General features: G+C 44.5%; 412 protein-coding genes, 5 tRNA genes, 5 pseudogenes, 3 riboswitches and 2 other annotated features (2 of these 427 running past the window's edge). Of the genes and pseudogenes, 134 read left to right on the top strand and 288 right to left on the bottom strand.

Translation table 11 applies throughout. From position 1 onward, the window contains the following. The 5 genes from NYE35_RS06735 to ilvB all read right to left on the bottom strand — a co-directional run. Positions 1–2,591, bottom strand: the 5' portion of a protein-coding gene (locus NYE35_RS06735; RefSeq protein WP_341120458.1) for a collagen binding domain-containing protein. Its footprint begins 1,390 nt before the window's first position; 2,591 of the gene's 3,981 nt are visible here — the first part of the coding sequence; its start codon is at positions 2,589–2,591; its stop codon lies off the left edge, out of view. 287 nt (positions 2,592–2,878) lie between these two features. Then, positions 2,879–4,420: a 2-isopropylmalate synthase gene (locus tag NYE35_RS06730; RefSeq protein WP_036679482.1), complete on the bottom strand. Its 1,542-nt coding sequence runs from the start codon at positions 4,418–4,420 to the stop codon at positions 2,879–2,881. A gap of 102 nt (positions 4,421–4,522) precedes the next feature. Further along, positions 4,523–5,515: a ketol-acid reductoisomerase gene (gene ilvC, locus NYE35_RS06725; RefSeq protein WP_036679485.1), complete on the bottom strand. Its 993-nt coding sequence runs from the start codon at positions 5,513–5,515 to the stop codon at positions 4,523–4,525. 177 nt (positions 5,516–5,692) lie between these two features. Further along, the gene (gene ilvN / locus NYE35_RS06720; RefSeq protein ID WP_170914191.1) at positions 5,693–6,181 is read right to left on the bottom strand and encodes an acetolactate synthase small subunit; all 489 of its coding nucleotides are present in this window, start codon (positions 6,179–6,181) and stop codon (positions 5,693–5,695) included. Further along, complete coding sequence (ilvB, locus tag NYE35_RS06715; protein ID WP_036679490.1) at positions 6,178–7,920, bottom strand: biosynthetic-type acetolactate synthase large subunit; 1,743 nt, start codon at positions 7,918–7,920, stop codon at positions 6,178–6,180. The genes ilvN and ilvB overlap by 4 nt, the downstream gene beginning before the upstream one ends. 591 nt (positions 7,921–8,511) lie before the next feature. On the opposite strand from ilvB, the gene NYE35_RS06710 reads away from it, so the two are divergent. Beyond that, entirely contained in the window at positions 8,512–8,958 is a 447-nt protein-coding gene (locus NYE35_RS06710) for a GNAT family N-acetyltransferase (RefSeq protein ID WP_036679492.1), read from the top strand. Between the two features lie 22 nt (positions 8,959–8,980). Here the strand turns inward: NYE35_RS06710 and NYE35_RS06705 are convergent, their stop codons facing one another. From NYE35_RS06705 to NYE35_RS06685, 5 genes are all read right to left on the bottom strand, one after another. Continuing rightward, positions 8,981–9,310 carry a hypothetical protein gene (locus tag NYE35_RS06705; RefSeq protein WP_036679494.1) on the bottom strand — a complete coding sequence of 110 codons (330 nt, stop codon included), beginning with the start codon at positions 9,308–9,310 and terminating at the stop codon, positions 8,981–8,983. 184 nt (positions 9,311–9,494) lie between these two features. Beyond that, positions 9,495–10,451 carry an ABC transporter permease gene (locus NYE35_RS06700; RefSeq protein ID WP_036679496.1) on the bottom strand — a complete coding sequence of 319 codons (957 nt, stop codon included), beginning with the start codon at positions 10,449–10,451 and terminating at the stop codon, positions 9,495–9,497. Beyond that, positions 10,452–11,525: an ABC transporter permease gene (locus tag NYE35_RS06695; RefSeq protein ID WP_076107269.1), complete on the bottom strand. Its 1,074-nt coding sequence runs from the start codon at positions 11,523–11,525 to the stop codon at positions 10,452–10,454. Beyond that, on the bottom strand, positions 11,518–13,056 hold the full coding sequence (locus NYE35_RS06690; RefSeq protein WP_036679500.1) for an ABC transporter ATP-binding protein: 1,539 nt from the start codon (positions 13,054–13,056) through the stop codon (positions 11,518–11,520). The genes NYE35_RS06695 and NYE35_RS06690 overlap by 8 nt, the downstream gene beginning before the upstream one ends. Before the next feature lie 179 nt (positions 13,057–13,235). Then, positions 13,236–14,285 (bottom strand): BMP family lipoprotein, encoded by a 1,050-nt coding sequence (locus NYE35_RS06685; protein ID WP_036679503.1) that lies wholly within the window; start codon positions 14,283–14,285, stop codon positions 13,236–13,238. Positions 14,286–14,594: 309 nt separating this feature from the next. Between NYE35_RS06685 and NYE35_RS06680 the strand changes: the two genes are divergently transcribed. Then, positions 14,595–15,137 carry an acyl-CoA thioesterase gene (locus NYE35_RS06680; RefSeq protein WP_051491073.1) on the top strand — a complete coding sequence of 181 codons (543 nt, stop codon included), beginning with the start codon at positions 14,595–14,597 and terminating at the stop codon, positions 15,135–15,137. 129 nt (positions 15,138–15,266) lie between these two features. Here the strand turns inward: NYE35_RS06680 and rplT are convergent, their stop codons facing one another. The 4 genes from rplT to NYE35_RS06660 form a co-directional block, all read right to left on the bottom strand. Continuing rightward, complete coding sequence (gene rplT / locus NYE35_RS06675; protein ID WP_036679505.1) at positions 15,267–15,626, bottom strand: 50S ribosomal protein L20; 360 nt, start codon at positions 15,624–15,626, stop codon at positions 15,267–15,269. Between the two features lie 31 nt (positions 15,627–15,657). Beyond that, complete coding sequence (gene rpmI / locus NYE35_RS06670) at positions 15,658–15,858, bottom strand: 50S ribosomal protein L35 (RefSeq protein ID WP_036679507.1); 201 nt, start codon at positions 15,856–15,858, stop codon at positions 15,658–15,660. Positions 15,859–15,918: 60 nt separating this feature from the next. Continuing rightward, positions 15,919–16,416 (bottom strand): translation initiation factor IF-3, encoded by a 498-nt coding sequence (gene infC, locus NYE35_RS06665; protein WP_036679510.1) that lies wholly within the window; start codon positions 16,414–16,416, stop codon positions 15,919–15,921. 280 nt (positions 16,417–16,696) lie between these two features. Next, complete coding sequence (locus NYE35_RS06660; RefSeq protein WP_036679513.1) at positions 16,697–17,935, bottom strand: glycosyltransferase family 2 protein; 1,239 nt, start codon at positions 17,933–17,935, stop codon at positions 16,697–16,699. A gap of 404 nt (positions 17,936–18,339) precedes the next feature. On the opposite strand from NYE35_RS06660, the gene NYE35_RS06655 reads away from it, so the two are divergent. Both NYE35_RS06655 and NYE35_RS06650 read left to right on the top strand, forming a co-directional pair. Further along, positions 18,340–18,867: a phosphatase PAP2 family protein gene (locus NYE35_RS06655; RefSeq protein WP_036679516.1), complete on the top strand. Its 528-nt coding sequence runs from the start codon at positions 18,340–18,342 to the stop codon at positions 18,865–18,867. A 51-nt stretch (positions 18,868–18,918) separates the two neighbouring features. Further along, the gene (locus NYE35_RS06650; protein WP_036679519.1) at positions 18,919–20,034 is read left to right on the top strand and encodes a UDP-N-acetylglucosamine--LPS N-acetylglucosamine transferase; all 1,116 of its coding nucleotides are present in this window, start codon (positions 18,919–18,921) and stop codon (positions 20,032–20,034) included. Positions 20,035–20,120: 86 nt separating this feature from the next. Here NYE35_RS06650 and trmB read toward each other — a convergent pair whose 3' ends face one another. Further along, positions 20,121–20,837, bottom strand: coding sequence for a tRNA (guanosine(46)-N7)-methyltransferase TrmB (gene trmB, locus NYE35_RS06645; RefSeq protein ID WP_036679523.1), 717 nt, complete (start codon positions 20,835–20,837; stop codon positions 20,121–20,123). A gap of 196 nt (positions 20,838–21,033) precedes the next feature. Next, positions 21,034–21,213, bottom strand: a complete 180-nt coding sequence (locus tag NYE35_RS06640; RefSeq protein WP_036679526.1) for a hypothetical protein — start codon at positions 21,211–21,213, stop codon at positions 21,034–21,036. Positions 21,214–21,537: 324 nt separating this feature from the next. Between NYE35_RS06640 and NYE35_RS06635 the strand changes: the two genes are divergently transcribed. From NYE35_RS06635 to NYE35_RS06620, 4 genes are read left to right on the top strand one after another with little or no spacing between them, the layout of a single operon-like run. Next, positions 21,538–22,494 carry a TIGR01212 family radical SAM protein gene (locus tag NYE35_RS06635; protein ID WP_076107276.1) on the top strand — a complete coding sequence of 319 codons (957 nt, stop codon included), beginning with the start codon at positions 21,538–21,540 and terminating at the stop codon, positions 22,492–22,494. Further along, positions 22,494–23,096, top strand: a complete 603-nt coding sequence (locus NYE35_RS06630) for a class I SAM-dependent methyltransferase (RefSeq protein ID WP_036679532.1) — start codon at positions 22,494–22,496, stop codon at positions 23,094–23,096. The genes NYE35_RS06635 and NYE35_RS06630 overlap by 1 nt, the downstream gene beginning before the upstream one ends. 48 nt (positions 23,097–23,144) lie before the next feature. After that, positions 23,145–24,113 (top strand): type I phosphomannose isomerase catalytic subunit, encoded by a 969-nt coding sequence (locus tag NYE35_RS06625; protein WP_076107278.1) that lies wholly within the window; start codon positions 23,145–23,147, stop codon positions 24,111–24,113. A 27-nt stretch (positions 24,114–24,140) separates the two neighbouring features. Then, positions 24,141–25,091, top strand: coding sequence for an alpha/beta hydrolase (locus NYE35_RS06620; protein ID WP_341120455.1), 951 nt, complete (start codon positions 24,141–24,143; stop codon positions 25,089–25,091). A 1,794-nt stretch (positions 25,092–26,885) separates the two neighbouring features. On the opposite strand, the gene NYE35_RS06615 is transcribed toward NYE35_RS06620, so the two are convergent. Together NYE35_RS06615 and recQ are read right to left on the bottom strand one after the other, a co-directional pair. Further along, entirely contained in the window at positions 26,886–28,793 is a 1,908-nt protein-coding gene (locus NYE35_RS06615; protein WP_339823670.1) for a B12-binding domain-containing radical SAM protein, read from the bottom strand. Positions 28,794–28,808: 15 nt separating this feature from the next. After that, positions 28,809–30,644: a DNA helicase RecQ gene (recQ, locus tag NYE35_RS06610; RefSeq protein WP_036681455.1), complete on the bottom strand. Its 1,836-nt coding sequence runs from the start codon at positions 30,642–30,644 to the stop codon at positions 28,809–28,811. Positions 30,645–30,813: 169 nt separating this feature from the next. On the opposite strand from recQ, the gene NYE35_RS06605 reads away from it, so the two are divergent. The 9 genes from NYE35_RS06605 (at position 30,814) to NYE35_RS06565 (ending at position 39,467) form a co-directional block, all read left to right on the top strand. Then, on the top strand, positions 30,814–32,472 hold the full coding sequence (locus NYE35_RS06605; RefSeq protein ID WP_076179827.1) for a spore germination protein: 1,659 nt from the start codon (positions 30,814–30,816) through the stop codon (positions 32,470–32,472). Next, entirely contained in the window at positions 32,420–33,523 is a 1,104-nt protein-coding gene (locus NYE35_RS06600; protein WP_036681452.1) for a GerAB/ArcD/ProY family transporter, read from the top strand. The genes NYE35_RS06605 and NYE35_RS06600 overlap by 53 nt, the downstream gene beginning before the upstream one ends. After that, positions 33,516–34,739, top strand: a complete 1,224-nt coding sequence (locus NYE35_RS06595; protein ID WP_038569201.1) for a Ger(x)C family spore germination protein — start codon at positions 33,516–33,518, stop codon at positions 34,737–34,739. The genes NYE35_RS06600 and NYE35_RS06595 overlap by 8 nt, the downstream gene beginning before the upstream one ends. An 18-nt stretch (positions 34,740–34,757) precedes the next feature. Then, positions 34,758–34,946: a CLC_0170 family protein gene (locus NYE35_RS06590; RefSeq protein ID WP_038569199.1), complete on the top strand. Its 189-nt coding sequence runs from the start codon at positions 34,758–34,760 to the stop codon at positions 34,944–34,946. A 95-nt stretch (positions 34,947–35,041) separates the two neighbouring features. Next, positions 35,042–36,022, top strand: a complete 981-nt coding sequence (locus NYE35_RS06585) for an RluA family pseudouridine synthase (protein ID WP_076099010.1) — start codon at positions 35,042–35,044, stop codon at positions 36,020–36,022. A gap of 153 nt (positions 36,023–36,175) precedes the next feature. Continuing rightward, complete coding sequence (locus tag NYE35_RS06580; RefSeq protein WP_036681441.1) at positions 36,176–36,697, top strand: hypothetical protein; 522 nt, start codon at positions 36,176–36,178, stop codon at positions 36,695–36,697. A 47-nt stretch (positions 36,698–36,744) separates the two neighbouring features. Next, positions 36,745–37,140, top strand: coding sequence for a hypothetical protein (locus NYE35_RS06575; RefSeq protein ID WP_076099011.1), 396 nt, complete (start codon positions 36,745–36,747; stop codon positions 37,138–37,140). A 19-nt stretch (positions 37,141–37,159) separates the two neighbouring features. Next, positions 37,160–37,729 carry a TetR/AcrR family transcriptional regulator gene (locus tag NYE35_RS06570; RefSeq protein ID WP_036681438.1) on the top strand — a complete coding sequence of 190 codons (570 nt, stop codon included), beginning with the start codon at positions 37,160–37,162 and terminating at the stop codon, positions 37,727–37,729. A 157-nt stretch (positions 37,730–37,886) separates the two neighbouring features. After that, positions 37,887–39,467 (top strand): oleate hydratase, encoded by a 1,581-nt coding sequence (locus tag NYE35_RS06565; protein ID WP_076099012.1) that lies wholly within the window; start codon positions 37,887–37,889, stop codon positions 39,465–39,467. A gap of 140 nt (positions 39,468–39,607) precedes the next feature. On the opposite strand, the gene NYE35_RS06560 is transcribed toward NYE35_RS06565, so the two are convergent. Further along, the gene (locus NYE35_RS06560) at positions 39,608–40,330 is read right to left on the bottom strand and encodes a DsbA family oxidoreductase (RefSeq protein WP_076099013.1); all 723 of its coding nucleotides are present in this window, start codon (positions 40,328–40,330) and stop codon (positions 39,608–39,610) included. A 236-nt stretch (positions 40,331–40,566) separates the two neighbouring features. Here NYE35_RS06560 and NYE35_RS06555 point away from each other — a divergent pair, with 236 nt between their 5' ends. Together NYE35_RS06555 and NYE35_RS06550 are read left to right on the top strand one after the other, a co-directional pair. Then, on the top strand, positions 40,567–41,499 hold the full coding sequence (locus NYE35_RS06555; protein WP_076225293.1) for a glycosyltransferase family 2 protein: 933 nt from the start codon (positions 40,567–40,569) through the stop codon (positions 41,497–41,499). Positions 41,500–41,672: 173 nt separating this feature from the next. Continuing rightward, the gene (locus tag NYE35_RS06550; protein ID WP_036681858.1) at positions 41,673–42,779 is read left to right on the top strand and encodes an FAD:protein FMN transferase; all 1,107 of its coding nucleotides are present in this window, start codon (positions 41,673–41,675) and stop codon (positions 42,777–42,779) included. Between the two features lie 321 nt (positions 42,780–43,100). On the opposite strand, the gene NYE35_RS06545 is transcribed toward NYE35_RS06550, so the two are convergent. From NYE35_RS06545 to NYE35_RS06500, 10 genes are all read right to left on the bottom strand, one after another. Next, positions 43,101–43,823 (bottom strand): HAD family hydrolase, encoded by a 723-nt coding sequence (locus NYE35_RS06545; protein WP_339211550.1) that lies wholly within the window; start codon positions 43,821–43,823, stop codon positions 43,101–43,103. Positions 43,824–43,856: 33 nt separating this feature from the next. Beyond that, on the bottom strand, positions 43,857–44,318 hold the full coding sequence (locus tag NYE35_RS06540) for a GNAT family N-acetyltransferase (protein WP_339211548.1): 462 nt from the start codon (positions 44,316–44,318) through the stop codon (positions 43,857–43,859). A 102-nt stretch (positions 44,319–44,420) separates the two neighbouring features. Further along, positions 44,421–44,927, bottom strand: a complete 507-nt coding sequence (locus NYE35_RS06535) for a metallophosphoesterase family protein (RefSeq protein WP_036681852.1) — start codon at positions 44,925–44,927, stop codon at positions 44,421–44,423. 202 nt (positions 44,928–45,129) lie between these two features. Continuing rightward, positions 45,130–46,323, bottom strand: coding sequence for an anti-sigma factor (locus NYE35_RS06530; RefSeq protein WP_341120451.1), 1,194 nt, complete (start codon positions 46,321–46,323; stop codon positions 45,130–45,132). Continuing rightward, positions 46,316–46,819: a sigma-70 family RNA polymerase sigma factor gene (locus NYE35_RS06525; RefSeq protein WP_038569189.1), complete on the bottom strand. Its 504-nt coding sequence runs from the start codon at positions 46,817–46,819 to the stop codon at positions 46,316–46,318. Before NYE35_RS06525 ends, NYE35_RS06530 begins: the two co-directional genes overlap by 8 nt. A gap of 166 nt (positions 46,820–46,985) precedes the next feature. Next, positions 46,986–47,990: a siderophore ABC transporter substrate-binding protein gene (locus tag NYE35_RS06520; protein ID WP_303396593.1), complete on the bottom strand. Its 1,005-nt coding sequence runs from the start codon at positions 47,988–47,990 to the stop codon at positions 46,986–46,988. A 121-nt stretch (positions 47,991–48,111) separates the two neighbouring features. Continuing rightward, positions 48,112–48,867 (bottom strand): iron ABC transporter ATP-binding protein, encoded by a 756-nt coding sequence (locus NYE35_RS06515; protein ID WP_036681845.1) that lies wholly within the window; start codon positions 48,865–48,867, stop codon positions 48,112–48,114. Beyond that, the gene (locus tag NYE35_RS06510) at positions 48,861–49,805 is read right to left on the bottom strand and encodes an iron chelate uptake ABC transporter family permease subunit (protein ID WP_036681842.1); all 945 of its coding nucleotides are present in this window, start codon (positions 49,803–49,805) and stop codon (positions 48,861–48,863) included. The genes NYE35_RS06515 and NYE35_RS06510 overlap by 7 nt, the downstream gene beginning before the upstream one ends. A gap of 2 nt (positions 49,806–49,807) precedes the next feature. Then, positions 49,808–50,755 (bottom strand): ABC transporter permease, encoded by a 948-nt coding sequence (locus NYE35_RS06505; RefSeq protein ID WP_036681839.1) that lies wholly within the window; start codon positions 50,753–50,755, stop codon positions 49,808–49,810. Between the two features lie 228 nt (positions 50,756–50,983). Further along, on the bottom strand, positions 50,984–51,244 hold the full coding sequence (locus NYE35_RS06500) for a YqkE family protein (RefSeq protein WP_076099017.1): 261 nt from the start codon (positions 51,242–51,244) through the stop codon (positions 50,984–50,986). Between the two features lie 91 nt (positions 51,245–51,335). Between NYE35_RS06500 and NYE35_RS06495 the strand changes: the two genes are divergently transcribed. Beyond that, positions 51,336–51,680, top strand: a complete 345-nt coding sequence (locus tag NYE35_RS06495; protein WP_076099018.1) for a winged helix-turn-helix transcriptional regulator — start codon at positions 51,336–51,338, stop codon at positions 51,678–51,680. Between the two features lie 17 nt (positions 51,681–51,697). Here the strand turns inward: NYE35_RS06495 and NYE35_RS06490 are convergent, their stop codons facing one another. Continuing rightward, a complete protein-coding gene (locus NYE35_RS06490) occupies positions 51,698–52,201 on the bottom strand; it encodes a GNAT family N-acetyltransferase (RefSeq protein ID WP_036681829.1) in 504 nt (167 codons plus the stop codon). A 25-nt stretch (positions 52,202–52,226) separates the two neighbouring features. Then, positions 52,227–53,069 carry an SDR family oxidoreductase gene (locus NYE35_RS06485; protein ID WP_076099019.1) on the bottom strand — a complete coding sequence of 281 codons (843 nt, stop codon included), beginning with the start codon at positions 53,067–53,069 and terminating at the stop codon, positions 52,227–52,229. Between the two features lie 225 nt (positions 53,070–53,294). On the opposite strand from NYE35_RS06485, the gene NYE35_RS06480 reads away from it, so the two are divergent. Then, positions 53,295–54,389, top strand: coding sequence for a M24 family metallopeptidase (locus NYE35_RS06480; protein ID WP_036681827.1), 1,095 nt, complete (start codon positions 53,295–53,297; stop codon positions 54,387–54,389). A gap of 84 nt (positions 54,390–54,473) precedes the next feature. On the opposite strand, the gene NYE35_RS06475 is transcribed toward NYE35_RS06480, so the two are convergent. From NYE35_RS06475 to NYE35_RS06430, 10 genes are all read right to left on the bottom strand, one after another. Then, positions 54,474–55,439, bottom strand: a complete 966-nt coding sequence (locus tag NYE35_RS06475; RefSeq protein ID WP_341120449.1) for an NAD(P)H-dependent flavin oxidoreductase — start codon at positions 55,437–55,439, stop codon at positions 54,474–54,476. A 6-nt stretch (positions 55,440–55,445) separates the two neighbouring features. After that, a complete protein-coding gene (locus tag NYE35_RS06470; RefSeq protein ID WP_076099020.1) occupies positions 55,446–56,249 on the bottom strand; it encodes an energy-coupling factor transporter transmembrane component T family protein in 804 nt (267 codons plus the stop codon). Next, the gene (locus NYE35_RS06465) at positions 56,242–57,099 is read right to left on the bottom strand and encodes an ATP-binding cassette domain-containing protein (protein WP_076099021.1); all 858 of its coding nucleotides are present in this window, start codon (positions 57,097–57,099) and stop codon (positions 56,242–56,244) included. The genes NYE35_RS06470 and NYE35_RS06465 overlap by 8 nt, the downstream gene beginning before the upstream one ends. After that, complete coding sequence (locus NYE35_RS06460; protein ID WP_036681818.1) at positions 57,084–57,884, bottom strand: energy-coupling factor transporter ATPase; 801 nt, start codon at positions 57,882–57,884, stop codon at positions 57,084–57,086. Before NYE35_RS06460 ends, NYE35_RS06465 begins: the two co-directional genes overlap by 16 nt. Continuing rightward, the gene (locus NYE35_RS06455) at positions 57,885–58,706 is read right to left on the bottom strand and encodes an SDR family NAD(P)-dependent oxidoreductase (RefSeq protein ID WP_341120446.1); all 822 of its coding nucleotides are present in this window, start codon (positions 58,704–58,706) and stop codon (positions 57,885–57,887) included. It lies immediately after the preceding gene. Between the two features lie 2 nt (positions 58,707–58,708). Continuing rightward, entirely contained in the window at positions 58,709–59,050 is a 342-nt protein-coding gene (locus NYE35_RS06450) for a MaoC family dehydratase (RefSeq protein ID WP_341120442.1), read from the bottom strand. Further along, positions 59,025–59,426: an FAS1-like dehydratase domain-containing protein gene (locus NYE35_RS06445; protein WP_341120441.1), complete on the bottom strand. Its 402-nt coding sequence runs from the start codon at positions 59,424–59,426 to the stop codon at positions 59,025–59,027. The genes NYE35_RS06450 and NYE35_RS06445 overlap by 26 nt, the downstream gene beginning before the upstream one ends. Further along, entirely contained in the window at positions 59,423–60,574 is a 1,152-nt protein-coding gene (locus tag NYE35_RS06440) for a thiolase family protein (protein WP_341120439.1), read from the bottom strand. Before NYE35_RS06440 ends, NYE35_RS06445 begins: the two co-directional genes overlap by 4 nt. After that, positions 60,571–62,052 carry an AMP-binding protein gene (locus NYE35_RS06435; RefSeq protein ID WP_341120436.1) on the bottom strand — a complete coding sequence of 494 codons (1,482 nt, stop codon included), beginning with the start codon at positions 62,050–62,052 and terminating at the stop codon, positions 60,571–60,573. Before NYE35_RS06435 ends, NYE35_RS06440 begins: the two co-directional genes overlap by 4 nt. Before the next feature lie 278 nt (positions 62,053–62,330). Then, positions 62,331–63,044, bottom strand: a complete 714-nt coding sequence (locus tag NYE35_RS06430) for a queuosine precursor transporter (protein ID WP_339823704.1) — start codon at positions 63,042–63,044, stop codon at positions 62,331–62,333. 10 nt (positions 63,045–63,054) lie between these two features. After that, a riboswitch (PreQ1 riboswitch) is annotated at positions 63,055–63,100 on the bottom strand. Positions 63,101–63,467: 367 nt separating this feature from the next. Between NYE35_RS06430 and NYE35_RS06425 the strand changes: the two genes are divergently transcribed. The 3 genes from NYE35_RS06425 to NYE35_RS06415 all read left to right on the top strand — a co-directional run bounded on the left by NYE35_RS06425 (position 63,468) and on the right by NYE35_RS06415 (position 66,632). Beyond that, positions 63,468–65,156 carry a methyl-accepting chemotaxis protein gene (locus NYE35_RS06425; RefSeq protein ID WP_076224712.1) on the top strand — a complete coding sequence of 563 codons (1,689 nt, stop codon included), beginning with the start codon at positions 63,468–63,470 and terminating at the stop codon, positions 65,154–65,156. Positions 65,157–65,439: 283 nt separating this feature from the next. Then, positions 65,440–65,757 carry a transposase gene (locus NYE35_RS06420; RefSeq protein ID WP_036683594.1) on the top strand — a complete coding sequence of 106 codons (318 nt, stop codon included), beginning with the start codon at positions 65,440–65,442 and terminating at the stop codon, positions 65,755–65,757. Then, positions 65,706–66,632: an IS3 family transposase gene (locus tag NYE35_RS06415; protein WP_341122426.1), complete on the top strand. Its 927-nt coding sequence runs from the start codon at positions 65,706–65,708 to the stop codon at positions 66,630–66,632. Before NYE35_RS06420 ends, NYE35_RS06415 begins: the two co-directional genes overlap by 52 nt. 661 nt (positions 66,633–67,293) lie before the next feature. Here the strand turns inward: NYE35_RS06415 and NYE35_RS06410 are convergent. The 8 genes from NYE35_RS06410 to NYE35_RS06375 form a co-directional block, all read right to left on the bottom strand. Further along, complete coding sequence (locus tag NYE35_RS06410; protein WP_036681801.1) at positions 67,294–67,620, bottom strand: YnfA family protein; 327 nt, start codon at positions 67,618–67,620, stop codon at positions 67,294–67,296. Positions 67,621–67,774: 154 nt separating this feature from the next. Continuing rightward, positions 67,775–68,590 carry an adenosylcobinamide-GDP ribazoletransferase gene (gene cobS, locus NYE35_RS06405; RefSeq protein ID WP_076137511.1) on the bottom strand — a complete coding sequence of 272 codons (816 nt, stop codon included), beginning with the start codon at positions 68,588–68,590 and terminating at the stop codon, positions 67,775–67,777. Beyond that, the gene (gene cobU, locus NYE35_RS06400; RefSeq protein ID WP_076224707.1) at positions 68,587–69,135 is read right to left on the bottom strand and encodes a bifunctional adenosylcobinamide kinase/adenosylcobinamide-phosphate guanylyltransferase; all 549 of its coding nucleotides are present in this window, start codon (positions 69,133–69,135) and stop codon (positions 68,587–68,589) included. The genes cobS and cobU overlap by 4 nt, the downstream gene beginning before the upstream one ends. Then, complete coding sequence (cobT, locus tag NYE35_RS06395; protein ID WP_076104822.1) at positions 69,132–70,193, bottom strand: nicotinate-nucleotide--dimethylbenzimidazole phosphoribosyltransferase; 1,062 nt, start codon at positions 70,191–70,193, stop codon at positions 69,132–69,134. The genes cobU and cobT overlap by 4 nt, the downstream gene beginning before the upstream one ends. 95 nt (positions 70,194–70,288) lie before the next feature. After that, positions 70,289–71,452: an aminotransferase class I/II-fold pyridoxal phosphate-dependent enzyme gene (locus NYE35_RS06390; RefSeq protein WP_036681793.1), complete on the bottom strand. Its 1,164-nt coding sequence runs from the start codon at positions 71,450–71,452 to the stop codon at positions 70,289–70,291. After that, positions 71,445–72,377 carry a D-alanine--D-alanine ligase gene (locus NYE35_RS06385; RefSeq protein ID WP_076224705.1) on the bottom strand — a complete coding sequence of 311 codons (933 nt, stop codon included), beginning with the start codon at positions 72,375–72,377 and terminating at the stop codon, positions 71,445–71,447. Before NYE35_RS06385 ends, NYE35_RS06390 begins: the two co-directional genes overlap by 8 nt. Positions 72,378–72,390: 13 nt before the next feature. Next, positions 72,391–73,842, bottom strand: coding sequence for a MocR-like pyridoxine biosynthesis transcription factor PdxR (gene pdxR, locus NYE35_RS06380; protein WP_339211524.1), 1,452 nt, complete (start codon positions 73,840–73,842; stop codon positions 72,391–72,393). Between the two features lie 124 nt (positions 73,843–73,966). Beyond that, the gene (locus NYE35_RS06375; RefSeq protein WP_036681786.1) at positions 73,967–74,503 is read right to left on the bottom strand and encodes an AAA family ATPase; all 537 of its coding nucleotides are present in this window, start codon (positions 74,501–74,503) and stop codon (positions 73,967–73,969) included. 143 nt (positions 74,504–74,646) lie between these two features. Between NYE35_RS06375 and catA the strand changes: the two genes are divergently transcribed. Continuing rightward, on the top strand, positions 74,647–75,306 hold the full coding sequence (gene catA / locus NYE35_RS06370; protein ID WP_076272036.1) for a type A chloramphenicol O-acetyltransferase: 660 nt from the start codon (positions 74,647–74,649) through the stop codon (positions 75,304–75,306). 99 nt (positions 75,307–75,405) lie between these two features. On the opposite strand, the gene NYE35_RS06365 is transcribed toward catA, so the two are convergent. The 4 genes from NYE35_RS06365 to NYE35_RS06350 all read right to left on the bottom strand — a co-directional run bounded on the left by NYE35_RS06365 (position 75,406) and on the right by NYE35_RS06350 (position 79,054). After that, positions 75,406–76,086, bottom strand: a complete 681-nt coding sequence (locus NYE35_RS06365) for a histidine phosphatase family protein (RefSeq protein ID WP_341120434.1) — start codon at positions 76,084–76,086, stop codon at positions 75,406–75,408. A gap of 8 nt (positions 76,087–76,094) precedes the next feature. Then, the gene (gene cbiB, locus NYE35_RS06360; RefSeq protein ID WP_036681783.1) at positions 76,095–77,054 is read right to left on the bottom strand and encodes an adenosylcobinamide-phosphate synthase CbiB; all 960 of its coding nucleotides are present in this window, start codon (positions 77,052–77,054) and stop codon (positions 76,095–76,097) included. Between the two features lie 49 nt (positions 77,055–77,103). Beyond that, positions 77,104–77,841: an adenosylcobinamide amidohydrolase gene (locus NYE35_RS06355; protein WP_341120432.1), complete on the bottom strand. Its 738-nt coding sequence runs from the start codon at positions 77,839–77,841 to the stop codon at positions 77,104–77,106. 124 nt (positions 77,842–77,965) lie between these two features. Further along, positions 77,966–79,054 carry a pyridoxal phosphate-dependent aminotransferase gene (locus NYE35_RS06350; RefSeq protein ID WP_340888993.1) on the bottom strand — a complete coding sequence of 363 codons (1,089 nt, stop codon included), beginning with the start codon at positions 79,052–79,054 and terminating at the stop codon, positions 77,966–77,968. A gap of 227 nt (positions 79,055–79,281) precedes the next feature. Between NYE35_RS06350 and NYE35_RS06345 the strand changes: the two genes are divergently transcribed. Continuing rightward, a complete protein-coding gene (locus tag NYE35_RS06345; protein WP_036681778.1) occupies positions 79,282–80,283 on the top strand; it encodes a lipoate--protein ligase in 1,002 nt (333 codons plus the stop codon). A 90-nt stretch (positions 80,284–80,373) separates the two neighbouring features. Here NYE35_RS06345 and NYE35_RS06340 read toward each other — a convergent pair whose 3' ends face one another. The 6 genes from NYE35_RS06340 to NYE35_RS06315 all read right to left on the bottom strand — a co-directional run bounded on the left by NYE35_RS06340 (position 80,374) and on the right by NYE35_RS06315 (position 87,512). Further along, entirely contained in the window at positions 80,374–81,201 is an 828-nt protein-coding gene (locus NYE35_RS06340; protein ID WP_036681776.1) for a carbohydrate ABC transporter permease, read from the bottom strand. A 30-nt stretch (positions 81,202–81,231) separates the two neighbouring features. Continuing rightward, positions 81,232–82,107 (bottom strand): carbohydrate ABC transporter permease, encoded by an 876-nt coding sequence (locus NYE35_RS06335; protein ID WP_038569153.1) that lies wholly within the window; start codon positions 82,105–82,107, stop codon positions 81,232–81,234. A 107-nt stretch (positions 82,108–82,214) separates the two neighbouring features. Continuing rightward, complete coding sequence (locus NYE35_RS06330) at positions 82,215–83,546, bottom strand: ABC transporter substrate-binding protein (protein WP_076142159.1); 1,332 nt, start codon at positions 83,544–83,546, stop codon at positions 82,215–82,217. Positions 83,547–83,735: 189 nt separating this feature from the next. Further along, positions 83,736–84,935 (bottom strand): response regulator transcription factor, encoded by a 1,200-nt coding sequence (locus NYE35_RS06325; RefSeq protein ID WP_051491207.1) that lies wholly within the window; start codon positions 84,933–84,935, stop codon positions 83,736–83,738. Further along, on the bottom strand, positions 84,928–86,739 hold the full coding sequence (locus NYE35_RS06320) for a cache domain-containing sensor histidine kinase (RefSeq protein ID WP_076104832.1): 1,812 nt from the start codon (positions 86,737–86,739) through the stop codon (positions 84,928–84,930). Before NYE35_RS06320 ends, NYE35_RS06325 begins: the two co-directional genes overlap by 8 nt. Positions 86,740–86,798: 59 nt before the next feature. Next, positions 86,799–87,512, bottom strand: coding sequence for a metal-dependent hydrolase (locus tag NYE35_RS06315; protein WP_038569151.1), 714 nt, complete (start codon positions 87,510–87,512; stop codon positions 86,799–86,801). A gap of 228 nt (positions 87,513–87,740) precedes the next feature. On the opposite strand from NYE35_RS06315, the gene NYE35_RS06310 reads away from it, so the two are divergent. Beyond that, a complete protein-coding gene (locus NYE35_RS06310) occupies positions 87,741–88,688 on the top strand; it encodes a DMT family transporter (protein ID WP_076104833.1) in 948 nt (315 codons plus the stop codon). 12 nt (positions 88,689–88,700) lie between these two features. After that, positions 88,701–89,504, top strand: coding sequence for a Cof-type HAD-IIB family hydrolase (locus tag NYE35_RS06305; protein ID WP_341120429.1), 804 nt, complete (start codon positions 88,701–88,703; stop codon positions 89,502–89,504). A 71-nt stretch (positions 89,505–89,575) separates the two neighbouring features. On the opposite strand, the gene NYE35_RS06300 is transcribed toward NYE35_RS06305, so the two are convergent. The 7 genes from NYE35_RS06300 to cysT all read right to left on the bottom strand — a co-directional run bounded on the left by NYE35_RS06300 (position 89,576) and on the right by cysT (position 97,254). After that, a complete protein-coding gene (locus NYE35_RS06300; RefSeq protein WP_341001490.1) occupies positions 89,576–91,360 on the bottom strand; it encodes an ABC transporter ATP-binding protein in 1,785 nt (594 codons plus the stop codon). A gap of 17 nt (positions 91,361–91,377) precedes the next feature. After that, positions 91,378–91,959, bottom strand: a complete 582-nt coding sequence (locus NYE35_RS06295) for a GNAT family N-acetyltransferase (protein WP_341120427.1) — start codon at positions 91,957–91,959, stop codon at positions 91,378–91,380. Between the two features lie 309 nt (positions 91,960–92,268). Then, positions 92,269–93,054 (bottom strand): MBL fold metallo-hydrolase, encoded by a 786-nt coding sequence (locus NYE35_RS06290; RefSeq protein WP_076272044.1) that lies wholly within the window; start codon positions 93,052–93,054, stop codon positions 92,269–92,271. Between the two features lie 139 nt (positions 93,055–93,193). After that, positions 93,194–94,261, bottom strand: a complete 1,068-nt coding sequence (locus NYE35_RS06285; RefSeq protein ID WP_341120425.1) for a sulfate ABC transporter substrate-binding protein — start codon at positions 94,259–94,261, stop codon at positions 93,194–93,196. Between the two features lie 317 nt (positions 94,262–94,578). Further along, complete coding sequence (locus tag NYE35_RS06280) at positions 94,579–95,643, bottom strand: sulfate/molybdate ABC transporter ATP-binding protein (RefSeq protein ID WP_076104838.1); 1,065 nt, start codon at positions 95,641–95,643, stop codon at positions 94,579–94,581. 1 nt (position 95,644) lies between these two features. Beyond that, positions 95,645–96,442 carry a sulfate ABC transporter permease subunit gene (locus NYE35_RS06275; RefSeq protein WP_341120422.1) on the bottom strand — a complete coding sequence of 266 codons (798 nt, stop codon included), beginning with the start codon at positions 96,440–96,442 and terminating at the stop codon, positions 95,645–95,647. Continuing rightward, entirely contained in the window at positions 96,439–97,254 is an 816-nt protein-coding gene (gene cysT, locus NYE35_RS06270; RefSeq protein WP_076224698.1) for a sulfate ABC transporter permease subunit CysT, read from the bottom strand. Before cysT ends, NYE35_RS06275 begins: the two co-directional genes overlap by 4 nt. A 208-nt stretch (positions 97,255–97,462) precedes the next feature. Here cysT and NYE35_RS06265 point away from each other — a divergent pair, with 208 nt between their 5' ends. Beyond that, positions 97,463–97,864: a secondary thiamine-phosphate synthase enzyme YjbQ gene (locus tag NYE35_RS06265; protein ID WP_036681742.1), complete on the top strand. Its 402-nt coding sequence runs from the start codon at positions 97,463–97,465 to the stop codon at positions 97,862–97,864. Between the two features lie 146 nt (positions 97,865–98,010). On the opposite strand, the gene NYE35_RS06260 is transcribed toward NYE35_RS06265, so the two are convergent. From NYE35_RS06260 to NYE35_RS06250, 3 genes are all read right to left on the bottom strand, one after another. After that, positions 98,011–98,592 carry a TetR/AcrR family transcriptional regulator gene (locus NYE35_RS06260; RefSeq protein ID WP_036681739.1) on the bottom strand — a complete coding sequence of 194 codons (582 nt, stop codon included), beginning with the start codon at positions 98,590–98,592 and terminating at the stop codon, positions 98,011–98,013. A 3-nt stretch (positions 98,593–98,595) separates the two neighbouring features. Next, positions 98,596–99,228 carry a YigZ family protein gene (locus NYE35_RS06255; protein WP_341120420.1) on the bottom strand — a complete coding sequence of 211 codons (633 nt, stop codon included), beginning with the start codon at positions 99,226–99,228 and terminating at the stop codon, positions 98,596–98,598. 146 nt (positions 99,229–99,374) lie between these two features. Then, on the bottom strand, positions 99,375–100,730 hold the full coding sequence (locus NYE35_RS06250; RefSeq protein WP_036681734.1) for a glucose-6-phosphate isomerase: 1,356 nt from the start codon (positions 100,728–100,730) through the stop codon (positions 99,375–99,377). Between the two features lie 234 nt (positions 100,731–100,964). Here NYE35_RS06250 and NYE35_RS06245 point away from each other — a divergent pair, with 234 nt between their 5' ends. Beyond that, entirely contained in the window at positions 100,965–101,867 is a 903-nt protein-coding gene (locus NYE35_RS06245) for an NAD(P)-dependent oxidoreductase (RefSeq protein WP_076099037.1), read from the top strand. A 704-nt stretch (positions 101,868–102,571) separates the two neighbouring features. Here the strand turns inward: NYE35_RS06245 and ppnP are convergent. Together ppnP and tkt are read right to left on the bottom strand one after the other, a co-directional pair. Further along, complete coding sequence (gene ppnP / locus NYE35_RS06240; RefSeq protein WP_036681729.1) at positions 102,572–102,889, bottom strand: pyrimidine/purine nucleoside phosphorylase; 318 nt, start codon at positions 102,887–102,889, stop codon at positions 102,572–102,574. A 33-nt stretch (positions 102,890–102,922) separates the two neighbouring features. Further along, the gene (gene tkt, locus NYE35_RS06235) at positions 102,923–104,965 is read right to left on the bottom strand and encodes a transketolase (RefSeq protein WP_036681727.1); all 2,043 of its coding nucleotides are present in this window, start codon (positions 104,963–104,965) and stop codon (positions 102,923–102,925) included. A 303-nt stretch (positions 104,966–105,268) separates the two neighbouring features. Between tkt and NYE35_RS06230 the strand changes: the two genes are divergently transcribed. Continuing rightward, positions 105,269–105,901, top strand: a complete 633-nt coding sequence (locus tag NYE35_RS06230; RefSeq protein WP_036681725.1) for a hypothetical protein — start codon at positions 105,269–105,271, stop codon at positions 105,899–105,901. Positions 105,902–105,989: 88 nt separating this feature from the next. Here the strand turns inward: NYE35_RS06230 and NYE35_RS06225 are convergent, their stop codons facing one another. The 14 genes from NYE35_RS06225 to NYE35_RS06160 all read right to left on the bottom strand — a co-directional run bounded on the left by NYE35_RS06225 (position 105,990) and on the right by NYE35_RS06160 (position 121,539). Next, the gene (locus tag NYE35_RS06225; protein ID WP_341120416.1) at positions 105,990–109,784 is read right to left on the bottom strand and encodes a glycoside hydrolase family 78 protein; all 3,795 of its coding nucleotides are present in this window, start codon (positions 109,782–109,784) and stop codon (positions 105,990–105,992) included. A 12-nt stretch (positions 109,785–109,796) separates the two neighbouring features. Further along, entirely contained in the window at positions 109,797–112,055 is a 2,259-nt protein-coding gene (locus NYE35_RS06220) for a PKD domain-containing protein (RefSeq protein WP_094902997.1), read from the bottom strand. A gap of 6 nt (positions 112,056–112,061) precedes the next feature. After that, complete coding sequence (locus tag NYE35_RS06215) at positions 112,062–112,712, bottom strand: hypothetical protein (protein WP_094902995.1); 651 nt, start codon at positions 112,710–112,712, stop codon at positions 112,062–112,064. Positions 112,713–112,748: 36 nt separating this feature from the next. Next, positions 112,749–113,246, bottom strand: coding sequence for a hypothetical protein (locus NYE35_RS06210; protein ID WP_341120413.1), 498 nt, complete (start codon positions 113,244–113,246; stop codon positions 112,749–112,751). A 20-nt stretch (positions 113,247–113,266) separates the two neighbouring features. Beyond that, positions 113,267–113,647, bottom strand: a complete 381-nt coding sequence (locus NYE35_RS06205) for a hypothetical protein (protein ID WP_036681716.1) — start codon at positions 113,645–113,647, stop codon at positions 113,267–113,269. A gap of 15 nt (positions 113,648–113,662) precedes the next feature. Beyond that, entirely contained in the window at positions 113,663–113,806 is a 144-nt protein-coding gene (locus tag NYE35_RS06200; RefSeq protein WP_155288092.1) for a hypothetical protein, read from the bottom strand. 5 nt (positions 113,807–113,811) lie between these two features. Next, positions 113,812–114,021, bottom strand: coding sequence for a hypothetical protein (locus NYE35_RS06195; RefSeq protein WP_036681712.1), 210 nt, complete (start codon positions 114,019–114,021; stop codon positions 113,812–113,814). Between the two features lie 57 nt (positions 114,022–114,078). Beyond that, positions 114,079–114,948: a hypothetical protein gene (locus tag NYE35_RS06190; protein ID WP_341120410.1), complete on the bottom strand. Its 870-nt coding sequence runs from the start codon at positions 114,946–114,948 to the stop codon at positions 114,079–114,081. Positions 114,949–114,959: 11 nt separating this feature from the next. Next, positions 114,960–116,009 (bottom strand): hypothetical protein, encoded by a 1,050-nt coding sequence (locus NYE35_RS06185; RefSeq protein WP_076316893.1) that lies wholly within the window; start codon positions 116,007–116,009, stop codon positions 114,960–114,962. A 12-nt stretch (positions 116,010–116,021) separates the two neighbouring features. Then, positions 116,022–117,467, bottom strand: coding sequence for an ATPase, T2SS/T4P/T4SS family (locus tag NYE35_RS06180; protein ID WP_341120407.1), 1,446 nt, complete (start codon positions 117,465–117,467; stop codon positions 116,022–116,024). Beyond that, positions 117,464–118,528: a hypothetical protein gene (locus tag NYE35_RS06175; RefSeq protein WP_341120405.1), complete on the bottom strand. Its 1,065-nt coding sequence runs from the start codon at positions 118,526–118,528 to the stop codon at positions 117,464–117,466. The genes NYE35_RS06180 and NYE35_RS06175 overlap by 4 nt, the downstream gene beginning before the upstream one ends. An 11-nt stretch (positions 118,529–118,539) precedes the next feature. After that, positions 118,540–119,289, bottom strand: coding sequence for an SAF domain-containing protein (locus NYE35_RS06170; RefSeq protein WP_341120403.1), 750 nt, complete (start codon positions 119,287–119,289; stop codon positions 118,540–118,542). 175 nt (positions 119,290–119,464) lie between these two features. Next, positions 119,465–120,364 (bottom strand): formyltetrahydrofolate deformylase, encoded by a 900-nt coding sequence (purU, locus tag NYE35_RS06165; protein ID WP_036681703.1) that lies wholly within the window; start codon positions 120,362–120,364, stop codon positions 119,465–119,467. Positions 120,365–120,429: 65 nt separating this feature from the next. Then, a complete protein-coding gene (locus NYE35_RS06160; protein ID WP_341120401.1) occupies positions 120,430–121,539 on the bottom strand; it encodes a deoxyribonuclease IV in 1,110 nt (369 codons plus the stop codon). A 172-nt stretch (positions 121,540–121,711) separates the two neighbouring features. Here NYE35_RS06160 and NYE35_RS06155 point away from each other — a divergent pair, with 172 nt between their 5' ends. Next, positions 121,712–122,173, top strand: coding sequence for a DUF2621 domain-containing protein (locus NYE35_RS06155; protein ID WP_036681700.1), 462 nt, complete (start codon positions 121,712–121,714; stop codon positions 122,171–122,173). Positions 122,174–122,212: 39 nt separating this feature from the next. After that, a complete protein-coding gene (locus NYE35_RS06150) occupies positions 122,213–123,124 on the top strand; it encodes a TIGR01777 family oxidoreductase (protein ID WP_445321945.1) in 912 nt (303 codons plus the stop codon). 27 nt (positions 123,125–123,151) lie between these two features. Here NYE35_RS06150 and NYE35_RS06145 read toward each other — a convergent pair whose 3' ends face one another. The 15 genes from NYE35_RS06145 to NYE35_RS06075 form a co-directional block, all read right to left on the bottom strand. After that, positions 123,152–124,684: a DUF6382 domain-containing protein gene (locus NYE35_RS06145; protein ID WP_341120399.1), complete on the bottom strand. Its 1,533-nt coding sequence runs from the start codon at positions 124,682–124,684 to the stop codon at positions 123,152–123,154. A gap of 63 nt (positions 124,685–124,747) precedes the next feature. Continuing rightward, complete coding sequence (locus NYE35_RS06140) at positions 124,748–125,257, bottom strand: A24 family peptidase (protein ID WP_076099045.1); 510 nt, start codon at positions 125,255–125,257, stop codon at positions 124,748–124,750. 25 nt (positions 125,258–125,282) lie between these two features. Next, positions 125,283–126,263 carry a TadE/TadG family type IV pilus assembly protein gene (locus NYE35_RS06135; RefSeq protein ID WP_076147974.1) on the bottom strand — a complete coding sequence of 327 codons (981 nt, stop codon included), beginning with the start codon at positions 126,261–126,263 and terminating at the stop codon, positions 125,283–125,285. A gap of 18 nt (positions 126,264–126,281) precedes the next feature. Further along, entirely contained in the window at positions 126,282–128,510 is a 2,229-nt protein-coding gene (locus tag NYE35_RS06130) for a hypothetical protein (RefSeq protein WP_341120397.1), read from the bottom strand. A 27-nt stretch (positions 128,511–128,537) separates the two neighbouring features. Beyond that, entirely contained in the window at positions 128,538–129,209 is a 672-nt protein-coding gene (locus tag NYE35_RS06125; RefSeq protein ID WP_094902977.1) for a TadE family protein, read from the bottom strand. Continuing rightward, entirely contained in the window at positions 129,206–129,394 is a 189-nt protein-coding gene (locus NYE35_RS06120) for a Flp1 family type IVb pilin (RefSeq protein WP_036681690.1), read from the bottom strand. Before NYE35_RS06120 ends, NYE35_RS06125 begins: the two co-directional genes overlap by 4 nt. A 13-nt stretch (positions 129,395–129,407) precedes the next feature. After that, positions 129,408–130,280: a type II secretion system F family protein gene (locus NYE35_RS06115; protein WP_036681688.1), complete on the bottom strand. Its 873-nt coding sequence runs from the start codon at positions 130,278–130,280 to the stop codon at positions 129,408–129,410. A 13-nt stretch (positions 130,281–130,293) separates the two neighbouring features. After that, positions 130,294–131,097: a type II secretion system F family protein gene (locus NYE35_RS06110; RefSeq protein ID WP_326048255.1), complete on the bottom strand. Its 804-nt coding sequence runs from the start codon at positions 131,095–131,097 to the stop codon at positions 130,294–130,296. Positions 131,098–131,126: 29 nt separating this feature from the next. Continuing rightward, positions 131,127–132,359: a CpaF family protein gene (locus tag NYE35_RS06105; protein ID WP_076104851.1), complete on the bottom strand. Its 1,233-nt coding sequence runs from the start codon at positions 132,357–132,359 to the stop codon at positions 131,127–131,129. Beyond that, entirely contained in the window at positions 132,352–133,515 is a 1,164-nt protein-coding gene (locus NYE35_RS06100; protein WP_051491201.1) for a hypothetical protein, read from the bottom strand. The genes NYE35_RS06105 and NYE35_RS06100 overlap by 8 nt, the downstream gene beginning before the upstream one ends. A gap of 185 nt (positions 133,516–133,700) precedes the next feature. Further along, the gene (locus tag NYE35_RS06095) at positions 133,701–134,135 is read right to left on the bottom strand and encodes a DUF6526 family protein (protein ID WP_036681683.1); all 435 of its coding nucleotides are present in this window, start codon (positions 134,133–134,135) and stop codon (positions 133,701–133,703) included. 31 nt (positions 134,136–134,166) lie between these two features. Continuing rightward, entirely contained in the window at positions 134,167–135,078 is a 912-nt protein-coding gene (locus tag NYE35_RS06090) for a copper amine oxidase N-terminal domain-containing protein (RefSeq protein WP_036681681.1), read from the bottom strand. Between the two features lie 79 nt (positions 135,079–135,157). Then, positions 135,158–135,577 carry a thiol-disulfide oxidoreductase DCC family protein gene (locus NYE35_RS06085; protein WP_341120393.1) on the bottom strand — a complete coding sequence of 140 codons (420 nt, stop codon included), beginning with the start codon at positions 135,575–135,577 and terminating at the stop codon, positions 135,158–135,160. A 94-nt stretch (positions 135,578–135,671) separates the two neighbouring features. Then, positions 135,672–135,950 (bottom strand): hypothetical protein, encoded by a 279-nt coding sequence (locus NYE35_RS06080; protein ID WP_036681678.1) that lies wholly within the window; start codon positions 135,948–135,950, stop codon positions 135,672–135,674. 190 nt (positions 135,951–136,140) lie between these two features. Beyond that, positions 136,141–136,563 (bottom strand): organic hydroperoxide resistance protein, encoded by a 423-nt coding sequence (locus NYE35_RS06075; protein ID WP_036681676.1) that lies wholly within the window; start codon positions 136,561–136,563, stop codon positions 136,141–136,143. Between the two features lie 180 nt (positions 136,564–136,743). On the opposite strand from NYE35_RS06075, the gene NYE35_RS06070 reads away from it, so the two are divergent. Beyond that, a complete protein-coding gene (locus tag NYE35_RS06070) occupies positions 136,744–137,223 on the top strand; it encodes a glutathione peroxidase (protein ID WP_036681674.1) in 480 nt (159 codons plus the stop codon). A 172-nt stretch (positions 137,224–137,395) separates the two neighbouring features. Then, on the top strand, positions 137,396–137,905 hold the full coding sequence (locus tag NYE35_RS06065; protein WP_341120390.1) for a GyrI-like domain-containing protein: 510 nt from the start codon (positions 137,396–137,398) through the stop codon (positions 137,903–137,905). 67 nt (positions 137,906–137,972) lie between these two features. Here the strand turns inward: NYE35_RS06065 and NYE35_RS06060 are convergent. Then, positions 137,973–138,055, bottom strand: a tRNA-Leu gene (locus NYE35_RS06060). Between the two features lie 88 nt (positions 138,056–138,143). After that, positions 138,144–138,509, bottom strand: coding sequence for a helix-turn-helix domain-containing protein (locus NYE35_RS06055; RefSeq protein ID WP_036681672.1), 366 nt, complete (start codon positions 138,507–138,509; stop codon positions 138,144–138,146). Between the two features lie 227 nt (positions 138,510–138,736). On the opposite strand from NYE35_RS06055, the gene NYE35_RS06050 reads away from it, so the two are divergent. Next, positions 138,737–139,360 (top strand): hypothetical protein, encoded by a 624-nt coding sequence (locus tag NYE35_RS06050; protein ID WP_051491199.1) that lies wholly within the window; start codon positions 138,737–138,739, stop codon positions 139,358–139,360. Positions 139,361–139,447: 87 nt separating this feature from the next. Here the strand turns inward: NYE35_RS06050 and NYE35_RS06045 are convergent. The 13 genes from NYE35_RS06045 to NYE35_RS05985 all read right to left on the bottom strand — a co-directional run bounded on the left by NYE35_RS06045 (position 139,448) and on the right by NYE35_RS05985 (position 148,082). Further along, a tRNA-Leu gene (locus NYE35_RS06045) sits at positions 139,448–139,530 on the bottom strand. Between the two features lie 6 nt (positions 139,531–139,536). Continuing rightward, positions 139,537–139,608: transfer RNA gene (locus tag NYE35_RS06040), tRNA-Glu, on the bottom strand. A gap of 138 nt (positions 139,609–139,746) precedes the next feature. Next, complete coding sequence (locus NYE35_RS06035) at positions 139,747–140,937, bottom strand: ABC transporter substrate-binding protein (protein ID WP_036681667.1); 1,191 nt, start codon at positions 140,935–140,937, stop codon at positions 139,747–139,749. A 71-nt stretch (positions 140,938–141,008) separates the two neighbouring features. Beyond that, complete coding sequence (locus tag NYE35_RS06030) at positions 141,009–141,710, bottom strand: ABC transporter ATP-binding protein (RefSeq protein WP_341120388.1); 702 nt, start codon at positions 141,708–141,710, stop codon at positions 141,009–141,011. Positions 141,711–141,716: 6 nt separating this feature from the next. Next, positions 141,717–142,499: an ABC transporter ATP-binding protein gene (locus NYE35_RS06025; protein WP_341120386.1), complete on the bottom strand. Its 783-nt coding sequence runs from the start codon at positions 142,497–142,499 to the stop codon at positions 141,717–141,719. Beyond that, a complete protein-coding gene (locus NYE35_RS06020) occupies positions 142,468–143,436 on the bottom strand; it encodes a branched-chain amino acid ABC transporter permease (RefSeq protein ID WP_036681661.1) in 969 nt (322 codons plus the stop codon). The genes NYE35_RS06025 and NYE35_RS06020 overlap by 32 nt, the downstream gene beginning before the upstream one ends. Before the next feature lie 11 nt (positions 143,437–143,447). After that, positions 143,448–144,275: a branched-chain amino acid ABC transporter permease gene (locus tag NYE35_RS06015; protein WP_438269135.1), complete on the bottom strand. Its 828-nt coding sequence runs from the start codon at positions 144,273–144,275 to the stop codon at positions 143,448–143,450. A gap of 549 nt (positions 144,276–144,824) precedes the next feature. After that, a complete protein-coding gene (locus NYE35_RS06010; protein WP_036681655.1) occupies positions 144,825–145,286 on the bottom strand; it encodes a DinB family protein in 462 nt (153 codons plus the stop codon). Positions 145,287–145,687: 401 nt separating this feature from the next. Further along, positions 145,688–146,293 carry a class I SAM-dependent methyltransferase gene (locus NYE35_RS06005; RefSeq protein ID WP_036681653.1) on the bottom strand — a complete coding sequence of 202 codons (606 nt, stop codon included), beginning with the start codon at positions 146,291–146,293 and terminating at the stop codon, positions 145,688–145,690. A 102-nt stretch (positions 146,294–146,395) separates the two neighbouring features. Beyond that, positions 146,396–146,842: an oxidoreductase gene (locus NYE35_RS06000; RefSeq protein ID WP_076106957.1), complete on the bottom strand. Its 447-nt coding sequence runs from the start codon at positions 146,840–146,842 to the stop codon at positions 146,396–146,398. Positions 146,843–147,016: 174 nt separating this feature from the next. Further along, positions 147,017–147,105, bottom strand: a tRNA-Ser gene (locus NYE35_RS05995). Positions 147,106–147,112: 7 nt separating this feature from the next. Further along, positions 147,113–147,188 (bottom strand) — tRNA-Asn (locus NYE35_RS05990). A 141-nt stretch (positions 147,189–147,329) separates the two neighbouring features. Then, on the bottom strand, positions 147,330–148,082 hold the full coding sequence (locus NYE35_RS05985; protein ID WP_341120383.1) for an MBL fold metallo-hydrolase: 753 nt from the start codon (positions 148,080–148,082) through the stop codon (positions 147,330–147,332). Positions 148,083–148,211: 129 nt separating this feature from the next. Here NYE35_RS05985 and NYE35_RS05980 point away from each other — a divergent pair, with 129 nt between their 5' ends. After that, complete coding sequence (locus tag NYE35_RS05980) at positions 148,212–148,640, top strand: Lrp/AsnC family transcriptional regulator (RefSeq protein ID WP_339811753.1); 429 nt, start codon at positions 148,212–148,214, stop codon at positions 148,638–148,640. Positions 148,641–149,062: 422 nt separating this feature from the next. On the opposite strand, the gene NYE35_RS05975 is transcribed toward NYE35_RS05980, so the two are convergent. Continuing rightward, positions 149,063–155,926, bottom strand: coding sequence for an S-layer homology domain-containing protein (locus NYE35_RS05975; RefSeq protein ID WP_341120382.1), 6,864 nt, complete (start codon positions 155,924–155,926; stop codon positions 149,063–149,065). 204 nt (positions 155,927–156,130) lie between these two features. On the opposite strand from NYE35_RS05975, the gene NYE35_RS05970 reads away from it, so the two are divergent. After that, positions 156,131–156,769, top strand: coding sequence for a pentapeptide repeat-containing protein (locus tag NYE35_RS05970; RefSeq protein ID WP_036686811.1), 639 nt, complete (start codon positions 156,131–156,133; stop codon positions 156,767–156,769). Here NYE35_RS05970 and NYE35_RS05965 read toward each other — a convergent pair. Continuing rightward, complete coding sequence (locus tag NYE35_RS05965; protein ID WP_080742673.1) at positions 156,759–157,220, bottom strand: SprT family protein; 462 nt, start codon at positions 157,218–157,220, stop codon at positions 156,759–156,761. The genes NYE35_RS05970 and NYE35_RS05965 overlap by 11 nt on opposite strands. A gap of 120 nt (positions 157,221–157,340) precedes the next feature. On the opposite strand from NYE35_RS05965, the gene NYE35_RS05960 reads away from it, so the two are divergent. The 3 genes from NYE35_RS05960 to NYE35_RS05950 all read left to right on the top strand — a co-directional run bounded on the left by NYE35_RS05960 (position 157,341) and on the right by NYE35_RS05950 (position 158,481). Then, complete coding sequence (locus NYE35_RS05960; protein WP_036686808.1) at positions 157,341–157,703, top strand: hypothetical protein; 363 nt, start codon at positions 157,341–157,343, stop codon at positions 157,701–157,703. 64 nt (positions 157,704–157,767) lie between these two features. After that, the gene (gene cmpA, locus NYE35_RS05955) at positions 157,768–157,899 is read left to right on the top strand and encodes a cortex morphogenetic protein CmpA (protein WP_094903512.1); all 132 of its coding nucleotides are present in this window, start codon (positions 157,768–157,770) and stop codon (positions 157,897–157,899) included. Positions 157,900–157,995: 96 nt separating this feature from the next. Continuing rightward, positions 157,996–158,481 carry a hypothetical protein gene (locus NYE35_RS05950; protein WP_341120380.1) on the top strand — a complete coding sequence of 162 codons (486 nt, stop codon included), beginning with the start codon at positions 157,996–157,998 and terminating at the stop codon, positions 158,479–158,481. 26 nt (positions 158,482–158,507) lie between these two features. On the opposite strand, the gene NYE35_RS05945 is transcribed toward NYE35_RS05950, so the two are convergent. The 7 genes from NYE35_RS05945 to NYE35_RS05915 form a co-directional block, all read right to left on the bottom strand. Continuing rightward, complete coding sequence (locus tag NYE35_RS05945) at positions 158,508–158,702, bottom strand: hypothetical protein (protein WP_036686806.1); 195 nt, start codon at positions 158,700–158,702, stop codon at positions 158,508–158,510. 122 nt (positions 158,703–158,824) lie between these two features. Next, positions 158,825–159,715, bottom strand: coding sequence for a carbohydrate ABC transporter permease (locus NYE35_RS05940; protein WP_036686804.1), 891 nt, complete (start codon positions 159,713–159,715; stop codon positions 158,825–158,827). Positions 159,716–159,728: 13 nt separating this feature from the next. Beyond that, complete coding sequence (locus tag NYE35_RS05935) at positions 159,729–160,610, bottom strand: carbohydrate ABC transporter permease (protein ID WP_036686803.1); 882 nt, start codon at positions 160,608–160,610, stop codon at positions 159,729–159,731. Positions 160,611–160,711: 101 nt separating this feature from the next. Further along, positions 160,712–162,034, bottom strand: coding sequence for an extracellular solute-binding protein (locus NYE35_RS05930; RefSeq protein WP_076100035.1), 1,323 nt, complete (start codon positions 162,032–162,034; stop codon positions 160,712–160,714). Positions 162,035–162,145: 111 nt separating this feature from the next. After that, entirely contained in the window at positions 162,146–162,934 is a 789-nt protein-coding gene (locus tag NYE35_RS05925; RefSeq protein WP_339811766.1) for a response regulator transcription factor, read from the bottom strand. Then, positions 162,931–164,691 carry a cache domain-containing sensor histidine kinase gene (locus tag NYE35_RS05920; RefSeq protein WP_038569068.1) on the bottom strand — a complete coding sequence of 587 codons (1,761 nt, stop codon included), beginning with the start codon at positions 164,689–164,691 and terminating at the stop codon, positions 162,931–162,933. The genes NYE35_RS05925 and NYE35_RS05920 overlap by 4 nt, the downstream gene beginning before the upstream one ends. A gap of 299 nt (positions 164,692–164,990) precedes the next feature. Next, positions 164,991–165,485 (bottom strand): DinB family protein, encoded by a 495-nt coding sequence (locus NYE35_RS05915; protein ID WP_036686798.1) that lies wholly within the window; start codon positions 165,483–165,485, stop codon positions 164,991–164,993. Positions 165,486–165,705: 220 nt separating this feature from the next. Between NYE35_RS05915 and NYE35_RS05910 the strand changes: the two genes are divergently transcribed. Continuing rightward, positions 165,706–166,269 carry a CGNR zinc finger domain-containing protein gene (locus NYE35_RS05910; RefSeq protein ID WP_341120377.1) on the top strand — a complete coding sequence of 188 codons (564 nt, stop codon included), beginning with the start codon at positions 165,706–165,708 and terminating at the stop codon, positions 166,267–166,269. A gap of 141 nt (positions 166,270–166,410) precedes the next feature. On the opposite strand, the gene NYE35_RS05905 is transcribed toward NYE35_RS05910, so the two are convergent. The 3 genes from NYE35_RS05905 to NYE35_RS05895 form a co-directional block, all read right to left on the bottom strand. Continuing rightward, the gene (locus NYE35_RS05905; RefSeq protein WP_076100041.1) at positions 166,411–166,890 is read right to left on the bottom strand and encodes a CDI toxin immunity protein; all 480 of its coding nucleotides are present in this window, start codon (positions 166,888–166,890) and stop codon (positions 166,411–166,413) included. A gap of 308 nt (positions 166,891–167,198) precedes the next feature. Then, a complete protein-coding gene (locus NYE35_RS05900) occupies positions 167,199–167,726 on the bottom strand; it encodes a GNAT family N-acetyltransferase (RefSeq protein ID WP_076104670.1) in 528 nt (175 codons plus the stop codon). A gap of 314 nt (positions 167,727–168,040) precedes the next feature. Then, positions 168,041–170,020: a translation factor GTPase family protein gene (locus NYE35_RS05895; RefSeq protein WP_341120375.1), complete on the bottom strand. Its 1,980-nt coding sequence runs from the start codon at positions 170,018–170,020 to the stop codon at positions 168,041–168,043. Between the two features lie 175 nt (positions 170,021–170,195). On the opposite strand from NYE35_RS05895, the gene NYE35_RS05890 reads away from it, so the two are divergent. The 4 genes and pseudogenes from NYE35_RS05890 to NYE35_RS05875 all read left to right on the top strand — a co-directional run bounded on the left by NYE35_RS05890 (position 170,196) and on the right by NYE35_RS05875 (position 174,454). Continuing rightward, positions 170,196–170,987, top strand: coding sequence for an SDR family oxidoreductase (locus NYE35_RS05890; protein ID WP_036686790.1), 792 nt, complete (start codon positions 170,196–170,198; stop codon positions 170,985–170,987). Positions 170,988–171,072: 85 nt separating this feature from the next. Continuing rightward, positions 171,073–172,047 carry an S-layer homology domain-containing protein gene (locus NYE35_RS05885; RefSeq protein ID WP_341120372.1) on the top strand — a complete coding sequence of 325 codons (975 nt, stop codon included), beginning with the start codon at positions 171,073–171,075 and terminating at the stop codon, positions 172,045–172,047. A gap of 675 nt (positions 172,048–172,722) precedes the next feature. Then, a pseudogene (gene trxA / locus NYE35_RS05880) lies at positions 172,723–173,037 on the top strand (thioredoxin). Further along, positions 173,006–174,454, top strand: coding sequence for a DHA2 family efflux MFS transporter permease subunit (locus tag NYE35_RS05875; RefSeq protein WP_081386716.1), 1,449 nt, complete (start codon positions 173,006–173,008; stop codon positions 174,452–174,454). The pseudogene trxA and the gene NYE35_RS05875 overlap by 32 nt, the downstream one beginning before the upstream one ends. A gap of 1,371 nt (positions 174,455–175,825) precedes the next feature. On the opposite strand, the gene NYE35_RS05870 is transcribed toward NYE35_RS05875, so the two are convergent. Beyond that, positions 175,826–176,602 (bottom strand): hypothetical protein, encoded by a 777-nt coding sequence (locus NYE35_RS05870; RefSeq protein ID WP_036686786.1) that lies wholly within the window; start codon positions 176,600–176,602, stop codon positions 175,826–175,828. A gap of 169 nt (positions 176,603–176,771) precedes the next feature. Here NYE35_RS05870 and NYE35_RS05860 point away from each other — a divergent pair, with 169 nt between their 5' ends. Then, entirely contained in the window at positions 176,772–177,827 is a 1,056-nt protein-coding gene (locus NYE35_RS05860; protein WP_445321944.1) for a GIY-YIG nuclease family protein, read from the top strand. A gap of 48 nt (positions 177,828–177,875) precedes the next feature. On the opposite strand, the gene NYE35_RS05855 is transcribed toward NYE35_RS05860, so the two are convergent. The 14 genes from NYE35_RS05855 to NYE35_RS05790 form a co-directional block, all read right to left on the bottom strand. Next, complete coding sequence (locus NYE35_RS05855; RefSeq protein ID WP_076141956.1) at positions 177,876–178,208, bottom strand: DUF6468 domain-containing protein; 333 nt, start codon at positions 178,206–178,208, stop codon at positions 177,876–177,878. 184 nt (positions 178,209–178,392) lie between these two features. Continuing rightward, entirely contained in the window at positions 178,393–180,621 is a 2,229-nt protein-coding gene (locus tag NYE35_RS05850; protein WP_038569048.1) for a Tex family protein, read from the bottom strand. A gap of 173 nt (positions 180,622–180,794) precedes the next feature. After that, the gene (locus NYE35_RS05845) at positions 180,795–181,994 is read right to left on the bottom strand and encodes an MFS transporter (RefSeq protein WP_038569046.1); all 1,200 of its coding nucleotides are present in this window, start codon (positions 181,992–181,994) and stop codon (positions 180,795–180,797) included. A 171-nt stretch (positions 181,995–182,165) separates the two neighbouring features. Further along, positions 182,166–182,774 (bottom strand): TetR/AcrR family transcriptional regulator, encoded by a 609-nt coding sequence (locus tag NYE35_RS05840; RefSeq protein ID WP_052096817.1) that lies wholly within the window; start codon positions 182,772–182,774, stop codon positions 182,166–182,168. A gap of 156 nt (positions 182,775–182,930) precedes the next feature. Continuing rightward, positions 182,931–183,281 carry a type II toxin-antitoxin system PemK/MazF family toxin gene (locus NYE35_RS05835; protein ID WP_036686777.1) on the bottom strand — a complete coding sequence of 117 codons (351 nt, stop codon included), beginning with the start codon at positions 183,279–183,281 and terminating at the stop codon, positions 182,931–182,933. A gap of 3 nt (positions 183,282–183,284) precedes the next feature. Then, a complete protein-coding gene (locus NYE35_RS05830) occupies positions 183,285–183,566 on the bottom strand; it encodes a CopG family ribbon-helix-helix protein (protein WP_025698676.1) in 282 nt (93 codons plus the stop codon). Positions 183,567–183,781: 215 nt separating this feature from the next. After that, positions 183,782–184,963, bottom strand: a complete 1,182-nt coding sequence (gene alr / locus NYE35_RS05825) for an alanine racemase (protein ID WP_036686775.1) — start codon at positions 184,961–184,963, stop codon at positions 183,782–183,784. A gap of 188 nt (positions 184,964–185,151) precedes the next feature. After that, positions 185,152–186,237, bottom strand: a complete 1,086-nt coding sequence (locus NYE35_RS05820; RefSeq protein WP_036686774.1) for a LolA family protein — start codon at positions 186,235–186,237, stop codon at positions 185,152–185,154. Between the two features lie 205 nt (positions 186,238–186,442). Next, positions 186,443–186,616 carry an aspartyl-phosphate phosphatase Spo0E family protein gene (locus NYE35_RS05815; RefSeq protein ID WP_094903681.1) on the bottom strand — a complete coding sequence of 58 codons (174 nt, stop codon included), beginning with the start codon at positions 186,614–186,616 and terminating at the stop codon, positions 186,443–186,445. 145 nt (positions 186,617–186,761) lie between these two features. Next, positions 186,762–188,147 (bottom strand): helix-turn-helix domain-containing protein, encoded by a 1,386-nt coding sequence (locus NYE35_RS05810; RefSeq protein WP_038569043.1) that lies wholly within the window; start codon positions 188,145–188,147, stop codon positions 186,762–186,764. A gap of 256 nt (positions 188,148–188,403) precedes the next feature. Further along, a complete protein-coding gene (locus NYE35_RS05805; RefSeq protein ID WP_036686768.1) occupies positions 188,404–189,162 on the bottom strand; it encodes a DUF3600 domain-containing protein in 759 nt (252 codons plus the stop codon). Next, positions 189,149–189,736, bottom strand: a complete 588-nt coding sequence (locus NYE35_RS05800; RefSeq protein WP_036686766.1) for a sigma-70 family RNA polymerase sigma factor — start codon at positions 189,734–189,736, stop codon at positions 189,149–189,151. The genes NYE35_RS05805 and NYE35_RS05800 overlap by 14 nt, the downstream gene beginning before the upstream one ends. A 637-nt stretch (positions 189,737–190,373) precedes the next feature. Continuing rightward, positions 190,374–191,336, bottom strand: coding sequence for a DUF4367 domain-containing protein (locus NYE35_RS05795; protein ID WP_341120369.1), 963 nt, complete (start codon positions 191,334–191,336; stop codon positions 190,374–190,376). Beyond that, the gene (locus tag NYE35_RS05790) at positions 191,333–191,899 is read right to left on the bottom strand and encodes a sigma-70 family RNA polymerase sigma factor (protein ID WP_038569035.1); all 567 of its coding nucleotides are present in this window, start codon (positions 191,897–191,899) and stop codon (positions 191,333–191,335) included. Before NYE35_RS05790 ends, NYE35_RS05795 begins: the two co-directional genes overlap by 4 nt. A gap of 218 nt (positions 191,900–192,117) precedes the next feature. Between NYE35_RS05790 and NYE35_RS05785 the strand changes: the two genes are divergently transcribed. From NYE35_RS05785 to NYE35_RS05765, 5 genes are all read left to right on the top strand, one after another. Beyond that, positions 192,118–192,537 carry a MarR family winged helix-turn-helix transcriptional regulator gene (locus NYE35_RS05785; protein ID WP_051491478.1) on the top strand — a complete coding sequence of 140 codons (420 nt, stop codon included), beginning with the start codon at positions 192,118–192,120 and terminating at the stop codon, positions 192,535–192,537. 170 nt (positions 192,538–192,707) lie between these two features. Continuing rightward, positions 192,708–193,355 (top strand): hypothetical protein, encoded by a 648-nt coding sequence (locus tag NYE35_RS05780; RefSeq protein ID WP_036686760.1) that lies wholly within the window; start codon positions 192,708–192,710, stop codon positions 193,353–193,355. Between the two features lie 12 nt (positions 193,356–193,367). Beyond that, on the top strand, positions 193,368–193,679 hold the full coding sequence (locus NYE35_RS05775) for a hypothetical protein (protein ID WP_341120366.1): 312 nt from the start codon (positions 193,368–193,370) through the stop codon (positions 193,677–193,679). A gap of 103 nt (positions 193,680–193,782) precedes the next feature. After that, positions 193,783–194,916 (top strand): copper amine oxidase N-terminal domain-containing protein, encoded by a 1,134-nt coding sequence (locus NYE35_RS05770; protein WP_341120365.1) that lies wholly within the window; start codon positions 193,783–193,785, stop codon positions 194,914–194,916. Next, positions 194,913–195,695, top strand: a complete 783-nt coding sequence (locus NYE35_RS05765; RefSeq protein ID WP_076273331.1) for a TatD family hydrolase — start codon at positions 194,913–194,915, stop codon at positions 195,693–195,695. The genes NYE35_RS05770 and NYE35_RS05765 overlap by 4 nt, the downstream gene beginning before the upstream one ends. 837 nt (positions 195,696–196,532) lie before the next feature. On the opposite strand, the gene NYE35_RS05760 is transcribed toward NYE35_RS05765, so the two are convergent. The 4 genes from NYE35_RS05760 to NYE35_RS05745 form a co-directional block, all read right to left on the bottom strand. Beyond that, a complete protein-coding gene (locus tag NYE35_RS05760; protein WP_076141950.1) occupies positions 196,533–197,099 on the bottom strand; it encodes a histidine phosphatase family protein in 567 nt (188 codons plus the stop codon). 795 nt (positions 197,100–197,894) lie between these two features. After that, complete coding sequence (locus NYE35_RS05755; RefSeq protein ID WP_036680431.1) at positions 197,895–199,196, bottom strand: MFS transporter; 1,302 nt, start codon at positions 199,194–199,196, stop codon at positions 197,895–197,897. 74 nt (positions 199,197–199,270) lie between these two features. Next, complete coding sequence (locus NYE35_RS05750; protein WP_341120362.1) at positions 199,271–200,422, bottom strand: winged helix-turn-helix domain-containing protein; 1,152 nt, start codon at positions 200,420–200,422, stop codon at positions 199,271–199,273. A gap of 148 nt (positions 200,423–200,570) precedes the next feature. Next, the gene (locus NYE35_RS05745; protein ID WP_341120360.1) at positions 200,571–201,251 is read right to left on the bottom strand and encodes a YjgB family protein; all 681 of its coding nucleotides are present in this window, start codon (positions 201,249–201,251) and stop codon (positions 200,571–200,573) included. Positions 201,252–201,618: 367 nt separating this feature from the next. Here NYE35_RS05745 and NYE35_RS05740 point away from each other — a divergent pair, with 367 nt between their 5' ends. From NYE35_RS05740 to NYE35_RS05730, 3 genes are read left to right on the top strand one after another with little or no spacing between them, the layout of a single operon-like run. Next, a complete protein-coding gene (locus NYE35_RS05740; RefSeq protein WP_305953530.1) occupies positions 201,619–202,323 on the top strand; it encodes an RNA polymerase sigma factor in 705 nt (234 codons plus the stop codon). Next, the gene (locus tag NYE35_RS05735; protein ID WP_038569021.1) at positions 202,320–202,658 is read left to right on the top strand and encodes a hypothetical protein; all 339 of its coding nucleotides are present in this window, start codon (positions 202,320–202,322) and stop codon (positions 202,656–202,658) included. Before NYE35_RS05740 ends, NYE35_RS05735 begins: the two co-directional genes overlap by 4 nt. After that, positions 202,648–204,945: a carboxypeptidase-like regulatory domain-containing protein gene (locus tag NYE35_RS05730; RefSeq protein ID WP_341120358.1), complete on the top strand. Its 2,298-nt coding sequence runs from the start codon at positions 202,648–202,650 to the stop codon at positions 204,943–204,945. The genes NYE35_RS05735 and NYE35_RS05730 overlap by 11 nt, the downstream gene beginning before the upstream one ends. Positions 204,946–205,022: 77 nt before the next feature. Here NYE35_RS05730 and NYE35_RS05725 read toward each other — a convergent pair whose 3' ends face one another. From NYE35_RS05725 to NYE35_RS05675, 11 genes are all read right to left on the bottom strand, one after another. Then, entirely contained in the window at positions 205,023–205,832 is an 810-nt protein-coding gene (locus NYE35_RS05725) for an SDR family NAD(P)-dependent oxidoreductase (protein WP_076104684.1), read from the bottom strand. A 46-nt stretch (positions 205,833–205,878) separates the two neighbouring features. Further along, positions 205,879–206,313 carry a MarR family winged helix-turn-helix transcriptional regulator gene (locus tag NYE35_RS05720; protein ID WP_036680418.1) on the bottom strand — a complete coding sequence of 145 codons (435 nt, stop codon included), beginning with the start codon at positions 206,311–206,313 and terminating at the stop codon, positions 205,879–205,881. A 117-nt stretch (positions 206,314–206,430) separates the two neighbouring features. Next, positions 206,431–206,970, bottom strand: coding sequence for an RDD family protein (locus NYE35_RS05715; RefSeq protein WP_038569014.1), 540 nt, complete (start codon positions 206,968–206,970; stop codon positions 206,431–206,433). 142 nt (positions 206,971–207,112) lie between these two features. Continuing rightward, on the bottom strand, positions 207,113–207,436 hold the full coding sequence (locus NYE35_RS05710; protein WP_076104685.1) for a hypothetical protein: 324 nt from the start codon (positions 207,434–207,436) through the stop codon (positions 207,113–207,115). Between the two features lie 4 nt (positions 207,437–207,440). Next, complete coding sequence (locus NYE35_RS05705; RefSeq protein WP_143758668.1) at positions 207,441–207,740, bottom strand: hypothetical protein; 300 nt, start codon at positions 207,738–207,740, stop codon at positions 207,441–207,443. A gap of 146 nt (positions 207,741–207,886) precedes the next feature. Further along, the gene (gene abc-f, locus NYE35_RS05700; RefSeq protein WP_341120356.1) at positions 207,887–209,737 is read right to left on the bottom strand and encodes a ribosomal protection-like ABC-F family protein; all 1,851 of its coding nucleotides are present in this window, start codon (positions 209,735–209,737) and stop codon (positions 207,887–207,889) included. 379 nt (positions 209,738–210,116) lie between these two features. Next, the gene (locus NYE35_RS05695) at positions 210,117–211,028 is read right to left on the bottom strand and encodes a L,D-transpeptidase family protein (protein WP_052096810.1); all 912 of its coding nucleotides are present in this window, start codon (positions 211,026–211,028) and stop codon (positions 210,117–210,119) included. Between the two features lie 1,240 nt (positions 211,029–212,268). Beyond that, positions 212,269–213,237: a sugar phosphate isomerase/epimerase family protein gene (locus tag NYE35_RS05690; RefSeq protein WP_036680409.1), complete on the bottom strand. Its 969-nt coding sequence runs from the start codon at positions 213,235–213,237 to the stop codon at positions 212,269–212,271. After that, complete coding sequence (locus tag NYE35_RS05685) at positions 213,238–213,969, bottom strand: ThuA domain-containing protein (RefSeq protein WP_038569006.1); 732 nt, start codon at positions 213,967–213,969, stop codon at positions 213,238–213,240. A 51-nt stretch (positions 213,970–214,020) separates the two neighbouring features. Then, positions 214,021–215,097 carry a Gfo/Idh/MocA family protein gene (locus NYE35_RS05680; protein WP_341120354.1) on the bottom strand — a complete coding sequence of 359 codons (1,077 nt, stop codon included), beginning with the start codon at positions 215,095–215,097 and terminating at the stop codon, positions 214,021–214,023. Between the two features lie 6 nt (positions 215,098–215,103). After that, positions 215,104–216,057, bottom strand: coding sequence for an AraC family transcriptional regulator (locus NYE35_RS05675; protein ID WP_341120352.1), 954 nt, complete (start codon positions 216,055–216,057; stop codon positions 215,104–215,106). 346 nt (positions 216,058–216,403) lie between these two features. On the opposite strand from NYE35_RS05675, the gene NYE35_RS05670 reads away from it, so the two are divergent. The 5 genes from NYE35_RS05670 (at position 216,404) to NYE35_RS05650 (ending at position 222,314) form a co-directional block, all read left to right on the top strand. Then, positions 216,404–217,408 carry a LacI family DNA-binding transcriptional regulator gene (locus NYE35_RS05670; RefSeq protein ID WP_036680403.1) on the top strand — a complete coding sequence of 335 codons (1,005 nt, stop codon included), beginning with the start codon at positions 216,404–216,406 and terminating at the stop codon, positions 217,406–217,408. Between the two features lie 155 nt (positions 217,409–217,563). Next, on the top strand, positions 217,564–218,829 hold the full coding sequence (locus NYE35_RS05665; RefSeq protein WP_038569000.1) for an ABC transporter substrate-binding protein: 1,266 nt from the start codon (positions 217,564–217,566) through the stop codon (positions 218,827–218,829). 77 nt (positions 218,830–218,906) lie between these two features. Beyond that, complete coding sequence (locus NYE35_RS05660) at positions 218,907–219,773, top strand: carbohydrate ABC transporter permease (RefSeq protein ID WP_038568998.1); 867 nt, start codon at positions 218,907–218,909, stop codon at positions 219,771–219,773. Beyond that, positions 219,770–220,591 (top strand): carbohydrate ABC transporter permease, encoded by an 822-nt coding sequence (locus tag NYE35_RS05655; RefSeq protein WP_445321943.1) that lies wholly within the window; start codon positions 219,770–219,772, stop codon positions 220,589–220,591. The genes NYE35_RS05660 and NYE35_RS05655 overlap by 4 nt, the downstream gene beginning before the upstream one ends. 34 nt (positions 220,592–220,625) lie before the next feature. Beyond that, positions 220,626–222,314: a glycoside hydrolase family 13 protein gene (locus NYE35_RS05650; protein ID WP_341120351.1), complete on the top strand. Its 1,689-nt coding sequence runs from the start codon at positions 220,626–220,628 to the stop codon at positions 222,312–222,314. Positions 222,315–222,361: 47 nt separating this feature from the next. Here NYE35_RS05650 and NYE35_RS05645 read toward each other — a convergent pair whose 3' ends face one another. Together NYE35_RS05645 and NYE35_RS05640 are read right to left on the bottom strand one after the other, a co-directional pair. After that, positions 222,362–222,892, bottom strand: a complete 531-nt coding sequence (locus NYE35_RS05645) for an NAD(+) diphosphatase (protein ID WP_076104689.1) — start codon at positions 222,890–222,892, stop codon at positions 222,362–222,364. A 36-nt stretch (positions 222,893–222,928) separates the two neighbouring features. Then, positions 222,929–224,404: an amidase family protein gene (locus NYE35_RS05640; RefSeq protein WP_341120349.1), complete on the bottom strand. Its 1,476-nt coding sequence runs from the start codon at positions 224,402–224,404 to the stop codon at positions 222,929–222,931. A gap of 169 nt (positions 224,405–224,573) precedes the next feature. Here NYE35_RS05640 and NYE35_RS05635 point away from each other — a divergent pair, with 169 nt between their 5' ends. From NYE35_RS05635 to NYE35_RS05605, 7 genes are all read left to right on the top strand, one after another. After that, positions 224,574–225,419, top strand: coding sequence for an STM4015 family protein (locus tag NYE35_RS05635; RefSeq protein ID WP_038568990.1), 846 nt, complete (start codon positions 224,574–224,576; stop codon positions 225,417–225,419). After that, the gene (locus NYE35_RS05630; protein ID WP_341120348.1) at positions 225,379–226,716 is read left to right on the top strand and encodes an STM4014 family protein; all 1,338 of its coding nucleotides are present in this window, start codon (positions 225,379–225,381) and stop codon (positions 226,714–226,716) included. The genes NYE35_RS05635 and NYE35_RS05630 overlap by 41 nt, the downstream gene beginning before the upstream one ends. Then, on the top strand, positions 226,716–227,498 hold the full coding sequence (locus tag NYE35_RS05625; protein ID WP_076104692.1) for an STM4013/SEN3800 family hydrolase: 783 nt from the start codon (positions 226,716–226,718) through the stop codon (positions 227,496–227,498). Before NYE35_RS05630 ends, NYE35_RS05625 begins: the two co-directional genes overlap by 1 nt. A gap of 32 nt (positions 227,499–227,530) precedes the next feature. Further along, positions 227,531–228,880, top strand: a complete 1,350-nt coding sequence (locus tag NYE35_RS05620; protein ID WP_076273323.1) for an STM4012 family radical SAM protein — start codon at positions 227,531–227,533, stop codon at positions 228,878–228,880. Continuing rightward, positions 228,877–229,743 (top strand): STM4011 family radical SAM protein, encoded by an 867-nt coding sequence (locus NYE35_RS05615; protein WP_341120346.1) that lies wholly within the window; start codon positions 228,877–228,879, stop codon positions 229,741–229,743. Before NYE35_RS05620 ends, NYE35_RS05615 begins: the two co-directional genes overlap by 4 nt. Before the next feature lie 102 nt (positions 229,744–229,845). Further along, positions 229,846–230,583, top strand: a complete 738-nt coding sequence (locus tag NYE35_RS05610) for a glycerophosphodiester phosphodiesterase (protein ID WP_076104695.1) — start codon at positions 229,846–229,848, stop codon at positions 230,581–230,583. 4 nt (positions 230,584–230,587) lie between these two features. Then, a complete protein-coding gene (locus NYE35_RS05605) occupies positions 230,588–231,820 on the top strand; it encodes an SLC45 family MFS transporter (RefSeq protein ID WP_036680370.1) in 1,233 nt (410 codons plus the stop codon). A 65-nt stretch (positions 231,821–231,885) separates the two neighbouring features. Here the strand turns inward: NYE35_RS05605 and NYE35_RS05600 are convergent, their stop codons facing one another. Next, positions 231,886–232,704, bottom strand: coding sequence for a GGDEF domain-containing protein (locus NYE35_RS05600; RefSeq protein WP_080742411.1), 819 nt, complete (start codon positions 232,702–232,704; stop codon positions 231,886–231,888). A 77-nt stretch (positions 232,705–232,781) separates the two neighbouring features. Next, positions 232,782–233,369 (bottom strand): histidine phosphatase family protein, encoded by a 588-nt coding sequence (locus NYE35_RS05595; protein ID WP_038568983.1) that lies wholly within the window; start codon positions 233,367–233,369, stop codon positions 232,782–232,784. A 246-nt stretch (positions 233,370–233,615) separates the two neighbouring features. On the opposite strand from NYE35_RS05595, the gene NYE35_RS05590 reads away from it, so the two are divergent. After that, on the top strand, positions 233,616–234,770 hold the full coding sequence (locus NYE35_RS05590) for a phosphodiester glycosidase family protein (RefSeq protein ID WP_036680436.1): 1,155 nt from the start codon (positions 233,616–233,618) through the stop codon (positions 234,768–234,770). 252 nt (positions 234,771–235,022) lie between these two features. Here the strand turns inward: NYE35_RS05590 and NYE35_RS05585 are convergent, their stop codons facing one another. Beyond that, on the bottom strand, positions 235,023–235,928 hold the full coding sequence (locus NYE35_RS05585) for a GNAT family N-acetyltransferase (protein ID WP_341120344.1): 906 nt from the start codon (positions 235,926–235,928) through the stop codon (positions 235,023–235,025). Between the two features lie 1,423 nt (positions 235,929–237,351). Between NYE35_RS05585 and NYE35_RS05580 the strand changes: the two genes are divergently transcribed. From NYE35_RS05580 to NYE35_RS05535, 10 genes are all read left to right on the top strand, one after another. Continuing rightward, on the top strand, positions 237,352–237,564 hold the full coding sequence (locus NYE35_RS05580) for a hypothetical protein (protein WP_341120342.1): 213 nt from the start codon (positions 237,352–237,354) through the stop codon (positions 237,562–237,564). Between the two features lie 182 nt (positions 237,565–237,746). Further along, positions 237,747–238,445 carry a response regulator transcription factor gene (locus NYE35_RS05575; RefSeq protein ID WP_036679829.1) on the top strand — a complete coding sequence of 233 codons (699 nt, stop codon included), beginning with the start codon at positions 237,747–237,749 and terminating at the stop codon, positions 238,443–238,445. Then, positions 238,442–239,440 (top strand): sensor histidine kinase, encoded by a 999-nt coding sequence (locus NYE35_RS05570; protein ID WP_076145518.1) that lies wholly within the window; start codon positions 238,442–238,444, stop codon positions 239,438–239,440. Before NYE35_RS05575 ends, NYE35_RS05570 begins: the two co-directional genes overlap by 4 nt. A 239-nt stretch (positions 239,441–239,679) precedes the next feature. Next, a complete protein-coding gene (locus NYE35_RS05565) occupies positions 239,680–240,450 on the top strand; it encodes an ABC transporter ATP-binding protein (RefSeq protein WP_036679832.1) in 771 nt (256 codons plus the stop codon). Further along, positions 240,425–242,371 carry an ABC transporter permease gene (locus tag NYE35_RS05560; protein ID WP_341120340.1) on the top strand — a complete coding sequence of 649 codons (1,947 nt, stop codon included), beginning with the start codon at positions 240,425–240,427 and terminating at the stop codon, positions 242,369–242,371. Before NYE35_RS05565 ends, NYE35_RS05560 begins: the two co-directional genes overlap by 26 nt. Positions 242,372–242,515: 144 nt before the next feature. Then, entirely contained in the window at positions 242,516–243,472 is a 957-nt protein-coding gene (locus tag NYE35_RS05555; protein WP_036679835.1) for a helix-turn-helix transcriptional regulator, read from the top strand. A 105-nt stretch (positions 243,473–243,577) separates the two neighbouring features. After that, positions 243,578–244,036 (top strand): SRPBCC domain-containing protein, encoded by a 459-nt coding sequence (locus NYE35_RS05550; protein WP_076104700.1) that lies wholly within the window; start codon positions 243,578–243,580, stop codon positions 244,034–244,036. A gap of 226 nt (positions 244,037–244,262) precedes the next feature. Continuing rightward, positions 244,263–244,517, top strand: coding sequence for a FeoA family protein (locus NYE35_RS05545; RefSeq protein WP_036679839.1), 255 nt, complete (start codon positions 244,263–244,265; stop codon positions 244,515–244,517). Then, the gene (locus tag NYE35_RS05540; protein ID WP_341120337.1) at positions 244,514–245,245 is read left to right on the top strand and encodes a FeoB small GTPase domain-containing protein; all 732 of its coding nucleotides are present in this window, start codon (positions 244,514–244,516) and stop codon (positions 245,243–245,245) included. The genes NYE35_RS05545 and NYE35_RS05540 overlap by 4 nt, the downstream gene beginning before the upstream one ends. Further along, complete coding sequence (locus NYE35_RS05535) at positions 245,223–246,632, top strand: nucleoside recognition domain-containing protein (RefSeq protein ID WP_076296172.1); 1,410 nt, start codon at positions 245,223–245,225, stop codon at positions 246,630–246,632. Before NYE35_RS05540 ends, NYE35_RS05535 begins: the two co-directional genes overlap by 23 nt. A gap of 674 nt (positions 246,633–247,306) precedes the next feature. Here the strand turns inward: NYE35_RS05535 and NYE35_RS05530 are convergent. From NYE35_RS05530 to NYE35_RS05520, 3 genes are all read right to left on the bottom strand, one after another. Beyond that, positions 247,307–247,468, bottom strand: a complete 162-nt coding sequence (locus NYE35_RS05530; protein WP_341120335.1) for a hypothetical protein — start codon at positions 247,466–247,468, stop codon at positions 247,307–247,309. A gap of 130 nt (positions 247,469–247,598) precedes the next feature. After that, positions 247,599–248,294, bottom strand: a complete 696-nt coding sequence (locus NYE35_RS05525) for a hypothetical protein (protein ID WP_076274197.1) — start codon at positions 248,292–248,294, stop codon at positions 247,599–247,601. 180 nt (positions 248,295–248,474) lie between these two features. Further along, positions 248,475–249,884, bottom strand: a complete 1,410-nt coding sequence (locus tag NYE35_RS05520; protein WP_341120333.1) for an aminotransferase-like domain-containing protein — start codon at positions 249,882–249,884, stop codon at positions 248,475–248,477. Between the two features lie 168 nt (positions 249,885–250,052). Here NYE35_RS05520 and NYE35_RS05515 point away from each other — a divergent pair, with 168 nt between their 5' ends. The 4 genes from NYE35_RS05515 to glpX all read left to right on the top strand — a co-directional run bounded on the left by NYE35_RS05515 (position 250,053) and on the right by glpX (position 253,643). Beyond that, positions 250,053–250,985, top strand: coding sequence for a DMT family transporter (locus NYE35_RS05515; protein ID WP_076130627.1), 933 nt, complete (start codon positions 250,053–250,055; stop codon positions 250,983–250,985). 154 nt (positions 250,986–251,139) lie between these two features. After that, positions 251,140–251,784, top strand: a complete 645-nt coding sequence (locus NYE35_RS05510) for a helix-turn-helix transcriptional regulator (RefSeq protein WP_341120331.1) — start codon at positions 251,140–251,142, stop codon at positions 251,782–251,784. Between the two features lie 12 nt (positions 251,785–251,796). Continuing rightward, a complete protein-coding gene (locus NYE35_RS05505) occupies positions 251,797–252,603 on the top strand; it encodes a pyruvate, water dikinase regulatory protein (RefSeq protein WP_036676442.1) in 807 nt (268 codons plus the stop codon). 44 nt (positions 252,604–252,647) lie between these two features. After that, complete coding sequence (glpX, locus tag NYE35_RS05500; RefSeq protein ID WP_341120328.1) at positions 252,648–253,643, top strand: class II fructose-bisphosphatase; 996 nt, start codon at positions 252,648–252,650, stop codon at positions 253,641–253,643. A gap of 89 nt (positions 253,644–253,732) precedes the next feature. Here glpX and NYE35_RS05495 read toward each other — a convergent pair whose 3' ends face one another. After that, positions 253,733–254,284, bottom strand: coding sequence for a general stress protein (locus NYE35_RS05495; protein WP_339211432.1), 552 nt, complete (start codon positions 254,282–254,284; stop codon positions 253,733–253,735). Between the two features lie 201 nt (positions 254,285–254,485). On the opposite strand from NYE35_RS05495, the gene NYE35_RS05490 reads away from it, so the two are divergent. Beyond that, positions 254,486–255,334, top strand: a complete 849-nt coding sequence (locus NYE35_RS05490) for an AraC family transcriptional regulator (RefSeq protein WP_038568967.1) — start codon at positions 254,486–254,488, stop codon at positions 255,332–255,334. Positions 255,335–255,428: 94 nt separating this feature from the next. Continuing rightward, positions 255,429–256,418: an aldo/keto reductase gene (locus NYE35_RS05485; RefSeq protein WP_438269133.1), complete on the top strand. Its 990-nt coding sequence runs from the start codon at positions 255,429–255,431 to the stop codon at positions 256,416–256,418. Between the two features lie 98 nt (positions 256,419–256,516). Here NYE35_RS05485 and NYE35_RS05480 read toward each other — a convergent pair whose 3' ends face one another. From NYE35_RS05480 to NYE35_RS05465, 4 genes are all read right to left on the bottom strand, one after another. Further along, a complete protein-coding gene (locus tag NYE35_RS05480; RefSeq protein WP_036676473.1) occupies positions 256,517–257,248 on the bottom strand; it encodes a ZIP family metal transporter in 732 nt (243 codons plus the stop codon). Between the two features lie 155 nt (positions 257,249–257,403). Further along, a complete protein-coding gene (locus tag NYE35_RS05475) occupies positions 257,404–258,240 on the bottom strand; it encodes an IS3 family transposase (protein ID WP_254924655.1) in 837 nt (278 codons plus the stop codon). Further along, positions 258,156–258,413 (bottom strand): hypothetical protein, encoded by a 258-nt coding sequence (locus NYE35_RS05470; protein WP_235219389.1) that lies wholly within the window; start codon positions 258,411–258,413, stop codon positions 258,156–258,158. The genes NYE35_RS05475 and NYE35_RS05470 overlap by 85 nt, the downstream gene beginning before the upstream one ends. After that, positions 258,389–258,553, bottom strand: coding sequence for a hypothetical protein (locus NYE35_RS05465; protein ID WP_178420344.1), 165 nt, complete (start codon positions 258,551–258,553; stop codon positions 258,389–258,391). Before NYE35_RS05465 ends, NYE35_RS05470 begins: the two co-directional genes overlap by 25 nt. A 389-nt stretch (positions 258,554–258,942) precedes the next feature. Between NYE35_RS05465 and NYE35_RS05460 the strand changes: the two genes are divergently transcribed. The 3 genes and pseudogenes from NYE35_RS05460 to NYE35_RS31385 all read left to right on the top strand — a co-directional run. Then, positions 258,943–259,200, top strand: a complete 258-nt coding sequence (locus tag NYE35_RS05460) for a hypothetical protein (RefSeq protein WP_076100476.1) — start codon at positions 258,943–258,945, stop codon at positions 259,198–259,200. Positions 259,201–259,216: 16 nt separating this feature from the next. Next, positions 259,217–259,594, top strand: coding sequence for a hypothetical protein (locus NYE35_RS05455; RefSeq protein ID WP_036676478.1), 378 nt, complete (start codon positions 259,217–259,219; stop codon positions 259,592–259,594). A gap of 372 nt (positions 259,595–259,966) precedes the next feature. Beyond that, positions 259,967–260,497 (top strand): annotated as a pseudogene (locus NYE35_RS31385) (IS30 family transposase); the annotation flags it as partial. Positions 260,498–260,738: 241 nt separating this feature from the next. Here NYE35_RS31385 and phnE (NYE35_RS05450) read toward each other — a convergent pair. From phnE (NYE35_RS05450) to NYE35_RS05435, 4 genes are all read right to left on the bottom strand, one after another. Beyond that, complete coding sequence (gene phnE / locus NYE35_RS05450) at positions 260,739–261,542, bottom strand: phosphonate ABC transporter, permease protein PhnE (protein ID WP_340950363.1); 804 nt, start codon at positions 261,540–261,542, stop codon at positions 260,739–260,741. Beyond that, positions 261,539–262,330, bottom strand: a complete 792-nt coding sequence (gene phnE, locus NYE35_RS05445) for a phosphonate ABC transporter, permease protein PhnE (RefSeq protein ID WP_036676482.1) — start codon at positions 262,328–262,330, stop codon at positions 261,539–261,541. The genes phnE (NYE35_RS05450) and phnE (NYE35_RS05445) overlap by 4 nt, the downstream gene beginning before the upstream one ends. Position 262,331: 1 nt before the next feature. Further along, positions 262,332–263,114: a phosphonate ABC transporter ATP-binding protein gene (gene phnC / locus NYE35_RS05440; protein ID WP_341120325.1), complete on the bottom strand. Its 783-nt coding sequence runs from the start codon at positions 263,112–263,114 to the stop codon at positions 262,332–262,334. A gap of 129 nt (positions 263,115–263,243) precedes the next feature. Then, positions 263,244–264,221: a phosphate/phosphite/phosphonate ABC transporter substrate-binding protein gene (locus NYE35_RS05435; protein WP_038568963.1), complete on the bottom strand. Its 978-nt coding sequence runs from the start codon at positions 264,219–264,221 to the stop codon at positions 263,244–263,246. Between the two features lie 177 nt (positions 264,222–264,398). Here NYE35_RS05435 and NYE35_RS05430 point away from each other — a divergent pair, with 177 nt between their 5' ends. Next, positions 264,399–265,976: a bifunctional metallophosphatase/5'-nucleotidase gene (locus tag NYE35_RS05430; RefSeq protein WP_076104709.1), complete on the top strand. Its 1,578-nt coding sequence runs from the start codon at positions 264,399–264,401 to the stop codon at positions 265,974–265,976. On the opposite strand, the gene NYE35_RS05425 is transcribed toward NYE35_RS05430, so the two are convergent. The 3 genes from NYE35_RS05425 to NYE35_RS05415 all read right to left on the bottom strand — a co-directional run bounded on the left by NYE35_RS05425 (position 265,973) and on the right by NYE35_RS05415 (position 269,642). Continuing rightward, entirely contained in the window at positions 265,973–267,742 is a 1,770-nt protein-coding gene (locus NYE35_RS05425; RefSeq protein ID WP_076104710.1) for a M3 family oligoendopeptidase, read from the bottom strand. The two genes, NYE35_RS05430 and NYE35_RS05425, sit on opposite strands and share 4 nt — an antisense overlap. A gap of 224 nt (positions 267,743–267,966) precedes the next feature. Then, positions 267,967–269,178, bottom strand: a complete 1,212-nt coding sequence (locus NYE35_RS05420; protein WP_038568957.1) for an MFS transporter — start codon at positions 269,176–269,178, stop codon at positions 267,967–267,969. 11 nt (positions 269,179–269,189) lie between these two features. Continuing rightward, on the bottom strand, positions 269,190–269,642 hold the full coding sequence (locus NYE35_RS05415) for a MarR family winged helix-turn-helix transcriptional regulator (protein ID WP_036676493.1): 453 nt from the start codon (positions 269,640–269,642) through the stop codon (positions 269,190–269,192). 281 nt (positions 269,643–269,923) lie between these two features. Between NYE35_RS05415 and NYE35_RS05410 the strand changes: the two genes are divergently transcribed. Both NYE35_RS05410 and NYE35_RS05405 read left to right on the top strand, forming a co-directional pair. Further along, positions 269,924–270,463, top strand: coding sequence for an NADPH-dependent FMN reductase (locus tag NYE35_RS05410; protein WP_036676495.1), 540 nt, complete (start codon positions 269,924–269,926; stop codon positions 270,461–270,463). 188 nt (positions 270,464–270,651) lie between these two features. After that, positions 270,652–271,560 (top strand): EamA family transporter, encoded by a 909-nt coding sequence (locus tag NYE35_RS05405; protein ID WP_341120323.1) that lies wholly within the window; start codon positions 270,652–270,654, stop codon positions 271,558–271,560. A gap of 67 nt (positions 271,561–271,627) precedes the next feature. Here the strand turns inward: NYE35_RS05405 and NYE35_RS05400 are convergent, their stop codons facing one another. From NYE35_RS05400 to NYE35_RS05385, 4 genes are all read right to left on the bottom strand, one after another. Then, positions 271,628–272,233, bottom strand: coding sequence for a flavin reductase family protein (locus NYE35_RS05400; protein WP_076141936.1), 606 nt, complete (start codon positions 272,231–272,233; stop codon positions 271,628–271,630). A 17-nt stretch (positions 272,234–272,250) separates the two neighbouring features. Then, positions 272,251–273,228 carry a ring-cleaving dioxygenase gene (locus tag NYE35_RS05395; protein ID WP_340950357.1) on the bottom strand — a complete coding sequence of 326 codons (978 nt, stop codon included), beginning with the start codon at positions 273,226–273,228 and terminating at the stop codon, positions 272,251–272,253. 297 nt (positions 273,229–273,525) lie between these two features. Continuing rightward, complete coding sequence (locus NYE35_RS05390) at positions 273,526–274,734, bottom strand: MFS transporter (protein ID WP_076104713.1); 1,209 nt, start codon at positions 274,732–274,734, stop codon at positions 273,526–273,528. A 142-nt stretch (positions 274,735–274,876) separates the two neighbouring features. Continuing rightward, complete coding sequence (locus NYE35_RS05385) at positions 274,877–277,105, bottom strand: S-layer homology domain-containing protein (protein WP_341120320.1); 2,229 nt, start codon at positions 277,103–277,105, stop codon at positions 274,877–274,879. A gap of 264 nt (positions 277,106–277,369) precedes the next feature. On the opposite strand from NYE35_RS05385, the gene NYE35_RS05380 reads away from it, so the two are divergent. Beyond that, on the top strand, positions 277,370–278,347 hold the full coding sequence (locus NYE35_RS05380; RefSeq protein WP_036676503.1) for a tRNA dihydrouridine synthase: 978 nt from the start codon (positions 277,370–277,372) through the stop codon (positions 278,345–278,347). A 380-nt stretch (positions 278,348–278,727) separates the two neighbouring features. Here the strand turns inward: NYE35_RS05380 and NYE35_RS05375 are convergent, their stop codons facing one another. The 3 genes from NYE35_RS05375 to NYE35_RS05365 are packed head-to-tail and all read right to left on the bottom strand — an operon-like array spanning position 278,728 to position 284,673. Beyond that, a complete protein-coding gene (locus tag NYE35_RS05375) occupies positions 278,728–279,978 on the bottom strand; it encodes a restriction endonuclease subunit S (protein ID WP_341120318.1) in 1,251 nt (416 codons plus the stop codon). Further along, positions 279,971–281,596, bottom strand: coding sequence for an HsdM family class I SAM-dependent methyltransferase (locus NYE35_RS05370; RefSeq protein ID WP_341120316.1), 1,626 nt, complete (start codon positions 281,594–281,596; stop codon positions 279,971–279,973). Before NYE35_RS05370 ends, NYE35_RS05375 begins: the two co-directional genes overlap by 8 nt. Beyond that, positions 281,593–284,673, bottom strand: a complete 3,081-nt coding sequence (locus NYE35_RS05365; RefSeq protein WP_341120313.1) for a type I restriction endonuclease subunit R — start codon at positions 284,671–284,673, stop codon at positions 281,593–281,595. The genes NYE35_RS05370 and NYE35_RS05365 overlap by 4 nt, the downstream gene beginning before the upstream one ends. A 432-nt stretch (positions 284,674–285,105) precedes the next feature. Here NYE35_RS05365 and radC point away from each other — a divergent pair, with 432 nt between their 5' ends. The 7 genes and pseudogenes from radC to NYE35_RS05330 all read left to right on the top strand — a co-directional run bounded on the left by radC (position 285,106) and on the right by NYE35_RS05330 (position 292,399). Continuing rightward, the gene (gene radC, locus NYE35_RS05360; RefSeq protein WP_341120312.1) at positions 285,106–285,714 is read left to right on the top strand and encodes a RadC family protein; all 609 of its coding nucleotides are present in this window, start codon (positions 285,106–285,108) and stop codon (positions 285,712–285,714) included. A gap of 753 nt (positions 285,715–286,467) precedes the next feature. Further along, complete coding sequence (locus NYE35_RS05355) at positions 286,468–286,647, top strand: helix-turn-helix domain-containing protein (RefSeq protein ID WP_341120311.1); 180 nt, start codon at positions 286,468–286,470, stop codon at positions 286,645–286,647. A gap of 322 nt (positions 286,648–286,969) precedes the next feature. After that, the gene (locus NYE35_RS05350; RefSeq protein WP_341120309.1) at positions 286,970–288,253 is read left to right on the top strand and encodes a hypothetical protein; all 1,284 of its coding nucleotides are present in this window, start codon (positions 286,970–286,972) and stop codon (positions 288,251–288,253) included. A gap of 202 nt (positions 288,254–288,455) precedes the next feature. Next, entirely contained in the window at positions 288,456–289,067 is a 612-nt protein-coding gene (locus NYE35_RS05345; protein WP_341120308.1) for a hypothetical protein, read from the top strand. Further along, entirely contained in the window at positions 289,033–290,673 is a 1,641-nt protein-coding gene (locus NYE35_RS05340) for a DNA primase family protein (RefSeq protein WP_341120306.1), read from the top strand. Before NYE35_RS05345 ends, NYE35_RS05340 begins: the two co-directional genes overlap by 35 nt. A 227-nt stretch (positions 290,674–290,900) precedes the next feature. Further along, entirely contained in the window at positions 290,901–291,101 is a 201-nt protein-coding gene (locus NYE35_RS05335; RefSeq protein ID WP_341120304.1) for a helix-turn-helix transcriptional regulator, read from the top strand. A 95-nt stretch (positions 291,102–291,196) separates the two neighbouring features. Next, a pseudogene (locus NYE35_RS05330) lies at positions 291,197–292,399 on the top strand (site-specific integrase). A 36-nt stretch (positions 292,400–292,435) separates the two neighbouring features. Here the strand turns inward: NYE35_RS05330 and NYE35_RS05325 are convergent. The 9 genes from NYE35_RS05325 to NYE35_RS05285 form a co-directional block, all read right to left on the bottom strand. Further along, positions 292,436–292,969: a hypothetical protein gene (locus tag NYE35_RS05325; RefSeq protein WP_341120303.1), complete on the bottom strand. Its 534-nt coding sequence runs from the start codon at positions 292,967–292,969 to the stop codon at positions 292,436–292,438. 783 nt (positions 292,970–293,752) lie between these two features. Then, on the bottom strand, positions 293,753–294,334 hold the full coding sequence (locus NYE35_RS05320; RefSeq protein ID WP_341120301.1) for a hypothetical protein: 582 nt from the start codon (positions 294,332–294,334) through the stop codon (positions 293,753–293,755). A 176-nt stretch (positions 294,335–294,510) separates the two neighbouring features. Further along, positions 294,511–296,142 carry a chaperonin GroEL gene (gene groL / locus NYE35_RS05315; protein WP_036676504.1) on the bottom strand — a complete coding sequence of 544 codons (1,632 nt, stop codon included), beginning with the start codon at positions 296,140–296,142 and terminating at the stop codon, positions 294,511–294,513. A gap of 78 nt (positions 296,143–296,220) precedes the next feature. Then, on the bottom strand, positions 296,221–296,502 hold the full coding sequence (gene groES, locus NYE35_RS05310) for a co-chaperone GroES (protein WP_036676506.1): 282 nt from the start codon (positions 296,500–296,502) through the stop codon (positions 296,221–296,223). 513 nt (positions 296,503–297,015) lie between these two features. Then, positions 297,016–297,783 carry a twin-arginine translocase subunit TatC gene (tatC, locus tag NYE35_RS05305; RefSeq protein WP_036676508.1) on the bottom strand — a complete coding sequence of 256 codons (768 nt, stop codon included), beginning with the start codon at positions 297,781–297,783 and terminating at the stop codon, positions 297,016–297,018. A gap of 143 nt (positions 297,784–297,926) precedes the next feature. Beyond that, positions 297,927–298,169 carry a twin-arginine translocase TatA/TatE family subunit gene (locus NYE35_RS05300; RefSeq protein ID WP_036676510.1) on the bottom strand — a complete coding sequence of 81 codons (243 nt, stop codon included), beginning with the start codon at positions 298,167–298,169 and terminating at the stop codon, positions 297,927–297,929. A 139-nt stretch (positions 298,170–298,308) separates the two neighbouring features. Continuing rightward, a complete protein-coding gene (locus NYE35_RS05295) occupies positions 298,309–298,794 on the bottom strand; it encodes a MogA/MoaB family molybdenum cofactor biosynthesis protein (RefSeq protein WP_036676512.1) in 486 nt (161 codons plus the stop codon). An 85-nt stretch (positions 298,795–298,879) separates the two neighbouring features. Next, entirely contained in the window at positions 298,880–299,350 is a 471-nt protein-coding gene (gene moaC, locus NYE35_RS05290) for a cyclic pyranopterin monophosphate synthase MoaC (protein ID WP_036676513.1), read from the bottom strand. Between the two features lie 3 nt (positions 299,351–299,353). Further along, positions 299,354–299,989, bottom strand: coding sequence for a 5-formyltetrahydrofolate cyclo-ligase (locus NYE35_RS05285; protein ID WP_076104243.1), 636 nt, complete (start codon positions 299,987–299,989; stop codon positions 299,354–299,356). Between the two features lie 244 nt (positions 299,990–300,233). Between NYE35_RS05285 and NYE35_RS05280 the strand changes: the two genes are divergently transcribed. After that, on the top strand, positions 300,234–302,174 hold the full coding sequence (locus tag NYE35_RS05280; protein WP_036676516.1) for an ABC-F family ATP-binding cassette domain-containing protein: 1,941 nt from the start codon (positions 300,234–300,236) through the stop codon (positions 302,172–302,174). Between the two features lie 406 nt (positions 302,175–302,580). Here the strand turns inward: NYE35_RS05280 and NYE35_RS05275 are convergent, their stop codons facing one another. The 8 genes and pseudogenes from NYE35_RS05275 to NYE35_RS05240 form a co-directional block, all read right to left on the bottom strand. Then, positions 302,581–304,116, bottom strand: coding sequence for a 2-isopropylmalate synthase (locus NYE35_RS05275; RefSeq protein ID WP_341120299.1), 1,536 nt, complete (start codon positions 304,114–304,116; stop codon positions 302,581–302,583). A 235-nt stretch (positions 304,117–304,351) separates the two neighbouring features. Then, positions 304,352–304,632, bottom strand: a binding site (T-box leader). A gap of 52 nt (positions 304,633–304,684) precedes the next feature. Further along, positions 304,685–304,979 (bottom strand) — a binding site (T-box leader). 42 nt (positions 304,980–305,021) lie between these two features. Continuing rightward, the gene (gene tsaD, locus NYE35_RS05270) at positions 305,022–306,071 is read right to left on the bottom strand and encodes a tRNA (adenosine(37)-N6)-threonylcarbamoyltransferase complex transferase subunit TsaD (protein ID WP_076104242.1); all 1,050 of its coding nucleotides are present in this window, start codon (positions 306,069–306,071) and stop codon (positions 305,022–305,024) included. Then, positions 306,068–306,592 carry a ribosomal protein S18-alanine N-acetyltransferase gene (rimI, locus tag NYE35_RS05265; protein ID WP_036676521.1) on the bottom strand — a complete coding sequence of 175 codons (525 nt, stop codon included), beginning with the start codon at positions 306,590–306,592 and terminating at the stop codon, positions 306,068–306,070. The genes tsaD and rimI overlap by 4 nt, the downstream gene beginning before the upstream one ends. Next, a complete protein-coding gene (gene tsaB / locus NYE35_RS05260) occupies positions 306,589–307,419 on the bottom strand; it encodes a tRNA (adenosine(37)-N6)-threonylcarbamoyltransferase complex dimerization subunit type 1 TsaB (protein WP_076104241.1) in 831 nt (276 codons plus the stop codon). Before tsaB ends, rimI begins: the two co-directional genes overlap by 4 nt. 5 nt (positions 307,420–307,424) lie before the next feature. Continuing rightward, on the bottom strand, positions 307,425–307,907 hold the full coding sequence (tsaE, locus tag NYE35_RS05255) for a tRNA (adenosine(37)-N6)-threonylcarbamoyltransferase complex ATPase subunit type 1 TsaE (RefSeq protein ID WP_036676523.1): 483 nt from the start codon (positions 307,905–307,907) through the stop codon (positions 307,425–307,427). A gap of 98 nt (positions 307,908–308,005) precedes the next feature. After that, positions 308,006–308,322, bottom strand: a pseudogene (locus NYE35_RS05250) (multidrug resistance efflux transporter family protein); the annotation flags it as partial. Positions 308,323–308,475: 153 nt separating this feature from the next. Further along, a complete protein-coding gene (locus NYE35_RS05245) occupies positions 308,476–308,661 on the bottom strand; it encodes an H-type small acid-soluble spore protein (RefSeq protein ID WP_036676525.1) in 186 nt (61 codons plus the stop codon). 31 nt (positions 308,662–308,692) lie between these two features. After that, positions 308,693–308,863 carry a hypothetical protein gene (locus NYE35_RS05240; RefSeq protein WP_155288087.1) on the bottom strand — a complete coding sequence of 57 codons (171 nt, stop codon included), beginning with the start codon at positions 308,861–308,863 and terminating at the stop codon, positions 308,693–308,695. A 139-nt stretch (positions 308,864–309,002) separates the two neighbouring features. Here NYE35_RS05240 and ku point away from each other — a divergent pair, with 139 nt between their 5' ends. Together ku and NYE35_RS05230 are read left to right on the top strand one after the other, a co-directional pair. Next, positions 309,003–309,974, top strand: coding sequence for a non-homologous end joining protein Ku (ku, locus tag NYE35_RS05235; RefSeq protein ID WP_341120297.1), 972 nt, complete (start codon positions 309,003–309,005; stop codon positions 309,972–309,974). A 12-nt stretch (positions 309,975–309,986) separates the two neighbouring features. Continuing rightward, on the top strand, positions 309,987–310,934 hold the full coding sequence (locus NYE35_RS05230; protein WP_341120295.1) for an ATP-dependent DNA ligase: 948 nt from the start codon (positions 309,987–309,989) through the stop codon (positions 310,932–310,934). Positions 310,935–310,979: 45 nt separating this feature from the next. Here NYE35_RS05230 and NYE35_RS05225 read toward each other — a convergent pair whose 3' ends face one another. From NYE35_RS05225 to NYE35_RS05210, 4 genes are all read right to left on the bottom strand, one after another. Next, on the bottom strand, positions 310,980–311,786 hold the full coding sequence (locus NYE35_RS05225) for a hypothetical protein (RefSeq protein ID WP_076104239.1): 807 nt from the start codon (positions 311,784–311,786) through the stop codon (positions 310,980–310,982). A gap of 26 nt (positions 311,787–311,812) precedes the next feature. Continuing rightward, entirely contained in the window at positions 311,813–312,628 is an 816-nt protein-coding gene (locus NYE35_RS05220) for a hypothetical protein (RefSeq protein WP_076104238.1), read from the bottom strand. Between the two features lie 698 nt (positions 312,629–313,326). Then, on the bottom strand, positions 313,327–314,511 hold the full coding sequence (locus NYE35_RS05215; protein ID WP_076104237.1) for a hypothetical protein: 1,185 nt from the start codon (positions 314,509–314,511) through the stop codon (positions 313,327–313,329). Next, a complete protein-coding gene (locus tag NYE35_RS05210) occupies positions 314,475–315,053 on the bottom strand; it encodes an RNA polymerase sigma factor (RefSeq protein ID WP_052096798.1) in 579 nt (192 codons plus the stop codon). Before NYE35_RS05210 ends, NYE35_RS05215 begins: the two co-directional genes overlap by 37 nt. Positions 315,054–315,199: 146 nt before the next feature. Between NYE35_RS05210 and ligD the strand changes: the two genes are divergently transcribed. Further along, on the top strand, positions 315,200–316,084 hold the full coding sequence (gene ligD, locus NYE35_RS05205) for a non-homologous end-joining DNA ligase (RefSeq protein ID WP_036676536.1): 885 nt from the start codon (positions 315,200–315,202) through the stop codon (positions 316,082–316,084). 204 nt (positions 316,085–316,288) lie between these two features. On the opposite strand, the gene NYE35_RS05200 is transcribed toward ligD, so the two are convergent. Both NYE35_RS05200 and cls read right to left on the bottom strand, forming a co-directional pair. Further along, on the bottom strand, positions 316,289–317,128 hold the full coding sequence (locus NYE35_RS05200) for a YitT family protein (RefSeq protein WP_235219386.1): 840 nt from the start codon (positions 317,126–317,128) through the stop codon (positions 316,289–316,291). A gap of 240 nt (positions 317,129–317,368) precedes the next feature. After that, complete coding sequence (cls, locus tag NYE35_RS05195; RefSeq protein ID WP_076104236.1) at positions 317,369–318,799, bottom strand: cardiolipin synthase; 1,431 nt, start codon at positions 318,797–318,799, stop codon at positions 317,369–317,371. A gap of 161 nt (positions 318,800–318,960) precedes the next feature. Between cls and NYE35_RS05190 the strand changes: the two genes are divergently transcribed. Both NYE35_RS05190 and NYE35_RS05185 read left to right on the top strand, forming a co-directional pair. Then, a complete protein-coding gene (locus tag NYE35_RS05190; protein WP_341120293.1) occupies positions 318,961–320,241 on the top strand; it encodes a peptidoglycan DD-metalloendopeptidase family protein in 1,281 nt (426 codons plus the stop codon). A 37-nt stretch (positions 320,242–320,278) separates the two neighbouring features. Beyond that, positions 320,279–320,728, top strand: a complete 450-nt coding sequence (locus NYE35_RS05185; RefSeq protein ID WP_038568928.1) for a bactofilin family protein — start codon at positions 320,279–320,281, stop codon at positions 320,726–320,728. An 8-nt stretch (positions 320,729–320,736) separates the two neighbouring features. Here NYE35_RS05185 and NYE35_RS05180 read toward each other — a convergent pair whose 3' ends face one another. From NYE35_RS05180 to NYE35_RS05160, 5 genes are all read right to left on the bottom strand, one after another. Further along, a complete protein-coding gene (locus tag NYE35_RS05180; RefSeq protein ID WP_038568926.1) occupies positions 320,737–321,525 on the bottom strand; it encodes an ABC transporter permease in 789 nt (262 codons plus the stop codon). Next, positions 321,518–322,444: an ABC transporter ATP-binding protein gene (locus tag NYE35_RS05175; protein WP_235219382.1), complete on the bottom strand. Its 927-nt coding sequence runs from the start codon at positions 322,442–322,444 to the stop codon at positions 321,518–321,520. The genes NYE35_RS05180 and NYE35_RS05175 overlap by 8 nt, the downstream gene beginning before the upstream one ends. A 170-nt stretch (positions 322,445–322,614) precedes the next feature. Beyond that, positions 322,615–327,210: a glutamate synthase large subunit gene (gltB, locus tag NYE35_RS05170; RefSeq protein ID WP_341120291.1), complete on the bottom strand. Its 4,596-nt coding sequence runs from the start codon at positions 327,208–327,210 to the stop codon at positions 322,615–322,617. A 376-nt stretch (positions 327,211–327,586) separates the two neighbouring features. Next, complete coding sequence (locus NYE35_RS05165) at positions 327,587–329,941, bottom strand: YhgE/Pip domain-containing protein (RefSeq protein ID WP_038568922.1); 2,355 nt, start codon at positions 329,939–329,941, stop codon at positions 327,587–327,589. A 213-nt stretch (positions 329,942–330,154) separates the two neighbouring features. Continuing rightward, the gene (locus NYE35_RS05160) at positions 330,155–330,730 is read right to left on the bottom strand and encodes a TetR/AcrR family transcriptional regulator (RefSeq protein WP_036676550.1); all 576 of its coding nucleotides are present in this window, start codon (positions 330,728–330,730) and stop codon (positions 330,155–330,157) included. Between the two features lie 266 nt (positions 330,731–330,996). On the opposite strand from NYE35_RS05160, the gene NYE35_RS05155 reads away from it, so the two are divergent. Continuing rightward, positions 330,997–332,184 (top strand): UDP-N-acetylglucosamine--LPS N-acetylglucosamine transferase, encoded by a 1,188-nt coding sequence (locus NYE35_RS05155; protein WP_038568920.1) that lies wholly within the window; start codon positions 330,997–330,999, stop codon positions 332,182–332,184. A gap of 67 nt (positions 332,185–332,251) precedes the next feature. On the opposite strand, the gene NYE35_RS05150 is transcribed toward NYE35_RS05155, so the two are convergent. The 3 genes from NYE35_RS05150 to thpR all read right to left on the bottom strand — a co-directional run bounded on the left by NYE35_RS05150 (position 332,252) and on the right by thpR (position 334,615). Beyond that, positions 332,252–332,935 carry a metal-dependent hydrolase gene (locus NYE35_RS05150; protein WP_036676555.1) on the bottom strand — a complete coding sequence of 228 codons (684 nt, stop codon included), beginning with the start codon at positions 332,933–332,935 and terminating at the stop codon, positions 332,252–332,254. A gap of 73 nt (positions 332,936–333,008) precedes the next feature. Next, complete coding sequence (locus NYE35_RS05145; RefSeq protein ID WP_076141781.1) at positions 333,009–333,935, bottom strand: cell wall hydrolase; 927 nt, start codon at positions 333,933–333,935, stop codon at positions 333,009–333,011. Between the two features lie 77 nt (positions 333,936–334,012). Beyond that, positions 334,013–334,615, bottom strand: a complete 603-nt coding sequence (thpR, locus tag NYE35_RS05140) for an RNA 2',3'-cyclic phosphodiesterase (protein ID WP_076141780.1) — start codon at positions 334,613–334,615, stop codon at positions 334,013–334,015. 89 nt (positions 334,616–334,704) lie between these two features. Between thpR and NYE35_RS05135 the strand changes: the two genes are divergently transcribed. Continuing rightward, a complete protein-coding gene (locus tag NYE35_RS05135; protein WP_076141779.1) occupies positions 334,705–335,661 on the top strand; it encodes a D-2-hydroxyacid dehydrogenase in 957 nt (318 codons plus the stop codon). Between the two features lie 78 nt (positions 335,662–335,739). After that, positions 335,740–336,255, top strand: coding sequence for a GrpB family protein (locus NYE35_RS05130; RefSeq protein WP_076141778.1), 516 nt, complete (start codon positions 335,740–335,742; stop codon positions 336,253–336,255). Between the two features lie 75 nt (positions 336,256–336,330). On the opposite strand, the gene NYE35_RS05125 is transcribed toward NYE35_RS05130, so the two are convergent. Next, positions 336,331–337,740 carry a deoxyguanosinetriphosphate triphosphohydrolase family protein gene (locus tag NYE35_RS05125; protein ID WP_076141777.1) on the bottom strand — a complete coding sequence of 470 codons (1,410 nt, stop codon included), beginning with the start codon at positions 337,738–337,740 and terminating at the stop codon, positions 336,331–336,333. Positions 337,741–338,135: 395 nt separating this feature from the next. Here NYE35_RS05125 and NYE35_RS05120 point away from each other — a divergent pair, with 395 nt between their 5' ends. Beyond that, positions 338,136–338,771 carry a polysaccharide deacetylase family protein gene (locus tag NYE35_RS05120; protein ID WP_305953520.1) on the top strand — a complete coding sequence of 212 codons (636 nt, stop codon included), beginning with the start codon at positions 338,136–338,138 and terminating at the stop codon, positions 338,769–338,771. A 66-nt stretch (positions 338,772–338,837) separates the two neighbouring features. Further along, positions 338,838–339,833, top strand: a complete 996-nt coding sequence (locus tag NYE35_RS05115) for a substrate-binding domain-containing protein (RefSeq protein ID WP_094902661.1) — start codon at positions 338,838–338,840, stop codon at positions 339,831–339,833. 378 nt (positions 339,834–340,211) lie between these two features. On the opposite strand, the gene modB is transcribed toward NYE35_RS05115, so the two are convergent. The 6 genes and pseudogenes from modB to NYE35_RS05090 all read right to left on the bottom strand — a co-directional run bounded on the left by modB (position 340,212) and on the right by NYE35_RS05090 (position 344,986). Further along, entirely contained in the window at positions 340,212–340,868 is a 657-nt protein-coding gene (modB, locus tag NYE35_RS05110; RefSeq protein ID WP_174890050.1) for a molybdate ABC transporter permease subunit, read from the bottom strand. A 40-nt stretch (positions 340,869–340,908) separates the two neighbouring features. Then, positions 340,909–341,703, bottom strand: coding sequence for a molybdate ABC transporter substrate-binding protein (modA, locus tag NYE35_RS05105; protein ID WP_169744738.1), 795 nt, complete (start codon positions 341,701–341,703; stop codon positions 340,909–340,911). A 208-nt stretch (positions 341,704–341,911) separates the two neighbouring features. Then, a pseudogene (locus tag NYE35_RS31380) lies at positions 341,912–341,998 on the bottom strand (oligopeptide transporter permease oppC); the annotation flags it as partial. A 258-nt stretch (positions 341,999–342,256) separates the two neighbouring features. Next, positions 342,257–343,222 carry a helix-turn-helix transcriptional regulator gene (locus tag NYE35_RS05100; RefSeq protein WP_036676573.1) on the bottom strand — a complete coding sequence of 322 codons (966 nt, stop codon included), beginning with the start codon at positions 343,220–343,222 and terminating at the stop codon, positions 342,257–342,259. 199 nt (positions 343,223–343,421) lie between these two features. Next, entirely contained in the window at positions 343,422–344,108 is a 687-nt protein-coding gene (locus NYE35_RS05095) for a hypothetical protein (protein WP_038568908.1), read from the bottom strand. Positions 344,109–344,299: 191 nt separating this feature from the next. Then, a complete protein-coding gene (locus NYE35_RS05090) occupies positions 344,300–344,986 on the bottom strand; it encodes a M50 family metallopeptidase (RefSeq protein WP_036676576.1) in 687 nt (228 codons plus the stop codon). A gap of 225 nt (positions 344,987–345,211) precedes the next feature. Here NYE35_RS05090 and NYE35_RS05085 point away from each other — a divergent pair, with 225 nt between their 5' ends. Beyond that, positions 345,212–345,679: a hypothetical protein gene (locus tag NYE35_RS05085; protein ID WP_036676577.1), complete on the top strand. Its 468-nt coding sequence runs from the start codon at positions 345,212–345,214 to the stop codon at positions 345,677–345,679. 49 nt (positions 345,680–345,728) lie between these two features. Beyond that, positions 345,729–346,433, top strand: coding sequence for an AIM24 family protein (locus NYE35_RS05080; protein ID WP_036676578.1), 705 nt, complete (start codon positions 345,729–345,731; stop codon positions 346,431–346,433). Positions 346,434–346,527: 94 nt separating this feature from the next. Here NYE35_RS05080 and NYE35_RS05075 read toward each other — a convergent pair whose 3' ends face one another. Together NYE35_RS05075 and NYE35_RS05070 are read right to left on the bottom strand one after the other, a co-directional pair. Further along, positions 346,528–346,983, bottom strand: coding sequence for a Dps family protein (locus NYE35_RS05075; protein WP_036676579.1), 456 nt, complete (start codon positions 346,981–346,983; stop codon positions 346,528–346,530). 187 nt (positions 346,984–347,170) lie between these two features. Beyond that, positions 347,171–348,649 (bottom strand): potassium/proton antiporter, encoded by a 1,479-nt coding sequence (locus NYE35_RS05070; RefSeq protein ID WP_036676580.1) that lies wholly within the window; start codon positions 348,647–348,649, stop codon positions 347,171–347,173. Positions 348,650–348,843: 194 nt separating this feature from the next. Between NYE35_RS05070 and NYE35_RS05065 the strand changes: the two genes are divergently transcribed. Beyond that, positions 348,844–349,908 carry a GNAT family N-acetyltransferase gene (locus NYE35_RS05065; protein ID WP_341120288.1) on the top strand — a complete coding sequence of 355 codons (1,065 nt, stop codon included), beginning with the start codon at positions 348,844–348,846 and terminating at the stop codon, positions 349,906–349,908. Positions 349,909–349,995: 87 nt separating this feature from the next. On the opposite strand, the gene NYE35_RS05060 is transcribed toward NYE35_RS05065, so the two are convergent. The 21 genes from NYE35_RS05060 to NYE35_RS04960 all read right to left on the bottom strand — a co-directional run bounded on the left by NYE35_RS05060 (position 349,996) and on the right by NYE35_RS04960 (position 376,711). Beyond that, positions 349,996–352,701, bottom strand: a complete 2,706-nt coding sequence (locus tag NYE35_RS05060) for a discoidin domain-containing protein (RefSeq protein WP_081383823.1) — start codon at positions 352,699–352,701, stop codon at positions 349,996–349,998. Between the two features lie 51 nt (positions 352,702–352,752). Next, on the bottom strand, positions 352,753–354,273 hold the full coding sequence (locus NYE35_RS05055; RefSeq protein ID WP_036676584.1) for a glycosyl hydrolase: 1,521 nt from the start codon (positions 354,271–354,273) through the stop codon (positions 352,753–352,755). 153 nt (positions 354,274–354,426) lie between these two features. Continuing rightward, positions 354,427–355,977: a glycosyl hydrolase gene (locus NYE35_RS05050; RefSeq protein WP_081382474.1), complete on the bottom strand. Its 1,551-nt coding sequence runs from the start codon at positions 355,975–355,977 to the stop codon at positions 354,427–354,429. Between the two features lie 12 nt (positions 355,978–355,989). Next, positions 355,990–356,069, bottom strand: a riboswitch (cyclic di-GMP riboswitch). A gap of 136 nt (positions 356,070–356,205) precedes the next feature. Continuing rightward, entirely contained in the window at positions 356,206–357,579 is a 1,374-nt protein-coding gene (locus NYE35_RS05045) for a sugar phosphate nucleotidyltransferase (RefSeq protein ID WP_036676586.1), read from the bottom strand. A 646-nt stretch (positions 357,580–358,225) separates the two neighbouring features. Continuing rightward, the gene (locus tag NYE35_RS05040) at positions 358,226–359,566 is read right to left on the bottom strand and encodes a UDP-glucose dehydrogenase family protein (RefSeq protein WP_036676589.1); all 1,341 of its coding nucleotides are present in this window, start codon (positions 359,564–359,566) and stop codon (positions 358,226–358,228) included. Positions 359,567–359,570: 4 nt separating this feature from the next. After that, a complete protein-coding gene (locus NYE35_RS05035; RefSeq protein WP_036676592.1) occupies positions 359,571–360,671 on the bottom strand; it encodes a glycosyltransferase in 1,101 nt (366 codons plus the stop codon). Between the two features lie 61 nt (positions 360,672–360,732). Beyond that, positions 360,733–361,872 (bottom strand): glycosyltransferase family 4 protein, encoded by a 1,140-nt coding sequence (locus NYE35_RS05030; protein ID WP_341120285.1) that lies wholly within the window; start codon positions 361,870–361,872, stop codon positions 360,733–360,735. Then, the gene (locus NYE35_RS05025; protein ID WP_036676596.1) at positions 361,872–363,059 is read right to left on the bottom strand and encodes a glycosyltransferase family 4 protein; all 1,188 of its coding nucleotides are present in this window, start codon (positions 363,057–363,059) and stop codon (positions 361,872–361,874) included. Before NYE35_RS05025 ends, NYE35_RS05030 begins: the two co-directional genes overlap by 1 nt. Then, a complete protein-coding gene (locus NYE35_RS05020) occupies positions 363,046–363,903 on the bottom strand; it encodes a glycosyltransferase family 2 protein (protein ID WP_038568901.1) in 858 nt (285 codons plus the stop codon). The genes NYE35_RS05025 and NYE35_RS05020 overlap by 14 nt, the downstream gene beginning before the upstream one ends. Positions 363,904–363,929: 26 nt before the next feature. Continuing rightward, a complete protein-coding gene (locus NYE35_RS05015; protein ID WP_036676601.1) occupies positions 363,930–365,315 on the bottom strand; it encodes an oligosaccharide flippase family protein in 1,386 nt (461 codons plus the stop codon). Then, positions 365,281–366,759, bottom strand: coding sequence for an O-antigen ligase family protein (locus tag NYE35_RS05010; RefSeq protein WP_076316976.1), 1,479 nt, complete (start codon positions 366,757–366,759; stop codon positions 365,281–365,283). Before NYE35_RS05010 ends, NYE35_RS05015 begins: the two co-directional genes overlap by 35 nt. Next, positions 366,756–367,529 carry a WecB/TagA/CpsF family glycosyltransferase gene (locus NYE35_RS05005; protein ID WP_036676606.1) on the bottom strand — a complete coding sequence of 258 codons (774 nt, stop codon included), beginning with the start codon at positions 367,527–367,529 and terminating at the stop codon, positions 366,756–366,758. Before NYE35_RS05005 ends, NYE35_RS05010 begins: the two co-directional genes overlap by 4 nt. Then, positions 367,526–368,872 (bottom strand): O-antigen ligase family protein, encoded by a 1,347-nt coding sequence (locus NYE35_RS05000; RefSeq protein WP_036676609.1) that lies wholly within the window; start codon positions 368,870–368,872, stop codon positions 367,526–367,528. Before NYE35_RS05000 ends, NYE35_RS05005 begins: the two co-directional genes overlap by 4 nt. Positions 368,873–368,881: 9 nt before the next feature. Continuing rightward, complete coding sequence (locus NYE35_RS04995; protein ID WP_036676610.1) at positions 368,882–369,817, bottom strand: glycosyltransferase; 936 nt, start codon at positions 369,815–369,817, stop codon at positions 368,882–368,884. 25 nt (positions 369,818–369,842) lie between these two features. Beyond that, the gene (locus tag NYE35_RS04990; protein WP_036676612.1) at positions 369,843–370,535 is read right to left on the bottom strand and encodes a sugar transferase; all 693 of its coding nucleotides are present in this window, start codon (positions 370,533–370,535) and stop codon (positions 369,843–369,845) included. A gap of 30 nt (positions 370,536–370,565) precedes the next feature. Next, positions 370,566–371,456, bottom strand: a complete 891-nt coding sequence (gene galU, locus NYE35_RS04985; protein WP_036676615.1) for a UTP--glucose-1-phosphate uridylyltransferase GalU — start codon at positions 371,454–371,456, stop codon at positions 370,566–370,568. Positions 371,457–371,605: 149 nt separating this feature from the next. Continuing rightward, complete coding sequence (locus NYE35_RS04980; RefSeq protein ID WP_036676617.1) at positions 371,606–372,247, bottom strand: CpsD/CapB family tyrosine-protein kinase; 642 nt, start codon at positions 372,245–372,247, stop codon at positions 371,606–371,608. After that, entirely contained in the window at positions 372,231–372,968 is a 738-nt protein-coding gene (locus tag NYE35_RS04975) for a YveK family protein (protein ID WP_076179881.1), read from the bottom strand. Before NYE35_RS04975 ends, NYE35_RS04980 begins: the two co-directional genes overlap by 17 nt. A gap of 265 nt (positions 372,969–373,233) precedes the next feature. Beyond that, the gene (locus NYE35_RS04970; protein WP_036676623.1) at positions 373,234–373,869 is read right to left on the bottom strand and encodes a response regulator; all 636 of its coding nucleotides are present in this window, start codon (positions 373,867–373,869) and stop codon (positions 373,234–373,236) included. A 23-nt stretch (positions 373,870–373,892) separates the two neighbouring features. Further along, a complete protein-coding gene (locus NYE35_RS04965; RefSeq protein ID WP_341120283.1) occupies positions 373,893–375,539 on the bottom strand; it encodes a sensor histidine kinase in 1,647 nt (548 codons plus the stop codon). A gap of 317 nt (positions 375,540–375,856) precedes the next feature. After that, positions 375,857–376,711 carry a helix-turn-helix transcriptional regulator gene (locus NYE35_RS04960; RefSeq protein ID WP_038568894.1) on the bottom strand — a complete coding sequence of 285 codons (855 nt, stop codon included), beginning with the start codon at positions 376,709–376,711 and terminating at the stop codon, positions 375,857–375,859. 84 nt (positions 376,712–376,795) lie between these two features. On the opposite strand from NYE35_RS04960, the gene NYE35_RS04955 reads away from it, so the two are divergent. After that, positions 376,796–378,727, top strand: coding sequence for a glycoside hydrolase family 20 zincin-like fold domain-containing protein (locus NYE35_RS04955; RefSeq protein WP_341120280.1), 1,932 nt, complete (start codon positions 376,796–376,798; stop codon positions 378,725–378,727). 53 nt (positions 378,728–378,780) lie between these two features. On the opposite strand, the gene NYE35_RS04950 is transcribed toward NYE35_RS04955, so the two are convergent. After that, positions 378,781–379,074, bottom strand: a complete 294-nt coding sequence (locus NYE35_RS04950) for a hypothetical protein (RefSeq protein WP_036676631.1) — start codon at positions 379,072–379,074, stop codon at positions 378,781–378,783. 101 nt (positions 379,075–379,175) lie between these two features. On the opposite strand from NYE35_RS04950, the gene NYE35_RS04945 reads away from it, so the two are divergent. Both NYE35_RS04945 and NYE35_RS04940 read left to right on the top strand, forming a co-directional pair. Next, positions 379,176–380,111, top strand: a complete 936-nt coding sequence (locus tag NYE35_RS04945; protein WP_036676632.1) for a hypothetical protein — start codon at positions 379,176–379,178, stop codon at positions 380,109–380,111. A 94-nt stretch (positions 380,112–380,205) separates the two neighbouring features. After that, a complete protein-coding gene (locus NYE35_RS04940; RefSeq protein ID WP_170914256.1) occupies positions 380,206–380,445 on the top strand; it encodes an NHLP leader peptide family RiPP precursor in 240 nt (79 codons plus the stop codon). Between the two features lie 10 nt (positions 380,446–380,455). Here the strand turns inward: NYE35_RS04940 and NYE35_RS04935 are convergent, their stop codons facing one another. Both NYE35_RS04935 and NYE35_RS04930 read right to left on the bottom strand, forming a co-directional pair. Beyond that, positions 380,456–382,372 carry a sensor histidine kinase gene (locus tag NYE35_RS04935; RefSeq protein ID WP_235219388.1) on the bottom strand — a complete coding sequence of 639 codons (1,917 nt, stop codon included), beginning with the start codon at positions 382,370–382,372 and terminating at the stop codon, positions 380,456–380,458. A 113-nt stretch (positions 382,373–382,485) separates the two neighbouring features. After that, positions 382,486–384,384, bottom strand: a complete 1,899-nt coding sequence (locus tag NYE35_RS04930) for a sensor histidine kinase (RefSeq protein WP_036676638.1) — start codon at positions 384,382–384,384, stop codon at positions 382,486–382,488. Positions 384,385–384,640: 256 nt separating this feature from the next. On the opposite strand from NYE35_RS04930, the gene NYE35_RS04925 reads away from it, so the two are divergent. Continuing rightward, positions 384,641–385,045: a hypothetical protein gene (locus NYE35_RS04925; RefSeq protein ID WP_076104218.1), complete on the top strand. Its 405-nt coding sequence runs from the start codon at positions 384,641–384,643 to the stop codon at positions 385,043–385,045. An 86-nt stretch (positions 385,046–385,131) separates the two neighbouring features. Here the strand turns inward: NYE35_RS04925 and NYE35_RS04920 are convergent, their stop codons facing one another. After that, positions 385,132–386,358, bottom strand: a complete 1,227-nt coding sequence (locus NYE35_RS04920; RefSeq protein ID WP_036680852.1) for an MFS transporter — start codon at positions 386,356–386,358, stop codon at positions 385,132–385,134. A gap of 210 nt (positions 386,359–386,568) precedes the next feature. On the opposite strand from NYE35_RS04920, the gene NYE35_RS04915 reads away from it, so the two are divergent. Further along, the gene (locus NYE35_RS04915) at positions 386,569–387,228 is read left to right on the top strand and encodes a peptidylprolyl isomerase (RefSeq protein WP_051491160.1); all 660 of its coding nucleotides are present in this window, start codon (positions 386,569–386,571) and stop codon (positions 387,226–387,228) included. Positions 387,229–387,362: 134 nt separating this feature from the next. On the opposite strand, the gene NYE35_RS04910 is transcribed toward NYE35_RS04915, so the two are convergent. From NYE35_RS04910 to NYE35_RS04900, 3 genes are all read right to left on the bottom strand, one after another. Continuing rightward, on the bottom strand, positions 387,363–388,469 hold the full coding sequence (locus tag NYE35_RS04910) for a Glu/Leu/Phe/Val family dehydrogenase (protein ID WP_038568887.1): 1,107 nt from the start codon (positions 388,467–388,469) through the stop codon (positions 387,363–387,365). Between the two features lie 204 nt (positions 388,470–388,673). Continuing rightward, entirely contained in the window at positions 388,674–389,606 is a 933-nt protein-coding gene (locus NYE35_RS04905) for a manganese-dependent inorganic pyrophosphatase (RefSeq protein WP_036680844.1), read from the bottom strand. Between the two features lie 99 nt (positions 389,607–389,705). After that, entirely contained in the window at positions 389,706–390,512 is an 807-nt protein-coding gene (locus NYE35_RS04900) for an AAC(3) family N-acetyltransferase (protein ID WP_052096796.1), read from the bottom strand. A gap of 168 nt (positions 390,513–390,680) precedes the next feature. Between NYE35_RS04900 and NYE35_RS04895 the strand changes: the two genes are divergently transcribed. After that, positions 390,681–391,658, top strand: a complete 978-nt coding sequence (locus NYE35_RS04895) for a ring-cleaving dioxygenase (protein ID WP_038568883.1) — start codon at positions 390,681–390,683, stop codon at positions 391,656–391,658. Positions 391,659–391,717: 59 nt separating this feature from the next. Here the strand turns inward: NYE35_RS04895 and NYE35_RS04890 are convergent, their stop codons facing one another. Next, the gene (locus tag NYE35_RS04890; protein ID WP_036680840.1) at positions 391,718–392,419 is read right to left on the bottom strand and encodes a YjjG family noncanonical pyrimidine nucleotidase; all 702 of its coding nucleotides are present in this window, start codon (positions 392,417–392,419) and stop codon (positions 391,718–391,720) included. 169 nt (positions 392,420–392,588) lie between these two features. On the opposite strand from NYE35_RS04890, the gene NYE35_RS04885 reads away from it, so the two are divergent. Then, positions 392,589–393,524, top strand: coding sequence for an MraY family glycosyltransferase (locus NYE35_RS04885; RefSeq protein WP_038568881.1), 936 nt, complete (start codon positions 392,589–392,591; stop codon positions 393,522–393,524). 521 nt (positions 393,525–394,045) lie between these two features. Here the strand turns inward: NYE35_RS04885 and NYE35_RS04880 are convergent. The 9 genes from NYE35_RS04880 to qoxA all read right to left on the bottom strand — a co-directional run bounded on the left by NYE35_RS04880 (position 394,046) and on the right by qoxA (position 403,574). Next, positions 394,046–394,567, bottom strand: a complete 522-nt coding sequence (locus tag NYE35_RS04880; protein WP_076179883.1) for a mismatch-specific DNA-glycosylase — start codon at positions 394,565–394,567, stop codon at positions 394,046–394,048. 39 nt (positions 394,568–394,606) lie between these two features. Continuing rightward, on the bottom strand, positions 394,607–395,161 hold the full coding sequence (locus tag NYE35_RS04875; RefSeq protein ID WP_076274038.1) for an RNA 2'-phosphotransferase: 555 nt from the start codon (positions 395,159–395,161) through the stop codon (positions 394,607–394,609). Positions 395,162–395,515: 354 nt separating this feature from the next. Next, positions 395,516–397,558 carry a hypothetical protein gene (locus tag NYE35_RS04870; RefSeq protein ID WP_341120277.1) on the bottom strand — a complete coding sequence of 681 codons (2,043 nt, stop codon included), beginning with the start codon at positions 397,556–397,558 and terminating at the stop codon, positions 395,516–395,518. Then, entirely contained in the window at positions 397,512–398,414 is a 903-nt protein-coding gene (locus NYE35_RS04865) for an ABC transporter ATP-binding protein (RefSeq protein ID WP_036680830.1), read from the bottom strand. Before NYE35_RS04865 ends, NYE35_RS04870 begins: the two co-directional genes overlap by 47 nt. Further along, positions 398,407–398,796, bottom strand: a complete 390-nt coding sequence (locus tag NYE35_RS04860) for a GntR family transcriptional regulator (RefSeq protein WP_341120275.1) — start codon at positions 398,794–398,796, stop codon at positions 398,407–398,409. Before NYE35_RS04860 ends, NYE35_RS04865 begins: the two co-directional genes overlap by 8 nt. An 888-nt stretch (positions 398,797–399,684) precedes the next feature. Further along, entirely contained in the window at positions 399,685–399,975 is a 291-nt protein-coding gene (gene qoxD / locus NYE35_RS04855; protein ID WP_036680878.1) for a cytochrome aa3 quinol oxidase subunit IV, read from the bottom strand. Between the two features lie 4 nt (positions 399,976–399,979). Further along, positions 399,980–400,576 (bottom strand): cytochrome aa3 quinol oxidase subunit III, encoded by a 597-nt coding sequence (gene qoxC / locus NYE35_RS04850; RefSeq protein ID WP_036680826.1) that lies wholly within the window; start codon positions 400,574–400,576, stop codon positions 399,980–399,982. Continuing rightward, positions 400,573–402,516, bottom strand: a complete 1,944-nt coding sequence (qoxB, locus tag NYE35_RS04845; RefSeq protein ID WP_036680823.1) for a cytochrome aa3 quinol oxidase subunit I — start codon at positions 402,514–402,516, stop codon at positions 400,573–400,575. The genes qoxC and qoxB overlap by 4 nt, the downstream gene beginning before the upstream one ends. Before the next feature lie 38 nt (positions 402,517–402,554). Continuing rightward, entirely contained in the window at positions 402,555–403,574 is a 1,020-nt protein-coding gene (qoxA, locus tag NYE35_RS04840; protein WP_036680822.1) for a cytochrome aa3 quinol oxidase subunit II, read from the bottom strand. 486 nt (positions 403,575–404,060) lie between these two features. Between qoxA and NYE35_RS04835 the strand changes: the two genes are divergently transcribed. Next, entirely contained in the window at positions 404,061–405,197 is a 1,137-nt protein-coding gene (locus NYE35_RS04835) for a polysaccharide deacetylase (protein ID WP_076104213.1), read from the top strand. Between the two features lie 1,306 nt (positions 405,198–406,503). Here NYE35_RS04835 and NYE35_RS04830 read toward each other — a convergent pair. The 9 genes from NYE35_RS04830 to NYE35_RS04790 form a co-directional block, all read right to left on the bottom strand. Then, a complete protein-coding gene (locus NYE35_RS04830) occupies positions 406,504–408,210 on the bottom strand; it encodes a methyl-accepting chemotaxis protein (protein WP_076104212.1) in 1,707 nt (568 codons plus the stop codon). 200 nt (positions 408,211–408,410) lie between these two features. Continuing rightward, a complete protein-coding gene (locus tag NYE35_RS04825) occupies positions 408,411–410,975 on the bottom strand; it encodes a DUF4430 domain-containing protein (protein ID WP_341120273.1) in 2,565 nt (854 codons plus the stop codon). Between the two features lie 170 nt (positions 410,976–411,145). Next, positions 411,146–411,348: riboswitch (cobalamin riboswitch) on the bottom strand. 127 nt (positions 411,349–411,475) lie between these two features. Further along, on the bottom strand, positions 411,476–414,472 hold the full coding sequence (locus tag NYE35_RS04820; RefSeq protein ID WP_341120272.1) for a GAP1-N2 domain-containing protein: 2,997 nt from the start codon (positions 414,470–414,472) through the stop codon (positions 411,476–411,478). Then, the gene (locus tag NYE35_RS04815; RefSeq protein ID WP_038568871.1) at positions 414,469–415,731 is read right to left on the bottom strand and encodes a hypothetical protein; all 1,263 of its coding nucleotides are present in this window, start codon (positions 415,729–415,731) and stop codon (positions 414,469–414,471) included. The genes NYE35_RS04820 and NYE35_RS04815 overlap by 4 nt, the downstream gene beginning before the upstream one ends. 82 nt (positions 415,732–415,813) lie before the next feature. Further along, on the bottom strand, positions 415,814–416,455 hold the full coding sequence (locus NYE35_RS04810) for a beta-mannanase (protein ID WP_341120270.1): 642 nt from the start codon (positions 416,453–416,455) through the stop codon (positions 415,814–415,816). A gap of 24 nt (positions 416,456–416,479) precedes the next feature. Beyond that, complete coding sequence (locus tag NYE35_RS04805; protein WP_339211404.1) at positions 416,480–417,754, bottom strand: vWA domain-containing protein; 1,275 nt, start codon at positions 417,752–417,754, stop codon at positions 416,480–416,482. A 287-nt stretch (positions 417,755–418,041) separates the two neighbouring features. Next, complete coding sequence (locus tag NYE35_RS04800) at positions 418,042–420,444, bottom strand: transcription initiation factor TFIID (RefSeq protein ID WP_341120269.1); 2,403 nt, start codon at positions 420,442–420,444, stop codon at positions 418,042–418,044. Positions 420,445–420,448: 4 nt separating this feature from the next. Then, positions 420,449–423,838 (bottom strand): tubulin-like doman-containing protein, encoded by a 3,390-nt coding sequence (locus NYE35_RS04795; RefSeq protein WP_076274034.1) that lies wholly within the window; start codon positions 423,836–423,838, stop codon positions 420,449–420,451. Between the two features lie 88 nt (positions 423,839–423,926). Beyond that, positions 423,927–425,744: a vWA domain-containing protein gene (locus tag NYE35_RS04790; RefSeq protein WP_036680809.1), complete on the bottom strand. Its 1,818-nt coding sequence runs from the start codon at positions 425,742–425,744 to the stop codon at positions 423,927–423,929. A gap of 205 nt (positions 425,745–425,949) precedes the next feature. Between NYE35_RS04790 and NYE35_RS04785 the strand changes: the two genes are divergently transcribed. From NYE35_RS04785 to NYE35_RS04775, 3 genes are all read left to right on the top strand, one after another. Further along, entirely contained in the window at positions 425,950–426,102 is a 153-nt protein-coding gene (locus NYE35_RS04785; protein ID WP_155986556.1) for a hypothetical protein, read from the top strand. Further along, positions 426,095–427,021 (top strand): hypothetical protein, encoded by a 927-nt coding sequence (locus tag NYE35_RS04780; RefSeq protein ID WP_036680808.1) that lies wholly within the window; start codon positions 426,095–426,097, stop codon positions 427,019–427,021. Before NYE35_RS04785 ends, NYE35_RS04780 begins: the two co-directional genes overlap by 8 nt. 150 nt (positions 427,022–427,171) lie before the next feature. Next, positions 427,172–428,944, top strand: coding sequence for a hypothetical protein (locus tag NYE35_RS04775; protein WP_341120267.1), 1,773 nt, complete (start codon positions 427,172–427,174; stop codon positions 428,942–428,944). Positions 428,945–429,460: 516 nt separating this feature from the next. On the opposite strand, the gene NYE35_RS04770 is transcribed toward NYE35_RS04775, so the two are convergent. Further along, positions 429,461–430,039, bottom strand: coding sequence for a pyridoxamine 5'-phosphate oxidase family protein (locus NYE35_RS04770; protein WP_038568865.1), 579 nt, complete (start codon positions 430,037–430,039; stop codon positions 429,461–429,463). A 1,315-nt stretch (positions 430,040–431,354) separates the two neighbouring features. Next, positions 431,355–432,020 carry a GyrI-like domain-containing protein gene (locus NYE35_RS04765; RefSeq protein WP_341120265.1) on the bottom strand — a complete coding sequence of 222 codons (666 nt, stop codon included), beginning with the start codon at positions 432,018–432,020 and terminating at the stop codon, positions 431,355–431,357. Positions 432,021–432,172: 152 nt separating this feature from the next. Here NYE35_RS04765 and wrbA point away from each other — a divergent pair, with 152 nt between their 5' ends. Continuing rightward, positions 432,173–432,808: an NAD(P)H:quinone oxidoreductase type IV gene (gene wrbA / locus NYE35_RS04760; protein WP_036680804.1), complete on the top strand. Its 636-nt coding sequence runs from the start codon at positions 432,173–432,175 to the stop codon at positions 432,806–432,808. 80 nt (positions 432,809–432,888) lie between these two features. On the opposite strand, the gene NYE35_RS04755 is transcribed toward wrbA, so the two are convergent. The 5 genes from NYE35_RS04755 to NYE35_RS04735 all read right to left on the bottom strand — a co-directional run bounded on the left by NYE35_RS04755 (position 432,889) and on the right by NYE35_RS04735 (position 435,963). Further along, positions 432,889–433,887, bottom strand: coding sequence for a Gfo/Idh/MocA family protein (locus NYE35_RS04755; protein ID WP_080742404.1), 999 nt, complete (start codon positions 433,885–433,887; stop codon positions 432,889–432,891). 44 nt (positions 433,888–433,931) lie between these two features. Then, positions 433,932–434,282: a DUF1648 domain-containing protein gene (locus NYE35_RS04750; RefSeq protein ID WP_081387265.1), complete on the bottom strand. Its 351-nt coding sequence runs from the start codon at positions 434,280–434,282 to the stop codon at positions 433,932–433,934. Between the two features lie 37 nt (positions 434,283–434,319). Further along, positions 434,320–434,646 carry a nucleoside triphosphate pyrophosphohydrolase gene (locus NYE35_RS04745; RefSeq protein ID WP_036680802.1) on the bottom strand — a complete coding sequence of 109 codons (327 nt, stop codon included), beginning with the start codon at positions 434,644–434,646 and terminating at the stop codon, positions 434,320–434,322. Positions 434,647–434,686: 40 nt separating this feature from the next. Further along, a complete protein-coding gene (locus NYE35_RS04740; protein ID WP_036680800.1) occupies positions 434,687–435,082 on the bottom strand; it encodes a (deoxy)nucleoside triphosphate pyrophosphohydrolase in 396 nt (131 codons plus the stop codon). Positions 435,083–435,249: 167 nt separating this feature from the next. Beyond that, on the bottom strand, positions 435,250–435,963 hold the full coding sequence (locus tag NYE35_RS04735) for a YceI family protein (RefSeq protein ID WP_076099545.1): 714 nt from the start codon (positions 435,961–435,963) through the stop codon (positions 435,250–435,252). 147 nt (positions 435,964–436,110) lie between these two features. Here NYE35_RS04735 and NYE35_RS04730 point away from each other — a divergent pair, with 147 nt between their 5' ends. The 3 genes from NYE35_RS04730 (at position 436,111) to NYE35_RS04720 (ending at position 438,762) form a co-directional block, all read left to right on the top strand. Then, complete coding sequence (locus NYE35_RS04730; protein ID WP_232061150.1) at positions 436,111–436,794, top strand: response regulator transcription factor; 684 nt, start codon at positions 436,111–436,113, stop codon at positions 436,792–436,794. Then, positions 436,782–438,197: a HAMP domain-containing sensor histidine kinase gene (locus NYE35_RS04725; RefSeq protein WP_076099544.1), complete on the top strand. Its 1,416-nt coding sequence runs from the start codon at positions 436,782–436,784 to the stop codon at positions 438,195–438,197. The genes NYE35_RS04730 and NYE35_RS04725 overlap by 13 nt, the downstream gene beginning before the upstream one ends. Positions 438,198–438,267: 70 nt before the next feature. After that, positions 438,268–438,762: a hypothetical protein gene (locus NYE35_RS04720; RefSeq protein WP_076099543.1), complete on the top strand. Its 495-nt coding sequence runs from the start codon at positions 438,268–438,270 to the stop codon at positions 438,760–438,762. A gap of 96 nt (positions 438,763–438,858) precedes the next feature. On the opposite strand, the gene NYE35_RS04715 is transcribed toward NYE35_RS04720, so the two are convergent. Beyond that, positions 438,859–439,986 (bottom strand): copper amine oxidase N-terminal domain-containing protein, encoded by a 1,128-nt coding sequence (locus tag NYE35_RS04715; RefSeq protein ID WP_076099542.1) that lies wholly within the window; start codon positions 439,984–439,986, stop codon positions 438,859–438,861. A 169-nt stretch (positions 439,987–440,155) separates the two neighbouring features. Here NYE35_RS04715 and NYE35_RS04710 point away from each other — a divergent pair, with 169 nt between their 5' ends. Next, complete coding sequence (locus tag NYE35_RS04710; RefSeq protein ID WP_094902695.1) at positions 440,156–441,613, top strand: amidase family protein; 1,458 nt, start codon at positions 440,156–440,158, stop codon at positions 441,611–441,613. A gap of 6 nt (positions 441,614–441,619) precedes the next feature. Here NYE35_RS04710 and NYE35_RS04705 read toward each other — a convergent pair whose 3' ends face one another. Both NYE35_RS04705 and NYE35_RS04700 read right to left on the bottom strand, forming a co-directional pair. Next, positions 441,620–441,943, bottom strand: a complete 324-nt coding sequence (locus tag NYE35_RS04705; RefSeq protein ID WP_081382497.1) for a YciI family protein — start codon at positions 441,941–441,943, stop codon at positions 441,620–441,622. Positions 441,944–442,045: 102 nt separating this feature from the next. Further along, on the bottom strand, positions 442,046–442,603 hold the full coding sequence (locus NYE35_RS04700; RefSeq protein ID WP_036680784.1) for a DUF1273 domain-containing protein: 558 nt from the start codon (positions 442,601–442,603) through the stop codon (positions 442,046–442,048). Positions 442,604–442,802: 199 nt separating this feature from the next. On the opposite strand from NYE35_RS04700, the gene NYE35_RS04695 reads away from it, so the two are divergent. After that, a complete protein-coding gene (locus NYE35_RS04695; RefSeq protein ID WP_076099540.1) occupies positions 442,803–443,486 on the top strand; it encodes a hypothetical protein in 684 nt (227 codons plus the stop codon). A gap of 100 nt (positions 443,487–443,586) precedes the next feature. On the opposite strand, the gene NYE35_RS04690 is transcribed toward NYE35_RS04695, so the two are convergent. Beyond that, a complete protein-coding gene (locus NYE35_RS04690) occupies positions 443,587–445,617 on the bottom strand; it encodes a beta-galactosidase (protein ID WP_076099539.1) in 2,031 nt (676 codons plus the stop codon). A 119-nt stretch (positions 445,618–445,736) separates the two neighbouring features. Between NYE35_RS04690 and NYE35_RS04685 the strand changes: the two genes are divergently transcribed. Beyond that, positions 445,737–446,570 carry an AraC family transcriptional regulator gene (locus tag NYE35_RS04685; RefSeq protein WP_235219448.1) on the top strand — a complete coding sequence of 278 codons (834 nt, stop codon included), beginning with the start codon at positions 445,737–445,739 and terminating at the stop codon, positions 446,568–446,570. 804 nt (positions 446,571–447,374) lie between these two features. Here the strand turns inward: NYE35_RS04685 and NYE35_RS04680 are convergent. The 4 genes from NYE35_RS04680 to NYE35_RS04665 form a co-directional block, all read right to left on the bottom strand. Further along, the gene (locus tag NYE35_RS04680) at positions 447,375–449,366 is read right to left on the bottom strand and encodes a beta-galactosidase (RefSeq protein WP_076099538.1); all 1,992 of its coding nucleotides are present in this window, start codon (positions 449,364–449,366) and stop codon (positions 447,375–447,377) included. 138 nt (positions 449,367–449,504) lie between these two features. Further along, positions 449,505–450,806, bottom strand: coding sequence for an ABC transporter substrate-binding protein (locus NYE35_RS04675; protein WP_094902687.1), 1,302 nt, complete (start codon positions 450,804–450,806; stop codon positions 449,505–449,507). Positions 450,807–450,867: 61 nt separating this feature from the next. Beyond that, positions 450,868–451,701, bottom strand: a complete 834-nt coding sequence (locus tag NYE35_RS04670) for a carbohydrate ABC transporter permease (protein WP_036680774.1) — start codon at positions 451,699–451,701, stop codon at positions 450,868–450,870. Further along, the gene (locus NYE35_RS04665; protein WP_036680772.1) at positions 451,701–452,582 is read right to left on the bottom strand and encodes a carbohydrate ABC transporter permease; all 882 of its coding nucleotides are present in this window, start codon (positions 452,580–452,582) and stop codon (positions 451,701–451,703) included. Before NYE35_RS04665 ends, NYE35_RS04670 begins: the two co-directional genes overlap by 1 nt. A 136-nt stretch (positions 452,583–452,718) precedes the next feature. On the opposite strand from NYE35_RS04665, the gene NYE35_RS04660 reads away from it, so the two are divergent. Then, a complete protein-coding gene (locus NYE35_RS04660; protein ID WP_038568837.1) occupies positions 452,719–454,539 on the top strand; it encodes a cache domain-containing sensor histidine kinase in 1,821 nt (606 codons plus the stop codon). Then, complete coding sequence (locus NYE35_RS04655; RefSeq protein WP_076099537.1) at positions 454,536–456,197, top strand: response regulator transcription factor; 1,662 nt, start codon at positions 454,536–454,538, stop codon at positions 456,195–456,197. The genes NYE35_RS04660 and NYE35_RS04655 overlap by 4 nt, the downstream gene beginning before the upstream one ends. On the opposite strand, the gene NYE35_RS04650 is transcribed toward NYE35_RS04655, so the two are convergent. After that, entirely contained in the window at positions 456,198–457,367 is a 1,170-nt protein-coding gene (locus NYE35_RS04650) for an SGNH/GDSL hydrolase family protein (protein ID WP_076099536.1), read from the bottom strand. Between the two features lie 124 nt (positions 457,368–457,491). Further along, positions 457,492–459,813 (bottom strand): alpha-xylosidase, encoded by a 2,322-nt coding sequence (yicI, locus tag NYE35_RS04645; protein WP_076099535.1) that lies wholly within the window; start codon positions 459,811–459,813, stop codon positions 457,492–457,494. Positions 459,814–459,940: 127 nt separating this feature from the next. Between yicI and NYE35_RS04640 the strand changes: the two genes are divergently transcribed. Both NYE35_RS04640 and NYE35_RS04635 read left to right on the top strand, forming a co-directional pair. Next, positions 459,941–460,831, top strand: a complete 891-nt coding sequence (locus tag NYE35_RS04640; protein ID WP_036680763.1) for an AraC family transcriptional regulator — start codon at positions 459,941–459,943, stop codon at positions 460,829–460,831. A 73-nt stretch (positions 460,832–460,904) separates the two neighbouring features. After that, positions 460,905–461,373 carry the 5' portion of a helix-turn-helix transcriptional regulator gene (locus NYE35_RS04635; RefSeq protein ID WP_036680759.1) on the top strand. The gene runs 419 nt beyond the window's last position, so 469 of the gene's 888 nt are visible here — the first part of the coding sequence; it begins with the start codon at positions 460,905–460,907; its stop codon lies beyond the right edge, outside the window.

The following is a 461,373-nucleotide window of genomic DNA, read 5'->3' as shown; positions in this document are numbered from 1 at the left end:
TTTTGTGCTGTGATCAGGGAATCATATTTTAAAATATAAGCTTCGGAAATATCCTTGAGGAAACTAAGCTTAAAGCTTTCTTTTCCGTCATTATCCGTAGTGATTTCCAGCTTATAATCTGTACCACTCACCAATTCTTGGTTGGTGGATGTTACATCCCCATTGCTCGCAACTTTCGTTTTGTAGACATGGAATGTATTGGACAGCAGGATTTGATTGTCGCTTGGAATATCCGTAATTACCGCTTCTTTTACAAAAGATTGGTTACGGTTGATGTAAATTGTCCAATGAATTTTATTGCCATCCTGCGCACCTTCTTTGTTAACATATTCCCCGCCCTGAGGGATATTAACAGAAGCTTGCAGTTTAGCGGACTCTACTTTCGTACCGTCATATAACGTAGCTGTATTTTTAATTTCATTTGAATCAATCGCTTGATCCGCGAACGTTGTTTTGAAAGTGACGTAGAACGCATAATTAATCGTTTTATTAAATGTCACCTTCAGCTCACTGCCATCCAGCTCCACTTTATAATCAGCAGAATTCACACTAGCTTGAGGAGAAGGATTTCCATCCTTTCCATACTCCCATTTATTCACTTTCACAGAATCCATATTTACAACTTGGCCAGCTGAAATGGTATCAACCAGTTGAGCTTGGCTTAACGTTTTCTGATTATAATTAGCCCCAATGTTCCAAGTGATTTCCTTAGTTACAGCATTGTAGGAACCACTCTTCTTCCCATTGTTTTTAACCTCATCTCTTGGATTAAAGGTTACGGTCGCTTCTTTGTGCTTAGACTCCTGCACCCCATTAACCGTTTCTTTCCAATCGAGTGCACCTGTATTAGTGAATTGAGTTTTGCCCGGAGCCAGCCAATCATAGTTAAAGCTTGTTGTATAAGTAATTGTGTAAGGCTCATTTATCGGCGCATTAAAAGTAATCACAAATCCATCGTTTACTGCAACCGGATCATGCGCATTGTAAACAACACTATGGACGGTAGCAGTTCCACCTTTAGTTGGTTGAACCTTTAATGTACCCGGGACAAGCTTTAATCCGGCATTGCCAAAAGTATCTGTCACCACTAAATTTTCCATAGTCTTGCTGTCATCGTTAATTTGGATAGTCCAATCGAGGGTCTTAGTCGCATAATTAACGTTGCTATAATTTTTATGGAGAATTTGCTGCTTAATATCACTGTAACCCGTTTCTGTTTTTCCATCATAAGTAATCTTGTTCATAATCTGACCATCAACAAATACTCTGCCGTTTGCCTTTGTCTGATATTCAATACGGTAGGAAGAATTTATATCATTGTTAAACTTCAGATCAAAACCGTTTAATCCCGTTGCAGTCGTTGGAGTTATTGTATATTCGCTTGAAGCGATTTCTGCGCTTTTAACCCCGTTGCCATTACTGTCGATCGTTACAGGATAAACTTTAACCGAGCTGAGAATAAGATCTTGGGTGTTATTGAATGTATCCTTCAAAATAGCATTTGCCGCTAAAATTGTTTTTTCATTGTAATTGAAATTAACAGCCCAGGAAATTAACTGATTCGCTGCATCGTATTTGGTGGACTCTTTTGAAAGTGGTTTGCCACGTCCTACTGTAACTGTAGTGCTAGCCTTTTTAGAGAATCCGTTATCTCCTGTTAAGACTGCCTCATTAAAAAAGGTTTTCGCATCTACACCAGTACCCGTAATATCCGTAGAGAAGCCAATCCGGTAGGCCTTAGTAAGCGGGTTATCCGCAAATTTCAGCTTTAACTCTCCCAAAGTGGATCCTGTCACATCATACTTGCTGCTGTCCACTATACTGCCAAGACTCACAGTCCCATCGACCTTCACATCAAGCTCATAAACAGCAATAGATACCGTATTCAGTGATAATCCCGCAGGGAGTGTGTCTGTGACAACTGCATTTTTTACGCTTTCCAGTGCCTTATTCACATCAACCGTCCAAGCGATGCTTGTTGGGTTATAATACTGCGGCTTAGGCGAACCGTCTTTTTCTATAGTAGAGCTAACCTTCGGCTTAAAATTAAGCTCAATGGTCTGAGTACCGCCTTGTATCGGGAAAATCAGGGTTTGCTTCGTGGAGCCAGTAATCTTCTTGGAGCTCAAAAGTGACCTTACGGAGAAAGTCCCTCCCACCTTATCGTGGGTTTCGATATAAGCATTAAATGTAAATACAACGCGGTTAGTATTTTTGTCGACGGTATAAGTCCCTACAGGTTCATCGTCAAAAATAAGATCACCATTCAGATCGTTATAAAGTTCAAACTGTGTTGGAAGATCAAAGGTATAGGTGGACCCCTCCTTATATCCATGCCCATCTGGAAGTGACCATGTATAGTTCAATTCCGAATAGGAATCAAGTTCATATACACTTTCTGTAACCGTATTTGTGTATTTATCATCGGTGTATACAGCAAGCGTAACACTAGTAATGAGGTCATCTCCAATTACAGTACCGTTGCCACTCGCATATGCCTGCGAATTGACTCCAAAGCCTAAGCTGTAAGCCCATTGCGTCACAAGCAAGAATACTACGAGCAATGCGCTAATTTTCTTTTTTGATAACATTATTAAAAATGCCTCCTTTGTCACTCCGTTTATCGTGCTTTTCCTAAGCTTTATCCTTTGAATCCCGTACTCTACTCCCCCGCATTAACCTCCTTGACCCTTTCTCATGATATAAATTTGCAACCTAACAACTATTGTAAATAGTCCATCTATACATAATCTGAACAGCGTCCTATTACAGTCTTAGAGATCTTTTTATTGCAAAAAAAAACAGGGATATGCGCAATAACTCGCATATCCCTGTCTTATTTGCTACTTAATGGAAAGTAAAAATAACATTGTACATTTTATAGACTAGCGTGATCACGTTTGGTGTAAGTCTTGCGTTTCTCCAGAAGCTTGTTAAGCGCATCAATATAAGCGCGGGCACTTGCTTCCAGAATATCGGTGCTAAGTCCACGACCTTGTGCAGCTACTTCTCCCTGCGACAGTACTACATGAACCTCACCTTGCGCATCTTTACCACGGGAGACCGATTTAATCGAATAATCTCCAAGGGTAACTTCCTCATTCGTGGCTTTATCAATAGCATTGTAAATGGCATCTACTGAACCATTACCTTCTGCCTCAGCTACAATCGGCTGGTCTTCCGGACCCGCAATAATAACCTTGGCGGTTGGAACAGCTTCATTACCATAAGTAACGAACATCGTTTGCAGCTTAAAGACTTCTGGCGTATCAATTAATTTCTCTTCAATCAAAGCCAAAATGTCTTCATCTGATACTTCTTTTTTCTTATCTGCCAAATCCTTAAATCTAGAAAAAGCGGTGTTCAGCTCTTCTTCGGACACATCATACCCTAGATCACTCAACTTATCGCGGAAAGCGTGACGTCCAGAGTGTTTGCCGAGTACCAGCTTGCTCTCTTTAAGTCCAATAGTCTCCGGTGTCATGATCTCGTAGGTAGTTTTCTCTTTCAGCATCCCGTCCTGGTGAATACCCGATTCATGAGCAAATGCGTTAGCTCCTACAATCGCTTTATTCCCTGGAACCACCATACCTGTCAGCTTGCTGACCAGACGGCTTGTGCGAGAGATCTCGGATAACGTAAGCGATGTTTTTGCGCCAAAAAATTCAGCCCGTGTCTCAAGCGCTAGCGCAACTTCTTCAATCGCTGTGTTCCCGGCACGTTCACCGATACCGTTGATCGTTCCTTCGATCTGATCTGCACCATTCTGAATCGCAGCCAGCGTATTTGCTGTAGCCATACCAAGATCGTTATGACAATGGGCACTAAGCTGTACGCGTTCAATATCAGGCACATTCTCTTTTAGATATTTAAAGATAGCTCCGTACTCCGAAGGATTCAAATAACCTACAGTATCCGGGATATTAACAACATTAGCGCCTTCCCGGATAGCCATGCCGACCATTTCAGCCATGAAATCATACTCCGTACGGCCCGCGTCTTCTAATGAAAACTCGAGCTTAGGGAAATATTTTTTAGCGTATCGGATAGCAGACTGTGCAGTTTCCAACACCTGAGCCTTATCCATCCGTAGCTTATGCTGGCGGTGAATAGGAGATGTAGCTAGAAAAATATGAATACAAGGGTCCTGCGCTCCCTGTAGTGCTTCTTTTACAGCATCAATATCTGTCTCTCTAGAACGAGAAAGGCCGATTACCGTGACGTTCTTCACAGCTCTTGCCACCGCATTAACAGAAGCTAGATCACCTGGAGAAGCTGCAGGAAAACCCGCTTCCATGCGATCAATTCCCAGCTTCTCTAACTGGTAAGCGATCTCCACTTTCTCACGCGTGTTGAGGTTCACACCTGGTGACTGCTCTCCATCTCGCAGTGTCGTATCGAACACATAAATTTTCCGCATGCTAAGCACCTCCCAAAAATTGTGCTGAAACTCTCAAATGCGGCTCGCAAAGTCACGGCCGCATTTGAAGGTAATACTATTTAATCATAAGTATGATTATGATTATTTCTTAATCCAGTGCATCATTTCACGCAATTGGCTACCTACAACTTCTACTGGGTGAGCAGCTTCGTTGCGGCGAGTAGCGGTAAGGAAAGCACGTCCGGATTGGTTTTCAAGGATAAAGTCACGAGCGAATTTACCTTCTTGAATATCTGTCAGAACAGCTTTCATAGCTTTTTTAGTATCTTCAGTTACAATGCGTGGTCCAGTTACATAGTCACCGTACTCAGCAGTGTTACTGATGGAATCGCGCATGCTGGACAATCCGCCTTCGTATACCATGTCAACGATCAGCTTCAATTCGTGCAGACATTCGAAGTAAGCCATTTCAGGAGCATATCCTGCTTCAGTCAATGTTTCGAAGCCAGCTTTGATCAGTGCGGATACACCACCGCAAAGTACAGCTTGTTCACCGAACAAGTCAGTTTCGGTTTCTTCACGGAAAGAAGTTTCGATAACCCCTGCACGTGTACAGCCGATACCTTTTGCATAAGCAAGACCGATTTCTTTAGCTTTTCCAGTTGCATCTTGTTCGATAGCAATCAAGCCAGGAACGCCAAAGCCTTCAACATAAGTACGACGAACCATGTGACCTGGAGATTTTGGTGCTACAAGCAGCACGTCTGCATCTTTAGGAGCAACGATTTGTCCAAAGTGTACGTTAAATCCGTGGGAGAACATCAAAGCTGCGCCTTTTTTGAGGTTTGGTTCTACTTCATTTTTATATACCGAAGCCTGTGTTTCATCTGGCATTAGGATTTGCACAACATCTGCACGGGATACTGCTTCAGCAACTGGCAATACTTCAAAACCGTCATTTTTCGCAGTTTCAAAAGATTTACCTTCACGAAGACCGATGACAACTTGAAGACCACTGTCACGCAGGTTTTGTGCTTGGGCATGTCCTTGGCTACCGTACCCGATTACCGCAATTGTCTTTCCTTTTAATACACTAAGTTCTGCATCCTGTTCATAGTACGTTGTAACTGCCATTGTCAATATCCTCCTTTAATTTGAGACCCATCATAAAGAGCGGGTGCTTCAAGAGAACTGGATTCATAGAAGATCTAGCTGCTCCTCAAGCTCCCGCTCTTTAGCGGGAAGTTCATTCATATCATATCAGATTAATGCAATCAAGCAGTAATCCGTTAAAGTCGCAAAATAAAATATTTAAGAGTTACCGCGTACCATAGCCGTAATACCCGTGCGAGACAGCTCTCTGATTCCATAAGGTTTCAAAAGCTCGATCATCGCATCAATCTTCACTGTATCTCCAACTACCTGTACTAACAATGTAGTGCTGCCAATATCAACAACTGAAGCCCGGAAGGTTTCTACAACGCCCATAATTTCCGGACGCTCACTTGGATCAGCATTCACTTTAATCAGAGCCAGCTCACGAGCAACCATTGGCTTAGATCCAAGATCAACGACTTTAATTACATCAATTAACTTGTAGAGCTGCTTCTCGATTTGTTCAAGCGTATGCTGGTCTCCAAGAGTAACGATAACCATCCGGGACAATCCAACCTCTTCAGACTGGCCAACCGTAATACTCTCAATATTAAATCCGCGGCGACCGAACAAACCCGACACCCGTTGAAGCACACCCGGCTGGTCATTTACGAGTACAGAAATCGTATGTCTTGTCACTGTTATTCATCCCCCATCAGCATATGATCGATGGTTGAACCTTGAGTTACCATCGGGTAGACATTCTCGTCTTTTGGGACAACGAATTCTACCAATACTGGACCCGGTGTTTCCAGTGCCTTCTGCCATGCATCACGTGCTTCTTCCTTATTCGTCGCCCGTAGACCTTTTACGCCATAGGCCTCAGCCAGCTTAACGAAGTCCGGACTGCCTGCGAGATCTGTAAAGCTGTAACGTTTATCATAGATAAGATTCTGCCATTGGCGAACCATGCCAAGCACCTGATTGTTAATTACTACAATTTTGACTGGTATATTGTTAATCGCACATATTGCTAGCTCTTGGGAACACATTTGCATGCCGCCATCACCATTAATCGATACTACCAACCGTTCAGGATGTGCCATCTGTGCACCGATAGCTGACGGGAATCCGAAGCCCATCGTTCCAAGACCACCTGAAGTAATCCATGAACGCGGATGATTGAACTTATAGTATTGTGCAGCCCACATTTGATGCTGACCAACATCCGTTGTGACAATCGCTTCACCTTTAGTGGTGTCATTGATCATTTCAATTACCCATTGTGGTTTAAGCTCTGTTTCTGAATCCTTATACCGAAGCGGCTGATCTAGCTTCCACTGAGCAATCTGTGTTCTCCAAGCATCAGCATTAGATGCGCGGCCAACCTCAGGATTCAGCATTTCCAATACAGTTTTCACATCGCCTACAATCGGAATATCAGGCGATACATTTTTCCCGATTTCTGCAGGGTCTATATCGATATGCACGATTTTGGCTTTTGGCGCGAAGCCGTCCAGTCTGCCAGTAACACGATCATCAAAACGTGCACCGATATTAATGAGCAAATCGCACTGTTGAATCGCATTATTCGCGGTATACGTACCATGCATACCCGGCATTCCCATCCAAAGTTCTTCTGCACTAGGGAAAGCTCCGAGACCCAGCAAGGTTGTAGTAATTGGAATCTCTGTCCGTTTCACGAATTCGAACATAGCTTCATGTGCTCCGGAGTAAATAACTCCACCACCTGCAATGATAATCGGACGTTCAGCAACCGCAATCGCACGAACCAATTTGTCAAGCTGCAGTTTGTTTGGAACTGTACAAGGATTGTAGCCCCGAAGATTCACTGTTTTCACTGGTGTGAACAACGTCTTCGCTGCTGACACGTCTTTCGGAATATCGATCAACACTGGACCTTTACGACCGGTATTCGCCACATGGAAAGCTTCATGTATAACACGCGGGAGATCCTCAACATCTCTTACAAAGTAGCTATGCTTAGTGATTGGCATCGTTATCCCGGTAATGTCTGCTTCCTGGAAAGCATCTGTACCGATCAGGCTGGAGAATACGTTACCTGTGATTACAACCAATGGAGTGGAGTCCATATATGCTGTAGCAATACCTGTTACAAGATTCGTTGCTCCGGGACCCGAGGTAGCAATACATACCCCTGGTTTGCCACTTGCTCTAGCGTAACCGTCAGCTGCATGAATAGCACCTTGCTCATGACGTGTTAACACGTGATTGAAATCCGTAAAACCGTACAATGCATCATAGATGTACAATACAGCTCCACCCGGATATCCGAATACAGTGTCTACACCTTCTAATACAAGGCTGCGGAGTAATATCTCGGAACCGGAAATGACCTCCGGCTCCATCCATTTTTCTTTTAACTGCTCAGTAGACCGTAATTCCGGTATTTGCGCGCTCATCAGTATTCCTCCTCCGATATTTAACATTCATTATGCAAATGACGGACCGTCCTTTATACATCAGCAAATGGTTCCTTATAAAACAAAAAAACCTTTCGCCTCCCACGCACAGTATTAGCGCGTGAGGGACGAAAGGTTGATCTTCCGTGGTACCACCCATGTTTGCATTACATCTCGCGATGCAACGCCTTATCAGGTATACAAAAATCCATCGATGTAGGCAAGGGCCCTAATCTCTGTAACCTGAAGTCCCTAACGCGGACTAAACGATTTCCCCTAATAATTCCACCACTCTAGCCAGTGGACCTTTCAGGAAAACAGCTCCGAGGTGAGCTCGTATATAAGGGATTTCGGTGGAGGTTGCAGCAGATCCTCACACTCTCTGAGCAAAAGAGCCCTTAAAACTTCGTCCTCATCATTGCCGATACATGTATGTTCGATAAAATGTTTAGACACATTATATGATTCCTAACATGGATAAGTCAATACCCTTATTTTTAATATTGTCACAACTCCTACTTCTACGTGCTGGGAACCCCCACCCCGCTCCCGACATATGATGTACGACAATGCGTAGAAAGGGGGCGCTCTATGATCCGTTATCGTCGACCCAAGCAGGATGACGTCATTATCCTTGATTTAATCGAGCGACAGCTTGTACCATTATCTCATTTGCCAAAGACTGAAATTGCCAAAATCAAAAAAGATATCCCCCGTCGTCTGGGACACGGTATCACCTTAGTCGCCTGTCCCGACTATGAGAGTGATCCAATGGGGTTTGTCCATTTCCTGCTGCATGGTGATTTACTTTATATCGATATGTTAGCCATAGCACCCGCAGCACGGCGCAAACACTTGGGGAATATGCTCATGGATCGAGCAGAACGATTTGCACTATCACGCGGATGTCATCGGGCTAAGGTATCCGTCGATTTAGGAAATACAGCAGCTCTTGCCTTTTATCAAAAATTGGGCTACAGCGTAGCCCGTTATCAATCCCTAAGCTTCTGTTACGAACTGGAAAAAAGGTTCATCTAATTAAATCAAAACTCAACTGAACTTAAAAGAATCCGAAAGGTGGATAGGGTGTGCCTCCGTACCCATAGCCTCCATAAGGATTGCCATAGCCAGGACCTCCACCATAAGGCACTCCACCGCCATAGCCACCACCAAAAGCATAAGGTGCTGTACCAATGGCAAGCAAATCAAACAACACTAAAGGAATGATTGCTTTGGTTTGTACTTTTTTACCACTTACGCGTTGTAATATCAGACGATTTCCGGATACACGCAGCAGTTTACCTGTCACCTGAGTACCGTCTTTTTTTACTGCAATGATCTGCTTACCTACGAGTCTCATAACTTGCTTCTTCGTAACTGGCTTAGTCATATGATCCCCTCCTAAATGTTTTGTACGCCTCTCATTCGCATCATCTACAAAACAGTCTATTCGTTGGAAAGGACCTTCGCCTGTACACTTGCCCTCCTACCTCAATGTTTATCCTTGCTGATCCTAATAAAAAAGCCGTATTTCCGGGAAAAGACCGGAAATACGGCTTTGAATAGTTACATGTCTATCGCTTACCAGGATCGTATGGCTGTCCTAATGCCTTAGGAGCAGAGGAACGGCCTACAGCCCCTACCAGTACGATGATAGTCAATACATAAGGGATCATAAAGATAAACTCTTGAGGAATATTTTGTGACCACTCATACAATTGAACATAGTTGCGAATCGCTTGGGAGAATCCGAAGAATACCGCTGCACCAAAGGCACCAAGTGGATTCCATTTCCCAAAGATCATCGCTGCAATGGCGATAAAACCTTGACCAGAGATTGTATTATGTCCAAAGGTTCCGGTTGTTGTTAAAGTGATTGTAGCCCCACCAATACCCGCCATCAATCCACTCAACATTACACCGATATATCTCATCCGATTAACTTTTACACCCAGTGTATCTGCAGCACTTGGATGCTCACCTACAGCACGCAAACGCAATCCAAATGGCGTCTTAAACAGAACCAAATAAATAACGATGACCAGTATAATGGCCAAATAAGTTGTAGGATAGGAATTAAAAATCCCTTCACCAATCACTGGGATTTTGGAGAGCCCAGGAATTGCAACCTTGCTGAATCCGTCAATGATCGGAGTTTCAGCAGATCCATCAAACAGGAGCTTTACCATGTAGAGCGTGCTGCCTGCAGCTAAAAAGTTAATAACCGTACCACTAATCGTCTGATCAGATTTAAAGGTTATAGATGCAACCGCATGAATTAGTGAGCCTAGCACACCAACAGCTATAGCACAGAGTACACCAACCCAAGGAGCCCATTCGCCCATTCCAGCGTCCTGAGCATAATAACCGCCTACTGCTGCCGCAAAGGCACCAAACATCATCAAACCTTCAAGTCCAATGTTTACGACACCGGAACGTTCAGAGAAGATGCCGCCAAGTGAGGCAAAAATGAGCGCTGTGGAAAAAACAAGCGTTGTATTAAGCAGTTGACCTAACGTCTGCAGATCCATCTATAACACCTTCTCTTTCTTGCGCTTGAAGTAAAAGGGCTTAAGCACCCAGCGCACAATCCCTTGTGCCGCAATAAAGAATATGATTGAACCAATAACAATACGAATAAGCTCCGGTGGAACATCTGCAGCAAAACTCATACCCGCAGAACCATAAGTCAGCGTACCGTAGAGAATCGCAGCCAGAATAACACCAAGTGGATGTGTTAAACCAAGAAGAGCAACGGCGATACCATCAAATCCATATCCTGGCGATGCCGCGAAAATAGCTTGATAATGGAATACACCAAGCACCTCTCCTGCTCCGGCCAGACCGGCGAATACACCACTTATGAACATTGCCTTCATAACGTTACGTCCAACATTCATCCCTGCATATTCGGCAGCATGTGGATTGTAACCAACTGCACGCATTTCGTAGCCCTGCTTGGTCTTCCATAAGTACACATAGAAGAATACCGCTGCAGCAAGAGCAATAGCTGTACCCCAGTGTAGACGTGCATTATCAAATATCGAATTCAAAAAGGTCATGGAAAGTGAGGCCGGAATATCCTCGGAACGATTTTGTCCTGGAAGCAACAAAAAGTTTCTAACGATATAATTCGACAGGTAAAGAGCGATCCAGTTTAACATGATTGTGGTAATAACTTCGTTAATCCCACGTTTTGCTTTCAAATAACCGGCAATCCCTGCCCATAAACCACCGCATACACCCGCAATAATTACAGCAAGCGGGACAAGCAGGAAGGATGGCAGACCTGCCATCTTAATACCCACCACTGTTGCCGCTGTCATACCAATCATTACTTGGCCATCTGCCCCGATATTAAACATCCCTGAACGGAATGCGAAAGCTACGGCTAGCCCTGTAAGCATTAATGGTGTCATTTCGCGCACAGCTTCACCAAAGTTATACAAATTACCAAACACCCGTTTGAACAGTGCGGAGTAAGCAGTTATCGGATCATAACCGCCCAGAAGCATAACTATTGCTCCCACAAGAAAACCAAGCACGATGGCAACCAGAGGAACGATGTAGCTGTCAGTTGTGAAGATTTTTTTGAACTTATTCAACTGCCTTACCTCCCCGCTGCAAGCTGCCTGCCATCATAAGACCCAGTTCCTGATCATTCGTATCTTGCGGGAACACTTCACCGACAATTTTCCCTTCATAGATAACAGCGATTCTGTCAGAAACGTTCATAATCTCGTCCAATTCAAAGGAAATAAGTAGAACAGCCTTTCCTTGATCACGCTGAGCTATAAGTTGCTTCTGAACAAATTCGATAGCCCCAACATCTAAACCGCGCGTAGGTTGTGCGGCAATTAACAATGTCGGATTTTTATCTATTTCCCGCGCAATAATCGCTTTCTGTTGATTTCCGCCGGATAAAGAACGTGCTTTGGTCTCTATTGAAGGTGTACGTACATCAAATTGCTCTATAAGCTTCGCTGCATACTTATCAATGACATCATTTTGCAAAAAGCCATTTTTGTTGTAAGGACTCTTATAATAGGTTTCCAAAACCATATTCTCACTCATGGTGAAATCAAGCACTAACCCATGCTTGTGGCGGTCCTCAGGAATATGAGAGACATTCATCTCTGAAACCTTCCGCGGTGATAAATTAGCAATTTCATTGCCAGACACGGTTATCGAACCCGAATCAATTTTGCGCAGACCTGTAATGGCCTGGATCAACTCACTTTGTCCATTGCCATCTACGCCAGCAATCCCGAGAATCTCCCCTGCTTTAACTTCAAAGCTAAGACCATCCAGTACGGAGACCCCATCTTTACTCTTACTGCTGACATCCTTCAGTTTGAGTACAGATTGGCCAACCTCAGGAGCTTTCTTGTCCACTTTGAAAGTTACGCCACGCCCAACCATTTTTTCAGCTAGCTCATTAGGGTTAGTCTCTGCGGTATTCACAGTATCAATTACTTTCCCACGTCTAATAATGGTGACCCGATCAGATATTTGCATGATTTCTTTAAGCTTATGCGTGATCAAAATAATGGATTTTCCCTCTGCAACAAGCCGCTTCATAATCGCCATGAGTTCCGTAATTTCTTGAGGCGTAAGTACTGCGGTCGGCTCATCAAATATGAGAATATCCGCTCCACGGTACAGGGTCTTCATAATCTCTACCCTTTGCTGCATACCTACCGAAATGTCATGAATAACGGCATTTGGATTCACTTGCAGGCCATATTGCTCCGATAGCTTCCGAACCTGTTCCGCAGCGGATTTATAGTCAATTTTAAGACCTTTTTTCGGCTCCATCCCAAGAACAATATTCTCGGTCACCGTAAAAGGCTCCACAAGCTTGAAATGCTGATGAACCATACCAATACCAAGCTCAATAGCTTTATTGGGGTTATCAATAATAACCGGTTTCCCGTCGATTTCAATACTGCCTTCATCCGGTTGATACAATCCAAATACAATATTCATTAAAGTGGACTTGCCTGCACCATTCTCACCAAGCAATGCAAGAATTTCACCCTTTTTAAGCGTCAAGCTAATGGAATCGTTAGCAACAATACCGGGAAAGCGTTTTGTGATTTGCTTCAACTCTACGACAGGAGCCGCAGCACTCATGGAATCACCCTCATCACAGAATATATAACTACCTTATAGACACGGATGTACCGCCCTTTGTAAGGCGGTATATCTATGTTCCTCATATCATAACCAGTGCTTTAACAAGGAATAAGGCCAGCACAACACCGGCCTTATTCTTTGATCCTTATTGTAATGCAATAAATGGAGACTAACTATTACTCGGAAGGAACAGTGATTGTTCCATCAATGATTTGTTTTTTGTATTCTTCAACTTTAGCCAGGATCTCTTCAGAAACGTTGTCCTTAGTATCAGAAATACCTACACCATTATCTTTCAGACCAAGAACGGTTGTAGTACCACCCTTGAACGTACCGTCAATTACTTCTTTAGAAACTTTAAGAACAGCTTCGTCTACACGTTTGATCATGGAAGTCAAAGTAACGTCAGTACCAAACTCGATGGATTGGTCTTTATCTACACCAATAACCCATACTTTAGAACCGCCTGCTTTGTTACGAGCTTTAGCTTCGTTGAATACGCCATTTCCTGTTTGTCCAGCAGCAGGGAAGATAATGTCGTTTCCGTCGTTATACAATGTAGCTGCAAGAGATTTACCAACGTCTGGTTTGTCATAACCACCAGCATAAGTAGGTGTTACTTTAGCTGAAGGGTTAACTGCTGCTACACCAGCTTTAAAGCCAGCTTCAAAACGTTTGATTACAGGGCTTTCCAGACCACCGATGAATGCAACTTTGTTAGTTTTTGTAGTCAGACCAGCAACCACCCCAACCAAGAAAGAACCTTCATTTTCGGAGAAAGTAACGGAAGCTACGTTAGGAGCTTCAACTACGCTATCAATGATAGCCAAGTTAGCATTTGGGTTCTCAGTAGCTACTTTTTTAATTGCGTCGCCAAGATCAAAACCAATACCCCAAGTCAAGTTGTATCCATCTTTAACGAAGGAGTTAAGGTTTGGCTCATAGTCAGCATTTGATTTACTTTGCAAGTACTTAACGCCACTACCTGTTTCTTTTTCAAGAGCTTGCAATGCTTCCCATGCGGATTGGTTAAACGATTTATCGTTTACGCCACCAATGTCAGTAACCATACCAAATTTGAAATCGGATTTAGGTGCGTTTGTTCCTGCATTGGTTCCTGCATTAGTTTCACCTTTAGCGGCGTTGTTATTGTTGTTTCCACAGCCTGTCAAAACGACTGTAAGAGACAGCAACATTGCAAGAGATAGCTTTAAACCTTTTTTCATTGAATGTAATCCCCCTTAAAATATTGGATGTCTTCTGTGTTCTGCTTGGACATTCCATTAGTTCAAATTATAACTGCAATAAAATCTAAAATCCAGTGCATAAATGACCTCAGGTCAATAATAATTTGCACTTTTTAGCAAGTAACCGCTTTCCATGACATAGCATGTTATAGTTATGTCTGGTTAATGTCAGAAACCCTGATTTTACTCTGTATAGTATTCCAACACATTACAAATATTATTGCACACTTAAGTGTTTTCTATTATTATGATTCCTTAGTAATTGCACTGAAAGGAAGTTATCAGATCATGACCGAAGAAATAAATCCACAAACAACACCGGCCTTCAAATATTGCCGTGAATCCCGTGTCTTCAAAACCGGACGCGTTTTCCCTAATGATGTCAATAATCACAAAACATTATTCGGCGGCAAGCTTATGAGCGGCATCGATGAAGTAGCCTCCATTTCAGCTATGCGCCATTGTCGAACTAACGTCGTCACAGCCTCTACAGACTCTGTAGACTTCTTGAGACCCATTCGGCCTACTGACTCCGTATGTTTTGAATCCTTCGTCTCCTGGACTGGACGGACAAGCATAGAGGTGTTTGTAAAGATCATTTCAGAAAATCTATATACTGGAGAGCGCGCTGTCGCTGCCACTTCATTTCTAACCTTTGTCGCAGTCGAAGAGGATGGCACACCTACTCCGGTTCCAGCTATTATCCCAGAGACAGACGAAGAGAAGCTGATCAATGAATCCGCTAATGAACGTTCCGAGCTGCGAAAAGTACGCCGCAACATCAGCAAAAAGCTCGCTGCTCAATTAAATACCATAAAGTATTGGGAATAGTTCTGCATCCGCAGAGCTTTTTCTTTTATGTAGGGAAACCCAATGCTGCTTCCTACCTATCTTACCGCACAAAAAAGCACCGCTGCATGGGCAACCCGCAGGCGGTGCTTTTCGGTTATATTACAACACTTACGCGTTGATTTTCTCTTTAGCAATACCAGCCAAGGAGTTGAATGCGTTAAGATCATTCACAGCCAGATCAGCCAGCATCTTACGGTTAACTTCTACACCAGCCAATTTCAGGCCGTATACAAGCTTGCTGTAAGAAAGACCGTTCAAACGAGCTGCTGCATTAATACGAACGATCCACAGTCTGCGGAAGTTACGTTTAGTTTGACGACGGTCGCGGTAAGCGTAAACCATCGATTTCATTACTTGTTCTTTAGCTGTTTTAAAAATACGGTGTTTAGAACCGAAATAACCTTTTGCCAATTTCAACACTTTTTTATGTTTACGACGAACTACAAATCCGCCCTTAACTCTTGCCATATTAATAAACCTCCCAAAAATGTGTAATAAACTATTTCAAGTTAGCTAATCCTTGTTTCAAACGTCTTACATCCCCAGGGGCCATTACTGGATTTCCGTTCAGAACGCGCTTAGCGCGTTTAGATTTGTGGGACAGCAAGTGGTTTTTGTGAGCTTTGTAACGTGTTACTTTACCAGTTCCGGTAATTTTGAAGCGGCCTTTCAGGCTGCTGTGTGTTTTCATCTTAGGCATGGTGTTTCCTCCTTGAATATTATGCGGCGCCAAATTGCAGATAAGCAAGTGACTCCAGATTTATTGAGCTTTAGGAGCCAAAATCATAATCATGCTGCGGCCTTCCAGCTTTGGCTGGCGCTCAACAACAGATATATCAGCCACTTCGTTCTTCACTCGTTCGAGGATTTTTTGGCCGATATTCGCGTGTGTAATCTCACGTCCGCGGAAACGTACGGAGCACTTCACTTTATCGCCCTCACCCAAGAACTTGATCACATTGCGGAACTTAGTTTGATAATCATGTTCCTCAATGTTAGCACGGAACCAGACTTCCTTGATATCAACGACCTTCTGGTTTTTACGCGCTTCCTTCTCTTTCTTCTGCGTTTCATAACGGAACTTGCCGTAATCCATGATGCGGCATACCGGCGGCTTAGCCTGTGGTGCTACATTGACTAGATCCAGATTAAGATCGATCGCCATTTGCAGCGCTTCGCGGATCGGTTTAATTCCGATTTGCTCACCTTCCGCACCAACCAACCGTACCTCTTTGGCCCGAATTTCATCATTGATCATATGTTCCTTACTGATAACTCTCCACCTCCGGATCTTTTTAACAACTATTCTCACGTAACTCCATAAAAAAGGGGTGCCGGTAACACCCGACACCCCGTGTTTGATCAACGTTCATGAACATTAACATTCATAAAGCATTGAGATCAAAACCAGCCGGCGAATATGCCAGTCAGGTGAGAAGCAGGTGCTTCTTCTTGCAATCCCTATGATTTGCGTACTTGAATACTATACACCACACTATTTGGGGTGTCAATCCTTTTAAGCAGAAATTTCGTGAACTTTATACCTGCTTACTTTGTACCTCTTCAAGTCGTACTACGCGAGTATGCTTGGTATGGCTCCATTGCTTATTGTTCTGCGTGAAGAACGCATAGAACGTAATCGGATACCACGAGATCAAGTAGATCGGGAAGAATACAAGATAAGCATATACTTTCTTGAACGTAACCTTCTCTAATGCCATCGCAATACCAAAAGTCACCAGATTGGCGCCAATAGCTAGGAAGCTGAGCCAGATCGGCAAGCTGCCATAAATGTTAGCGATATTCGGTCCGTTAAAGAACGCCATATCCACCCACATTACCGCCGTCATTAAAAAAGTGAGCAATACAATATATACATTCGCTCCATAAAGCGCGAGGTCAAACTTCGTTAAGCTGCGTTCTTTAATACTTTGCCAAAGCAATGGAAAAAAATAACGGCGAGCAACAGTGAAGTGCCCCTGCATCCAACGCAGACGCTGTCTTGAGGAGGCCTTGAAGGTTAACGGCTTCTCATCAAATACCTTTGCATCATAATTGAACTTAGGATATACACCATGTGCTGCACTACGCATCGTAAACTCCAAGTCCTCGACCAAACTTGTAGCTCCCCAGCCCATTTCTTTAAGAAGTGTGGTCTCAAAACACATTCCGGTTCCGCCAAGGAAGTTAGCCATATTTAAATTATGGCGTGAAAGTTGCCACAAACGGTTAATATACCAGTACGAAATACCATAAGCAGCTGTAATCCAGGAATCCTCTGGATTCTTGGTATCGATATAACCTTGGATTACTCGTGCACCTGAACAAAGATCATTATTCATCTCCATCAGGAACTCAGTATGCGCCAAGTTATCGGCATCGAACATGACAACAGCATCATATTGCCGCGGCATAGCCCACAGCTCTTTAAGCATCCATTCTATTGCGTAGCCTTTACCTCTCAGATTTGCATTGGTGCGGACACAAGCGTTCATGCCGTGTTCTCTAACGATGCGAGCTGTACCATCTGTACAATTGTCACAAATTACAAATACATCGTACAGTTCTGATGGATAATTAAGCTGCTTCAGATTCTCCATTAATGCGCCGACAACTTCTTCCTCGTTATGTGCGGCAACAAGTACGGCAAAAGATTTTTCCGGCTTATACTGCGTCTTTTTCTTTTTCCTGTGCAGCCCGAATAATGAAAACGTAAACTGATAGACTGCGATTGCTGCCAAGATCACTTGGAGCGTAACAAACAGTGCGTCTGTCATGACCTTTTGATGCCCCCTTTTTTCACTCTTGGTGTTCTTTTTTTCTCTCTAGCTTGCTTGACGTTCTTTCTGACCCTTTTGTTGCATCCCTTAACAATAGACCAAGAGTATTCTTATTCTCGGCAGACTTCACAATTTTTATATATGCTGTTTAAAAGAATTCTATGGATTCCTTTTTTTGAATCCTTATTTATCTCTTACCCTTTTAAACAGGTTTAGTCTGCTTGAATCATTGTAAAGCGTAATAGTGCTCTAAGTCAAAACTGGCAAATTTCGAGTAAACCTGAGCTTTTCCTTGAAATGAACTACCTTTAAAAAGTATGATTAAGACAGATCTAAGCTATAGAACGGATTACTGCATTAACATCTGTTAACGGTAGCCGGACTAGCGGAGGGAATTAGATATGAGACATTTATTCATGAAACTACATCTCTGGGAGCGGCATCTTTTTAAGTGGATCAACGGACGAATGCATAATCGTTTTTTGAACTTTTGGCTCTTTTACCTTACTCATTTGGGTGGAGCTACAAGCACGATTGTTATCAATATACTGATATGGGTATTAGCTCCTGAGCCTTGGAGAACTACAGGTTTACAAGCCTTGACAGCACTAGCTGTCAGCCATATACCCGTAGCTATCGCCAAAAAACTGTACCCGCGAATGCGTCCTTATCTGGCGTTACCGGAAACCAATACTTTTCGTAATCCATTAAAGGATCATTCTTTTCCATCTGGTCATACTACAGCTATCTTTGCTTCTACGGTCCCTTATATGCTGGCGTTTCCTGCTATGACCGTTATTCTGCTGCCGCTAGCTTGTATTGTCGGATTTTCTCGTATTTATCTTGGATTGCATTATCCATCAGATGTTATAGCTGGCGCAGTGATCGGTTCCTGCGTAGCAGCTGGTACTATAGCCTTATGGATGTGAAGCATTTATTGTTAATAACCGGGAAAACCCTTGAGAATAGGTGAATCAACATTGCGTAAAAAAAGAATCTTAATACTCTCGGAAGGTTTTGGCGCCGGACATACACAAGCAGCTTATGCGTTGTCGAGCAGTCTGCGCCAATTATCGCCTAATTTACAAACGAAGGTGCTAGAACTTGGAAATTTTCTAAACCCCAAGATGGCACCTATTATTCTGTCTGCTTACCGAAAGACGGTAACGACACAGCCAAAATTAATGGGTTATGTCTACCGTCACCAGAAATCATTTAATCGTCTTACCACGCTTGCCTTGCATCGTATATTTTATACGCATGCCAAAAATATTGTGAGACAACTGAAACCTGACGTAATTGTCTGCACTCATTTTATTCCAGGTGCTGTAGTATCCCGCCTAAAGAGACTAGATCCTACCTTAAAAGTGCCGCTCGTCACCGTTATAACAGATTATGATGCGCATGCTACCTGGATTAGCCCAGAGGTAGACCTTTATCTGGTTTCAACACCTGAGGTTAAATCCAAATTACGCAGCCGAAATATTCCTGCCACGAAAATTCAGGTAACAGGCATACCGATACACCCTAATTTTTGGAAGCATCCCGGAAAGCAGGAGATTCGAGAGCAATTCAATCTGCGGGAGATGCCAACCGTTCTAGTCATGGGCGGCGGCTGGGGAATCATGAACGACCAAGTCGTAAATGCTTGTCTGGCGGAATGGCGTGACAAGATTCAAATTGTTTTCTGTCTCGGCAAAAATGAGCAGCTGCTAAAGGAAATGAAAGAAGACCCGCATTATAATCATCCTAATATTTCCTTAATCGGCTTTACGCGTGAAATCCACAAGCTGATGGAGGTCTCCGATCTGCTGGTTACAAAACCGGGTGGAATGACTTGCAGTGAAGGGCTGGCAAAGGGTATTCCCATGCTCTTCCATCACCCTCTTCCCGGTCAGGAGGAGGAGAATTGCCGCTACTTTACTGCAGCCGGCTTCGGAGAACCCATCGAATCTTTAGAGGTTGTCGAAATGTGGATGGAGCGCCTCTTGAACAACTATGAGGATGTGCAAAACAAGCGCAAACTCCACCTTGAAGAAATCGCTCGCTATCACCCGTTACAATGTGCTCAGAGTATCATCGAATTATTGGAATAGTTAATAAAAAAAGCGGCAGCCTCCAAACCACATGGAGACTTGCCGCTTTTTTATTGAAGCATGCCTTATGGAGCAGTGCTTTGTAACTACAACCGATATTTATCCAATCGGGTAGCCTGATACTGTTTGAGTGCTTCTGCGCCTACAATTGCCTCGCAACGATGGATATTCACGCCACGTCCGACAAATTTCGTCTCATATTCTGTCATGATATGATCCTCGTTGATGATGCCATCTGCATGTAGGTCCAAAGAAATATTTTTCATCTGCAAGCCAAAGTCCGCAAAGGCATTTAATGAGAACTCAAAAAGACTGCGGGAATCTGTTTTCAGATGAATTTCACCTAGATCGCTAAGCAAACCGCGATATTTGTCAAGAAAACGCGGATGTGTCAAACGACGCCGGGCATGCTTGCTTTTAGGCCATGGATCGCTGAAATTAAGATAAATCCGTTCAAGCTCTCCCGGAGCAAATACTTCCTCAGCATAATCGATATTTGCAAGTGCCAATTTCAGGTTAGGCGGTGTTTCATGTCCTGCCGGCTCCCATACTGCTCTAGCCTTATCTCCAGCACGGCGGATCAGCTCATCATACATATCCACTCCGATAAAGTTAATATCAGGATATTTAAAGCTCATTTGGCTGATAAACTGTCCTTTGCCCATTCCGAACTCCACATGGATCGGATGATCGTTACCGAACAGCTTGGACCACTCACCTTTATAACTCCGAGGATCTAGAATGACTAAATCCGTCTGTTCTTCCAAACTTTCACGTATTCCTTTTCTTCCGCGTAAACGCATAGGTATTCCTCCGATTATCTCGTATACGATAACTGTCACTTGCAATATTGTGCCGAAATTGTCCCAAAAAGTAAAGGGATTGCGGTAAAAAAGAAAAAGGAATTCTCTGGTTCAGCTCTTAAATGAGCTGTTCAGAGGAATTCCTTCGTTGTTGTATATTGGAAATAAATTTCGTTCTTGTCTGACAGATCAGGATTTACTTTGTGTTTGTGGCAAATGTCTTTTTTTCGAATGCGCTACGAATTTTACGCTGCGCATCTGTCTTGATCTTAGGGTTGCCGTTAAATTCCACGCCCGTTAGTGCAAGGGCTTCATCTGGCGTTAAATGGACTTCAATCGAATCTTTACCCTCAGCATATACCGTTTGAGAATTCATTGCTATCACCTCACGGTTATTATTATGGATCGGACGACACGAAATTATGAACTCCTGGATGAATTTCTTTATGCCACAGTAGCTTTTCACACTCTGAATATAACATACTATGTAAGCATTTTCAAGCCGAAAGCGCCTTATTTCCTGCCTATTTTTCATGCCGTTATGGGGAGTCAATGTTACGCCGAGCTCGGTTTTTTGATACAATGTATTGGATTATAAGAAACGGCTGTGCGTTCTCTGGGATAAGGACGCCATCTGTCTCAGAAAAATATAAGGATAAGGGAACTTATCCATAATTATATTTTCAGAAAGGGGCTTCTCGTGTCTAATCTTCAATACACTTCTCCTCCGCAACTTTGGGGAGATAAACGTTTTCATACTTGGAATTACGAAATGCGTGAACACATGAACACCAAGGTATTCAAAGTTATGCTTGATGCAGGCTTTACCTGTCCCAATCGTGACGGCTCCATTGCTAAGGGAGGCTGCACATTTTGCAGTGCCAGAGGTTCTGGTGATTTTGCCGGAAGCCGCCGAGATGACCTAGTCACACAATTCAATAACGTCCGTGACAGACAGCATTTGAAATGGCCAAATGCTAAATATATCGGTTACTTCCAAGCCTATACTAATACGTACGCTCCGGTCGAAGAGCTGAGAGAATATTTCGAAGTTATTTTGCAGCAGCCTGGTGTCGTTGGATTGTCTATTGCTACCCGCCCTGACTGTCTGCCCGATGATGTAGTCGAATATTTAGCAGAGCTCAACAAGCGTACGTATCTTTGGGTAGAGATGGGTCTTCAGACTATACATGACTCCACTTCTGAGCTTATTAATCGGGCGCATGATACGCAGTGTTATGTGGAGGCTGTGGAGAAGCTGCGCCGTCACAATATTCGAATCTGTACCCATATCATTCACGGTCTCCCACAGGAGACGCACGAAATGATGCTTGAAACGGTATCTGCTGTAGCTCGCATGGATGTGCAGGGAATTAAGATTCACCTTCTGCACCTCATGCGCAAAACACCAATGGTGAAGCAGTATGAAGCAGGATTGCTCCGATTCATGGAACAGGACGAGTATGTAAAGCTGATTGCTGATTCACTTGAAATTCTGCCCCCTGAGATGATTGTTCATCGCTTGACTGGAGATGCCCCACGGGATCTCTTAGTTGGACCGATGTGGAGTCTCAAGAAATGGGAAGTGCTAAATGCCATTGACGATGAGCTTGTTGCTCGTGATACTTGGCAGGGTAAGTATTGGAGGAAGGGCTAATGGGCTTTATGTCCGTTCTAAGCTTTGCTCATAAATTAATCTCTGAGCGGCTGACTTTAGGTGACCGTGCGATTGATGCAACTGTAGGTACTGGTGCTGACACGCTTTTTCTAGCCAAAACAACCGGAGCTCGTGGCGAAGTCTACGGCTTTGACATTCAAGCTGCGGCGCTGAAGCTGGCAGAAGAACGTCTCCGGCTTGCGCGGGAGGAAACTTCTTCACTCTCTGGCGTTACCTTACTGGAACGCAGCCATGCCGAAATGGCAGAAGCCGTCCCGGCTAACTGGCCAGGCACCGTTGGTGCTGTAATGTTCAATCTTGGCTATCTGCCTTCAGGCGATGCCGACAAGAATATCATTACTGAGCCGGATAGCTCTATTGCAGCCCTGGAAGCTTCACTCCAGCTGCTGCGTCCGGGGGGAATTATTACGGCTGTACTGTATCCTGGCCATGCAGGCGGAGATCTCGAAGCCGCCGCTGTTGAAGCTTGGGCAACGACTGTTTCCCCTAAGGTAGCGCAGAGCATTGTATACCGTCAGCTGCAGCGCACGGACGCACCTTATGTAATTGCCCTCGAGAAGAAAAAAGGTTCCCCATCTTAAGCTTTTTAAACAATCAAACAATCTTGTAATTGGGAAGGAAGATTACGAATGACACAACCATATCCTTTAAAATTTCAACCGGAGTTTAAAGAACGTGTCTGGGGTGGCCGCGCGCTGGAGAAATTCGGCCTGAATCTACCAGAAGGTCATATTGGTGAAGGCTGGATGATTGCCGATCATGCGAATGGAACATCTTCGGTGGTTAATGGAGAATTAGCTGGACAAGGTCTGGATCAAATTCGTGAGCAATTTGGTCATGAGTGGTTCGGAAGCAAGGGAATATCAGAAGCTGGCGGAAGATTTCCACTCTTGATCAAATTGTTGGATTGCAACGACAACCTTTCCGTTCAAGTCCACCCTACGGATGATTATGTAGGATTGCCTAAAGGTGAACTGGGTAAAACAGAGATGTGGTACGTACTAGACGCTAAGCCAGATGCAAAAATCATCTACGGCCTTAAAGAAGGCGTAGACCGTGAAACATTACGCGAAGCACTGGAAAACGGCACGGTTATGGATAGCCTTCAAGAGGTATCTGTCTCCGCTGGCGATTCCTTCTACATCCCTGCCGGAACGGTACATGCTCTATGCGCTGGTGTCGTTGTAGCGGAAATTCAACAGAATTCCGACACTACATACCGTATTTATGACTACGACCGTCCAGGTCTAGATGGAAAACCACGCGAGCTTCATATCGAGGATTCTCTGAATGTTACAGCTTATGAAGGCGCCGGCGCTACTTCGATGAAGACCGATCATGCAGTGCCTGGAGAGTGGCTGCAGCTTGCCGCTTCACCTTATTTTATTGTCGAAAAAGGGATCGTAAATGGTTCGTGGGATCTCACCACTTCAGAAGACAGCTTCACTATTCTGGTTATCTGCGAAGGCAGCGGACATCTGGCTTGGGAAGGCGGCTCCCAGCCTTATGCCGCAGGGGAATGTTATCTGATTCCTTCCAACCTAGGCCGTTATACTATCGAGGGTCATTCTACTGTGCTTCGCTCTTATTTACCATAAGTCGAGAACCTTTAGGAGGAATGGACCATGAAGGAAAACAGCTTTACTCTAACGGATCCCATAGGTGTAACCATCCATGTCTATGAATGGTTACCTGAGTCCGATGTTCCAGTTAGAGGAATCGTGCAAATTTCACACGGGATGTGTGAAACTGCTGCCCGCTACGCTCGTTTTGCGGAAGCTTTAACCGGGGTTGGTTATGCAGTATATGCCAATGACCACCGGGGACATGGTAGAACCGCTGGTCAAGTCAATCTGCTTGGTGATGTTGGGGAGGACGGATTTTATTGGATGCGGCGCAATCTTCTGCAGGTAGGTGCCGCAGCACTCTCCAAGCATGAAGGAAAGCCCATCATTTTATTCGCTCACAGTATGGGTTCCTTTCTGGGTCAAAAACTCATGTGCGAAGAAGGCAACGAAATCTATTCAGGGTTTATCCTCAGCGGGACAAATGGTCCACGCAGTATGCTGCGTATTGGAGAATCTTTGGCTAGCGCGCAGCTTAAGCTAAAGGGTGAGCATCATCGTAGTGTACTGCTGAACAGTCTGGTATTCGGTAGCTATAACCGCGCCTTTTCCCCGGTCAGAACAACATTTGACTGGCTGAGCAGCGATACTGCAGAAGTAGATAAGTACATTTCCGATCCATTCTGCGGAGCTATTTGTACAACCCGCTTTTTCCGTGGTTTCTTCCACCTCCTAAGAGAGATTCATACTGAGGAATCACTTAGCACATTATGTACAGGTAAGCCCATTTATATATTTGGTGGGGATAAGGACCCTGTCGGGATGAACGGTCAAGGCATTCCCCGTCTTGCGGAGTTGTATAAGAAACGAGGAGTGTCAGACGTTGAGTACCGACTCTATCCAGAAGGCAGACACGAAATGCTAAATGAAGTAAACCGAGATCAAGTCACTGCCGATGTACTCAACTGGTTAGAGAACCACCTTCCTTCAGAGGTTTCTACGATAAGTTAAGAAAAAAACGCGGTTGTTAGTGAATTTATGAGACGAGAAACGAGATTACAAATGTGGCAACATAGAAGCGATGCTCCAATTATTTTGGGGGTCGCTTCTTTGCGGTTTGCGGTTTGCGGTTTGCGGTTTGCGGTTTGCGGTTTGCGGTTTGCGGTTTGCGGTTTGCGGTTTGCGGTTTGCGGTTTGCGGTTTGCGGTTTGCGGTTTGGGTAGCTTATCTCAGCAGACTTCTCAATCTAACAATCTCCAGTTCCTCCGCGCATCTGAACTTTAGTAGATAAACTTACCCCACCGCTTTCGAGCTCGCTGAGGCTAACTACACATCGTCACTCACCCACACCACTTTCGGACTCAGTTAACACTAACTACACATCGTCACTCTCCCCCGCCACTTCCGGACTCATTTGACACTAGCTACACATCTTTACTCTCCCCCGTCACTTCCGGACTCGGTTGACACTAACTACACATCATCACCATTTCCTCTCCACATTCGGACTCGGTTGACACTAATTACACATCATTACTCTCCCCGCTACTTCCGGACTCAGGTGACGCTAACTACACATCATTACTCTCCCCCGCTACTTTCGGACTCAGATGATGCTATTTGCTAATTTATAGCCTTTCGCGCTAGGTTTCGGACTCCAGTGCACCTATTCATGGGAAACAGGTTCATATTGGATGTTTTTCGTGCCAATAGCGACTATGCGGTCCGTTAGCATCCAAAAAACAGGATATTTCCACGTATAAGGTCCGCTGGGTCCGCCTGCGACGAGTCATTACACTAATTACATTCTCCGCTACTTTCAGACTCAGCTAACGCTAACTACACATCACTTTCTCCCGCCACTTCCGGACTCAGTTGACACTAACTACACATCATTACTCTCCCCGCTACTTTCGGACTCAGATGATGCTATTTGCTAATTTATAGCCTTTCGCGCTAGGTTTCGGACTCCAGTGCACCTATTCATGGGAAACAGGTTCATATTGGATGTTTTTCGTGCCAATAGCGACTATGCGGTCCGTTAGCATCCAAAAAACAGGATATTTCCACGTATAAGATCCCCTGGGTCCGCCTGCGACGGGTTACTCACCGCTTCCGGACTCAGTTGACACTAACTACACATCATTACTCTCCCCTGCTACTTCCGGACTCAGTTGACGCTATTTGCTAATTTATAGCCTTTCGAGCTAGGTTTCGGACTCCAGTGCAGCTATTCATGCGAAACAGGTCCATATTGGGTGTTTTTCATGCCAATAGCGACTATGCGGTCCGTTAGCATCAAAAAAACAGGATAATTCCACGTATAAGGTCCGCTGGGTCCGCCTGCGCCGAGTCATTACACTAATTACATTCTCCGCTACTTTCAGACTCAACTAACGCTAACTACACATCACTTTCTCCCGCTACTTTCAGACTCAGCTAACGCTAACTACACATCACTTTCTCCCGCCACTTCCGGACCCAGATGACGCTATTTGCTAATTTATAGCCTTTCGAGTTGGGTTTCGGACTCCAGTGCAGCTATTCAAGCGAAACAGGTCCATATTGGGTGTTTTTCATGCCAATAGCGACTATGCGGTCCGTTAGCATCCAAAAAACAGGATAATTCCACGTATAAGGTCCCCTGGGTCCGCTTGCGACGGGTTACTCACCGCTTTCGGACCCAGATGACGCTAACTACACATCATCACTTCCCACGCCGCTTCCGGACTCAGATGCGCTAGCGCACAAGGCAAAAGAAATAGACCGTCCCATTAAGGAACGGTCTATCCTTCCACCCGCCTATCACAAAGGCAGTGTGTAGTACTGAGCGCGTTGGCTCTCGTTCTGCTGATACATTACGATTAGTAGCGTGCGCCCTTCCCTAATGGAAGCGGGCTCCGCTACTGCTACAGCCGAGCTTGCTGCTTGGGCAGTCTCTTCTAAACTACTATCTGCTGCTTCCTGTAATGGCGAGTCTGCCGAAGGCAACGCCTCCAGATTAGCCATATCAGCTTCACCATCCTCAAGGCCCTCATCGGCACGCATGCCGCTGATGGAATCCAACACCGCTTCCAGCGAGAATGGCAACACTTCCAGCACAGTATACTTTTGCAGTTCTCTTTCGTTAAGTCCTGCTTCAGCCAATTGGGCAGAAATTTGACCCGGATTAGCCGCGATATCCTTCAAATAGCTCGACCAATCCGATTTATCCAGCACGAAATCCCACCAGATTTTGCGCGGCTTGTACTTGTGTCCAAGGAAATAATCGAGCTTCATCAAGCCAGTTATAACATCCATAGATGGCGTCCCGCGATCTATCAGGAAGGACTGCAAGCGGGTGAAGAGATCTTCCAGCTGATGGCCAATCTTTTGCCAGCCTCTCTCCTCCCAGTAGTCACCGAACTCCTGAAAGAAATCGAATGGCGAATCAAATACATGACGGATTAAGTACTTGGCCGTATGGTCCATCCGGTGGCTGTTCCAGTATTTCTCCAGCACATCCTCAAGCCGCTTCAAACGGATAATGTCTGAGAAAGGCATCATATGACTGCTAAGGATTTCATAAGGTGCATGTTCCATATATGTGTAATCATATTTAGACGCCTGCGCCCGCAGCCCCGTTCCCCGCAGCATTTTGAGGAATCCTAGCTGTAGCTCTTCCGGCTCCATAACGAATACATCATTAAACGTTTTACGGAAGGTACTGTAATCCTCCATAGGTAGTCCGGCAATCAAATCCAGATGCTGATCGATATTGCCGCTTGCCTTAATCTTCATTACGGTACGGGACAGCTTTTTGAAATTCTGGCGGCGTTTAACAAGCTCATTTGTCTCATCGTTGGTAGATTGCACCCCAATCTCAAATCTAAAAATACCCGGAGGCGCATTCTTAGATAGGAAATCCAGAACTTCAGGCCGCATGATATCTGCGGTAATTTCGAACTGAAACACGCAGCCTTGATGATTATCGATCAGGAATTGAAACATTTCCATCGCATAGTTGCGGTTGATATTGAAGGTACGGTCCAGAAATTTAATGATTTTGGCGCCATTCTGTATTAAATAAAGCAGATCAGATTTCACTCGTTCAATATCATAATAACGTACGCCTACTTCAATACTGGATAAACAGAACTGGCAGTTAAATGGGCATCCGCGGCTCGTCTCAAAATAAACAATACGTTTACTCAAATCTGGAATATCCTCAGGAAAACGATGCGGCGTAGGCAGCGTATTCAGATCGCTTTTGGGACGTGGAGGATTGACGATGATCTCTTCTCCCTTGCGATAAGCGGCTCCATACACAAAGTGAAACTTACGATCATCCCTTAGCTCCTGCAGCAAATGGTGGAACGTCTCTTCCCCATCTCCGTTAACTATAAAATCAATGCCAGCTTCTCTTTTCATCCAATGAAGCGGCTCATACGAAACTTCCGGTCCTCCGAGAACAATCGTAACTTCAGGCATCACTTGCTTAAGAATACCAATCAGCTTCAGCGTCTCTTCGATGTTCCAGATATAACAGGAGAAGCCAATCACATCTGGCCGTTTCTGAAACAAGTCGGACACGATATTCATCACGGGATCTTTGATGGTGTACTCTGCCAAATGAATATCCTTAAATTCATGCTCACTGTACGCTTTTAGCAAGCGGATTGCGAGTGAGGTATGAATATATTTGGCGTTTAACGTGGTCAGGACGATTTTCATGCTACACGACCTTTTCTACATTTCATTTTGAAAAAACTCTAAGAATGCCTTACCGTACTTCCGGTATTTCACTTCCCCAACACCCTTTACCCTCAGCATTTCCGCTTCGGTCTGCGGGCAAACCACACTCATCTCACGCAGCGTGGCATCATTAAAAATAATGTACGATGGCACATGCTCGCGTCCTGCCAATTCACGCCGGATAAGACGCAGCTGCTCAAAGACAGTCTCATTGACGGCTGATGGCGACAGGTCATGCCCCCGACTACGAACTCTCGTACCGGATGTTGTGCCTGCCCGCGAAGGCCGCGCCACACGCTGCATCACCTCACGCTGTCCGCGCAGGACCTCGGCAGCCAGAGGCTGTAGCCGTACTACAGGGTACTGGCCTTCCGACAAGGCAAGATACCCTTCTGAGATAAGCACATTGATACTCTCTGAGATTTCCTTCTCCGTCCGGCTCGACATCGCCCCATGTGTGGGCAGCTTATCGAAGCCGTACTGCATCACCTTTTGATTGCGAGAGCCTTTCAGCACAGATGCTACCAACGCTACACCATAACGCTCCCGCATGCGGTGAATGCAGGAGAAGATCTTTTGCGCATCGACGGTCATATCCACTAGCTCTCGTTCATCCGTACATGAGCTGCAGATACCACATGGCTTGTCCCCATGTTCTTCCCCGAAATAATCCAGCTGGGCACTGCGCAAGCAGCGAGTAGTATAGCAATAATCAATCATTTGCTGAAGCTTGCGATATTCGTTAGCTTTACGGTCAGTATCCTGTGGATTCTGCTCGATCAGGAACTTTTGCGTCATAATATCCTGCGCACTAAACAGCAAAATACATTCACTCGGCTCCCCGTCACGTCCAGCACGACCCGCTTCCTGAACATAAGCTTCCATATTTTTGGGCATATTGTAGTGAATTACGTATCGGACATTGGATTTATCAATCCCCATCCCAAAGGCATTCGTAGCCACCATAACCCGGATATCGTCATAGAGGAACCCTTCCTGGCTATCTGCCCGCTCCTGATCATTCATACCCGCATGATAGCGACCTGCTGCTATGCCAGAGGCCTGCAGCCTCTGATACAGATCATCCACTTCTTTGCGGGTTGCCGCATATACAATCCCCGGCTGGTGGGAATGCGTAGCCGCATAATCCATAACGAACTCCCGCTTGTTCTCTCCCCGCAGTACGGACATTGCCAGATTGTCTCTTCCTAGTCCCGTCATGAAAATACCCGGCTCACGCAAGCGCAGCAGCCGGACCATATCCTCCATAACCTCCGGCGTCGCCGTGGCGGTAAATGCTGCCAGGATCGGACGTTCAGGCAGCTCATCTACAAATGGAGATACCGACAGATAACTTGTCCGAAAATCATGTCCCCACTGGGATACACAGTGCGCTTCATCAACAGCCACGCAGGAAATAGACAGCTCAGCCATTTCCAGACGGAACCAGTCCAGCTCAAGTCTTTCGGGCGCAACATAGAGCAGCTTCAAATCACCCCGCCGGGCAGCCCGAATCCGCTCATTCACTTCTTTTCCGCTTAACGTGCTATTAATAAAGGCTGCCGGAATACCCGCAGTAGTCAACGCATCCACCTGGTCTTTCATCAGCGAGATCAGTGGTGATATCACCAGTGTCAGCCCTGGCAGGAGCAGTGCAGGAACCTGATAACAGATCGATTTCCCGCCACCCGTAGGGAGGATTCCCAATGTGTCGCGTCCTTCCAGCAAGTTCTGAACAATCTTTTTCTGGCCATCCCGAAAGTCTGGATAACCGTAATATTTTTGCAGCTCAGCCTGCGCCTGTTCAATAGTAGGTGCTTGCATCTTCATATCTATCATGACTCCTTAGGCGTTTCTATCTTTAGTTTAGCGGTCAATGGTGTAATGAGCAACACTCTAGAAGTCCTTCTTTCGTTTCTCCTTTTGGAAAAATTACATAAAAGGAGCGCTTTTGAGCCAAGCTTTAAAAATCATCATTCTTTAGGAAAGGGGAATAGCCGTGCAAAACTGGAAGCAAAACTATAGTTCTTTTAAGCAAAAAAAAACGCACGAAGATCCCACCATTCCTGATCAGCGTTCGGAAAAGCCACTAGATCCCGACCTAAAAAATAATATTAAAGCCATTAGCCAAATTTTTGGAGAAGATGCAGATCTCGTTGTGCGTAATTTTCGGGTATACGGTTTATATGATGCGGTAATTATCTTTTTTTCATCTTTGGTGGACCAAAATCAAATTCATGAGCATGTGCTTAAACCGTTAATGAGCCCTCCCGCTGATCTCTCGACAATTCCTGAAGAGCGCAAGGATCTGCCTGATTTCATCTGGAATACGACCATACAAATAGCGGCTGGGAACCGAACGAAGGACTTAAATTCTCTGCCACTCGCTCTATTAGAAGGGAGCGTTGTACTCCTTATAGATGGTATGGATCAAGCACTTCACTTCAATTTGCGTAAAATCGAACATCGCAGCATTGAACAGCCACAGACCGAGCAGGTAATTCGTGGCTCACGCGAAGGTTTTATAGAAAACTTGGAGGCAAACCTTTCCTTACTCCGTTATCGGCTGCAAACGCCAGATTTCCGGGTTATTACTGCTCCGCTTGGTGTGCGGACACGCTCACAGGTTGCTGTGTGCTATATAGAAGGGATAGTAGATCCTGAATTGGTTGAAAAAGTGATGAAGAGATTATCCATGATAAACACAGATAGCATCCTTGATGCAGGGTACATCGAGCAATTCATTGAGGATAACCCATTATCTCCTTTTCCTCAGGTTCAACCAACAGAACGTCCGGATAAATCAGCGGCAGCCTTATTGGAAGGAAGAGTCATCATTCTGGTAGATGGCTCCCCATTCTCGCTCATCGTCCCTGCATTGTTCAATCAATTTTTTCAGACCATAGACGACTATTCGGAACGTTTTATTGTAGGCAGCCTAATCCGGGGGATTCGACTAATTGCCCTGTTGTTCTCTCTTTTTTTCCCTGCTCTATATGTATCCGTCATCTCCTTCAACCCGGAGCTTATGCCTACCGAATTTGCCGTAGCGATTTCAGGGGGTAGAGCAGGCGTTCCTTTTCCAGCGGTCTTGGAAGTTCTGATTATGGAGGTCTTCATGGAGGTGCTCCGCGAAGCAACTATTCGTCTACCACAAATGATTGGGGGCGCCCTTTCTATTGTAGGTGTTCTTGTTATTGGTCAGGCTGCTGTTTCAGCAGGCCTAGCAAGTCCGACAACCGTTGTTATTGTCGCTATAACCACTATCGGTTCTTTTGCCACCCCTGCCTATAATGCCGCTATCTCATCCAGAATGCTAAGATTTCCACTGATTATTCTAGCCGGTTGTTTTGGTCTTTACGGAGTCATGTTAGGTACCATCGTTATCGTGAATCACTTATTATTCTTGGAATCCTTTGGCGTTCCTTACATGACACCATATGTGCCCACGAAATGGAGAGATCTGAAGGACAGTCTGATTCGTGTCCCCTTATGGTGGATGAGAAGACGTCCGAGCTTCTTGAACACTCAAGACCCTACTCGTCTCGCTCATGAGTTACCAACGACGTATTCAGATCAGATTTTTAAGGAGAAGGGTGAACTCGATGAACAACAACCGCCCCATAACAACGATCCAAGTCGTCGCAGTAGTCGTTAGTACGATTATTGGAATAGGTATCTTGAGTATTCCCCGTTATATGGCTGAAGCCGGAGACAGTGGGGCGCCGCTGGTTTCGGCTTCAGGCATCCCTGTTGCATTTCTAGGCTGCTGGTTTACAGCCGCTGTATGTCGGAAATTCCCCAATGAAACTCTGTTTGTATTCAGCCGCCGGTTAGTCGGGAGAAGCATCGCGGATATTTTCAATGTACTTATCTCTTTGTTTTTTGCTTTCTCTGCCGGGATTACCATGCGTCAATTCGGAGAGGTATGTGTTGCGGTCGTGTTTAAAAAAACACCTATCGAAGCGGTCATTCTATTAATGCTTATTTTGGCTGCTTTATCTATCCGCAGAAACATTGTGAAATTCACCTATGTACATATTTTTTATTTGCCTTTCATCTTGTTAACCGTTCTCAGCATTATATTAGTAGCCATGAAAAATGTAGATGCTTTAAACTTACTTCCACTCACTGGAAATTACATCACCTTTTCAAGCTTTTCCAAAGGGACTGTCACTTCAGCTGCCCTTTATCAGGGTACATTTGTCATCACACTGCTGGTTCCTTTAATGAAAAAACCTCAGCAAGTGCTTAAAGCAGGAGCTGCTGCCCTTTTTATTATTGGCTTCATCTATGTAATGATTGTTGCGGCCACTTTAGGAATGTTCGGAGCGCAAGAAACCAAATTACTCGCTTATCCAACCTTAGAAACCGCCCGCTCCATTTCTATTGGTGCAGGACTACTAGAACGATTCGATGCGCTGTTTATTACTGTTTGGGTAATATCTATATTTACTACCATTTTTACGAACTACTACTTAGCAGCATATTCACTTCAGCAAGTATTTCGGTACAAAGATCACCGCCTTGTATCAAGCTTCTCACTTCCACTTATCTTCGTCTTTTCACTTTTGCCAAGAAATATTTATCAGGTTTATACCTTTTCTTCCGTCACAGCGATTATCGGGTTAATTTTTTTGACTCTCTACCCTCTTCTTTTATGGTTAATAGCTCTGATTCGGCAAAAAGGAGGGCTATCGAATGAATAAAGTAATTAACAAGCGTATTAGTCTTCTCCTCCTTCTCTCTCTGGTATTTGTATTCCTTACGGGCTGCTGGGACCAGCTCGAAATTGAAGATCGTGCATTAGTGCTGGGATTGTCTATAGATTCAGTGCCGGCAAATAGTAAAACCGAAGATGATCAAACGACACATCTAAAAAGCGCAAATATTAATTTGCCCAAAATCCGTGTGACCGCCCAAATTGCAGTTCCAGGGAGAGTTCCGTTAGGTCCTAGCAGCGGGGGAGAAGGTAGCGGGGGGAATCAAAATCCGGTTTGGGTTGTACAAGTTTACGGTTACTCACTAGATGATGCCTTAAACAATTTGCAACAACAGATCTCTGACCCACGTTACCTCATCCATCTTCGGGTGATTATCATCAGCGAGGATTTTGCACGCAAAAACCTGTCGGATTTAAATGATTATTTACGCCGCAACCCTGAAGTCCGTCGCCGTACCTGGTTATTAGTGTCCGAAGGCGAGGCTTCTAAATTTATGAATATTAATCCACCACTTCAGCGAGTTCCAACCCTCTATATCCTATCCACCATGGAAAAAGCCGTGAGATCCGGAAAGTTCCCAGCTAACTATATAGGCGTATTCTGGTCAGCTGAATCTAAATGGGGAGAGAGCGGTTATCTGCCTTATGTGTCTTTACATCAAAAAGACAATATGTTGATAAAAGGTCTTGCTTACTTTAGCGGAGGCGTTATGGTTGGTTCGACTACTCCCATTGAGATTGGCGCATATATGTCCATGAAAGGTCTTGATCCTGGGGGATATTCCGTCATGTTCAATTCAGAGGACTTTGGCCCACTGACTCTTAAAGTTAACGACCGATTTACAAGGTCTAAAGTTAAAATCAAAGACGGCAAACCCCATATCACTATAAATATTTATTTAGAAGCAGCGCTAGATGAGCACCTAGGTAATAATATTCGTATTGATTCCAGCCAGGATTTAAAAAAACTTGAGGCCAACTTTCAAAAAGGAGTCCTCACCATCTTCGACCATCTGATTAAACAGACGCAACAGGCTCACTCGGATATCTTTGGCATGGGTGAATATGTTCGTGCATATGCTCCTTCCTACTGGAAAGCTAATGTTCGTGACAAACATGACTGGGAGCAACAGTATTCTGATCTCTCTATAGAACTTAATGTGAAGACGAATATTGAAAGAGTCGGTCTTAAAGAAGACTAGATATGGGGATGTGTTCAAATGATCTATCATCAACTAACTTATTTAACTCTCGTGCTCCTGCTCTCCGGACTATTCCTGCTTACTGTGGATACCAAGATCTATGCTGTAAGCGCCATGCCCCGGGAAAAGAAATATGCCCGCAGGTTAGGCTGGGTATATCTCGGTTTATTCCTGCTTCTTGGATTAGCACAGCTGTTCTATCTTTGAGCAGCAGCAAACCAGTACGCCTGCCTCTCCATAGCATTTCTTAACAGCCCATGGTATATTGAGGAGTACAATATTAAAGGACGGAGAATGCATCCATGAACTCAAGAAGAAATCCTAAAGAAACAGCCAAAAGAGGTACTCGTTCTCACAGCAAGCCTACTGGCAAGCTTAATCATAAAACTAAAGCACCCGCAGCACCCAAAACATTTACTGTAAACGAACCTTCTGAACTATTGCCCTTCTTACTCACCCACGTCACGGGTCGCGGACGAAATGCGATTAAATCCATCCTATCGCGTGGACAAGTGTCGGTGAATAATAAGGTAGTTACACAGCATAATTTCCAACTGCATCCGGGTCAAAACGTTACTATTGATCAAGAGAAGCCTGTACAAACAGCAGAGATGATCGGACTTAAAATCGTTCATGAGGATGAAGACCTGATTATTGTTCAAAAGGATGCTGGACTGCTATCTATCGCCACTGCGGAAGAAAATGAATTGACGGCTTACCGCCAGCTCATGGAGCATGTCCGTGTTAGCAATCCACAAAATCGGATTTTTGTCGTACATCGTTTGGACAGAGATACATCAGGCGTAATGATGTTTGCCAAAAGCGAACGGATTCAGCAAGCGCTACAAACTACTTGGAAAGATACCGTGAAGGAACGTTCTTACGTAGCGCTCGTGGAAGGCGCGGTTAAAAGACCTGAAGGCAAGATAAGCTCGTGGCTCAAAGAAACCTCAACCCTTAAAATGTATTCCAGTCCTCATGAAGGCGATGGACTACATGCAATTACACATTATAAACTCATTCAGGCTAACCGCCATTTTTCCTTGCTAGAGGTTAAGCTCGAAACCGGACGAAAAAATCAGATTCGGGTGCACATGGCAGATATCGGCCACCCTATCGCAGGTGACAAGAAATATGGTGCAGAGACCAAAACGGTAGGAAGACTTGGCCTACATGCTCGAGTGCTCTCTTTTATTCATCCAACCACTGGAGAACTGATGACCTTTGAGAGCCCGATTCCGAAGACGTTCCTGAAATATACTGCGCCTGCGCCTACAAACTAAGAAGTGAACGTATACCCACAACCGAGGAGTATTCCCTCTTATGGGAAGCCGTAACTTCTACACAAGATGCCCGGTCCATTTGGTCCTGGGCGTCTTTTTTTAACTTCCTATCACATCATGTTACAATATAAATAAACAAAGAAGGTGCTCTTATTGTTCCACCCTACAGTTTTCGATAATATTAAGATCGCCTTTGAGAACCAGATTTATGACTACGATAATTTAGACGGAATATTGGTGGTTACGGATCGCTCCGACCTTCTGAATATGGCGCTGATGTCCAGAGAGTTCAGTCTCTCCTTCCAATTAACTGCAGGCAGGAAAGTAACCGCCGAAATCCTGCTCACTTCGTCCACGAAAGATCTCAGCGATGAAATCTTGGAGGTTCCTAATACGGATCCCGGCTGTAATCTTTCACTTCGTTTTTATATGGAAGTCGAAGATATTCCTAGCGAATGTCAGGCGATAGACAGTATTCTAAAAGCGATCTGGGGACCTGATTTCCAGCCTGTGCAATCTTTAAGCTTCATATATGGCCAGGAAAGTGAAACTTACAATAACTGCATCGAGCTGCAATTCAAAAGACAACTCACAGAAGAGCAAATGGAGGACATTCCAAACCTGCTAAGCCACCTGCTGCAAAGTGCGGAAGAACTGGAATCCTTCACGGTATAATCCCTACTTTTTAACGTTCGTACTATGGGAAAAGAGGTGTGCATGAAATGAAATTCCTGCCTGCTGCCAAAAGTAAAAGTTGGTTTCTCTGGATGACCGTTTATGCCATTCTTCTATGGCTTCTCTTCCCTCTACACCGATTCGTGATGCTGGCCCAGGAAATGGATGCCACACTCTTACTGCGCTTTGCTCTTTTTTCCGTTGTAGTGGCTGGGATCGTCAACACATTAGGCTGGCTCGGAGCGCGTCTGCTCTGGGTATTTAGCACGGCGGGAATAATCATAGGTGCGGCATTTATGCTGGGCTACACCTACCAAGAGATGTCCGGTTGGGAGGATCTCGCAGGCTTCCTCGCGTTTTCCTTATTTTCATGCGCCGGATTTGCACTGGGTTTATTAGCCGAAGGTATTCGTCTGCTGTATAAGCGAGCATCGAAGTCTTGAATGGAAGAGGTGAACGCTGTTGTCCAATTCTTTTCTAACCAAAAATGCATTGTCGCATTCTTTAAAAGAGCTAATGGAGCATACACCGCTCAATAAAATTACTGTTAAACAACTAGTGGACCATTGCGGACTAAACAGACAAACGTTCTATTATCATTTCCAGGATATATTTGATTTGCTAGGTTGGATTTATAAGACTGAGGCTGTCGAAAGCCTCGCCCAGTATCGCAGCTACAGCACTTGGACGGACGGGTTTTATAGAATCTTCTGCTACATTGAGCGGAATAAATCCTTTTGCTGTAACACGCTAAATTCATTAGGCAGAAATCATCTGGATGCATATCTGTACGAGGTGACAAACGATCTCATCATGGGGGTTATAAACGAGCTGTCCTCCGGGATGGAGGTTTGCGAAGAAGACAAGCACTTTATAGCCAATTTTTATACGCTAGCCTTCACAGGCCTAATCATTCAGTGGATGAGAGAAGGCATGAAGGAACAGCCGCACCATATGATTGAGAAGCTAAGTGATCTAATTGAAGGAAATTTTCTGAAAGCTTTACACAAATATGAGAACCATCCGTTGTAACCTTTGGTTGCAGCGGTTTTTTTTGTCTAAAAACTAGACAGATCACCCATAATGACAAAAATCCAGACACTCTAAAGAGTTTGATTATACCTTCAAAATAGGAGTTGGTTTACATTAAGAGTGTGATTATTTAAACAACTACTTGGAGGCGACCATTGTGAAAAAAGAGTACGGTAATAGACAGGTTTATTTTGTCGGTGGCGGAATTGCATCCTTAGCGGGCGCTGCTTACCTGGTCAGAGACTGTGATTTTCCGGGACAAAACATTCACATTATTGAAGAGATGAAGATTCTTGGTGGTAGCAATGACGGCGCAGGTGACGCTGAACATGGTTACGTTGTCCGCGGCGGTCGTATGCTCAACGATGAAGCTTATGAGAATCTCTGGGAGCTATTAACAACGATTCCTTCTGTCGACCGTCCGGGGTTGTCTGTGCGGGATGAAATTATTGCTTTTGATACCGCAAATCCAACACACTCAAACGCCAGACTTGTAAACAAAGACGGCAAAGTAGAAGATGTATTGTCCATGGGTTTTGATATGGCTGATCGTCTCGCTATGGGCAAGCTGATTATTACACCAGAAGATAAAATGGGTAAAGCGCGTATCAACGACTGGTTCGCCCCTCACTTTTTCACAACAAACTTCTGGTATATGTGGGCTACTACTTTTGCATTCCAACCTTGGCACAGCGCTGTAGAGTTTAAAAGATATATGCTTCGTTTCTTCCATGAATTCCCAAGAATTCAAACACTGGAAGGTGTAACTCGCACTCCTTATAACCAATATGATTCCATCATTCTGCCTTTGCACAAATATCTTGAACCATTCGGTGTCGATTTCACACTGAAATGTACAGTTACTGATCTGCAGTTCAAAAAAGGTGACGGAATTACCGTAACCCAAATGAATGTAGTGCGCGAAGGTGTCAAAGATGTGATTGATGTAAAAGAAGATGATCTCGTAATTATCACAAACGGTTCTATGACCGAAGGCTCCAGCCTTGGCTCTATGACTTCTGCTCCACGCCTTAACGGCAAGGGAAGCTCGTGGAAATTATGGGAAAACATCGCTTCCAAGAAACCAAGTCTTGGCAATCCTTCTTCGTTCGATGATCATGTAGACGGTTCGAAATGGGAGTCCTTTACTGTAACTTTCCATGACTCCAAATTCTTCGATCTGATGGAAAAATTCACACGTAACCGTGCCGGCACAGGCGCTTTGGTCACATTTAAGGATTCGAGCTGGTTTATGTCCGTTGTACTGGCCTTCCAACCGCATTTCCGCAATCAGCCTGAGCATGTTAAAGTGTTCTGGGGTTACGGACTGTATCCAGACAAAGTTGGAGATTTCGTGAAAAAGAGAATGTGTGATTGTACCGGCGAAGAAATTATGCAAGAATTGATCGGTCATCTTCACTTTGAAGAACATAAGGACGAGATCATGGCTACCGCCAATTGTATTCCTTGCATGATGCCTTATATCACTTCTCAGTTCATGCCTAGACTCAATAGTGACCGACCAAAAGTTGTCCCTGAGGGTTCCACGAACCTGGCCTTTATTGGACAATTCTGTGAAATTCCAGATGACGTTGTATTCACTGAAGAATACTCCGTGAGAGCAGCGAGAATTGCGGTATATACTCTACTTGGTATCGAACGGCCTATCGAGCCAATCAACCAATATCAATACGATGTACGCACACTATTCTCAAGCTTTGTTACATCTTTCAGATAAAACCACAATTCAGCGACAAGCGCTTCCGGATATCGGAAGCGTTTGTTTTTGGGAGTGGTGAGTAACAAAAGAACAGTTTTATCAAAACAAAAAAGAGCTGAGGGCTCCCTCAGCTCTTTTGTTTTACTCGAATCCAAACTTTAAATATTGCAAGATCCATCTGCGCAGCCATCATCGGTAGATACTTCAGAATTCCCCTTACCAACCACTTGTAATGTTGGTCCTGCTTGTTCCTCCGCCCACACAGTATCCAGTACCTCTGTAAATACAGGACCTGGTTGTGCACCAGATAAAGCATATTTATTGTTGAATACAAAGAAAGGTACACCGGTAATATTAAGACGGCTTCCTTCTTCAATATCGCCATTAACCTCATTCGCAAAAGCATCCGTTTCCAGCATTGCCGCAGCTTCCACTTGATCTAAACCAACTTCAGCAGCGAGTGAAGCCAGTACACTGCGATCTCCAAGATTTAATGAATCCGTAAAGTAGGCGCGCAGCAGACGTTCGGACATTTCTGCACCTTTTCCCTTTGTGCTTGCAAAATGACTCAGTCTGTGACTGTCGAAAGTGTTGGTATGCTTTACTGTATCAAAATTAAATTCCAAGCCCACATCTTTAGCTTGCTCCGCTAGTTGTGCGTTCATTGCTTTTGCTTTTTCGACGGTCATCCCGTATTTGGCAGCCAGCAGCTCATGAATACTCTTGTCTGTACTTACCTCTGCATGTGGATCCAGTTGAAAGCTACGGAATACTACCTCTACTTGATCACGGTTCGGGAATTGGCTTAGCGCATTCTCCAAACGTCTTTTGCCAATATAACAAAAAGGACATGCATAATCGGACCAGATATCTATTCTCACGAAAAAACCTCCTAATATTATTGATAATTTGTAGCTGTCATATAAGAGTAATAACTAAATATACGTCGCTTACTATTATATAGTTAAAAACTCAAAATTACAAACTTAACTTTTAATAAAATGACATTTATAGACGTGAATGTTAAAGCAAAAAGTAAACGAAAGTGGTATATACGCTCCCCTTCTGGGCAGATAAAATGAAGTTAACACCAGAAATTCCGAAGGGAGATCCCCATATGCATGATGTATCTATAGTGATACCTACCCGTAACCGTATAAACGACCTTACAGTGTGCATAGAGTCTATAAGCAAGCAGACACAGCTAGAGAATGTCTCCATCGAGCTCTGGATTGTAGATGACGGTGAGATTCCTGTAGAAAGATTAACCTATTATCGTAACATAATGAACAAATTGCCACAGGCTGAGTTTCGATATCATCGTAAGACTAATCCGGGACTCTGGCTTTCCCGTTATGAGTCACTTGGACTAGTAAATGCTGAAATTGTGCTTCATTTAGACGATGATGCAGAATTAGATGATTCCTTATATATTCGACGATTGCTTGATACTTATGCAGCGGACGATTCAATTGTCGGTGTAGGCGGTGTGGCAAAAGGCATGCGCAGCAGCAAACCAGGTCGGCTGTTTGGCATGCTGACCGGACAAATGTCTGGATCACCGGGCAGATTATCCCCAAGCATGTTTGCAGGCTCCCTATTCCTCTGGGGAGAGAAGGAGCAGGTTTTTGAGACGGATTTTTTTCACGGCTGTAATATGTCATTCCGACGCTCAGCATTACAAGATATGAAACCCTATCCCTGGATGACAAGTTACTCCATTGCCGAGGATATTTACTTGTCTCATTTGGCTAGCCGTTATGGCAAGCTTGTCATTAACCCGGCTATGAAAATCATTCATCATGAGTCGCCAGGATCTCGGGATAAGGCGGGCGTTGTTGCAAGAGCTACTGCCATCAATCATTATTATCTGCTCAACTTACGTAAAGCACCCCCTATGAATTATGCCGCATTGATCTGGACGTTAACCTGTCTTACAGGTAAAGAAACTCTCAAACGAAATTTTAAAGCCGTTAGCGGTTATGCCAAAGGAATCCTTTTCGTAATGAATCCTCGTAAAAACAAATACCGTGAATACATGCTAGATTAGCTTAATAGCTACCTCTATATCCACAGCGTTGCTCCGAATCAGATTGCGGGGCTTTTTTTTCGTGCAGACGGAGTTGTACGTAAATACGCCATGAAATTAATTTCCATCAACTTCTGATCTAGGGTATGATAGTAATAATGTGTTTTAGAAACTAACTTTATGGATGGTGGAATATGTTCAAGAACAAAAAAACGACGTTGATCCTCGTTGTTATCGTCATCGTCGTCATAGCTGTCGGCGCTTGGCTAATTACTAAAAATAAGGATGACAAAGCGACGGAAACACCGGGTGGCGCAACAGCTTCAGGAAAAGGCGAAGCCAAGTCACTCTCACAGACCTTTTATATCTATGACACGGTCGTGAATATCAAAGTGTTCGGAGAAAATGTAGCCCAAAAAAATATGGATGATATCCAGCAAATGCTGGAGCGAATGGATATGGAGCTTAGCCGTACAAAAGAAGGCGGCGAGGTTTACGCAGTCAATCAAGCAGCAGGAAAAGAAGCGGTTGTCGTTTCGGACGAGACCTTAGATGTTGTAAAACAATCCGTGCAATATGCAAAAGAAATGGACGGGCTATTCGATCCCACGATTGGTCCGCTGATCGACCTCTGGAACATCGGTAGTGGCGGAGATAAAGTCCCTGATCCAGCAGCTATCGATGCAGCCAAGAGCCTAACCAATTACAGGGACGTTGAAATTGACGAAGCTGCTAAGACCGTGAAGCTACTGAAGGAAAATATGGTACTGGATCTTGGAGGTATCGGCAAAGGGTATGCTGCTGACCGTATCGCTGATTATTTAAAAGAGCAAGGCCTTAACAGTGCAATGATCAACCTCGGCGGCAGCAGTATTATTGCGTTAGGTACGAAACCAAACGGAACGGATTGGAATATTGGTCTGCAGGACCCTGACCAAAGCCGCGGCACACAACTAGGAACGATTAAAATCGCGGATGAGGTCATCGATGCTTCTGGTGTTTACGAACGTTATTTTATGCAAGACAATGTTCGTTATCACCATATTCTTGATCCACGCACAGGTTACCCTTCTCAGAACGGTCTCAAAAGCTTGACCATTATGAGCCCTAATGCAACAGATGCGGATGCTTTGTCCACTGGGGTGTTCTTGATGGGGATCGAAGAAGGTATGAAATATCTGGAGTCGTTACCTGAAGATGTAGAAGCTTTCTTTATTACCGATGACAACAAAATCTACGCCACACCAGGCATTAAAGAAAGAATGAATCTGACTGATCCTACGTACAGCTTCGCTGATTAAACGAAAAGAGCTTGCCCCCATAAGGCCGTTGTTGGCTTTGGGAGGCAAGCTCTTTTGTTGTGGATAAAGGTTCTTTGGCGTGGCTGAGGGATATTCATTGCCCATTCATCGCCCAGCAGCCTGATAATTAGGGAATTCCTCCCTAAAATCATTAGATTTTTTCAATGTAAACCTTCGATTAGGGAAAACCTCCCTAAAAATCACCCGAATATGGCTATAAACATGTTTATTTCGGTTTTATTAGGGAGGAATTCCCCAATAACCTCAATTTCGCGCTCTAACCGGTTAATTTCAGGGAGTTTTTCCCTAATTAATTCCCGATCAAGATTTTTGCAGCACCAAAGGCAACTCGCTAAATTCCTTATAATTCGTAAAAATATAACTAGGCCTATGATCCGTAGCCGGCTGTCTGCCTCTCGGATTATACCAGCAGACCTTCCAGCCAGCCGCAAGCGCTCCTACTACATCATTAGCCCAGGTATCGCCTATATAAAGTGAATGGTCTGGTGAAGTGCCAGACTTCTGATTTACATGCAAAAAGAGTTGCGGATCTGGTTTGGCCAGACCTACCGCGTCAGAAATAAAAATCATCTCCTCGGGGATCATCTGATCCAGACCTAATCCGCGAATCTTTTTCATTTGATGATCTTTGGGTCCATTCGTAATGATGCCTACTTTATGACCAGCAGCAATGAACCTTTCCAATTGCTCCCGGACTCCATCTATCATTTGAATGGTGTACTGACGGCCAATGTATGCCGCTTGTACCGCCGTGGCTTGGTCACGATCAAGCTGTAAACCATACTCTGCAAAAGCAAGCTCCAATCGGCGTACCCTAGTTTCCTCCAGCGGAATTTCTCCACGTAAATACATAGGCCATAATACATCACTATGATGTCTTACTTTATAAAATAATTCTGCAAAGTCCAGACTGTTCTCATCCGGTCTAAGCACTTGACGCACCGCTTCTTTAAAAGGAACCAAATGATCATATAAAGTATCATCAAGGTCAAAAAAGATTGCCAGCTTATTACTTGTATCCACTTTAACGCCCCTTACTCATCTTTCTCTCTAGCTTTAGAAAAAAAGGTTATAGGTATAAAAATCATCATCCCGAATGTAGCCATGCGCTTCATATAAACGCTGTGCCCCCACATTCGCCGTCATTGTTGTCATGGACAAGCCCTTCGTATTCGTAGCGAGCGCATGAGCTCTGGCACTTTCCAGCAGCTTGGAGCCGAGCCCATGGCCTCGCAGTTCCGCAGTTACATATAGATCATTCAATATCCAGAGACGCTCCATAGAAACCGATGAAAAAGAGGGATAGAGCTGAGTGAAGCCCCACGCTCTTTTCTCCTCGCCTTCTCCCCCCACCGCAATAAAGATTACCGATTCGTTCAGCTTCAATCGATCTGATAAAAAAGCACGTGCACCATCCAGATCAGAGACTGCCCCATAAAATACCCGATACTCATCAAACAATGGGATAAGCCGTTCCAAATCATCATAGATCACACGTTCAATACGATAGTTGTTCATCCTCAGCGCTCACTTTCCGGCTTGGGCCGTTTTAACGTTATTGTATATTTCAGCCGTACCGTGCACCATGGAGCGAACGCCAGATCATTTGGACAATTATTCTTATTCTTTGGAATCGTAGAACACATGCCGGGCACTGACTTTACCCTCTTCGATATCCAAAATTCCGAAGGAATACAGTTTCTCACGTCGTTTATCTGTTGGCGATCCTGGATTAAAGAGCAGAATCCCATTCTCTTCCCGCAATAAAGGCTGATGCGAATGACCAAAAAGAATACAATCCACCTTATCGTTCGCAAAAGCAAGCAGCGCATTCCCGTCCGTTCCTTTGCGGGAGTGTGGCGTATGCCCATGGACCATTCCGATCCGGACTCCCTCAAGCGTTAGCAGCTTACGCTCCCCGAAACGCTCAATGATCTCTATTCCATCGTTATTTCCAGCAATCCCTTCCACTGGAGCTAATTCAGCCAACAAATCGTAGATTCCCATACTCACCCAATCTCCAAGATGCAGAATCAAGTCTACATTCCGGAATTCAGCAACAAGCGCTTTGGGCAGAGACTTAGCCATTCTTGTCATATGTGTATCTGATACCACGCCTACTTTCATATAACTCAGCTCCTAATCTATCATACTCATCTCATATTCAAATAATTGTACGATTTGCTTAAACGAGAAGCAAGTTCTGTGACTTCTCCCACACAGAAAAGCCGGGTACACCCCACTAACACAGGGCATATCCGACTGCCATTAAGTAATTACGAAGAAATCATTTACGCTTACTACCTTCTACAGTATTTAGCATCCCAACTCAGTTCTCTCTATCCTGCCAATTCCATAATCTTACTTCTTCAACATGAATATTACTGACCCATTTTTCTTCCTTTAACTTGAGCAACTCTTTAACCGGACCGGTTACGACAGCTCCATACAGCCTAACTCCGTTCTTCTCCAGATAGCTAATGGAGTCATCCAGATCAATAAACGGAATTACCTTGTTGGCGATCGATTTATGCTCCTGCATTAAGTGCAGTGTCTTAAGGAAGTTCGCATTACGCAGTTCACCATCCCCATATGAGTCAACAGATGGAGAAACACTCGTGCGGCTAGTCACCCCTCCAAACCAACCCCACTTTTTCTTTGATTCTTGTGTCACCTTCATATCATCAGCATGCCAGATAGGCATACTTGGAAATCCTAAGGGATCATTTATTACTGGCTCTTGTGTCCTTGGACCTGTATCTGCTGCGAACCATAAAAGTTCAAGATTTTTATGCTGAAACTTCTTCAATAGCTCATCTGTCGTAAAAAATTGTTCAAAAGACAAATAGGCTTCTCCTACCGTACCTTCAGGGAGCTTCTCTAGTTTTTCCCACTCACTGCTGTCATCCATCCTATTTTCTGCAGACTGGTTCTCAATGGGATAGATAAAGTAATTACCTGTCCCACTGCGTTCAAATGTCCATGAATAACTATAGATTCTAGGCCAGCCTAATAGAAACTTCATCGAATAATCTCCAACATTAATCCGCGCATCACCAATTTGTTTTATTATTTCACCCTGCAGATTCATACTAAAAAACGGTCCGGAATCACTACTCAAATGGACGATCGTATTCGGCTGTGAAACAGCAATTGCGGAAGAAACGACATCACGGTAAGTCTCTCCTCTTTCTCCAGTGCTATAAAATACCGCTGTGATGATACTGCTGACAATCAAAAAAATCAAAAACGCAGAAATCACCGTTAAAGTATTCGATATACGTGCTTTCCACTTGCCACGGCGGATGATCTTTTTTTCTTTGCCGGGTCTGTTTCTTTTACCCTTTCCGAATTTTATGCTCTTCTCCTCATCTGGAGCCGGCTTTTCTTCGCCCATGAGTTCATCCAGATAAGCCTGGTAAGCTTCCATCTTCTCTAACTCACGCTCAACCTCATCCCTATCCTCATCAGCAAGAGTGCCTTCGCCATACCTTCTTAACTTCTCCTTAAACTCTTCACTCATGTTCATTTCTCCTCCGCTCTGCCTCACGCAGCTTCTGTCTGGCCCGAAAGATCAATATCTTATATTGGGACAAGCCCACATCCATAATGTCCGATGCTTCCCGATAACTCAGCCCATGAAAATCATGCAGCAGCAGTGCATTTCTCTGATTGTCCGGTAGCTCACTTACCGCTATCCTCATCTCTTCCCAACGTTCCTGATGAAGCAGTGTGCTTTCTGTGGTATCTGGATGAGCAAGCTTTTTGAAATAATCCTCACTCTGAACTGTACTGCGGCCTTCCTTTCGCTTGTAATCTACGAAGGCGTTATAAGCGACACGGAACAGCCATGGTTTAATCTTCTCTTCTTTACAATTCTCCAAATGTAGATAAGCGCGATAAAAGGTTTCTTGCATCAAATCTTCAGCCGCATAATGATCACCACAAAGGGAGCGCAAATAGCGGTAAATATCCATCACATACATCTGATATATTTCATCCAATGAATTTCGCTTCATGCACTCCCCCCTTAACCTAACCACGTATCCCAGCCTGAAAAGTTACAGATAAATTTAGCAACTAGTATGAATATACCAGTAAATCTATGGAAAAAAGCGAAAAAAGCCTGCTGGCAAGGAGTATTACTCCCGCCAACAGGCTTTTTAATTCACCAAGTTACTCTGCTTACAGAACAACTTCAACTTCTTTGAGCATTTCGCTAACGGATATTAAACCGCCACCGGACAAATACCAGTAGTTAGGATCCAAGTAGATGATCTTACCGTTTTTAAAGGCATTTGTATTCTTCACTAGATCGTTTTCAACTGCTTTTTTAGCTGAACCGGATTCACCGCCATCACTCTTCACAACCGCATCTCTGTCTACTACAAACAGATAATCCGGGTTCTTATCCGCTACATATTCGTAAGATACGCTTTGTCCGTGAGTGGATACTTCAATTTTATCATCTGCCTGTGCAAATCCGAACACATCATGGATAATCCCAAAACGGGAACCTGCACCGTAAGCACTGATTTTTCCTTCATTCGCGAGAATAACAAGTGCTTTTTTGCCATCAGCTGTTGCCTTCGTATTCAAAGCTTTGATGGAATCATTGATAGTCGCAAGCTCAGTTTCTACTTCTGCTTCTTTTCCAAAAATTTGACCCAGCATTTTCACGTTATTCGTAAAAGATTCCATATAGTTTGCATTATCTACAGCCACATACAGAGTAGGTGCAATTTTGCTGAATTCTTCATAAGAATCCTGTTGTCTGCCGGAAATGATGATCAGGTCCGGAGAAAGACTGTTTATTTTTTCGAAGTCAGGCTCTTTCAAACCACCAACATTCTCATATTTAGCATCGTTATATTTAGAGAGATAAGCCGGTACATTACTTTGAGGCACTCCAGTCACCTCTACGCCCAGTTTATCCAGCGTATCCAGTGTACCGAAGTCAAAAACAACCACTTTTTGCGGATTGCTTTTGATAGTTGTTTCGCCAAGCGCATGCTTGAAAGTAAGCTCTGTCGGTGCTGTAGTTGCTTCCGTTGTTGGTGCAGTAGTAGCCTCCGAATTGCCTGCCGCTGCTGTGTTGTTATTTGAAGTTGCTGCATTATTGGAGCCGCAAGCCGCCAAGATTACCGCAAGAAATACTGTCATAATCAGTAAAGATAAGTTCTTCTTCAATGTATTCACCCCTAATTTTTATAGTGAAGCTATTTGAATTATTCGCGTATGCGTTAAGAAGCTGGCGCCTTTCACTTCTTACGTTACGTCATAATAATATCCGCATAGTAATAGTTACCTTTTAGAAATAGACACCGATTTTTCGGCCTCCTATAGTTTCAATAGGAATGTCCATGTCATATACCTCTTTAAGAACTGCAGAATCTATAATTTCATCCGCTGTACCCGAGGAAGCTACTCTTCCATTTTTAAGCGCAACAATGTAGTCAGAGTAACAAGAAGCAAAGTTAATATCGTGGATAACGAGCACAATCGTCTTCCCCTTCTCGTCTACCAAGCGGCGAAGCACCTTCATAATTTGGACGGAATGCTTCATATCAAGGTTGTTGAGCGGTTCATCGAGCAGAATGTACTCTGTATCCTGAGCCATGACCATGGCAATATATGCCCGCTGGCGTTGCCCTCCACTGAGCTGATCAATATATTTATCCTGCATCTCTTGGAGATCCATGTAAGCAATCGCTTCGTCAACGAACGCCCGATCCTCCGGACTCAGCTTCCCCTGTGAATACGGGAATCTCCCAAAAGAAACGAGCTCCTTCACAGTGAGGCGTACGCTAATATGATTGGACTGCTTTAACACCGATATTTTACGAGCAAGCTCATTACTTTTGCAGGTACCGATTTCCTTGCCTTCGATCAGCACCTCTCCCGCGTCTTTGGAGATAAGTCTGCTGATCATGGAGAGCAGTGTACTTTTACCCGCACCATTTGGTCCGATAAACGAGGTGATTGCGCCTTTTTTAATGGACAAGGACACATCATCAACGACGGTTACTCCGCCATAACGTTTGGTTAAATTTTTAACTTCTACCACGACTTATTCTCCTTTAACAGCAGATAGACGAAGTAGACGCCGCCTGCAAAATTGATAATCACACTAACCGTAGTATTGAATCCAAAAACACGTTCGACCAGGAACTGCCCGCCGACAAGCGCAACAATGCTCAACAGAATCGTTCCAGGAATCAGATAAGCATGCTTATAGGTACGGAACAACTGGTGTCCTACATTAGCTACCAACAAACCTAAGAAAGTGATTGGCCCCACTAAAGCCGTCGAGATCGAAACGTAGATAGATACAATAACTAGCAGCCTTTTGACTACATAGTCATAATTGATCCCCAGATTAATGGCTTCGTCTTTTCCAAGCGAAATAACATCCAAATACTTAACAAATCGCAGGAAGTACAACGTAGTTAGCGTCAGAACAATGGTGGAAAGAATCAATAGGTCACTGCTGACATTGTTGAAGCTGGCGAACATTTTCCCCTGTAGAATCAGGAATTCGTTCGGATCAATAAGCACTTCCATAAAAGAAGACGCGCTCTGGAACATCGTCCCCATGATCAGCCCTACCAGCAGCAGGAAATAAATATTTTGTCCTTCCCTACGGAACATTAGCTTATACAATACGCCTGAAAACAGGACCATGAGGCACGCAGAGAACAAGAAGTTGATGTTTTTATTCATAAAGGTCATATTCGATGAACCTAAGGCATAAACACCGAACGTCTGGATTAACATGTACAGGGAATCGAGCCCGAGAATACTTGGTGTCAAAATACGATTGTTCGTGATGCTCTGAAAAACTACGGTAGAGACAGCTATCACAGCTCCGGTAATCAGAATGGCCGCCAGCTTTCTTCCCCGGCTGGGCAGAACGTAGTCCCAATTTCCCAAAGCATGATACGTCATAAACAAGACGATGAGGGCGACAGCACTTATTGATAATATAGTTAGTTTAGTCTTCATCTCTAGTTCGCCTTTCTTCTCATCAGCAAGTAGATAAACAGACCACTACCGATGACGCCTACCGTGAGACTGATTGATATTTCATATGGATAGATAATGAGCCTGCCCAGAATATCGCAGAACAGGAGGAACACCGCTCCGAGAATGGCTGTATGCGCCAGACTTTTTTTGAGGTTATCCCCTATGTACAACGTTACAATGTTAGGTACTACCAGACCCAGAAATGGAATCGTACCTACGGTTAAAATGACAACAGAAGAGATTAACGCTACAATTACCAATCCCACGTTGACCACCGCTTTGTAGTTCATGCCAAGATTAACGGAGAAATCCTCGCCCATACCGGCTACCGTAAATTTATTAGCGAAGAGGTACGCCAGAATGACAAGTGGAATGCTGATATAAATTAATTCGTATTGGCCTTTGATAATCGTCGAGAAATCCCCAAGCATCCAAGATGAAATATTCTGAATCAAATCATTTTTATACGCAAAAAATGTTGTAATCGAGCCTACAATGTTGCCGAACATGAGTCCGACCAGCGGGATAAAAATACTATCCTTGAACTTGATCCGATCCAGGATTCTCATAAAAATAAAGGTGCCCAATAGCGCAAAAACAAAAGCAACAAGCAATTTCTGCATTGGCGTTGCGCCTGTGAATAACATGAGGGATACGAGAATACCAAATTTTGCGGAATCCATCGTCCCTGCCGTAGTCGGTGAGACGAATTTATTGCGTGACAGCTGTTGCATAATTAATCCGGCAATACTCATGCTGACTCCAGCGATAATCAATGCGGCTAACCGGGGAATCCGGCTTACCAGCAAGGTCTGTGCTTGAGATTCCGTAAGATGAAAGAGATCTAATGGGGATATATCTTTAACGCCTATAAACAAAGATATAAATGAAAATACTATTAGAAGTAGGGACAAATATTTTAGTTTCATGAGTTGTTCCTTATCTGTTTAATAGTTTACAAATGCGATATTATGATAATGATTTTCATTCGCAATGTTTTAAATTATACCTAAGCCCACTTTGAGGGTCAACCCTTTCATATACTTAAATTTAAAATAATTAAGACTTAGGCTTATCTGCTTAAGTTACATAAAAAAAGACACCCTAACGGGTGCCTCTTTAATCTCTGCCATATTTTTAGCGCGAAGCCATAGGATTTATTTAAATTTCTTCCAATCCTGATTACTGTTCTCCAGCAGATGTGCAAAATCATTCTCCAACCGCTTCTGCTCAGCCTTGCGCTGATCTTCCACTGCCTTACGGGCAGCTTCTTTACGGTCATTTTCCTCCGCTTTCAACGCATCAGATTGCGCCTTCAGCTTTCCTAGAACATCACTGCTTAGCAGGTCTTTTAACGTAGCAGGGCCATCATTCATAGCGGCTCTTGGTGTGGTAGGCATTTTCTTTTTTTTAGCCACTGTCCATCATCCTTTCTAGTACTGAATTAAATTGGAATTTGTTTAAGTTATTGGTCTTTTCGTTTATAATGTTTACTAAGAGGTGAGCCCTATGAAGTCCAATGATTTATGTCCCCGGCTACAAAAAAGTATGGATATTATCGGCAGGCGTTGGACTGGTTTAATTATCTACCAGCTCCTTCAAGGACCCCAACGTTTCAATGTAATTGAAGCGGCATTGCCCATCAGTGGAAGACTGCTCTCCGAACGGCTCAAAGAGCTGGAACAGGAAGGGATCGTTCTTCGAGAAGTGTTTCCAGAGACCCCCGTGCGAATCCAATATTCTTTGACGGATAAAGGTCTTGCCCTGGAATCAGTCATCCGAGACTTACAGAGTTGGTCCAAAGAATGGGTCGATTGCGACACCGATAACCTAAATCCAACTCTCGAAATGTAAGCGTTTTATCTGGTATTTTAGACTTTAAGGCCTACAATGACTAAATCACGCTCTATACCGTCAAGTTCAGCCACACCAGGCAGCATTCCCCACTCTTTAAAACCAAATTTTTTCAGCAAACCAAGGCTTGGATCATTATGTCCAAACACAAAGCCGACTAGATTCTTAATTCCGAGACTAGGGGCTTTCTCAATGGCCTCTGTCAGAAGAATTCTGCCAGCACCACCACCACGGAACTTTTCATTCACGTATACGCTGATTTCTGCTGTTGCATTATACGCTGGACGACCATAGAAGGATTGAAAACTGAACCATGCTGCAATTTCATCTCCTTGCTTCAGTACCCATAAGGGACGGTGATGGCTGTTATGCTCAAGAAACCATTTCTCCCGGTCTGCAACAGTAATGGGTTCCAGATCTGCAGTTACCATCCTCCCAGCAATCGTTGAGTTATAAATATCTACAATAGCTGCTAAGTCTGCAGATGTCGCATCTTCAATTCTGCTGTTCTCCCAATTCATCCCTTAATTCCTCCAAATGTGTTAATTAACTCAGGCCGACCTGCTCCTGGCTCCATTGCCACAGCCGTTCGGCCTCTATTGTATTCTGCGCTCTGGGAGACAGTTGTTTAATCTTTCTTCGATAATAATATTGACCGGTTACCTCTTCAAGATCAGGATCTGTAGCCAAATAAATCGCTGTATCGGCGCCTTGTTCAGGTGTTAAGAAAAAGTATGAGAGTAACTTAAGTACCGACTTGCCGAAGCCTGTCTGCCGGTTTACACCTATATTCGTCCCCACTGCACCTGGATGCAAGCAATTCACCGTCACCCTTGTTCCGTGAAGACGCGAAGCCAGCTCCCTCGTGAACAGAATATTGGCTAGCTTGGATCGGGCATAGGCTTTTGCAGGATTAAAACGGCGAGCCAGGGTTGGATCTTCATAATGGAGCGCACCTATTTTGTAAGCACCGGAGGCAACCACAATGATACGGCCTTGCTCTGCTGCCTGCAACGACTCAAGTAACAGATTTGTAAGTAGAAAATGCCCCAAATGATTTACGCCAAGATCCATCTCAAAGCCGTCCTTCGTAAGCTGACGCTTAATCGTGACTACCCCGGCGTTATTGATAAGTATGTCTAGCATCGGATATTTCATAGTAAATTCCTCAGCAAAGCTGCGAATGCTCTCAAGTGAAGCCAGATCACACAACATGAGCTCGATATCCTCGGAGTGGCTCTTTTGTTTGGCGGCAGCAAGTGCTTCTTCTCCCCGCTGGCGATTACGGCAAACCATAATGACTTTGGCTCCCTTGCGAGCCAGTTCAACTGTTGTAGCCAGCCCCATACCGGAATTCGCTCCGGTAACAAGTGCGATTGTTCCTCTCATTCCAAGAATCACTCCTCTCTCAACAACCGTACCTGAATAAGCTTTAGCCTAACCTTAGGAGAAGTATATTTAAAGATATGTTACACCAACTAGTAGGGTTAAGAAAAGCTTCATGTCATGATTAGCCAACGATAGTTATAGTTCGTCAGGTGCGTCTGGTCTATTTTTGATCTATAATAGGAATATTGCAGTTCTAATCGTGAAGTTGAAAGGGGAACACCAACTATGAATAATGCTCTGACAAGCCTAGAGCAGCAAATGGCGGGCGAAGGCCTGGATGCCCTGCTCGTAACAGATCCCAAGCATGTCTACTACTTAACCGGCTTCGCCAGCGATCCGCATGAACGTTTTCTGGGTCTGCTGCTGATACGCGGAGAAGAGCCTATGCTCATTCTGCCTGCATTGGATGCAGAAGCGGCTCAAGCGGCTTCTTCGGTCACCAAAATCCTAACTCACAGTGACACTGATAATCCCTATAACCTGCTAAAAGATTGTTTCGGCAGCAGCAAGCTTGGAACTCTTGGCATAGAGAAGGAACATTTCTCAGTAGCCCGTTTTGAACACCTAACCGCTGCTGTTCCAGCTGAACGGTTTAGTGATATTGGTCCATTGCTGCGCAGCATGCGCTCCAAAAAGACCCCGGATGAAGTTAAGCGCATGAAACATGCCGCTGAGCTAGTTGAGGAAGCCTTGCGCCGCGTTCTTACCCACGTAAAAACAGGCGTTACAGAAAACGATCTAGTAGCGGAGCTAGAATATCTAATGAAAAAGGTTGGCGCTTCCGGTCCTTCCTTCGACACTATGGTGCTTTCTGGTCCGAAAACTGCCCTACCTCACGGTGTTCCTGGCAACCGGGTCATTCAACCAGGCGATTTCCTGATGTTTGATATCGGGGTGTATGCCGATGGTTATGCTTCTGATATTACACGTACCTTTGCAATTGAATCCGTGGACGACAAGCTAATCACTATTTATAACACTGTGCTGGCTGCCAACGAAGCTGGGATCGCTGCCTCCAATCCTGGAGCACCTTTCGGCTCAGTCGACAAAGCTGCACGTGATGTAATTGAGGAAGCTGGATTCGGGGAATATTTCTTGCACCGTGTCGGACACGGACTGGGTATGGATGTTCATGAATATCCATCACTTCACGGACAGAACGATGACATTATCGAGATCGGCAATGTGTTCACCGTTGAGCCAGGAATTTATGTGCCTGGACTAGCGGGTGTGCGTATCGAAGATGATCTGATTATTACAGCTGAAGGCGCAGAGACCTTAACAAGCTTCCCTAAGGAACTGACTATTCTTCATTTGTAGAAAAGAATTACAAGCCACGGTCAAAAACACAGAGCAGCGATTCCTCCAATAATGAGAGAATCACCGCTCTGTGTTTGTTTTTATTTAAACCTGTGTTCCCCACATCCCGCGAATCGACCCAGCCTCTTTAACCATCCTGCCGACCAGCTCCGCGACTGTAGGTATATCTTGGATCATTCCTGTTACTTGACCTGCCCAGCCGATGCCCTCTTCTTTGATACCATCATAAATCCAGCGCTTGTTGGCTGCACCACTGATATATTCTTTTAATGCTTCATAGGTCGGTGTCACGCGCTCGATTTCAAGAATTTGATCAATGTAGTCACTACGCAACACTCGTGCGGGTGCTCCAATAGAACGTTTGATTACAACCGTATCCGACTCTGAGCTTTCTACTAAAGCTTTTTTATAAGAAAATGCCGCGTGCACACATTCCACTGTAGCAACGAAACGAGTGCCCATTTCGATTCCCTCAGCCCCAAGCGCATGAGCAGCCATCCATCCACGGCCATCTCCGATCCCTCCTGAAGCAATCACAGGGATATTAACCGCATCGACCACTTGAGGAACGAGCACCATGGTTCCAACATCGTCACGCCCTAAGTGACCCCCGCCCTCTTGCCCAACAACAATAACTGCAGAAGCGCCTAATTGTTCGGCCTTTTGGGCTTGTCTGCGTGAGGAGACGAGCACGAGCGTTTTAATATCGGTGGGCAGTAACATTTCCAGTATAGGGGCTGGATTCCCTCCAGTGAGGCTCACCACGGGAACCTGCTCGTCGATGGCGACCTGCACCCGGTCTTCATAACCAATCCCATGCATGCCGATAGCAAAATTAACACCAAATGGCTTGTCTGTTAGTGTTCGTACCCGCCGTATTTCTGCACGTAAGGCCTCAGCATCCGGAAGACTCATTGCTGTGACCTGACCCAGTCCACCGCTATTTGAAACCGCAGCCGCGAGGTATGCATAACCTAAATAAGCAAGTCCTCCTTGAATAATAGGATATTCTATGTGCAATAACTCCGTAATACGGGTGTTCCATTTCATCTTCATCTACACCTTTCCTATCTTTAAGCAAAGCAGAATCACGGCAAATAAAAGGGCAACTCCCCCTGCCAGATAATCTATCTGCTGAAATTGCAGTCTTTTAAAAGAAGTCCTTCCTTTACCATTACCATAAGCACGCGCATCAATTGCATAGCTCAGCTGTTCAGCACGTTGAATCGTTGTGAAGAGCAGAGGAATAATGATCGGAATGTACGCGTATATCCGTTTAGGCAGTGACAATACTGTAAGATCATAACCTCTAGCCTTTTGTGCGAGAAGGATACGATCAAGCTCCTCCTTGAGGGTAGGGATAAAACGGATCGCAATCACTATCATTAAAGAGAACTGTTCTACGGGTACCCCCAATTTGGATAGAGGGGCAAGCAGCTTTTCCAGACCATAAGCTAAGTCCAGCGGCTTAGTAGTTAAGGTTAGAACTGAGGCTAACAAGATGAGCAATATAATACGCCATACAAAACGTAATCCTGTTCGCAGTCCCTCTTCAGTCACCTCGATAAAAAACCATGACCAGAGAACCGTCCCTTTGGTGAACACGGCATTGTAAACAAAAGTAAACAATAAAATAAATAATACCGGCCGCAGCCCTCGCCAAAAAAAATGCACAGGAACTTTCGACAGTAACAACATTCCCAGTACAAAAAAGGTTGCAACAACATAACTAATCCCCGTTCCAAGCATCATAAAGCTAAGCATGAGTATCACGATACTTACAAGCTTTGTACGAGGATCTAAACGATGAAAAATCGAATGTGTCTCCACATATTGACCGACTAATACGGAATCAGCCATGCCCTTGCCCCCTCGAATGCCAAATCGGCAAAATCGCTTCGAGGATATCCTGCTCTTTACAGCTGGCAACTTCAATCTTCTGGTCAGATAATTCCTCCATTAGCTTCAAGAGCTGTACGGGTTCAGGCAAGGATAGTCCAAGTTCCAGCAGTAATTCTTCCTTTTCCAGAAACAATGTTCTGATATCATGATGCCCTTTTAACTGACCTTCATGAAAAACAATGACCTCATCCGAGTATTCGGCAACATCATCCATCTGATGCGAAACGAAGAGGATCGTGTGATTGTCTTGTTGCTGCCATTCCTTTAGTAGCTTCAGCAAAGACACTTGGCTAGCAGGATCGAGACCCGCTGTCGGTTCATCCAAAATCAGCAGCTTCGGATTTGTCATCAGTACAGAGGCAATAGCTACACGGCGCTTTTCACCACCGCTTAACTGGAATGGATTTAAGGGGAGAATTCCCTCAGGCAAACCCACTTGTGGCAAAATCGTTTCAATCGCCTCTGTAATTTGCTGACGTGAAGCGCCCTGTTGATTCAGAGCAAAAGCAAGCTCCTTATACACCGTTGTTTCGAATAGCTGATGCTCAGGATATTGAAAAACGAAACCCAACTCAGGGACAACCTTTAAGCGCCCTTTGGCATCTCTGCTGGCAGGCTGCTGATTAATCCAATAGTCTCCTTTTACGGTGGGAATCAAGCCCTTCAGCACTTTGACAAAGGTAGACTTTCCTGCGCCTGTTGGACCGATAATAGAAATCCATTTGCCCTCAGGAATAGTGCAGTTTATATTGTGCAAAGCCACATGATCGGCATAGTTCACACTTAGATTTTTTAATTGGTAGACCATTGTGATCGAATTATCCCCTTCCAATCGGCTGTTAGCGGTGCTGCTGAATGGAGCAATGTATGTACACGCACTGCGAAGGGCAGATGTAATTGATAGTCCGCAACAGGCATGGTTTCAAAAAAAGTCAGTGGATCGCCGTCAAACTCAAGTCGTCCTTGGTGCAGGAGTAATACGCGTTCTGCTGCAAGCACTTCCTCCATATGGTGGGTGATATGAATAAGGGTCAGGCCTTGACGATGCAGCTCTTGCATGATGGAAAGAACCTGCTGTCTTCCCTGAGGATCAAGCATTGAGGTAGCCTCGTCAAAAATAATGACTTGCGGGCGCATCGCCAATATAGCTGCGATAGCGACACGTTGCTTTTGACCTCCAGATAACTGATGTGGCATAGCCTCCAGATAATCCTCCATTTGAACGGCCTGCAAGGCATGATCCAATCGGCTGCGCATTTCCTCCCTCGGCACACGGATATTCTCCAAACCAAAAAGCACCTCATCCATAACGGTTGTGGTGATAAACTGATCCTCTGGATTCTGAAAAACAAAACCGATTTGCTGATGGATCTCCGCAAGATCCGTTGGTTTTGCCGTGTCCAAGCTCTTAAATTGTACAGCCCCTTTTCGTGGCAGCAGCAGTCCGTCCATGAGCTTTGCAATAGTGGATTTGCCAGAACCATTCGCGCCAACTATCGCCACAAACTCCCCTGCTTCTATCGTAAAGCTAATATCCTCCAGGAGAGGTTGTCCTTTTTTATAATAAAAACAAACTTGATCGAAGGTAAGCATTTATTCAGTCCCCTTTTGACGGTGCCAAGCAGCAAAAAATGCCTCAATGCTATTCTCGGAAAATGCAGGTGCAGGCTTCTCCCATTTTGTCACTTTTGATCCATTCACAGCAAAGATTTCACCGGTTAAATCCGCGTCGGACTCATTCAATAATGCAGTCACGAAGGAAGCAATAGCCTCCGGGTCACCTATTCTCCAAAAGTCAGGCAAAGGTTCATTACGACTGGCATGTTTTTCCTTCAAATGGTCAATTATAGGTCTGGTCATATCCGTTAACGCCGCTGGAGAAATCGCATTGACCCTAATCTGGTCACGTTTCAGCTCTGCTGCGAGCGTCCACATTATGCCCAGTATTCCAGCCTTGGCTGCACTGTAATTCACCTGACCCACGGAACCTGCTAGTCCAGCAGCAGAGGTCATCAACAGGATATCCCCACCTGTTTCACGCATATGTGGTAATACTCGTTGAATGCAGTAATAAGTGCCATTTAAATGCACATCCAGAACAGTCTTCCACTGTTCATCCGTCATACGCTGACATTTCTGATCCTGCACAATTCCCGCGTTAGCTATCAATACCTCGATACGACCGTATCGGGCAATGACCTCACCTACCATAGCAGTGACTGCGACTGGATCGGCTACATTAGCAGCGTACCCTAGTGCCTCTCCGCCTGCCTGGCGGATCTCGCGCACAACCTCATCAATTAAGACTTGTTTCGTACCATTTACAACCACTATATAACCTGACTTGCCAAGCTGCATGGCAATACTACGTCCGATCCCTCTTGTTGCACCAGTAATTAAGGCTACTCTATTCATCACTACACCTCTTTCACTGCAAAAGCTCCCGCAGCAATAACATCGCCAGCTTTTGTTGTAAGGATCACTTTCACAAAGCAGTCGTCAGCTGCAAAATCAAAAATCACGACACTATCGACCTCTATAGGCTTATGAAATTTCATATCATATTGAGTGATCCACTGTGTAGGGTGCTCAGCAATATACAAGGATTGAGCTAATCCCATAAGATACATCCCATGTGCGATGGGTCGCTCCAAACTAGCCTTAGCTGCGGCCTCTGCATCTAGATGTATAGGCGCCAAATCTTGGGAAGCAGCTGCATATTGCCGGATAGCCTCAGCAGTTATGCACTTTTTTATCATGATCATCACCTACCCGAATTAACACCGTTTCTGCGGTGACTATAAGCTCACCCTCACACCTACAAACCAGCGTATGTGTGTAAAAAGTCAGTTTACCCTGTCTGCCTTCTTTTTGCACCTCGCCCGTTAACGCTAATTCACAATCCAAAATCATCCCCGCCGTAATCGGAGCCTGATATGAAAATTTCTGAGTGCCGTGAAGCAAGGGTTCACCGATGATTAACCAAGGAATATCGAAGTCTTGCCAGAAAATAATAGGCATCGTCGCAGGAGCGATCAGCTTTCCATTTATCGTCTGCAAGGGTGCTTCAATACTCTGTGCGTAGTCCGAAATCCATTCAGCAGTCATATGGATCTGATGTCGGACACTGTTCATTCTATAACCTCCACGAGTGTTGCCAGACCTATCCCGCCGCCGATTCCCAGAGTAGCAAGCCCTCGTTGGTAAGGGGCATTTTGCATTTCAGCACATAACCGAGTCATTAAAATAGCCCCGGAAGCTCCGTATGGATGGCCTATTGCTAATGCCCCCCCGCCAAGATTGACCTTTTCCTGTGGAATTTGAAGCTCATTCAGTGAAGCCAATACTTGTGAAGCAAAAGCCTCGTTAAACTCTACGATATCTAAATCGGCAACGGTAAGCTTTTGGCGTTTTAACACCTTTTGCACAGCTGGTACAGGCCCCATACCTAAATAGTTCGGATCTACACCCGCAGCTTGCGCATCCACGACCCGTAAAATAGGCTTCAGCTTAAGCTGCTGGCATTTCTCCCGAGACATCATTAATAGAAGCGCTGCGCCATCATTAATAGGACAGGCATTTCCAGCAGTGACGGTACCCTCTTCATCAAAAATTGGCGGCAGCTTTTGCAGCTTGTCCAGACTCGTATTAGCCCGAGGACATTCGTCGGTGTTCACCCACTGCCCCTCTACCGGAAGAGGTACTATCTCCTGCTGAAACCGGTCACTTTGCTGAGCATGAAACGCCTTTTGATGACTTTTCAAGGCATATTGATCCTGCTCTTCTCGAGAAATCCCGTATTTCCGAGCTACATTCTCTGCAGCAATTCCCATATCCGGATCACCGTAAGAGCTAGGCGTAAAATGTGCACGGGTATACAGCTGTGGAACCCCCATTAACGTCTGTGGTTTAGCCATTTTCCATGGAGCACGGCTCGTACTTTCGACACCACCCGCTAAATAAATCTCACCAGCGCCGCTTTGAATCAGTCTTGCTGCTATATTAATTGCCTCTAGCCCAGATCCGCACTGACGATCCACGGTGACGCCCGGAACCGAAACAGGCAGCCCCGCTTCAAGCGCAGCTACCCGGGCAATATTACCTCCTGGGCCCACAACATTCCCAATAATGACATCATCGATCAGTTCTTTAGGCAAGTTCGTTTCGGCTACAATATGCTGAATAAGCGGCGCCAGTAATGCTTCCGGCTCAAGTGTACTTAATAAGCCACCCATTCTGCCAATCGGTGTACGTTTTGCCATGACAATTACTGCTTCTATCATACCATCGCTCTTTTCACATAGTCTTTCATCGCTTGCCGGGCAATTTTGCCACTGCTTGTATAGATAAATTCATCCAGGGTTAACAGCTGCTTCGGCGCTTTGTAGCTTGCTAAATACTGGCGGCAATAATTCTTAATTTCGTCGACAGATAAGTGCTGTTCTCCGCTCCACTTCACGAGGGCTATCAGCTGTTCTCCCCAGTAATCGTCAGGCACGCCAAGCACCATCACTTCATCTATTTCCGGAAGAAACTCCAGCACCCTCTCTATTTCTTCCGGATAAACGTTCAGGCCTCCGGATATGATTTTATTCTTCAAACGTCCCGCCATATATAAATAACCAGCTTCGTCCTGATAAACATAGTCTTCTAAAATAAGCCATCCCTCTCTAAAAGCTGCTGCTGTCTCATTCGGCAATTGATGGTAGCCTAAAAATATCATATCACTACGCACATATAGCTGCCCAATCTCCCCAGGAGGGACTTCCCGGAACTGGTCATCACGAATGGAAATTTGCACCCCGGGATAAGGTTTGCCTACAGAGGTCGGATTATGCTCGGTCAGAACATCCAAATAACTAATATAGCTCGCTTCTGAAGAACCGTAGGATTCATAAAGACGCGCTCCACCAAACACTTCCATGCCCCTTTTCTTGGACAACTCCGACCACTTTGCACCTGAGCTAATAATCGCATCCATCTGTATCTGCCCAGGTACAGCCTGCAACATCATGGATTCGATCATTGTTGGTACGACGAACAGCACCACGCCCGGAATTTGCCGGCACAGCTCTAACACCTGCGTGGCACTAAATTTTTGTGTGATATGAAAGGTTGCTCCACAATATAGACTCTGCATTACGGCGAATAAGGATAGGGAATGCACAAATGGACCTGGTGCCAAAACATCCTTCATAGCTTCCAATTCAAAAGCTATATTCGAGACCTCAAAGCTTTTTAACCATGATAAATGGGTACGCATATAACCTTTAGGCAATCCGGTTGTGCCTGAAGTAAAGCCAATAAATAATAATTCATTCGTCTCATCCAACTCAGCCTCCGGCTTCAAGGCAGCCAGCCACTGATCATAGGAACCTGTTCGTTCATTTGAGAAGGTCAATGTTTGGATTACTTGATCCTTGAAAACCAGATTCTTTGCGGCTTCCGGCTCGGCAAAAATCATTGTCGGCTGGCACTGCTCTATAATAACCTGCAGTTCATTAGCACTCCATTTGGGATCTAAGGGAATGGGAACACAGCCCGCATAAATCGCCCCCAAGAAAACCTCAACAAATTCAATACGATTCGTAGACAAAATCGCGATTTTGTCATGCCTCAGACCCTTTTGCTGTAAGCCATTCGCGATTCTCCGCATCGTTTCTACTAATGTTGTATAGGTATGACTTGCTTGGTCATGGGTTAAGGCAATGCTGTCGGGCTGCTGTGCTGCATGACGCAGTATAGGAACTACTAGATTCATCCTTGATCACACCTGTTCGTAATTTCTGTGACTACCAATTATATACATTTTCTTCAATCGGACTGCCCCGCAAGTCCAGCCCAGACTAAAGTATATGTGTTAAGCGCCATCGCAGGCGCTCCTGTTAGACTAACCCGCTAGAATTGCTATGATAGCTTATTTTAGCTTTATATTATTTTTATGTACACATTTTCATGTAACTATTAAGTCCATCTTACAACTAAAAAAATAGCCAGCACGCATCGATTATGATCGGTACGCTCTGGCTGTATTGTTGTTTAGTCCTTCTTTTGAACGGTCGATGGTGTACCCTCTTCAGCAAAAGTAAAGGTTCGGGCGATATATAAGATAGGTGTGCTTACTGCGGTTAGTAAGAACTTCGCTAGATAAGTTGTAAGCAAAATTTCAAGCCATACATTCCAGTCATACAAGCCCGCAAACGCAATGGTGCAGAAGATAAGTGTATCCACAAAGGAGCTAATCATCGTACTGCCGTTGGAACGAATCCACAGCTGACTTGAGGTGCTGTAATATTTACGAATCCAAGAGTACAACCGAACATCTAGGAACTGACTAATGAAGTAAGCAGTAAGACTACCCACAGCTAGTCGAGGCATCAGCCCAAAAATCGTCTCCAAAGAAGACTGAGCGATATCGGTCTCCTGTGGCTTAAATACTAGTACCATCTGCATAATGACTGTAGTCATAAGCAAGGTGAAGAAACCAAACCAGACCGCTTTACGTGCTTCCGCTCTTCCGTACTTCTCATTAAGCAAATCGCTGGTCATATACAAAGTGACATACATCGTATTTCCGAGTGTCATCACAATATCAAATGGCATAGCAATCGTCTTAGCTACCTGAATGTTAGCAATTACAGTAGCAATACCTACCCAGGCATACATTCCACTTTTCCCGAACAGGCGGTAACAGAGTAGAAAAAAGGCAAAATTGACAATAACAAATAAAACTCCCCACAACAAATTAAACATATTACTGAAACTCCTCCTAGTTTTGTTTACGCGGGATGGTTACGAACCGCGGCTTACATTATTAAATTTTTGGAACAAAACATTAATACTCTATCACAATAGCGCTAAACAATCCATAAAAATAATATTTTTATATGAAATTGGTAGTTCCAGTTCTTTTTTTTCGACAATTATCTAAAATAGTCAGCAATAATTCATTTTTTTCAGAAAAAAATGCTCTATAGGACAAAACTTTCACTATTCATCCAGAGGTTAATTCTATAGAATAGTATCAAACACCTTATTCCCGATCCATTTAGTAGAAATATGACATAACTATGGAATATATCTCGGGTCGCCAATTTCCAGCAGTTGGCATGGAGTATCTAGTGAAGACCAAAAAAAGAAATGACCTCACCGTCCATAAAAAAAGGAGAGAACGATATGTTTCGTATCAAGCATTCGATCAGTCGCAAATTCACGCGTTTATTATTTGTTGTTCTGTTGCTCACGTCTCTTTTGTTAAGCACCAGCTTCTACTTTATCTCCATCAATATCTTCAACAGCTATGTTATGCCACAGATTAACAAAATCCTTACTGCCGCTGCTCAGGACGTATATAAGAATCTCAACGTAATGCACGCCCAGCAAACCCTAAATAAGAACGATCAGTCTGCCACCAATCTCGAGTTCTATTTTCAGGAAAAGAGGAAACAACATGGAGTGGAAACCATTTTTCTGGTCAATCTGAAAGGGAAAGAAGCTGAGATTCTATCCGCAGATCACGATGCAAAATTGCAACGGGCAGAAAGTGTCACCGTATCCTCTGCAATGCAACAAGCCTCTAAAGGAAAAACTGGACTAAGCGATACATATAGCGACGCACATGGTATACATAAAACAGCTTATATCGGTATTCCCGGAAGTACGATGGTTATCGGTGTAAGCAGTGACGTAAGCTTCATTCAAGAAAAAACAGACAGTATTCTATGGACAAGTGCCGGAATCACACTTCTGACGTTGATCATCGGTCTAACTGGTGCATGGTTTATGAGTGTGCGTATAACACGTCCAATCTCAAAACTGGCAGCTTATAGTGCCCGGCTCGCAGAGGGAGATTTCACCGAAGAATTATCAGTTAAAGGAAATGACGAAGTTGCACAGTTGTCCGTAAGCTTCCAAGCGATGACCCAACGCCTGAAAGAAATGATCGGACATGTACTGGTAACCTCAAATACTGTCGTTGCAGATTCCAACTCTTTAAAAGAACGTGTTGAGATTCTCAATGATATGGCGGATCACTCCAGCTCATCGGTAGTAGAAATCGGCAAAGGTAGTACGACTATCGCTAGCAGTGCATCAGATAACTCGAGAGCAATGGAAGAAATCAATTTAGGCATTCAAAGTATTGCCTCAGCAGCGAATGAAGTCACGGAGCAAATCAGTGAGGCTTCCGCTGAAGCAAGTGGCGGTAATGAAATTGCCCAAAGTGCCGTGCTGCAAATGCGCCAGGTTGAACGTGCTTCCCTACAGTCGCTGGATCAATTACAAATCATGAATGAGCGTTCAGTAATGATCGGAGAAGTCGTTCACAGCATTACTGAAATTACGAAACAGATCCAAATGCTGTCGCTGAATGCTTCAATCGAAGCTGCACGTGCAGGAGAGCATGGACGCGGCTTTGCTGTTGTTGCGGGAGAAGTACGCAAGCTGTCTGAACAATCCCGTAACGCAAACGAACAGATCCGTGACTTCCTACTTGGGCTTCAAGAAGATATGAGCCGCTCCGTTACCGAGATGAACCACGTGAATTCTGAGGTTGCCTCTGGAGTCGGCAAGGTAGCAGAAGCAGGTGATGCCTTTAATCACCTCTTGATCCTTATCCAAAGCATCAATCACAGCATCCAATCCGTATCTGCGGCTACACAGCAAATCTCGGCAAGTACAGAAGAAGTCAGTGCTTCCGTCGAAGAAACTGCACAAATTACATCAAGATCGCAAGAAAGTGCGGACACACTCGCTGCTAACTCAGAGCGGCAGCGTGTCGAACTGGAAGGCCATGCAGAAACCGTAAAACATCTGTATGAGCAAGCCAAGAAACTCCAAGAAGCTGTGCAGCAATTTAAGATTTAACGCTTGTAAACTAAAAACCCCCGTTCACACGAAAGTGTTGAAGGGGGGTTTTTAGTTTATGGCTCGCTAGCGCTTGCTGAGGTCTCGTTTAGACTCGGCTGCATGCGCTAGGCTTGCGCGGAGCTCTCGCTTAGACTCAGGGTGCATGCGCTAGGCTTGCGCGAAGCTCTCGCTTAGACTCATCACGCCATTTGCTGCTGGCTTGCGGACTCAGTGAAGCTAGAATAAAAAGTGGACAGTAGTTAACAGACTGGCGATAATGAGTCCACGGAGGTGTGTTCACATGGGAGAACATCGACAACGGTACAACGAAGAATTTAAAAAACAGACAGTGCAGTTCATTCAAGAGCAAACAAAGACAGTGGGCGACTTGGCGGAAGAGCTCAACATCCCAAAAAGTACCCTGCATCAATGGATGAGCCAGTATCGAGAACTAAAGAATGAACCGGCAGCTAGCGTGGATCGAGTACGGGAACTCGAGGCACAGTTGAAAGAAATGAGCCGTCAACTTCAAGAAAAAGATAACAAGATTGCCGATGTGGAAGAGGAATTAGCGATCGTAAAAAAAGCAGTGCACATCTTCAGCAAACCAAGGAACTGAGATTCCAGTTTATTGAAAAACATCGCTCCGAGTTTCTCTTGGAGAAGATGTGCATGACCCTACATGTGTCACGGAGCGGGTACTACAAGTGGCGGACAGAAAAAAACAGTACGCATATGCTTCGTAAGGCTGCGATAATGAAGCGAATTCAGTATCATTTTGCAGACCATCAAAAGCGGTATGGGAGTCCGAAGATCACCCGCCTGTTACATCAAGAAGGTCATACCGTTACCGAACGCACGGTGAGTGTGTACATGCGACATATGAAGCTTCGCTCCATTGTCTCCAAAACGTATCGCGTACAGACCACTGACTCCAATCATGACCATCCGATTGCCCCGAATACGCTGAACCAGCAATTTAAAATACTCAAACCCAATTCAGTATGGGTTACCGACATTACGTACATTCCTTGCCGGGGAGGGCGCTTGTACCTGGCTAGTGTAATGGACCTTTGCACGCGCGAAATCGTGGGGTGGCGCTTGGAGAACCATATGGAAACTAGCTTAATTTCGGGCGCCTTACAAGATGCTTACGAAGCTAAACAACCGGAAAAGGGTCTATTACATCACTCCGATAGAGGTTCTCAATATACTTCTCATGAATACAGGCAGCAGTTGAAAGCGTATGGCATGGAGTCCAGCATGAGCCGCAGAGGTAACTGTTATGATAACGCCTGTATCGAGTCGTGGCACAGCATTTTGAAAAAGGAGCTCATTTATTGTAATCCACGATTCAAAACTAAGGAGCAAGCCTACCAGACACTTTTTCAATATATTGAGTTTTATTATAACCGCAAGCGAATGCATGGCGCGCTGGGGTATCTTTCTCCAGTTCGTTTTGCTGAGCAATTGACTAGAATGTCTGTTGCGTGAGTGTCCACTTTCTTGACAGAGGTCCACAGATGCCGCTATTACACGAAAAACTGCCATTTGGAGGCTTTTTCGGACTCGAGAGACGTTATTGCCTCATAATCAACCCAGACTCAGCCTATTTTGTTCAAATAGCGCCTCTGGTGTCCAAAAACGCTCCAAAATAACCCTTTTTTCGCAAATAAGGTCTCCTGAGTCCGGAGCCAAGTTACTCACAGCGAATTACTTAAAGTTCATCTGTGGATGCTACCTACAGCAAATTACTCAAAGTTCCTCCGTGGATGCTACCTAATGCAAATTACTCTAAGTTCCTCCGTGGATGCTACCTACTGCAATAGAATCAGCTACATGCACTAGCTTGCGCGAAGCTCTCACTTAGACCTCAGCACGCTATTTGCTGCTGGCTTGCGGACTCAGATGCCGCTATTACTCGAAAAACTACCATTTGGAGGCTTTTTCGGACTCGAGAGACGCTATGGCCTCATAATCAACCCTGACTCAGCCTTTTTTGTTCAAATAGCGCCTCTGGTGTCCGAAAACGCTCCAAAATAACCCTTTTTTCGCAAATAAGGTCCCCTGAGTCCGAAGCCAAGTTACTCACTCAGTAAAAACTAGGTTACTCAGCTTTCATTCAGCTTTTATGGCTAAGCAAACATCACTCAACTTAGTGTCGCGGTGCCCAGAGGATGACCGATACACCGATCACACAAATACCTGCTCCGACCCAGTCATATACGTCTGGTGTCTTCTTGTCTACAAGCCATCCCCATAAGACCGCGAGCACGATAAACACCCCGCCGTAAGCCGCATACACTCTGCCGAAGGAAGGGAATTTCTGCAACGTAGGGATAATCCCATACGCTATCAGAATCAAGGACCCCACTAAGCCGTACCAAAGTGGCCTTGATTCTCTCAACCATAACCACACTAAATATCCGCCACCGATCTCAGCAAGGCCAGCAATTATAAATAGCAGAATGGCAAATAACATGTCATCCCTCTTCCCTGTCAATCTCCTAAAAACGCAAAGGTTACTCATAACAAATTGTACTCAAGGTTCATCCGTGGGGCTACCTACAGCAAATTACTCAAGGTTCACCCGTAGAGCTACCTACAGCAAATTACTCAAGGTTCATCCGTAGAGCTTACATTAAATTGTGCTGGAGCAGCAATAACACTAGCAGAAGCACAACCTCCAGCAGCTCGTTCAGCGCGCCGTACACGTCGCCGGTGAGCCCGCCGAGCCGGCTGCTGATCCGCCGCGCAGCTGCGGTGCCGCAGGCCAAGGCCGCGACCGGCAGCAGCAGAGCTGCCGCCAGATGCAGCGGCCACGCGGCTAAGCCAGCGCCGAGCGCCAGTGGCGCAGCGGCGGCGGCCAGCGAGAGCAGCGCGGCGACTGCCAGCGCGCGCCGCTCATGCGAGGAAGCTAGGCCGGCGAAGTTCGCGGCCAGCCCCTCGTCTCCACGGGCAATGGGATAACGCACCATTGCCCGCACCATATACCAGCGGCTCCAGACCGCTGGTACCAAGAGCAGCGGCAGCTCGTAGTAGGCGTAGCCTTCGATTAGAGCTGCCAGCAAAGAAGCTTTAAACAGCAGGAGCAGCACGCAGGCGAGTACGCCCATCGCACCCACACGGCTGTCCTTCATAATCTCCAGGGCCCGCTCCCGTGGCCGATAGCTGAGCAGACCATCTGCGCTGTCCATCCAGCCATCAAGATGCAACCCGCCAGTGAGGCCTACCCACAGAATCAGAGTGAGCACAGCAGCTGGCCAAGCAGGTAAAAGCAATCCCGTCAGGGCTGCTCCAGCAGCTACACACAGCCCAATTGCTGCGCCTACCATGGGATAGAAGATTACACTGCGGCGCAGCAGTTCAGGAGAGAATCCCGGATCACCTTTTACAGGAAATCGGGATAAGAACTGAAAGGCAGCTACGGCCGCATCCCTGCGCTCCCTCATAAACGATACTCCCTGCTCTTAAGCTCAATCGGAATTCCAACAGTTACTAGAAAGACCTGTTCGCATTGCCGAGCGATCAGGGCGTTCATTCGTCCCGCCAGATCACGATACAATCGGCCAAGCGCATACTCCGGAACAATCCCGTCGCCAACCTCATTAGTGACCAGAATAAGCGTCCCTTGAAAAGAACGCACACTGTCTTCAAGTCTTGCTATCTCACTCTCAACAAGCTCTTGCCTATTTTCAAAACCTTCCACGGCCAATAATGCATTGGATAACCATAAGGTTAAACAATCTACGAGCACCGCTTTTTCACCCGATAATCGCTTTAGCAGATCTGGTAAATCATACGGTTCCTCAAGCGTCTCCCAAGCGTAACCACTTTCCATTCGTTGATGCTGATGCAGAGCAATCCGTTCCTTCATTTCGTCGTCAAAAGCCTGTCCGGTTGCTACATAGAAGGCCTGATCTGCCAGTGAATGCATCAATTTTTCTGCAAAACCACTTTTACCGCTACGTGCGCCTCCCGTTACAAGAATGCTCATCGTTGACCAGCTCCAGAGATGCCTGCACTTTCAAAGGTTGCCATTTCGCTCAAAATGCGGCAGATCGCCTCGATTAAATGAAGGCATAATACTCCCCCTGTTCCCTCACCCAATCGCAGACCGAGATTAAGCAGCGGTTCAAGTCCAAGCTGCTCCAGCATTAGCTTATGACCCCGTTCTCCTGATACATGAGAGGCTATCATATAAGCGATGGATTCAGGTGCAAGGGCTTTTGCCACAAGCGCTGCCGCCCCCGAAATAAAACCATCCAAAATGATAGGTGTCCGATTAGCAGCCGCACCAAGAATCAGTCCCGCCAAGCCAGCGATTTCCAGTCCGCCAACTTTAGATAATACATCCAACGGATCTGCTGAATTCGGTTGATTTACCTTTAAGGCGCGTTCCACCACTGCAATTTTATGTAGTAAACGTTCATCATCAATTCCCGTTCCTCGTCCCACAGCTACTTCAGGGGCTATTCCTTTGAGAGCACATAGAATGGCAGCACTAGCCGTAGTATTCCCAATGCCCATTTCGCCTGTTATAAAAATCTCCGTTCCGTTCTTAACCGCTTCCTGCGCAACTCTTATCCCAACAAGAAGAGCATTCATGGCATCCTCACGACTCATCGCAGGTCCCACAGCCATGTTATCCGTTCCCCGGCGCACTTTACGATCAATCAGATCGACATGACTAAGATCGCCGTTTATGCCAACATCAACAAACTGTACCTCTGCCCCAGCTTGACGTGCCAATACATTTACAGCCGCTCCACCGCTGAGAAAGTTATGGGCCATCTGCAGCGTGACTTCCTGTGGAAATGCGCTCACCCCTTCGCAGCACACCCCATGATCAGCAGCCATCACAACAACTGTTCGTTTGGTGAAACTAGGCTGCTCCGTACCCGAAATTCCAGCGAGCTTAACAGCTAGAGGTTCCAATTGTCCCAAACTGCCCGGAGGTTTGGTCAGAATGTTCAGCCGATGCTCCGCCTTGAGGATGGACTGATCATCAGCCGGAATGATTTGTTTAATTACGTCTTGAATATCTGAAAGCATATAATTACGACCTCCTATTAAATGTATCCGTATAACCTATTCTATCTCATATTCGCAGAAAAGCCCCCATCTATGATAGAGGGGGACTTCTAGAATTACAACTTCACTTTCATAAAATCTTCGATTCTCTCCAGCGCCTCCGTCAATTTTTGTAAGGAAGCGGCATAGGAGCAGCGGATATACCCCTCTCCGCCTGCTCCAAACACATGACCCGGAACCGCAGCGACACCGACCTCCCTGAGCAGCTGCAAAGCGAAGTCTTCTGATTTCATTCCGGTATGAGCGATGGAAGGAAAGGCATAAAAAGCGCCCGCCGGTTCGTGGCAAGGTAGTCCGATGGATCGAAATCCACTAACCAGCAGCTTTCTCCGCTCATCGAAGCATTGCTTCATGTGTTCCTTATGCTGCATTCCGTTGCGCAATGATTCAATCGCAGCAATTTGACCGAGCACCGGGGCACACATCGCAGTGTATTGATGGATTTTTAGCATCGCAGCAATTAATTCTCGATCGCCACAAGCATAACCAACTCTCCAGCCAGTCATTGCAAAAGCTTTGGAGAAGCCGCTAATCACAATCGTCCTTTCCAGCATCCCGGGAAGAGAGGCGATGCTGACATGCTGACTGTCATACGTAAGCTCGGCATAAATTTCATCTGAAATGACCAGTAGGTTATTCTCTTTTACAATCTGTGCAATAGGCAGCCAGTCTTCATAAGTCATTACTGCACCTGTAGGATTAGTCGGAAAATTCACCATAAGAAGCTTGGAACGCGGGGTAATCACCTTCCGTAACGCTTCAGCAGTAAGCTTAAACCCCTGCTCGGCCGAAGATTCTACCTCCACCGTAACCCCCCCGTTCAAATGGGTAATCGGCGAATATGCGATATAGCTCGGAGAAGGGACGATAATCTCATCCCCAGGTGTAATGAAAGCTCGTAATGCCAAGTCCACAGCCTCGCTGCTTCCCACCGTAACCATAATCTCATCGTTTGGCTCATAGCGAAGCTTGAAACTTGTGTGCAGATAAGAAGCGATCTCCTCTCTAAGCTCCAGTAAACCGGAATTTGGCGTATACATCGTTTCCCCATTGTTCAAGGCACGAATACAGGCAGCTCTTACATGCTCCGGTGTAACGAAATCTGGTTCCCCTACACCCAGCGATATAATATCCTGATTCCCCGTACTTAGGTCAAAAAAAGCCCGAATCCCCGATGGCGCAATCTCCCGCACTCGTGGAGCAATCCATTCATTATGCATGGCTGTACACCTCTTCTTTTGCACTCTTTTCCGTTAGGGAAAGGGAGATGATTTCGTCCAGTAGTCCGCTGAAGGTGTAGCCTGCCGCTTGCGCGCTTTTGGGTAAAAGACTGGCCTTCGTCATGCCTGGTAACGTATTCACCTCCAGCACATAAGGAATACCCTCTTTAAGCAGCATATCAACCCGTGCATACACGCTACATTTTAGTGCTTTATAACAGCTCAAGGCAGCCTCGCGTACCCGCTCATGCACTTCAGTAGGCAATTCAATGACCCGTTCATCTGCTCCGCCTTCTTCGTACTTAGCACTGTAATCGAACCACTCGGCATTTGCTGAGGTAATTCCCAGAATAGGCAGCAGCTCTCCGTTTAGAATAGAACAGGTGATTTCTTGGCCTTGAATGTAGCTTTCAATCAAAATCGCCTGATCACAGGCAAAAGCCTTCTGCACTGCGCACAACAGCTCCTCGCTGCTGCTCACTTTTTCCATTCCGATACTCGAGCCGCCTGAACATGGCTTCACCATAACCGGATATCCGAGCCGTTCCACCGCTTCAGCCGAATAATCCTTCATGCTGTCCCAGCATAGCCAATCTGCTGTGTTGACGCCTGCGCAGCGCATAAGCTTTTTGGAGAGATCTTTATCCATGCAAATGCTGCTAGACAAAACCCCGCTGCCCGTATACGGAATCCCCATCGTCTCCAGCGTTCCCTGAACCGTACCATCCTCGCCGTAAGCTCCATGAAGTGCAAGCAGTGCGATATCGATCCCTTTTGCCTGCTCAATAAGCTCCTCACGCTTGGTGATCACAATTGGAATAATTTCATATTTATTGGGGTCTAGATTCTTCAATATTTCTCTACCGCTATTCATGGATACCTCATACTCTGAGGATACCCCGCCCATAATTACGCCTACTTTCATCTCAAGCACCTCTTTATCCCATTAGTTGTCGAGCTGTTCTGCCAATAACCTCGATCCCCTTGCGGATATCCTCATCCGTCACTCTGGAGAAACCGATCCGTATCGTATTTTGCCCTTTACCGTCTGTGAAGAATATATCTCCTGCTGTAAAAATAACCCCTTGCTCATGACAGGCCGCCAACAGCGTCCTTGTATTAAAGCCCTCCGCGAAGGTTACAAAAAGATGCAGGCCACCGTCCCCTGACAGCGCCGTATAAGGAATAAAATCCTTGCAGCATTGCAGGGTTAATTCATACTTTCGTTTGTATTCCGCTCTGGCTTTTTTCAAATATTTCTCTAAATGGCCACCCAATAAATACTGATATAAAATGGATTGATCCAGCGTCGAGGTATGAATGGTACGGGCGCGCTTGACGCTTTCGAGGGAATTAATCAACTCCTGATCCGCCAGCACCCAACCTACACGTAGTCCCGGAAATAATACCTTGGAGAAGCTGCCGAGATAAATCACGCTGTTGCCGCTGCCTGCTGCTGCGATAAGTGGAGCCACATGTGAGCCCGAATATCGTAATTCCTCGTTAAAACCATCTTCAATCACCGGGACTTGGTAGCGATTCATCAACTTCATTAGCCGCTGTCTTTTCTCTGGAGACATTACAATTCCGGTCGGATTATGATAAGAAGGGACGAAGTATGCACAGTCAAAAGCTTGCTGTTGCAATGCTTTCTCCAGCTCCGCCAAATCAATCCCATCACGCTCCATCGAAATCCCGGTGATCTCAAAACCGTTCAGCTTCAAATTTTTGATCGCTGTATGATGCGTCGGATTCTCACAAATGACCGAACCATTTTTTTTACTCAGAGCAGACAATACAATATCGAACCCCTCTGTAAAACCATTGGTGATCAATATATCCTTGCCCCTCATTTCAACGCCCTTGTGCTCCATATACTGCTTCAAATAGTCTATTAAAGGTCTATACCCTTTGGCATAGCCGTAATTTAGCAGAACGTTGCCTTCTACCGACATCCGATCCATAAAGGATCTCTTCACATTATCCAGATCAAAAAGACTCTCATCAGGCGCTATGCTGGTGAAGGAGATCGTCCCCTTCTCCGCTCGAATCCCGCGCTTCATGATATCCAGTTCCTCTGCCAGCACCGCGTGATCATTGAGACGTGACTTCCAGTCCATCGTCCAGGAAGAGATCGTTTCACTGCCGGGCGGCGTAGCTGCAACATAACTTCCTTGCCCTTGCACGGCATAAGCAAAGCCATCATCCTCAAGCCCTGCATAAGCAGAGATTACGGAGTTGCGGCTAACCTTAAGCAATGTGCTGAGCTCTCGTGTGGAGGGCAGCTTTTGATTGCCTTGCAGACCGCCTTTTATGATTAAGTGCTTCATATAGTCTTTAATTTGTATATACACCGGCCGTCCGGCTATGAGCTTAAAATCCTTAAACATCTCTCAATCGCCCCCATGACTATCATGGCACAATCACTCGCTTAAAAAAAGAACCACAGCCATGGGATTTTAATCCGGCTGTGGTTCTATGAGGGGACAAATGCCCAAAAATCAAGTTACAGATCTATGCTTCGATCACAAGCTCCCCTTCTCCAGCAGGGATCTCAAAACCATTTAAAAACCGGGTTAATATGTCCTCAGTAATCGGAAATGCGGCATTGGCGTCAAAACGTTCACTCCGGATAAGCAGTCTCTGACGTAATTCATCCGGCTGAACCTTTAAGTGAATCAGTTCCCACACGCCAGCATAATCCTCAATAAGTTGCTTGTAATCGTTCCGTCTCTGACGTTGCCAGAAGCTGAAATCGATGACAACATGATGTTTTGCCTGAAGCAGATTCACCAGCTCCCCCCGTAGTTTTATCTCCGACTCTTCTTTATAGAACTCATAATTCTGCTCTGGATAATCCACCCCGAAACGGCCGTGCGTGGCCCAAATATCTTCATCTATCGAAAGTCTGGCGAATCCCTCTTTCTCCAGCTTTTTAGCAAAAGTTGTTTTACCCGACCCCGCTACACCGCACATCATCACTACGATGGAAGCAACACTCGTACGCTTTTGCTGAAGCAATTTTTCAATAACTAACTTTTCGCTCAGCATTATAAATGCATCTCCCTTCCAATTGATGGTATACTCATCGTTACAAAATACTTTCTCAAGGGATAGTGATAAGGATATGGTGAAATCAGTCCAGCAGACCTCCTAAAAATGAAAAACGAAATAATTTTAGGAGGTCATAATAAATGATTTTTAACCCGATTGTCATTGATAACTGGAGTAGAAAACCCTATTTTGAACATTATTTAAACAATGTCAGATGCACCTATAGCATGACCGTAAATATTGATATCACCCTTCTACTGTCAGAGCTTAAGCATAAGGGGATTAAGCTGTACCCAGCACTAATCCACATGATAACTACGGTGGTGAACCGTCATAGTGAATTCCGCACATGTTTTGATTCTGAAGGTAGATTAGGTTATTGGGATAGCTTGTCACCTAGTTTTACAATTTTCCATGATGATGATAAAACTTTCTCAAGCATCTGGACTTCGTACGGTGAACAGTTTAATGATTTCTATAACCGTTATCTGGATGATATGAAAATGTACGGAAGCGTGAAACAATTTATCGCTAAAGCAAACGAACCACCGAACACCTTCCCTATTTCCAGCATTCCGTGGGTCAGCTTCACGAGCTTTAACCTGAACGTGTATAACGAAGGAACATACCTACTTCCCATCTTTACGATAGGGAAATATTTTCAGCAAGACAAAAAAATACTATTACCCATCTCGGGGCAATTCCACCATGCCGTGTGCGACGGTTACCATGCCAGCATGCTGTATAATGAATTACAATCACGTGCAGATACCTATAAGGAATGGTTACCTAACCTCTAATTAACCACGTTATTCTGCTGACTGCGAACGATAGTTCAAACATAAAGGGTTCCACCTATTAGGTTTTCCTAATGATGTGGAACCCTTATTTCCATGTAATCATCCTTTTTCCACAATATCAGCTTTATCAGCTGACCATTGTCCATGCTGCCAGAGTATTTTTAGTACCATTACATTCCCTGGAGAAGGAGCCACTGCACTGTAGAATGTGAGACCAGGAACTAACTGTGCAAGTAAATTCCTGATTACACCCCCATGCGTCACTACCAATACTCTATTCGATGTAACCTCACTTTTTTTCTCCTTGATAGCACAGCATCCAAATGCAGCCGCAGCAGCTTGACCTAGATCCAACAGGAAACTACGCAACCGTGCATCGAATTCTGTCCATGATTCTCCTTCTGGCGGTGTAACCTTTGAAGGATCATCAATCCAACTTCTATATAGAGAGTTATCTTTCAACTGCTCATAGGTGCAGCCTTCCCAAGCTCCGAAGTTCATTTCACGAAGCCGCTGATCGTAAACAGCGTCCTGCTCTAGTGAAGGTGCTACGAAAGCCAAGGTCTCCCGACATCTTAGCAAATCGCTACAGAACACACGCCAAAAACCACCTGATAACTCAGTCTGCATGCAGCTCTGCTGCTGAAGTTGGGATAGCCGCTCACTTGCGTCAGGAAGCAATGGAATATCCGTATGTCCCAGGTAACGATGCTCAACATTCCATTTCGTCTGCCCGTGTCGGATAAGCACCAGCTCAAGCTCTATAGAGGGAATTGCCATACCGACGCTCAGCCTCCAATCCATATCCATGCCGCAACCGCGCATAGACCTACAAATATTGAAGAGCAGAGCATCATCATCCGCGAGGTCTGGATAATATCATTTGGTTCCATCGTACGTACCGGATCACCCATATAAGCCCGAAAAGAAGCGACGCCATGATACACATTTTCGCCTCCGAGTCGGATGCCAAGTGCGCCAGCCACAGCTGATTCTGGATAACCGCTGTTAGGGCTTGGATGTAGATGTGCATCCCGCTTCACCATTTGCAGGCAACTACGCCAATCCAGACGAAGCATCCCTGCACATAGAGCCAAAAGTAATGCCGTAATCCGTGCCGGGATGAAATTAGCAACATCATCGAGCCGGGCAGATGCCCAGCCGAGATCACGGTATTTATCGTTCTTATAACCAACCATTGAATCGAGTGTATTGACCGCCCGATAAGCCATAGCAAGCGGCGCACCGCCAATCAGCGCGTAGAAAAGTGGAGAAATAATCGCATCGACAATATTCTCTGCTACGGTCTCCACCGTTCCACGGACAATTTCAGGGGCGTCTAGCGAAGTCGTATCACGTCCCACGATCATCCCCAAAGCCTTGCGGGCAGCAGGGAGATCACCCTTCTGCAATTCCACGTACACCGCCATTCCTGCATCTTTTAGTCCCTTGGAGGCAATCGTGGTTGAAATCAACCAAACCTCGGCTATCCAGACGAGCCAAGGTGAGATATATGACAGCAGCCATAGCAGGATGGCTGTCAGTGCCCAAGCACCGCCCGCCACACATAGCGGAAGTAACACCCCAGCTCTGCGCAGGCTTTGCGGGCGGGACCATAAACGACGGATCGCCCGCTCCAGAGCCGTAATTGCTTTGCCCATACCAATTACGGGATGAGGCAGGTTACGCGGATCACCTACGATCCGGTCAATCACATAAGCCGCAAGCAACACCAAAGCGATTGTCACAGGCAATCACCTCTGAACAATCTTCTACTTCTCCAGCTATCCATTGTCATTAGCTGTCCTTCCTTGCCTGCACCGACAGCAGGCTGCCCGTCACAGCGCTATATACAAGCCGGCCGATAGCGCCTCCGAGATCGGTTGCTGTTCCGGCGTAGACATGCTCGGCGCTGTATCTCCCGCTTTGGCTCACAGCGAGTACAATAGCATCCGTAGTTGTGCCGGTTGCGATTAGGCCATTCTCCGGATCGGTAATCCCGAGATCTGCCAGCGCAGCAGCTTTGGCTTCGACAGCTGTCTGCACAGCATTGACCATGGCCGCCGGTGTCAGGCGGCCATCAATGCAGAGCATGATGTTAATCGTACCCGGCCGATACACAGCCAATACATTGCGTTCCACGCCTGAGCGCGCAGCATTTCCTGCGGCGGCTGTAACGCAAACAAAAATCCCCGCTGAACCCGTGTCCTCTTCAGCTACCGCTGCATGCTCTAGCGGTACAGCCGTCATCAGACCGGCACAGCCGGATAAAGGATAACCCCAATCGCGCAGCTTATTCTCCATATCCTGGACAGGATCACTACATTCGTAATTGCGATCTACATATAAATTGACCGCCCGCTGCAGCCGGTTCATTCCTCCGCCGTAGAACGCGCTCGATAAACCATCCGCTGCTGCTGGCAGCTCCAGCAGCAGATGCTTATCCTTCCACTGCAGAGCAAGCCCTGGCCAGACGGCCGGACGATACTCCCTGATTCCCCCTGCAAGATTAAATGGAATCTCCACTTCCACCATAGCCGATCCCGCTCCTTTCACCGCTCATTTCTTTCATTGAATACTTACAACCATCCTCGAAAGGATGCCCCGCCAATAGCGCTGTCAGCTCCCTCCGCACATCATTAAGGAATACGTGCACCTGTCACTTAGTCGCTAGAATCTCCGCCATCTGCAGCAAAAGGCGGGCATTATCCTCATGTCCCTTAACAGCAACTCGAATATGCCCTGAACCTAACCCTGCATACATAGCGCAGCTGCGCACAAGTATACCTACGCGGCCAAGCCTAGTCTGCAGCTCAGCCGCACTCCACGGTGACGGCAAGCCACAGAGCAGAAAATTGGCTTCTCCCGGTGGGACATCGCAACCCAGCTGCACTAGACCCTGCCGCAGCGTTTCGCGTTCTGCTGCAATAAGCTCACGCGTGCGCTGTTCATAGTCACGTCCGCTTGTAAGGCAGGCTTCCCCTGCCAGCAGCGCCAAGCCGTTCACACTCCAGGTGACCTGCTTTCCGCTCATCGCCTTCGCCAGCTTCGGATGCGAAATCGCAAACCCGAGACGCAGTCCGGGAATCGCATAAAACTTCGTCATCGACCGCACCAGAACCGTATGCGGAAACTGCTCCAGCTCCGGCAGGAGTGTATTTCGCTCTGACTCCGGGATAAAGTCAATAAAAGCTTCATCCACAGCCAAATAAGTCCCGCAGCTTTCAGCCTTCTGCGCTAACAAGCGCAGTTCATCCACAGCATACTGAACTCCATTGGGATTATTCGGCTGTCCGAGAAATAACAGCTCCACCTGTTCCAGCAGCCCGGCAATCTCCTCCACTCCAGCGCGAAAATGCTGTTCCCTAGTCCCCTGGACCGACAATACTTCAGCACCAAATTGCCCGGAAAGCTGCCTATACTCAGAGAAACAAGGTTCCACGATGCCAACCTTTTGCGGAGCTATCGCCAACAGCAGCAAAGCCATAGATTCCGCTGCTCCGTTACCCACGGTTAACCAGCCACTATCTACGCCAAGATTTTCCGCCAGTAGTTGTTTAAAGCGTCGGTGTCCAGGGTCCGGATATGTAACCACCGTTGACAGTGCTGTTCTAAGCAGCTCCAAAACTTCCGGTGGAGGACCGAGTGGATTGATGTTGGCACTATAGTCGAGAAATGTGCCCCCAGCTTCTCCATAGAGCTCCGCTGCCGTCAGCAAATCACCGCCATGTCCATATTTTTCAAGCATAATTACACTCCCTCTATCTACTTTCTCTAGCACGATATGTATGTCATTGCCACCATTATTGACTCTTTGCCGGAAGAACGTCAATGCTTTCGCAGAAGGAACCAGCTAAATCCCCTGCTTCCCCCAAACCGACATGAATCTCAAAGATGTGATCTCTTTTGTTAAAAAACCGCTTTTGGTTTAAAATGAAGGTTGTAATCAATTTTGCTGCGACGGAGGAATTCACTATGCTTTTTATTGATAACACAGGGATTACTGACGCATCCATCAATTTGGCGATTGAGGAATATGCGCTGAAGCACTTGCCGATGGACGAGAGTTACCTGCTTTTTTATATCAACAGCCCATCCATCATCATCGGGAAACATCAGAATACTATCGAAGAAATTAACCAAGAGTATGTAAAAGATAATAATATTCAGGTCGTACGTCGTCTATCCGGCGGTGGAGCTGTTTATCACGATCTTGGAAATTTGAACTTCAGCTTTATTACCAAGGATGACGGCCAATCCTTTCATAACTTTTTGAAATTCACCCAACCGGTCATCGATTACCTGCAAAGCATGGGCGTTAACGCCGAGCTAAGCGGAAGGAATGATCTGCAAGTTGGTGAGCAAAAGATTTCCGGTAACGCTCAGTTCTCCACACGCGGACGTATGTTCAGCCATGGTACCTTGATGTTCAATCTTAATTTAGATGATGTACAAGCCTCTCTAAAAGTGAATCCAGAGAAGTTTAAATCAAAGAGCACCAAATCCGTACGCAGTCGTGTAGCGAATATCAAAGAGCTGCTGGGTACAGATATGACGATCGAGGAGTTCCGCGCCGGCCTGCTGCGTTCGATCTTTGGCATGGATTCTTCTGAGGTTCCTCAGTACAAGCTGCAACAAGCCGACTGGGACAAAATTAACGAGATCTCCAAGGAGCACTACCAGAACTGGGACTGGAACTACGGTCTGTCACCAAAAAGCAACGTTAAGCACACGCGCAAATTCCCTGCCGGAATTATTGATATTCGGATGGATATTGAAGATTCCCTCATTAAAGACATCAAAATCTATGGTGACTTCTTCGGAGTCGGTGACGTAGTAGATGTTGAAAATGCACTTCGTGGCAAACGTTATGACGAGGCTGAGGTTAGAGAAGCATTAGCTGATCTCGATTTGAAGCATTATTTCGGTCGTATTGAGCCGGAGGATTTTATCGGATTGGTCTTCCTAGAGGAATAGGATGAATTCACTGGTCATGATTTGAATCAAAAAGAGGACTCCTGCGCATTCGCCAGAAGTCCTCTTTTGCATGAATTAATACTCTTCGCTTTATCCTTTTACAGCAGATCCAACTGTCATTGCCCGTTCCACCTGCTCACTAAAGAACAAATAGACAATAACCATTGGCAGACTCGCCATCGTCATAACCGCCCCCATGCCACCCCAGTCTGTGCTGTATTGGCCTTGGAAGAACAATAGACCCAGCGGCAGTGTTTTCATCCCCTCATCAGAGATCAGAATATAAGCCAGCAAAAATTCATTCCAGTTGTTCAGAAATTGAAAAATGGCTACTGTTGCGACAGCTGGCGTTACAACCGGCACAATAATCTGCAGAAACATCCGGTATACATTCGCGCCGTCCATACAAGCGGATTCCTCCAGCTCCCCAGGGATACCCTTCATAAAGCCGTAGAATACCAGACAAGAGAACGGCAATCCAATGGCGACATAAGGAACAATCAGCCCACCGTAGGTATTAGTCAGATGTAAATCCCGTACGAGTATGGCAAGTGGAATCATAATTACCTGCAGCGGCATGAACATTCCGATCGTCATATACAATCTGACCCCTTCACGGAATCTCCACCGCAGCCGGGAAATTGCGAATGAGAACATCAGCGATAATATGATAATAAGTAGCGTTGAAATCGTAGAGACTACCAAGCTATTCGTAAAATATCGCGGTATATTGAACTGTGACCAAGCGGCCACATAGTTTTCAATCCGGAAATTAGTCGGAAATCCGAAAGGGTTGGTGACAAAAATCTCATCATTATTTTTCAGAGAATAAGAAATCATCCATAATAGCGGATAGATGGAAATGATAAAATAAATCCATAAGGGAAGCTGTATGAGCAATGCTCTCACTTTTTTCATAACGTTCCTTTTCCTTTCCGGCGTACTGCCTTATGCTTCATTTCGGTCAAATGTCTTGTTGATAATAATGGTGGCCAGAAGCGACAGAAGGACAAGCACAACCGATACCGCACAGGCATAGCCGTAGTTGCTTTCCAAGAATGCATAACGATAAATCATAAAGGTAAGCGTATAGTTACTCGTTCCCGGTCCGCCGTTAGTCATAATCAACATTTGTACAAAAGCACCGATTCCTGAAGTAATGGCAATGATCAGACAGAATTTGAACGTCTCCTTCATCATTGGAATTGTCACCTTACGATGCGCCATCCATTTGGAGCAACCGTCAATCGTGGCAGCTTCCATGTACTGCTCAGGGACAGATTTAACCCCCGCATATAAAAGACTGAACTGGTAACCCATGAACTGCCAGGCATTAACAAAGGCAATCGCAATTATGGATGTGGTTGGAGAAGTAAGCCAGTTTTGTTGATAAGGAATATGCAAAATTTCAAAAAGCCTATTGATCAATCCGTTATTCGGATCGTAGATGGCAATCCATAGCTGACAAACAACCGTAACCGACAGAACTACGGGAATAAAATAAGCTGTTTTCAACAACTTACGCCCTTTGATTCGCGGATCGGCACAGGCAAGCGCAAGAATGGTTCCCAATCCGATCTGAAATACAGCGAGTACCAGTGCAAAAATAAGGCCGTTACGAAGGGATGTCAAAAGCAATGGATCATCAAACATCTCTACATAGTTGGACAATCCGTTAAAAGTAGCCGTACTGAGCCCGTCCCACTCGAAAAAGCTACGATAAAAGGATTGAAGCACTGGATAGATAATCACTACGCTATAAATCAGCAGAGCGGGAAGCAGAAACAGCATTATGGCTTTCTTATTACCTAAGTATTTATGCATGCGGTAAGATTCCACTCCTTCCTTGCCAAGCTGCTCACCCGATATAAGGGCTCGATCCGGGTGAGCTGCAGGGCATGGACCAATTTTTATTTATTTTATTTCTCTAATTATTTATTTTCTTTGTTCAGCACTCGGTTCATGTTATCCGTGAACTGCTTAGCCGAGAATCCTTCGATCAACATATTTTGTGTATTGTCGTCCAGTGCATTTTTAATTTGAACACTGCTTACCGCATTGGCGTACCCCTTCACGTTTGGCAGCACTTCTTCAGCGATTCTTTTCATCATGGCAGGCACTTTACCGGTCATTTCTTTATCCACTTTAGTCGCTACGATCGGGCTACCCAGCTGTGTATATTTGTATTCGCTATATTTTTGTGCGATGAAACTAGCTACTTTCACTGCAGTCTCTACATTCTTGCTGCTTGGAGAAACGGCAAAGCCACCAGGACCTCCTGCACCGTTAATGTACATTTTGTTGTTCTCATAAGTCGCTTCGTCCTTAGCTGGCCAGTACATCCAATCCACTTTATCCCCAAGCTTCTCAGCACTGCTGTAGATTTCCCACTGACCGTTGACGAACATGCCAGCTTTTCCTTGGTAGAACAAAGATGAAGCTTGATCATAATTGGTATTCGTAGCATTGACGTCGAACAAGCCTGCTTCTTCCAGCTTCTTCATTTGTTCTGCTGCTGTTACATAAGGCGAAGGCAATGTTGTCGTTCCCTTCGTTTCGAGTGGGCCAAACCCTTTCGTCTCCTCACGAGTCACAAGTCCGCTATAAAAAGAAGTAGTGATCCATTTCTCCTTCGCGAAAATTGAGAGCGGTGTATACCCTGCTGTAGAAAGCTTCTTAGCCGCTTCAGCCAACTGATCGATCGTCTTGATCGGCATCTCGATGCCTACCTCTTTAAAGATATCCTTGTTGTAAAACAACATTTGGAATTCAATTCCCGTATATGGGAATGCGTATACATGACCGTCTGGGGCAATTAGACGGGACTCATTCCCTGTGTTTAGATTCGCTTTGAAATCTTTGGTGGCTTGGTATTCATCAAGCAGCTCGACATTTTTAGATTTGGCGAAGGTTTGCAGCGTAGGCCAGTCTGTTTCATAAATATCCGGCATGTTCCCAGTCGCGGCATATGTTTTCAGCTTCTGGTAGCCATCTTGAACAGCCTCATCCAGTACAATCTCCACCTCCGGCATTTCCTTTTTTAATTCCTCTACGGCATAATCAAATGGCTTTGAAGTATCTTCGTCAAAATGCTGTGCATAAATTTTTATTTGAATTTTCTTATCGGTATTCCCAGCGGTCGTATTGGAACCTTCAGAGGTTGAACCACCGTTTCCGGCATTGTTACCACCACAGGCTGTAAGTGAGAAAGCTAAGGATAAAACGGTTGCAACCCCCAGTGTTCTGAATAGCTTGTTGCTCATAATGAATCCCCTTTCTGATGCTCTATTTAGTGGAGCTAGTTGAATCCGCTATTTGTTAGCGTTTTCATCGTCCTGTTTCTATTATATTTGAGCCTTGAAGACCCAAAAAGAGCCATATCGGGCACAATCGGTAATAAACAGGACAAAATGAAAGCGGCCTCACCAGAGAGCCGCCACCAAATATGTTTATTAAATTTCATTATTAACGCCAATATGGCGGGAACGGGCAGCCAGCTGCTCAAATTCAGACGGCGGCATGCCATAGTGTTTTTTAAAGCATTTACTGAAATAATTCGGGTCATTATAGCCCACTTTACCGGCGATTTCAGACAGTCTCACATTTCCTCCAGCAAGCAGTTCCTTGGCCTGCTTCATACGAGTATAGGTAATGAAATCAAGTACAGAGATTCCACCTTCTTTTCGAAAAACCTTCCGTAAATAGCTGGTATCTACATAAACGCCATTCGCCACCTGGTCAACTGTCAGCTCACAATCGGAATAATGCTCCCGGATGTACTCTTTGGCGGCAATGAATAAATTGTACGACTTAGAGGGGCGGTGCTCACGACCTTGATCAATGACTTTACTGTACAAGCCTTTTATCCAGCTTTCAGTCTCATCCCAGTTATCCATCTCCCGTAGCCGCTGCTCCGGTGAACCTGCTGGTTTCCAGAGACTTTCCGGATTGATCCCTCTTTCTCCAGCATAGGCAAGGCAAAGGGATACTATACTCATTAATAGAGTAAAGGAATAGCTGCCTCCCCCTCTCTGGCGTCGTAGAATCTCAATTAATTTGCTTATGTCCTTCGCCGCTGCATCGCCATCCCCCATCTTTAACGCCATCAGCATGGCATCCTGAATTCCAAGATGAGTGATTTCTTTGGATGGAAAGGAGAACTCCTCTATCCCTTCAGAGGAATTCTGCTCGTCCATTTGGAGTGGAAAGAGCTTATTGGAAGCCGTTCCTTCTGCAATTATTTCCGGCTTCCCAGCTTTGCGTGCACCTATTTTATGTGACTGAAGGCGCTGCTTCACCTTGATCATCATCTCGTTAAACTCTTGCTGGTTAAACGGTTTCAATAAATAATCTTGTACACCTAAGCGAATCGCTTTTTGTGCATAATCAAATTCATTGTGCCCTGTTACAAAAACAATAAGCATATCAGGAGCATTGGCCTGTAACCGGGTAACCAGCTCCATACCGTCCATATAGGGCATACTAATGTCCACTAAAGCCAAATCTGGTTTCGTCCGTTCCGCTTCTTCCAGCGCTTCTCTGCCATTTGACGCTTCACCACAGACACTGAAATCATATTTACTCCAATCCAGCTTGGTCCGCATATAATAACGAAACAGCGGCTCGTCATCTACAACCATCACTTTATACATCTACGCTGCCCCCCTGCGCTTCCGTACCGGGAATCGTCATTTTCATAACAGTACCTTTTCCCAGTTTACTTTCTACCGATAGGCCATATGGTTCTCCAAAATACAGCTTAATCCGTTCATGAACGCTGTAAATGCCAATGGATGCCGGTTTTCCTTCTCGTGAGCGGTATTCTACAATCCGCGACACCTGCTCCCCGGACATGCCAACACCGTTATCCTCCACGGTAATGATAACTTCTCTTCCGTGTGTATAAGCCTCTATTGAGATTAGCCCCTGACTGCCCTTTGTTTTTAATCCATGGTAGATTGCATTCTCGATGAGCGGCTGCAGGGACAATTTGGGTACCTTGACTCCTTCGAGAAATTTCGGGATATTAATCTCGTAACGTAATACGTCGGGGTTGCGAACCTGCATAATAGCCAAATAATCAGCTGCATTTGATACTTCCTCGGACAGTGGAATAACCTCGTTCCCTTTGCTAAGAACAACCCGATAGAAATCTGCCAGTGCCTTGGTCGTATCCCGAGCTGCTTCATTAAGCTCCAAATCGTTGAGTACATAAATCGTATCCAGTGTGTTGTACAGAAAATGGGGTTTAATCTGGGCATGGATCAGAGCTAGTTCATATTCACGTTTCCGGACTTGTTCGTTTGTAATCGTCCGCATCAGCTCCTGAATACGACCAACCATGGAATTGAATACGGTGGAGATTAGCCCAGTCTCATCCTCTGTAGTCACTGGTGAGGTGACATTCAGATCGCCTTCCCTTACTTTACGCATCGCCTTCGTCACTTGAAGAAGCGGATTTACGATAATCTGTGACAGCTTTCCTGCAAGCAGCAGAGACAGTAACAGGCATCCTATTCCCACGAATATAGTTAACGTTATATTACGGTGAATATCCGCAGTTAACTTCTGCAGCGAAATCGTATTCACAAGCTTCCAATTCAGCTTATCATAATACGTCACAGTGACCAGCTCTCGCCCGCTCCCCTTGCCGATAATTTCCGAGACAGAGCTTCCCGTCTTCCTAAGACTGCCGTTCAGTCTGTCCTCAGGCTTCAGTAGAAGCTTTGATTTATCAGGGGTGGACACGGTCCTTTGCGTTCCGTCTACTATAAAATATTTCTTGTCCGAAGAGGTTTCTCTAGCGGTTTCCAGAAAAGCAGAGAGAGCATCTTCTTTTACGTTCACAAATAATGTACCTATTAGGTTGCCCGTTTTAAGATTGTACACGACTTTACTCAGTGTGAGCACCGGAACTGCCGGATCACTAACCAGATAATCTCTCTGCTCCATGGGAAGCCAACGGTTAACTCCGTAGCTGCCTTTTTCTTTAGCCTTCTCCAGCATATCGCTGGTGAATACCTTCTGCTCGTTAGGATTACCGTAGGCGTAAGAGGAATATATCTGCCCTTCCGTATCCACAAATACAGCAGAGTCGACATCCGGAAAAATAATCAGATCGATAGAAAGCTGGCTCTGCATTAAATTGCGAAACCGCGTCTGCTCCACTGTCGAGGATAACAACGGACGTTCAGCATACATCCGATGGATGTCGGTAGTTATAATGTTGGCACTGCTCTCCGTATTTTTTACAATCGTATCTATTTGCTGCATGATGAGCTTGGATTCATCTTTAAAATTGTACTTAGCCTTTTCGATCATCGAACGGCTGAACATCTGCCCTGAGAGCAAGCCTAAAGCAAGCAATGGAAAAATGATCAACGGTATAAAAATAAGGATTATTTTATTACGAATCTGCAATCTTCCAAACCACTTCACTAAGGAATCCCCCCGCATAACAGCCGCCTCCTGTGTGTTCTAGCGGTAATTCATTATGTGCTTCATATCCGTAAATCTCAAGGAGAAAGTATAAATACATATACAACTAGGGCGAGTGTGAGCAGGATAAAAACATTCTCTACAGCTCCACCTTTTTTCGTGCCTGTACTCATTAGCTTTAGACGCAGCTTAAATGGAATGGGCGGCAGGGGCGTAATTCCCCTTTGGGTGAGAGAGTCGGCCAATAGATGAAGCGCATAAGACATGCCGCCTGCTATCCATAGACTGCCACCATCCTGTATACCCGATGAAGCAAAATACAATAAAGTGCTCCAGCCTGCAACAGCATATAAGGTATGAGTCAATCCACGATGCGGGACAAGTGATGTAACTACGAGTATACAAGCTACTATGTAGTTCCAAGGATCATACGCCCCTCCGTATGCAAATACCGCAGTAGCGATTAGTACCATCACCAGATGCCGCAGCTTTCTTCCCGGCAGGAAAGTTACACTCCCCACAAGTAGGGCCAGTACAATATTCCAAGGGCTTTCAACGATTCCTGCAAAATAAAGATAAATCGCTGCTCCTATCAAAGCAACCTGTAGTATCCTGAGCAGAAAGTCAGGAATCGCCTTGCGTACCAGTAACGAATTCGGTTCATCAATGTCTGGCAGGAGCGAACTTAATGCCGCGACGGCAATAACCGGGATTGTAATCTCATGGGCCATCAAACTCATAACAGATAGGGTAACCCCGGTGCTGATAATTAAATGGGATCTGCCCATCATAGTGAAACCGCTCCTTTCTAAGATGCAAAAACAAGAACAAATGTACGGTTATCGAAGTATATCAAGACCCGGTTTTTTTGTCTACATAAAACGCTGAAATCGCTTAGTATATAAGCCTTTGCGCGATTTCTATCTTGTCCTCCCCATGAATATACGATACAATTTGGACAACTTGACCTTGTCGTCTACATAGAGACGGCAGCTGCTGAAGAAAGGATGACCTAAGTAGTGAAGCGTTCCCGTATAGCCGATTTTAGCCTGCTATTGGTGGCGATGATGTGGGGATGTACCTTTCTGATTGTACAAAATGCTGTCAAGGTGCTGCCACCACTCGCGTTTAATAGCATCCGCTTTATGGGCGCTGCCCTGTTGCTGGCTCTAATCACAGTTATTTTTTACCGCAAGGATTGGAAACAGCTAAGTTTCCGCATGGTACGCGATTCTCTGCTGCTTGGCCTTTTTTTGTTTTTGGGCTATGGCTTTCAGACTATGGGACTTCTATATACAACAACCTCTAATACCGGCTTTATTACCGGGCTATCAGTTGTCCTAGTTCCCTTTCTGTCTCTAGCCCTATTGAAGCATGCGATTTCACGATACACTTGGTTCAGTGCAGCACTCGCCGCAATCGGGCTTTATCTGTTGACGTTCACGGGCTCTGCATTATCCTTGAATAAAGGCGATGCCTTGATTCTTCTATGTGCCATAGCTTTTGCGTTACAGGTAGCCTATACTGGCGTTTATGCACCTCATTATCCGGCGTTGCCGCTAGCTACTCTGCAGCTTGCTTTCGTTGGGCTGTTCAGTATTGCTGCCTCGCTTATTTTTGAAGGGGCAACACCGCTCGCCCACAGCGGGGAGCTGATTAAGGACCCAGATGTGCTTTGGGCTCTGCTGATCTCCATTGGGCCAACCAGCGCTTTTGCCTTCTGGATTCAAACCGCCTGTCAGAAATATACTACCCCATCGCGGGTAGCCATTATTTATGCCACAGAACCGGTATTTGCCGTTCTGACGGGTTTAGCCTTTGGCGGGGAAACACTCGGGTTGTCCGCTCTGCTCGGTTGTGGTTGTATTCTGGGGGCTATGCTTATGGCAGAGCTGAGCCCGGAACCGGGTCAGAATCAACATAAGAAGAGTTATTTTTCCAAATTACATTTATTTAGAAAGAGATAAGGAGAGAGACAAATGTACAAATTGATCGCGATTGATATTGATGACACTCTGATTAATGATGACAAGGAAGTAACACCCGCTACCCAAACTGCGCTTGAAGAGGCAGTTGCCGCAGGTGTTGTTGTAACCCTTGCTACAGGCCGTGCTTACGCTTCCGCTCAAGCCATTGCCCGTCAAACTGGACTAAACGTACCTATCATTACTTACCAGGGTGCACTCGTTAAGAACTTGCTCGATGAAAAAGTACTGTATGAGCGTTACGTCCCGCAAGATGCAGTCCGCAAGCTGTTCACTTACTGCGTGGAGCATAATCTGCATCTGCAAACTTACATTGACGACAAGCTATATGCCCGTGAAGACAACAAAAAGATCAAAGACTATACGGACTTGAATAAAACGCAATATTTTATTGAGCCTGACTGGGAAAAGCTTGTCCCGCAAAAAACACCAAAAATGCTAATTATCGATGATCCTGATTTCTTGGATGAACTGGCTCCAATCCTGCATGAATTGCTTGGTGATTCCGTGCATATTACCAAATCCAAACCACACTTTCTGGAAATCATGCATCATGAAGGAACCAAGGGCATTGCACTTGAATTCCTAGCCAAACATTACGGCTGTGATCTTTCCGAGACCATCGCTGTAGGCGATTCTTGGAACGACCATGAGATGCTGGAAGCTGCCGGACTTGGCGTCGCTATGGAGAATGCTATTCCTGCTCTGAAAGAAATCGCTGATTTTGTGACCCTAAGCAATAATGACGATGGCGTGAAATATGCGATTGATAAATTCATTCTTAATAAAGTGAACTAAACTTCCTTAAGCAAAAGGGTGCAGCAACGCCATATTTCATGACGTTGCTGCACCCCTTTTTATTCCAAAACTCAAACTCCTGTAGAAGCTAATTCCACTTTCTCGGGTCCCATTCCACTCTCTTCTTCCTGCTCTAGCTGAGAATAGTACAAATCATTATATCTTCCTTCGGCAGCAAGCAGTACCTCATGCGTTCCACTCTCTACAATTTCACCATTCTCCATCACGAGAATGATATCAGCGTTCTGAATCGTAGATAAACGGTGCGCGATAACGAGTGTAGTTTTATCTCCCATTAGTTTACGAATAGCCTGCTGCACCAGTTTTTCTGATTCATTGTCAAGTGCAGCAGTAGCTTCATCCAACAGCAGAATAGGAGCGTTTCTCAGAATTGCTCTTGCAATGGATAGCCGCTGACGTTGTCCCCCGGACAGTCGTGAGCCTTCCTCACCAATATCAGTATCCAGTCCCTCAGGCAATTCCATTACAAAATCATAGGCATTCGCTTTTCGCAAAGCTTCCAGAATTTCTTGCTCATCCGCCTCTGGATTTCCATTCCGGATATTATCACGAATGCTTCCCGTATAAAGACCTGCCTCTTGCGGCACATAGGAAAAATAACTTCTAAGCTTAGCCAGACTCATCTCGTTGATCCGCTGCCCATTGATTATTACTTCGCCTTCATCGGGTTCATACAATCCCAGCAATAGTTTAAAAAGCGTAGATTTACCTCCACCACTCGGTCCCACAACCGCCATCTGTGTTCCCTTTTGAAGCTCTAAGCTAATCTTGTTTATACTTTGTCTCTCTGCTCCCGGATACGAGAAAGAGATCGACGACATAACCATACTCTCAAATTCTGGTTGCTTAGTCTCCACTTCTGGAAGGGTCTCAACCTCCACCGGGCTATCCAACACCTCAAAGATCCGTCCCGCCGCCCCAAGTGATTGCTGCATCGAATTGATCAGTCCCGGCAATGACGAGAACGGCATTACTAAATAATTCATGAGCTGGATGAAAGCAATCATCGCACCGACCTCAAGTGATCCTTTTGCCACAAAATAACCAGCCACGACCAGCGCCAGAAGAAACGTAAAGTTTCCCAAAAAAGAGGAGAATGAGCCAGTAGCTCCCTCAATTCTTCCCCGTTTTAATTCTTCAGAAGTAATATTCTCACTATGCTCCTGATATTGCTTCATTAGTCTGCGTTCAATGCTAAAGGATTTAAACACCATACTACTGCCTAGAATGTCATGTAAAAAGGAAGTAATCTTACTCATATTAGTCTGAATCTTCACACTGTTCTCACGCATCGCTGAACCGAAGATTTTTCCCGTAAGGAACATCAAAGGCCCCATTGCAAAACAGATCAATGCCAGTAACCAGTTAATATAGAGCAAATAACCAAAAGCCGCGAGGGCTAGTAAAGGGTTACGGATTAGATCAATCATTACCTCGCCTGCAGCATTACCAACAGATTGATTATCATTAGTAAAGCGGGACAATAAATCCCCAGAATGATTACGGTCAAAATAAGACTGAGGAAGAGCTAAGGCATGCCGCATCATATCCAACCGCAGCTCATTTCTGATCTTGGCAGAGATTTTATTTTTGAAATATCGATCGATGAAACCGTTAATTGCACTCACTAATAAGTAGATTAATCCGAAAATAACCAGCCCTTTAAAAGCTTTCACATCGAGTCTAACCGCAGCATCCGTAATTACTGAGAGCAGCCAAGCAATCGTTAAATCCAGAACAATCCCAAATAAAGTCGTAAATAATAAAATCGTATATAAGAGCTTGTGCCTTAACATATATGTACTTAATCTTGAAAATACGCCTTTCTGCTTCAAAGAACCAGCCCTCTCACTTAAAATTCTATACCTCTAACCTTAGCGAACACCTTACTGTCATGCCATTCCCCATCATGCCCAAGACTCGTACTGCGCAGGATCCCCTCCAGTGTAAAACCCGCACGTTCGGCTACCGCGGCACTTTTGATATTTCGTGCACTACAAAAGATTTCGAGACGATTCACCCCTAGTTCCCGTATGGCAAAATTGGTGATTCCATTTACGGCTTCTGTCATATATCCTTTGCCTGCACAGGCGCTCCGGATCCAATAACCAATCTCAAAATTGCGGAGTTCCCAGTTTAGATGATGCAGGCTAATGCAGCCGATAAAACCCTCCGTATCCCTTCTAAAAATACGCATATGTAGCTTATACCTTTTTAGAAACTCCAGTCTGCCTTCTCTAGTAACTTTCTCTGATTCTTCTAATGTGGGTATTACTTGAGCAAAAGCCATCCAAGGTCTCAATTCATCTATACTTTCACGGATAGCCTCATTCATGCTAACTCCATCTCCCCATAAAGGGGCACGAATGAGCAGCCTCTCTGTTTCAAAACTCTCGGGAAAATCAAGCAGGATTGGATCCTTGGAGTCAGCCACTTCGTACTCCTCCTCTGACGATGATAATTATTCTAAATATGTAAAAATAATACGATATGCTTTTTGATTATATAGTATATATCGGGATCTGAATACTGAATGCAATAGAAATCACAAAAGGAACATCAACAGGCTGAAGTTGCCCGAATGATGTCCCTTTTTGATTTAGTGAATATCTCAACTAAAGCGGACCACTCCATTTATTGGCTTGAAGAGTTAATTAAACAGATTCAACAAGGCGGAATATAACAGGTTTAAATAAGATCAAGAAAACTCCCTTCCAGCAAATGAAGGGAGTTTTCTTTTTACCTAAATTTCATCTGAAGATCCTAAGGGTATTCTCATCCCCGTCTCGGCCAGCGTAACATTTTCCGGTAAAATATATGATTTTCTCATATCCACATCATGCGACATATGGGTATAGATTGCCTTTTGAGGCTTCACAGTTTGCAGCAGCTCCGCAGCTTCCGTCATATCATATACAGAACGAGTGGATAACTCCGCTGCTTCGTAATAAAAGCTTGTACCTAAGACCAGCAAGTCAGCTCCATGCATCAGGCGTGTCTCTTCAGCTCCTAGAGAAATGGAATCTGGACAATACACCCATACATAGCCCTCCTTCTCCAGACGAAAAGCATACGAGTATCCATTTTTGCCATGGTTAACTTTCCAGGTATCTATTGTCCAGCCGTCTAGCTCTATGCCTTCATCACAAGGAATCATCTCGATCTGATTGCGCAGCCATGGATATTGCCGCTCAATAATCGGAATCACTTCTGCTGGGGCATAGAGCTGGCCTTTATATCCCATCCAGCGGCAGGCATCCGCCCATTCCGGCAGCCCACCAATATGGTCAAAATGAGCGTGCGTCACCAGCAGTCTGCGCATATTTCGTACTCCCTGCGCTTCCATCTGACGCCGCCAGTCAGGCCCACAATCGATCACTAAAAAGTCACTGCCATTATCTATAAGTACAGAAGAGCGCAGGCGAATATTTTCCCCCTGTTCCCTTGCCTCTGTACAGGTCTCACAGCTGCAATATACCCGAGGAACCCCCATGGCATCCCCTGTACCCAAAAACACCAACGTATCCATCTGTTATCTCTCCTTCAGGTTCTCTTCAACGAAGTAATAAATCTAAATTACCCTCTCTCTATCTTAAAGAGACCCACCAAAAAAAGCCATCCCCACCACAGAAGAACTGCTGGGATGACTCTTTTGTTATACCTCTACCTTATATTCCGGCAAGTACCTGATACCAAATTCCACGCTTGGAATAAAGTGAGCTTCGCACCTCATCCCAGCCTCCTAAATAGTTAATATCAAAGAGGCCCGCCGGATCAGGGTAATCGCTTTTGTGCTCAGCATAGACTTGTTTATCCACGGGACGAAAGCCATATTTTGCAAAGATCTCTTGTGCCTGTGGGGTTATCAAAAAATCAACCAGTGCTTCTGATGCTATGCGTGTCCCATGCTCATCCGCATATTTCTCTACAACAGCCGCCGGATTCTCAATCAGAATTGTATTTTTAGGAATAATAACTTCGTATTTGACTCCCTGGGCAATCCGCGCCAGCAGTTCGTTCTCATAGGTGACAATTACATCCCCCACTCCATACTCGAAGGCTGCCATAGAAGCGCGGCCACTTTTATCCAGAGACTCTACATTGGCATGGATACTTTCCAAAAAAGCTTTGGCTGCTGCTGGATCCTTTGCGCCCTCCTGCTCCTCTGACAGCTTAAGACCAGCCCCATAGATCGCGTTGATATCCCATTGCGCACCACCAGAGGTCTTCGGGTTGGGATATAACACTTTAATCCCCGGCTTGGCTAAGTCCGAAAAATCGCGAATGCCTTTGGGATTTCCCTCGCGGGTACCAAGAGCAACTACTGAACGTGTCACCATACCTTGTTCACCCTGCTCTTTCCATGTCGGCGTTACGAGTCCAGCCTTAACTAGCTTCTCGACATCACCTTCCATGGCTAGCAGCGTCACATCCGCTTCAAATCCACCTACAATCGCTCGTGCCTGTGTCCCTGAAGCCTCATAAGACTCCTGAAAACTAATATCCTGACCCGTATCCGCTTTCCACTTCGCAGCAAATAACGGCAAAATATCCTGCATTGCATCCTTAGCCACACTGTATGCGCCAATTACCAGCGTAACATCCCCTTGCTTCGAAGGCTCTGCCATCGTCGTAACTGCCTTCTCATCCCCGCAACCGACTGCTGTCAGCGTGAGTATGGCCAGCATTAGGGCAGCAAAACATCCGTGCAGTTGTCTGCTCCTTTTGAAATTCATTGCGGCCCACATCCTTCGAGGTAATGATTTTTAATATTTCCTTGAAAGTAGCTCTATGGCTGAAACTTAAAATTCAAGTAACCAACGTTTGGTCTTTGCCGTAATTACGTGGAATGTTTGGACTTTCGGCCGCTGTTGTTCCCAGATTTATTGATTTTATATTCTCAGCGGATTAAATCCGGAAACAAAGGCGGTCACTCCGCTCCTACAGTTCCAAACTTCCACTTCATTACTTCTTACCTTCACATCAGTTCCTCTAATCCTAGCTCATCACATTCGCTACTATCAAAAAAAATTGAAAATCATTTTATTTATTTTTAAATAAAAATCGGCATTGGATCTTCTTTCAGGTTGTTCTCCTGGATCCAGCTGCGCTCATCATTAAACAGATAAGCCCGATGTACCAGTACTGAAATTTCCTGACCCGGCTGCAAGGTTTCTTTCTCCAACGAACGGTAGGTGACCAGCTTGTGGCCATTTACTTCAACCTCAACGAGCCATTCGCTTCCGCGGAAATGCAGATGTTTCACAACACCTTTTTCCGTGGCAGAAGCCATCTTGAACTCATGCAGGTTTCCCACTTCAATATATTCAGGACGAATCAGTGCTTTGGTAGGCTTGCCGTCCCCCGCACCTGTAAAGCCTTTAACCTCAGAAGCGTTCTCAATCAGCGTAGATTCACCGATAAATGTTGCCACGAACGGTGTTTTAGGCTCCTTGTAAATATCCCACGGGGTACCCTTTTGTTCCAAGCGTCCTTGATTAATAATCATGATTTCATCCGCTACTTCAATCGCTTCATCTTGGTCATGGGTTACGAAAATAGAGGTGATACCTACACGCTCAATCAGTTCACGCAGCCAAGCGCGCAGCTCCTGGCGGATCTTCGCATCAATAGCGGCAAAAGGTTCATCTAAAAGCAGCAGCTGTGGTTCAGGCGCAAGCGCACGTGCAAAAGCCACACGCTGACGTTGTCCCCCTGATAGCTGATGCGGATAACGTTTCTCGAACCCTTTTAACCCTGTAAGCTCTACAAGTTCCATAACGCGATCGCGGATAGCTGTTTTGTTAGCCTTTTTAACCTTTAAGCCAAAAGCGATATTATCAAAAACAGTCATATGTTTGAAGAGTGCATAGTTCTGGAAGACGAAGCCGATCCCACGTTCTTGAGGAGGAAGATTGTTCACCGTCTGACCATGAAAAATAATCTCTCCGGTATCCGGTGACTCCAGTCCCGCCAGCATACGTAGAATTGAGGTTTTCCCGCCTCCACTTGGGCCGAGCAAACCAATCAGGTGACCTTTTGTAATGGTGAAATTGACGTCCTTGACCGCATGAAAATCTCCAAAATGCTTGTTTAACCCCCGCACTTCTACATGCATATTACTGCACTTCCTTTCTTCTCTTGGTCCATTCCATCAACAGCAGCAGACCTGCGGAAAATGCAGCCAGAACTAGCGCTATTCCTCCAGCAGCCGTCACATTAAAATTCTCAACATCCTGATAGACTAAAGTTGTCGCCGTCTGAGTTTTGTTCATAATGTTCCCCGAAACTACGAGCACCGCGCCGAACTCTCCAAGTGAACGTGCCACCGTAAGAATGACACCATACACAACCGCCCAACGAATCGAAGGCCAAGTTACCTTCCAAAAAATAGTCCAGCTACGAGCGCCCAATGTCGAAGCCGCTTCCTCCTGCTGTGAACCAATCTCCTGAAGCACCGGCATCACCTCGCGCACCATTAAAGGAAAGGTAACAAATAAAGTGGCAATGATCAATCCGGGAATCGCATAAACGATCTTTAGTCCAATCCCCTCAAAAATCGCCCCCAAGGTACTATCGGGACCCAGCAACAGGACAATCATCAATCCTCCGATTACAGGAGATACTGCGTAAGGCAAATCTACAATACTGTTCAATAATCCTTTTAGACGCTTGCCGATCCAGTTCGCCCGAACAAGATACAGAGCCATCATAATACCGAACAATGTATTTAATAACGTAACTACTATCACAACAAGCCCAGTCATCATTAGCGCATGCAGCGCTTCGGGCCTAGTCAGTGCATTCCAGAATCCACCAAATCCTTCACTAAAAGCACCCATAGCCATTTTTCCTAATGGAGCAGCAATCAGCAGAAAAAACACTAAATAAGTAAGAGCAATCCATAATTTCCTCATGAGCGTCTCCCCCGCATCTGCAGCATATTAATCAGCCAAAGAATGAGAAAGGATAAAGTCAAGAGAATAACAGAAACCGCAGCGGCGGAGACCGGATTATCACTTTCAACTTCACCAAAAATAAAAACAGAAGATACAAGCGTACGGCCCGGAATATTCCCCGCGACGAGTACCACTGCACCAAATTCCGCAAGCGCTCTTGAAAATGCGAGCATCCCACCACTGATCATCCCAGGCGCCATAGATGGAAGAATAACTTGCCAGAATACCCTTGCCCCCTTGGCACCCATTGTATATGCTGCTTCCTCTTCGGATGGATCCAACTCCTCCAGCAAGGGCTGAACCGCTCGAATCACGAATGGAAACGTCACGAACACCATAGCAATTACGATAGCCGGTTGATGAAAAACAATTTCAAATCCAAGCGCCTCAACTGCTTTGCCGATAAGACTACCTGGTCCAAGCAGTAGTAGAATCATCAAACCTCCGACAGCTGTTGGAAGTGCAAAAGGTAAATCGACCAGACTGTTTAGCAGCGCTTTACCAGCAAATTGATAACGAATAAGGACCCAAGCAATCATAGTTCCTAAGAAGACATTAATTAAAGTAGCGATAATCGCCAGCTTTAAGGTTAACAGCACCGACTTCCAAGCAATTGGATCGCTGACGCTTTCCACAAAATTGCCAAAACCAAGAGAAAAAGAGTTGTAATAGACCCCGAGTATGGGCAACACGATCAATACTACAAAATAGAGCAAAATTGTAGTTCGGAAACCCCAAGTCCAGCCTTTGTGTCTAAGCAGCGAATTCAATGATTTTTGCCCTCCCACCTCCGGATAACCGGTCGGTATACTAACCAAAATCCTCATTAATTATTCCTATTTATATACTTGGTTTTATATTATTACTACTTTACCAAATCCTTCTCACCGCCGTCAATTACTTTCAAGTGAATTTGGGTTAAAATATATGTATCAAAGGTATACTAAAAAATGGCACCTCACAGGAAGGGGAATGATTATGTTGCATACTCTGGAGATCACTACTACAAAGCGGGATGAATTACGTGATATTACTCGGGAAGTCATTTCTTATGTAAAAAAAAGTGGAATTCAAGACGGATTAATTGTAGTTTATTGTCCTCACACCACTGCTGGTATTGCTATTAATGAAAATGCGGATCCTGATGTGAAGCATGATGTTCTGATGCGTCTGGATGAGGTCTACCCTTGGGAGCATCCGAAGTATCGGCATGCGGAAGGCAATACTGCCTCTCATCTTAAATCTATTACTACCGGGCCTTCCCAGACCCTGATCATCCACGAAGGTGAATTAATTCTCGGTCGTTGGCAAGGTATTTATTTCTGTGAGTTCGATGGACCTAGACGCCGGCAATGTTTCTTAAAAATAGTAGAGGGATAATAAACATACAAATGGCCGCTTCCGTTATCGCTACGGAGCGGCCATTTAGACTATAACTAGAGTCTAGTAATACTTTCATCAAGCAGAGAAGCAGTGTTATACCAATGCACAGCTTTAAAGTGAAGATCTATAAAAAAAACAGCATGTTAAAGGCTGCGACATAAAACCTTTATATGAGCTAACGCTGCCTCTTTCACATCGTCAAACGATACTTTATCCTGGATATAATAAGAAATAAATCCGTGTGCAGACAAGAACATTGTTAACGGCACATTCTGCCAGTCCTCAGACACATATCCCTCTTCCTTCATATGACGGCGTACAATACTTGAGAATAAATCAAAACATCGTCCCTGTTCTGCTCTACAATAAGCTAGCAATTCCTCATCGCGAATCATGAACATAATTTCATATTGATAGGGATGATCTATTCCAAATCTAATAAATTCCATAATCAGCTGTTCTACCCTTGTCATTCCTTCTTCAGGCGGTTTATTCATTACTTGGCTGAGTAAAGCAGCCACATGATTAAAATCCTCTACAACAATAGCGTAGAACAACTCCGCCTTTTCCTTGAAATGATAATAGAGAGAGCCGTGGCTATATCCCAAATGCTGACCAATACTTCGCATTGAAATTGCCCGATACCCTTTGGTTATAAATAGATGCCTAGCGGCCTCTAGAATCCTTTCCCTCGACAACTCCTGCTCCACTGCTCTCCTTGCCATATACTAATCCCCTTCGCTGTAGTAAATCCGCCGCCCTTCTGTTATCAGGGCTTGCCCTTGGGTTAGATCTGTTATCCATGCCATAAAAGTCTCACCCTCATCATTTCGCGGCAAACATAACAACGTTACTTTGTCGGTGAACAAAGTCTCGCCAGTCTGAATCCCTCTTCCTCGAAGTTCGTTCTCAACCTTGCCCAGCCAAGTGTACTCGATCTCTACGAATACCTCTCGTCTCAGTACACGGGTGATTACTTCTCCTGCTTCAAGCGCAAGCACTGCTCCATCCGTATAAGCTCTAATCAGCCCACCGGCACCCAGCATAATGCCTCCGAAATAACGGGTAACTACGATTGCGACATTTTTAACTCCCTGATTGCGGATTACTTCCAAAATCGGTTTGCCGGCTGTACCACTCGGCTCCCCGTCGTCCGATTGCCTCTGGATTTCGTCTCTCTCCCCAATCACATAAGCAGAACAGTTATGCGTTGCGTTCCAATGTTTCTTCTTGATGTCCTCGATAAACAACAAAGCTTCTTCTTCATTCTCCACTGGCATAACATGACCAATGAAGCGAGATTTGCGGATCACAACTTCCTTTGAGCCGGAAGAGCGGACCGTTTGATAGTGTTCTAACATAATTATTCCAGTCCTTATTTACATATGATGTCTTCATATAATGTCAGGAGCAGTCCCGGTATTGGATTACCTATGGACTGCTCCTGGTGACTTACATTAGTATGAATGTTCTGTGATTAATAGCCATTGTAAAACCTACTGCAATACTATTCAGTAAGTCTTGCTTCCAGCTCTGCTTTTTCTTTTTCGTAACCTGGTTTGCCAAGCAATGCGAACATGTTTTTCTTGTATGCTTCTACGCCTGGTTGGTCAAATGGGTTAACACCGAGCAAGTATCCGCTGATACCGCAGGCTTTTTCAAAGAAGTACACCAAATATCCAAAGGTGTATGGTGTTTGATCAGGAATAGTAACGATAAGGTTAGGTACTTGACCATCTGTATGTGCAAGCATTGTACCTTGGAAAGCTTTCTTATTCACGAAATCCATAGTCTTACCTGTTAAGAAGTTCAAGCCGTCCAGATCATCCGGATCATTCTCAATCGTAACATGATGAGCTACTTGATCTACTTGGATAACCGTTTCAAAAATGTTGCGGTTACCTTCTTGGATAAATTGACCCATGGAGTGTAGATCTGTGGAGAAATCAACGGAAGAAGGATAAATTCCTTTGAAGTCCTTACCTTCACTTTCGCCAAACAATTGTTTCCACCACTCAGATACAAAGTGTAAGGAAGGCTCATAGTTGACGAGGATTTCAGTTGTTTTACCTTTACGGTATAGAGCGTTACGAACTGCAGCATATTGATAAGCTTGGTTAGTAGCTACATCTGGATTGTTGAACTCATCCGCAGCGGCAGCAGCACCTTGCATCATTTCTTCAATGTTAATGCCAGCTACAGCAATCGGCAGCAAGCCTACAGGTGTCAATACGGAGTAACGTCCGCCTACATCGTCTGGAATGATGAAGGATTCATAACCTTCTTCAGTTGCCAATTTCTTAAGGGCACCTTTTTCCTTGTCTGTAGTAGCGTAAATGCGTTTACGAGCTTCTTCCTTGCCGTATTTCTTCTCCAGCGCAGCGCGGAAAATGCGGAAAGCAATTGCTGGCTCAGTAGTAGTTCCTGATTTGGAGATTACGTTCACGGAGAAGTCTTTGCCTTCTACTAGATCAAGCAGATGCGTGATGTATGTAGAGCTAATGTTATTACCAGCGAAATAAACTTCTGGAGTTTTGCGTTTATCTTTAGAAAGGTTATTGTAGAAAGAATGCGATAGCGCCTCAATAGCTGCGCGTGCTCCCAGATAAGAACCTCCGATACCAATTACAATCAGCACCTCGGAATCGCTTTGGATCTTCTTAGCAGCTTGTTGAATGCGAGCAAATTCTTCCTTATCGTAAGCTGTCGGCAGATCGATCCATCCAAGGTAGTCAGAACCTACACCAGTCTTGTTATGCAACTGTTCGTGTGCTAGCTTAACTGGGGCGGCAAGGTTGTCGATTTCTTGTTGGTTAAAAAACGAAAGAGCTTTTGTGTAGTCAAAATTAATCTTCTTAGACATCGGTAATGGTAACCTCCTGTTTATCTCTTTAAATTTAAAACCGTTTGTTACAACTTTATAATTAGGATACTTTAATTTGCCTTGACTGGCAAGGTCTTAGGGCACATAGAGGGCATTAGAACCAAGTTTTTCAAAGTTCCTTGGAAGCGTTTCCTGTATCAAAAGACATAGGTGTGCTGTGGTGCTGGACAAAGTGCCGTGATAGAATAAAGAAAACGGAAGGTGGCTATATAAATGAAACAAATCGGTTTTATCGGACTCGGAACAATGGGTGCGCCTATGGCCTCCAATTTACTACGTGGCGGCTTTCAGGTTACGGTATACAACCGTACGGCAGCCAAATGTAAACCTCTTGAAGCAGAAGGTGCCCAGACTGCTCTCACGCCCCGCGAAGCGGCTGAGGGTAAGGATGTTATTATTACCATGATCAGCAATGATGATTCGGTTCGTGAAGTGTTTTATGGTCAAGATGGTATTCTTGATGCTGTGAAGCCCGGTGGACTAATTATTGATTCCAGCACAATTTCACCGGGACTGGTTCGCGAAATTGCCGCCGCTGTAGAAGCTCGTGGTGGACATTTCCTAGACGCTCCAGTAACTGGAAGCAAACCAGCAGCGATTGAAGGAACCTTAGTGTTCATGGTCGGCGGTAGTGCTGAGGTCATAGAACAACATCGTGATATCTTTGATACTTTGGGTAAGAAGCTGCTACATATGGGTGAGAACGGCAGCGGCGCTGTAGCCAAGCTGGCTCACAATGCTATGGTCGGCATTCATAATGTTGCCCTAGCCGAAGGGTTCGCCATTGCCGTTAAATCAGGCGTACCTGCAGACAAGTTCTTGGAACTGGTACAACTTGGTTCAGCGGGCAGCAAACAAGCTGAGCTTAAAGGACGTAAAATCATAGAAGATGATTTCAGCAATCAATTCTCCCTCGCTCTAATGCTTAAGGATTTGAAGCTTGCCTCTGCCCATAGCGATTCAACAGGCGTTCCTTCTCCTATGCTGGGCTTGGCTAAAAGCATGTTCCAAGCTGGATTCACCCAAGGTTATGGTGAAGAAGATCTTTCTGCCGTAGTGAAATGTTACGAAGAGTGGATCGGCCAAAAGATGGGTGCAAATGTATCCGATAAATAAATTCAAGAACTCAATACCTACTTCATAAGAACATTTACGACCGCCCCGCACATGATATTGCGATGCGGTCTTTTCTTTATGGACAATCCCATTGTCAAACCAAATATACGAACGTTTGTTTGTATATTTACAATACCAAATTAACTGTTTTAGTGCAAGAAAATATTGGTTGCTGTGGAGTTACTCATAACGTTGTGGCGGTGTTGGTGGGATAGTTACTAAGAAGGTCGCGAAGTACTGGTTAGTCGCAAAAAGTTACTGAATTAGTGGTGAAATGCTGGTTAGTTACTGGTTAGGCTAGTTAGTCGCTGGCTATCGGACTCCATAGTCGTTATTGGCATAAAAAATGCCAATTATGAGGCTGTTTCTATGGAATAGCTGCACTGGAGTCCGAAAGCTTGCTCCAAAGGCTATAAATTTGCTAATAGCGTCATCTGGGTCCTTAAGTGGTAGGAATGGTGCTGACCCAGTGTTAAATTAGTGTTGCTCCAGTGTTAGCGTCATCTGCGTCCTTAAGCTCCAAAAGAGAATGGTGAATACATAATTGAACATCAAGCAATCACCAGCCACAACAAAAAGCAGCGATCCTCCAATAACGGGAGAACCGCTGCTTTGCTGACTTCTACGATTTTTAAAGTGTATCCGGGTCGTCTCACTCAATGAAAAAAGCTACTTATAGGACAACCCTTAGAAAAGTCTGTTTTCTATAGAACCGGGTAAGAACAGCAATAATCAGTTACTTCAAATACTTCCAACGCAAATTTAGAGTTGCCAGGAACATTGAACGTTGACGCTCCCTTAATCTCCTGCCATACCTCAGTGCCGGGAAGCAGCACTTTAAGATCGCCGGACAGAATCTCCATAATTTCAGGACCATCTGTACCAAATTCATACACACCCGGCAACATGATGCCCAGTGTCACCTTAGATCCATCTTGCAAAATTACCGTACGGCTGGTTACTTGTCCGCCATAATATACATTGGCTGCTTTTTCGATCGTTGCGTTGTTAAACTGACTCATTACTTGTTCTCCCCCTAATGATTATTCAGTTAATTACAGAAGTGCTTTCACACGGCTAACTACGTTCTCTACAGTAAAGCCGTATTCTTTCATAACTCTATCGCCAGGGGCGGAAGCTCCGAAAGTAGTGATGCCTAGGATATCGCCTTGGTCACCAGTGTAACGTTCCCAGCCGAAGGTTTGTGCCATTTCGATAGCAAGACGAGCTTTGACTCCTGGAAGAATTACGGAATCGCGATATTCTTTGTCTTGTTTTTCGAACAGATCCCAGCTTGGCAAGCTGATTACACGAACATCGATGCCTTCTTCTGCCAAAGCAGCTTGCGCTTTAACTGCCAACTGTACTTCAGAACCAGTTGCGATAAGTTGTGCTTGTGGAGTGCCATTTTTGGAATCAGAGACAACATAACCACCACGTTTGATGTTTTCACGAACGCCATCTACGGTTCCAGCAAGAATTGGCAAGTTTTGACGGGTCAGAACCAAAGCAACCGGATTCTCTTTGTTTTCCATAGCATAAGCCCATGCTGCAGAAGTTTCGTTAGCATCAGCCGGACGAATAACAGTTAGACCTGGGATGATACGCAGGGAAGCCAATTGTTCGATTGGTTCATGCGTAGGACCATCTTCACCAACTGCAATACTGTCATGTGTCAGTACATAGGTTACTGGCAATTTCATGATCGAAGCCAAACGAATTGCTGGACGCAGGTAGTCAGTGAATACGAAGAATGTTCCTCCGAATACTTTAAGACCAGTGTGCAGAGCAATACCGTTCATTGCAGCAGCCATACCAAACTCACGTACGCCGAAATAAATGTTGCGGCCATCATAAGATTCTGGTGTGAAAGATGTCAAACCATTCAAATGCGTCATAGTGGAGCTTTCCAAGTCAGCGGAACCACCCACTAGCTGAGGAACGCCAGCAGTCAGACCGTTAAGCGCACTACCGGAAGCGACACGAGTCGATACTGCTTTATCTTCAGTAGTGTAAGTTGGAAGGTTAGCATCCCAGCCTTCTGGAAGATCGCCATTGATTACTGTTTCGAATTGTGCAGCAAGCTCTGGATATGCTTTTTTGTAAGCTGCAAATTTATCGTCCCAAGCTTTGTTAGCTGCGATTCCGTTTTTCTTCACTTCTGCAAAATGTGCACGAACTTCGTCAGGCACATAGAAATCTTCTTCGTATACCCATTTGTAGAAATCTTTGGTCAGCTTAGCTTCTTCTGCTCCAAGTGGAGAACCGTGAGTACCGCCATGGCCGCCTTTACCTTGTTTGTTAGGGCTACCATAACCAATAACTGTTTTCACTTCGATCAAAGTCGGTTTGCTAGTCTCAGCTTGCGCCTCAGCAATAGCTTTTTCAATAGCCGGAAGGTCATTTCCGTCTTCTACACGCAGAACTTGCCAACCATAAGCATCAAAACGTTGAGCTACATTTTCGGAGAAAGAAAGATTCAATTTACCATCAAGGGAAATATCATTTGAATCATACAATACAACCAATTTTCCGAGTTTCAAATGACCCGCAAGAGAAGCGGACTCAGAAGAGATCCCTTCCATAAGGTCACCATCACCACAAATAGCATAAGTATAGTGGTCAACTACGTTATGTCCTTCTTTGTTGTAGGTTGCGCCCAATTGAGCTTCGGCCATAGCCATACCAACGGCCATACCAATACCTTGTCCAAGCGGACCTGTAGTTGCATCAACACCAGCTGTGTGACCAACTTCCGGGTGACCAGGAGTCAAGCTACCCCATTGACGGAATTGTTTCAATTCTTCCATAGGAAGATCATAGCCACTAAGGTGCAGCAAGCTGTACAGAAGCATGGAACCATGTCCAGCGGACAATACAAAACGATCGCGGTTTACCCATGTTGGATGATCAGGGTTATGATTCATTGTTTTTGCAAACAGTTGGTAGCCCATTGGTGCAGAACCCATTGGCATACCTGGATGGCCGGAATTCGCTTTTTCGATAGCATCAATAGCCAACGTACGAATAGTTGTGATAGACAAGTTATCTACTGTTGAGTTTTCTTCCTTCTGGATCGCTTGTTCTTGTTCACTCATTTAATAGTTCCTCCTCTGAAATCTCAAGAATGTCATTTTGACTCTTATTGTATCACTAGTGTGGAAGCAATTCCAATTGTTTTTAAAAACTCTTTGTTTGACAGCTTATGTTTTGCAATATCTACGCATTTATATACGCAAAAGTAACTATGTCATGAGACGGGTTTTTACTTAGCCTATGGTCTAGTTTTCTATTGCGACTAAAGTTTGTTTTACAATGCTCGAATATAAAGTAAGATGGAGTTACTCAAGTAAAATTTTCATTCATTATCCAATATCTCCAAGTGGAAAGGAATTCTGAACATGACTTCGAAAAAGGATGTTTATATTGTGCTTACCGGTACAGGTACAGCCTTCAGTGGTTTCATTAAGTGGTTTACAAAAGCTGATCTGAACCATGCTTCGATCGCCTTTGATAGTGAACTACGTGAGGTGTACAGCTTCGGAAGAAAAAAAATGCACAATCCATTCGTCGCGGGTCTGATTCAAGAAAATTTCATTCACCCTTTTTATAGCAGCGCAAATTGCTCTATTTATCAGTTACGTGTTAGTGCCACGGAATACGATGCCATGTACAATCATGTCCAAGGGATGATGAAAAATCAGGAACGTTATAAATACCATCTTTTAGGCCTGATCGGCGTACTTCTAAATGTTAAAATAGATCGAGAGAACGCTTATTTCTGCTCTCATTTTGTTGCTTCCTTATTTGAAAATACCGCAGTTCAGCCTGTGAATAAGCCTTCCTGCTTTGTTACCCCGGAGGATTTCGCTCTTTCACTCTGTTCCCATAAAATATTCAGCGGCAAGTTATCCTATTATGTGCGTAGAGCTCAAAGAGCCTCTGCGCGTTCGACGAATATACCTTTACATACACCTTCCGTTGCGACAAGAATGATGAGAATGAATGAAGAACGGACTGAAGGAGTTATATAAGTTGTTGCTCGTAAAAAAAGGGCTATGCGGATCGTATTTCCGCGTAGCCCTTTTTAGATGAAAAAAGGATAAAGTCGTAGATATATCATTACTTCACACGATGGTTCCGAAAATATTCGGACCAATCGCCAGCGATCACAACAGTAACTGTATCTATTTTGGTATTGTACTCATTCTTAGCTGTGAAGGTAAATTTCACTGGACCATCGGGAAGTTTCACAAATGCTGGATCATATAATTCGCCTGTCCACAAGGTTTTGTCACTGTTCGTGGGATTTAGTTGCGTAGAATAACCTCCCGTCATCGTTACCTCAACAGTATCAGGTAGACCGGTTGCTATCCCTTGCAATATAAATCGCTCACCTGCCCAAAACACATTGTAGCCTCTTGGACTCTCCTCATTACCGCTCTTGTTCAAATTGTAGCCTTTACGGTTGTTATTCCATTCCTCTGTGTGCTGGACCCCACCTTTAATACTCAGCAGATTAACCATGAAATATTTACGCGCTGAGATATTACTCCAGTTATAACCATCAAAAGCTTCCACTTCCACGGCATATTTTTCGTTCTCAACCAATATTCCCGCGGGCACTTGCCACTGTTTGGCACTTGAATTTTGTTCGCCAGATTGAACCTTAACCATCCCTGTCGCCAAGTTGATAATTTGTACCTTATACCGCTGTTGTTCATCTCCATCCTCATCTTGATAATCCCACTTGATGATTGGTGTAAGCGTACTTGCGATCATAGGCTTACTTGAGTCAGTACTTGTTGGGTACGTTATCGTTACGGTCGGTTTACGGTTGGCTACGGTGATAATCAGAGATATCTCTCGATACAGTCCTAGAGAATCCGTAACGGTCTGTTTCAAGGTGAAGACGCCATTTGAGGTGAATTTCTTCGTAAATTCAGCTTGAGTACTAGCCAATCCGTACGTCCCGTTGGATGATTTCAAATCATACTTATAGCTGATCGTATCTCCTTTTGGAATGTCTGGATCCGTCGCTTTGCTCTTGATATTAAGAAGATCCGTCCGATAAATCGGCTCTTTGGCAGCATCTCTACCTGTATCCGTGATTAATGTGAATCCAGGCTGCGGCGGATTGTCGATGATAAACGTTTTTTCGTTAGATATTTCTGACCAGGATAACTTGGAATAAGCCCGCCCATATACAGTGAAGTATTCAAATCGATTGAATGTATGGTTAGGGAGTTGATATTGCCGCAGCTGACCTGTGGTGTCAAGGTTCTCAACTGTCTTAACTAAGAGTCCGTCTTTTGAAAAAAATTCTAAACGGTACTTCTCCTGCCGATCACTCTCTGGATCTGTATAATTCCATTTAATTAATGGATCTCCTTGTATTTCGGCATCTATTACGGATGGATTGGTTCCGGTTCCCGATGGGGTTATCAATGTCATCGAGGGCGCTAGATTCTTAGTAACATTCACCTTCAACGTAGCTATATTAGACTTATCACCGATCTGATCGATAACCCAGTGTTCCAATGTATAGATACCGGACTCAGGAAAATTAACATCAATATTAGGAGTTCGAAACCATTGCGTAATGCCATCACTATCTGTTACTTTCCAGAAGTATTGCAGACTAGCGAGATCTGAGGGATCTCCATCCTCATCAAAAGATGTATATTGTCGGGTATCATATTGGAATACTGCCGATGGACCTTTAATAGCAGCTGTTGGAACATGATTTTTAACAGTAAATACACGTGTTGCATTGGAACATAAAGCTCCAATACTTGAGGGATTAGGTACGTCTGTTGCTTTAAGGCGCATTTCCCATCCTTCTGATATAGCCTGTTGCGGTGAAATTCCGTTTCCAGCAATAAGATCTCGTATCGTCAAAGATTGGTTCCGGTTACTGCCAACATAATAATAAGGACTATTGTTGAGTTTGGCGTACCATAAATAAGCAAGCGAATCTCCATCTTCATCAGGATCTGGTGTTAGATTATCCATTGTAATTACAGTATCTCGATATACTTCAGCTGGCATGTTAAATGCTGCTGCGGGTGGGTGATTAATCACCTGGACATTTTGGTGATACCAATCTGACCATAAACCTCGGTTGTCATGCACTTGTAAACTAATTTGATAATTACCGATTCCAAAAGCTGCGATATTAGGTGGCGTTGTAGCTCCACCCCAATGCTCCCAAACTTTGTTCCAACCATCTTTGATAACCGTCCAGTAATACATATCTAATGGATCATTATCCGGATCAAACGATTTGTCTGTTATGGTAGTAGCTTTGCGATAGGAAACAATATTAGGATCAACAGTAAATAGCGCTACGGGAGGTAGATTACCTGCAGCCCCCACCGTCCTTACACACCAGTCGCTCCAGACCCCTAACCCATTTTCGCCATCGACATCACGTACTCTAAGGCGTATGTCATATTGTCCAGAACTCGGTAATTGAGCTGGCGGTTGACCATCTGTCCATATTTCAGAATCAGTTTTTTTATACTGCCATTGCCAAGCTATAAGTCCCTTATTAACAGCCATGATGTGGTCCAAATCGTAGGAACTATCTGTTAGCTGAAGAGATCCCCACGCCAGTTTGGCAGCAAACAATGCAATGGGCTTCCGATGAACATGATAGGTCATTGAGGATAAATTATCTCGACTCCATAAACGATAGTTATCGAATCGGTCATCGTTTTTAGGATTATCTCGTGCTTGAAAGGTTGCGTTATAGAGTCCGCTATATGGAAAGGAGGTATACCTTTCTGAACGCCATAACCCACTATCCGAAATGATACCCATCGAATTATCGAAGAAATACGGGTTATGATCGTATCTATAGCGTTCTTGATATTTAAAATCTCCTTCATAGTCCTTGTATGTGGTTGATATGTCTATAGGAGTGTTGATCAATATAAAGGATTTATTCCTAAGCCTATAGGATACATTAACGACCAACGATTTCTCATCCTTATAATTATAAGGATCCACAACCTTGATAATGATATTGTGCTGTCCAGGAGGAATTCCGTCTGCCAAAACATCTATTGGGATGGAAACCCATTTATTATTTAATGCCTGTTGGATATTGACTTGTTTATAGAACACATTAGGGATTTCAGCACTAACGACTAGATCATTATTGTCCACATCTCGAACATATCCCTCGATGTTCATACCACTGAATCCTGGCTCATTCAGTAGCTGCTGCTCGCTTGGTGTAGTCACTGTGAGCGTAGGTGCTGAATTTATTATTAGAGGTATGTTATCCCAATCATAATATACGTTGTTATGCCAACCATTCATCCATTCGTTAGGTTGGTGTTGCGCATCACTTGCTCTTAGTGCGACTTTAAGAGCTTTTGGAATTCCATACTTCGTTGGATAAGCATAACTTTCATAAAAAGCGGTCGTATTTCTGTCAAGGTTAAACTGAAGACTATCCGAACTTTTCACAGGTGGCATTTCTTCAATTCTCCATGAGGCATCAGTAGCATAATCAGTATTACCACTTCCATCTGTCCTGTACATATAACTGTAAATATTAAGAAATCTAGTACGCTGCGTATCATAGTACCAATTAATATCCCCTGATGTTAAAACTACAGGCGCATCAGGTACATAATCGTAGCGCAGTATTCTTGTTGTTAGATTAAAAGTAATATTGGTTAGGGTCATAGCAGGCATATTCAAATTCAAAGATCCTATATTCCCCATAGCAGGCTCCCAAGGAGTTGTTTTATTAAATCCTTCAAGACGAATATCCATAAAATTGACGATATTTGGGTCACCTGCCGCCTCTACCTTAACACTCCCCGAATAAAATTCAGGGAATGAAAGAAGTAGTAATACAAGGGCCATAAACGTTGAAATTGTTTTTTTTAATTTCCGCATCTCTAATCCTCTCTACCATGACCAATCGACATCAGGTGCTTGATTTTTAACCGTAAAGATTCGTTCGATTACATTTTGTGTAGCTTCCGAATCTATGGATTGCCGATCAGCCTGCGTCACAAACTCAGCAATAGTCGGCTGACCAAACTCTTCAAATACAGTTAGTCTTACTTCGTATTTCCCGACTTCCTTTACCTTGAGATTCAAACGATCTAAATTCTCATTGCTAAAAATAGCCCATGGCTCACCTGTAAAACTACCGTTGTTATCTGAATCATAGCGGTATTCCCAAAGCCTACTAACCACAATATCTTGATCTGGAGAGTAAGACATATCATCTATTGATATGGTCGCTTGATTACCATCTGAAGGATTACGATACGCAGTTCCAGCCATCGTAAAGTACGCAAAAGGTTTCTGGTCTGGTGCTATATCAAAAGTTGTTTCGTTTCTCGCAGTTAGTCCTAATGTATTCTCCACAAAAATGGTTGCTTTATATTTCCCTGGCTTCTTGAATAGCACATCTTTGCTATATACTCCGTTCAGGGATCCGCTATATTTAATATCAGAATTCGTTCCACCTGATACGGCTGTGATGGTGATTTTAGTCTTAGCATCTACTAACGGATAGTGAGTCGGGCTACTAACGTAACTTTGTATGATAACCTTTCGATTTTGCTTTAATGTACCATCTACCCTGATAGATGCATCTGGTTTTGGCTCGATGACATTAATCTCAGTGCTAGTACTTCCAGTCATTTTGTCATCGTCCATTACAGTCAAAGCAAGTGTTTGTTCCCCCAAATGGTCTTTATCATACCAAAGCGTTCCCCTTGGCAAAGTGCTCAATTCTCCCTTAGCATTAGGGGTATCCCAAAAGTAATCCGTAATATAACCATCGGGGTCATACGACCCTGCTGCACTGGCTACAAACTCTTGTCCTGCTTTTACAGTTTTCGGTGCATTTATAAGAGCTACTGGAGGTTTTAACTCTCTCGGTAGTTCTGGCGGTGATGTAGGACCTGGAAACCCTCCTCCCGGAGGATCTGAAGTTGTATACACTCCTGCTTTGACCGTAAAAGATTCTTTTAACGAGTCGAACTTACTTCTTTTGGTCACGACTTCATTCTTAAATCTCACTACTATACTTAGTTCGTACTCTTGACTGTAGTTACTTTTACCTGCCACTTTCTCCTTCGGAATTTCAAACTTGAAAGTTTCGTTTGCTGTTAGAGTTTTGGTATACACCTTTTTTGTCTGGAGCGAGCCTTCATTACCTTTCTCTTTGGCATAAAAAATCCACTCTGAAATGTTCGAAGTATCTTTATAGGATAGCAATTCGCCCTTCAAAGCGATTTTAACTGGCACGTTCTTATTATCAAACTTAATTGGGTTTGGATTAGGTTGTTCTATAATTGCGGAGCCTGTGAGTGTAGCTTCATCTGGGAGACCGTATTCAAAGCTGACTGTTCCCCCGTAGCTGTAGGTGGTTACTTTGGCGTCTGCGGTGTAATAATATTCTGCGAATGCTAGATATCTTCGTCCTTCTGCCTTTCCAGTTAAACCATCATTATTTTCAGGATCCCATGGGACGCCCTTAGGAATCGAATAGTTTATAATTACTCTTCCATTTTTAAATTTTGGATCTTGGGCATATGAGGGTTTACCCGTGTATTTAGGTTCTATAGTAGATTGAATAATGTCTTGAGATTCAATAATCTCAGTTTTAGATCCGTTATACCATTTTAGATATTCTTTTTCTTGATAGGGACCTGCAGTTACTGAGGTTACAGGTGGATTCTTGGAGGGATATCCATCCTCTGCATGCTTATCATATGTCGACATACTATCTTTTTTTTCACTGTACTCATTAATTTGCCATCTTCTACCGTCTGAGTATAACCAAATTGAATTGTAGATTATAGTCTTATACAGTGCTTCATACGAAGCTCTATACCCCTGCACACCTTTAATATATTTTTGATTAGAGACTCCCTTTAACGTAACTTTAATCTTCCCGTTCTCCAAAGATAGGCTTGTTTTTTCGTTAGATCCACTGTATTTTAAAGTACCTGTCTTGACTGATGAACTAGACACTCCACTAGGAAATTCTAAATAAAAATCTTTAGCTGCATTGTTTGACCCTTGCAAACCTGTGGTAATAGGAACAGCAATCGAGGTCAATTTCGTCTCAGCTGCTTGTACTGAAGTAAGTGTCATAAGCTGAAAGAGCAATAAAAAACATAGACATGAGATGATTATTTTTTTCATTTTTACTTACTCCGGTGATTTGACTACAAATTTTTCATCAAATCCACCGTCATGGTATAACCGAATAACAAAATAATTAATGTCTTTATCATATAAATAAGCTTGGTAAGTAGATAATTGCTCTCCTGGCTTAAGGTTATAATAATAATAAGCTTCTTTATTATTTAATTTTTTTACGTTTGCTTTTGGCCAAATTTCATCTATTTGCCCAAATCTCTGCAGAGTTAAAGTCCATTTTTCTTTACGATCATCCAATGTTCTTTTTACTATTTTGTTACTGTTATTTATAATTGTGATCTTAGTCCAAATGAGGTACTTAGGATTACTAACCATAGCACTGAATGAATCATAATCATATTTCTTCACTAGATTTTGTGCATCTTTTGACTTGAAATCATAAATCATAAACTTCTCAAGCGTATAGCTAAGCCCACCTGCCGTAACCGTAACCGGCAACTCCAAATCCTTTTTCAAACCATATTTACTTAAGTTATCCCTCATAATAGGTACTGGTGTAGCAGTAGGTTTTGCTGTAGCTGTTGGTGTAGCCGTGGCTACTGGTGTGACCGCTGCTGCGTTAGTAATCACGTTCTGCCCCAATACCATGCTAAATAACATTGTCGTAGTCAAAGCTGCCCTTACAATGGTCTTCTTCATCACTGAATCTCTCCCTTTTCTTTAATTGGATTTTTATTACTTATTGAACTTATACTCCTGAACTGCTGGTACCCTGATGGGCTGTTGTGTTTTGGATCTGGAGATCAGAACCGGGTGCTCCGTCTCAATGACGGCAATAACCGAAGGACCTGCGATGTATTTGGTTATGCCATATTCGCTATCCTCGTATAAAAGTGGAAAAGTCACTCCATCGGAATCGTCAATAATATCGAATTTCACAATTTTCACTTGTGTCTTAAAACGACTGCCCCCTTGGGGGGAAAGACCGCTATCAAGGCCTAGATTGTTCTGCAGGGTTTGCTGAAAAGTATCGTACGCTTCTGTAGGATCTATAATCAGATGACCACGAGTCAATTCGGTCTCATCTAATTCCTGTGCGGCATCGTGAACAGCCATATTATTTGCGTCTTTTAACATGCTGCGCAGCTGGTCCCACTCCTGATTCTGGATCTGAAAGAACCAGGAGTAGATAAAGATCAGTAGGACAAATGCCAGCTTAATAATGTAATCCATAAATTACGCTCATCCCTTAGTCAATCGAGATATTCACTCATAATTGATCCATGCCCATAATATCGAGTCGGCTGCGAAACCGTAGAAAAATTATAAGGAAACAGATTTATCCGCGGCGCGGTTACATACACATCAATTCGTTGCTTTCGCTCTTGAACGGTGTCTGTACTGCTCGTAATTTCTATCGAAGCTTCAGAAAATCCAATCGCCTTCAGATTTGAAATTACTTCATTCCGCATAGAAGCTGTAACCATCCCCTCTGTTGCTGCTTTTTGTGTGATATAGGACGTATTAGCTTTGACCTGTAAATCTAGCAGATAATCTATGTAGGTGAAGATAGGCTGCAGGATAATAAACAGGACTAGCCACATGAACAATGCCCGGAGGACGGTCTCCTTCATTAGATACGCCTCCTTCTAATACTGTTCCACTTGCTTAGTATGTGAGATGATGTCGTCCTGACTGCTGCCGATCATATGCGTAGCTACCGTGACAAACATCCCCGCAATTATAAATCCAATGGCCAAAAACATAGCGACGGAAATAGAGTCTTTTTTCATCTGATTTATACCGAAACGTGAGTCATGGACATAGTTACAGCAGTTTGGCTAGGAACCAGCGGTTGAGTTAGAGATACCCCCGGGATCGTCGGTCTATTATCATCGGCAGCATTAATCACGTCACGCACCAGAGGAATCAAAATGGCAATTACGATGGCCACACACAAAAAACCGATAGCGATAAACAAACCTGTAGAAATAGCGTCTTTTTTCATTGTTAATTTCTCCCTTTTTATTTTAGGTTTTAAAAATAAGGTTGAATATACAATTTTTCACTGGAACATGCCGACTCCATTAAAATTTCCTTTGATTAGCAAAATGTACTGCATCGCCATCGCAACGATCATCAAAAAAGTAGCAATCGATGGAATAACATTAATAATCGTCGATAGATCACCGATGAAAGACCATTTTTTTAAATACTGATCGCTGGAGATTTTGGAGATAACTTTGTCTTGTTCACGCAAATAGTTTGCAGCTTCCGTATCATCATCCATACCTTCTGTAGCCAGCAAAATGGACCGGATGTCATTAATAAAGTGATGGTTATCCGGAAATTTGGCACAAAACCATTCAATCGCCCCCTCCACACCCTCATCTACTGCCCGTTCTGACAGCTCATACAAGTCCTGACGTATATATTGAAAATGTCCCGCTGTACTCCCACAAAAAGCACCAAACTGCACATATCCGCGCTTACGTAGGCGATTATTCTCATAGAGGCGAATGAAGGAGATCAACTCGCCATCTTTTTGAATATTCGTCTTTTGGTGAAGCCACGCCAACACCCAACCAAGCGGAAGATAACGCATCGGACTGCTGATTACGAGAATAAGTAGAGCAATTAGAGGGTCATAGAATGAAAAAGGAACAGATCGGATGAAATTGCTGACGACTTGGCTAAATAAATAGATGATTGCCGCTGAATAACGAAATAGCGTAACTTTTCGAGCTGAAATTGATAAACCACATTCATTCAATAATTGCTGAAATCTATCACTCTGCACGCGTTCACCCAGCGCATTCCACCGTATGCCCAGTCGGACAAGATATCGTTCCTGCTTACTGCTGCTGCTCACAAACACGAGTAATGCGATATACACGATCCCGATCACTGTAATTAGTAGTAATAATCTATCCATAGTTCATCACCTTAGTGGTAGTCCAGTTTGGGTCTGGCAAGAATAGTACTGATCACAAAAGAGATAAAAAGGCCGGAGACGATCACCATCAAAAAGGAAAGACCTACCGTAGTTTCGAACTGCAGTTGAAAATAGACATCGGGCTTCAGCATATACATAAAGGTTCCAACCGTAGATACCAGCACCAGAAGATTCCCATATAAGCCAAGGCTGATCGCATCTCTACTTCCTGCTTTTACAGTCAAAATCGTCTCTCTCTGCTGCTCCATAGAACGATTCAACAGCATTAGCGAGCTTTTTAAATAACGGGTTCCCTCCTTCTCGGCATAGAGCAAATCTGATATAAACTCTAAAGCGAAGGTGGTACCAATCGCACTGGAGAATCTCCCTGCCTCCTCAACAAGCTCCTTCTCATTACTGTAATTAGAAAATGCGGCACCAAGCAGCTTCAGAGGGCTCTTCAGTACATTTTTATCCGTAAGAAAATCCGCTGTCCGATCAAGGATCGAATCTACCGACAAATGTGTGAATTTGGTGGAGATTTTGACTACATCGAGGAGATCGTAGCTTCCATGTACCTTCCGCTGTGCATAGATGTATCTCATACGAAAATAAGGAATCGTCGCAGATATTACAGCTATAAAAAGCGGAAATCTCCACGCCCCCTGAATCGGCTGTCCCTCATTAAAAGTAATCCCCTCCAAAAAAGGATTGTTAAAACGCAACCTTCCAGGGAGCTCACTAAGTGTCAGTAGTCCTGATAAGAAAACCGCAATAAACAAAATGGCTGTACGCATAACAAAACGCATTACGCTAATGCCCGGCTCATACTTCCGGTGTACGAAATAGAGAAGCTTGTCCAGATGGCGGTAGAGCCACAGCCTTTTTTTAACCGAACTAACTCTTTTGCCAAAAATACTCATCTTATGTTTAATTCGAAAATCGACTTTCTGGAATACCTGCCGTAAATGCCTTTCGATGAGCAGTTTGGTGAGTAACCACAGTCCCCACGCAATCCATAAATGAAGGACAAAACGAAAAATATACAATAGTAAATCCATAGTTGCACCTCCTCACTCATTAAGTACAATCTTAGATTTCAAGCTTTCTTTAAGCGGCTGATCCATTGGCTTTGTTGAAGCAAGTCGTCCCAGCTCTTTTTGGAGAATCTGCATAGCCTGCGCATTTTTCTTATTCATTTTCAGCATCAGATTTTTCGTCAGCTTGTCATTGTAAGACCAACACATTTCCTCCGGCTCCCAGCGCATAAGATCATTCGCAAACACTGAATTTCTATCCTCTTCGTAAAAGATTTCTGATATTCGCGCCAGCCGCTTCTTCCCGTTCGGGACACTCTCCAAAATAAACACCAGCTCGCATGATTTCAGCGCAGAGATCAAATGCCCCTTTAGACTCCCGCCAATTCTTGTGGATACAGCAAATGCACCTTGATAAGGAATGTCCTCCGAATCCACAGTGTGGAAGGTTCCGGTAATCCCGTCGTACCCTTTTTCCCCACTCCACAAATAAAATTCCCACTCGTTATAACGCATCTCCGTCATATACAAAATATTTGGGTCATGCCGCAGCGACTCTACTCCCACCTCCATCAGTTCCTCATTCGCAGCTTGAATTGGAATAATCCGATGGCCTTTAATTTGATACGGTAAAATGGATTCCGGATGTTTCTCTATCATCACCACTCCCATGCAGGATGAAGAGCCAAGCAGCTGCTCACCAACAATCGTATTGGCAAAGGTTGTTTTTCCTGACCCTACAGCACCTGCAATAATGGTATTACGAAACGTGGACGATAACGCCCGAATGAACTCAACCGCCTCCGCAGGAATACATTCCGTACCCGCTTGATCCTCCAAATCCAGAAATTCTACAACTTGTCGCCGCAGTGATATCGTAGTAAAACCCTCCCAGACCCTAGGTGATACCCAAATCGCAAGCCGAATAAATCGACCTGGCCAGAGCGGATCATCCATTTTGAACTCCACCGAAGGATTATCCTTGTTCAGCTTTTTATTGGGATCACTTTTTAGTAAGGAACGCTTCAGCTGCTCCACCCGATCCAGTGAAGGCATCTCATACGGATAAGCTATAAATTCACCTTTATAGTTATAAAAAATTTGCTTCCCAATCATTTGTAATCCGGTTGACTCGCTGTATGCACGATCAGTAAACCAACGATACGCTGGCCCAAAGCCCTTCCACTCGTGATACAGCGCCTCTGCCGCCGTTCGGTACGCTTCTGGAACCTTTCCAGTAAAAGGTGTTTTTCGTAAGTACTTCTCAATCTCATTCATAAAAAAACTAACTGCCTGCGGATCGCCAATCAAAGCCTTTGCATTTAGCTCGAAGTAAGCGTCATCCTCACGTTCTAATCCTTCGTTCATCTCGGTCTTCATTTTTTGTAAAAAAGCATAAAAATCTTCCTTGCCCGGTTTGCTAGTGCGTAACACGCTTTGTTTTAGAGAAAAGAGTGGACGACTCGCGAGAGTTTCAATCATAGAAATATCCCTTTCTTTTTGGCCTCTGGCGCTAATCCCATCGACACCAATAGAGAATGTACCTTATCATCCACATGCTGCAGCTCTTTTTTGCCTAGAGGCAAGCTTTCCTGCAAGGGCTGGTAATACGGTAGCTCCAGCAAGATTTCAGTGCCAAATCTAAGGGCCATATTTTTGGACGAAGATATTTCCTCCACATTACTGCGGTTAATGATCAGCTGGAAATCCTGCGGACGCAGATCTATATGCCCCGCAAGCTCGAGTAGAGGTTCAAGTCTGTATTCATGTTTAGGATGAGTGACAATCATGCGTAACGACGACTTTTGCATACCGACATACCACGCAGCACTCTCGGGAATTGAACCGAAATCAGCAATAACCACATCCGCATTTGCTCCAGCTCTAGCCAAGAAATATTCGATCTCCTCCTCCAGATAATCCTGAACACTTAAGTAGTCGTAATTTCCCGGTAGATACAAATAGCCATCCTGTCTAATCAATTGCTGAAAATCTTCATCATGAATCATCTTCCCTGTAAGCTTGGGACGCAATTTGTCTAGACTGATCGTCGCTTTGCGGTCATACCCGGGATCATATAAATCCAAACCAAGTACAAGAACACGTAGACCTGCCGCAGCAATTCGTCTTGCGAACAGCTTCGCCACACTTGTGCAACCAATGCCTGGACCTGAGCCAAAAAAACCAACCAAATTGCTCCGTTCCTCCCCATCCTCTTCCAGGATAAAACGAATCTTCTCTATCACTGCTGACGAGGTAGAACGAGGAGGAATAAAATATAGACCTAAGCTTTCACATAACATATGCACAGCTTGATAGCCGCGAATTCCCTTTTGCAGATATAAATACAGGATCATAGAGCTTGGATATTTGTATCGCAGCTCGCTAAGCGCTTGAACAGGTACCTGGTCACTAGTAACCATTAACATATGACCTTCGGTATGCGCCGGATCGGGATACACGTTTTGTGTAACTACATTAAATCCCGCGTTTTTGATATCATTAATCGTTAACTGATCTATGCCCAGACTAAATATTTTCAAGGCAATCCCCCCTACTCTACCCGTACGATCCAAAGCTTTTTGCCCTGCTCCAAAAATTGTCCTAGCCTTTGACCCTCACTTTTCTTCAGCTTCAATTCTGGTGTCGCCACTTTGCCAGTAGAAGTGAATCGGTTATTGTTGTTGCCTTTCTCAGAATCCTGCACATCATTATTGTCTTCTGTTCGTACATAGTTCACAGTGACTCCAGATAAAAAGATCTCTTTAGCAGGATCGCTAAGCCAGCTTTGTTCTTTCACCTGCTCCTCGTTTTCTTTTTTACCTGTATTTGAACCAAGCGCCTCTCGCTGCTTCTCTCGCTCACCTTCTACAAGATAAATGTCTACCTTATCCCGGCTTCGCAACGAACCATTGATGGCATAAATAGCCTCCTTCGGAATAGGAAAAATACCTTCATCCTGCAAAGGCTCTAAATCACTAACATCCACCAGTGATGCTGTCAAAATACTACCGTTAGTCAGATTCACATTCGTAATTTTGTGCTCCACTTGTGCGATTTCCGTAATTACACCAGAGGGTATATCCTTGGTCTGAACAGAATCCAGATACAAATCACTTGCTTTCAGCTCATAATTTTTAGGTAGAGATTCCCCAGCTCCCACCTTAACTTTGACCACGGTTTGGGAAAGCACGTAGGGCTTGAAATAGAGATCATAACCTAGCAATCCCCCGAATCCAGTAATCAAAATGAGACTTGCGAAGAAATAATTACGTTTTAACAAACGTCCCCGCTGTAACGACAAACCTTCCACCTCCTTAACTACATGATTTTTGAGAACGACAAAAAGCACCTTGGCATAAATAGCCAAGCTGCTGGTAAAATGCTTTTTTACCTCATAGAGATTTAGAGAACTATTAAATTAAAGGGTTCCGGTGAAAGCCCTCGGGCATAATCGTTGCTTTCACCGGAGAATACCTTTATTTAAATACTACAGTTTTATTCTGATGGACGAGAATTCGGTCCTCGATATGCCATTTCACCGCACGAGCCAGAACAACACGTTCAATGGTACGTCCAATCCGTTTCAGCTCAATAACATCATCACTGTGGCTTACCCGCTGTACATCCTGTTCAATAATCGGTCCACCGTCTAGTTCTTCAGTAACATAGTGAGCAGTTGCCCCGATAATTTTCACCCCACGTTGATACGCTTGGGCGTATGGATTGCCGCCAATAAAGGCAGGCAGGAAAGAGTGATGAATATTAATAATCTGATGGCGATAATGCTCAATAAAGGACGGCGAAATAATCTGCATATACCGTGCCAATATAATAACATCGATATCGTCTCCGATGACCTCTAACTGGCGTTTTTCTGCTTCAGCCTTAGTATCCGCTGTGACTGGAATATGATGAAATGGAATGCCAAACGACTCGACATAAGATTTCATATCCAAATGGTTACTAACGACGAGGGCAATATCGGCATCGAGATCGCCCGCTTGCCACTGCCAGAGCAGTTCAACAAGACAATGGTCTTCTTTAGAGACGAATATGGCAAGTTTCTTCTTATGACGAACATTAAAGATCTTCCAGTCCATCTTAAAACGCTCCGCCACTCCGCCAAATTGAGAGCGAATCTCTTCCAGACGATCGCCTAATTCAGGTAGGTCAAACTCGACTCTCATAAAGAACATTCCACCATCTGGATCCATCGTATACTGATCTGACTGCACAATATTTGCGCCATGCTGATACAGAAAGTGTGATACAGCCGCCACAATTCCCGGTCCGTCAGGACAGGAAATGAGCATACGTGCCCGGTTGGAATAATGCTCGACACCTGACGAATTGTTTCTTTTTACGTGTAATTCCATGACCCTCTTCCCATCCTCTCATCTACATACGCAATCTGAAGTATAGCTTAAGCGTTCACGAGCACTTATTTGCCTGCTAACCAAGCAATTAAGCGATGATTAATAGCTTCCTCGCTTAGCTGCGGGAACAGCTGGGCAGCGACAACTTCATCGTATAGACGCTCCAGTGGTTCACGTGGATCAGCTTTTTTAGCTTTGGCATCGTTCTTCAGCAGCTCCCAGACATTAAGTACATATTGACGGGAATCGATCTCCTGCTTGGCAAAAAATTCACGTAATGTTTCAACATCCTGCACGAATTCCGCTCCAAATCGTTCAGCTACATTACCACGCAGCAAAGCGATCTCCACCTCATACATCGGACGTTGTGTCTTAGCATCTTTACCAATCCATGGGGTCTCCAGAATGAAAGGCAGACCTTCCAGCTTTTCATGGTGTACGATTTTGTTAATCGTATCAAAGCCAATCCAACCCGAGCCAATTGGAGTGTGACGGTCTTTGCGAGCGCCACATGGATTTTTACTGTCATTAATGTGGATTACACCAAGACGGTTCAATCCGATAGTCTCATCAAATTTGTTGAGAACACCGTCCAAATCATTAACGATATCATAGCCAGCATCATGAATGTGGCAAGTATCAAGACAGACCGACAGACGTTCGTTATGTTCGACCTTAGCAATAATAGAAGCTATCTCTTCGAAGCTGCGGCCGATCTCTGTTCCTTTGCCAGCCATAGTTTCTAGAGCGATATGCACTTCCGTTTCGTTCGTGCCTCCAAGCACCTCATTCAAGCCATCTGCAATCCGCTGAATACCATATTCAGCATCTTTATCAGTGAACGCACCTGGATGTAATACAATATGCTTGACCTCAAGTGCATGGGTACGGCGAATTTCCTCTTGCAGGAAATCAACAGCCAGTTGATACGTATTCTCTTTATAGGAAGCGAGATTAATAATGTAAGGTGCATGGACAACAATCTCCTCTACACCATTTTCTTTCATAACCTGCTTCCCTTCGCTGGGATACATGGCATCAATCGGCTTGCGGCGCGTATTCTGCGGCGCTCCTGTATATATCATAAACGAGCTGGAACCATACTCATTTGCTTCATTTGCTGCGGTCAAAAGACCCTTGTCCGAGCAAGACACGTGTGAACCTATTTTCAGCATACTTCTTCCCTCTTTCCTTCACGAATTAACCCCTATTCTACCGTGATCGGAAAAATAAATCTAGACGAGGCCAATATGCCGGGTTCTGCTTCGCAAAACTTTGGAAATAAGCTATACTTTAATATGAGAATAATTCGTGTGAGAATCCTCATTGCCAAAAGGTGGTGTATGCATGTTTATCCAATCAGGACTTGGTTTATTATCCACACCGAGCAATTGGTTTATGAACTCTATCGCTTTCTGGACATTTATGCTGCTTGGTTCCATGTGTATCGGCGGTTTTTTTATGTTCCGCAAATTCCTAAAGGTCCTGCCCAAAGCTGATGGAAAGTCAAAGCTAGACTGGCAAAATTACTGGGTGGAACGTAGCCGCCCGCTCTGGAGTGACGAAACAAAGGCCTTTTTGGACCAGCTTGTTCAACCTGTACCTGGGCCATTTCGTGATATAGCGAAGCATTCTATTGCTGCCGAGATCGGAAAAATCGCAGTCGAGAGCAATGCAAAAGAAGTTACTCGCGATCACTGTATTAAAGGTTACATAGTTGCCACACCGCGGCGCGATAACCGTTTTCTTGTCAATTTTCTCGAAAAGAATAAAATCGATTACTCTGCTTACCAGCATTTGTTTAAGTAATTTTTAATGAATTGTACGATTTAGAACGGAGGCCCTCCTTTGAAATATGTGATATGTGGCGGCACCGGTTTTATAGGTAGCGAACTAGCAAATTACTGGCTGCAAGCAGGTAATGAAGTTGCTATTGTAGGTCGGAATTTACCAAAAGACGCAACAACAATTCATCCTAAGCTGAGTTACCACACCTGGGACAGTCTAAGTTCTAATCCCGCTCCAGTGGAAAATGCAGCTGCCCTAATTAATCTCGCCGGAGCTTCCCTTAGCCAGCGCTGGAGTCCAAGTCGCAAAAAAGCGATTATGCAGTCCCGACTTGCAACCGTTTCCGCAGCAGCTAAGTTAGTAGATCAAATGAAGCAAAAGCCTTCCGTAATCATTCAGGCTTCCGCCGTGGCGATTTACGGTACCTCTTTAGAGGATACTTTTAATGAGTCCTCACCAGCCCAGGTCATGGATTTCCCTTCAGAAGTAGTTAAGACATGGGAAGAAGCTTCAGATGAAACCTACCATGATATCCGCGTGATCAAGCTGCGTACCGGAGTTGTGCTCGGCAATGAGAGCGGAGCATTCCCCAAAATGAAGCTGCCTTATTTATTAGGTTTTGGCGGAAACATTGGCTCTGGAAAGCAGTGGCTCTCTTGGATCCATCTGACGGATATCGTCCGTCTAATTGATTTCTGTACGCAAAATCCAACGATTAACGGACCTGTTAATGCGACTGCTCCACATCCGGTAACGAACGAAGAGTTCGGCAGAACGATCGGCACAGTCTACCAACGGCCACATTGGTTCCCTTTACCAGCCTTCCTGTTAAAAACAGCAGTCGGAGAATTATCCGAAATCTTACTTAAAGGTCAGCGCGTCCTGCCCGCAGCGGCATTAAATCATGGCTTTGACTTTACCTTCCCTACACTTCAAGTCGCTTTAGAAGATTTGAAAAAACAAAAATTGTAGAGCCACATTCATCGTTAGAACTCACCTTCATACTGTATGAAATGTGTAGCTTCCTTTTATAATTTTAAATGTGGTCCCCTCTGTTAGTGGATACTCTTTATACGGGACCATGGCTTCACCTTGAAAAAGCGTTCCATTTCTGGAGTCAAGATCCTTCAGAATATATCCGCTGGTGCTTCTAGATATCTCAGCGTGTACTCTAGAGGCGCCTTCTGATCTTTCCACATATTGAGCCACCTCTGCCGATCGGCCGATAATGAAGCTAGTTCGATTTAACTCGATCATCTCTGCCTCTTCGCCCTCCTCACCGCTTCTTTGGAGATAAGGAATACTCCGATCCAGCTTTTCGATTTGTCGTCCTTGCTCAGGCGGTTTCTCCTGTGATAATAAGGTTGTTGGAGCTATTGCTTCTGGTGCTTTAACAGAACTTTGTTCCTCTGCTAGTGATTCATAACGTGTCGCCGGAACGCTAGCTGCTGAATCCGAGGATTGCGGAGTTATCTTTGGAATTGTTGCTGGAGAACGCGTAGAAGTCACAGGGTTCCTGCCAAAATTCCACTCCAATTCTTTTCGACTCGGATTACAGTTAGTATCTTCAGAATCCTCACCCAGGCCATCAACATCTTCTTTACCAACCTTTAGCCTTCCGCTCCAAACCATCCAGCTTAAAACAGCCAATACAATCGTCACAACTCCACAGACGGCAAGCCATAACGGCTTGGGACTATCCAAATATAGAAACTTCCACAGTAGTGCATCGCCTAATAGAAACCCTAGCACTATATAGGTTCTTGAGCTTGAGGCTTGTGGATTCGTTACCTGCTCATCCTCCAAGCTTAGAGACAGGCTCTCCTCCTCTTTTATCTTAAGATTAGGAGAGCTGCTGATCCAAGGAGTAGCAGTCGGCTGCAGCTCCAATTCCTTATCTTCGCGATGCTCATATATTTTTCTTAATGGTGGAGCTGCTGCCTCTTTCACTAGATATTCTTTTACGCCTTCATGAAGCTGTCTTTCAGGTGTAACGGGCTCTCTTTCTGTCAGCAACTCTGATAAAAAAATCTTTAAGCCAGCTGGAGTAAATCCCTCTTCACTGCAATATTGCAATAGTCTTTGCACACCACTGCCAGTAAGCTCTGTGATAGATGCCATTAACACCATAATCAGTGTCTTGAGTGACTCTCCAAGCTTTGAACCAGACTTATTTTCCTGAATGGGTATGTAGGTTAGGTATACTTTACCGCTCTGTAACGACCCTTCAATAAAAATGTAATCTGCATGCAAAGCATACTGTTCCGCCCGCAGCATATATAACCTGCCATCTTCCATGCCTTGGGCAATTTGCAGCAATAACCCGTAAAACGAGTTCATACTTAGCTTCTCTCCTTTGAGTAGATGACTAAGCATTTTTTTGCGTAAAACAGCGTATTCCATAGTAACCTTCATATCTATTTCTCTAAGTAACAGCCTCAAATGATGAGGAATGTCGGTGTTCATCAGCATGCGTGCCTGAATCAAATTAAGCTTCTCCGCAGGTATTCCTTCGGGTTCACCAAGGATCATATATATACCATCCTGTTGTATAAAATCATGGGTTAATCCGAACAACAAACATCAGCTCCCGAACTAAAAGTATAGATAAGCGCATATGGAACCAGGGATAACAGCCAGCATGAAAGGGAATTTCAACAGTTCACTATCGTTATTTTTTAATAGTAACGGGCTCTTCCATAAAATGAATCCAGAAATTCTGCTGATGATCTTACGCGAACGACTGATCGCCTCCCGTCTCTTTAAAACAATTAGCCAGCCTATTAAAGCTCCAAATAGTACGGAGTACATCACGACTTGCAGCGTAAAAAACATCCCTGTCCACGCGCCGATTCCAGCAAAAAGCTTAACATCCCCCGCGCCAACCGCCCCTATTAAATGCATGATCAGAAGGACTGTAAATCCTACAGCAGCTCCCCCGAAAGCCCTCAGCAGTCCATGCCAGCTATTTATCACCCCTTGTGCAAGCAGACCAGTGAAAAAGCCTGACAAGGTGATCCAGTTTGGTATTCTCATCGACTTTAAATCTGTAATAAGTGCCGCTGCTAAAAACGGTAGACATCCCCAAAATGCCCACTCTGCCATTTATTACACTCCTTTTTCCACCCTTTCACTTCACTACTGTGAACATAACCTCAACAGATCTACCGTCATCCAGTTGTATAACAAACGGCCACGAGCCCGGTGTGGTATTTACGCCAATTTTCCATTCCCACTCGATATATCCATCTGCATCCGCTTGTTTCCAGCCTAAATATTTGGCAGTACTGCCTCCGCTCTTATAAAAGACTGACAAGCTGGCAGAAGCATCCGGCGGTATTCTGGCACGAACCTTGCCTTGCTTATTCGCTACAGCCGGGTTCGGCTTTTCTAAGATTTCAATGAATTCTTCTGGTTGGCCAGTACCGTTCCCCTCCTTGGTTGTGCCTTCTCCTGTATCCCCGATCCAGAGACGTTCAACAGCACTTGCTTCTAATACAATACTTTGGTTTAGAAAAGGGACTTTCATCGGCAGCTTATAACTAACCACTAGCCCAAGGTATGGACAAGTACCCTCATTTAGCTCCGGCACTATAACATTGGATACATGAATTCGCTCATAATCCAGTAAATCTGATGTCAGGTATGGTTTCAATAAAGGTTTGATCGCAAGATCAAGTACACTTTCACTGGTCTCTGCCTGAAGCTTCTGCAACGGTCCCTCACCACTTTCTAAAGCGGACATAACCCACTCATTTAACGGATTGGGTAAAGACTCAGCATAACTATTGCCCCAATCAGTAAGTGACAAGCGAGGAATAGTCCAATTCAGGCCAGCAGAATGATCACTGTCATCCCACCCTGAATCATCACTTACTTCGCTGGATGTTCCCCATTTCTGCACCGCCAAAGCCGCAGGATACATATGAGTTGAAATAGACTTTACAGTGTCTGATGCTGTACTTTGCAAAGCTGTCGAATACAAGGTCATCTGTACGATAGATATCAGGAACAGGACGAATAGCAGGAAGAACGGAAGAATCATCGCCGCTTCTACTACCATGCTACCTTCTTCCTTGTCCTCCCCTCTGATTCCATACCCATCCCCCATCTCCTTACCAACCTCCCGCTAATAAGAATAATCAGCTTTTACTGCCCTCAGATACTTATTCCCTTGTACATCTCCCGGAAAACCAGCAGTATAATTCAACATTTTAACTACACCTGGCAGAAACCATAACTGCATTTGGAGCTTAATGTCCGATGATACATAGGTGTTTCTTTCCTCTGGATTTATTCCTGTGTTCAGTTGAATCAGAGCCAGCATCCGCGATAGCTGCACTTCCCCGCCTCCATGCATTATCATGAACAGTCGCAGATGATCACGGTAAGTCAGCTGCGCCGGCATATATTTAGATAAAGGAATCGCATCCTTCTCACAAAGCTGCAACATATCCTGAATGGCATGCTGGATTCCATACAACAGTGCCGCCGCTAGAACAGCCAGTGGATTTCCCAAGGTTGCCTTCTCTATAAAACCTTCCATCGTGCGAATGGACAACCTCATCGCGAATATTTCGGCATAGGCTGCGGCCACATTCCCCGCGGGATTATGAAATCCGTATAAAATGTATTCCAGCTCCTGAGCGCGAGGATCAAGCTGATCTGTGAGCTCACTAGTGTCTTCCAGAGAATTCAGTGCCAGACTAGCTAACTTTGAAACATCAAAATGCTGAAAATAAAGCGCGGAATACTCCGTTTGAAAAAGCCTGTCTCTAGCGCCCCCCATAATGCCACTCATTGCTGCATAAATCCCGTCAATATCCTTCATCGCCGAACTTCCAGCAGCATAGGGATCTGAGGATACTTCAGATTTATCAGAGGATTGAGACTCCAATCCATTGTTAAATGAAACATTGTCCTCATAAAATTGATGAAGGATTTGATAACGTTCCATCGAAGCTGCCGCTCCGCTACCTAGCATTCTAATCTTGTTCAGTAGTGCTCTAACCTCGCCCAGCTTGGATTTGGCTTCCCACTCTACTTGCTTACGTGCTTTATCCGAGCTGCGATGCTGTTCAAGAAAAGCCAAATCACTAGCGATAACACTTCCCTTCTTACCGTATTTTTTATAATAGTTGTCCACTACATGCGAAGCCCCTAGAACAGAGGAAATCATTTGGTAGGAATCGCCGTTGACTCCCAAAGCTTCATGCAGCTCTGCTGACAATCCTGTTACCGTCGGTTCAATGGATTCGTACACACTTTGTTGCATAAATAAACTATTCTCCATACTACTAATGTCAGCCGAAGAGAGGATCAAGGCATCTTCCTGTTCATGCAGCTTTTTAAGTGGCTCAGCACTTATTTCCCCTGAACTTCCCAGAATATCCCAGTCTTTAGCAGGATCGTCCGCCAGATTTACGCCACTTATTCGGGAAGCTGCCAAAACATCTCTCATCTCGTCATTCAATTGCTGCGCCTTGTTTAACGCATCCTTCGCTTCCTCCATTGATTGTCCATGTTCTTCACGAAAGGTTGTTAATAAGGCTGGGAGCCGCGATAACATCTCTGAAGTTCGGCTCTGATAAAGTGCCAACTGATAAGTGTACTTTGCAGGCTTTTCACTATCACGATACAGATCGTCGTAATATTTCCCGAGATAGTCACTATACTGTGCTGGTATATCCGCGGCTGCTTGCATGCTTCCGAGCGAATGGGCCGAGATAGAATCCCCGGGCGGATTCATAATCCATAGCAGTATTCTTCTTCCACTCTCCGCCGCTTGGCTTCTCCTCTCTAACATTAGATCCAAATTCTCTTCACGTTCATCATATAAAGGTTGCAGCTTACTAAGTAATTCGGTAGCTCTTGAGGCCTCTGCCATTACGCCTGACAGCGGTTTGAATTTACCTGCCAGCTCCAAGGCGAAATCTACCGGAGCCTTATACTTCATCTCTTCCAGTATTTGATGACGAAAAACATCATAACTTCCCAGCGGCCGGCTCCATTCCAAGGAGGAGGATTCCAGTGCAAAGGGTAAGAGATTGAACGTATCCCCCCGCCCACTTTTATGCAAATTTTCGTTGAGCACTTTGGACAGCAGCATATCTCCATTGCTATCACCAAATGCAAACAAACCGTACTTCTCTCGTAATTCAACATGATATGAAGACATAACAGAGCGGACACTGGCTCTCGCTAATCGTTCCTCCTGAACGTTGAACGCAGCAATTCGCGCATAATCAATCAGCACAGCAGTAAAAAGAAAGACGAAAGCCAGCACCATGATTAGAAAAATTGTAACTGAGCCTTCTGTTTTGCCCTTAGCAGGACAACCGGTAAATTTACTTTTCATTAAAACCCCCTCCCTTGAGCAGAGATTTTACTTATCCTGAAGCTTGGTCAGCATAGCAGAAGCATCCTTCTTATCCATGTAAACTGCTGATCCACTGCCCTCAGGGCCCCCTTTAAATTTAGCTCCGAAATAACGCATCAGGTCGACCGTACGAATAAACTCAACAGGCTCAACAATGATAGACTGGGCTTCAACAGTTGGTTTAGCCTCATCCGATAGAACCTTATCAAGCACAGGTAAGCTCAGCAGACGGTTTAACTCGGTCTTTACTCTCCGTCCTGTAAGGCTGTGAGCATAACGCATAGTTCCTGGCATATTGTCCGGAATCATGGTAGACGAATGGCCCAGTTTAAGCACTGGCAAATCACTCTTCTCTGATACTTCACCGGGCAACTCTATTGTCACGCCAGCACTGCCAGCTTCTCCACCGAATAATGAGGCTAGCAAGGCATCATCCCCAATTCTCCAATAAAGGGAGTCATACTCACCAGCCATGTAAGAACCAGAGACCTCCTTGTGACTGTTGTCCCAGTTGTAAGCCGCCCGCTCAGTAGCTCCTGAGGCCACTTGCAACAGCATGGACTTCTGATAGCTATACAAGCAAAAAAACAAAAGAAGCATCGTAATAAACATGACGATCGGCAACAGAAGTGAAGCTTCAATGGTAAAGCTGCCTTGATCACCCTTAAGCTTGTTCAATCGAATACTTCCTGGCTCTTTTCACCCGCCGTTTTAATTAAGGCTTCTACTACCTCTTGAATTTTGTCCTTAAACAAAAGAACAACCGCAATCAAGACAGCAATAATCAAAATCATCTCCAAAGTTCCTAAACCTTCCTCGTCTTCCCAAAAGTTCTTCATACTGTCCAACATTGTTGATACCATCAGCTTCAGCCTCCTACATTTTTAACATCAAAAATGCTGGCGTTCCCACCAGTACAATTACTATTAAAAAGATAACTACCATCGGGAAAACTAATTTGGAGGATGCCTGCTCTCCGCGCGTCCGGCTAAGTGCCTTTCGTTTATCCCACAGCATCCGCGACAGATCACGTAGCGATAGCACAAAATCCGCTCCACCTCTGCGATAATTCAGCAAAACTGTCGTTGTGAATACCGATACCTCCTGCACAGCGCATCTCTTGCTGAAATTTTCAAACGCCTGCTGGAAGGAATATCCGCCCTCCCATTCACTAGTCATAGTCATTAGCTCCTTATACAGAGGATGATTCGTATCCCCTCGGTGGCTTTCCACACAGCGAATAATAGCTCGTTGCACGGTCTCTCCTGCGCCAACCAACAACACAATACTGTTCAGCAGCTCTGGCAATTCGAGCATAATATTCTGCTCCCTTACCCTCACCTTTTTGTGCAGATCACTGACCATAGCGGTTGGTAGAGCAATTGCCAAAAATAGACCCAATATCATACCTGCCTGTTCGCCACTAAATGCTGTAATCAAGCTTCCACCTACAAGCAACAGCCAGCTGTAACTTATCATCTCACCCATGAACAGCAGGGTCCGCTCTGCGCTATAACGCATCCCATAACTGCGCTGTAGAGAACGCTGAATTCTGAACAGCAGTGAGGGAAACCGACTGGCGATACCACTCTTCTCAATAAGCAGTAATAACGGTTCGCCTAACTTCCGAAGCCGTAATCCTTCCATAGGAAGACTGCGTAACGCGACATATCTGTTGCCGCATTGAATTCGCAGTAGAACCCAGACTATCAGCAAAATAACAGTAACCACCGCACATAGCCAGCGCATGTTTTCACCCCCTTCACAGTGGAATGTCCATTATTTTAGTAGTCCAGAGATAACATAGGAATAAAGCAACAAGAGCTAATGTCGATATGGCTATACCCGCTCCTGTATACATTGGCTCCATATAATCTCCAGCCGTCAAACTCATAAACATCACCATGATCAGCGGAGATATCAGCAGTGCCTTAGCCTCAAATTTCTTCTGAGCAATACTTACAGCAATATCCTGCTGAATATCCAGCTTCTCACCGATAATCGTTGATGTACGGCGCACCACTTCTACAAGATCACCACCAGTACGTTTACAGACCGAGAACACATCCGCGAATCGCTCGATGTCCTCCATTCCCGCTCTTTCACTAAAGTTCCGCAGCGCTTCTTCCACAGGCTGTCCATATTCCATGCGTGCACAGATAATGTTTAACTCGGAGATCATATCACTGCTTCCCTCCGGGTCGAGCATACGTAAATCCTGAACCGCCTCTCGGAATGCATTCTCCACCGAACGCCCAGCTGAAAGGGAGGAAGACAGCGAAAATAACGTCTGCTTAAATTGTAAATTCAGTGCATTTCGACGTCTTTTCAGTAGATAGTTACGCAGTATATGCGGGGCATAAGCTCCGCCCGGCATAAGCAGCAACGACAGCAGCCAATGATGATAAAAAAGATATCCAATTCCATACATCAGCAGTCCACCTGCAATAAAGGTCAGAATCCTCTGCAGCAAGGTCAATTCGTATACCTTATAATCTGGTAATAACGAAGGACCGTCAGGATCCGCTTCTACAGGCTTTGCAGCAACAAATTTAAACTTAAGCATGACCTCCCCCCTTCTGGAATTTTGAATCTCTATTGAGCCAATGGATAGGAGGTTACACCAGCCATCCTAAGCTTCGTTGTATGCAACAATGGGTTACCACAGGGAAGCAGCCCCCCTTGCACCCTTCCCTCTCGTTCACCAGCTTCTTGAAATTCATATAAGGGATTCAAGATCACTTCCCCGTCTTTCAACCCCGCAACCTCACTGATCTCCATCACCCGCCTGGAACGATCACGGAGACGGGATAAGTGTACAAAGATATCAATTGCCGATGAAATTTGCTGGCGAACAACAGCTACCGGAAGCTCCGCAGCACTCAGCACCATCGTCTCCAGTCGACTGACCATATCGTGTGCGCTGTTACTATGGCCCGAAGACAAGCTTCCATCGTGTCCGGTGTTCATCGCCTGCAGCATATCGAGACATTCCGCTCCCCGTACCTCCCCCACAACAATCCGGTTGGGGCGCATTCGCAGGGAAGTACGAATCAAATCTCGGATGGAAATCTCCCCTCTACCTTCCGTGTTGGCATTCCTGGTCTCCAGTGAAACAAGGTTCGGCACGGTTACAATCTGCAGTTCAGCGGAATCCTCTATCGTAATGACCCTCTCCTGTGGGGGGATATACTGAGATAACGCATTAAGAAAAGTAGTCTTCCCAGAGCCGGTCCCGCCACTAATAAAAATATTGTATTTAGCAGCCACTAAAATTTGCAGCAGCTCTGCGGCTTCCAAGCTTAAGGCTTCACGACGGACTAAATCCTGCATCGTCATCGGTGTTTCTGGGAATTTACGAATAGTCATCGCTGGGCCTTTCAGAGCTACTGGCGGAAGCACGATATTTACACGCGATCCGTCTTTTAGCCGAGCGTCAACGATAGGAGAAGAGTCATTTACAACCCGGTTCACACCGGATACAACCGTCTGGATAATATCCTCCAACCTGCTGCTGGACTCAAATTCCAAATGAAGACGACGAATCTGCCCCTCCTCTTCTACAAAAATCTCAGTATGGCTGTTAATCATAATCTCAGTGATCGCCGGATTATCCACTAAGGGCTGAAGCACATCCAACCCTCGAAAAGAATCGAACAATCTCTTCACGAGCTCATGTTTCTCCTGTGCTGTTAAATAACGCAGATTTTCGCTGTCCAAAATTGTCCTTTCAATATATTGGGTGAGTTCACGATTTCCAACTGCAGAAGTAACATCTAATCCTGCCCGGATGTCACTACGAAGTGCCTTAAACATTTCCTCATTCATGTAAACCCTTACCAGTGAATACTTGCGGAAGCGACGGTTCTATAATCTGCTTGCACAGCTGTAAGATCTCCCTTTGGAATTGTGGTGAGTTCAGAAAAAGCTCCTCACGATGCTGCAGTGTCCAAGATGGGATATATGGAAGTACACCTTCAACGGTTATCCCTTCGGGAGGTGCCCACACCTCCAAACCATCTGCAGCAAAATTCACTGCAAATCTACTTTTATCCATCACTTGGGAGGGCATACCAGAATTAGGAGCATTACAATGGGATAGCCATCTCATGGTCTTATGAATGCTTACCTCATCATTTCTAACTACCCACAATAGAATTCCGCATTTATGTAACACAGCTTTGGCACGTTCTTCTTCAATACTGCCGGTATCTACAATCACTACGTCAAAATTCCTTTCGGCAACCAACAGCCCCAATAAATCTAGCGTATCCTGCGTAGTCATCTGCAGCATTTCTTTTACATTAATAATTGGCCTAAATGCAGCGCTTCGAAGGTGATCATACCTGATGACGTATTGTCCCAAATCAATCGTATCGGCTCCGCCCTTATCTCGACTAGCTTTGATTTCATAAAGGAGCCGCTCTAGTCCAGGCGTATCCCCTGCAGGGGGGCGCAAAAATAATCCACTGCTGTCCACACTTTCAAGATTCAAATAAAAGACTGAAAGCCCCATTTCACCTAGCTGCTTAGCCATATTCATAGCTACTGTGGTTTTGCCCGTGTTCCCGCTTGAGGAGACGATACCGAGCAGCAGCGTTTCATCTAATACAGAGGAACCTCTAGCTCGTTTCACTTCACATAGCTGAAGAAATGCTCCTAGCAGAGAAGGCAGCGCCTGATACTTCGCAATCATAATGCCTCCAGCCAAGCTCTTAGAACTCCTGCTAAGATAAGCACCCTCCTCACTCAAAACTGCCCAAGGCACCTTATTTCTTCCCTCCACAAGCCAAGCCTCGATAAAAGTAACGTCACCTACAACAGCATCCGGCATATCCTCTCCCCTCATAAATTCGATAAAAGCATCCAGCCGGCTAAAAGCCGTAATTCGCAGCATTTCTCCATACTCACTATGATGAAGATAGTGTAGCAATGGTTCGATATATTGGCTTTCACGCACTGCGAGTACAATCCTTGCCGCCATAAAACCTCTCTCCTTTCGTAAGAAATTTATAAATATTATCAAAAAAAAGACAGCAAAAAAGCACCGACAATAACCGTGGATACGGTACATTGAACGGTGCTTCCGTTACTATCCCTTTAATTTACAGCTATAGTAGCATATATATAAGAAGGCAGCAATAAGTTTTTTCGCACATCAAGTGGTTTTTAGACTCTCATCGTATCTTCACGCCAATTCTTGATGGCAGACCGGATATCGGCAGGACTAAGCTTTTCCTTCACCGCCCGCTGACATAGTGCCGGAAACTCTTCATCTCCTGCATACCGAAGCGCAATAATCTGAGCTAATTCAAGCTCTGGATTTAATGCTTCACCTGTCAATCGGAAATACCGGAACTGCTCCTCCACCCTCACTACTCGATCCTGATTTTTTGTCGCATAAATTCGAATTCGAGTAATCGCAAATAACAGGCATAGAGATAAACCAAATAATAGCAAGGGCACTGTTAAAGCACCATCATCACGTAACACCTGAACGACATAAATTCCCGACCATACAAATATAATCAGCGCAAGCGGCATAGTTACAAAATGATAAGGCCAATCAAAACGCATAAAACCTTTAGGTTTCCCCTTATTCATAATTCATCTCCATATTTATTTGACTTATATATTACTGAAGCTTGGTCTCTCCAGGTATAGCCACGACAAATGGTTTTCTAGTATCGTCCCAAGTCAGAGACTGTCCTGAAACTTTAGTAGTTCCATCCGCATGAACCATTCCATAAATAATCTGACTTCCCCAAACACTCGTATAAAAAGAGGCATAAGATGGAGCTAGAACAGGTGCTTTACCATATTCCTTCGCAACTGGGTAACCGAATATCGCGGTAAAATCTTTATTTGTAGCCTCTTTGGACATATCCAGATCAGCTTCCCAAACTACTTTTACAATATTATCCTTGATCTCATAATACTTTACGAAATGTCCATACATTATAAAATAACCATCAGATCTGCCTTCAGGAAAATAATACGTCATGGACAATGCTTCATTATCACCCGTCAATTTGGAGGGTTCTCTTTCTTCAACCGGGAATTGCAAAGCAGCTATGCGGGAAACAACTAAGTCATTACTATTATAATTCTGCACAAGTTTAGCATTGGCCCGTTCCTGAACCCAGACTGTATTCGTAGCAGCATCTACTGTTACTCTCGCTCCAAGAGCCTCCGCAATAAATCGCAGGGGTACCGCTACTCTTCCATCCACTATTTTGGCCGATACATCCAATTGTACAGCTTCCGAGTTCTTCCAAGCCGTCCGTGAACCAACCGTAAGCTTAATCTTCATAGAATCTCTAGCAATCGTAGCTTGCTTGGTATTGGCATCCCATTGAATAGAAGTATTCTTGAATCTTTCAAAAGCTTTCAGCGGAACCAGCGTCTGCCCCGACACGATTTGCACACCAACATCCACACTTGAATTGTTCACCATAATACGAAGCTTGGGGGCAGCTGAGGCCGTACCGATCATACTTAAAGATAACAACATGACTATAAAAAGCAGAAGCCCTTTCCGTTTCACTATTCGTTCACCCCTAGTCATAATATGAAAAAACTATACCAATTTATAGTTTCATTATAACATTCTCCCAGATTATGGTTTACAAAAATCTCCGTTTGATCTCTGGGGTAGGGAGCATACACTGCTCATCACGTCCGAACCAACGATAGCGGTTCTTAGCTATATACCGATAAAGGGCATTGCGTAATGGGCGTGGTACTAAGATGAACGCGTATGCGGCAGGCCAAGGAAATCTCAATTTACGGGCAATTCTTAGCACAGCGGCCGACTCTGTATAATACACTCCGTTCTCCAGTAAAATCACCGTGTTTAATTGTCCAGGCTGAAGTCCGGACTCTTTCATTAGATTTGCCGCAATTTCATTCTGTAAAGGTGCGAATAGAAATTTAGCCTCGGGGTCACGCGGGATAATGAAACGAACTACCCCCTGGCAAAGATGACACACTCCGTCTATCAATACAATGGACTTATCTTTCATAAGGTTCAGTTCTTCGTTCATGGCTCCCCCTCCGTCTTAAAGGCGTAAATTTCTGCTTTTTTGGGTAAACAAAAACGCGGGATATCCTCCCGCGCCATCAAGTGCCGTTCTTTAATTATTCTGCGATTGCTTTCTCAATCCATTGATCCCCGATCATTTGCCCTTCGAAATCAGCAGTGAATGCCTCCATGCATTTGCAGATGAAATCTTTGCGGCAAATTGGACATGGAGTTTTAAGCAGGCGGCTGATGTTCGTCATTTTCCATTCCGGAAACCGATGATAAAACGCGCGGCACTCCGTTCCATCAGCAAGCTTGATAATGAACTCGTACAATCCTTCCTTATCGTTGCTGCTGGCTTTGGTCACATTCGTAATATTCGGTCTGTAAGACATCTTCATCACCCATTATTTAAATTTTTGGTTGTAAATTGCACACGCAGGCACATTCTCAGATACTTAGACATATTAAAGAATTTTAAGGGTGATGTCAACCAAAGACGCCTAACACGGCAGCTATTTATTACTCTTTTATGATTTACGTCTCTATTTAGCCATTATTTCCATAAAATATATACAGATACATTTAATCAACAATCTTTAATTCAACCTCGATATTACCTCTGGTTGCTTTGGAGTAAGGACAGAATTCGTGAGCCTTCTTCGCCAGTTCCTCTGCTTTGTCATGCTCAATCCCTGGCAGCTTCACATCCATTCTCACAGCTAGTCTAAAGCCTCCATCACTGTCATCCTTCCCAATGGACACATTACAAGTTACCTCCACGTCATGGAGTTTCACGCCCTCTTTACGAGCGATATTCGCTAGTGCACTCTCGTAACACGCTCCATAACCAGCCGAGAATAATTGCTCTGGATTGGTACCAGAACCTCCCGGTCCTCCAAGCTCTTTAGGCATGCTTAGATTATGCTTTAACACGCCATCCGAGGATTCAATGGAGCCTTCACGACCGCCATGGACTGTTGTAGTTGCTGTGTATAATGCTTTCATGAGTCATCTTCTCCTTCATCAAGCTGTATTGGTCATGCTCATACTTTATACTTTAAACAACAGGTATGATTTGAAACGAAGATGAGGAATGATTCATAATACTTTCTTATTTGGCTCCAGACCATAAATAGTGTACAATTAAATTGTTAAAAACTTAAATTAGCTATGGAGGTGTCATCCATGAGTATTTATGATTTTGAGGTCAACACTCTTAAGGGTGAAGAGGAATCATTGTCAAAGTACAAAGGTAAAGTACTCCTGGTTGTGAATACTGCCAGCAAATGTGGATTTACTCCCCAGTATAAAGGTCTTCAGGAAGTGTACGAGAAGTTTAAGGACCGCGGGTTCGAAGTATTAGGATTTCCAAGCAATCAATTTGCTGGACAAGAGCCTGGCGAAAGTGATGAAATTGCGGAATACTGTGAGATTAATTATGGGGTAACCTTTCCTATGTTCGAGAAGATTGATGTAAAAGGTGATGAAGCACATCCATTATTCAAATACTTATCTAAGGAAGCCCCTGGTGTCTTAGGCTCAAAAAACGTGAAATGGAACTTTACGAAGTTTCTAGTTGACCAAGATGGCCGTGTTCTAAAACGGTTTGCTCCTAAAACCACTCCACAGCAGATCGAATCCGATATTTCCAAGCTTTTAAAATAATTCTTTAGTAAAAGGATACTCACCACATCACACAGCCCCCCCCTGTTGTTATGCGGTAAAGTATCCTTTTCAACTTGAAAGAACGTCATAATATCGCTATATATCAGCACCCTTTAATCTCTTGGAATATTTTATAATATTGTTGGAATATTTTTTCTGGGAGGGATAATCGGTGACTGTTCAACTGCTTGATATACCCGAACTAAATGTTATTGGCTGGGCAAATGTAAACTCATCCGGGGAGCCATACGCGAATCTTTGGGAATATGTTTTTGGCGAGCTGGATATTGATGCAAAATTTGATGCTATACCCACAAAAGTTCAAAGCAGCGGTTGTTATCTCGGTCTATTTCAGAACCGTACATCCGTGCCTAAACTGTGGGAGCATACCGCATGGGATACTGATTTTTTCCTTGGTGTTGAAGTCGAGCAGTTAGATTGTATCCCTGAAGGCCTTGTTCATAAGAAAATTCCTGCGTCTACCTATGCTATATTTACTGCAAAAGGTTTCCCTCAGTTGGCTTTTCAACACACCTGGAATTATATACATAATGAATGGCTGCCGGATTCCGGTTATAAGTTCAACCCTGATGGAGTCTTTTACATCCAATACACGGAGAAGTCCGGTCCGGATGATGAAGGATTCGAAGCCAATCTATGCGTGCCGCTTGTAAAGAAGTAGGTTATGTGATTGAGGAATGTACAAAAAAAGAAGCCTTGCATCGCAAGGCCTCTTTCTTCATTCTGTATGCGGTAGAGAGGACTCGAACCTCCACGGGTATACACCCACTACCCCCTCAAGATAGCGTGTCTGCCATTCCACCACTACCGCGCGGTGTGTTAAACATAGAACATAAATTTGTTTGAGGTCAACATTCATTATTATAAATGTACTTTTCTCAAAAGTAAAGATACAGATTTTAAGATTCTTCGTCGACCATTTTCTGTTTACGATATTCAGCAAAAGCTATATATTCCTTGATAAAATTCTTTTCTGCTGGAAGCAATTCATCTACTCGGCTTTCCGATAGCTGAACATCACTCAAATCATAGTCTACGCCGCTCTCTCGTACAGTATCCGGTGTATCTTTGCCGAGAATAAGCCAGTCCAGACTAACATGAAAAAAATCACCGATCTCAATCAGCTTATGTGTTCCTGGAGTAGTCTTCCCCCGCTTCCAATCTCCCATATTACCTGTGCTGATATTTAACTGCTCACAGAATGATTTTTTGGTCAAACCTTTCTGCTTAATCAGGTATTCTATACGTTCGTATATGGTCTGCATCGGTGAATCGCCCTCCATCTAAAAATAAATTACTTATTTACGTAATTTCCTATTGCAAAATAACGTAAAAAAGTATATAATTAGTATTGTTATGTATTATCCGATTATATCATATGGCTGGAGTGACGATAAGAGGCGACTCAGGTGACAAGTATCTGTTAGAATACCGTCTGGCCCCCTTTGTTAACTTATCATCCTGAATGATCTCTAGGAGGGAGCGGTGACTTTTGTCAAAATGCTTATCATCTTCCATTATCCATTCACTTGAAGCTTTACCGCACAATGCGGTGGTGATCAACAGTCATGGGATTATCCAGTTCACCAACAGTAGGTGGAAGGCCTTTAGTCATGAATATGGTCTTTCTACTAATAAGAAATGGATTGGTGCGTATTACTCAGAGCTCATGCAAGATGTGATTATCGATCCCGATCAATGGGCCAAGCTTTATGAATCAGTGAAATATATACTCCGCAGAGAGCATCAGGTTTATACTTCCGAATTCTCCATACAAACCGCTAATAAAGGGAAACGAATCTTCCGTTTGGAGATCTATCCATTTCTCTCAGATCCGCACCCAGAAGCCACTTTTATAATTTCACTATATGATGTGGGCCCCTATAAAGAAGAACCTCTTCATCCGGAGATCATAAACCTCCGTTCAACCTTACCATCATCTTTTGAGCTAATCCCAATCTGTGCTTCCTGTAAATGTATTCGTAATCCCAAGGATGAATGGATCACCATTGAACATTTCTTAAAGCATCAGCTTTCTTTGCAATTCACCCATGATATCTGCCCAGACTGCATAAGACAGCTCTATCCCCAGTATGCTGGGGCTTTTAAGAGATGACCTGAGGCCACTGAATTTCACTTCTGATCTTATAAAAAAAAGTAAGAAATCCTCTGCGAACAAAGGGTTTCTTACTTTTTATTTGTATGCGGTAGAGAGGACTCGAACCTCCACGGGTATACACCCACTACCCCCTCAAGATAGCGTGTCTGCCATTCCACCACTACCGCATAATATGACCCGTATGGGATTCGAACCCATGTTACCTCCGTGAAAGGGAGGTGTCTTAACCCCTTGACCAACGGGCCATGCTTTACAAGTTATTTTCTTGTCACAACAAAAATGAGTATATCAAACCATAAGAATTTTGACAAGCCTTTTTTTGAAAAAAGTTTAAACTAAAAGAAACGCGCACCAATAAAGGTACGCGCCTCTAATCACAACGCTTATGGATTTACTTTTGCCTCAAAGGTTTGTACCCCATCTACAAACTTTAGCACCACAGCTGCTTTTACCGGGTCATGCGTTTCATTCATTGTGATTTTACCCGTGGCCAGTTGTAAATCCTTCGTCCCCGCCAGTGCATCCTTCAGCTTCTCAGGTTCTGTGGAATCCGCACGTGTAATGGCGTCTGCCACTAGTTTCACAGCATCATATCCAAGCGCAGCCATCCCATCTGGAACAAGATCACCGTTAGCAGCCTTGAAGGCATCTACGAACGATTTTACTTCTGGCGAGCTATCTTCAGGTGAATAGTGATTGGACATAAACGTATTGTTTAGGGCATCCGCTCCGGCAATCTCAGCCAGTTGAGGTGAATCCCAGCCATCCCCGCCCATAAACGGAACGGTGATCCCCATTTCGCGAGCTTGCTTTACGATTTTGCCGACCTCCTCATAATAGCCTGGAAGATAAATAACATCGGGATTAGCTTCTTTAATACGTGTTAATACAGCTTTAAAATCAGAATCTTTTTGTTGATAGGATTCTTCGCTTAAGATAGAGCCACCGTTCTTAGTAAACGTTGCTTTAAAGAAGGTCTGCAGCCCTTTGGAATAATCGCTTGAAGCATCCGTATAAATAACAGCCGTCTTCGCTTTAAGTGTATCCTTAGCAAAGTTAGCCATTACTTCACCTTGGAAAGGATCAATAAAAGAGGCCCGGAATACCCATTCGTTCAAATCTCCAGTACGTTCATCAACTGTCACTTTGGGATTGGTGGCTGAGGAGCTAACCAGCGGGATGCCTTTTTCTTGAGCAACGGGAACAATCCCGAGTGTATTCGTAGATGTAGTTGCACCGATAATAGCTACAACTTTATGGGTAGTAATCAGCTTTTGCGCTGCGCGTGTCGCCTCTTCCGACTTGGAGGCATTATCCGCTTCAATCAGTTCAAGTTTTTTGCCTAGTATTCCACCTGCGTCATTAATTTCTTTTACCGCCAGCTTTGCCCCTTTGAGTGCAGAATCACCGAAGGAAGCCTGGCCGCCTGTAAGCTCAAGGTCTGCTCCAATCTTGATGGTCCCTCCACCAGCATTCCCACCTTCAGCAGTAGTGTTGTCTGTCTTGTTCCCACAGCCTGCCAGCAATCCACCAGCCAGTAACGCAGTCAGCAATATGGCCCCGATTTTCTTCATCCTCTTCCAGCCTCCCAAAATAAATAATTTATAGGTTCTTTCTGTGATGCTGTTATGAACTAGCCGATGAATTAATGACCCAGATAAGCCATTCTGATCTCTTCCGAATCTGCAAATTCCTTGGCATCTCCCTCAAGCACCATTCTGCCCGTCTCAAGAACGTAAGCCCGATGAGCAATTTTAAGCGCCTGATGGGCATTTTGTTCTACAAGAAGCACTGTTGTTCCAGAGGCATTTACTTCCTGGATGATCCGAAAAATATCCTGAACGAGTAATGGAGCAAGCCCCATCGAGGGTTCATCTAATAATAAAAGCTTGGGATGCCCCATCATCGCACGCCCCATAGCAAGCATCTGCTGCTCCCCGCCGGATAATGTGCCGGCAAGCTGTTTTTTTCTTTCTAAAAGACGCGGGAAGGTGGAGTAGACCTTGGCAAAATCAGCAGCTAAGCTGCCAAAATCTTGTAAAAAAGCTCCTAGCTCCAGATTTTCTTCCACAGACATATTAGCAAATACACGCCTGCCTTCCGGACAATGAATAAGCCCCTGTTTTACGATGGCTTGAACACTCTGATTCGTAATAGATTTATCCATGAAATCTATACTGCCTGTTTTGGGTTTCAGCAGTCCCGAAAGCGTCTTAAGCAATGTGGACTTGCCTGCTCCATTTGCGCCGATTAGAGTTACAATCTCGCCTTCTTTTACATCCATACTTAAATCCTTCAAGGCATGAATAGCCCCATAATATACATTGATCCCCTGTACGCTAAGCATGGTCCACTACGCCTCCTGTCCCAAATAGGCTTCTATGACTTTGGGATGATTCCGTATTTCAACGGGCGTACCTTCAGCAATCAACATTCCGCGATCCAGCACATAAATCCGGTCACACACCCCCATAACCAGGGACATATCGTGCTCGATAAGCAGGATCGTCAGCTCAAACTCTTCACGGATCCAGGCAATAAGATTCATTAGATCCCGAGTTTCATTCGGGTTCATCCCTGCGGCTGGTTCATCCAATAGCAAAAGCTTAGGTCCTGCTGCAAGCGCGCGCGCAATTTCCAAACGCCTTTGATTTCCGTAGCTAAGATTCCCGGCACATTCATCACATTGATCGGCAAGATTAAATATTTCGAGAATATCCATAGCCTTTTGCGTAATTTCGTTTTCTTCTGCAAAATGCTTAGGCAGGCGGAGCATGGAAGTGAACATCGAATGTCTGGCATGCTGGTGAAATGCGATCTTAACGTTATCCAGCACCGTCATAGAGGTAAACAGACGGATATTCTGAAATGTCCGTGCTGCCCCTTTTCGGTTAATCCGATAAGGCTTCATCCCGCCTACTGCCTGATTGCTGAGGATAATATCGCCACTGGAAGGCGGGTATACACCTGTCAGCAAGTTAAAAAGGGTTGTTTTTCCCGCGCCATTAGGTCCGATGAGCCCAATCAACTCGCCTTTATTAATATGGAGAGATACCTCGTTAAGCGCCTTAAGCCCGCCAAATGCACGACTTGCTTGTTGAACATCAAGAAGCACTTCCACTGTTGATGCTGTCACTTGGTTTGACCTCCTTTTTAGACCATTTCAAGAAAGAAAAACCCGTGCTGCCAAGCAGCCCCTTAGGCCGAAAAATCATCATCAGAATTAGAATCGCCGAGTAAATAATCATCCGCAGCTCCGGATATTCCTGAAGCACCGTGAAGAGCACCGTCAGTACAATCGCACCCACGATGGCCCCGCTTGTACTTCCTAGTCCACCTAACACAACCATGACTAGAATTTCGAATGATTTTAGAAAATTAAAGCTTCCAGGATTGATGACGTAGAACTTATGAGCAGAGAGACCACCAGCTATCCCCGCAAATAATGCTCCAAGTGAAAAAGCAATGACTTTGTACAAAGTTGTATTAATCCCCATCGCTTCAGCAGCAATTTCATTCTCACGAATCGCTATACAAGCCCGGCCGTGAGTGGAACGTATAAAGTTATTGATCACAACAATCGTGACCAATGTGAACAGAAACATAATCGTCCAAGTCGTTTGATTAGGGATGCCGCTTAGGCCTGAAGCTCCGCCCACATATTCTGTATTGAGCAGGACAATCCGGATAATCTCACCAAATCCCAGCGTAGCAATCGCCAGATAGTCTCCATTCAGCCGCAAGGTCGGAATCCCGATAAGCACACCGAAAAATGCAGCAACCAGTCCAGAGATCACTAGCGCCAGCACGAATGGCATATCAAAGTTCAAAGTTAAAATGGAAGAAACATAAGCACCAATGGACATAAATCCAGCATGCCCGATTGAGAATTGCCCCGTTATCCCATTAATCAGATTCAAAGACACCGCCAGCATGACATTTATACAAATTAGAATTAGCGTAGACTCCATGACATCATCAAATATTCCCGTTGTTAGAAGAACTTGAATGACGATATATAGCATGATAGAAAAGACAATGCCTATCCAAAATGACTTGTTTATCTTCTTCATACGGCATCTCCCTACACTTTCTCGCGGACATTTTTACCAAATAGCCCGGATGGTTTAAAGATAAGGATTAGGATGAGTACAGCAAATGCCACACCATCACGCCATGAAGAGTATCCCAGAGAAGAAACCTCTGTCTCGACTGTGCCCAGCAGAAGTCCCCCTACCAGAGCACCAGGAATACTGCCAATGCCACCTAGAACCGCAGCCACAAAAGCTTTAAGCCCCGGAAGTACCCCCATCATCGGATCCACTGAATTGTAAGTCATTCCGAAAATAACGCCTGCTGCTGCCGCAAGTGCAGATCCTATCGCGAAGGTGGCTGAAATGGTCCGATCTACATTAATCCCCATCAACCGTGCTGCTTCCATATCAAAAGAAACGGCCCGCATCGCTTTACCAATCTTTGTTCGGTGCACAATATACTGAAGGATGATCATCAAAATAACCGTCGTCCCCAAGATCATGATTTGATTGGAGTCCACCTGAATCGAGGAACCAAACAAGTTGTATTGCTGCTTATTAAGAATCTCCGGAAATCCTTTAGCCTGAGGACCAAGCACAAACACACCGCTGTATTCCAGCAAAAAAGAAACGCCAATTGCAGTAATCAACACAGCGATTCGCGAAGCTTTTCGTAGAGGTTTGTATGCTAGCCGTTCGATTGACATCCCCAGCAACGCACTGATTGTCATAGAGACCACCAATGAGATAAGTAAGACCAGGATCGGAGGAAGCCCTGCTGAAGCCAAGTACCTGGCACTGAACAATCCAATAAACGACCCAACCATAAACACATCCCCATGGGCGAAATTGATCAATTTAATAATCCCGTAAACCATGGTGTACCCAAGTGCGATCAGAGCATAGATACTCCCTACAGAAATCCCGTTAATTAACTGTTGAATGAAATACTCCATCGCCGTCCCCCAATCCCCATATTTATTTTTAAAAACACCTTTCTTTAGCTTACATTCATTTTCATCGTTTTATGTCACTTATATTAACACAGTAATATACATGCGTCAGTAAAATTTGTGGTTTTTACTATAATATTCAATATTTTATGTTATATTACATAACATTTTGAGTTAATCCTTTGAGATGTATAAAGATAGAAAGTGGGTAAAGAGAAGAAAACAGGAGAATTATGGAGATTTTTAAAGTTTGATTTTCAGAGGGGGAGTCTTTGATTTTATCTACAGATTGCATTTAATGATAAATAATATAACATTTGTCTCTTTGGATATGTGTTTTTCGAGTTTATTATGAGTTACCGGTCAAGTTGTTTCTCTATTTTCGCGCAAAAAAAAGCTCTGTCCCACACAATAATCGAGTGAGAGAAAGCTAATTATGGTGGTCAGCTCCATTCTTTGAACTTCCGTCACGAGTCAATTACTCATCATTTTCTTTTTTAATTCTTTAATCTGCGTCATATGATGTAGGTCATGCGATATAAAATCCTTTAAATAGGACTCAAAGGAAAACCTTCCGTCCACATATTTGTCTGAGTATTTCCCCTCTTCAAGACTACTTATACAATCTAATATTAAGTTACGATACTTCACAGTCAATTCTATTAATTCGTCTTTGGTTTTTGTTTGACCATATGTAACAGCATCATTATTGAATTGATCGAAATCAATAAGCTGAAGTGTTATCGCTTTATCGCATGCTATCGGTTCTATCGTCGATTCATAGAAGTATTTATCCCATAATAAAATATGACTAACAACATCATGAATGGTCCATTTTCCTTCAGCGATGGGTGTTTTCCAATCTAAATCAATAATTTCTAGAACAAATCCATTCCATTCCTTAAACTGATTTAGCAAATCTGATCTGTTATTCATTGGCACATCTCCTTTTTTTGATAAACACCAAAATTCTAACAAAATCTCTTTAATTCATTCCTATATAGTTCATAGTTCGCTTCATCGAAACATATAAAAACAATCTTATTTATTTCCGACTTATTATGAATCATTGAGTTATTTATAATTACATCCATCTGAAATCCCCCCCCGAAGTATATTGGTTGCGAACAAGTATCAAGTGCTGATTGACATTCAAGCGGCTTAAATCACCCTAGGAAACAGTCGTTAGCATTAGACTCGTGGGGTTGTCCACCTGGCTAACTCTTCTTCAAACCTTTACCTTCTATCGAACCAACACCTCATGGTCCACAGCGTGAACGTATTGTTCGCAGATATCTAGCTTTTTCGGAGCTACTAATATGTTCTTCAGCATCCAGCTATTTTTTATATATGTAATCGATAAATCCTTGTCGTATCCATTCGCCTTCAAACTTTCTTTCCAGCACTCGATCTTCTTTGTATATTAACTGCAAATCATCAAACATAGAATCTGCTTCATGATAATCATAATAAGAGTGTATTACGAATTCATCATCTTCCATCTGTTCAAACTGATTATCCCCCAAATCAACTCCATCGCCGACTCGAAAATCCTTTAGGGTTAAAAAATTTACAAATAATAATCCATTAGGTTTTAGAACTCGTTTCATTTCATTTATCGCTTTTTTTACATCTTGTTTTCTCATATGAAATATAGAGTTATACGAATACACAAAACTCATTGACTCATCACTTAGCGCCAACTGTCTCATGTCGCCTTGTTGTATATTTAGAATCTGTCCCCTTTCAGTTGCGAACTGATTAGCTCTTTTAATTTGTTCGTCATTCATCTCAATTCCGTTTGTACTGTATCCATAGTTCGCAAACAAACTTAGTGGAGGTGAATCCCCTCCCGCCCCGCAGTCTAATATGTTTTTTTCCATACCACTTTCATTGCATAATGCCAAAAATCTGTACAAGGGGATTTGCTTAAACAGTTCCATGTTGATTCCACTCCTTTGACCATGTAGTTATTGGATTTACTCATAGATCTTTCCCATATAAATTATTTGAGCACATCTCTTCCGTGGGTTTTCAGGTTTACTTTATTGAATCCCCGCAGTTCCAAATGTCTCTCTAATAACTTTTTCGTATTCATCCCATTTAAAGCAAAAAGGGCCTATATCAATAGCCTTATTACCGGATTCTAATTTGAAATCTCTCCATATAATAAGATCCCCTTCTCTCTCAATAAACACTGATATAAAGCCACATTCTTCATCGCCACACCAGGGACAGACTAATATTGGGTACCTGCAGTACAAATATTCATGCATTTCGTTTAACAAAAAATAGTTAATCATTTTCCTTTGATGCTCTTCACTACCCCACCCGAGGGAAGGAACCCTATCATATTTTTTTAACATTTGGTAAAGAGATCTACCATCAATTATTACGTCGGCAAAAATAGTATTTTTATTTCCCTCTTGATCCGGATCAAAACTATCATATCGGCTTGACGGTTTTGTTTGTATTTGATTTATAGTTTTCATGCTCCTCCTTTAAACTCTTCACACTTATCAAATAAACATTCGATCCCTCCACTCCATTCCCCTTCCAAAATATTGAATTCACCGTTTCTCAGAATCGCATATAGCAACCGAAAAATAAATTCAGACAACAAAAAAGAGCTCCCAGAATGGAAGCTCTTCTTATGTAATTCAGAACGGAGAGAGTGGGATTCGAACCCACGCACCGCTTACGCAGTCTAACCCCTTAGCAGAGGGTCCCCTTATAGCCACTTGGGTATCTCTCCATGAAAATGGCTCCCCGAACAGGACTCGAACCTGTGACAACTCGATTAACAGTCGAGTGCTCTACCAACTGAGCTATCAGGGAACATTACAAGTGAACATGAATTAATTTATCATGATTTCAAGGTCTAGTCAAGCGGGCAAAATAATTTTTGTGATCGTTTTCAAATTTATGCTATGATTCGGCCGCTTGCTAGATTTTTTAAAGAGATTTCCATCCCTCCCCCTATAGATTACACCATTCTCCATCCTGCGGAAGCTGTACCCGATCCCCCAACGATTCCTTCTCTAAATGAGCTTTTAGCTTATCTCGGGTAACCAAACAATGGTTAATGGCGTCCATGTGCACAGCAATCACTTTAGTAGAAGGTGCATATTCACATAAGTCTACGACATCCTGCTCATTCATTGTAATATGACATCCGCTTAAAAACTGCGCACCACCAGCATTCACAACTGTCACCTCAGGTTTAAAAACGTCCAATGCCATTTTCACCTTATCACACCAAATCGTATCTCCAGCCACATATAGAACAGGTTCGCCTTCCGCCTGAAACACAAACCCGGATACCTTACCCATAATTTTACCAGTCACTCCAGTGCCATGCCGTCCATCCGTACGTGTTATAGTTATTCCATTAAACGTCAGTGAATCGCTAATTTCCGTGGTATGCTCAAACCCCTGCTTCGCTAATTTATCTCCATCTCCTTCCTGACATAATAGTGGTAGATCATGCGGCAACAAAGAAATGGCAGCGGCATCCCAATGATCCTGATGAAGATGTGTGACAAGAATTGCATTAGGACTCAGCCATTGTTCTACGGCTCCCGGCAAAGAAACGAGCGGATTGCGGCGATCATTTTCAGTATTAAAAATAGGTGGATTAGCACCCTGTTCACTCAACATAGGATCAATTAAAAATGTACTGCCACCATACTCTAGCCATAGGGTCGCGTTGCGGATATGCTGTATTTTCATCGGAAGCCCTTCTTTCTTTCAGATATCTTCTGCTACAATTAATTATAGTTGGACCTTGAAACAGAATACATTGAGATTGAAAAGAGATTGGTCCGTTCTACTTTCACGCAGAAAGGATTTTAGATAATAATGAGCTCCTATTTTATAGATGATGTGGATTTTCGCATCCTGCAGCTTCTAATTGAAAATTCCACGATCAGTCACAGAGATATTGGGCAGCAAGTGCATATGACCGGTCAGGCTGTGGGCGCACGTATTCGCAAAATGCAGGACACCGGAGTGATTGAAGGCTACACGGTCCGCTGGAATCCGGATAAGGTTGGGGAGACTATTCATGCCTTTATTACTGTTTTTTTGGGTTCGAATACCGTCCACCCAGCCTTTCAGACATTCGCAAAGCAGCATGATAGTGTAAAAGAAATACATAGGGTCAGCGGAGAAGGCTGCTACTGGATACGTGTTCGTACCGGAAACCAAGAGGAGTTGAATAGCTTTCTCGACGAACTGCTGAAGTTCGGAAATTACAGAGTCAATCTATCGATGGGAAAACTGAAGTAAGGCTGCATCGGAATCGGATATGAAGCTACTATCGGACCCAGTTGACCTTATACTCAGCATAATCGCATATTTGGCATACTATCGGACCCCATTGCCTCTATTGGCACGAAAAACACCAAATATGAGCCTCTTTCGAACTAATAGCGTCACTTGAGTCCGAAACCCTGCCCAAAAGGCTAAAAACTTGCCAATAGCGTCATTGGGGTCCGTAAGCCTCAGCCAATGATAGCTCGGCGATGTTGGTGTTGGTGTTGGTGCAAGTGAATGGGTTACTCAAAGTCAATGAGCTTTTGCTTGCCCATAAGCTTTTATAGCAGGCCAGCCAACGTTAAAACGCAGAGCAGCGATTCTCCAATAACCGGAGGAGATCGCTGCTCTGCTGTCTTTTTACTTATGCCATATTGAAGCTTCTACCACGGTAGCTAATTCAATAATTTAGCTGCTCTAAGCAGCCGGACAAGAATTACAGCGGCTTCTGCACGGCTAGTATCACTGCTAGGTGCAAAGCTGCCTGATGATTGACCTTTCATAATGCCTTTTGCAGCCAGGTCAGACACTGCTTCTTTAGCCCATGAGGAAATAGTTGAAGCGTCTGTGAAAACATCTGCAGCAACGTTTGCTCCATATCCTTCAGCTTCTATGTTCAGCAGCTTCATTGCTCTGGCTGCCATAACAGCCATTTGCTCCCGTGTAATAGGGGCGTTCGGACGGAAGGTTCCATCCTCATAGCCTTGAACCAGTCCTAAGGCTGCAGCAGCTCTAGCATCCGCTGCATACCAAGATAAATCGGACACATCACTGAAGGTCTTCGTCGTGTTCGCAGCTACAAGACCCAATGATCGAATCAACATAGCTGCGAACTCGGCACGACTGACAGATTTCTGAGGTGCAAAGGTATCTGTGGATTGTCCGGTCAAGATCAGTCGGCTAGCAAGTCCCTCAATCTCATTTTTCGCCCAATGTGTAGCAATATCCCCAAAAGTCACAGGGTGCAGCGCAGCGACAAATACACCGCTCGCAATACTGCTCTTAACAGTAACCTTGGTCATCCCATTAACGGGCTCAAACAATGCAGGTACATAACGGAAGGAACCCGTCTGTTCATCGTAAATAAGGACTACACCTGTCTTCGCATCCCATGCCTCCTTAAGCATAAATGTACGATCTACATAAGTGGTGCCGAACCCACTTGCTGCTACAGAGGTTTTGCCATCCGTTACCTTTAGAGTGACAATAGCCGGTGTTCCTTGCACAGTAAAGCCTTGCTGCTTAGCCTTGGCAAGCAGTTGTTCTAATCCTTTTCCGCTTAGCGAATTTAAATTAAACTCCAGTGTGCCTGCCGGCATTTGTGCGGATTTGAGCACACTCTCCACAAGCTCTAACGGGAAGCGGTAGCTCATACCTCCACTTTCAATAACAAGCACAGCTTTGGGGCTAAGTGCCGCCGCCTTACGTAAAGCATCTGCACTAAACCGGGCTGTGCCGTCTCCATTAGCTGAAATCTCGATAACAGCCTGCCCTGCAGTCGCCTTAGCTTTTAGCTGCGCATCATGATTAGCTGCTGGTGTAGGTGCTGGTGTAGCGGTCGGTGTGCCGGTTTGAACAGGGTTCACTGACCCTGTAGGGTCTGTTGGACCAGGAGTACTTGTTGGTTCTGGAGTATTCGCTGGACTAGGAGTACTCGTCGGGCTAGGAGTACTTGTTGGATCCACAGGATCGATCGGGTCTACAGGATCTGTCCCGCCAGGTGATAGCACCTCAATTGTATAGACCCTCTTCTCGTTGCCCACAGTTACCGTGAAGTCTGTGATTCCCGCTTTAATTCCATTAAGACTGTCGTTGGTAAATGTAGCAACCTCACTGCTCATAATATTTAGAGTAGCTTGTGCGGTAATATCTCTGCCTTCTTTATCTAGCACCTTAAGAGTAGCTGACTTACCCTGCTCTAATACCACAGGACCGCTCTGTCCATCTGCTAGTTTGATAGAGAACGGTTTAATGGCTGTGGCTATTCCTTGATTTTGTTCTTTAATGCTTAGGTCAGGAGAGGCATTGGTCAGAAGATTCATCCGTTCGCCACGAATAATCATGTTGTCGACCAGCAGACTCCCTTTCAGATTTTTCGTAACTTCTATACCGCTTGTACCTGCGCCATCTAATACATTATTCGTCAGCACTACTCCATCAATGGAAGTGAGAGTATCTCCTTCTAGATCACCTTGAGCAATCAACCCCGAATAAGTGCTGTCCAGTGCCGTATTGTTGCGAATGAGTACTCTTCCTTTCAGATCACTCTCACCAGCATAAAGCCATAACGCACCCAGATTCACGCCGTAACCGGAATCATAACTGCCAGTTCTAAGCAAGGTATTTCGCTCCACAATCGTTGTTCCTTGGAAGGGCTCGGCGGTGAAACGGGTAGACACTGCAATCCCGGCTCCATTAGTCACAGTGTCTTTTACCACGTTGTCCTGGACTTTGTTATCTTTCCCCCCAAAGACTACAATGTTATCCGCTAACCAAGGCAAGGATACCGTATTAAAACGTGCCGTGTTATTATAGCTCGGTGTACGTTCCGTACCATTCACATCCGTCAACTTGCCGTCTGTAAACGACCACATTGCAATTCCATCATCCCCTGGATAGCGGATGTCACTTTGTTCCATCATGCTGTTGCCAGTCCCTACGGCAAAGTTAATCCCGTCTGCCATAAGATTGCGGATCCGCAGACCTGCCATGTACAGACCATTCGTACGCGCCTTTTCACCCATCGGCTGAGTTAACCACAAGCCTGCTTTGGTATGTTCTATCCAAACGTTCTGTATAATCGAACCTTGGCCAAAAGCACCATGGAAAGCGTTGGTGATCGCTTCATCATCCCGTTCGTTAATGCCGCCTTCAATCATCAGATCGTAAACACCAACCTTACCGCCGTGACCATAAAACTTAGCTCCATTCAGAACCGTATACCACATGCCGGCACCACGTATTTCAGCGGTATCCAGATCCAGCAGACCCTCACCGACATTAAAGGTACCCGCCGGGAACCACACACCTTTACCTGTCGCATTCGCTTCGGCAAGGGCTGCCTTGAAGGCTGCGGTATCATCTCCCTCATCATTCGCTGCCGCTCCAAAATCCGTTACGGAAATAAATCCGTCCGGGCGAGCCAACTCAGGGGCAACCTGCTCCATATCCACCAGGTCAATGACGTAAGAAGCTGCGTTATCTCCTGTTCCCTTCTCTAAGCGAATAGTTGCTCCGGCAGGAGTATCGCCGATCAGAGCATGGATTTCGTCAAAGAAGCGGTGTCCACTGCCTTGGCGAGGATCATTTGACCATGGGTAGCTGCCATATTCCCAAGCATATTTGGATGTCAGCTTAAGCTGCTTCTTAACTCCATCTACATATAAAGTCAGGGTTTCTTCAGCACCAGCCCCATCTGGACTATCAGGAATGGAATATCGAAGAACAATGGAGTTAGCCGACTTCGCAAGCTTGAACTCTAGATAATCTCCCGTATTCTTCAAGGCCACCGCTTGTCGTCCAGAAGCCTCGGAAGCCATGCTGAGATATTTCCGCGACGAGCCAATCAGCGTTCCGTTTGTTGCCGCATCCTCAGCTTCATAGCTGATATATGGAGCCGTTGCTCCACGGTATGTTTTGTTAACGCTGTTTTTTACGGTCAGGCTATCAAGGGTTACTTTACTCCAATCCACGTTGTCACTACTTAGAGAAACCGTGTTGATGCCTGCACGAAGCTGCAGTATTACCTGTGCATTCTTCCAAGAGGCAGACTTACCAAGACTAACCTTGCCCCCTTCGTTTAAACCATTCACCTCTAGCGCCAGATCCGTTGCAGCAGCAGCGGTATTTTTGTATCGAATAACAGCGTCATATTCCCCGGCCTGCTGGGCGTTGACTGCAAACCGTATAACACGATCCCCTTTGAATGCTTCTCCTCCTGCATAAATTGCATCAGTAGGGATAGGTAAGAAGCACCAGAGCTCACTATCAGTTCCATTTGCAGCAGAACCAAGCTGAACAGCCGATGCGCTGTGAGTAAGAAGACCTGTTCCATTCGCATTTAGCAGAAGAGTATAACCTAACTTCTCTTCCAGCTTCCATTGGGATCTTTCTGTATCTCCAGCAGCTAATAAGACCACTTGGCCTGATTCATTGAGCGAAAGATAATGTTGTGTCTGAACATTCATAATCCGTTTGCGTCCGTTTATCTCCTGAACCAGCCACTGGGATTGAGCCGCCATAACGGAAGCATCTGCATATAGGACAGCCCCCTCTTTTTCGGCCAATACTTTACCAGCCATGCCTTTCGGTACAATGGTTATGATGTTGGTATCATTTTGAACTGGAGTTGTTGTATTGTTATTGCGCAGTTCTCCAGATGGAGTAGTAAACTCCTGTGGAGCCGCGTCAAGTGTCCATAGTGCCGTACCCTCACTCTCTAGCAAAAGCGCACGTTCAGCATATCCTGTCTTATTGGCAATGTTTATTAATTCATCGTCGTATTCTCCAAAGAGACTACGAATGGTGTAATGTGTATAATCGGAAGCCAAGCTTACTTCCCAGGCAGAGGCTCCGTCTACAGCAGGTTCTGTACTACTGCTCTCCAAATATGAATAATCACCATTCAGCGTTAAAAAATGACCTGTTGCCCGGTTGGTGATCATCTGTTTACCCTCCTGCACAGTTACATTCCAGTGCGAAAATCCATTGTCTGCTGACGGCTGTCCGTACAGAACAACCCCATGCTCATTTTCGTATAAATACTCCCCACTGCTTGCATTCTTGAATCTTACAGGGTAATCAGGCAGTGGCGGAGCAATCGCTTCAACCGCTTCAGCAGTAAAATGCGCACTGCTTTTTTCCGCTGTATCTGCAGCTTTACTGATTCGGAGAGTTGGGTTGCCGTTATCATCCGACGCACCATAGATATAGTGACCAGCCCATGAGCTCATAATGGTAGTCACACCGGACGCCTGCATATCAACCTTCCACTTAATGCTGGCCCATACATCGTACACTGTTTGCAAAGTTTGAACGCTAACATTAGGATCAATCTCATCTACAGCCCCACCTATATGCTCAAGGGAGAGATAACGTCCAGTGCCTTTATTTTTTATCTTCACCGATCCATTGCTGCCGGCTATTTCTTGCAACTGCCAGACAAAGGAATCGTCATTCAAATCAAGTGGACCATAAGTAGCCTGGCCTACTGTTACATCCTCGTTGGCAGCTGCTAGAGGTGCAAGATTTTGGTTAGAGTGAGCAGAGTCCTGGTCAGCATAGACAGCTTCAGTAACCGTCTTGGATTCTGGCAATTCCTCTAGTGCAGCTGGAGAAGTCAGCAAAGGACCGTCCTTAAGATATTGATCCTCTCCATTTACAGCATCTAGCTGAAAACGGAACAAATCTTGTTTTTTCTCGGTAACCGGTACAAATCTCCACTGCGGACTGCCCCAACCTGGATTGATCACTCCGTACTCAGCATATTTAGTGAGGTTTTGAAGTGAAATATACTTCTCTGGGATTTTATTAGGTTCCTTGTCTAGAACGCTACTGATTACGTAGGTGTTGTTCCCAACATTTTTGCCTGTCCAGATGTATTCTCGTTCCACATGATTTCTGTCTGGAAGCTCTGTGACCTGAAGGTGGCCATTTGGCATGTTCATCGTGTTCATGTAATGGCCCGTTTTCTTGTTTTTGAACAGCTTGCGGCCGTTATATTTCTCCACGAGCCATTGATCGGAGCCGTCCTTTTGCATATTTCCATATTTTAAAAGACCATCAACACTCTCATACCAATAAAATGACTTCCAGCCATTCTGAATCCGGTAATATGGCATTGTGCCGTCAGTCGGTGTGTTAGGATCTAAAAGCTGCCACTGAGCGCTCAAAGAAGTCGCATCCCCAATCGCACCAGCCTGTTCTCCACCCAATGTAGACAAATAAATGCCTGTGCTTTCGAGATTCTGAAGCGTCTGGTAATCATCATAATCATCGGAATCATTAAAAATCCATTGATCCGACGGCTGACTTCCGCTAATCTGCAAGGCCTTGGCGGTACCTTCACTATAAGAAACATAATGATCGGTTGCCGCATTACGGATACGCTTATTGCCGTCATAATCCTCTATATACCATAGATAGTCAGAGGTGTTGGCGGCATCTGGCGCAATAATTCCATGCTTAAGCTCGCCGTTTACGGATTCATATAAAAAATCTGTAGCCACTTGTGCATCCGTATAAGTTGCCAGTCGTACAGGCTGTAATTCGGAAATAGGCACGATTCTCCACTGCGCGCTTGGATTAGAGGCTGAACCCGGCCAGCTGTTAGATCGCACATTATTGTCATCGCTGAATTGCGGATTTAGCCATAATGGACTCCCCTCTTCAGTTAAACCACTGTTACGAAGGGTAATGAAGCCCGTTCCATCAGGGCCTGGTGCATGCTCTTGGGTCCACTCACTTAGCTTCACGTGATCCATATCGACTTCCTGCGAAAAAACCCCAGCCCAGGTCACTTCATTTTGCTTAATATAATGACCTGTCGCACGGTTGCGAATCATTACTGTTCCGTCATCCGTCCCTGATTCAAGATACCACTGTGCTGCTTCATTGCTGACAGGCTGTTTACCGTAAAGAACGTTCCCTTCACTTTCATACATTACCTGACCGGGGCGGAGACGGCTCTCTAGCCGTACAGGTGCTGCATTTGGATCTATAAAAGCCCACTGCGGACTCTCAAACGTAACATTGATATCCGAGCTTACTTGCGCATAACCAAGCTGATTCTCCTCGTGGATAACCAACTTCCCCTCTGGCACAGTCGCACTTCGGATGATCATGTATCCATTGCGATTGGAAGTATCGATCAGCCACTGATCCGCAACACTTCCTGAACCTTGGCGTTCTGCCGCCTTAAGTGAATCCTCTTTGCCGTTGTTACCATCCATTGTAATGTAATGGCCTGTCTTCACATTCTTGATTCGTGACAGCCCATTCACCGTCTCAACCGTCCAATGCGCTGAAGTATCGGCTGGATTGGTCATGCCATAACGCACGATTCCTGCGGATGTCTCATATAAAAAGTTGTTTTTCCACTTATTCTTGATGAGTACCGTACCTGATGGAATTTGCTCAGCGCCTGTTCCTCCAACCCCTTCTGCTCCTACGGAACCTTTACCGGTTCCCATTACAGGCAAGCTTGAAAAAATCAGCAGCAGCGCGAGCAGACCCGCCATTGCGGACCTGATTCGTTTCATACATGTGCCCCCTCTAAATAATATGGACTTCCTTTTCATATTAGTTTGGTAACGCTTACAAAACGATGTGCGATTTTATCCATAAAAAGGTGTATTTGTACGGATATCCAATGCCCCGCAACATTCATGATGATTGACAAATCGGTTTAACGCGATGATAGTTAGTTTTAGCTACCCGCAAAGAGTAAACAAACGGAGGTACATATGAATTTCAAAATTGATTCGCCAAAAATAGCAGATCCAGACTCTCTTCTTCCTGAGCAAATATATTCGCTGCAAACCAAGGACGAATTCAGCTGTTGCAGCATCAGCGATACGGTTATTGATAATCAAGAGGCTAATAAGGTCAGCTTTGATCGCGTGATTTTTAAAAATGTAACGATTACGGAGTGCTCCCTAACTGGGATCGAGCTTATGGACGTGATTTTTGATCGCTGTGATCTATCTAATGTGGATTTTACGAATGGCATTATTCATCGAACTGAATTTAGAAACTGCAAGCTTATTGGCACAGACTTTACAAGAGGCAGATTCCAAAACGTTCGTGTAGTAGATTGTATCGGGGATTTTGCTACGTTTCGATTCGCTAATCTGAAGCAGGTTGCTTTTGAGAGCAGTTCATTAATGAGTTCCGACTACTATCAGTCAAATTTCCAAAAAATCAGCTTCAGCGAGTGTAATATGGATCAAGCCACATTGTCAGGATCAAAGCTTAATGGGATCGATCTTAGTGACTGCGAGTTCAGTGGCTTGATCGTGGATATCAAAGATTTAGAAGGATGCATCATTTCGCCTCAGCAAGCTGTTTCTTTTGTCGGATTATTAGGTTTGGTTATAAAATAAATAACTTCAACTTGCCCGAACATTTACCGCAGCGATAACGCTTAGGGTCTACTTTTCGCTTACGCGGATACTCCATGGCACAGGCACTGCATACAAGCTTATATCGATAGGGCAGCGACTTCCGAGCTTTTGCACCCGGCAGTGTCTGACAGTAGCGGCTTCCGCCGACTTGCGCCAGCAGGCTTTTGAAATCAGCGTCACGATGCATATACCCTCGCTTAGCCAAATGCAAATGATAATGGCAGAGCTCATGCTTGATAATCCGCTCCGTCTCTTCTCTGCCAAACATGGCAAGCTGATGGGGATTAATCTCTATATTATGGCTTTTGGTAAAATATCGGCCGCCCGTTGAGGACAACCGGCTGTTAAAGCTCGCCTTGTGTCTAAACGGCACGCCAAAGCTGTCCCGTGATACCTGCTCAATCCACAGCTGCAGCTCTTCGTTGCTCATAGTTTCCATAGCGTTCTATCACAGGTCCTTTCCACGGGAAATAAGATCTCTACTTGAATTGTAACTTGTGCATAGGCTAAACTGTCAAGAAGGAAGACAAGTACGGAGGGAGAATGAACAATGCCGAAAATGCGGTATGTAATTTTGCAGCAAAATCAAGAATTACAATTCGTGGAAATGCCTGAGGAATATGCGTACCAACTAAGTGCGCTCAATTTACGCCTGAACAAAGAAATCGATAAGCTGACAGCCGATAATGTTCCGGATCTGCCCTTAGCCATCGCCGAATGTGACTCGCTGGATCTGTTACGTGAGGATTACTCCCTGGAGTCCGGTCTGGATTATATCAATAGATTGGAGCAGGCCTTCGCCTCTGTTCAAGAGCAGAAGAACTACCCACTGATCTCCCTGCTTACTGAGATCCGAGCGCTACAGGCTCAATTGGAGCAGTGGTACGAAGAGGAAGCAGAAAGCCTACTGTAATCCGCACCTTTAGGCTTATTTCTCCATATTCTAACTTACGTAAGTTGTTAGAGGAGGGATTCGCTTGCCACAGTGGCTCTGCCATCAGCTAATGAAAGCTTATTACAAAAAAGACCGCCGTCAGATCAAGCTGCTGAATGAGTGCTGGTTCTTTTATCGTAATTCTGCGGAATCGAGTAATGAGATGAAGTTATAGCCTCGGATGATTAAGATCTAGGACATCTTTAAAGCAGCGGATATCGTCTTTTAAAAAGACGGTATCCGTTTTTGTTAAGAAAGGGGACTTATAATCATGATCAGTAGAACAAGACATATACAGCTGTCTCCGGAAAGTGGGACTGAGGAAGAGGACAATTATAATCTCTATGTCATAGTCACATTCCCTGACCGCTCCCGCTGGGCATCGGATTTCTACACCTTCAAGAACATCGAAGCGATCCGACAAGACTACCTCCAAAGTGGTGCTTGTCTAAATGGGGCCTACTGGAGTGCACCTAATTATCTAACTGTCGTGGATCATATTGATCGCAAGCGAATTGAAGAAGTCGTCGATTTATATATTTCAGAAGGTACATTCGAATACGCCTTTGAATACATAGGACAGGTCACGGAGCGGGATCTGAAGATTATCGATTATCCGAAAGGCTTTTTCAACCCTTTAGAGAAGCTTGAGGACAGGTACGTTATGCGGCAGTTCGCTGCAATTGAGTTTATGCTGGAGAATGCTGCACCAGAAACTATAGCAGTAATAAAAAAGATCATCGCAGAGAAACAATAAAACTCCGCCTTAAGAATCAATTCTTATTAAAACTTAGGAAATACATATTTAACCAAAAAGAACAGAAAACCAAAAAATATAATAATGTAAGCAGCATATTTAATAAAGGTAGATGCGACAACGCTGGAATCCGATTTCCGTTGTACCTCCCTATGCTCCACTTCAACACTTCTATCCTTATAGCCCGGTTCCATCAGCAATCTCTCCTTTCGAATGTTCATCTTTGATAGCCTCCATTAACCCGAGGCTTTCAGGATTGAATCAAAATTCTAGATTGGATTAAAAAAAAAGACCGGAATTCTCTTCAGCTTTTCGAGCTGAGAAATTCAGGTCTTCTTTCTACTTACCCTTTAACCGAACCCGCCGCAATTCCCTCAACGATACGGTTACTGAGGAACAGGAATGTAATCAGGATAGGCAAAATACTGATCATAAGCGTTGCCCCGATCGCACCCCAATCCGTTGTATATTGACCAATGAAGTTTTGCACCCCCACGGTCAGCGTCTTGTAAGAATCAGAACTAATAAATGTGTTTACAAAAATAAATTCGTTCCAGTTATAGATCATATTAATAATGGCTGTAGTCGCGATCACCGAGCTTGTCATAGGAAGTATAATTCTAAAAAACATTCTGTTCACGGAACAACCATCAATAACCGCGGCCTCTTCCACTTCGCGTGGCAGTGCGTAATAGAAACCCAGCAAAATCATAATCGTTATCGGCATGTTAAAAGCGACATAAGACAAAATAAGTGACAAAGGGTGATCCGTTAAGCCAATCTTATTGAATATACTAAATAACGGAATAAGCGTGGAGTGAACAGGAATCATCATCGCTACCATAAACAAACCCAGTACGAACGAGCTTCCCTTCCATTTCATCCTGGTAACTGCATACGTAACCAAGCTCCCGAAGATAACCGTTAACACCGTAGCCACGATGGTAATCCATACGCTGTTGAAGAAATACACGTTGATGTTCCCTACATTCCAGACCTTCGCGTAATTCTCCCAGTGAGGATTCATCGGCAACGATAGAGCAGGAAGGTTGAACACTTCCTGATTATTTTTTAATGAGAAAAACAGCAGCCATACAAGCGGAAACAATTGCAGAGCAGCAACGGCAATCAACACGATATATAGCAATGAGTAGCCGAATTTACGTGTGATCTCCGCACCTGCGCCGCCTGTCTTTGGCCCGATTTCTAGCCTTCCTGCAGTTCCAGACATCATGAAGCGCCCCTCCTTATGAGTATTGGATCGAATCTTTCGTAGCAGTTAATTTGCGAATGACCCAAGTAATGACGAGACAGATGACGAGCAGGAAGAATCCAATTGCACTCCCGTAGCCAAAATCATAAGCCCGAAAAGCCTGATGATACATATAAGACGCCATCACTTCACTAGAGCCATTAGGACCTCCATCCGTCATAACAAAGATTAAGTCAAAATACTTCAGAGAACCTACAACGGCTAGAACAATCGTAACTTTGATGACTTCCATTGCGAGTGGAAGCTTAATTTTCCAAGCGATTTGTAAGGCAGAGGCTCCGTCAATCTTTGCTGCCTCTTCCAGAGAGGTCGGGATATTCTTGAGTGCTGCGTAATAGATCAGAATATAGAAACCAGCATATTGCCACAGAATGGGAATAAATAAAGCAAACAAAACTAATGTAGGCTCTGCAAGCCATGCAGGAGGATTAGCAAAACCAATGGAAACTAATAAGCTGTTCACAATTCCGTTCGTCGGATGATAAATTCTTAGCCAAAGCTGCGCAATCGCAACGGACGATAACAGCATCGGAATCAGATATATTTTGCGAAACAAGTTAGCTCCCTTGATCCGGGCGGCTAATACCATAGCAATTGCCAAATAAATAATGAGACTTAGGGTAGAAAACAACGCTAACTGCAGAGAGTGCCAAGCACTATTCCAGAAGGTTTGGTCTGTTAGCAAAGCTTTATAGTTATCAAATCCGATAAAAGTCAGAGCGCCTATACCATTCCATTTATTCAGTCCGTAATAACCCGTTAGAACAATCGGAATATATACAATAGCCAGAATGAGAAGCAAGGCGGGAAATACGTATAACGCGATTATTTTTTTGTTAGACATCACTTTATCCAAAGTGTCCGACTCCTTTCCTTCATAAACCGTTTGAGGAAAGGCTTATCCGGCATCACGCTGCCGGATAAGCTAATTGTCCCCTTCACCTAGTTGTCGAAGCTTTAGTTGCCTTTGGAGATGGCTGCGTCATGCTCCTCGGAATACTTCTCCGGCGTCACCGCTTTGCCAAAAAGAGCCTGGATCATATTCAGATGCGTTTCTGCTGCATTGGCACGCATTTGAACATCTGCGAATAAAGTGATGCTGCTAGCCTTGTTCATTTCGTTAAACAAATCGATGTATAGCTGTGGTAGATCCAGTGTGGCGGTGTCCACCTTCGTAGCTGGAATAACGCCTGCTCCAGTTACGGATTGCTCTCCCCATTTGGATACGAAATACTCGACGAATAATTTTGCTTCTTCTTTTACCTCAGAGTTCTCAGCAACAAATAATCCTACGCCTGGTCCACCTACCCAGCTGTTAATGTCTCCCTTCCCGCCTTCCACTGTCGGGAATTTGAAGAAACCAACACTATTACGGAATTCCAGTGGAATTTCTTCATTAGTTGTGAAATTTGGCAGATCCCATGATCCCATCATGTACATTGCTGCCTTGCCATTTACGAACTCTGATTTTGCCTCTTCATTTGATAAACCGTTGAAACCCTTAACAAATGCATTGCTGTCAACAAGTGATTGAACCTCAGAAGCCGCCTTTACTAATCCTTCATCCATAAATGATCCTGAACCACTGATCGCACCTGCAAGTGCCTGTTGGCCTGCGATCCGATCAGCCAGATACATATACCAAAGCGATCCTGTCCAGCGATCCTTATTACCGAGAGCAATCGGTGCAATGCCCCCTTCAGATAGTGTTTTTACAACTTGCTTAAACTGATCGTAGGTTTGTGGAACCTCAAGATTATATTTTTCAAAAATAGCTTTATTGTAGTAGATAGGTGCGATGTTAAACTCAAGTGGAAGCGCATACGTTTTATCGTTAATAGCATAAGCTTCTGTAGTTCCTGCGACGAACTTGTCTTTTAATTCACCATTCAACAAGTCATCTACAGGAGCGAAGAGATTTCCTTCAACGTAAGGCTGCAAAAAGCCAGCGGCCCAAGTTACCCCAACGTCTGGCAATTCGTTAGAAGCAGACAATACCTTCAGCTTATTTTTGTATTGCTCGTTGTCCAGAACCTCTTGCTTGATCACAACATTGGGATGCTCTGTTTGATATTCTTTAATGATTTGATTAACAATTTTATTTTGCCCGGCAGAAACACCTTCTGGCCATAAATGCATGAAGTTAACGGTGACTTTGTCGCTTCCCCCATTTGCACTACCTTTAGATTCACCTGCATTGTTATCTTTTTGACCACAACCAGCTGTGACAAGAACGAGGCACATCGTTAAGAACAATATTGTCCATTTTTTATTGCGCACGCTTACAACCCCTTTTCTATTGTTGTCTAGCGGCCTTGTAACCGCTTAACTAAATTGTAGCTTGGATCCCATGATGTCGTAAGGTCATAAGGATTGGGACTAATACCACTATTATTGGATTCTTTCCTCCGTGGTCATGACGTTCTGGCGGTATTGCCCTGGACTAACATTTTCGAGTGCACGAAATACCTTCACAAAATATTTGGCCGTCTGATAGCCTACTTGTTCCGCGATTTCAGCAATGGACAGCCGTGTGCTCACCAGTAGTTCTTTGGCTCGTTGTACTCTCCTTCTCGTTACATATTCACTGTAAGTCAGTCCCGTCTGCTCTTTGAAAAGGACGCTGAAATAGCTGGCATTCATGTGTAATTGATCCGCTATATCACGCATGGATATCGATTCGTGAAGATGTTCGTCTAAGTATTGGAGTGCCTCACGCACTTGAGTGCTATACACTTTCTCCTGCTGTACCGTTTCCATAAGCTTGGGATCGATCAGCTTCTCCATTCGTTCGATTCGATAAATATCCTCCTTGCGTTTCAATGCCAGTTCCACTGCTCGGACCAGCTTCGTTTTGTCGAGTGGCTTCAGTAAATATTCAACCACACCAAACTGCAAGGCTTTCTGTGCATAGTCAAATTCAGGATGGCCGGAGATCACAATAACCACTGGAGGATGAGGCATTTCGTTCAGCTTTTCAACTAATTCTAGCCCTCCAATCTCAGGCATGCGCACATCGGTAATAAGCAGATTAACTTCGTTATTTTGCAGCCATGCCAGTGCTTCAACACCGCTTGCTGCGGTTTCGATGCGATATTGACCGGATGACCAGGCTTCTAATGTTTTACGAACCCCTTCTCTTGTTCTAGGTTCATCATCTACGATAAGTATAGTTTTCACGTGTTTTTCCCCTCTCCAGGTTCATTCGGTATTTCAAAAGAAATGCTAGTTCCATAACCTTCTTCACTTCGTATTTCAAGCCCGTCCGTATTGTCTACGTAACTGAGTTTCAGTCTCCGCTCTATATTAGCAATACCAATCCCAGTCCCTTTGGAAGACCTCATGCTCCCCTTTTCCATAGTGTGATAGATAGACGATATCTTTGCTGCATCCATCCCTGGACCATCGTCAGTTACCGTAACCAATGTATATCCCGGACGACTTGAGGGCCTGACAATTAGCATGACTGTCCCCGGTCCAACCCTTTGCTCTACGCCATGAAGAATCGCATTTTCGACAAGAGGCTGGATTAACAGCTTCGGTAGCGGAACACTTCGGCAAGCTTCATCTGACTCAATCCGCCAGGATAACCTGTCGAGCATACGCATCTCCATAATCTTCAAATATCTTTCGGCATGGTCGAGCTCATCGCCGATAGTCACCCATTCATCATCATCAGTTCGATTGATGACATAACGAAAAAGCCCCGACATATCAACCACAATTTGAGCTAATTCCTCCTCACCTTTTTCATCGAGGGCCCAGTAGAATGCTTCTAATGTGTTAAATAGAAAGTGCGGATTGATTTGAGCCTGAAGTGCCTTTAATTCTGTGCGACTCTGGACGATCTCCTTCTGATAGACGACTTCAATTAGTTCATTCAGAGAGTGAACCATCTGGTTGTAAGTATTATTGAGCTCATTGATCTCCATAGTTGTAGAAGTGACTGAAATCGGTTTCAAGGTTCCAAATCGTGAACCGCGCATCACTTTTATCAAATTCAGTATAGGACGTGTAATCATCGTGGATAAAATAAAAGTAAAAATGAGAAACAATAAACTGCCAACAACACCGGATACGATGATCGCTGTACGAAGGACAGATATCCCCTCTGTCGTATAGTCAACTGGAGTGAGGATTACTAGCCTCCAACCTGTTGCCTTGGACTGCTTCTGAATCACAATGTAGTCTTCACCGCCAACCTCAACCTTTTCTCCTCCATGATCCAGTATCTTATTCGCATTGACATTTACGGAAAAATCGGAAGAAATTTGCCGTCCCGCTTCATCAAATAATCTCATTAATTCACGCGTTTCCGCCTGTGAGCTGTCCACCTCATCCGTAAGCTGGAAGTAACTTTTCTCAATTTGAACCATAATATAGCCAGCTTTCGTGAATGAATGATCAATCAGTCTAATATTACGAATCGCGATGACGATATCCGAATTCCGCGGGTCAAGTCCAAACCATACGAGACGTCCTTTGCCCTCGTCCACCCGGCTGATCCATTCTTCTGATACTCGATTGTTCAGGCTGGCGTCATCAACAGAAAGTAATTTCTGATAATCACCTGCATACAGCTCAATGGAACGAATCCCTGTCGCATACGCCTCATATTTACGTACTTCCTGCTGGATGGTTTGACGTTCGGCGAAGCTGATCGGCTTTCCTTCGGCCTCTTGAGCGAGTAATCGCTGAATGGAGGCGTTGGTTGCCACTTGCGCCGTCAACGTGTTAATCTGCCGGATCAGTACATCCAATTTGCCCGTTGCCTGAACTGCAGTCTGTTCAATATGCTTCTCCGCACTATTGCGTAATAGAACCGAAACTTGACCGTACATAAAAAAACCAACCGTGGCGAGTACGATCACCATGACAAACATAAAACCCAGGAAAATTTGATTACGCAATGTGTTTAACTGTCCAAACCTCGTCAATCTTTACACTCCCCTCCGCCAGATAGACTTGATTCCTCATCAAAAAAGATGACCCTTGAATCTTCAGGAATCATCTACAGCTCTAGTTATTTGTTAATTCAGCCTTTGGATTATATGATATCAGTGATTAGTTTCTGAGCCCATATCCATATCGCGTTTTAATTTATCCAAATCAACCAAAAAAAGCAATATAGAATATATACTCATGCCTACCAGAGTTGCACAAAAAAACCGTACCTCCGCTGACCCGGGTATACCGGAATAGCAGTGTACGGCTTGTATTTTTAAATATGGAGGTTCTAATTAAAACTACGGTTGGACACCCAAGAACCCTGCAATTTACGCAGCATAATAATTTGTCCAGTATGGTAAGAATCGTGTAGGATAAGGCTCATTACCTCTTCCCCTGGCGCATGACCCGAACCGCCCCAATCATACGCGCCTTCTTCCAGCGCTTCAATGATTTCTCTAAGAGCAGCATGCACGTCTTTCAGGTCTGCAACGGCTTTCGCCCATGCTTCTTCTCCTTCAGCTGTTACAGTAAAGGTATCATCGTTGCTTTCAGCATCGGGTTGTTTGGGCAACCCTTTTAGCTTTCGCAGCAAACGCACCTTATAATAAGTTAGATGGTTAACCGTTTCCCAGATAGAATTGGCCGCCCCACCCTCTGGCTTCCAGAGAGCCTGTTTGCTATCCACACCTTCCAGCGCATCGCTAAGCGGCGGAGCCCAATCCTCGATATCCATGCAATAATCCCAATTTTGGAGCAAGACCTCACTGATTTTATTTTGCATGTTCAACCTCCTAAAAATTTGTGTAAACATAAACTTCATGGTGTAGCTTCAAAAAGAACTACTTCAAAGCGAACTAATATGTAACGACTTAAACCATAATATAGTGGTTACAAAAGAAATGTAGCATATTTCCAGATTGTATTCAAGTAACTAGCTAAACTTATTTTTAACTGTTACAATGATTTGTAATGAGCGTTGAATCGGAAAGGATGAACAGACCGTGTTGTGGGAGGATTTCATTAACAGTTACTGGCGGGATTGGCGAACAGGAGATAAGAATAAAGACCGGGACAGACTCGATGAAGAAGAGTGGGTTTTTAAATGGCTGAAGGAGTATGCTCTATTAGAAACACAGATGCCGAACACGATAGAAATGGCGCAGCTTAAAAAGCTTCGCTCACTACTATGGAACTGGGTACAGGCCATTGTGCAAGGAAACTCGGTGTATGGAGAAATACTGGAACAGCTCAATGTCTATATGGACAAGAGTCCTGTTATACGGCGAATTGTGTGGAAAAGCGACGAGCAAGCGGAAATAAAGCTATTGCCACTCCATAGTGGCTGGGAGCAGGTAATGGCGGAGATTGCAGCGTCTTTTGCCGAGGCATTACTTGAAAAAGAACCCACAAGATTCCGTATCTGCGAGAATCCCGATTGCCTCTGGGTCTATTACGATGATACACGCAACCGCTCCAAGCGGTACTGCGATGACAAAGCCTGTGGCAACCTTATGAAGGTGCGGCGTTTCCGGGCGCGGAAGAAGGCTGAGTCTGAGGGGGAATAAAGTCTATAGGCTAATAGATCATATTAAAACTCTTATACTTAATATAAGCTTGTTATGTGTATGAAGGATAAACTTGAGGTTATTAGCGCAGTGTGAATTACGTACATTTTTTACTCTCTGTGCATCCATTAGAGCCTATGGTTAAGCTGGTAATGGAGGAGGCGAGATCCAACCCACTGTTAAATCCCCCTCGTGATGACTTTCAATAATAATTCCTTTATCCAAATTCACAATCCATGTATCAAATCCAACAGCAATAACATCATTGAAATTGTTTATAATATTTTTTAAATTAGTCTCCACTACCGGAAGATTGAACTCATTCCACACAATAAAATAGTTATCACGCAATAAAATAGACTCTATGTCTTTCAGTTCTTCCGGTGTCTTAAAGGATTTCTTTTGATCAATAGATTCCCAGTCAATCCGCGCCCACTGTGTGAAATTAACTATACTCTCCATCATAGCTACAATCTCGGACGACTTTTCTAAACTATATATTCTTGTGTTGGGACCTAAAGCTTCGATACACTCACTGTACAGAGAACCTGATAAGTTCTCTATTTTCACTCTTTTTTTCAGTTGCTCCATACGAAATAGCCGTGATTGTTTATCACTCACTTTCTCACAACCTTTAACTCATCCTATTTTTTAGTGAAAAAAACCTGGCCTTCTCTAGATAGTTTTGTGCACGGAGCTTTATGAACTCATGAAATAGCTGCATTTCATACACTTATTCCGCATCCAAATGGGATCTTCAAGACTTTAATTGTATTCTGTACACTTAAAAACTAGAAAATGTGCCCAATGAGTAATAAATCACGAAAATAGGTGTACGAAATACAGTTATATTTTTTGACGGGTTATTCGCAGGATTATAGTTGTACAAAATACAGTTAAAAGCTTCTGTACATCGCTCCCCTTGGCTCTTAACCCCCAACAACTCCAATATCCCTCCATCCAATCATGATCTCTTCGACGACCTCATTCCCAATCTTCACTTCTTTTGTCGCAACAGATTGCCCACCCACTTTGTGATAGAAATGAATCGCGGGATTTCCTGTTACCACCCAAGTCATGAACGAGCTATAATTTTCCTCCAATAAATTCTGTGCTACGCTTCTTATGAGTTGCCTTCCAAGACCCTTTCCTTGCTGTTCCTTAAGCAAATAGAGTGCATATAGCTCCGCATCATAGAGATCTGAGAGATCTGGCCCTCTTCGCGCTCCTCCATTTGCAAAACCAATAATCGTCCCAGCCTCATCTTCAGCCACATACATAACCTCGTCTTTATTGGGGTTTTCAAAATTCCGAATCCAGAGCTCCCTTCTTGCTTCCACTGTAATTTTATCGAGAAACTCATCTGATATTAGCCCTCTGTATGTGGTTTTCCAACTCGTAGCGTGGACAAAAGCGATCCCGTCTATATCACTAGCTGTTGCTTCTCTAATCTTCAATTTAATTCCCCCTTAGATTTCCGATAAAAGCTTCAGCTAGTCCAACATTGACTAGTGTTCAACCACTTATTCCTCTCAAACAAACTATTGAAATCACTTTGGGCTACTGAATTGATATGTTTTTCTGAGCTGTATAATATTCACATGCCAACTAAAAAACGAGGAGATGTCTTCTACTTCTACTTCTACTTCTACTTCTACTGGAGCTACTTTCATATCTTCTAATAGTTTTCTGAGTATATCTTAGTACCAACATCCTCGCACACTCTCTAGTTTTTTATTCCCCGTCAGCCCATTTAGTACTCTAGCTCAATTTAACCTTGCAGTGCTTTTCGCACGCTTAATATATATTTTGCCTGATCAAGTGGGTTCACGCCCCGGCGGGTGCGCTCAGCAGATACGTCTGGTGGGCATTCTTCATAGCCGGCAAAAAAAGAAGTAAACGTGCTGCGCCCCTTCGTGTAGGAGCTTAAGCTGATGGGATAATCGAGCGACGTTGCCAACGGCAGACGTCCTTCGATGATCATCCGTTCGCCTTGCAGCACGGGAGGCTCGAACGTACCACGCATCTGCACAAGGTCGTTCATCACCCGTCCGCCATTCTCCTCAGGAACCACGATGCGAACCTGCAGAATCGGCTCTAGGAGTTTAGTGCCTACCCGAGCGAGTCCGTCCATAATTCCCATCGGAGTCGCCACCGCAAAATCCAGCGGATGGGTATGCCATACATGATGTTGTCCCTCGATCAAGGTCACTTTAAGATCGGTAACCTCCCAGCCATACAAACCCTGTTGTAAGGATTCTGGTACTCGGCGTGCGGTTTCGCTCTGATATTGCGGCAGCAGGTCGGAACTCCGCACTACCGAATCGTAGACTAAACCACTGCCCGGAGATCCCGGCTCAATCTGAAAGCGTAGAATCGCCCAGCACGGTTTCGGCATCGTGTAAGCAATAAAACCTTCCCCGGCACGGGCTGGCGTTTCTTTATATATGACAGAAGGCTGACCGAAAGTAACCTTCAGCGCATATCGCTCCTCCAGAACACTGTTCAGAATCTCCAGCTGAATCGGTCCCATTACTTTGATATGCAGCTCCCGCTCATCCTGCAGCCACTGCGCATCCAAAAGCGGATCTTCATCCGCCAGTTCCTGCAGCGCTCCGATAACCTTATGGTCATCCACATCTGGTTCCCAGAATACACGCACCGTTAGCAGCGGCACAGCCAGCTTCGCCTCCTCCGGAATGGCCCCCGGATGGCCGAGCACATCTCCGATGCGCACCCCTGAAAGGCCATAGATAACAGCAATATCTCCGGCTTCAAGCGCTCCGACATCCTCGGTCCGACCACCTTCGACCTTGCGGATCTGGGTCACTTTCCCCTGAATATCCTGCGTATAATTCATCAGCGTATCGCGGTTACGGATCGTCCCTTCATAAAGGCGGACAAACGCCATCCGTCCCATACTTTTATCACGCTGAATATTGTATACGATGCCTGACACCGCCCCCTCCACATTCCCACCAGCGCGCGGAAAATACTCAACCATCGCATCCAGTAAGGCAGTAACCCCAAGCCCCTTGGCGGCGACGCCATAAACCATCGGAAAAAAGCGGCCTGATGAGGAGGCTGTTTTCATATATTTTTTCCATTCAGCCAAATCAATAGTGCTACCTGACATATACTTCTCCAACAGCTCTTCGTCCCGTTCCGCTAACGCCTCTAATAATTCTGTTCGCGCGCTAGCATCAGCTTCGTTCTCCCATAAATCTCTTGCTCCTATGTACCCCTTCTCTTTGCCGATGGGTTGCTGAACTGGAATGATATCACTAGACAAATAATTTCGCGCTTCTGCCAGCACAGCTTCAGGGTTAGCGCCTACGCGATCCATTTTGTTCACAAAAATAAGCGTGGGGATTCCCAGCTTCCGCAGCGCGTTCCAGATCATCTCACTTTGGGCCTGCACACCCTCCACGGCTGAAAGAATAAGCACCGCACAATCCATCACCCGCAAAGACCGCTCAACTTCGGACAGAAAATCGACGTGCCCCGGGGTATCGACCAGATTAATATGCACACCTTTCCAAGCAAAAGAAGCCAATGCCGCCCGTACGGATATCCCCCGCTGCCGCTCCACATCCATTGAATCCGTCAATGCCGTCCCAGTGTCTACGCTACCAAGCGCGCGAATGCGACCGCTTTCATACAAAATATGCTCCGTTGTTGTCGTCTTCCCGGCGTCCACATGGGCAAATATCCCCACATTAATCCGTTCTGCTCCCTGCTGCTGAATCATCTATAGTTCCCCTATCATGAGCTAGATTTATCTGAATTTATATTATTTACATCCTTATATTCCATAGTAATATATCCACCCACGTTGTTCCACCCTCCAGTTCAATTGGTTAGATTCAGCTATGCCGGGTATGTAATTACTAATAAGAAATCTAACGCCGAGGAGGAAATTCATCATGACAGATAAACGTTTGCAGGATAAAGTTGCAGTGGTTACAGGTGCTGGTTCCGGTATTGGAAAAGCTACAGCCATAAGGTTTGCCCAACACGGAGCTAAGGTATATATGCTTGACCGCACTCCCGAGGATTCCTATGAAACTAAACGTGAGATTGAATCTATTGGCGGTACAGCAACAGTAATTGAATGCGATGTCTCCAATCCAGGTCTGGTCGAAGAAAGTATTCGTAAGGTTGGGGAGGCGGCCGAGAAGATTGATATTGTTTTTGCCAATGCTGGCATTAATGGTACATGGTCTCCAATCGAAACACTAGAAATCGAAGATTGGGACCAGACACTGGATACCAACCTACGCAGCACCTTTGCCACAGTAAAATATGCCATCCCCCATATGAAAGAAAATGGCGGCAGCATCATTATCACCAGCTCCATTAACGGCAACCGAGTATTCTCGAACATTGGCGCTTCCGCTTACTCATCTTCCAAGGCAGGACAAGTTGCTTTTATGAAAATGGCTGCACTAGAGCTGGCGCAATACGGCATCCGAGTAAATGCCATCTGTCCTGGATCAATCGATACACAAATTGGAGATAATACGTATAAAAGCGATGATCTTCAAAAAGTGAAGATTCCTGTGGAATTTCCGGAAGGTAATCATCCGCTGGAAAATGCACCGGGTAAGCCTGAGCAGGTTGCCAATCTGGTATTATTTCTCGCATCGGATGAATCTTTTCATGTTACGGGAACTGAGATTTATGTAGATGGTGCCGAGTCACTCCTGCGCGGATAAGTTTTTACTCGAATCGTTATAATATTTTAAAATCTATGCAACATTTTGGTCTAATCTACCATCTAAGAGTATGGAGGTGACGCAAATGAAAAAACCATTATTCATAAATAACGCTAAACAAATGACTATAGCCTGCGGCATTTTGGCAGCGAGTGTGTCTTTTGGGGCATCCGCTTTTGCTTTTTCAGATTTGAAAGGTGATCCTGCGGAAGCAAAAATCAACTCTTTGCATAAAGAGGGGATTATAAACGGAGTAGACAAAGATAAGTTTGCCCCTAAATCTAAGGTAAGCTTTGCGCAAGGGATACAATTCATCGTTGGGGGTCTGAATCTGACTCCGCAACCAGCGGTAGGTAGTAATTCTTCCAAAGCCAGTGATTATTTCGATAAAGTAAACGACAAAGCCTGGTATGCTTCGGCTTTCCTGACTGCCAAGCAAAATGGTCTTTCACTCGACCGGACAGTGGATCCTAACGGAACCATCACCCGTGCTCAGTTCGCTCACTTATTGACGCAAGCGCTGCAAAGTAAAGGTAACTTCCCTGTTACGCTGATGTATGTAGACATTAAGGATGGCGATAAACTCTCTACGGAGGTTATAAATAGTCTCCAGATCCTGCTGAATACACATATTGCCACACTCGATAAGAACGGTAATTTCCGGCCAAATGATGCTATTACCCGCTCTGAAGCAGCCGCTCTCATCTATGATGCAGCAACTTTTGCTAAACGTGTAATTGTATCTAATGGCAGTCCCACTACTCCCACCTACGAAACAGAGGTTACGTTGACCAAAGCGGGTGAAGGCGTAAATAAAGCCACACTTACCGTTAATAATCTGCCTAACCCCGGGTATGGGCTGGTGATTGAGCGAATCGAATTTGGTAAAGACAATACGGCTGTGATTTACTTTAACGTGACTGCTCCTGAACCAGGGAAAATGTACGCGCAGGTGATCACAAAGGCATCTGTTGCCACTTATCTGCCAGATGGATACAAAGCTGTCGCTCAACCTGTAACTGGCTCTGCTTCTTATTCGTCTTCTAGCGCGGCACAATAATATAAATTCAACTTGAAGGTTTTAGAGTTAAGAGTCCGACGCAGCTGCGGTGTATATTTGGACTTCCAGCTGCCGTTTATGACGGCTGAGATACGGAGAAGGGATGCCTCAAAAGCCATCATATGGCTGCTGAAGCATCCCTTGTTTGCTGTTTGTTGTTCCTTCCCCCTTTATCCCAACTCCGAACTCTGATTGATTAAGTAACGCCGCTATCGGACTCAGATGACCTTAACACAGCTGTTTCTTGTCTAGTTCTCTCTGAGTTCTCTCTGAGTTCTTTCAAACTTACAAAATTGACTGCGTTTTGGGTGAACCCGGCATCCCCTTGTTGTGCTTGAGAAAAACAGAAAAACCGCAAAAACCCTTGATTATACAAGGATTTTACAACCCGCTAGTGACCGAATTGCATGCCCGATTCAGGTTCGTGTGGCAGCAATATCGTGGAGGTTCGAGTCCTCTCGACCGCATCATTTACAATCATAGATCTATCAACTGCTTCAAGCGCACTTAACGGATCTTTTTGTTTTATATGTACAAGCACAGGAGTAAGTGAAAATCGGTTTGACAAAATACTGATTTAGATATATTGTGGATACACTAAGTCTATTATTTATCCTAATTATAGATATAATGGATCTATAATATATTTTATCAATCTTGAAAGGATGATTCATAATGGCAGTTCTCCATGCGGAAGATGCTACTTTTGCACAACTCATTCAACCGAAAGGAATAACTGTAGTCAACTTCTGGGCGCCCTGGTGCGGACCGTGCCGGATGTTTGCACCTGTGCTGGAAGAGTTTGAGCGGGAGTAGGATGCTACAATAACTGTAGTGAAGGTCAATGTGGATGACAACCCAGAGACGACTGGAAAATACCACGTGATGAGTATACCGGCCACACTCATATTCAAGGATGGACAACCACGGCAACAAGAGGTGGGGATATTATCCATACATGCCTTGCAGCAGCTCACTGCATCCGAATAATACCTCTGAAAGCGGTGAAGACAGCTTGACTAATAAACCCAGCATTATTGTAGCCTCTCTGGTGGTTGCCAATTTTCTAGCCCAATTAATGCAAACGATGTTAAATACGGCGTTGCCGCGTGTCATGCAGGATCTTGCCATTCATGAGAATCAAGCGCAGTGGCTGATTACGGTGTACTACCTGATGATAGGTATAACTGTTCCTGTTGCTGGATTTTTGATCGGAAAGTTTACTACGAGGGCCTTGTTCATGGCCTCTGTCGGAGCGTTCACAGCAGGAACACTGATTGCCGGGATCGCCTGGAGTTTCCCCCTAGTCCTGACGGGGCGTTTGGTTCAAGGCATCGGTGCGGGTCTGCTGTTCCCTCTGTTTCAGACGACGATACTCAGAGTCTTCCCGAAGGAGAAAATCGGTGCAGCGATGGGAGTAGTCGGTTTGGTTCTGGGGTTGGCTCCTGCACTTGGGCCTACTCTGTCTGGGTTCGTGGTTCAGAATCATTCATGGAGACTGTTGTTTTATGCTGTGGCTCCGCTCGCAGCCGCCAATTTATTCTTAGCGCATTTCACGCTGCGGAACGTGGGAGAGACTCATCAGACCAAGCTCGACACCAGGTCCATTATCTACTCTTCACTCGGATTCGCTGGTATATTATATGGTTTTAGCATTGTCGGGGAAGAAAAGGGAAATCCTGTTGTCGCAGGGATCATCCTTCTGGCCGGATTCCTGATCGTGGCGCTGTTTATTAAAAGACAGCTCAAGCTCACGGCACCTTTGCTCGATTTCAAGCTGTTTCGGCACCGCTCCTTTACCCGTTCTTCTATTGTGGGGGTGATCTTATTTGCGGTGATGGTGGGAGTTGAACTCCTTCTTCCTCTGTATGCACAGACGATAAGAGGCTTAACACCAAGGGAGTCCGGGCTTATGTTGTTGCCAGGTGCACTGCTGATTGGTGTCTCCGGTCTGATCTCAGGCAGACTATATGACCGGTTTGGGGTTAGCCGCGTAACCCAGGGAGGATTTCTGCTCATTCTGATCATGGCAGTGGCTCTTGCCCTCACGTTATCAACAGAGACGTCCTTTAATCTACTGGTTATAATGTATGCCCTGCTTATGTTTGGAGTAGGGGCAGTTATGGCTCCAATTACGGCCTATGCCATGGCAAGTATCCCCAACACCATGGTTGCACATGCTTCTCCAATGACAATCACGCTGCGCTCGCTCAGCGGTTCAATAGGAGGCGCCTTGCTTGTAACGATAATGACTTCTACTGCGAGTGCCAGTTCCTTATCCTTTCCATTGGATATGCTCAAAGGGGTCCACATTGCATTCTGGACGTTGACGGCTCTTGCCGGATTAGGATTATACTTGTCTTTTCATCTGCAAGAAGCGAGAAAGCTTAAACCTGCTAATATTTAATTTCTTAATCTATCCTGTATTACCCGGCAGAATCCTCTGCCGGTTTTTTTGGTGTGGCTTCCGGTGCAGGGGGAAATTCCTGAAGCGCACTTGAGACTCCATGCTTAAAGCATATTTCCCGAAAAAAAGCTGTACTGATTATAATTTTTGCCCCCACTTTTACAGAGGAGGCCCCACCAGGGTCTGACACATATTTAAGCAGAGGTGGGACGTCTTTGGTAATTCCCCATAGATCGTCTCATAATCCAACTTGTTGTTAGCTATCGGACTCCATCGTCGCTATTGTCTCAAAAAGCATTCAATATGAACCTATTTCTAACGAATAGCTGCACTGGGGTCCGAACTGTGCTCCAATCGCTAAAAACATATGAATAGCGTCATCTGGGTCCTCAGCTAACTCAGGCTCAGAAATGCTGATTACTTGGCAGTGAGGATTATCAAACTACGAGCGATTAGATCATATTTGTGTGCATGTAGCTATTAGACGGTAATGAACATCAAACTTCGAGCGATTAGATCATATTTGAGTGCATGAGGCTATTTGATGGTGATGAACATCAAACTTCGAGCGATTAGATCATATTTACACGGACGCAGCAGCTATCGGACTCAGATGACCTTATACGCAAAAATATGCCACTTTTACGATGCTATCGGACTCCATCGTCGCTATTGGCTCAAAAAGCACCATAAATATGCCTTTTTCTAATGAATAGCTGCACTGGAGTCCGAAACTGTGCTCCAATCGCTAGAAACACGCGAATAGCGTCATCTGGGTCCGTAAGGATCAGCGTGTATCAACGGATATGAAAATCCGCTGAAGCAGGTAGCCAAAAACAATATACAAATCAGCGATGCTCCAATGTTTGCGTTATGCGAACGCAGCAGATGGGTGTGCAGAAGATAGGTGTGTAGTAGATAGGTGCACAGCAGTTAGGTGCACAGCAGTTAGGTGCACAGCAGTTAGGTGTCCAGCAGTTAGGTGTGCACCAGTTAGGTATGCAGCAGTTAGGTGTGCAGCAGTTAGGTGTGCAACAGATGGGTCTACAGCGGATAGGAATGCAGCTACTATCGGACCCAGTTGACCTTATTCGTTGCATAATCGCACATTTGGACTACTAAAGGACTCCATCGTCGCTATTGGCTCAAAAAGCACCATAGATATGCCTTTTTCTGATGAATAGCTGCACTGGAGTCCGAAACTGTGCTCTAATCGCTAAAAAAACGCGAATAGCGTCATCTAGGTCCGTAAGGATCAGCGTATGCCAACGGATGTGAATAATCAGTTGAAGCAGGCAAACAGCGTCCATAATAGCGCCATCTGAGTCCGTAAGCTAAGGCGTCCATATTAGCGTCATCTGAGTCCGTAAGCTAAGGCGTCCATTGATCATGAATAATGCCGACTAATGCATGGTCTTCTCCGATCTTCTCAAAAACTAGACGCAGGCTGCGCCAATCCATTCCCTCGACAGAAGGATCGATACCAGCAATATGATATTCAACGAAATCATATTGCTCCTTTGGATACACTTCGTTTAAGTTGTTGATCGTCGTCCCTTGTCCAAGCCCCTTGTTCACAGCAATCTCGGCCTTCTGAATGAAGTCCGCATCGTAGACAAACCGCTTGTAGTAATCTGCGAATGTAAGCTCGATTAAATCACCGGAGCCAGCAAAGGTTCGCCAGACTCTTTTGGTAGAGTCATTCATTAATCCTTCTACTTCCTCCTGGGTGAATACAAGATCATTTTTTGTATCCACGTATGCATATGGAGAGAAGCGTAGCCCTTTATCCCGATGTACCCACGCCGCTAATTGCTTCATATCCTTATTCTTAATGGAGTTCATTACCGTAGACGCCGCTTCCTCAACTAATGGCGGCAATCCCTCTAGATCCTGCGGCTGCCCCGTACTTGATGTCTTCGTCTCCTGTGGTAGTTCCGTCTCCTGTGGTGGTTGTGTAGTAGCCGCTGGCTGTGCAGTTTGTGTGTGCTCTGGTGTCTGCTTTGGCGTCTGCACTGGTGCCTGCTCTTGTGACTGCTCAGGCGTCTGCTTCGGCTCCGTTCCCGCTTCTGGCGTTCCACTGCAGGCTGTAAGCCATAACATAGCTGCTATAAGCGCCAGCCCACCGATTTTTTTTGCGAAGTACATAAGATCCCTCCTTAGCTTTGATTCTTCACTCTTTAGACTGATTTGAACAAATGAAGGTTGCAAGCTTATACTAAAACTATCAATCATACAACTCTTATGAGAGGGCGGGGTTACTATTCATTTAACAGAAAAACTTAAAAGCCTTCCCCTAACTCCCGGCGTTTATCTCATGAAGGATAATCTCGGTCATATTATATATGTTGGCAAGGCAAAACAGTTAAAACGGAGAGTCCAATCCTATTTTCAAAACTCAAAATCTCATTCCCCAAAGGTTAAACAGCTTGTAAGAAATATTAAAGATCTGGAAATCATCCTTACGGATACCGAATTTGAAGCCTTTATGCTGGAATGCAAATTAATTAAAGAGATCAAACCCATGTACAATAAAAAAATGAAAAATCCGCAGGCTTATACCTATATCGTAATAGGAGCGGATGAAAAAATACGTTCGTTAGAGATTACCTATGATCCTGCGGTCAAAGAAGGCACTCAGGTTTTTGGTCCCTATACAAGCAGAAGCACCGTGGAACGGGCCGTGCAAGGCATTAAAGAAAGTTCAAGAATCCTTTGCAGTAACCCTAGCTTTAAAAATTCCCTATGCCTAAACCATTCGCTTGGCCTATGCATAGGGATGTGTGCAGGCGGAGATGCCGCTGTTCAATATAATAAAATTATTGATCGAGTCATTGGCTTACTAAACGGCTCAGATTCCAGTATCCTTGAGGAAATGGAGCAACGGATGGCAGTGGCCGCGGAGCACTATGACTTCGAAACCGCCGCCAAATACAGGGACTATATTGGAGCTGTCAGCTTCCTGATTCACAAAGAGAAGGTCATCGAATTCGCACAGGAGAATCAGAATATCGCAGTTCTTGAGGCCATGAATGAACAGACGCTTAAACTTATTCTGCTCAAGGGCAACCGTATCCTGTCCCATACCAAGCTACAATATGATCAACCGGATATCACCCACCTGCAAGTGGCAATAAAGTCAGCGATTATGAACACCTTTCAGAGTGAAACCAATCAGACCTCGGCAGCGATCGGGCGCCATGAGATTGACGAAGCACAAATAATATACAGCTATTTAAAAAGCAGCTCCTGCAGCTACATCATCATTCAAGAGGATTGGCTTGCAGCTGAGCAACGTTCCAATATGGAGGCTTCGGTAAATGAGCTGTTGCAGATTTTTTTAAATGCGGTTCCTTCTCATTCTTATAATTAAAAAGATTTCGTAACTGCGGTAAATGTTTGGACTTCCGGCTGATTATAGTTAACGGCGGCCTGCCTTTGCAGGCTGCATTTTTCGGTTTCGCTTCAACAATTTTTTATAGCGTTTCTGAGTGTATAGCACCTCGCCCGCCTCCATTACCGTTTCCTTCGCCTCATTAACAACCAGCTTAGTTTCCTCCACACATTCCTTCATACGACTGATCTCCGATTTAAATTCCTCAGATCTGTCCTTCGCTTGCTCCAACGTGACCTGAATATTTCCCTTCATCTCATCTATAGGTTCTTTCAATCCCTCTACCGATTGCTTAACTCCATCAAGGGATTGCTTTAGGCCATTCACACTATTCTTTAATTCTTTCAATGGATTTCCCACATCTATCTCCTCCTAGTAATAAACGCTTAGTTCAACTGTTACTCTAAACTTACCCAAGAGTGCACGTCCTTCACTACTTTAATGACAAAAAAGGTTGCAGCTGAAAATAATCAACAAGAAGCCAGTCCCCAATAATAGGAGACTGGCTTCTTGTTGTCGTTCTTTGAGGATCAGTGCGATCTGTCTACTTCACGCTTCCCGCCTCAACACGCGGCGGACGCATGGTCAGGCTGACCCGGCCCTTCTTCAGGTCAACACCCATCACCCAGACGGTGACATTGTCTCCTACGGAGACGACGTCCATCGGGTGCTTCACAAAGCTGCCGCTGAGCTGGGAAATATGCACCAGCCCATCATTTTTGATGCCGATATCGACGAATGCGCCGAAATCGATAACGTTGCGGACGGTTCCCTGCATTTCCATGCCAGGAACCAGATCCTCGATCTTAAGCACATCGGTGCGGAAGATCGGCAGCGGCAGCTCCTCGCGCGGATCGCGGCCCGGACGCTGCAAGCTCTCCAGGATGTCGCGCAGCGTAGGCACGCCGACATCCAGCTTCACAGCCAGCTCCTCGGCATTTTGTACCTCAAGCTGTGAGGCTACTTCTTTGCTGCCAAGCTTATTCACATCGAGGCTTAGCTCACGGAACAAACGATCCACCACCGGATAGGACTCGGGGTGAATAGGCGTGCGGTCCAAGGTGTTGTCTCCACCCGGAATCCGCAAGAAGCCGATACATTGCTCATAGGACTTGGCACCTAGACGAGGAACCTTTTGCAGCTGCTTCCGGGTCGTGAACTTGCCGTTCTCTTCCCGGAATTTAACGATATTCTTAGCAATCGTTCCATTAACCCCTGCTACATAAGAGAGCAAGGCAGGAGATGCCGTATTGACATCTACGCCAACATGGTTAACCGCCGATTCCACGACGGCTTTAAGACTCTCCTCCAGATGCTTTTGGGAGACGTCATGCTGGTACTGTCCCACACCTATAGCTTTCGGATCGATCTTCACCAGCTCCGCCAGCGGGTCTTGCACACGGCGGGCGATAGAAGCCGCGCTGCGCTCCGCTACATCCAGATCCGGGAATTCCTCCTGCGCCAGCTTGGAAGCAGAATAGACACTCGCTCCCGCTTCATTAACGATCAGGTACGCCAGCTCTGGATTGCCAATCTCGGCAATCACTTCTGCCGTAAACTGCTCCGTTTCACGCGAGCCTGTGCCATTGCCGATTACGATGAGCTGAATGCCGTACTTAGCAATCAACTCTTTGAACTTAGCAGCAGCTTCGCGCTTCTTGTTATTCGGCGGCGTCGGATAGGTCACGGCTACCTCTAGCAGCTTACCAGTATCGTCTACAACGGCTAGCTTACATCCAGTACGGTATGCAGGGTCAACCCCCAGAACACAACGCCCCTTGACTGGCGGTTGCAGCAGCAGGCTACGTAGATTGCCAGAGAAGATCGAAATCGCCTGGTTCTCCCCACGTTCGGTCATCTCTCCACGAACTTCGCGCTCTACTGAAGGAGCAATCAAACGTTTGTAGGCATCCTCAGTCACTGCTTCCAGCAGTTCCTTCACCGGGGATGGCCCTTTAATAATTTTCCGTGCAATATAGGCATGAATTTTATCAGTGACGACCTCAATGCCTACCTTTAATATATTTTCACGCTCACCACGGTTAATTGCTAGGATGCGGTGAGGTGGCATTTTGTGTACAGGTTCACGGTAACTATAATAATTTTCGTATACGGATTCTTGTTCTGCATCCTTTGCTTCAGACACAAGAATACCTTGACTTGCTGTATACTGGCGAACCCAAGAGCGGATCGCAGGATCATCTGCTATGTTCTCGGCAATGATGTCCAGTGCGCCTTGCAGCGCTTGGTCTGCGCTCTCTACTCCCTTTTCCACATCAATATATTTCGATGCTTCAGTCTGCGGGTCCCCTTGTCTTTGCTGCTCCAAGATCCAGTTAGCCAGCGGCTCAAGTCCTTTTTCCTTCGCAACACTAGCCCGCGTCTTACGCTTTTGCTTGAAGGGACGATACAAGTCCTCTACTTCCTGAAGCTTGACCGCATTGATAATTTGCTCATGAAGCTCCTTGGTCAGCTTGCCCTGCTCTTCAATATTGCGTATAACGTCTTTTTTACGTTCGCCTAGATTGCGAAGATAACCCAGCCGTTCTTCAATATCACGAAGCGCATTCTCGTCCAGCTCACCTGTCATTTCCTTCCGATATCTGGCGATGAACGGAATGGTATTTCCCTCATCCAGCAATCCTACCGTAGTGCGTACCTGTTTCACACTAATGTTCAATTCCTTGGCAATCGCTACGGTTATCAATTCCTGCTCCCGCTGTGCGTTTGCCTCATCCGTAATGACTTCCGTATTGCTGTTATCTACCGCCATTAGTATCCCTCTTCCCGTACACAATCTGCTTATACATATCTTGATCTCATAATTAAAATAGTATCACAGATTCGGCTCTGCACCAAAGACCAGCCCGAATAGCGCGCGTTGTACTGAACCGCTGTGCGCATATAGCGAGGCATCGTGGACGGGTCAGAGCCCGGATTTAGCGATTACGCCCGCTGCCCCATTCCCCGTTTGCCGGAACTCAGTGACAATACAAAACACAAAGCCAGAACGAGCGCGGCTGCCCCATATGGGAAGTTAATACTAAGATCAAACAAATACCCTGCGACGATAGGCCCAGCAATATTTCCGAGACTTGTATAAGCTGAGTTCATTCCCGCTACGAAACCTTGCTGCGATTCTCCGGCCATTTTGGAAAGCTGTGTACCTACTGCTGGACGCAGAATATCCATTGCAAAGAACACAATAAAGGTAACCGTAATAATCGCCCAAAAGCCGCTTACAAACAAGGTCAGCAGAATAAACAATGATGAGACTATAAGACAAGTGGAGATCACCTTGTTCTCCCCGAATTTATTCAAGATCCAGCCAAATGCGGACACCTGCACCACCGCACCTGCAATAGAACCAAAGGTAATTACAAAAGCGATATCCTTAGGCGTAAAGCCAAATTTATGATCCACGAACAATCCGAACACCGTTTCATAATTAGCCAGTCCAAAAGCCATGACAAATACAATAATTAAGCCGAAAAAATAGGGTTCGCGATAAGAACGCATCAGCTGTGTCAAGAAGCTTTCCTGATTATTTTTCGATAACTTCGCTTCCTTACGTTTCTCTTCAGACAGAGACTCAGGCAAGATTAAAACTGTAATTAGAGCTGCAACTCCAGCTGCACCAGCCGCACAGAAAAAGGGTACCCGCATTCCAAGCTCAGCAAGATAACCGCCAATCCCAGGACCAATAATAAAGCCGGTGGTAATGGCTGCATTAATTAGTCCCATTCCTTTAGCTCTCTCTTCAAAAGAAGTCGTGTCCGCTACATAAGCCATAACTGCCGGCATAATTAGAGCAGCTCCTGCACCACCAAGCAATCTCGAAACGAACAAGAGCCAAGGTACATTGGCCAGACCGAAAATCAGCTCCGATACCGCAAACACAATCAGACCTGCGACAATCACCTTTTTTCTACCGATTCTGTCGGATAATCTGCCGGCAAATGGCGATATTAATAATTGGGCAAGCGAGAATGAGGCGACCAAGAGCCCGACGGTACTTCCGCTGATCCCAAGCTCATTCATGTAGGTTGGCATAATTGGGACTACAAGCCCGATTCCAGTGAAAGCCAGAAAAATATTAAGCATAACAAGCAGCATAGCGCCTCTGTTTCTAAGTAACAATGACATTGTATTAACCCTCCGTGTGTTTAAAGCCAAATCTTCGAATATTACGATGTTAAGACCGACCATCCGGTCTAAATAATAGTAAAAAAATAACCCTTCCTATTCCGGTGCCTTTGAGAAGCTTCAGCCTTCATAATCCTGAATGTAAAGCTTCTTTTCATGCCCCTCGTTATCTTACCCCGTACGAATCCCTTGTAATAATAAATTTACTGCTTCCCGGTAATATTTTTTTATATCCTCCCGGGTCTTCTCATGAATCGAGAATTCAGAAACTCTTCCAATCCCTTCAAGCATGCCACTCACGATAATTACATAGTTCTCCAAGTCGCCTTTTACCAAATATCCTGTTTCAATCCCTTCCTTCAAAAGATCACGACAAGCATGTGAGGCTGCTTCATAAAGAAGTGAAAGCCGCTTGCTAATCTCTTCCGGGTGGCATCTGCTTCTGGAGAATTCCTCGAGCGCATGAATCAGTGGATTCTGAAAATCATTTGCGTAGTGCTCGGCTAACGCATAAAATCGTTCTTCGATCCCTGCAATTTCCTGTTTCTTATCATTCCACGCTTGCAGCCACTCTAACGTATCCACTTCCACTACAAATAGAAAAAGCTCATCCTTGCTCGGAAAATGGTGATACAGACTGCCCTTACTGACATTCGAGGCTACACAAACTTCATTCATAGTTACGGCAGCATAACCCTTCTGTACAAACAGCTGCGTGGCCTTACGCACAATTCTTTTTTTAGTTTCTTCTCCGTCTGAGCGTCCTTTGATTCTAAGCACCTCCTAAACCGACCGTACGGTCTAATAATATCAGATCATTTTCAAAAAGTGAAGACCTAACGATTCTTTATTTACTATACGCAAAAACGCACATTAAAAGACGCCCGGATTCGTACCCGAGCGCCAATCTCATGAGTTATCTATAACCTAGGGTGATTAAAAATCAATCAGACCAAGGCTGATTTGCAGCGATTCATCCACCTTTTTCATCGTTTCATCATCAAGGTGGGTGATCTTGTCAGTTAAGCGTTGTTTGTCAATCGTCCTAACCTGTTCCAGCAAAATAACAGAATCTCTGTCAAAGCCATGAGCAGCTGCGTCAATTTCCACATGTGTAGGTAACTTAGCCTTCTGGATTTGGGCTGTGATTGCAGCCACAATTACCGTCGGGCTAAAGCGATTGCCAATATCGTTCTGGATGACCAGAACTGGCCTTACTCCGCCTTGTTCAGAACCTACAACCGGCGAAAGATCAGCAAAAAAAACATCGCCACGTTTAACGATCAATGTCTACACCCCGCTTACTAAGCGGCCAAGAGTGCTGTCTGCATCTTCCTCCGCGAGGAAAGCCTCGCATGCCATGGTCAAGTTGATCTTAGCCATTTCCATGTAGCCGCGCTGCATGGACTCCCGGATGGAACGTTTCCTCCGTTCGCTCAAGTACAGCTTCATGGCCTGCCTAATCAATTCACTCCGGTTGGAATTCTCCAATTGAACAATTCCGTCCACTTCCTGCAAGAGATGATCGGGCAAGCTGATCATGATTCTTTTGGTGTTCTGCAAATTAGCCACCTTCTCTTCCACCCCCACAAACCTTCTGCCCTTGTGTTCCAGTGTTACAATATACAAGGAATTTTATACAAGGAATATATGCCGCCAGTATATCAAGTATGCTGCATCCCATTATAAACTAGAAATGGTGGTTCGTATAGGCTTTTAGTCACATCTCCTAATACGATACAATTCCTTCTATTTTCTCCCTTGTATAACATCACTGTCAAGAACTTTCAGTTTGTGAGTAGAGCATTTACTAATTTAGGAAGTGTGCCTTCACTTATATAAACGCGTGGCACCCGATGAGCCAACATGCAGATAACCTCGTAGTGAATTGTTCCAAGCTGGAGAGCCAACTCGTCTGCCGTGATCATCACGTCAGCTTGACGGCCGATGAGAACAACTTCTTCGCCTGCTTTAATTTGTTCCGCTTCTGCAGCGAAAGATTTGAGTGATACCATACACTGATCCATGCAGATTGTTCCGACGACAGGAACGCGGCGTCCACGTATTAGCACCTCCGCTTTGCCAGTTAGCATGCGGGAATATCCATCTGCGTACCCCACAGGTAGCGTTGCAATAATCTCCTCGCTCTCTGTGATGTACCTAGTGCCGTAACTGACGCCCCAATCGGCAGGCAGGCTTTTGACATATACAACCTGCGTCTTCAGCGTCAATACCGGACGTAGTTCTACCAGTTGACGGTTCACCTCTGTGGAGGGATAAAATCCGTACAAGCTGATGCCTACACGCACCATGTTGCTGGATAAATAAGGTGAATCAATGGCCGTAGCGCTATTGCCCGTATGTATGATCGGGATCTGAATGTTCTGCTCCCGCAGCGTTTCCGCCACGCTCATGAACCGTCGATGCTGTTCCAGTGTATAGCTTTTGTCTTGTTCGTCTGCCTTGGCAAAATGGGTAAACATACCCTCCAGCTCCGCCTGCGCAACAGACTGCACTTCAGAGATAAATGCAGGTGCGTCAGCTGGTAAAAGACCCAGTCGTCCCATCCCGCTATCAATCTTGATATGCACCTTTAGCCGATGTTCCGGATCTATAGGAAGCTGTCTTATAGCCTCCAGTACCTCCGGTGTGAACAGTGTTACAGTTACATGGTTCTCCCAGGCAACGGCTATTCCTTCTGGGGAAGTGTAGCCAAGCACCAGTATAGGAATCAGTATTCCCGCCTGACGCAGCTCCAATGCTTCATCCAAAAAAGCCACACTAACATAATCTGCTCCGAGTCTTTCCAGCTCCCGTGTCACTTCCACTGCTCCATGGCCGTACGCATTTCCTTTGACGCATCCCATAAACTTTGTCTCTGCCGGCAAGTAGCGGCGAAAGGCTTCGTAATTGGCACGCAAATCATCCAGATTAATTTCGGCTACTGTCGGTCGATAGCTTGCTTGCACTTCAAGTCACCTTCTTACGTTGTAGTAAAACGTCATTGCTGCATTGCATTAATCATTGTCTTAGTACCAATGGTAATGCTACAGAAGGTGGCTGTCAATGTGTGCTGGAGCCCCGGCAAATAAAGAAAAGCGGATACTACGTTGTAGAGGAAAGAATCCCACAAAACGCAGTATCCGCCTACTTTTTATTATTTACCCGATTGTGCCTCCATAGAAGCGGCAATTTGCATCATTTCATTAGCAGGAAGATTGGCACTTGTAATTCGGTACTCTACACCCTCAGACATCCAAGTCAATGTCTGCTGCTCATCCCCACTCAGAACTCCCCACGTAAAACCAAGGTCTTTCAGGGTTCCAGGCGCCAGTGCTACCGCACGGTCCAGTGGACGGGATTCCATAATAGTGTACTGATAAATCCCATCATATCGGATGAGAACAGCATGGTCTTTGTTGCCCTCCAATTTATGCGAGTCCTTGAACTCTACACCAGCTGGAATATAATCAGGTTCAATGATCCCAAAGTCTCCAAGCTCTGCTGCCACTGGTTGTTCAGCCTGTTCTTGGCCCTCAGGAGCTGTAACCGGATTACCATTCTCATCAACCTCAGCTACTGTGCTCTCTGCGGACTTACCCGAGGCCATGTTCTTTTCCATATCAAAGGAATCCTTGGTGAAATCCGTATCGAATTTGAAGGTGTCAAACTTCACGTTTACAACTACCTTCGCCTCAGAATCAGAGACTTGAACCTGTTTAGGCTCATAAGTCTTTTTATCAAGCCAAATCTTTTGCCGCACAAGGGCATTGCTTTGATAATTCGCGGCTACCTCGAACACATAGTTATCTCCATCTTCCACAAATTGGCGGTTATTATCCGAAACTATGCCACGAACCAACGTCTGATACAGATAGACCTGACCTTGATCATCCGGCCAATCGCTTTGGAAACGGAAGCTCTTATTCATACTTGGTGTGAGTACGAACACTCCCTCATCATTACGAAGTACGATCTGCGTAATATCCTTCTGAACATTTGCCAAGCTGATCCGGTAGTAGGAAGGATTCTTGTACCATACTTCTACCTTATACTCCTGCGGCTGTTCCCCGGTATACAGGGTCATTGTGCCAGAACCTTGGTACGTTCCCTGCTTACTTTCCAACTTGTCAGCCACATTGTTCAAATCCTTGACTACGGAAGCGGCATCCTTCTTCCCGCACCCCGTCATCACCAGGGCCACGCTCATAATGATCGCGAGTACCCATGTTATCCGGCGCATGACATCATCCCCTTAACCTGTTTTGAATGCATTGATTAGTACATGTCTATGAGGGACTTGGCCGCAATATGCAGACGGGCATGACAAGCGTGCAGCATTGATTTATTTTATGAGATCCAACAAGCCAAAAAGCCCGCGCACAGCGCTGGCTCTATACTTCATCAGAAGTTGCAATATCATTATGTAGGGTGTTTAACCATTCTCTTCAATCCTCATTATCGCTATGTACTGCTTTATTGTACTGATTAATTAATTCATCTAATCTCATGGACTGTCTGATCACATTCGGATGCAAAAGCCCTCCGTGTTGCCTCTCCATTAAATAAAGTTTTTTTCTAGCACCCTCTATTCTCTTTTGGATAATTTCCTGATCATTCATTAACACTACCTCCCTAATTTAATATATTAGAGGTATATGTCAAATTCTATATTTTACATTAAAGTGCATTACTACAATTCAATAGATAGCGATCTCAGATTTAATCTGAAAACTCTTTTTTGTTTCTTCTATAAAACTATCAATACTAGGCACTTCCAATAACAAAACCATTTTTCTTTTCATTGATTCTAATCAGATTTTGGTATTGCTTCTGCGTTTCTAAAGATGCAGTATGCCGAAGCTGCTCAAACATTCTGACACACTTTATTATACAGGATTCGTTATTAATCCTTACAGAAGTCTCCAAACTATCCATTATATACTTTATACTAAGCTCATATTTTCCTCTTCTTATATAATACAATGCTATTTCAGCCATAAAAAAAGTGTATCTGTCTTCGATAATTTGTCGATTATAACATTTAAGATTTCTCTGCTGATCTCTATAATCTGATATTTCTTGCTCAAACCGCTGAAGAATATCATCCACATTAAAATCATAGTGATTGGCTGCCTGAAGGATTTTGAACAGACCTGGAAGAATGTCTTCCTCTCTTTTTTCAATATAGGTCACATATTCCGGAAGCGCTGTCACATCACCTTTTAAAATTCTCAGTAAATATATATTGCCCTGTGCCCAACCCATACATCGATTCATAAGTTGCAAAGCTTCCTCCGTATCCTCACGGATCCAGCTCATATCCATGTAAAGGTTAACATACTGCAATGCTCTATCATAATCTCCCAGCTCTCTGTAAACTACTGAACGTAACACATAAGAAAATAGAATATATGAAAATAAGGGCATTGCAGGTTCCTTCTGTAACCCGTTTTTTCTGGCTCGCTCATTATTATACTTATATTGAATGGATGCTTTTTTTTCAATTTCAATAGCTATGAGCATTACCTTATCCCAATACCTCAATGCGCTATATGTATTCGCCAGAGCCTTCAGCGCGTCAAGTTGATCGACTTCATCAAGCCGATTTACAAAACCCTCAAACTGCACAGCTGCTCGCAAATTCAGATCCTGATCACCCCCTAGAGCAATCGTGAACAGTCTGTATTGGCAAAAAGCCAGCCGCTCTGAATGCTGATACTTCTCACTCTCCGCGACACTCCGGTATAACAACGCTGCAGCATCATATTTTCCTTGTACAAAAAAATCTTCTGCTGTATCAAACAACGAGGGTGTATAAGATAGGCTGTCCATCATGATTCCAATCACCCGACTTATACATTCCAGCTTATCTAGTTCAGCACAGCGATATAGAAAAGGTCGAAGTCGTCTCCAATTGGGATTGGAATGTATGAAACACTCCTCCACATACATATCATAAAAGCCGCCTTCTTCTAATCCCATTCCTTTTGTAATACGGTCTAATTGCTGCATGGCTATAGGCCGATTCCCATTGATAATGTTGCTAATTGTGCCCGAATTCACTTTAGATACCTCTGCGAATTGATTAATTGTTATTCCATTCTTCTTGAGGTAGTCCGCCAGTTCTGCACGAATGGTCATCTGCTTCATGATCAAAGCCACCTTTCGCCATCATGATTCATATATAGATCAATAGTATTTAAATAATAATATGTCTAATTATTCCAGTGGTCAAATACTTTTTTTTGGCTTAATTGATTATACATTTATTCAATTAGTGATGTATAAAATACAAATTAGCCGAATGTAAAAAACCACCAGAACACAAGGTGTATTAGACCTTTTCTGGTGGCTTTTCTAATGCTACTTCTATCCATAGTTATTCAATACATGCATTTAAATTCAACTAAGAACTAGGTTTAATCATCATGTCCAGCTTATTTATATAAGGACCGAGCGCTTCAATTAACTTCTCTTGGTTTTGTATCTCCTCTTTCGAAAGCCGATCCATATGAACACTTCCATCTGCATCAAATACCTTGGCATCATAGCTTTGCAACTCATTTATTAATTGTTCGATCTCCTCAAACTCTTCTTTAGTAAACCTCTGTTCAGCTTTTTCCAGCACGCCATTCCAGAAAGTATCACGATCAACGACAGCCGCCTTTGCCTGAGGGATTTCATTTTCATTCATTTTCTCGAAATAAGGTTTAAGCTCAACCTGTAAATCATTATATGCCTTTTGATCTTTCGCACTTAACTGTTCTAGGTGAAAGACTCCGTCAGCATCGGCCATTTGCAGATTGTAAGCTCCCAATTCCTCTAGTAAAGACATCAATCTTGTAAATTCCTCTTCGTTAAAGCTTTGTTTCGCGTTCTGCAGCTTGGCTTCAAGCCTGTCATATTGTTGCTGGGTTACTCCAATCGTAGCAGCAGTTGCTTGTGAGCCATACAGGGTATCCGCCAAATAATTATATCCGGCATATGCTCCAGTAGGAATTAATAATGCAGCCGCCAAAATGCTTGCTACAAGCCATTTTTTCATTCGTCTTCCCCCTGATCTCGTCTCGGTCTGATTTAGTATTTGCTTCTTCAGTTCCGGTGGGGCACTTAGATTTCTCGCCTCTTCCTGCAGAACTGTCCGTAACTCTTCATTGAAATTCATGCAGGTCCTCCACCTTTCCCTTAAAAAGAGTATGATTCTCCGGCTTCTGACGAAGCTTGTGCAGTGCAGCATGAATACGGGATTTCACCGTACCCAGAGGGATACCCAGTATCGCGGCACTTTCTTCCTGTGAATATTCATTTAAATAGTGCAGAATAATCACCTGCTTCAGCTTAAATGGAAGACGATCTACACTTGCTAGTAGACGGCGGTTAGCTAACCTGTCCACAACATCACTAGTGAAATCAGGTTCCATCCTTAAATCAGTCTGCTCTACTTTTTTAACCATTCGGAGATGCGTCCATCTCTTTCTTCGATAGGCATGAATTTGCCGCATAACCAGCCCCATAAGCCAAGGCCTAAAAGGACGATTGACGTCAAATTGCTCAAGCGACCGGTGCACCTGAATATAAATCTCCTGAACAACATCATCCACATCGGAGGTTTCGCGAACGAGAAAATGAACGGTCTGATACACATCCCGAATCGTTGCTTCATATAGTTCACTGTACGCTTCACGGCTGCCGGCTAGCGTAAGCGCAATGAGCTGAGAATATTCATTTGGATGTTTCATCCCTCTCAATCCCTCCTTCGGTCTTACACTATGTATTGGTACATAGAGAATAAATCGTTCGATTTATTTTTTACTCTGCAGCGGCTTAATGGAGTAGATGAAGTAAGCGGAGGCTGACCGCCAGCTGAACAGATTATGGGCAGGTGGAAGCTGATCTTCAGCTTTGCCTGAGCAGATTATGGGCGGTGGAAGCTAGTCTTCAGCTTTGCACGAGCAGATTATGGGCGGTGGAAGCTAGTCTTCAGCTTTGCTTGAGCAGATTATGCGCAAGTGGAAGCTGATGTTCGGCTTTACACGCCAGCTTTGGCCGGATCCCGCAGAAATCTATGAGATAACTGCATTCTGTACACTTATTCCATATGCAAAAAGGTTTACTCTGATTTTAAGTGTATTCTATACAATTAAAAAGCGGAGAAACTTCCTATAGTGGGATAAATCGTGAAAATAAGTGTACGAAATACAGCTATTTTCATTGGAGAGATGTTTTGCAGGAATATAGTTGTACGAAGTACAGCTATATTCTCCCACTCATTGTTTGCATGTGCCCTCAATAAAGCGAAAAAGGGGAGATCCATATGGATCATCCCCTTGCCTATATATACTCGAACAGTAACCGCCTATCTCTCTAAAAAATCAGTCAGCGGATAGACTCAGCAACTTTGATCAAATCATTCTTGTCCAAGCTAGCTGATGTTACACCGTATAAGACTCCATTGGCTTCCCAGTCCAACCCTTTTCCATTAACCAATACAGCATCAACTCCGTTAATCTTCACTTTTTCGATGGTGCCATCCGTCGACATCTCATAAGCCGTTTCGGAATCAGCGTGCCGCTGCTGCATCGAGATGATCTCATCGGTAGCTTCATTAACAAAATATAAATTAATATATTTGCTGTTGATTACTTCACCATTGCTATCCTTATAAAACTCTGCACGATCAAAGGTATAACCGTCTGGCAAATACTCCGGCAATCCCACATTAAAAATCGTATATTCATTTAGCTTGCTAGAATCCCTCTCGATCAGCAATTCCGCTTTCTCTTGATCCCTCTCAGATTGCGTAACCAGTCTGCCGTCTTCAACTCCGACGATTTTTTCCCCATCAGCATTGTAGATATCACCTGCCTTTTGAGCAGCGTCGAGGGTCACAAGCGCATTTCCTTTGCTATCAAAAATCTTCCCCTTAAAGTCATCCGGAATCACGTTGGAATCCGCAGAAAATTCTACTTCATGGGCTACAATATGGCCTAAGTTTATCGTTTGCAATACTTTCATTAACAGCTCCTGTGCAAATGACGGCTGCACAAAAGTTACACTTAATACGCTAACCACTAGCAAAGTTGCCAGCATAACAGCAGGACGTCTTAATCTATGTTTTGTATGCAATCCTTTCTCCTCCTTTTGGCCGGCATACTTTCTCCGAGCCTTATTCAGAATGGCTGTTTTGTCAGAGCCCTCGCTGAAATCTTTATGGGCCAGAACCCTGCCTAGCTCCAGCAGCTCCTTGTACTCCTCAGCATTCTTTAAATCATTTGCTGCTCCATTTATACTTTCATCTAAATCTGCTAAGAACTTCTGCTGTATGTCTTTACTCTTCATAGCTGCTCCACGCTCCCTATTTCAGTCTTCAGCTTTTTCATAGTCCGGTAGAGTATCACACCGATATTGCTCTCCGAAATTCCCGTAACCTGGGCAATCTCTCTGTTTCTCAGATTAGCACCAAATTTAAGAGCCACAATATTCCGCTCCTTTGAGCTCAATGTATTCAAGGCTTCGTTAAGCCTTCCACTACGTTCTCCCTGGAGGATCAAGCTTTCCGGATCTTTTCTGCTAGAAACCAGTTCCTTGACGGCATCCAGCGAAAAGAAACTTTTCCTTTTAAAACTCCGGTAATGATCATTGACCACATTTCTGGCAATGGCGAATAACCATACCTCTAAAGGAGCTTTTTCCTGAGAATAGGTCGATAGTTTCGCCAACATCTTCTCAAAAACAAGGCTTGTCAGATCCTCAGCCGTATGGAGAGAACTAACCCGGTAAGCGATGTAGTTGAATATTCTTTTATAGTAGGTTTCAAAAATCGTTGTGAACAAAACATCTATGTCAGTATTTTCCTGTATATTCTCTTTAACAAAAGGATGAAGCAATGCGCGCTCATGCATCAATCTAACTCTCCTTTCCCACCAAATTTTCACTTAGCTAAGTAAAATCATCAGTTAATACGATATATTTCCAATTTCATTACAAGATATAAAAAAAGAAGGGTTCCAGCGCTAAATTCAGTCTTTCTAACCAAGCTACAGTAACCCGTCAACTTGACAAGCTTATTATAGCTTCTATATATTTTAGTAACTAAAGTAAATTGGAGCGAGGCAATGTTATGAGCACAAAGGAAGAGAAACAAAATGCTATCCATAAGGTCATGGAATCTATGGCAAATGTGCAGCAGAAATCCCAGTTTTTCATTGATATGATCACTAAAAAGGAAACCCTGACTCACAATCAGATCATGCTGCTGTTTCAACTCCGGCTTACCGGAAGCTTGAACATTACTGACATCTCTGAACGCTTCGTGGTCACACCCGGAGCCGCTTCTTCCATGTGCGATAAACTTGAGGAAGCCGGACTTATTGAACGGGTGCGGACTAAAGAAGACCGCAGAGTTGTCAATATTGTCCTTACAGAACAAGGCGATCAGCGTATCCATACAATATTTGAAGCATTTCCTACCTCAGATCTGAATAAAATCTCCGGAACTTTAGAACAAATAAATAAATTGATGGAACAAATGATGCACTAACAGCCTTCATTTTGCTCCTTATCAGCTATACTCTTTTCTATAAACACTGTCTGTCAGGAAACTGACGGCAGTGTTTTTTATGTTAAACTCCTAAATTATTATATTGACTATATATTATAATGAATATATATTTTAATCATTAAAATATATTTTGAAGGACGGTACTGTAAATGTCCAATAATAACAATACTTATGAACGTACTGACATGATCGATCCACCGTTGAAGGTAAGAGGTTCGCTGTTTGTCCGAGAGAATATTCGTGCGGTTACTGTTGATGTGTTTGGCCACTTAAGTACTAAAAGTAGTGTCTCGACATCAAAACTCAAAGTATCTGGCGACTGTACAATTGGGGGGAATTGTAAGGCCAATCAGGTAAACAATCTAGGGAGTCTGCGCGTTCAAAATATCCAAGCAGATAATCTCCGATCTTCTGGATACATGTCCGTAGCAGAAAATGCTGCAGCCGGGACTTTTTATGCTGAAGGTGCTGTGAACATAAAGAGACTAAATGCAGATTCATCGATTGAGATCCGTTTAGGCAATAGAAGCACAGTCGAGGTTATGAGAGCTGGCGGTGACATTATCGTTAAACCCTCCTCCAAGTTGATTAATGCGCTGATGCACCCTTTTCGAAAACTTACCTGCACAACGATTGAAGGAACTAGCATAACGTTATACCGGACGACAGCTGACCTTGTGTGCGGTGAAGAAATCATCGTCGGACCGGGTTGTACCATTGGGGAAATCCGCTATAGCAAAAGTCTAACGGTGGATCTTAAGTCGCAAGTTGACCGAACTGTATTTTTAAACCAATAAAGGAGAGTCTACATGGAAAAAACCACTCATTTGTCAGGAGCCACTGTACTCAAAAATATCGCTAAAGGTGCCACCATCTTGTTCTGTGTACCGATCCTTAGTGTCTGGGCCGTGGGGAGTGTTGTCTGTGCAATCATTGCACCTATCGGTGGTGTGCTAGGTATTGTTGGCATCAAAGGGATAGGACTAAATGCCTTCCCAGATTATGATTTCCCGAACATTCTCAGCCTTCCAATTGGTCTGTGCCTCTCCTTACTTTTGTTCATTTCTTTCTATTACACTCGTCGTTTATTGCGTGGATGCCTGCATTTTATAAAAAACTAGCGAACTGTAACAAGCTTGTATTCTCTTTGTTAATAGAAAGTGACCTACAACGCGCTGTTTTATTCTATACTTAAGGGGACTGGACTTTATCCTGGAGGTAATTATGAATAAAATCATCGCTATAGGAGCTATCACGCTCTTTTTGGCCGGATGCGGAGCATCGGCAACCATAGATATGGATACAACAATGGCTATTAACCAAACACAAGCTACTTCAGCACCACTGAAACTAATCGTGGACGGCGAAGCCGTTCTTCCTACTCTCTCCCCTTTTTTCCTAGATGATAAGGTCTATGTACCTGCAAAAGTACTAATGGAATACTACACCTCAGAACAAAAATGGGATAATAACTTAAAGACCTTGACCATCTCTGATGGAAGCAGTAGTTATGTTCTGACGCCGGACAATGAGTATATGCAAGCTGATGGATATCAAACCTCGCTTGAAGGACCAGCTATTCTACGAAATGGTATTTTATATATTCCTGCCGATTCCTTAAACTCTCTGTCTGGTGCCACTGCGCAGCTGAATGCAGCTGGAACTGAAGTATTAATAACATCAGGGGATGTTAGTACTACCGTCAGAACACCCAGCGAACCTCTCGCTATTGCTACAGAAAATGACCAAGTGAAGCTGTATACTACCCTTAAAGATGGCGGTACCTACGAAGGATTTGTTGTAGAGGTGAACGGTAACAAGCATACATTTGATTGGGAAACACCCAGACTCCTAAGTTACCCTCCTGAGATTCATTATGCCGACATCGATCAGGATGGACAGGAAGAAGTCGTTGTCATTCTGTGGCTCGGAACAGGTACGGGCATGTCCATGCAGGAACTTCACGTGATTAAGCCTAACCCGTGGGAAGAAGTCACTGTCCCTTCTGCAGATAAAGCCGCCTCCGCATTGGTTACGTCAAAAATTTCTAATGAAAAAGGGGACGCCCTGATTCAAATTCAAGTTAAAGGCTCAACTCCATCCATGGTGACTTTGCGATATCCAGATCGTGCTGAGGATGGCAATCTAGGCGAACAAGCCGGCATTGGTGCTGTTACTCACTACATAGTGGAAGAGGGCAAGCTAAAGGCGGAAACAAATGTTTATATTGGATTTCTGGAGAGTATTGGCACACTAACCTTTGCCTACAAACCGGGAAAATATGGAATGGAACCCGACCCTATTCGCTTCGAGGTTCATGAGGAATTAGCTTCTTACGTGGAGGGTAAACAGTTATGATTGATGCCCATATACATTTAGAGCAATATGAACCTGAAGTTGCCGAACAGATACTGAGTGAACTACCTGACATGGGAATTAAAGCCCTTATCGCTGTCTCTATGAATTTGGACTCTTGTATACGCACCCAAAGACTTGCAGCCATAAATCCCGGCGTGGTCCGTCCAGCTTATGGCTTTCATCCAGAGCAACCCCTGCCGCAGGATGCTGAGCTGGCTGCTCTGCTGAAATGGATCGAGAGTCAATCTAGTGAGGATTATATTGCTGTGGGGGAAATCGGGCTGCCTTACTATACGCGTGCTGAAGCTTTAGAACGTGGCGAAACCTTTGATATGGACCCCTATATTGAGCTGCTGGATCAGTTGCTTGGGTTAGCTGCCCGTCTCAATAAACCTGTGGTGCTGCATGCTGTCTATGAAGATGCGCTTATTGCTTGTGATCTCCTGGAAAAACATAACATACAGCATGCCCACTTTCACTGGTTCAAAGGTCCAGAAGAAGCCATTGCCCGCATGATTAAGAACGGCTACTATATCTCCTTCACCCCGGATATCCTGTATGAGCCGGAGATACAGGCGCTTGCCCGCCGTTATCCCCCAGAGCTAGTCATGGCTGAAACCGATGGTCCTTGGCCGTTCGAAGGACCTTTTGCTGGGAATATAACCCATCCGTCTATGATTCGCGAAGTCGCCGCTGCTTGGGGAGTGCTCCATGGTTACACCCCCGGCGAAGCGGAAGAGTTAGTGACTGCGAATGCTAAGCGATTTTATAGCTTGTAGATAGTTTTATAGCTTGTAGATAGCTCTATAGACTATAGATAGATCTATTGCTTGTAGATAGTTCTATTGTTAGAGTAGAAGAAAGTCAGTGCCTTAGCTAGAATAGCCTAAAGTCAGACTAACGTTATGATTAAACACAGCTTGGCTTGTGAAGCCGTATTTTTCATAGTGGAAGTACTGTTCACAAGCCAACCTTACTTAATCCAAATCCCCTTACCCATTTTCATTTGATTCGGTAATATTTTCGCGTACATATTTTTGCGTATGTATTTACGTGGACGTATTTATGCGTACGTATTTACTCGTACGTATTTATGCGTACGTATTTACTCGTGCGTATTTATGCGTACGTATTTACTCGTACGTATTTATGCGTACGTAATTTACGCGTATGTATTTACGTGGACGTAGTTTACGCGTACTTATACCTGTACGCATTTATGCGTACGTGTTTAAGTGTACTTATTTATGCGTATGTATTTTACGCGTACCCATTTACGTGTATCTAATTACGTGTACGTATTACCTGTACGTAATTACGCGTACGTATTTACTCGTGCGTATTCACTCGTGCGTATTCACTCGTGCGTATTCACTCGTAGCCGCTATCGGACACAGCTGACCTTATATGCAGCAATTCCCCACTTTTGGGATGAGAAAGGACCCCAGAGTCGCTATTGGCATAAAAAACACCCAATAAGGTGCTCTTTTTAAGGAATAACGACGCTGGAGTCCGAAACCATGCTCCAAAGGCTAATAATCTGCGAATAATGTCATCTGGGTCCGTAAGCCTCAGGTTGATGATGACTCGGGACGCTTGTAAGCAGTCCCCAATAATCATAACCTCTCCACATCCACTAACGTTCCGCCTGCGAACTTCATTTTATAAATATCCGGCTTTGTGGTTTGAAGAAGAAAGCTCAGATCATATTTGGCATCAAAATAGTTCATCATAAGCGTCATGACTGCCCCGTGAGTTCCAATAGCAACCTTTTGACCGCTGTGATTGCTCAGTATTTCTGCCAGCACACTAACTGAACGCTTCTGACACGCATGAATGGATTCCCCACCAACTGGGACAAAATCCGGATCTTCAAACATTTTTGTCAGTAATGGATACAGCTCCTGATCAGTCGTAATCTTATTTCCGTCCGAGAAATGGATTTCCCGGAGGTCTTCAACACTCTGAATCTCTGCTCCTAACTCCTGCGCCAATCCAGAAATCGTATGTATAGCCCGAAGGTATGGACTTGAATAGAAGACTTGAATTCCTTCCAGACGTAGTTTTTCCGTTATCTTGCGGGCATCCGTCTCCCCCTTCGCGGTTAGTACGCGAGTCCTTTCAGTTTCTCCGGGCAGTTTGGGCGACTCACCGTGCCTCACCATGTAAATAAAAGTAGCCATCCTTTCCATCCTTTCCATCCTTTCCATCCTTTACCTCTACAAATTCTAATGTTCTAGCCAATCTCCTCTACACACTAAAAAAGCCCTTACGGACGAGAAACTGTCCTATCGGGCTAGGTAATATTGTAACTTATAACGTTTCGTGCAGCAGTTGCTTTAGATCACAAAGTAATAACTTATTGAGAGGTCACTTATTAAGGAGATACTTATTGAGAAGTCACTTACTGAGAAGTCACATATTAAGGCGACTATGACTAAAGAGACTCTTAATTGCACTATATACAACTATTAAGCGTAAAAAGAGACATCCTGAGCAAATAAGTGTACTTTGTGCAACTAAAAATCATCATTCCTAGACTAAAAGGGAGAATATCAAATAATAACTGCACAAAGTACAACTAAATCCCAGTTTGATCGATGGAGGGGAATTTAACTGCACATTCTGCAACTAAATGCTAGGAAGTCACGCTAGATTATCTTTGCTACTCAACCTGTCTAGTCTAGCTAAGTATCTGCTAGGTTGTCAGGCTAGGTTCTCTCTGCCACTCAAGTTTTCTAGTCCCGCTAGGGAACGGCTAGTTTGTCACGCTAGATTATCTTTGCTACTCAACCTGTCTAGTCTAGCTAAGTATCGGCTAGGGAGTCACGCTAGATTGTCTCTGCCACTCAACCTGTCTAGTCTAGCTAAGTATCTGCTAGGTTGTCACGCTAGGTTCTCTCTGCCACTCAACCTTCCCAGTCTAGCTAATCTAGTCCAGTTAGGAAGTCCCGCTAGCTAGACTAGCGTGCTACCTGCTAGCTCCCCTCCATCACCTCAACTGTCCTAGATTGCTCCGCAGAGCTATCGTTCATCTCTTTCTGCGCAGGCCACAGCACACGCCCAAATGCGATGCCCAGCACACCAATCAGAGCGATTACGATGCCGAAATTCAAAAAGATACGGCTAGGCCCAGCAATCTGAACCATCATTCCGCCGAGAAGTGGTGCGCCAATCATAACTCCGCTAAGAATGGTACTCTGAATACCGAACACACGCCCTGTCATGTGCGGGGGTGTTTCTTTTTGCAGACAATAATTGAACGTGATAATAAAAATTCCATTCCCAATACCTAGTAAGAACCCTAATAGCAATACAGAAATACTGGAAGCTCCTGGCTGAAGCAGTCCAAGTCCCCCAACCGATAAACCCATCAGCACATAACCCGTTCCAAGCTTCCAGCCATAACCTGTTCCGCGATTCATTTTGTTCATGACCATAATGATGAATACAGCACCGCCTCCGGATGCCGCCACGAGCCAGCCCAGTAAAGATTCATTAGAGGGTGCAAGTACCCTAAATAGACTGGTGAATTGAAAATCAATCATCTGAATAGCCATTGAACAGACTATGCCAAACAGCATGGTATTTAGCAGCAACCTACTATGCAGCATAAAATTCCAGCCTTCTTTCCACATCGTGCGGAGAGCAACACGTTCCTCTTGATCGCCCTTGCCTTCTGTGCCAACTTGTTCTACTTCACTTTTCTTAACTGTAAGTAGGAGCAAATAGGAACAGCCTCTAAGGCAAGCATTGATCAATATACACCACTGTGGCGTAAGAACAGACAACGCGAAGCCGCCCAGTAAAGGTCCCGCGATTTTCGAGCCTTGATTTACAAGCCCATTAAGCGAGGTAGCTTGAAGCAGTTGGTCTTCTCTAACCATACTACGGGTCATCGACTGCTGAGCAGGCACGTTTAACGTAGAAATGGCAGCACGCAACATCAATAACGGGAGCAACCACACCATACTGGGAGCAAATAATACGAATACGGTTAACAATGCCGTAAGCAGATCACACATCCGCATTAGCTTCAGCTTGTTCAGTCGGTCAGCCACTACCCCTGCGAACGAGCCCAGCAAAATCCCCGGCAAAGCTATGGAGACCGGAATCAAAGCCAGCATTAGCGGGCTGGCCTGCCAGCGGTACCCTACGAGTACCTGAATTGCTAAGGCATCGAACCAATCCCCAAAGGTAGCCGTCGCATATGCGCTGTACACACGCATATACACCTTGTTCTTAAGCAGGCTCGTGCCTGCTTGTGTTGAAGCATTCATTAAACATTCCTCCAAATTACAATTAAGAACTTATTAGCATGACCTTAATGTAATGGAGAATTGTCAGAGAATTATCAGGGGGCAGTCACAAGGTTCGTAAGCACGGTATCCAAGGATTGTTCTAACCGATGGAATCCCCGCTCTTCCTTCTCCCGTTCAAATATATCCACATATTTGCGATACAAAGCTGGCTTAGGTGGAAACTGTTTACAAAAATGAACTATTCGGTACAATGCATATATCCGTATCGGCACGAACCCTGACATCTCAAGCACCTGAAGTGCCTCATCCAACAGTTGCTCGGCTTCACGCCAAGACTTGCGCCGTAGAAACCACAAGCCCCTTGTAACTTTATAACTACCAATCTCACGCAAATAAGGTTTCTCCAGCAAAAGTGCTTCAATGTCTGTTGCCATCCGTTCTATTACGTGATCTTCTGTTCCCATCCACAAGTGTGTAAGCATTTCTGAGGTCGCCGTTATAGGAATGAAACTCTCATACCCCGGCTCTTTAATCACTTCATATGTTAGCTTTAGTCGTTCCAGTGCTTTTTCCGGTTGCCCTGCCAGCGTGTACAAATCCAGAATATTTAGAATCTCCACTTCGCGATGCTGAGGCGGCAAAAGAATTTTTTTCTCAAGGACCAACTCACAGAACTCTAATTTTTTCTTAGGATCACCCAATAGAACATAACAGATTAATAAGGAATAAAACCGTTCCTCTATCCCCACCTCGGTTGTGTTCAGCAGCCAATCCAAATCTCCCTGTACAAAATGAATATAGATCGAATAAAACGGATCCATCGCATACCCCAAAACATCCTGTTGGCGTGCGAGGATTAACATCGAGCGACCTTGGCCATATAGGTGATATTTCTTGAATACCTCCCGCATCGTCTTTTGCATCTCTAAGTCATATGTAGTCGGATTGGCCATAGCAGCTGAGGGCTCCTGCATAGTCAGACTATAACCAAATCCCCGAACAGTCTTAATATCTAAGTCTTGAAACTTGCCTAGCTTTTTACGAAGCCGATAAATATGATCATCTACCGTTCGCTCTACCGGATATTCAAGCGGCCATACTTTATCCAGCAGTTGTTCTCGACTGAATGTACGCCCTCTATTTTTGTACAAAAACTGAAAAAGCGTAAATTCTTTTGGGAATAATTCTATCGTTATCCCTTCTGCGGTCACTTTATATTCACTTTTATTTAATTCCAGCTGCATGATAGAACCTCACTTTCCCCGAACCCGCTCATTGGTTACATTATAACAGTCCGTCCAAGGCCTACTCCACCTCAAAAAAGAACATACAAAAAGAACAACCCACAGATTCCTCTGCATGATTGCTCTCTCCTCTTCTAACCCATGCCACTTACCCAGCCATATTGTTAAAGGAATCCTGTTCACTAAACACGGAAATATGATCTACTGTACCGGTCGAGCTTGGAATAATAAATTTCAGCTGGTATTGATCATTGGCTTGATAGGTGTAAATCTTATCGTCTCCGTTCACTTTGGTAGCGTCAGGCTTGCCGAGTGTTGCCTCAATTTGCTTCAGCGTCAGCTTTTGCAGCGCGGAATCACTTGAACGAACATCGAAGATTAAACTTCCTTTATTAAATCCAAACACGACATGTTTGTCAGTGTAGGTAGCATAAATACCTTTTCCCGCTGACTCTTGTTGATCAGGTTTGCCCCAATCCGCTTCGACCTCATCAATGAGTCCGGTATGAGCGGCATATTTTACACCGGGTACCTTCCCCTTTTTGGCAAGCTCGAGCAACTCTTTAAGCTGTTTGTCGCTATTTTGTGAATTTGAGCCGGTTGAATCTTTATCAGTCTCCGTAGGGGAGGAAGTCGCTGCTGGTACAGTTTCTGCTGGGGTGCTTGATGGACTAACTTCCGGCTCAGAGGTTGCTGTTACAGCCGTTTCTGTTGGCGCCGTTGCCTGGGATTCTGAATTCCCCGCCTCATTGTTCGAGCTGCATCCAGCAAGCCCAATCATTCCTGCGAGTAGGATAGAGCCTGCTATTAATTTTATCTGTACTGGCATGATGTCATCTCCTTAGTGGATTACCTTAAAGTCGTCTTGCAAAAGTCATCTTGCAAAAATGAAACTGAACATACAGACGAGGTGAAAATCAAATAGTTGCAGGATAGCGGCAATTTTTCTGGCTAACCCTCTTTTACCCATATCTACAAATATAAATTCATACACACTCTATTTTTCTACATAAAACCCTTTTTTCCGACACCTAACTCAAGTAAGTTTCTCTTTTAAAATCTCCACATAACTCCATCTAACTATAAGCTCGTAAACTCGTAAACTCATAAACCTATGAACTATATGACCTTACCCGTCATTCCCAGCCTCGAAGGGTTTCATTGCAGAACGTACAATAGAAAGGAGCTAATCCTGCTTGAAAAAGCGACCCATTGCAATCTGTACAATAGATTCCAACAGTAACCTCTTATCCGGCGAACTGCAATCGCGACATTTGTTGAATAATTTTCCATCCAAACGCAACCTTAATCCTCCAATCCGCATCTTATTAGTAAAGGGAGGGGAGCTACATCTGAATATTATAGAGAGAATTGTGGCAAAAGATGAGTCAGCTCTCCGCCTGTTAATGGACGAATATGGAGATATGCTGCTGCGAACCGCTTCTTTACTGCTCAAAGATAGACAAAGTGCCGAAGAAGCGGTACAAGATACTTTTATTCAAGCTTATGCCAAAATGAGTCAGTTACAGGAGCCGGATCGGCTGAAGGCATGGCTGATACGGATAGTAGTCAATCGCTGCCGCATGAGGCAAAGGACGTGGAGCTGGCGTAATATTTTCCCGGCGGGAGGGTCAGAGCTGCAAACTAACGAGGATGCTGACTTCACAGCCGGAGCGGAAGAGCTTTTTATGGTGGAATGGCATAATGTCAGGCTCGCCGAGTCCATGAGAAATCTCGACTATCTATACCGTGAATGTCTGACGTTATATTACTTTCATGAGATGAGCATCCGGGAAATTTCCGAGCAATTAAATACATCTGAAAATACGATCAAATCCAGACTCGCCAGAGGCCGGACGCTCTTAAAAAAGATTTTGGTGAAGGAGGGACATTTCTTATGAATACAGAACGCGATGCGGTCAAAAAGCAGCTGGATGAAGAATTAAAGAACCTCCAGTTCACTGGACACGACCGGGTCATTAAGCAGACTCATCCTCCAACCTTTGGAGCCCGTTTATTGGCGCTGTGGAATAAAGAAATTGAGATCCCTGTCAAACCTATAGGTGCGATCGGTGCTATTATTTTAGTAGTTTCGCTTACCCTACATCAACCAGAGGTTAAACAACAGCCACAACAAAATACCCCGCAGCGTGCGAACCGAGAACTAATCGAAGCTGGAGGCAATACGTATTGGAAGGATATCTACGAGCAGGCGGTGAAAAAACATGAGAATTAAGATAAAAATCAAACATCTGGTGTTATTCGTGTTACTCCCTGCCTCCCTGCTTATTCTTCTGTTTAACTTCTTACCTTCACAAAGGCAGATAGATCAGAGCACAGCTATTCAATCTAACATAGCTAGAACTGATCTTCTGCAAAAGCTGGCTTCCACAACCGGGAGTAAACGTATCGAGCTAATCCGTACAAACATCCTTGATAAGGATCACAGCTATGATCCCTACAGATATGACGTTAATGTCAGCCCTTCGATGAGCCAGTGGAGTAATGATGAAACCCAGCGTTCCGGTCTGTTACCGGAGGACATAGTACCTTTGCTTGAGGAATATATCCTTGAGGGGCCTTCGGATAATACACGTATATTTGCGGCTAAGCAGTTAGCTTATGAATATGATGCTCTTGGCCGAAAGGAAGATGGAGATCAAGCGCTAATCACCGCAACGAAACAGTCAAACAGCAACTCCGATATAGCTAAACAACTGGAGCTCCTTCGAGCGGAGCGAGCCCTAAATAGTGGCGATATAACAACCGCTGAAACAATTCTTGAACAAACCCCCTTTCCATCCGAGTATCAGGAAGAGCTAAACGCACAAAAAGCATGGCTTACCGGGCGTTTACTCTTTACAAAAGGCGAAGCGCAGGAAGCACTTGCCGTAGTAAAAGATGGCTTGGAGAGCTACAAAAAATTCTGGCAGGATATTCATAAACAAATGAACGCTGCCACCAGCAGTTCGAACGAAGGCTCCACAGACAATACAGGATCAGCAGCAGCAGCAGCACCAGAAGCTGGGACTTCAGATACTGAAAGACAGCTGGAATCGCTTCGAACCGCAATTCAGTCTGCTATAGATATGGGAAATACTTCAACTGCTGTCGTCTCCGGTACCCTTACACGAAGCGATGGCACCCCAGTTCCGCGGGCAGGTATTTTTCTCCGTGCTGAAAGCGAAGTTAACCATAGCATCACTTCTGCTGAACCCTACCGAATCGTCACAGATACTGAAGGACGTTTCGAATTTCACGGTGTGATTCCGGGCTTTTATCAGTTACAGCTTGGACTTGGCTATGATCAGATCGACGGCTGGACCTGGCCTGTACAATATGACGATTGGATTGAAGTTAAACCGGATGGCAGGTTGAATGAGAGCATAGTTCTACAACCTCTGCTTGAGCTGCAGTCTCCCATTAATCAGGAAACCCTAACGGGCAAGACCATAGATTTCCGCTGGAAAGCTGTTGAAGGTGCAGCTTACTATCGTTTAAGCGGTGGCGGGGAGGGGGCCGTGTTGGGTGTACAAATTCGGGATCGTATTGTAGATAATCATATCTCCATTCCAGTAGAAGAACTTTACGATGGCGGCGGTTTTTCCTATGGCAGCAGTGGAGATGGCTGGGAATCTATTGACCCCCTCTCCCTTCTCGGATTTATGAATCCCGAAGTGCGCTTTTCTTGGAATATTGAAGCCTTAGATGCAGATGGACGCCTGATTACCCGCAGTAATGGCTACAGGCTGAACGAAGACACTGTCGGCAATCTGCCGTTCTTTTATCTCAAGGAAAGAGAGCTTACTGCGGCTGACCAACTACTACTGGATAAGAAAACGGATCAGGCACTAGAAATGTACCAACAAAATATTGCCGATGACCCACAGGATGTTCATGCCCTGCACATGCTAGTAAAGATGATGCTGGCAAAATCGTCCCTCACAAAGGATACAACATTAGAAGATAAGGCGATTCCTTTACTCGAAAAGCTAATACAACTACAGCCTTCTACTAATTACGCCTTCACATTATCGCAGTACTATTTTGACCATGCCGACTGGAAGTCGTATAACGAATATTATTCCTACTACAACGAACTAAACCGACCCAATACTAACGGTTATGTACTTTCTATTAACGCCACAGCCCTCATGCAACAAGGGAAGCTTGAAGAAGCTCGTAAACAATTCGCGATCGCCCTAAAGTATGATGATAGCCATCGTTTTATTGGCAGCTTTTTGGCGGCAGAATTATACGCTGGTGAATCACTCTCTTCGGTAATGACACTTGCTGAGCGTTATCCTGAACTCAGCTTTGGTCATAGTGGGTATCGCTGGCCACAAATGATTAAACAACTGTTAGCGGAACGAAAAAATCAACCTAAAGTCTTTGACCAAGAGTTAAAAGAGAAGCTTGGATGGTATATGAATGGTCAAACTGATGAGTTAAAGCAATGGATCGCAAGTGCCAAACCCTCCGCTCTGAAGACCTTTATGCAGGAGGTTTTAGAGGTACGCTAATTCATTAAAATAAACCAAAATCCGGCCCCGCTCGATAAATTCGAGCATGGACCGGATTTTTAATTACACATAATCTTTTATTTAGATTTAGCTTCCATCATGTAATTCTGGAAATCCGTGATACTTGGGTTAGACATATAATGACCACCCTCTACTTCAATCGTTTGGCCTGTGATGAATTTAGATTCATCCGATGCCAGGAACAAAACCGTATTGCCGATATCATCGGCTTCACCGTGATAAGGTAGGGCGTTGAATTTTTGAAAAATATCCAATACAGCTGGCGGCATATTTCTTGCTGCCGCAGGTGTCAGGATCAGCCCTGGTGCCACGCCGTTACAACGGATTTTGTCTTTACCATATTGTGTAGCGATGTAACGAGTAAGGTTCACAACCGCTGCCTTAGAGGAGCCATAAGCAGTACGCAATGAATCCCCAGCGAATGCTGACATCGAAGCCGTGTTAATGATCGAGCCTCCGCCCGCTTTAATCATATGAGGAATAGCAAAACGGCTGCCTAACAGAACACTTTTAGTATTCACGTTCATCAGGCGATCCCATTCTTCCAAATCTATATTGACCACATCAAGGTCTTTTTGCAGATTAGTTAGACCTACATTATTGAACAATACTGTGATGGTGCCATACTGAGCAACAGTGAAATCAACAGCTTCCTTGATCGAATCCGCTTGGGAGGCATCTAAGAAAAGACCTTCAGCTTCTCCGCCTTCATTTTTAATCTTAGATGCTGCTTCTTTGGCTGCTTCCACATTAAAATCGGCAATGACAACCTTTGCTCCTTCTCTAGCTAATAGAGTGGCAGCTGATAAGCCAATACCTGAAGCGCCTCCAGTTACTAATGCAACTTTACCTTGAACTCTTCCCATGTTCATACCCCTTTATAATGTTATTGTGCTTCTAAGATGACTTGGTTTATGTTTCAGAGCTATCAAAGCTCGTTAACAACTTCTCATAGATTTTCAAGAATTGCTGCAGTTCCTCCTCATTGAGCTTTTGGAACATTTCAGCTCTTAGCTCCTGTCCCTTAAGCTGTGCTTCCTTCAGAACGTCTTTTCCTTTGTCCGTGATAGATAGAAGTACATTCCGTCGATCATCTTCGTTATATTTTCGCTCGGCCATCCCCTGCTTAATTAGTCGATTAGCAATGTTTGTCATTGCTCCTGGCGTATATCCTAGTCTCTTAGCCAAAATAGTCTGCTTCAAGGGGCCTTTTTTATTCAATTCACCCAAGACTAGAACTGGAGATATCCCAATATTGTGATCAAATGCGTTCATCCATCGAACAATAACTTCATTCGTAAATAATTCAACTGCATGTATTAGCTTAAAAATATCTGGATTTTCCAAGAGGTTCTCCTTTGACATTCATGATGATCGGCTGCTCATAAAAGTATTTTAACACTAAAATATTTAATAGTAAAATACCTAATATTAAAAAAAAGAATGCTTGGTGAAAAGCATTCTTCAAATTGCGGATTTATCAACAACATAAGTGCCAGCCAGCAAATCGTGAATCGCACGTTTACGGGGATGGAATCCAACCAACAGGTAATCCACCAGCATGATTGGACCCAGGATTTGAGTGAGGTCAAAAGCCAAATCCGACCATAAGGATAATTTGGCGGAAATAACGGTAAAGTCATAGCTGCTGACCGCAATTACCATTGAAAGAATCATACTAATCATTCGGAAAACATTTCGAATCAGAGCTTCCTTCACTGTTGGGTAATTCCCGTGTTCATTGACAATTTTTATTTTTAAAATCAGCTTCCCAGGGGTTCCGCCAAATCTAACGATCATAAAGATATCAAATGCGATAAACAAAATGTACTCCAGGATAATAGGTATCTCCGAGTGTAATGAAACAGCTAATGAATTGAGTATCCAGTATACGATAACCCCAGGTATTCCAATGACCAAGAAATCAAGAATGGAAGCCAGCACTCTTTTCCAAAACCCTATGAAATTCTCCTGATCCAAATGCTCGGGTAGAATGTTATCCATGCAAGCACTCCTCTCTCTATCGTTTACTTTGTCGCTCAATCCCTATTTAACAATCCCTTCCTCAGATGCTCTTGGATAATGGGCTCCAGCTCTTTGTTATTTTTAACAATTACCCGTTTATCAGACAGAGTATCCGTTAACTCTATAATCCTATGTGCGGCCTCCTGATCATATCCACTCTCAAATCCCTGATCACTTTATTAGGGTTCAAAATAACGATTAAGTCAGCAGCTTTAAAACTCTCTTGTCCCCATTTGTAATGTGCACCTTCCAGAATCCATGAGGGTTTATCAAGGATTTCTTCCAACTGAGCATCCCTTGCTTCAACTGAAAAACGCAAATTCTCGGCACTTCTGTCCCATACCAAGTTGTCTGTCTCGTAATACTCTACACCATATTTTCTAGATAACTCCCGGGCAATATAGGATTTGCCGCTGCCGCAAGCACCTATGATCCTAATCTTCATAAGCTCAGCTCAGCCCTAGCGGCAGGATTATTAGTCCTATGGAAATTACGGTGATTATTCTTGTGGTGAGGAGCGTTAGCTTTTGGTTCTTCTCTGATTTATACCAGCCTTTAAACTGAAAATGATTCCGGTACAGCATAAAAAATAACAATAAATTCCCGAATCCCATACTCCAGCTATACACGGGCTGACCAAATATCAATTGATAGATCAATCTTTCTGCCCAACCCAAAACTAATAAAGTCAGCACAAGCAATATACATAATCGAAGTAATTCCAATATAAAAGAGCCCAATTTCAGCAATTCTGCAACCATCCTCTCAAGGTTTCTTTATCGCCAAAAAATCCACATTCCTCCAAATTATACACCTTACACCTTACGTCTCCTATCTAAAAACACAACCTGTTCAAGATAAATTCATCCTGAGCAAGGTTGTGTTTTTTATCCGCTTAGGAGGATGCGGGTTTCCCCTCGCCCCTTAGTTCCTGTATTTGTCGCTGCAAATTAACGATTTCCGCCACTAGCGCTGCATTTTCCGCCTCAGAATCCACACTGCTACTCTGAATCAACTGATTCAGACGCAACTGCAGAAGGGCAAGGTCATCCTCCCGAGCCTGTTCTATACCAGTACGCAGACGGGTTCTGTCTTTTGCGAAGTATTCAGCATACGTTCCTTGAAAAAACTTTGGTGCCTGAGACGGCTCTAATATCGCCAAGCGATTAGCCACTTTAGAGTGAAGATAACGGTCATGAGAGACCATCACTAGTCCACCGGGATACACCATCAGTGCCTCTTCTACACGTTCCCTAGTGTCAATGTCCAGATAATTAGTGGGTTCATCTAAGACCAATAAATTCGCTTTTCCAAAATACAACTTGAGGAAAGCCACACGGCATTTCTCCCCCAGACTCAAATCCCCAATCCGTTTAAATACATCGTCCCGCGTAAATAAAAAGCAACCCAGAATTGTCCGCGCCTCCGTCTGGGTCATTCCCGGCAGTTCAAGCAAGCTATCCAGAATCGTAGAGTTCATCTCTAAGTTATCTAGCTCTTGTGCAAAATAACCGATTGTCGTCCGTGGATGCAGCCGTACTTCACCTTGTGTAGGCTTATTGATCCCTGCAATTAATTTCAGCAGCGTAGACTTTCCAACACCATTAGGACCCAGAATAGACAATCGGTCTCCCCGGTTTAGCGACAAGCTGAAATTCCTAAGAAAAGGCGCACTCCCCTTATAGGCAAACTCTATCTCACGGAGTGTCAGTAAAGAATCTGCCAGAAACTCTTCGCTTTCCAGCTTCATCTTCAGCTTGCCAGTCTCGCGGGGCAATTCTACACGGTTCTTATTTAACCGTTCCAGCGCAGCTTCCTTGGCATGGAAACGAGACACATTCTTCTTGGATTTCGAACGCAGGAAATCGTTTTGTCCGGCAGCACGATGCGCTTGCTGGAACCATTCTGCATACCGCCTAATGCTCTCCAACAGCTTCTCCTTTTCTTGCTCCTGCTTTTTATATTGTCCCTCCAATGTTCTCAACTCTATAGTCTTCTGCTCCCGGTACTGTGTATATCCACCCGAATAACGCCGGCATCCCTCCGGACTAAGCTCCAGCACAGACGTCGCAGTTCGATCAATAAATGTACGATCATGTGATACATAAAACACGGTTCCAGGGTAGTTGCACACCCAATGCTCCAACCACTCCATCGTTTCTCCATCTATGTGATTGGTCGGTTCATCCAGAATCAATAGCTTGGGCTGCCGGGCTAATAATGCTGCTAATTGCACCCGTGTCTTTTGCCCTCCACTAAGTGAGGCGTATGGCAATTCCCAGACTGCATGTTCAAGCTTGAGCTGCTTTAGACTTTTTTCCGCTTTGACCTCCCAGCCATATCCATCAAGCTGCAAGTAACGATCGTACACCTCTGCATATTCAGCCAACTCAGCTTCGTTATCAGCTTTCTGCTCCTGCAATCTCTGACTGAGGGCTTCGAGCTGGCGTTTTAATTCAGGCAGCTGCGCTGACCCTGAAAGAACGTAGTCCAATGCGGTTACTTCCCCTGGTACCTCAAGCTGTTGATCGAGCACACCCCATTCTTCAGATGACAGGCCATGATAGATACTTCCCTCTTCAAAAGTAAGCCGACCGATCAGCCCCTTAAGCAGTGTGGTTTTGCCAATCCCATTTCGTCCAAATAAAAGCACGCGCTCTCCTTCTGCTATCTCAAAGGATACCTCCTTAAATAAAGGGATCCCGTTCCATTCCTTACGTAAATTCTTCGCTTTAATTACAGTCATCTTTCATTCCTCCGATTTCATTGCAAATAAAAAACCGCAGCCAGCGGTCTGCGGTCGAATAGCGTATGAAGGGGGAATGTGCCCAGACATGGATAGACTACGGCCGTGATCACCTGCTGGATGCAGAGTAAACCAACACAATAGATAGAACTATCCATATAAAAGCATCGTAAGGCCCCCGACCGACACACGTATCCCTGACCGTTATCACCCTGCGCGGGTGCTCCGTGACTTGTGCATATGCACTTCACAAACTTTATGGTCTGTTTCAGGAAACGTGTTAGTTATTCATCAGTCGGTGGCCCTCCGTAATTGTCCGTATTTTTAGAATAAGTACAGTATATAACAATTTAAATCAGAAATAAAAGGTCAAGAACAATTATAACTTAATCTTTACCACCTGAGTCTGCGCATTCCACTGCACCTGAACAGCAAATAAATCAGGCAAGATACTCAGCGGAATTAGTAATCGGTTATTTTCATTGCGTGACGGTAAAATCGTAATGGATTTTCCATTCACAATAGCCTTATTGGATAATGGCTTATGTGTCACCGTACGATTGCCGATCGTAATTAGCAGTGCACCTGTCCCCGCTTCACTCTGCAAAGTTCCACCCAGTAAGGCCACGGATTCTCTCAGCGGAACAAACACACGGGAATTTTCCAATATAAAAGGATCCTTCAGCTTTGTTGTCGTCCCATTAATCTCAAAAGTCCCCGCAAACTTATTGCTTCCTACAGAATACCCGTTTTTAGTTGCAATATTCTCCATAGCCAGTGTGCTCGTTGTAATGATAACTCGAGTATTCTTGGCTACTTTTGGATACAGCCAATGAATATCATCATTATGCATTCGAATACAACCAGCGCTAACATACTTCCCTATCGATGACTCATTATTATTGCCGTGAATCGCATACGTCGTGCCATAGGTCCCGTTCACTTCCAGCCCCAGCCAGCGGTCGCCAAGCGGATTGGCCGGATCCCCACCGGGAATTTTCTCTTTGTAGTAGGGTCTGTTTTTTACTTTAACCACCATTTTGAAGCTACCTTCTGGCGTCAGTTCCTTCGACTTCCCTGTGGCAACCGGAAAAGTCTTCACCAGCTTGCCGTCACTGAAATACGCGAGTTTGTTTGTTTTTTTGTTCACGATGATCAGATCTGAGCCAGCAGCTTCCACCCTTCCAACTCCTGTAAAGCAAGCAGCGAACAAAAGCCCAAATACAAGCATCAGTTTAATGTTCCGCTGTAAAAAAGTTTGAAACCGGCCTCCCGAAAAGCATAAATTCATCTTGCTCCACCTCCGTTATATAAAGACGAAATCATTTCAAATATGTTGCGTACCAGCCTGTACCTATTCTTTTCAACTCGTCCCCTCCCGCTTGACGCAGAGATTGCAATACTGTAACCAGTGAATGCACGACAAAAAGCCGACCTTTGGATACGCAAAGATCAGCTAACGCATACACACATAAGTTGCGGACCCTAGAGCCCCTATTTGCAACTTTTTCGCTGTTTTGGGATGCTATCGGACTCCAGAGACCCTATTTGCATCTATTTCGCTGTTTTGAGATCCTATCGGACTCCAGCGCAGTTATTTGCTCAAATCACCTCGAATCCCTTGCTTTTCACGACCAATAGTGTCTCTCGGGTCCGAAACTCGCTCAAAAAACCCTAAAACACGCGAATAGCTGCATCTGAGTCCTTTAGCACAGTTCTACCTTGTTCTTTCCTATGTCTCTATCATTTCTGCCCTATGTCTCATACATTACTGCCCTACGTCTCATACATTACTGCCCTACATCTCATACACTTCTGCCCTATGTCTCATACATTTCCGCCCTACGTCTCATACATTACTGCGTCCGCTCATTTGCCCGTTACCGTTAGCACAGTTACCTACCACATCTGCACCAAAACTCCACCATTTTTCCACCACATCTCCACCACGCTCCGCTCCAGTCCCAGACTAACTGCGCTGCACATTTACCCGTATCCCATTCTACCGAAGCTCAAAGCACCAGCCCCCAAACTAACTACGGTTTTACCATCGAAGATCAGCTAGCGCATAAGCACATTAGTTGCGGACTCCAGAGACCCTATTTGCAACAAATCCGCTGTTTTGAGATGCTATCGGACTCCAGCGCAGTTATTTGCTCAAATCACCTCGAATTACTTGCTTTTCAGGACCAATAAGGTCTCTCGGGTCCAAAACTCGCTCCAAAAACCCTAAAACACGCGAATAGCTGCATCTGAGTCCTTTAGCAAACTAGTTCATTTTTGATTGGTAGTTAGTTCGTGTTTAGTTAGCTTTTCGTTCGCTTCTTGTTTCATTTCTTGTTAGTTTCTAGTTCGTTTCTTATTAGCTCCTACTCGTCTCTACCTCCTCCCTATCTCTTTGCCAGCTCATTTCTACTCCCTTCCGTTCTGCCGTTCTCCCCTTCCGCTCTTCCGTTTTTCCCTCCACCCCCACTACACACAAAAAAAGCCTTGATTCTCTTAATAGAGAATCAAGGCTTTCTAAATTGACCTTACACCCACCACATACCCTGAGGTTGGTCATGAATAAGAATGGATTGCAAATTGGTTACTGCACGTTGGAAGCCTTCGTCAACCGTCATAAGAGGGTCTTCATGCTCGATGCTCACCACGTAATCATAACCGTAAGTGCGCAGCGCGCTCATGATATCTGACCACTCAGATATGCTGTGCCCGCAACCAACGGAGCGGAAGGTCCATGCGCGGGTCTGCACATCGCCATAAGGTTGCATATCGGTCAAACCATACATATTGATGTTGTCCTGATCCAAGTAAGTATCCTTGGCATGGAAATGGTGAATCGCGCCAGCTTTACCGAGAATCTTAATAGCACCTACAGGATCAATACCTTGCCACCACAGATGGCTCGGATCCAGATTGGCTCCAATAGCATCGCAAGTTGCTTCTCTAAGCTTCAAAATCGTATAAGGGGTATGGCACAGGAAGCCGCCATGCAGCTCGATGCCGATCTTAACGCCATGCTCCTCGGCCAGCTTGCCGATTTCCTTCCAGTAAGGGATCAGCTTATGTTCCCACTGCCAGGTTTTGATGTCGCTGTACACGGTAGGCCAAGGCGTGACTGGCCAGTTCGGTGCTTTTGCCTCATCGCTGTCCCCAGCCGTTCCCGAAAAGGTGTTCACGACCTTAACACCCATGAGTGAAGCCAGCTTGATCGATTTACGGAGAATTTCATCCCCAGCGCGGGCTTCTTCTTTATCTGGTGAAATCGGGTTATTATGGCAACTGAAGGCACTGATCATAATGCCACGTTTCGTGAACTTTTCCAAATATTCTTGACGTGCTGACTCGCTGGCAAGCAGCTCATCTGTCGGACAGTGAGCATTACCGGGATTACCACCCGAGCCGATTTCTACCGCATTCAAACCTGCGGCGGCGATTTTATCTAACATCTCGTCAAGACTCAAGCTTCCAAATACAGGATCAAATACGCCTAATTTCATTTATACGACCACCTTTTCTTTGATAGGCTCTAAGGCTTCAGAATGTCCGTAAACCGGATAGTCACGTTTCGTTGGGGCACACCAGTTCACGCCATTGATGATAACTTTTTGAATATCCTTGTTGTAATAGGTTGGGTAAGATTCATGACCAGGCTGGAAATAAAAGATCTTACCGCTGCCTCTACGGTAGGTCGATCCGCTTGGGAAGACGTTGCCGCCTTCGAACCAGCCGACAAATACAAGACTCTCTGGTGCTGGCACATCAAAATGCGCACCGTACATTTCCTCTTGCTCCAAGTCGATGTATTCACCAATGCCCTCAGCAATCGGGTGACTTGGGTCCATGACCCACAGGCGCTCCTTCTCCTCAGCTTCACGCCATTTCAGATCGCAGCTGGTGCCCATTAATTTCATAAAGATTTTGGACATATGGCCCGAATGAAGCACTACAAGTCCCATACCTTGCAGCACTCGCGCATGTACACGGTTTACAATCTCATCACTTACTTCATGATGGGCGATATGTCCCCACCAGATCAGTACATCCGTGTTATCCAATACCTCTTGCGTCAGTCCGTGCTCTGGTTCATCCAGCGTAGCTGTCTGAGTGTCCAGTCCTGCTTCTTGAAGGAAGCTGGCCAGTTGTCCATGAATACCTTGCGGATAGACCTTAAGAATTCTTTCTTCCTGCCGTTCATGACGGAATTCATTCCATACGGTTACTCTTGTCACTTGGGACACACTCCTAGTTCATATTTATCTATGACCATCGAATTTGCTTAATTATTCAAAAAACACAGGCATTCCAGTTTCAGAGGATTTATAAATAGCCTCCAAGATGCGAGTCACAACCAACGCCTGCTCCGGCTTCACCACAGGCTCGGTGTCATTTACAATGCTGTCAATCCACTGAGCTGCCTCTATCATCGCAGGATCATCTCCCGCACCATCATAAAAGTCGACGCCACCGGCATCCAGACCGATATGCTTTTCAAATGTTTTACCGTAGGCTTCTCCGTTAATGCGCAGACCCTTCTCCATATCTGCTCCGCCTTCAGTCCCACAAAGTACCGTTTTGGCCTCACCGACATCGAGTGTATTCAGTGCCCAGCTTGCTTCTAAGACGATGGTAGCCCCATTCTCCATAGTGATGAATCCAATGGCGGAATCCTCAACTGTAAACTTCTCAGGATCCCACGGGCCCCAAGCATTTGCAGCATTTTTACGACCGGACAGCTTATGATAAGCGTTGCCCACGACATATTTAGGTTTGTAATTATCCATCATCCACAGGGTCAAATCGAGCGCATGGGTGCCGATATCAATCAACGGACCGCCGCCTTGCGCTTCTTCATCCAAAAACACACCCCAAGTTGGGACAGCGCGACGACGGATAGCCTTAGCTCTGGCGTAATAGATCTCACCAAGCTCATTATTCTCACATACCGCATGCAGATAAGCTGAATCTGGTCTGAAACGGTTCTGATAACCGATGGTCAGCTTTTTCCCAGTTCGCTCTGAGGCCTCGATCATCGCTTGTGCTTCTGCCGTGGTTTTAGCCATCGGCTTCTCACACATTACGTGTTTGCCTGCTTCCATAGCCGCAATGGAAATCTCCGCATGGGAAATGTTCGGCGTACATACATGAATCACATCTATACTTGCATCGTTAAGAAGCTCTTTATAATCTGTGTAAACTACGGACTGCTCATCTCCAAACTCCGCTTTTGCCTTCTCGGCACGTTCAGCGACGATATCACAAAAAGCAACCATTCGCGCACCTTCTACTTTTTTTAACGCGGGCATGTGCTTGCCGTTCGCAATACCTCCGCAGCCGATAATTCCTACTGTTAAAGTCATTCTGGTCTAACCTCCACTTATTCCTGTTTTGATATCTCTATCATACAAAGCTGAGGAAAGGCTTTCTTCCTGCAATCTTGCTGTATTATTCCCGAATATTGTCTTGTGGTATTTCAGCGGGGATATCCCCGTCGCTTCCTTGAAAAAATGATGGAAGGTCTTCACGCTGCCAAACCCGGCTGCTTCCGCCACGGCAGACATCGGCAGATCTTCATTGATCAAGATCCACTTGGCTTTGTTAAGCCGGTATTCGTTTAAGAACGCGATAAAGGTCATGCCCGTGTTTTTCTTGAACAATTTGGTAAAATAATAAGGACTAAAACCCATATAATTAGCTACCTCATTCAGCGAAATAGCCTCCTGATAATGCTGCTCCACATAAATAAAAATCCGCTCTAGTCTCTCCAATGTTTCTCTCGATTGATTCAGTGTATCTTCTGAGAACTTAGGCTGTTTATTGATCGGACTTTTCGGTACCTCACGTAAAATAACGGTCAGCAGTTCAAACAATCTAGCCTTGATTAGAAAAACATACCCTTCTCTTCGCTGTACATCTTCCTCGTAAATACTCTCAATCAGCCCTTTGACCTTCGCGGCAGTTGCCACGGGCCATCTAGAACTGGAATACTCCATAAGCGTAAAGACCTCACGAAGTGAGTAGTCATTACCGTTCAAAGCGGCTACTTCCTGAAACAAATTCAGGTCAAATTGAATCACTACCCGTTCACTCTCAGGTGAAGAGAGAAAATAATGCACATCCCCACCATTGATAAACTGAACCTCGCCCTGCTCCATGTGAATAGGGGTATCGTTAATTCCCAGATTCAGGCTTCCTTTGGTAACATAGATAATTTCAATTTCTTTATGCCAATGCGGATAACATAACGTATCACCATTGCAGAGTAAACTGCGGTAAGGAAAGTGCTTATCCACATCCGGAATCTCGAGATAAATATTCATAAATACAACTCCTTATCCGAGTAAATCATTAAAACCAAGGCTTTCATGCCATATTTAAAAATTTTACGTAAGCGTTTACTCTCTAAATGTTAGACCTCCAATATTCTTTTGTCAATTCCGATATTTCTAAGTAAATTTTTGGTATATACATCGGTATCATTCCTATTAAAAGATTACTGCTCTTGCGTAGTTTTGATCATTTTTTTATTTTTTAAGTACAGTTGACAAAAGCGCCTACCAGCATTTATATTCGGGGTAAGCGTTTACGTTCTCTTCCTTCATAACTTACTCTCATCAGCGTAAGCGTTTAATTCAAGGATAACCGTAGTTTAAGGAGCTCATAGGAATGAACCCAACGATTAAAGATGTTGCACAGAAAGCGAACGTTTCCATTGCCACAGTCTCTCGCGTGCTAAACAATTTAAGTGGGTATTCGGACAAAACGAAACAAAAGGTAAATGAGGCGATCAAAGAAATTGGTTATCAACCCAATGCGATTGCCCGGGGTCTAATCAATAAGCGTACACAGACCATTGGTGTTATGTTCCCTAGTGTTTCTGGTGCCTTCTCTTCCGATCTGCTCAAAGGTATTGAAGAATTGGCCAATGACCGGAACTACAGTGTGATGGTATGCAATACCGATCAGGACGGTAAAAGAACGTTGAAGTATTTGCAGCTCCTGAGAGAGAAACAGGTTGATGGCATTATTTTTTCGAGTGAAGTCCTTAAGAAAGAATATTACGATGTGCTAGAAACCATGAGGATCCCCGTTGTACTGGTCTCTTCCCAAACAGAATTCGCCAAGGTCCCTTATGTGAAAGTAGATGATTATCGAGCTGCTTTTGACGCTATCCTCTACTTAATTTCAAAAGGTCACCGCAAAATAGCCATGATTAGTGGGAACCCTAGCGATCTTATCGCTGGTGCGCCAAGAGCAGAAGGTTACAAGCATGCGCTTGAAGCAAATGGCATTCCTTTTGACAGCCGCTATCTTGCTTACGGGGATTTTTTGTATGAGAGCGGAAGTATAGCTATGGAGACTCTTTTGGAGCAAGCGCCTGATGTGACTGCCGTTTTTGCTGCTAGTGATGAAATGGCGATTGGTGCCCTCTCCACCGTTATCAAAAATGGTCTAAGCGTGCCCGAGGATATCTCCATTATGGGATATGACGATCTTGGATTAGCCAAAATGGTTATTCCGCCTTTAACAACAGTACGCCAACCGCTGTACGATATTGGAAAGATCGCCGTGGAGAAGCTCATTCAGATGATTGAAACAGGCGAGTCTGTGAACAGCCAGATTGTCGATCACACAATTGTGGAAAGACAAACGGTAAGATCGCTTACCTAAGTCTTTTTATCAATATTACGTAAACGTTTACTGTCTCTTTTATGGCATACCCGTCGCTTAGAAGAACATGCATATCATTTAAATTTGCAATCAACGTAAACGTTTACTCTTACCAAATTCACCATAATACCAACACATTATTAGGAGGATTTATCATGAAAAAAACAATTAAACCCGTAATGGTTAGTCTACTGGCTATGTCCGTGCTTAGCGCCTGCGGTAGCAATAGTGGTAACAATGCGGCTGACAACACATCTAGCGGCGGGAACTCCTCCGGTGACAAGGTGAAAATCGAGTTTTTCCAAAATAAGACCGAAGCCAAAGCCACCTTCGACAAGCTGGTTGCGAAATTTAATGAAGCCAATCCGAACATCGTAGTCACTCAAGTGAACCCACCGGATGCCGAAACAGTGCTGAAGACTCGTGCAGCTAAAAAAGACATCCCTGACGTAGTGGGTATCGGAGCCACTGACACCTACAAAACATTATCCGGAAGTGGTCTGTTTGAAGACTTCTCTAGTGATCCACTTGCTGAAAGTATCCAGCCTGCTTATGTTCAAATGCTGAAAGACCTGACGGGTTCTAGCGAGCTGAATGGTCTTCCATTCTCTTCGAACGCAAGTGGTGTCATTTACAATAAAGCGATGTTCACTGAAGCCGGCGTTACTGTGCCAACCACTTGGGACGAGTTCATTGCCGTCGCTCAAAAGTTCAAGGACAGCGGTAAAAATGCTTTTTACCTGACCCTTAAGGATTCCTGGACAACCCTTACGCCGTTCAACTCCCTTTCTACAATCATAAAAGGCAATGATTTCTTCAAGCAGCGTACTGAAGGTACTGTGACTTTCGCAGACAGCTTCAACGAAATTGCTGAAAAGCTGCTTAAGCTGACGGAGTTCGGTCAGAAAGATATTTTTGGAAAAGGCTACAATGACGGCAACACAGCTTTCGCAAAAGGTGAATCTGCAATGTATCTGCAAGGGGTATGGGCGATCCCAGAAATCGTGAAGGCTAATCCATCCATTGAGCTTGGTGTATTCCCTTTCCCAGCGACAAATGATGCTGCTAACAATAAGGTCATTTCTGGCGTAGACACATTGTTGACTATCTCTAAGAGCACTAAACATAAAGAAGAAGCTAAAAAATTCGTGGAATTCCTGCTCCAGCCTGAGAATGTTAGCCTCTACATTAACGAGCAAAAAGCATTCCCAGCTGTGCAAGGTGTAACACAAGATGATCCGACAATGGACGGCTTCAAAGCAGCATTTACCTCAGGTAACTTGGCCGACTTTGCGGACCACTACATCCCAAGTGCCATGAAAGTGGATACCATCAATCAAGCCTTCCTGCAAAAGAAAGATGTTGATGCGTACCTGAAACAGCTTGATAAAGAATGGGATAAGGTAGCTGACCGGAAATAACGAGACCTGACAAATAAGAGCCGAGAAAGAGAACGGGACTCCCCCTTCTCTTTCTCTTTTCCAAGGAGGATTACATGATGGCCAAACGCCGAGTCGCCTTTTATCTAATGACTATACCGGCATTGCTTCTTTTCTTTGCCTTTCACACCTTTCCTGCACTGCAGGGTATTTACTATTCGTTCACTAACTGGGACGGCTTCAGTGACAGCTTTGATTACGTAGGATTTAAGAACTTCATTAACATTTTTCAAGACGAAAATGTGCTGAATTCATATGTGTTCACTTTTAAATATGCCATCTTAACAACTATTCTCATCAACATCATTAGTTTGTTGATTGCGCTTGGACTTAACGCCAAGATTAAAGCCAAAAACTTTTTCCGCGGTGTATATTTCCTGCCTAATATCCTCAGCGTGCTGATTGTCGGCTTTATTTTCAACTATTTGTTCGCAAATGTATTCCCTATCTGGGGCGAGAAGCTTGGCAGCGAATTCCTTTCGCAGAACATTCTCGGCAACTCCGATTGGGCCTGGATCGGTATCGTCATTGTAGCCGTCTGGCAGGGAATTGCTTATAACACGATTCTCTATCTGGCAGGTCTACAGACGATTCCGCAAGATCTTTACGAAGCCTCCAATCTGGACGGCGCTAGCCGCTGGAGAGAATTCTGGAGCATTACTTTTCCAATGCTTGCTTCCTTCTTCACGATCAACATGGTGCTGGCGATGAAGGGCGGCTTAATGGTATTCGACCAAATCGTAGCCTTGACAGGTGGGGGACCTGGACGTTCAACACAATCCATTGCCCACTTAATCTATACAGGCGGCTTCCAAGGCGGAGAATTTGCCTATCAATCGGCGAACGCCGTGATTTATTTTATCGTGATCGTTGTGATCTCCGCCCTTCAGCTTAAATTTCTGCAGAAACGGGAGATGGACTTATGATCAAAAAATCAAGCAACTGGCCTGCAACGATTCTTATCGCGCTAGGCTCACTACTGATCCTTTTTCCGCTGTACATGACTATTGCTATCGCGTTAAAGAATCCCGAGGAAATGGCTCAATCCATCTTTTCACTGCCGACTGGCCTGCATTTTGAGAATTTCGCCAATGCCATTAAGGCAACTAATTTCTTCAACACCTTGGGAAATAGCGCCACGATCACAATAACTTCAGTAGTGTTCATCTTGCTTACCAACTCCATGGTAGCCTACGCGATTGCCCGTAATATGAACCGAAAATTCTTCAAAGCGCTCTACTTTTATTTTATCAGCGCAATGTTTATTCCTTTCCAGATTATTATGCTGCCTGTGGTCAAAGTGACAACGGATCTGCATATGAACAACATTCTGGGTCTTATTATTCTATACATTGTTTATGGCTTGGCTTTTAACGTGTTTGTATACACTGGCTATATCCGCTCTATTCCTTATGAGCTAGAGGAAGCTGCCACAGTAGATGGTGCAACGACATTCGGAACGTTCTGGAAGATTATTTTCCCACTTCTTGCTCCGGTCAGTGCAACAATTGGTATCCTCTCTTGTCTGTCGACTTGGAACGACTTTATGCTGCCGTTGATTCTGCTCGGTGATCAGGATTCATACACACTTCCGCTTGTACAGTATGTCTTCCAAGGTCAATTCAGCACAGATTTCAACTTAGCCTTTGCTTCGTATCTGCTCGCTTTATCCCCGATGCTCGTGGTCTATTTGTTCGCGCAAAAATGGATTATAAGTGGACTAACATCAGGGTCCATTAAATAACTAAGATTTATATAGAGAGATAGGAGAGTTATACATGGATAAGAAATGGTGGAAAGAAAGCGTAGTTTATCAAATCTACCCCCGCAGCTTCAAAGACAGTAACGGGGACGGCATCGGTGATCTGCAGGGCATTATCTCGAAACTCGATTATTTAAATCAGCTTGGCGTCGACGTAGTCTGGTTATGCCCGGTATACGAGTCGCCAAACGACGATAACGGCTATGATATCAGTAACTATCAAACTATTATGGATGATTTCGGAACACTCTCTGATTGGGAGGAACTGCTAGCTGGACTTCACAGCCGCGGCATGAAGCTGATTATGGATCTCGTGGTCAACCACTCCTCTGATGAGCACGCTTGGTTCGTGGAGTCCCGCAAATCGCAGGGTAATCCTTATCGTGATTATTATATCTGGCGGCCGGGCCAGGACGGACAGACGCCTAACGACTGGGGTTCCTTCTTCAGCGGTTCGGCTTGGGAATTCGATGAGAAGTCGGAGGAATATTACCTCCATCTCTTCTCGAGAAAGCAACCCGACCTGAATTGGGATAATCCTAAGCTGCGCCAGGAAGTCTACGATATGATGACCTGGTGGCTGGACAAGGGCATTGACGGATTCCGCATGGATGTAATCAACTTGATTTCCAAAGTACCGGAATTACCTAGCGTTGCCCCAGAAAATAACGGAGAACAGCCTACGTACCACTTCGGAGGAGACTATTTCGTTAACGGACCACGCGTACATGAGTATATGCAGGAAATGAACCGTGAGGTCCTGTCCAAGTACGATATTATGACAGTCGGCGAAGCCGTTAATGTCACTCCCGAGGAGGCTTCCTTGTACGTTTCCGAGGATCGCAACGAGCTTAACATGGTATTCCATTTCGAGCTCATGGACGTCGATTCCGGACCTGGAGGCAAATGGAATGTGCAGCCTTGGAAGCTGGCGGACATCAAGTCCATCATTTCCAAATGGCAAGTCGCGCTGGACGGTAAAGGTTGGAACAGTCTGTATATGAACAACCACGATCAGCCGCGTATGTTATCCCGCTTCGGAGATGATAAGTTATATCCGAAAGAGTCTGCCAAGATGCTCGCAACACTGCTGCACACGCTCCAAGGCACACCTTACATCTATCAAGGCGAAGAAATCGGCATGACGAATGTACAGTTTGATTCCATCAACGATTACAAAGATATTGAAATCTTGAATATGTATAAAGAATACTTGGCTGCCGGACATTCGGAAGAAGCTATCATGAACTCCATTTACATTAAAGGCCGGGACAATGGCCGTACGCCAATGCAATGGAACGCCGAGCCGCAGGCAGGCTTCACGACGGGCTCTCCTTGGATAGCCGTAAATCCTAATTACAAGGAAATTAATGTGGAGCAGGCGCTGGCTGATCCTGATTCTATTTTTTACTATTATAAGAGACTTATTGAGCTACGCAAGCAGCATGAAATTATCGTATATGGTAGCTATACGATCTTGGCTGAAGAGAACGAGCAAATCTATGCTTATCTGCGTACTCTTGGAGAAGAACAGCTACTGGTTGTATTGAATTTCTTCGGAGAGCCTGCGACCTTCGAGCTTCCTCCCACTGTGAAATTTCAAACGAAGGAACTGCTTATTGCCAACTACGAGGTAAATCCAGAAGAAGAACTAAATACAATTCAGCTTCGCCCTTATGAAGCTCGTGTGTATAAGCTTAAATAATTACCCCCTTGCATGGAAACAACAAAAAGGAGCCTCATGGCTCCTTTTTACTTTCCTCCAACAGCTACCGGATTGACCTGTACCTGTCCCGCGTTCAATTTCTCAATAATCGCCAGTAAGAAGGTTTCGGCTAGGCTGTTCTTTTTAATCGCTCTGGCGGCTTCTTCCAAGGTAAACCATTCAGCATGATCAACCTCAGTACTCACCTGGCTCAAGTCCTCCGAATCTGCAACACCTATAAAATTCAGCATTAGCGTATTGGATGGTGCGAAGTACAAGCTGCGCATATATTCATAAGCGACAATATCAAGTCCTACCTCTTCTTTTACCTCACGTACGAGAGTCGTTTCCGCATCTTCACCTTTGTTCACGTATCCTGCGAGTAATATGTAGTCTGGTCGATTATATTGCTGAATTAATAAAATCTTGTTTTTCTCCCTGTTTAATACTGCTGTACTAATCGCCGTGCTGAAAATAGGGAATCGGAACATTTCACATGCATTACAATAAGGTACCTGCCCTTCCCCATCGGCTTCTTTCATTACTAACGCAGTTCCACATTCCAGGCAATACTTCAAACTGATCGCTTCCTTCTATTCTAAGTTAGCCTAATTCTACTCCAATTGAGGAGGAATCCGGTGATACGTAGCTTGTTCAAACCCGTATGCTAAGGCTATGAGCGTAGGCTCGCTATAAGCTTTTCCGGAAAAAACAACACCAAAAGGCCCCCTGGTCGAATCCCCATCCGCATCAATAATGCCTTGAGATACATATCCCGCCGGAACGGTAACTAATGGATAACCTAAGCGTGCCGCAATATACATGCCATCTACATCACCAGGCAGCAATAACGCGTCTAAACTATATTGTTCCAACACATAATCTATTCCTTGCTCAAGCGCTAATTCCTTGTATTCTTGTCTCTTCTCTTCATAGACCTCTTCAGTTAATGTTATTTCTTCTGATCTTGTCAGAGTGTCTTGTCCATATTGCAAGGCAAACTCAGCATGTCTTTCATTATAGGCTATCAATTCCTGCAAAGAGTGAATCGGAACGGATTCATCTACTTGTGCTAAATACTGGTTGAGCCCTTTTTTAAATTCATAACAAATCACATCATTATTCCAATTCTGTTGTTCAACATGTACTGTGACAGGATCTATAATGGTAGCCCCTTCATTCTTCAAGGTCAAGATAGCTGCTTCCATAATTGCAAGCCTCTCAGTGTCTAAATGCTTATAATAATGCCGTGGAATACCTATTCTTGCTTGTCGTATAAAGCTTTTATCTAAACTTGAAGTATAGTCTGTATAAGCGTATTTTTTGCTTGAAAATGTTGCTGAATCGTTGGCGTCCACTCCGGTTAATGCCCCTAAAATAATTGCCGCATCTGTAACCGTTCTAGCTATAGGGCCAGGTGTATCCTGACTTACTGAAATGGGAATGACTCCAGTACGGCTGACTAATCCCACCGTAGGTTTGATTCCGACAAGAGCATGTTGGCTGGCTGGACCGATAATAGATCCTGCGGTTTCCGTTCCGATCGCTGCTGCTGCCAGATTCGCTGCTACGGCTGCCGCAGGCCCAGAGCTGGAACCACTGACAAATACCGTCCCAGGTCCATACGGATTCAGTACAAGCCCTCCCCGCGAGCTATATCCCGCAGGCATTGTACTAGACATAAAATTAGACCATTCCGACATATTCGCCTTCCCAAGTAAAATAGCCCCCGCCAATCGAAGCTTGGTCGCTACAAATGAATCTTTTGCCGCAATTGATCCAGCTAAAGCTACAGAACCGGCACTTGTATGCATCTTATCCGCGGTGTCTATATTATCCTTCAATACAATAGGAATACCGTGCAGGCTCCCCCGGCTCCCTTTTTCTGCTCGTTCTTTATCGAGTGCTCGCGCGATTTGTATAACCTCTGGATTTATTTCTAAAATAGAGTTTATGTCTATATCGTATTTATGGATCCGCTCCAAATACACTTGAACTATATCCTCTGAGTTGATTAAACCTGCTTCCAGAGCCTCTTGCATTTTAATTATATCCGTCTCAATAATCCATTCCTGAAGTTTATTCTTCATACGAATAACTCCTTCCAAAAAAATAAAAATGCCTCTAGTATAAACCTACCACAAAATTTCACCTCAATAATATGGAGAGTTTAACTATAGTTATATTCAGCTATTTGACTCCCTCGGCTACAGATGATAGGGTATTTTCGAAGTTAAATTTTTCCGGGAGGGAACACCCATGACGGAAGTAAAGCTTAGCATCGGATACGACGAATTCGAAGAAGGTCAAAGAATTGGCAAAGCAATTGAGAAGTTAAGCAGCAGCGCTGAAAGTGCGTCACTAACCAGCCTAATTATTGGTGATTGGGGGCAAGCCTACGAGAATAGCTCCGATGAGGTTGTGGATGCGCTGGTTACGCATAGTGCAAGCTTCCCTGCTTTACGCAAGCTTTTTATTGGTGAGATGGGTTATGAGGAGTGCGAGATTTCTTGGATTACCCAAAGCGATCTATCACCGCTGTTGCCTGCTTTTCCAGAATTACAATCACTCACCATTCAAGGTGGAAATGAGCTAAGCCTCTCAGAGCTAAAACATGACAAGTTAGAAAAGCTAATTATTATTACTGGTGGCTTGAGTAAAACCGTGCTTGAAAATATTGCAGCCAGCCAATTGCCGAATTTGCGTAAGCTGGAACTATATCTTGGCGTAGATAACTACGGCTTTGACGGAAGCCTCGCAGATATTCTACCTCTTTTAGAAGTAGGAAAGTTCCCTAAACTTACCTATCTGGGATTAAAAAATAGCGAAATACAAGATGAAATCGCCGGTGCAGTAGCAAATGCTCCAATTCTGGATCAGTTGGATACGCTAGATCTGTCTCTAGGTACCCTCAGCGACGAGGGGGCTGAGTTGCTTCTAGCCAGCGAGAGAATCAAGGGACTAAAGGCATTGAACCTAAGCCATCATTATATGTCTGACGAGATGATCAGCCGCTGGCAAAAGAGTGGATTGCCTGTCGATGTCAGCGACAAGCAGGAAAGCGATGATGAGGAAGACTGGCGTTATCCTTCCATCACAGAATGAGCCCCTCATGCGGCCAATGATCGTTATTGGTATTCCCGGAGATAAACGAACTAGCGGCATTCAGCAAGCGCGTTCCGATCTCGGAATGCCACCCGCCATCATTTTATCGTATGCTGAGTTCCTGCAAGGTCAATCGTTAGGTGATCTGCTGGAAGTGCAGAAGCAGCAGTTATCCAGCCAGCCGGCTGTTTATAACGGAATAGATCTCAGTGCGGCTCCCCCGCTGCTGAGATTGGAATCGCCTGGAAGCAGCTTTGAGGTAGAACGTGCCTTGATCGCTCTCGGCGCACCGGATGCCGTTGATGTTGACGATTCGCTGCATCCCTACGCTGAAAGACCTGATCCGCGCCCACTCCGTGTGAAGGTAGCTCATCAATTGAAGGAGATGCAGGGTGTCCTGCATCATCCTTCGCAATGGTTCCGCGGTTATTGCCGCATGCTGGCTAGACTACAGCGCGAAGCCAAAGAGGTTTGTCCAGGTTCGCTATGGTTAAATGACCCCGCAGACATTGCGGCCATGACCGATAAACGTCGGACCCAACAGATTCTAAGTGAGGCAGGCATCACTATTCCTCGTCCATTAGGCGTGGAACAGCAGCCTACGGACTATGCCTCTCTCCGTGGGATGATGAATACCCGGCGAATGCACCGGGTATTCATCAAGCTAGCCTTCGGCTCTGCCGCTTCCGGGGTGATCGCCTATCAGCTCCATCCCGTTACAGGTGCCGAAGTTGCCTTAACTACAGTAGGGGTCGAGAATTACATCACCCGACCGCCCATTTACTATAATTCCGGTAAACTGCGGCGGTACACAGATGCCGCCACGATCTCCGGCATTATTAACTGGATTTATCGGCATGGTGGTTATGCCGAGCAATGGATTCCTAAGATCGGCCATAACGGCAAAGCCTTCGATATCCGCCAGCTCGTGGTTCTCCGCGAAGCCTGTCATGCAATTGCTCGTGTAAGTTCCACCCCAATTACGAATCTGCATTTACGCAGCCAGCGAATGTCTCCTTCGGAAGCCGGTCTATCAGAATTCATACAGGAGCAGGTACGAAATACCGCGTTGCAAGCGCTGGCGGCATTTCCCCGTTCTGGAGTTGCCGGGATAGACGTGCTGATATCTGGAGGATCGCAGCAGTGTTTTGTCGCCGATGTTAATCCTTTTGGCGATTTGCTGTACGATGTGAAATACCGTGGCTGCAGCACCTACGAATGGGAAATGAAGGTATTAACCGCCAGAGACTATATTACTCATCCCTCAACACCGCTTATAAAGGAAGGATCCTCTTAATGGATATGAACACTATCGTTGGCACCCATGACATTCTAATGATCACACTCGATACCCTTCGATACGATGCAGCTACTATGGAGGAAGCGAACTGCCCGAACCTGTGCGGAACGGGATCCTGGGAGAAAAGACATACTCCCGGCAGCTTTACTTATGCGGCCCATCACGCTTTTTTCGGCGGCTTCTTGCCTACTCCAGCTACAACGGATAAGACTGAGCATATCCGCATGTTCCATTCCCGAAATACCGGAATGAAGACGCATCCTCATACATGGCTGTTCGATACGCCGGATATCGTGTCAGGACTTGCTGCTGAGGGCTATCGTACGGTTTGTATTGGAGGCGTTATTTTTTTCACCAAAAAAAATCCACTCGCTCGTGTGTTGCCAAGCTATTTCCAGCAAAGCTACTGGCGGATGACCTTCGGTGTGACCAATCCGCGTTCCACAGAGCATCAGGTGAACCATGCCTTGAAGCTGCTAAGAGATACTCCTAGCGAGCAAAGATTGTTTATGTTCCTCAACGTCTCTGCCATTCACGGACCAAATCATTATTTTGTACCTGGTGCTAAAAAAGACTCCGTAGACAGCCAGCGCGCCGCTCTTCGTTATGTGGACGGTGAACTGGGCCGGTTGTTCGATGCGTTCCGGGAACGCGGCAATCCGGTCTTCTGCCTGGCTTTTTCAGATCATGGAACCGCTTATGGCGAAGACGGCTATCAGGGGCATCGCCTTGCCCACGAGACGGTCTGGAACGTCCCTTATCGGGAATTTATTTTATAATATTTATACCAAGGAAAGGATGGAGAACTGATATGACGTTATCGTCCTTCTCTTTAGAAGAGCTTCACAAGTGGAAAGACAGCATTACTGCTCACCCTTACCGTTCTTATCTGTATTCCTATCCACACAAAACGGCTTACAGGGATTTGCAGCCTCCGATGCCGCTAGAAACACTCTGGCGTGATGAGCCTGCGGAATCTTTCTTTCTATATATGCATATTCCATTTTGTGGCGCACGCTGCGGATTCTGCAACCTATTTACCCTGCCTGATAAACGCGCTAATGTTCATGCCACATACGTGGATGCACTGGAACGCCAAGCAAAGCAATGGGCGGAATTCACCAGACATAAACCTTATGCGCGCTTTGCGATCGGCGGTGGAACTCCCACCCTGCTGGCAGCAGATCAGCTCCGCCGCTTGTTCCACATTGCCGTTGATACGATGGGACTGGATACAAATACAGCCTCCATCTCAGTGGAAACTTCACCGGAGACGATTACCGAAGAGAAGTTGAATATTCTAAAAGAATATACGGTGGATCGGGTCAGCATGGGCATCCAAAGTTTTGTCGCTGCTGAATCGGCGGCCATCTATCGCCCACAAAATCCGGATGAGGTGTATCGGGCACTAGAGCTGCTGGGGAAATATGATTTTCCCATATTAAATTTAGATCTGATCTACGGGCTTCCGGGGCAGACGGTCGACTCTTGGCTATATTCGCTCAATCAAGCGATCAGCTTTGAGCCAGAGGAAATTTTCATCTATCCGCTCTACACCCGAGAGCATACGATTGTGAAGCCTGGTGATATCCAGCGTCAGGACGATATTCGCCTAGATTGCTACAAAGCCGCTGGGCAGCTGCTTAGAGCGAGAGGATATCGCCAATACTCCATGCGTCGTTTCGCCAAGGAAGACGCAGGAACAGCTAAACCCATTCTCGATTATAGCTGCCAAGAAGAAGGAATGGTCGGCTTGGGCTGCGGAGCCAGATCCTACACCCGCCATGTGCATTACGCTTCCCGCTATGGGGTAAGCCGTAAAGCAACCGAGAGCATTATTGCTGATTACGTTGCGACGGATCGTTACGATACTGCGGATTACGGAATTGTGCTGAGTCTTGAAGAACAGAAACGCCGCTTTATTCTGAAGGCGATTCTACATAGCGAAGGGCTGAAGCTTGAAGATTACAGCCAGCGTTTCGGTCAATCGCTCTGGAACGATTATCCTGAGCTGTCCAACCTGCTTCATTCCGGTCTTGGGCAGGAGGAAGATGGCATCCTGCGTCTTACCACCGAAGGGATGGGTTACTCTGATTCGATTGGGGATTGGTTTATTTCTGGGGAGATCCGAGAGCAGATGGAAAGGTTCGTATTGCCATGAATGCGGTCCTCTACTACCGCGGCTCCCTCACGTCCTGCAACTATGATTGCCCCTATTGTCCTTTTGGCAAAACAAGAGACAGCGCAGCTACGCTCGCCAAGGACCGCCAGGGGCTGGAGGCCTTTGTAGCATGGGCCTCTGAGCAAGGTGCGGCAGGTCATCGGCTTTCTATATTTTTTAATCCCTATGGCGAAGGGCTGATTCATCGCTGGTACAAAGAAGCAATGATTGCGCTCTCCAATATGGACCATGTAGAGAAGGTAGCGATTCAGACCAACCTTTCTGCCAACCTGGATTTCATCTCCCAGCTGAATCGTAAAAAAGTGGCCTTTTGGGCCACCTACCACCCCGGACAAGTGCGGGAGGATAAATTTCTGGCGCAATGTATGACTTTATACGAGAACGACGTTCCGTTTAGTGTGGGAAGCGTTGGAATACGCAGCGCTTTTTCAGCTATAGCTTCACTTCGCTCTGCATTACCGGAAAACGTGTACCTATGGATCAATGCTTACAAAGATAAACCGGATTATTATACAGCTGAGGATTTTGCCTTCCTTAGCGAGATTGATCCACATTTTTCTGTAAATGCTATGGATTATGAAAGCCTTGGCCAAGCCTGCAATGCAGGAAAAGATGTTTTTTATGTACAGGGCGCTGGGCTTGTGAAACGCTGCTATAAGGACAGAGGTGTCATAGGCAATCTTTACCGTGATGGGCTCGAAGGTCTCTCTGCGGTTAGAAGCTGCCGCATGAAGGTATGCGATTGCTATATCGGTTATATTCATATGCCCGAGCTGAAGCTGCGGAACATCTATGAAGCTGGACTTTTGGAACGAATCCCTTATGGCGCTATGAACAACTGAATTAAAATTCCAGACAGGGTTTCTTTACTCTCTGTGGAATATGACAAGTAGCCCCCATCTATAGGGGCATAGCAAACACTAAAGTTGGAGGGACAATAACTTATGAACAACATCATTAATTTTGCGCATCGTGGAGCGTCGGCAGTGTGTCCAGAAAATACTATGGCAGCATTCCGCAAAGGTCTTGAGCTGGGTGCAACCGGAATAGAAACTGATGTACAAATGACCAAGGATGGCGGCCTAGTCCTCATTCATGATGAAACTCTAAACCGCACGACAAGCGGAACCGGCTATGTGAAGGATCATACACTCGCAGAACTGCTGGAAGTGGACGCAGGCTCATGGTTCGGACCTGAATTCAAAGATGAGCGCCTTCCATTGCTGGAAGATTTATTAGATCTGTTGCAAGGTAGAGATACCATACTAAATATCGAGCTTAAAAATGGCACTTTTTTATATCCGGGCATGGAGGAAAAAGTGATCGCGGCCGTACGGGATTTCAAGATGAGCGATCGCGTCATTTTTTCGAGCTTCAACCATTATTCACTAGCTTACTGTCAGTCGCTGGCACCGGAGATCAGAACAGGAATTCTGTACGGGGAAGGCTTGTATCGTCCTTGGGATTATGCAGCTACACTTGGAGCGACCGCGTTGCATGCGTATCATTTTGCGGTACTGCCTGAATTCGTCGAAGAAGCTGCAAAGCATGGCGTCGCCTACCATCCTTGGACCGTTAACGATCCCGAGCGGATGAAATATTTAATTGAAGCTGGTGTATCAGGCATTATTACCGATCATCCAGACCTGTTGGCTGGACTTCTGGCTGACAAGGGAGTGTGATGGTGTGAAAAAAGTCTGGCTGCTCGGATTCGGCTTTTTCAGCATCAGCATTACATGGAGTCTGTATAACGCATTTGTACCTTTTTTCCTCGAAAAATATGTACATAGTGTAGCCCTAATCAGCTTCATGATGACGATTGATAATTACTTCGCCTTATTCTTGCAGCCTTGGATCGGCAATCGGAGTGACCGCACGACCTCGCGTTTTGGACGCAGAATGCCTTATCTTATGATCGGTATGCCCTTCGCTGCCGTGCTGACTATGCTGATTCCGTTTCATACCGGACTATTTACACTGCTTTTATTTATGATGCTGATGAATTTAGCCATGAGTTTATACCGTTCCCCTACCGTCGCTCTCATGCCCGACATAACACCTGAAGAGCAGCGTACAAAGGCTAACGGGCTAATTAATTTCATGGGTGGATTCGGATCAATTCTGGCTTTCGGCGTGGGTTCGATCCTCTATAAATCAAATCCTGCGCTGCCGTTTCTCGTTGCTGGACTGATTACCCTGTTATGTCTGTTTATCGTATCGCGCTTCATCAAAGAAAAACGGGATGGTGTGAATATAAGCCCTACGCTTCTATCCGATACAGCGGGGAGCCCTTCTGCGACGATAGTTAAGCCTTCCAGAGTCTCCTTTCGCGGCCAGCTGGATCGTACTACAGTATTTCTACTGGCAGCGATTTTCTTCTGGTTTGTAGCTTATCAAGGGGTCGAAACCTTATTCACGTTGTATGGTAAAAACCATCTGGGCCTCAGTGAACAAGCAGCCTCCTTCTCCCTTACCTTTTTCTCCCTTGCCTTTGTGCTGTTCGCTATTCCGAGCGGTTGGCTGGGTGGGCGATTCGGGAAAAAGAAGATCATTATCGTCGGCGTATGTGGCCTGATGACGGTCTTTGCGCTTGTTGGGTTTGCACAGGACCTGCTGGTGCTTCGGGCGTTGCTCCTGACAGGAGGAATCTTCTGGGCTTGTATCAACATCAACTCTTATCCTTATGTTGTTGCTACGGGGACTGAGGAAAGTATTGGTACTCGAACAGGGATGTATTATTTGGTCTCTTCACTGGCAGCGATCAGCTCGCCTCCTTTGCTGGGGCTAATGATTGATATTTTTGATTACTCCATCCTGTTCTATGTAGCAGCGATTAGTATGGCGGTTGCCCTGCTCTGCCTTTTCTTGATGAAGGGACGCAAGCAAGTACCCCACAAGTTTCACACACCGGGAGCCTAAAAAAGCGTCAGCCTTAGACATCTATTTATGTCCAAGGCTGACGCTTATATTTTACATTTAACAAACTAATTTTTAAAAACTGAATAACGACCTGTCCCGAGCTGTTTGGCGGTGTACATCGCTGTATCTGCCTCATGCAGCAGCCTGAAATGATCCACCTTGCCATGACTAATGCTGATGCCTATGCTCGCAGATACAAAGAGGTTGTGCTCTCCCAGCTGATAATGTCTGGTCGTCTTCTCCAGAATCTGCACCGCTAACTGCTCCGCTTCCTTCTGATTGCAGCCTTTAGCTACGATCACAAATTCATCACCGCCTATGCGGAAAATATGGCGTTTTCTTTTGCTGGAGAATTGACTTAACCTTCCTCCCACCTCTTGCAGCAGTAAATCGCCCACATGATGTCCTAAGCTGTCATTGATTGATTTGAAACGGTTCAAATCCATAAACAATACGGCTAGTTGCTCATTTACTTTGCAGCGATCCCAAAAGTGATCCATTCCATTCTTGTTTAACAGCCCCGTTAAGCCATCCTTATAGGCAAGTTCCTTAAGCTGCTCTCTTTCCGCCAAAACAAGGTTCAGCCGTGTAAGCAAAAACATTAAAACAGCTATCGTAAGCGCGTATATCAATAACGGAGTGAAAATCCCCCCATTGACCTCTATAGTTTCTTCTAAGGATTTTTTGCCTAGCTGATGCATTGCCCACAATCCAACGACGATAGTTATAATGGAAAGGCCCGTGTAAACCGCTCTTTGTTTTGATTCCTTACTAGCAACATCCCGGTAAAATCTCAATACTAAATAACCTACAACTCCTGCGATGATAATGGACATTAACGTTTGTAAATAAATCTGAACCTCTACCACCTTTAATTCGCACATCCTTCTGAACTACAAATAATTAGCTTACTGTACTGCGATACCAATATATAAAAAAGCTCTGAACATTATCTGAACACTTACTCTTTCTCCAAATGCCGCGCACAATTATATAACTCGCAGTTCCAGGAGCCATCCGATTCGGATTTTGTTATTCGCGTAATTGACGTATTGTTCAATAATACTGTGCCGTCCAGTTCTGGAAGTAGTCTTCTAAGGCTACTGCGTAAAATTGCACCATGGCTAACGATCAGAATATGGCTGCCTGGATGTCTCGCCGCAATTTCTTCAATCACTTCGCTGCCTCTGAGCTCGCTGGCTTCTGGAGTTTCCAAACCCAAATCTAACGTCTTCCAATCGGTTCCCCATCGTTCAATCCGCTCTTGCTGCGTAGTTCCTTCAATAAGTCCCGCATACATCTCTCGAATGCCCGGCGCTAAACCCGTGATCTCAAGGCCTAATCTTTCTGCAATAACCTCTGCCGTTTGCCGCGCTCTGAGTAAATCACTTGAATATATGTAATCCCATTGTTCTGTGCTAAGTCGTTCAGCCAGTAGTTGTGCCTGTTGCAGGCCTTCAGCATCCAATGAATTATCCGTATGCCCTTGCACTCTGCCTTCTTTATTCCACGCGGTACTTCCATGGCGAATTAAACCTATTGTAGTCATAAAAATCTCCTTTTAGCTAATGAGTCTAGTGGCAGTTGTGATACTGGTTGTAGTGCTAGTTATAGTGCTAGTTATAATGCTAATTTCAGTGCTACTTCAGTGCTAATATAAATAATATAATCTATATTCTATCAGATTCACCCTATGAACATTTAAAAATAAAGGTTATCCAAGTTTTTGAACATGAGGTATAATAAACCTTGTCGTTTTTTACAACAGCTACAAGATAAGGAGTAATTGTTTATGATGAAAAAGCTAGGGTCCACTTTGTTTCTTACCTTCTTACTGCTCATTCCACTTGTCGCCACTTGCCCTTCCACTGTTGGTGCAACACCGCTTCCTAAAAACACCGTCTATGTGGACAAGAATAACCATTCATACATACCACTGCGTCTATTAAATAGCTTCACTGGTATACAATCTGTATGGAATCCTAACGAAAAACGTATAAGCATTACGAATGCAGACACAACCATAACGCTTACATTAGGTCAAACCGCTGCGCTCGTCAATGAAAAGTCGGTTACACTAACTGATCTTGCTTTCAGTGATAACGGCACGGTATATATTCCGTTGTCTTTTATCAGCACAACACTTGGCATTCAATTAACTTGGGATAAGGAAGCCTCTTCGTTAACCCTTAAGAGTAATGATATTGCAACCACTGTTCCTGTACAGTCCGGCGCACTAATCAAAGCGGATTCTTCACCAGTTGTCAGCGCTAGTAAAACCTTCAAGGTTGGCGGCAGATCCTTCAAAGCCCAGACGGTTACAGTGTCCCTGCTGCATCCTAAGGTGAAACTTGATGTCGTACTGGCTGGAAATACGGTCGGAAAAGTGGAGGACCTAAGCAGTCTGGCTAAACGTAATAATGCCGTAGTTGCGATTAACGGAACGTTTTTTGATGCCTATACAAAAGGGGCATACAAAGCTCCATACGGTTACATTGTCAGCGGTGGAAAAATGCTTAAAAATAGCTCCGGGGATCGCCGGACGATTTTTACCTATGACAGCAACCATCTAGCGTCACTGATTCCTGGGTTGGATTTCACAAGCCGCTTCGCTTCCGGCTCCATGGAAGGAGCTCTTCAAGCCGGCCCGCGTCTTCTTGTGAACGGCAAGGTATCCCTTAATGTTGCGGCAGAAGGCTTCAAGGATCCGAAAATCTTGACCGGCGGCGGAGCCCGCAGCGCGCTCGGATTAACACGCGACCATAAGCTCATTCTGCTGACCACTGGTGGAGCCACCATCCCACAGCTGGCAGAAATGATGAAGCAAGCTGGAGCGTATCAAGCCATGAATCTGGATGGTGGTGCATCCAGCGGGCTCTACTACAACGGCAAATATCTCACGTCCCCCGGGCGTCAGATCAGCAATGCAATTGTAGTCAAATATCAATAAAATCTCTTGGCCAGACGGCTACTAAGAATATATGATTCTATTGTACAAAGTGTAATCAGAGGCAGTTTGCAGCGCATAATTGCTATAGCGGTATGATTGCTGTACGACGTTTGAAACTACTGTGCAGCATATGATTGCCGAGCTCAAACCCAAAAATCCCCTTGACGACTTACCCATCAAGGGGATTTTTCATAGTACGTTGCCAGTTTAGGTACTGCTGACAGATCCAGTGTTGGGGGCAGCCGGTGCAACTTAATCTGTGTGACCTGAATATTCCCACACCTGCAACCAAACTTCAGTAGTAAAGCCCAATTTCTCGTAGAAAGGCTGCATCGAACCTACGTAAACTTTACTAGCTCCGAGTTGTTTTAAACGGTTAAATCCTTCGTGTAGGACCGCCCGTCCCAGTCCCAGCTTTCGATAATTAATGGATGTGCCTACAGGCTCCAGAATACCAATTCTATTGCTGCTGTCCCAAAAAATATTACAAAAGGAAACCACTTCGCCCGCGTCATTCACAACGCTAAGATCGAGCTGCGGATTATAACTTGGAGCGTTACTCATATTCCCATAATGCAGCAGCGTGAGTTCTGCCTCCACCGTTTCTGCATAGTCGAAGGCCATAATATGTCCGAGCGCTTTTGCAGTAACCTCGATCTCATCTCCGCTGCAAATTCTGAATCCAGAGGGGAGCTCCACAGGAAATTCCTTATCCAATCGCAAGGAGTTTACGCTTTCCTTACCACCCGTTAAATGGTACCCCCTCTTACGAGCAACCTCCGCCGCAAAAGTCATATTCTCCGGTATTGGCACATACAGCTCTACGTAACCACCGTTCTCTTCCTCAGCTTTTTGTTCAGCAAAAGCGAACATTTCTTCAAGTAATTTTTCCGGAGGATTCATCTCAGCACACTGAAAATAGAACCCATCGTCCATGCACACTACAGCTGCAAGCTCTCCATTCTCATACTCCCATAAGCCTACTTTTTGTTCCCACTGCTCCAGCGTTCCACTTCTCGTCTCCTGAAAAAAAACAACGAATTCCCAGCGGTCTATAAGCCAGGTATTTGGAGTCTTTAGCTTACTATAACTTTGTATAAGAAAATGACGTACCTTTAGCAGATCTTCTGAACGGTAGCTTCTAAAATTAATGTTCATTTTCCGCGCCCCTCTCTTTAATTTCATATTAAGGGGGATGCAAAATGAAGCATATATCATAATTAGTTATTATTATTTTATACTACCGAATATGATCCGTACGTTCACAAAACAAACATTTCTTGAGTGAAAATTATGAGCTCCACACATCCGTTAACTGCATTTAGTGCAACTATTTCCTCAGAATGCTCCTTTAAAAGATAGTTAGTTGTATTTCGTGCAGTTAAATTTCTGGTTTTCCTTTAATTGCACCGAATTCACCCTTTTTAGTTGCACGAAGTGCAATTAAATGGCTTCTAATGAGTATCTACGCAGAAATAAGTGTATAAAGTGCAATTAGAGAAAGTTTTGGAGTGGGCGATCTTCTTCCGGAGGAAAAAGTCACTGATCAAGCTTTTTCAAGCGATAATTATGAGCTCCACGCATCCGTTAACTGCATTTAGTGCAACTATTCCTCAGAATGCTCCTTCAAAAGTTAGTTTAGTTGTATTTCGTGCAGTTAAATTTCTGGTTTTCCTTTAATTCCACTAGATTCACCCTTTTTGTTGCACGAAGTGCAACTAAACGGCTTCTAATGACCAACAACGCAGAAATAAGTGTACAAAGTGCAATTAGAGAAAGTTCTGGAGTGCGCGATCTTCTTCCGGAGGAAAAAGTCACTGATCAAGCTTTTTCAAGCGATAATTATGAGCTACACGCATCCGTTAACTGCATTTAGTGCAACTATTCCTCAGAATGCTCCTTCAAAAGTTAGTTTAGTTGTATTTCGTGCAGTTAAATTTCTGGTTTTCCTTTAATTCCACTAGATTCACCCTTTTTAGTTGCACGAAGTGCAACTAAACGGCTTCTAATGACCAACAACGCAGAAATAAGTGTACAAAGTGCAATTAGAGAAAGTTCTGGCGTTCGCGATCTTCTTCCGGAGGAAATAGTCACTGATCAACTATTTTCAAGCGATAATTATGAGCTACACGCATCTGTTAACTGCATTTAGTGCAACTATTTCCTCAGAATGCTCCTTTAAAAGATAGTTAGTTGTATTTCGTGCAGTTAAATTTCTGGTTTACCTTTAATTGCACCGAATTCACCCTTTTTAGTTGCACGAAGTGCAATTAAATGGCTTCTAATGACCAACTACGCAGAAATAAGTGTACAAAGTGCAATTAGAGTAAGTTTGTTGAGTGGGCGATCTTCTTCTGGAGGAAATAGTCACTGATCAAGCATTTTCAAGCGATATATGAGCTCCACGCATCCGTTAACTGCATTTAGTGCAACTATTCCTCAGAATGCTCATTCAAAAGTTAGTTTAGTTGTATTTCGTGCAGTTAAATTTCCGGTTTTCCTTTAATTGCACCGAATTCACCCTTTTTAGTTGCACGAAGTGCAATTAAATGGCTTCTATGGACTATCTACGCAGAAATAAGTGTACAAAGTGCAATTAAGTCTGGATAAGCCGCTTGAGCTAAATTTGGATTGCATAGATCTAGCTGAGTTAGATTTTAGATCAGTTAGTTTTGGATCGATTAGCGGTAGATCGGTTAAAGTTGGATCAGCTAGAGCTATTCAGCTAGAGCTAGGCCAGCTACAGCTAGGTCAGCTAGAGCTAGGTCAGCTACAGCTAGGTCAGCTAGGCTAGGTTAGCTAGAGCTAGATCAGCTAGAGCTAGGCCAGCTAGGCTAGGTCAGCTAGACTTAGATCAGCTAAAATTCCCCTTCGGTAAATCTAGCTAGATTCTTACGTTGACCACGAATAAGAGTACTCTTTTTGCATAATTTTCCTTGTCCATGTTACTGTATTACTGAACAAAGGAGTGAAAATATGGAGACAATTCTAATCATAGAGGACGATGCCAAGCTGGCAAGCTTGCTGAGCACGTATCTATCAAAATATGGGTTCCTTACAATTATTGTAGAAGATTTCAACAGGGTGCTGGAGACTTTTAATGAAAGCTCGGCTGACCTTATCTTACTGGACGTCAATCTGCCTAAATACGATGGGTTCTACTGGTGCCGCCAGATCCGTTCCCTCTCACTCTGCCCGATTCTGTTCATTTCTGCACGGGATAGTGGAATGGATCAGGTGATGGCGCTTGAGAATGGCGGGGACGATTATATCACTAAGCCTTTTCACTATGAGGTTGTGCTTGCCAAAATCCGCAGCCACATACGTAGAGCATACGGTTCATACTCACAGACTCAAGAAGAGCATAAACTCCAGTCTGGAGGTTTAATCCTCTATCCTGAACGATATGTGATCCAATACGACGGGCACACGAGTGAGCTAACCCAGAAGGAAGCGGTTCTACTGGAAGCTTTACTGCTTAAGGAAGGACGAGTGGTTAACCGGGAGCGTCTGCTCGATCTCATGTGGAAGGATCAGCATTTCATAGATGACAATACATTAAATGTCTACATAACCCGTGTCCGCAAAAAGCTCAAGGATCTCGGTCTTGGCGACATTGTGGAAACCGTAAGAGGCGCTGGCTATCGGCTTAATGTCTCTAAGGATACGCCATGAGACTTTTTTGGAGAGACCAGATCTCACTGATCCTATTCTATCTGCTTCAGATGCTGCTTATCCCTTTGCTGTATTGGCTGTCTGGTGAGAACAGACCTATCTCTATCATGCTTTATGGAATCGCCTTGAGTACCGTAGTTCTACTGCTATATCTAGGCTACCGATACGTTCAGCACCGGAGATTGTATGCAGCATTAAGCGAACCTATGGACATGCTCCAAAAACATCTTGTTTCCTTAGGAGACACTCCTCTTTCAGAAGCTATCCATGAGTTATTGCAGCTTATTGACCGCCAGTATCAAGAGCAAGTGAATGCGCATGCGCGCCAGATGGATCAGCATATCGTATTCATGAATCGCTGGGTTCATCAAATGAAGACCCCGCTCTCTGTAATTCAGCTTACGCTAAAGGATCTTGAAGAGGAGGCTGCCGCAAGTATTCAGGAGGAACTGGAACGTCTGCGCGGAGGGCTGGAGATGGTCATCTACACTTCAAGACTTGACCGATTTGAAAATGATTTTCAAGTTGAACCGTTACTTCTGCGCAAAACCGTTAGTGAGGCGGTAGCCGAAAATCGCAGACTATTCATACGCCGGGGCATAAAAGTAGATGTACAGGTGGATGCCAATCTAGCGGTATATAGCGATGCCAAATGGTTAATGTTTATGCTGGCCCAAATCTTAACTAATGCCGTAAACTATACCTCCGGTTCTGGCAAAACCGTTACCCTCTCAGCTCAGCGTGTGGGCACCGACACTATTCTGGATATTACCGATCAAGGGATCGGCATTTCTCCTGAGGATCTGAAGCGGGTCTTTAATCCCTACTTTACGGGTGACCGCGGACGACATTATCATGAATCGACAGGGATGGGGCTGTATCTCGTCCGGGAGATTTGCAACAGGCTCGAACACAAGGTGGATATTCAGTCCCGGCTCGGGGAAGGAACCCGCGTGCGGCTTATTTTTAGCAACAGTGATCATCTACAGAAATAATATTGAGGGGACTTCGTCGTCATTATTCATGGCTTTGAAGCCTCCTTCTTCTTTATAGGTTACTTGTCTCTCAACCCATTCTTCACAAGGAGAAAGGCGAACATAACCTTAACTTCTCTGTAAGGAAACCTTAAGGTAAATCCATAGCAGCTAATCTCTCGATCTTATAAATTATATACATAACCCGTTCCCCGAATAAGGCGGATGAAATCATTTTTGTATTGGAAGGAATGAATGATATGAACGTATTGGAAGTCAAAGGACTTCATAAGGTATACCCCGGCAAAATAGTGACCCAAGCCCTCACTGATATTCATCTAAATATTGAAAAAGGTGAATTTGTCGGAATTATGGGACCGTCTGGTAGCGGTAAAACAACACTGCTCAATATGGTATCCACAATCGACCAGCCGTCCTCTGGCGAAGTGAATATCAACGGCAGCAACCCTTATCTTTTGAATAAAAAAGAGCTCGCCCACTTTCGCCGAAAACAACTAGGCTTTGTGTTTCAGGACTTCAACCTGCTTGAGACATTAACCGTCGCCGAGAATATTGTGCTGCCCCTGACTTTGGATAACCGTAAGCTCTCCCAGATGGAGATCTTGCTTCAAAGAGTCGCAGAACGCTTAAACATTACCGATATTCTGAGCAAACGCACCTATGAAATTTCAGGGGGACAACGTCAGCGGACCGCAATTGCCCGGGCGATCATCACCTCTCCTTCGATTATTTTGGCCGATGAACCTACGGGTGCGCTTGACTCCAATTCTTCGCGGATGGTGATGGAATCGCTGGAGGATATTAATCACAAAGAAGGCACCACGCTAATGCTCGTAACACATGATCCACTGGCAGCGAGCTACTGCAACCGAATTGTTTTTATAAAAGACGGCAAACTAGCAGCGGAAATTCATCGGGGCGATAACCGTCAGGCCTTCTTCCAAAAGATTATCGACACACTTTCGTTCTGGGGAGGGAATAGTCATGAACTTTCCTCAATTCGCGTTTAATAATGTACGCCGTAATTCACGCGCTTATTTTGCTTTTTTCTTAAGCAGTGCTTTTATGGTCATGATCTTTTTCTCTTATTCAGTCTTTATTTACCACCCTAGTATTACCAACATCGAGCTGGGTGCGAATTCAGCCTCCGGCATGCAAATTGCTTCTTACATCGTGTTTATCTTTGCGTTCTTTTTCGTTCTATATTCGATTAGCGCATTTCTGAAAATGCGTAATCTGGAGTTCGGCATACTGATGATTTTAGGCGCACGCCCTGGCCAGATCAACAAGCTGATTCTTATAGAAAATATGCTGATCGGACTGCTCTCTATAGTAACAGGTGTGTCTTTCGGCATGCTTTTATCCAAGTTATTTTTGCTGCTAAGCACGACAATTATGGGCATGGAGCCACTGCCCTTTTATTGGCCAATGAAGGCGTTAATGATTACCTCTATCTCTTTCATTTCATTATTTCTGGTCATTTCGATCTTCACATTATTGTTCATTCGTAAGCATCAAGTTCTTGAACTGCTTAAGGGAAATGTTAAACCTAAAAAAGAACCCCGTGTCTCCTTATTGTTCTCATTCTTTGGGCTTCTACTGTTGACCGTCGGCGCTCTCGCGATTCGGAAGCAATTGTCCCCGACCTCACTGTTAGTCGCCGCTGTCACAGGTATCGCTGGAACCTACTTTTTCTACTCTCAGTTATCTGTATTGGGCATTCGCTTACTAAAACTAAGACGCAAGCGGCTGTGGCGCGGAACCAATCTGCTGTGGATTTCCGAGATGAGTTATAAGATTAAAGACAATGCAAGAATGCTGTTCCTTGTAACTGTGGTTACCTCGCTTGCCTGCATGGCTTCGGGAATTCTTTTATCGATTAATCAAGCGAACTCAGACCTCTATAAAAAATCCCCATTCGCTGTGAGTTATACGATTTATGATCCGAAGGATGAAGCACCAGATTTAGAGCCCATTCACACTAAATTAAAGAATGCTAAAGTCGAGTACACAGAGAATAAAGTAGAACTAATCTCTGCTTCCATTCAAGGAATCGATAAGGAAAAAATACTTGGAATTGATCTGATATCCCGCTCACAGTTCAATCAACTGGGCTTACAAATGGATGTGTCCGAGGTTGGGCCCTTGTCTGAAAAAGAAGCTGTATTACTGCTGAACCCACATATGGATTCACAGAATTTTGCTGCTGATCGAGCGATTCATTTGAAGGTTCAGAAAGATGAGGAGCTGATGCTAAAAGAATTACGAACACCAAAGGTGCATCCAGTAGATCCAATGGCCACCTCACTTCTAATCGTAGATGACAACTTATATCATAAGATTTCTACTTCAACAGAGAAGTACACGAGACCTTATGTGAAATATCTATACAAAATCCCTGCATGGGACGGTCCTACACCTAATGACAGCTCAGCTGAAGCTGTTGTCACCAGAGACTTCATCCAATGGAATAAAGCCGCTAACAAGGCTAACCATCAATACAGCTCTATACTGGGATCGCGAGCAGACAGCTATCTATCGACCAAGCAGGGAGCTGCCATGCTTAGCTTTATAGGGATTTTTATCGCTCTGATCTTCTCGCTTTCATCGGCCAGCTTTCTCTTTTTTAAGCTTCATACTGAGCTCAATACAGATAAGCAAATGTATAATGCTTTATCCAAAATCGGTTTAAGCACTAAAGAAATGTCAGCTTCTGCTACCAAACAGATTTCGGTACTTTTCTATATTCCGATTATTATTGCCACCATCCAGACTCTTGTCGTGATTCGTCCGATACTGAAACAGATTAATATCACAAATGTAACTGTGCCCGTGCTTACTACATCAGCTGTATTTCTGGTTGTGCAAACTATCTATTTCCTTATTGCGAGATCACGTTACATTCATAGTCTCAAGAAAATAATGGTGTAACGACATGTCGAAAAGAATCATAACCCTGGATGTACTTCGCGGCTTGGAACTTATGTCAGCACCAAAAGGTTCTCTAGCTGATCATTAGGCAATTTGCTATAGTTAGTGAGCTATTAATTAATGAAGCAAGGAGGTTCTTGATTTATGTCCAAGGCTGATCACATGTTATCCATTCTCTGGATGCTCAAGCAACGGGGAAGAACCGCCGGGGAACTAGCAGAAGCGCTAGAGATCAGTGTCCGCTCTGTCTATCGTTACATCGACGCGTTATGCATCAGTGGCGTACCCATTATCGCGGATAGTGGACCTGGTGGTGGCTATAGCCTTCCGGAACATTTTTCCGAGGCCCCGTTATTCTTTGACTCCGACGAACAGCGTTCCCTCCTGCAAGCCGCCTCCTTTGCGCGGGGAACTGGATATCCTTATGTAGAAGCTCTAGATCAAGCAATCGCCAAACTGAAACGATACAGCAATGCGCAGCAATTAGAACAGATGGAGCGTCATGAGGGCGGGATAGAAACCATCCACTCCCCTGCTGTGCCGCTTCCCCACCTGCTGCAAGAGCTTGAATTAGCGACGGCGAACGGACATACCCTTCAGATGGAATATCGGAAGGGAAACGGGGAGACAATTTCTTCCCGCGCTATTGATCCTTATGGACTTGTACTGTGGAAGGGGCAATGGTACACCGTTGCTTATTGCCATCAGAGGCAAGAAATTCGGTCTTTCCGAGTCGATAGAATGACTGAGCTGCACCGTACAGAAGCTCTGTTTGCCCGTCCTGCTGACTTCTCTGCACGTGATTTTTTGTTAAAAAGCTTGCTGCCAACACCAAATACTCCAGAGAAACTCATAGCAGTAGTCATCGCCGCCGATGAAGGAATCCTTAACGATCTATGCAGTCATTGGCTGTTTGGACATACGCTGGTCCAGCGCATTGACGGACAAGCCCGCTTTCAAGTCGATGAGACCTCCTTACTGACTTATGCGCCTTACTTCTTGTTGCCTTATGGATCAACATTACGAATCCTAGAGCCTTTAGCTCTGAAGCAAAAGCTGTCCGCTATAGCTACCGATCTGGCAGCTTATTATAAAACTTAAAATGATTATTTTAGGATCACTGACCGTAGTTGTCAGTGATCCTTTTGTATAGTGTAAATAAGTCTAAGGAAATAAATGATTGTACAAACCAAGGAGGAATAACAAATGAAAGAACTTCACTATGAATTTTATATTGGCGGAACACCTGAGCAGGTATGGGAGACTTTGATCTCTCCGGAAGGTACTAAACAGATTTACTACGGGAGCGTAATCCAATCCACCTTTAAAGAAGGCGAATTGCTGGAATATGTTGGTCCCGGTGCAGATGGCGATGAAACGATACATGTATATGGGACTCTGCTGGAGTTCACTCCACAAAAAGCGTTTCGTTTCACGCATAAGGTCGGCCCCTCCTATCATAAGGGTACAGAAAGATATGAATCGCGTATATCTTGGCTGCTTGAACCGGTGGGTGGAACTACTAAGCTTACGCTTATCCACGATGAATGGCATCCTGATGATCCTTCATATGCTGGCAGTATCAACGCCTGGTGGCAGGTTCTGAGTAATATTAAAACCTTGGTCGAGACCGGACGTACACTTGATTTTGGCAGCTGGTCGTAATTTTACTGCTAATTAGGAATTAAGCTCAACCCTGCGGAAAAGAGCGTACAAGCCCTTTTTCGTCAGGGGCTTTTTTTGCTTAATTTTATTTTGCCTATGGGAAACATTCTTGTTGCAGGGACAAAGTTGTTGCCATATACTAATGTTGTGCCAGACTACAAGAAATGTTCTAATACACAAAATAAAAACCATAGGCGGTAAAAATATAAATGAAAGAAGGGATCTCATGACTGGAACAACTATTCCTTTATCAGAAGCTGCAAAGGGTAGCACGCTGCGCATCAGCGACATTGAAGTCCAAGGTGTGCTTAGAAGAAGATTACTGGACCTCGGGTTCGTAGTCGGGAATATCGTAGAGGTGTTGCGGCGTAGTCCATTAGGAGATCCTATAGCTTTTCGGGTAAGCAATACGACCATTGCACTGCGTAGAGAAGAAAGTTCTTTAATATTCGGAGAATTAATTGGAGGTGTAGAAGCATGAGTCAGTTCACCGTCGCTTTTGCAGGCAATCCTAACACTGGAAAAAGCACACTATTCAACCTGCTAACCGGCATGCGACAGCATACTGGAAACTGGGCAGGTAAAACCGTCATTACTGCCGAAGGCGAATTCAAACACAATAACCATTCATACCTCGCGGTAGATTTACCAGGAACGTACTCCCTATACTCAAATTCCGCGGATGAAGAAGCGGCTAGAGATTATATTATTTTTGAACAGCCAGACGTGACACTTGTAGTGCTTGACGCTACTTCTCTGGAACGTAATCTCAATCTTGCCTTGCAAGTGCTGGAGATTACCGGACGGGCGGTTGTCTGCATCAACCTCATTGATGAAGCACGAAAGCTGGGCATCGACATCAACCTGAAGAGTATTTCCAAACGTCTCGGCGTACCCGTCGTTGCGATATCGGCACGCAATAAAATAGGGATCGATGCCTTATTGGATCAAGTGGAGCGAGTGGCTACAGGCTCATTCACAGCGCAGCCGCTGCGGATTAACTACAACGAAGAGATCGAACGGGGAATTGCCGAGCTTACACCATTGGTAGAGCAAACCATCGGTACCAAATATCCCGTTCGCTGGATTGCACTGCGCTTATTGGACGGTGATGACAGCCTGCTTACTTCACTCAAAGAGCATATGAAAAGCAAGGATTTACCCGAAGCAAAGGAGGTCATCGGCCATGGAGTCACTGCCTATCACTAAGGGATCTGACGCTCTAGATTCCCTATTGTCCACCGCAAAAAAGCTCGCTGACGGCGGAGCCATTCGGGATGAGATTGTCAGTGGTATATACGGGGTATCTGCAGGCATCTGCGGGGATGCAGTTACTTATCGGGATAAGAAGAAACTGAACAGCACTTATAAGCTGGATAATATCGTGACCTCAAAAATTTGGGGTTTTCCCATCATGCTCGCCATTCTCGGTGTCGTATTCTGGATTACGATTGCCGGGGCTAACTACCCTTCTAGCTGGCTCGCTTCCTTCTTTGGCTTCATTGAAGGATATCTGACAGCGGGATTTGAGGCTCTCCATGCCCCAGCTTGGCTGCACGGCGTGCTTGTGCTTGGCTTGTATCGAGGCACCTCATGGGTAATCAGTGTCATGCTGCCACCAATGATGATCTTTTTCCCCGTATTCGCGTTGCTTGAGAATTTCGGGTATCTGCCACGCGTAGCTTTTAACATGGACCGACTGTTCAAAAAATCAGGTGGTCATGGCAAGCAAGCTTTAACCATGTCCATGGGCTTCGGCTGTAACGCGGCCGCTATCCTCTCCACACGAATCATCGAATCGCCGCGTGAACGAATGCTGGCTATACTGACCAACAATTTTGTCCCTTGCAACGGCCGCTGGCCCACGCTGATTTTATTGTCTTCCTTATTTATGGCAGGAGCCGCTACGACAGGTGCGCTTCGTACATTCACCACTGCCTCCGTCCTAATGGGAATGGTTCTAATCGGCATCATTGTTACCTTAACCGTTTCCTGGGTCATGTCCAAAACTGCGCTGCGTGGGGTTCCCACACATTACACATTGGAGCTTCCTCCCTACCGCCGTCCACAAATCTGGAAGACCATACTTATTTCCTCCAAAGATAAGTCCCTTAACGTACTTACTCGGGCTATCGTCGTTGCTGCCCCTGCCGGGATTATCACTTGGATTCTAGGCAATCTGTTTATTGGCGGCGATTCTGTACTGAATCATATGGCTGCATTCTTTGATCCGTTTGCACATATGCTCGGCATGGACGGCTTTATCATCATGGCCTTTATTCTTGGACTTCCTGCGAATGAAATCGTATTGCCTATCTTGCTTATGGGCTATATGTCCTCAGGCGCTATGGTTGATATCGACAGTTTAGGCAGTATCAAAGATGTCTTTCTCTCACATGGCTGGACCTGGCTGACCGCACTCAACATGATGCTGTTCTCCCTGCTCCACTATCCTTGTGGTACGACACTCGTGAACATTTACAAGGAAACAAAAAGCATGAAATGGGCCGTTCTCTCAGCAGTCATTCCGCTGGGTATCGCCATCGGAGTAACCTTTGCTGTCGCTCAGCTTGCCCGGTTATTTGGGTGGGTGTGACGAGGGCGAGGTAGGCTTGCGATCTAAACTCAATTGACATCTTCTAACTTTAACTAACTTTATCTGACTTCAACTAGCTTCAAGTAACTTCACAACTAACTTCAACTGATTTCAACTTACATCGCAAAAATTCATCATTAACTCATTAAATTCACCTTAATCACATCACCCAAATTAACCTTGCTACACGGAATTCACCTTACTTTACCTTACAACATCTAAAGTTCAACTTGCTTCACTTTGCAACACCCTACAATATCTAGAGTTCATCTTGCTTCACTTTGCAACACCAACAATAACTAGAATTTGCTTCACAAAGTCCCGCCCACTTTGAAATCATATTTAGGGAATTTCTCCCTCAAATCCGAACTTTATAGGCACACATTGAACTTTTTGCAGAATTTCTCCCTAATAATCGAACTTTATAAGCACACGTTGGACTTTTTGCGGAATTTCTCCCTAAAAATCGAACTTCATAAGCGCACGTTGAACTTTTTGCGGAATTCCTCCCTAATAATCGTACTTTATAAGCACACATTGAACTTTTTGCGGAATTTCTCCCTAATAATTAGCCGATTATAGGCAAAAAGGGCAATTTCCGCAGAATTTTAGGGAGGAATTCCCCAATTATCGCTAATATTGAGTAAAACACGATAAAATCAGGGAGGATTTCCCTAATTATTGATTCTAGATGGTTCCGAGCTACAATTGAGCACAACCACCAGCACAACCACCAGCACAACCACCAGCACCACCAGCACCACCAGCACCACCAGCACCACCAGCACCACCAGCACAACCACCAGCAGCCACCAACAAGCCCACCAGTTACTCAAGGTCATCTCAAACAAATAAGCGGTCGCTCGGATGTTATCCCGAGCGACCGCTTATTTCAGCACAACACCTTATATACTCTTACTGCCTACTTTGATCTCACCATTACATGACGTGACTCTACAGGTAGAGTCATTTTTTGCGCGTTCCATCATTTCTACGACGGTATAGAACAGCCCCAGCGATAGTTACTAGAACGATAATTATTCCACTGATCCCCACAGTAACAAGTGGAAAGGAATCACTGTCCGCAGCGGGGTCCCCCGTTAGATCAGACCCATTACTCCCAGCTCCTGACTCCGGTGAATTATTCGGGGTTACCTCCGGAGAAGCGGTAGGTGTCGTTGCCGAAATACCGGGCCCCAGTTCTTTCAGATCCACTGAGTCAGCGGTTAGCCGCTTAGTTCGACTGCATAAACTAGCCTCCAGATTACCAGAGTCTCCACCGTCTCTAGCATAAGCATAGACAATGTAACTTTCCCCTTCCACAAACTCAAAGCCGCAGCTTGCAGAAGATAAAGCCGTAGTCAATGTAACTTGATTCCCCTCGACCCCTTTCCAGCTGGAATCCACCTCAAAGGTTACCTTTACTGGATCAGCAGAAGAAATTATGTTCCCCTGTGACGGCTCCTTCATGTCCACTACTTTCCCGACAAAGACAGCTGTACTTTTCTCAAGAGCTTCCAGTGGCTCCGCAGGCATAACACAGGAACAGGCGTAAGTGACTGAGGGCCGCACCGTCAGCAAAGCCGTAAATATTAATAGGACACCTAGAAATATCATCATTGGACTTCGGAAATTGAACTTTCGGAAATTGATCTTTCGCAATTTGAAAACCCCCTTCTTTACCTTACAGACGGAGTAAACGTGGAAAGTGTTACAGGAATTCCCAAACAAGTGATACAAGTTTATCCGGTAGCAATTCCTCTAATCCTCTTCTTTAATTCCTCTGATCTTCTTTAACTCCTCATATCCTCTTCATTAATCCCCCATACCTGCTTTACCCACTCACAAACTGTGCGCGATCCCAATCAAACGCTGTATTCCTTCGCGCAGCACCCCTTCGCTTGCAAAGGAATAACTTAGGCGAAGCCTTGACTTCATTTCCCCCAGTGGATCAAATAACTCCCCTGGAACAAAAGCGATCGACTGCGCCATACTTGAAGCAAACAGGCGATCCATCGTAAGATGCTCCGGTAGTTTCACCCATAGATTTAATCCGCCTTGCGGAGTCGTCCATTCCCAGCCAGTCCCCGCCAGCTCCTCTTCCACGATTTCCTTATGCACTTGAAGCGCAATGCGCAGCTTACCGAGATGCTGTTGCAAGCGTGGGGAGGTGTAGTAATGTAGAAATATTTTTTGATTCAGCAGCGGAGTGCCATTGTCCGCGAGTGATTTGGCCGTGATTAGACGCTCCATAAATGGATATCGGCAGGCCACCGCACAGATTCGTAAGCCAGGGGCTACATATTTACTGAAGCTGCTGATATAGATCACCCACCCCTCCGTATCATAAGCAAAAAAGGGCGGCGGCGGCGGCTCATCAAAATACATATCGCGGAACGGGTCATCCTCCACCAGTAAACAGCGATAACGTTCGGCCAGTTCTACCAACAGCTTGCGCTGTTGCACAGGCACCGTGTATCCAGTTGGATTGTGATGCGTTGGATTAATGTAGAACATACGCGGCTTATGCTTTTTCATCAAAGCTTCTACTTTCTCCAGATCATATCCCTCCGGAGTGATCTCTACCGGGACCAACCGTGCCCCCTCCCGGCGAAAAATATCCATAGCAACACTATAAGTAGGCCGCTCCACAAGCACCGTATCCAGAGGACCAAGTACAATCCGGGCAATCAGATTGATCGCTTGCTGCGCACCCGAGGTAATAAGCAGCTCTTCCGAAGTTAACTGCAGCCGATGTTGCTTCCGAAAATGGTGGCTTAACGTCTCACGCAGCTCGTTATCCCCCTGGACCGAGGCATATGTTCCCATTACCTTGGGATATAGATCGAACACTTTTTTAACATAGTCAGATAGAAAAAGATTCGGCAGCAGCCCCGGATCAATCAGCGCCTGCGAGAACTGATACTTAACTGGCACTCTCTGAATATCAGACAGCGGGTTAGTGAGCGCATAAGCCGATACTGCGGCTCCTACTTCAATAGCAGGAAGCGAGATTATGGGTGCCACGTAATATCCAGATTTATCTTTTACATAAACCTTTCCATCCTCCGTCAACCGTCTGTACGCTTTGAATACGGTCAGTCGATGTACCTTAAGCTCCTCCGCTAGCAGCCGTATAGAAGGAAGCTTATCATGTGCGACCCACTCCCCTCGCTCCATGCGATTTAATAGAAATTCATAGACCTGCCGAAACAAAGGATGATTATGCTCCGCTCCCACAACCTTTTTCATCTGGCTACAACTCCTCTCCGAACAACCTTGTAATCATATTGTACACGATTTCTGAATTAATCTGTTCTACTCAAGGCAATCTGTTCTGTCCACTCCCCTATATGATTAACAAAATGCCAGCTTATAAATTCTTATATTTTATAAAGCACACAAAAGGGGACTTTCAAAATGATCTTATTTGCTTATGCACTTGTATGTCTGATCTTCGGCACGACCTTTCTAGCTATCAAAATCGGTGTAGATGCCGGTGCGCCTCCTTTCTTTTCAGCGGGCTTAAGATTTTTTGTCGCGGGCGCTGTTCTATTCCTATGGATGGTCTGGAAACGAAAAGCCAGCTTCTCCTTACTGTTGCGCAAAGAAATGTTGTTCACCGGGTCTGCTCTAACCTTCGGCACCTTCGCGGGTCTCTACTGGGCTGAACAATATGTTTCTTCAGGGCTTGCAGCTGTACTCTCTGCCACTGGACCGATCATGATCCTGCTGCTCCAAACCTCTATTCTTCGGCAAAAAGCACCCGCCATCTCCCTATATGGCTGCATCATCGGCTTCACTGGCGTACTGCTGCTGGTTCTCCCCAATCTCGCCGTTGATATTTCACCACTGTGGCTCATCGGTTGCGCCGTAGTCCTAATTGGAGAGTGTTGCTATGCTGTAGGTGCGATTTACTCCAAAAAAGTAATTAACAGTATGCCCGAGGTCTCACCGATTGCGCTAAATGCGGCTCAAATGATGTATGGCGGTGCGCTGTTATTCATTCTTTCTTTTGCCACGGAAAAAGTACATCCTGCATTTCTCTTCTCATTCGAGACAGCAGGTTCACTGCTCTATCTCACAGTTATCGGCTCCATGGTCGGCCATACCTTATTCTACTGGCTCGTAGCTAAGACCAACCCAGTGTTTCCTTCTACCTGGCTTTATATTTCTCCACCGATTGCGGTGGGTGTAGGCTTTTTCTTTTACAAGGAGTCCGTATCTTGGATTACAATTCTCGGAGTGTTCACCATCATTGCCGGAACAATCCTAGTGAATGCTGATGCTTTAAAGCAATTACTGCAAAAAAAGAAGATAAACACTGTTGCGTTAAAAAAATCAAATATATGACGTACTATATATTGCATTTATGACCACTATTGCGTATTATATAAACAAGTTAAATTAAACACAGCTAAATATGACTCATATATGAAAGGAGGATTCGCTTAACGGCGCTTCTTTTCTAAAGAGGAATGCCTTTTTATCGGAAGTGGAGGGAATTGTGATCGAACTGACATCACGTCAAATAGAGATTATCGATATCGTTAACAAAAGAGCTCCGATTACCGGCGAACAGATTGCCGAAAGTTTGAATCTTACCCGGCCTACAATTCGCTCGGATCTGTCTGTTTTGGTTATGCTCAAATATATCGACGCCAAGCCGAAGGTCGGGTACTTCCCAGGATTGAAATCATCCAGTCGTCAGGGAAGCGGTTATCTGCTGCAGGAAACGATGGTCAAAGAAATTCAAAGTGTACCTATAGTTATCCGTGAGACCACAACTATTCAAAATGCCGTAGTTACGCTTTTTCTACAAGATGTAGGCACTCTTATTATCTGTGACGAAGAGGGTAAACTCACGGGCGTTGCTTCACGTAAGGATTTCCTAAAGGTAACCTTGGGCAACCCCGGTGCAGTCTCCATGCCCGTAAGCATGGTTATGACGCGCCAGCCCAAAGTGGTCACAACTTCACCGGATGAGCCGGTGCTTGAAGCTGCACATAAGATGATTTTTCACGAGGTAGACAGTTTGCCGGTGGTTGTTCCCAGCGCTGCTGAAGACGGCGGTACAAAACTGGATGTGGTAGGACGTTTAACAAAAACCTCCATCATCAAACTTCTCCTCGAACTTGAAGCCAAAGGATAACAGGAGGAACCCATGAGCATCGAGCAATCTTCCAACTTAATAACGATATGCTCGGATTCTATAGGAGATACGGCAGAGGCTGTCGTGCAGGCCGTTATTCACCAATTTCAGAATCAGCAGGTCACCATTAAAAGATACGGCAATATTAGGCATGAAGACGAGCTACGCAAGCTTATGGAAGAAGCAGCTCAGCATCAAGGTTTTGTCGCCTATACATTAGTGCAGCCAGAATTAAGAGAAATGATCCGCGAGGAAGCGGTACGTCTTGATTTGCGGATCGTTGATATCATGGGCCCAATGATGCAGGCCTTCATTGATACCTTCGACGATGCTCCTCAGCAGCGGCCGGGTCTTCTCCACCAGCTCGACGAGAATTATTTCCGCCGCATAGAAGCTATAGAATTCACCGTCGCCTGTGATGACGGCCGTGATCTGGGTGCCATGCTCAAAGCCGATATCGTTCTGCTGGGCATGTCCCGTACTTCAAAGACACCGCTTAGCATCTTTTTAGCCCATAGAGGAAAAAAAGTCGTTAACTATCCGATTATCCCGGAGATTGGTCCTCCACAAGAACTATTAAGCTTGCCGCCGAACCGGCTTATCGGATTAACCATGAAACCCGAGTACATGCTGAAGGTCCGCTCTGAGCGGCTTAAGGTTCTCGGATTACCGACAGGCTCCCAATATGCAAGTTTGGAGCGGATCACCGAAGAGATGGAATACGCCACTTCATTGTTCAACAAGCTGGGCTGTCCTGTAATTGATATTACTGACAAGGCTATAGAAGAAACCGCTGGTATTATTATGGGTTATATCTAAATTTCAGTTTACAAAATATATAGAATGCACTGGAGGGAATTAGAATGGAGCGCGAACTGGCCCTTGAGATTGTACGGGTAACTGAACTAGGTGCTTTATCCTCGGCTCGTTGGATTGGGCGGGGCGATAAAAATGCGGCAGATGATGCAGCCACGACTGCGATCCGTTCCATGTTCGATTCTGTGTCCATCGACGGAACTGTTGTGATTGGTGAAGGAGAGATGGATGATGCTCCAATGCTCTATATTGGTGAGAAAGTCGGGAACCAAAAAGGTCCCTCTGTCGATGTAGCCGTCGATCCACTCGAAGGAACTGAGGTTGTTGCCTGCGGCCTGCATAATGCGCAATCTGTTATTGCTATAGCAGATAAAGGCAGCCTGCTGCATGCCCCGGACATTTATATGGAGAAGTTAGCCTGCGGACCCGAGCTTGCCGGTAAGCTTAGACTCGAGGACCCTGTAGAGATCACTCTGCAAAAAGCCTGCCATTACACTGGCAAATCCCTCTCCGAGTTAACCGTAATGGTGCTGGATCGCAAACGGCATGAGCAGCTGATTAATAGCCTGCGTGAAGCCGGGGTACGAATTAAGCTGCTTGGTCACGGAGATGTCGCTGGCGCTATTGCGGCTGCACTGCCAGACAGCGATGTCGATTTATATATGGGTTCCGGTGGAGCACCGGAAGGTGTTCTTGCTGCCGCTGCACTGAAATGCCTTGGTGGTGAAATGCAGGGCAGATTGCTCCCGGATGGACCCATAGAGCTGCAGCGCTGTGTACGCATGGGAATTGCCAATCCAACGCGAGTGCTATACATGGAAGACATGGTTGGCACGGGCGACGTCCTCTTTGCCGCCACGGGTGTAACGTCAGGTGAATTCCTGAACGGTGTCCGTTTTATCGGCAAAGAACGCGCGGAAACACATTCGGTAATCATGCGGGCACAGAGCCGGACGATCCGCTATATCCGCAGCATTCATTTCCTGCCAGGAAAAGAAATACCGACTGCGCAGACTGTTAGACAAAATGCTGTGTCTCTATAAAACCACAAAAAACAGGCTATCTCACTAGCAGTATCCTTTGCTAGTGAGATAGCCTGTTTTGTTTTTTTACACTGAATGCTAATTGCTTCTTATTTATTTCCAATACGCTCACTCGCTAATGGATCTATATTAGCAACTTTCTCAAAGCGTTCTGCGTTCAGGCTGTTATACTTTGCGAAGATTTGTTTCACATCTTGCTCCTTCTGCTCGCCTTCCACATCCACCATTACTAGAATATGACCTTCATCCACGTAATTATCGTAGCTCTCTGCTTCCTCTTCAGGAATGCCAAGGCCAATAAGCCCGCCGACTAACCCGCCACTGCCTGCGCCTATCGCCGCTCCGGCAAGCGTTGCCGCAAGAGGTCCGGCTGCAATAATAGGTCCAATACCAGGAATAGCCAAAGCGCCAATTCCCATCAGCAGCCCCGTTACTCCACCCAGCAGGCCACCAGTAGCTGCACCAGTAGCCATACCTTCCGGGGCCACGGTTCCCGACTCGTCTCTAAGCGTTTCCTCATCCGCTTTATTTCTCGCGATAATCGAAATATCCTCTGTCCTACAGCCCTGACGCTTCAACTCCTCAATAGCTCGCGAAGCTTCGTATTCGGCAGCAAAGACACCCACTATTCTCTTATTCATCTCCATTACCTCCTATTGATGTAGTTAGCTCATACGTTCAGCTTCATAGCTTACTTAACCAAACTGGACAAGGATAAACTACGATCTTTGAATTGCCTGCAATTCCGAGTTAATATTCCTTCTAAAATATGCTGTATAATAAAAGTAAGCGGGTACAACTACCCTAGATCAACTCTATAGAAGAAAGAGAAGGAATCATCCATGGCGATATTTAACTATAATTCTGAGCGTCCCTTCCGAGGCAATCCCGACTTGCATCTCCATTACTGGGGGCGGGAGCAGTGTCTTCCCGGGCATTTTTTTGGGCCTGGGGTCCGTGACGTATATAAGATACATTTTATCCATACAGGAACAGGTGAAGTTACTGTGGGTGAACAGACCCATTATCTTAAACCAGGACAAGCTTTTCTCACCTATCCGCATATCGTAACTGCCTACACAGCAGACATAGCAAATCCATGGACCTATTCTTGGGTAGCTTTTACCGGGGAGCAGGTTGATTATATTTTAGCCAAAACTGCCTTGTCACCTGAGCATCCGATCTTTCCAATGGATGAGCAGCTTATGCCTAATTTGTACGAGCTCCTGACACAAGCAGCTGAAGCTTCGGACAGCCTGGATCTACCTCTAAAAGCAATTATGTATGAGTTCTTCTCTCTGTTACTTCGAGCGGTGCCAGCAGTTCCAGATGTACTTCCTCTACCACGTCAAAAGAGTATTTACGTCGAGCAATGCCTGCACTTTTTGCATACACATTATTGTGAAAATATTTCGGTTGAGATGATGTCCTCTTCGCTTAAGCTGGATCGCAAATATTTATCCTCCTTGTTCAAACGGACAATAGGTATGCCACCACAGCAGTATCTATTAAATTTCCGCATCGCTAAGGCGTGCGAGCTGCTGACAGAGACCCTATGCACGATTGGTGAAATCTCACGTTCTGTAGGCTATCAGGACCCCTTACTCTTTTCGCGGATGTTCAAGAAGGTGAAAGGTTGTTCGCCAAAAGAATACCGTAGCCGTCATCTCGAAAATGACATTGTACTATAAACTCCTTCCTTGCTGACATACGTTTGTCCGCGATCTTTCGCTACAATAAGGACGTAACTTACTAAGTAATAAGTGTTTATAGGAGGAATAAATCATGTATAACGCAAGCGCTACCAGATATGACAATATGAAATATAATCGCACCGGAAAGAGCGGTCTACTCCTGCCAGCGATCTCGCTTGGTCTATGGCATAACTTTGGCGGCAACGACTTATTTGAGAATGGCCGCGCCATGGTAAGAAGAGCTTTTGATCTTGGAATCACTCATTTTGACCTTGCCAATAATTACGGTCCACCCGCAGGCTCCGCCGAAGAAAGCTTTGGCCAAATTCTTAAAAAGGATCTGACCCCTTATCGTGATGAGATGGTTATCTCGACTAAAGCTGGATATTATATGTGGGCTGGTCCTTATGGTGAATGGGGCTCCAAAAAATATCTCGTCTCCAGCCTAGATCAAAGCTTAAAACGTATGGGACTGGATTATGTTGATATTTTTTATCACCACCGCCCAGATCCAAATACACCACTGGAAGAAACCATGGCTGCGCTGGACCTCGTGGTACGCCAAGGTAAAGCGCTTTATGTCGGGATTTCGAATTACGGACCTGAACAAACACGTGAAGCGGCACAAATTCTGCGTCGACTTGGCACGCCATGCCTGATTCATCAGCCAAACTATTCCATGATGTCCCGCTGGATTGAAGATGGCTTGCAGGATGTATTGTCTGAAGAAGGCATCGGCTCCATTGTGTTCTCCCCGCTACAAGGTGGCATACTGACCGATCGCTATCTAAACGGAATCGCTCCTGATTCCCGTGCCGCTGGTCCAAGTGTATTCCTGTCTGAGAATGCCATTACCGAAGAGGCGATCGGCAAGGTTCGCAAACTGAACGAGATTGCTGCTGCACGTGGACAAAAAATGTCTCAATTAGCGTTATCTTGGGTACTCCGTGGAAGCAAAGTAACTTCGGCATTGATCGGCGCAAGTAAGGTAAGCCAGATTGAAGATGCCGTCGCTTCCTTAAATGCCCCAGAGCTTAGCGCTGAAGAGCTAGAGCAAATTGAGGCGATTCTGCGGGGATAAAGCTTAGTTATAACAAGACAAAGACCAATGAAGTCAGGCAGCTTAAAGCTGCTCTGGCATTTCATTGGTCTTCTTTTTTATAGATTAGAGTTAATTGCTCACCCAAATATCTGCGTGATGTACACCATGATCAATAATCCAAAAATAAAAGAATACGTCGAAGGCCGCTCATAACCATGGCCATGACTCTCCGGAATCAGCTCCTTGTAGACGATAAAGAGCATAGCCCCGGCTGCAAAAGCGAGACCATAACCCACAACATTATGCAGGTAACTGGCAGTAAAATACCCGATCACCGCAGATACCATCTCCATCAAGCCGGTAAGCGTAACGATTCCTAAGGCTTTTAGCTTGCTTGTTCGCGAATTCATTAGAAAGACTGCAAGAATCAAACCTTCCGGCATATTCTGTGCGCCAATGGCAATCGCCACGGTAGGACCTAAACTGGCCTGTTCGCTGGCATAACTGAAACCTGTACTGAGGCCTTCTGGTATGTTGTGGATGAACAGCGCAATCATAACAAGCAGCGCTTTTGAATCCATATTGGTATAACCGGGCTTATTCTCCACATCGATATGCGGGATGTTATTTTCAATTAAATCAAGCAGCAGCACTCCGGTAATCAAGCCCAAGGTTAAAGCGATAATCCCCGATTCTTTGATCGATTGCGGCATGAGTCCAAACGTGGAGGCGGACACCATAATCCCCGCAGTGAAGGCTACGAGGATATCTTTCCACTTCTCGGATAACCTCTTCACGAACAGGATCGGAAATGCTCCAAGAACGGTAGCCATTGCCGATACAAAGCTGCCAATAAGCGCAGATTCCAAACCTTCAACTCCTTTGGTACAAGTCGGATAGACCAACATATGTTTCAGAAAAAATAATTATTACTTTTTCATACATTTTCGAATGGTCCAATATAGTATGGATCATATCCCCTAGGTTGATCAAGACCCCATTTTATAGACACTGAAAAAAGACCCTAGACTATAAGCTGCTTCCGGTATTCTACCGGGGGCAGCTTATTTAACCTTCGTTGTGGCCGATGTTGGTTATAAAATCGAATGTAATCTTCAATTTTTCTTTGTGCCTCATCCATATTTCGGATATCATAAGGATAGAGTCCTTCCGTTTTGAGATGTGAGAAGAAGCTCTCCATAGAGGCGTTGTCATAACAATTGCCTCGGCGAGACATGCTGATTCGGGCGCCAACCTTTGGCAGCATGTCGTGGTATGCATGAGATGTGTATTGGAATCCCTGATCGCTGTGAACGATCAGTCCAGTCACGTCTTTTTGCTGAGACCACGCTTGCTGAAAGGTTCGGAGAACCAGTTCATTGTCGTTCCTAGCGCTCATTTGATAAGCAATAATTTCGTTGTTGAATAAATCTATAATAGCAGAGAGATAGAGCCACTTTTCGCCTACGCGATATTGCGTAATGTCTGTCACCCATTTTTGGTTGGGAGCATCCGTTTTGAAATCCCGTTTCAATATATTTTTCGCCACACGATCTCCTTCGGAAGAAGCATAATTACAACGATGCTTTCCGCGGATCCTCGAACGGATGCCTAGATCCTGCATGATTCTGAGTACCTTCTTATGATTCATCCAAACTCCGTGGTCTTGTAGCAGGAACAATTGAATTTGGCGATAACCGTAGATGCCGTTATACCGTTCATACACCTTCTGAATGAGTTCTTTCGCCGCCTGATCCCGTTCTACTCCTTTACATTTCAAGAAAGCGTAGTATCCACTTCTGGAGACCCTAAAGAGTTTACATAAGTCGCTAACGGCATATTCTTTTGCTGCGCTCTCAATGACTCTATATTTGCACGTTTCACCTCCTGCATCCAGATTTCCAAACACTTTTTTAGCATTTCATTGTCTCGTTTGAGCTTTTGAACATATCTATCTTGATCGATATATTCTTCACGACGCCCTCGTTGATCTAGTAGCCCAAATTCCCCTAGCTCTCGGTATCTCTTATCCATTTCTTTACTCGCCCTTGGTCTTGAAACTGAAAATGCTCCGTAATCTTACGATAAGTCCATTTTTCCTCGACATGTAATCGAATAGCCTCCTTTTTGATTTCATCCGAGTATGATTTAAACTTCTGTCCTTTAATCGCCATAAAAATACACCCCCTAGAATTTCATCGGACAAACCAGGGGTTTTATCCAATGTCTATTCTAAGGGGTGCACTTCATTATGAGTGCAGGTTTTTTTCTGTAACTATAGACCGTTATTTTCTTAAGGTTACCGATTTTTTGATTAGAAAAATATTGAAATATACGATAATACTAATTAGGTTATCCTTAGTTTGATGGTAATATAATTCAGATTTCGATGAATTCCTCGCCCCCCCTTCGCAAACCTAAATAAAAAATGTAATATTGTGGGTTGTTAATTTAAGAATATTCTAATATGATGATCCCAAAAGCCATATTTGTTAAATTTTGTAATCATTTTAAAATTAAATCTTTTTTCCGAAATCATACTCCGTTGAGGTTAGGGAATGAAATGGTTAAAAAAGAAGCTGATTCGAAATACACCTCGGATAACAATGATTTTTCAACACTCGATGATGTTAAGAAAATGATCGGAGTTGAAAATATTTTAGAAGAAAAACAAAAGAATAAACATCCTCCTATTACGGTCGCAGTTTTGGACAGTGGTATCTATCCACATCAGGATTTGACTAGCCCGGATAACCGGATAGTTGCCTTTAAAGATATGGTAAATGGGCTAGAAGAGCCCTATACTAACAAAACCTTGTAGGTAAAGGGGAAATGAAATGAAAAAAATGATCATTGCTCTTTCAGTTGTTGGAATAGTAATGGGACTCTTTATAATTAAATCATTGTTTTTAACGGACTCTCATTCGAAACCTCTTGAACGTCTTTCCCGAATAACTAATCCAGATCAATCTGTTGCTAAAATTAAACGAGGTGCGATTACTTATTCATTGTTTGGTTCAGGGGTTGGATTATTAAAAGGCCAACAGATAGGTATTGTAGATGGAGATAAGCTTGATAAGATTTATATATTGCAAGGGTATAGCCCAGATGAATGGCTCATCGAATATTACGATGTTCTTATGTCAAATTATGATCTCTTAAAAGCGGACCATGTAACCGATATACCTTACGCTCTTGAACAGTACCGTTTGTAGTACAAGAAGAATAGGGTGGAATAATATTCGAAACAGGATCTACACACAACCACTTACCATTATTATAATTCAAACACAATAATAGTCGCTGTGAAGCGGCTTTTTATTATTATGTTATGCATTTTCTGACTGGTACGTGCGCTGCAATTTATTAGCTATAGACCTATTAAATTACCTTTAGAATAAAGTTGAAACTTAGGATATTAAACCATATACAAAAAAAATATTTTATTTTTATTAGACGAATTGTAATATGAAACGCGACACCTAGAAAAAACAAATAAGGCCCATGTAGGCTTCGTGTTAAATGGAAGTCACCACAACATACCATTTTGTACAGGAGAACCCAATATGAGCTATTCCTAGCTTAGCAAACTAGGCCAACATCCCTCAACCATCGCTCGAGATCTAGGTCGCGGTTGTGAGCAGGACGGTGCGCTCAAATCGCTCAGCAACGGCACTGCAAATGAAGAGAGTTGAGCGTTCCTGTCGGTAAATACACTGCAGCTCTTGGCAAAGAGATCGACTAAAAACTAAAGGAAACGTGGTCCCCTGAACAAATTGCAGAGAAGCGCCGATCAGACGACTAAACCTTTGTGTGCTTCGTAACAATCTATCGTTGGCTCTACAAAGGACGTCTTGCCGAAGGTAACGTTTAAACGCTGCGTCATAAAGGCAAGCGACAGAAGCCTGTCGAAACACGTGGTCGCTTCCTCATCGGGACTCCCATCAATAAGCGACCGAAAGAAGTTCGCAAACGTACAACCTTTGGCCATTGGGGACTCGATACCGTCTCAAACGGCACACTCGATGGAGATTGCGTTTGGGGTTGTGGCTAGTCAGTACCCGAACGACACATTTCAAACAGCGACGACTAACCGAGGTAAAGAATTTGCTGTGTATCTAGTCGTGGGGAAAAGCAAGGCGCATGTCGCAACCTTTATCGAATGGAAGACACGCCAGTATGTGGTATTAAAGATGCCCGAGCGTAGTACTACTGTCCTTTAATCGCCATAAAAATACACCCCTAGAATTTCATCGGACAAACCAGGGGTTTTATCCAATGTCTATTCTAAGGGGTGCACTTCAGGTTCGGTTCATACCCTAAGGAGGTCTTTGTCTCACATATCATTATCCAACTCGGTTACACCAGCTTCTTCCGGATCTTGCCGGAAATCAAATCAATAATTGTGATCATCGCAATGATACCTAGCAGTATAATCCCCACGCGGTCCCAATTCCGTGAACTGAGCGCGAAGATTAACGGTGTGCCGATCCCCCCTGCTCCAATCACACCTAAAATCGTAGCCGAACGAACGTTGATTTCGAATCTATATAAGGTATAGGATAAGAATCCCGGCAGCACCTGCGGCAACACCGCAAACCACAATACCTGCATGCGGCTGGCACCAGAAGAAATTAAAGCTTCGAGTGGACCGTTGTCGATATTCTCAATCTCATCCGCGAACAATTTGCCGAGCATGCCCACCGAATGTAGTCCCAGAGCCAGCACACCTGCAAAAGAACCCGGTCCAACAGCCTTGATGAATAACAAAGCCATAATAATCTCAGGGAAGGTTCGTATAAAGCTCAACATCAGCTTGCCGGAACCTGAAATTACCTTTCCCTTGCTCATGTTAACTGCAGCCCAAAATGCAAAAGGAATACATAAAAAGGTCGAGATAAAAGTGCCTAGGATTGAAATAGCTAACGTCTCGAGCAATCCCCGCAGGAGATCCTCCCCATCTGGTAAATAAACGAAGGCCCAGTCAGGTGAGAATATCCCGGCAAAAATTGCTTTAGTAATGATCCCGGCGGTTTCTTTGAATCCATTAAACGGCACTCCCGAAAAAGCCCAAATATATAACGCAGCTAGGGCTATATAAATCAGCCAACGAAAACGATTTTTACGGGGTTTAGGGACAAGGGTATTCCATGATTTACTCATATTAATTTCTCCCGCAGCTTAGTGCTTACATAATCAATAATCAGTACTACTGCTAATGTGAACAAGATGATGGTGCAAGTCTTATCGTATTCCAAAAAGCCTAGGGTGACTTCATAATAGTGGCCGATCCCACCCGCTCCTACCAGACCTAAAACCGCCGCAGCACGAACATTAATCTCGAAGGCATATAGGACATAAGACATAAAATGAGCCTGTACCTGTGGAATGACTCCGAACATAATGCGTTGAATCTTATTAGCCCCTACTGAAGTCATTGCTTCCAAAGGTCCTTGATCAATCGTCTCCATCGTTTCATAGGTAAGCTTGGCGATCAGCCCCAACGAAAATATCGTCAAAGCAAATATCCCAGGAAGCGCACCGAGGCCGAAAATGGCCACAAAGATAGAAGCCAACAGCAGATCGGGAATCGTGCGGATCAGGTTCAGCAGCATACGGACCGGATAATGAAGCCAACGGCTTTGCGTAATATTGCTTGCACACAACAGCGCAACCGGAACCGCAAGAATGGCACCAAACGTTGTGCCAACCAGCGCCATCCGGATCGTCTCCAGCATCGCATCTATAATGTTGTCAAAATACCCCCAGTTCGGGGGAAACATTTCCTTAAGCAAATCAAGCATATTCGGCAGACCGGAAATCAGCTCTCCGAAGGATGAATCGGTTAAGACAGCACTTCTCCACAGTAATACTACTAATATAATGGCTGTAAAATAATGTTTTATCTTTCTTGGCGGTTTGGGATGTAGCTTCTCTGCATTCACACTCATCTCACACGCCTCCGAGTACAGGCTCACCCAACAACTCATCCTGATGAATCGGTCTGCCGTAAATCTCAGCAAACCTCTCATCGGTTGCCTCCGATACAGGACCATCGAAGACAACCTCTCCTGCCCGGAGCCCGATAATCCGGGTAGCGTATTCTCTAGCCAGATCAATAAAATGCAAATTCACAATGGTCGTAATCCCGAGTTCCATATTAATCTTCTTTAGATCATCCATAACCTGCTTGGTTGTGAGCGGATCTAGTGAAGCTACAGGTTCATCTGCGAGGATAATCTGTGCCTCCTGCGCAAGAACACGGGCAATAGCTACACGTTGCTGCTGACCTCCAGATAGCTGATCTGCACGTGTATAGGCCTTCTCGGCGATATTTACCCGATCAAGGGATTCGAAGGCTAAATCGATATCCTTTTGTGGGAATCTGCCAAGTATCTTCCGCAGTGTGGAATGATAGCCCACCCGTCCTGCCAAAACATTACGAAGCACAGTCGTACGTTTCACTAAGTTGAAGCTTTGGAAGATCATTCCGATATTCCTACGGATCATTCGTAGCCGGCTTCCTTTTGCATTCGTAATGGACTGTCCGTTAATAAGAATATTACCTTCGGAAATATCATGAAGCCGGTTAATGGAACGCAGCAAGGTCGACTTCCCTGCTCCCGAAAGACCAACAATAGCTACAAATTCTCCGGCTGGAATGGTCAGGTTAATGTTGTTTAATCCTTTGGTTCCGTTTAGATACGTTTTGGATACATTACGAAGCTCTATCATGAAATCATCCCTTTATGTGTTTTCGTATATTCGTATAAAAGAGATAGCCAGATCCGGGGGGGAATCCGGAGCTGGCTATCCTTAATGCCTGTTATACACCAACATCGTTGTATCCTTGAACGGCCTGTTCTACTCTGTTTTTACTTTACTGTTGTATTCGCGAACAATGTCAAAGTTACTGTCTTGTGATTTCACATAACCTTCATGAGAGTAAATGTCTTTGATAATCTCATGGCCTTCTGTGTCAGCTGCGATATCAATGAATGCCTGCTGGATTTTTTCAATCCATTCTTTATTCATATCTGAACGGACCGAAATCGTATCGTTAGGAATTTTATCAGTAAAGGCGAGAACTTGAGTATCTTCAAATACTTTTGGATAATCCTTAACGACCGTGTTCCGGGCATCTTGGAAAATAGCTGCTGCATCTACGTCACCATTCAGCACAGCAAGCACGCCTTGATCATGACCTTTAACCGTAATGGCTTGTACATCCTTCAGCGGATCAAGTCCCGCATCCATAAGCGTTGCAGCCGGCCATACAAATCCTGCAGAGGATGTAACGTTTTGATAGGCAATTTTTTTACCTTTCAAATCGGCAACCGATTTGATCGCAGAATCTTTCTTGACGATAATCATAGATTTATAGAAATCTGCTAATTCATCTGTTGGACCACCGGTTTCATCATTTACACCAAAACGTTGAGCCTGAAGAATAACCTCAGCTGCTCCTTTTTCTTTAGCTAACACGTAAGCAGTTGGAGGAAGGAAACCTACATCCACTTTTTTAGAGGCCATAGCTTCGATAACGGTGTTGTAATCAGTAGAGACACTTACTTCTACAGGAATACCGAGCTTGTCACCCAGTAATTTTTCAAGAGGTTTCGCTTTAGCTTCGAGCGTATCTGCATTTTGAGAAGGAACAAATTGTACAGTAAGCTTCTCTGGAACATAACCCTCTGCTACAGGAGCTGCCGTTTCCTTCGGTGCATTTGCCCCGTCCGTCGATCCTTGGTTTGCATTATTTGTAGTGTTGTTAGCGCCACAACCACTAAGCAATGTAATAGACATCATTAGCGGCAATACGAATTTACTGATTTTTCTCAAACGAAAGACCTCCACTGTTTTCTATTTTTATTTTTGAGTACTTCTAAACTATAGATGTGTTTTATTAAATCAATAGCAACCAAGCATCAAATATATGTAAAATTTATTCCAATCTCTTAAAGTTAGCAAATTATCTGCTAGAATGAGGTCTGAACTTATTATCAGGAGGGGCTACCTATGAATAAAGAGAATTCAATAACCTGTGAAATCCTCGTAACAAGTGATCTACATGGACATTTTGGGCCCGTCGATTACCGCACGGGGGGGAAACGACCAGCAGGCTTAGCAACAATTGCTACCCTCATTAAACAAGAAAGATCCCATACTCCTGAGCTGATCCTTATAGATAACGGCGATCTTATTCAAGGCACACCGTTAACTTATTATGCAGCTACACATTATAGTAATGAGCTGAATCCGGGCATAGCTGCACTAAATGAATTGAAATATGACGCTGCAATTATTGGCAACCATGAATTCAATTTTGGCAAAACTCTGCTGAATAAAGCCGTTCAGGATTCCCGCTTTCCATGGTTATCAGCTGGAATTATAGATAACACGACAAATCAACCCGCCTTTGGTAAACCCTATATCATCAAATGGGTAGATAAAATCAAAGTAGCCGTTCTAGGGGTTACGACGCATTACATCCCCCACTGGGAGAACCCTAGCCATATTGAAGGGCTTCAATTTGAGGATTCGCTAGAGACTGTAAAGCATTGGTGTGCCATTATACGGGCAGAAGAGCAGCCTGATCTGCTCGTTGTAGCTTACCACGGCGGATTCGAACGCGATCTAAGCAGTGGAGAACCTGTAGAAAGACTAACGGGGGAGAATCAAGCCTACGCCATGTGTACAGAGGTAGAGGGCATAGATGTGCTAATTACCGGACATCAGCACCGCTCCATAGCTGGGGAGTTGAACGGTGTTACAATCATACAACCTGGTTGTAATGGACTTTCCCTCGGTAAAATTTCGGTTATTTTCCAAAAAGAAAATACACACTGGAAGATTCAGCGTAAACATGCCGAGCTCCTTAACGTTAATGAGACAACAGCTGCAGATGATATAATCCTAGAGCTGAACAGTACTCTTGAATCAGAAACACAAACCTGGCTGGATGAGAGAATAGGAACGGTTATCGGGGACCTGTCTATTTCCAGTGCTGATGAATGCCGCTTGGCTGACCATCCTTTTATAGAATTTATGAATAAGGTACAAATGGAGGCTGCTGGCGTAGACATTTCTACAGCAGCCTTACTCAGTAACGATTGCAAGGGTTTCAGCGAAACCATCACACGCAGAGACATTTTATCGAACTTCATTTATCCCAACACCTTAACCGTCCTAAGACTGACAGGACAAGATATTAGAGAGGCCTTAGAACAAACCGCTAACTATTTCCAACAAGACGAGAACGGAATAATAGCCGTTAACCCCGCCTACATCGAGCCTAAACCGCAGCATTACAATTATGATATGTGGGAAGGAATACAATACGAGCTTGATACCGTTAGACCTGCAGGCGAAAGAGTCCTCCATCTGCTGTACCAAGGTCAGCCTATAGAGGACTCTAAAGAATATGAGGTTGTTATGAACAATTATAGAGCCAGCGGTGGCGGAGATTATGAGATGTATAAGGGTAAGCCGATTGTTCAAGAAATTATGATCGACATATCTGAAATTGTCACCGACTACATTGAAAAGCATGGCCAAATTGAAGCTACCTGTGACCATAATTGGAGAGTTGTTTAGGCTTTAGCGATGAACACCCCAATGTCGCTCTCTATCAGCTTCAACGCACTTCTCCAGAAGTCGACGGAGTGAACATCTATATCCATTGTTGTTGCTACATCAACAATATTATGTTTGCTGGTATCCCTAAGGAACTGGCGATACTTAGGGGCGAACTCTTCGCCCCTCTTTAAATATTCCGCGTACAGTCCTTTAGAGAATAACAAACCAAAGGAATACGGGAAATTCAAAAATTCATTACTAGCCATAAAATATCCAGCTTTGTTCATCCACATGTACGGATGGATTGTACCCGGGTCAATGCCCTCACCATAGGCTTCCACCATACAGGCAATCATCAATTCATTTAGCGCTTGAACAGACAGCGGGCCTAATGCTCTTCTCTCATATAATTTGATCTCAAATAAATAACGGGCATAAAAGTCTACAAGATAATAACCGGCATCAGAAATACTTCTCTCCAGAATAAGCAGAGCTTCCTTCTCCGTTGAATTTGTAATTATGGCATGGTTCACTATCGTCTCACAAAAAATCGAAGCCGTTTCAGCAATCGGAATCGGGTAATCCGTATTCAGCATCGTTTCATTAGCCAGACAGGAGCTATGATAGGCATGGCCGAGCTCATGGGCAAGGATACTAATATCTATGGCATTTCCGGTGAACTGGGTCATAATTCTGCTCTCGCCAATCGGGAAAATATCGATGCAAAGTCCATAACCCCCTTTGCCTGATCTAGGTTCTGCATCAATCCATTGCTGATCAAAAGCCTTCTGAGCAAAACAAGCCAGTTCCTCACTAAAGGTTGCGAAGCTCGAGATGATTGTATCTTTGGCGTTAGCGTATGTAATTTTCCCGTTTTCTACACCGACTGGTGCAAAAATATCGTAAAAAGGCAGCTTTGCCGGATGTCCCAGCAGCTCGGCTTTCTTTTGATAATAGGTATGAAAGGCTGGCAGGCTCTCCCGAAGAGCAGTGAGCATAGCGGCTAAAGTCTCACTGTCCATTCTCGAAGCGATTAACACTTTTTCCAGCGAAGATTGATAACCCCGCATGCCATAAATCGTCAGCGCCTCACCACTAATGCCATTTAAGCTGGCTGCGCAGACCTCAGCAATAAGACTACAGGCTTCTGCCTCTGCTTCATAAGCAGCTTTTCTTAAGCTGGCATTATTCTCATAAGCCATACTTCTTAGCTCCGCAAGCGTCACTTGTCTAGTTTCCCCATCCACCGCTAAATCTGCAAGTGTACTTGAAGTCCTCTCCATATACAGTCTGCTCCATGCTTTGGATCCTGTACTCTGCATTTTGGCTATAGCCATTTCAAGTTCTTCGCTTAACTCATAGCGGGATTGTAACAGGAGTTCTCGCAAATAAAATTGATGCTCCATTAGATAAGGGGAGCTAACGATAAGCTCATCCATATGATCACAAGTGCTAAACCAGCGCTTAAAAGCCACAACTACCCCAATGATTTCTGAATTGGCCTCCTCAATATCATCAGCAAGATTCATGGCTTCCTCGCAGCCACGATCTGCGCTGAGTGTTAACTCTGCATAAGCTAACAAGCATACATATATGCTTTTATAATCATTATAAATTCTTAAAAAGCCCTCCACAGGCATGGCTGTAACGTCTTTTACATTCAAATGGTGCTTAGCCCACCGCTTTAAATCTTGTACATGCTGGCCCAGTAGCTTGCGATCCCTTTTTAACTGCTCCGATTCAAAGGAAGGATATAAACTATCTAAGTTCCATGTCATATTCATCCGCAAATCTCTCCCCCTTCGATTCCTATTCTTCTAAGCATAATCCATCCTGCCAGAAAAGTGCATCGACATAATGTACTTCTTCTCTTCATACACAAAAAAAGGACCCTGCCAACGTCCGGCAGGGTCAAAGTCTATATTATAAGGGGGTTATGTGATTACTATAACCCTCTTAGCTTAAAATAATATGAATAGTAGATAAAGATTGGCTTAATCTCCGAACCCTATTGACTTAAGGTTGAAGGATTCACTCTAGCCTTGTTAATCTGAATTCCCACATACACGATAAGGAACAACACCATAAACCCAGCCGAATAACGATACATTATCCCATAATCAGTTGCTGCCGAGATTGCCCCCAGAATAATGGCTCCGCTGGCTACACCCAAATCCGTTGAGTTATAAAACATACTGTTGGCCATACCATATTGTGCAGGTGTTGAGGTGCGAAGCATCCAAGCCTGGATCGTTGGCTGAATAGCGCCGAAACCAAGTCCATATAGCAGTGCAGAAACGATGAGCATTGGCATAGAGGTCGTATAAGAAAGCACAGTTAAGCTTGCAACGACGCAAACCGCCGCCGGGATTAGGACAGAAGCTGGTCCTCTTTTATCAAATAATCTGCCGGAGATAGGTCTTATAATGATGATCGTAACCGCATTAAATAAAAAGAACAAACCCACTTGCTCCAGATGAACTGATTCGCCGAATAAAGCGATAAAGCTTAGCAATCCCCCGTAGGTAATTGCCAACATGACATTCAGAATGGCAGGCAATACTAACTTTGTATTAAACGGAACCTTGAGAGGTTTGGTGGATTCGCTTTGAGTTGGGGTTGGCTGTTTTTTCGGTTGTGCAGGAAGTGAACGAGAAAATAAAAGTACTGGAAAGGCAAGAAGTAAGGTTACCATACCAATCATAGCCAGTGTTCCAAAACCCGATTGTTTCATCACATTTAAGCCAATCATCGGACCGATCGACATCGCCAGGCTGGTAGATAAACCGAAATAACCTATCCCTTCACCCATTCTTTTGCTCGGAATAATCTGCGAAACAATCGTTGGAATAATCGTGCTGGCAATCCCGAATCCAATCCCATAGCCCACACGCATCAGCAGCAGCGAGCCAATGGAATCTGCTACAACATAAAGGCCGGTTATAGCGGCGGCAATTGCTAAGCCAATATATAATAATACATTGCGGCTAACCTTCCGCATCAGAAAAGCGGTCATAAAACGTGAAGCGATCGCAGTTAATGCAAAGACGCTGGTAACGAGGCTGACCATAATATCTCCGGCCTGAAATTCGCTTTTTACGTAAGACGGAAATGAAGATAACAACATCTGTAAATTCATAAATAAAAATAAAGCACTAATCGTTAAAGCAATAAAAGATTTGGTCCATAATTTCGTACGTAGTTCTTGTTGTTCTAACATAACTTGCCTTCCTACTCTCCATCTGTTATTTGATCTACATGATTGTTTATTCTTAGCAGCAATTCCATGAGCAACTCATATTCCTTACTAGAAATACAGTTCATAATCTCTTCTGTTACCTTATCTTCAATAGGAACGGTTTCCTTCACCAGAGACCTTCCTTTTTCCGTAATATAGACTTTAAAAGAACGCCGATCATTCTCGCCGGTTCTTTTGTAGATCAGTCCCTTTCCTTCTAAATGATCCAGAATTCGCGTTGTAGTTGGCTTATCCTTACCAGAGCGCTTAGCGATGTCCTTCTGAATCAGACCTTCCGTTCTGTCAATATGAAAAAGGACTGACCATTGCTCCGGTGTTATATCATGTTCTTTCAGCCCACTTTGAAATAACATGCTTAATTTACGATAAGTCGTGCCCATCATAAATCCTAAAGTAAGCTCGGATTGGTTATGCTTTGTCGTCATGATCGTATCCCTTCTCAATTAACACTGTTTTAATAGTTGCTCAAACAATTATATTCCTAACAACTAATTTTGTAAAGGTGAAGCAAAGCTATAAACTAACTATTATAAAGTTGCTTGACAAAGCACACTATGTGCGGTATTATTATCTCATATTAAAGATACTTAACTTAAAGACAACCAGAGTTTACTACTCTTGAGATAAATAATTTTTAAAGGTTGTGTACTTCATGGGATTTCTAGACAAACTATTTGGTAGAACAAAAATTGAGGAGGAACAAACAATGTCAAAATTAAACATCGGTATTATTCTCGGAAGTACTCGTCAAGGTCGTTTAAGCCCGCAAGTAGGAGAATGGGTTAAAAAGATTGCGGATGCACGCGGGGATGCTAATTATGAGATCATAGATATTGCAGACTTCAAGCTTCCACTATTGGGTGAGGCTGATGCAACTGAACAAGCAACAGCTTGGAACACTAAACTTGCTACACTAGACGGTTTCGTATTTATCGTACAAGAATATAACCACAGTATTTCTGCATCACTGAAAAATGCGCTCGATTATGCCCGTGAAGCTTGGAATAATAAAGCAGCAGGTATCGTAAGTTATGGTTCCGTAGGGGGCGCTCGTGCAGCTGAACATCTACGCGGAATCTTGGGAGAACTATCTGTAGCAGACGTTCGTGTACACCCTGCGTTGTCACTGTTCACTGATTTCGAGAACGGAACTGTGTTTAAACCAGCGGATCTGCATCTTACCAATCTTAATGGGATGCTGGATCAAGTCTTGGCTTGGAGTGGCGCATTGAAAACTCTACGTTAAGATAGAACGCCTTACGCCTCTGTTATGTTATGAAGTACACCCTTTAGAATAGACATTTGATAAACCTATGGTTTGTCCAGTCGATTCTTGAGGGTGTATTTTTTATGTGTGACGAAATGAGCACCCTGTGTAGAATCTAATCTGGTATAATCGGCGGGGATTTTAATCTACAGCAAGGAGCAATGATCATGTGGTTTATGTTTGCATTATTAACAGCCTTCGCTTGGGGAGGGGCTGACTTATTTTATAAAAAGGGGACCGATAGTCAGGATCGGTATAGCCATATTAAGATTGTCATTATCGTGGGGATAGTCATGGGTATTCACGCGACAGCTTATATGCTCATTCAAGGATTGACCTTTGATCCTATGGACTTAATCCGATATTTCCCTGTGTCTGCACTCTATATCCTGTCGATGGCAGTTGGTTATATTGGACTTAGATATATTGAGTTATCCATTGCCTCCCCCGTACAAAATTCATCTGGCGCTGTAACGACGATATTATTATTTATCTTTTTCACCCATGAGCTAGGGGCGCTTGAAATCGTTGGTGTTGCCGTTATCACCTTGGGCATTATCGGGATCGCCATCTTGGAAAAGAAAGCAGAACACCAAGCGCTTCAAAAAAGTGCCGCACAGATTGATAAAAAATATCAGATTGGTGTGATCGCCATCATTTTTCCAATCCTATACTGCCTAATCGATGGACTTGGCACCTTTGCCGATGCTATTTATTTGGATGAACTCAGCCTGATTAGTGAAAAAGCAGCTCTGCTCGCGTATGAATACACCTTCTTTATATGTGCCATCTTGTCTTTTACATACCTGAAATTTTTAAAAAAGGTAAAGTTCAACCTATTTAAAGAACGGGATAAGGGCTTCGCAGCCATTCTGGAAACGACCGGACAATTCTTCTACGTATTTGCTATGTCCAGCAACGCCAATATCGCGGCACCACTTATTGCTTCATACAGCATTTTTTCCGTAATATTATCGCGCATCTTCCTCAAAGAAAAACTAAGCAAGGCACAATATGCCGTTATTATCGTTGTGATTCTAGGGATTGCTTTGTTGGGGATTGCGGACGAGCTGTAGCTGCGGTACACAAAAAGACCTGCTAAGTAGGCTTCATTGCTTACTAGCAGGTCTATTCTAAAGTTGCCTATTCCGGCCTATCTATGGTAAAAATCTCTCCAAGGGTTGCGTAATTATTTCCCGCCAAGCGGCTCACAGCGTTTAGAACTCTCGGGTCAATGCGCCCCTCCTGATAGATCGATTCATCGATATGGAATTGAACAATTTCGCCAATAAACAAATCACTCCCGGGTTCTTCGCCCCCTAGCGGAATTGCTTGAACAAGCTTGCACTCCATCCGCACCTTCGCCTCCAAAACGCCAGGCACAGCTACACTTGTACTTTGAATCGGTGTAAGATTCGCCAATTCAATTTCACTTTCAGAAGCAGGTAATGTGGCTGCAGTCTGATTGATCTTCGCTACATTCTCCTCATCTACAATATGCACAACAAACTGTTGATTATCGTAAATATTACGGGCCGTATCTTTTAAACGGCCTGCTGGTCTTTGAATAGCCAATGAAACCATTGGAGGATTAGACGAAACGATATTAAAATAGCTAAAAGGTGCACCATTTAAGAGCCCCTCTTCTGATTGTGTTGTGACAAAGGCTATAGGTCTAGGAATAATAGTGCCAATTAATAATTTGTAATTTTCCCGCTCACTGTTGTGCTTTGGATCAATTGAAATCAATTTCCTCAGCCCCTTCTTCACTCTTTCACAAAGTCGATCGTACTTCTAACGGTATCAATAGGACGGACTAACTTCTCAATTTGCTCACGTTTAGGTTCCAAGAAAGGTGGCAAAGAAAGCTTCTCGCCAACGGTTTCATATTCCTCATCTCCCATAAATCCAGGCCCGTCAGTGGCAAGCTCAAACAATATTTGTGGTGCAACACGTGTATACAACGACTCGAAGAAGTGACGATCTACATATCCTGAAGTTTGGAATCCAAAGCCTTCAAAACGCTCTGTCCACTCGTCCAGCATCGCACGATCCTCTACACGGAATGCAGCGTGGTGAACAGTCCCAAAACCTTGGCGTGAATTCGGTAAGAACTCATTATGCTCTACAATAATTTGTGCACCGTTTCCGCCTTCGCCAACTTCAAATAAATGATATGTCTCTTCCTGAGCAATTTCTTTAAACAACATCACTTTCTCCAATACTTCTTTGAAGTAGTTGAAATCAGCAATTCGTACAAAAATCGGTCCCAAGCCAGTTATTGCATACTCCAAAGGGATAGGTCCTTTTTGCCACGGTGTACCTGATATGACACCTTTATTCAATTCATCTGAAATAAGTTGATACTGCTGATCATCAAAATCTACGAAGGATAATGTCTTTTTGCCGAATTGCTCTTTAATGCCGGTATGCTTCACTTCAAGCCGATCAAAACGCTTAACCCAGTAGTCTAATGCAGCATCTGTTGGTACCCTGAAGGATGTCTTCGCAATCTCGTTAGTTCCATGAACACCCTTAGGGATGTTAGGAAAATCAAAGAAGGTCATATCTGTTCCGGCGCTGCCCTTATCATCTGCAAAAAACAAATGATACGTCTGAATATCATCTTGATTGACTGTTTTCTTCACTAGACGCATACCTAATACGTAAGTAAAAAACTCGTAATTTTTCTCTGCGCTGCTTGTGATGGCTGTAACGTGGTGAATCCCTTTTAAGTTTCTCATTGTTATACACTCCTAATGTTTAGTTGATTTTGACTCGTAATATAATTCCCAAGAATAAGAAGGTTTAGTTTAATTATCTTAATGTTAAGATATTACTTAAAAAAAGATCTTTTCTACTGGGCAAGCTCCTTAGCGGATACCACCGAGACTTTTTATCTTTACTTCAATTATCTTTAATTTAAGATAAGTTTAGCACTGAATCTATAGGAAGTCAACGCTTTGCAGCTTATTGTTATAAAAAAGCTTCACACAAGTTCAATGAACTCGTATGAAGCCGGGATATCTTATATCATCTCATTAGGTTAAGTTATGATGCTGAGTGATGACCGCTGCTTGGCTTTGATGATCCATCTTATAACATATCAAGGTAATCACACATGCCAATATTGCCAGAATGGCAGCAGCTACAGGAAGAGAGATTAATCCTCCATGCCCGGCAACCACTCCACCGATCGCAGACCCGCCTGCAATTCCCAGGTTTGAGGCTACTGGATTCAAGGAAGCAGCAAGATCCTTCGTTTTTGGTGAGAACTGCTTAGCTAAGTCAATCAAATAGAGCTGCGCAGGTGCGCTCACAATACTCGACATCATGGCCAGAGCCATTAGCACAATCATTCCAAGAATGGAAACAGATGCGGTCATACTAAAGATAACATAGACAACAGCTTGAATAAGAAATACGAATCTTAGCTTACTTACCGCATTCCCGGTCGCAACTTTGCCACCAATCCAGTTGCTGACAATCGTGGCAATCCCGTAGGCAAACAGCACGCCGCTAACCGAGCTTTTAGGAACATTCATGACTTGCTCCAGTATAGGTGTAATGTAAGTGTACATCACAAATACGGCTCCCACTGCGGTAACCGGAATGAGAAATGCAAGAATAATGCGGCCGTTTGTGAGCAATCCAATCTGATCTTTGAGTGAGCTAGGCACAGGTTTCGGTAATTGGCGTGGAATATAAATATAATTTAGAACTATGGCAACTCCAGCTAATATCCCATTCAGAACAAACGCTGCTGGCCAATTAAAAAACTGCCCTACAAAAGTACCGATCGGCACACCAAAAACATTTGCAATAGCAAAACCACTCAAAATTGTAGCAATCGCTTTGCCTCTCTTCTCCTGATCAACCGCTTCATTCGCTACCGTAATGGCTACAGAAAGAACAAAGCCACATAGTATGGCAGTAACTATTCTAGTCACCAGCAGCATACTGTAAGTTCCAGTTACAGCACTCCACAAATTCAGCAGCAGAATCAATACAAGTGATACAAGAATCGTAATCCGTTTCGGAACACGGCTGCACAAGGACATCATAATTGGTGTGCCAATGGCATAAGAAATCGCGAAGCCAGATACCAAGCCTCCGGCTGTCGCAAGCGTAACTCCGAGGCTTGAGGATATTTCAGAGAGTAAACCAACAATAATATACTCCGTCGTACCCAGAATAAAAGCCATAAAAGTAAACGAGAAAATCAATGCGTTCTGACGTGTTGTTTTCATGGTGCTCTCCATCCTGTTTATCTCTATTTTTATATGAACATACCTTACTCATAATAATCATTTAGACTATATTGAGCAATCCTATTTTTCATAAAAAAAGAAGCTTCCCACAAGTTCAAAGAACTCATGAGAAACTTCTAGTTTAAGCCGGTGGCAAAATAATTAAGGTAATGACTTGTTCCTCGGAATAAGATCTGGCTGTTCCAGGTCCATCCGCATCGGCTTTGAACTTAATGAGATAGGTCCCGGGTGCCGGCATCACTTTATTATGAAGTTCAAAAGCGATATCCGAAACACCTATGTTACTTCCTGTGAAAGTTAACGTATGCCCATTATTGCTAATTTGATCACTCGTCGGATGTGTCCATCCACTAATGGTATAATAGTCGTTTGTGGTAAAGATCATGCCTTCCAACGTTACCTGAATTTCAGCATTCGTAAAGCTTTCTCCGGAGAAAAAGTCGAAGCGAATGCGCGATTGTGTAGAACCCGTTATCAGTTGTTTTGTTTTTGAACCGCCGTCTCCGTCAAAACCATATATAGAGCTAGTAACCGTAGGTGTGGTCAGAACACCATTAACAAGCTCAATTGTGACCGCATGCGCAGCGTTCTTCGTTGATTCATTATTGGATGAATCCTTAGCGGTAATCACGAAACGATACGTTCCTGCGTTCAGATCCCCAATATTGGCTGCACTCACAGATCCATCTGCTGCACTGGTGCCTAATGCGATGGCTGTTCCCAATTCATCGGCATCTACTTCACCGTTCTCATTCGCATCCGTCCACAGGTAGGCTTGTACTGCTGCTCCTTGCTCGCCAATAGCTCCCGCTAACCCGCGAAGCTGATCTTGTGTCCCGTTATAGTTGTCGATCGCCTCGAACTTGGCTGCGTCCACTACTGGTGCACTCGTATCCGGAACTTCGTTTTTGCTCAAGGTCACCGTAACCGCATGTGCAGCTTTCTTCGCCGATTCATTATTGGATGAATCCTTAGCGGTAATCACGAAACGATACGTTCCTGCGTTCAGATCACCAATATTGGCCGCACTTACAGATCCGTCTGATGCACTAGTGCCTAATGCGATGGCTGTTCCTAACTCATCGGCATCTACTTCATTGTTCTCATTCGCATCCGTCCACAGGTAGGCTTGTACTGCTGCTCCTTGCTCGCCAATGGCTCCCGCTAACCCGCGAAGCTGATCTTGTGTCCCGTTGTAGTTGTCGATCGCCTCGAACTTAGTTGCGTCCACTACCGGTGCAGTCGTATCCGGAACATCGTTTTTGCTTAAGGTCACCGTAACCGCATGTGCAGCTTTCTTCGCTGATTCATTATTGGATGAATCCTTAGCGGTAATCACGAAAGTATACGTTCCTGCGGTTAGATCCCCAATATTGGCCGCACTCACAGATCCATCTGCTGCACTAGTGCCTAATGCGATGGCTGTTCCCAATTCGTCGGCATCTACTTCATTGTTCTCATTCGCATCCGTCCACAGGTAGGCTTGTACTGCTGCTCCTTGCTCGCCAATGGCTCCCGCTAACCCGCGAAGCTGATCTTGTGTCCCGTTGTAGTTGTCGATCGCCTCGAACTTGGTACTTTCAACCACAGGTGCATTTGTATCTGAATTACTGCTATGCTCACTTTGCGAAGACGAAGACCCTCCAACAACAGGAGTAGGCACTGTTACCGGTTCTTTACTCGGTTGAGCAGTTGGGGTGGAAGCGGGCTGCTCAGTGTTTCCGTTCTCCTTAAACTTCAGAAACTTAGAAGCTACTAGAGCTACGGCCTGACGATCTACTTTGGTATCAGGATTAAAAAAATTATTATATCCTGTAATCAATCCATATTCCACAGCGGCAGCTATAAAATCCTTAGAATAATCAGCAATTTGGCTACTATCAGCAAATTGCAAAGTTCCAGCTTTACCCGTAGGATTGACTCCCAATGCTCTCACGAACATGACGACCATATCCTGACGTGATAAATTTTGCCCCGTACCGAAAAGATTACTGCCTGTACCCTTAATCAATCCGGCTTTGACAGCTGCCTCCACATAGCTGTATGCGTAGTTGCTTGTGGGAACGTCCAGAAAGGTTGGCAGTGCAGGAGGGTTCGAAACATCCAGCTTTAATGTCTTTGCTAAAATAATTGCAAAATCCTGCCTTGTAATATTCGACGTAGGATAGAACTTACTCTCTCCAACACCGGTCACTATCCCCTGATCGAATAGCTCAACAATCGCTTTCTTTGCATATGAGCCATCAATATCAATAAAGGAAGCAGCTGCCGATCCTTTGGTCGGCATAATGATAGGGCTTGATAATACAGCAGCAGCCAATATAGAGCTTATCCATTGCTTTTTGTTCACTTGCTTATCCCCCTGTTCTTTGGTTGCGTTATGTCGTTTGTCTATAATCGATTCGTTAACACGATTCGACTTTATATTACAAACTTTTCATCTACAGGATTATAACAAGTATCAATAAACAGATTATAAACAAATAGCCATGGAAGAACATTCTCACATCATTGATTCTGTGCATCAAACGAAAAAAAATGATACTATGTATGATGGGTATAGGACTTTGCTATCCTTATATCGTTTTTATATATTACAACAAGAGGAGATATTATGAGTAACGAACAAAACTTTTGGCTGGATTTACCGAAGCCGTTTTTTATATTAGCACCCATGGAAGATGTCACAGATGTTGTATTTCGTCACGTCGTTAGTGAAGCTGCAAAACCCGACGTATTTTTCACAGAATTCACAAATACAGAAAGCTATTGTCACCCTGTAGGAAAAGACAGTGTGCGTGGTCGATTAACGTTCACAGAAGATGAGCAACCGATTGTCGCTCATATTTGGGGTGATAAACCTGTATTTTTTGAACAAATGAGCATTGATATGAAAAAACTTGGTTTTCGTGGTATCGATTTAAACATGGGATGCCCAGCACAAAACGTCGCATCCAATGGAAAAGGTGCTGGATTAATAAAACATCCTGAGGTAGCAGCAGAAATTATTCAAGCAGCAAAAGCAGGCGGATTACCGGTTAGTGTTAAAACAAGATTGGGTTACTCTGATGTTGACGAGTGGCGCGATTGGCTGGGACATATATTGAAACAAGATATTGCCAATCTTTCCATTCACCTTCGTACAAAAAAAGAGATGAGTAAAGTAGAGGCACACTGGGAATTAATCCCTGAAATAAAAAAGTTACGCGATGAAATTGCTCCAAATACGTTGTTAACTATTAATGGAGATATTCCTGACCGCGCAACAGGATTAAAATTAGTAGAACAATACGGCGTTGATGGAGTCATGATTGGCCGCGGTATTTTCACCAATCCATTTGCCTTTGAAAAAGAACCTAAAGAACACAGCGCGAAGGATTTTCTCAATTTACTTCTTTTACAGTTGGATCTTCACGATAAATATTCAAATGAACTTGAGCCACGTTTATTTAAACCACTTCTTCGCTTTTTCAAAATCTATGTTCGTGGATTTAGAGGCGCAGGTGAACTAAGAAACCAATTAATGGATACAAGATCAACTGATGAAGTACGTCGGTTAGTAAAAACTGTTTTAGAGCAAGAATTAGATTAAATTATACCCACAAAAAAATGAGAGACCTCTCAAAAGTTCAATGAACTTATGAAAGGTCTCTCATTTTTGTACTATGTGGTCAAATGGTGTTTCCTCTCAAGGAAACTCATCATCGAATTGCTTCGATAATGATTTCCTTACATCATGCCGCCCATGAGACATGGTGAGTTTTATGTGTTTTCCGACTCTTTTCTTGAGTTTTAAGTCCGCTATTCAATAAAAAACATTCCTTTAAGTCCAGTGTCAAATGATACGTCCGCAGTGTTCGTGGTCAAAATGTGGTCAAGTAGTGGTCGGACAATAAATTTAATAGTTATTACAAACATGTGTTGTATACGGTAACATAGGTTGATTGAACGTCATAAGGATAATGAGATGACTCAGTTTTCTAATCCAGCTACTTCCACCTGCCCATTCATCAACATCGGGAGAAGCCAGTCTCGAAGCTCAGAAAGTTGTTGATTTTCAAGTTCAATTTTATTCTGTTTCTCAAAAACAGGATTCATTGTCTTTTGATATTGATTCAATATATCTTTATCTGGTTTAACAACTTTCAATGAGAATAAATCATCTTTTGTGATTGAGCCAAAGGTTGTTCCATCTACATTACGTCTGTCAAATATTTGCTTTAGATCTGTCATTGCTCCAAAAAGATAAGCAATGCAATTATCTTTACTATTTAATGCAGCAAGTCCACGTCCTATACAACAGTTTTCCTTTGCAACATTTAATGTTCCAACAGGTGCTCGTACACTCAGTAGAATATCGCCTTCTTTGGCAAAACGTTTGGGTTGTGTTGTAAATTGGCGTGTAATTGGAAAACGATTTCCGAAGTCCGTACATCCTTGAAAGAATATCATTCCTTCACCTTTTTTGTTATACGACTCCCCAGGAGGTGATTGCCCCATTGTAATATTTGCGATATCACTTAATACTCCATCTGTCCAACCCACAGGAATTTCACGCCCTAACTTATCGTTCCATTCCATTTTCCCACCACTTGTTTTGTACGGTTTTCCGTTCTTATCAGGAAAATCAAACTGCACAAACCAATAGTCATAAATAGTTTTTGCAAGCTTTTCAAGCTCTTTATTTATTTTATTATTTAAAATTTTCTTTTCTTCTAATTCAAATAAAAAATCACCTATTTTCATTTGTGTTTGATAATCTGGAAGGTGTACTTTTAAATATGAAAATATATTTTCATTAAAACTAGCTCTTAATGTCATAGTTGCATTGTTATTAATTATTTTTCTAAAGTACTCGCTTCTAAGATAAAATCCCATGAATTTTTCATACGTAATTTCCTTTTGAATAGGTCTTAACCTTTTTGCAAAGCCACTAAATGTAGCCTCAGGATAATCTTTTAATGATACTGAACTCATCGCAAGTTCATTTAATGTTTCACTTGTTCTTGTTAAAAACACATCCCCTTTTTTAATTGAATATTTTTCCTGTTCTTCCTTTGATGAATTCATATAATCTGTAAGTTCTTCAGGAATAAAATAATTATTAAATATAGTGCTAAATGATAAAAATGGCGAACCATGACCTGCTTGTTCAGGATTACTTGAAATACCTGAGCTCATCTTATACAGTTCACTAAATTTAAAAGTATTGAAACTACCCATATTTCAGTGCCTCCAACTGCTTCGAAATTTCTTCCTCTAAAGCCTTGGATTCTGAAAAGTACCCTATTAAATTACTTTTAATTTCTGATATTTTCCTTTCGAATTCTGCTTCAGTAATATCGACATACTCAATCTTTGTCTCAAAGTATTGCCCAGCACTAAAAGAATAGTGTTTCTCTTTAATCTGATCATAAGAAACAACTACTGTAAAGTCTTCCACTGCATCTCGATTATTAAAAGTGTTGATAATTAAATCCTCTTCTTCTTGTGAGAGTAGTGTTTTTTGATTCTTGCCATCTTTTATGGTGGTACCGAGTTTTGTAGCATCCATTAGTACAATGTCGCCCTCTTCATTTGTTCTATCAATAAAAATGACCGAAACATTCGTACCCGTGGTAGCAAAAATATTACTGGGCATAGAAACCACACCCCGAAGCATTTTCTCTTCAACTAACTTCTCCCGTATTTTCTTTTCAATGCCACTTTGTGCCGTAATAAATCCTGTCGGCACTACAATTGCAGCCTTCCCCTTCGATGACAGCGAATAAATGATGTGCTGGATAAATAACAGATAAATGGCCATCTTGTCTTTATCTTTTTTAGGCACGTTTGGTATACCTGCAAAAAAACGATCATGGTTCTGCTTTGTATCAAGGTCATTTCTATAATCGCTAAAATCCAGCTTAAAAGGAGGATTAGAAACAATGTAATCGAAGGTCATCAACTTATCACCTACTTTGTGATAGGGCGCAATCATTGTATTTCCTTGTATGATGTTTTGTATAGAGTGTACTAAGTTATTCAAAATCAGATTCAAACGCAACATACTGCTCGACTTCTGCGAAATATCCTGTGAATAAATAGTACAGCGGTCTTCACCAATGGCATGTGCCAAGTTCATCAGCAATGTTCCCGAACCAGCTGAAGGATCATAGCAAGTTACATTGCTCACTGGTTGATCTACCAATATAGAAGCCATAATTTTTGCAACTGCATGCGGTGTGTAATACTCTGCATACTTGCCCCCACCATCTTTGTTGTAATCTTTAATCAAGTATTCAAAAATGGTAGAGAAAAAATCGAACTTCTGATTGAAAATTTTTTCAAAGCTAAAATTCACCAACTGATTAATTATTGCACGGCAAAAGTTATCTCGTTGAGAGCTATCAGTGATATAATTACTCAATTCATCAAACAAAGTAATTTTTGCTCCTGTACCTGTTTTTACTGAAAAAATGTCATTGTTGAAAATGGCTATATCACGAAGAGTATCATCAAATAATTTGGCAAACTCTTCAGAAGCCTGTTTGTTATACAGATAAGATAAATAATGCTCCCTTTTTAACTTTGCACTATCTGGATTCATCCGAAGAAGTAACATCTCATATTGGTCGTCAGAGTATTTTATTATTTCCTGTTCCCAATTCTCTGAACTTCTGAGTTTGGGCTCAAGCTCTTTTACCTCATAGCCGAACTTATCATTCATAAATTTATACAAAAACACCTGTGTGATGATTTTAAATTCATTTCCATCATTCCCTAAGCCATAAGAGGTACAAACACCCTTTAGGTTATCAATGAGATCTTTTGTATGCTGAGTAAAATCTTGTGTCATCATGCTGTTACTCCCTTATATTCGTTCACGTATTCTTTTACCAAACAATTATTAATGTATTTTGCAGATTCAGGATTTAACTCGATATTGGTTTTGGTAAAACCTCCAATAACCGTTTGAATCATCAACTTATCAAAATAGCTTTCGTTATCTAGTAATTTAGCATTTATCAATACTTTCTCATCAGCGTGTTTCTTTATATCTAATAACGTCTCACATATTTCGCTTTCTCTTTTCGAAATGCTCCCCTTTTCTATAATGCGTTTATGAATACGGGCATATTTAACGTCATTTTTATATTTCGCTTTTAGTAAGTTATTTTTACGGTTAAGCTCAGTTATTTTATCATATATTTGCTGCAAAGAACCAATATTGCTTTTCATTTCATCCTGAGATATTTCATTCAGATTCTTTTTTGCAAACAAACGTTTAAGTTCCTCGTATAAAGAAACGAATTCCGGATCATTTTTGTCAAAATTAGAGCCCAGTGCTTCACGGGTTTTGCGAAGCGTATCTTTAAGTTGATCTGCAATTACTAGTTCATCTTCTGAGACCTTTCGAAACATAAACAGCACATTCTCTAAAGCGACATTTAGTAGATTAGTGGTATCCGTGCTATTCTGTAAAGATTCCTTAAGATTCAGCAATTCCAAGTGTCTCGTGGCTTCGTTATAAAGCTGATTTAGTTTCTTAAAGTCAACTTTCTCCAATAGATCTGTATGATCATATATACGTATTATATTGTAAAGATTTTTTGTGTTCTCTAAAACCCTTTTTATCTCTAGAACTTTTTTCCGATCTTCAATTTGACTTATTTGCCGAGAGAATATTTCCGCATTATTTAAATCAAAATGAAAAAGCTTTTCCTTTATCTCCTTTATTTCTTCTTCAATCTCTTCTCTCGATTTAAACAGGTTGGAATATGTATGCATTTCATCACCAAGCTCTGCTTGTAACTCATCAAAATACGCTTTATTGGTTGCATCAAACTCTTTGCGTATGTCTGCAAAGTCTACGACAAATCCATATTTGAATTTTTTATACGGTCTGTTCACCCTCGTTAAGGTTTGTAATAAATTGTGATCTTTGATAAGTCGTCCTATATATAGTTTCTTTAATCTCTTGGCATCAAAGCCTGTAAGTAACATATTGTAAACGAAAAGAAAGTCAATCTTACCTTCTTTAAAGTCGTCCACTTCTTTTTTTCGTTCCTCTTTAGTCCCTACATCATGTAATATTAAAGAGGCTGTTAGGGCTTTGTTTTGTCTTTTCTGATAATTTCCATATTCAGCAACTCGCTCAGCGACCATTAAGTTAGGTTGTACTGGCTCTACTGTTTTTTGGGTTGGATTATACTTACTGATGAAAATCTCAAATAATTTTCTTGCTTGATTAGCGCTATCGCATACAACCATAGCACCAATTGTATGGTCACCGAATCGTATTCTACTATTCATGAAGTCTTTAACAATGTAATCAATCATGGGTTCAACAAACTTCTCGTGGGCATAAATATAGCGTTTATCTACATCACCCTTAAGGATTTCAACTTCTTTTAGCGCCTGCTCTAGTTGAATCTTAAAATTCGTCTCAATGCCTTCGCGTACCAACTTTAGTGTATAACCATCAGCTATCGAGGCATTGTAATAATATTTGTGAATATAGTCTCCAAAGGTATCACGAGATCGTCTATCCCTTCCAATAAGAGGAGTTCCAGTTAGGCCTATGAGAATAGCATTTCTGTCAGAATTATAGAGGTTAGCTAGAAAGCTACCTGTTGGATTATAACTTCGGTGTACTTCATCCAAAAAATATACTCTTTGTGTGTTAATATCATAGTCATTATTTTTCAGTATATCAGTATCATCATAAAATTTCTGAATGTTGACAACAGTAATCTCCGGTTTTCCACTCAAGTTATGAATAGCCTGTTTTAATCTAAAGTTTCTAACCAACTCATCTTTTGAATCAACCGTATGAACAATTAAACCACGACTTGAAAATTCCCTTTTCGCTTGATTCATTAGGTCAATGCGGTCAACAATAAAATAGAATTTAGGTATGATTCCCTTATTTTGAAAATAATCTGTTAAGTAATGAACATTGTAGAATGATAGTGCCGTCTTTCCACTCCCTTGAGTGTGCCAAATAATCCCTTTCTTTATTCCTTCTTCAAGATTCCTTTCAATCGCTTTTGTCGCAAACAATTGAGGGTAACGCATTATATGCCTCTCTAATCCTGTTTCGCTTTTCACATAAGCAAGACTATATTTTAACAACATAGCAAAACGATCTTTATAAAATAAAGATGTTAGTATCCGATTGGTTGGCGTATTTATTTCTTTATTGGTAATGAATTCTGGAGAGTGCTTAATTGATGTAAGGTTGTTATCCTTCAATACAAAATTCTCTAGTTGATCATCTTCTTGTCTTAGTAGTGTTGAACAATCTAACTCTTCTTCCTCTCTGAAACTATTAAAGTTAGCATTAGAATAGGAGGCGGTAGAGTAGAATGCTCCTTGTATAGGTTCAATTGATTCCAGATCATATTCCATATTATTCGAAAAAACAAGGACTTGCGAAATGTTGATAAATTTTCGGAACTTACTATTTTTAAACCTTGTGTTAATTCTATCCCTTTCAGCAAGAATTCCTTCGTGATTATTCGGCTTTTTAACTTCGATAAATGCAAGTGGCATACCATTTACTAATAATGTAATATCAGGTCTAAATTCATCATCGCCATTTTTATATGGTAGCTCTGTAACTACATTGAATGAATTATTACTAAAATTTTTAAAATCAATAAGCTTAATTCCTGCTGTAGAAGTGAGCATATCGTAAAAGGCTTCTCCCAAGTCTTCATTGTCTAAGGCTAATGACACATCCTCAAAAACCCTTGTTAAGTCAATATCACTAACGTCGGAATTAATACGATTAATGCTATCATAAAAAATATCAGTAAAAATATTGGTACTTACATCCCATTTGACCTTGGACAATGATAAATAGTTGTATCCTAATCTACATAAATGTAGTATAGCTGGTATTTTAACTCTTGTATTTTCGTTAAAAGCCATATTAATATCCACTCCTTGAAATTATTATATCTCGTCGTCTAGAGCAATTACCTTCCAAAGGATTTATTAATATCTATGCTAAGTTACGGTCATTATTTGTCACATCGTATTCCAGTGCCTAGTTCTGTAGACATATATTCCACAAAATTATGAGTTTATCCTTTTTTAATAATTCATTTATTTAATCATATTAATAATTACTACTAATTTCATCAGCAAGTATATGATATCTTTACCGTAAACTCACTCCCTTCATCTCTATATTATTTATTGGAGTAAGAAGAATGTACAGAATGGAGAGGATTAATAATCCAACAAATGTTGAAACATAATGATTTCTAATATGTATTTTCCCTGAGTCGAGCATAATACATTTGCTCGGCTCTTTCTTTTTGTCAAATATCCTTATCCCTTGAATGGAGGAATCGTCTCATGCTCAATGATCCATCACCCGATTATAAATCCTTAGTCAGCAATCTCATTTGTGAAAGCCCAAATGGCTATATAGTAGAACAACTCATCTCCATGTACCCTACTCCAAAAGATTTATTGGATGCTAGTGTATCTGAGCTTACCTCACTCAAAGGTATAGGTAAAGTCAAAGCACGACAAATTGTTTCAGCGCTAAAAATTGGGCATATCATATCCCTCACTTCTGAGCCAATCAACAAGATTAAGACACCTATGGATATCTACAAGCTCATGGTGCCTACCTTTACAAATTTAAATAAGGAGCACTTTGTTTGCTTGTTTTTGAATACCAAGAATATGGTTCTGGGCTGGGAAACTATCTCGATTGGCTCTCTCAATTCTTGCATTGTCCATCCGAGAGAGGTATTTCGTCCTGCCATTAAGCGTAGCAGTGCTTCTATTGTATGTGTTCACAATCGTCCTAGCGGTAATCCTGAACCAAGTGAAGAGGATGTATCCATCACAAAACGATTACAGGAGGCTGGAATGACAATAGGAATCGATGTACTAGATCACGTTATCATTGGTCATCAATCCTATGTAAGCTTAAAAGAACGAGGACTGATGTGATTGTAGGCATCAGTCCTCGTTTAATTTGTGGAGGTATCAATTTACTATGGCAACAGCCTAAAAATTTCAAGATTAACTTTTAGTCCAAACTGAAAATCTATCCTATGAAGATTGGCTTACGCAGCGATGTAATGGAATAGGCAGTTTCTATCTATCAGAAATTTATGGCTAATCCAACAAGAATACGTAATTGTGCAAAACCAATTGTAACGAATAGCTCTATGTCATTGATGACAAGTAGAAAATCTACGATATTGTGCGCTGACGAACATAAAACATGCTTCAATAGCCTAACGCAGTATTTTACGTTTGAAATATATATTATAGCTATAGACACGTTGACACTATGCTAGATAGTGGTCGTCCGTTAAGTGCGGAACATAGTGATGCAGGCTCATAGAGAAAAATAGGCATCATTCAATAAGAAGGGCTCCCCCCATTACACCGCTTAGTTACATTGGGATAGCGCCACTATATTTAGAAAGATACTGCTGGTATTATTTCATACATACATACATTCATTTATTTAGCGGTTTTAACATATTAAGCGTACTTGGAAATTGCCATATCGATAAAATCACACATGGTATGAAAGAAGTTCAGGATTATGAGCTAGATGAATCAAGAAAGTGTTTTAATCCTATATCTTACGTTAGCAACAGACTAAAATATAAGTGAATCATAAGCAAATATAATCAATTAAGGTGAAACAAAAGCAACATAGGTATAAATCAATCAAGGATGGTGATCCCTATGTTTCATGACTACGGCGACATACTAACAGTAGATGAATTGATGGAGATATTAAAGATAGGAAGAAATACAGCCTATTCTTTACTTCGCAATAATCAGATTCAGGCTGTCCGACTGGGAAGAACTTATCGTATTCCTCGGGAAAATGTGATCGAGTATATTATTCAAAAATGTCGTTAATCAACTTGGACATAAACCCCGCAGAAGGATTTATGTCCCTTTTTTTTGATTTGTTCATTTTGTTCATCGTGTTCATCTTGATTAAAGCACTATAAAAAATGTAGATCCATTCATTAGCTATTCCAAAGTTCATTCTTTAATGTTCTTACTAAATTCTAAATTACTTTACTATGGACTTATTGCTGGATTGTCTTTAAACTTACTCTAAAATAAATCGATAATGTAAGTTGAACAGAATGAACAGAACGAACAAAGCGAGACTCCACTACAATTTTCACGAAGGGGTTAAAAAACTATTAGATACTTTAGGAGTACACCTACAATGGATCAATTCGATACATTTATTGAACAAATAAAGTTTAGTTTGAGCAACTCTCCAAATAACGACTTTACGAAAGAGAATGGCTATATACTTGCAAACGAAATTTTTGACTTTTGCCAAGATCTATTCCCCGGTCATTTAATTCGAATTCTAAAAAAGCGAGGATTATTCGATAAATTTAGAGCAGATATTATTGAACATATCGTATTCAATACTACTGCCTCAAATTTTATTAAGAATAGCAGAAATGTTTCTAACAAGCAGTACACTGAACACACCACTAAAATATTGTCCTCCAAGAAGAGAGACATTTTCACCAGTGAATTTTATAACTATACTAGAAACTTAAAGAACACTATTGGAGAAGAGTTGGGATTATCTAAAGCCTTAATAAAATCTGAAGGTTATGGAAGAACAAAAGAAACATCCTCAATGCAATATCAAGTAAGTGAAGCTATTGCTCCATTTGTCTTTTATCTAACCGTTAACTACAAAGGCCATGGATATTTTAGTAAAAGCATTAATGAGAAGAAACGAGTTAAATTGTTATCCGAATATATCGATTTATTTAATTATTCATTAACTGATCGCCCAGAACATGAGAAACGGCTCAATTATTATCTTCTTGAACGGCAATATAATATAACCTTGTGTAGATCGATTCTCTCTATAGAAAAAACCAAGTTTATTGATTACCAAAATGCTAAGAAAGTTCTTTGCTTGACAGCCTTATTGCCTAATATCAATGGCAGAGTAGCATTAATAGAATTACTAGTTGATTCTATAGATCTTATGTCAGTTAAAGGAAATGAAGAAGGGTTTGTGGATACCTCAAGAAGAGTAATTAGCCAAAGATTAAATGAAGCATTCTGGTTTGAACGAGTCCCTGAAATCATTTTACGTCTAGCATTAGTCACCATCCCTGCAATGGAAGTTATACATAGCTACCTTTATAATTATGACAATCACCAGTCCTTAGAGAGGACTTCTAGCCCTCTATTTCCCACTGTACGAAACATTCAAGATAGCATTTACTTAGAAGATAGCATAAGTTACTCAGACCTTAACATTATACGACAGAGCATTACAACAGTGGTTGACTACGCTAAAAACACAAAGTTGTATGACTTGCCCAATATATACATTACCGATTATCAGGTTGACTCGAATGCAAATAATATTGATATACTGACGGAGAAGATACTCCGACAGCAATCAGCAATAACAGACTACATTTTTAAAACAGCCCACACTTTGTTAGATTCACTAAATATTCCTAATTAATTTATAGAGAACGCCAGCCTTTGATCAAAGGCTGGCGTTCTCTATTTCAAGCAAACAAATAATTATAAGTATTTTTCTGAACACTCTGTTAGTCATTTTTCAATTTTCAAAATGAATGACCCATATACAACTCTACCCTTTAAGATAGGGATACATTATTCCTTTCTCAAGGATAAATTATTTTTCTAAGGGGTGCTTGAAAATGAAATTATTAAATCAATTCAAAGAGGTAATGGACCGTAGTACTGAAGCAAACGGCAATTGTTTCGCGCTAAACATCACTAATACCGAAGCTTCAATAATTGGAGCTTCAAATAAGCCTCTTTCGTCTCATTCCGGAATCGTTGTCCTACGATTAAATGGTCAATACCATATTAAAGGTTGGTTGGACGGATACTACTACGAGTCCTCGAACCTAGAGAATGTAGACTCTTCTAAACCTATTCAAATTGGCGTTGATCGAAACAAAGTAAATAACACCAAGGTCTATGTCTCATATGACACCACAATAACGAAATTTAGTGCACAGTCAAACATGACTTCCGATTGTTCAATCTCAGTATTTTGGGAAATTGAATCTCAGGCTTGCTTAACCTCTTGCATTTATGATCCTGTTCGCGAAGAGGTTATACGAGAAGTTGTGTCAGCAGGCAGTGAACCCTTAAAGAAATTTCTAAGAGCTGAAATCCTCCAAAAACTTCAACCATTTACCTCCAGTGTTGCAGACACTTCTGTACATTTGGAAGACTCTGATGAATTTGAAGGAGAGATGGACATACATGAGAGCACATACTCAACGATATTCCAAAGATAGAGCGACTTCGTCTTTTCTCGGTGATTCATTAAACGAAGGGCTTACTAGTAAAGACATCGATGATGAGTCTAGATCATTCATGCAAGAAGATGTCCAATTGGTTGGGGGCCTCTTAACTGAAGGAATCATGCCTACTGAAGAATCCGAAGAGTCTTCCTCTACCTATATCGGTAACAAACTGGATGAAACGAACCAATTACTCTTAGAAGACTATTCGAGTGTAAAAGTATATCGCCATCACCAACAAAAGTCCTCATCAGTTACTGGAGAAACGAAAGAATCTAGCTCCCTGGAAAATCTCCAATCGAAAAAAACCGGAATATCAAATCACGAAATTGCCACTTTATTAATGAACCAGCACCGATTTGCAATCATTAATCACAACCTTCACTGCTGGGATTCAAGAAAAAATCATTTTCTCGGTCTAGTTGGAGATAAAGCCGATCTTTTCATACGCCAGAAAACACCTGAACATCTTAAAAGACATATTACAACAAGAGCAAGCTTTGAAATCTCCAAATGGTTAATCGCCAAAGAACATCTACATGTTAGTGAAGAATCGCTTGCGAATCGCAAGCTATATGTCCCTTTCACTAACTGTTCGGTAAGATTTTGTGATTTAACTATACATTCTCATTCACCAGATCATTATTTCACATCAGTAATCAACTCAAGCTATCCCTTGAATGAAAGGTCTAAAGGTGATAACTTCGAAAACTTTTTGGACTGGGTTACTAACGGTTCTCTCACAAAATATTTGAGATTGCAAGAATTATTCGGATACGTAATATCTGAAATTAGAGATGTCAAAGTGATTCCTTTTTTACTTGGACCAAAAGATTCAGGAAAATCCATTGTATTAAAGTTACTTATTAACATGGTTGGGGACGAGTATTCAACTAACCTTAGCCTAGAACAAATGAACCAGCAAGAATACCTATGTCACCTCTTTGGAAAAAAGCTTAATGCATGTGGTGAAATATCTGAAATTCCTTTGAGCCGTCTTGACACGCTAAAGAAACTTTCTGGAGGTGATTATGTAATGGCTCGTTATTTATTTTCACAAGCCATAAAATTTATTAATCAAGCTGCACTATTATTTGCTGGAAATCACCTCCCAATATTAAGAGGAATTGAGGATAATTCAAATGCATTCAGTCAAAGATTACGAATATTTCCTTTCGATTATCAAGTACCTAAAGAGCAACAAGACATTCATTTGCTTGAAAAGCTACTCGAGGAGAAGGAATATATAGCAAAATGGTCAATGTTAGGTCTACAACGATGGAGTCAAAACAATTACCAGTTTACCAGCTGCACCGAAATTGACGAGTTGGAGCAAAATTATACTTCCACGAAAAACTCCATTGAAAGTTTCGTGAATACTAGGTGTATATTCGATCCTACATTAAAAACTTACAATACCGTCCTAACAGATTCCTATAATGAATTTTGTAGTGAGAACGGCTTCATTAAGGAAAGTGTCAGATCGTTTCATAAATACTTGAAGCAAGTAGAGGGATTAATATATAAACGTTACAGAGATGAAAACGAAAAAGACATAAATGAATTCGGATATTGGGGCATTGGTCTTCGTGATGATTAAAACAGAGAGTTGTTAATATGTATTTTTATAAATGATCTCCATAACAAGAATTACCACAGTTGCTTTGAACAATTTCGATGCAATTACCCTAAATATTCGTCAGTTTGCTACATTGTAACCCAACCAGGTGTGCTTCACCCTTGAACATCAGACTGATGTTCCATTTGATCCGTCTTTAATTTCTACATGCATTATAACCCAAATACATATTACAGGAGGGTGATACTATGAACCGAAATGATTATCCACTTATATTACAAATTAAAGACGTACAACAAATACTAGGATTCAGCAAATCAACGGCCTACGAGATAGCTAAGACCCCTGATTTTCCCCTTATACAGATTAATAAACGTAAAATTGTTTATCGTGATGAATTCTTCTCATGGCTTGACAGCAAGAAAGAACAAGCTGTCGCTTTTAATTAATCAAAACAACATATAATGCGAGCGAGGACGGAAGCAAATCTATGTCCTTGCTTTTTATTTGCCCAAAACCAAAATACTTCAATGGAGGTCTCAAAATGAAAGGTTATTTCAGAAAACGTGGCTGTAAGTGTGATGGAAAAAGGTGCACTTGTGATGCTACATGGTCATTCTCATTAGATCTAGGTAGAGATCCCAGGACTGGTAAACGAAAGCAAAAAACGGTTAGTGGATTCAAAACGAAAAAAGAGGCTCAACTCGCCGCCGCAGCAATCCAACAGGAATTATCACAAGGCACATTTATTGCGGAAAAAGACATCTCGTTTAAGGAATTTGTTTCGGAGTGGATTAAGCTCTATCAAACATCTGTTAAAGTCAGTACCGTCCGAGTACGACACCATGAATCCGGAAAGTTAATGGAATACTTCGAGGGATATCAGGTAAAGCAAGTTTCTAAGAAGATGTACCAAGACGTACTTGTCGACCTTTATGAGAAAGGATATGCACTAAATACAATAGCCGGGATACACTCTACTGGTAAGATGATATTCTCAAAAGCTATAGAACTGGAAGTAATTAAAAATGATCCTACTCAATACGCCAAACTTCCCAGACCCCAGAAGACTGTAGAAGAAATAGAAAACGAAGAACAGGTGATCAAATATCTTGAGAAAGAAGAACTGGCACGTTTCCTACAAATAGCCAAGGAACAAGGGCTAGAACGTGACTATGCCATCTTTACAACATTGGCCTATAGTGGACTGAGGGTTGGTGAATTATGTGCTATGAAATGGAGAGACCTGTCTTTTACAGAACATACTGTAAGCATTACAAAGACTTACTACAATCCAAAAAACAGGGCTACAGACTATCAACTTCTAACACCTAAAACAAGCACTTCTAGGAGGAGCATTGAGCTTGAACCTAGTGTATTTAAAGAACTAGAGAAGCTCAAAGCCAAACAAAACGAACTAAAAATGCTGAATCGGGATGTCTACTACGATAAGATTTTGTATTTGCAAAAACTGCAAAGAATATGGGCTATCCCGAATTTATTAAGACGATACAAAATCGTATGAGAAGGCTTCTGAAGCTTGCTGGCCTCAACGAGGGACTGACTCCTCACTCCTTACGCCACACGCACGTCCCTCCTGGCAGAGGCTGGCGTGGGCATACATGAGATCATGGAACGCTTGGGACATCAGGACGATGAGATCACAAAACGTGTGTATCTTCACGTTACAAATACCATGAAGAAAGAGGCTTCACATAAGTTCGGTGAACTGATGAGAAGCCTTTAAAGCTACTCCGTCCTACTAGGGCGGAGTGATTTAGCCTTATATTTCGATAATATAGAATTTACTTTCTTCATTCAAATCATTCCATTGAATTTGATACTGTCCCATTAAAGATATCAACTCTTCATCCTTACCTTGTCCTGTTGGCTTGTAGATGTCTCCGTATACTGAATACTCTTCTCTAAAATATCTGTATATCCCATTGTTACTCTTACCTTCATAAAATGGTCTGTGGGAAACGAGTGTCACAGAAGCAGTTTTATTAAAACCTCGCTCCTTCAACTGTTCCATAAATTTAATATCCTTAACAAATGAATACATCTGCTCAGGATACTGACCATTTAAAGGACATTTCAACTCAATTGCATATTTCTCATCCATACCCTCTGAAAAGATTGAAATATCAATTTCCTTTTTTATAGTTTGATCCGTAGTGAAAAATGAAACGTTTCGCTCAAACTGCACTTTATAATTAGGTAAAAGTTTTCTTAAATAAATCCCTAGTTCATGCTGCAAACTGAACTCGTTATAGATTTCGATTTGATCAATCATAACCTGTTGAAAGAAACTCATTATTATCTTCTTAATATCTAGTATAAAAATCACCTCTTCGAATTTTTCAACAGTTTCTCTCTAACTAGAGTATCTTATTTGATAAAGCTATTGTTTACTTTAATGAGCACGAAAAGAGGGTACCTCATCTTTTATAATTAAATGAGATGCTCTAATTGTATTATGTGCTCAAACGAAGTAATTCCAAGGCTAAACCCTTGCTACGCAAAGGATCAATCCCCTTATTACCGGCATACAACGACGAGATCACAAAACATGTATACCTTCACGTCACTAAAACCATAAAAAAGAAGCCTCCTAAAAGTTCAGCAAACTAATGGAAGACTTGTAGTGATAAGAGCAAAGTAAATACATTTTTTTGCTCTTATCTACTCTTTTTCATTCTTAATCTTACAAAACAGTCTAAATCCCAAGTAAATCGTTGATGAAAATAATAATATTGAAAAATACCAAACCAATACAAATGTTGTCCTCAGTATATCAAAATTATATAAATTCAAATACGATGTTCTCAATATTTTAACCCCAAGTGGCATCATAACATAAGCACATATAAAAGTAATTATAACTACAGGAAACCACTTGAAAACAAGATTATTCATCAATGTTTTCTTCTCTCTTGATAAAGCTTGCTTTTTACCTATTGAAAATTCAAACTCTATATCTTTCAGTATCTCAGGGTACCTAATGCTAAAAATCAACGTACTAAATACTAATAAAACACTTAATGCCCCAAACGAATTTGCAATTACACTATCTAGATCCAACATACCCTTCGCCTACCTAACCGGTTGCCCCTTGTCCAATATGATAATATCCACGTAACAAATCATATGTGTCTTCTGAGATTTGATATTGTCTTGCACTACCTCTCGCTTTTGTTATTGGATCTAGTTGAGGAGCATTAAGACTAATTACCCTATTCAATTCCTCTAATACATTATCAGACTGAATCACAACAAAATAATTAGAGCCACTTAGCACAGCAGATGACACTATTAACTTCAATGTACTAAATACTTCTTCTTCTAACTGGTATCTAAACTTGGTTCTAACATTTCTTATTAATGCTCTACTTTCTGATTCAGTCAACTGAAACATTAAAGACACTTCAGACTCTGTAGGAATCCTACCTTGAAAATAATGCTTTACTAAATGAAACAATCTATGCTGTTTTATTTCATCTGCTCTTGTCGCTAATCCTTTACCCAGTAACATTTCCTTATACTCCGTAATAGCTGCAGCAGTAATAGCATTTATTGCATCGATAAAACTTTCATCAGTTTCAGTACCAAATAATTTTTTCAGCTTTCCCACTTCGTCTTGAGTAAAAATATCATCTGACAGCTCAACTTGAATAGCCACTATAACTCCTCATTTCTTTTTCTTATTTTAATAACAAAAAACACCTTAGAGAAGCCTGGGATCTTTCAATCCCATATTCTCTAAGGTGTCTTATTTCTACATTATGTGGTCAAAATGTGGTCAAAGCAGGTTTCCTATCCAGGAAACCCTTGATGCATAAGGGGTTATCCCCCTTATTACATCATGCCGCCCATTCCACCCATGCCGCCCATATCTGGCATGCCGCCGCCTTTTTCAGGCTCAGGCTTGTCAGCGATAACAGCTTCAGTAGTCAAGAACATAGCAGCTACGGATGCAGCATTTTGCAGCGCGGAACGAGTTACTTTAGCAGGGTCAACGATACCCGCTTCGAACATGTTCACCCATTCACCAGTAGCAGCGTTGTAGCCGATACCTACTGCTTCTTTTTTCAAGCGGTCCACGATTACGGAACCTTCTTGACCAGCGTTAGCTGCGATGGTGCGAATTGGCTCTTCCAACGCGCGAAGCACGATGTTAACGCCAGTTTTCTCGTCGCCAGTTACGTCTACAGCAGCAACAGCGTTATATACGTTCACAAGAGCTGTACCCCCACCGGATACGATACCTTCTTCAACCGCTGCGCGAGTTGCGTTCAGGGCATCTTCGATGCGAAGTTTGCGCTCTTTAAGTTCAGTTTCAGTTGCAGCGCCCACTTTGACAACGGCTACGCCGCCAGCCAATTTAGCCAGACGCTCTTGCAATTTCTCTTTGTCGAACTCGGAAGTTGTTTCTTCCAGTTGAGCACGGATTTGGCTTACGCGTGCATTGATGTCCGCTTTGTCGCCGCTTCCGTCTACGATTGTTGTGTTTTCTTTAGTTACGCGTACTTGACGTGCGTTACCCAGTTGTTCAATGGAAGTGCTCTTCAGATCAAGACCGAGCTTCTCAGTGATCACTTGGCCGCCAGTCAGGGCAGCGATATCTTGCAGCATAGCTTCGCGGCGGTCGCCAAAGCCAGGAGCTTTAACAGCAACAGCGTTGAATGTTCCACGCAGTTTGTTCACGATCAGCATAGCTTGTGCTTCGCCTTCGATATCTTCAGCGATAATAACAAGCGGTCTAGCTTGTTGAACGATTTTTTCAAGCAATGGAAGGATTTCTTGAGTGCTGCTGATTTTTTTATCAGTAATCAAGATGTATGGGTTCTCCAGAACAGCTTCCATTTTGTCTGTATCAGTAATCATGTACGGGGAAATGTAACCACGGTCGAATTGCATACCTTCTACTACTTCAAGCTCAGTAGCGAATCCACGGGATTCTTCAACAGTGATAACACCGTCTTTACCTACTTTTTCCATAGCTTCAGCGATCAATTGACCCACTTCATCGTCAGCAGCAGAGATAGCAGCTACTTGAGCGATAGCTTGGGAATCTTCGATAGGCTTAGCGATTTTTTGCAATTCTTCAACAGCTGCACGAACCGCTTTGTCGATACCTTTGCGGATAACCATTGGGTTAGCACCAGCAGTTACGTTCTTCAGACCTTCGCGGATCATAGCTTGAGCCAGAACCGTTGCAGTTGTAGTACCGTCACCGGCTACATCATTAGTCTTAGTAGCAACTTCTTTAACCAGTTGAGCACCCATGTTCTCGAATGCATCTTCAAGTTCGATTTCTTTAGCGATCGTTACACCATCGTTAGTGATGAGTGGGCTACCAAATTTCTTCTCAAGCACCACGTTGCGGCCTTTTGGTCCAAGTGTAACTTTTACCGCGTTTGCCAGAGCATCTACACCACGAAGCATAGAGCGGCGAGCTTCTTCACTGAATTTAATTTCTTTAGCCATTGTGTAATTACCTCCTAGAATTTTTTGTATATCCTATTACTTTAAGTAGTTTAGATTTAGCTTATGATCGACTCCTGCTTAGTCAAGAATCGCGTGAATGTCGCTTTCTTTCATAATCAAATATTCTTTACCTTCATATTTGATTTCTGTTCCTGCATATTTAGAGAAAAGAACACGGTCGCCTTCTTTAACTTCAAGCGCTACACGTACTCCATCTTTCAAAGCTCCGCTACCTACTGCGATAATCGTTCCTTCTTGTGGCTTTTCTTTCGAGGAGTCCGGAAGCACAATCCCGAATGAAGTTGTTTCCTCCTGCTCGCTCGGTAGCACCAATACGCGTTCACCTAATGGTTTGATCATGAAAAAATAGCCTCCTTTAAAATTATGTTATTTTGCTTCAAAACATAGTTTAGAACTTACGGGCCAAACTTAGAATTCTGTGATGTTCTTGAAAAATATCAATGGAAGCCTGCTAATCTCCAGCCCATCTCCTATTTTTCAAGAGCGTTAGCACTCAACAGCGTGCAGTGCTAACAACAATTTTTATGATACTCAACTTGAGCCCGGATTTCAAGTCTTTTTACACAAATTCGTATTAGTTTTCGCAAAAAAATACGTTTCAATGCTTGTCCAAGCACACACTCTATTACATTGTATCCACGGGTTTTGAAAATATGCGTAGGATTCCAGCGCTTTCCTCTCACCCCTTATCGATATGAACGTTGCTAGAATGGTTAGACCTTTGCATCTAATGATCCTGATCGGCCGATAACAATTACTTATTAAGTGTATTCAATCCAACTAATGAAATCAACTTATAGCAAAAAAGCTGCCACATTCGTAGAAAATCTACTTAGCGGCAGCCTTTTTTCCTCACTCCTTCTTCTGAACATACCGTTCATCCCGTGCCGCGTCCGCAGCAAGTTGCTTGCGATAGACAAATGCAGATAAAAATACACTGAACTCATACAGGATGAGCAGTGGAATCGTCACCAGAAAGTCTGAGATAAAATCCGGGGGTGTGATAACCACGGCGATAAATACAAGCGTGAAATAGGCATACCGACGCATTTTACGCAAGCGTAGCGGGTTGAGAACTCTTAGTTTGGTCAGAAACATCACCAGCAATGGAAGTTCAAACAGCAATGCCAGCGGCAATACTAGGCTGAACATGAAGTTAAAATACTGTGCAATCCCGTAGGTCTCTTCCAGTCCCATACTCCGGGTAATTGAGATTGTGAACGAAAGTGCCATTGGAAAAACAATATAATAAGCAAAAGAAAGACCGATAAGGAAAAGAACAAACACATAAGGAACATAACGCAGTGTCGCACTTCGCTCCTCCGGCCGAAGGCCTGGACTGATAAATGCCCACAATTGGTAGGCAATAAACGGGACAGAAATCACTAGCGAAACGGCCATCGCGATCTTCATGTACATCCCAATGCCATCCCAGAATGAGAATGCATGCAGAACAAAACCTTGCGCCAGGTCCGTGCTAATCAAATAATCGTAAATGGGCTTTGCACAAAATAAACCGCCTATTAATCCAAGGACAAATACGATTAACACATAAATAATCCGTTTGCGCAGCTCGGTGAGATGATCCACCACCGACATTTCTTCCGATTTCAGAGACATCCAGACACCATCCCATGACAAGAGTAAAAAAGATAACACTAACTTTCTTCAAAGCAGTGTCCGTTGCTGCGGAAAGCAAAGAAAAAGGGGCGTCTCCTCAAGTCTAGTAGACTCCTGAGATTGCCCCATTGAAAGATCTTCTATTATTCCGGCAGGCGTTTGTCCTGAGGAATATCTGCAGCGACCGTTTGCGGGGCCGTCGGCACAGGAGCTTCGCTCTTCTTCACCGGTTCATTATCCCCGATGATTTCACGCGCGCCTTCCTTAAATTCACGGAAGGTTCGTCCAACTGCACGGCCTAGCTCTGGCAGTTTATTTGGGCCAAAGAGCAGAAGTGCCAGTATGACCAACAAAATAATACCAGGAGTTCCAATTCCACTAAACATTATTATTCCTCCTTGTCCACCTGTCCGTTCATGGTATCGTTTACTTTAATTTAATAATACCATAACTTATGTCACAGTTACATCCACTTTCTTCTATAAATAGATTATCGTTGTGACGTGACAAGAAGATGACAAAGGGTTATTGGCGGTATTGGCCAGTTACCATGAGCAGCGCTTCCGGCAATTGATCCATAATAGCTGCCAAATTCTCATGGACACCCTTCGGCGTTCCAGGTAAATTGACAATCAACGTGCGTCCACGAATGCCGCATATCCCACGGAAAAGCATAGCTGCACGGTTTTTTTGCATCACTGTGCTGCGCATAGCTTCTGAGAGCCCAGGCACTTCCCGTTCTACCACTCGCCGAGTAGCGTCCGGGGTCACATCACGAATTGCCAGATCTGTGCCTCCGGTGGTCAGTACCAAATCTGCCTGAAAATAGTCCGTCAGTTCAATCAATGCTGCGATAATCTCATCTTGTTCATCGGGAACGATTCGATATTCAATGATCTCGCCACCTAGTTCCTCTTCCACCAGCTCCCGAATAACCTGGGCGCTCGTGTCTTCCCGTTCGCCCCTGGCCCCTTTATCACTGGCCGTTAGGATTGCTGTCTTCCACGCCATAGGTTTGTCCTTCCTCTCTATATGTATAGTTGGCTGTACAGTTCAGCCTGCTCGCATCAGCGCTTCGAACATAAGCAACTGATACTTATTCGAGCGTATAATCTCCGTTCTTGCCCCCGCTCTTAGATACCAGTAGCGTCGGTCCGATAATCATATCCTTCTGAATAGCCTTACACATGTCGTACACCGTTAGTGCTGAGGCAGAAACAGCGGTTAAAGCCTCCATCTCTACTCCGGTTTTTCCTGTAGTATGGACTGTTGCTTCTATATAAAGTTCATCTTCGCTGTTATCGGAGAAGCTGATATCAATACCGGTAAGTGGCAGCGGGTGGCACATCGGAATCCAGTCTGACGTCTTCTTAGCCGCCATAATTCCGGCAATCTGTGCAACAGCAAGGACATCACCTTTGCTGATCTTGCCACTCTTAATGGCGCTCAGCGTTCCAGCGGCCATCTTGATCATACTCCGCGCGACAGCTGTCCGCTTCGTGATCTCCTTCTCACTCACATCCACCATACGAGCTCTTCCCTGCTCGTTGAAATGGGTCAATTCCATGGCTCACTCTCCTTTTCGGCAGTGCACTATACCATTTTCAGTAATCAGCATGTCCATTAAAGCGTCATGCTCATCCATCGGCACTCTTGGAACCAACTGCATGCTGTAAGCTAACCCGATCCATATCGGAGGCTGTGCGCTAACGTACCCGGCGTTCTCCCAAGACGCACGTAGCCGGTCATAGTATCCTCGACCGTAGCCAAGCCTGCCGCCTTGAAGATCAAATGCTAGCCCTGGTACGAAAACAACAGCAGGTAGCTTAATCTCTTCAACCTCTAATAAATCTCTGCTGGAGACGATAGGTTCATGGATACCATAATTTCCCGGCTCTAAATCGCTCCATGCATTCACCACGTGGACACTCATTTCACCGCTTGCTGGAATTACACGCGGCAACAGCACCTTACGCTGATCCTTCCACGCCTGTGTGATAAGTGGGCGGGTTTCAAGCTCTGAACGAAAAGACACATAGGCCATTAGTGAAGTTATATCCTTCGTGTCCAGCCACTCCAATGCATAGTGGCAGACTTGAAATGATAGTTTACTTCTCTGGTCCGAAGACAGCTCGTTTCGGGCGATGGTCTTCTCCGCTCGTAGTTGTTGCTTTACTTTGGAGATCTCCGACTCCTTGCTGGACATTGTCGGCTTCCCCCTCTTATTCATCCCTAGCTTATCCTTGTTTGTAAATCCAGTTTACCACTCTTCTCCCCGGTTCGCCAAGGTGGATAGAACTGTGTTATCGGACTAGGTCGTTATTCCCTCCTTACATTAGATCGAACCCTCGCTTGGGAAACGCTTTTCATGTAAACTATAGAATAAGTTGTTCATACGGCTGAGGGATAAATACCAAGGCGAAATATGCAAGGGTGGAGGTTTCATCGTTATGCTTCTTCAAGCGACAGGAATTACTAAATCATATGGTATACAGAACGTACTGGATGGCATAAGCCTACAGGTAAATGAAAAGGAACGTGTCGGGCTAGTGGGTGTGAATGGTGCCGGCAAATCGACTTTTCTACAAATTCTGGCCGGTGAGATGTCTTATGACAGCGGTCAAATTCATAAATCAAAAGAAACAACGATCGGATATTTAGCTCAGAATAGCGGACTGCAATCTGACAAAACCATTCATGAAGAAATGATGGCGGTCTTCGCTCCGCTGATCGAAGCCGAAACTGAGCTGAGAGAGTTAGAAGTAAGTATTGCTGATCCTAAGCTCGCGGAAGATCCCAAGCGGTACGAAGAACTGCTTGAACGATATGCGCGGCGTTCGGATTGGTTCAAGGACCACGGCGGCTATGAAATGAATACACGGATTCGCAGTGTCCTACACGGCATGGGCTTCAGTGATTTTCCACCGGATACACCCATTTCTACCCTTAGCGGAGGCCAAAAGACCCGGCTCGCGCTGGCCCGTATTTTGCTTCAGGCTCCGGATCTTCTGATGCTGGATGAGCCTACTAACCATCTGGATATCGAAACGTTAACGTGGCTGGAGGATTACCTCCGCAGCTATGCTGGCGGGATTCTGGTTGTATCCCATGACCGTTATTTCCTAGACCGGCTCGTGACTACTATTGTAGAGATCGAGCGGCACCAGTCCCGGCGTTATACAGGTAACTACAGTCGGTATGTAGATTTGAAGGCTGCCGAATATGAAGCACGGATGAAGCAATATGAGAAGCAACAGGATGAAATTTCGCGGATGGAGGATTTCGTTCAGAAAAATATTGTCCGGGCATCCACCACAAAACGTGCACAGAGCAGACGCAAAGCGCTTGAAAAGATGGATCGTCTAGATCGCCCAATGGGCGATCTGAAGAAAGCTAGCTTCTCCTTTGAGCCAGACTTCATGTCTGGAAAAGAGGTGCTTCAAGTGCGCAATGTTGCGGTTGCCTTTAATGAAGGTTCACCTTTATTCAAGGACGCCTCTTTTGAGCTTCGTCGCGGGGAGACTGCTGCCCTGATTGGTCCCAATGGTATCGGTAAATCCACGCTGCTGCAGTGTATGACCGGAACCCGTGAGCCTTCTGCCGGAACGGTGAATTGGGGCACTAAAGTAAAAATTGCTTATTATGATCAGGAACAAACCCGACTTAATCCACAAAATACGGTTATGGAAGAACTGTGGAGTGAATATCCAATGATCGAGGAAGCCAGAATTCGTACGATCCTTGGCAATTTTCTTTTTAGCGGAGAGGATGTTCTTAAGAAAATTTCCGCACTCAGCGGCGGCGAAAAAGCTCGGGTTTCGTTATCTAAACTAATGCTCCGCGGTGCAAATATGCTAATTCTCGATGAACCTACCAACCATTTGGATCTGGTCAGCCGTGAGGTTCTGGAATCTGCTTTAATTGATTTCGAAGGCACCCTGCTGTTCATCTCCCATGACCGTTATTTTTTGAACAAAATGGCTGAACGCGTACTGGAGCTGCATCCCGAAGGGATCGACCAATACCTCGGCAACTACGATGACTATGTCGAGAAGAAACGAGAATTAGAAGAGATTGCAAAAGATGCCGCTGAACTAGCTACTAAAAACGTCAATAAGGACACTGCTGTACCTGAAAAAAGCGCTGTAACCTCTTTTGAAGCAGACAAGCAGGCTAAGCGTGAAGAGCGTAACCGCAAACGGCGTATCGCAGAGCTTGAGGAGAACATCGCCACACTCGAAGAATCGATCGTATTTATAGAGCATGAAATGACTAAACCTGAAGTTTATCAGGATTATTTAGCACTTCAAGGTTATGAAGAGGACCTAAAGAACAAAAAATCTCAGCTGGCAGATTTCTTTAGCGAATGGGAAATCCTTGCTGACGAATAATGTAAATCCTCCTTATAAATATTTTTTCATCGTTCTAGATTTGTTCATAAATAGTTATCCACAGCTCTATACACAGGTTTCGTGTATAACTCCCTACTTTAAAAGACCCTTCGGGGTCTTTTTTATGCGTTAAATCGGTATTTTCAAGGAAAAGGAATTATTATCCACGGATCTATCCACATTATCCACAATTCTCACAGTGTTTCATTGCCAACAAAATTGTTTATTAGAGCATTTTGAAAAAAGCCGTTATTGCTGATTTTACGCACTTTTTACACAACTCAGGCAGAATATGTGGATAACGTTGTCCACAACTTGACAAAAGACGTAACCCCATTTTACAAGACCGAATTTATGCTAAAAAAGAACCCGCTATCTCCTAAACTGACAGCGGGCACGTCGTATTTTAGACAATCTGTGTAGAGAGCAGGGCAGCATTACAGGCTGCGATATAAGCGATGCCAGCCGCCATAATTATATCTTGGTGAGTGGCCGTGCCTCTGAATTTTAGGCCCTCCCACTCCACCATCACCGCTGCTTCTGCTTGAGCATTCTCTCCGCTTCCAAGCGAATGAAGCTCGAGTCCTGCAAAGTCTATCTCCTCAGCAATCCCTTGCCCAATAGCGGCGATAATCGCTTCAAGCGGGCCTTCGCCAGTGCTGGTATGTGACGTTTCCCGGCCAGTCTGCAGATGGCGTACCGTAACTGCGGCTACACGGCGCTGGGCACTGCCCGCCAATACCTGAACCTCACCCAGCTCATAGACCTGAGCTTGTTGTCCAGTTGTACTGCTTACCATTTGCAGCAGCTGGTCATCACTTACGACCTTTTGAAGGTCAGCGGTCTCTTTAAAGGACTCATAAAGTGCATCCAGCTCCGCAGGCTCCAGCGTTATTCCATACTTCGCAGCCCGATCCTTCAGCGCATGTCTGCCAGAATGTTTGCCTAGAATGATCATGCTGCGGGGGATGCCCAGCCGTTCGGGATCCATAATCTCATAGGTACTACGATCCTTGAGCAGGCCATCCTGATGAATCCCGGATTCATGCTGGAAGGCATTTCTTCCGACGACCGGCTTATTATAGGCGATTGGGAAATGCATCGCTCCACTAATCAGCCGGGAAGTATCATACAGTTTATCAAGCACGATACCTGTTTCTGCACCGATTGCATCGCCGCGGGTTTCGAGCGCCATAACAAGCTCTTCCAGCGCGCAGTTCCCTGTGCGCTCGCCTACACCATTCACGGTGACTTCTATCTGAGTCGCCCCTCCATCAATCGCTGCCAGACTGTTAGCTACAGCCAGCCCCAAGTCATTATGACAGTGGGCACTATAGCTGACCTTGCCGCCACCTCTTGCTCCCTGCCGCACTCTCCGGAACATCTCGCCATATTCATGTGGCAATGCGTATCCTACTGTATCCGGCAGGTTAATAATGGAGGCCCCTTCCTCTATAACTGCCTCAACCATTTCAATCAGATCATCAATCCCTGTCCGTGCAGCGTCCATGGCCGTGAATTCAACTACATCACAGAATTGTCGCGCATAAGCCGTCATCTCGCGCGCTTTAGCTACGACTTCAGCTCTGCTCATACGCAGTTGATGCTGCAAATGAATATCAGAAGAAGAAATAAACAAGTGAATCCGCCGACGTTCAGCGTCTTGAGTGGCCCGGACTGCAGCATCGATGTCTCCTTTTACGGCCCGCGCGAAACCACAAATCTCCACGTTGCGCACCTTGCGCGAAATCGTCTGCACCGCTGCAAAATCTCCAGGACTCGATACCGGGAACCCCGGCTCCATTACATCAACACCCAGATCAGCAAGCTTATAGGCCAGCAATATTTTTTGCTCAGGAGTCAGACTCGCCCCAGGGGCTTGCTCACCATCGCGCAGAGTCGTATCGAAAATTTGTATACGTTTCTTAACTGGAATAATCATCTGAATTCCTCCTAGTTTGTTTTCATGTAATTGGATGCTTTATCTCTATCCTATGCTTCAGCGCAGAACCACACGTCGACTTGCGGTTCTGCTCATTTCCCACCCACTGCTGCCGGCAGCTGATACAAATGAATCTCTGCACAATGTGCAGAGCGTTCAATTTTGGCGTCTTATGTAGCGATGAGTCCATTCCCCGGACTTCTTCTACAAGAACGCAAAAACCCGCCGTCTCTAATAAAGAGACGGCGGGTTACCCCTCCGCGGTACCACTCTTTTTGACGCATGGGCTGTCTTAATAACAAGCCTTAAAGCTGCGTCCAGCTCTTCTCCCCGGTTCAATCTGGCGTGCCAGCTTAAATCCGGAAAGGTCCGATAACGAGGACAGCCGTAGGCAGCGTACTCTTGTTCCGCCGCTCCGCTCCCGGGCGAGCTTCAAGAAATCCGGTGACTGCGTCGCACCAACCCGCAGCTCTCTGTTCACCGTCAAACTCTACTACTCCCGTTCTTAGCGTGTGTAATATAAATTATTCACCACTCTAAATCCATACAAAAAAGCCTGCCATCTCATTCAAGAGACGACAGGCTGTTAACCTTCGCGGTACCACTCTTGTTGATGCTCTGTATCGGCTAAGTTCCTGCCGATTCCAATTGAACATCCACTCTACGGTCCAGTATGTTAAGTACTAGACCACCCTATCACGGAGGTTACCCGTAAACGGTGTACAAACGTTCCGGCGACAATTGCCAGTAATGCTTCCACCGCTCCGCTCCCAGACGAGTTCAGGACTCCTTCGACTGCGTTGCACCCACCCGCAGTTCTCTTATCCCAGAGTATCCTTACTACTTCCGCTCATCGCGTTTGCTTGTTTAATTGAACTGATTATACTCGTTAGCTCCAAATGATGTCAATAGGCAGATACAGACCATTGTTCCAGTGAGAATCCAGGGTCAGCAACCATATCCAGCGGTATTCCTCCATCATGCTGCCACTTCACGTATGCAGCCGCTCCAATCATCGCCGCATTATCCGTGCAATACACCGGTGGAGGAATAATAAGTTCAATGCCCTCCGTTTCACAGCGCGAGATTAATGCCGAGCGGAGTCCACCATTAGCAGCGACACCCCCACAGAGCAATAACTGTTTGGAGTTAGTGGCTTTAACGGCGCGTACCGCCTTTTCCACCAGCACTTCTACTACGGATTCTTGGAACCCCCGGGCGATGCCTGCGACATTGGGTTCAAGACCTTTCATTTTGCTCTGATTCACCACATTCAGCACCGCCGATTTTAGACCGCTGAAGCTGAAATCATAAGAGTTCGGCTCCAGCCATACCCGCGGCAATGCAACAACTTCCGTCGCTTCGCGTGCCAGGCGGTCTACATGGGGGCCACCGGGATAAGGAAACCCAAGCGCCCGAGCCACTTTATCATATGCTTCACCTACAGCATCATCACGCGTGCGGCCGATAATTCGAAATTCACCCTCACGCTCCATATGAACCAGTTCAGTATGTCCACCTGACACTACTAGTGTCATACATGGATACTGCAACTCTGCAACCAGGCGGTTAGCATAGATGTGGCCTGCAATATGATGCGTGCCAATTAACGGCTTGCCCCATGCAAGGGCAAGGCTTTTAGCTGCTACTACACCGACCAGTAAAGCGCCCACCAACCCCGGGCCTTGAGTCACCGCTACCGCAGTCAATTGTTCGGGTGTAACGCCTGCCTTGGCGAGCGCTTCCTCGATTACGAGCGTAATTACCTCCACATGTTTACGGGAAGCCACTTCTGGCACCACGCCCCCAAAAGCGCGATGTGTCTCTATTTGACTCGAGATAATGTTGGATAACACTTCTGATCCGTTTTTGACCACGGCCACCGAGGTTTCATCACAACTGGTCTCTATAGCAAGTATTAGTACAGGTTGAGCTGTGCCTGTTTCTGTCTTCATTTCAAGTCCACGCTTCCTTCCAAATAGCCGTGCTCCTTATACTCCGGTAGATCCGCCCACATAATGAGTGCATCCTCGCGATTATCGGAATAATATCCTTTGCGCGTGCCGGCAGAACGAAAGCCTTTTTTACGATATAAATTCTGAGCTACCTCGTTGGATACCCGCACCTCAAGTGTAATGGACTTCATGCCTACGTAAGAGGCAGTATTCATTAACTCTTCCAACAGGCGCTCACCCCATTTACGTCCACGATAAGCTTCGAGTAAGGCAATATTCGTCACATGCGCCTCATCCACGATAGCCCACATTCCAGCATAGCCAATTATATGACCCGCCAGCTCCATGACCATGTATTTAGCAAAATGATTATGCGTCAGCTCATTCCGGAAAGCTTCCTCTGTCCACGGCATGGTAAAGGCTTCGCGCTCAATAATAAGAATGTCCGGAATATCCTCCAGCTTCATCAGGCGAAAAACAAGATCAGCCTCTTGTGCTCTCAATGATTCCACTTCCGTCATCGTTTTAAGCCTCCTTTACTACTTAACCGCAGATTGGCCTCCGCTTCCGAAATCTGAGTATAGTTAGGGATTAAGCTATGAATATCATCATTCTCTACTTGCAGCCGGGCTTCACCAAGGAAGCCTGTCCAACGCCCCTCCAGCTCATAAGGAACTTCTACAGAAGTGCCGAGTTCCGCCAGCGGATGTAGTGATTCTTCGCTGCCATGTACAGCGGTTTCTCCAACAAACCATAGAATAGCTGGTTTAGTTCCTTCGGCTGAAGCCTGTTGTAAACGTTCTGCCAAGTACTCCACCCAGTCGGCCATCAACCGGATGGCATCTGGTTCAAGGCGGCTGAGAGCACTATTCCCATCCGCTGCGAATAACCCTGTGTAGACCTGTCCTCTGCGCGCATCCATCAGTGGAATGATCCAGTCTGGACCGTAGCCACTGTTCGCACTGGCTTGTCCTGACTCTGCTGTCGTCTTATTCTTAAGGGCTGTTTCATACCCACCCCATGCCACAGCATGCAGGCTCGAAACACCAACTACCGGGACATTCCATGCCCAAGCCAGCGTTTTGGCAGCCGTAACCGCGATCCGTGTTCCCGTATAAGATCCCGGACCCACACCAACTGCAATCCCGCCCAGATTAGCAACGGTTGTTCCCGAAGCTTGCAGCGCCTGCTCTATAATCGGCAGCAAATGCACCGAATGATTCCGTTCACCGGAAGCATTAATTTCATGCAATAATTCTCCATTTTCGGTCACTGCAACCCCCAATACAGCAGTTGATGTATCCAGCGCTAAAAGCCGCTTGCGCGGCTCTGTATTCTCGTTCGTCATTTTTATTAACCCCACTTCTGGATCAGCTCCCGGCAAAGCTCACCATAAGGTGCCCCGATTCCGGTCACCGTAATGATTCGTTCCTCCGGTCCAACTGTTTCCATGTATATATGCATATGCCGCGGCGGCATTAACTCCGTAATAATACTGCTCCATTCTACCAAACAAACACCCTGACCATAGAAATACTCATCCAATCCAAGCTCATCTGCTTCCTGAAGTGAAATTCGATATACATCCATGTGATATAACGGCAGACGACCTTCGTACTCTTTAATAATAGTAAAAGTAGGACTGTTTACGATCCCTTTCACTCCAAGATGGCGAGCGTAACCTTGCGAGAAGGCCGTTTTTCCTGCGCCTAGATCACCGTCCAAACCGATAACCATGCCTGCCGTTGAAGCAGCAGCTATTGCACTTGCCAGTTGCTCCGTATCCTGCAGATTGTAAGAACGGTAAGTGAACACCGTTTCGACTGTTTTGTCCAACTACAACTACCACCTTTTAAAATATCCCTGTCGAAAACCATTACATTCAATTATATCGGTATGGTCCATCCACCGCAACAACTGTCCCTGCCCATTGTTTAAGCCGAAGGAGGTACAGCCCTCTTCTTCGCTTGCGTGGTTAAGCTGGATTTCGATAATGAACACTGCGAGAAAAGGCTATGTAGAATCATTCCAGGGATAATCACTAAGATTCCGACCATGACAATAAAGAAGGTGAAGGCGAAGACAGGATCAGCATTTTACCTAATAATGCGAATAATACCTCCAGAGATTGAGTGGCTTCGACTACCGCTAATCCGCTCATACTGCTCCTTACCATATCCGTAGCTTGAAAAAATAATACTGTCGCAATAATTCCTGAACTCAGCGCAACAATAATGGACTTTCCTGCCTGACCCAATATATTGGTTTAAATCTTACACCGTCAACCTTGATGTCAGTTATGCTCCAAATCAAAAAAGAGACCTTTACGCAAACTTAAGCATAAAAAGTCTCTTTTTTTAAAAACTATAATTCAGCTTTAACGTACGCTCTAAGTTGACCTTTGTTAGTGCTCTTGCTCTTCGAGTCGCTCAACACCCACAGTGTGCGTATTGGTTGGTCGAGAGCCAACTTGTACCGTAGCCATTCCGTTCTCTTCATCCACATGTTCAATCCATACAGGCTCCCCATCCAAATGTACACTTACCGTTTCTTTAGAAGCATAAATATCCTGTGCCCGTTTGACGTCCACAACTGTTCTCCTCCTTTATCTTTCCTAAAGTTTACGATTCTAAGGGTGACGTATCTTCGAGGGTTCGTTCCGCATCTAGCTTTTCCGAATCGGATACCTGACTGGCCTCCGTGGGCGCAATAATGCTCTCCCAATCCACAACTGTGGCCGGAATATCCTGCTCGCTCAGCGCATCGCTCCATTCGTTATCTCTTGGTTCCATACCTTAGATTCTCCTCCTCAACTTCACAGGTCCGAGTTTATTTTTTCCCAAGCTTCTCAAAAAATGCACCCGGCTAGAAAAGCCTTTCCTGCCTCATACTAACCCAAAGCAAATCAACTTAGATCAGGAGGTGTTTCTCATGCATACCGTTTGGAAAGGTGCCATCAGCTTCGGGCTTGTGCATGTTCCGGTTAAAATGTTCTCCGCTACGGAAGACAAGGACGTTTCTCTGCGTTATATCCATAAGGAATGTGGCAGCCCGCTGTCGTATGTACGCAAATGCCCGGTGTGTGACAAAGAGGTCGCTTGGGAAGAGATCGGTAAAGGATATGAGTATGAAAAAGGGAAGTTTGTTCTCTTCGACAAAGAGGAATTGGATCAACTATCCGACGAGACCAGTAAAAGCATCTCCATTCTCGACTTTGTTGACCTGACGGAAATCGATCCGATTTATTTTCAAAAAACCTATTATTTATCCCCGGATCAGGCAGGCTCAAATGCTTATCGACTTCTTATGGAGGCCATGAAGCAGACAGGTAAAATTGGCATCGCCAAAATTTCAATTCGCTCAAAAAGCAGTCTGGCAGCGATCCGTGTGCTTGAGGATTGCCTTGCGATTGAGACCATTTTTTATCCAGATGAGGTGCGGCCGATCTCACAAGTGCCCGGTCTGCCCGAAGCAGGGACAGTGAACGATAAAGAGCTGGAAATGGCTAAGCTGCTGATCTCACAGCTATCCACTCCTTTTGATCCGGCAAAATATACCGATGATTATCGCCAGCGTATGCTTGATCTGATTTCACATAAAATTGCAGGCGAGGAATTTCATATCGCTCCTGCTAAACAGGAAAGCAATGTGATTGATCTAATGGCTGCCTTGCAGGCCAGTATTCAAGCTGTGCAGCATATTCCTTCAGACCCTGGTCCTTCATTAACAGGCACCACAAAAACCAAAACTAAAGCGGCTCCTGCTGCCAAAAGAAAAACTACCAAGACCAAAACAACCGCCGCGGAACCTGCGGAGCAGCAAAACGAGGTCTCCGGGCCGACTCCTGTTATTACGCCGAAACCGAAACGCCGCAGCACAAAAAGCAAAACAACCGTATCTTAGGAGGCTCTGCGGATGAAGCTTCAGCCCATTATTCCTTTTGAACCTATACTGGCTGGGCTGCTTCCAGCAGGTGACCAGTGGATCGCACAAATTAAATGGGACGGTGTGCGGATGTTGTCCTATTACGATGGAAGCACTACTCAGCTTATTAACAGACGTGGCAATTACCGTACCATGCAATACCCGGAGCTTACTGATGTATCTGCTTACTGCAAGGCTGGCTCCGTTATTCTTGATGGTGAGATCATCGCACTCAAGGACGGCAAACCCTCATTTCACGAGGTGATGCGGAGGGACAGTTTAAAAAATGGTTCCACGATTTCCGTCGTTAGGCATCAGGTTCCTGTCATTTATATGATTTTTGATATTCTGTTTTATAATGGCCAATCGACGATGGATCAACCATTATTCTTGCGGCAGCAGCTGTTAAGTGACATTCTGCTGCCCCATCCCCATGTTCAAGCTGTGCCAAGTTATACCGATCCTACAGAACTGTTCGCCGCCACTCAGAACCAGCGTTTGGAAGGAATCGTCTGCAAGGACATCAACAGTACTTATGCTCCGGGCGGAAAAGATAAACGTTGGCAGAAACGCAAAATCAGTTCTGACATTACAGCTGTAGCCGGGGGTGTGACGTTCCGTGACGGTATCGTCAACGCACTACTTCTTGGTCTTTATGATGATAAAGGAAATTTGCATTATATCGGACATGCCGGTCCGGGCAAATTGACTGTACAGGATAAACGCGACTTAACTGCGGAGGCACACCGCCTTAAGCTGGATCGGATGCCCTTTGCTGATGTTCCACAGCGAGGCAAGGGTGCTTTTTGGATAAAGCCGGAGCTCGTCTTCAAAGTTCATTTTCTGGAATGGAACACCTCAGGCACTCTGCGTCAGCCTGTTACTCAAGCTAAAGTGGATCTTCCCCCGGAGTCATGCACAATGGAGCAAAAAGGATAAATTAATAAAGAAACGTCCTCCCAATCTGAAGTGGGAGGACGTTTCTTATTGCACTGTAAGTCTTGTTACATGGGCCTCCAGCTCTGCCTTTGTCTGCGCAGTATTTTTTGTACTCGTAAGCGTATAATCGACACTTCCATCAGCACTGGACCATACCAGCTGGACTTTAAGATCTCCGTGATGAGGCCCAAAAACTGTGTAAACCGCCTCAACTCCGTTGATGTTCAAATTCTCATCTTGGTCGCCAGGCAGCTGGGCCAAAGTCACCCCTTCCGGTAGCGTGTATGCAGGTGCAGATCTTAAATTCACCCTCTCTCCATTTCGTAGATAGGTAATAGAAGTTTCTGTATTGCTCCACTTCAAGCTTTGCGAAATCACCTTTTTACCCCCAGCTTGGGCTTTAGCTTTTAACTGATCCCTGAGGGTCTTATACTCTGAGCTAAAAAACATTGGAATCACTGGATTTAAAACGACATCCTGTAACTTATAATCCTCTGGTAGAGAAGTGGGTATCAGGAGTGACTTCCCGCTTAAGGAAAAAAACTTCTGCGCCGCTTCGTTTATAGAACTGAATCTATATGGCATATAGCTTATACTCAAGGTTTCATGTGGATTAGATTTCTTATCATTTACATACAGAACCTTAAGTTCGCCTGCTTGTAAGGGAACCGTATTTTCTTTGGCAATCAAAGCTTCAATCGTTGAAGATACGGGCGTATTCTGCTCAACGGGTGCGGTAGCTTTACTTTTATTATTACTCCCCGCAGGCACTGCGCCTGCTGTTCCACTCACCGCACTCATCAATACTAATAAGCTTAAGGCTGTAATCGCCGCGCTTTTCTTAATCGTCATTATAATATCCTCCTTTAGCCCCTTGGTTATTTGATCATGGTTTTAGCTACCGCCAACATTTCATTTGTCGTCAGCGTACTAGCCCGATTGTCTGAAAGGGTATATTGTATCGTGCCTGAGTTATCCAGCCACACTAGCTTTGTGTTAAAGCTTGCGTCTTTAGCGGAATCAGTTGTAAGTACTACTTTCCTGCCGTTGACCGTTAATTCTTTCTTAGTTTCCGAAGCTCGTACAAAAGGTACCGCTCCTTCTGGAAGTTTGGCGGGCGGCGACCCAGTTACAATGCTAAAATTAGCTTTTCCTTTGGCATACAGCTGCATAGACAAATTCGTCTGGTTCCAGCTGATGATTTTACTAAACAACTGTTTATTAGAATTACCAGCAGCTGCTGCTGCTTTCAATTCCTGCTCTAGTTGCAAGTACAGCTCTGAATCATTAGCTACAGCCGGTGGATAGATGATGGCTGTCGCCAGAGTGAAGCCTTTGGGAAGATTTCCGGGCTGCGGAGAAGACGGACCCTTTAGCGCTTTAAACTTAGCTGCAAAGGATTTATAGTCTTTAAAAACAAACCCTTTACCAGAGAAGCTGATCGTATCCTGTGGATTGGAGACTTTATCCCGTACGTAGTAGGCCAAAAGCGAACCTTCCTTCACTCCAGCTACGAGTGCCTGCAATTCCTTTTGAGTCTTCTGATCAGTTTGTGATGCAGCCTGCTGTCCTGATGCCACCGCAATTGTAAGGGACAAGCCAGGTACATCCTCACCCCCGGCCACTCCTGTTCCCAGCAAGATTGCTGCAGAGAGTGCGATCAGTGTTTTTTTGAAATCATAATGAAGCTTCAATTTCTAACATCCTCTCCTTCAAAATGGTAATGTATTTTCACCACTTTTTTTAACTACACTTCTATAACAATCCATCATTAGAAAAAGGGACATTTTCTCACAAAAAAGAGGCTGTCCCAAAAGCCATGAAATAGTTGCTTGGGACAGCCTCTTTTTTGTTCTTAACATTACAAGTGACGCATTAAGTGATGCTCCTAAGGATGCAATATGTGAAGCACTTATAGAACAATTGGGGGATTTCTCCCTAAAATTCAGAGATTTCTGTTCATCGGACTTATAATTAGGGAAAACTTCCCTGAAATTCAGCCAATTCGGCAACGAATAAAGAAATTCCCATGATTATTAGGGAGGAATTCCCTGATTTCGTTCATTTAGGGCAAATAGCGGCTATTTTCAGGGAGTTTTTCCCTAATTAGTTTAAAGCACTCTATACATTGCACAAACACAGAACGTAACGCCCATAGTCCACCGTCACATATACCACTAATTCCACAAAATCATCTACTGCAAGCCGCACGAAAATCACACATAGCACATCGCCCACCGCCCCAACCATTAGCATAGAACACTACGCGTGGCATATCGTCACATGGCACAGTAATATCCATTACTTTTCCTATTCCATAAAAAAAGCTGCCTCCCAAGTAGAATTCACTACTTTTGAGACAGCTTCTCATAATGTACAGTTAGAACAGTAGCTAGTGAATAAAACTGGTGGCAATCTTTTGCCATTGCTCACGAGTCAGTTTACTCTCCTGCTTGTCGCTTAGAGAAAGAACCATCTGGGTGGCTTCATCATACCAATACAATCGATTCTGAGAAGACCAAGCTTTCTTCCCTTTTCCAGTACCCGCCGCGATAAAAACTGCCTCTTTCCTCGTGCCTGTCACAGACCATTTTTCAGCAGTCTGGCCTTCCAAGATAGACACTTGCATGGTATAACCCCTAAAGGCACTCTGCCTTAAGGATAGTGTTATTCTTTCATGTCCCTTGTGGTAGGTAACTTCAGCATTATCTATGGAATTTACAGCTATCTTCTCCATAAACAACTTTTGGCCAGTTTTATCGGTTGTAGCCTTTTTTTGAAATTGTTCAAGGATTTCTTCATATTCTGTGTCTAGCGACCTGTATAGGGGAGCTGCATTAAAAGTTCCTTGCTCGAATTCATAACCATCAGCTAACGAGGAAGGCAACCCTGGCCAGAAATCGCCAACATTTTTTAATTCTTTTACGAAGTCTTGATATTTCGAATACACCGGCGAAATAAAAGCAAACTGCAATTGATTTCCATAGCCTAACCCTAACTCCAGCTTATTTAATTCAGCATCCTTCACATAATAAGCAGCCATTTCCCCAGTGTTTAAACGAGCAAGCACTTGCTCTTTATAAGTCATAGATAAGCTCTGATACTTCTCTATCGCAGGCGAGGTTGTCGGATCAGGCGTATTATTATGCACCGTCTTCACAACAGCCTTCCCTCCGCTGTTCACTAGTGTAATAATACCACCTTGGGGTTTTGTGATATCAATTGTAAACTGGCTACCTTGTTCCGATAACTTTCCATGTTCAGACAGCTGCAGAGCACCCAACCCGATAATCCCCAGCAATACAGCCGCGGAGACTCCAGTGAGCACTCTTTTTCTAAACCTAGACGGGTGTTGGGGCATCTCCTTTTGCTTCTGCATAATAGGATCTTCCGGTTCTGGGAACGGCTTCAGCTCGCTAACCATGCTCGTCCTTTCACCGTCAATCCTATTCTGTTGTTCATGAATTGCTCTTACCCGCTTCATAACAGCTGCTTTTACATCCAGCTCTTCGCAGCTCCCTACCGCATCCATTTTCTTGATCATTTTCTCTTCAACAAAGCCTCGTTGCCGCACCATTCCGTTCCCCCTTTCTGAGCATTCAGCATTTTGCCAAGCTTCGTAATCGTTCGCCTGTATTTCTTCTTCACAGCATCAGTATTCTTATCCAGAATCTCCGCAATCTCCGGGAAGCTCTGTTCCTCAAAGATTCTAAGTACTAACAGGTTTCGCTCCTCTGTCTTCAGCTTCGCGAGGGCTAAAGTCAGATGTTCGTTAAATATGTAACGGTCCATCAACTGTTCCGGGCTTTCTGCAGGCGGATCTGGTTGATAAAGCGCCATAAACTTTATATGGCTTTGACGTTTGCGGATTAGACTAAGGCAATGATGGTAGGCAATTTTATATAGCCATGAAGAGAAGCTCGCGGTAGGGCGGTATGTGCCTATATGCTGATATGCCTTTACCAGAATATCCTGTACTGCATCCTCAGCTTCAGTACGGCTCCCAAGCAGCCGACAGCAATAGCGGTAAATCGGCTTTTGAAAAGCCTCGACGACCAAGGCATAAGACTCAACCTCGCCTGCCTGTACCCGAACAACGGTGTGCTCGATCCCGTCCAAAATCAGCAAACTCCCCTTTCTAATAATCGTATATCTTTATAAGTCTTATGATCATCCAAAAGGGACACTTTGGGAATATTTTTTTCATGAAAAGGAGCAGACTGACACATAATACCTTCATTCCTATCACAGAAAGGAGTTTCCCGATGCCGGCAGCGATCAAAGGTACAATTACCATAGACGGAGAAGAAATCATCATCACTAATCCAGAGAAGCTGCTGTGGCCTGAATGTGGCATTACAAAACGGATTTATCTGCAAAAGCTCGCTGCACTCTCTCCCTATCTGCTGCGTTATTGCCGAGACCGGCTGCTTACCGTCATTCGTTATCCGCACGGCATCTCTGGAATGTCCTTTTATCAGAAAAATGCGCCTGATCCTCTTCCGGCCTTTGTCCAAACCGCTGTACACGAGAATATTAACTATATCAAGCTGCAAGGCTTACCTGAGCTGATCTGGCTGGGGAATCTGGCTGCTTTGGAATTTCACCCTTCCCTGCATTATGTAGGCAGCGAGCTGCCCTGTGAATGGATGATTGATCTTGATCCTTCACTTGAAATCGAACCTCGTATCATGGAAGCAACTGCGATCGTTGGGGCGGTTTTAACCTCCCTTGGCCTCTCCTCTGTACCCAAAACCTCTGGTGCTACCGGGGTGCAGATCATCGTCCCTATCGAGACTGGTGTTACTTTTGATGGATTGCGGAAAATCGGGCATTTTGTGGGTCGTTATGTCACCGAAAAGCATCCCAACCTGTTCACCCTGGAACGTCTAAAAAAGAATCGCGGAGATAAAATCTATTTCGACTACCTCCAGCATTATAGCGGCAAAACATTAGCTGCACCTTACACACCGCGTGCAAGACCGCTTGCTACAGTTTCTACACCCTTGCTCTGGGAGGAGGTTCAGCAAAATGTATCTCCCTCTAATTTTCATCTGCTTAATATCGAGGAACGCCTTCAGCGTATGGGAGATCTTTTAGAGAAAGTGCCACCACAGCCTGTTGAACAGCTCATCGCTAAGCTCCCATAAAGGAGCAATCCCATAGAAAAAAGACCCCAAAAACAGCAATAAGCCCGCAGCATCAACTACATGCTACGAGCTTATTTGGCGTCCCACTCAAGGACAGAAGGTATACTATATAAGAATACGGCATGCCGAGCTTTGTTCACCGTATTTATTGCTTTTTTATCCGTAAAAATACCTTCTTTCAGTTAATGATACTTAAGAGCTACGCTAGTGGATGGATTTCTTCTTGAAGCGGCCACCTTTAACATCATGGATGTTACCTATTGCGATGAATGCATCAGAATCCCAATCTTCAACAATGGTTTTAAGCTTAGCTTCTTCCAGACGGGTGATAACTACAAAGATCACTTTCTTGTTCTCACCGGAAAATCCGCCTTCTCCATCTAAATAAGTAACACCACGTCCGAGACGCTCTGTCAGAGCTTCCCCAATATCGCGGAATTTATCGCTGATAATCCATACTGATTTCGATTGATCCAGACCCTCAAGGGTAATGTCAATAACCTTAAATGCAATATAATAAGCAATCAGGGAGAACATCGCGTTATTCCAACCGAACACAAATCCAGCTCCGGACAAGATGAACAGGTTGAAGAACATAACTACTTCACCTACAGAGAAGGGAAGCTTCTTAGCCACTAAAATCGCAACAATTTCTGTACCGTCTAGAGATCCCCCGAAACGTACAACCAACCCAACACCTACACCTAGTATGATACCGCCAAACACGGCAGCAAGCATCGGTTCAACTGTAAAGGCCTCTACATGATGCAGCATTGAAGTGCCGATAGACATAAGTAAAATCGCATATAAGGTAGATAAGGCAAATGTCTTACCGATTTGCTTATAACCGATTAACAGGAACGGAAGATTGAGCAGTGTCAATAAAATACCCAGAGGAATGTCGAATAAATGTGATAAAATAATGGAGATACCGGTAATCCCGCCATCAATCATTTGATTAGGTACTAGGAATATCTCAAGTGCAACAGCCATCATGGCGGCCCCAATGGATAACATAACCATACGCTGCGCGAACTTAGCCATTTTATGGGCACCGGTCTTCTGCAGTTTGTTCTGCTCCTCTTTGGTAAACATTTGTGGACTCACATTCATAGAACTCCCCCTACAATTTAACAATATAGTTTTGAAACATTCGGAAGTATAATTACAATCTATACTTTCTTACATTTCTTCTTATACAATTATTATATCACAAAATATGCTCTAATAATGAATGGAACACGTACTATCCTTCGAAAAATTCAGATTTAGTCCTCTTTCCGGTCATAACAGCGGTGATAACAACTGACATAGCCCTTCACCGAGTTTGACAATTCTCCCTCTCTCCTTAAATTTTACAGGATCAATGAATTCACTATGCTTTTGATCCTTTTCAAACCCCGCGACTAGCACTGCTATCGTCTCAGGATGCAGCAAAACCGCTGTCATTTCGAAATTAGAATAGAAGCTGCGCATATCCAGATTCGCACTTCCCACCGTACCCAGCAGATCATCCACAATCATGACTTTGGCATGCATAAATCCTTTGGTGTAGCGATAGAACTTCACGCCTGCATCTTGTAAATTCTCCAGATAAGACAAAGAAGCATGATAAACGAGCTTATTATCAGGCTTCGCCGGAATGATGATTCTAACATCCACTCCACGAAGGACTGCACTCTTCAAAGCACGACAAATCGCAGGGTCCGGAATAAAATACGGTGAAGTAATCCAGATCCGTTCCCTAGCAGAGCAAAAAGCGGCAAAATACATCTCCTGAGAAGCATCGATCGCAGCATCCGGTCCACTTCCTACAATCTGCACGGCTTCTTGCTCCTTACAAAAATGCTCAGGGAACAAACGAGGATGGCTCATACCTTCACCAGAGGCCAGTCTCCAATCCTTCAGGAAAACATACTGAATATAATAAACAGAATCTCCTTCTAGACGCAGATGAGTATCGCGCCAGTAACCCATCTTGGCGTCCTTTCCTAAATAATCATCCCCGATATTCATTCCACCCGTAAAACCAATCAATCCATCCACCACTAGGATCTTCCGATGATTGCGGAAATTAAAACGACGATCCAGTAAAGAACTAACCGGAGGTAAAAAAAAGTGGAACTCCACCCCGGCATTTCTCATGGTTTGAATAAACCTACGGCTTAATCGATGACTGCCCAGTCCATCACAAAGCAAACGCACCTTAACTCCCTGCCGCGCCTTTCGTATCATAACGTCCTGAAATTGCTCTCCGATCTCATCATCACGATAAATATAAAATTGCATGTGGATATGTTCTTTTGCCTCTTCCATGGCTTTCAGCATTGCGTCGTACGCTTCTCTCGCAGTTGACAGTACTCTGCTTTTGTTATGGCCTGTAATAGGCCCTTCCGAGAGCTTTGCAAGCAAAACCAATAAACCTTCGTTATTCTCAAACTGAGCGTTTCCAGTATCCGACGCTTGTTTTACTACCTTAATCTTGCCAGTGACATACGAACGAATTTCCCGGAAGAGCGAAGTACATCTTTTGTTCAATTTTCTATTCTGTCTGTAGTCACGACCTAGAAAATAATAGAATGCCAGACCAAGCGGTGGACAACAGAAGGAAATAAACAACCATGCTATAGCCCTTTGCGGGCGGCGGTACTCCAGAAATACAATCAATGCAATCTGTATGATAAAAAGAATTAGAATTATCGCAAAAATCTTCAATTCTCTACCCCCTCAATTAATAAAAACAGATGCAATAGACTCTCTGCGATGACTCTAGTACAGGTTTTGCCGTAACTCTCCTTCTTTATTCAAACAAACCGTTGTCATGTTCCTGAAAGATATGGAATACATAGAGTAGTAGTACAATTCGGATGAGCCTAATGGAAGAAAAGTCGTTAGCCTCAGGTATCGCAAGCGGCTGCCATAAGCCGCAGAAAGGAGAAGCCATGAAGAGTCAGCCAGATCATAAACGGATTACGCTGCTTGTCGTAAGGGATGCCGGACGTCCAGTCAAACAGCTCCACATCTCCAAACCGCTAGCGTTCGCTTTGCCGGCAGCAGCAGCCCTCTCTATCTCCAGTCTGGTCACCTCTATGCATTTCCATGCCTCTCAGTCCATCTCACAGCTAGAAGCCGAGGCAGCCGCACTATCGCTAACCAATCTCCGCATGGAAATGAAGGTCGCCGACAAGGATAAAGATTTAACCCAGCTTCGTAGCCAGGTCAGCGAACTTTCGGAAGAGGCAGATAACATTAAAGACAAGCTGAAGAGTGTAAATGCACTGGAACAGGAGCTGCAAGCATTGATTAACAAAAGCAAAGGTGCTGCTGCCGCTACAGACACGAATGAATCCCAACCGGAGAAATCCGCAACAGAAAAATCAAAAGCTGGATCGGCCACTTCAAATTCAACATTAGGTTTATCGAGCCGTCTTTCTTCTCCTGTTCCTAAAGAGACCTCCTTTAAGCAGAGTACTGAAGAGAACTCATCTTCCACTTCTCTATCCGCCATAAGTTTCCGCTTTGGAGCCATTACTGCAGCCCTTCCAAAAACACTCCCCCCACAGGTTGGTGGAGAATACATCGCGGTGTATCAGAACGACGCTACAAGCTTGGTGGAAGAAACTAAGGATGACTTTGAGGAGATTCACGGAATGCTTGATGAAATGGTGGAAAGTATCACACAGACAATCACACAGGCAGAGCATGAGAATAACGTACAAGCAAATCTGCAAGCTCAAAAGGCCCGTGCAGAAAAGGCTAGACTTAACGCAGTACCGCTTTGGCCTACCGAGTCCAAAGTTATTTCTTCAAGCTTCGGCTACCGCTCAGATCCATTCAAAGGTTTGTCTGCTTTCCATTCCGGTGTCGATATTGCCGGGAACATCGGTGATCCTGTATATGCTGCCTTAGATGGCGAGGTTATTACTGCGGAACAAATGGGCGCACGCGGAAAATACATCGTGCTTAAGCATTCAAACGGGTTGGAAACCTGGTACATGCATTTGAACGGAATGAACGTATCTGCCGGAGACAAGGTTAGCAAGGGGCAAAAAATCGGCTTGCTTGGAAGCACTGGCCGAAGCACAGGTCCTCACCTTCATTTTCAGGTTGTGAAGCAGAATAAAACTGTCAACCCTTTGGCGTATGTCAAACCCTAAGGATTCATTCAATATATATAATAGGAGGAATTTATAAATGTGGAACAAACGGCAGCAGCGTGTCCCCTTTAAATCTACCGATTCCCTAATAGGGCATGGAGGAACACTGGAGGGCAAGGTGCAATGCGATACAAACCTGCGGATTGAGGGTACTTTTAGCGGTGAGATTATTTGCAGTGGTGTCGTGACTGTAGGAGAAGAAGGAACAGTGCGCTCCAGTATTAAAGCGGAGGAAATCGTGATTGCCGGCAAAGTATACGGGGATGTTACCGCAGACCGCAGACTCATTATGACCGGAACCGGGGAGTTACATGGTAATATTTCAGCAGGAGCACTTAGCATTATGGAAGGCAGCCTCCTGAATGGCTCCATTGCCATGCAAGAACAGCCCACCTCTGAAAAAGCAGGTGAGCCCAAAAGTAATATGAAAAAGGACAAGGCAGCCAAGCGCTCCTCCAAAGCACAAGGAACACTCGAAGCCGGCTAGACTTATTTCTATGAGGCAACGTCCCTTTTACGGAAGACAATCCAGGAAATGGCCAGGAATAGGATATAGTACACCGCTAGTACAGCTATGGAGAAGCCAAGTGTAGAGCCCCCCGGACCCGTATCCGACAATAGGTAGCCTCTTAGATCCATATGTGTGAAGATCAAGTATTGGGCCCATTCAAACCGTTCTGGACTAAAAATAACCGTAAAAATACTCTTGGCAAACATAATAAATAAGGATAATCCAATAGCCAGTCCACTTGCGCGGAATACGCTAGATACCATGAAAGCCAGAGCAGCGGTCAGGAAAAGCTCAATGTAACGACATAGGAGATCTAGGAAGGAATATTCCGCTGGGCTCCAAGCCGTAATGGATGACATCGTATCTCCCGAAGATGAGGAGAAGATTAACGAAGCAGCAAAGCCAAAAGCAATCAATACTGCGGTGCTAAGCAAACTGAATAACACCATGGAAATATATTTCGAGAGCAGGATCTTGGAGCGACTCCACGGGCGAATCAGCAGCAGCTTGATGGTTCCCCAGGTAAATTCGCCCGCTACGGAGTCAGAAGCCACTACAACGGTAAATATTGTATTCAAGAAGAACGCAATACTCACCGTCATCTGAAAGTTGTCCCAAAGCCCCATGAGCGATGAATCGCCTTCGCTTGTGAAATAAATAAGCGCAGGAAGCAGCACGCTCATCACTGCAAGAATAAGCAGCATAATCCATGTGCGGACACGGCTGTATATTTTGATATTCTCATTATGTATGAGAGCTGTAAATTCACCCAATTCCTTCACCTCCTGTAACCTCTAAGAATTGATCCTCCAGCGTACGGGCAAGGGCTCTGATGCTATACACCTTAATCCCACCTGCCACTAGCTTGGCATTTAATTCTGCGATCTCCTCACGCTCTGCCTCAAGCACAAGTCCCCCACTCTTAAATACTCCACGTCCAATGAGGGCTAGAGCAGCTTCAGCATTATCAACCTCGAACAAGGTTTCTCCCAGAGGCATTGCAGTATTGCCTACCCCTTTCAGCTGCTTCACATCCACCAGTCGTCCATTTTGGATAATCGCCACGCTGTCACACATGAGCTCCATCTCGGAAAGTAAATGACTGGAGACGAATACAGTTGTTCCTTCTTCCTGACATAAACGGCGTAAATAGTCTCTAAGCTCGCGTATCCCTTGTGGATCCAGGCCGTTGGTTGGCTCATCTAGAATCAGCAGCTTGGGTCTGTGCAGCAGTGCCTGAGCCACTCCCAGCCTCTGACGCATTCCCAGTGAATAGGTCTTAACTTTGTCATGAATTCTTTGACCTAGTCCAACTAGCTCGACGACTTCGTCTATCCGTTGCTTCGTTACCCCTGGCACCATCCGTGCATATTGGCGCAGATTCTGATAACCGGATAGGAACTTGTACATCTCAGGATTTTCTACAATGGCCCCTATATTTGCGATAGCCTCTTCAAAATGGTTTTTAATACTACGGCCACAGATCAAGATGTCTCCACGACTAATGGAAATCAACCCCACCATCATCCGTATTGTAGTAGTCTTACCTGCTCCGTTGGGCCCCAAAAAACCGAAGATTTGTCCAGGCGGGATGTCCAGCGTTAAATCGCTCACCAGCGTTTTCGAGCCGATTTTTTTGGTGACTCCCTGCAGGCGGGCAACAGGCTCCATCAATATTTCTGTATTCGACATAGTCTCACTTCCTTTCATCTATAACCTAGTTTACCACATATACCCTTTTTTCCGAAAATCACTAGAGGATACGAGTCTGCCATCTAAAAAAAGGAACCTGACTTCTCCGGCATTAGGAAGAGTCAGGTTCCCTTATTCATTTAGTTCCTATTTCATTCAGGTACAGCAGTTTAGCCGCCAACACGGGCAAGCTCGCGCATATTCGCTTCAAATGCAGCCATCAACGCAGCTTCTCCGGTCAACCCGGTTTGTTCTACCTTACGAATTTGCTCCATCATCCGTTTGTAATCCTTCGGAATGACACGAACGAAGTTCGGCAAGCTATCTGCCCACTGATCCAGTACCCGTGCGCCAGCCGCACTACCTGTAAGCTCGGTATGGCGGATAATCAGCTCACGCAGCTCTTCGATCTCCTCAGACTCTTCCACTCTCTCGAGCAGTACCATTTCGAGATTGCAGCGGCCGATGAAGGTTCTATCCGGGTCGTAGACATAAGCGATACCGCCTGACATCCCTGCCGCAAAGTTACGGCCAGTTTCACCAAGGACAACCACTCGGCCTCCAGTCATGTATTCACAGCCGTGGTCACCCACGCCTTCTACAACAACCTTCGCTCCGGAATTACGGACGGCAAATCGTTCACCAGCGATACCGTTGATATAAGCTTCTCCGCCTGTTGCACCGTAGAATGCAGTATTTCCGATAATGATATTGTCCTCAGCAGCAAAGGTAGCTTTCGGAGATGGCTTGATAATAATCTTACCACCCGACAATCCTTTACCTACATAGTCATTGGAATCTCCTTCCACCGTAAGCGTGATTCCCTTAGGCACGAATGCACCCAAGCTTTGACCAGCAGAACCGGTGAAATGAAGCCGAATCGTATCATCTGGCAAACCTGCGGCCCCATACTTGCGGGTCAGCTCGCTGCCAAGGATAGTTCCGACGGCACGATTAACGTTCGTGATTGGCAGCGATGCCTCAACAGCCGTACCCGATTCCAATGCAGGTGCTGCCAGGTCGAGCAGCTGCGAGACATCCAGTGTCTCTTCCAGACCATGATTCTGGTATTTACTGCGGAAGCGTGTGCTTCCTTCCGGTAATTCCGGTGTATGCAGCAGGCTGCTCAAATCTATGCCTTTCTTCTTCCAATGCTTCGACGCCTGAGTTGCGTCTAGGCAATCGGTACGGCCTACCATCTCTTCAATTGTACGGAAGCCGAGACTTGCCATAATTTCACGTAGATCCTGTGCCACGAAGGTCATAAAGTTAACTACATGCTGCGGATCCCCAGTAAAGTTCTTACGAAGATCCGGATTCTGGGTAGCTACACCAACCGGACAAGTATCCATTTGGCAGACACGCATCATAATACAGCCAACAGATACTAGCGGAGCAGTAGCAAATCCATACTCTTCGGCCCCAAGCAATACAGCTACAGCCAGATCGCGGCCGCTTAACATTTTACCATCTGTTTCTAGAACAACACGGTCACGCAGATTGTTGAGCATCAATGTCTGATGGGTTTCAGCCAAGCCAAGCTCCCACGGAAGACCCGCATGACGAATGGAGTTCATCGGCGATGCCCCTGTACCTCCATCATAGCCACTAACCAAGATAATATCAGCGCGCCCTTTGGCTACACCAGCAGCAATCGTACCCACTCCAACTTCCGATACGAGCTTAACATTAATGTTTGCACGTGGATTTGCATTCTTCAGATCATAGATCAGCTCTGCCAAATCCTCGATTGAGTAAATATCATGATGCGGTGGAGGTGAGATCAGACCGACACCTGCTGTTGAGCCACGTACTTCAGCGACCCAAGGATAAACTTTACGTCCTGGAAGCTGTCCACCTTCCCCTGGTTTAGCGCCCTGAGCCATTTTAATCTGGATCTCATCAGCGTTAACTAGGTAGTTCGAGGTAACACCAAAACGTCCGGAAGCTACTTGTTTAATCGCACTGCGGCGTGAATCACCATTGCTATCCGGAATATAGCGAGCTGGATCTTCGCCGCCTTCCCCCGTATTACTCTTGCCACCGATACGGTTCATCGCAATGGCCAGTGTCTCATGTGCTTCCTTACTAATGGAACCAAAGGACATTGCACCCGTCTTAAACCGTTTCATAATAGACGATGCCGGTTCTACTTCTTCCAGTGGAATCGGTTCATAGGCTGACTTGAATTGCAACAAGGAACGAAGCGTCAATTGCTTCTCGCTTTCTCCTTGAACAAGGGCAGCATATTTCTTGTACATATCATAATTCCCACTACGCACAGAGTGCTGAAGCAGATGAATGGTCTGTGGATTGAAAAGATGCTCTTCCCCATCATTACGCCATTGATAATCGCCACCGGAATCAAGCACCTTATCATTTCCGTCTTTTTCTGTAAAAGCACGGTTATGATGGATAAGTGCCTCAGTTGCCACTTCCTCCAGGCCAATACCGCCAATCCGGGAAGGTGTCCAAGTAAAGTAGCGATCCACGAACTCAGAGTTCAGACCCACAGCTTCAAAAATCTGCGCACCGCGGTAAGATTGAATCGTCGAAATTCCCATTTTGGAAAGAATCTTAACTACGCTCTTAGTCGCAGCTTTAATATAGTTCTTCACTGCTTTTTCATGCGAGATTCCCCGCAATAAGCCTTGGCCGATCATATCATCCAAGCTTTCAAAAGCCAGATAAGGATTTACTGCGCTCACCCCATAACCGAGCAGCAGCGCATAATGATGGACTTCACGTGGTTCACCGGATTCCAGCAAAATACTTACTTTCGTCCGTGTTCCTTGGCGGATCAAATGGTGATGCAGACTCGATACCGCAAGCAGCGCTGGAATCGCAGCATTCTCACTGTCCACACCGCGGTCAGTCAGAATCAGAATGTTATGCCCTTTAGCCATAACACGGTCAGCAGCCTCGTTCATGCGCTCAAGCGCGATGCGTAATCCTTCTGCCCCAAGCTCAGCCGGGAAAAGAATTGGAATAGACATCGATTTGAAGCCTGCACGGCGAACATGGCGAATCTTAGCAAAATCTTCGTTCGAAAGAATTGGCGTTTGCAGCGAGATCTGGCGGCAGCTTTCCGGTTCCGGTTTAAGCAAATTACGCTCTGGTCCAATCGTAGTCGTTGTGGATGTAACCAGCTCTTCACGAATGGCATCGATGGGTGGATTCGTTACCTGAGCAAACATTTGTTTGAAATAGTTATAGAGACGTTGCGGGCGGTCCGAAAATACAGCGAGTGGAGCATCATAACCCATGGAACCGACAGCTTCAGCACCAGTAGATGCCATTGGCTCAAGCACCTTGCGCAAGTCTTCAAAAGTATAGCCGAAAGCCTGCTGTAGCTGTTGTACATTGTCATGCTTAGGATTTGGCAGTTCAGGCGCATCCGGAAGCTCATCAAGACTGATCAAATGCTCATCCAGCCACTGGCGATAAGGCTTCTCAGAGGCGATAGCCGATTTAACTTCCTCATCCGAGATAATGCGGCCTTCCTTCGTATCCACGAGCAGCATGCGTCCAGGTTTCAGGCGGTCTTTATATAAGATGTCCTCTGCTGGAATGTCCAGTACACCGGCTTCTGAGGATAAAATAATCATATCGTCTTTCGTTACATAATAACGAGCAGGACGCAGACCGTTACGGTCCAGAATAGCGCCGATTTGTATCCCATCGGTAAAGCCCATTGCAGCAGGCCCGTCCCATGGCTCCATCAGAGTACTGTGATATTCATAAAATGCTTTTTTATCAGCATCCATACTATCATGATTGCTCCATGGTTCAGGAACCATCATCATGGCTACCTGTGGCAGGGAGCGTCCGCTCAAATAGAGAAACTCAAAGGTGTTATCGAACATTGCAGTGTCCGATCCATCCGGGTTAATAACAGGCTTGATCTTGTTCAGATCTTCACCAAACACTTCGCTCTTGAACAATGACTGGCGTGCATGCATCCAGTTCACATTACCACGCAAGGTGTTGATCTCACCGTTGTGGATCATAAAACGGTAGGGATGCGCACGTTCCCAGCTTGGGAAGGTGTTCGTGCTGAAACGGGAGTGAACTAACGCGATCGCTGATTCCAGCTCTTCGTTCTGCAAATCCAGGTAGAATTGTCCGACTTGTTCTGTAGTCAGCATGCCCTTGTATACAATCTTACGGCACGACAAGCTTGGTATATAGAAGGATTCAGCCTCTTCTACACCACCGTAACGAATGGCAAGCTCCGCACGTTTGCGGATAACATAAAGCTTACGTTCAAAAGACAATTCATTCGTGACCAAAGCCGAGCGGCCGATAAACACTTGACGCACAAAAGGCTTAGCAGCTTTCGCTGTCTTGCCAAGCATTTCATCATAGGTAGGTACATCACGATAGCCGAGTACTATTTGACCTTCTTCAGCAATAATATTGCTTAAGAGGGCTTCATGCTGCGCCCGAACTTCTTCGTTATGAGATAAAAAGATCATGCCCACGCCATAATGGCCTTGTTCCGGCAAAGTAAAGCCTAGCTTCTGAGCTTCACTTGCAAAGAAACGGTGCGGAATTTGAAGCATGATACCTGCTCCGTCACCAGAGTTGGGTTCGCTACCTTGGCCTCCCCGATGCTCCATATTAAAGAGCATTGTCAAAGCATTACTTACGATATTGTGAGACGGTGTGCCTTTAATATGAGCTACAAATCCCATGCCGCAAGCATCTTTTTCGAACTGGGGATCATACAGGCCCTGTTTTACGGGCAGTTCAGTGTGTTTCATCGAACGCAACCTTTCTATTATAAAGTATGCAATGTCTTAGGAAAATTTTTCACATGAAAATCTTAATAATTATTCAATCCAGATTAGTGCTATTATTTTATCACCGAGGTAACATCAGCGCAATTTAAACTTTTTTATGATGCTGATTAACATTTGTTTTTGCATCACAGCTTTAGCGAGTAAAAGTTTAAAAAAACTTCACGATGCATAATTATACATAAATAACGCATAAGTGCATATGCAATGAAAGCGTTACAAGATTTTTCATCCCTTCTAATATGTTTGCAAGAAAAAGGGTTTTTATGATTTTAAATCAAAAAAAGCGTCTCCCGGAGGAGACGCTTTTTTATACTTTTTTTTCAAAAAATCTATCAGTTTATACAGTCAAAACTTGTTCACTTTTCACTCCAACTTCATTCTCACGGCTACGAGTCATGAAGTAAGCGAAGGTAAGAGCAAGGAATCCAAGACCAAAGATTGCCAGGATACCTACATCTCCCCACATTGCACTGAAGTCACCTGTAGAAATTACTGCTTTAAGACCACTAACTGTGTAAGTCATTGGAAGCAGTGGATTAAAGAATTTCATCCAATCAGGGATCAATTCAAGTGGGAATGTTCCGGCACTAGTTGTTAATTGGAAAATAAGAATAACGATAACAACGAAACGTCCCGGTTGATCCATCCAAGTAACAATCGCTTGAACTACCCATGTGTAAACTAAACTTGTTAAGAATGTAAATACGAAGAATAGCGGTTTACTTTGTACTTCCAATCCAAGTCCATACAATACAACCACAGCAGCCAGCATAGACTGGATAAAGCTCATGATTGTGAAAGTAAGCGTACGGCTAATGAAACGGTTCATACGGCTAGCACCAAGGACAGCCGAATCACGCATTGGAATAACAATTGTTGAAATCAAAGCACCTACAAACAATCCAAGGGATAGGAAGTAAGGAGCAAAACCTGTACCATAGTTCGGAACATGATTCACAACTTGATCCTCAACCACCACTGGTTGTGCGAACATTTCCATCATTGCATCTGTTTTGTTCACACTGCCTGTTTTTTCAGCAGCATCGCCAAGCTTAGTTGCCAGTTCTGTTGATCCAGATTTCAGATCATCCATACCATCTTTCAGCTCGCCTGCGCCATCAGCCAGTTTTTTCGAACCATCTGCTACAGCACTGATACCGGAACCTAGTTCGCCTACACCGCTTAACAGTTTTGTAGTACCATCGCCAAGCGCTTTACCGCCTTCAGCCAGCTTGCTGCCTCCAGCTGCAGCTTCTTTAAGCTTCGCACCAAATTGTTGCATCCCTGCATTCAGCTTATCTCCACCGGTTACAAGTGCAGATGCGCCTTGTGCCAGTTTTTGTTGTCCTGTCAAAAGCTGTGTGCTACCAGCATTTAATTGCTGTGCTCCATCATGCAACTGAGTTACACCAGCAGCTAACTGCTGTGAACCTGAGTGCAATTGAGTTGCACCTTGTGCCAGCTGCTCTTGCCCACTGTGGAGTGCAGTAGCACCCTGTGCCAGCTGCTCTTGACTTTGTTGCAGTTGCTCACTGCCTTGTGCCACAGCTGCACTGGCTGCCAGCAGCTTCTGTACCGCTGGATTTTGTGCCAGCTCAGGACTAGCCTGTGCCAATTGCTCCAATCCTTGAGCTACCGCTTTAGCACCCTCAGTTACCTTCGTGCTGCCTGCGGCGGAAGCTTGCAAACCTGCTTCCAGTTTCGCGCTGCCATCTACGGAAGAAGTTAAGCCTGCTTCCAGCTTCGCGCTGCCATCAACTAAAGATTGTGTTCCTGCTTGTAGTTTAGAAGTACCATCCACAGCAGACTGCGTTCCCGCCTGAAGCTGTGTTGCACCTGTTACAGCTTGTTTCAAGCCGTCACTAAGTTGTTTACTGCCGGCAGCACTCTGTGCAACACCGTCTTGAAGCTGCGTATGTGCAGTAGACAGTTGTTGCAATCCGCTTGCCAACGTGGTTGATCCTGTTTTAAGCGCCGTAGCACCTGCATTCAAATCAGTCACGCCTTGTGTAAGGGGTTCTACACCATTTTGAAGTTTACCTGTACCATCTGTCAGTACAAGTAGATTATCTTTCAGCTTCAAGGCTCCGTCATCTAGCTTACCAGCGCCATCAGCGATCTTGGAGGCTCCATCTCCTGCTTCGCCCAATCCATCAGATACTTCTGTAATCTGATTGAATACAGACTCTACATAAGCTTCAGTTACTTTAGCAGATACTTTATTTTTAATTTCTGCTACAGCCGTACCACCGATTTGACCAGCCAAGAAGTTGTAACCTTCATTTGGCTCATAAATAATTTTTGCCGGCTGTGGTTCATCATCCATAAGAGTAGTAGCTTTAGCAGAAAAGTCTTCCGGAACAATGATCGACATATAATAAGTATTGTCCTTCATTCCTGCTTCCGCTTCTTCAAGGGAAACGAAGTTCCACTGGAAGCCGTCGGTTACCTTCAACTCTTCTATAAGATCATTACCGGCTTGTAGTTGCTTGCCTTCATAATTAGCGCCGACATCCTGGTTGACCACAGCAACCGGAAGCTCATTCATCTTGCCATACGGATCCCAGAATGCCTTCAGGAAGAATCCGCTGTACATCACCGGAATAAATAGGATAGCAATCATTGGAATTAGCACCTTCGGATTTCTAAGGGCTGCGCCAAGATCCTTGGTAAATACGGATAATGATTTCATTCTGGTTCTCTCCTTATGAGCTTATGCTCTCTTTAAAATGCTTTGTTTGCGAAATATTACGTAACACTAAGTGACTGTTTTCCCCATTCGGTCAATTCAGGGTATAAAAAAATGCCTCGCGGCTCTTTTTCAATGCCTAATCCATCTTGAGAATTGTTAAGGGAAAGCGAATCGAGTGAAGCTGAGAACGCCATCCCTGTCCTGAATCAACCCTTACTGTGCCAATCCTTCGGCGAGAAACAAATGAAAATACATCTTGATCTGTTCCTTGTCCAAGGGAGTATGTGTTTTATTCAGTTCAGCAGTCAATACAATATATAATCTGAACATGACTACCGAGACGATTTTGGGATCGCAAGGTTTGATTTCTCCCTGTTGGAGCGCTTGTTGCACCTCCCGTTCTAAATATTCTAAAACTACGTTCTCGATCTTCTCGAGTCCTTCTCCAGCCTGCGGCGTACCGAATTCGCGATTCTCCTGGGAAAGTTTTATGAATAGCTCCTGCTCACTTCGAAACTCAAGCAGAGCATCCAGCACACGATGCAAGTTGTCAAAGAAGGGTCTGTCTCGCCTGATCTCCCGCTCAGCAATCGTCTTCATTTCCATCATCATATCGTGCAGGATCTCGTCAAACAATTGCTCTTTGTTTGTAAAAAAGGTGTAGATGGTCCCCTTACCGACATTTGCAATCTTAGCAACCTGATCCATTGTAGTTGCCTTATAGCCAAATAATGAAAAAGATTTTGCTGCGGCCTGAAGCACCTGCTGTCTTCGATCCACCACTGCCACCTGTGCACACTTCCTTTCTCCAGAAAATATCGTTCCCGCTGACTTCTGACCATTTTACTAATCCGGTCAATTGGTCATTCACTACTTTATCATGTTGTTTTCTAGTTTGCAATACTTTGGGCGAACCTTTTATTTTTTTTATTTATTGCAGGGTTTTAACTTTCTATTTACGTCTTACTTGTATAATGTGAGTATAGTATAGATTTCCTAGTATAATTAGAAGAAGAAATGCATTTCTATAGAAAAGGAAAGTAGCAGGTGAACTTATGCGAAAGAAAAGAGTACTGCTGTTTTCGGAAGGCTTCGGTACGGGCCACACAGGAGCAGCCTATGCTCTGGCCGAAGGAATAAAGCTGCTGAATCCGGATGTCCAATGCCGAGTCATCGAGCTGGGGAAATTTCTTAACCCGACGGTCGCCCCTTGGATTCTTTCCGCTTACCGCAAAACAGTTAGCAGCCAGCCTAAGCTGGTCGGCATGATGTATAAGACACAATATCATAAATCATTGAACCCGTTGACTAAAATGGCGCTTCACCGGATTTTTTATACACATGCTTCACAGGTCATTGAGCAGCTAAAGCCTGATTTAATTATCTGCACTCATCCCATTCCGGCTGCGGTCATTTCCAGACTGAAACGTCGTGGACTACATGTGCCTCTGTATACATTAATTACTGATTATGATGCACATGGGAGTTGGGTAAATTCTGAGGTCAATCGTTATCTCGTATCTACCCCACGCGTCAAGTCCATTCTGACAGGCCGTGGGATCGCTCCAGAGCTAGTAACCGTCACTGGCATCCCAGTGCATCCAAAGTTCTGGGAACGCTCCAACAAGACGCTGCTACGCAAGGAGCTGGGATTGGCTGATATTCCAACCGTACTCATTATGGGCGGAGGATGGGGGCTGATGTTCGGCAAAGAGATTATGCATTCCCTCACCGCCAGAATGGATGATATTCAGCTCGTCTTCTGTATGGGCAGCAATGAGAAGCTAATCGCCAAAATGAAGTCCAATCCACTGCTCAATCATCCCAATGTTAAAATTCTGGGATATAGCAGTGAAATCAATAAATTGATGGATGCCTCAGACCTGCTGATTACGAAGCCTGGAGGCATGACCTGTACGGAAGGTCAGGCCAAAGGAATTCCAATGCTTTTCTATAAAGCTATTCCAGGTCAGGAAGAGAAAAACTGCCAATATTTCGTAGAGCTTGGGCTGGCAGAGGTGCTCGACTCGGAAGTAGTGAACAAATGGTTCACTATGATGCTTCGTGAATATTCAGTTCTGGAAGAGCAACGCAGACGACGTCTCGCTCCAGATAAACATCAACCGCAAAGCTGTGCGACTACTGTTCTGAAGATGTTAGGTAACCCCGTAAGCGAGGCAACTGAAATCAGAGGCACAAGAGCGCAAGCACGTAATGAAGAACCTGTATGTATTACACCTTAAAGAATAAGCAGGCAGTCAGGGAATTTCCCCCGGCTACCTGCTTTTTTTATAATATAAATCGGATTGGTTAAATTTCTACGCTCTCACCAGCTTTAAGCGGAAAACCTTCTACTCCCTCTTGATGCAGGCGATCGCAGAAATCAGCACCATCCTGAGCAATATCCGGAAATGTATTGTAATGTAGCGGGATCACTTTATCCGCCCGCAGCCAGCGTGCGGCCAGCAAGGCGTCATCCGGTCCCATGGTTAGCATATCGCCTATAGGAAGAGCTGCCAGGGCAATCGCATTCCTTTCTCCAATGAGGCGCAGATCGCTGAATAGTGCGGTATCCCCCGCATGGAAAATCGTCTTACCCTCAATCGTCAACAAAATCCCCGCGGGTTGTCCAGCATAAATCCAAGAATCGCCCTCCTGAATGGATGAGGAATGAAACGCCTGCGTAAATTTCACAGTCATCCCTGCATAGGTATGACTACCACCTATATTCATGTGCTTAACCTGTGCACCCTTCATCCGGCAATATTCGGCAAGCTCAAACACCGCAAAGATCGGACAATCATTTTGCTTGGCAATTTCGACAGCATCTCCTAAATGATCAGAGTGGCCGTGAGTAAGCAGAACGGCATCAACGGAAATATCGGCAGGTGAAATACCGGAGTTCGGATTACCTGACAAAAAAGGGTCAATAATAACCTTCACGTTCCCCGTCTCTACCAGCAGAGCTGAATGTCCATAATAAGTGATTTTCATGGTTATCTTCCACCTCCAGATTCATATAGTTTAGTTTACCCTATATAGCGCTGAGGTTCACAGATCCACCAAATTATTTATAAAAAGTATGATTGCCAATAGTTTTAACATAAGTCTGTGAATGATGTACGGTCAGATCCTGTGCAAGTTTTAGCGACAAGAAAAAATAAGTATTATCGGGAACTTCCTTTACTCCGGAGAGTGCAGCATTCACCGCTTTAATACTATCATCGTTAGGCTTCACACGGTTAAGACGCCCGTTAGCTACAGGGCTGAACTGGCTCTTCTGATAAATAACTTTATATATCGTGTCGGGGAAATTGGCTGACCGCAGCCTATTCAGAACAACGTTGGCAACTGCCACCTTGCCCTTGTACGGTTCACCTTCCGCCTCTGCCATTACAATTTTTTGTAGCAGAAGCAGTTCTTCTTCGGATACAGCGTAGCGCCGGGTTGCTTTACTTTGCTGCTCCTGGCTTAATAGCTCTGTCCGAGAGAAGTACAATGTTGTGAGGGGATGTTTCTGAGAAGCCGAGGCTATCTTCGCTGTCGCCTGACTACTCTTTGTTGCTGTTTCCGCCAATTGCGACGCTTTTTGCGCAGCTGGCTTGGATTGTACTACATCAGCCTTCACCCGAATAATGGAAACGTTCGATGTGTTTTTTGTGTTTTTTTGTTTTATTTTTTTTACACTAAGCCATTCCACACCCTTCGCCGGTTTCCAAGCGGAACTTAAAAGACTGAATGTGTTATTAAGCTTATTGGCTTGTGTAACTTCAGTAATGCCCCTCGTAATGCTACTCGTTATACTAGACTTCGATTCATCTTGCAAAAGAGAAAGTACGGATGCACGGCTGGTGGATTGCAACTTATCCATCTGCACCCTGTCCATCTTCCCTTCCGCAACTTGTTCGGGTTGCAATAAGCTTATGGCAGAGAAACACACTAGTATAACGCCAACGAGCAACGCAATATAGCGGTTTTGTTTAAAAATTAACATGATATTCCTCCTATTTCACGGCACATTCCTATTGTATGTAACCGAAAACGGAAGCTTTGAAAACTTTATTATCGATTTTAAACTGTAAACTTTTCAATAATTTCATACATAGGAATGGCATACATTCTGGTAGCATACAACACAAAACTATCAATCGTCCAGTCTCTCTGATAGTTTTTTAGGTTCCAATCACCATCCAATTTCAGTAAGTTTTCCAGCAATTTATCATCATATGAATTTTTTCCCCGGTACTTTCGAGCCACGGTAAGATGCGGTTTATAGGCCCTGGATTCGCCTGAAAAACCTAATGGAAACGTCGCAGAATGCACTCTCGCAGCTAATTGATTTAATGCCTCTATTTCGCCAGAAACCCCTATCCACAGGACTCTTGGGGAAGCTGGAAGACCAAATGTGTCCCATTTGTCCAAAGAGAGATTGAAGGGGCTGCCTTGACCCGCGATCTGCCTTAATGATTTTACTAAATCTGGAATTACGGTCTTTGGGGTATCTCCTAAAAATCGCAGGGTAATATGATAATCTTGCGGATTTGTCCATTTAGCAAATTCAAAATTTCCAGCTAGCTTTGAACATGCCTGCGCCACTATTTCTTGCAGCTCAGAAGGTAATTTCACAGCTAGAAAAAGCCGTTCTGATTCGTTCTCTGATACTTTAGTATTCATGGTCAATTTCACCTTCTCCAATAGATTTGGTATTCTTAACCTATAACATGATCCATATCCATTAAACCACAAAGTAGGAGGAACACATCATGACTAAGTCTATAGTATGTCTACAACCACTTACATCTCAGCAGCAGGAAAGGATCAAAGCGGCTGCCCCAGGCTATACATTCACACAAGGAGACGCCAAAAATCCAGATTTGCAGCTGCTTGCAGACGCAGAAATCGTAATCGGCTGGGCTAAAGGTATTTCGGATACAATCCTTCGCCCCGAGTCCTCCCTTCGCTGGGTTCAGTCCTGGTCTGCTGGTATTGAGAAACTTCCTCTCGATCGTCTTAAGGAACAAGGAGTCCTGCTCACCAGTGGGAGCGGAGTGCATGCCGAGCCTATTTCTGCGGTAATCTTCGGGTTCATCCTTCTCTTCACACGTAATTTGCATACGGCTGTACGCAATCAGCAGAACCGGATTTGGAAATCTGATGGCAGTGAAAGCGAGCTGTCCGGCAAAACAGCCGTTATAGCTGGAACTGGAGCGATCGGCAGTGAAACCGCCAGAATTGCTAAAGCCTTCCGGATGAAGACTATCGGTGTCAGCCGTTCCGGTAAGCCAGTCGCAGACTTTGATCAAATCTATACAACAGATCGTTTATCCGAAGCTGTAAGCCAAGGCGATTTCATCATCAATACCCTTCCTATTACCGATGAGACCAAGCATTTATTTAATGCCACCAGCTTCTCCGCGTTTAAAGAAGGCTCCTATTACATTAACATTGGCCGTGGCGCAACTACCGATACTGAGGCTCTGATCGATGCATTGAATCGCGGACAACTCCGTGGCGCTGGGTTGGATGTTTTTGAGACCGAACCCCTTCCGCAGGATCATCCACTTTGGTCTATGGAGCAAGTAATCATCACTCCACACTCCGCTGGAATTACAGATCAATACGCTGACCGGATCGTTAATATTTTTACCGAAAATGTGAAGTCTTACTTATCATCAGGCACACCTTCTCTAAATCTTGTTGATTACGACCGGCAATATTAATAATATGCTTTACAAAACAGGAACATCTGTTCTATAATAAGAAAATCCAAAGTTATCCATAAAGAGAGGGTTAGTGAAATGAAGGTCACGGTCACAGAATTTAACGAGCAATGGAGTCTAATGTTCATTGAAGAAGCTCAGAAGATTAAAGACATCTTTGCTGATGCCCTCGTTGATATTCACCATATTGGCAGCACTTCTGTTTCCGGACTAAAAGCTAAACCAATCATAGATATAATGCCTGTAGTACGAAATATCGAAGCTGTAGATGAGTTCAACCAGCAAATGACAGCACTTGGTTATGAATGTATGGGTGAGTTCGGTATCAGTGGCAGAAGATATTTCAGAAAAGGCGGAAATAGCAGAACCCATCATGTTCATGTCTTCCAGATGGATAATAAGATAGATATCGACCGTCATCTGGCTGTAAGAGACTACCTTCGATCACATCCGGAGACGGTTAAACAGTACGGAGATTTGAAGGATACTCTTGCCAAACAATTCCCAGAGGACATGGCAGCTTATATAGATGGGAAAGAAGAATTTGTGGTTAATCTTGAAAAAACTGCATATGAGTGGTATTTAAATCAATAATCCTTATAAAAATAGCCCCTGCTGTTCATTTAGATTATCCTAAATGAACAGCAGGGACTACTTGTCTAAGCGTCTCTAATCCAAATCATAAATCGAGCCGACTTTCAGTCCGTACAGCTCATTATATATTTTCTCTGCAAAAGCATCAGTCATCCCTGCGATATAATCAATCACCATATGCTCCCAAGTCCAAATCGGTTTTGCCTGCTTCTGATCTTTCTCAAATCGCTGCAGCCAATCCGATGGAATAATGGCTTTAGAGGTTTGTGGATCCAGAAATGCTCCCCACAGACGGCGCAAAATCCACTCACTACGTTTCTGCAGCCGCTGCACACGCAAATCACGGATCATAGTAACCCACGCGAAGCTTTTCAGCACACTTACGGTCCGCAGCATATCTTCGTCTTCTTTTCCTTCCTTTATAAAGGTGACCTTCTTCCAGTCTTCATCTTGGATCACTCCCAAGCTGGCGACAAAGGTACTTACCCAATAAGCCTTAACTTCACGTCGAGTGCGGGAATAGTCATTTTCGCAGGTTGGCATTTTTTCCTTCCAAACCCGAAGAAATGAACTGAGCACTTCCTCGACCTTCGCGCGAATGCCTTCCTCTTCCCAGCCCTTCCAGAAGAAATCCTCGAGCGTGGTGATTTTCTCTACGATTAACCGCTGGATATAAGAATCATGCATAAAGTGTTCATGCACTTCAATCTTTCCGGCTTTAATCCCATCCTCCAGATCATGTGCAGAATAAGCGATATCGTCACAAAGGTCCATAAGCTGAGCCTCTAACGTTTTCTTACCTGTCGGTATTCCCCACTCTTTGCGGATCTCCGAAATATATCCCCATTCGTGAAGGTACATCCCCTTCTTCAGCGAGGTGCCGGGAAAAGGATACTTATTTATGCCTAGCAGCACAGCATCTGACAGATTTAGCCCATCAATATTCTCACGCTTCTCCAGAAACATAATCAGCCTATAATTGTGGGCATTGCCTTCGAAATGCTCATAACGTTGCTTCATCTGCTCATGGATCAGCAGGCGATCCACACCCGTTGCGCCTGATTGCAGCGCAGCTTCGTTAGTTTTCTTTTCAATAAGCTGTTCCAAAATATTATCCAGCACTTCTTCCCCTTTATGTCCAAAGGGAGGATGGCCAAAATCATGAGCGATAGCTGCGCATTCCACTACCTCTGGATCTATAACAAGACCCGGATTCTCCGCCTTGGTGGTTTCCACTTCTGGATACGATCGCAGCAGACTTTTCGCCGCCTCACGAGCAATCTGTGCAACTTCAAGTGAATGAGTCAGACGCGTGCGGTAATAGTCACCCGTCCCAGCCCCGAATACTTGTGATTTACCTTGCAGCCTCCGAAAAGTAGGCGAATGAATCAGGCGTGAATAATCACGCTCATAAGCAGCTCTCGACGTTTCTAGGCGGGTAATCTCCGGATACTGCCGGTGTTCTCTTTTTTCAATAAGTGTCATGTTCCCACCACCCTAACCAAATGTCTGTATATAGTACTTCATTATAAGGCATTTTCATAACAATTTTCACATCAAAATACAAAGGCTAATTTAATTATAGACGGTCACGTGGATAACTATGTAATCGTCAGAAGCCAAAATGAATCTCATAACCTGTACATGAAGATATAGTAGAAAGAAGAATGAGCACGAAAAAAGACTGGTTGCCTATACAAAACTGAAACTATGAATATACCGACCCCCAAAAGGAGCACTCTAAAATAAAAAAAACAGGTGAAATGATGAAAACTTGCAGTAAAATTATGTTGATCACCCTTGCATTCTTTTTATGCTTCACGAACTCTGCTCTAGGTAGTCCAAGCAAAAACCGCGACTACTACGAAAAAAGAGGAGACATGATTTGGGAAGTACATACTAACCAAAAAGTGATTGCATTGACGTTCGACGATGGTCCTGACCCTTCTGAAACCGATCAAATCTTAAAGGTATTGAATCAATATCATGCGAAATGCACCTTTTTTGCGATAGGAAAAAGAATTGCAGCCTATCCAGAGGTAGCGAAACGAGTTATTGCTGAGGGGCATGAATTAGCTAACCATACCTACAATCACGTTTATTTTAAAAAACCTATTAATGAAGCCCAATTTGAGCAGGAGCTAAGATTGACCGAAGAAGAGATTATAAAAGTCTCCGGTAAACATAGTTCACTGTTCAGACCACCAGGCGGCATGTATGACGAGACCTTAGTTGATCTGTCTAACAATATGGGCTTGAAGCCAATATTATGGTCCTGGCATCAAGATACTCGTGACTGGAATCGCCCAGGCGTGTACAGTATTTCGAACAAGGTCATTCGAAATGCACGTAATGGGGACATCGTTCTATTTCATGATCATGTGCACGGGCAGTCACAAACTAGAGAAGCTCTTAAAATTATTTTGCCGGAATTAGAAAAGAAAGGCTTTCGATTTGTCACTGTCTCTGAGTTGATCAAATTATCCAGTACACAGCAGGCGGGTAAACAACAATAGGCTAATTGCACAGGACTTCAAAATAGGGTAGTCTTGTCCTAATATGAAGTTCTGGAGGCTTTTGTCATGTCCGATAATACATCCTATACGACAGAGGAAATTGCCCGCTTATTAAAAATATCAAAATTAAAAGTATATGATCTAATTAAAAAAGGGGAGCTCCCCTCCTACCGTGTAGGAAAACAAATGCGCGTGGATCAATCCGATTTGGAAACCTACAAACAAAATACACGGAGTGGGGCGTCCACCGCTAATCCTACTACTATAATGGCCCAGACTCCACCAGCAATACCCTTGGCCTTTTCCGGTACAACTCCAGCTCAAATGCCAGCACAATCTCCCCACCTTAAAGCTGTAGGACACAGCTTGGTGATTACAGGTCAGGATATGTCACTGGATATTCTAGCTACCTATTTGGAACGGGCTCTGCCTGAACGCCCTCTTCGTTCTTATGCCGGGAGTCTTGATAGCCTGATAGCCATGTATAAAGGGGAGTCGGACATTGTCAGCACACATCTGCTCGACGGGGATACTGGAGAATACAACCTACCCTATATCCGAAAAATACTCGTAGGATGCTCTTATGTTGTAGTTCGCCTACTTACCCGAAGTGCAGGATTTTATGTACAAAAAGGGAATCCCAGGGGTATTCATGAATGGTCTCACTTAGAGCAAAATGAACTCACGCTGATCAATAGAGAACGAGGTTCAGGTGCACGCGTATTATTGGATGAACAGCTTCGATTGCATGGCATTCCAGCAGCCAGCCTATCAGGCTATGAGAACGAGGAGAACAGCCATTTGGCAGTTGCCGGTAAAGTGGCCCGGGGAGAAGCAGATGTAGCCATCGGCACCGAGAAAGCCGCTAAGATTGTCGACGGTGTTGATTTCGTTCCTATGATTCAGGAGTGCTACGATCTGGTGATGATTAAAAAAACGGAGCATGAGCAATGGATTGCTGCCGTGATTGATATTTTGCGTTCACCAGCCTTCCAGAGTGAGCTTGGGTCCATTCACGGATATGATCTCACGGAAACAGGGACGATAATTTATGAGACTTAATGGGTCACAGCAGAAGACGGGAGCATTATGCAGAAGCGTTTAACTGTATTTCGTACAACTATATTACTTCGAATAACTCGCAAATTAGATATAACTGTATTTGGTACACCTATTTCTCTTGATTTACTACCCCATAGGCGACTTTTCTAGTTTTAGTTGTATAGAATACAATTAAAGTTAGAACGATTCCTTATGCAGACGGAATAACTGTATAGAATGCAGTTAACTCACAGACTCCATCAAAATCCGACGGCGCTAGAAGCTGACATCAAAGTTGCCGGGTTCACTTGCCCAGCATCTGCTCAAACCACCCGCTTCAAACCAAAAACACCAGGCAGCAACTCTCCAATAACCGGAGAATCGCTGTCTGGTGTTTTTTTAAGAACGCCGATTCACAAACATCAGCATAGCGGCTGAAATAACAATAATTGAACATACCCACATCCATGCGAGGGTCATATTGCCTCCATCTACCGCAACATAGATCGCTGTGGGTAAGGTTTGCGTGCGGCCCGGAATATTGCCAGCTACCATGATGGTAGCGCCAAACTCCCCAAGACCGCGGGCAAAACCAAGAACATAACCGGCTGCCAGCGACCGGCCCGCAAGCGGCAGCGTGACATAACGCAGTACCTGCAGTTCACTTGCCCCTTGTGCCCGCGCCGCATCTTCAAGATCTGCTTCTATCCCTTCGAAACCCGCCTTCACTGTGCGGTATACGAGTGGAAAAGCTACGACTACAGCGGCGATAACAGCTGCCCCCCATGTGAACAGGATCGTCTGCCCCGTCATCTGTTCATACCATCTGCCGATCCAGCTTCGTCGGCCTAAAATAACTAAAAGCACAAATCCTACGACCGTCGGCGGCAATACGAGCGGAAGCAGCATTATAGTCTCTACCAAGCTGTGACCGGGAAACTTCCGGCCCGCCATAGCCTTCGCAGCAGCTGTTGCCAAAATGAATACAATAATGCTTGTAATCACAGATATTTTTACGGAAAGCCATACCGGGGCGAAGAAATCAGTCCAATTTATTTCCAACCTTATTCCACCCGCTTCTACTCGTAATTTCTATTTAAGGAAGCAGGAAGCCATAACTTACAAAGATATCATTAGCTTCCTTGCTTTGAAGGTAACTATACAACTCCTTAGCTGCCTTTTGATTCTTCGAGCTCTTCACGATGCCTGCCGGATAATTAATAGCTTTGTGTACATGTGGACCGACCGTCAAAGCGATTTTAGTTTTCTTTGAAGTAAGCGCATCTGTCTTATAGACAAAACCGGCATCGGCATTTCCTGTTTCTACATAAGAGAGAACCTGACGCACATCCTTGGCAAATACGAGTTTGCTTTGCAGCGGATCCCAGACCTTTTTCGCTGTCAATGATTGCTGAGCATACTGACCCGCTGGTACAGATTCAGGCTGTCCCACTGCCACCTTCTTAAAAGCTTTATCCGTAAGCTGAGTAATCGTTGTTAATTTAACCTTTGAATCTGAGGGTACGACTACAACCAATTGATTCTTAAGCAGAACCTTATGATCGGAGATAAGTCCACCTTCCACCAGTGCATTCATCTGTTTATCACCTGCAGAGAAGAACAGGTCCGCCGGAGCCCCTTGCTCAATCTGCTTTTGCAGAGTACCGGATGCTGCATAATTAAAAACCAAATCAATATCGGGATGTTTCTTTTCATAAAGGAGGGCAATCTTATCCAGGCTATCCTGCAAACTAGCCGCAGCGGAAACAATAATTTCAGTCTTCTTGGTGGCTGCTTGCACCTCTCTCCCTGGACCTGCAGATAAATTCACAACCAGAACGATTGCCAATATCCCCATCACGGAGAGTGTCCATTTCTTAAACATTTCCATTCCTCCCAATTTCGTATGTATATATTTAGATGCTATTCTAGCATACACTTTTTCGTTTTTCTATAACTACAGATATGTTTAGATATGTTTAGTTATATATTGTTATAATTAGACAATATATAATAATGATTTTGGCTTTTTGCACACAAAAAAGATGCCTCTGACTCCCCTAAATAGGGCTGCAAAGACACCTATTTCACGAATGATATTAATTCTTCATCTGTGGGCCAAGCACATCATGTTGACCGTCACCCACCAGGTTAAAGCCAAGTACATTCAACATAATGGATAATCCACTCCCCCAAGAAGCTCACCCGGATTAATATATTCATTTTTAAGAATCAAATGGATCTAGAGAATAGCCCTCTTCTGTATAAAATTGAATTGAACAAAGGTCAAATTCGAGGATAAAAATAAACCTCTAAATTGCAATTATGTTATTAAATGTATGCGGTATTATAAAAAGACTCACCAAACAAGAGAAATATTCTATAATTTTTGATTTGTAACAATATATGTAAACGAATATTTCATTTGAAGGTGAGAATCCATCTTATTTATATTGCGATATCCATTTCTCCAACTGCTGCCTGAGCACTTCACGATAATAAAACGGCTCTATAATTTCCGCATCCTCTTCAAATCGCTTAATCCAGCGGACAAATGCAATATCTTGTTCCAATGCGACTTTAAAATAACAACACCGAGCTTGACGGTCTACTTTATTCGGCTTATAGGGCAAATCCTCTTTCTTTAGCCCTTCCATGATTCGCTCCGAAAATTTCACTTTAAACTCTACCTGCAAACTATCGCGGTCAAGTGACCATTTTTGCTTCATAAAAGCTTGCAAATCAAATGATTCCTTTGAGAAGCAGCGGTTTAATGGCTTTACGTTTGAAAAATCGTTGATATGATATGTACGAATAACACCCTGATGATGGCAAAATCCAATGAGATGAAAACGATTTTCCAGTGGGACTAAACAATAAGGATCGATGGTTATTTCCTTCTCCTCCACCGCATTCTCGCAATAATTCGCTTGAATACTCCTCTGCTTTAATAAAGACTCCAAAATAGGTGTTAAAAAAGATTGATGCTCCATCTGTGCACCGCTTCTTTCCAACCAGCTTGTACCTGCTTCTCTTCTTGCACGTTCTATCGTTTCTTCCCGCTCTGCCTTTCGCTTGTATTCAGCTGCGACTACTTTTTCATAAGCGCCTTCAAAATCGATAGGCAGAACGGGTTTAATATCTTCCATAATATAGCGTAATTGCGAAAACGCAGCCGCCTCTTCTTCCGACCAATCCAAAGGATAAAGTGCAAAATTGCCAATAAAAGCATAGCCTTTTCCATGTCCAAGGTGGGTTATAGGAATATGCATGGCGCTAAGCGCGTCCATATCCCGGTATATCGTTCTCTCGCTGTTGCCGCAGCGTTCCGCCAATTCACGGGCTAATATCCCTGGCTTGGCTTGAACAAGTGTAATAATGCGCATCAGTCGGATTAATCGGTCTGTCATATTCAGTTCCCCTTGATTTATGGTTAAATAGACCCATTATTTTATGAAAAAAAGTAATAGTGTGATAGAACTTTTTTACTATGTTACCACATTTTATATTACAATTCTTCTGATTATTTTCCGCCGAACCCGCTGACAAAACAAATTTATGTATAGGTCTTTTTTCGTCAATATGCATCTTCTAGTTGTATGTCCTATATCAATTTCCAGTAGCAGTTTTACCCCGCTTCTGATACTCGAATCCAATCTGTTTATACAACATTTCGGCCTCTTTAAGTAGTAAAGGATCTCCAGAACGTACGGCTAGTAATAGTAATTTATCTGCGTGACGGCAGAGCATTTCATGAGCTTGACTATGTTGTCCTTCATTTTGCAACGTGGTTGCCTCCTCAATCGTTTCAGCTGTTTTTAACAATTCCAGATGTTTCTCTACATGAAAGCAGCAGGTTTCATTCAGAACCTGAGTATGATGAGTGTATTCTAGCTCAAGAACCTTTACTGGAAGCTCTTGAACACGCTCTACGGTTGGCTTTTTATATTTCCACTGTAAGGAAAGAGCTTCATATCTACCTGCAATAGTAGTAGAGATATTGAATTCCAGTGCAATAAACTTTCGTTGCCCCGTTTTTATTTTGCCAAGCTTAAGAAGTAGCGAACTGCCTTCACCGACTTCAAACTCACACCCATACGAGCGCTTAAAAGTTACATGGGGTTCAAGCCAAACCCGCAGTTCGATTTCACGTGCAACCACTTTATAACTGCTGGGTCGGCTGTGCTCTGAAGGCATATTCCCTTTCCATTCGACAAGCAAGATAACATTACGATTGCCGCCTGCAAAAATACGATTTTGACTCCATGTGAATACGGGATGAATACTTTCTATCATTATTTCCACCTCTTTCTTTTTTTGGGTCTTCTATTAATGTACCAATAATGGCGGACAACTCCATGTCATGGAATGTATGTTCGGTTCTATATTATCGACAAAAAAAGAGTCATTCTACATGCTTAGTAGACTGACTCTTGTAAAAACAACCCCTTTTGTCTTTTTATGACGAAAATTTTATGTTTTTTTTCTCATCGACTCCCTAATTTAGTCTGCACTCGCTCTCGCTTGAAAAATAGTCCCAGTGCCCATTTGGCACACAACAGAGAAAATATAAAAAACAGTGTGGCCCAAAATATAGCCGGTACGGGAGTCATTCTTGCCAGATTGCTGGCATCTCCTGCACGGGACGGTGATACAGCAGCCGCGTATACCAGAAATAAACTTCCCATTACAGACTCCTCCAAGGTTAAAAAGGCCAATAACAAATAATAATATTTGCTGGCCTTCTTCCAAACCACCAGCATTAGAATATTTAACGCAATAAATCCGCCCAACCACATCATGCCAAAGCTTCCTCGTACGTATAGCAGGAGCATAATCAACGCCACACCCGTAGCTAAGATAAGGCCCCAATCATGGCGTCCCTTACTATATAAATAGAAGAGCAGAAGTGCAAATAAGGAGGCTAGCAAATAACCCGAGAGGGAAACTAATATTGCCTTGCCCCCTTCTTGAATGGCTGAATAGGTTACACCGCTATGATCTGCGTATAATTCAATCCTCAGCACACTACCCGACAGTAGTAAGGTCATCAGAGCATGACCAAATTCATGAATCATCGTGTCTAAATTCCGAAACAAAGATGAAAATGGGATCAATCTAGTCAAAAAAGCAGATCCGATCAGAAGCAATATTGTTTTAAGCCATTTGTTCAATCGACAGCAGCCCCTTTCGTCCAAAGTATACGATAAATAGTACCTCTTCTCAATCGAGATAATCACGGACTGATCGTGTTTAATAATGAGTAAACGAAAACCTTAAGGAGGTAAAAATTACTTTCATTATAAGCATTGCCAGTCCCATGGCGTACGCTGTCAGAAGCTGTCAAGCTGTGTTAAAATAAAAGAACTACAAGCCTAAATTGGGTGGTGATTATATAGATGAAGCAACATAAATCCCGAGCATATCTACAGCTGTTATATTCGCTCCTGTTCTTGCTGATGCTTACTGTATGCCTGCCAGCTCCTGTAGCAAAAGCTAATATATTCAGTGATATCTATAATGGAGTTAAAAATTTCTCCGAGCTGCCAAACGAAGTGAATGAATTAAAGGAAGGTTTTCAGCAAACTGCTGAAGAGCTTCAGCAGGCAAAGGATAAGCTCGCGAATACCACGCAGGAGATGGAAGCTTACCGGATACAGAACGAAAGCCTACAAGAGCAGAATCGCCAACTGACGCAGATGGTTGATGAATTAAAAAATGACCGGACGGCACGCGAAGAATATTATCATAAAATCAAAGTGACTATTTTTACAGGGATTGGACTAATCCTAGGTTATTTTATACTGATCCGTTTTATTCGTTTCAGCATGCTTTACCGTTCTCGAAAAGGCGATCGTCTGCGTTAGTCTTACGTATTCATTGAAGATCACAGTCACAGCATGAGGGAGATGAACTATGAACATCGATATCCAAGATGAAAGCGACAGTGGAAGCGGACAAGCCGTAGCCTTCTCCCTTCAGGAGAAGGAAGAGGTTCATGTACTCCATCCACAACAAATTATCGCTTATCAAGGTCCTTCCTCAGGACGAGCGGACAGATTTATGGATGTAAAGGGCATATACCGCAAGCGAAAGTTGATTCGTTCCGATATGGCAGGTCCTTGCCATTTCGTTGCCGCCCTTCCGCCAGGCTATCGCATAAAAATCCTGCAGCTCGATGGTAAAAGCGATCTGCTATACGACTTTAAGCATCTCTTCTTCTACAGTATAGGTATTTCGCTGGAGACCCGGGTGCTAAGCATGAAAAATGTGCTCGTTACACGGGATATTGTAAAGGTGAAATTCTCGGGCAATGGCATGATTGGCATACTGACAGAGGGTACGGTCTGTGAAGCTGTACTGCATCCGACCAACCCCCTTTATGTCGATGCAGGCAGCATTATTGCCTACCCTGAGAATGCCAAGCTGGAGCTCACCGTTTACGGCAACCATTTGGCTAGCCAGCATATGAGCTATCACTGGAAGATGACAGGTCACGGGCCTGTGCTGTTTCAGGCAGGACGTCAGAACCGCCGATTCGAAAGAGATAATAACGATGATGGAATTGTTAAACGATTTCTACGCGAGGTAGTCCCCTTCGGGGGTGTGTTTATTAAATAGTTGTGTGCAGCAGTAAAACAACAAAACAAAGAGCGCCATGCGTATCCTATACGCAGGCGCTCTTTGTGGTTCTATCCTTTATAAGACTGTTGTCTTAGGCGATAAAAGCATTCAACATCCATGCATGTTTCTCAATGCTGCTTCTAATACCAATCAGCAGATCCGCAGTAGGTTGATCAGCCAGTTCTTCTGCAGTAGCAATCGCAGCTTGCAGTTCTTTAGAGACAGTCGTAAAGTCTCTAACCAGCTCCATTACCATACCCTTGGCATCTTCGCCACCACGAGCTTCCTGTAAATCGGAAAGCTCCAAATATTGTTTCATAGAGGAGGCAGGCTGTCCACCAATAGCAAGCAGGCGCTCAGCCAAATCATCTGCATAACCAGCAGCTTCATTGTAGAGTTCTTCAAACTTCTCATGCAGCGTGAAGAATTGGGATCCGCTAACATACCAGTGATAATGATGAAGCTTTACCCCAAGCAGGAACCAGTTCGCGGTCTGGCGGTTCAAAGCAGCGTGCAGTTCAGTTTGGCTCTTTAGTTGTGTACTCATTAATAAAACCTCCTATGGTTAATTTATTATATTGTATTTAGACTCATTCTAAATCTATATACAATTTAACACATCCTTTTGCTTTTTGCAACCACTTTGAAGATTTACATGTTGCCGATTCTAGCATAACTTTTGTTATACCGCCTATTATCTCTGTCACACTCTGGATAACAGCCTCTTTCTAAACTTAAATCAAAGATATATTTTCCTCCGCCGTCTTCCCTTTCTGACTCCGGAAAAAAGCCCTCATCTCATCGCGTTTGCTCTTTGGACTTAAGACATATACAGTATCCCCTGGCTCAATGACGGTACTGCCATGGGGGGTGACAATGCTTTTATTCCGGATAATAGCAGTAAATAAGATATCATCTGGCAGTCCAATATCGGAGATTTTCTGCCCGGCAATGGGCATGTAAGGTTCAATTCCTATGTGGTTGAACTCGGAATCTGTCTTGCCAAGGGCGACCAGCTCCATCAGTGATGGCTGTGCTGAATCCTCTTGCCCCACCAGCTTCAACCGGGAAGCCAGCGGTGAAATGCTTGTTCCTTGAATCACTGCTGAGGTCAGCACGACGAAGAACACCACATTGAAGAACAGTCGTCCGTGGGGAAGATTGGCTAGCAGCGGATAGGTTGCCAGTACAATTGGAACGGCTCCGCGCAGGCCTGCCCAGGAAATCAGTGTTTTTTCACGAATAGAGAATTTGGAAAAGAGCAAGCTTATAAACACACCAATGGGCCTTGCCACAACCATCAGAATGACGGACAGCAATATACCTTGCCAAGCCACCTCTGCCAGCTCCTGTGGAAATACCAGTAGACCCAGCAATATAAACATAAATATTTGCATCATCCAAGCGAAGCCATGACTAAAATTCATAATTGTTCGATGATACATTAGCTCAGAATTGCCAAGGGTAAGACCCATTACATAGACAGCCAGCAAGCCGCTGCTATGAACGAGTGCAGATAACCCGTAGGTTAGGACAGCAAATCCAATCGCCAATACCGGGTAAAGCCCCGTGGAATCCAGGTTAATTCGATTGATAAGATATACTGCGATTTTGCCAAGTACAATCCCTATCACCAAACCAACTGCCATCTCCCATATAAAGGACAGCACAAGTCCCCATATCGCCATATCCGGATGCTGAATCCATTCGATCAGCGATACTGTCAAAAACACCGCCATAGGATCGTTGCTACCTGATTCCGCTTCGAGTGTCGAGGTCAGTCGTTTGTCAATATTCTTACCGCCTAATACCGAAAAGACCGCAGCCGCATCAGTCGAACCCACGATAGCTCCGAACAGAAAACTTTCCGCCCATGACACCTCAAGAATCAGCTTAGCGAACACCCCAACGATAGCTGTCGTTAACAATACGCCTACCGTAGATAAGGATAATGCCGGCCGAATAATAGGCTTGATATCCTTAATACTGGTCTGCATCCCACCTTCGAATAGGATAACAACCAGCGCAAAAATCCCGGCCATTTGTGTTAAGGAAGCATTGTTAAAAAAGATAAATTGACTCAGTACCATCCCCGCAGCAAGGAAAAGCACTAGCGCTGGCATTCCAAATTTAGTGGAGAATTTGGTGGAAAACACACCTACAAGTAAGAGAGCTGCCAGCAATAATATGATATTATCTGCAAGTTGGGTCACCGTTTATTCACTTCCCTTTCTCTTCTAGCTTAAAATATAAGCTTCCTTATTTATGTACGTTATTACCCTTATCCACATCCTTTTGAGACATTGAATAATATAAGCAGGATTGAAGATTTCATCCGCTGGGGCTTATACTTAAAATAATTCCTTCCTACCCTGCTCGTATTTACATATAAGGAGGCTGACTGTAAATGCAATTGAGATTAATTAAACCTGCGGAGCTGGATCAAGCCGCTCTTCTAGCCCATTCCATCTTTCGCAAAGCCGGCGACACTTCTATGAAAGAGCTGTTTCCGCTGATTTTCAGCCCTGGTTACACTCACTCTTATGCAGCCGTTGCCGAGGACGGTAACATCGCTGCTTTTATGGGATTAGTGCCCTCCACGATCCGCACTGGAGAAGCTCTCCTGAACGTATTCTCCATCGGTGCAGTTTGCACAGATCCTGCTTATCGCGGCCAGGGACTAGCCGGTCAGCTTCTACAGCTATGCCAGACCCATGCTGCGAATGCTGGCGCATCACTTATCTTTGTCTCGGGTGACCGCTCGCTGTATACCCGAGCGGGATGCGTACCGTTCGGCGGTACGCAATTTGCCGAGCTGAACGCAAGCTCGGCTCACGCACTTGCTGCCGCAGCAGGGGAAGAATGGACGCTGCGGCCAATGCAGCCGGGCGACTTCTTCGCCGTCAACCGGCTGCTGAATGAACGCGAAGCCGGACAGATGTACAGTCCGGGTGAGCTGGCGCTGCTGCTGGGTGCCGAGGCTTACGCGGGTGTGCTGGGCTTGTCCCAGCGCACACTCGTAGCCGTGCGGGACGGCAGCATCGAGGGGTTTGCCGCGATGGCTGTGCCCGCGGCGGATGTGCCGGCGCCGAGCCCAGCGACGGCGGTGGATTGGGCCGGCCAGCCGCAAGCGGTAGCGGCGTTGCTGGCCAAGGCGGCTCTGTGCAACGGCGTTGGCACGCTGCAAGTGCCTGTGCCGTGGCAGGAGCGCAGCCTGCTCGCGCTTCTGCGGGACGCCGGCGCCTCCTTAAGCGCCGGCGCGAACAGCGGGACGGTCTGCATCGCAGACCGGGAAGCGCTTTTGCGGCAGACGGAAGTATGCCGCAAGCGTAGCCTCGACTTGTCGTCCGTGGACGACAAGGAGCTGATCTCGCTGCTGTTTGATCCAGCGAGCCCGCTTCGCACCTCAGATTCCTCAGGGGAATCTGAGGCAATTCCATTACCTTATATGTCTGGTCTCCATTTTATTTAAAGCACAAAAATAACCTCAGCGGGAGAATGATCCCGCTGAGGTTATTTAGTATGCTCTATTAACAGTTATATAAATTCAAATAATTGCTTATTCTCTGGAGTACACCTGTAGCTCTTGAATAGACCAATAATTCCCGCCCGCTCCGGTCTGTACAATTTTGATATACCGTGTCTTTACCTTAGAAAAGGTTATCTTCGTAAGCTCTTTCGTGCCTTTTCCAGAGGTGAGTTTGTTCCAGTTTTGAGCATCGTCAGAAATATAAACTACATAGTCTCTTGGATAATCAAATGGTGATAACGTGCTGTCCAAATCTATTCTTTCAATTTCATGTGCTTCACCCAGATCAATCTGAAAATACTCTCCAGAAACCTGATGTTTCCCCGTATCCCAGCGCGTGCGCCGATCCCCATCGATGGCCAGACTTGGAGCTGATGCCACCGTATTCACATTTGAGGTTACCTTCCACTTTGTCCGATCCAGAGGAACCAGGCCGGTGGCTGTAATCTGAATTTTGTCGGAAAGTAGATTTGAACCTGATACCCTTACCGCGTAGGTATATAACGTCCCTTCACGTAAATTATGATCCGTGTATTCTGTAAGCTTCACATCGGTGGCTACCACCTTCATTTCCCCCCCGCTACCTTCAGCACGAAGCAGCTCGTAGCTTGCTCCCGGTGCCTCCAACCAATTTAATTTTACAGCTAAACCTTTTGTTGCTGCGGCTTTGAATCCTTTAGGGGCAGACGGCTTTACTTCAGAGGAAGGCTGCAAAATATACTGCACAGCCTCTCCTGGAGCAAGTGTCTCCGTAAAAGTTAACGTGGGAGTAGCCTTTTTACCTGTTACATAACTTCTTGCTTTTTCATACGTATCCCCGTTTCCAAAACGTTCCCCTTCATACACCCCGTTTTTCGGCATAGTCACATTTACACTCACAGTTTGTGGAGTAGACTCAAAGTTAACGAAATTAACCAGCACCTTATTTGAGGTCGCTCCGCTTCCCGCAAGAGGCTTCAATGTAGAAGTATCCACGGCCCGAACATATACCAGCTTGTCGGCTAACACATCTTTGTTGGCAACTTGATAAGTTAATGGAGCTCCATGCGTAGCATAGGCAAGACTGAGCCTTCTCATGATGCTGACACGTGAATCCTCATTTTCTTTTGTATAATAAATCTCTGTGGTCGCCGGATCATGCTCTTCTAAATTAAACCCGTATTTGAATAAACTGAAATCCTTAAAAAAAGCAGCATGCTGCACAAACATATCCGCATAACCAATATGCGCACGCATGATCCGGTCGAATACAGCCGCTGTCCGCTCCGTTGCCCCGTATTGATAGGCATCCACATGACTGTCCGAAGTACCAAATTCAGTGGTCAGCATTTTTTTGCCGAGTCCATTGTCTGCGCCAGTGAAGGTCTTCAAATTCTCAGTAAAGCTTCCTCCATTACTAAAAATATAAGAGTCCCCGTAGGAATGTCCATTGGTCAAATCCGTAACCTTCTCCAGCTCCATACGTTGCTCTGGATCACGTTCCCAGCCATCCGGATCTCCACATTCCTTCCCAGTTCCCTTCTGATTACCGCAGGAATCCTCACTGTAACTCGGCCAATACGCCCAGCCCGGAGCAACAGTTTGTAAATGGGGCGCGATTTGCTTGCCCTTTTTATTTAGCCAGTCCGCAATCGCCAAGTTAACTGCCTTAGAACGATTGAATAATCCTGGCTCATTATCTACCTCATAATATTGAAAATAGGGGCTATATTGCTCAAAATAATCCGTCAGCTTTTTCTCTGCATCAGCGGGCAACGATCCGTCTGCCTTAAGCTTAATATCACCAGTATGCAAATACAGAGCAACCGCCTGCATGTTGTAATCCTGCAACACCTTGTAATATTCCATCATATCCGAGCAGGACCGCCCAACATCGCTGGCACAGCTGGTTCGCATCACATTGCCGCTATAAGCCATACCTAGCCATTTGATAACATAAGGCAAGTGCGTAACTGCACCTTCATCGAAATAAAATTGCTTATTATTCACTACTGTTCCGGTCAATGTGTAGCTGCCATGGATAGGCTCAGAAATTGGAGCGTTAAGAGACTCTAAACGGAGATTATCCCAAGTCCACCAGGAATATTCGTCTTCTTTGTCACTGCAATATAAACAGCGAACCGTTTGCAGCTTCAATTCGTTCGTTCCTATCTTCAATTGCTCCTTGGGAATATATAATTCATAGGTCTTTTGAAAGCTATATTCACTTTCTGTGCCAGCAACGCCTGCAATTTGAATGATCCCCGACAATTGATGATTGGAGAACACACTCATTTGCGGCACGGATTTATACGCATCCAGAATACCTACGCTAAATAAGACCCCATTCTCCGGGATCTTATTTAGCTGATATGTGATCGTTAATTCCGGCTGGGTCTTTCCATTCAAGCCTGCAGGCAAGCTCTGCAGAGCCGATGATTTGAGCACCGAAGAAGGAACATTAAAGTCCTTCTTGCTGCCAGAAGTGCCACTCGCAGCGAATTCAGCTGCTGAGCCATCATGTTGTCCCAGATTCCAGATCACAGTACCATCCGGTATTTCTGCTGCAGCATCAGTTCCTGCAGATAGTCTCGGTATATTGGCACCTACCTTATAATCGTTTGTCCTATTCGTTCCGAAGACAGAGACAGACAACAGAAACAAGACGGTTAATGCGGCGAATTTTAGTAATAACAGTAATGGTTTGTTTGCAGATATCTTATTTTTTCTATTAGATATTCTCCTCGTTATTCCCATCCATAGGTCCTCTCTTTCTTCCGGAATGTCTTACCCTATCATTTCATTAGATTAAGGAAGGAACAATGCCCCTTGTGGAATTACCTGCTGCTTCTGGCTGGAACTCTCCCATAGCAAACGAAGATTGGCATCTCCTTCATTCTCATAATATTCAATTTGGATATCATAAAGCGTTCCAGCTGTGAGCGGGATACTTCCTTTATGAAGGGTTGCACTTTGATTTTTCCAATTGTCGATGATCAGCTTTCCGTCAATCCAGACACGGACTCCATCATCAGAGGATGCTGAAATTGTATATTTCTCACTGAATTTGGGTTTGAGCTTCCCTTTCCAGCGTACAGAAAAGTGATCTTCATTTATCCCTGAGGCAGGTGACGCACCATGCCAATTAAAATCAATCTTACGGTCATCGCGGATAAGTACCGCTTCTCCCTCTAAATCAGTATTGTTATAGTATTCTCCAGTTAAACCCGTTAGGGTTACCGGAGTTACGGGTGCTATCGAAGGACCTCCTGTTGTGAGAACATAGTCCTCTCTCGATACTATAAACGAGTCTTTCATAAAGCTTTTAATTGACTGTAGCGTATTATTTTCTGTCAGTAATTTTCCCCAGGTCATCATATAGACCCATTTATTTTGTTTCTCAGTTAATACATCCGGGTTCGGCAGCTGTCCGCTCTCCCCGATTCCGATAGGTTTACCCTCGGCCAATGCGAGCAGATCCTCATAGTAGGACTGCTTATAATCGTTATTGTAGATATCCGCAGCCAGAACATCGAGTTTATCCCCACCGGGATAATATGCAGCATAAGGATCTGACCATTCATTCGGCGCATTCGGATTCCATACCCACAGTAGATTATTTAGCTTGTGTGTGTTTACAAAACGATCATAGACAATACTCCAAAGCTCTGAAAAATTGTCCTTTTTCCCCCACCAAAACCAACCGCCATTCATTTCATGGTAAGGTCGCCATAAGACTGGAACTCCGGCATCACGCAATTGTCCCAAATATCCAGCAACCTCGTCTAGATCTGAGATTAGCCTCTTATACTGAGCTGTCCCAGGTGTAACATAAGCATTAAATTTCTCTTGACTGAGACTTCTGTTTACATTGGACCATTCTGGAGATGTTCCCGGCAAACTCTGATGGAATGTCATGGCTACAATGCCACCCTCGTGATGCCATTCAATTGCACTGTCTATCACTGCTTGCCGCTGTTCTGCGATCGTCCCTTCGGATTGATTATTAATCGCCCCTAATTCATAACCATGTAGAACGGCATTTTGTCCCGAAGTATTCTTCAGCTTATGAACCAGTTCATCTGGGCTTTCTAGATAATCATGCTGGCCCGACAAAATCCCTTTGCCACGTAGATTCACCAAATTACTCAGCAGTTGCTTAGCCTCTTCAGAAGCCGATGGATTACTGGGTATAACCGGAGGTAAAGAGGAAGAAACACTCATAGCCTTCGGAAGACTCTTAACCTCTCCCCAAGGCAGCAAGGAAAAAATAATAAACACCGGTAACATAGTAAACAACAATCTGTTTTTCTTATAATATTTACGCAAATAAATCCTCCTTTCGGTAGCTGTACTGCCTCTACAGGTGCTAAATAAACATACCTGTTATCGGACAATCGTCTTCTGACCTAATGAGGACTATAGCTTAGTAGCTCTGCAATAACGCAGAGCCACTAAGGATCGACCTTTAATTTTCATCAATCAGGAGACATCCGGAAGAAAAAGTGCACTTGCTGGAACTGTCTCTTTAGCTTGACTAGCACTTTCCCACATCAAGCGGACTCTCGCATCGCCTTCATTCTCGTAATACTCCACCTTGATATCGTATAGCCGACCAGCCTTCAGCGTTATAGTGCCCTTACGCTCAGTACCACTTTGCTTAGTCCAACTATCAATCACGGATTCCCCATTCACCCAGACACGGATACCATCATCTGAGGTAGTGTAAAATGTATATTGCTCATTATATAACGGCTTAATTTTACCGCTCCAACGTATGGAGAAACGATCAATCCCGAGGGCGGCATCCGGCGAGCCTTGCCGCCAATTGAAATCGATTATTGCATCAGTTCTGTTAAGAGTTGCCGCTCCCGACAATAACATGTTGTTGTAATACTCTCCTGCAAGCCCCTTCGCGAGAGGAATTGCTGCCTCCCCCTCTTCTTCGGAAGGTGCCGGCGCTGGTGCGGCGCTAGGTGTCGGTGCCAGACCAGTATTTAATTTATCTCTGGTCAGGGTGTAGTTGCTATTCATAAATGTTTTGATTGTGTCTGCACTGTTATTTTCGTAAAGCATTTTTCCCCAGCTCATCATATACGTCCATTTACTTTGCGATTGCTGAAGCTTCTCCAGATTAGGCATTTCACCATTCTCCCCGATCGCAATCGGTTTGCCTGCGGCTAGACTCAACAAGCTGTCATAGTATTTTTGCTGGTAATCATTTTCGTATATATCTGCTGCCAGAATATCTACTTTATCAGCACCTGGATAAGTTAGCGCATAAGGATCTGACCAAACATTGGGAGCATTCGGACTCCATACCCATAACAAATTATTTAATTTATGAACGTTAACAAAACGGTCATACATTATATTCCATAGTTTAGAAAAGTTATTTTTCTTCCCCCACCAGAACCAGTTCCCGTTCATTTCATGATAGGGTCTCCAAAGCACCGGAACATTGGCATCGCGCAAGCTTTTTAAAGAGACTGCCACCTTATCAAGCTCAGCGATCAGATTATTATATTGCTTGGTACCCGGTGTAACGTAACTATCGAACTCACTCTGGCTAAGTGTTTTTTTCACATTATCCCAGTCATAAGAGGTGCCCGGCAGGTTAGCATGAAAAGTCATAGCTACGATCCCGCCCGCTTTATTCCAGTTGATGGCGCTGTTCACCACATTTTGACGTTGCCAAGCCATCGTTGCTTCGGACTGACCACTGATCGCACCCATTTCATAACCGTGAAGAGCCGCATATTGTCCGCTGGTTCCCTTCAGCATATTGTTAATTTCATCTGGACTTTCTAAATAGTCATGTTGACCAGCAATAATGCCTTTTCCTGAGATCGAGTAAAAATAGTTAAGCAGCTTTACGGCTTCAGGTGAGGCACCTGGGGTAACCGGCGTTCCAGAATTTGAAGCAGCTATGACAATAGACGGCGAAATTCCAACAGCAAGCGGAAGTGCAGTCAGAAACAGGACGAGTGACAGAAATGCACCAAACAATCGATACGTACGGTAAGCTTTCAAAATAATCTCCCTTTCGGTAGCCAGGCTGCCACTCTTTCGAAGGCCCTATAGCTTTGCGTCCCTACCTTTCGATAGGTTTGCCTTTTCAATTTAAGAGAAATAATCTCTCTTACCGTAAGTATCGACGACAATTAATGATATATTTAGTGTTTTTATGACTTTTTTTGATAATTGAGTCAATTTACCTGTTTCAAGAAATTTTGAATTGGTTAAATAGATAGGTTAGACCTATGAAATGAATTGTTGTAGTTCTATATCATTCCAGTCTAAAGTAATACGAATGTTATCTTCTTCTACTAATTCAGACCCCGTCTGTACCTCTATAAACTCAACATCCGTCAAAGCAAGGATCGCGTGTTTCGTTCCTTCCGGTATACGTACCACGTCCCCAGCCTTCACATTATGTTTTTTCTCATTCAGCACAATACTTGCTTCGCCGCTGACGATTGTCCAAATTTCACTACGCTTGCGATGTAATTGATAGCTGATATTATTCCCCTCGGATATAAAAATCCGTTTGGTCAGCACTTCATTGCCTTCATCATATTTCACATAATCAATAACTTTGTAATGGCCCCAGCGGCGTTCCTCGTACATCGGTCTCTGTTCAAAGGTCTTCAGCACTTCTTTAATCCGTGGGCTCTCAGCTTTATGGGTAACTAGAATTCCATCCGGGCTAGCCGCAATGATCAGATCCTTCGCACCAATTACCGTAATCGGAATGTCCAGCTCATTAATCAAGCAAGTCCCCTCAGAATCCGCCGTCACAAAACCTTTTCCTACATGCTTGCTGCTCATTTCCTCTGTCAGCGTATTCCACGTTCCAAGATCCTTCCAGAATCCATCATACGGCTGCACCACAATATGTTCTTCTTTCTCCACCACTTCATAATCAAAGCTGATGGAAGACAATAGCTTATACTGCTTCTGCAATTCTTCATATCCTAAAGGCAACCCTTTACGCTGCAAAATATCTAACAAGTACCCTAAACGGAAGGCAAACACTCCGCAATTCCACAATGCATTTTGCTCGATGAGCTGTTCTGCTTGTATGCGGTCTGGTTTCTCTTGAAAGTGACTCACCTTCATAAAACCATTCCCCCCCGCCTCTTCAGTGGTAGGAATAATATATCCGTATTTCTCTGAGGCATGTTCAGGAACAACACCCATTAGTGCCAGATTTGCTCCACTTTCCAGCATGGTCCCCTCAAGCATAGCTATGGTATCGAAAAAGGATGCTTCTACATAAGGGTCAACAGGCAATATTGCTACCGTCTCCGCTGGAGAAACACCTGCCACTGAATAAAGATAGGTAGCTGTTAAGGCGATAGCCGGAAAAGTATCCCGACGCTCCGGTTCAACGATAATCGGCACATGACTTCCCAGTTGGCTTTGTATCATTTCTACTTGGCCGCGGCCGGTGGCTAGATAAGATGATTCTGCCATCCCTGCTTCCTCCAGCTGTCTCCAGACACGTTGTACCATGGATTCTGGTTCACCTTGAGGGCTTTCAAGTACCTTTAGAAATTGCTTTGAACGTGAGTCGTTAGACAACGGCCATAACCGTTTACCTGAACCGCCTGATAGAAGTACCATTTTCATAGAATGAACCCTCCTTGAATGGAATGTATTAAAAGCTATGTCTTTGTTAGGTAGAATCCACTCCAAGGGATTTTGGACTTCCGATCGCTGTTATCCTCAGATTTCCTGATTGGACCGCTTCTCGCGGTAGAAATCCGAGGATAAAGGCGAACACTCCGTTTCTACAGTTCCAAATTCCCTTTCCGTTCTTAACCTAACCAACTACTTTTTAACAATGATCCATGCGCACCGGGCTGTACCAGCCGGAAGCGAGCACGTTTTTCTAAAGATTTGCTTCTGCTCCGGGGGAGGCAGCTGCAACTGCAAGAACAACTGCAAGAACAACTGCAACTACAAGAGCAAGACTAGTTGCCACCACAGAGACAGAGACAATGACAACTACAAATGCTACTGCTACTGCGGTATATAATCAGAGTACCTAACTTTATAAATTGCTTAGAACCTTAAAATAAGGGAACGAAGTGGCGGAAGAGAATTTTGGAACTGGAGGAGCAATAGCATCCGCCTTTGTCTGCGGATTTCTACCGCTATCAGCGGTTAAAATCAGGAAATCTGCAGACAACAGCGGCTGGAAGTCCAAACATTCTCTGGAGTCACGGCTCATCCCTAAATAGAAAAATCACAAGTTCAATCAATATAACTTAGATTAAACCGCTCCAGCCACACTAGCAGAATAACCGCTCAATCCGCCCATCTGCGGGCGGCCGACAGAATGATAAACGAGGCCGGTACCCTCGATTTGCTCCTTGGAATACACGTTGCGTCCATCGATCAATACCCCATTACGCATGCTTTTCGCCAGCTGATGCAGATCAATCTCCTTGAGCAGGCTCCAATCGGTCAAGAGGCAGACGGCATCGCTGCCCTCAGCCGCTTCCTCTGGCAGATGGCACCAGCGAAGCTGCGGATGATCGTATTGCTGCCTGAAATTTGTAGCTGCGATTGGATCATATAGTTTGACTGTTGCCCCCTCAGCCACCAGTGCCTCAACAATCTCTCTGGCTGGAGCTTCGCGGACATCATCAGTATTAGGCTTAAAGGCAAGCCCCCATATCCCAATCGTCGAACCGCGCAGGCTGCCAAGTGATTCATGCAGCTTGGAGATGATCATAAACCGTTGTCCCTTATTCACTTCGACTACAGATTTCAATAATTTGAATTCGTAATCGACGTTGCCCGCAATTTGAATGAGCGCATTAGTGTCTTTCGGGAAACAGGAGCCTCCATAACCGATGCCAGCCTGCAGGAAGGATGACCCGATTCTTTGGTCCATACCCATTCCTTGTGCTACCTCGGTTACATCAGCTCCCACTTTTTCACAAATATTGGCGATCTCATTAATAAAGGAAATCTTCGTGGCCAAAAATGCATTCGAAGCATATTTGATCATTTCAGCACTGCGTATATCTGTTACAAATACATTTTCTGTGAAACCCTTATGAAGCTCGCGCATAGTTGGTTCCAGCTCTGGATTATCAAGACCAATGACAATTCTGTCGGGATGGAGGGTATCGCGAATCGCTGAGCCTTCACGTAAAAACTCAGGTGCAGACACGATATCAAAAGGATGATGGGTATGGCTAGAGATCATTTTGGAGATTTTCTCATTTGTCCCTACTGGAACTGTAGATTTAGTCATTATAATTTTGTGCCCTTCCATCGCTTTAGCGATTTCAGCGGCTGCACCCTCAATATAGGTTAAGTCTGCTTCACCATTAGGCAGTGATGGCGTACCTACAGCAAGGATGATAATATCTGAACGGCGCACCGAATCCTGAAGATCCGCAGAAAAAGATAACCGTTCCTCACGAAGATTCAGTTCAATCAGTTCCTCGATTCCCGGCTCATAGATGGGCGATTCCTTCTGTTTCAGCTTCTTAATCTTTTCCTCGTCCTTATCCACACAGATGACATGATGTCCGCCCAGTGCAAAGCACACGCCAGATACAAGACCCACATACCCAGTACCGATTACTGTCAGCTTCATATAATCATCCTCCTTTTAGAAAATTGACGTACGCCTGCTCAACATACTGCTTGAACTTAACCATAAACGCCTGCTCATCGAATTTACGTGCATGCTCCATAATTTGATCGATATCCCAAGCGTAGGACTCTACCTCATAAATAGCCTTAAGTAGATCCTCCACTTCTTGATGCTGAAAGAACACACCATTTACATAAGGAATAATAGTATCTAGTGCGCCACCTGCTTGATAAGCAATTACCGGTCTTCCTGCAGCGTTCGCTTCCAGCGGTGTAATTCCAAAGTCCTCTTCTCCTGGAAAAATAAATGCTCGACACTGTGCCATCATTCCAGTCACTTGCTCATCTTCTAGCCGGCCCAGAAACGATACATTATCCTTAGCCATGCCTTCGAGGCGCTTGCGATCCGGTCCATCCCCTACGATATAAAGCTTAAGACCGTTACGATTGAAAGCCTCTACCGCCAGATCAATCCGCTTGTAGGAAACAAGCCGGGAGACAATTAAATAATAGTCGCCAATGGTAGAAGAGCTTGTAAACCGGGCTGTATTAATCGGTGGAAATATGACATCTGCATCCCGGTGATAATAATTCTGAATCCTCGTCTTCACTACTGAAGAATTGGCTACGAACTGATTCACATTTTTAGAAGTCCGTTGGTCCCACGTTTTAAGCTGCTGCATGTATACCTTAAGCATTTTCTTGAACAGCCCGGAATTCGACTGACGTTCCATATAGGTGTCATAGTCCCATGCGAAGCGCATAGGCGTATGGCAGTAACAAAGATGAAACGTATGTTTAGGAACCTGAATACTTTTCATAAAAGCACTGCTGGAACTCAGGACGATATCGAAACCGCGAAAGTCCAAATCACGGATGGCCATTGGATAAAGTGGCAGCACCCCTTTAAAATTGGTCTTTACTCCCGGAATCTTTTGCAGCCAGGAGGCACGGATATCCGCATCTTTGAGATTGTCAGTAAGGCGGCTTCCGTTAAAAACCGTTGTGTAGATTGGAGCCTCGGGATACATGTGATGAAAGACTTCCACCACTCTTTCCGCGCCGCCCATTTGGATTAAGTAATCGTGCGCTATCGCAATTTTCATGTGAATCATCCTCAAAGTTTTATGGAGCATCATCTTCAGAATTACCGCGTCATATCATCTGTCAGGTGCCCGCCAACAAACCTTTATAGTAGTCAACGATGTCCTTGACCGTATTCTCGATAACAAAATGCTCTTTCACTCGTTTCATCCCATTGTCCGCCATCCGCCGTCTTTCCTCTGGGTGATCCAGCATCCATTTAATGGAGTCTGCCAGTATCGCCGCGTCATCAGGCTCTATCAGTAATCCTGTCTCACCATGAACTACAATTTCTACCGGCCCGCCTTCATTGGAGGCGATCACCGGTAATCCCGCTGCCATTCCTTCAACGATAACTTGGCCAAAAGGCTCAGGAGTTACCGAAGTGTGAATCAGTAAATCAGCAGTATTCATAAGGCCTTGAATATCATCCACATGCCCTAGCATGCTTACATTAGTAAGCTCGTCGTTTTTTATCTTTTGCAGCAATTCCTGCTTATAAGCCTCTTCTCCAAACAGAGCGTCTCCGGCCAGCCAGAACTTCACACGAGGTTCGTTCTTAAAGCTTTTTGCGGCTTCCAGCACAATATGCTGACCTTTCCAATGCGCCAATCGACCAACTAGCAGTACGTTAAAATTCTTCTGGTCCCGCATGCCGATCCCATTACCAATCGCTTTAGCGAAAGCGGAGTATACGACCAGCGTTTTTTTGGAACGCGGCAGCTCCAAAGCATTCAGCGTAGAATGTGAATTCGCGATGACTCCATTTGGGAGCAGTCGCGACAGCAAACGAATTCCTTTGGCAACGATAGGCTTTAAATAAGGGGCTCCAATATGATCCCGGATATGCCAGATCAATGGAACGCCTGCTATTTTTGCAGCGATGGCTCCGTATAATGCAGATTTCAGGGAATTGGTGTGCACGCAATCTACCTTCTCCGCTTTTAAGAGCGGCGCAAGCTTGCGGCCATAAGCCAACAGCTTGAAGGCTGCAGCAGGTGCTCCCAAGTTGACTGCATTTCTACCACGACTTCTGATGCTCTCATCCAGCGGAATAATACGGACATCCATCCCTTTTTCACGTAGCCGTTCAGCCAGCGCACCATCCTCAGCCAGAATTACCAGTGGATCGATCTGTTCTCCAATATGGGTAAGGATGTTAAACAGGGCAACTTCTCCACCACTCCATTTAGCAGTGTGATCTATATAGGCCACTCTAAGCATTACGTGGTCACCTCCTCTCCTAAGGCTTGTAGGAACACGGATTCTACTTGATCCGTAACATGCTCCCAAGTATATCTCTCTAGTACATGCTCTCTACATTCATCACGGCTCGGAAGCAGCTTTCGATTGCTAAGCATATGGATCATGCCTTCGGCCATGTGGTCGCTACTTGAACTCTTAAATAGCAATTCCGGCCGGAAGCCTTGCAAAATCTCCTTATTGCCGCCAATCGGTGTAGCCATCACTGGCAATCCTGAAGATAAGGCTTCAACGGTAATCAAACCAAAGCCCTCCAATGCCTGTGAGGGAACCACGAACATGTCCGCTGCCTGATAATAAGAGGCTAGTTCATGATCAGGAATGTAGCCTAGCAGCCTTACCTTGTTGCTTAAGCCATAGTCGGCGATCTTTTCTTCCAGTTCCCCCCGCAACGGCCCTTTACCACCAATCAGCAGAATTGCATTTGGGAATCGCTCCGCAACTTGCTTCCAGGCTTCAAGCAGCTGGAGTAGTCCCATCCGATTGACCAAACGCCGGACAGTCAGCACGGTTGTTGCTCCCTCAGGTAAATTCAAGGTCCGGCGAATCGCCAATCGATTCGTAGCGGGGATAAAACGTTCCACATTAGCTGCGCCTGGAATCACAATAATTTTGTGTAGTGGCACTCCGTGCAGCTTATGGAGAATATCGCGGAACGTCTCACTAAGCACGATGAACTTATCCGCTAGCTTATAGGCTCTATGTTCAATGGATTTGGCGATGGTTGTTTTGACCCGGTGCTTAATGCCTTGACCTTCGATTTTCATTTCTTCATTCCATGGGCCATGAAAAGTCATCACTACAGGAATCCCACGTTTCTTTGCTTCCAAGGCTGGACCAATACCATAAGGAGCAAAGTGAGTGTATAAAATATCTATACGGCCACTGCCCTCTCCCATCAGATCGGCCGCCTTACGCTGGAAAGCATCCTTACGTTTCCAGATCCCATCTTTTGGATCTCCGGCATTGTGAATAATCAATTCCTCAGGGGTAGCAGGCGTCTCTTGACTGCAAATCAGCGCATGCACCCGATTACGTGAGGAGAGTTGCTCGCAAACGGATTTGAAATACGTGTTAAGCCCACCCGGCTGTAGCGACGGCCAGCTAAGGCCTGTCGTCATAATGTTCAATCCGTCACTGTACGGCATAGCTTCTCTCTCCTTTATTCTCCTTCTCGGTCTGACTCGTCTTCGCATTGTGCTGAGTCAGCTTTCCCGATCTAATTAATTCGTAATGCTTGAAGCCGACCATGAATTCATACATGACCCAGAATACGGATACACCGAAGCCTGACATTCCCTTCTTGAACAACCCATGTAAGAAATACTTTTGCAGGAAACGGGCTGGTGGTCTTAACAGCAGATGACTGACCCGAAATCGTTTGCCCTTGGCATACGCACTTTCAGCTTCCAAGTCAGTATACTTATTGAAACGTGCCACATGATCGTTAATACTGCGGTAACCATAATGCCAGAGGGTTCCTGTCAAACGTATGGTTCGCTCTTCTGAGACCTCGGGCATCTCGTGCACCAAGCTATTTCGAATTCCATATGCTTTGCGGTTGTATAGGCGCACTAGATATTCGCCACGATCCAGCCATCTGCCCATAAAATCACCGATCCGGTAGATAGAATAGGCAACCGATTGATCCATAAGCCCCGGTTTCAGTTCAAGAATACTTGCGGCCAACTCGTCGCTGACCACTTCGTCAGTATCAATAAGGAAGACCCAATCATGAACCGCGCGTTCTACTCCGAACTCCCTCTGTTTCGCATATCCGGGCCAAGGGTTGACGTATACTCGACAATTCAAGCTTTCAGAAAGCTGTACTGTCCCGTCTTTGCTGCCTCCGTCAATCACAACCACCTCGTCGGCGAATAACCTGCAGGATTGTATGGCCTTAGATATTCGAACTTCGTCATCCTGAGCGATGATGACAGCCGATATTGGATAATTGCCTTGGCCGCCTACCACGCTTTTTACTGAATCCATGAAGGTTTCCTCCTTTATCTTTCGCATTATCCATTCATATCCATAGGTTTCTTGCGAATGTAAGAATTCATCGTCGTCTTCATCCACTGAATGTCCTCCCGGGTAATAAGCAGCCGCGGAAGTTTAACTTTTAAGGTGTACTTTATATTGAGAACAATGAAGAAAAATCGCAGGATTGCTGATGACAACATCGCTATCCCTGCTCCGAGTAAGCCAAATTTAGGGATGAGCAGGAACAACATTGGGATAACCAAGAGTAAGCCAAAACCTTGAAGCATCGAAACAATTTTCGGCTTGCCTAGCGCCATAAAGGCCTGCGCCAGAATGATCGTCCCCCCGCTAATAGTCACTTCAAGGAGCAACAAACGAAACACGGTTAATGCCGCATTGAAGTCTTTGCCGTACATCAACGGAATTACTAAAGGGGCTAAGAGCATCAGAACTACTCCGCCAAGCATGGTGAAGGTCGTACTTATTCGAAAGGCTTTGAATGTTAACTCAACTGCCTGTTCTTTTGACAGCTCAGAAGCCTTAGGAAACAAGACGATCGTAATCGAACTTGAGAAAAAATTAACCATCCGCGATAGACTCACAGCCACTACATACAGTCCCAAATCAGCAGGTCTTAACAAACCGGCAATTACGATCTGATCGATATAGGTAGAGAAATTGCCAAGCAAGTCATTGCCGTAGGAACCCAGCCCGTAAGTGAACAATCTTTTTAAATTCTGATAGGCCCCTCTCATCTTCACCTTATAGGTGCGAAGCAAGGAAATCGTCATTCCGATAAACAGCGGCGCCCCCGGAAGGAGATAGGCAACTGCAGTTGTAAAAGGATTCATCTGATCCAGCGCGATCAATATCCCGATCATCGTCAGTGTAAGCAATGGCACTAGATAGCGAATCCAGTTAAATCTCTTGTATTCTCCTCTGAATTGAAAAGCTGCATTGTTAATTTGAGAGATCGCTATAATCGGACACAGAATCATAGACCACTGAGCAAAGGTCACGACCTCCGGACTGAATGACTTCAGCCAATAAGGTAAGACCACGATACCTATAATCATCGCTATGACCCCAAAAATGGTACCGAGCAGCAACGCCATACGATAAAGCACTCCGGCATCCTCCGGGTTTTTCTTAGCGTTATAGATGAGAGCTGAAGGAATGCCAAAGCTCATGCTAAACGCCAGAAACTGTGACCAGTTAATCATCGCCGTCTGTTCCCCACGACCTGTCGGTCCAAGATAACGGGCGGTCAGTACACCAGTTAACATGTTAATCAATAGGATCATGACACTGACAAACATAGTTTTTACGGCTGCCGAGCTGTTGTCCTTGCTCTTGGCGAACAGTCTAAAAGATGACCAGATTGTTCTAGCGGGGAGAGATTTTGCATTCAACTGCTGCATACGGTGTTCCCTTCCTTCTACTTTGAGTAATCTCCCTTGCGCTGAGGCCAAGACCGATCAGCATCCAGATTAAGTATCCCTTGAGTCCGGGAAACCCATTATCTGAAACTAGACTGACAATCGCACCGGTCCAAGTAGCTAACGCAAGTCGGGCGTAGGGCTGCAATTGGTCCCTGCTGATTACTCTAGCGAATATCTGTTTGACAACTGCGCCTAAAGCTCCGAAGAAGAACACAGCACCCAGAACACCAAAGGTAAGCAGTAAAGCGATAACTCCGTTATCCATAATTCCGTACTCTCCAAGCTCGCCGTCATTACCAAGCTTAGTCCCTTGGCCTACACTACCAATTCCCTGACCTACTGGATTGGCGGCGACCATCGGCAGCATGTTTTGCCATAAGCTTAGCCGTTCATTATAAGAGTGATCTTCCTGAACAGAAGATAGTGTCTCTACCCGAGCAACCAGTCCTTCGGCGCCAGGCAATTTCGGCACAACCCAGAACAACGCAGCAGCCACAAAAACTAATTGGATCAAGGTTTTCCACTTTCCCTTAGAAGGAGAGGTTCCAATGTACATGAGCAGCATCACCAGAAGTATCAGCCATGCCGCACGTACTAAAGTAGTCAGCAGGCAAATTACAACTAGCAGAACGCCGATCCAGCGCAATGTTCCCCGCCATTTTTTCTCCAGTATCATCGGAACTAAAGCAAACGCTAAGAATGTTGCTGCCGGTCCGGGCGAATTCAGCGTAGAGAACACTCGGATTTCCAATGGATATGGATTTCCGATGGACATCATGTCCGCATGTTTCATCCAGAACACATCCCAAGGTGGCACTGTCAAATACTGAACAATCCCGTAAATGGCAACTAGGACTGCAATATTGGCAAAAGCAGTAAGCAATCGATCGATATCCTTCGGCTTGAACTTCGTGACGGCAAAGTACGGCAATAACAGCAGTGGCACAATATAATTCGCTAAGTCATAAACTGAGCCCATGCCATTCTTAGCCAAACCGATTAAAGCACCATAACCCAGCGCAACTGCGAACATTAACATGATCCGCGTGGAGGCTTTTTGAATATTATGAATCTCCTTCAGCAGCGGAATGATCAAGGTTACACCGGTTAACAAGGGAGCTAAGCTCAGCAAGGATACAGAGTGATAAACTCCTTCTGACCAGTCAGCAATGCGGCGCAGCTCTGGAGCTAAGGCCCAGATTAGCAAGGTATAAGCAACCAGCATTTTCGGTCTAAGTATGGCTAACAAGAAAGCCGGGAATAGGATGGCTGAGAGAATGGCTCCCTGCAGACTGTTCGATGAACTCAGCATCGCACTGGAGAAGCCAATGATCAGCGGAAGAGAGACACCTACAGCAGCAGTCCCCCCTATTAATCCAGCTGTCTTGATGAACCTAAGTGATGGGGGCGTAAATACACTCATTCCAAGCCTCCTTCCTTCACCTTATCCCGCTTACGCAGTTCCTTAAGTAATAAAAGTAGAAATTGTGCATCGTCCACAAGATATCTTTTCCAGAGCCGGCCGGGCTCCTGGCTAAGCCGCCAGAACCATTCGAACCCTGTTTTTTGCATGAAGCTAGGTGCTCGTTTCACTGAGCCTGACAGAAAATCAAAGGTCGCTCCCACTCCGATCGATATCGGAGCTTGATAAGAGGTATAGTGGCGATAAATCCACTTTTCCTGCTTAGGCGCTCCTACACCAACAAACACGATATCTGGCTGGCACTCTGTCAGCATTTCTATAATGCGTTCATTCTCCTCCTCATTGTGCTCGAATCCATAGGATGGAGAATAACAGCCAACCACATTTATTCCGGGATGCGCTGTTTTCAAATTCATTGCTGCCCGTTCCGCCACGCCTTCAGCTGAGCCTAAGAAGAACAGCCGGTACTTCCTTTGCTCAAAGGCGTTGCCCAATCGATTAAATAGATCCGCGCCGGATACCTTCTGCTTAAGCGGCTTACCTAGCATTTTGGATGCCCAGATCAGTGGCATTCCGTCAGCAACAACTGCGCCTGCCTTCGAATATACCGTTTGAAATTCTTTATCCTTACGAAGCTTGATCACATGATCTACATTACAAGTGAGAATATAAGACTGATTCCTCTCCTGAATGGTTTTATCAATGTAATCAAGCAAATCCATGAAATCATAGTTATCAAAATTGACATCGAACATATTCACTTGACTCATCGTATCACTTCTTTTTGTGGGGAATCGGTTGGCTGTGAAGATCGATACAGGCAGTTCAGGTACCAACAGAACGGAATAATAAATTGGACCGTCGACAACGTGTTATCGGAGAATGAGTAGATTAAAAACGCTGCAATAAATAACAGATAATAAGGTTTGATCGGCGGAGCCAATGCTCTGTACACCAGAATAAATACAGCCAATAAAGAGAACATCAACAGAATAGCGCCAATATATCCCCCATCGAAGTAAAAGCGGATATACTCGTTGTGCGGAACTACAAAACCCTTATACAACGTTCCATCATTTGCTACCGTCACTGCTCCAAGCCCTCTACCAGACCAAGGAGAGTCCGCAGCCTTATTTAAGAAATACTCCCATGCCTCCGACCTTCCTGATAAATCAACAGCCGTATCTGTCTGTCTCTCAAAGGAACGTTTCTCAAAATTATCAAGCTGCCAGAAAACAGCGACCATAATCAGGAAAAATGCACCCATCAACGGAATTAGCAGATAGGTTCTGCCCTTCAAATATTGGCGAAGAATATCATAGAAGTAGTAGAGAACGGTAAGTCCAAGTGCCAAGATAGGCCCTCTTGTTCCTGTTCCAATCAAGATAAAGAAATTCAGAACTAACATGATATAGAAAAAGCGTGCTTGCTGCGGATTCCGCTTCACCTCAATAAATGGAATCGCTACTCCCATAAAGGCCAGCATCGCTAGATGCGCAGGAATATTAGCCCCCTGAATCCGTACAGCGCCTGTATACTCGATGTTGAGAAAATTATGAACATGCGCAAGCTGCAGCAACAAACCAACCACTACACTAACAAGAGGAAGCATACAGATAATTTTGATTTGCAGCTCGGCTACATTCTTTTTCCAGTTAATTAATAAAAATACGAATGGAATGGATAGACCGATAAAAGCTTTAACTGCAATGGATGAGGTCATTTCCGGCAGCCAGATCGAAGATCCAAAGGTAATCACCAGCAGCGCCACCATTGCCCACAAGGGGTGACTCAGACGAAACCGCAAGCCATTGACCAGAATACAAGGAACAAGCAGCATCACGATAACCAATTTATAAAGGGACAGTATCTCCATTCCGAACATGCTGCCATCATATAAAAAGTTAATCGATATTGCCGTTGTGATTAGAACGAAATAACTGATCAGTTCAGGCCGTGAAATCGAGATTCCCAGCAAAATAATCAGAAGCACGGCAGCTATCGCAATCATCGGCTGGTAGATGACCGCCGTTCCAAAGAACAGGGCCGACATGAGATAGAGCATCCCGTATGGCAAAACATTTAATTTGGAGCCCCACTCAAAATTTGTCATGTTAATCCCTCACCCCGCTGCGGAATGCCTCTCCCGATTGAGAATCATATGAAGCGTTCCACGAATACTCTCCAGCCTGCATTTGTTCAAAAGCCTTCTTCCTTTGCTTCTTGAGAGGATAGAATCAGCCAGGATATACACGAGCTTAGCGGCTGTCTTTCCCACTAGAAGCAGCTTGCCTTTTAGTCCTTCGCTTTTCATAGCGTTAGAGATACCTTGGCTATAATAGCGCCTCATAATCCAGTCTTCCGTCAAGCGGGCCGCCGGAACGAAATGGTCAACCGCCATTTCCGGATGGTAGAGGATGGAATGCCCTTCTTTTTGAATCTGTCCGAATAACCAGGTCTCTTCACCGGAGAGCAGAGAATCACCCTTTCTTCCGAGATCCAGGGGAAAAAGACTGATGTCGAATACGAGCTTCCGCATCGCCATATTGGCCCCACAAGGATGAAGTTGCTTGGGATATTCCTTAATCCGGCTACCTAAATCAACAATCGTGTACGGAAGCTCAAAGGGTTTAATCAACCAGTCCGGACGTTTACTTTCAAATATCGGAGCGATTTTGCCTCCCATAGCCATGACCTCCGGTTTACTCTCGAAAGTACTGACAATCGTTGTTATCCAACGCTGGCAAGGTATCGCATCATCATCGAGAAAGGCAATCAGCGGCGATTTGGAAGCCAGAATTCCTGTATTTCTAGCCGCTGAAAGCCCCTGCATCGGCTCCATCATGTAGCGGATATCCACATCAGCTCCATGCTTTCCTATAAACTTTTTGACGCAAGCTTCAGTATCATCCTTGGAACAGTTATCCACAACAATGATCTCCGCCTGCTCTAAGTGATCCAGCTTTAAAAGTGACTGAAGCGTCTTGATCAATAAAGGTGCTCTGTTGTAGGTACAGATGATAATGGAAAGCTTAGGAACGTCTCCGTATTCACGCATCGGCATTCACCTAATTTCCACATTATTAATAAGCATCTTTTGAACCGAGTAACATCAGTCCGGTTTTAGCAATGATTTTTAGATCCAGCATGGTGCTCCGAATATGGATGTAGGTTAAGTCCAGCTGTACCATTTCGTCGAAGCCGACACTGTTTCGGGCATTCACTTGCCAATATCCGGTACAGCCTGGTGTAACCGTCAAACGCTGTTTGTCATATTCCGTATACTGAGCCACCTCTTCTGGCAGCGGAGGACGAGGACCAACCAAACTCATTTGACCTATCAGCACATTCCACAGCTGAGGTAGCTCATCGATGCTCGTCTTGCGCAGGAATCTCCCTATCTGTGTGATCCGCGGATCGTTCTTAATCTTGAACATGGCACCGCTCACTTCGTTATAGGCCATCAGGTTTTCTTTTAACTCCTCAGCGTTACTAACCATGGATCTGAACTTATACATCGGGAATTGCTTTTCATTCTTCCCAACCCGGTTTTGCCGAAAGAACACCTTTCCTTTCGGATCCTCCAGCTTGATCAGAATCGCCACGACAACAAATAATGGCATTAACACGAGAAGACCAAGAGCGGAAAAAAAGATATCGATCATCCGTTTCATTATCAAATAGGACTCTGCTTCTTTTCTTCTCTCATCGGTATGCAGCATGTAAATTTTCGGCAGGACCGCCTCGTAGTCTTCCGGCAGTTTTTGCATGCTCATCCTCCTCATCTAAAATTTTGCGAACTCAACTTAACTACTCAAGCTGGTTTGTCCCATTTTATTCAGCCATTCCGACATTGCATCCATCACCGGATAGCGCAAATCTTCGCTTTGCAGTGCAAATTCAAGTGTTGTCAAAATATATCCAAGCCGCTCGCCGACATCATATCTTGTTCCGTCAAAATTATAGGCATATACCCGTTCACTCTGATTCAGCTTCTGAATGGCATCTGTCAACTGGATCTCTCCGCCGGCGCCTTCTTCCATCAAATCGAGATACTTAAAGATCTTCGGAGTAAACACATAACGACCCATGATCGCCAGATTGGAAGGTGCCGTACCTAGTGGCGGCTTCTCTACAAAATTGTTAACCCGATACAATTTACCGTCCTGCAAATCCGGTTCAATAATACCGTAGCGATTCGTGAATTCATCAGGAATTTCTTGAACTCCGATAACCGAGTTTTGTGTTTCTTCATATTGATCAATCAGCTGCTTAAGGCAAGGTACGGCTCCTGTGACGATATCATCGCCTAACATGACACCGAATGGCTCGTCTCCGATAAACCGTCTTGCACACCATACCGCATGCCCTAGACCCTTTGGTTCCTTCTGGCGGATATAGTGAATTTCTACCTTGGCTGAACGCTGAACCTCTTTAAGCAGATCCAGCTTTCCATCTTCCAGAAGCCTAGACTCCAGCTCAAACGCATTGTCAAAATGATCTTCAATGGCTCTTTTACCTTTACCAGTAACAATGATGATATCTTCAATACCGGAAGCAATAGCTTCCTCAACAATGTATTGAATGGTTGGTTTATTGATAATCGGAAGCATTTCTTTAGGCATGGCTTTCGTTGCAGGAAGAAAGCGCGTACCTAGTCCTGCCGCGGGTATGATTACTTTTTTCACCTTTTTCATCGCACTTTACCTCCTAAAAGTTTTGTGAGCATTAGCTTCAAAGATTTCACTTCGTACAAAACTCACTTCGAAAGCATAAACTTAAGTTTTGTGAGCATTAGCTTCAATGATTTCACTTCGAGCAAAAAACACTTCGAAAGCATAAACATTTACTTCGCCTGGTTCATGGCAATTCCGATTAGATTAGAGCCGGTTTGTTCAAGCAGCGTCTTCGCTTTGCGAATCGATTCCCGTTTGGACTTTCCATATCTGGCCACCAGAATCACGCCGTCCGCTTGAGGTGCCAATATACGAGCATCACTGAAATCGACTGCCGAAGGAGAATCCAGCAGGATCAGATCGTAGTTTTCTTTTAGTTCCTCAAGCAAAGCGGTCATTTTGGGGTTGCCTAGCAAATCCGGCGGACTAACATGAGTTTTTCCCGCCGGGATGACTGAAAGATTGGCTAAGTTTCCGAGGACAGCGATGTTATCTGCTTCCTCTTGCCCACTTAAATAAGCCGCAAGCCCGTCACTCCCCTCTACTTCAAACACGGTATGAAGACCGGGATGTCTCAGATTGCAGTCAACCACCGCTACCTTCTTGCCATCCTGGACGAAAGAGACCGCGAGATTCGACAATATTGTCGTCTTGCCTGCTCCAGCTTCTGCTGACGTAAAGAGCAGCACTTTTCCTCCGCCGCCCTGTGCTAGTCCAAGCTGACGTATATATGTGCGCAGTGATCGGAACGATTCGGAGATATGCGAGGATGGATTAACGTCTGTAACCAGACTCTTATTTAGCCGCAACATAAGCACCCTCCTTCACTCTGGTGTTGCCTGCCGCCTTACCTAAATCACGTTTACGAATGGTTGCTATCGAAGCAATTACCGGAAGACCAAGGTCATATTCCGCTTCCTTTTCAGACCTTAATGTGCCGTTAAGTGTTTCCATCAGCAAAATAATTCCTAGGGCAGCCATAAGTGATACAACAAAGCTGATGATGAGATTCATCGCAAACCCGCCGTTCGAGGGCCCTGGAACATCAGTCGGATCGGCCGGTGTCAGCAAGGTAACATTGTCTACCCTCATCAGCGATGGCAATTCACGAATGAATGTCTGCGATACCGCATTTACGATCCCGGCAGCTTTGCTGTAGCTTTCATCCTGAACATTGAGGTTGATCACCTGACTCTTCTCTGAAGTTTTAATCTCAAGCTTCTGGCTTAGTTCATCGGCCGTGAGACCAAACTCCGGGTGATTTTCTATTACGCTTTTCATGATGGTCGGTGATTTCATAATTTCCTTGTAACTCTCAATTAAATTCAGGCTAAAGCTCAAATCGTTAAGATTGTTGCTCTCGGGAGCTTTGGCAATGTTGTTGACAAGCAGCTGTCCGGAAGCGGAATAGACGGGTTCAACGAAGTTTTTGCTAACATAGTAAGTCGTAGCACAGGAGATCAAAACGAACACCATGATGAGCCAAAACCTTTTTTTAATCAGGTTAATGTAATCCAGAATCGTCTTTTCCACAGTAACCCTCCTTCCGCTAAAATTACATTCTGAAAGCATTCATGAAAGTTTCAGTTGTTGCTTTAATTCTATCAATCCACACCATTCGCCACATGGCTCATACCATCACTTTCCTCTTCACTTTGGAGTAAGACGTTATACCTCTTAAGAGGGGGATTAGGTATACTTTAGTGCCATATCGAGGGCAAATTCAGGTTTTAATGCACAAAAAAACACGGACAACCTGTCCGTGTTCATGTACTATGCTTACGAATTATTTCAATTTTCACTCGTAAGACATTTCATATTTGGTTAATCCGACAGCATTTGCATAAAGCGCTGCCTGAGTACGATCAGCCACCTGTAATTTAGCTAAAATCTGACTGACATGCTTCTTCACCGTAAATTCACTAATGAAAAGACGTGAAGCAATTTCTCTATTGCAGGCGCCCTGTCCCAGCTCGATCAGGACTTCCTTTTCTTTGGGTGTTAATTCATCCGTTGGGCTGCTTCCACTCATGCGCATTTTATCTTCCATCAGACCAGGATCATAATACTTTCTTCCCTTGTGCACCAATTGGATAGCAAACAGTAACTCCTCGGGCAACGCCTCTTTCAGTACATATCCATCTACCAGTACTTCTTCAGCCTTCAGGAAATCCTCTCTGCTTGCAGATGACGTCAACAGAATGAACTTACTAACGATACCACGAGCACGCGCTGTCTTGATGACATCCAATCCCGATTCATCTGCTAGCTTAAGATCAATCAATACGAGATCAGGCTGCGTCTCCTCAATCACAAGAAGCGCTTCTTGGCCATTCGTCGCCTCACCCGCAAACTGCACATTCGGTTGCATCGAAATGACAGATGCCAGTCCTCTTCTAACTAAAGGATGATCATCAACAATGACGATTTTCACAGAAACGACCTCCCGCCTAAAGTTTATGCATTCTTTAATTCAGCTACACCGACAGGAATCGAAATCATAATTCTTGTTCCTGTGCTCTCATTACTGGACAACTGAAAGTCGCCACCGAGCGACTGGGTCAAATATTGCATATTCTTCATGCCAAGTCCGCTTACACTATCTTCAGATTCAATCCATAACAAATCAGTATCAAAACCAACACCATTATCACAAATCAATAATCGAATCCAAGTCGGCTTCAGAGACAGTTCTACATCCACTCGACTGGCAGCACCATGCCTGATGGCATTACCCGTAGCTTCGGAGATAATCCGAAAAAGCGCCTTGTGGTAAGGATAAGGGAGACTGAAATCATCGCCCGTTATTTTTAAATCAATATCAACATCATTTAATCTGGATAAGCTCTTCAAATGTGATCTTACCATGCCCAACCAAGTAGGACCGCCACTCTTCTTGGAGCTAAGACTGTAGATCGTGATCCGCAGTTCTTTGGCAACCTTTGTTGCAGAGTCATGAATAAGCTCAATTTGTTCTTCTAGCTCATGATCAGACATTCTCTTCCACGATTCCTTCAGCGAATGCGTCGCATACACAATACCAAAAAGGCTCTGCGACACACTGTCGTGCATTTCATCCGCAATCCGGTTCTGTTCGTTCGTGATGATCAACCGGTTCTCGATCACACCAAGCTCATGTCTTTCAAGAATATTCGCACTTAGCTCAGATAAGAATATCAATTGTTGAATATACCATCTGCGGCCTTCCAGCCCCTCTGTAGACTCCAGCTTGAGTCCAATCATCCCTACAAAACGGGTGCTCATCCGTACAGGCATCAGCAGGAAATCGCCTAATCCCGGCAGATTTCTAAAAATAGGCTCTCGCTGCAATCTCCATTCATGCTCATGTTTTCCCAGTTCTGAGAATAGGAACTGTTCCTCTTCCTGCTGCCAGCCGGTCTGCCTGCTCTGCGGAGCTGGTTCTCCGCTTTTCTTGGCGAACCAAAACAAAGCCTTATCTAGCTTCGTTAGCTTAACAACATAATCGGTGATCACTTGACCGATATTCATGAAATCATGTTGGCTTGAGGTTTCCACGATATGGTACAGGGATTTGATATGCTCCATCGTCTCTTTCGTGCGAGCATTCGATTCTTCACGTTGCCGCTTCATCCGATTAACGATCTGCATTATTATAACCGTAAGTACCAGTGTTAGAAACAGATTCCCATTTATAAATACAATTTCTAAAAAATTTCTGTTCGCAGAATTGATAAAAAAATAACAGAGCACCGCAAAAATACTGATATAGCTTAAGAGCAACGACCATCCAAAATAAATGGACAATGAGCCTGCAGCAATCAATACAGGATTAAGCACATAGAGCCTAAAAGAGCTTTCGTACCCACCCGTAAACAAGGTCAATGCGATAATTCCCACCATCTCTATACTAACAGCCAGGACGAGAGTCTTTGGTCTGCTGCATAGCCTTCGATAACAAAATGAGAACGTTTGTGCAAACACAACAAGTATAGCAATAATAAGTGATTTATAAATTATGGAAGGTCCCGTCTTATCTAGAAGATACATGAGTGATGTGAGGGACAATGAAAAATACCTGTAATACGCAATCAGTTTGTCTTCTGCAGTTGGTTTGATTTTCATCCCACCACCCTATTCTCCAGTTTTTTGGAAAATGCGAGATTGTACTGTGCTCGATAAAAGCATCATACATGAGAAAAATCACAATAACAAGTTGACATTTCCCATGTTTGCGCTTCCATTTGAAAAATAGTTACAAAAAATTTATTATTTTTTTAGTAGGTTTTATCACTAAAATTTGGAATTTTATCCACTATAGTTAATAAGAACTAACACATTTATGTAATATTAATCCATATTTTTCAACATATCTTATAAAACGACAACAATTATACAAATTATAACAATTACTGTTGGGACTCTAGTAGGAGGATGTCGATTTAAATGTTATTCCGGCAAAGCTGGGGTGCGATCCCCATATATTTTTTAAATAAACGAGAAAAATAGAACGGATCATTATAATGAAGCATACTAGAAATTTCCTTAATTTGTAATGAGGTGTTAAAAAGCAACTTTTTGGCTTCCGCCATTTTTAGACGGTGAATATATTCATGAAGCGGGTATCCACTGCTGCGTCGAACAAGACGACGAAGTGTAGACATCGAAACATGATGTTTTGCCGCTATTTGTTCTAGGTCCATTTCACCATAAATGCATAAGTTCAGGTCTTCCCGAATCTGACGCATATAATCAGCCTGAGAATTCCAACTTTTTTCTTCTATTATAAAAGAACACTCCAGCAGCATTCTTTCGAGCAATAATGCTGCCCGATCCGCATCAACAGGTTCTCCGCTCTCCATCCGTTCCAGCACTTCTTCAAATAAGGTAGTAAGACCTACTATAGATTGGGCTTGAAAAACATTTCCCCCGGCTATGAGGCCCGATTCCAGCCATTCGGATACACGCGTGCCATTAAAGTTAATATAATACTCATCCCAGCTGCCTCCCGGTGGTGGACCAAAGTTATAACTGTAACCTGGGCGAAAAAAGTATAAGCTGCCTTCACGCACCTGCTGCTCTTTTCCCCCAATCTCCATGTAGGAGCCACTACCTGACACTATGTAAACAATGGCCCAGTGCTCAAAAACTACACCTGAACGGAATAACGTTCTTCCTGGCAGATGACCTGCCTGTCCCACCCTTATATTCTTGAGCTTCAGCTTGGAGGATTCAACCTTCGGATCAATAATTCTTATTGGATATGGACTGATCATATAATCCATGTGCTTGGACATTATAGGCATTCCTCCCCTTGTTTAGTAGTGATAAGGTTATTGTGAAGATGATCATATTCTACATGAATAAGAGGTGTCCACGCTATGCTTAATCATTCTACACTACTGCTTTTCCCTAATCCGCGTGAAATCACATTGTCACAAGGCTCCTTCCATTTCCCAACAAGCGGAAGCATCGTGCTTCCTAATATGGAAGAACAATCTGCCATGCCAGCTGCACGAAAACTACAGGAAGTGATTGCACAAGCATTGAATCTGCAGCTGACTTTATCCATTGGCTTACGTCCAACCGTTGTATCTGTCTGTAACTTTAACTATGTGCCATTATTGTCTGCACAGGCATATGAGATTGTTGTCGATCAGAAGGGTATCGTTGTCTCCTATAGCTCTCCTGTAGGCGCCTTCTACGCAGCAGCAACCCTGAAACAAATCATAGAACAAAGTGGCAAATCTATACCTCAGCTGCATATTCGCGATGAACCTGATTTTGGAGCCAGAGGCCTGCTCATAGATATCAGCCGCAATAAAATCCCGAAGCAAGAAACCTTGTACCGGATCATTGACCTTATGGCTGATTTGAAGATGAATGAACTTCAGCTATATATAGAAGGTGCTCCGTTCGCTTATGAATCCTTCCCTCAAGTCTGGGAGCTTGAAACCCCAATTACCGGAGAGGAAATCCTGCTTCTGGATGCCTATTGCAAAGCACGTTATATAGAGCTTGTTCCCAATCAGAACAGCTTTGGGCATATGGAGGGCTGGCTCTCTCGTCCAGAATTCAACGCTTTAGCTGAAATTCCCGAAGGCTTTATGCTTCCGAAGAATTTGTATGCGCAGGACGTTTATCCAGAAGGCTTATTTATGCACCCTGGTACTTTTGATACCGAAGATCCTGCTGTACTACCTCTGCTAGACAAAATGTTTGACGATCTGCTACCTTACTTTAGCTCCAATCAGTTTAATGTAGGCTGCGATGAGACCTATGAACTCGGTCTTGGTAAAAATAAAGCTCTGGCAGAAACTCAAGGCAAAGGTCAACTCTATTTATCATTCCTGCAAAAGATTTATGAGTTGGTTACAAAACGTGGCAAAACGATGCAATTCTGGGGCGATATCATTATCCAGCATCCCGAACTGATTCCTCAGCTTCCTAAGGATATTATTGCTATGGAATGGGGTTATAGCGCTGAGCATCCCTTCGAGTCCGATACGCTCAAATTCCGTGAAGCAGGTATTCCTTTTTATGTCTGCCCAGGCACCAGCTCATGGAACTCCATTACAGGACGCACAGACAATATGTTAGCCAATCTGCGCAGTGCAGCTATTCATGGCAAAAACAACGGCGCTATTGGTTATCTCATTACGGATTGGGGAGATTTTGGACACTGGCAGCATCTGCCGGTCAGCTATGCCGGCTTCGCCTACGGCGCAGCCCTATCCTGGAGTGTAGATCATAATCTGGAAGCAGATACTGCACAGTATTTAAATAGATTTATTTTTGCAGATCGTTCTGAGGGAATTGGCCAGCTGCTCCTGGATCTCGGCAATTACTATCAGCTTGAATCCAGTATCAACCGTTCAAATGATGCAGAAATGTCCCTGCTGCTGCGTACCCATCTGGACAATTTCCTAATCATAGAGAAGCTTACTGAGGAACACTTCAATTATCTCGAAGAATATCTGCTCTCCATTGAGGCGCGGCTATCGGGGTTAGATCTTCAATGTGAAGATGCTGCTCTTGTGCTGAAAGAACTGAGTAATGGCATCCATTTTGTGAAGCATGCTGTGCAGCTGGGCAGAATCAAGCTACAGTTGACATCAGCACCAGATTCGCTTGATCCTGCGCTGATTACGAAGCAAATCAATGACCTTGATGTACTCCTTCACCAATATCGTCTCTTGTGGACGGAACGCAACCGGCTCGGCGGCTTGGAGCAAAGTATCTCGAAACTTCAACGCCTGCGTAGTCAATATGAAGCATTGAAATCAGAACTCTCCGCATCCGTAAGTTCCTAATCCCTCTTATTAATATTCACTATATAGCTGCTGTTGGGTAATCGAACGTTGAACTAACGCTTTCGGTTCGCCCAACGCAGCTCTTCATATTGATTCTCAAGCATCTCCCGCTCACGTTGCTCGTGTTGTTCCCTGCCAATTCCCTCCTGCTGGCTTTCCTCATCCTCATAGATTCGCCATAGGTCAGAGAACAGATAGTCTTTGATTTCTACCACTTTTCCCTTCAAGATTCCGTTTATCCAAAAAAGTCCCGTGGAGGTACGCATAACCATGCGGCCATCCGGTGTTTCCGCCTTTTGACCCATTCGAATAGCCATAAGCATCTGGCCGAAAGTATACCATTCCATATCTGCTAATACCTCCTAAATTTTAGTTGTAATGGAATAAAGAGAAAGCTATAATCAGGGCAAAAGAACCATTTTCGTAAAAATTTTATAGGAGGGTTGTTATGGATTGGCTAAATGACTACGAAGATGAACTGCGCTTGGTATTCCAAGAAAGCAGACGGATTATTTCCGAATTTCCAGAACCTCTAAATCAACAAGGCATGTCCTATCTTGAGCATTTTAACGTATTTAACGCTGAAAGCCACAAAAACTACATATGTTATCTTTTACCCTTTTGGCTGCAAAAGGGATGCGGAATCTCTGCAGAGGTTACTCGCCAGATGTCGATGGGCAACGTCTTTTTTATGTTGTATTTCTTCATACAGGATGACCTGATGGACAGCCAAGAATCCTCCGCATACGAAAAATTGCCCTTGGCGAATTTGCTTTATGTGGAATTTTTAAATATCTACCGGATACTATTTCCGGAGCCATCCGCTTTCTGGATCTTATTTAATCGTTATATCATGGAGTGGGCAGATAGTGTTAGCAACGAAAATACCAGTGACTATTTTCTTAATGATCGGGTCAAAATTTCCTATAAAGCCAGTCCGCTCAAGCTATCCAGCACCGCTGCTCTTCTGATGTCTGGAAAGAGTGATTTAGTGCCGCAAGCTGAAGAACTTATCCATTCGGTTTTGCTTACACTGCAAATGCTGGATGACTATGAGGACTGGAAAGAAGATTTATCCGCGGGCAACTATAATTGTCTTCTCTCCCTAACTCGCAAACATCTGCCAAACAGCAGTGCAGCTAAACTCACTTCGCAAGAGGTCGAATTTTATCTATTCACTGCAAATGGTCTACATACCTATACGGAATTAGCACACGACACACATAACAAAGTTACAGCTTCCGACCTTAATGCCCCTCATCTTATCGCGTTCCATTCCATGCTAGTAAGTAACTTACAGCAGATCTCTGATTCCATCGAGGCGGACAAGCAGCTCTTGCTAAACGGAGGATTATATCATTGGTTGTCAAAAAATGTCCATTAATTCTATTATTTTGTAATAAAAAGAATAGTATTAGTAGTTTTGCTATGTTATATTATTAAAGGTAAATATATACAATTTGGGAAGGGTGATTATTATGTCAGAAGCAATTCTTAGAAATCAAGTCATTCAAAAGGCATGGGAAGATCCAAGTTTCAAGAAAAGACTACTCTCAGACCCAAAAGCGGCTCTCCAAGAAGCACTAGGCGTAATCATTCCCGACAGCGTTACCTTGAAAGCCGTTGAAGAAGGCTCCAACGAATTCTATCTTGTAATTCCACCAAGTCCTACATCCGATGTATTGAAGGCAACCGCAGCACCACGCGGTTCGTGGTAAGACAACAAGATTAACCCCCTAAGGAGTGAGAATCATCCGGAGCTTCTGCCAATGGCAGTATGGTGATGGATTCGGTTCCCACTCCTTTTTTGCTTGTGAATTTCACTTTACCTTGCATAGCTTCGATGATACGGAAAGTGACCATTAATCCAAGACCTGTGCCTTTATTCTTTTTAGTGAAATAAGGCTCTCCCAATCGGTGCAGGACATCCGCGTCCATCCCTTCCCCGTTGTCTTTGATATGAATAATTACGTTCTCCTCTTCCGCATACACCGACATATAGATAAATCCTTCGTCACGGAAAGATTCAATGCTATTTTTGATAATGTTGATGAAGGCTTGCTTAAACTTCGAGGAATTCCCCTTCACCCATAATTCGCCCGATACATCAAGAATCATTTTTCCTCCATTTAAATGACAAAGCGGCTGCATAATACTCTCAATATGCTTAAATTCATTATACAAATTCAGACTGGAAATCGTCTCAAATTCCGGTTTTGCGAAGGTTAAGAAATCCGTAATGATCCCGGAAGCACGATCCAGCTCACTAAGGGCCATCGACATAAATATTTCCTCTTCACCAACGGATTTCTCGCTAAGCAGCTGAAGGAAACCCCTAGTTACCTGGAGTGGATTCCGCACTTCATGAGCAACAGATGCAGCAAGCTCGCTAATAATTTCCATTTTTTCTGAACGCTGCAATTCGTTGTTAAAACGCTCTAATTCTTTAGAATAGTTAACAACCTGTTGATGGCTATAGGCTAGTCTTCGCTCCAGAATTACGATCAAGGAGATTATGAAGGCAACAATGCCCCACTTCCACAAGAATAAATCATAGTTCCCCTTATGAATGTAATACCACAGTAACTCTGACACTACAGTAAATGCAGCCGTTCCAAAGCCAATGGCAAAAATGATAGCGTCCCTATTCCCTTTAAGCGAAAATATAATCACACATACGATAAGCAAGATGAACTGAAGGATGAGGATGAACCCGATAATAGTGGTGGATACAAAATAATAAAACTCAATATAGCTATTATTCGATAGAAAATTGATCAAAAGACATAGCAAACAAAATGAGGAGTAAATGACTTGAAATTGACGAAAACGACGGACGATCGCATATTTTCCACTGCCAAATATTTTTTCAAATAAAAGAGTAAGCGCCGGTAAAAGTGAGAATAAAGCCAAATCAAGAAATACATTACTAATCGCGCCCAAATTGCTGTAAAAGGTATAAATAAAAGGAGAATAGGTTATCGAGAGAATTCCGGTTGAACCTATTACAACGGCTAGTGAAGCCACACTGGAAAAATAGTCCCTATTAATGTAGAGAGAACTTATAAATAGAACGATAGCCACAAGAAAAAAAGCACAGCCCAAAATCACATCGCTGAGTCCATTTTTAATATAATCATTGATTAACAGGTTGTGTTCACCGATCACTACTTCATTTTTAATTCCGATTCTATCCTGCAGCGTTTCAGTCCAAATGTATAATGTTTTCCCACTATCGCTTTGACTCAAAGGCAACAACAAAGAATAGTTATCCTTAATATAATTACGATCTTCCTCGAAGATTAAACGGTCGTTCACATACACCTTCACATGAAGAGCATATAAAGTATCAATGTAGATTGAAGGGGAGATATAACTAAAGTTAGGTATGGAAATACGAGTCCAAGAAGTGGATACGCCTGATGGCAGATGTGGGATTTCCTTCGTAGCATTCACATTTATCCAATACTGCTGGTCATTATTCTGAGGAACCACTACGCCGCTGTTTTCGGTTCCATCGCCCCATCTCATCTGCCAACTGGTAATTTCTTGGGATGGATATGGGGTCGCTGCTGATACAACAATTGAACTATATCCTATCAGAAGGAGAGTAAGGGCTATTGCTATATGTAGGACTTTAATCATCAAGCGCATATATGCACCTCAGAAGTAAGTATCAGAAACAATATTCTGTCTGTACTACTTCGCTCAGCCCCTCACTCTTTCCTTCTAAAAAACGGAATTATCATAAATTACTTCTAAATTCTTCTAAGTTCTGGTATTTTTACTATAATTTCAGTCCCTTCCCCTTTCTCACTGCGAAACTCAGTGCATCCCTCCATCGCCTCAATAATCCGAAAGGTTACCATCAGTCCAAGCCCCGTTCCTTTGGTCTTATTGGAGTAATAAGGTTCCCCTAACCGAGCCAGCTCATTCCGGTTCATCCCTTCCCCATTATCATGAACACTGATTATTATATGTTTTCCAGACTTCCAGGCTGTGACTTTAATCAGCCCATTGTCCTTTAAAGCTTCAATACTATTTTTGAGAATGTTGATAAACGCTTGCTTGAACTTGGCAGATGATCCAGTAACGTAAAGTCCTGGCTGCAGGTTAAGTTCAATGACGCCCCCTTGCAGATTCGCTAACGGAGAAAGAATACCCGTCACATGCCTCAACTCTTCGGACACATCAAGCTGCTCTACGGTTTCAAGTCCTGGTTTAGCGAAGGTTAGGAAGTCTGTAATAATGAGCGTAGCTCGATCCAGTTCTGTAACCGCCATTTGCAGATATTCCCGCTCCTTTTGATCTGAACGCTCCCCAAGAATCTGCAGAAACCCTCGGGTAACCTGCAATGGATTCCGTACTTCATGGGCAACCGAAGCTGCCAGCTCACTAATAATCTCCATCTTCTCCGAGCGCTGCAAATCATTATTGAACTTCTCAAGCTGATGGGAATATTCAATAAGCTGTTCATGGTTTCTAGTAAACCTTCTTCCCAGAATGACGATTAAGGCAATTACGAAAATCACCACTCCCCATTTCCACCAATATAATTGATAGGATTGGCCCGATACATAGAACATGACCAGTTCGCTAAGAGACATGAAAGCAAATATTGAGAACCCTGTAGTAAAAACAACAGCATCTACATTCCCACGATTCGCATGAATAAACGCTAAGCTGATCAACAATATAAATTGCACAATCATAAGGATACCCAGCACACTCGTAGTCATCAATCTATAAAAGTCATCCAACTGATATGACAAAAGGATATTAACAACCATTAGGGAAAAACAGAATATAGAATAGACAATTTGAAACTTGCGGAATCGGGTAACGATTTTCTTTTTCCCTGGACCAAATATTTTTTCAAAATAAAATGTAAAGGAGGGCAGAAGCGTATATAATGCTACATCAAAGAAAACAAGTACAATCTCTCCATAATCGCCTAGGATTGTCGGCAGGAACGATGAATACGTTACCACTAACACTCCAATGGATAAAATAATCAGCACCAATAGAAATCCGCCGGAAAAATAACCTTTTCTCATGAATAGCGAGCAGATCAGCAGTACAATCGCAATAAAAATAAGCGTCGTTCCAATGATCAGATCCATTAAGCCCTGCTTTACATAAACAGATAACAGCTCATCGTATTGGCCTACTCTTATTTCGCCGTGGATCCCTAAGTCTTTGCTGCCACCATGGGTCCATAAATATAGCTGTTGTCCTCCAACACTTTTGGACAGAGGAATGAAAACCTTACTGCCATTGAAATTAAAATCTTTTCCGGAATCATATATTAATTCGTTATTTAAATAAGCCTTAACATTATTTCCATATACTTTATCTATGAATAACGCAGATTTATCACCAATTTGTGGTAAAGTAAACCGCAGCCAGGCTGAGGTTGCCCCACTTGGAGTCTCTGGGCTTTTCCCATGAGGCATAACACGAGTCCATTCTTCATCAAGAGCTGCCACAGCTTCTTCAATATGATCTACTTCTATACGTTCAAATTTAATCTCCCAATTGGGCAGCGTAGAGTCTGATGATTCAGCACTCACTATCGCCGTACCAAAAGGGACCATAGCGGTCAGCAGTAGAATTAATAAAAAAGCAGCCGCTATATTGGGCTTTGGCAACTTCATCGTAGCACCTCAGTAATTCATTAGTTGTTTAAACGTTCATATATGCTTCTTAATTTCGACAAGCTTCGCACTATCCCTGCCTATTCTTGTAAATTTTCTCGAAAAAGGACGTTTTTCATCGGCTTTTGCTTTCACCCATTTTTACTAATCCAATACAGACATACCCATTTATTGGATCAGCGATTCGATCATGGTCAAACGGGTAAAGATAAACATAGGAAGTTCAAATTTTATCATAAAAAAGGAGTGAACGGCTATGGATAGTTCACCAAATAAAACTGAAGCTGACTTTGAATATGAACGTTATATACAAGCTGATATGGATGAAGAGGATATTGTTGATGATGACGCAGATCCTGTCTTGGTTGGCGATAAATACTTGGCAGCAGATATTGGTTTAAACTCACCTAAGGATGTAATCGAAAGAGATGAGTTGGTGGAATCCGATGCATATCTAGCCGCTAAAACCGCAGGATTAACCCTAGATGATACGGATTATACTAAGGATGAGGAACTCTTGGAGATGGAAGAAGAAGATCAGCCGCTAGAGGATGTTCCAGATGCAGACGATGTATATCCAAATTCCATTATTGACCCTGCCTCCCCGCCAGTGGATGTTATGCCGGGAACAGACGTTTTGAACGGTTCGCAGGGAGAATAGCAGCTTAATATGAATAAAGCCGCCGGGCTATGAGCCCGGCGGCTTTATGTTGTTTCTAAATAACAACATGCTCATTGAGTTAGCAGTTAGCCCTGCATCGTTGTTGGCTGTTCTGCGGGACGAGCAGCGGCGATTTGTGCTTCCAGCTTGCGGGTCTTAACCAATATCGCTGCTACCAGCAGCATCACTCCATTGATTACAAACACCCAGCGAATTGGAATAACCGCGCCCAATAAGCCGCCGATAATCGGTCCAGCCATCGTCGCAAGCTGAGATGCCGCCTGATTCAGGCCAAAGGCCCGTCCACGGAATCCCGGCTCAATTACTTGTACAATCATGGCATTCACTGACGGCAGCACACCTGCATAGAACAAGCCGTAAGCAAAGCGAAGGATAGCGAACTCTACATAGCCCGAAACAAAAAACTGCAGAATATTACCGATGCCGCCCCCGATCAGTCCAATAAATAAGATCATCCCAAAGCCCTTTCGGCTGCCGATTCTGCCCCACTGCGGAGCCATCAGCACCGTAGCAATCCCCACAGCAGAGAACACTATTCCCGAGCTTAGCGAGGCACTATTTTTGGAGATCCCCATGTCCAGTAGATAAATTGGGATTAACGGTTCCAGAATCATAACGGAGAAGGTACTGATTCCCGCCAGCGAGAGCAAAGTAATAAAGGCTCGGTTACTTCTCGCTTCCCTGATATCATCACTTACATGTGACCTTGGAGCCGAACGGTCGAAGTTCTCCTCTTTTGCAAAAAAAGTAGCAATGAGCGCTGAGATAAGTACAATACCCGCCGAGAATAAAAAAGCAATCCGGTTGCTGGTATAATAGCTCACTACACCGCCGATTAATGGCCCAATAATACTACCTGTAGCTCCGGCTGTAGACATAATACTTAAAGCGTACCCCGTCTTATGCTCAGGGGTATTGGTGGCTACCATTGCAATAGCTGCTGGAACAAAACCGGCAAGCAGTCCTTGCAGCACACGCACAATCAAAAAAACATAAGGATCATGTACAAAATAATTAATAAGGTATAAAGCTGCCAGACTAAAACCCGAGCGAATAAGCATCGGTTTCCGACCATACTTGTCGGCTAGCGAACCCCAATAGGGAGAGATTAAAGCGCTGGCAAGAAAGGTTATTCCAAAACTAACCCCTGACCAAATCTCCAAATGATTTGAAACCCCAAGTTCGTCGCTCAAAAAAATGGAAAGGAAGGGAATCGAGATCGAATAAGCTGTACTACAAAAGAAAACCCCTATCCAAAGCACGATCAAATTCCGCTTCCACGAAAAGAGCATCCTATGCACATCCTTTCTCGATGTTCTCTTTGGAAACATCCTACCATTGTAAACTTCTTTTTAAGATGTGCCAATCCCAGAAGTCATAACTGACCTTTGCATGTAATAGGACAAAGGAGGTATTATGGGAAGTACCTACGAGATTATTCAATAAAAAGGAGAGATTATTTAGTGAAGTCTACACGAACAAAATCCGCTATTCTTCTGATCATGTTATGCCTGGTCATGGTTATTGCGGCAGGTTGCGGTAACAAGCCAAACAATAACAATGCAAGCAGTAATAATGGAAGCAGCGGATCAGCACCTGGGGAAGGTGCAGCCCCAACTGAAGGCGTTCCTTCAGCTACGGCAAGTCATCCCTTAGTAACCATTGAAATGGAAGACGGGGATATCATCCAAGCTGAGCTATACCCTGAGGTTGCCCCTAACACCGTAAACAATTTCATCTCACTTATTCAAAAAGGATTTTATGATAACACTATATTCCATAGAGTAATTCCTGACTTCATGATTCAAGGCGGCGACCCTGATGGCACAGGTATGGGAGGCCCGGGTTACAGTATCGCCGGAGAATTCTCTGGCAACGGGTTCACCAATAACCTTCTGCATACAGAAGGTGTTCTATCCATGGCAAGATCACAGGCTCCTGACTCTGCCGGTTCCCAGTTCTTTATTATGGATGCAGCTTACCCTAGTCTAGATGGAAGCTACGCCGCTTTTGGTAAAGTAACCGAAGGTATCGAAGCTGTAAAAAGAATTGTGAGCCTGCCTCGTGACGGTTCTGATCGTCCAGATGAGCCACCAGTAATGAAAAAGGTGACGGTCGACACCTTCGGCGTCACTTACCCAGAACCCCAAAAGGTTCAGTAATTAGGAATAAGCAGAAGCGACGTTACCGTCCTCGAAAGAGGATAAACGTTTCTTGTAGAAATAAAAGAACATAAAAAACTCGGCAGTCCCTCCGAAGTTGTAATCGGATGGAGCTTGCCGAGTTTTTTTACAGCTTATCCCCGCAGCGATCTTCTGGTAAGTGCATGTTGACCATTACGCAGGAAGGTGCTGCGGCTATTTCTTAATAGCGCTATCCGGTCCTCTGCAAGCTGGTTCGCAGCGGCATAAGTAGGTATTCCGTTCAAACGGGAAATTTCCATTACGCGGGTAATATTATCGTAAATCTTCGCCACCTGCTTAAAGGCACGTTCCTTATTATAGCCGTTCAGCTCGTCCGCAATATTAATGACGCCACCTGCATTAATCACGTAATCTGGAGCATATACAATCCCCATCTCATGAAGTGCATCACCATGCGAGGAATCCTTCAGCTGATTATTAGCAGCTCCTGCAATCACTTTCGCCTTGATTACCCGTAAGGATTCGTCGTTAATTGTCGCTCCAAGAGCGCAAGGAGCATAAATATCACAATCTACACTGATGATATCGCCTGGATCTACAGCCTTAGCGCCATAGGCCTCTACTGCACGTTGAACGGCTGGTTTATGGATGTCCGTTACGATAAGCTGTGCTCCTTCTTCATGAAGATGTTTGCACAGTGTAAAGGCCACGTTCCCCACACCTTGAACAGCTACTGTCTTCCCTTCGAGCGAATCACTGCCAAAGGCGGCTTTAGCGGCTGCCTTCATTCCTTGGTAAACACCGTAAGCCGTTGCTGGTGACGGATTGCCCGAAGAACCGTACGTAGGTGAGGTGCCAGTAACATAATCTGTCTCTTGATAAATAATGTTCATGTCCTCTTCCGTAGTCCCTACATCTTCAGCAGTTATGTACCGTCCATTTAAACCTTGTATGTATCTTCCGAAAGCACGGAACATGGCTTCATTTTTATCCTTCTTGGGATCTCCAATGATTACTGTTTTCCCACCACCCAAATTCAGGCCGGATACTGCATTTTTATAGGTCATCCCTTTTGCTAATCGAAGCGCATCAACAATAGCTTCCTCTTCCGTAGCGTAGGTCCACATCCGTGTTCCACCCAGTGCTGGTCCCAGTGTCGTGTCATGAATCGCGATGATCGCCTTTAATCCCGATGCCTTATCCTGACAAAATAATAATTCCTCGTAGTCGTCCCGTTCCAATGCTGCAAACAATTCCATCTCCAATATCCCCTATCCCTTTGTCATATTCCTCATGCTGGTTCAAAGTTCATGCAATTAGAAGAGGATCAGTTGGATCCCCTCCCAAAATATTGTAGCAGAATACGCCGTAAAACAAAAAGAACTCATGTCACCATCTTAACTACTGATGGGGCATGAGCTCTTTTTATCCAATCTACTCTCATAGACAACTGTCAAAATGCTTTACAGTTTAGCAATCGTCTCTGTAAGTACCGGTACGATTTGTGATTTACGGGATACTACACCTTTAAGAAGGGCTTTATTGTCATCAAGCTTCACGTTGTACGCCTGTTCTACTGCACCTGCAACACGGCCCAGAGCCAGACCCACCGAATCGTTGTTGAGGATATCTGTAACTACGAACAGGAACAGATCCAATTCTTTTTCAGCAATAATGGAAGTCAGTGCAGTTTCCAGTTCAGCCTGCTTGGAGAGTACATCATTAACGTCAACCGCGTTCACTTGGGCGATTTCTACTTTGTATTCACCCATTTTGAATTCCTTAGCATCCAAGGAGATCAGTTGAGCGATACTCTTGTCGCTAAGATCAGCACCAGCCTTCAGCATATCAAGGCCGTAGCTTTCTGCATTTACACCAGCGATTTCAGCCAATTCGCGCGCTGCCGCTACATCTTCAGCGGTGCAGGTTGGAGATTTAAACAGCAAGGAATCAGAAATGATTGCAGACAACATCAATCCGGCGATGTCTTTAGGGATAGCTACACCGTTTTCTTTATACATTTTGTTAAGTATAGTAGCAGTACAGCCTACTGGCTCAGCACGATAGTATAACGGATGTGCAGTCTCAAAATTAGCGATCCGGTGATGGTCGATAACTTCAACTACACGCACTCGATCAATGTCATTCGCACTTTGTTGGCGTTCATTATGGTCAACAAGAATAACCTGATTAGCTTCTCCAGCTACGTTCTCTACCAGACGAGGAGCCTCTACTCCGAAATGATCAAGCGCAAATTGCGTTTCACCACTAACGTCTCCCAGACGAACTGGCTCAGCATCCCAGCCTAATTCTTTTTTGAGTGCTGCATAAGCAATTGCCGAACAAATAGTATCCGTATCCGGATTTTTGTGTCCAAAGACCAATGTTTTTTCCATTTCCAATCTCCTTACTATGTTTTAGTGAGATTAATATACCATACATTGATAGCGGCTTCCAGATTGTGCGGGCTGAAAAATTGGTTTAGCCTCTCCCACCTATGGTTGTTCACGTCTGGTCTTTGGAAGCGGATCTGGTTTGGACTCACCATGCAGCGGTTCATTATCGGAGAAAAGATCAGGATTCTCTTTTAGCATCAGGCTTAAAATATCCGTCGTTTCTACTGTTCCACACACTCTAACTAGCGCATCCCCGAAATTCCCCTTACGCATGGCACCGCCTTCCTCAAGCTCGCGTTCCACTTTCCAAAAATGCTCCGACCAAGAGAGACCACAATGTCTGCGAGAAGGCACCATGATTTCATCGCCACCCGGCGTCACAGTATATAATTCCTCATGACTATCCGTCATTCTGCCCGGAATATCCACCCACTCTTCAATACCGTGAATGAACGTATTCCGCCGCAGATCGACGCCCAGCAGTACTATTTCCGCCTTACGATCAAGCAGCTTGCCCCATACTGAACCACGGGCGCATGGCGTATCCCAACGTTCATCCCCTGCAGTAAACGCCTCAGCATCAACACCCAAAGCCGCTACAGAATGAGTCGGATGCCAAGAGCGAACAACGCCCGGACGTTTTCTGAACAGCTCCGGTAATATCCCAACACAAGATGGGGAATCTTGAACAGAGAAGCGTGGATTATCCGCATTAATATAAGCCCATGTATGCGTTGGCAAAACAAGCAGCCCGTCCTTCATATATTCGCTGAGTGCATCCAGCACCGTGTTCGCACCTCCTTCTACTTCGCCAACACTTTTTAACGAGGAATGAACTAGAATGGTCCCCCGTGGATCAATCTCCAACTCCTGTAATTGTTTCATCAAGCTTGTTGTTGTGTGCACTTATACTCTCTCCTTATGTATGAATTAAATTTCATGAAACATTAATATCCACTTGCAAAAGTTTGTTATTACTATTAAAATTATAGTAACTTAATAATATTCACCAATAATTCTATCGATATTAAAAATAATCCACAAACCCTAAGCATTTACACGGAGGTAACTACCATGAGCTTAACGTTAAAAGGACTTCACCATGTCTCAGCTATTACTGGCAAAGCACAGGAGAACTTTAAGTTCTATACAGAGGTACTCGGACTTCGTCTCATTAAAAAAACAGTAAATCAGGATGATATTTCAGTGTACCATTTATTCTATGGAGATGAGAAGGGCAATCCCGGAACCGAATTAACCTTTTTTGAACTTCCGATGGCGGGCCGCAACCGCGAGGGCAATAACAGCATCTCCGCCCTCTCCCTTCGAGTCCCAAGCGATGCCGCACTTACCTATTGGGAGCAACGCTTCACCGAGCTTAACGTGGAGCATGGGACGATACAGGTACTTGGTGGACGCCAGACTTTATCCTTCCGCGATCACGAGAGTCAACGTTTCATTCTCGTATCCGACGAAAATGATAACGGTGTTGCCGGCGGTACTCCTTGGGCTAAAAGCCCAGTGCCTGCCCAATATGGCATTGTAGGCTTAGGTCCCGCACATCTCACAGTCGAAAGTGCAGAACATACAGCGGTGGTGCTGGAGCAGTTGCTTGGCTTCCGCCGTATAGGAACCTACCCTTCAACAGTTGCCTGTCAGCCAGATGTGATCGTATTCGAGACCGGTGAAGGCGGGTCAGGCACTGAGGTACATCTGGAGGAACGCAATGATCTGGATCAAGAGCATTTGGGACGTGGCGGGGTACATCACGTCGCCTTCCGCGTCGATAATGAAGACGAATTGAAGCAATGGATCGAACACATCCGCCAGGCACAGCTTCCTAATTCCGGTTTCGTCGACCGCTTCTACTTCCGTTCCCTCTATTTCCGTGAGCCTAACGGCATCCTTTTCGAGCTAGCTACAGACGGACCAGGTTTTGCTACAGATGAGCCTATGGAAAGTTTAGGTGAATCGCTTGCGCTGCCGCCATTTCTGGAATCGAAACGCCAGCAAATCGAGGCGTATCTGAAGCCGCTGGATACTCGGCAATAAACCTCTTTCAGGTTACTAAATAAAAGGTGTGAGACGCTTATGCGCTCACACCTTATTTTTTATTGAAGGTTAGTAGCTTTCCCTACAATATCTAGTAGCTCCGAGAGGTTTCGAATTTCGTATTTTGGCTGAACGCCGGACTCATTAATCTTACCGAGCGGGTTAAACCAGCAGGTATCAATCCCATAATTAATTCCGCCTTGAATATCAGAGGTTAAGGAGTCACCCACAATCAATACTTTTTCTTTATCCTCAATCCCCAATTTGGCAAAAGCGTAATCAAAAATCCCGGTCTCTGGCTTCTGACATCCTGCCTCCTCTGAGATAATGATCTGCTCAAATGTATCACTCAGCAGCGAGCCTTGGATTCTGGAAGTTTGCACATCCTTGATTCCATTCGTGATAATCGCCAGGCGGCACTCTGCAAGCTCTCCGCATAGCTCGATCGCTCCCTGCATCAGAAAGGTTCCTTCGCCTAAGAAACGTAGATACGCCTCACTAAATGATTCAGGATCAAGCTCAAGCGCATGTGCAGCAAACAACCGATTGAACCGCTCTACCCGCAGCGCCGCAGATGAAATCCTTCCTTGTTCTAAATCCCTCCACAATGCGTGGTTAATCTCTTGATAACTGGCAGCATAATCTGCTGCACCTGTGGGCATCCCAAAGTGTAGAAAGGCATTAGACAACGCGTGACTTTCTGCCATTCCATAATCAAACAACGTATCGTCGGCATCAAATAAAATAACATCGTATTTCATAAATATCCCCCAAAGAGCTTTTCTCAACAAGGTACTACAGCGATGCTGGCAAGTCAACTTCACACCTCTCACGACAAAATTTTACTTTTTTAAGGTAGATTTAATCGATCTGTGGTATTTTAAAAAGAAAACGGTGGTGAGCGTCATTTTATACGTTTTATCATTTCTAATGTCATTTCTTATCGTCTACTTTCTAATTCCGCCGCTCGGCAAGCTTGCTTTTCGGCTTGATTTTGTGGACAAGCCTCGGCAGGACGTTGAGCGTAAAATTCATAGAGAGCCCATTCCGCTAACGGCCAGCTACGCAATATTTCTCGGATTTTTTGTTACTTATCTGGTGTTCGCGCGTGATTTCTCCATGGAGACTGTCGCATTATTTGTTGGTGGAGTACTGTTGCTGACCATAGGCACGGTGGATGATTGGTACAAAACGAAGGGCAAAGATTTCCCAGCCCTGCCCAAGTTAATTGTACAAGTTAGCGCAGCGATCCTGGTTTATGCTTCTGGCAACGCCTTTACCGGATTTTACAATCCATTTTCAGGTGATTATATCATTTTGCCAGTCATTCTATCGTTTCTGCTGACGATTATCTGGATCTTCGGCGTAACCACTGTTATTAATTTCTCGGATGGCATGGACGGTCTAGCTGGTGCCTTGACGGCCATTTCGGCGGTTACGTTATTCGTAGTCGCACTGGCGAAGGGTCAATCCTCATCTGCCATTATGGCAATTTCGCTGATTGGCGTTACGCTTGCTTATCTGCGCTACAATAAGCCGCCCGCCAAAATCTTTATGGGCGACGCCGGGGCAACCTTTCTCGGCTTCATCCTTGCGGTAATTGCACTCGACGGCGCGTTCAAGCAAGCCACCGTCCTGTCGCTGTTCATCCCTATTCTGGCGCTGGGCGTACCGATCTTCGACAACATTTTTGTCGTAGTCAAACGTTTCATCCAAGGCAAGTCCATTTATCAAGCCGATGCCACCCAGGCTCATTACCGCCTGCTTCGGGCGGGCCTGAACCAGAAGCAGGTCGTTGCCGTGCTATGCCTGATTAGTGTTTGTCTATCCTTATCCTCTATCATTCTGCTGCTGATCGAGACTTAATGTATTTTAGGGACTAAGGGCATGTCTCATATACTGAGACTGCCTTTTGAAGTTATAAAACGAGCAAGATTCCGATATGGAATCTTGCTCGTTTTGTGTTGGAGGGTAGCGAGAGATAGCTAAGATGCGAGAGTTTGCCAGAGCTTGCGAGATCTACGGGATCTACGGGATCTACGGTGATCTGCGGTGATCTACGGTGATCTACGGATCTACAGGATCTGCGGATCTACAGGATCTGCGGATCTACAGGATCTGCGGATCTACGGATCTACGGGATCTACGTAGATCCATGGCCAACTCCCCAGCTTTTACTCTTACGGACTCAGGCGCCGTTATTGGCGGATTTTCGGCCATTTAGTGGTGATTTCGGACTCCAGAGACGCTATCTACCCAAAATAGTCTCATATTCAGTCTATTTCTACCCAATAGCTGCATTGGAGTCCGATAGCACGCAAATTAGAGTGATTTGTTACTTTTAGCGACTCCTGTGTCCTTTAGCACCCTAACTCCAAATACATCAATCACCCATCGTTCTCTTGCGTAAACTCGGCTAATCTGCGATAAATTCCAACGATCTCTTCCATCGGCATTCTAACTAATCCGCTGGAAGAGGGTGCAACAAATTCACGGACACCATCTACCTTTGGAGGCTCGCCCCCTTGAAATCCCCAGTTAGCTTTTGTTCTGCGACTAAACTCTGTATACACACCCTTACCTACAAAACAGGCGACTTGAGGCCGATATTTCTCCAGCTTGGAGCGAAGCAATTCCCGACCCTCCTGGTATTCTTCACGAGTAATATCGTCGATTCCCCGTGTGGGACGGGCAACAATATTTGTAAACCCATAGCCCAGCTTAAGCAAGTCCCCATCCTCAGACGCATCATACAACCGGGGAGTAAGTCCAGACTGATGTAATATTCTCCAAAAATTATTCCGCGGATTCGCGTAATGATGTCCTACCTCGCCAGAACGGATACTAGGATTGAACCCAATAAATACAATCTGTAATCCGTGATCTAAGTGATCTGGAATTTCATCCATGTTATTATGCCTCCTAACTAAACGTCGATCTAGTTCAACTTACGGGGTAAACCCATTAAGACAGGAAGGCGGTATATGACCTGCCAACCAAACCTTATTACCCGCATTATAAAAGGTTGCACCCATTTGACCCGCTCTAATCGTATCAACGGTTAACAATATCAATTTCCCTCTGCGACTTCCGGCTAAACTGGCAAAATGAGTCCCTTCAGACAAATGAACATACTGCCGTCCCATCGATTGGAGTCCCTCCTCCAAAATCACAGAAAGCACACCAGAATGAGTTCCGTGAAAAAGTACAGCAGGCGGAGTCCCCGGCTCATAAGTGATTTTTGTATGGCTATGCCCGTACCGGGCTTTGATCCGGTCATCAACGATTTCCAATCGTTGCTTGTCGCAGCCTGCGACCACTTGCCGAATATCTCCCACAGTCACCTCTGACCATCTAGGAGTGCTGACAATAACAGACAGCAAATCATCCAACCTACAGGAACCATCCTCTGGATCCAAAATAAGACCATATTGCTCTGGGGTATGCCGCAGCAGCTTAGTCATAAATTTACTTAACGATACTTCCGCTGTATTGCTTAACATTATATTTCCACCTCAATGTTCCCTATTTATATTATTCTACAGTAAAAGATCTGCCGAAGCAGACTCCAGAGGCATTACAGCAATCGCACATCCATGTATTACCTCTTAATATGCAAAAAAAGACCATGGACTCTTTCGTCCATGGTCGGGCTTCACCTAAATACAGAACTCCTTACCAGTTAATACAGCAATGTTATTTTACCGGAAACGAATATACTGGTTCAGAGGCTGACCTGAAAGGTCCATTTCATCCTTATCCTATCTCCAAAAGCATAATCCAACTATCCAGTTTATGTCAACCAGTAGTCTTTTATCTGTAATCTTTTATCTGTAATCTTTTACTTACTTCTTAGCTTATTTCAGCAATGCTTTCAATTCAGATGTCATATCTGATTCTTTTAACATTACGAAATCGCTATAACCCTCTTTGTACATCAACTTCACAATGTAGTTGCCATTCTCAACACCATAATGGAAATGATGGGCCAAAACATCTGTTAATAGAACCTTATCCTTCGTAACAGCCGTACGATTCTTTTCACGCGCAAGCGCTACTCTTTGTTCAGGACTAGTAGGGTTCTTAGGTGTTTTCTCGTCCATATAATCATCTTTTATAATCTCTGCCGATTGGATATCTTCAGCTGTTATTCGTATTTTATCGGCATAACCTTTTTCGTTCATCCATTTCTCTAACTCATGAAAAGTTGACTTCCACGGATAATAATAACCATAATCTGTAGAAACTTGATTACTGTTCTCTTTTACCTTTACCTCTACTTGGATATTAGCCACATCAGGTTTTCCGTCCTTATCTATCTGTACTTCGTAGGACATATTCGAAATTTCGCGTTTGATAATCTGCTTTAGCTCTGAAATTTCCCCGGGATCCGAGATGGCTACTTTTTTATTCCTGTTAGTAACCCACATAAAATCCAGGTCTTTGTCTAAGAGAGCTAAATTATACTTTTCATACTTGTAAGCTTCGGTATCCTTAACCGCTTTGAGCTCTGATTCGAACCCCTTTTTAGGGATCCAGTATTCCCTCACTAGCTTGTCGCCGTTCTCCAATTGATAAGCCAGAGTAAAATATTCATAAACATATTGTCGTGACGTATGATCTGGACGTACCGTAACTACCGTTTGATGAAGTTTACGGACAGCTTCTATATAATCTTTATCATCGGAAAAAGGATTCTGCCCCATGTAGGGTGTAGTGTACAAATCATCCGTTGGGGTATACAACCGGTAGTTAGCTCCCATATATACTCCGCTAATCTTATCACCGGAAGGCACTCTGGCTTCATACCCCGTAACACTTGATACCGGGATATACAGAAGTAATCCCAACATTACTGCATAAACTGCAAACTCGGCTACCACTTTACGCGTCATAATCTGCCATGTTTTCCGAACAATCATTTCTGCGGCAACATAACCAATAATGGCTCCGATGGCATATCCACTAATCACCCAGCCCATTTGCTGTTGCTTCATTTGCGCAAAATAATTACCGGCAATAAGCATGGCACATAACATTACCCCTGCTTTAAACAGTGGATTGAAATATCCAAAAGCAATAGCCTGACCCGCTTTTTCCGTATTACGCTTACGGTATAACAGGTAGGACAACCCAATAAATAGAAGTGCCAATACCCCATAAATCCATAATTCTGTATTGGTGAAGGGTTTGCCGGTAAAATAATACACGATATGAACAAAAGGAGACCATATCTGCGAATTGGAATCATGCAAGTTAGAATTTGCATTTGCATAACCATAAAGATACATGGCTAAATGGCTGTGGATTAATGAGATCAGTACAGCAGGAAGAATAAGCAAAATATAAATGATAATTCCCTGAAGAATAGATTGGCCCGTACATATTCCCACAAAAACACTAAAGCAGAAGAGGAACAAAGTCAGAATACTAACTGTGATACACCATTGCCAAATATCTGCGCCTTGAAAAATATAAAAATTCCCACTCCATGGCTTAATAACGGCAACCACCCCAGCAGTTAACCAAACAGGCAGCAACAGTAAGGTAAGTCCACTCGTCAGATGAGCTGTAAATAAATGCTCTCTGCGTAAAGGCAGGCTATGCCAATGATCTGCGGGTGATTTTGCCTGAAGGTATCGGAATAAGAATAGTCCTGCGGCAACTGGGATCGTAATGATAAATAAGGCTTGCACACTACCAGCTATGCGAAATAAATGATCAATTTCCTGCGGTTTTGCATCCGGATTGTTGCTCATGAAGAGCTGCAATGGAAGAGCGAATAATAAGCCGAGTGCATATATAATCCCTATCCAGCCATGCTGGCGGAAGTTCTGGCGAAAAATACTGCTATTAAAGTAGTAATGGCTGCGCGTCATATCCGACATCCCCCATTTCATAAATAAAAATCTCTTCTAACGTCAATGGAAGCAAATCGAATACGTATGGCTCGTACACCTGAAAAGCCGCTTTGATCCGTTCACGATCCCCTTTTACAATATATAGGTTCACACTTCCCCGGCGCTCTTGATGCAGAACTTGTAACTTGGCAGCTAACGGAATCTCATGCCGTTCATCCCGAAACGCCACTTGAATCTTATGTGTATCCGCCTTAAGATCATCCAGATCCTTCTCAATCAACATCTTCCCACCATGCATAATCCCGACATGATCGCACAGATCTTCAATCTCACGAAGGTTATGCGAAGATATGATTACCGTCAGCTCGCGTTCAGCAACCTCCTGGAATAGCAGGTTTTTGATCTGACGCCGCATCACCGGATCTAATCCGTCAATCGGTTCATCCATAATCAGCACATCCGGCATACAGCTTAAACACAACCAGAATGACGCTTGCCGCTGCATCCCTTTGGAGAAACGACTGAGCTTGCGCTTTTTATCGAGCTGAAATACGGTTCCCAAATCTTCAAAACGCTTCTGATTCCAGCTCGGATAAATCGAGCGATAGAAGGCCGCCATTTGCAGCATGGTGGATTGTGGGAAAAAGTAAGGAGCATCCGGCATAAAAATAACCCGTTGCTTAGTCGTGGGGTGTTCGAATACTGCTTCACCATCCACCCGCACGGTCCCCTTATCTGGAGAGTAGATGCCCGCCAATGTTTTGAGCAGCGTAGTTTTGCCCGCGCCATTAGAGCCGAGCAGCCCATAAATTGTTCCTTTATGTACCGTTAAAGAGATATCGTCGACTGCCTTCTCGCCTTGAAATAACTTGCTGACTCCTCGAATCTCAATCATCACTCTTCCCTCCTTCTCTTTGCTTCTCCACTTGTTGGTACAAAGAACTAATCTCAGCTGCGGTAAACCCAAGGTATACCGCCTCCGCCATCAGCCTCAGCAACTCATTCCGGACTTCCGCTTTTTTGATCGCATTTTGTTCTTTTTTCATCGGGGCTACAAAACTTCCTTTCCCCTGTAATGAATAGATATACCCCTCACGTTCCAATTCACGGTAAGCCTTCTGAATCGTATTGGGATTCACGGTTAGCTGCTGGGATAAAGTCCTTACAGAAGGTAGCTGTTCATCCGTCTGCAAAATACCATACAGAATCATCTCCTTGACCTTATCGGTCAGCTGCTCATAAATCGGCTTCCGACTACGAACGTCCAGTTCGAACATAACCCTCCTCCTTCCACTATCTTGCATTAAATCCATTTTGGTGTGTATTAACTGTACTACTATTATTAATACAGTTTGATTTATATGTCAACAAAAAATCCCCAAGATTATCCTTTGGGGATCTATCTATCCCTTGTTATTAATCAAAATTACGTCCGATCGCGCCGAGCCAACCTCACCCCCCGTGGCTTTCGGACCCAGATGACGCTATTCGCACATTTTCCGCCTTTTGAGCGAAGTTTCGGACTCCAGTGCAGCTATTGCCTAAAAAGGCGCTCCTTTTGCGCGTTTTTCACACCAATAGCGGCTTTGGGGTCCGTTACAACTCCAAATGACGCTGATTCCTGCTTTTAAGGTCATCTGAGTCCGATCGCGCCGAGCCAACCTCATCCCCCGTGTATTTCGGACCCAGATGACCCTATTCGCACATTTTTCGTCTTTTGAGCGAAGTTTCGGACTCCAGTGCAGCTATTGCCTAGAAAAGCGCTCATTTTGCGCGTTTTTCTAGGCAATAGCGACTTTGGGATCCGTTACAACTCCAAATGACGCTGATTCCCGCTTATAAGGTCATCTGAGTCCGATCGCGCCGAGCCACCTTTGTCTCCCGGGGCTTTCGGACTCAAATGACGCTGATTTCCACTTTTAAGGTCATCTGAGTCCGATCGCGCCGAGCCAACCTCATCCCCCGTAGATTTCGGACCCAGATGACCCTATTCGCACATTTTTCGTCTTTTGAGCGAAGTTTCGGACTCCAGTGCAGCTATTGCCTGGGAAGATGCCCATTTCCGGGCATCCGCTACAACAAACCTCCTAAGTAAACCAAAAAAAAGAGACGTCCCTAAGCCATTTAGGCATAGAAGACGTCCCTTTGAGTATTAGTTACTGTAATTAAGCATACCAGCCCCATACGAAGATGAAGAGCGTACCGAATATCGTAACTAAACCAACGAATAAGGCATAGGCGATATTGATGTAAAGTTCTTTCTTGGTATCTGCTGATTCACCAATATGCATGAACAGGAAGAGCTGCAAGGAAGCCTGAATGAGGGCTGTAACAAGCAGGATTGCCATGTTCGCAGTGTTGGATAGATCAAGGTAGATTACAGCAAGTGCAGCCACAGAAAGGACAAGAGAGGCTAAGAAACCCATCACATGGCGAATTGGAAACAATTGCTTCATCATGCTACATCAGTCCTTTCAGATAGACGAAGCTGAAAATAAAGATCCAGACAACGTCCAAGAAATGCCAGTACAGCGAGAAGATAAAGGATTTATTGGCCGTAGCCGGATTAATACCTTGACGCTTCAACTGGATTAGAATAGCCGCACCCCACAGGAACCCGAACGATACGTGAGCTCCGTGTGTTCCCAGCAGTACAAAGAGACTGGATAGGAAACCACTGGTTTGAAGTGTAGCCCCTTCGTGAACATAAGTGACAAACTCCATGATTTCGATACCAAGGAAGCCGAGACCCATTAGAAGGGTTAGTCCGAAAAAGACCATCATGGCTTTTTGGTAACCATGCCGCATGGCATGAACCGCAAGACCAATCGTAAACGAACTTGTCAGCAGCAGCAATGTTTCGATCATCACCGGACCAATTTCGAAAAGCTCCGGCCCGCTAGGGCCGCTGGCAAAACGGTCTACCATTACAAAGTAAACAGTGAACAACGTAGCGAACAGTGCAATCTCCGCTCCTAGAAAAACCCAGAAGCCAAAGATTTTATTACTATTCTCTTCTGTTGAGTATTCAAGCGGCTTAGACGCATCTATTTTCATACTGTCTCACCCCGCAATTTCTTTTCAGTAGCAATAACTTCTTCTGCTGGGATGTAGAATCCGTGATCCCGATCAAAGGACATAGCAGCTAGAACAATGAGGATACCTACTCCAGAGAGGATCGCTGGAATCCAAAGACTGAAGACCAGAGAGAACCCTGCGATGAAGAAGATAACACCCAGAATAAATGGTTTTCCTGTGTTGCTAGGCATATGAATCTTAGTAATCTTATCTTCAAAAAGTGGTACTTTATCTTGTTTAGCAGACCAGTATGCATCGCGTGTTTTTACATTTGGAACCACTGCGAAGTTGTAAGCTGGAATCGGGCTTTTCGTTGCCCACTCCAAAGTACGTGCATCCCATGGGTCGCCATCAGTATCTCTTGGTTCGTAACGAGTACTCCAGTAAATGTTATAAACCAGGATTACAAATCCAATCGCGAGACCGATCGCACCTACAAATGAAACCATACTCAGCGGGCCAAATCCAGTGTCCGCAGAATATGTGTATTGTCGACGGGTCATACCCTTAAGTCCGAGAATAAACAGCGGGAAGAACGATACGTTAAAGGAAATAATAATCCACCAGAAGGCATGCTTGCCAAGACGTTCATTCAGACGGAAACCGAATACTTTAGGGAACCAGTAATGGAAACCTGCGATAACGGCAAAGACCGCACCTGGAATAAGAACGTAGTGGAAATGGGCAACCAGGAACATCGTATTATGGTACTGGTAATCGGCACTGGCCATAGCCAGCATGACACCTGTTACCCCACCAATCGTAAAGATCGGAATAAAGGCCAGGGTGTATAGCATAGGTGTCGTAAAGGTTATTCGCCCTTTTCGTAAGGTGAATAGCCAGTTAAATATTTTCACACCTGTTGGTACGGCAATGGCCATGGTTGTAATCGAGAAGAAGCTGTTAACCATAGCACCTTGACCCATTGTATAGAAATGGTGAGCCCATACTAAGAAGGACAAGAGGGAAATGATCAACATACTGAATACCATGGATGTATATCCATACAGGTTCTTTTTAGAGAAGGTGGCGATAATTTCACTATAAATACCGAATGCCGGTAAGACAACGATATATACTTCAGGGTGACCCCATACCCAGAAAAGGTTGGCCCATAACATATCCATACCGCCATTGGCCATCGTAAAGAATTGAGAGCCGAACAGCCGGTCGAACATCATCAACGCAAGTGCTACCGTAAGCACAGGGAATGCGAATACGATAATTACGTTGGTGATCAATACGGACCAAGTAAACATCGGCATTTTCATCAACTTCATGCCTGGTGCACGCATTTTCAGAATCGTTACAATAAAGTTAACGCCTGTGATGAGCGTACCAATACCTGAAATTTGTAGTGCGAGCGAGTAATAGTTATTACCCACCGTTGGACTGAACTCTAGACTTGCTAGCGGGAAATATGCGGACCAACCAGCATCTGGCGATCCCCCGATAACAAACGAAATGTTAAGCAGCATAGCTCCAAAGAAGAAGAGCCAGAAGCTGACAGCGTTCAGACGCGGGAAGGCAACGTCTCTAGCGCCGATTTGCAGCGGAACGATAACATTCATCAGACCGATAATAAACGGCATGGCCATAAAAAGGATCATAATCAAGCCGTGTGTTGTAAATACCTCGTTATAATGCTGTGCGTCAAGAAATTTCATGTCCGGGGCTGCTGTTTGCAGCTTCATCATAATAGCGTCAACGCCGCCGCGGAAAAGCATAAGCAATGCTGCGAGGATATACATAATCCCAATACGTTTGTGGTCAACAGTAGTCAACCATTCGCGCCATAAATATCCCCATTTTTTAAAATAGGTCAGGCCGACAATAATCCCGATCGTAGCCAGAACAATACTTGCCATAGCTCCGTATATCAAGGGTTCGCCGTGGACCTTAAATTTATCCCAATCCATTAGGAATCGCTCCTTTCAAGTTGTTCAATTAACATTGACTAGTGTCCGTCATGTGTTGTGCTCTCTTCTAATGGAGAACTAGGTGTCGGCTCATCCAGTTCTGGATTAGGCTCGGTGTTGAATTCCGTCTCACTGGATGGTGCTGGAGTCGGGTGAATTTCTTTATTATCCTGATGCTCCATGCTTCCGTTATCCGTATCCATTTCAGTGCCACCATTACTCATATGGTCACCATGGCTTCCCGGAGGCGGGCTAAAGGATAAGTGAGTATTCGTATACGTTTTACGTCCGACATGTTCCATTTCCAAAAGACCTTTAAATTCATCTTCCGTCAGTGGACCCGCCGTTTCTTTAACGTCTTTCACCCATTCCTGATAATCCTTATCTGTCATCGCAAGTGTTTCAAACTCCATGTGGGCAAAGCCCTTACCATTAAAGTTCGCATTTCTTCCGACATAAGAACCTACAGTATCAGCTGAAAGATGCAAGGTTGTGATCATGTCGCTCATCGCGTATTTTTGTCCTCCCAATTGTGGGATCCAAAGACTTGAGATTGTACCGAAAGAATACAATCTGAACTCTACAGCGCGGTGAACTGGAATATTAACGTAGTTTACTGTTTCGATCCCTTCCTCTGGATAGCTGAAATGCCATTTCCAGTTAGAGGAGGAAGCATAGATTACAAGCGGTTTCTGATCTTTATAATCCGCTGCAACATTTTCTACATCTACTGTTGTTTTGACGGTGACTACGGAGAGGAATGCCACGATAATAATCGGAATGGTAATCCAGATAGCCTCCAGCCATTTGTTTCCTTCCTCGTGAGGAGGAATATAATCTTCGTTGCTTTTTTTAGCACGGTATTTCAAAAGAACGAAGACATATAAGATGTAGACAACTGCCAGAACACCGAGCATCATAACAATGGAGAGAATGATCGTGTCAGATAAAGTTCTTGCAGCCGGCCCCTTCGGATTCAGAACAGCGATTGAACTGCATCCTGGCAAGAGTAAAATTAGGCTGAGAAATAAAGCGTATAACGGTCCCTTTTTGTTCATGCTTAAGCTCCTTCCTTCAATACTTCTTTTATTAACCCTCAACATTAACCTTTATATATAGTAAGAATTTATGGGGAAGAAAGCAAAAGACTTATTTTTCCATTTAGCCTAAAAAAGACCTTAATAATGGCGAACAAGTTAAATATGTGTGATCAATTTGTTACAAGTTTCTAATAGTATGATAAAGATCACTGTAACGGCGCTGTTTATGGGTTGAAAAATTCCGTTCAAACTTTGTTCAATAGTTTACTAAAGTTGCTAATTTGGACACATCTATTTTGCGCAAAACGGGGTTATTTTAACCATTTTTGTTGATGCGTCAGTATTTAGCCGGAGTTACGTGCTTTTTATGATTGTGGTTGAAATCACAGTTAACTACTAAAAGGTAACAAATTATTCTGCTGGGGGTTACAATCTCTCAAATTTCATTCTATCAATGTATGATAAGGTAATAGACAAATATACATAGATAGGAGATTTTTGACGATGTCTTTAAAGAAAGTATGGCTATTATTAATCGTATTATTCATAGGTTCTGGATCAATACGAGCGATAGATTCAGTGAATGCAGCAGGTGCAGGCTCCCTTAGGTTAGGTGTGAACGATAAGTTAACAACTATTGAAGCAGTTTCGGTAAAAGATACCTATTACGTTCCTCTACGTGATCTGTCACAGGAACTTAAGTTAACGCTAACTGGAGTGAGTGATGGGATAAAAGTTACAGGTCAGAACAGATCAATCAAACTGCTGAATGATCATGCAACAGCTACTCTAAGCGATGGAAAGACCATATCCATGAATACATTTTTGAAAAACGGAAAAACCATGGTTCCACTGAAATTGACTTCTTATCTTGGTTTCGGAATTTCCTTTAAAGCAGATCAAAATTTATTGCGTGTAAAAGATGGCTCAGCTACATTAGATGATGCAACATTTGTGAGTAAATTTAAAAAGGAAATGAAGCCAACCGCAACTCCTGGAACTTCTACGCCAACTGTTGGGAAGCAAGGTAAGACCGTATACCTCACCTTTGATGATGGACCAACGGCCACTACTTCTACATTGCTTGATATTTTGGCAAAATATGATGCGAAGGCAACTTTTTTCATGATCGGACCGAATATGAACCAGCATACTACGCAAGTGAAACGGATTGCGAATGAAGGACATGGTCTCGCATTGCATGGAATGACGCACCGGAAAGAGAAGTTTTATGCTTCACCTGCCGCTGCACTGGGTGAGATGGATAACGATAACGCCATTTTGAAAAAGATTACAGGTCAAAGCACCACACTAATTCGTCCTCCTTATGGAAGCAAACCTTATTTCACAAAGACCTTTAGAGATAAAGTGTTGGCTCAAGGTTATCATCTGTGGGATTGGAACGTGGACTCTGAGGATTGGAAATACAAGGATGCTAGTACGACGATCTATAATTCGGTTATGAATCAGGTTCATAAGCTGCAGAAATCGCAGACCAATCCAGTTATTCTGATGCATGATCAAAAGGCTACACTTAAAGTGCTTCCTCGTATTTTAGAGTCATTGAAAAAAGAAGGATATACCTTCCACGTCATTAGCTCAGATCTGAAACCTCTGAATTTCTGGAAGGATACACGCTGAGTTTTTATTAAAAATCAAGAGGGCATCCCCACAGCTGTGAACTAGCTGTTAGGATGCCCTCTTTTTTTCAGGTCTTGATCTAAAAACTAATTTTTATTTAATCCGATCACATTCGCGCTCCCGAGTTTTTCTATCGGACCCAGATGACCTTAATTGCTGGATTTAGCTATATTTCGGACGCTATCGGACCTCATAGCCGCTATTGATGCGAAATAAACCAGTTTTCAGCGTTTTCCACACCAATAGCTGCGCTGGTGTCCGAAACTTCGCCCCAATGGCGATAAATGGGCAAATAGCGGCGGCTGTGTCCGATAGCCTGTGGGGGTAAGCATAAGCCCACGTTATCGGACCCAGATGACCTTAATTGCTGGATTTAGCTATATTTCGGATGCTATCGGGCCAATAGCCGCTATTGATGCGAAATAAACCAGTTTTCAGCGTTTTCCACACCAATAGCTGCGCTGGTGTCCGAAACATCGCTCCAATGGTGATAAATGGGCAAATAGCGGCGGCTGTGTCCGATAGCCCGTGGGGGTAAGCATAAGCCCACATTATCGGACACAGATGACATTAAACTGGGGAATATCAAGTAGATAGTGTGTTTAAAAAACTAGAGAACAGCCGGGGACACTAGGGTTACGGGGTACAGGGTACAGGGTACGGGGTACGGGGTACGGGGTACGGGGTACGGGGTACGGGGTACGGGGTACGGGGTACGGGGTACGGGGTACGGGGTACGGGGTACGGGGTACGGGGTACGGGGTACGGGGTACGGGGTACGGGGTACGGGGTACGGGGTACGGGGTACGGGGTACGGGGTACGGGGTACGGGGTACGGGGTACGGGGTACGGGGTACGGGGTACGGGGTACGGGGTACGGGGTACGGGGTACGGGGTACGGGGTACGGGGTACGGGGTACGGGGTACGGGGTACGGGGTACGGGGTACGGGGTACGGGGTACGGGGTACGGGGTACGGGGTACGGGGTACGGGGTACGGGGTACGGGGTACGGGGTACGGGGTACGGGGTACGGTTTAACAGGTTACGGGGTACGAGCATACCGATCATCGCCGAAGTTTTTATTGTTTCCATCCCTCTGTCTTGCCTGCCAATAGTGTCGCTGGAGGTCACATAGCATATGTTTGCCCGCAACCTACTGAGACCAACTTACATCTCTCCCACCTTGACCAACTGAGATCAGCTGGCTCGCACTTGCTCCCAATGTGCTAAAACCACAAACAGCAGAGCAGCGATCTCCGTTACTGGAGAACCGCTGCTCTGCTGGTTTTAACAATATTAAGAAGCCTATAGTTTGAAGCTGGACAATGTTTTTTGCAGATCTTCTGCCAGTACTGCTAAATACTGAGCTGAAGCCGACATTTCCTCCATTGCGGATAGTTGCTCCTGACTCGCTGCACTTGTGTCCTGAACACCCTCCGCCCCTTTACTTGATATAACGTTGACCTGTTCCATAGCTGCTGCCACACCTTGTGATTCTAAGGCGACATGAGCAACAGCTTCTCTGATCTCCGCTGTCTGCAAGGTAGCTTCTTTAATGGAAGTCTGAATCTCATGAAACGCTTGAGATACCAGATGACTTTGAACTACGCCATTGGTGACTAGCTCAGTACCCAAAGCCATGGATTCTACTGCGCTTTCGGTTTGCTTTTGGATATGTGTAATAATATCTGTAACCCGCAAAGAACTATTTCTAGTTGCTTCCGCCAGATTACGAATTTCTCCAGCAACTACAGCAAATCCCCGTCCATGCTCACCGGCCCGTGCTGCTTCTATAGAAGCGTTGAGCGCAAGCAGATTCGTCTGTGTAGCAATACCGTTAATCGTTGTAATAATTGTATTAATCTCTTGTGACAATGTCCCCAGATTAGAAACAATCTCCTGACTCTGAGTTACACTGAGGTCAATTTCCTTCATCTGCACAATGATTTGGTCTACAGCCTCTACTCCACGATCCGATGAACCGGAAACTACGCCCATTAGATCCGACATTTCATAGCTGCTGCCCTCTACGGCTGCAATATCATTGGTCATTGCTTTTATGGAACGTGTTGTATTGTTAATGCTCTCTGTCTGTTCATCAAAACCCGCGGCAATCTCTCCAGAAGATACAGCGATCATTTGTGAAGCCAATGAGGTCTGCTCAGCACTAGCGCTCATCTCTTCCGATGAAGCTGACAGCAGTTCTGCACTCTCTGCAATCCCTTGCATCATCTTCCGCAAGCCCTGCAGCATATTGTTAAATGAACTGTTAATTTGGCCGATCTCATCCTTGGCGGTGTACGTTGCTACCACGGTCAAATCTCCATCTTCTGCCCGCTTCATTAGTCCTTGCAGTTCTTTAAGGGGTTTTGTTATCAGTCGAATAATTGCAATACTAATTACGAAACAAATCACCCAGGCGAACGTAATCATTATGGTATTGTTTACCCGCATGCTTTTAGCGGTTGCCATGGAATCTGAATTGTGTTCATCAGCATCTTTAAGCAAAGAATCACTAATTCCTTTAAGTAGGTTGATCATTTTTTCACGGGATTCGTTAAATTCGCCTGAAAATACTTTATAGGCCTCTTGATTATGATTACTATCAGCAATCTTTATAATGTTATCCCGCTGTGCACGATAATCTGGCAAAAAGGACTCATACTCTTTGATTTTACTTACAATAGCAGGATCATTATACTGAATCGCTTTCACCTTGTTCATAAGTTCATTATTATCCTGAACCTTCACTTGAATACTCTCAGAAAGTTCTTTGTTTTTGCTGGCATTTACGCTAATCAAACGCTCCAAAAGATAGGATTCAATAGCCCGATTATTCGTACGCATCTGCCCTACGTAAGAAACAGGCAATAAATTTTCATTATATGTCTCATTTGTCTTTTCGGCCATTCGGGTCATCGTGATGATGCCTATGCCACCTACAACATTCACCATGATTACAGCGAATACCAAAAGCAACCCTATTTTGTATTTCACTTTCAAATTTTTCATCTACACTCCGCCTTCACATTATCTTATGATCTATCTATTTTTATCGGTCGGAAGGGCTAAGAGTTTGATGATTTTTTGAATATTGTGTCGAATAAAAGTATATATTGTCATAAAACGACTTTCCTCCAAATATAAAAAGGGCGGGCACCCGATCCGTTAGTTACTCCGAATCCATGTACCCGCCTAATCAATCCTCTTCCTTATTCTCCAGAGGTATAGTACCAATATAAAGTATCACCGTTCTGCAAAATATAGCTGTCTGCACTTATGCTTGGATCAGCATCCCGGTTCGTTTTATACTTCCATCCGCTGCTTGGGCCTCCGTCAAATTCAGCCAACCCGTCAATAGACTTCACGTAGATGCTTCCAGCGTTGCCGGATGATACTACCTTAGTGCCTAATTGACTGACTAGTAAGCTATAAGCCGTTTCGCCCTCTTTTAGAGCTACTGTTGTACTGGCTAGGATAGTTCCCTTCCGGCTATCTCCAATTACTGAAAGGGTAGCGGTAGCTTTAGCTGGAGCAATAACAGACGATCCAACAGTCAGAGACTGAGTATAACGCGCTACGCTCGGTACGCTGTCTTTAACATAACCGGTAACAGTCATTGTATAGCTATTTGCCGGGAGACCCCCCTCAATAACAGCTACACCTTGTTCATTCGTGATTACCTTCTTATCACCAATCGAAACCTGCACACCTGCAGCTGGTGAGGTAACCGGATCAGAAGTGAAGCTGTCCTGATTCCACACCCACTTTTTCTGGGAAACCTTTACGGTAAAAACTTCATCAGCTTTTGGCTGCGTTGGGGAAAGCGCCACAGAATCTATAACCTGTGTATTTTCACCTGCATAATAGACAAGCACACGATCGGATTCCTGTAGTTCGAACGCATCCATACCCACACTTGGATATATCCACTCCCCGCCGCGTGATACTACGAAGCTCCACCATCCGTCGTAAGTACCTTGCGAAACTCCATGGATACCTGATACAAAGTTGCCATAAGACGATTTGGTGATATCTACTTTAAAATCATCGGTAGACCCTAGTTGCTGCAACGCTTCAAGAGCATTGGAGGCTTTTAAAGTCCCTTCACTAATCAATCCTTCCGGGCCTTCAACGGTAAGAGAAGCTGTTACATTCTTAGAAATTACCTTTATAGCTTTTGTATATTTAGCAATCGTTGGGGCTTTGCCTTCACGGTAGCCAGTTACAGTCAGTGTATAGTCACCTGCGGGCACATTTCCTGAGAATACGGCCTCACCTTTAGCATTCGTCGTTACCGTCTGAGCTCCAATTTGGACCTGAACACCCGCAGCTTTTGCAGTTACAGGAGAGGAAGTGTTCGTAGCAGCGTCCCATTTCCACGTCTTACTAGTTACAATGACGTTAAAAGAATCGCCCTCTTTAAGATTTGCTTTGGAAAGCGTAACGGAATCCACAAGCTTAGTGTCATCTCCGGCATAATAAACCAGTACCTGATCTGAATCTTTAAGTACAAAATCACTCATGCCTACATCGGGATTAATCCATTTTCCGTCACGTGATACAACATACATCCATCCGTCATAACCACCAAAGCTTCCAGCAGCAATACTTCCGATGCCAGTCACATAACTGCCCGAAGGATTCGTGATCGGCAAGTTCGTTTGAAGCGCCAGCTTCTCTAACGCTCCAAGTGCGTTGCCAGCATAGGCGTACCCTTGTGCCAACGTGGCCCGTGGTCCCTCAATCGTTACAGGAGCGTAGATGAGTGAGCTCTGAATGGAGGATTTGGAAAAATCGTATAGCTTACTGTTGCTTCCTTTATACAGCAAATTATAGGCAACCAGCGCCTGAAGCCCTTGCTCTGTCGCCAGAACATTACTGCTTCCACCACGGCTATGGGTGAAGCTACCATCAGCTAGACGATAGCTAAGCAGGTTCTCCATTAGATCCACATTGTTTTTGGTGTATTCTAATCCACTAGGATCAACTCCGAAGGATGTGAGTCCAAGGATTGCTTGTGCGCTACTTTCAACACTGTCACCGTAACCCCCATGGGTATCTTGAGCTGCGGATAACCAGGATACGGCTTGTAGCCCTGCTAAGTAGGCTTCGGGATTATTTTTATGTGCCGCCAGAGCCGTCAAGGTTATCGCTGTCATATCAGGCTCACTTGTGCCTGAGGTTAGTGCAAAGCCCCCATCCGGATTTTGTTTGGAGAGAATCTCCGTAAGAAGCTTATCCACCGTCCATTTCGCGTCACTTGGAATATTATATTTACCAGAATCCAGCGCAAGTAAAGCATATACCGGATTATTAAGCGTCTGTTCACCGAGCTTCCTATTATTATAAATTTTCTCAATCAGATTATAGCCGGGAGTTGATCCATTACCAGCAAAGCTAGTAGGATCTGCACCAATCGCTCTCACTGCGAGCACGATTCGAGCATAATCGGTGACATTGGCAAAATTCCCAGCTGCCTCTTTTACTTTTTTCTCAAGCTCTGAATGGTAACTAGCTGGCAGCTTGTACCCTGCTTGCGCTAATCCAATGGCTTGCCAATCAGATTGCACGCCACCTTTCAAGAGATATTCTGCAGCCGCATAAGTCGCATCCGCAACATTAATCCGTTCCGCAACAGTTGCTTCCAGACCAGAGCCAGCGCTCGCTTCTGCAAATATTTGTCCTGCCGGAACAAGAGATGTTCCTAGAATTGAAATGACCACGAATAAGGCCAGCCCAAGTGCTACAAACTTGGAAGACATGATTTTCTTCATTGTTTAACCTCTTTCTGAATAAGAATGGGTACTGCTGGGAATAAGACGCATAACATAAAGACCGCCCCTTTGGAGGGCGGTCAGGGAAGATTACAAATCGAGGCTGCGGCGCTTGCTTCCTGCCGATAGTCCATCTGTATATGTTCCACATTCTTACCCCACGAAGAATAGAAACGCTCACAAAAAAGGCAGGTCTCCTGGCTAATGCTTCATCGCTGTTCTTCACCTTCCCACCCTACCTTCAGGGCAGTGGCTTATAGAAGAAACGCTCCGCACATACAGTGGCGGGACCGCGCCGGACTCTTGCACCGGACTTCCCTTTTAAGCAGACGACTAGATTGATAGAGTCTGCACCTTTTCCAGTATGTAGTATCTTATTTTGACATCCATAATCATATCTATTAATACATAGCATGTCTATAGAAAAGCTTAGTAAGGGCAGCAAAAAAATGAACAGCAATACGCCACCTGCCGGTAGGTATTGCTGTTCAGAAAGCTTGTTATTCGGCTGTTCCTTCCGGACTTGCAGTTGGGGAAGGTTCAGCACTTGAATCAGAAGCTGGTGGAATATTAGGGTCGGGATCTACGATCAATGTAAATCTTCCGGCTTTAATCATACTTTTCTCTAGAATTGTCGCTCCAGGCTCCAATGTAACCTCAACCTGATATGATGGTTGTTCACCTTCAGTCACAGCTGTTGCGGAAGGCAACCCAGTGCTGTCCTCAGTATCAGAGGAAGGCGTAGGAGACGGAGAAGCATCAGCTACTGCGTTAGTAGCATCTGCACCTTCTGCTGTTCCTCCAGTAGTGCCAGCGGCATCTGAATCGTCAGCGGCGTTTCCCTCATCCGTCCCATCCGTTGACGGCACTGGACAAGTGCCATTCGTAGCAGCGACCTTAAAGCTTTTATCTATCTCTGTAGACGAAGACATTGAACTAATCTCAGTCGGTTGAAACTGCACACAGTCATCTGCACTTGCGAAGGTGAACACCAATATGCTGCTCCCCTTATCTCCTTCGTCGCTCTGATCCTTCAAGTATACTGAAGCCGGAGGCAGCACATTGCCTGCACTCTGAACAGGGGTCGGCTCAGGGCTTGTCCCCGGCAGAGCCGTCTTCGTATCATCCGGACGCAGCATACTGAATACGATAATTGCAATAATCACCAGAATACCCGTAATGGAGCCGGAGATTAAGAGTCGAAATCGGCTGCGGCTGATCCAGCGCGCCAGCGGGGAAGCCAGTTGGGAGCGGGCTTCATTGTACACATTTTGCAGAGCAGGCCGAGCTGCCGCGACATAGTTCTTTCGGAATTCCCGATTCTTGAACGCTTCACGATCACTGCTCAGGAAATACTTCAGAATCGCTTTGCGGTAACCCGGTTGCAGCTTTTTATTCGAAACCGTAAATAAAGGATTGCCTTGCGACCAAGCAAAAAACCGATAGATGATTTCTTTGTCGGAACCGGCTTTACGCTTTAGCAGCTCCAGAAGCGCATCGTAATCCAGCGGACCCCCTTCACGCTGAGTTGTATAGTAGAAGGCTAGCGGAAGCCGTTCAAAGGGTTCCAGAACACGCGCCTCTTTTAGCAAACGACGACCCAGTAGCTGCACATCGTCTAGTTCCTGCGGAGACAATCCTGTAAAAATCTCTTCATTCGGCTTCTCTTCACCAAACCAGCGGTATGCTGCACGCAGCGCATTCTCTTTCTGCTTGCTAATCCTATCCAGTGGCGGCTGCCAATCGACAACATTACCATACCGTAAAAAAACTACCTCCAGAAGCTCCTCCTGCGTCATATCGGAAAGCGATAAGCGGTTCAGTAAGAATCTATCTGCTGAAGCAGCAAGATCCTGCATTAGGGAGAGTGCCTTAGGAGCAACTCCTGTTCCTTTGCGGCGATCTTTTTCTGCCTTATCTACAATTTCATGAATTTCCGCTACAGAAGCCACCGGATCATGTTCCAGCTGGAGCTTTTCAAGCAAATAATCCTTCACAGCATTTTGAGCAAAAGACTGCTCTAACGCCACTGGCAGGAACCGCCCCCAATGGAGTACAAAGCTCAGTATATCCGCAGATCTGGACGCCGCAGCTAGTCTTGATTCCATATAAGGCTCAAGTAGCTGCTTACGGAAATATGTTTCAGACATCACGCGCTGGAAGTAGGCTCCACTTAACTCATCATTACTCTCAATGATCCCGTAAGCGGCACTCAAGATATCCTTGCGGCCCGCTTCCACACTATGAAGCATCCCATTGATGAAATAATCCACGATTCTGACCCTGTAATTGTGATCCTTAAGTACAAAATACTCCTTAAAACATTCCATAATCGCCGGATCTGGCACATTCCTTTGCCGAATCAGATCAAATTCCCGGTCGAACCGTTCTAAGAAAATATCGTTCAAGCGGATTCTAGAATGAATTGCACCGTCTGGTTTAAGGTAAGAGAGCAAACCACTTAGCACCGCACTCTTATTCTCCGTATATAAATGCTCGTTCCCTTGCTCAATCTCATAAAATATAGCCAGCTCATTATAGAAAGCAAGGGATAGCTTATGCTCAGGACTCTCTCCACGCAGAATCTGATCGGCGAAGCTTACAAAGTCGTTAATATCTCCTGGATTCAGCAGTAACAGCTTCCACACCAAATCAGCATAAGGCTGGCGGGACTCACCAAAATCGACATTTCCCATCCGTCCGGAAGCCAAATCGAAGGTATAATCCTTCTCAATACTGCGATCACCGGGACGCAGCGAACCTTTTTCCACAAAGCTAAGATGTATATATTTACGGCTTTTCGGTTCATTCGCATACGTAATCACGCCTAATCTACGGCGGAATTCATACGGCAGCACGCTATACAGAATTTCTGTAAGCTCCACCGCCCGCGCGGACAACTCCGTGATAGGTACGTTTAGAGCCACGTAGATTTTTTTCTTACCTGCTACAGAGAGCATCACAGCTTGCAATAACGCCTTGAATATCCCTTCATCAATCCCTAACAAGCGTAAGCCTGCGATTGGGTCAGGGCTGCGGTCTGTGCGAACAACTGGAATAGAGGGCAGCTCCGGCAAAGTTCCACCAAGCTCTCCAGTATAACGCTCTGCAAAATCAGCATGCAGCCAGTCCCCATAGCTCTGGACTATTTCTTCGGAACGTGAAGCAGGAACTACATAGTTATGTGCAAAAAAGGCGCTTCGTTGGCCTGTGAAATCGGCCGCTTGATAACGACTAAGCCCAATAACTGTATCCCCGTTCTCAGCATGAAATAGGTGCAGCGCTCCAGGATATGCAGCCTCATCCTTCTCCCCACGCGCGGTCAACTCCGCAGGAGCATCGTAGAGGCAGAAGGGATGAAGGATTTTTTTCACAAAATTATTGTCTAGACTATCTGATTTCGCTACCGTATCGAAGCCTTCTGTGGAACGAAACACTCCGCGACGTTCGCGGGTATACATCTGTTGGGCGATTGTTGACCCTGAGAAACCATTCACGGGCCGTCGCTCCCCTCAATATACTTCAGCTTATGCAGCAGCCAAATAAAAGGCTCGTCTACACGAATCGGGCTTACTACACCCTCAATCTTTTGATTCACAGGATTGCTGCCCAACGCAGATACTGCAAAATAACCCGTATTCGCGAAATAAACATCCATCGTATCTTTAAAGGGTCTGTCCACCTTACCAATAAATCTGCGAATTTCCCCGTCGATGTTATGGAACTCGTCCATGTTTAATGTTTTGCGATGAACATAGTTATTGAACACATTGCTGTTGGACTTGATATAATCGCCATCCTCATCCTTCAGCGAATGCAGCATATCACTTTTTGCAAGTACAACCGCTGTTGGAATGTCTGTCTTACTCTTTTCCTGATAGGCAATAAAATCACCAAACATCGTCAGCACCACATCGCGCGGCTCGTCATATTGTGAGACCCATTCTCCGGGGCGGTCACCGATGTTAATATGAATCTTTTCACGGATAGAACGGATTTGCAGCGGATCGACCATAAACAGAATACCCGCAGAGTTCTTGATATGCTGACCATGAAGTCCAAGATAATCCTGATCCACCATACCCTCACCTGCTACATCAAAGAATACAAGTGTCAGTGGCGGTTTATTTTCATCCTTAAAGACAAACTGAAAGATAAAAGGCTCCTGCATTTTTTCCTTCTGTGTAGAAGCCAGCAGATCCCCGCGCTCAAAAAGCGGTTCTTCATACAATGTACGGAACTTACGGCTAATCTCTGCATTAAGCGGCATACAAGCGGCATCAAAATGACCTGCTGTAGTATGCTGCAACGTGTGGATCAACGAGGTCATATACACCGATTTCCCGACTTGGGATGCCCCGATAATCGATATGATGTTACTTGGCACCTTCCCGGCAGTCACCGGCAGCTCATTATGGCAGGCCGGGCAAAGCCGTCTGCGCGTAAGCACACCGTAACGATCCGTAAGCCCAGTTAACACATGATCCGTGTAATGATGATATTCTTCCGGAATATCCGCCGGGTTGATAATCGCTTCTATGTCATCTACCGTATCGAGCCCGAAGCGCTCACGGTATTTGTTCAAGGCGTCATCCTCACCCAATGCGTAATTTTCATCGTCCTCCCGGCTGTGCATAGCCCGAAAGACGACATCCTCCGGAGAGAATTTGGTGAAGCAATACGGACACACTATATCGTAAAAAAGCGGCCGCGGCTCCGGCTGATTCTTTTTCATAAAACGGCTAAAAAAAGACATCTACTCATCCTCCCAAAAGTTGTATCTACGTACTTGCTATGAACGCACTGCTCATTACCCGCTTGTACACGTAGACCGAGTCTCACTCCGGTACCAATTCGTAATAAAGCCCATATTTCTTGCCATCGGTGAAAAAGATGCGTACAAAATCATCCTTACCGATTTCAATCGGCGGAAGTACATTGCGTCCAGGAGCGAAATCCTGGACGAAGGGAAAGAGAATACCATCCTCTTTCCCTGCCGGATGCCCTCCACGTTTCTTGACATAACAGAGGACATCCCGTGCCACGGGCACTTCTGCCGTAATCGCCATATGTACGGTCTTTTGTTTTCCGAATAAGGCTTTTTTTTGTTGAATGGAATAATAGATCCGGGCTTTGCCTGCACTGACCATCACCCGGTTCACACCATCATTTTGCCTCACCAGGGCAGTCTCACCGTTCTCAGCAAGACGAGCAAATATCGTATAGGATATCAATCCGATCTCATCCAATCGATCACGATAACCATTGTTAGATTTGTATTCCTCACGAGTGTAGAGCTTCATACCGATCGGCGGATCATCTCCGGTTCCCATGTCAGCCGCTTCTGCGGAGGTTTTGTGGATGTACACCGCCTGCACGCCGTCCGGCCAGCGCCATCTCAGCGTACAGAATCGGTCATCCACTTGGGATGTCACATCCGCTATTCCCGGAGCGGAAGCATTAACCTCGGCGTACCTCATTAATGTAAACCCCTTTCCGCTACACTAGAATCCTTTGCTGTTCCGGCTTCTGCGCCGACCCGGAAAGTTATCCGATGCTGGTGCAGGCGCTGCGTTATTGTTTCTTCTATTTCGATAAATACGTCCTTCACCTACCGGAATGACGCCTGTAAATAATGCAATAATAGCAGCTAATATAAGAACAGCCAGAAGACGAATAAGACTATCTGTAAAGGAGTCACCGCTAAGTCCAAATTCCAGAATCAGTCCTGCGAACAAGCCAGATATTACGCCGCCAATCCCAAAGCTTTTAGCCAAATGACGGTTATCAAACATAATTCCCAGACCTAATCCAAGCGCAGCCCCCATCAACATCAATGATAATATACGAACCGCAGCATAATAAGGACTGTCTGCCGTTGAATCACTGCGCTCAGTTAGCAGCGTCCGATCTCCCAGACGGTCATAGATCTGCTGGAACACATCGCCCAGAAGGGCTGAATCCTTGACATCATAATAGTGTCCGCCTGTCACTCTCGCAATATCCTGCAACAGCTGATTGCCTGCTGGATCATTCAAGCCCAGACCAATGGTATTCACGGCAATACCGCGCTCTACATAAGCCTGCAACTCTCTTGTGGTATCGAAATTACTCACTCCGTCAGACAACAAGATGACCATAGCTCCTTGGTCTTTTTTGCCGTCACTATCAATTTCCTTGAGTGCCTCCGAGACCGCACCGCTAATATTCGTGCCGCCTTCGGTTGGCTGCAGATTATCGATTGCAGTCAGCACCTTCTCACGATTCTCCGAATTTGAAAGTGGCGTTAAAGGCTGGACAACTACAGCTTCGTTGTTAAAGGTCACCACGGCCACCTTATTGTCAGTGTCCATTTTTGTAATTAACGCTTTTGCTGCTGAATACCGGCTATTATCGGGATCACTCTGCGTCATACTGCCTGAGTCATCGATAGCCATCACCACATTCTTAACCGGTCTGGCACCGCCAAAATTCAGTTCATAAACGAACTCCGTTAAGGCTCCAACTCCAAGTGCAAGGACAATCATCAGAGGCAGCAGTTTCCACGATAACCCCAGGTAGCGTTGTTTCCATGAAGCTCCGTTCAGTCGTGGCGAGATCATCTCTGCAAGCAGGCAGCCTACACCGACACCCAGCGCCACAATGGCAAAATAAATACCCACAAGCAGGATGGAAGGCAGATCGTTATACCAGCTTAGCAGCCATTCGCCAAAAAGAAAGGCGACCCCGCCGCCGATCAGACTGAAGAAGAGCAGCAGCAGATTGATTTTTCTCTGCATCGTTATACTTCCTTTCCGGGAAAACCTGAATTGTACTATTATCCTTTAAACATTCCGGGGGTTATGCTGCCTGATAAACGGGCTACCCGGATGTGTTATCATCCCCCAGATTGCACTTTGTGCAATAGAATGGAGTAGGAGGAACAACTATTTCTATTCTATTGCACAGTGTGCATTGGAAATAAGGAGAAATGTCCCTATCCCAGAAATCTACTTAAATCTACTGTATCAATATTGCACAAAGGCAATAAAGGGACTCAAAGTGAGGGTACCCATCTATTACGCCATCAGCGCATCTCAGGAAGCTGATCTTCACTCAGCCCATGGAGCTGATAGCCATTCTGAGCATAAGTCTCATAATAGACCTTACCGTTGCGATAATAGAGCAGGTCTTCTAAATGAAAGCCGCCCATCAGGTTGAGCTTCTCCACTCCGCTCCTCCGCTGCTCATGCACGAATCCTAACCGGTAAATCCGAGTTGTCTCATCCACTCCAAATGCGTAGCGTAGGAATTCTGATGAACTGTCTCCGAAGAAATATTTCTCCTCATGACGATGCTCTTGCGTATATTCGAATAGCCGAACATTAATGGCCGCGCCCTCTTCCAAATTATGATACAAGCGCTTGAACAGCTCTTCCCTCGATAGAACCTGACGATTCTCATAGGCTGCCGCAACATTTGCACGCCGCAGAAGCTCTTCCTCAAAAGATAAATTGAAAGGTTCTGCTGTCAGCAGCTCCCGGCGGCAAATATCAATCAAACGCTCAATCACAGCTTCTTTCCCTTGTTCTAAGAGCTTGGAGATACTGCCCATGTACTTCTCACTGAAGAATATTCCAGGTCCACGCCGGGTTTCGATATCCTTCATCACTTCTTCTGTGACTACGCGGTAGTATTCCATTACGTTCTGGCCTGTTGTTTCGTTTGTTCGCCCAATGCTGTCCATAACAGTAATACGCAATTCTTCCTCCAAAGTCTCCATAGCTTTCACACGAGCCATACTTTCCATATGAAGCTGCTCAAGTGCAGATTCCAAACGACTGCATAGGGCAAGCTCACTTTCTAGGCCCAATAGTTCATATTTTTTGCCATATACGGCTGAGAATAAGTAATGAATGAAGTTACGTACTGTTCTTTTGTCAAAAAGCGGCACACGCTGGAACGGCTGGCGCTCCACGCTTTCTGCATAAAGATCCGCAAGCTCCTCCTGCATGGAGAGAATCGCGGAACGCAAGCCTGCCATATGCTGACGTAAAAGATGGAGCACACTTCCGGCTTCATCACGATCTGCCGTCCACTCCGCAAGCTGATAAAAGCTTACCGCTGGCGTAGATGTTTCCTGTGCCGCCAGCATAGTGCGCCATTGGCGTAATGGATTCATTCCCTCCACTCTCCGGTTTGACTCTGCCACAAAGTTATTACGGAAATAAGCTTCGCCCCCGTCACCGAACAACTGCCGTTCAGCTTCACGAAGTGACAGCTGCTTCAGTTCATTATAGGAAGGGCGTCCGTGACTCATTAACCCCGTCATTTCATTCAGGCCGTCTTTCTCCGGAAGTAGCTGTACCGCGTGTTCCCGCAAGCTGTCAGGGTCCAGCCCTAACAACGCCTGCCGTTCACGTATAGTCCACGAACTGCCCTCACGCATATCGGAGACAAGCCGCCGGAACGCATGATACAGCACTGCCAAAGCAATTTGAACATTAGGTCTTCTTACCCCGGAAAAGCCAGCAGAGGCGTAGCCTTGTCTTCCAGTGCTGCCTCTGATGCCGCTTTTGAAGGTCATATTGTTATATCCGCCATGACCAGTAGCCTGATCAGAAGCCGGGCGGACCCGATTTTTGAGCAGACTAATATGAGAAATAATCTCGTAGTTGTCATCCATACCGTGTGCAGACATCATACCGCGCTCATTCTTATCGGAGAGCAGATACACAAGGTCAAATAATGCGGAAGGACCATGGCCAACTGGAATCGACAGACCGTCTTCCGTCACAAGTAACGGCGCATTAAACTTATAGTCCGTAGCCTGCATTCTGTCCAATTCACGCAGAAAAGCCAGCCCTACTGAGCTGGAATATCCAAAATTATCCCCTTGCTCCCGCTCATTGATCAGAGCGTAGAGATCTGTCTGTACGGACTTGAAGGACTGGCCGAGTACAGCACGAGCCAGCAGTGTAATTTCCGGCAGCAATACATTAAGCGGATCATCAACCCGCGTAATGATAGAGAGATGGATGACGTCAAAAGATGAATATAGACGTCCATAATCCGCTATACTGTTGCTCAGCCGCCGGATAACTTTATTCATTTCAGCAAGATAACGTGTATCCTCATGAAACTTGCGGTAAAGTTCATGACGCACAGTGCGTGGATCTGACCCTGCCGTTTCCGGCAAAGCCATGGCCAGCACCCGGTCTTTTCCTCCCGCATCAGATCTACTTTTGCTTCCGTCTGTTCCCTCTTTTTCCGCACCTGACACAGCATGTAATGCCATAACCCCGCCGGCGTTATCCCATTTTCGTTCGCAGCTATCCAGCACCGGACCGATGGCCGGAGCAACCTTGTCGCCTACGAACAGAAACAGGGCAGGGTAATGGATGCTACTGCGTCCATCCCCTTTGCTGCGCTGTGCCTCTTCCTGTACCGCATATTGTTCACCATAAGATAATGCCTGTGTTTTGATCATAGGCCTATTTCAACTTTCTGCGGATACTGCCGAGCTTGCTAGTCATGCTCTTGTAGAATCCGTACATCTCATCGCCGCTCTCATACTCAACCCGTTCGTACTCCAAGCTGTCGCGTGCTTCCAGGAATGATACATACAGTCCTTCCAGCTTATAGAGCAGCGGGGTAACGTCTTCAGCGGCAGTCATTTCACCTGCACGACGCGCTGCCTTACGCAGCAGTACGCTGCGGCTCTTCTCATCCAGCTCCCGGAAGTGCCGATACACGGCATACTCTACGTAGCTGCGCTCTTTCATCAAATTAGCAAACGGCTCCCAAGCGTCCTCTTCTTCATCACGGTCATAAACGTAGAGTGCGCCTTTTTTGATAATGCTGTCCGTATACAAAGCTTCAATGAACTGATCCATCCACTTATCTTCGTCCAGATATTGATGAAGCACACCTTCAAGCTCAGCGGCTTTGGCAGTCAGTTCAGCATATTTGGCCAACTCCACACGAACACGTGAAATCAGCTGCGGTGAACGAATGAGATTCTCCTGCGCCATGTCCTTGTTGATGCTGCCAAAGATATCTTTAATGCCTTCGCGCTCCAAGCCCTTCTCACGCAGACTCTTCAGCTCATCAACCGCCTTCTTCACTTCACCGAGATTCGGGCGTGTGGATTGCAGTTGCATATCGAAACCACTCAAAATGGTGTCCAGATCAAAAGGTTTGGTGAACACAACAGAATATCTGTTACTTGTGTTCTCATCTACACCTTTTTCAATAATGACTCCACTTGCCAGCGCTTTTGCAAAGTCTGCACGCACTCTAGCGTTATAATCACGCACACGAGAATTGACGTAAGTGTCGCCCCATGATTTTTCCGGAATCGGAGAAGGCAGGTACGTCCAGTTGTTCTTATCCGTCATCACGAGATGGCGGCCAATCCCTTCCTTGTCGAGAATGGTCCGCTCATAGTTCTCTTCAAACACCCGCAGCGGCGTGTATACGAAAAGTGGCACACCGTTACGTGTGTTAAGCCAGAAAATACGGTTTTTCACTTGGCTTTCCTTGATCGTAAATTGCGATTTGCCAAGCGCATTATTCTGATAATTACGAATCCCTTTTAGGATACCCGGCGCTTTAACAGGCACGGAAACGAAACCCCATGATGGGAAATGTAAGCTGCCCGAGCTATTGCTAAGGTGGAAGGTAGGCACAGCCTCTTCGTCCAATTTACCGGCAATAATCCGCTCAACGAATTTATCCAGCGGCTCTTCATGGCCGAATTTCATCACAAGGAAATCCTCCATCGAACGGGTAATCAGATCCCCAAACTTATCGCTAAGGAATTCCGAAATCGAGCGGACGATATCAATCTCCTGCTCTTTGACCCAACGTCCGGAATGCTTCAGCATTTCACGGGTGAAGTCGCGAATCAGGTCGTCGCCGTCCTTCTGATCCATGATCTTGGAGATGGTCGCCGAAATATCCGGCACGTTAACAATGTTCCAATAATAAGTTTTGTTTCCTTTATAGTCTGCCTGCTCTTCGCCATTGATAAGGATGTCCCCATTCTTGGCAAAAATCGAGCTAAGCGCACTAAGAATCTCTGTAAACACACCGTAAATCCGGCTGTTCTCATCGTTTAAGAGCTCATATAAGTCCTCGTAAAATTGAATCATTTGCTCAGTGCGTTCTACATCGGCGTGCAGCCAATATTCATTGATTTTAGCCTCAATATAGGCATTTTTCTTCTTCTCTTTGGAGACAAAAGCACTGCGGGCATCGCTCAGCTTCTCATCCGCACTGTCCTGAGCCGTCTCAATATCACGTGGCAAACGCAACAAGCTTTCACGTAAAGCCTCAATATAAGACTGAATCAGCTTCAAAATACAGAAGCCCTTCTCGGTATACAGCAGGCGGGAAACGTAGAATGGCCCTTGCTCTGGGTGCAGGAAGATGCGCTCCAGCTCTTCACTGAAACGTCCCACAATTTCGCCAGGCAACTGCTTTTTCGATTTGATATATTCTTCACGGGCACGAGCCAGGAAGTTCTGCTCCAGCTCTGTATCCATGCTTACCACTTGATTCTTAACAACATTGGCATGGCTCAAGCGTTCGCTGTTCTCGTAGCCTGGCAACGGCTCAGGCACACGGGATTCAAACGTCTTGATCATACTGTCGAGATCAATCCCCAGCTTACGTGCGAATTTCTCTACATCCTCTTGACCAGGGGCCTGCTGGAACATTTTTTCCATTTTATCAAACAAGCGGAAAGCCAGGTAAGTCGTCATTTCCTCAATCGGAAGCACAGCAGACGAGGCACCGATAATGTTGTATTCATAGTTAGCTGGGTAGGTCTTGTTCATCTGCGCAATGTTGGTGCGGATATTACTGATATAGTCATGGATGGCGAATTCTTCACCAGACTGTTTTTCTTCACTCGCCATAAAGTTCGTGATGTTCTCCGCCGTTACGTTCATACAGTAATCGTACGCATTCTCCAGCAGCTTACCCTCGGTATTCGTTGCAGAGATTAAATGACATAGATTAAATGGAGGCAGCGGTGAATTTACCGTCAAAATATTACCGTATTGCTGCTGGAATCGCTCACCACGACTGTCCACATTCATCCAGTAATCCAGCTCTTTTAGCGCTGCATAACCGTTCTTGCGAATATATTCACGCGTGTGCTCACTTAGACTTTTATTAGACAGGTTCACGTCAGGTGTAAAGAGATAACCCAGTGTGTTCACACGGTCAATACCGGCTGATCCGTAGTCACGTTCAATAATACCGCGTACGATATAGGCAATATCCAAGAAAGCCCCACTGCCTGTACCGCCCGACAGACCTGTCAGCAGAAAGACCATCAGCTTTTTGTTAGTGCCTACGGATAACGTCTTGATCTTCTTATCAATCGCGCCTACAACCTGATTAATCTTGGTGAACAAAAGCAGACGTCCAGCCTGCCGCACGCCAGCGGCACCATTCATACCATCTGTAATACTTAACTCAGGTGACAGCCAATCTGTAATATAAGAATCGAGAATACTACGGTTCTGTAGCAGTCCGCCGATTTCAGCATTCGCCAGGAGTACAAATTCATTTTGCGGGTCCAGCCCAATGCCTTTGTATTTTTTTCCGCGATCCTGTTCATTCGTCTCAAAAGCTAGAAATTCCACATTATCCGGCTTGTCCCGTTTCTTCTTGGATATTGGATCCTCCGGCAGCTTAAAGCGGCGGTTAATCTGATATTTAAGACGCAGCAGGGCATCAATGCCCGTGCCGCCTAGTCCAATGATCAGGATCGGATTATCAATCGTATCCACCCTGATTTTATCGCTGACAATCCCGCCGCCTAGTGATACATCCAACTGCTGTATATGCTCTCTTACTACTGGTTTCATATGCTTATCCTCCTAAAAGTTTTGCGGAAGCTGTACTTCAGATATCTTGCAGCAAAACTATTTCTGCGGCATACATTGCCATTGCCTACTATACTAAATATTCCAGATAAATCGTCTTATCTACCGTCTGTAGAGATACTGAAACGCGGTCCCCACTCTTCAGTTCAAGACCACGCGAAGCATCCGCAGCACGTCCGGATCTCTCCACAGTAACACCTTCTCCGCTGCGTAACAGCAATCGGTCATTCTTAGCCGGTGTGAAAATAACACTTTCGCTCTCCTTCAGTTCAGGCGCCAATTGCAGCAGCTGATGAAGGGTGAACTTGCCCTTGAAGCCTGCAAGCTTCTTATATTGTGGGTAGGTCTTCTCACCCGTATTGCTGTCTTTAACCTCTACTACCAGCTGTCCTACAAAACCACGTGCCGATTTCTTATTCAGCACATACCATGCTGCACCAGCTGCCAGCACTAAAAGAATGCCCCCTATAATGTAATACAGGGTTTTGGATGAAGCTTCCTTCAGGGGTTCTTCATTGCCAGTCCCTGTAGAAGGTGCTGTTGTTGCTGCTCCGCCTGTCTTCGCGCTGATTTGGACAGGTGCACTTTCCCGATAAAAGCTGCTTTCCTCTGCCCGTACCTTCAGCTCGTAGTTATGGCTTTCTTTTACCTCAAATGTACCCTTGAAGACAGCTCCGGAGTTATCCAGTTCGATTTCTTGCACATCACCTGTATCGATATCTGTAGCAAGCAGTACCGCCTTCATATCTTGATACAAATTACTGAGTGTTACCTGAGTACCGTTGCTGAACAGATGCGAGGTGATGTCGATTTTATCACCCTTTTTATAGGTTGCTGATGGCAGCGCATCGATCTTAAGCTCCAAGTCATAGTTAAAGACTAGATTAATATCAATCTTATCCTTTGGCACACCTTTAACCTGAAGTTTCCAATCTCCTTCCTGCGGTGACAGTAGCTTAATCAAGCTATAAGTAGAAGACTTGGACAGCAGGACATTGTTTGAGGGGATCGCAACTTCTTTCCCTGACGGGTCCGTTAATTTCGCTGTCACAGGCTGTGAAGACATAATTGAGATATTGGCTTCCAAAACACTGCCGTTAGGCACGTTGACGGTCACATCCTGATAATCGCCATTTGCAGTAATCGACTGCACAGGCACTACCTTCAGCTTCAAATGGCTGGCAAAAATCTCACTCAGGATTTGCGGCAGATCATCTGCTGAGTCCGTCGAAAATGCTTTACCACCTGTCTCATTGGACAGGTCGGCGAGGCTTTGTTTATTCAGCTTGCCATCTGCATTAAGTCCAATGGTATAGATGGGATAGCCATTCTTTTTGGCAACCTCTACGGCCGCCTTCAGCTCTTTATCTGATTCACTTTGCGTCCGGCCTGTCGCTTTGTTGAAATCATTATTGCCGTCAGCGAGCATTACAATGATAGGCTCATGGGAAGGGTCACTTCCATTCTGCAGAACCTTCACAGCTTCCTCTACGCCAATAGCGATATCGGTGTAAGCTCCTCGGTCCAAACCATCAATAAAATCCTTCAAATCCTGCTTATCGCTCTCCGAGCTAATTTGCAGCAGAGCCTTTTCCCGTTGCACCTTGTCGGTATAGGCAACAATACCTACTTTATCACCTTGGGTGGATAACATATCTATGAACATTTTCATCGCTTCGTTGGCGATTTTGTTCTTGTCACTAGTCTTCATGGAGTTGCTGACATCAATAAGAAGCACAGCATCAATGTGAGATTGCGCCGACGTTGCTGCATAGGCTTTAACAGCTGCAAAAGGCGAGGCAGCTAGACAAAGAGCCAGGAGCAATACCGGAAAGATACGTAGAAAGAGAGTCTTGGTTGTTCTAATACTTTGATATTTACGAAGCATAAATAGGGCTCCTCTTGTGTTATATTAGGCACATATGACAGGTTCAGCACTATCGCTAAAATCTGTAAATAGCATGCCATTATGATATAATTAAACCTTGTAAACTTCAACTTTAGGACCGCCGGACCCAGTGCATTGATGCATAGAAGATTATCATTCTAAAAGCCATCTGGACTGCAGAGCGTCCATGAGAAAGGATTGTTCCATGATTTCATACGTCATTCTTGGGATTACGTTCCTAATTGCCGTAATTCAGATTTCCATTTATGCCGCACATCAGCGCAAACCACTGACACGTGATGATATTAACGATCGACTGCTAGCCGCTTTGAACGGAGGCGATAAAGGCCGTGAATAAGAAAAGACCCGTTACCTTCCGGCCCTTTAAGGCCCCTCGTTACGCTTATGACAAGCTGCGCATCTGTCGCCACTGCGGACGGTATACCGCTCTTGGCGAAGACCGCTGTAGCAAATGTGGCAGAGCCTCACTTATTGCTGTAGAGCAGCACGCAGCATCACTAGCCAGACGGAAGATGCATACCCGTCTACTATTCATCTTACTGCTCACACTAGCCTCTGTCTATTTTGGAAATAGCATCCAACAAATGATATTGTGTGGTGCCGGGGGTCTTGTGCTTGCTGGACTATTGTACTATACGCAGCGAAAAGTAAGGCAGAACGAGAATCTTCGTTCTCTCAATGAGCTGCTTGGTCGTGGGATCGGCATCATCAAGGAAGGGCTGGAGGTCAACCGTCAGGAAGCTGTCTCCGTACTCCGTGAGGATGATGTTCTTGCCTATGAGAAGCTGCGCGAGCTCTCCATCCTGCTTCGCGGCGACCGGATCGCGCGGCAGCGAGTGGCTTTGCTGCATGGATTTTTACTCCGCAAGGATATGGATCTAGAACTGGAGCAGCTTCTTCTAAAAGACTTCGAACCACTGCTAGCCGAATATATCGGCGAGATCGCTAAAGTCCGTCCCGATCTCATTAAGGATCGCACACTACGCTACGTGAAGAACTATGAAGTGGAGATCCGCCAGATGGCTAACGGCTTAACCATCCTTACGAGCGTTGCGGGAGCGGCGGTAAGAATGAAGCGTTATGCCCTGCTCTACTCCAATATGATTGGCCGATACGTGCAAGATCTGCCCAAAGACCGTTTTATGCGGTTGTCCAAACTCATTGCTGCGAATCCCCATGAACCTTGGAACGGCTTAGACCTCAGGGTAGCTGACATTCGTGAAGCCAAATATCGCTGGGACCCGGAGGTCCAATAGACCTGAAAGCTAAGATGAGCCAATATAAAGCAAACATCACCCTTATTGATGATAACCAACCGTTTCTCACAGAAATATAAGGATGATGTATACTGTAAAACTTATACTTTCTTAGGCTTTCTTATATTTTGAAAAAAGAGGCTACTCTATATGACGTTCAAACAATTAATAACCCTGCGAAACTTTATGATCATTTTGTGTATATGCATGCTTGTGCTGCTTGGACAGAAGATTTTTCTCATCGCAGATAAAATACAAATCACCAAAGAAGCCGACCGTCTCTACGCTGCTGGGGATCTGATTAATGCAGAGAATCAGTACCGCCAAGCAGCGGCCAACCATTCTATTCATTACCTGGAAGAAAGAGTCGCAAAGCGTCTGGATGAATTAGCTCCAATCACAGATATCCGCAAAGTTCTGAATGTTTTGGTAGCCTCTACTAAGGAGGAAGCAGCGACTATGGATTTTGCCGGATTTATGAAGAGCTATCAAGCTCTGCTCAGTTTAAAAGCTACATATATGAAGCCAGACGGCCCCTATGAATCCTATTATCGCCAGTTATCGTCGGCCTCAGGCATTTCAGACCAGTTCACCTCTTATTTCCGTCAGTTTAAGGAGCAGTTCCTTGCCGAGCTTGCCCAGAACCAGAGCGGAGGGGTGAGTAATGAAGAGAACTTCAAATGGAATCTTTTGCAGATTCCTGATGCTTATTATGGAAGTGCAGCTTCCAAAGAGGATTTACTAGCCTCAAAGTTTATAAGCCATGATACAGCTATATTAAAATCCTTAGCAGGAGCAGGAAACTTTACCGGCATGCTGGAAAGCACCCTGTCCCTGATGAGTGCTTATAGCCAGCATAATTACGAAGCTCCTTGGGTACTTCAACAAGCAGAAAGCAGCGGGAAGATCATCTTGAACAAAGATCTCGAAGGTGACAATATCACAGCTTTTGCTGGGCATGCTGTAGCTTATCGTAATTTTGCAGGATCGGCAGGTGTCACTTCATCCAAGGTGCTGACTTTGATCGATACTAGTAAGACTAAGCTACTAAAAAATGCCAAACGTCTGACTACTAAAGGTCAATATGCTGAGGCGATACAATTATACGGAGAGCTTGCTCCGCTAGAGGATACTTCGACAAACATTGCCGCTGCTAGGCTAGCCTGGAATATCGCTGAGCCTGTTCGCCTCCTTCCTGGCGGTGAAGAGCAAAACAAATACGACAACGTCATCTCCCGCAAAGGACTATCGGGCACAAAAGTGATCGTCGCCGGGACGGATAACAGTGGCGTGCTCTATTATGCTGCGATGAATAACGACGACAATGTGGTCACATTAACCGGAAACAGCTTGCCACGCTTCGAGAGTCTGCGCAGTCTTACTTTTAATGAACAGTTGGCAACCTCTTCAGGTATACCTGTAATTTTAGCCCAATCTGAGGTTGAAGGTGGACGCACCCTTTTCACAGCATATGAGATGAAATCGAATGGTATTTCGCAGTTATTTTCAATAGCTGGCGATAGTTATGAACTGCAGTCCGATGACTCTATTTTCGTGCCTAATGCGGATCTTGGAGACGGTGTTGACGGGCAAACGGCACTTTACCGTAAAGTAGATGGCATCTATCAATTCGCGGAGATTGTTCAGGAGTATGCTGTAATCTCAGCTGCGGATCTGACCACTCATCCTTTTGAAAAGGTCTCTTTTCATGGTGAAATCGTCGTGGATAACTTCGGTAATAGTCTTGCTTACTCGGATGGGATTTATATTTTTCTCCAAGGAGAAGTGGGTTCCGTTACAGGTAACGCGTTAGTTAGTGGCCAATATCAGAATGGATATGAGCTTGTTGGAACAGACATAGGCGAGCAATATGTTCCTGTGTTTATAGTGGAATCCGTGGGTAGCATGAGCTTTGGGCGGTAGAGATTATGGGATGCAGGAGACGGGATTACGGGATTACGGGATTACTTATTATGAATATGTGAAGTTAGTAGTGTGGTGGGTGAGATTCAATATAGTGACGGTGGCATAACCTATGTCGACAAGTGAACGACCATGATGAGTAGTGAGATAAGTTTAGCGGGTTGTGTGAATAACTCTGAGTGTAGGGTGTCACCTTCTGACGACTTAGGTGAACGACCCTGGGAGTAGTGAGAACCTTCTAGCGACTTGGATGAAGGACCTTGAGAGTTGCGGGAAACTACCTTGAGAGTCGCGGGAAGCTTCTAGTGACTTGGGTGAACGACCTTGAGAGTTGCGGGAAACTTTAGCAACTTGGGTGAACGTCCTTGAAAGTCGCGGGAAACTTTAGCAACTTGGGTGAACGTCCTTGAGAGTTGCGGGAAACTTTAGCAACTTGGGTGAACTACCTTGAAAGTCGCGGAAAGCTTCTAGCGTCTTGGGTGAACAATCCTATGGGTTGTACGTTCCTTCTATTGGTCATGAGTATGGGAGATCCTGTCTAGTCAGTTTTTGTCCAAGAGGTGTGGGTAGCCCGTCTATACTCTTAGTGTTCTTCTCTCCTCTATATTCTCTCAGACCTGCCTCGCCCTTTTGGATAGACCAACGCTGCAACGTATCTCGCTCACCCGCATAATTCATGAATGGAACCGAAAATCCGCAGGAAGTCTGTACTTTATGAACATCTATCAAAATGATCTGTCTGGCTCCAGGCAGAGATGTAAACATAGGGGACAGTGCTTCCCATTCTGCTGATTCAGGCAAAATCACAGCCCCTGTTCCATACAGTCTTAAAATGTTAGGCGTCCCCTCAAACGCACAAAACATAACCGTCACTCTTCCGTTTTCCAGCAGATGCGCGCTCGTCTCATTACCGCTGCCAGTCATGTCTAGATAGGCCACCTGATTAGGAGACAAAATCCGAAAACAATCATGCCCCTTCGGCGAAAGGTTAACATGCCCATCTTCTGAAAGCGGCGCCGACCCTACGAAAAAAAGGTGCTGCCGAAGAATAAACTCTTCATGTATTGGTAGTATAGCGGTAAATTGTTTTCCCATTTGGCATTCTCCATTTCTGTATATTGGTGTGCTGGCTAATCGGGCATCTCTACTCAACTCCATCAGATCCGCCGACTCAACGAACTACATGAACTACATGAACTACATGAACTACATGAACTACATGAACTACATGAACTGCATCAGCTTCACCAATCACTTCAGCTCCATCAACCACATTAGCTTAACTAACTAGCTTTGCCAACTACATCAACTCCACCAGTTACTTCAGCTCTAACAACTTCGTTAGTTTCTCCCACTAGAGTAGCTCTATCAACCACATTAGTTTAACTAACTAACTTCACCAACTCCAGCTGTTACAAAGTTACACAAGCTCTATCAACTCGTTAGTTTCACCAACTAGATCAGTTCCATAAGCGCATTAACTCCATTAACAATACCAGTACCACTAGCTCCCCTACCAAACTAACTTTGACTAGGTCCGAGCGGCGTTTGCGGCTAATGTAGAGCATTTTTGCTCTTATTTCTAACTAATTCGACGCTATGCAGCTGATGTAGAGCATTTTTACCGTACATCTCTGCTACCTACGCCTAACCCTGCGATTCTACGGGATTTCTACCGTTCATTCCTGCCATTTTGGCTCAACCCAGCAAATCTACGGGATATTTCCCGTTCATTCCCTCTACTTCTGCCCAATCCAGCAAATCTACGGGATTTATACCGTTCATTCCTGCCACTTTATCTCAATCCAGCTATTCTGCGGGATATTTCCCGTTCATTCCCTCCACTTCTGCCCAATCCAGCAAATCTACGGGATTTATACCGTTCATTCCTGCCACTTTGTCTCAATCCAGCTATTCTGCGGGATTTATACCGTACATCCCCGCCATTTCTGCCTAATCCAGCAAATCTACGGGATTTTTACCGTACAATTTTCCGCAGACACATTAGTTAAGTATATATACTCTAGGGCTTCTCTTATGTCTCCCCCCGTCTGCCTAAATGCAAGCCTCATCAAGGATTAACAACACATCCCCAGATGAGATGAAAAGTCGTTATCCATTATTTTTACTGATGTATATATTCTTTTCAGGGGTATGTATTCTTTTAATTTGTTTATATTCTCTTCTACCGTCAAGTACCCCTTCATCGCGGTATCCGCTACGCCAACGGAAAAAGGGACTACCTCTCGGCAGCCCCCTTTCTCTCGAAAGTTGCTTGGTACTACTATCAGAAGCAACTCCCTTAAACCCCTTTTTCCCTCTAAAATACTTCCCTTTAAACAATTTCCTATAAAATAAAACTTTTCAAGCACTTAACCCACTAAGCACACAAAAGCATCTTTCCCCTAATCTATTCAATCGCAATATAAATCTCAACCTGCGTGTCAGCAGGATCAAAATTTCGCGAATCATAAATCTCAAAATCCCCCGTGTAAGTTCTTGCCTCCCTAGACTCCTTAAAGTACGCCCAAATCTCCCCCCACGCTTGCGCGACCACTTCAAATACCGGACCTTTTTTCGTCGTAAAAACCATGTATTTGCTCTCCGGTACAACCGCATAGGTGAACTGGCTTTCCTCCAGTCGGTTTTCCTCTAGTTGGTTTTCCACTAGTTGACTTTCCTCTAGTTGGTTTTTCTCTAGCTCGTTTTTCTCTAGCTCGTTTTTCTCTAGCTCGCTTTTCTCTAGCTCGTTTTCCTCTAGTTCGCTTTCCTCTAGCTCGCTTTCCTCTAGACCGTTTTCCTCTAGCTGGTTTCCCTCTAAATGTCTCTCCTCAGCTACTTCATGCCCGATCACAACGGTATACGCTCCGCTCGCATCACTCTCATAATCCGTATACAACGCATAGATATACTCAGAATTTACCGTAGCTACCTGCCCCGCAATATTACTCTGAAAATAAGTTTCCCACAGCTGCGGCAAACCACCATCAGGTCCCATTTCCACTTCATTAGTTGTGCGTATGCTAACCCCAGCCAAGGTCATTTTTGCTTTCTCTACAAAATAAGTATTCATCATTCTCCCTCATTTCCTGTGATTGAACTTAGTATACACAGGCAAAGTGGACACCTGTCTGTCCAGTTCGAATAGATTGATTTCAGTCTGGGTTATAAAGACACCATTAGGGTAATTAATAGTATGGAACTACACTCGAAGGGAATGACTACAGCATGTCAAAAATCAAATTAGCTGTCATCTACTACAGTGCCACAGGAACTAACTACCAGCTAGCACAATGGGCCGCGGAAAGCGCAGAAAAAGCAGGAGCTGAGGTAAAACTGCTGAAGGTGCAGGAACTGGTCCCCGAGGATAAAATCGCCGCAAATCCAGCCATGAAGGCCCTAGCTGAAGAAACAAAAGATATCCCAGTCGCCACACCCGACGATATAGTCGAAGCAGATGCGATTATTTTCAGTTCCCCAACCCGTTACGGTAACATTGCTTCCCAGATGAAGCAGTTCATTGATACAACCGGTGGCATTTGGGGCAAAGGACTAACAGTAAACAAAGTCGTCAGCGCCATGAGCTCAGCACAGAACCCGCATGGTGGACAAGAAGCTACGATTTTGGCACTCTACACCTCGATGTATCACTGGGGAGCAATTGTTGCAGCACCCGGTTATACTGATCCAGTCACATTCGGTGCGGGAGGCAACCCTTACGGAACAAGTGTCAGCGTAGATGGAGACGGTAAAATGATCGAAGATCAGGATCGGATCCGTGACGCTGTTTTTCATCAAGCGAAGCGTACCGTTGAAGTGGCCGGCTGGGTTCAGGCAGGCAAAAACGCCAATAATCAGAACTAGCGCAGCTTAGTTAATATAACAACACCCCTCGGAGCTACTTGTGCAGCACTACACCGAGGGGTGTTTAATTTATATTTTAATTACTCTCCAGGGTATTTAAGCCCCCACTGTGCACGCACTTGATCCAGCAGTTTCAGAATCGCTAACGATTCATCCAATGTCATCACCGGACTCTCTGTAAGCCCTGCCTGAAGACACCGTCCTACTTCCTCCGCTTCAAAACAATATCCAATAGAAGCACGGTCATCCACAAAGCTCTCTACCTTCTCATCTCCTATATAAAGCGCAGCCGATTTCGGGTTCACTAATGTACCCTCTACAATAATACGGCCTTCTGTGCCAAACACATGCGCTTCCTCCAACATGTTAAGACGAATACCACCGTTCAACGAAGCGGTTTTCCCGTTACCATATGACAGCAGCATCGAGAAATGCTCGTCCACTCCAGTCTCACCTATGTGCACTGTGCTGGAAATAGACTCAGGATGAGGTCCAAACACCATGGAGGCAAAAGAAACCGGATAAATCCCCACATCCAGCAGCGCACCCCCGCCCAGCTTCGGATTCAGCAATCTGCCTTCCGGGTTCCAGTCGGTACGAAACCCTAGGTCTGCCTTCACCAAACGAACATCACCGATCTTGCCCTCAGCAATCCATTCTCTAACCTTTACAATCGCCGGGATGTAGCGACTCCACATCGCCTCCATCAGGAATAACTTATGCGCTCTAGCATAGGCCACAACTTCTTCCAATTCACCGCTGTTTACGGTAAAAGGTTTCTCACACAGGACAGCTTTGCCTGCACGCAGCGCCATTAAAGCATTTTCTTTGTGAAAAGGATGCGGCGTTCCAATATATACCGCGTCTACATTTGGGTCATTCAGCAATTCCTCATAGGTTGCATAGGCATGCGGAATCCCATGATTTTTAGCAAATTCATCGGCACTTTCCTGAGATCTTGACCCAACGGCATAAGCCACACCATTACTGGCATGCGCCAAATCAGTAACAAATTGATGAGCAATCCAGCCTGTGCTAATAATTCCCCATCTCACCTTGTAAGCGTTGTCCATTTTCATTTGCATGTTCCTCCTAATCCTTCTGCTAAGTCTCTTTAATTCTATCAGACCATTCTAATGAATGTATAGGAACTGATGCCAGCAAACACCACCGTCACCACCAAAATAGCAATATTCCAGATCTTGCTCAAGGCCGCTGAGTGCTCGTTAGAGCTTTGAATAAACGCTTTTTGCAAAAGGAACTGTAAAAGCTTCATGATTATGAATCCCAAACAACCCAGCCCGCTTTGCAAAATAACCTCCAGACTAGCTTTACTTACAAATCGATCAGCCATGTTCCCATCATAATGAATCGGGACGGTATCCGGCATTTTGGAATAAAGGAATAAATAAATAGCTACAGGAATCAAGGCCACCACACTGCTTAAGATCATCGTCAGTTTGGTTTTGAACAACGTTTTACCCTCCTTGTGCGGAAAAATAATCTCCCCGTTATTCTCCTTCCACTTCAATCAGATATATCCCCTTCTTAAATCCACCGCGACGTTTAGCTTTCTCTGCACGTTGCTTCTCCAGCTCCATGCTATTGCTCCCATGTGTCTCCGCCAGAGCCTGAATCACTTCCAGCATATCGGCAAGCTCCTCCAAAGCTTCTTCATCACTTGCTGCCTGAAAATATTCCTCCGACTCTTCTTGCAATTTTTTACGTAGTTCAGTTATGTATTCTTTGGACTCTAATATCCTTGTGTTAAAATCTTTCCCTTGAGAAGCTATCAAATCGGGGATGCCGTCACGCACTAGCTTTTCATATACAGGCATTTAAGCTCTTCCTTTCTTCTATATTATATTCTATCTCCCTTCAATCCGGCTTTGATTCCATCAGTAGACGTTCTACAAAAGGAAGATCTGCCGGAGCAAACATGAACTGACCCAGCTCAGCCGGAAGCACCCACCTATGTTCGTCGTGATCCACCAGATCAATTACACCTCCCTGATACCGCGCTTTCCAAGCAATCAATTGGATCTTTATCTCTCCATAGTTATGCTCGTTTATGCCAAAGCTCTCATAGGGAAGGATTGTGATGCCCATCTCTTCCTGAAGCTCTCTTTGCAGACACTCTGCGATGCTCTCATCCTGCTCTATTTTGCCACCAGGAAATTCCCACAGACCTGCCTGCGATTTACCTTGCCGCCGCCGGGCAATAAGAATCTGCCCTTCTACATTATGTATAATTGCTGCCGCCACCTTGATCATAAAGAACACCTCCACTATTGCTAGTTATTCGACAGATACTACTATTAAAACATACAATTCATTCCAAACCAAAGAGACTCTCCCAAACGCCAACACGGCCTGGGAAAATCTCTTCAGTACAGTCTCTCTATAAAATTCACAGCAGCGTTATCCTTACGGAAGAGCTACTATTTTGTCAGCACAAGCTCCAAGCGAACCTCAAGATTATTTTCTGTATCCAGCACAACGGTGTGGGGATTGCTTAGACCAAAGTCAGAAAAGGCTACTGTTGTCGTTCCCGACAACATCAACTGTCCCCCGCTATACGCCGCTTGCGACTGAAAGGTGACGTCCTTTTCTACTCCTTTTACGGTAAGCGTCCCCTGCATTTCAACAGGCACAGTTGCTCCTTCAGTCCATTCTGCCGGCAGCTCCGAAAATGCCTTCACTACAAACGTGGATTGTGGAAATTCCGTAACGGATAGAAAATCCTCTCCTTTTACATGCTCGTCCCGTTGGCTATTGCCAGAATCCAGAGCGCTCATATCCACTGTCCCTTCCCCGGCCATCGAAGTAGAATCCTCTATATTTACCTTCCAGGTACCCTGAACTTTGTTGTCTACGAAGTTTACTGTTTCTTTAGAGGTCGTCACTGACCAATAGACTTTAGAGGTCTCCGCAAGGGTCCAATCCCCGTTTAATTGTTCGGCTGTGACCGCCACCCCTGCTGATGCTCCAGTGTTATTTGTTGTCTCTCCAGCACCTGCTGCTGTTGCTTGATTTGGAATCACGGACTCGATCTCTACATTATTGCCCAGCGATTTATCCAGTAATGTATAACCTGTGACTACTCCTACGATAATAACTCCTGCAGCGATCAAGGCTATTCTTTTTCTCTTCATCCTGTTCCCTCCAATATTCATAATTTCTGTATGCTTTCAAGCTCGTCCCTCATTCTAACAAAGCAATATGTCGGGAAGAAGTCAGAGCAGAACGGGCTATGATGTGTTAAACTTGTCGTAAATTTTATGGACTGGAGGTACTCCAATTTGACGAAATCCATTCTTGTTGTAGAAGATGAAGAAGCCATCTCTAGGGTCCTCAGTGCTTATCTGAAAAAAGCAGGCTTTCAAGTCACCCGTGTAGCCGATGGACGCGCTGCGCTGGAGTCTTTTGCTATATCTCCTCCTTCATTAGTATTACTAGACATCATGCTGCCAAACATGGACGGCTTTGAACTGCTTAAGCTCATCCGTGAAAAAAGCAGCTGCCCTGTGATCATGCTGACGGCAAGAGATGGGATCAATGACCGGCTAGCCGGCCTCGACGGTGGTGCGGATGATTATATGTCTAAACCTTTTATTCCCGAGGAAGTGGTGGCACGCGTGAACGCTGTCTTACGCCGTCCCTCGCAGTGGTCAGATGGCAGCCGCAAACGGCATTATGGCAGTTTGTTTATCGACTTCACAGCACGTGCTGTCTTTTTGAATGGGGCTGAGCTGAGTCTTAGTCCTCGGGATATGTCAGTGCTGTTATTTCTCGCTGAAAGGCCTAATCAGATTTGTACGCGTGAGCAATTAATAGAATTTGTATGGGAAATGGATTATGAAGGAAGCGACCGGGCGGTAGATTTGTCGATCAAAAGACTACGCCAAGCGTTGTCGCACTGGCCTACTAGTGAGGGGGAAATCCGTACCCTAAGGGGGACGGGATATCAATTATGGACAACTTAAAGAGAAACAACGCCAAACGCACCTCTATCCTTTCTTACTGGACGATACGTTATCTGCTCATTATTAGTGTAGGCCTGCTCCTCACAGCTTTAGCTACATTATGGTGGATCCGTCAGGAGGCTATGAGCAATCGTCTGCAGACTGCGGGGCTTTTGGCACAGGAGATTGCAGATCGCAGCTTAAATATGGAAGGCTCCATTGAAATCAGCCAAAATCTCGAAAAGCTGATCGAAGACCGGAAACGGTTTTTCAAGTTAACCATAGAGATGTGCGTGATCATTACCGATCAACAAGGTCAAATGCTATTCTCCCTGCCACCTCTAACTGACAAGGAAATGAGATATAAGCTTAATGATAGCCTGAACGACTCCCGCAGTCCGGAGTTTAAAGCTGCTGTGGCTCCCATAAATTCGAATGACGAAACGCTGGGACAGGTTATTGTTCTGCAATCCAAAAAATCGCTGCGGCATATTCCACAGGAGGAGATCATATTTTTCTCCATACTGCTGCTGTTTCTAATCATCTTAAGTTGGCTAACCATTTACCTCTTATCTCGTAAACTGGCAAAACCCATTCAGAAGGTAGTCGAGGCAGCGGCTCAAATCAGCCATGGCCGTTATGATATCGTTCTAGATAAGGATGCTAAAGAGCGGGAAATTCATGAGCTGATGATGTCTTTTGAAGAGATGGCAGGCAAGTTACAGCAATTTGAGCAGTCTCGAGCCGTAATGCTGGCCGGAGTCTCCCATGAGTTGAAAACACCCGTAACTTCTATTAAAGGCCTGGTGCATGCCGTCCGCGAAGGGGTCGTTGAAGGTGATGAAGCTGTGGAATTTCTGGATATTGCCCTGCTGGAGGCTGGGCGGTTGCAGCGAATGGTAGCCGACCTTCTGGATTACAATGCCCTGACTGCAGGAATGGTTTCCGTTCGTCACGACCGACTGGATGCCGTACCCCTGATATCCGAAATCGTATATCAATGGAAGCTGACACAGGCGGAAGAAGTTGCTGAACCCGTGCTCCATATGCCGATCAATCCCTTGTTTTTGCGTGGGGACTCCCTTCGTATCCAGCAGATTATCGTCAATCTACTTAATAACAGCGTACAAGCCAAAGCTCCTGATCGAAGGGTGCAGCTTACGATAGAACTGCTGGAGCAGCAAGGTCATGGCTTTGCCGAAATCCGTGTTCAAGATAATGGGCTTGGCATCTCATCCAATCATAGTGAGCATGTCTTCGAAGCCTTCTTCCGGGGCAGCGACAAGCAGAGCACACTGCGTGGTCTAGGACTCGGCCTAACCTTCAGCCGTCTGTTGGCCGAATCTATGAATGGAAGCCTCGTGCTTGAGGCGCACTCAGACAAAGGCTGCACCTTCGTGCTGTCTCTGCCGCTTGATGACTAAAAAAATAGTCTGCGATCCATCGACATGGTATAATCATGTGCACAATCACACCGAAAACCGGAGGCTGTATATGCTTACTTTTGAACAAAAATTAGCGATTCTCGACTCTTACCCCCAGCTGGAACGCAAAAACGTATCCCTTGGGCGCGTGAACTATCACTACGAGGAAAGCCAGCATGATAAGAAAACCGTGGCTTTTCACCTGCATCCAAATGGTAATGGCTATGTGTTCGCAGGCTTACTGCGGGGCTACGAGACAGACGATAAGGGCTTCGTGAATATTCGCGACTACTCGGAATCCGAGCTGCGGAGTTTGCTGGATGCCTCCATCACCTCACTGTCTATTTACATTCCTGATGCTCCTGTAGCCAGCAAAAGAAAGAAAAAGGCTGCGGCAACTGCCGATACACTCTGGACTAATGATGAGGGCCAAACCCTAACCCTAAAGCTTGAGGATGATTTATGGTATGTCTATGCCGACCTCAATCTGGAGATGGCGTTTGAAACGCTTGAGGAAGCTAAAGAATATTTAGCGGAAGAGGGATTTACAGCAGCACAGGAGTAATTGTCAGACTTTAATCTACACACTCACAACAAAAGAGGTGTCTGAGCAGCCATTTGTTTTGGCCGTTCGGACACCTCTTTTCTAATAAAACGATCCTTAATATACAGGTTCCGTATATATGTAACTATAAATACCCAAATCGAGCTCGGAAACCACTTCATAATCTAGTTGGAATTCTATAGTCTTATTCGATAGACCTCCTACAAAATAACTGCCCTCCACAACCAACCTATCCTTCCCTCCAACTGGGGCGACCAAGATCAGCTGTTCAGCTTTATTGGCTGGGATCACAAAGTTTTGCAGCCCACCCGTCTGATCCTGAATATATTTACGGACAGACACGAGGTTACTGCCTAATTCCGAGAGGCCGGAATTGTTGTTCCGCCATACATCAAGCGCATCTTGTTGGGATTGGTTGGAACTGACACACGCCTGATTAACTGAAAATTCCGGGATTTTATATATATTCCCGCCAATATTATCGATAACTACTTTATGGGTTACTTCCGTACAATTTTCAATTTTCAGAGTCGGCATGGGATCCTTTTCCTTTGAGAACGTCTTTATGATTTTTTGATCACCAGACTTAAAATTTATTGAGATGTCTTTATTATCCATGTTAGAAAATTCGAGCAAGCTATACAACTGATTATTTTTAATTCCGTAGTGCTTTACGTTTATAACAAACCTGTTTCTCTCATCTGATAACGATTTTGATTGCTCTTGACTTCCTACTGAAATTGTTCTGTTAACCGGAGCAATAAGCTTCTCCTCGGCAACTGGTGAGGTTATGTAAATAGATTTTGCACCTTCATCCCAAGTGACACTACTACCCAACACTTCGCTAATAAATCTTAGAGGGACGAGTGTATTATTTTGAAAATTGATACCCTTTAAGACTTGCTCATGCTCTTTGGCGTTTACAATTACTCTTCCTTCCTTGACCAGATAAAAAATGTTAATATCCCCTTTAACCGCTGAGACCGACTTCGCATGATTATCCCATTTTATAGTTGCGCCTAAAGCTTCAAATATCGACCGCATGGGTACATATGTAACTCCATCTTTTAGGATAGGACTTACATTAAAATGTAATTGCTTACCGTCCAAATAACATTTGAGATCACTGTCGTCCGCAAAGGCTTGACTTGAAGATAAAATAGCAAAACTTATCATCACCACAAAAAAAGTGATAATTTTTGAAGCAAAGTTGTGGTTTTTCATGTTCTTAATTTAGCTCCTAATCTAGAAAAATAAAGTATTACATTGCACACCTGAATATATCAAATGGCCAATCAAAATGTAAGTCTAAAAAGAAAACTACCAACTACACCCAAATTATGGTTAGATGAAGGAGAAGCCATATCCTAGAGGGAAAGAAGCGTGAACGCATATGAGTTTTGAAATCGTAGAGGCCACCATACCGGACATCCAAGCTGCATTAGAAGCCGGAGAAATTACGTCAAAACAACTAGTTCTCATGTATTATGAACGCATTGCTGATCACGACAAAAACGGCCTGACGATTAACTCTGTACTGGAGATTAATCCTGATGCGTTGTTTATCGCAGAATCTCTGGATGTGGAACGGGCAATTAATGGCCCTCGCGGCCCCCTGCACGGGATACCTGTGTTGTTGAAAGATAACATCAATACTGGGGACAAAATGCATACAAGTGCGGGTTCGCTGGCTTTGGCGAATTCTTTTGCCGGGGAAGATGCGTTTATAGTTACCAAGCTGCGTGAAGCCGGAGCCATTATTATGGGTAAAGCCAATATGACCGAATTCGCCAATTTTATGACGAACGGCATGCCCTCCGGTTACAGCTCCCGCGGCGGGCAAGTCCTTAACCCCTACAATATTTCTACGCCAACCGGCGGCTCTAGTGCTGGTTCAGCAGTAGCTGTCGCTTGTAATTTCTGTACGGTCTCTGTTGGCACAGAAACTTCAGGATCGATTCTTAATCCCGGTAATTTGGGCTCCATCATCGGCATTAAGCCAACCGTGGGGCTGCTCAGCCGTTCAGGAATCCTGCCGCTCTCCAATACACAAGACACCGCAGGGCCTATGGCTAGAACCGTTCATGATGCCGTGTTGCTGCTAAACGCCATGCTGGGCAATGATCAGCACGATGCAGCGATGGGAACAAATACAGGTAAAGTCCACGGGGATTATACTGTATTCCTTGATCCGAATGGTTTGCAGGGAGCTAGAATTGGGATACCACGTGATTATTATTTTGAGGAGCTAACAGATGAGCAGCTTGCCTTGTTCAACGCTTCCGTCAACAGGATGAGAGAGCTTGGAGCAACCATCATTGATCCCGCGGATATTAAAACCGCCCGCGAAATTAGTTACTCTTCGGTGGTATTAAACGAATTCAAAACAGCACTGAATGCTTATTTATCTCATTTGGGCCCCGGAGCACCTATGCGAACCTTGAAGGATATTATTGATTTTAATCATGCACACCCTGTGGAGACTTTGAGATTTGGTCAAGCTACGTTAATAGATGCGGAATATACCTCCTCCGGCACACAAAGCGAAGCTCAATATTTACGCCATCGTGCGACTGACCTGAAGCTGTGCAAGGAAGAAGGCATCGATGCCACTATGAAAGAATACAATCTGGATGCCCTGCTGTTCCCTGCCGATTTTGGCGCCAGAATTACTTCCAGAGCAGGATATCCGTCCCTCGTCGTTCCTTCTGGGTACACGTCGGCCGGTGCTCCCTTTGGTGTAACCTTCTCAGCAAAAGCTTATCAGGAGCCCACGCTTATCAAGCTAGCCTATGCTTATGAGCAGCATTACAAGGTGCGAAAAGCGCCTTCGCTAAAAAGCTTCATTTGATTAAACCTATTCATGGAGTGGAACAATACCTAAATGCCTGTTTCCCTCATGGGACAGACTCCATGTACGCACTTCATAGCTACGAATGCCAGACAGCACGTAAGGATCTTTTTCGGCAAGGAGAACGGCTTCTTCGCGTGAGTTCGCTCTTACAATAACCATGCCGCCAGGACAATCACTAAAGGGACCACACAGCACTAATTGTCCTTTGCGGTCCAGCTCTTGTAAATGTTTAACATGACCACGAATAATCTCCATGTCTCTACGGTCTTGATTCGTCGGGCTAAGCAAAATAACATAACAAATATCTGCTTGATTGACCTCACTCATCCTATTCTCCACCTCTCGTTCAAATAGAAACTAAAGCCCGTAACGGTGATTTCCCAATGCCGATTCGGGCTTTTTTATTTCGCGATGTCTTCGTTCGTAGCTTTATTCATAATCTCGCTGATTTTCTTCATCGGCAATATTTTGAATCTCATCAGAATGAATAAGAAACAGCTCGTAGTCCCCCTCTGCATGCAGCTTCAGCGCTCGTTCTTTAAAAAACTTCGGGCTGCCTTCCGCCGCATCCTCATCATAAAAGAGCAATATCCCGTCACTTTTGCGGAACAACAAGTCATCTCTGGCCCTGAACTGCCAGCTGCCGTCATAAGGGGCATTACTGACCGCCCTGCAAAAGTCCGCACCCGCAATAATACGTCGGTATTCCTCCTGCTTCTCTTCCTTCCACTTCTCTTCCTGTCCAGTATGCGCCGTAATGATCCCCAATTTCAATTCAGGATATTGAGTCTTGAGTTCACATACCACCTCACAAGCCCAAAGATCGACACCATACTGGCCAGGGGTAATAATCCATTCGACGCCTTCTTCAATTAGCGGCTTTAATCTGTTAGACAGCGCCTTTTTGATATAAGGAATTCCCGGATGTTTATTGTCAAAAATACCGAGCTCATGCGCACGGTAGCCTGTTACGAGTAAATTCTTCATGTACTGCCTCTTTCCTGAACGTTGGTTATGTCTTACCATGACTTACCTTTGTAGAGTTTTATCCCACTTATATGATTATTATATAGCATTTCCTTGATCTATTTCTTTAGGCAAACTTTCAGCTGATCTTAAGCAACCTTTCAGAACCATCTGATATATTCCTCCTAATCTATCTAAAACTATTAAGGAGAGAAAATAAATGAAAAAATTAATCCCGATTATGATCTCAGGAAGTCTACTTGGTTCTTTATTATTAGCTGGCTGCAGCACGAATTCGGAGGCCGAAGGAACAGCAGTTGCCAATAACCAAGCGAACACGGCACCCGCAGATAACACTGAGGCACAGCAATCTCAAGGAAACGACAATCAACAAAACGGCAGACCCGACATGTCCATGAATTTCGGCAAGATTAAGAGTATTAGCGACAACACGATTACAATCTATACGTCAGAAATGCCTTCCCCGCCCGCACAAGGCACTGGAGGTACGGCTGGAGCCGATATGCAAAATGGTCAGGCCGGTACTCCACCGGAAAGACCCGAAGGTGATCAAGGCTCAGATAACGGTACACCTCCAGAGGGGGGAATGCCGGAAGGAGGTGGCCCTGACGGCGGTGGACAAGATGGTGGACCACAGGGTGGTGGGATGCAGCAAACCTTCTCCGAGGAAACCACAGATATTACAATTGATGCTGATACCAAAATTGTAACGGTGACCTCCGACAATGGCACGCGTCAGGAGAACACGATCAGCTTAGCTGACCTGAAAGCTGATGACATTATCCAATATACGCTGAAATCCGATTCCACTTTGGCGGAGAGCATTACTTTAAGCAGCGGAAACCCAATGGGTACGGCTGAAGGCAAAATGAGCAGCGACTGAAACACCAAAAGATAACAGAAAAAATCCCCACCTACGATCAGCTTCATAAAAGCGTTTTGTAGTGGGGATTTCAAATTTATATAGGTTAGACGAGACTCAACTATTTTTTATCCGACAAAATCAATACTCCGCGACCCGGCACAACAGCTGAACCACTGATTACATTACCTGTCAGTAGATCAGTACGCTCAGCTGCCCCAATATCGGCGCTTAAATCACCAGCGGTGTGGTTCAGCAAGAACAGATAAGATACGCCATCCTTCACACGTTGAACAGATTCGATACCTTCCGGTGCAGTTACCAGCGGCTGAATGTTCTTTTCGGCACACAGATTCGCTAGGAAACCTTGCAGGAATCCAGCTTCTGGGCTAGTCGCCACATAATAAGCTTTACCTTCGCCAAATTTATTCACAGTCAGTGCAGGCATTCCTTTATAGAAATCAGAACCGTACTCTGCCAAAACTTCTGCCTCTTCGGCATGGATCAGATCGCAGAGCAGATCACATTTATAAGAACCACTCAAGCTACCCCACGTTTTATCCAGCACGAGCTCATTGCTCATACCTGGTAGTAATGCATCGATTTCCTCTGCCCAAATTCCAAGTACTTTACGCAACTCGCCTGGATAACCTCCAACCGTTACAAGGTCGTTCTCATTAACAATACCGCTGAAATAAGTCGTAATGAATGTGCCGCCCGCTTTTACAAAGGCTTCAACCTTCTCTGCAAAACCTGGCTTGACCATGTACATTACAGGTGCGATAACAATTTCATACTTGGACAGGTTCTCTTCAACCCCGATCATGTCGGCTTCGATATTTTGCTGATACAGCGCATCATAATATTTGTGAACTTCATTCACGTAATCCAAGGCAACCGACGGACCGCTTGATAGATCAAGTGCCCAACGATTTTCCCAATCGTAAATGATCCCTACTTTAGCTGCACTGCGCGCATCCAGTAATTGATCTCCAAGCTGCTCCAGCTCTTTGCCCAGCTCAGCACATTCACGGAATACCCGTGTGTGTTCATGACCCACATGCTCAATTACCGCTCCATGATACTTTTCACAAGCCCCTATCGAACGACGCAGCTGGAAGAACAACACAGTATCTGCACCACGCGCTACAGCCTGGTAACTCCATAGGCGCATAACGCCTGGACGTTTCAAAGAGTTGTACGGTTGCCAGTTCTGCTGGCTCGGTGTTTGCTCCATCAGCATGAACGGTTGGCCATTTTTTAATCCACGCATAAGATCATGTGTCATTGCTGTAAAGCTGACCGGTGTGTCCAGTGAAGGATAGTTGTCCCAAGAAATTACATCCATATGCTTGGCCCACTCAAAATAATCCAGCTCCGGATAAAAGCCCATCAGGTTCGTTGTAACAGGTACGTTGGTGCTGTGTTCTTTGATCGCTTCATATTCGATTTTGTAACATTCGAGCAAGCTATAAGACATAAAACGGCGATAGTCCAACGAGATCCCTTGGAAGTTAGTACGGTTACCGTTCCATTCTTCACTCAGCTCATTTGGCACCACAATTTCTTCCCAATCATAAAACGTATGTCCCCAAAAGCGTGTATTCCAAGCCTTGTTCAAAGCATCCAGCGAACCATAACGCTCCTTCAACCAGACACGGAAGGCAGCAGCGGACTGTTCGGAATAATCATAGCCACCATATTCATTAGAAATATGCCAAGCTACCAGTGCCGGATGATCCTTGTAACGTTCTGCCAGCTTACCAGCCAGCTTCGCTGCATACTTGCGGTAAACTGAACTGTTCGGATTGGAGTTATGACGTCCACCGAACTTACGTTTTCTGCCCTGGACATCGACACGTGTCACTTCAGGATATCGGTGAGCCATCCAAGCTGGATGCGCTCCTGTTCCTGTAGCTAGACATACATAAGTTCCATTTTTATATAGTCTATCCATTAATTCATCCAATGAGGAGAAATCATAAGTATCTTCGGAAGGTTGAATTAAAGCCCAGGAAAACACATTAATTGTGGCAACATCAATTCCCGCCAGCTTGAACATCCGTTCATCCTCAGCCCATACAGGCGCATCCCATTGCTCCGGATTGTAATCTCCACCGTACCAAATTTTAGGTAATTTATCGTTAATCACACTTCGCACACCCTTTATAGTATAATTATATATCTATTGTAAATGGTTAAGGTTGCCCTTTAAATATAAAATAATATCTCATACATATAAGAATATAGAACTAACAGGAGAGGATAGCATTGTCCGAAATCATGCATCGCAGGATCGTATTCGTCCATGAAGGTGGACAGCACTTGCCAATCACTTTAGACAGTATGGGGCACAATCATGATCAGGAAAAAGTATCCCGCCCCGATGGCTATGACACGTATCATTGGCTTCAGACCTCAGAAGGTGAAGGGATTATCCATTTTGACAATAAAACCTTTTCCTTGCCCGTAGGCAGCGGCGTATTACTACTTCCCTATACACCCCATCGTTATGAGGCCTCCACTAAAAACTGGGGTACCTATTATCTAACGTTCGGTGGCGATTCGGCACAATCTATTTTGGAGACGCTTGGGATGAATAGTAATTCTTTTTACCGTTGGGAAAATGAAGCGCCTCTCCCCAATCTGCTGAAGGAAATGCTGGATCGTCATGATGCCTACCAGGATATGTTTGGTCTCGGCGCCTCCACAGATGCTTATCGTTTTTTGCTTACTTTGAGTAAATATGGCCAGCTTCATAACAATACGGCGATTTCCCGCAATGTAGATAAGCTGCAGCCACTGCTAAAATGGATGGACAGCCATTATGGCGATCCTGATCTCGGACTGAACGATCTAGCCGATGAACTAGGGGTATCTGGGCGCTATCTTAACAACCTATTCGTCCAAACTTTCGGACTCTCGCCTTATGCCTACTTCGTACGTTTACGCATCCGCAAAAGCAAAGAAATGCTCGTAAGCCAACCCGATCTTACGGTAAAAGCTATCTCCCAGCTAGTCGGCTTCCGCGATGTCAGTCACTATGTAGCCACATTTCGCAAGCAATCCGGGACTACGCCGGAGCAATTTAGACGCCTGCATTAAAAATGTCCCGCCCACTGTGGAAAAATTGCTCGCTGGGAATATGCGGCTAGAACGTAGTAAGAGTATGGTATGCGCTACTATTGTGTAGAAATGGGCGGTGCGGTACGGTACGTTGGCTGGGTGCATTTGGCTGCGAGTGTGCGGCACCTCTGAGCTGGATCGTGTAGATCTGTACATGATGGGAGTCTATGTGGAAATCTGATCATGATGGAGTCCATGCGGAAATCTGATCATGTTATGGACCTCATGTGGAAATCTGATCATGTTGGAGCCCATGCGGAAATCTGATCATGTTGGAGTCCATGTGGAAATCTGATCATGATGGAGTCCATTGTGCAGCTCTCTTCAGTTCAGTATGAGTAAGTCAAACGAAATAATTGCACTTTGTACACTTAAAATAGCCTGCAAGGCAGAAATTATCCATATAAGTGTATTCTGTGCAACTATATTCTCGGAAAATGGCCTTGCAGCGGGATAAGCCGATTTTTAGCTGCACAAAGTGCAACTAAAACCAATTAAACACTCCAACACTTCAAATAAGTGTACGAAGTGCAACTATTTTCTGTTGTGCTTCTGTTAAAGTTTCTGCATGCCCTATTCCACTCATTTTTTACTCCACACTTCCACTTACTTCACTATTCCTACTCCACACATTCCCCTACACCGCTCTTCCCCTACTCCACACATCCCTCACTCCATCTTCACCAACCTTCACTTCACCCTACTCCACACATCCCTCACTCCACTTTCCTCTCTCCTGCCACACTCCCAAACCCACTTCAATACCTCTTTACTCAAAACCACTCAAATCTCCAACACCTCTACGCCATACGGCTCGAGCTGGAGCTTTCCCGATCGAATCTTATTATCCAGCAGGCTGCTGTATTCTCGTGGCAACGGAACGATCACCGACTCGCGGCTCAGGTTAAGCAGGAATAAGAAGCTTCCCTGATTTCCAGTCCGTACGGAGGCTTGTACTCCGTTTGGCAATCCTTCAAAGCGTAACAACCCTTTTTCCTTAGCCAGGTTCTCTAATAGAACTGACCAGTACTTCTCTTCCGCATGAGTTCCGAAGTAATAAACCTGACCTTTACCGAAGGAATTAACAGTTACAGCGGGTGTGCCGCGATAGAAATCATCACCATACCAAGCAATCGGCTGGGCCACTACCGGCCGGAGGATGTCGCACCACTGCGTACATTCGTATTGGTTACCCTCCGCATCCATGATGGCATGTGTTTCAGCGCCAATCGGATCATACTCCAGCACTTCAACGCCGGTACAGTAGCTCAGCTGCCCGGGCAGCGGTTGCATGAGTGCGATGTTGTTTATATTTTTGACACCACTACGGTTGGTGATCAGCAAGGTCCCGCCAGCGAGGGCAAAATCCTCCAGATTACGTACGATCTCCTCATCCAGCAAATATAAATTCGGAGCGATCACTACTTTATATCCATCAAGCGGTTGTCTGAGGTCGATAACATCGCAGCCGATGCCAAGCTTGGTTACCGCCCGGTGAATCTGCTTAATGTTCTCATAATAATCAAAGCCCTCTGCCTGCGGCTGAATATCCAGTGCGGCCTTCTCTTCATGGGAATGGAGGATAGCCACTTCGTTTTTCAGCATCGTTCCTTGGAGCTTGTCGCTCAGCCTATTAACCTCATGACATAGCTGCGTGAACTCCGCTAATCTGCGTCCCGGAACATTGCTGTGGTCAATCAGCCCGTGCCAGAATTGTTCTGCTCCTGAAATTGCACTTCTCCAGCGAAAATGAACAACCGTATCCGCACCTCTAGCAATCGCCTGCCATGCATAGGCACGAATCAGTCCTGGATAAGGGGTTCGCCACATCGGCATCCAACAACCCGGCGATCCACTCAGCTGCTCCATAATCCAGAAGTTTTGACGTTTGATGCCACGGGTTACGTCCAATGAAAGCGCTCCGCTATAAGGCGTCGTATCTTGTTTGGTTGGCGAAGTATTCGGATAATAATCAAACGCAGCCACATCCAGATCTGCACCCACTGCGTACATATCGAGACGCTGCGGATAGCTGTGAAAGTTATGGGTTATGAAATGCTCTGGACAAATCATACGCAAAATATTGATCTGCGCCGTCTGAAACGCTACCACCGAATCCCACTGAAACCGCTGAAAGTCCAGTAGAAAAGAGGGATTCTGATGAGGTGATCCGCCCAGCGGCACGGTAAGCTCATTCCAATCGCTGTACTCCCCGCTCCAAACTACGGTTCCCCATTCTGCATTGACCTCATCCAGTGTTCCGTATTTAGCTTGTACCCATGCTCGAAAAGCAGTATTACAAGCGTCACAATGACAATCCAACATGCCAAATTCATTATCAGTCTGCCAGCCTATGACGGCCGGGTGTTCACTGTAACGCTCGGCAAGACGCAGAATAATACGGCTGCCATACTCACGCAGTGATGTGCTGTTATAGCAGCGGTGTCCACGTACCCCCGGGTGAAAGGTCTCTCCATTAGCAAACACCGGAAGCACATCTGGAAATTTCGTCGTTAACCATCTTGGCGGTGTAGCTGTTGGAGTACCCATCACAACCTGCAGATCATATTGATGAAAAAGGTTCAGCGCGCGGTCCAGCCACTCGAACTGGTAATTCCCCTCAGTTGGCTCCAGTCGACTCCATGCGAACTCAGCAACCCGGACTACTTTAACACCTGTTTCTTTCATCAACTTGATATCTGGTTCCCACATGGATTCATCCCAATGCTCCGGGTAATAGTCCACACCCATCTGAACATGATCATATCGTTTCATTGGCGCTTCTCCCCATCCCTTGATATTCAGCCCTGTTTCCCAAAAAAAGCGCTCCCCGTCTCAAATTGATGAGGTATACGGAGAGCGCTTCTGTTAACCACTAATATCCATTAAATCTTCTCTATAAATGTGCTTTACTTATTTTTTAAGCTTGTCCCATGCAGCTTGCATACCAGTCATCCAGCCGTTAACGTCAACCTTGTCAGCGATGAACTGTTGGATCACGCTGGCAAATTCTTGCGTTACACCATCAGGGAATTTGGAGGATTGCAGGCCATAAACTTTGTTTTCTTTTACATAGTTCCATACGTCTGCTCCAAGCATACCGATGTCTTCAGGTGTTGCTTCGATTGTGGACAAAGCAGGGATGAATTTCCATTTTTTAACGATATACTCTTTACCCATATCGGAAGTTACCAACCAGTTCAAGAAAGTTTTTGCTTCTTCTTTAGAACCGGATTCTTTGTTGACTACAAGGTTCGCAGGGATACCAACAGTCATTTTGTCATTCTTCTCAGCATCTTCATTGATTGGCATAGGGAACATACCAATGTTCATATCAGGAGTGATGTTATCAACAAGAGTTTGTGCCCAGTTACCTTCTTGCATCATTGCAGTTTCGCCTTTTGCGAACATTGCCAGGTGAGTGTTAGCATCTGTGGTCAAAGGATTCTTTTGTCCGTATTGTAAAGTCAGTTTGAGATACTTGCTCCACTCTTCAAACGTTTTATTTCCTACAATTGTACCAGTTCCTTCATTCAAACCTTTGATGAATTCATCTACATTATCTTGTTGTGCAAAGGCTACGCTGATCCCTTGGTTACCTAGCAGCCACCATTCCTGATATGCATTACCAAAAGGAGTTACGTCGATAGCTTGCAGCTTTTTAGCTGCTTCTTCAAGCTGTGACAATGTTTTTGGAGTTTCAGTGATTCCCGCTTTAGCGAACAAGTCCTTGTTATACACAATACCGATACCCTCAAGGTTCATTGCCATACCGTATACTTTGCCATCTTTAGTCATAGGCTCTGCAGCCATAGGAATCAGATCTTTTACCCAAGGTTGGTCGGACAGATCTTCCATCTTGTCTCCCCAAAGTTCCATTTCTGCATATCCACCATTGGAGAAAATATCAGGCGCATCGCCGGAAGCGAATTTAGTTTTCAATGCTGCTGCGTAGTCCGCACCACCACCAACTGTTTGGATATCCAGCTTGATGTTAGGGTATTCTTTTTCGAATTCAACCTTAAGCTCATTGAGGCCTTCTACGATTTCAGTTTTGAATTGGAAGATCTTTACGGTCTTCACTTCACCTGAATTTGTGCCAGCGCTTCCATTTTGTGAGTTACTAGAAGCGTTATTATTACCACCACATGCCGTTAGAGCTAAACTCATTGCCATTACTGCTGATAGAGCAACTGCGGAGTGTTTCTTCTTCATTATATATTCCCCCTTAAAATAGTGGACTGCTTAAAAAATATTTGGAACGGAGGGCTCGGTGTTAACCTTTCACCGAGCCAGCCGCTATTCCCTCAACAATGTAACGTTGCATAAACAGGTAGAAAATGATAATTGGTGCGACCCCGATTACGAGAGCCGGAAGTGCCATATCCCATTGTTTGGTGTATTGACCAAAGAAGGAGAAAGTCGCCAGTGGAATGGTCCGAAGCTCTGGTGCCTGAAGAATCAAGGATGGCAACAGATAGTCATTCCATATTCCAAGTGCGTTTAGCACGATTGTTGTCATCACCATTGGCTTCAGCAAAGGAAGCACAATACGGAAGAACACGGTAATAGGATTACATCCATCTACTGTAGCCGCCTCTTCAATTTCAAGAGGAACGGACTTGATAAAGCCGTGGAACAGGAAGATCGCCATCGGAACACTAATCCCTAGATTCGTGATAATCAAACCAAGGAAAGAGTTGTTTACTCCAATAACATTTACGACCTTCAAAATTGGAATCATGATCGTTTGAAACGGAACTACCATTGCCGCTACAAATATAAGCAGCAAGAACTGATTGAATTTCGTATTCGCCCGAACCATACGATAGGATGCCATCGCACTGAACAGAGAGATTAGAATAACACTGATCACTGTGATAATAACCGAGTTTCGGAAAGCTTCACCGAAACGGGCTAATTTCCAGGCGGTTGAATAGTTCGACCACATAAATACTTTTGGCCAGCTTGCCGCATCACTCAGAATTTCACCGAAGGATTTCACCGAGTTTGCGAGCAAGAAATAGAATGGAGAGAGAAAGAGCAGGGCCAGAAGGATCATTATCACTTCCGTGCCAATATTCCATCTCTTTTTTTCTGTAGGTTTCATTACGCTTCAACCTCCTTGCTCTTCGTGATACGGACCTGAATCAGAGTAATGATGGCTACAATTACAAAGAACAGCAGCGCTTTTGCAGTACCCAGCCCGTAACGATTGTTCAGGAAGGCTTCATTGTAAATATTCATAGCAACGGATTCCGTCGATTTGAACGGTCCGCCCTTCGTCAAGGACAAGTTAAGGTCAAACATTTTGAATGACCAGGAAATGGCCAAGAATAATCCGATAGTTACAGCAGGCATAATTAGTGGAACTACGATATTGCGTAGCACCTGCCAACGGGAAGCCCCATCAATATCAGCCGCTTCTAGTACTTCTTTAGATACGTTACTCAACGAGGCAATGTAGATAACCATTAGATAACCGGAAGACTGCCAAACAAAGACCATTACAATCGCCCAGAATCCTGTTGTGGCATCACCGAGCCAAGGAAGATTAAAGAAGGACCATCCTGTAAGGTCGCCCATAGTGGCGAACCCTTTGATGAAGATAAATTGCCAGATGAAACCAAGCAACAATCCCCCGATCACGTTCGGCATAAAGAAAATGGTCCGAAGCATGTTACGTGTCTTTAAAGGTTTAGTTAACAGATAAGCCAAGAAGAAGCCTACCACGTTAGTCAAAATCACACCTAACACCGTAAATCTTACCGTAAACCAAAAGGAAGACCAGAAGTCAGGGTCATTTGAGAAAATAGTGGAAAAGTTTTGAAATCCGACCCAACTTACATTACCGGATACACCGTTCCAATCTGTGAAAGAGTAATACATCCCCATCAAAAATGGGATAATCGTTATTAAGGTAAAAAACAAAACTGCCGGACCAACGAAAAAAAGCTGTTGACCTAACTGGGACAACTTAGTGCCGCGCATTTATTGCCCCCCCCTTTCTTTTGCTCACTTACTTGTTTATGCTTTATACACATATTATCTGTTTTTTTCAGGGTACCTCACACCTACTAAAGTGATCTTTCAGGTGTAAAATATTGATCGGATGTGACAAATTTCGATGAAATGGAACACGATTCGCACAAAATTGATCGTTTTTATCCTACTGCCAACGTTAATTTGTATTATGGCCACCATGTTTATTAGCTATCACTATAGCACTCAATCCCTAAGAACAAGGGCAGTAGACGAGAATACGAACCTCCTCTTTCAAGGCAATAGAAACATCGAAAGTCTGATTCAGGAGATCAATCGTCTCTCCCTTATCGTTTATTCAGATTCAGATTTCTACAGACTGCTCGAAGCGGGATATGAGGATATGGCAGCAAATACACGAATTTATTCTTCTCTAAATTACATTTCTTCATCCATGCCAGATATATCCCAGGTGTATCTGTACGGTGCCAAGGATAGAAAAGCCACTTTGCTCACCCAGAATACACCCAAACGTTGGCAGGGTATTCCTCCCTATGCCGACTCAGACATCACTAGCAGTTCTCCTGTGGTTATACAAAGTACACATATAAGTCACAGCTACGGCCTAACTTCACCTATCCCGCAACTCATACCGGAACCTGTGTTCACATTGCATAGACGAATTGAAAGGATTCCAACTACCACTCCAATCGGCTTCCTGTCGATCGATGTTAAGCTAACGGCTCTTACCGACATCGTCAGTCAGTTATATGATCAGAAACAGGAAAACATTTGGCTGCTGGATGGCGATGGCAAGATTGTATACGGAAGCAACAGTGAGGAATACGGCAAGCGTCTACATGCCTCCTGGTACAACAAGCAAATCGCTACCAATCAAAGCTCCCAAGGGTATTTTGAAGAGGAAGATGCTGTGTTTATTTACCAGAGAATCGAAACCCAAGGTTTAAATTGGACCCTCGTGAAGCAGATTCCTACGTCCTATCTCTTCCGGGAAGCCAACGAGGCGGCAGCGATCAATATAATCCTCCTTGTTCTACTATTAATTACAATTGCCACCTTAACGACTCTGATCTCTTTTCGAATCACAGCCCCGATCAAGCAGTTGACTCGTTACATGAATCAGGTGCAGACCGGTAATCTTGATGTTGATATTCAACCTATGGGCAAAGATGAGATTGGCGTGGTTACCGAGCGATTCCGCAGTATGATGGACACGATCAACAACCTGATCCTAAGGGAGTACAAGCTGGAATTGTCCAATAAAACCAATGAACTGCGGGCACTGCAAGCACAAATCAACCCGCATTTTCTGAATAACACGTTGCAAATCATTGGCACGCTGGCCTTAGAGCTTAAAGTGCCCCAAATTTACTCACTTCTTTCAGCTCTAGCCAAAATGATGCGCTACAGCATGTACAATGAGGAGAAGATCGTAACTGTTAAGGATGAGCTGGATCATGTCAAAGCCTACATTGAACTGCAAAAGGAACGTTTTGAAAATAAGTTCAGTTTCCGCTACGATATGGAGGAATCACTTTTAGAGACGTTTATGCCGAAAATGATTTTACAGCCTATTGTTGAAAATTATTTCAAACACGGCTTTAATCTTTCCCGCAGTGACGGATTCATTGAAATCACCGCAGCAAAAGTGGATGACAACCGGATGGAAATTTGTATCCAAAATAACGGAAATGCGATTCCTTCAGCGAAGTTAGATCTTTTAAAGCAGAAGCTACAGCATCCTACTAGAACAGATATAGATTTATTAAGAAACACAGAGCAAACCAAGGAGACTTCAGGATCAGGTATTGGTCTGCCGAACGTTCTGGCTCGACTCAAGTTTGTGTGCGGAGATAGCGCCACTTTAACTGTTGATAACCTTAGAGCAGGCGGAGTAGTAGTGAAATTGGAAATTGAAATTATAGCGGAGCGTGAAAAGATATGAAGGCGTTGATTGTTGATGACGAGGCAAGAGTTAGAAAGGCAGTCAGACTGCTTGTCGACTGGGAAGCCCATCAAATCGATGAAATTCTGGAAGCCGGAAATGGAAATGAAGCCATCGAGATCATCCGGCAGGCTAAACCAGCATTAGTCATTATGGATATGATGATGGAATCAGGTAACGGGATAGAGTTAATGACCTGGGTGAACGAATTCGCCGGCAACACTAAGTTTATTGTAGTCAGCGGACATAATGATTTTGAGTTCGTACGTCAGACTGTGCGGCATGGAGGGATTGATTATATCCTGAAGCCCATCGAAGCCGAGGCAATCAATGTAGCGGTAGCTAAAGCAGTTGCAGCCTGGCGCTCAGAAGAAGATGACCGAAGCGAGCGGCAGAAACAGAGTATTCAGCTTAATGAGTTCAAGCCCATTTATGGGGAAAAGCTATTATCCGCACTAATTGATGATCCGATCAATTCTGATTTATCTTTGCGGAGGTTATGCAGTGATGGTATCATTCCGGAAAACATCCATTCCGCTCGGTTAATATTGGTGCAGACAGATGCGGGTAACAATCCGTTGATTAAACGTTTTGGCGGAGACACCGAGTTAATGAACTACGCTATCGTCAACATTTGTAATGAATTTTTGCACAGTCCGCATAAGGGTGTTGCTTTTCGTTATTGGGGAGGTCCTCCGGAGATTGCAATTATTCTGTGGGATATTCAGACCTCTGTGGTCGAGCTAATAGGCAGAATCAATCATGGCATCTACTCTACCTTGCAGGTCCGAATGCATTTTGGAATCAGCAGCATCGGCAACTTACCTAAGCAGTTACCTTATCAGCGTGCAGAGGTGGCAGAGGCATTACAGCGCCGAAACTTATTAATTCATGAGGATTACTGCCATTTCTCCTCTTCCTCCGAAGAATTCAGAGATCGTAAAGAGATCGCCAAAGCAGAGGTTCGCGGTAATGTATCAACAACGAACTTTGCTGACGTCAAGGAAGATTGGAAAATGGCAGTCATCAGCGGAAGTCCAGAGATATTATCAACAGCTGCGCAGCACTGGGTGGATGAGCTTAGCCGAGGCGGAGTTGTGACACCAGAAATCCTAAACTCATGGAAAAATGATGCTCTACTATTTCGTTCCCAGCTAGTACGGGAAATGTTAGGCCCTGAAGCTGAAGGTGCACTGGCCGAACTTGAACAGGCCGACCAGCTTCACCCAGCTCCTTATACGAACGGTTACTCGTTCTCCTTATTCGCTTGGCGTGACTGGTCGTATACCCTAATGCAGGAGCTGGCCGAAGTAATCGCCCTGAAACAAGCTAAAGAACGTAATCCGATGCATGATATCGTCAAATATATCGAGCTTAATTATGCTTCCGACCTGTCCTTACAGGAAGTGGCCGGAAAGTTTTTTGTTAGCCGTGAATATATTTCCCGCCGATTCAAACAGGAATACGGTATTAACTTTTCCGACTTTATTGTTAATATCCGAATAGATAAAGCTAAGCTGCTATTGCAGAATCCTCGTCTGAAGCTGACCCAAATCTCCGAAATGGTCGGTTTTCATGATGTCAAATATTTCAGCAAAGTGTTTAAGAAGCAGGTCGGATCTTCACCTAAGGACTACCGGGACACATTTAAGAGTTGATCAATACCAGTTTAAAAAGGCGTCCGCAACCGTCTTACCGGCTATGCCGTTCGGATGCGGGTCGTCTTGTCCACTCATATATTCCGGTCTGATCCGGTGATCGTCTGGTGCAGGCAACGATAATAGGCTTGCTATATCAAACACACGGTCTACTCCAGCGGGTGGGTTAGTCAGGATTTCATGATTCACTCTACGCCAAGTTTCTTCTCTTGCCTCCTGAAAATTAAACGGCGGCACCGTACTTAGAATAATACTAGCATCAGCATTTGCTGTTTTGATCTTAGCAATAATAGTTGTCAGATCACCAAGTAACTCATCTGCAGAGCGGCAGCCAATATCAATATCATTTACGCCGAGGACAATCATCAGTTCATCACTCTGTTTAGCTTTGTGAAGCCAAGGGCCATCCGCAGCCACATCATACGCTCTAGCCCAGCCTGAGCCGAGATTCCATACGCCAATCTCTGCACCAAGACCATCCGCAATTCTCGCTGCCCAATATTCGTATCCGTCCTTTAATGTCCGCACACCTTGAGTAATCGAATCTCCCAAAAATACTAGCTTCTTATTCACAGCTTTCTTATACCCGATATAGCTTGGCAGTACCAGAAGCTTGTCGGATTCTGTAAATCCATCGGCTGATTCCTGTGCAGCCAGATTTCCGGGCGCATCATAAGCGGTTGCCAGCATGCCTTCTACATTGAAAGGAATGGATTTGCCCGCAGCGGTTGTCTTAATCGTCCATGTAAAAGCTAAGTAATGGCCATCGGGTAGATTAATGCTTGTCTCATCACTCCAGAAGCATTCACCGGCCGCTACTGGTTTGGAGACATTGCCTTCAAAGGTGACAGCATGTTGTGTATGCTCAATAATAGCTCCGTTTGGCTCAGTTCCTCCATCCGCGATAAAAGCCGATTCGATCACCCAACTGCCCCCAGGTTCACTACCCGAAGCTTCAAGCCCTTGGTCCCAAGTGGAATCCACTGCATTGCTATGCCAAAATTTTAGCTGCAACGGGCCGTTTTCCCGTAACCGAATATAAGTCCGGAAGGTATGTGTAAAAGGTTCTTGCCTATTCATAATAAAATTAGCGGCGGTTGAAAGAACCGTAGCAGAGGTATAGTCCGTCTGATTCAAAACTCCACTTCCCTTAATTAAATTAGTATTCATAACGTTTCCCCCGTTATTAGTTAAGATTGTAACACTAAAACCTCTCCTACAGACCAGGGAATAGATCGTTCACCCAGTCTACAAGAGAGGTTATGGCTATATCAATATGCTTTAAGAAATCATCTTATTTCAGTGTAATGGTAAACGATACGGATTTTGCACCTGCGTTTACTTTCACTGTAGTCTCATCTACTTGCTCTGCACCTTCTACGGAAGCGATAGCTCCCAGATCTTTAAGGGAAAGCGAGAATTCTTTACCGCTGCCTTCTGCAGTAACTGTTACGCTGTTGCCTTTGCGGGCAGCCTTCACAGTCAATTCAGGAGCACCTTTAAGATCACGTACGGTTGCAGAAGTAGTAGTACCTTCTTCAAGTGAATACAGGCCAAATTTCACGCCATCCGCAAAGTCATAATCGGGTTTGTTGTCGATGCTGCCGATTGCCAGCAAGGAGTTCTGACGAACGAACAGTGGCAAGCTGAAGAAATCATATTTCTCTTTGCGCCATGATCCGCCTTGTACAGTTTCACCAGATAGCAGGTGTGTCCAGCGACCCGCTGGCAGATAGTATTTCACTTCGCCGTTTTCTTGGAAAATAGGCGCTACGAGCAAGGAATCACCCAGCATGTATTGGCGATCGAGCACTTCGCATGTTGGATCTTCCGGGAATTCCATAACCATCGCCCGCATAGAAGCCCAGCCATGCTCTGCAGCCTGGCCAGCCACATCATACAGGTAAGGCATCAAGCTGCATTTAAGCTTCGTGAAGAAGCGGGTAACATCACAAGCTTCATCATCGTACGCCCAAGGTACACGATACGAAGTGCTGCCGTGCAGACGGCTGTGGCTGGACAACAGTCCAAAAGCTAACCAGCGTTTGAATACATGTGCCGGAGCAGTGTTCTCGAAACCACCGATATCGTGACTCCAGAAACCGAAACCGGACAAACCTAGGGACAAACCGCCACGAAGGCTTTCTGCCATGGATTCATAATCTGCGTAGCAATCTCCGCCCCAGTGAACTGGGAACTGTTGGCCGCCAGCAGTTGCAGAACGTGCGAACAATGCTGCCTCATTCTTGCCAAGCTTCTCTTCCAATACTTCAAATACAACTTTGTTGTACAGTTGAGTGTAGTAATTGTGCATTTTCATCGGATCAGATCCGTCGAAATAAACTACATCTGTAGGAATCCGCTCACCGAAGTCTGTCTTAAAGCTGTCTACGCCCATATCTACCAAATCACGCAGGTAGCCGGCATACCATTCACAAGCCGCAGGGTTAGTGAAATCCACCAGTCCCATACCCGCTTGCCACAGGTCACATTGATAAACGTCGCCGTTAGGCTTTTTGATCAAGTATCCGTTTTTCTTGCCTTCTTCAAACAAGCGTGAACGTTGGCCAATATAGGAGTTGATCCATACGCAGATCTTCAGGCCTTTTTCCTTCAGGCGTTTCAGCATGCCCTCTGGATCTGGGAATACACGTTTATCCCATTCAAAATCAGTCCATTGATACTCACGCATCCAGAAGCAGTCAAAGTGGAATACATGCAGCGGCAGATCACGTTCTGCCATACCTTCTACGAAGGAATTTACAGTTTCTTCATCATAGTTGGTAGTAAACGAAGTTGTCAGCCACAATCCAAAAGTCCATGCTGGTGGAAGCGCTGGTTTACCTGTAAGAGCAGTATAGTTGCTAATAACGTCTTTAATGGTAGGTCCATCGATCACGAAATATTCCAAGCTTTCTCCAGCTACGCTGAATTGGGCCTTTTTCACTTTTTCTGAAGCGATTTCATAGGAAACCAATTCCGGATGATTAACGAATACTCCATAACCTTTGCTTGATACATAGAAAGGAATGTTTTTGTAAGCTTGCTCGGAGCTAGTACCGCCGTCTTTGTTCCAGATATCTACGGTTTGTCCATTTTTCACGAAAGCTGTAAAACGTTCGCCCAGACCATATACGAATTCGCCTACGCCGAGATCCAGCTCATCACGCATGTACGTGTTGCCGTCTTGGTCGGTGATGTAAGCCATGGATTTAAAGCCACTGCCTGTAATACGTTCTTCGCCGCGATAGAAATCCACCGCCCATTGTTCGCCTTTGCGAATCACTACACGAAGTCCGCCGCTGATCAGCACGGTTTCGAGATCCGTTTCTTCAATCTTCACATGATCGCCAGTACCTTTAGTCAGTTCGAAAACCGGACCACGTTCCTGTACACCATCATGATGAATAATTTTAATGCCTACCACGCCTGGAAGCGGGGAATGGAATTTTACAGTAAGCAGGGTTGAATTCAGCGTTGCTGCGCGCCCTGTGATTGGAGTCGTTTGTGTAATTGCTGTTAATCCTTCGGGAGTCTTTTCTACAACATAATTTTGAACTGCGCCGTTAATCGTGATACCATCACGAACCAGCCAGAGACCATCAGTAAATTTCATTGTGTACTTGCCACCTTTCAATTTGGTGTTTATAGTTGCATTATACCGATAAAAAATGAACAAAACTAATACTATATAGCTCATTTATAACACTATTTTGATGTTTTTTAAGAAAAGAGGCGTTTATATGGACCGTACAACTCAGAGTTTGCTAAAAGAAAACAGAGTTCATGGAGATAGTATGTTTCCACTCGCAGCTTATTGGATCGAGCTTCCATCCGGAACGCATGTACTTGATACACATTGGCATGAAGAAGCGGAGTTCTTTATGCTACTAGAAGGAGAAATTCTGTTCCAAGTAGACACAGAATATTTTCCACTCCGAGCTGGAGAAGCGGTATTTATCGAATCTGGCGATATACACGCCGCCTATGTGCTGAACGAAGACACCCCCTGCAAATTCTGTGCGCTTGTATTTCTGCCTGATCTTTTGGCTAGCGCCCAGTACGATACGATCCAGCAAAACGCGATTTTGCCACTGCAAGAGAAACGCCAAAGCTTTCCGAGACATATTACACCCGCTATCCCTTGGCAGCAGGAGCTGCTTCATCATCTGAAGCAAATGATGGAGGCATACGCTAATAAAATGCCCGGATTTGAGACCTTTATGAAAGGAACTTTGCTAATCATGCTTTCCAAGATTACCGCAGAGGGCCGATTTGAGAACCGCAGCCAATCGGATGATGCAGATACTACCAAGATTAACCGCCTTAAAAAGGTGATCCTTTATATCCAAGATAACTATCAGGAACCGATCCGTACCCGTGATCTATCAGAGCTTATTCCCATGAGCGAGGGGCAATTCTGCCGCTTCTTCAAAATGATGACTCGTAAAACGCCAGTCGATTACATCAACTCTTACCGGATTCGCCAGGCTGCCGATCTGCTGCAGCAAAGTGAAAGAAAAATATCCGACATCGCATTCGAGGTCGGATTTGATAATGTAAGCTATTTTATAAAGGTTTTCCGCAAAGCGATGAAATGCTCGCCTTCGGAGTTTAGGAAAGGTGCGGGCTAGTTTCATCTACTTCATGCAAAAACGATGGATTCCAACCTGATTTTTAGGAATTACAACCTTTTGGAGGCTCGCGATGAACTCACCGATTCTTAGCTTTATCACACCGCCTATTCCTTATTTCATAGACTGTGGCCGTGCTCACTACAATGCTGGAGACTATCATATCAGTCGTAATTGCATCGGCGTATTTGATCTAATCATTGTTAAAAAGGGTACGTTGCCTATCGCCGAGAACGAGGTGCACTGGGAGCTAAAGGAAGGAGAATTCCTCATCCTTCGACCAGATGCCCATCACTATGGCTTTGCCCCCTGTCCTATCGAAACAGAAATCATCTGGATTCATTTTCAGACTTTCGGCAGCTGGATCGAGTGTCAGGATATGAACGAATGTCTGGAAAATCAGAGCGAGCTCATCGAGAGCCATAAACAAAAAGCTTATTTAAATCACTGCGATGTATGCTCGATTTTTATTCCGAAGTATATGAAAATTTCAGAGAAGGCAATGGAGGTATTAGAGTTCTTTTTCCATCTGGAACAAGAAC

Origin of the sequence: Paenibacillus sp. FSL L8-0494 (assembly GCF_038003695.1) — a bacterium.
In the GTDB taxonomy this organism is placed as follows: Bacteria; Bacillota; Bacilli; order Paenibacillales; family Paenibacillaceae; genus Paenibacillus_AQ; species Paenibacillus_AQ odorifer.
This window is presented reverse-complemented; position numbering and strand designations above follow the sequence as displayed.

Excerpts from the sequence above, each read along its gene's own strand:
- NYE35_RS06625 (WP_076107278.1), top strand. The coding sequence starts at position 23,145 with ATGACACAACCATATCCTTTAAAATTTCAACCGGAGTTTAAAGAACGT.
- NYE35_RS05665 (WP_038569000.1), top strand. The coding sequence starts at position 217,564 with ATGAAAAAAACAATTAAACCCGTAATGGTTAGTCTACTGGCTATGTCC.
- NYE35_RS04740 (WP_036680800.1), bottom strand. The coding sequence starts at position 435,082 with ATGATCAAGGTGGCGGCAGCAATTATACATAATGTAGAAGGGCAGATT.
- NYE35_RS06190 (WP_341120410.1), bottom strand. The coding sequence starts at position 114,948 with ATGGATAGATTATTACTACTAATTACAGTGATCGGGATCGTGTATATC.
- NYE35_RS05985 (WP_341120383.1), bottom strand. The coding sequence starts at position 148,082 with ATGAAAATACAGCATATCCGCAACGCGACCCTATGGCTAGAGTATGGT.
- tsaD (WP_076104242.1), bottom strand. The coding sequence starts at position 306,071 with ATGAAGACAGAAACAGGCACAGCTCAACCTGTACTAATACTTGCTATA.
- NYE35_RS05225 (WP_076104239.1), bottom strand. The coding sequence starts at position 311,786 with ATGACGATTAAGAAAAGCGCGGCGATTACAGCCTTAAGCTTATTAGTA.
- NYE35_RS06275 (WP_341120422.1), bottom strand. The coding sequence starts at position 96,442 with ATGAGGAAATTATGGATTGCTCTTACTTATTTAGTGTTTTTTCTGCTG.
- NYE35_RS05230 (WP_341120295.1), top strand. The coding sequence starts at position 309,987 with ATGAAGCTTCAGCCCATTATTCCTTTTGAACCTATACTGGCTGGGCTG.
- NYE35_RS05340 (WP_341120306.1), top strand. The coding sequence starts at position 289,033 with ATGAGAGCACATACTCAACGATATTCCAAAGATAGAGCGACTTCGTCT.
- NYE35_RS06305 (WP_341120429.1), top strand. The coding sequence starts at position 88,701 with ATGTACAAATTGATCGCGATTGATATTGATGACACTCTGATTAATGAT.
- NYE35_RS04680 (WP_076099538.1), bottom strand. The coding sequence starts at position 449,366 with ATGAAACGATATGATCATGTTCAGATGGGTGTGGACTATTACCCGGAG.
- cobT (WP_076104822.1), bottom strand. The coding sequence starts at position 70,193 with ATGCTTTCAGATATTCAAGACGTAATTAAACAAATCATTCCGGCTGAT.
- NYE35_RS05470 (WP_235219389.1), bottom strand. The coding sequence starts at position 258,413 with ATGGATAAGAGATACCGAGAGCTAGGGGAATTTGGGCTACTAGATCAA.
- NYE35_RS06095 (WP_036681683.1), bottom strand. The coding sequence starts at position 134,135 with ATGAATAAGGGGAAACCTAAAGGTTTTATGCGTTTTGATTGGCCTTAT.
- moaC (WP_036676513.1), bottom strand. The coding sequence starts at position 299,350 with ATGGAATTGACCCATTTCAACGAGCAGGGAAGAGCTCGTATGGTGGAT.
- NYE35_RS04925 (WP_076104218.1), top strand. The coding sequence starts at position 384,641 with ATGGATAGTTCACCAAATAAAACTGAAGCTGACTTTGAATATGAACGT.
- NYE35_RS05790 (WP_038569035.1), bottom strand. The coding sequence starts at position 191,899 with ATGCATGAGCGCGCATTGCTTCATCCTTTTGTTAAAGAGAATATACAG.
- NYE35_RS06225 (WP_341120416.1), bottom strand. The coding sequence starts at position 109,784 with ATGCGGAAATTAAAAAAAACAATTTCAACGTTTATGGCCCTTGTATTA.
- NYE35_RS05600 (WP_080742411.1), bottom strand. The coding sequence starts at position 232,704 with ATGTGCGAATTAAAGGTGGTAGAGGTTCAGATTTATTTACAAACGTTA.
- NYE35_RS06495 (WP_076099018.1), top strand. The coding sequence starts at position 51,336 with ATGAAGTCCAATGATTTATGTCCCCGGCTACAAAAAAGTATGGATATT.
- NYE35_RS05770 (WP_341120365.1), top strand. The coding sequence starts at position 193,783 with ATGAATAAAATCATCGCTATAGGAGCTATCACGCTCTTTTTGGCCGGA.
- NYE35_RS05460 (WP_076100476.1), top strand. The coding sequence starts at position 258,943 with ATGGTTAAAAAAGAAGCTGATTCGAAATACACCTCGGATAACAATGAT.
- NYE35_RS05215 (WP_076104237.1), bottom strand. The coding sequence starts at position 314,511 with ATGGTGCGGCAACGAGGCTTTGTTGAAGAGAAAATGATCAAGAAAATG.
- NYE35_RS05300 (WP_036676510.1), bottom strand. The coding sequence starts at position 298,169 with ATGTTTAGTGGAATTGGAACTCCTGGTATTATTTTGTTGGTCATACTG.
- NYE35_RS05080 (WP_036676578.1), top strand. The coding sequence starts at position 345,729 with ATGAACATCGATATCCAAGATGAAAGCGACAGTGGAAGCGGACAAGCC.
- NYE35_RS06630 (WP_036679532.1), top strand. The coding sequence starts at position 22,494 with ATGGGCTTTATGTCCGTTCTAAGCTTTGCTCATAAATTAATCTCTGAG.
- NYE35_RS04790 (WP_036680809.1), bottom strand. The coding sequence starts at position 425,744 with ATGCTTCGTAAATATCAAAGTATTAGAACAACCAAGACTCTCTTTCTA.
- NYE35_RS06485 (WP_076099019.1), bottom strand. The coding sequence starts at position 53,069 with ATGAGAGGAACAATCGCACTTGTTACCGGAGCGAATTCCGGTATGGGG.
- NYE35_RS06140 (WP_076099045.1), bottom strand. The coding sequence starts at position 125,257 with ATGGCAGAGTGGGCATTTTGGGGATGTCTACCGTTTTTAGCAGCGGCA.
- NYE35_RS05390 (WP_076104713.1), bottom strand. The coding sequence starts at position 274,734 with ATGAAAACAACACGTCAGAACGCATTGATTTTCTCGTTTACTTTTATG.
- NYE35_RS06390 (WP_036681793.1), bottom strand. The coding sequence starts at position 71,452 with ATGCATAATGAATGGATTGCTCCACGAGTGCGGGAGATTGCGCCATCG.
- NYE35_RS05660 (WP_038568998.1), top strand. The coding sequence starts at position 218,907 with ATGGCCAAACGCCGAGTCGCCTTTTATCTAATGACTATACCGGCATTG.
- NYE35_RS05970 (WP_036686811.1), top strand. The coding sequence starts at position 156,131 with ATGAATTTCAAAATTGATTCGCCAAAAATAGCAGATCCAGACTCTCTT.
- NYE35_RS04835 (WP_076104213.1), top strand. The coding sequence starts at position 404,061 with ATGTCTTTAAAGAAAGTATGGCTATTATTAATCGTATTATTCATAGGT.
- ilvC (WP_036679485.1), bottom strand. The coding sequence starts at position 5,515 with ATGGCAGTTACAACGTACTATGAACAGGATGCAGAACTTAGTGTATTA.
- NYE35_RS05395 (WP_340950357.1), bottom strand. The coding sequence starts at position 273,228 with ATGAGAAACTTAAAAGGGATTCACCACGTTACAGCCATCACAAGCAGC.
- NYE35_RS05575 (WP_036679829.1), top strand. The coding sequence starts at position 237,747 with ATGGAGACAATTCTAATCATAGAGGACGATGCCAAGCTGGCAAGCTTG.
- NYE35_RS06705 (WP_036679494.1), bottom strand. The coding sequence starts at position 9,310 with ATGACTAAGCCAGTTACGAAGAAGCAAGTTATGAGACTCGTAGGTAAG.
- NYE35_RS06020 (WP_036681661.1), bottom strand. The coding sequence starts at position 143,436 with ATGAAGAAGATAAACAAGTCATTTTGGATAGGCATTGTCTTTTCTATC.
- NYE35_RS05430 (WP_076104709.1), top strand. The coding sequence starts at position 264,399 with ATGAATAAAGAGAATTCAATAACCTGTGAAATCCTCGTAACAAGTGAT.
- NYE35_RS05085 (WP_036676577.1), top strand. The coding sequence starts at position 345,212 with ATGAAGCAACATAAATCCCGAGCATATCTACAGCTGTTATATTCGCTC.
- NYE35_RS06005 (WP_036681653.1), bottom strand. The coding sequence starts at position 146,293 with ATGGAACTGTTTAAGCAAATCCCCTTGTACAGATTTTTGGCATTATGC.
- NYE35_RS06530 (WP_341120451.1), bottom strand. The coding sequence starts at position 46,323 with ATGAGTGAAGAGTTTAAGGAGAAGTTAAGAAGGTATGGCGAAGGCACT.
- NYE35_RS06130 (WP_341120397.1), bottom strand. The coding sequence starts at position 128,510 with ATGAAAAGTAAATTTACCGGTTGTCCTGCTAAGGGCAAAACAGAAGGC.
- NYE35_RS05630 (WP_341120348.1), top strand. The coding sequence starts at position 225,379 with ATGATGAGGAAGACTGGCGTTATCCTTCCATCACAGAATGAGCCCCTC.
- NYE35_RS04815 (WP_038568871.1), bottom strand. The coding sequence starts at position 415,731 with ATGTCTTTTTTTAGCCGTTTTATGAAAAAGAATCAGCCGGAGCCGCGG.
- NYE35_RS06115 (WP_036681688.1), bottom strand. The coding sequence starts at position 130,280 with ATGCGCTGGCTATGTGCGGTGGTTACTGTTATTTTGCTGATAGTCTGG.
- NYE35_RS05850 (WP_038569048.1), bottom strand. The coding sequence starts at position 180,621 with ATGGCGGTAGATAACAGCAATACGGAAGTCATTACGGATGAGGCAAAC.
- NYE35_RS05690 (WP_036680409.1), bottom strand. The coding sequence starts at position 213,237 with ATGAAATTAGGCGTATTTGATCCTGTATTTGGAAGCTTGAGTCTTGAC.
- NYE35_RS05045 (WP_036676586.1), bottom strand. The coding sequence starts at position 357,579 with ATGAAAATGGTACTTCTATCAGGCGGTTCAGGTAAACGGTTATGGCCG.
- NYE35_RS06330 (WP_076142159.1), bottom strand. The coding sequence starts at position 83,546 with ATGAGCAACAAGCTATTCAGAACACTGGGGGTTGCAACCGTTTTATCC.
- NYE35_RS04895 (WP_038568883.1), top strand. The coding sequence starts at position 390,681 with ATGAGCTTAACGTTAAAAGGACTTCACCATGTCTCAGCTATTACTGGC.
- NYE35_RS05200 (WP_235219386.1), bottom strand. The coding sequence starts at position 317,128 with ATGGCTAAGTTCGCGCAGCGTATGGTTATGTTATCCATTGGGGCCGCC.
- NYE35_RS06620 (WP_341120455.1), top strand. The coding sequence starts at position 24,141 with ATGAAGGAAAACAGCTTTACTCTAACGGATCCCATAGGTGTAACCATC.
- NYE35_RS05965 (WP_080742673.1), bottom strand. The coding sequence starts at position 157,220 with ATGAGCAACGAAGAGCTGCAGCTGTGGATTGAGCAGGTATCACGGGAC.
- NYE35_RS06510 (WP_036681842.1), bottom strand. The coding sequence starts at position 49,805 with ATGAAGACTAAACTAACTATATTATCAATAAGTGCTGTCGCCCTCATC.
- NYE35_RS05570 (WP_076145518.1), top strand. The coding sequence starts at position 238,442 with ATGAGACTTTTTTGGAGAGACCAGATCTCACTGATCCTATTCTATCTG.
- NYE35_RS06680 (WP_051491073.1), top strand. The coding sequence starts at position 14,595 with ATGACCGAAGAAATAAATCCACAAACAACACCGGCCTTCAAATATTGC.
- NYE35_RS05155 (WP_038568920.1), top strand. The coding sequence starts at position 330,997 with ATGCGAAAGAAAAGAGTACTGCTGTTTTCGGAAGGCTTCGGTACGGGC.
- NYE35_RS04930 (WP_036676638.1), bottom strand. The coding sequence starts at position 384,384 with ATGAAGTTGCCAAAGCCCAATATAGCGGCTGCTTTTTTATTAATTCTA.
- NYE35_RS04735 (WP_076099545.1), bottom strand. The coding sequence starts at position 435,963 with ATGAAGAGAAAAAGAATAGCCTTGATCGCTGCAGGAGTTATTATCGTA.
- NYE35_RS05775 (WP_341120366.1), top strand. The coding sequence starts at position 193,368 with ATGGAAAAAACCACTCATTTGTCAGGAGCCACTGTACTCAAAAATATC.
- trmB (WP_036679523.1), bottom strand. The coding sequence starts at position 20,837 with ATGCGTTTACGCGGAAGAAAAGGAATACGTGAAAGTTTGGAAGAACAG.
- NYE35_RS04880 (WP_076179883.1), bottom strand. The coding sequence starts at position 394,567 with ATGGATGAAATTCCAGATCACTTAGATCACGGATTACAGATTGTATTT.
- NYE35_RS05765 (WP_076273331.1), top strand. The coding sequence starts at position 194,913 with ATGATTGATGCCCATATACATTTAGAGCAATATGAACCTGAAGTTGCC.
- NYE35_RS06470 (WP_076099020.1), bottom strand. The coding sequence starts at position 56,249 with ATGGCTGATTCCGTATTAGTCGGTCAATATGTGGAGACACATTCGATT.
- NYE35_RS04945 (WP_036676632.1), top strand. The coding sequence starts at position 379,176 with ATGGATTGGCTAAATGACTACGAAGATGAACTGCGCTTGGTATTCCAA.
- NYE35_RS04865 (WP_036680830.1), bottom strand. The coding sequence starts at position 398,414 with ATGATTGAGATTCGAGGAGTCAGCAAGTTATTTCAAGGCGAGAAGGCA.
- NYE35_RS06660 (WP_036679513.1), bottom strand. The coding sequence starts at position 17,935 with ATGACAGACGCACTGTTTGTTACGCTCCAAGTGATCTTGGCAGCAATC.
- NYE35_RS06110 (WP_326048255.1), bottom strand. The coding sequence starts at position 131,097 with ATGCTTAAGTTTAAATTTGTTGCTGCAAAGCCTGTAGAAGCGGATCCT.
- NYE35_RS06540 (WP_339211548.1), bottom strand. The coding sequence starts at position 44,318 with ATGAACAACTATCGTATTGAACGTGTGATCTATGATGATTTGGAACGG.
- NYE35_RS06420 (WP_036683594.1), top strand. The coding sequence starts at position 65,440 with ATGGGAGAACATCGACAACGGTACAACGAAGAATTTAAAAAACAGACA.
- NYE35_RS05710 (WP_076104685.1), bottom strand. The coding sequence starts at position 207,436 with ATGAAGATTAGGATCATAGGTGCTTGCGGCAGCGGCAAATCCTATATT.
- NYE35_RS05670 (WP_036680403.1), top strand. The coding sequence starts at position 216,404 with ATGAACCCAACGATTAAAGATGTTGCACAGAAAGCGAACGTTTCCATT.
- NYE35_RS05540 (WP_341120337.1), top strand. The coding sequence starts at position 244,514 with ATGAGTCAGTTCACCGTCGCTTTTGCAGGCAATCCTAACACTGGAAAA.
- NYE35_RS04640 (WP_036680763.1), top strand. The coding sequence starts at position 459,941 with ATGGACCGTACAACTCAGAGTTTGCTAAAAGAAAACAGAGTTCATGGA.
- NYE35_RS05280 (WP_036676516.1), top strand. The coding sequence starts at position 300,234 with ATGCTTCTTCAAGCGACAGGAATTACTAAATCATATGGTATACAGAAC.
- NYE35_RS05595 (WP_038568983.1), bottom strand. The coding sequence starts at position 233,369 with ATGACTACAATAGGTTTAATTCGCCATGGAAGTACCGCGTGGAATAAA.
- NYE35_RS05010 (WP_076316976.1), bottom strand. The coding sequence starts at position 366,759 with ATGAGTGTATTTACGCCCCCATCACTTAGGTTCATCAAGACAGCTGGA.
- NYE35_RS05895 (WP_341120375.1), bottom strand. The coding sequence starts at position 170,020 with ATGATTCAGCAGCAGGGAGCAGAACGGATTAATGTGGGGATATTTGCC.
- NYE35_RS06550 (WP_036681858.1), top strand. The coding sequence starts at position 41,673 with ATGTTCAAGAACAAAAAAACGACGTTGATCCTCGTTGTTATCGTCATC.
- NYE35_RS05755 (WP_036680431.1), bottom strand. The coding sequence starts at position 199,196 with ATGAATGCTTCAACACAAGCAGGCACGAGCCTGCTTAAGAACAAGGTG.
- NYE35_RS05060 (WP_081383823.1), bottom strand. The coding sequence starts at position 352,701 with ATGGGAATAACGAGGAGAATATCTAATAGAAAAAATAAGATATCTGCA.
- rpmI (WP_036679507.1), bottom strand. The coding sequence starts at position 15,858 with ATGCCTAAGATGAAAACACACAGCAGCCTGAAAGGCCGCTTCAAAATT.
- NYE35_RS05350 (WP_341120309.1), top strand. The coding sequence starts at position 286,970 with ATGGATCAATTCGATACATTTATTGAACAAATAAAGTTTAGTTTGAGC.
- NYE35_RS05800 (WP_036686766.1), bottom strand. The coding sequence starts at position 189,736 with ATGAAACATCCAAATGAATATTCTCAGCTCATTGCGCTTACGCTAGCC.
- NYE35_RS05025 (WP_036676596.1), bottom strand. The coding sequence starts at position 363,059 with ATGCCGTACAGTGACGGATTGAACATTATGACGACAGGCCTTAGCTGG.
- qoxD (WP_036680878.1), bottom strand. The coding sequence starts at position 399,975 with ATGAAGCAATTGTTTCCAATTCGCCATGTGATGGGTTTCTTAGCCTCT.
- NYE35_RS05655 (WP_445321943.1), top strand. The coding sequence starts at position 219,770 with ATGATCAAAAAATCAAGCAACTGGCCTGCAACGATTCTTATCGCGCTA.
- NYE35_RS06000 (WP_076106957.1), bottom strand. The coding sequence starts at position 146,842 with ATGAAAACTATAAATCAAATACAAACAAAACCGTCAAGCCGATATGAT.
- groES (WP_036676506.1), bottom strand. The coding sequence starts at position 296,502 with ATGATCAAACCATTAGGTGAACGCGTATTGGTGCTACCGAGCGAGCAG.
- NYE35_RS06255 (WP_341120420.1), bottom strand. The coding sequence starts at position 99,228 with ATGTTAGAACACTATCAAACGGTCCGCTCTTCCGGCTCAAAGGAAGTT.
- NYE35_RS06250 (WP_036681734.1), bottom strand. The coding sequence starts at position 100,730 with ATGTCTAAGAAGATTAATTTTGACTACACAAAAGCTCTTTCGTTTTTT.
- NYE35_RS05365 (WP_341120313.1), bottom strand. The coding sequence starts at position 284,673 with ATGGCTTTTAACGAAAATACAAGAGTTAAAATACCAGCTATACTACAT.
- NYE35_RS05185 (WP_038568928.1), top strand. The coding sequence starts at position 320,279 with ATGTGGAACAAACGGCAGCAGCGTGTCCCCTTTAAATCTACCGATTCC.
- NYE35_RS05945 (WP_036686806.1), bottom strand. The coding sequence starts at position 158,702 with ATGAACATTCGAAAGGAGAGATTGCTGATGGAACCGGGCTATAAGGAT.
- NYE35_RS04655 (WP_076099537.1), top strand. The coding sequence starts at position 454,536 with ATGAAGGCGTTGATTGTTGATGACGAGGCAAGAGTTAGAAAGGCAGTC.
- NYE35_RS06355 (WP_341120432.1), bottom strand. The coding sequence starts at position 77,841 with ATGGTGGAAGTGGAGATTCCATTTAATCTTGCAGGGGGAATCAGGGAG.
- NYE35_RS04770 (WP_038568865.1), bottom strand. The coding sequence starts at position 430,039 with ATGGGAAAACAATTTACCGCTATACTACCAATACATGAAGAGTTTATT.
- ku (WP_341120297.1), top strand. The coding sequence starts at position 309,003 with ATGCATACCGTTTGGAAAGGTGCCATCAGCTTCGGGCTTGTGCATGTT.
- NYE35_RS05465 (WP_178420344.1), bottom strand. The coding sequence starts at position 258,553 with ATGGCGATTAAAGGACAGAAGTTTAAATCATACTCGGATGAAATCAAA.
- NYE35_RS05675 (WP_341120352.1), bottom strand. The coding sequence starts at position 216,057 with ATGAATATTTATCTCGAGATTCCGGATGTGGATAAGCACTTTCCTTAC.
- NYE35_RS05375 (WP_341120318.1), bottom strand. The coding sequence starts at position 279,978 with ATGGGTAGTTTCAATACTTTTAAATTTAGTGAACTGTATAAGATGAGC.
- NYE35_RS04785 (WP_155986556.1), top strand. The coding sequence starts at position 425,950 with ATGATTTCATACGTCATTCTTGGGATTACGTTCCTAATTGCCGTAATT.
- NYE35_RS05345 (WP_341120308.1), top strand. The coding sequence starts at position 288,456 with ATGAAATTATTAAATCAATTCAAAGAGGTAATGGACCGTAGTACTGAA.
- NYE35_RS05415 (WP_036676493.1), bottom strand. The coding sequence starts at position 269,642 with ATGACGACAAAGCATAACCAATCCGAGCTTACTTTAGGATTTATGATG.
- NYE35_RS06555 (WP_076225293.1), top strand. The coding sequence starts at position 40,567 with ATGCATGATGTATCTATAGTGATACCTACCCGTAACCGTATAAACGAC.
- ilvB (WP_036679490.1), bottom strand. The coding sequence starts at position 7,920 with ATGAGCGCGCAAATACCGGAATTACGGTCTACTGAGCAGTTAAAAGAA.
- NYE35_RS06280 (WP_076104838.1), bottom strand. The coding sequence starts at position 95,643 with ATGCATGTAGAAGTGCGGGGGTTAAACAAGCATTTTGGAGATTTTCAT.
- tkt (WP_036681727.1), bottom strand. The coding sequence starts at position 104,965 with ATGAGTGAACAAGAACAAGCGATCCAGAAGGAAGAAAACTCAACAGTA.
- NYE35_RS06070 (WP_036681674.1), top strand. The coding sequence starts at position 136,744 with ATGAGTATTTATGATTTTGAGGTCAACACTCTTAAGGGTGAAGAGGAA.
- NYE35_RS04870 (WP_341120277.1), bottom strand. The coding sequence starts at position 397,558 with ATGAAATGGGGGATGTCGGATATGACGCGCAGCCATTACTACTTTAAT.
- NYE35_RS06100 (WP_051491201.1), bottom strand. The coding sequence starts at position 133,515 with ATGGCGGCAAGGATTGTACTCGCAGTGCGTGAAAGCCAATATATCGAA.
- NYE35_RS06320 (WP_076104832.1), bottom strand. The coding sequence starts at position 86,739 with ATGCGGGGGGATTCCTTAGTGAAGTGGTTTGGAAGATTGCAGATTCGT.
- NYE35_RS05795 (WP_341120369.1), bottom strand. The coding sequence starts at position 191,336 with ATGAAGAGTAAAGACATACAGCAGAAGTTCTTAGCAGATTTAGATGAA.
- NYE35_RS05275 (WP_341120299.1), bottom strand. The coding sequence starts at position 304,116 with ATGATTATTCCAGTTAAGAAACGTATACAAATTTTCGATACGACTCTG.
- NYE35_RS04795 (WP_076274034.1), bottom strand. The coding sequence starts at position 423,838 with ATGAAACCAGTAGTAAGAGAGCATATACAGCAGTTGGATGTATCACTA.
- NYE35_RS05870 (WP_036686786.1), bottom strand. The coding sequence starts at position 176,602 with ATGTACTTCGCAAAAAAAATCGGTGGGCTGGCGCTTATAGCAGCTATG.
- NYE35_RS05420 (WP_038568957.1), bottom strand. The coding sequence starts at position 269,178 with ATGTTAGAACAACAAGAACTACGTACGAAATTATGGACCAAATCTTTT.
- NYE35_RS04755 (WP_080742404.1), bottom strand. The coding sequence starts at position 433,887 with ATGAAAATGGACAACGCTTACAAGGTGAGATGGGGAATTATTAGCACA.
- NYE35_RS05410 (WP_036676495.1), top strand. The coding sequence starts at position 269,924 with ATGTCAAAATTAAACATCGGTATTATTCTCGGAAGTACTCGTCAAGGT.
- NYE35_RS04650 (WP_076099536.1), bottom strand. The coding sequence starts at position 457,367 with ATGAATACTAATTTAATTAAGGGAAGTGGAGTTTTGAATCAGACGGAC.
- NYE35_RS05150 (WP_036676555.1), bottom strand. The coding sequence starts at position 332,935 with ATGAAAATCACTTATTATGGACATTCAGCTCTGCTGGTAGAGACGGGG.
- NYE35_RS06105 (WP_076104851.1), bottom strand. The coding sequence starts at position 132,359 with ATGAATGAGGAAATGTTTAAGGCACTTCGTAGTGACATCCGGGCAGGA.
- rimI (WP_036676521.1), bottom strand. The coding sequence starts at position 306,592 with ATGACGGAAGTGGAATCATTGAGAGCACAAGAGGCTGATCTTGTTTTT.
- NYE35_RS04805 (WP_339211404.1), bottom strand. The coding sequence starts at position 417,754 with ATGCAGAGAAAAATCAATCTGCTGCTGCTCTTCTTCAGTCTGATCGGC.
- NYE35_RS05115 (WP_094902661.1), top strand. The coding sequence starts at position 338,838 with ATGTCCGATAATACATCCTATACGACAGAGGAAATTGCCCGCTTATTA.
- NYE35_RS04860 (WP_341120275.1), bottom strand. The coding sequence starts at position 398,796 with ATGTTCGAACTGGACGTTCGTAGTCGGAAGCCGATTTATGAGCAGCTG.
- NYE35_RS05590 (WP_036680436.1), top strand. The coding sequence starts at position 233,616 with ATGAAAAAGCTAGGGTCCACTTTGTTTCTTACCTTCTTACTGCTCATT.
- NYE35_RS05735 (WP_038569021.1), top strand. The coding sequence starts at position 202,320 with ATGAATACAGAACGCGATGCGGTCAAAAAGCAGCTGGATGAAGAATTA.
- NYE35_RS06195 (WP_036681712.1), bottom strand. The coding sequence starts at position 114,021 with ATGAAAAAAGACGCTATTTCTACAGGTTTGTTTATCGCTATCGGTTTT.
- NYE35_RS05610 (WP_076104695.1), top strand. The coding sequence starts at position 229,846 with ATGAACAACATCATTAATTTTGCGCATCGTGGAGCGTCGGCAGTGTGT.
- NYE35_RS06730 (WP_036679482.1), bottom strand. The coding sequence starts at position 4,420 with ATGCGGAAAATTTATGTGTTCGATACGACACTGCGAGATGGAGAGCAG.
- NYE35_RS05730 (WP_341120358.1), top strand. The coding sequence starts at position 202,648 with ATGAGAATTAAGATAAAAATCAAACATCTGGTGTTATTCGTGTTACTC.
- NYE35_RS05405 (WP_341120323.1), top strand. The coding sequence starts at position 270,652 with ATGTGGTTTATGTTTGCATTATTAACAGCCTTCGCTTGGGGAGGGGCT.
- NYE35_RS04960 (WP_038568894.1), bottom strand. The coding sequence starts at position 376,711 with ATGTCCAAGCACATGGATTATATGATCAGTCCATATCCAATAAGAATT.
- NYE35_RS05725 (WP_076104684.1), bottom strand. The coding sequence starts at position 205,832 with ATGGGAAGAGTTCAAGGTAAAGTTGCATTAGTAACTGGAGGCGCTTCA.
- NYE35_RS06690 (WP_036679500.1), bottom strand. The coding sequence starts at position 13,056 with ATGAGTGCTGCGGCTCCTGTCGTAGAGTTGAAGCAAATCACAAAACGC.
- NYE35_RS05545 (WP_036679839.1), top strand. The coding sequence starts at position 244,263 with ATGACTGGAACAACTATTCCTTTATCAGAAGCTGCAAAGGGTAGCACG.
- NYE35_RS06245 (WP_076099037.1), top strand. The coding sequence starts at position 100,965 with ATGAAACAAATCGGTTTTATCGGACTCGGAACAATGGGTGCGCCTATG.
- NYE35_RS05285 (WP_076104243.1), bottom strand. The coding sequence starts at position 299,989 with ATGTCCAGCAAGGAGTCGGAGATCTCCAAAGTAAAGCAACAACTACGA.
- cobU (WP_076224707.1), bottom strand. The coding sequence starts at position 69,135 with ATGAGCATTCTTGTAACGGGAGGCGCACGTAGCGGTAAAAGTGGTTTT.
- NYE35_RS06615 (WP_339823670.1), bottom strand. The coding sequence starts at position 28,793 with ATGAAAATCGTCCTGACCACGTTAAACGCCAAATATATTCATACCTCA.
- NYE35_RS04935 (WP_235219388.1), bottom strand. The coding sequence starts at position 382,372 with ATGATTAAAGTCCTACATATAGCAATAGCCCTTACTCTCCTTCTGATA.
- NYE35_RS05715 (WP_038569014.1), bottom strand. The coding sequence starts at position 206,970 with ATGGATAACATTCTACCCGAGCATTTGGATCAGGAGAATTTCATAGGG.
- NYE35_RS06075 (WP_036681676.1), bottom strand. The coding sequence starts at position 136,563 with ATGAAAGCATTATACACAGCAACTACAACAGTCCATGGCGGTCGTGAA.
- NYE35_RS06595 (WP_038569201.1), top strand. The coding sequence starts at position 33,516 with ATGAATAAAGTAATTAACAAGCGTATTAGTCTTCTCCTCCTTCTCTCT.
- NYE35_RS05015 (WP_036676601.1), bottom strand. The coding sequence starts at position 365,315 with ATGCAGCAGTTGAATGCAAAATCTCTCCCCGCTAGAACAATCTGGTCA.
- NYE35_RS05550 (WP_076104700.1), top strand. The coding sequence starts at position 243,578 with ATGAAAGAACTTCACTATGAATTTTATATTGGCGGAACACCTGAGCAG.
- NYE35_RS05635 (WP_038568990.1), top strand. The coding sequence starts at position 224,574 with ATGACGGAAGTAAAGCTTAGCATCGGATACGACGAATTCGAAGAAGGT.
- NYE35_RS04810 (WP_341120270.1), bottom strand. The coding sequence starts at position 416,455 with ATGAGGTACGCCGAGGTTAATGCTTCCGCTCCGGGAATAGCGGATGTG.
- NYE35_RS05565 (WP_036679832.1), top strand. The coding sequence starts at position 239,680 with ATGAACGTATTGGAAGTCAAAGGACTTCATAAGGTATACCCCGGCAAA.
- NYE35_RS05240 (WP_155288087.1), bottom strand. The coding sequence starts at position 308,863 with ATGGAACCAAGAGATAACGAATGGAGCGATGCGCTGAGCGAGCAGGAT.
- NYE35_RS05165 (WP_038568922.1), bottom strand. The coding sequence starts at position 329,941 with ATGAAATCATTATCCGTATTTACCAAGGATCTTGGCGCAGCCCTTAGA.
- NYE35_RS05695 (WP_052096810.1), bottom strand. The coding sequence starts at position 211,028 with ATGAATTTATGCTTTTCGGGAGGCCGGTTTCAAACTTTTTTACAGCGG.
- NYE35_RS06340 (WP_036681776.1), bottom strand. The coding sequence starts at position 81,201 with ATGAAAAAAGTGAGAGCATTGCTCATACAGCTTCCCTTATGGATTTAT.
- modA (WP_169744738.1), bottom strand. The coding sequence starts at position 341,703 with ATGGAAATGTTTAAGAAATGGACACTCTCCGTGATGGGGATATTGGCA.
- NYE35_RS06260 (WP_036681739.1), bottom strand. The coding sequence starts at position 98,592 with ATGGCAAGGAGAGCAGTGGAGCAGGAGTTGTCGAGGGAAAGGATTCTA.
- NYE35_RS06430 (WP_339823704.1), bottom strand. The coding sequence starts at position 63,044 with ATGTTTAATTTGTTGTGGGGAGTTTTATTTGTTATTGTCAATTTTGCC.
- NYE35_RS05680 (WP_341120354.1), bottom strand. The coding sequence starts at position 215,097 with ATGACTTTAACAGTAGGAATTATCGGCTGCGGAGGTATTGCGAACGGC.
- NYE35_RS04910 (WP_038568887.1), bottom strand. The coding sequence starts at position 388,469 with ATGGAATTGTTTGCAGCATTGGAACGGGACGACTACGAGGAATTATTA.
- NYE35_RS05585 (WP_341120344.1), bottom strand. The coding sequence starts at position 235,928 with ATGAACATTAATTTTAGAAGCTACCGTTCAGAAGATCTGCTAAAGGTA.
- tatC (WP_036676508.1), bottom strand. The coding sequence starts at position 297,783 with ATGTCTCTGAAATCGGAAGAAATGTCGGTGGTGGATCATCTCACCGAG.
- NYE35_RS05805 (WP_036686768.1), bottom strand. The coding sequence starts at position 189,162 with ATGAATTTCAATGAAGAGTTACGGACAGTTCTGCAGGAAGAGGCGAGA.
- pdxR (WP_339211524.1), bottom strand. The coding sequence starts at position 73,842 with ATGTTTAAGGATTTTAAGCTCATAGCCGGACGGCCGGTGTATATACAA.
- NYE35_RS05190 (WP_341120293.1), top strand. The coding sequence starts at position 318,961 with ATGGAAGAAAAGTCGTTAGCCTCAGGTATCGCAAGCGGCTGCCATAAG.
- NYE35_RS05040 (WP_036676589.1), bottom strand. The coding sequence starts at position 359,566 with ATGAAGCTGACAGTAATCGGTACTGGGTATGTGGGTCTTGTATCTGGC.
- NYE35_RS06030 (WP_341120388.1), bottom strand. The coding sequence starts at position 141,710 with ATGCTTAGCGTACAGGGGATCAATGTATATTATGGGGCTATTCATGCC.
- NYE35_RS05625 (WP_076104692.1), top strand. The coding sequence starts at position 226,716 with ATGGATATGAACACTATCGTTGGCACCCATGACATTCTAATGATCACA.
- galU (WP_036676615.1), bottom strand. The coding sequence starts at position 371,456 with ATGAAAAAGGTGAAAAAAGTAATCATACCCGCGGCAGGACTAGGTACG.
- qoxB (WP_036680823.1), bottom strand. The coding sequence starts at position 402,516 with ATGGATTGGGATAAATTTAAGGTCCACGGCGAACCCTTGATATACGGA.
- NYE35_RS06315 (WP_038569151.1), bottom strand. The coding sequence starts at position 87,512 with ATGATGGGCAGATCCCATTTAATTATCAGCACCGGGGTTACCCTATCT.
- NYE35_RS05125 (WP_076141777.1), bottom strand. The coding sequence starts at position 337,740 with ATGACACTTATTGAAAAAAGAGAACACCGGCAGTATCCGGAGATTACC.
- NYE35_RS06435 (WP_341120436.1), bottom strand. The coding sequence starts at position 62,052 with ATGAATCTAGTAGTTCCTATACTGCGTCATGCAGCACAGCAGCCCGAC.
- NYE35_RS05120 (WP_305953520.1), top strand. The coding sequence starts at position 338,136 with ATGATTTGGGAAGTACATACTAACCAAAAAGTGATTGCATTGACGTTC.
- NYE35_RS05940 (WP_036686804.1), bottom strand. The coding sequence starts at position 159,715 with ATGATGTCTGGAACTGCAGGAAGGCTAGAAATCGGGCCAAAGACAGGC.
- NYE35_RS05455 (WP_036676478.1), top strand. The coding sequence starts at position 259,217 with ATGAAAAAAATGATCATTGCTCTTTCAGTTGTTGGAATAGTAATGGGA.
- NYE35_RS06535 (WP_036681852.1), bottom strand. The coding sequence starts at position 44,927 with ATGAAAGTAGGCGTGGTATCAGATACACATATGACAAGAATGGCTAAG.
- NYE35_RS06210 (WP_341120413.1), bottom strand. The coding sequence starts at position 113,246 with ATGGATTACATTATTAAGCTGGCATTTGTCCTACTGATCTTTATCTAC.
- groL (WP_036676504.1), bottom strand. The coding sequence starts at position 296,142 with ATGGCTAAAGAAATTAAATTCAGTGAAGAAGCTCGCCGCTCTATGCTT.
- NYE35_RS06575 (WP_076099011.1), top strand. The coding sequence starts at position 36,745 with ATGAAATTCCTGCCTGCTGCCAAAAGTAAAAGTTGGTTTCTCTGGATG.
- NYE35_RS04825 (WP_341120273.1), bottom strand. The coding sequence starts at position 410,975 with ATGAAGAAAATCATGTCTTCCAAGTTTGTAGCACTTGGGCTGGCCTTA.
- NYE35_RS04670 (WP_036680774.1), bottom strand. The coding sequence starts at position 451,701 with ATGAAACCTACAGAAAAAAAGAGATGGAATATTGGCACGGAAGTGATA.
- yicI (WP_076099535.1), bottom strand. The coding sequence starts at position 459,813 with ATGAAATTTACTGATGGTCTCTGGCTGGTTCGTGATGGTATCACGATT.
- qoxC (WP_036680826.1), bottom strand. The coding sequence starts at position 400,576 with ATGAAAATAGATGCGTCTAAGCCGCTTGAATACTCAACAGAAGAGAAT.
- NYE35_RS05100 (WP_036676573.1), bottom strand. The coding sequence starts at position 343,222 with ATGACAGACCGATTAATCCGACTGATGCGCATTATTACACTTGTTCAA.
- NYE35_RS05620 (WP_076273323.1), top strand. The coding sequence starts at position 227,531 with ATGACGTTATCGTCCTTCTCTTTAGAAGAGCTTCACAAGTGGAAAGAC.
- NYE35_RS06335 (WP_038569153.1), bottom strand. The coding sequence starts at position 82,107 with ATGCATAAATACTTAGGTAATAAGAAAGCCATAATGCTGTTTCTGCTT.
- NYE35_RS05640 (WP_341120349.1), bottom strand. The coding sequence starts at position 224,404 with ATGAAGAATAAACTTCAGGAATGGATTATTGAGACGGATATAATTAAA.
- NYE35_RS06505 (WP_036681839.1), bottom strand. The coding sequence starts at position 50,755 with ATGAAACTAAAATATTTGTCCCTACTTCTAATAGTATTTTCATTTATA.
- NYE35_RS04765 (WP_341120265.1), bottom strand. The coding sequence starts at position 432,020 with ATGATGAATACTTATTTTGTAGAGAAAGCAAAAATGACCTTGGCTGGG.
- NYE35_RS06655 (WP_036679516.1), top strand. The coding sequence starts at position 18,340 with ATGAGACATTTATTCATGAAACTACATCTCTGGGAGCGGCATCTTTTT.
- NYE35_RS05915 (WP_036686798.1), bottom strand. The coding sequence starts at position 165,485 with ATGCAAAATAAAATCAGTGAGGTCTTGCTCCAAAATTGGGATTATTGC.
- NYE35_RS04875 (WP_076274038.1), bottom strand. The coding sequence starts at position 395,161 with ATGTTAAGCAATACAGCGGAAGTATCGTTAAGTAAATTTATGACTAAG.
- purU (WP_036681703.1), bottom strand. The coding sequence starts at position 120,364 with ATGGAATTACACGTAAAAAGAAACAATTCGTCAGGTGTCGAGCATTAT.
- NYE35_RS06640 (WP_036679526.1), bottom strand. The coding sequence starts at position 21,213 with ATGAATTCTCAAACGGTATATGCTGAGGGTAAAGATTCGATTGAAGTC.
- glpX (WP_341120328.1), top strand. The coding sequence starts at position 252,648 with ATGGAGCGCGAACTGGCCCTTGAGATTGTACGGGTAACTGAACTAGGT.
- phnE (WP_036676482.1), bottom strand. The coding sequence starts at position 262,330 with ATGAGTGTGAATGCAGAGAAGCTACATCCCAAACCGCCAAGAAAGATA.
- NYE35_RS06410 (WP_036681801.1), bottom strand. The coding sequence starts at position 67,620 with ATGTTATTTGCCATTCTGCTATTTATAATTGCTGGCCTTGCTGAGATC.
- NYE35_RS05885 (WP_341120372.1), top strand. The coding sequence starts at position 171,073 with ATGAAAAAACCATTATTCATAAATAACGCTAAACAAATGACTATAGCC.
- infC (WP_036679510.1), bottom strand. The coding sequence starts at position 16,416 with ATGATCAATGATGAAATTCGGGCCAAAGAGGTACGGTTGGTTGGTGCG.
- NYE35_RS06375 (WP_036681786.1), bottom strand. The coding sequence starts at position 74,503 with ATGCTGAGCGAAAAGTTAGTTATTGAAAAATTGCTTCAGCAAAAGCGT.
- NYE35_RS05815 (WP_094903681.1), bottom strand. The coding sequence starts at position 186,616 with ATGAATGATCAGGAAATTATCCAAAAGAGAATAGAGGGTGCTAGAAAA.
- NYE35_RS04980 (WP_036676617.1), bottom strand. The coding sequence starts at position 372,247 with ATGTTGCGGCTAAATAAGAGTCTGGTTACAGACGTTAATCCATCCTCG.
- NYE35_RS06080 (WP_036681678.1), bottom strand. The coding sequence starts at position 135,950 with ATGTCTTACAGACCGAATATTACGAATGTGACCAAAGCCAGCAGCAAC.
- NYE35_RS06035 (WP_036681667.1), bottom strand. The coding sequence starts at position 140,937 with ATGAAGAAAATCGGGGCCATATTGCTGACTGCGTTACTGGCTGGTGGA.
- NYE35_RS06460 (WP_036681818.1), bottom strand. The coding sequence starts at position 57,884 with ATGCTTACCTTCGATCAAGTTTGTTTTTATTATAAAAAAGGACAACCT.
- NYE35_RS05760 (WP_076141950.1), bottom strand. The coding sequence starts at position 197,099 with ATGGCTACTTTTATTTACATGGTGAGGCACGGTGAGTCGCCCAAACTG.
- NYE35_RS06055 (WP_036681672.1), bottom strand. The coding sequence starts at position 138,509 with ATGCAGACCATATACGAACGTATAGAATACCTGATTAAGCAGAAAGGT.
- NYE35_RS05555 (WP_036679835.1), top strand. The coding sequence starts at position 242,516 with ATGTCCAAGGCTGATCACATGTTATCCATTCTCTGGATGCTCAAGCAA.
- NYE35_RS05615 (WP_341120346.1), top strand. The coding sequence starts at position 228,877 with ATGAATGCGGTCCTCTACTACCGCGGCTCCCTCACGTCCTGCAACTAT.
- NYE35_RS05380 (WP_036676503.1), top strand. The coding sequence starts at position 277,370 with ATGAGTAACGAACAAAACTTTTGGCTGGATTTACCGAAGCCGTTTTTT.
- NYE35_RS04665 (WP_036680772.1), bottom strand. The coding sequence starts at position 452,582 with ATGCGCGGCACTAAGTTGTCCCAGTTAGGTCAACAGCTTTTTTTCGTT.
- NYE35_RS06365 (WP_341120434.1), bottom strand. The coding sequence starts at position 76,086 with ATGGCAATTCCCTCTATAGAGCTTGAGCTGGTGCTTATCCGACACGGG.
- NYE35_RS06290 (WP_076272044.1), bottom strand. The coding sequence starts at position 93,054 with ATGGATACGTTGGTGTTTTTGGGTACAGGGGATGCCATGGGGGTTCCT.
- NYE35_RS06710 (WP_036679492.1), top strand. The coding sequence starts at position 8,512 with ATGATCCGTTATCGTCGACCCAAGCAGGATGACGTCATTATCCTTGAT.
- NYE35_RS05005 (WP_036676606.1), bottom strand. The coding sequence starts at position 367,529 with ATGAGTCAAGTGAATATGTTCGATGTCAATTTTGATAACTATGATTTC.
- radC (WP_341120312.1), top strand. The coding sequence starts at position 285,106 with ATGCTCAATGATCCATCACCCGATTATAAATCCTTAGTCAGCAATCTC.
- NYE35_RS06350 (WP_340888993.1), bottom strand. The coding sequence starts at position 79,054 with ATGCTTGAAAAATATGGACATGGCGGTGATTTGCTGACGGCAGCGGAG.
- NYE35_RS05075 (WP_036676579.1), bottom strand. The coding sequence starts at position 346,983 with ATGAGTACACAACTAAAGAGCCAAACTGAACTGCACGCTGCTTTGAAC.
- NYE35_RS06180 (WP_341120407.1), bottom strand. The coding sequence starts at position 117,467 with ATGATTGAAACTCTCGCGAGTCGTCCACTCTTTTCTCTAAAACAAAGC.
- cobS (WP_076137511.1), bottom strand. The coding sequence starts at position 68,590 with ATGAGGGAGCGCAGGGATGCGGCCGTAGCTGCCTTTCAGTTCTTATCC.
- NYE35_RS06325 (WP_051491207.1), bottom strand. The coding sequence starts at position 84,935 with ATGTATAAAGTGATGGTTGTAGATGACGAGCCGCTGTTTCGTTATTAT.
- NYE35_RS05845 (WP_038569046.1), bottom strand. The coding sequence starts at position 181,994 with ATGTCATTGTTACTTAGAAACAGAGGCGCTATGCTGCTTGTTATGCTT.
- NYE35_RS04720 (WP_076099543.1), top strand. The coding sequence starts at position 438,268 with ATGCTTACTTTTGAACAAAAATTAGCGATTCTCGACTCTTACCCCCAG.
- wrbA (WP_036680804.1), top strand. The coding sequence starts at position 432,173 with ATGTCAAAAATCAAATTAGCTGTCATCTACTACAGTGCCACAGGAACT.
- catA (WP_076272036.1), top strand. The coding sequence starts at position 74,647 with ATGATTTTTAACCCGATTGTCATTGATAACTGGAGTAGAAAACCCTAT.
- NYE35_RS06135 (WP_076147974.1), bottom strand. The coding sequence starts at position 126,263 with ATGGGGGATGGGTATGGAATCAGAGGGGAGGACAAGGAAGAAGGTAGC.
- NYE35_RS06440 (WP_341120439.1), bottom strand. The coding sequence starts at position 60,574 with ATGATAGAAGCAGTAATTGTCATGGCAAAACGTACACCGATTGGCAGA.
- NYE35_RS05495 (WP_339211432.1), bottom strand. The coding sequence starts at position 254,284 with ATGAATAAGAGAATAGTGGGTGTCTTTGCTGCCGAATACGAAGCTTCG.
- NYE35_RS06525 (WP_038569189.1), bottom strand. The coding sequence starts at position 46,819 with ATGAAGCGAAATTCATTGGATGAAATATATCAGATGTATGTGATGGAT.
- NYE35_RS05750 (WP_341120362.1), bottom strand. The coding sequence starts at position 200,422 with ATGCAGCTGGAATTAAATAAAAGTGAATATAAAGTGACCGCAGAAGGG.
- NYE35_RS06015 (WP_438269135.1), bottom strand. The coding sequence starts at position 144,275 with ATGGTTTACGGGATTATTAAATTGATCAATTTCGCCCATGGGGATGTG.
- gltB (WP_341120291.1), bottom strand. The coding sequence starts at position 327,210 with ATGAAACACACTGAACTGCCCGTAAAACAGGGCCTGTATGATCCCCAG.
- NYE35_RS04905 (WP_036680844.1), bottom strand. The coding sequence starts at position 389,606 with ATGGAAAAAACATTGGTCTTTGGACACAAAAATCCGGATACGGATACT.
- NYE35_RS04675 (WP_094902687.1), bottom strand. The coding sequence starts at position 450,806 with ATGAAGAAGAAACACTCCGCAGTTGCTCTATCAGCAGTAATGGCAATG.
- NYE35_RS05295 (WP_036676512.1), bottom strand. The coding sequence starts at position 298,794 with ATGGCGTGGAAGACAGCAATCCTAACGGCCAGTGATAAAGGGGCCAGG.
- NYE35_RS05020 (WP_038568901.1), bottom strand. The coding sequence starts at position 363,903 with ATGGATTCAGTAAAAAGCGTGGTAGGCGGCCAAGGCAATTATCCAATA.
- NYE35_RS05515 (WP_076130627.1), top strand. The coding sequence starts at position 250,053 with ATGATCTTATTTGCTTATGCACTTGTATGTCTGATCTTCGGCACGACC.
- NYE35_RS05975 (WP_341120382.1), bottom strand. The coding sequence starts at position 155,926 with ATGAAACGAATCAGGTCCGCAATGGCGGGTCTGCTCGCGCTGCTGCTG.
- ligD (WP_036676536.1), top strand. The coding sequence starts at position 315,200 with ATGCCGGCAGCGATCAAAGGTACAATTACCATAGACGGAGAAGAAATC.
- NYE35_RS06085 (WP_341120393.1), bottom strand. The coding sequence starts at position 135,577 with ATGAACGAAGAACTGAACCTTATGAAAGATAAGTCCATTGTATTGATA.
- NYE35_RS04965 (WP_341120283.1), bottom strand. The coding sequence starts at position 375,539 with ATGAAAATCAAACCAACTGCAGAAGACAAACTGATTGCGTATTACAGG.
- NYE35_RS04800 (WP_341120269.1), bottom strand. The coding sequence starts at position 420,444 with ATGATCAAAACACAGGCATTATCTTATGGTGAACAATATGCGGTACAG.
- NYE35_RS06220 (WP_094902997.1), bottom strand. The coding sequence starts at position 112,055 with ATGAAAAAAATAATCATCTCATGTCTATGTTTTTTATTGCTCTTTCAG.
- NYE35_RS06160 (WP_341120401.1), bottom strand. The coding sequence starts at position 121,539 with ATGCTGAAAATAGGTTCACACGTGTCTTGCTCGGACAAGGGTCTTTTG.
- NYE35_RS06700 (WP_036679496.1), bottom strand. The coding sequence starts at position 10,451 with ATGGATCTGCAGACGTTAGGTCAACTGCTTAATACAACGCTTGTTTTT.
- NYE35_RS04725 (WP_076099544.1), top strand. The coding sequence starts at position 436,782 with ATGGACAACTTAAAGAGAAACAACGCCAAACGCACCTCTATCCTTTCT.
- NYE35_RS06200 (WP_155288092.1), bottom strand. The coding sequence starts at position 113,806 with ATGAAAAAAGACTCTATTTCCGTCGCTATGTTTTTGGCCATTGGATTT.
- NYE35_RS04915 (WP_051491160.1), top strand. The coding sequence starts at position 386,569 with ATGTTATGCCTGGTCATGGTTATTGCGGCAGGTTGCGGTAACAAGCCA.
- NYE35_RS05485 (WP_438269133.1), top strand. The coding sequence starts at position 255,429 with ATGTATAACGCAAGCGCTACCAGATATGACAATATGAAATATAATCGC.
- NYE35_RS06685 (WP_036679503.1), bottom strand. The coding sequence starts at position 14,285 with ATGAAAAAAGGTTTAAAGCTATCTCTTGCAATGTTGCTGTCTCTTACA.
- NYE35_RS05560 (WP_341120340.1), top strand. The coding sequence starts at position 240,425 with ATGAACTTTCCTCAATTCGCGTTTAATAATGTACGCCGTAATTCACGC.
- NYE35_RS06600 (WP_036681452.1), top strand. The coding sequence starts at position 32,420 with ATGAACAACAACCGCCCCATAACAACGATCCAAGTCGTCGCAGTAGTC.
- NYE35_RS06585 (WP_076099010.1), top strand. The coding sequence starts at position 35,042 with ATGAACTCAAGAAGAAATCCTAAAGAAACAGCCAAAAGAGGTACTCGT.
- NYE35_RS06285 (WP_341120425.1), bottom strand. The coding sequence starts at position 94,261 with ATGAATTTCAAAAGGAGCAGACAACTGCACGGATGTTTTGCTGCCCTA.
- NYE35_RS04890 (WP_036680840.1), bottom strand. The coding sequence starts at position 392,419 with ATGAAATACGATGTTATTTTATTTGATGCCGACGATACGTTGTTTGAT.
- NYE35_RS04715 (WP_076099542.1), bottom strand. The coding sequence starts at position 439,986 with ATGAAAAACCACAACTTTGCTTCAAAAATTATCACTTTTTTTGTGGTG.
- phnC (WP_341120325.1), bottom strand. The coding sequence starts at position 263,114 with ATGATAGAGCTTCGTAATGTATCCAAAACGTATCTAAACGGAACCAAA.
- rplT (WP_036679505.1), bottom strand. The coding sequence starts at position 15,626 with ATGGCAAGAGTTAAGGGCGGATTTGTAGTTCGTCGTAAACATAAAAAA.
- NYE35_RS05820 (WP_036686774.1), bottom strand. The coding sequence starts at position 186,237 with ATGCGCCGGATAACATGGGTACTCGCGATCATTATGAGCGTGGCCCTG.
- NYE35_RS05035 (WP_036676592.1), bottom strand. The coding sequence starts at position 360,671 with ATGAAAATTGCGATAGCGCACGATTACTTAATCCAAATGGGCGGCGCG.
- NYE35_RS06345 (WP_036681778.1), top strand. The coding sequence starts at position 79,282 with ATGCTTTTTATTGATAACACAGGGATTACTGACGCATCCATCAATTTG.
- NYE35_RS04990 (WP_036676612.1), bottom strand. The coding sequence starts at position 370,535 with ATGAGCATGCAAAAACTGCCGGAAGACTACGAGGCGGTCCTGCCGAAA.
- NYE35_RS04885 (WP_038568881.1), top strand. The coding sequence starts at position 392,589 with ATGTCATTTCTTATCGTCTACTTTCTAATTCCGCCGCTCGGCAAGCTT.
- NYE35_RS05950 (WP_341120380.1), top strand. The coding sequence starts at position 157,996 with ATGATCAGTAGAACAAGACATATACAGCTGTCTCCGGAAAGTGGGACT.
- NYE35_RS05030 (WP_341120285.1), bottom strand. The coding sequence starts at position 361,872 with ATGCTTAGAGTGGCCTATATAGATCACACTGCTAAATGGAGTGGTGGA.
- NYE35_RS05650 (WP_341120351.1), top strand. The coding sequence starts at position 220,626 with ATGGATAAGAAATGGTGGAAAGAAAGCGTAGTTTATCAAATCTACCCC.
- NYE35_RS05860 (WP_445321944.1), top strand. The coding sequence starts at position 176,772 with ATGAAGGATAATCTCGGTCATATTATATATGTTGGCAAGGCAAAACAG.
- NYE35_RS05780 (WP_036686760.1), top strand. The coding sequence starts at position 192,708 with ATGTCCAATAATAACAATACTTATGAACGTACTGACATGATCGATCCA.
- NYE35_RS04775 (WP_341120267.1), top strand. The coding sequence starts at position 427,172 with ATGACGTTCAAACAATTAATAACCCTGCGAAACTTTATGATCATTTTG.
- NYE35_RS05370 (WP_341120316.1), bottom strand. The coding sequence starts at position 281,596 with ATGATGACACAAGATTTTACTCAGCATACAAAAGATCTCATTGATAAC.
- NYE35_RS05425 (WP_076104710.1), bottom strand. The coding sequence starts at position 267,742 with ATGAATATGACATGGAACTTAGATAGTTTATATCCTTCCTTTGAATCG.
- thpR (WP_076141780.1), bottom strand. The coding sequence starts at position 334,615 with ATGAATACTAAAGTATCAGAGAACGAATCAGAACGGCTTTTTCTAGCT.
- NYE35_RS04710 (WP_094902695.1), top strand. The coding sequence starts at position 440,156 with ATGAGTTTTGAAATCGTAGAGGCCACCATACCGGACATCCAAGCTGCA.
- ppnP (WP_036681729.1), bottom strand. The coding sequence starts at position 102,889 with ATGAGTCAGTTTAACAACGCAACGATCGAAAAAGCAGCCAATGTATAT.
- NYE35_RS05335 (WP_341120304.1), top strand. The coding sequence starts at position 290,901 with ATGAACCGAAATGATTATCCACTTATATTACAAATTAAAGACGTACAA.
- abc-f (WP_341120356.1), bottom strand. The coding sequence starts at position 209,737 with ATGACTGTAATTAAAGCGAAGAATTTACGTAAGGAATGGAACGGGATC.
- NYE35_RS05325 (WP_341120303.1), bottom strand. The coding sequence starts at position 292,969 with ATGAGTTTCTTTCAACAGGTTATGATTGATCAAATCGAAATCTATAAC.
- NYE35_RS04830 (WP_076104212.1), bottom strand. The coding sequence starts at position 408,210 with ATGAAAAATTTGAAAGTGAAATACAAAATAGGGTTGCTTTTGGTATTC.
- NYE35_RS06120 (WP_036681690.1), bottom strand. The coding sequence starts at position 129,394 with ATGGTATCAACAATGTTGGACAGTATGAAGAACTTTTGGGAAGACGAG.
- NYE35_RS05505 (WP_036676442.1), top strand. The coding sequence starts at position 251,797 with ATGAGCATCGAGCAATCTTCCAACTTAATAACGATATGCTCGGATTCT.
- NYE35_RS05785 (WP_051491478.1), top strand. The coding sequence starts at position 192,118 with ATGAGCACAAAGGAAGAGAAACAAAATGCTATCCATAAGGTCATGGAA.
- NYE35_RS04660 (WP_038568837.1), top strand. The coding sequence starts at position 452,719 with ATGAAATGGAACACGATTCGCACAAAATTGATCGTTTTTATCCTACTG.
- NYE35_RS05960 (WP_036686808.1), top strand. The coding sequence starts at position 157,341 with ATGCCGAAAATGCGGTATGTAATTTTGCAGCAAAATCAAGAATTACAA.
- NYE35_RS05980 (WP_339811753.1), top strand. The coding sequence starts at position 148,212 with ATGAGCTCCTATTTTATAGATGATGTGGATTTTCGCATCCTGCAGCTT.
- NYE35_RS05745 (WP_341120360.1), bottom strand. The coding sequence starts at position 201,251 with ATGCCAGTACAGATAAAATTAATAGCAGGCTCTATCCTACTCGCAGGA.
- NYE35_RS05890 (WP_036686790.1), top strand. The coding sequence starts at position 170,196 with ATGACAGATAAACGTTTGCAGGATAAAGTTGCAGTGGTTACAGGTGCT.
- NYE35_RS06145 (WP_341120399.1), bottom strand. The coding sequence starts at position 124,684 with ATGATCCTTGGTGAACCCGAAGGAATACCTGCGGAGAAGCTTAATTTG.
- NYE35_RS06155 (WP_036681700.1), top strand. The coding sequence starts at position 121,712 with ATGTTTATCCAATCAGGACTTGGTTTATTATCCACACCGAGCAATTGG.
- NYE35_RS04940 (WP_170914256.1), top strand. The coding sequence starts at position 380,206 with ATGTCAGAAGCAATTCTTAGAAATCAAGTCATTCAAAAGGCATGGGAA.
- NYE35_RS05065 (WP_341120288.1), top strand. The coding sequence starts at position 348,844 with ATGCAATTGAGATTAATTAAACCTGCGGAGCTGGATCAAGCCGCTCTT.
- NYE35_RS04920 (WP_036680852.1), bottom strand. The coding sequence starts at position 386,358 with ATGCTCTTTTCGTGGAAGCGGAATTTGATCGTGCTTTGGATAGGGGTT.
- NYE35_RS06490 (WP_036681829.1), bottom strand. The coding sequence starts at position 52,201 with ATGAATTGGGAGAACAGCAGAATTGAAGATGCGACATCTGCAGACTTA.
- NYE35_RS05490 (WP_038568967.1), top strand. The coding sequence starts at position 254,486 with ATGGCGATATTTAACTATAATTCTGAGCGTCCCTTCCGAGGCAATCCC.
- NYE35_RS05095 (WP_038568908.1), bottom strand. The coding sequence starts at position 344,108 with ATGATAGAAAGTATTCATCCCGTATTCACATGGAGTCAAAATCGTATT.
- NYE35_RS06455 (WP_341120446.1), bottom strand. The coding sequence starts at position 58,706 with ATGAATAGAGTAGCCTTAATTACTGGTGCAACAAGAGGGATCGGACGT.
- NYE35_RS05810 (WP_038569043.1), bottom strand. The coding sequence starts at position 188,147 with ATGAAGCAGATGACCATTCGTGCAGAACTGGCGGACTACCTCAAGAAG.
- NYE35_RS06480 (WP_036681827.1), top strand. The coding sequence starts at position 53,295 with ATGAATAATGCTCTGACAAGCCTAGAGCAGCAAATGGCGGGCGAAGGC.
- NYE35_RS05000 (WP_036676609.1), bottom strand. The coding sequence starts at position 368,872 with ATGACAAATTTTGAGTGGGGCTCCAAATTAAATGTTTTGCCATACGGG.
- NYE35_RS05355 (WP_341120311.1), top strand. The coding sequence starts at position 286,468 with ATGTTTCATGACTACGGCGACATACTAACAGTAGATGAATTGATGGAG.
- NYE35_RS05875 (WP_081386716.1), top strand. The coding sequence starts at position 173,006 with ATGCCTTGCAGCAGCTCACTGCATCCGAATAATACCTCTGAAAGCGGT.
- NYE35_RS06215 (WP_094902995.1), bottom strand. The coding sequence starts at position 112,712 with ATGAAGAAGACCATTGTAAGGGCAGCTTTGACTACGACAATGTTATTT.
- NYE35_RS04695 (WP_076099540.1), top strand. The coding sequence starts at position 442,803 with ATGAAAAAATTAATCCCGATTATGATCTCAGGAAGTCTACTTGGTTCT.
- NYE35_RS06465 (WP_076099021.1), bottom strand. The coding sequence starts at position 57,099 with ATGGTCTACCAATTAAAAAATCTAAGTGTGAACTATGCCGATCATGTG.
- NYE35_RS06230 (WP_036681725.1), top strand. The coding sequence starts at position 105,269 with ATGACTTCGAAAAAGGATGTTTATATTGTGCTTACCGGTACAGGTACA.
- NYE35_RS06450 (WP_341120442.1), bottom strand. The coding sequence starts at position 59,050 with ATGATAAAAAAGTGCATAACTGCTGAGGCTATCCGGCAATATGCAGCT.
- NYE35_RS04700 (WP_036680784.1), bottom strand. The coding sequence starts at position 442,603 with ATGAAGAATTTACTCGTAACAGGCTACCGTGCGCATGAGCTCGGTATT.
- NYE35_RS06475 (WP_341120449.1), bottom strand. The coding sequence starts at position 55,439 with ATGAAATGGAACACCCGTATTACGGAGTTATTGCACATAGAATATCCT.
- NYE35_RS06205 (WP_036681716.1), bottom strand. The coding sequence starts at position 113,647 with ATGAAGGAGACCGTCCTCCGGGCATTGTTCATGTGGCTAGTCCTGTTT.
- NYE35_RS04995 (WP_036676610.1), bottom strand. The coding sequence starts at position 369,817 with ATGCGTGAATACGGAGACGTTCCTAAGCTTTCCATTATCATCTGTACC.
- NYE35_RS04955 (WP_341120280.1), top strand. The coding sequence starts at position 376,796 with ATGCTTAATCATTCTACACTACTGCTTTTCCCTAATCCGCGTGAAATC.
- NYE35_RS06425 (WP_076224712.1), top strand. The coding sequence starts at position 63,468 with ATGTTTCGTATCAAGCATTCGATCAGTCGCAAATTCACGCGTTTATTA.
- NYE35_RS05535 (WP_076296172.1), top strand. The coding sequence starts at position 245,223 with ATGGAGTCACTGCCTATCACTAAGGGATCTGACGCTCTAGATTCCCTA.
- qoxA (WP_036680822.1), bottom strand. The coding sequence starts at position 403,574 with ATGAACAAAAAGGGACCGTTATACGCTTTATTTCTCAGCCTAATTTTA.
- phnE (WP_340950363.1), bottom strand. The coding sequence starts at position 261,542 with ATGAGTAAATCATGGAATACCCTTGTCCCTAAACCCCGTAAAAATCGT.
- tsaB (WP_076104241.1), bottom strand. The coding sequence starts at position 307,419 with ATGACGAACGAGAATACAGAGCCGCGCAAGCGGCTTTTAGCGCTGGAT.
- NYE35_RS06185 (WP_076316893.1), bottom strand. The coding sequence starts at position 116,009 with ATGGATTTACTATTGTATATTTTTCGTTTTGTCCTTCATTTATGGATT.
- recQ (WP_036681455.1), bottom strand. The coding sequence starts at position 30,644 with ATGAAGATGCAAGCACCTACTATTGAACAGGCGCAGGCTGAGCTGCAA.
- NYE35_RS06385 (WP_076224705.1), bottom strand. The coding sequence starts at position 72,377 with ATGAAAGTAGGCGTAATTATGGGCGGGGTATCCTCAGAGTATGAGGTA.
- NYE35_RS05520 (WP_341120333.1), bottom strand. The coding sequence starts at position 249,884 with ATGAAAAAGGTTGTGGGAGCGGAGCATAATCATCCTTTGTTTCGGCAG.
- NYE35_RS04950 (WP_036676631.1), bottom strand. The coding sequence starts at position 379,074 with ATGGAATGGTATACTTTCGGCCAGATGCTTATGGCTATTCGAATGGGT.
- NYE35_RS06010 (WP_036681655.1), bottom strand. The coding sequence starts at position 145,286 with ATGAATAACAGATCAGATTTGCTAAATCAGTTTAAGGAATGGAATGGA.
- NYE35_RS04705 (WP_081382497.1), bottom strand. The coding sequence starts at position 441,943 with ATGAGTGAGGTCAATCAAGCAGATATTTGTTATGTTATTTTGCTTAGC.
- NYE35_RS05135 (WP_076141779.1), top strand. The coding sequence starts at position 334,705 with ATGACTAAGTCTATAGTATGTCTACAACCACTTACATCTCAGCAGCAG.
- NYE35_RS05175 (WP_235219382.1), bottom strand. The coding sequence starts at position 322,444 with ATGTCGAATACAGAAATATTGATGGAGCCTGTTGCCCGCCTGCAGGGA.
- NYE35_RS06445 (WP_341120441.1), bottom strand. The coding sequence starts at position 59,426 with ATGAACAGTGTCCGACATCAGATCCATATGACTGCTGAATGGATTTCG.
- NYE35_RS05130 (WP_076141778.1), top strand. The coding sequence starts at position 335,740 with ATGAAGGTCACGGTCACAGAATTTAACGAGCAATGGAGTCTAATGTTC.
- NYE35_RS06590 (WP_038569199.1), top strand. The coding sequence starts at position 34,758 with ATGATCTATCATCAACTAACTTATTTAACTCTCGTGCTCCTGCTCTCC.
- NYE35_RS04745 (WP_036680802.1), bottom strand. The coding sequence starts at position 434,646 with ATGCCTGTATATGAAAAGCTAGTGCGTGACGGCATCCCCGATTTGATA.
- NYE35_RS06265 (WP_036681742.1), top strand. The coding sequence starts at position 97,463 with ATGTTGCATACTCTGGAGATCACTACTACAAAGCGGGATGAATTACGT.
- NYE35_RS05145 (WP_076141781.1), bottom strand. The coding sequence starts at position 333,935 with ATGTTAATTTTTAAACAAAACCGCTATATTGCGTTGCTCGTTGGCGTT.